The sequence below is a fragment of the Pseudomonas sp. LBUM1646 genome (genome assembly GCF_059716165.1).
Map to the genome: position 1 here is coordinate 3,934,510 of NZ_CP166810.1, position 454,689 is coordinate 4,389,198.

Consider the following 454,689-nt stretch of genomic DNA (forward strand, 5'->3'; position numbering starts at 1 on the left):
CAGTCTTGGCCAGTTTGCGCATTTCGCCGGCAGTCGGGGCGTAGTCGGCGATCGTTTCGGGGGACTCAACCAAGGAATTGGTATCGAGGAAGTCAGTGCGGAAATAGCCCGGTTCGACCACCGTCACCTTCACGCCCAGTGGCGCAAGTTCGTCGTGCAAGGCTTCGCTCAGGGCTTCGACGGCAAACTTGGTCGAGCAATACACGCCATAACCCGGCGCCGACTGAAAACCGCCCACCGAAGAAATGTTAATCACATGACCGCTACGGGCGGCGCGCATGTGCGGCAACACGCCACGCGTGACATTCAGCAGGCCGAAGACGTTGGTTTCGTAAAGCCGCTTGATCTCAGCGCTGCTCGCTTCTTCCACCGCCCCGAGCAAACCGAAACCGGCGTTGTTGACCAGCACGTCGATGCGCCCGAACTGTTCGATGGCGGCCTTGGCCACCGCCGCGCCCTGGGCTTCGTTGGTGACATCGAGGGTGGCGGCCAGCAAGCCCGGTTGATCGCCGAAGCGCTGGATGATCGTGCTGGCGTCGCGTGCCGTGGCGACCACCGCGTCACCATTGGCCAGCGCGGCCGCAACGATTTTTGCGCCGATGCCACGGGAAGCGCCGGTGACGAGCCAGACACGTTTGAAAGAATGAGGAGCGCTCATGATCGATACCTTGTGTGGGGTTGGGGTAGGCACAAAGGTACGCAGGAAGATTGGTCGGAGAAATGCCCTCGTGTTACAAGCACTATGAAACGCTCTTTCATAATGGTCGCACGATGAATCACGATCCTTTCGATGGCTTGACCGAATTCCTCGCGGTGGCCGAACACAAAAGCTTCACCCTCGCTGCCACCCGCCTGGCGGTCACGCCCACGGCGGTCAGCCACGCGATCAAGTTGCTGGAGCGGCGCACCGGCGTGCTGTTATTCCAGCGCACCACCCGGCGCGTGGCGTTGACCGAGGCCGGCGCCAGTTTGTTCACGCGCCTGCGTCCGGCCGCCAGTGAAATCGATGAGGCGCTGGCGGTGCTCAGCGGTTTTCGCGACCAGCCCATGGGCACGCTGCGCATCACCGCGCCACGGTTGTCCGGCGCGTTGCTGATCGAGCCGTTGATGCCGTTATTTCGCCAGGCTCACCCGCAAGTCACCCTCGATATTTCCCTGGACGACGCCACGGTGGATTTGATGGCGGGCGGCTTCGATGCCGGGATCCGGCTCGGCGAGTCGATCGAGAAAGACATGGTCGCCGTGCGTCTGACGCCTGACTTGCAATGGTCCGTGGTGGGCTCCCCGGCGTATTTCGCCAAGGCCGGCCAACCCGCCAGCCCGGAAGAACTGACCGGGCATGAGTGCATTGGCTTTCGCTTCTCGACCTCGGGCAATGCCCATCGCTGGGAGTTTCGCCGCGACGGTCGCGACTTTACCGTGGGCGTCGCCGGCGGCGTGATCGTCAATGATCGCAAACTGCTGGCGGCTGCGGCCCGGGATGGCTTGGGCCTGGCCTATGCCTGCGACCTGGAGATTGCTGACGAGTTGGCGGACGGTCGACTGCAACGGGTGCTGCAGCCGTTTGTACCGCTCAGTTCCGGGTTGTACCTGTACTTCCCCAGTCGCACCCAGACGCAGCCTAAACTGCGGGCGTTCATCGACATGGCCACTCGCTGGATTGCCGAACAGGGTGGCCTCGGCGCTAGACCCTCGGCTTGAGCAGGATGCCGGTGTAGCGCGTCAAAAACAGCCCGAACGCCATACTCCAGAGCAGCGCCGACAACCCGAGGCCCGCTCCCGAGAATGGAACGAGTAGCACTCGGCACAGGCCGGCAAGCATCAGTAAGGCAAAGCCCAGCACCACGGTTTTCGAGGGCTGGAGCAAGCGGCCGGTATGCCCCAGGCTGACCCGGGCAATCATCGCCAGGATCAGTCCGCCAATCCCGCCGACCGCCAGCGCATGGGTGGCCAGGCTCTGTTGCGGCATCAACCCGGCATGCCACAGCGCCATGGCCAATGTCGCCACCAGCAGCCAGACATACGCCAAGTACAGCGACCACAGCAGCGGCACTCGCCAGATCCCCCGGTCGTGCCAGCGCCACAAACGCAGCAGGTGCATACCGCCGAGCAGCAGGTACAACGCGGCCAGCCATAACCTTGGCGTATCGTTCAATCCGGCGGCAAACGACAGCGCGGCCAGCATCCCGCCCAGCAACAACACTCGGGTAGGCAGCGGATGCGCCGTTGCGAGCGCGGGCCGATTCAAACCGCGTTGAATGAAGAACGGAATGACCCGCCCGCCAATCATGCTCATCAGCGCCGCCACCAGCCACAAGGCGGCCAGCACGCCATGACGTTGCAGGATGGCGTCATGGGTCAGGATTCCCCACAGCGTCATCATCTGGCAGCTGGCCAGCAGCGTGATCATCAGCAGGATCGGATAGTTGTCGCGCTTGCGCGCCGCTACCAAATCTCGCCCCAGACACCCAGCCAATAGGGGCAGAAACGGTAGCTGTAACGTCAGCAAAGCCATTGGCGAGATCGGCAGCCACCAGGCCAGGCGCGCGACCAGCCACACCACCACCAGGCCGATCAACGGCCAACCGCAGAGTCCCGCCCTTCCCGTCCAGTTCGGCACCGCCGTCAACAGGAACCCGGCGATGATCGCCGTGGCAAAACTGAAGGGCATTTCATGTCGATGCCAGGCCAGCATCCCGCCGATCGGTTGCGCACCGGGCAAACGGCCGTATAACCACAGTGCCCAGATCGCCACGGCCAGCGCGGCAAACCCGGCGCCCGCGAGAAAGAAGGGTCGAAACCCAAGACTGAACGCCGATGCAGCCGCCAGTTTGCGCATCAGGCGATCGCCCCGACCGGATGGGTTGCCAGGCGATGTTGGGCGAGCAGGCGCATCACGTAGCCAATTTTCAGCAGCGTCGGGCCGATGATGGTCATGGCATGCATCGAGACCAGTACCACGATCGGCAAGTGCCCGGCGTATAAGTAAGCGCCGTAGATGCCAACCAAAAGCAGCATCAGGCCGAGGCCGAGCACTTTGCTCGACAGGTGCAGGACGTGTTGTGGATTGCTGAAAAAACCGAACATTTTTCCGTACTCCTGAAGTCGATCAGTTGTACGTTTGCTCTTCCAAAAGCCGTGCCAGGCTCTACAGGCTTATAAATCAATGGCTTGGTCGTATAGCAGTCAATATGACTCGACCACAGAATTGTCCTAATGACTCCATAAATGGTCATAGTGACTACGGCTCGTTAAATCCTTGCAACCAACAAGCTAAAAGCAAACCAATATCATTTGCGAAGAAACAGACCATTTGGTTTAATCGCGACCAATTCTTATTTGCACCGAAGGCGCACGTCGCCCATGGACATGTGCTCACGATGACGGTCGCCGAATCTTCCTGCGTTCAGAACCTCTACCTCGCTCATCACCGCTGGTTGCATGAGTTGCTGCGCCGACGTTTGAATAACGCCTTCGATGCCGCGGACCTGGCGCATGACACCTTTATCCGGGTGCTCAAACGCCCACCGGCATTCGACTGCCAAACCCGTGAGCGCTCTTATCTGGCGACCATCGCCCGAGGTCTGTGCATCGATCACTGGCGCCGTCGTCAGCTCGAACAAGCCTGGCTCGACACCCTGGCCGCGCGTCCTCAAGCCGTGCAGCCCTCGCCGGAGCAACGGGCGATCATCGTCGAAACCCTCTATGAAGTGGACGCCATGCTGCAACGGTTGCCGGCGCGGGTGCGCGATGCATTCATCCTGGCCCAGGTCCATGGCCTGCCCTACCGCGCCATCGCCGAGGAAATCGGTGTGTGCGAGCGCATGGTGAAAAAGTACCTGGCCCAAGCGTTGATGCATTGCGCGATGCTGGAGGCCGAACTCGACGGCCTGCTGATCGAGTAACCCATGTCCCGCCCTTCCCCGAACAGCATCAGCCACGCCAGCCTCGAACAGGCGGCCCAATGGTATGTGCAACTGCACGATCTACAGACCGGCGAACAGGACCGCGAACGCTGGCAAGCCTGGCTGGCGCAAAGCGGCGAACACCAGCAAGCCTGGCGCTACGTCGAGCGGGTCGGCCAACGCTTCGCGGCGCTTGAGGAAGATCAGCAACACGCCGCCGGGCATGTCTTGCGCACCACCGGGCGCTCATCGATCACCCGCCGCCAATCCCTCAAGAGCCTGCTTATCCTGGCATCGGGCAGCCTGTTGGGCTGGGGCGCGTGGCGACAGACGTCGTTGCCGGACACCCTGGGCCGCTGGACCGCCGACCTCGCCACCGGCACCGGCGAAACCCGGGAAAGCCTGCTCGGCGATGGCAGCCGGATCTGGCTCAACGCCCTGAGCGCGCTCAATGTCCGCTTCGATGACGCGCAACGGTTGCTGTTGCTGCGTTGCGGAGAAGTGTTAATCGACACCGCCAAAGACAGCCGCCGACCGTTCCTGGTGCAGACCGCGCAAGGCCAGATGCGTGCGCTGGGGACGCGCTTCAGCGTGCGTCAGGAGGAACAGCGCACGTTGCTGAACGTCTACGAAGGCGCGGTCGAAGTCCGCACTCTGCACGGTCAGGTGCAGATCGTCGAAGCCGGGCAACAACTGGCCTTCACCGAACACCACACGCCTGCCGCGACGCCCGCCGCCGCGGGGCGTGAAGCCTGGCGTCGCGGGGTGTTGCTGGCGGATAACCTGCCGCTGGGGCAATTGATCGAGCAATTGAGTCGCTACCGGCCAGGGCATCTGGCGTGCGATCCGGCCATCGCCGGGTTGCCGGTGATGGGCTCGTTCCCACTCAAGGACACCGATCAGGCCCTGCGCCTGCTGGAAGCGGCGCTGCCGATCCGGGTGCAGAAGGCCTTGGACTGGTGGGTCAGCGTCGGCCCGAGGGCATGATTCGCAACGCCCGTTCGTTCGCGCTCGCACTGGCAGTGAGTCTTGCGCCATGCATTGCCCCCGCCGCCAGTGAGCCGTCCGCCAGCCAGAAGCGTCATTACGCGATCGCCGCCGGCTCACTGGTCAGCGTGCTCAACCGCTTTGCCGAACAGGCCGGGATTTTCCTCGCTGGCCACAATGACCTGGCCAGCGGCAAACGCAGTCCAGGCTTGAATGGCGATTTCACCGAGCAGCAAGCCTTGCAGCGCCTGTTGCAAGGCAGCAATCTGCAAGCCCAGCCCCAAGCCGGTGGCGGTTATGTCCTGCAAACCGCACCCGAAGGCCTTTTGGAACTTGATGCGACGAATATCGCGGCTCCTGGCCTCGGCGCCATCACCGAAGACACCCACGCCTACACCACCGGTTCGACCTCCTCCGCCACTGGCCTGCCGCTGTCCTTGCGCGAAACCCCGCAATCGGTGACGGTGATCACCCGCCAGCAGATGGACGATCAGGGCGGCACCAGCATCGCCGACGTGCTGCGCCGCGCCCCCGGCATCAGCGTGCAGAACTACGACAGCGAGCGTTGGGAGTTTTCCAGCCGTGGCCTGCCGATCACCAATTTCCAGTACGACGGCGTCAATACCGACTACGACGGCGTCTACGATTACGGCACCACCAGCACCGACATGGCCACCTTCGACCGCGTCGACATCATCAAGGGCGCCACCGGCCTGATGACCGGATCGGGCGACCCGTCGGCCAGCGTCAACCTGATCCGCAAGCGCCCGACCAAGTCCTTCAAGGCCTCGGTCAGCGGCAGCGTCGGTTCCTGGGACAGCTACCGCAGCGAGGGCGACATATCCGGGCCGCTGAGCGAAAGCGGCAATGTGCGCGGACGTTTCGTCGGGGTTTATCAGGATCGTAGCGCCCACGCCGACCACTATCAAAACACCAAGGACATCGCCTACGGCATCCTCGAAGCCGACTTGACCCCGGACACCTTGCTCACCTTTGGTATCGACCAGCAAAACACCCGATCACGAGGTGCGAGCTGGACCGGTTTCCCGATGTTCAACAGCGACGGTTCGCGCACGCACTTCTCACGCTCGTTCAACCCGGCCACCGACTGGAGCCGCCGCGACTTCACCAATCAGACGCTATTCGCCGCGCTGGAACAGCAACTGGCCAATGACTGGAAACTGAAAGTCAGCTACGACCGCAAACACCGCCAGCACGACACCTTTCTCGCCTCGGCCAGTGGCGGCAATCCGGACCCGGTCACAGGGGACGGCATGTTCATGTACATGGGCAAGTTCAAGGGTGATGAGGTGCAGGACAACCTCGACGTCAACCTCAGCGGCCCGTTTAGCCTGTTCGGGCGCGAGCACGAGTTGATCGCCGGCTTCATAGCGATGAACACCCGCCAGGACATTCCGGTTCACGGCTCGGTCTACCCGGCGCTGGATGGCAGCATTTTCGACTGGCGTGGTGAGTTCCCGAAGCCGGACATTCCCCAGATCGGCCGTGACGACATCGTCCAGCGCCAGACCGGCGCCTACCTTGCCACGCGCTTGAAACTGACCGACGATCTGGCGCTGATCCTCGGCGGGCGGGTCAGCGATTTCAAGGGCAGCGATCACCTCGACTACACCGATCCCGGCAGGCCGGACGTGCGTGACCGCTACCGCCAGACCGGTGTGGTCACACCCTATGCCGGGTTGATCTTCGACCTCGACGACACTTACTCGGTGTACGCCAGCTACACCAACATTTATCAGCCGCAGATGAGCAAGGACGTCAATCGACAACTGCTCGACCCGGTCGAAGGCGACGCTTATGAAGCCGGCATCAAGGCAGAATATTTTGGCGGGCGGCTGAACGCCCGTTTTGCGTTGTTCCGCATCGAACAGGACAACCTCGCCGAGTACGTCAGCGGTGTCGATACCGAGTCGGTGTACCGCGCGGTGCAAGGCGCGACCACCAAGGGTTTCGAATTCGAGGTGGCCGGTGAAGTGCTGGACGGCTGGAAACTCTCGGCCGGCTACACCTACAACCACACCCGCGACGCCAAGGGCGATTACGTCTATGGCTCCGTGCTGCAAACCACCGCGCCCGAGCAAGTGGTGCGGGTGTTCAGCACGTATCGCTTACCCGGCGTCTGGGACAACCTCACCGTCGGTGGCGGGGTGAACTGGCAGAGCGAGTTTTTTGGCAATGTGTTCCAGCCGAATCCCAACGACAGCGGCCAATACGCGCGCATTACCCAGGAGAGTTATTACCTGGTGGATGTGATGGCGCGCTACCGCTTCAACGAGCACCTGAGCACCACGCTCAATGTGAAGAATCTGTTCGACAAGACCTATTACACCGGTCTCGGCAATTTTGGCACCGGGTTTTATGGGGAGCCGCGCAGCGTGCAACTGACGACCAAGTGGGATTTCTAGCGCCGCGCCTCAGGGGGTTTTTACGTAGCTGCCGCCGTATTTCCGGTACTCGCCGTAACCCGTCACGATCGCCGCTCCGTTGAGCAACTGCAGGCGAAAGACCGGCCCACCCTGGGCGTCCAGGACAATGGCCAGATTGCCCGCCAGCAACGCCGACTGATAATGGATTTCGCTCGGTGGATCCTTGAGCTGGGCGTAGTCGAGTGTGATATCGGCAGTCTCGGGTCCATTATCGATTCCCGGCAGTATTTTCACCGACAGCTCGCTGATTAGTCTCGCTTCAAAATTGGTCAGCCGGTACTCACCTTCACGCTGATTGTTGGCCACCCCTTCAAGTTTCTGCGGCGCAATCTTGAATTCGGCGAGACGCATTTTGGCGTTGAACTCGCGCTTGGCGCTGCGCCAGGTGCCTGTGTAAATACCCTGTCCGTCCGGTTCGTCTTTCAGGGACCAGTCGCCGGTGATCTGCCCGTCATCGTCCAATTCATGCAGCAACACACCGCGACCCTCGAGGGACTCGCCGACTAGCCGGATCGGTTTGCCGCTGCCGTTTTTGCCATAACGAACTTCACCGATGTACACCTCGCCCTGGATTTGCCACCAGAGTTCGAACGCGATCATGTCGTTCAGGGTGCCGCGAAACGTCAATGGCGGCTCGGTGTATGGGCCCTCGACAGAGCGGTGCTCGATCCACTGACCCTCCTTGAGTTCGCGCTCGGTGACATCCAGGTAGCCCAATGGCATATAGGGATTGGCTTGCGTCGGCATCTGCATCGCTTCGATCTTTTCGCCGACCATCACCGGTTCATTATTCGCGATCTGCCACGTCGCGCTTTGATGCCAGCAGCAGCCTCGTTTCGAACGGGTGTACAAGCGCTTCGCTGGCGGGTCTGTCTCGAACATGCCCAATTGGTTATCGCGGGTCAGGGAAGAGAACCCCGGGCTGAAGACCAACGTCGGGCTCGCCGGATCAGACAGGTAAATGTCATAGGACGGGCCGCCATAACCGCCCTCGCTGCCGTTGCGTACGGCCAGATCCTGTTGCCCGTCGAAATTGAAGTCCTCGAAAAACAACAGGCTCTGATCGCCGTAGGCCGGGGCCTGGTTGATTTCCAATTCCTGGCTGTCAGGTTTGTAGACGGCAAACGCCTCGGGCGAGTCGATGCGCTGCAGTACCTGGCCACTGGTTTTGTCGCGCAAGGTGATCTGCGCCGGCGCTCCCTCGTAGCTTTTTGCAGGAGGCTGCGGGAACAGCACCTCGATGGCATATTTCTGCGCGGGATCGGTGAGGTGATAAGTCAGCGGCGCGGCACTCGCGCCAGCGCTGGCGAGCAGGCAGGCGATAGCCAATAAACGAGGGGCAACCATGATGCTGAGCGTCCTTGCGGCAAATCGGGGCGGCCAGTCTAGCGACAAACGGTGCAGGCCGATATTGTTCGCCAACTCTTCGATCAAAAACCCGACATCGCCACGCGCCTTTAGCGGCGAGAGCTAATACACTCGTGCGATGAGCTACCCAGGACGCCGACGATGAAACACACCGTTGCCAAAGATGCCGACAAAGCCCCGCGTTTCTGGCGCGACGATGCCCTGCCCTTCATCGAGGCCCGGGCCATCGCCGATGGCCGCGAGGTCTGCTACGCCCGGCATTCCCATGAGCACTTTTCCATCGGCGCAATCACCGCCGGGCGCAGCACGTATGTGCATGAGCAATCGGCATTCGAGGTCAGCGCCGGCACCGTGGTGCTGATGAACCCTGGCGATGTCCACGCCTGCAACCCCATCGACGACCAGCCCTGGTCATACCTGATGCTCTACGTCGAGACACCGTGGCTGACTGACTTGCAGCATCAACTGGGGTTTAGCCAGGACCAGGCGTTTCGGCGGTTTTCCATCACCCACCTGCGCGACGCCAGCCTGTTTGCCGGGCTCAAGGGTTTGTATGAGGTGTTGGTCGATGATCAGCACGATGTGTTGCGTAAACACAGCGCGACGGTGGAGTTTTTCACCGACGTGCAGCAGCGCCTCAACCCGAACGATCAGCCGCTGCGCGAACCCAATTTCAAACTGGAACGGGCCGCCGATTACATCCGCGACAATTGCACACAGCTGCTCAAGCTTGAAGATATTTGCGAGGCGGCGCAGCTATCGCCGTCTTACCTGATCCGCGCATTCAAACAGCATTACGGCATGACGCCCCATGCGTTTCTGGTCAACCGGCGCATCCAGTTTGCCCGGGACCGATTGCGCAGCGGCAAGCTGATTGCGGATGTGGCACTGGAAGCCGGGTTTGCCGATCAGGCGCACTTTCAGCGGGTGTTCAAACAACATCTGGCAGCGACGCCGGGGCAGTATCGGGGCTGATGCTTTAACACCCGCGCACTACGGCAACATCAGGTAGATCGCACTCACCGCCAGCAGCAGCGCCATGCTCCGATTGAACAGGCGCATCCCCGCCGGATTATTCAGGTAGCCACGCAAAAACGTCCCGGCATAGGCCCAGCAGCCGACCGACAGGTAACAAACCACCAAATACACCGCCGCGAATTGCCAGACCAGCCGCGCCTCGCCATCGGCGACAAACGCGCCCATCCCTGCCACACAAGCCAGCCAGGCTTTCGGGTTGAGCCATTGCATCACCGCCCCGTAGAGCATCGATGGCGCCCGACCTGAGTCCTTTGCATCGAGCTGGCCGTTGTCGGCGGCCAACTTGTAGGCCATGAACAACAGGAACGCCACGCCCGCCCATTGCACGATTTGCGTCAGCGCCGGCCAGCGCCGTAATACCTCATGCAAGCCCAAACCCATCAGCACCAACAACAGCACGAAACCCAGCGTCGCCCCCGCCACATGCCGCTGACTGGCACGAAAACCAAACTGCGCCCCGGAACTCAACGCCACAATATTCACTGGCCCCGGTGTTATCGAAGCGACCAGTGCAAACGCCGCCATGGACATCATCAGACTCATCACAGACCTTCTTCAATTCAGTGGGAACAGCGCTCAAGGTAAAGAGCGCCCGGCCCCACGTATTGAAGAAAACTGCCCAACACGATGGCTCAATCGTCCTCGTGCAATTTGATCCCACGGGCATGCAGCAGGTGTGGCACCACCAGCACCAACAGCGTCAGTGCCAGAAACGAGGCCGCGATGGGTTGCGTGACGAAAATCGTCCAGTCGCCCTCGCTGATGGACAAGGCGTTGCGCAACTGCTTCTCGGCCATCGGCCCCAGCAGCATGCCGACGATCACCGGGGCGACAGGAAAGTCGAAACGCCGCATCAACACCCCGCCCCAGCCGATGGCCAGCATCAGCAGCAGGTCGAAGGACGAATGGCGCATGCCGTACACGCCAATGGTGGCGAACACCAGAATGCCGGCGTTCAAATAGGGTCGGGGGATTTGCAGCAGTTTGACCCACAGGCCCACCAGCGGCAGGTTCAACACCAGCAGGATGACGTTGCCGATGTACAACGAGGCCACGAGGGTCCAGACCAGTTCGCCGGAGGTCTGGAACAGCATCGGCCCTGGTTGCAGGTTGTAGTTCTGGAAGGCCGCCAACAAGATCGCCGCCGTGGCCGAAGTGGGAATGCCGAGTGTCAGCAGCGGCACCAACGAACCGGTGGCGCTGGCGTTGTTGGCCGCCTCGGGACCGGCGACGCCCTCAATCGCGCCCTCGCCCTTGCTGCCGGCAAACTCTTTCGGGTACTTGCTCAGTTTGCGTTCGGCGGAATACGACAGAAACGTCGGAATTTCAGCGCCACCCGCCGGAATCGAACCAAAGGGAAAACCGATCAGGGTTCCGCGCAGCCAGGCGGGGATCGAGCGTTTCCAGTCGGCGCGGGTCATCCACAATGAGGTCAAGCGGTGCCGCCCGGAGGTTTCCTCTTTTTGATACAGCAGGCTGTACAACGCCTCGCCCACGGCAAACAAACCCACGGCCACCAGCACCACTTCGATGCCATCCACCAGTTCCGGCACGCCCAAGGTGTAGCGGGCAATGCCCGAGGTCGCGTCGAGGCCGATCAGGCCCACCATCAGGCCAATCCCCAGCGAGGCGAACCCGCGCAGCATCGAAGCGCCAAGCACCGCCGACACCGTGGTGAAGGACAGCACCAGGATGGCGAAATATTCCGCCGGACCAAACTTGAGCGCCAGCGTGGCCACGAGGGGGGCAAACAGGGTCAGCAAGATCGTCGCGATAGTACCCGCGACGAATGAGCCTATCGCTGCGGTGGCCAGGGCCGGTCCGGCGCGGCCGTTGCGGGCCATGAGGTTGCCTTCAAGCGCCGTGACCATCGACGACGATTCCCCCGGCGTATTGAGCAGGATCGAGGTGGTAGAACCGCCAAACTGCGCGCCGTAATAGATCCCGGCGAACATGATCAACGCCCCGGTCGGGTCGACCTTGGCGGTGATCGGCAGCAGTAACGCCACGGTCAGCGCCGGGCCGATACCCGGCAAGACACCAATCGCGGTGCCGAGCAAACAACCGATAAAGCCCCACATCAGATTGATCGGTGTCAGCGCAGCGGAAAAACCAATGGCCAGGCTTGCGAGAATGTCCACCTTGTCGACCTCCTTAGGCCTGCATCAAATCCAGGCGTTGACCAGGGGCGGAAGGGAGACCCCAAGCCCGGCGTTGAACAGCCAGTAAATCGGTAGCGTCAAGGCAATGCCGATGGCCAGATCCCGCAGCGGCCGACGGCTGCCAAAGCCCCGTGCGGAACAGGCAAACAGCAATCCGGCTGCCAGCACGAAGCCGATGAGGTTAATCAGCACGGCCACCGCAACCAATCCGCCGGTGACCCACGCCGCGCCGAGTTTGCCGCCGGGCAACGCTTTGGCACTTTCGTCATCGTGGTCGGCCAGTTCGCGAAAACCACCACTGACCGCTTGATAGCTCAGCAACAGACCGACGACGCCGAGGAACGCGGCCAAGGCGTAGGGATAAACGTGGGCACCGAGAATGACGAAACCCATCTCCGCCGGAAAACGGAACGCGCCGACCGCCAACACGGCGCTGATGGCTATCACACCGACGCCAATCGCCAATTGCGCCGGGACTGTCTTGCGCGGCGTGGTCATTTCGAAATCAGCCCGACCTCAACCAGCATCGCCCGCAGTCGCACGTGTTCTTCGTCGACGAATTTGCCGAAGTCATCCCCGGTCAGGATGCTCGGTGACCAGGCGTTGATGGTGACGTTGTCCTGCCAGCCTTTGGTCTTGGCGGCGGCCAGCACGGCGCCAGTCACTTCCTGGCGCTGCTCGGGCGTGAGGTTGGCGGCGCCGTACACACCGCGCCAATTGCCGATAATCACGTCGTAGCCTTTCTCTTTAAGCGTCGGAGCATCGATGCCTTCAACGCGTGCGGGCGCGCCGATGGCGAGCACCCGGAACTGGCCGTTCTTGATGTATTGCCCCAGTTCGGCATAGCCACCGGTGATCACCTTGATCTGGCCGCCCAAGACCTGGGCCACGACTTCCCCGCCACCGGCGAAGGCAACGTAGTTGACCTTGTTCACGGGAATGTCCATTTTGCCGGCCAGATCGGCGATGCCGATGTGATCGATCGAGCCTTTGGAGCCACCGCCCCAAGTGATGCTCGAGGGTTTTTCCTTGAACGCCTTGAGCAAGTCGTCCAGGGTTTTGAACTCGGACTCCTTGCGTACGGCAATCACGTTGTATTCGGTAAACAGCCGGGCAATCGGGGTGACGTCCTTCAAGGTAATTTGCGGTTTGTTCTGTTCAATGCCCGCGACCATAATCGCGCCGACCACCAGCAACGCATTAGGATCGCCCTTGGTGCTGTTGGCAAACTGCGCCAAACCCAACGTCCCGCCGGCCCCGCCCTTGTTCTCGAATGTGACGGATTTGGCCGCTTTGGCTTCGACCAAGGCTTTGCCCAAGTCACGGGCGGTCTGGTCATAGCCGCCGCCCACGGAGCCCGGGGCCATGAACTTGACGGTGTCCAACGCAAAGACCGGCGTGGCGAGCGCGGCCGTGGTCACGGCGACAGCGATGGAGCGGGTGAATCGACGGAACATGGCCTGCATGGCTGGTCTCCTGCTCTTGTTATTTTGGGACGGCGGTTGAATCTCGCTCAGGAGCAAGCCCTGCTCACTGAACATGTGTCTGTGGACAGCGTAGGTCATAGATCGGTTTTTTGACGTGAAGGCCAAGTGTACGGCGACTTGCGTCCATCACTGTATGGTCCGGCTCCCCTTCCATCCGTGATAAAAAAAGGGTTCCCGGATCAGGAGCCCCCATCATGGACCTCGCCACCCTCACCCTGTTTGTCCCTGCCTGCTTTGCCTTGAACATGGCCCCCGGCCCGAACAATCTGCTATCCGTCAGCAACTCCACCCGCTATGGCTATCGCCGCGCCTGTGTGGCCGGGGTCGGGCGCTTGCTCGCATTTGCCGGGATGATCGCCCTCGCCTCGGCCGGGCTGGCGGTGGTGCTGCAAACGTCCGAACTGTTGTTCTACGGAATCAAGATTCTGGGGGCGGCGTATTTGTTCTATCTCGCCTGGCAGCTGTGGCGGGCCGATCCTGGCGCGCAAAACGTAGTGGCCGGCGCGCCAGTGGGGATGCTGGCATTGGCGCGCCAGGAGTTCCTGGTGGCGGCGGGTAATCCGAAGGCGATCCTGATCTTCACCGCGTTTCTCCCGCAATTCGTCGACCCGACTCGAGCGATAACACCGCAATTCGCGGTGCTTGGCGCGCTGTTCCTGATGCTGGAGTGGGTCGCCATCAGCGCCTACGCCTACATGGGCCTGCACATGCGCCGCTGGTTCGCCGAACCGCGGGGCAAGCGGATCTTCAACCGTTGCTGCGCGGGGTTGTTGTCGGCGGCGGCTTCGGTGTTGTTGATGGCGCGCAGGGCCTGACACCACCCTGCAGGAGCGAAGCTTGCTTGCGAAAGCGTCGGCACATTCAATATTTATGTGTCAGACAGACCGCTCTCGCGAGCAAACTTCGCTCCTACCGGTCACGTTGCCCCTTTTCAGGATGCCCTCAATGAACCTGAACATCATCTACGCCCTCGGCGCCGCCGCGCTGTTCGGTGCCAGTACGCCGCTGGCCAAGTTGTTGGGGCTGAACCTCTCGCCGATCCTGCTGGCCGGGTTGTTGTACCTGGGCAGCGGCGTGGGCCTGACCCTGGTCCGGTTGATCCGCGACCGCCGCTGGCAGCCCAGCGGTCTCAAGGCGTCTGAATGGCCCTGGCTGATCGGCGCTATCGCCTTTGGCGGCGTGCTGGGGCCGGTGGCGCTGATGTTCGGCCTGACGCTGACCTCCGGCGCTACAGCCTCGCTGATGCTCAACCTCGAATCGGTGCTCACCGCCGTGCTGGCCTGGGTCGTATTCAAGGAGAACGCCGACCGGCGCATCGTCGCCGGGATGCTGGCGATTGTGGCCGGTGGCTTGCTGCTGGCCTGGCCGCAAGGTTCGACGCAAACACAGGGCTGGATCGGGCCGTTGGCGGTGGCGCTGGCCTGTGCCTGCTGGGCCGTCGATAACAACCTGACGCGCAAGGTTTCGGCGTCGGATGCGCTATTCATTGCCGGCATCAAGGGCTTGGTCGCCGGACTGGTCAATTGCAGCCTGGCGCTGATCTTGGGCGCCAAACTGCCGCAGTTCGATGTGCTTGGGCCAACCCTGATCGTCGGTTTCCTCGGCTACGGCATCAGTCTGGTGCTGTTCGTGTTGGCCCTGCGCGGGCTGGGCACTGCACGCACCGGCGCGTACTTTTCCACGGCGCCGTTCCTCGGCGCGGCAATCGCCATTGTGCTGCTGGGTGAACCGGTGACGCTGACGTTCTGGGCCGCCGCCCTGCTGATGGGCCTCGGGGTGTGGATTCACCTGAAGGAAAGCCACGCCCACGACCATCAACACGAGGCGCTTAAGCACGGCCATCGGCATGTGCATGATGAGCATCACCAGCATGAGCATCCGTTCGAATGGGACGGCACCGAGCCCCACAGCCACGAACATGAACACACGCCCATGCACCATAGTCATCCGCACTTCCCGGATATCCATCATCGGCATCGACATTAGCCTGATGAATTCGCTGTCGATTTTCCGGTGGAGGCCACCCACGACCAGCCCTATGCTCACCCCATGAACCTACAAAACGCTGTGCTGCCACCCCACGCCGAGATGGTTCGCGCCATGCTCGAACGAGACACCGCCTACGAGGGGGTGTTTTTTACTGCGGTCAAAACCACCGGGATTTTCTGCCGCCCCAGTTGCACGGCGCGCAAACCCAAGCCGGAGAACGTCGAGTTCTTCGCCCACGCCGATGAGTGCATGTCCGCCGGCTATCGCGCCTGCCTGCGCTGCAAGCCGCTGGATGCGGCGGCCATCGCGCCGGATTGGGTGCAGCGGCTGCTTAAACAGGTTGATGCCGAGCCGGACCAGCGCTGGACCGACGCGCAGTTGCAAGCCGAAGGCATCGAGCCACTCAAATTGCGGCGCTGGTTCAAGCAGCATTTCGGCATGACCTTCCACGCCTGGCTGCGCACCCGGCGCCTGGGCATGGCGTTGGGCGGGATCAAGCAGGGCGAGTCCATCGACAACGTGGCCTTCGATTCCGGCTACGAATCCCTGAGCGGTTTTCGCGATGCTTTCCAAAAGTCCTTTCATATCACCCCGGGCCGCGCGGCCAATAGCGAGCCGTTGCTGTTCACCCGGCTGACCACGCCACTGGGGCCGATGATTGCCATGGCTGAACGGCGTGGGTTGGTGCTGCTGGAGTTTCTCGATCGTCCGGCACTGACTAAGGAAGTCGAAGAACTGCAAAACCGGTATGGCTACGTCGTGGCCCCAGGACACAACGGTCACTTGAAGCAAATCGAGACCGAACTGGCGCAGTATTTCGCCGGGCAACTGACCGAATTCACGGTGCCGTTGCACTTGCCGGGCAGCGAGTTTGCCCGACAGGTCTGGGCCGAACTGGCACAGATCCCCTACGGCCACACCAGCACTTATGGCGCTATCGCCGCGCTGCTTGGCAAACCCGGTGCCAGCCGCGCCGTGGGCTTGGCCAACGGGCATAATCTCCTGGCGATTGTGCTGCCCTGTCATCGGGTGATCGGCACCGACGGTTCGCTGACCGGCTATGGTGGTGGACAACCGCGCAAGGCGTTTCTACTCAGGCTGGAAAAAGCCGCCGTGCAGATCACTCAACAGTTGGCATTCTGATCATTTCATAGGGAAGGAAATTCGATGGAAGCGTTCGACCAACAGTTCCACAGGCTGCATCAGGACGGCTTGCTGATCCTCACCAACGTCGCCGATGCCACCGAGGCGCGGCTGGTGGAACAACTGGGCAGCAAAGCCGTGGCCACCAGCAGCGCGGCGGTGGCTTGGGCCCATGGTTATCAGGACGGCAACAGCCTGCCCCTCGAACGGTTGGTGGCGACGGTCGAGTCGATTGCGCGAGTCATTAGCGTGCCGCTGACCGTGGATATCGAGGCCGGTTACTCCGATGACCTGGTGCGGGTCGCTGAAGTGATCGACGCGGTGATCGCTGCCGGCGCCATCGGCATCAATATCGAGGATGGCGCCTCCCCACCGGAGTTGCTGGTGCGCAAGATCGAGATCGCCCGGCAGGTCGCCGAACGTCGGGGCGTGAAGTTGTTTATCAACGCCCGCACCGACGTGTACCTCAAGAGCCTGGTGCCCGCCGAAGATCGCGTCGCCGAAACGCTTAAGCGTGCGGCGCTGTATCAGGCTGCCGGGGCCGATGGGTTATTCGCGGCGGGCGTCACGGCGGAGTATGAGATCCGGGCGATATGCCAAGGCACGTCGCTGCCGGTTAACGTGCTGGGCAATGCCAGCCTGCCGTCGCCCGATGAGCTGAAAAAACTCGGTGTGCGACGGTTGAGCGCCGGTTCCGGTATTGCTGAATTCCTGTATGGCGCCATGGGAGCCTTGGCGAAAAGCTTTCTGGAAACCGGCAAGCTCGATAGCCACGACCTCAAGGCGCTCACTTATGGCGAGGTTAACGGCCTGCTCAAAAAATCTTGATCTCCATGCCCGATCTCTATCTGCCTGCCAGTACCTTTCTAGCGTCTATCGACGACGACTGGCAGCGGCACATCAGCGCCATCGGTCCCTGCCTGCATCAACCCCATCCGGCGCGCGATCCTTATGAGTCGCTGGTGCGGGCGATTGCCTATCAGCAACTGCATGCCAAGGCCGGGGATGCGATTGTCGGGCGGTTGTTGGCGTTGTTTCCTTCAGGTGCATTCCCGAGGCCTGAACAGATTCTGGCGACAGACTTCGATCAGATGCGTAGTTGCGGGTTTTCCGCCAGCAAGATTGCGACCATTCAAGGCATTGCCCAGGCAACCCTGGACGGGGTGGTGCCGGATTACGCCACGGCGTTGGCGATGGACGATGAGGCGCTGATCGAGCGACTGATCACCCTGCGCGGTGTGGGCCGCTGGACCGTGGAAATGTTGCTGATCTACAGCCTGGAGCGGCCGGATATTTTGCCGGCGGATGACTTTGGCGTGCGTGAGGGGTACCGGCGGATGAAGGGGCTGGAGGTGCAGCCCACTCGTAGGCAGATGATTGAGATCGGGTTGGACTGGAAGCCTTATCGGACGGTGGCTGCGTGGTACTTGTGGCGGGTGCCGAAACCACCCCTCACAACCCCGACTTCAACCGACTGAACGCCCGAATCAACGCCCGGTTAAACACCTTCCCGTTGTCATTCTTGCTATACAGCGACGCGCGCACTGCAGCCGACGGATACGTCCCCGGATCATTGCGAATCGCCGGATCAATCAACCCGTCCGCCGCGGTAATCGCATTGGCGTAGTGGATGGTGTCGGTGATCGGCGCAATCACCTGCGGCGTCATCAGGTAATCCATCAGCGCCAGCCCCGCTTGCGGATGCGGCGCATCCTTGGGAATGACCATGGCATCGAACCAGATCAACGTGCCCTCCTTCGGTATCCGGTAACTCAGTTTGAACGGTTTGTTCGCAGCCTCAGCCTGGCCGGCGGCGATGGCGACGTTGCCGTTCCACGACATCGCCACGCAGGTATTGCCGTTGGCCAGGTCGCTGATGTTCAGGTCGTTGTCGAAGTAGCGGATGTAGGGCCGGATTTTCGCCAATTGCTGTTCGGCGAGTTTCAGGTCATCGAGATTCTGGCGGTTGATGTCCAGGCCCATGTACTTCATGACCGCCGCAAACACTTCGTTGGGATCGTTGAGCAGACTGACCCCGCAATCGGCGAATTTCGCCACCACTGCCGGATCGAACAACATTGCCCAACTGTCCCGTGGCGCGTCAGGCAGACGGTGCTTGACCGCCTCTTCCTGATAGCCAACGCCCGTGGTGCCCCAGGCGTAGATTCCGGCGTAGCGATTGCCCGGATCGAACACCGCCATGTGCTGACGAAACTCCTCGCCGACGCCGGCAAAATGCGGCAGTTGCTGCTTGTCCACGGTTTGGATCGCGCCGCTCTGGATAGCCCGGGACAAGTGCTGCCCCGCCGTCAGCACCAGATCGTAACCACTGCGACCGGTGAGCAGTTTGGTCTCGACGGTTTCCAGGGAATCGAAATGATCGGCGACCACATGAATGCCGGTCTGCTTCTCGAAATTACTCAGGGTGTCCGGGGCCAGGTACTCGCCCCAGATGTACAGGTTGACCACCGGTTTGACGGTGTCGGCGGCCTGCACACACAGGGGTGCAAGCACCAGCAATAACGCTTGAGTCAGTTTGTGCAGGCCCATGATTAAGCTCCCTTCCCGGCGTATTGCGGCATGGTGATACAGGCGACGTTGCCGCCGCCGAGGAGGATTTCCCGGGAGTTTTCGATGCCGACAATCTTGTGCTGCGGGAACAGTTCGGCGAGGGTCGCCAATGCAGCCTGATCCTGACGATCACCGAACAACGGCACCACAATCGAGCTGTTGCCTGCGTAATAGTTGATGTACGACGCGCAAATTTTCGTCCCGGCCTGGCGGGTATGGGTGCTGTCCTGTTGATCGAGGCCTTCGGCTTCTTCGGCGGTCCATTCCAGCACATCCGGTTGCGGCAACTTGTGCACGATTAACTCGCGGCCACGACTGTCCCGGGTACTGCGCAGAATGTCGTAGGCCTCCTGATAGATTTCCCATTGCGGGTCATCGCGATTATCGGTCCATTGCAGCACCACTTCGCCGGGGCGGATGAAGCATGCGAGGTCATCGACGTGGCCGTCGGTTTCGTCGAACTTGCAGCCCCGTGGCAGCCAGATGATTTGCTCGGCGCCGAGGTAATCGGTCAGCCGCCGGGTGACTTCTTCTTTGCCCAGATGTTGGTTGCGATTGCGGTTGAGCAGGCATTGTTCGGTGGTGAGGATGCTGCCCTGGCCGTCGCTCTGGATGCCGCCGAGTTCGGCAATCAATGGGGCGCGGTAACGGTCGAAGCGTTCGATTTCGAGGATCTTGCTGGCGATCTGGTCGTCTTTGTCCCACGGGTAATACAAGCCGCCGTCGAGGCCGCCATACGCGTTGAACTCGAAATCCACGCCGCGCACTTCACCGCTGGCGTCGTTGACCACAAAGCACGGGCCACTGTCACGAAACCAGGTGTCGTTGCAGGTCATTTCCACTACCCGCACTTGCGGCGGCAGTTGCCGGCGCGCGGTGGCGAACTGCGTGGCGGAGGCACATACGGTGACTGGTTCGCTTTGGGAAATCGCAGTGACAATCTGCACCCAGACTTTCTGCGCAGGCTTGGCGCCGTTGCGCCAGACGTCGGTGCGCTCCGGCCAGCCGAGCCAGCAACCGGATTTGGTTTCGAACTCGCCGGGCAGGCGGAAACCATCGTGCTTGGGGGTGGAATCGAGCAAACGTGCCATGGGCAAACCTCATCAGCGGGGATTGGAATGACCACAGGCTAAAGTCGCCGGCACACTCCTCGCCAACGATGAATATTTCGGAACAGTTGAATTCAACTCATCAATCGATCAGTTGATCGTTGAACCATTCGAGCATCTGCGCCACCGCCGGGCGTTCCAGGCGGACCCGCTCACAGACCAGCGCGTATTGGCCCAATGCGGTGATGTTGGCAGTGAACGGCCGCACCAGCCGACCGCTAAGCAAGTCTTCCTGCGCCGTGAGGTTGTCGCCCATGGCCACGCCCTGCCCCTGAGCCGCCGCTTCCAGCGCTAAACCCGCATGGGCGAAATACAGCTGCCGTTCCGGGCGTTGATCGCCGGCATGACTGGTGAGCCAGGCGGTCCAGGTCTTGCCATCCTGATCGTCGTGCAGCAAGCAATGGCGCGCCAGATCCTTCGGGGTTTTCAGGGTGCCCTGATTGAACAGGCCGGGGCTGCACACCGGGAAGAACTGCAACGCCGGCAATGGCCGAACGAAGTACGCGCTGCTGTCCACCGGACCAGTGCCGTAAGTGATCGCCAGGTCGATGTCTTCCCCCGGCGCGGTGGCGTCGATCGGTTGTTCGTAGAGGTGCAAGGTGATGTGTGGGTAGCGTGCGTAAAAATCCGTGAGGCGACTCATCAGCCACTTTTGCGCCAGTTCGGCGGTGACGGCCAGGCGCAACACCGCCAACGATGACGGATCGCGCAGTTCATCGCAGGCCTCGCCGATCAGTTCGAAGGCCTGCTGCAAGCTCTGCATCAGGCGTCCGGCGGCCATGGTCGGGCGAACCTGCCGGCTTTCGCGGATGAACAGCGAAACGCCCAGTTGCTCCTCGAGCTGACGGATTTGATGGCTGACGGCGCTGTCGGTGACGCACAACTCCGCCGCCGCCCGGCCGAAATGCGCGTGGCGGGCCGCGCATTCGAAGGTTTTGAGTGCTGCCAGGGAAGGTAGACGTCGCATGAGTGGAGCCCCGATTTCGAGGGGCCCATGCTGCCCCGACCAGTCGCGGGCGTCCAGTGGGACCGCGTTATCGTTCTTCGCGAGCAACCTGTGCTCCTACAGCGAAGGAACCGGCCCATTCACCACCAATCCCCCGGCCCATCACCTCCCTTTATCCACCATGACTTCCCGCCAAACCCGGCGCATGTTGATCCCTCAACCGGAGGGATTCGCCATGCTCAACGCACTCAAACAGATCAATTCAACCTCAGCCTTCAACCGCTGGGCCGGCATCGAAGTTACCCGCGCCGAAAGCGGCGTAGCCGACTTGTCGATGGCCTTTCGCGAAGCCGACATGGCGCAATACGCCGGCTTCCTGCATGCCGGCCTGATCGGCGCGCTGCTCGACACCGCCTGCGGTTTTGCCGCTGGGACGGTGGCCGGCAACGTGCTGGCCTCGCACTTTTCGGTCAATTGCCTGGCGCCCGCCGTCGGTGAAGTGTTCATCGCCAAGGGTCGGGTGGTGAAGGCCGGGAAGAAGCAGGTATTCGCTCGCGCCGAGTTGTTCGCGCAAACAGGTGACCAGTTGAAACTGGTGGCGACCGGTGACGCGATTCTGGTACCGGTCGAAAGCCGCTGAGGGTCTAGGCTGTCTTGAGTCAGTTCAAGAACAGTCGGAGGTCGTCATGCAGCTCGAAGGTTCCTGCCATTGCGGCGCGGTGTCGTTCAGCCTCACCAGCGCCCACCCCTACCCTTATCAGCGTTGCTACTGCTCGATCTGCCGCAAGACCCAGGGCGGGGGCGGCTATACGATCAACATCAGTGGCGATGCCGCCAGCATGAAGGTTCGTGGGCGCAAGCACATTGCGATCTACCATGCGCGGCTCAAGGACGAAGGTGATAAGCGCGCTCACAGCAGCACGGCTGAGCGGCATTTCTGTTCGGTTTGCGGGAGTGGGTTGTGGCTGTTCAGCCCGGAGTGGCCAGAGCTGATCCATCCGTTTGCCTCGGCCATCGACACTGCGCTGCCGGTGCCACCGGAGCACACGCATTTGATGCTGGGTTCGAAAGCGTCGTGGGTGGAAGTCCAGGTTCAGTCCAAAGACAAGCAATTTGACGTCTACCCCGAAGAGTCCATCGCACAGTGGCATGAGCGCCTGGGTTTGACTCGTTAAGAATAAAAATCTCGATTTTTTACACTCAGCAGTTCCCCTTTGCATTTTTCGTTCGGTTAACCCTTCAGAAGCATTCAATGACCGATCGATTCGATACAAAGGGACCGCCATGTCGCACCACTTCGCCGCGCGTTTTCGTTTTGCCTTGTGCCCTTTGGCACTGGCCCTTCCGGCCGCTTTGCTGAGCCTTGCCCCCGCCGTCCATGCCGAAGAAAAAGGCGCATCCAAGGGCGACGCGCTGCAACTGGACGCCACCAATATCGCAGGCGTTGCCTTGGGCGCGACCACCGAGGACACGCACTCCTACACCACCGGCTCGACGTCTTCGGCCACCGGTCTGCCGTTGTCGATCCGTGAGACTCCGCAATCGGTCACCGTGATCACCCGTCAGCAAATGGACGACCGTGGCGTGCAGAGCGTCGGCGATGCATTGCGCAATACGCCCGGCATCTCGACGCAGAAGTACGACAGCGACCGAACCGAGTTTTCCGCCCGCGGCTTTGCCATCACCAACTTCCAGTACGACGGGGTCAACCAGCCCTACGACGGCGTCTACGGTGAAAACCCCAACAACAGCGACGACTCGGCCAGCCTCGACCGTATCGAAGTGATCAAAGGCGCGACCGGCCTGATGACCGGATCGGGCGACCCGTCCGCCACCGTCAACCTGATCCGCAAGAAACCGACCAAGGCGTTCAAGGCTTCGGTTAGCGGCACCGTTGGTTCGTGGGATGCCTATCGCAGCACAGGCGATATTTCCGGTTCGCTGAATGATTCGGGCAGCGTGCGTGGGCGCTTTGTCGGCTCGTATTCGGACAAGAATTCCTACCAGGATCACTACAGCCAGAAGAAAGACCTGTACTACGGCATCCTCGAAGCCGACCTGACCCCCGATACCTTGCTGACCTTTGGCATCGACAAATCCAGTGCGACCCCGCGCGGCAGCTCCTGGACCGGTAACCCAACGTATTTCTCCGATGGCGGCCGCACCGACTTCCCGCGTCACTTCAACCCGGCTGCCGACTGGAGCCGTCGCGATTTCGACGAAACCACCTATTTCGCCTCGCTCGAACAAGCCCTGGCGAATGACTGGAAACTCAAGGTCAGCGTCGATCAGAAAACCACCGACCACGATACCCAACTGGCCTCGGCGAGCGGCGGCAACCCGGACCGCGCCACCGGCGAGGGCATGTTCCTCTACTGGGGTCGCTGGGAAGGTCATCGGGTGCAGAACACCGCTGACGTGAACGTTTCCGGGCCGTTCACCCTGGGTGGCCGAGAGCATGAACTGGTGGCCGGCGTCATGACGTCCCACTCGCGCCAGACCGGTTCGACCTACGACACCAGCGCTTTCTCCGAGGTACCGGGGAGCATTTACGACTGGGACGGCCATCTGCCGAAACAGGAATTCCCGAAGAACGGCAAGTACGAACGCACCCAGAGCCAGAACGGCGTCTACCTGGCCACGCGCCTGCGTCCGACCGACGACCTGTCCGTGATCCTCGGCAGCCGCCTGAGCACCTTCAAGTACAACGAAGATTACGGCTACAACCCCGGCGCCGGCCTGGACGATACCCACACCAGCTACAAGGAACATGGCGTGGTCACGCCGTATGCCGGGGTGATTTATGACCTGGACGACGTGTACTCGGTGTACGCCAGTTACACCTCGATCTACCAGCCACAAACCTACAAGGACAGCAACGGTTCGACCCTCGCACCGGTTGAAGGCGACAGCTATGAAACCGGGCTGAAAGCGGCGTACCTGGACGGCAAACTCAACGCCAGCCTGGCTTTGTTCCGCATCGAACAGGACGGCGTCGCCGAGTCGATCGGTACTAACGCGGTCACCAACGAAGGCATCTACAAAGCCATCGACGGCGCCACCACCCAAGGGATCGAACTGGAACTGGCCGGCGAAGTGGCGGATGGCTGGAACCTGTCGGCCGGTTACACCTACGCCCGCACCCGCGACGCCGACGAACAGCGGATCTTCGGCTACCCGCTGTCCACCAGCAAACCGGAACACGTGGTGCGCACCTTCACTACCTATCGCCTGCCCGGCGCGCTGGACAAAGTCACCGTCGGTGGCGGCATCAGTTGGCAGAGTGCGTTCTACGGCAAGATCTACAGCCCGACCGTCGGCGACTACACGCAGATCAAACAGGGCGGCTACACCCTTGTGGACCTGATGACTCGTTATCAGTACAACGAGCATTTGAGCTTCACCGCCAATGCCAACAACGTCTTCGATAAGCGCTACCTGACCGGTCTGGGCAACTTCGATACGACGTTCTACGGCGAGCCGCGCAATTTGACGTTGACGACCAAGTGGGATTTCTAACACCGCAAGGTTGAGCCCTGACACGATCCATGTAGCAGCTGCCGAGGTACGAGGCTGCGTTCGGCGGCGAAGCCGTCGTGAAATCAGGCTACGCGGTGTTTCAGGAAGACCGCGTGCTCAGGTTTTACTGTAGCAGCTGCCGAGGTACGAGGCTGCGTTCGGCGGCGAAGCCGTCGTGAAATCAGGCTACGCGGTGTGTCAGGCATACCACGGGCATAGGGTTTACGACGGCTTCGCCGCCGAACGCAGCCTCGCGCTGCTCGGCAGCTGCTACGGATGTACCGCAGTTCACAATCTTTGACAGTTTCCCGACAAAGCTCTCAAAGATTGCTGGTCATCCGCCGCCTAGCATGGGCGCATCCAAACTCCCTCGGGTGCTCCCATGTTTCGTTCGCTGTGCTTGTCGCTGACTTCACTTTGCCTGCTCGTTCCCTCCACCTCAGTACGCGCCGAAGACTGGCGCTACACCTTGCGTGCCGGCGCTGCCAGCGTGCCGCGTTACAGCGGCAGTGACGAGCGCACCGTGGCGCCATTGCTGGGCGGCAAAGTCGTCAGTCCTTATGGGATTTTCCTCGACACCGAAAAGGGCCTCGGCTGGGCCTTTGACGAGGACGATTTCGGCCTCAGCGTGTACATCGGCGCCAGTGACGTGCGCAAGGATCGCAAGACCGGCTTCAAAGGCTCGGACGCGCTCAACGGCATGGGTTCGATCAAGTCGCGCCCGGTCATTGGCCTCGACGGCACCTATCACATGGGCCCGATCATTCTCGGTGCGAGCTTCGAACATGCGCTGGAAAAGGACGATGACGACCACGACACCGGCTCGGCCTGGAACCGCTTGAAACTGAGCATCAGCGCACCGTTTTACGAAGGTGAATATGGCAGTGTGGTCGGCAGCCTCAACAGTCAGTTCGGCGACAGCAACTACATGCGCACCTGGTATGGCGTCAGCAACGCGCAAGCCTCGCGCAGTCAATTCCGGGCGTATGACACCCATGGCGGGATGGTCAGTCGCGGAGCGAATTTGACCTGGTCGTTACCGATTGATGAGCGCTGGAGTTTTACCACGGTGCTGGCGGTGCAGTATTTGGCGAGCGAGGCGGCGGACAGCCCGATTGTCGAGCGGCGGCTGCAGACCTCGGTGGCTGGGCAGGTGGTCTACACCTTTTAAGATCGTTCCCACGCTCTGCGTGGAAATGCAGCCCGGGACGCTCTGCGTCCCTTGAGGCATTCCCACGCAGAGCGTGGGAACGATCATGCGACTAATCCAAATGCGCCCACGTCATCCGAAACGACGCCCCACCCCACGGCGAATCAGCCACTTCCACCTGCCCGCCATGGGACTGCGAAACCCGCCGCACCAACGCCAACCCCAGTCCAAAGCCGCCAGTACGCCGATCCCGACTGGCATCCAGCCGCGAGAACGGTTCGAAGATCTTCTCCCTCCCATACACCGGCACGCCCGGCCCGTCATCGTTGACCCGCACTTCGTAGCGGTCACCGCTGCGCACCAACGACACCTCGACGCGCCCGTCGGCATAGCGAATCGCATTACGCAGCAGGTTGATCACCGCCCGGGCCATGAAGCGCGGTTCGATCCGCACTTCATCAATCTGGCACTCGACAATCAACAGTTGCACCCCCGCCGCTTCCGCCTCCAACGCGACACTGCCGACCACGCTGTCGAGCCAGCTACTGGCCTGAATATTCTCCCGATTGATCACCGTGGCGCCGCGCTCAAGGCTGGCGTAGGTCAGCAGTTCGGAGACCATTTCTTCGAGTTCGCCAAGGTCGGCGTACATGTCGGCGATCAATTCGCGGTTCTGGGTCGGATCGGGTTGTTGCTTGAGCTGATCGAGTTCGAACGACAGCCGCGCAATCGGCGTGCGCAATTCATGGGACACGGCGTTGGTCAGCTCGCGCTGATTGGCGATCAGCCCTTCAATGCGCGCGGCCATCAGGTTGAAGTGCTCGGCCAGGTCACGGATGTTCGAGCGCTTGGACAGTTGAATCCGTGACGACAAATCGTTATCACCGAAACGCTCGGCGGCCAGGCGCAGTTTTTCCAGATCCCGCCAATGCGGTCGCACCCAGAAGAACAGCACGATGCCGATCAGCACCGCCAGCATCAGGTAGGCCGCCGAGATATAGAACGGCATCAGGCTCGGCTCCGCCGGCAGCTTGATGCTCAGCAGTTGCGAGCCGCCATCAATGGTTGAAATGAACTGCGTGTACTTCTCCCGAATCACCAACAGGCCTTGGGCCAACAGGGCTTTTTCCTGATCATCGAGCGCCAGTTGATCCGCCTCGACCAGCGTCAGCCCCAAGCCATAATGCGGGCGCAACGCCTCCAGTTGCTGCTCGCGCCCCGGACCTTCCAGGCCGCGCAACTGCTCCACCAGCGAATACGCCTGACCGCGCACGGCCTCGCGGTTATACGCCTGCATCTGATTATCAAGCAGCGCGTTAAAGGTGTGTTCGACGGTCTGCAACGCCAGCACCAGCCCCACGGCCAACACCAGGTACAACCCTAGAAATAACCGCAGCATCTAAAGCTCCCACGCGAATGGATTGAACAGGTAACCCTTGCCCCAAACGGTTTTGATACACGCCGGCTCCCGGGGGTTGTCCCTGAGTTTGGCGCGCAGTTTGCTGATGTAGACGTCGACGCTGCGGTTGAGGCCGTCGAAGGCAATGCCGCGCATGCGGTTGAGGATGTCGTCGCGGGACAGGATCTTGCCGGCGGCGCTGGCCAGCAACCACAGCAGTTCGAATTCCATGGTGGTCAGCTCGATGCCTTCGCCCGCCAGGCGCACTTCGCGGCAACTGCGGTCGATACTCAAATGGCCGAACTCCAGGGCGCTACAGACGCTGGTGTCCGGCGCCTGCCGACGTTGCAGGGCGCGCAAACGGGCGAGCAGCACCGGTGGCTTGATCGGTTTGATCACGTAGTCGTCGGCGCCGGATTCCAGGCCGAGAATATGATCGAGATCGTCTTCCTTGGCAGTGAGGATGACGATCGGCGTGTCGGACACGCTGCGAATCTCGCGGCACACATGCAAACCGCTCTGACCCGGCAACATCAGGTCGAGCACGACGACTTTCGGTTTGAATTCCAGAAACGCGGCCAACGCCAGGTCGCCGCGATGCACCGCCCGAACCTCGAAGCCATGTTGGGACAGAAAATGCGCGATCAGTCCGGCGAGCTTTTCGTCGTCTTCCACCAGCAATACTTTGCCAAAACCCAGGTTATCCATAACGACCGTGTGCCAACCCTTGTTTGAAGTGGGTGGCATTATGGCGGCAATCGATGGCGGGACGGTTAACGCAGGCAGCAAAAACCGGCCACGGGGGCCGGTTTTGGGTGATGTTTCATACTCTTAAGAGTTTTTAACAGTTTGTAAGATCATTTAACTACGCGGCGGTCGGGATACCGCTATGGAAGCGGAATTCCACGTCCGGCGACTCGATCAATTCCTGCTCGGCGGCGCGAACCCGGTCGATCACCTGGGCGATGTCCTTGGCGTCCCCGTACTGATAAGCCAGTTTCAGGTAACCCTGAAAATGCCGGGCCTCGCTTTTCAGCAAGCCAAAATAGAATTTGCCCAGTTCCTCGTCCAAATGCGGCACCAGCGCCTCGAAACGCTCGCAACTGCGGGCCTCGATAAACGCGCCAACCACCAGGGTATCCACCAGTTTCACCGGTTCGTGGCTGCGTACCACTTTGCGCAAACCCGAGGCGTAACGCCCGGCGGAGAGCTGGCGCAGCTCGATCTTGCGCTTTTTCATCAGGCGCATGACCTGTTCGTGGTGCACCAGCTCTTCCCGGGCCAGGCGCGACATCAGGTTGATCAGATCGACATGGGAGTGATACTTGGCGATCAGGCTCAACGCGGTGCTGGCGGCCTTGAATTCGCAGTTCTTGTGGTCGATCAGCAAGGTTTCCTGATCGGCCAGCGCGGCCTGGACCCAGCCGTCAGGGGTGCGGCAGCCGAGGAACTCGTGAATTTCGGGAAGGATCATGGGGCTCACGGATAAAAGGTTCAAAACGAAGGGCGCCGATTATACGGGCTTGTCGCAAGACCACCAGTCGCCGCCATTGATATGCATCAAGTCCCGTGTTGCCGGGCAGCAACTATAGTTGTCCAACGCAGTGTTTTTTACTTCCTGGAGATCCCGACTATGCAAGCCATTCGCAGCATCCTGGTGGTCATCGAACCCGAGCACTCGGAAAGCCTGGCGCTCAAGCGGGCCAAACTGATCGCGGGCGTGACCCAGGCGCATCTGCACTTGCTGGTCTGCGATAAAAAGCATGACCACAGCGCCATGCTGGGCGTGCTCAAAGCCGCGCTGCTGGAGGACGGTTACAGCGTCACCACCGAGCAGGCCTGGAATGAGAGCCTGCACGAAACCATCGTCGATGTGCAGCAAGCCGAAGGCTGTGGGCTGGTGGTCAAGCAGCATTACCCCGACAGCCCGCTGAAAAAGGCCCTGCTGACCCCGGCCGACTGGAAACTGCTGCGCTACTGCCCGACACCGGTGCTACTGGTCAAAACCTCGAAACCCTGGACCGGCGGGGTCATTCTGGCGGCCATCGACGTCGGCAATACCGACGGCGAACACCGTACGCTGCATGCGTGCATTGTCGATCACGGCTTCGACATCGCCAGCCTGGCCAAGGCGCAATTGCACGTTATTAGTGCGCATCCGTCACCGATGCTGTCGTCGGCCGACCCGGTGTTTCAGCTGCGCGAGACGATCGAAGCCAAGTATCGCGAGCAGTGCAAGGCGTTCCAGGCCGAATTCGACATCGACGACGAGCACCTGCATATCGAGGAAGGCCCGGCGGATGTGCTGATTCCATTCATGGTCCATAAGCTTCAAGCGGCAGTGACCGTGATCGGCACGGTGGCGCGGTCCGGGTTGTCCGGGGCGTTGATCGGGAATACAGCGGAGGTGGTGCTGGATGCGGTGGAGAGCGATGTGCTGGTGCTCAAGCCGGATGAGATCATGGATCATCTGGAAGAGGTTGTGACCCGGCATTGAGGCAAGATCAAAAGATCGCAGCCTTCGGCAGCTCCTACATGGGATTGCGTTCACCCTGTAGGAGCCGCCGAAGGCTGCGATCTTTTGACTTTAAAAAAAATCAGCCGCCGAAGGCGTCTTTTAAAAAACCCGGCGCGATGTAGCGCTGGTAATGCGCTTCCGACAGCAGGAAAAACTCCCGATCAATGGCATCGCGCAATTCCGGCAGGTTCCAGTCGCGAAACTCCGGCATCAGCACCATCCCGTAGGCCTCCAGATTGTTAATCACCCGTGCCCCGCGAGCGATCAGCTGATAGGCCCAGCAATATTCCGACTGATGCGGCACAAAGCGGATTTTGCGCTGTTCAAGCTGCAAACGCAGGCGTTGCGGGTCGAAAACCTCAAGCTTGCTGGCCATCACCTGGGACAGCAGTTGCTCAAGACGCAGCCACACTGCGCGTTTTTCTTCCTCGTTGTAACCGTTCCAGTTGATCACTTCGTGATGGAAACGCTTGCAGCCACGGCACACCAGGTCACCGTAAACGGTGGAGCAGAGGCCGACGCAGGGGGTCTTGATGGTCTGATTGGGCATAGGTAGGCAAAACACGGGAAAGCAGAACAGGTCGGCATGTTAGCCCTTTGTCTAACATTGATCACCCCTCAAAGTTCAGGGGCTAACTTACCTTTATATTTTTTTTGCCGTAGAATCAGCCAGCCTTTTAAGGCGCCAATGTCCGTTAGAAGCTGTTTTCAAAGCGTCACGAGCACAGTCGTTCCTTCAGAGCGGAGTTGGCGATGGGTTTTTCCAGCGGGGAAAAGCACAACGCCAACCCTCATCAGCTCCCCGTTCTGCAGGCGTAAAACTTTGAAAGCAGCTTCTGTAAGGAATTGCCGGTAATTCTGGCTAAGTGGCCCACAACGCCACGCAGCGCATGAGTACGGCAATTTCGGGATGAGCGTCCCGGACACCCATTTGGGACCACTGATGAGGGTAATAACTGTGCTTGAAGCCTACCGCAAACATATCGAAGAGCGTGCAGCACTGGGTATCGTTCCCCAGCCGCTTAACGCCGAACAAACTGCAGGCCTGGTCGAGCTGCTGAAGAATCCCCCGGCTGGCGAAGAAGCTTTCCTCGTTGACCTGATCACCAATCGCATTCCACCTGGCGTGGACGAAGCAGCCTATGTAAAGGCTGGTTTCCTGTCTGCCCTGGCCAAAGGCGAAGCAACCTCCCCTCTGATCGACAAGAAGCGCGCTGTTGAACTGCTCGGCACCATGCAGGGCGGCTACAACATCGTGACCCTGGTTGACCTGCTCGACAGCGCCGAACTGGCCCCAGTCGCTGCCGCTCAACTCAAGCACACCCTGCTGATGTTCGATGCGTTCCACGACGTCGCGGAAAAAGCCAAAAACGGCAACGAACACGCCAAAGGCGTGCTCCAGTCGTGGGCTGACGGCGAGTGGTTCAAGAACCGCCCTGTCCTGGCCGACAAGATCAGCCTGCGCGTGTTCAAGGTCACCGGCGAAACCAACACCGACGACCTGTCCCCTGCCCCGGACGCCTGGTCCCGCCCGGACATCCCGCTGCACGCCCTGGCCATGCTGAAAATGGCCCGCGAAGGCATCGTGCCTGACGCCCAAGGCGTGACTGGCCCGATGAAGCAGATCGAAGAAATGCGCGGTCAAGGCTTCCCGATCGCCTACGTCGGTGACGTGGTCGGTACCGGTTCGTCGCGTAAATCGGCGACCAACTCGGTGCTGTGGTTCTTCGGCGACGACGTTCCGTTCATCCCGAACAAGCGTGCTGGCGGTTTCTGCTTCGGCAACAAAATCGCTCCAATCTTCTACAACACCATGGAAGATGCCGGCGCACTGCCAATCGAGTTCGACGTTACCAACATGAACATGGGCGACGTGATCGACCTGTACCCACATGCTGGCAAAGTCTGCAAACACGGCACCGACGAAGTCCTGACCACCTTCGAAATGAAGACCCCGGTGCTGTTGGACGAAGTTCGTGCCGGCGGCCGTATCCCGCTGATCATCGGTCGCGGTCTGACCGACAAGGCGCGCGCCGAACTGGGCCTGGGCCCTACCGATCTGTTCAAGCTGCCTGAAGCACCTGTCGACACCGGCAAGGGTTTCACCCTGGCACAGAAAATGGTCGGCAAGGCGTGCGGTCTGCCAGAAGGCAAAGGCGTTCGTCCTGGCACCTACTGCGAACCGAAGATGACCACCGTCGGTTCCCAGGACACCACCGGTCCGATGACCCGTGATGAACTGAAAGACCTGGCATGCCTGGGCTTCTCGACCGATCTGGTAATGCAGTCCTTCTGCCACACCGCGGCTTACCCTAAGCCGATCGACGTGACCACCCACCACACCCTGCCAGACTTCATCATGACCCGCGGCGGCGTTTCCCTGCGTCCGGGCGACGGCATCATCCACAGCTGGCTGAACCGCATGCTGCTGCCGGACACCGTCGGCACCGGTGGTGACTCCCACACCCGCTTCCCGATGGGCATTTCGTTCCCGGCCGGTTCCGGCCTGGTAGCGTTCGCCGCCGCCACTGGCGTTATGCCGCTGGACATGCCGGAATCGATCCTGGTGCGCTTCAAAGGCAAGATGCAACCGGGCGTTACCCTGCGTGACCTGGTTCACGCCATTCCTTACTTCGCGATCCAGGCTGGCCTGCTGACCGTCGAGAAGAAAGGCAAGAAGAACGCCTTCTCCGGCCGCATCCTGGAAATCGAAGGCCTGGACAACCTGAGCATCGAGCAAGCTTTCGAGCTGTCCGACGCCTCGGCTGAACGTTCGGCTGCCGGTTGCACCATCAAGCTGTCGAAAGATTCGATCACCGAGTACCTGAACTCCAACATCACCCTGCTGCGCTGGATGATCGGCGAAGGCTACGGCGATGCTCGTACTCTGGAACGTCGTGCTCAAGCGATGGAAGCCTGGGTTGCCAACCCTGAGCTGATGGTTGCCGATGCTGACGCCGAATACGCTGAAATCATCGAAATTGACCTGGCCGACATCAAAGAGCCTGTGCTCTGCGCGCCAAACGATCCGGACGACGCCCGTCTGCTGTCCAGCGTTGCTGGCGAGAAGATCGACGAAGTGTTCATCGGTTCGTGCATGACCAACATCGGTCACTTCCGCGCTGCCGGTAAGCTGCTGGATCAGGTCAAGGGTCAGCTGCCAACCCGTCTGTGGCTGTCGCCGCCGACCAAAATGGACGCTCACCAGCTGACCGAAGAAGGCTACTACGGCATCTACGGCAAAGCCGGCGCACGCATGGAAATGCCGGGCTGCTCGCTGTGCATGGGTAACCAGGCACGTGTAGAGCCGAACTCGACTGTAGTGTCGACTTCGACCCGTAACTTCCCGAACCGTCTGGGTGACGGCGCGAACGTTTACCTGGCTTCGGCTGAGTTGGCGTCTGTTGCTTCCATCCTGGGTCGCCTGCCGACCGTCGAGGAGTACATGGAATACGCTGGCAAGATCGACAGCATGGCGGCCGATGTCTACCGCTACCTGTCCTTCGACCAGATCGCCGAGTTCCGTGAAGCTGCTGCGAACGCCAACATTCCGGTCGTTCAAGCCTAACGCTGCAACGCAATAGAAAACGCCGCCCATCGCGAGATGAGCGGCGTTTTTTTTATGCCTGCGACAACGTGGTCGCCTGTTGTACAGCGCCATCGACACTCAGGCCACTGAGAATGACCTGCTCCAGCTCCTGCGTCGGCAACATCGAGAGCACCGCTTTGGCCTCGTGTTTGAGCCGCGCCAAAATCAGCAATTTATCCTCAGCCCGCACCTGCAAAAAAAACCCTTCCAGCACTTCGATACTGGTGCCGTCCAGATCGGGCGATTCTTCCAGACTGAGAATAATCGTATGCACCGGCGGCTCTGCATGCCGGGCCAGCCGCAGCGCACCACCGAGAATGCGCTCCACGTTGGCGAAAAACAGTGCCTCGCTAGGCCGGACGATCAGCACCCCGGGGATTTCCACGGCATCAGGATGACGTTGCACATCGACGTAATCGTGACCGCCCCCCATTTGCCCCAACACTTGAATATCCGCCGACGACATCTGCTTGAGCATCAGCACCACGCTGATCACCACCGCCACCAGCAAGCCGTCCAGCACGCCCAACACCAGCACCGCCGCCACTGCGCAGATCACCAGCACCCGGTCGCGGCGCCAGATGAAATAGCGTCCCAGGGGCTGCAGGCTCAAGCCGCGCGCCAAGGCGTGGATGACGATGGCCGCCAGCACCGGTTCAGGGGTCAGGGCGATGTAGGGCAACATCGTCAAGACAATCAGCAACACCACCAGCGCCGCGACTACGCCGGAGAACCGCGAACTGGCACCGGCCGCCTCGTTGGCTGACGTCGCGGAGTAACCAGCGCCCGCCGGCATGCCATGGAACAGGCCGGACAGCAGATTCGCCGCGCCGAGGGCCAATAGGTCGCGGTTCGACGACACCCGATCGCCATGCTTCAAAGCGAAGGAACTGATCGAACCGTAGGATTCGGCGTACAGAATCATCACCATGGCAAACGCCAGCTCACCCAGGCGCAACCAATCGGCAAACGGCAACACCGGCAACCGGGGCACTTCGAGGCTCAGGTCGATGACGCCGATCAGTTTCACCCCGTAGGCCGGCAAGTTCAGCCATTGGCTGGCCGCGATACCGAGCGCGACCACCAGCAAACCGCCCGGCACCCGGCGGAATCGCGCGCACACCACCAACACTAACAGCGCCACCGCCGCGACCAGCAAGCCGACGCGATTCCACTGCGGCCACTGCTCCAGCAATTGCGGGACGAAACGGATCAGGTTGCCGTTGCTCAGGTGTACGTCGACGATGCTCGCCACCTGCTTGAGGATGATGGTCACCGCCAGCCCGAATGCAAACCCGCGCAGTACCGGCTTAGCGATGAATGACGTCACGCTGCCCAGTTTCAGCAACCCTGCCAACAGGAAAAACCCACCCGTTACCAGCACCAGGCCGATCGCCAACGACAGGCGCAGGGCCGAATCCCCATTGGCCAGCGTGGCGGTGGCGGCGGCGAGAACGGCGGCAGAGGATGAGGTCGCAGACACGATGGCAAAACGGCTGGTACCCAACAGCGCGTAGCACAATAAACCGGCAAACAACGCAATCACCCCGGCCTGGGGCGGCACCGCGGCGATGCTGGAATAGGCCACTGCCTCCGGCAACAGCAAACCGGCAATCGACAGCCCGGCCAACAGGTCCTGCCAACGATTGGGGGTATTGGCACGGGTTTGCACCGAGGCGCCTTGAGCACAAGCCATGCAGCGTCTCCAGAGAAAATCAACAGGCCGTCTACGACGCGTCCATGAAGGCTCTAGGTTAGCCGCTTATCCGGTTGGGTGTGTGCGCTGGGTCAGGTGCTTTGATCGTTCCCACGCTCCGCGTGGGAATGTAGCCCGGGACGCAGAGCGTCCCAAAGCGTGACGCAGAGCGTCACAGGAGGCATTCCCACGCAGAGCGTGGGAACGATCATGTGGCGCTATCAGGCGGTCAGCGAATAGATCAACGCCGAAATCGCCACCAGGCCCACCGCCGTCACAAAGACGTTAGAGGCCTGACCGCGATAACGCGCCATCGCTGGCACTTTGCGGATCGCGTACATCGGCATCAGGAACAGGATCGCCGCGATGACCGGGCCACCGAGGGTTTCGATCATGCCGAGGATGCTCGGGTTCCAGGTCGCGACGATCCAGCACACCACCAGCATGAACGCAGCGGTGATGCGGTCCAGGTTTTTAGGCGACGGACGCGCGCCGGTTTTGACGATCAGGCCTTTGAAACCTTCGCTGGCGCCGATGTAGTGGCCCAGGAACGACTTGGAAATGGCCACGAAGGCAATCAACGGTGCCGCGAAGGCGATGGTCGGGTTGCTGAAGTGGTTGGCCAGGTACGACAGGATCGACAGGTTCTGATCCTTGGCTTCAGCCAGTTGCGCCGGGGACAGGGTCAGCACGCAGCTGAAGACGAAGAACAGCACCATGACCACCATCAAAATGTGAGCACGGGACAGGATCTGCGAGCTGCGCTCTTCGGCGTGATCGCCGTAGCGACGCTTCTGGTCCACCGCGAACGCCGAGATGATCGGTGAGTGGTTGAACGAGAACACCATCACCGGAATCGCCAGCCATAAGGTGCGTAGCAGCGCCGATGGCTCCGGCAGCGTGGACGCGGTGCTGAGAATGCCGCCGTTCCAGTGCGGGATCAGGAACACCGCGAGGAACAGCAGCGCCACGATAAACGGATAAACCATCAGGCTCATGGCCTTGACGATCATTTGCTCGCCGCAACGCACCACGCCCAGCAGGCCGAGGATCAGCACGAGCGACAGCACCCATCGGCGTGGCGGCTCAATGTGCATTTGATGTTCAAGGAAGCTGCCCACGGTGTTGGTCAGCGCCACGCTGTAAATCAGCAAAATCGGGAAGATCGCCAGGAAGTACAGCAAGGTGATCATCGCGCCGGCGCTGATGCCGAAGTGTTCTTCCACCACTTCGGTAATGTCCGCGCCTTTGCGGCCGGACAACACGAAACGGGTCAGGCCACGGTGGGCGTAGAACGTCATGGGGAACGCCAGCACCGCCAGGATCATCAACGGCCAGAAGCCGCCCAGGCCCGCGTTGATCGGCAAAAATAACGTACCCGCCCCGATCGCCGTGCCAAACAGGCCGAGCATCCAGGTGGTGTCATGGCGATTCCAGCTTTCGAGGGTCGCTGGTGTCGCCGCTACATAGCGTTCGTCGACGCTATTGGCCTGATCATTCATCCGGTGGGATCTCCGCATTCCGGTCAGTTGCTACCCGGTCAGGACGAGTCGGAAAAACCCGACAGGCAGCGCCCTGGCCGAAACAGGGGCGCGATTGTCCGGGATTAATGAGCAGAAGCAAAGACTTAGCTGAGGAGTGGTTATGCGGATCAGATGCGCCGAAGGGCCTGCACCCAGCCCCATGTCAGGCACACAGGCAAATTTCGGTTTTTTAAAGTTCAACTGTCATGTATTTTGAATTGACCTACTGTCTGCCCGGAGTCATCCCATGCCACTGGTTCGCGTTGACATCAAAAAGCATCAGGACCCCACTTTCGCCAAACGCGTCGGCCAGCTGATTTACGCCGCCATGCGTAGTTCCATCAACGTGCCGGAACACGATAATTTCCAGATTCTGGCGGAGCACGATGAGCAGCATTTCATCTTCGACACCGAATACCTGGGCATCAATCGCACCGAAAACCTGGTGGTGATTCAAATCACGCTGAACGAAGGCCGTACCCTCGAGCAAAAAAAACTGCTCTACAAAACCATCGCTGAAAGCCTGAACAGCGAACTGGCGGTGCGGCTGGAGGACGTTTTCATTAATCTGGTGGAAGTGAAGAAAGAAAACTGGTCGTTCGGCAACGGGATTGCCCAGTACGCCAACTGATTCCCCGCCTCTTATACCTGTGAGCCGCTGATGCCTAGAGTCTCCCGCAAACAAGCCGATCTCAACCGCGAAATCATCGTCGAGGCCGCCACGCGGCTGTTTCGCGAGCGCGGCCTGCATGGCATCAGTGTCGTCGATGTGATGGGCGCGGCCGGCCTGACCCATGGCGGCTTTTATGGGCACTTCGAGTCCAAGGAAGCCTTGGCCAGGGAGGCCGGAGGCCGGGCGTTCGAGCAGTCGGCAGAACGCTGGAAAGCGCGGATCGCCGAGTACGACGACAAGAACGCCGCCCGCCACGCCGTGATCAAACCGTACTTGTCTGTCAGCAGCCGCGACAATCCCGGCGATAGCTGCCCGGTGGTCGCCTTTGCCGGGGACATGTGCCACGAAGCGACCGATAGCGGCTTGCGCCAGACCTTCATGGACGGCCTCAACCGGCTGCTGGAATCCTACGGATCGCTACTGAATTCGGGCGATGCCGAAGGTGATCGGCGCCAGGCACTGGTTGAGTATTCGCTGATGGTCGGCGCCCTGATCCTGGCCCGCGCCACCCGTGGGGATACCTTGTCCGATGAAATCCTCGAGGCGGCGCGAACCTTTCTAACGGCCGACGGTGGCGTTGACAAGCCTGCAACGCCGACAGCATGATCGGCCCTATGAATTTTGCTGCGCTGAACCTCACCCGCACCACGACCACGACCGCTTCCGGCGGGTCGTGGGGTGGCTGGCTGAGATAAACCCAGCGCAGTAAACCCAAGGCCCCGCCAGCAATGGACGGGGCCTTGTTGTTTCTCCCGTCCGCTCGGCACTTCACGGAGAAACACCTATGTCATCGGCACTTTTGATCATTGATATGCAAGTTGGCCTGTTCAACGGCCCGGACAAACCCCACGACGGCGAGCAGATACTGGCCAACATCCAGCAGCTCATTCGCCGTGCGCGGGCACTTGAGGTACCGATCTTTGCGGTCCGACATACCGGGCCTCAAGGTTCTCCCATCGAGGCCGGCAGCGCCTTTTGGCAGTTGCTGCCCGCTCTGGAGCTGGATGCCAGCAGCGACAGTCTGTTCGACAAGCGCAAACCCAATGCCTTTTACGGAACGGCACTGGCGGAGCAATTGCGTGCGGGGGGAATCAACGAGCTATTCATCGTCGGCATGAAAACCCAGTACTGCATCGACAGCACCTGCCGAGCCGCCGCCGACTTGGGATTCCAACCGGTGCTGGTAGCCGATGCCCATACCTGCATGGACACGCCTGCACTGCCGGCCCAGGCAATTATCGAGCACCATAATGCGACCTTGAACGGTGCGTTCGCCAAGGTCGTTTGCACGGCGGACATCGAATTTTGACCGATTGAAAGATCGCAGGCTTCGCCAGCTCCTACACTGATCGCATTCGTCGTCACTTTGCCGACAACCGCAATCCCGTAGGAGCTGCCGAAGACGCGATCTTTTGATCTTTGCGGCGATCTTTGGTGATTGCCAAACCGCTCTGGAATCAGCAATCTGAAACGACTTTCGAGCCCCGACATTTCGATGCCCACAGGAGCCCAGCATGACTGCAACCGTTCTGGTGTTGGTTGAAACCATCAATGACTACCTGCCTATTCTTGAGCATCAGGGCTTTCACCTGATCCTGGCGCCGACCCCTGCCGAACGCGCCCAGGCCATCGCCACCCACGGCGCACGAATCGATGCTGTGCTGACTCGCGGCCCGCTGGGGTTGTACAGAGAAGAAATCGCCGCCCTGCCCGCCCTGAAAATCATTTGCGTGATCGGCGCCGGCTACGAACACGTCGACTTGCAAGCCGCCAGCGACCGCGGCATCACGGTCACCAACGGCGCCGGGGTCAATGCCTCGTCCGTGGCCGACCATGCGATGGCACTGTTGCTGTCGCTAGTGCGCGACATTCCCCGGGCCGATGCGGCGGTGCGCCGTGGCGAATGGCCGAAAATCATGCGCCCGTCCCTGGCCGGCAAGCGCCTGGGGATTCTCGGGTTGGGGGCGGTCGGCATGGCCATCGCCCAGCGTGCAGCCAATGGTTTCGACATGAGCGTGAGTTACCACAACCGCCAGCACCGCAGTCACGTGCCATACAGCTATTGCTCGACGCCGACGGAGTTGGCCCGGGCTTCGGATTTCCTGATCGTCGCCACGCCCGGCGGGCTGGGCACCCAGCACTTGATCAACCGTCAGGTGCTCGAGGCGCTGGGCCCGAACGGTTTCCTGGTGAATATTGCCCGGGCCAGCGTCGTGGTCACGGCAGACCTGATCAGCGCGCTGGAGCAACGCAGAATCGGTGGCGCCGCACTGGACGTGTTCGACCACGAACCCAAAGTGCCCGATGCCCTCAAGGCCCTGACCAACGTGATCCTGACGCCTCATGTCGCCGGGTTGTCCCCGGAAGCGACCCAAGGCACGGTGGAACTGGTCGGCAAAAACCTGCTGGCGTTCTTTGCCGGCCAGCCGGTGCTGACGCCGATTGAGTTGCCGATATCCGTTGTTTCCCGGACTGTCTGACACCTGGCTTCCCGGCCATACAGACACCTCCGGTGGGCGCGGTGGTAAAGCTTAGAGGACGCCGAGTAAAGTCCAGAGCCGTCGCGACTCGGCATCCGCCGAAATCAGTTCACCCAACAATTCGCTCAAGGGCTTGTTGCCCCACTCCACGCCCCGCCTGATCAAGTACGGCACGGGGCTGTGGGGTTCGGTGCGGGCCAGGTACTCGGCAATCAACAACAATTACCAATAGGCCTCTTCGCGACTTGCAGGCTCGCGAAACACCTGCGGCGTCGTGATCACTTCCGTAGCACTCGCCGCCACTGGCGCTGTTTCAACGGGTGCCTCAGTGGATTGTCGTGGGGGCGTGGCGATGAACTCCTGAACCAAGGGCGGCACCGTGCAGACCGTGGACGGCGGCGGCATGCTGACGATCAAGGGCGGCCTGGTGAAGGTCAATTAAGGAGGCCTACGACGATGGCATCCAGCAAAGTCCTGGAAGCGCTGGATCCCCTTGAACCATAGGCCGCCGCGCGGGTTCGCGCATATCAGGAACGCTGATTATCCAGCAACACGCTAACCTATAAGACCGAGCCGCGCTTGTGGCACGTCCGTCTCACCATTAGATTAGCCAATGATGTTTGGCCTCCAAAATAAGCAGAAGGGATAAGCATGGCGCTTACTGATCAGTCCACCCGTATCCGCTCCGGCGAAGAACTTGATGCCAGCCTGATCGATCCGTACCTCAAGGCCCATATTCCGGGCTTGAGCGGCTTGCCTGCGATCAGTCAGTTTCCCGGTGGCGCGTCAAACCTGACGTACCTGCTGGAATACCCCGAACAGGAATTCGTCCTGCGTCGCCCGCCGTTCGGCCACAAGGCCAAGTCCGCCCATGACATGGGCCGCGAGTTTCGCATTCTCAACCAGCTCAAGGACGGTTTCCCGTACTGCCCCAAGGCCTACGTGCACTGCACCGACGAATCGGTGATCGGCGCCGAGTTCTATGTGATGGAACGGGTCAACGGCATCATCCTGCGCTCGGAACTGCCGCCGGAACTGGGCCTGGATTCAGCCAAGACCGAAGCGCTGTGCAAAAGCTTCATCGACAAGTTCGTCGAGCTGCATCGGGTCGACTACAAGGCCTGTGGCCTGGCCGACCTGGGTAAACCCGAAGGCTACGTGGCACGGCAGATCAAAGGCTGGAGCGAACGCTACGAGAAAGCCTTGACCCCCGACGCGCCGCAGTGGGACGTGGTCAAGGCCTGGCTCAACGACAAAATGCCGGCCGATCACCCGACCTCGAGCATCGTCCACAACGACTACCGCTTCGACAACGTGATCCTCGACCCGAATAACCCGATGGACATCATCGGTGTGCTCGACTGGGAACTGACCACCCTCGGCGACCCGCTGATGGACTTGGGCAACACCCTCGCCTACTGGATCGAAGCCGGCGACCCGGCGCCAGTGCAACTGATGCGCCGCCAGCCGAGCCACGCGCCGGGCATGCTGACCCGCCGCGAATTCGTCGATTACTACGCCGAACGCTCAGGCATTCAGATCGACAATTTCGACTTCTACTACACCTACGGCCTGTTCCGCCTGGCCGGCATCGTGCAACAGATTTACTACCGTTTCTTCCATGGTCAGACCCAGGACAAACGCTTCGCGCAGTTCATTCACATGAACAAACTGCTGGAGCAGATGAGCTTGCAGGTCATCCAGAAATCCAGCCTCTGATCCAGGCCCTCTAACAAGACTTTCTTATAAGAGAATTCCATGTCCAAGACTCAGTTGTTCGACCTCGACGGCAAGATCGCTTTCGTCTCCGGCGCCAGCCGTGGCATCGGTGAAGCCATCGCCAAATTGCTGGCCCAGCAAGGCGCCCATGTGATCGTTTCGAGCCGCAAACTCGACGGCTGCCAACACGTGGCCGACGCGATCATCGCCGCCGGCGGCAAAGCCACGGCCGTCGCTTGCCACATCGGTGAAATGGAACAGATCACCCAAGTCTTCGCCGGTATCCGCGAACAGTTCGGGCGCCTGGACATTCTGGTCAACAACGCCGCAACCAACCCGCAGTTCTGCAACGTGCTGGACACCGACCTCAGCGCCTTCCAGAAAACCGTCGACGTGAACATCCGTGGCTACTTCTTCATGTCAGTGGAAGCCGGCAAGCTGATGCGCGACAACGGCGGCGGCAGCATCATCAACGTCGCGTCGATCAACGGCATCTCGCCGGGGATCTTCCAGGGCATCTACTCGGTGACCAAGGCTGCCGTGATCAACATGACCAAGGTGTTCGCCAAGGAATGCGCGCAGTTCGGCATCCGCTGCAACGCTCTGCTGCCGGGCCTGACGGACACCAAGTTTGCGTCGGCGCTGGTGAAAAACGATGCGATTCTGAAGACTGCGTTGCAGCAGATTCCGCTGAAGCGAGTGGCGGATCCGAGTGAGATGGCAGGTGCGGTGCTTTATCTCGCCAGCGATGCGTCGAGCTACACCACTGGGGTTTCGTTGAATGTGGATGGGGGTTTCCTGTCCTGATTTGATTTACCGAGTACACGAAGGCAGCCTCAGGGCTGCCTTTTTTCATTTCCACCGTCACCACTGATCGTTCCCACGCTCTGCGTGGGAATACCTCTTCGGACGCTCCGCGTTCGGCTCTGGATGGGACGCGGAGCGTCCCGGGCTGCATTCCCACGCGGAGCGTGGGAACGATCGGGCAAAAGAACTTTAATTCTACTATTTGCAAATAAAGAATATTTATTCCATAAATAGCCTTCCTGAAAACAAAAATCCAAAAGGACCCCGGCTATGCGCGAACTCGGTATCGGACTCATCGGCACAGGTTTCATGGGCCGTGCCCACGCCTTGGCGTTTCGCAATGTCAGCGCGGTTTTCGAACTGCCCTTGAAGCTCAAACTCACCGCCCTGGCCGACGCCGACCCGCTGCGGGCCCGACAGTGCGCTGATGCCTGGGGTTTCGGCAGCGCCCACAGCGACTGGCAACAGCTGATCGATGACCCGAAGGTCAACCTGATCGCCATTACCACCCCCAATCACCTGCACTACCCCATGGCCATGGCCGCCCTCGCCGCCGGCAAACCGGTGTATTGCGAAAAGCCCCTGGCAGTGAGCCTCGAACAAGCCGATGCCATGCGCCTGGCGGCCAAAGCCGCGGGTGTGGTGACGCGAGTTGGTTACAACTATCAGCACAACCCGATCATTGGCCTGGCGCGCCAATTGATTGAGAACGGCGACTTGGGCGAGATCATCAGTTTCCAGGGTGAGTTCAGCGAAGACTTCATGGCCGATCCCGCCTCGCCTTGGTCCTGGCGTTGCGATACCGAGCATGCCGGTGGTGCGCTGGCTGACCTGGGCAGTCACCTGCTGTCGATGGCCCGTTATCTGGTCGGCGATGTCGAGGCTGTGAGCGCCGACACCCAGACCGTGCACCGCAAACGCCCCGCCACGGCCGGTAGCCAGGAACAACGCGTCATCGCGGTGGACGATCAGGTTCATGCCCTGCTGCGGTTTGCCAATGGCGCCCAGGGCACGTTCAGCAGCAGTTGGCTCAAGCACGGCTACAAGAATCACCTGAGTTTCGAGATCAGCGGCACAAAAGGCACCCTCGCCTTCGATCAGGAACGCCTGAATGAATTGCACCTGTTCCGCGCCGGGCAGGACGGCTTCCAGCGCTTGCTGGCGGGGCCGAATTTGCCGGGTTATGCGGCGTTCAGCCCGGCGCCGGGGCACCAGTTGGGTTACAACGAACTCAAGACGCTGGAAGTGCATGATCTGGTGATGGCATTGGCCGGGCTCAGCCAGGGCGGGACGGATTTCGAACAGGCGTGGGAAGTGGAACGGCTGGCGACGGCCATTCGCTTGGCCGCCAACGAATCACGTTGGGTCAGGATAGAAGAGGTTTAGCCGCCCATGACCTTCGGCAACTGCCAGCCATAATTCACTGACACCAGCCGCAACATCAGGCACGCCGCGCCGGCCAACAGCGCGGCGGCCACGGGCGGAACACCGCAACGCCGCCCGATGATCAGCACCCCGAGCAGGTCGAGGTTGCTGCGCATGGCACTGATCGCGCCTTCAACGGCAAATACCGCTGTGCCGACCAGGTCGGCCACCAGCACAATTTTCTCGACGCGGGGCCTCAACGACGACTTCGCTGGGCTTACTGAGTGACGCAACGGGTGGTCGTGGTGACGCGAGTCACCTGTGCATCCATGCGCGCATCACCCATCACGTCGGTTTTATCCAGGGTTTCACAGGTGCGTTCAGGGGGTGGCGGCGGTATGACGGGGGGCGGTGGCGGAGGACTGGCGCAACCACCTGCAATCACCGCGCAAAAGGCGAGCGACAGTGGCGTCAAAACGCGTTTCCCAAGAGTATTCATAGACTGACCTGCGGTGGCTGATCGACGTGTTTCCGCGACACGAAGACATCACCGCGCAGCCGCGGACCGGTCACAGAAAATGAGTACCACGCATTTCTTATAGCCTAGCCGCCGGCCAATGCCAGTAAACACCTTTGAATAGGGTTGTGTATCGATCACAAATGGCGAGAACACCATCAATTTAATGTGGAAGCGAGCTTGCTCGCGATGGCGGTGTATCAGTCAACGATGACGTTGAATTCGATTGCCTTATCGCGAGCAAATTCGCTCCCACAGGGGGATGTGGCTTACGAGGTTTCGGGCCGATGCAAGCCATTGCTCTCGAGCTCATAACGCAGCTCCTCGATCAACGCCCCCACCGCCTCCGGCGTCCTGAGGTGCGCCACACTCAAACCGCTGATCACCAGATCCACCTGCCCCGACACCGGGTGGTAGAGCTTCACGGTCAAGGAGTTGTCCCCCGTGAGTGTGCACTCACACGCCAGCGGCGAAAAACTCCGCTCCAGTTGAGCACGCAATTGCGCCAGATAGATCATCTCGACTCACCCGACCGACACGGCAAAATCGAAGACATTGTTGAACTGCTCGTGACTCATGTGGCTGTTCCTTTAGCTGATACGAAGGGGAAGCGATACGGGTCCGAAGACGCTTACCGCACCCTTATCAGACTAAGAACTGCACCACCGCGCCAGAACATCCATTTGCACCCCCACGACTAGTGCATTTGCACCTTATCGCTGCGCCTTCGGCCGCCACTCGCTAGAGAACAATCCACGTTCGCGCGCCCAGACAATCGCCTCGCTGCGACTGTGCACATCCAGCTTGGAATACACCGTCGACACATGGTTGCGCACGGTGTTCGGCGCCAGTTTCAGGCGTGCGGCGATTTCCTTGTCGGCCAAGCCTTCGCAGATCAACCCGAGCACATCGCGCTCCCGCGCCGTCAGGTCGGTGAACGACACGCTGGGCAACTTCGGCGAATTGACGTTCTTCACGTTGGCGAGTTTTTCGATCAGGGTACGGCTGAACCAGGAAGCGTCTTTCATCACCTCTTCAATCGCCGATACCAGCTCCAGTTCCGTGCGTTTGCGTTCGGTGATGTCCATGAACACCAACAGGTAGCAAGGGCTGTCCTGGATGTTCACGGTATCGGCCGACACGGCGCACTCAATCAGCCCGGCGCCCTTCTTGCGCACCCGGACGTCGATGCGGTCAAGGCTGCCGGCCTTCTCCAGCGCCTCAAACAAGCGCGCGCGCGCGCCCTTGTCATCGATAAAGTCGATCTCAGTCACGGTCTTGCCGAGCACTTCTTCGCTGGGGTAAGCGAGGGTATCGAGGAAGGCTTCGTTGACGTCGATCACCAACTGGTTCTCGGCGCCGCACACCAGCGTCGGCACCGGGGTCAGGCGAAAGGCCTTGGCGAAGCGCTCTTCGCTCTGGCGCAGGGCGAGTTCGACTTTGTGCCGCGGCTCCATATCGACAAAGGAAAACAGCATGCAGTCTTCTTCGTTGAGTTCCAGGGGTTGCCCGGCAACGACCACCTGCTTACTGCCGCCGTCGGGCAACTTCAGTTCGGCCTGCATTTGCGGAATTGTCGCGTGCTGGCGCAGACGCTCGATCGCCAGGTCTTTCTTTTCCGCGCCTTGCAGAATGTCCAGCTCATAGGTCGACACGCCGATCACTTGATCTCGGGTGTAGCCGGTCATTTCCAGAAAGCCCTGGTTGACCTTGATGTAACGCAAATCGCTGAGACGGCAGATCACAGCCGGGGCCGGGTTGGCGTTGAAGGTCTTTTCGAAACGCTGCTCGGCGCTGGCCCATTCGGTGACGTCGTTCATGATCAGCACCAGGGATTCCGGCTCACCGGCCCTGTCGGCCAACCCCATGCTGCGCACGCTGTGGACCCACAGACGTTCTTCGTCATCGGCCGGCGTCACTTCCACCAATACATCACTGAAAATCTCGCCCCGGGCAATGCGGTTGATCGGGTAGTTGTCCGCGGGTACCGGGTGGTTGTTGCGATAGCGCAAGGCGAATCGCTTGGCGTACTCCTTGGCATTCGCCCCCAGCTCACCGATCTCACTGACCCCGTGCATGGCCAGCGCGGCGTCATTGGCCCAGAGAATGGTCTGGTCAAGCTCCAGCAGAATCACCCCATCGGACAAGCCGGCGATGATCTGCTGCAACTGACGGCGATTGGTTTCGGTGGTCAAGACGTCCTGGCTCATTGGATCTCCACAAATGCGACGGTGCGTTTAAGCACCCATGTGAAGAGTACGACCGCACGGGCTTACGAACGTGCGAATACAGTCCCTGTGGCGAGGGGGCTTGCATCAACTCAGGGTTTAACGCGGTCCTCTACGATCAACTCACGCAACGTATCGAGAAACAACTTGAGCACCGGCGAGGCATCGTCGGCGCGGTAGGTGACGTACAGCGGCACTTCCGGCAGCGCCGGGGTCAGGCGGCGGAAGACCAGGCCGGCCGGGGCCATCTGCTCGATGGAGGCCGGCAGCAACGCCACGCCGAACCCGGCCCGCACCAAGCTGAGCAAGGTCTGCACTTCGATCACTTGCTGACGGATCTGCGGGGTAAATCCGGCCTTGATGCAGCACTGATAAAGGAAATCGGCAAACCGCGACTGCTTGAGCTCCAGCGCCACAAACGGTTCCTGCGCCAGGTCCGCAGGCGCCAGACTTTCGCGTTGGGCCAACGGGTGATCCGTCGGCATCACCACGCGGATCGGCTCATAAATCAGCAGTTCATTGCGCAACTGCGGATCATCAGAGCCGACTCGAAACACGCAGGCGTCGATGCGTTTAGCCTTCAACGCCTTGACCTGCGCCGCCGGGGTCATCTCGTGTAAGCGCCAATTGATCTGCGGATAGCGTTCGCGAAACAGGTGCAAGGCCCGGGGCAGAACGCCGACCATCACCGAGCTGATCATGCCTATCTCCAGCTCGCCCAATTGCCCACGCCCGGTCTGGCGAGTCAGGTCCAGTGCGCGGTTCAATTGTTCGAAGACCAGCGGCGCCTGTTCCTTGAGCATCTGCCCCGCTGCCGTTAACTCCACCCGATGATGCGTGCGCTCGAACAACGGCGTGCCGAGTTCCTCTTCCAGCAAGCGAATCTGCTGGCTCAGTGGCGGCTGGCAGATGTGCAAGCGCTCGGCGGCCCGGCCGAAATGCAGTTCTTCAGCCAGGGCCATGAAGTAACGCAGCAAGCGCAGGTCCATGGCGGCTATCCGAGGGTCAGTGGCGTCGAGCGCTGACGCACGCCGGTCAGGCTGAACAGCGCGTTGGCGATGGCCGGGGCCACCGACGGGCTGCCCAACTCACCGACACCTCCGGGTTTGCTCGGCTCGCCGTCCAGCACGAGGATGTCCGTTACCGGCATGTCCGACATCCGGGTCACGCGATAATCATGGAAATTGCTCTGCACCACCCTGCCCTGTTTGATGTCCAGCCGATCAAACAGCGCATGGCCGAAGCCCCACATCAGGCCGCCGTAGATTTGCTCTTCGACCCCGCCCGGCGACACCGCCAAGCCGCAATCAACCACGCAGGTGAGTTTCTCGACCTGGGTCACGCCGTCCTTTTTCGAGACTCGGGCGACCACGGCGATGAAGCTGGTGTAGCCCTGATTCGTCGCGATCCCCAGCGCGGTGCCTTCCGGTAACGGCTGGCCCCAGCCGGCGCGTTCGGCGGCGCTTTTGAGCACCGCGACATGCCGGGGTCGATCCTTCATGTTGGCCAGGCGAAAGGCCAACGGATCCTGCCCGGCGCTGTGGGCCAATTCATCCATGAAACTTTCCACGGCGAACACATTGGGAATGAAGCTGACTGAGCGATACCAGCCGCTGGGTACGTTGCTTTCGTGCCTGACCCAGGCCAGGTCGAGGTGCGGCGGCCGATAAGCGAAGTCCCACGCGGTTATCGCTTCGGTGGTGCTGTAATCCATCTTGTCCGGGCGTTCGAAATAGCCCGGTTCCCATTGTTCCGGCGAGGCCGGCGACACGGCGTTGAGTTGCAACGCAGTCAGCCGGCCTTCAGCGTCTAGGGCGCCTTTGATCCGATGCAGCGTCGCCGGGTGCATGAACAGCGCGCGCATTTCATCTTCGCGGCTGTTCATCAACTTGACCGGGACCTTCGCTTGTTGCGCCAAATAGGCGACTTCGAACAGCCAGTATTTGGATTCCCGGGCACCGAAGCTGCCGCCGGACACCAGCTCGTTGATCGTGACTTTGTCCTTGGCGATTTTGCATACGGTTTCGGCCGCCTCAAGCGCCGACGATGGCACCTGAACCCCGCCCCAGTAAATGATGACGTTGTCCTTGACCTGGGCGGTGATGCAGATCGGCTCAAGCGGGTTTTGCACCTTGTAGGGCATGCGGTAATCGGCTTCGAGCAGCTTCGCCGCGTTCGGCCATTGAGTGCTGACATCGCCCGCCGCCATCGCAGTGACCCGCTGTGCCGCTTTGTCATCCAGTGCGGCTGTCTGCGCTTTCACCAGTTCATCGCTGTCGAACCCGGCCAGCGGCGAGTCGCTCCACTTCACCTCAAGCACGGCACGGCCCTGATGCGCCGCCCAATAGGTATCGGCCAATACCGCGACCCCTTCCAGATTGCCGCCGAGCACATCCGGGCGACCGGGAATCGCGATTACTTTGCGCACGCCCGGCACTTGCAACGCAGCGACGGAATCCACCGACAGCACTTTCGCCCCAACCACGGGCGCCCGTTGAATCACCGCCACCAGCATCTGCGGCAACACCACATCGATGCTGTATTTGAAGCGCCCGCAAACCTTGGCTGCGGCATCGCGTTTGTGCCGCAGTTTGCCGATGTATTTGAACTGCGCCGGGTCTTTCAGCGTCACCGTGGTCGGTGCAGGCAACTGAGCGGCAACCGCCACCAGCTCGCCGTACCCAAGGCTGCGTTGGCTGCTGCTGTGCAGCACCCGGCCCTCTTCGGTGGTGCAGGTGTCGGGGCTGACGTTCCACTGTTTGGCCGCCGCCGCGATCAACAGCGCCCGCGCCGTGGCACCGGCCCTGCGCAAACGATCGTATTCCAGGGAAACGCTGGTGCTGCCGCCCGTGGAAAAGACCTTCCAGACCGGATGAATGTAGGCTTCGAAGAATGGATTTTCCGGGGTGATCACCTGCACGGTCATCGGGTTGACGTCCAGTTCCTCGGCCACGCACGCAGCCAATGCAGTCTGGGTGCCGGTGCCGGAATCGTGCTTGTGCACCACCAGTTTCACCGTGCCGTCGGGCAACACCCGAACCCAGGCATTGGGTTCGAATTCACTTGGCGTCGCCGCGATCCCCGAGGGCAAATGGAACGCAATCGCCAGCCCCGCCGTCACGGTGGCCGAGTGTTTGAGAAAGTCCCGGCGCGACAAAGGAGTCATCACGCCTCCTTCGGCGCGGACGCCGCGCGCTTGATGGCTTTGTTGATCCGCCCGTAGGTGCCGCAGCGGCACAGGTTGCCGGACATGGCGTTGCGGATCGACTCATCATTAACCGCCGCCCCGGTATTGAGCAACGCGGCGGCGGACATGATCTGCCCGGATTGACAGTAACCGCATTGCGGCACATCTTCGGCAACCCAGGCCAATTGCAGCGGATGCTGTTCGGTGGGCGACAAGCCTTCGATGGTGGTAATGCGATGCCCCGCCACGGCGGCCACCGGCAGTTGGCAGGAGCGCACCGCGACACCGTCCAGGTGCACGGTGCAGGCACCACACAGGCCCATACCGCAGCCGAATTTGGTGCCGGTAAGTTTCAAGTGATCACGCAACACCCATAACAAGGGCATGGAGGGCGACGCCTCTACCAGCTCGTGTCGTTCGCCGTTTACCGTGAATTCGATCATTGTCAGGCTCCAAGAGAGCGGCCCGTCTTTGTGCAGGCCTGGTGATCGATTATTGGAAGCCCGCGCAAAAGCCGGCCAGCGACGATTTCTGCCATCCTGTGTAAGTAGGACTAACAGCATGTACAAGCGATACCCGTCGGTGCAGTCCATGAGCGCGTTTATCCAGGCCGCCCGCAGCGGCAGCTTCTCCAGCGCCGCGCGCAAACTTGATCTGACCCACAGCGCCATCAGCCAGCAGATCCGTTCGCTGGAAGACTTCATCGGCCAGCCGCTGTTCGTCCGTGAAGGCGGCGGTAGCAACCTGACTGACGCCGGGCAGTTGTTTGCCAGCGTGTTGTCCGACGGCTTGGCGCAGATTGACCGGGCATTGTCCTCGGTGAAAAACCGCAGCGTGGCGCAACGGCTGACAATAGACGTGGACAGCGAACTGGCGCAGAGCTGGCTCAATCCGCGCTTGCCCGAATTGCTGGATTTATTGCCGGAGCATGAGGTGGTGTTGCTGTCGATGCCGCGTTCGGATCGCAGCGCATTTGAGCGCGTGGATTTGGCGTTGCGCTACGGCTATGGCGATTGGGACGACTGCGAGATGTCGCAGATTTGTGGCGACAGCGTTCGGGCCGTGGCCTCGCCTGCGTTGCTGGAACGGCATGGTTTGCAGGTGCCGATGACTCCAGCGCAGGTGCTGGAATTGCCGTTGCTGGGGTATACGCGCCGGTCGTGGATTCCATGGCTGGATGCGGCGGGAATGACCCCGGTTGAACCTTCGGCACGGGTGGTTTTTGATAATGCGGCGAATTTGATTGCTGCCGCCGAGGCCGGGGTTGGCGCCGGACTGGTGCGCGGATTGTTGGCAGCGGACGCCTTGCGCTGCGGGCGGTTGGTGGAGCTGAACGAGGCGCAGATTCCAGCGCACTACAACCTCTACGCGGTGTGGCCGCCGGGGCAGGCTGAACGAGTGGCGCCGGTGGTTGAGGTGATCAAAAACCTGGCCCGACGCACCTTCGAGCACTGATCGCTGATCGTTCCCACGCTACGCGTGGGAATGCATCAAGGGACGCTCCGCGTTCCAATGGGACGCGGAGCGTCCCGGGCGGCATTCCCACGCAGAGCGTGGGAACGATCGGTATGCAGAGCGTGGGAACGATCGGTTTGCCGCCCGATATCGAACACATATCAACACCCCGCCCAATTAATATTGTACGAACCGAACACCCCCTCCCAATACTTCCTCCCAAGCAACCAGCGTCCCGAACCGGATGCGACCAGGCGAGGGAATGCGCGTTCATGCGCATAGAAATGGCCGATAACCCGGGACGTGGTTGCTGTGAGCCCAAAGGCTCCCTTCCCCGCTATCAGGAGATCGACTTCAATGATCATCGATATCAGTTGCTATCCCACCGACCTGGTGGACCTCGCCTGGAGGCATGACGGTGACCCGTTCACCGGCGAGCGTCTGCTGGAGATGATGGATGGCCCCTACATGGTCAATGGCAAACCTCGCCGCATCGACAAAGCCTTCATCCAGCCGCCCCAGGGCAACACCATTTACACCTGGACCGACGGCGACCTGACCGGTCGCGAATCCATCGACGCCTACATGGCCTACACCCTGAAAATGGTCCAGACCTACCCGGACCGCTTCATCGGCTGCTTCGTCTACAACCCGCGCTGCGGGGTGGAAAACGGCGTCGAAGCCATCGAGCGCTACGTCACCGAACACGGCTTCAAGATGGTCCAGATGCAGGCCAACATGCACGCCTACCGTCCCGACCGCGCACTGGACTGGGTCCGTCCGTGCTTCGAGAAATGCGCCGAGCTGGGCATCCCGGTCAAGCTGCACACCGGTGACGGACCGTACAGCATCCCGTCGGAATGGGTGCCGATGATCAAGGAATTCCCCAACGTCGATTTCATCATGGCCCACTTCGGCGTGCAGACCGGCGGCGTCTACGTGTTCGAACCGATGCAATGGGCGATGGAATTGCCCAACGTCTACTGCGAATCGGGCTGGTGCCTGCAATCGCGGATCGTCGAGTTCGCCAAGGTCCTGCCGACCCACAAAATCCTCTTCGGCACCGACACTCCGCCGAACGAACCGGGCATGTGGCTGCGCCTGCTGGAAGTGCTCTGCCATGAGCCGCCCCAAGGGCTCAACCTCGACGAGGACACCCTCGAAGAGTACCTGGGCAACAACACCGCGCGGATGATCGGCCTGGAGCCGACTCCGCCGCCGCGCACTGTCAGCGAAGCAGAGGCGCAACTCAAGCGCCCCGTCACCACCCAACTGGCCAGGAGCTGAACCGATGATTATCGACACCCATCTGCACCCCACCAACCTGGTCGACGAGGCCTGGCGCCACACCGGGGAACCGTTCACTGGCGAGCGCATGCTCAAGCTGATGGACGGCCCGTACATGATCAACGGCAAGCCACGCCGTATCGACATGGGCTTCATCCAGCCGCCACCGGGCAACACTGGGTATCGCGACGGCAACCGTCGCGGCCGTGAGGGCGTGCGCGACTACATGTCGTACATCGCCGAGCTCTGCATGAAGTACCCCGACCGTTTCATCGGCAACTTCAACTTCAACCCGCGCTGGGGGCCGGAAAACGGTGCCGCGGAGCTGGAATTCCATATCAAGGAATACGGCTTCAAGATGCTCAAGCTGCACGCCAACATGCACGGTTATCGCCCGGACCGCGCCCTGGACTGGTTGCGTCCGGCGATGAAGGTCTGCGCCAAGTACAACATCGTGGTGCTGATCCACACCGGCGATGGCCCGTACACCATCCCGACGATGTTCTACCCGATCATCCGCGAGTTCCCGATGGTCAACTTCATCATCGGCCACTTCGGCATCCAGACCGGTGGCAACTACTCGTTCGAAGCGTTCTGGATGGCCATGGACACGCCGAACGTGTACTGCGAATCCGGCTGGTGCTTCCAGTCGCGGATCGTCGAATTCGCCAAGGAGTTGCCGCGCAACAAGATCGTGTTCGGCACTGACTCACCGCCTAACGAACCGGGGATGTGGCTGCGCGAACTCGAGGTGTTGTGCTCACCGGCGCCGCAGGGTCTGGGCATCGACGAGGATCACCTTGAGGACTACCTGGGCAACAACATCGCCCGGTTGTGCGGCATCGAACCGACGCCGCCACCCAAGGACCTGATCGAGGCGGACATTCGTCTGACCACGACGTACCTCTAGGCTTTTTAAACCAGAGCACAGCGACCTTTCAGGCGTTCAGATGAACCGGCGTTCGATCGACCGGCAGGCCAACGGCTTGTCGATCGAACGTCGCCGATCCCCTGCGCGCCTGCTTTTTACGAGGTGAAACCATGACCCTCTCGACGCTCGGCGATACCCAAGACTTCCACGCTTTCATCGACGCCTATCGCCGGCAGTACCCGGACGATGTGCTGACCGTTCAACAACAGCTTTCGGCCGACCAGGACGTCACCGCCCTGGTTGATGCCCTGGCCAGCCAGGGTCGTGACCCGTTGCTGATCTGCGAAAAAGTCGGCCGGTTCGGTGTGCCGGTGGCGACCAACCTGTTCGCCTCCCGGACCCGCATTGCGCGAATCTTCGGCGTGACGCCGGCGCAGCTGCACGAAACTTTCCAGGCCCGCGCCAACCAGCCGATCCCGCCGCGCTACGTGGAAACCGGTCCGGTGCTGGACCAAATCTTCGAAGGCGAAGCGGTGGATCTGGCGCTGCTGCCGATGCTCAAGCACTTCGACAGTGATCGCGGGCCGTACATTACCAACGCCATCATCATTGCCGAGGACCCGGTCACCGGCATCGCCAACATGAGCTATCACCGCTCGATGCGCCATGCCCGCCAGACCCTCGCCACCAGCCTGCATTCACGAGGACACCTGTGGCGCATGCTGCAAACCGCTCGCGAGCGCGGCGAAGAGTTGCGCGTGGCGATGGTGGTCGGCGCGCATCCCTTGTTCATGCTCGCCGCCGCCGCACGCTTGCCCTACGGCAGCGACGAACGTGCGGTGGCCGGTGGCTTGTTTGGTTCGGCGCTGGAACTGGTCAAGACTCCGCGCTACGGCATCGGTGTGCCGGCCTACGCCGAGTTTGTGCTCGAAGGCGCCATCGACCCGGCGGCCTATGCCGAGGAAGGTCCGTTCGGCGAATTCAGCGGCTATTCCTCGGATCGCTCGACCAACAACGTATTGCGCGTCGACACCCTGATGCGCCGTAAGGATGCCTGGCTGGTGGACGTGGTCGGCGGGCGTTACGCCGAACACCTGACCCTGGCGCGACTGCCTCGGGAAGCGGAAATGAGTGAAAAACTCAAGGCGCGTTTCCCGGCTGTCACCGCCGTGCACTACCCGAACTCCGGCACGCACTTTCATTGCTATGTGGCACTGGATCAAAGCCGCGACGGCGAGGCGCGGCAGATCATGCTCGCCCTGCTCGGCTGGGACCCGTACCTGAAAACCGTGATCGCGGTGGACAGCGACATCGACATCACCGACGACAGCCAAGTGTTGTGGGCCCTGGCCACGCACTTTCAGCCGCATCAGGACATCTTCGTCATCGACGGCTTGCCCGGCAGTCCGCTCGACCCATCGTCCTCGGTCAACGGCACCACTTCGCGTATGGGCCTCGACGCCACACGTGGCTCGGGCTTCGACGGGATCAAGGCGCAACTGGATCAGGACGTGATCGAGCGAGCGCGCACCTTGCTCAAGGGCTATCTGTCATGAACCGTCAGCGGATGGTGGTTGGCATCAGCGGTGCGTCGGGGTTTATCTACGGGGTGCGCCTGCTGGAATTGCTCGCCGGACTGAACATCGAAACCCACCTGATCATCAGCCGTGCCGCGCTGCTGACCATGGCCCATGAAACCGACTACAAACTTGCCGACGTCACCGCCCTGGCCAGCCATTACCACCGGGCCGACGATGTGGCCGCCGGGATTGCCAGCGGTTCGTTTCGTTGTTTGGGCATGGTGGTCGCGCCGTGCTCCATGCGCACCCTGGCAGAGATTGCCACCGGCACCTCTTCCGGGCTGATCGGCCGCGCCGCCGACGTCACCTTGAAGGAACGCCGCACCCTGGTGTTGATGGCCCGGGAAACCCCGCTGACCCTCGCGCACCTGCGCAACATGACGGCCGTCACCGAGATGGGCGGGATCATCGCCCCGCCGGTGCCCGCCTTCTACGCCCGCCCGCACAACCTTTCGCAAATGGTCGATCACAGCCTCGGCCGTGTCCTCGACCTGTTCGGCCTCGATGCCGGTACCGCGTTGCGCTGGGGTGAACCCGGCCCAGTGTGCGCCGGCCAATCAGCAACACAGAAGGAGCTCGCATGAACAGCCCATTCAACGCCCCAACCCCTAACCGCAAAATCCCGGTGACCATCCTCACAGGCTTCCTCGGCGCCGGCAAAACCACCCTGCTGAACTACATCCTCAAGGAAAACCACGGACGCAAAATCGCCGTGATCGAAAACGAATTCGGCGAAGTCGGCATCGATGGCGACCTGGTGCTCAGCTCCGAAACCGAAGAAATCTACGAGATGGTCAACGGCTGCGTGTGCTGCACCGCCGAAGTCCGCGAAGACCTGGTGCGCATCGTCCGCGAACTGGTGGCGCGCCCGGTGCGCCTGGATCACATCCTGATCGAAACCAGTGGCCTGGCCGATCCATACCCGGTGGCCCAGAGCTTTTTCATCAACGACCCGATTGCCGACGAAGTGGAACTCGACGCCATCGTGACCATGGTCGACGCCAAGCACATCGCCCAGCACCTGGAGGATTTGCAACTCGATGGCGTGGACAACCAGGCGGTGGATCAGATCGTGTGTGCCGACCGGATCGTGATCAACAAGGTCGATCTGGTCAGCACCGCAGACGTGGAAGCGCTGCGGGGCAAGATTCGCGGATTGAACGCGACGGCGGAGGTGGTGACGTCCAGTTATGCCGAGATCGACCTGACCAAAATCCTTGGCATCGGTGCGTTTGAATCGACTCAAAAGTTGATGGAAATCGGTTCGGAGCACGACCATCACGCCGAGGAACATCATCACGACGAACCAGACCATGAGCACGACCCGAGCGTGTCTTCAGTCGGCATCGCCGTGGACGGCGCGGTGAACCTCGGCGCATTCCACCGCTGGATCAGCACGTTGCGCACCGAGCAGGCCGACAACCTTTACCGCATGAAAGGCGTGTTGTCAGTGGAGGACCAGGACCAACGCTACGTGCTGCAAGGCGTGCACAGCCTGGTCGAGTTCCGCGCTTCGACCTCGTGGGGCACGGAACCGCGCTCCAGCAAAATCGTGTTCATCGGCCGCGACCTGGACCGCGCGGCGCTGAACCAGGGCTTTGCCGCCTGCCTGGCAGGCTGAACACGGCATCGGAGCCGGTGGATGGCGGTTCCGGGCACATAGAACGAATACCCCTCTCTACAGCACAAAAACAGCAAGAGGTGTTTCCCCATGTCGTCAGCCACTACCGTCTCCACCGTGCACCCGGTCGACCAGATTCTACCGGTCCGGCAAATGCTCACCCTCGGTCTGCAGCACATGGCCGTCTCGTACATCGGCGCCATCGCCGTGCCGTTGATTGTCGCCAGCGCGTTGAAAATGTCCCAGGCCGATACCGTCGTGCTGATCAGCACCACGCTGTTCTGCTCCGGTATCGCCACGTTGTTGCAAACCGTCGGCTTCTGGAAATTCGGCGTGCGCTTGCCGATCCTCCAGGGCGTGGCGTTCAGCAGTGTCGGCCCGGTGATCGCCATCGGCACCAACCCGCAGGTCGGGTTTGCCGGGGTCTGCGGCGCGGTGATCGGCGCGGGGATTTTTACCATGCTCGCCGCGCCGTTCGTGGGTCGATTGCGCCGGTTCTTTCCGCCAGTGGTGACGGGTTGCATCGTCACCGTCATCGGTTTGCAGTTGTTTCCGATTGCCTATGAGTGGGTCGGCGGCGGGCGCAACGCCAGCAATTTCGGCGCGCCGGCCTACCTCGCCGTCGCCGCCGTGGTGCTGGCGACCATCCTGTTGGTCAACCGTTACGGCAGCCCGATGATGCGCAACATGGCGGTGCTCGTCGGCATGTTGGTCGGCGCGGGGCTGGCCTACGGGTTAGGCATGGGTAGTTTCCACAGCGTGGAGGAATCGCCGTGGCTCACCGTGCCCTACCCGTTCTACTTCGGTTTGCCGACGTTCAGCCTGATCCCGATTGCCACGATGGTGGTGGTGATGATCGTGCAGATGGTCGAGTCCATGGGGCTGTTCGTGGCCATCGGCGACATCGTCGATAAACCGGTAGAAGAGAAACAAGTGATCAATGGCCTGCGCGCCAATGGCCTGGCCAGCACCATCGCCGGGATGTTCGCGGCGTTTCCGTTCATTGCCTTTATGGAAAACGTCGGGCTGGTGATTCTGACCGGCGTGCGCAGTCGCTGGGTGGTGGCGATCAGCGGCTTGCTGATGTGCTCGGTGGCGCTGGTGCCCAAGGCCGGGGCGATCATCGCGTCCATGCCCACCGCAGCACTGGGGGGTGCCGGCATCGCGATGTTTGGCGTGGTCGCGGCGGCGGGGATTCAGACCCTGGCCAAGGTCGATTACGAGCGCAATCGCTACAACGTGTTGATCGTCGGTTTCACCATCGCCGCCGCCCTGGTGCCGGTGCTCGCGCCGACCCTGTTCAAGCAAATGCCCGAGTGGTGCCAGCCGTTCCTGCACAGCAGCGTGGTGATCGCCTGCCTGGTGTCGGTGCTGCTCAACGCTGCGCTCAATGGCGTCAGCGTTCCCGATGCCGCCGCCAGCAAATCTGCCTCCCACATCCTCTGACCGGAGCCGACCATGACTCAACTGCAAAATATCCTGATCAAAAACCCCGTGGCCGTGATGACCGGCCTGCGCGACCCGCGTGCCCGAGCTGGCAATGTCGACATTCGCATCGTCAATGGCCGCATCGCCGAAATGGCCGTCGGACTGGAGGCGCAACCCGGCGAACGGATAATCGATGCACGTAATTCGGTGGTCTATCCAGGCTGGATCAACACCCACCATCACCTGTTCCAGAACCTGCTCAAAGCCGTACCCGAAGGTTTGAACCAGGACCTTCAAGGCTGGCTCGCCAGCGTGCCCTACCCGCGTCTCAACCGCTTTACCCCGCAGCTGACCAAGATCGCCGCACGGCTGGGGATGGCGGAATTGCTGCTGTCCGGCGTCACCACCTGCGCTGATCACCACTACCTTTACCACGCCAACGGCAGCACCGAGAGCGGCGATACGCTGTTCGACACCGCCGATGAGTTCGGTATGCGCTTCGTCCTGTGCCGGGGCGGCGCGCTGGAATCCGCCAGCGCCCATCCGGGGTTCTCGAAAACCGCGCTGCAACCGGAGACGCTTGATCAAATGGTCGGCGACATCGAGCGGCTCAAGTCCCGTTATCACCAGGACACCCCGGACGCGATGCGCCGGGTGGTGGTCGCACCCACCACGCCGACCTTCTCCCTGCCACCGACCTTGCTCCGGGAACTGGCCCACACCGCCCGAGGGCTCAACTTGCGCCTGCACACGCACCTGTCGGAGACGCAGAACTACGTCAACTTCTGCCGTGAGAAATACAACTGCCTGCCGGTGGAATTCGTCGCCGAACACGAATGGCTCGGCCCCGACGTCTGGTTCGCCCACGCCGTGCACCTGCAACCCGGCGAGATCCGCATGCTCGCGCAAACCGGCACCGGCATTTCCCATTGCCCGGTGAGCAATGCGCGCCTGGGCAGCGGCGTCGCGCCAGTGCCGCAAATGGTCGAGGCCGGCGTGCCGATTTCGCTGGGGGTCGATGGCGTGGCGTCCAATGAATCCGGGAGCATGGTCGGCGAAGCGCACACCGCTTGGCTGATCCATCGCGCCGAGCAAGGGGCCTCGGCGACCACCGCTGAAGACGTGATTCATTGGGGTACGGCCGGAGGTGCGCAGGTGCTGGGGTTGGGCGCGGTCGGGACGCTGGAGATTGGCCAAGCGGCTGACCTGGTGATCTACGGGCTGGATCATCCACGGTTCTTTGGCTTCCACGATATTGCCGTAGCTCCGGTGGTCGCGGGCGAGCCGATTGTCGTGCGTTATAGCCTTGTCGGCGGGCGTGTAGTGGTGGACGACGGCGTGATCCCGGGGCTGGATGTGGAGCGGATGCGCGCAGAAGCGTGGGATGGGGTGAGGCAGCTGATGGGCCAGGATGACAACTGAGCCGCGCCACAACGATCGTTCCCACGCTCTGCACTGAACCCACCGCAACGATCGTTCCCACGCTCCGCACTGAACCCACCGCAATGATCGTTCCCACGCTCCGCACTGAACCCACCGCAATGATCGTTCCCACGCTCCGCACTGAACCCACCGCAATGATCGTTCCCACGCTCCGCACTGAACCCACCGCAATGATCGTTCCCACGCTCCGCACTGAACCCACCGCAATGATCGTTCCCACGCTCCGCACTGAACCCACCGCAATGATCGTTCCCACGCTCCGCGTGGGAATGCAGCCCGGGACGCTCTGCGTCCCATTAAAAGCCGAACGCGGAGCGTCCTTTGAGGCATTCCCACGCAGGAGCGTGGGAACGATCCGCAATGTAGGAGCTGGCGAAGCCTGCGATCTTTTGACGTTGGCAGCCATGCATCTGGCCTTTCCATAAGTTTTTTCGATGCCCGCCCCACTCTGTTCTAAAGTTGATGGACACACCCGCCCCACTTCAAGCAGTGTCCGGCCCTGGCTTTGTATGGAAACCCAGGCAGGTAAAGGAGACAGCCAATGATTCTGGTCGCCCGCCCGTTGATCAGCGCCCCCGCGAAAAAAGGCACGGTACAGCTGTGGGTTGGCCTGTTTGGCCTCGACAATCCGACGTTACCGACGTTCTTCCTCGGCCTGACACCGACCGCGCAAGCCACGGCCAAACCCGCCCCCGACGAAAAACTGTATCCGATCGACGATGGTGTAAAGAACGCCGCCGAAAAACCGCTGAACCACCAAGGCGTGTTCACCTTTGCGCGCCTCGGCGCCGGCATCAATCACTGTTTTCGGATTGTCGCCAACGGTGTGGAATACAACCTGGCGTTCGTCTCCCAACCCGATGCGGTGCCAACCGCCGGCGCCCCGCTCAATATTCTGCTGACGTCCTGCTACTACCAGCCCAATGGCGATGACAAGGCTCTGGAGAACGCCGTCGCGCACCTGCCCTCTGGCTTCAAGCCACATTTGAGTCTGATGCTGGGCGATCAGGTGTATCTGGACGTGCCGGTGATTCCTTCGTGGCGTTTCAGCCTGGACGGCGTGCAGCAACTGATCGGCCAGAAGTACTACAAGAACTGGTGCTCCGACTCGCTCGGTACCGGCGGCTTGCAATCGGTGTTCAGAACGGCGCCGACGGCCTGCATCCCGGATGACCATGAGTTCTGGAACAACTACCCGCTCGATCAGTTTCAGCTACCGCCGCTGGTGTTTGTCGACAAGCAGGACTGGTCCGACACGGCCATGGACCTGTACGCCGGTTTCCAGTTGGGCGGGCCGGCCAGGACGCCCCAGGACATCCCCGGATTCCAGCGCATCGAAGTCGATCCGCTGATCATCCTGATGCTCGACACCCGCACCCGGCGCGACGAAGATTTCAAGCGCCTGATGCCCGACGATGCGGCAATGGCCCTGCAAAAATGGGCCGACGATTTGATTCTGGCCAAGCAGAACCACACACCGAAAGTCGGCGTGTTGTCGGCCGGCCAACCCTTGTTTACCAAGCCGCCGGGAGATTTCAGCAAGAAGTACGTCGATGCCGACCTGGCTAACTATCAGCAGTTCGAATTGATCGAGGTGCAACTTGAGCGCCTGGCCACACAGGGCATTCCGGTGGTGTTCCTGACTGGCGATGTGCATTGGAGCCGCGTGTGTGCCGCCCGTCACGGCTCGCAACCGACACCGATGCTGTACGAAGTGATCTGCTCGCCATCGACCATGATCCCGCGCTCTTCCCTGGCGGACATTGCAATGGACAAACTGCGCGGCAAGGACTGGCCCGGTTACCCTGCGGCACCGGAGGAAAAGGACAGCCCGCACAAGTTCGGCAGCCGCAACAGTTTCATCGTGTCCCGCACCACCGAGGACAACTACTTCCAATGCAACGGCAATCAGATTGCCGTGCTGCAATTCACCCGATCAGGTTTTGGCCTGGACATGAAAGTGACCTTTTTCGGGGTCAGTCACGACAACCGGCTCAAGCAACCCAAGTCCACCGCCAATTACCTCTTACGCTTTTATTGAATCGATCCGACAGGAGATCTGCCATGGCGCACGCGCGCAATTCTTCGGCAAAGGATAAAAACCCGGATTTAGTACCGTTGAAACGCAACAAGCAGGAAGGCAATGACGCCTGGGTTTTGCGAGCGATCCAGAAGCTCGACCTGGACCCGAAAGCGTGGTCGTTCATAGCGCTGTTCGGTGCCATCGATATCCTCGCGTTCCGTTTGCGAGTCGCCCAGTCGCACTTGCGCAACGACTTACTGCCTTCTTATTGGTCCGAGTCTGCGTTCATCAACCTGGCGCCGCGAGCAGCGTCGAAAACCACCGCGTTGCATGTGCCGCTGTTTCAGCCGGAACAGGCCGAGTTCGCCACCAAACGCAACGGCGTGGTGGAACAACCCTTGAGCCATTTTGCCGATGCCGCACATTGGGAAAACGTCTGCGTTATTGCGCTACCGGTGCCGCAAAAGACCATTCGCGAGTCCATCGAACGCTTCAAACATTCACGTTCGCCGGTCGACAGCCTTGAGCATATCCTGCGCTGGCTGGCCTATGCCTGGGGCGCCGATCGCACGCCCAACCCGATCCATGAAGGCATCGGCATGCCCGGGGCGAGCATGCTGGAGGCGGTCTACAACACCGCGCAGTTTGACGTCACGCCGGGGCTGGAATCCCGGGCGGCGTGCCCGGAATACCTGTGGATCATGGCCAAGTATTGGTATCCGTATTACCAGCAGTTGGGCACCCAGCAGACACCGCGCGGGTTCTTCCATATCCAGCACAGCTACGACATCAAGGAAACCCGCTGAATGATCGATTGTTCACGCCTCGTCGGGGCGTGAGCAATCGATAAGTTTCAACTCAAGCCGCAAGTTCGCCGCTGGCAATCGCCGCCGACGCCGCCAGCATCGCCCGTAATAACACCGCACAGCCATCCGCCAGATCCTGCGGCGCGGCGTTTTCGATTTCGTTGTGGCTGATGCCGCCTTCGCATGGCACGAAGATCATCCCGGCCGGGCCGAGTTCGGCGAGAAAGATTGCGTCATGCCCTGCCCCGCTGACGATTTCCATGTGCGACAAGCCCAGTCCTTGGGCGGCGCCGCGTACCGCTTCGACGCAACCCTTGTCGAAATACAGCGGCGGGAAGTCGGCGGTGGGGGTCAGCTCGAAGGTCAGGCCATGTTCCTCGCAGGTGGTTTCGATGACTTGGCGAACTTCGGCGATCATCGAATCCAGGCGTGCCGGTTCCAGATGACGGAAGTCGAGGGTCATGCGCACTTCGCCGGGGATGACGTTGCGCGAGCCGGGATAGGCCTGCAGGCAACCGACGGTGCCGCAGGCGTGGGGTTGATGGCCGAGGGCGGCGCGGTTGACGGCGCCGACAATCACAGCGGCACCGACCAGGGCGTCCTTGCGCAGGTGCATCGGAGTCGGGCCGGCGTGGGCTTCTACGCCGCGCAGCTTGAGGTCGAACCATTTCTGGCCGAGCGCGCCCATGACGATGCCGATGGTTTTGTGTTCGTCTTCGAGGATCGGGCCTTGCTCGATGTGCGCTTCGAAATAAGCGCCGACGGCATGGCCGCTGACTTTGCGCGAGCCGGCGTAGCCGATGGCGTTCAGGGCTTCGCCGACTGTCACACCGTCGGCATCGACCTTGGCCAGGGTTTCTTCGAGGGTGAATTTTTCTGCAAACACGCCAGAACCCATCATGCACGGGGCGAAGCGCGAGCCTTCTTCGTTGGTCCAGACCACCACTTCCAGCGGCGCTTCGGTTTCCACACCGAGGTCGTTGAGGGTGCGCAGCACTTCGACGCCGGCCAATACGCCAAAGCAGCCATCGAACTTACCGCCGGTGGGTTGAGTGTCGATGTGGCTGCCGGTCATCACCGGTGGCAGGTTCGGGTTGCGCCCGGGGCGGCGGGCGAAGATGTTGCCGACGGCGTCGACAGTGACGGTGCAGCCGGCCTCCTCGCACCAGTTGACGAAAATGTCCCGGGCCTGGCGGTCGAGGTCGGTCAGGGCCAGACGACAGACGCCGCCCTTGACCGTGGCGCCGAGCTTGGCCAGTTCCATGAGCGACTGCCACAAGCGGTCGCGGTTGATGTGCTGATGGGTGGATTGCAGAACGTCTACGGCAGCGTTCATGGGGATCTCCTCAGTTGTTTTTCTGATAGTTCCCACGCTCTGCGTGGGAATTCATCCATGGACGCTCTGCGTCCGCTTCTGGGACGCGGAGCGTCCCGGGCTGCATTCCCACGCAGAGCGTGGGAACGATCATTACGAGGGGGACTTGGCCAATGCCGGGCTGCCACGCATCGAACACAGCCCGTAATAGATCAACCCACCCAGCGCCGACCCGGTAAACCAGCCGTAGCTGTAGAACCAGCTGAAGGCATCGCTACCCAACGACAGCAACGTCAGCACCACCGGCACGCCAAACGCGATAAAGCCAAACCAGTTCCACGCCGGGTACACGTCATCGCGATAGAGCCCGGCCAAATCCAGCTGCTGTTTCTTGATCAGGAAATAGTCCACCACCATGATCCCGGCGATGGGCCCGAGCAGGCTGGAATAGCCGAGCAACCAGTTGGAATAGACGGTTTCCAGGCTCACGTCGGAGACGATCAGCCCGAGTTTTTTCAGCAGTTCATGGCCCATCAGCAGCAACCCGACCACACCGGTCAGCATCACCGCTTTGGTCCGGTTGATCACCTTCGGCGCGATGTTCTGGAAGTCGTTGGTCGGCGAGACGATGTTGGCGGCGGTATTGGTCGACAGCGTAGCGATGATGATCAGCGCCATGGCCAAGGCGACCCAAACGGGGCTCTGGATATGGCCAATCAGCGTGACGGGATCGGAGACGGTCACCCCGACCAGTTTCACCGATGCGGCCGTCATTACGACACCGAGGGAGGCGAACAGAAACATGGTCAACGGCAGGCCGATAATCTGCCCGACAATCTGGTCCTTCTGGCTTTTGGCGTAGCGGCTGAAGTCCGGAATATTGAGCGACAGCGTGGCCCAGAACCCGACCATCGCGGTGAGCCCGGCGGCGAAGTAACTGACCACGCTCGCGCCTTCCGGGCGTTTCGGTGGAATCGCCAACAGCTCGGTCATCGAGACGTTGGGCATCGCCCACACCAACAGGCCTATGCCGACCGCCACCAACAACGGCGCGGACAGGGTTTCCAGCCATTTGATCGACTCCGCCCCGCGTATCACCACCCACAAGTTCAACGCCCAGAACACCATGAAGCCAATGACTTCACCGGTACCGCCAAGGGATTTCCAGCCTTCGAAAACCGAGCCTAAAAACAAGTGAATGGCCAAGCCACCAAACATCGTCTGGATGCCGAACCAGCCGCACGCCACCAGCGCCCGAATCAGGCACGGCACGTTGGAACCAAGGATGCCGAAGGACGAACGCAGCAGCACCGGGAACGGAATGCCGTACTTGGTCCCGGCAAACGCGTTCAGGGTCAGCGGGATCAGCACGATGATGTTGGCAAACAGAATCGCCAGCAGCGCCTCGCCGACGCTCAGGCCGAAATACGCGGTGAGCACGCCGCCGAGGGTGTAGGTCGGCACGCAGATCGACATGCCGATCCACAGCGCGGTGATGTGCCATTTATTCCAGGTTCGTTCGTGCACCTTGGTCGGTGCCATGTCGTGGTTGTAACGGGGACTGTCGAGGACGTCGGTGCCGGCTTCGAGCTCAAACAAGCCGTCGCGCTCGGTCACTTGCGATCTGATCTGTTGCATGGCCGCTCCACTGTTCTTTGAATTATTTTTGCTCATCAGGGGCTGGCGCCAAGGGACGCGAGCCGACGATGGCCGGAGGAACTGACAACTTTCATGGACCGGCCAAGGTGTCAGCGGCGGCATCAATAAACGTGCCGGGGTCCCCGCTGGCGCCTCTTGCCGTGCCATAAAACCTTATAACCAACTGATGTTTATCAGTTTTATTAATTCAACTATTGGGTCTTCGGTTACTTGCAACGCCACTCAGGCCGAATGGGCAGCAAGTTGTCGGAACCGTCAGGACTCAATCTGGTGCATCAATGTTTTTTTCAAAGTTGCGCATCAACCATAGACCATCCTCAAGCGGCTGATTTCACATAGGAAATCTGGTCTTTTTTTCGATCCTGTCAAGTGCGTCAAATTGGTGAGAGGCCTCACCATTTTGGTGATTACAGTTTTTAATCGTTATTTATCAATAGGTTAATAACGATATAAGCTTATAAAAATTATTCTTGCTCATTCCATAAACTCCAGCTAGCGTCTATTCCTGACAGCGCTGACAGGAATACATCTGTTTGCGTCGGCTTCATATAAAACATTTAGAACCGGCATAAGTCGGTCATGCCTGCGAGGAACTCGGAATGTCTCTGTTGATCCGTGGCGCCACCGTTATTACCCATGATGAAAGTTATCGCGCTGACGTCTATTGCGCCGACGGCGTGATTAAAGCCATCGGTGAAAACCTTGATGTTCCGGCGGGTGCCGAAGTACTCGACGGCAGCGGCCAATACCTGATGCCCGGCGGCATCGACCCCCACACGCACATGCAACTGCCCTTCATGGGCACGGTGGCCAGTGAAGATTTTTTCAGTGGCACCGCGGCAGGTCTGGCCGGTGGCACCACGTCGATCATCGACTTCGTGATTCCCAACCCGCAGCAGTCGTTGATGGAGGCGTTTCATCAGTGGCGTGGCTGGGCCGAGAAGTCGGCGTCGGACTATGGTTTCCACGTCGCCATCACCTGGTGGAGCGAACAGGTGCGCGAGGAAATGGCCGAGTTGGTCAGCCATCACGGCATCAACAGCTTCAAGCATTTCATGGCCTACAAGAACGCGATCATGGCCGCCGACGACACCCTGGTGGCGAGTTTCGAGCGCTGCCTGGAACTCGGCGCGGTGCCCACCGTGCATGCGGAAAACGGTGAGTTGGTCTATCACCTGCAACGCAAGTTGATGGCCCAAGGGATTACCGGACCGGAAGCGCATCCGCTATCGCGACCGTCGCAAGTGGAAGGCGAAGCCGCGAGCCGGGCGATTCGCATTGCCGAAACCATCGGCACGCCGCTGTACATGGTGCACGTCTCGACCAAAGAAGCCCTCGACGAAATCACCTATGCCCGCAGCAAGGGGCAACAGGTCTATGGCGAGGTCCTCGCCGGGCATCTGCTGCTGGACGACAGCGTCTACCAACACCCGGACTGGGCGACCGCTGCCGGTTACGTAATGAGCCCGCCCTTCCGCCCGCGCGGCCATCAGGAAGCGCTGTGGCACGGCCTGCAATCCGGCAACCTGCACACCACCGCCACCGACCATTGCTGCTTCTGCGCCGAGCAAAAAGCCGCCGGGCGTGACGATTTCAGCAAGATCCCGAATGGCACCGCCGGCATCGAAGACCGCATGGCCGTGCTCTGGGATGAAGGGGTGAACACCGGGCGCTTTACGATGCAGGACTTCGTCGCCCTGACCTCCACCAACACCGCGAAAATCTTCAACCTCTACCCGCGCAAAGGCGCGATCCGCGTCGGTGCCGATGCTGATTTGGTGCTGTGGGACCCTGAAGGGACGCGAACCATCTCCGCTAAAACCCACCATCAGCAGGTGGACTTCAACATCTTCGAAGGCAAGACCGTGCGCGGCGTGTCCAGCCATACCGTCAGCCAGGGCCGCGTGGTTTGGGCCGATGGCGATCTGCGCGCCGAGCGTGGGGCCGGGCGGTATGTCGAACGGCCGGCGTATCCGGCGGTGTTTGATTTGCTGAGTAAGCGGGCTGAGTTGAATAAGCCTGTTGCTGTGAAACGCTGACCCACGATCGTTCCCACGCTCCGCGTGGGAATGCAGTCCGGGACGCTCTGCGTCCCAATGGAACGCGGAGCGTCCCTTGAGGCAATCCCACGCAGAGCGTGGGAACGATCAACCAATGCCCATCAGAGGCAGCACCTCAAAAACCATGAGGCCTTAAACCGTGATCAAGACCCTGAACCACCTCCCGCATCCCTACGAGAATGCGGCCGCCCTCGCCGGCCATTTCACCGACCTGGCACCGCCGCTAAACGACCGTCAGGCGCACCTGGAAGCCTCGCGCTGTCTGTATTGCTACGACGCGCCGTGCGTGAACGCCTGTCCGAGCGAGATCGATATTCCGTCGTTCATCCGCAATATCCATCAGGAAAACGTCCAGGGCGCCGCGCAGAAAATTCTCTCGGCAAACATCCTCGGCGGCAGTTGCGCCCGGGTTTGCCCGACGGAAATCCTCTGCCAACAAGCCTGCGTGCGTAACAACGATCATGAGTGCGCGCCGGTGTTGATCGGCCTGTTACAACGCTATGCCGTCGATAACGCGCATTTCAGCGAACACCCGTTCCAGCGCGCTGCCGCTACTGGCAAGCGTATCGCGGTGGTCGGCGCCGGCCCGGCCGGTTTGTCCTGCGCTCACCGCAGCGCCATGCACGGCCATGAAGTGGTGATCTTCGAAGCCAAGGAAAAGGCTGGCGGCCTCAACGAATACGGGATCGCCAAGTACAAACTGGTGGACGATTACGCGCAGAAGGAACTGGATTTCCTGCTGCAAATCGGCGGCATCGAAATCCGTCATGGGCAGAAACTGGGCGAGAACCTGACCCTGAGCGAGCTGCACCAGCAATTCGACGCGGTGTTTCTCGGCCTCGGCCTGGCCGCCAGTAAGCAACTCGGGCTTGACCACGAAGATGCGCCGGGGCTGGTCGCCGCCACCGACTACATCCGCGAACTGCGTCAGGCCGATGACCTGACGCAACTGCCGCTGGCCGACCATTGCATCGTCCTCGGCGCGGGCAACACGGCGATCGACATGGCCGTGCAAATGGCTCGCCTCGGGGCTCATGACGTCAATCTGGTCTATCGCCGAGGCGTCGAGGACATGGGCGCCACCGGTCATGAACAAGACATCGCCAAAGCCAATCAGGTGCGCTTGCTGACCTGGGCACAGCCTGAAGAAGTACTGCTCGACGTTCAGGGCAATGTGCGCGGCATGCGTTTCGCCCGCACCCACATGGTCGACGGGCGCCTGCAAACCACCGGGCAAACCTTTGAACTGGCTGCCGACGCGATCTTCAAAGCCATCGGCCAGGCCTTCGACAGCAGCGCCCTCGCCGACCCGCTGGCCCGGGAACTGAAACGTCAGGGCGAGCGGATTCAGGTGGACGAAAACCTGCGCACCAGCATCCCCGGCGTGTATGCAGGTGGTGACTGCACCAGCCTCGATCAGGACCTGGCCGTGCAAGCGGTGCAGCACGGCAAACTCGCCGCAGAAGCGATCAATGCCCAACTCATGCTCAACGTGGAGGCTGCGTAAATGGCCGATCTCTCGATTGTCTTCGCCGGCATCAAAGCCCCCAATCCGTTCTGGCTGGCCTCCGCGCCGCCGACCGACAAAGCCTACAACGTGATCCGCGCCTTCGAGGCCGGCTGGGGTGGCGTGGTCTGGAAAACCCTGGGTGAAGACCCGGCGGCGGTCAACGTGTCGTCGCGTTACTCGGCGCACTTTGGCGCCAACCGCGAAGTCATGGGCATCAACAACATCGAACTGATCACCGACCGTTCGCTGGAGATCAATCTGCGGGAAATCACCCAGGTCAAAAAGGACTGGCCAGACCGCGCGCTGATCGTTTCGCTGATGGTGCCCTGCGTTGAAGAGTCTTGGAAATTTATCCTGCCGCTGGTGGAAGCCACTGGCGCTGATGGCATCGAACTGAACTTTGGTTGCCCCCACGGTATGCCGGAACGCGGCATGGGTGCGGCGGTCGGCCAGGTGCCGGAGTACGTCGAACAGGTGACCCGTTGGTGCAAGACCTATTGCTCCCTGCCGGTGATCGTCAAGCTCACGCCGAACATCACCGACATCCGCGTCGCCGCCCGTGCGGCCCACCGTGGCGGCGCCGATGCGGTGTCGCTGATCAACACCATCAACTCGATCACCAGCGTCAATCTGGAGCAAATGGTCGCCATCCCCACCGTTGGCCACCAAAGCACCCACGGCGGTTATTGCGGCTCGGCAGTGAAGCCGATTGCGCTGAACATGGTCGCCGAAATCGCCCGCGACCCGCAGACCCAAGGCCTGCCGATCTGTGGCATTGGCGGCATCGGCAGTTGGCGCGACGCGGCGGAATTCATCGCGTTGGGCAGCGGCGCGGTGCAAGTGTGCACGGCGGCGATGCTCCACGGTTTCCGCATCGTCGATGAGATGAAGGACGGTTTATCGCGCTGGATGGACAGTCAGGGTTACACCAGCGTCTCGCAGTTTTCCGGGCGGGCGGTGGGCAATACCACGGACTGGAAGTACCTGGATATCAACTATCAGGTGATTGCCAAGATTGATCAGGAGGCGTGTATTGGTTGCGGGCGTTGCCATATTGCTTGTGAAGATACCTCGCACCAGGCGATTGCCAGCCTTAAGCAGGCGGACGGGACGCATAAATATGAAGTGATTGATGATGAGTGCGTGGGGTGCAATTTGTGCCAGATCACTTGCCCGGTGGCGGATTGCATTGAGATGGTGCCGATGGACAGCGGAAAGCCGTTTCTGGATTGGAATCATGATCCGCGCAATCCCTACCACGTTGCGCTGTAACTGATCGTTCCCACGCTCTGCGTGGGAATGCAGCCCGGGACGCTCCGCGTCCCATTGGAACGCGGAGCGTCCCTTGAGGCATTCCCACGCAGAGCGTGGGAATGATCGGGTTAAGGCTCCAACCCAATCCCGCGCAAAATCACACTCGTCACCGTCTGCACCGCCCGCTCGAACTGCATGTCCGACAACGGTTGATGCTCATTCAGAATATTCACCTGATGATCAAAGTCCGCGTAATGCTGGGTCGAGGCCCAGATCATGTACAACAGCGCCGAAGGCTCCACTGGCAGGATGCGTTTGTCCTCCACCCACTGGCGAATTTTCGCTTCTTTCATCTTGGCCCAGTCGTACAGGCTGGCGTCCAGCGCCTCACCCAACGTCGGTGCACCGTGAATAATCTCGTTGGCCCAGACTTTCGAACCGTACGGCCGGCTGCGGGAATGGTTCATCTTGGCGCGGATATAGCTGCTAAGCACCACCCGTGGGTCGTCGAACATCTCGAAGCACAAGGCGTCCTGCTTCCAGACTTCCAGCAAGTCGAACAACACCGCGCTGTAGAGTTCGCTTTTGGTGCTGAAGTAGTAATGCAGATTGGAGCGCGGCAGTTGCACTTCGGCGGCAATGTCGGCCATGGCGGTGCTGCCAAAGCCTTTTTCGGCGAAGACCTTTTCGGCCCCCAAGAGGATTTTCTCGACGTTACTGCGACGAATCTCGATCTTGTGATTGCCCATGAGGGCTCCCTGACAACAGCGTTGCCCAAGACTAGCATCCGCTCTGGGTCGCGGCGACAGACCTTTTTTCACTTTCCCGGGGAAAACCGATTGGGTAGCATCCGCCGCTCTTTTCATGCCGCAATGGATCACCCACTGTGAACATTCGACCTCGCGTCGCCACCGACGACACCGCCCTCGCCGCCCTGTGGGAACGCTCGGTGCGCGCCACCCATGACTTTCTGAGCGAAGACGACATTCAGTTCTTCCTGCCGCTGGTGCGCGATGCCTACCTGCCGGCGCTGACGGTGTGGGTCGGTGAAAACCCGGACGGCACGCCCGCAGGCTTCATCGCCACCGGCGGCAACACTGTGGAGATGCTGTTTATCGAACCGGCGCAACGGGGCCGGAGCATCGGCCGACAGTTGCTCGACCACGTCAAAGCCCTGCACGACACCTTGAGCGTCGACGTCAATGAACAGAATCCCCAGGCCCATGGCTTCTATCTGCACTATGGTTTTGAACAGACCGGCCGCTCGGAGACTGATGGCGAAGGTCGACCGTTTCCCATCATTCACCTGACATTGCGCGCGGCGTAAACATTCCCCGGCGCGTACCGTTCATGCTTAAGTGACACCCATTATTCTGCCCGGAAGGTAACTGACCATGCTGCTGAAAAAAGCCCTGACCACCGCCGCCCTGCTCGGCTCGCTGCTCGCCGCTTCCTCGGTGTTCGCCCATGCGCATCTGAAAAGCCAGACCCCGGCCGCCGACAGCACCGTGGCCGCGCCGACCGAACTGCGTCTGGTGTTTTCCGAAGGCGTTGAAGCGACCTTCACCAAGGTAACCATCAGCAAGGATGGCGCCAATGTCCCGGTGAAAAGCCTGGCCACCGAAGGCAGCGACAAGAAAACCCTGATTGTCACCCCGGCCGCACCGTTGGCCTCGGGTGCCTATAAAGTCGAATGGCATGCGGTGTCGGTCGATACCCACAAAAGCGAAGGCGCCTACAGCTTTAAGGTTGGCCAGTAATTCATGACCGACGCGCTGGTGCTGTGCCGTTTCCTGCATTTTGTGGTGGTGCTGATGCTGTTCGGGGCCTGGGTGTTCCGGCCCTTGCTGTTGAACGCTGACACTCTGGATCGGCGCCTGATGCACATCACCCGTTGGCTAACCGCCGTGGCACTGGTCAGCGGCGTGACCTGGCTGCTGCTGATCACCGCGAGCATGGCCGGCGCCTGGGAGGCAGCTTTCGATCCATCGACCCTGGGCCTGGTGCTGCGCAATACCTTTTTCGGCCAGGTCTGGAGCTGGCACTTGCTGCTCAACGCGGTGCTGATGGGGTTGCTGTTGACGCCATTGCGCGCGAACGTGCCGCTGAGGCTGGTCGTGAGCGGCCTGCTGCTCGCGACCCTGGCGCCGGTCGGTCATGGCGCGATGCTCGACGGGCTCAGTGGCCAATTGCTGATCCTCAACCAGATCATCCACCTGACCTGCGTCGGCGCCTGGCTGGGTGGGCTGATGCTCTTGGTGATTGTCCTTCGGCAGCCTGACGGCCACTCGTTGAGCACGATACTGCGCCGTTTCAGCGGAGTCGGTTATGGCTTGGTGGCGGGGCTGGTGATCACCGGGTTGATCAACGTGCGCGTGCTGACCGGGGCGTTCTGGCCGACGCCGTTGCTGTCCGGGTTTGCCTTGATTTTACTGATCAAGGTCGTGCTGGTGGCGGTGATGTTGGGGCTGGCGCTGTTCAATCGATTGCGAATCAAGGATTGCGAGCAGCGGGTTGGCGCGCTTAAAACCAGTGTGATGCTGGAATGGATGCTGGGGATGGGCGCGGTGGCGGCGGTTTCGTTGCTGGGGACCATGCCACCGATGATCGCCAGCTAAAAATCAAAAGATCTTATTGCTCGGTCCTCCCCTCTGCGGCGGTATCGATGCTGACGACCACCGACATCCCCGGCCGCAACCGCTCACTCTGCTCCTGCCCCTCATCCACCGTAATCCGCACCGGCACCCGTTGGGCGATCTTGACGAAGTTGCCGGTGGCGTTGTCCGCCTGCAACAGGCTGAACTCGGAACCGGTGGCAGGCGAAATCCGCTGCACCCTGCCCTTGAATTTACGATGGTCGAGCGCGTCGACGCTGAAGCTCACCGGTTGGCCGACTCGCACGTCGTCCATCTGGGTTTCCTTCATGTTGGCGATCACCCACAACTGGTTCGGCACCAGCGCCATCAACTGTGCACCGGAGTTGACGTAGGCGCCGAGGCGCACGCCAATTTGCCCGAGCTGACCGTCTCGCGGCGCCAGGACGCGGGTGTTGGACAGGTCGATCCGCGCCAGTTGCACCGCCGCTTCGGCGCTGGCAACCGCGGCTTCCAGCGAGCCGCGATTGACGATCACCGTTTGCAAATCCTGCCGGGCGATTTCCAGATTGGCCTGAGCCTGCGCCACCGCCGCGATGGTCTGGGCGTTGGCGGCCAGGGTTACGTCCAGTTCACGTTTGGACACCGAGCCGTCGTTGATCAGTTCTTTGTTACGGCGCAAGTCGGCCTCGCTCTTGCGCTGCTGTGCCTGGCTGTCGGCGACCGCAGCCTGACGCAATTTGATGGTCGCTTCGGCGCTGTTGCGTTGCTGCACCACGTTGGCCAACGCGGCTTTCTGCACCGCCAACTGCGCCAGGGATTGATCGAGGTGCTGCTTGTAGATGCGGTCATCGAGGCGCACCAGCAGGTCGCCGGCCTTCACAAACTGGAAGTCCGTCACCGGCACTTCGTACACGTAGCCGCTGAGTTGCGGGCCGATGATGGTCACCTGGCCGCGCACCAAAGCATTTTCCGTGGTTTCCACCGCGCTGCTGAACGGCGGCAGTTGCCAGGCGTACAACACGATCAGCACGCCGACGATGGCAATCGCCGCAAAGCCCATGGACGAGATGATCCACACCCGCAACGAGCGCGGCTCAGTGGCCGGCGAGGCCGGTGGCGCCACGCCTTCGGGAGTGGCGGCGATGGCGTTGGTGGTCGTGGTGGTCGGTTCGGTCATGAAGAAGTGGCACCGCTAGGTTGAACGGAAGGAGTGGCAGGCGCTGGGGCGACGGTTTGGGTGGTGCTCATCAGCCACAGGGCGCGAATGGAAATCCAGATCATGGTCAGCACCGCAATCACGGCGATCAACATGAACACATCGTTATAGGCCAGCACATTGGCCTCGCGAGTGGCGGCCGTGGCCAGGCTGCGAATGCCCTGAAGATTGCGCAGGCTCGGGTCGGCGATCACCGATCCCACCGCGTTGCCGCCGCTCTGCACCCGCGCGGCGACACGCGGATCGAGCATCGTCAGGTGTTCAACAATGTTGCTGGAATGGAATTTCTCGCGAACGATCTGGAACGTGCCCAACAGCGCCGCGCCGATCAAGCCGCCGAGGTTCTGGCAGATCCCGAATAACACCGAGAAACTCACCAGATTGCGCGGGTTGGTCAGTACGTTACGAGTGCCGAGGACCATGGTCGGGCCGAGGAAAAACGTGCCACCGAAGGCCAGCAAGAACTGGCTGAAGTACATGTTTTCCGGGCGGGTCAGGTTGTTCGAATGACTGTCGATCACCGAGCCGACTGCCATTAACGCCAGGGACACGATCAGCGGCATGAACAGGTGCTTGGGGTCGATAGTCAGGGCGCTAGTGGCCAGGCCCGCGATGCTGCCGAGCAACATCACCACGTACAGGCTGTGCAGTTGCTGACTGCTCATGTTCAGCGCCTGCATGAAGCCGACGGCGCCGGTGGATTGCTCGGACAACACCATGCGAATCAGGATCACCGCCAGGGCCAGGCGAATCATCACGCCGCTGCCGAGCCAACGGGTCATCAACATCGGGTTGCTGCGGTTATGTTCGATGGCCAGGCCGGCGAGGATCAACGCGATAGAGGCCGCCGAGGCGACACCAATCCACGGTGCTTCCAGCCACCAGTCAATGCGTCCCAGGGACAACACGGCGCAAAGCAAGGCCACGCCGCTGGCGAGGATGGCGAAGGTCAGGAAGTCAAGTTTTTCAAAGGTCTTGAAGCGGTCGCCCGGTGGCAGCTTGAGCAGGAACACGCAGCCCAGCGTCAGCAGCGCCATGCCCAATTCGAAGAGGTACAGGCCGCGCCATTCGGCGATCTGCATCAGGTCTTCGGAGAACAGGCGCGCCAGCGGCAGCGCCAGTTGCGACGCACCCAGCCCCAGCACCAGCGCCTTCATCCGCCATTTCGCCGGGAACGCCTGGATCATGTAATACAGGCCCAAAGAACTCAGCGCCGCACCGACCATGCCGTGGGCCGCTCGCACAGCGATGGCCGAACTCAGGTCGTTGACGAACAAGTGGCCGAAGGTCACCAGGGCATAGAGCACCAGAAACACTTCGGTGAACGCGCGCAAGCCGAACTGCTGGCGAAACTTCACCAGCAACAGGTTCATCGAGACGTTGGTCATCACGTAGGCCGCCGGCAACCAGGCCATCTCGGCGGTGGTCGCGCCGAGCGCGCCTTGCAGGTAAGGCAGGTTGGCGATCACCAGCGAATTGCCGAGGCCGCCGGTCAACGCCACCAGCAAACCCACCAGCGCATAGGCCAGGCGCTTGGGATTGGAGTGCACGGGCGTCGAGGGGGAACCGGGCAAACTGGGCCGTTCGTGGGGCTGCCAGTCGCGCGGGGCGTAGTGATCCATTCATGGGCCTTGTTCTGAGAGGCTGTCAGTTTGCCGCAAAACGTCGGGCAAAACACAAAACGTGTAGGAGCAAGGCTTGTCCGCGATGGCGGATCGTCAGCCGCCACCAATGTTGAATGTTAGATCGCAATCGCGGGCAAGCCTTGCTCCTACAGATTTCAGAGCACGTCGAAATCCAACGATGGTCATCGTACAACTTCTGATTGACAAGCCCGCAAAGCCTCGCAAATAATCGCCGCCAATGTTGTACGACGACGTATAACAAACAATAAAAACAACAAGAAACAAAGGGAACGTCACTGTGAGCAAACTCGTCCGTCATTCCTCCGTCTGCACCTCTCGCCCGACCTTCGTCCGCCGCCACACCCTGAGTCTGATCGGTTGCAGCAGCCTGGCCCTCGCCTTGCCCATGACCGGCCACGCCGAAGGTTTCGTCGATGACGCCAGCGCCACGCTGAACCTGCGCAACGCCTACTTCAATCGCAACTTCACCAACCCGGCCTACCCTCAGGGCAAGGCTGAAGAGTGGACGCAAAGCTTTATCCTCGACGCCAAGTCCGGGTTCACCCAAGGCACGGTCGGTTTCGGTGTGGACGTGCTGGGCTTGTACTCGAAAAAACTCGACGGCGGTCAAGGCACTGGCGGCACGGGACTGCTGCCGCTGGATCACGACGGTCGCCCGGCGGATAACTTCGGGCGCACCAACGTGGCGTTCAAGGCCAAGGTGTCGAAGACTGAATTGAAGGTCGGTGAATGGATGCCGGTGCTGCCGGTCCTGCGCTCGGACGACGGCCGCTCCCTGCCGCAAACCTTCCGCGGCGGTCAGGTCACTTCCAGCGAAATCGATGGCCTGAAACTCTACGGCGGCCAGTTCCGCGCCAACAGCCCGCGTAACGATTCGAGCATGGACGACATGTCGATGAACGGCAAAGCCGCGTTCACCTCGGATCGCTTCAACTTCGGCGGCGGTGAATACACCTTCAATGAAAAGCGCACCCTGGTCGGCGTCTGGTACTCCGAACTCAGCGACATCTATCAGCAGAAATATTTCAACCTGAGCCACAGCCAGCCCATCGGCGACTGGACCCTGGGCGCCAACCTCGGCTACTTCATCGGCAAGGAAGACGGCAGCGCCCTGGCCGGCGACCTCGACAACAAAACCGCGTTCGCCATGCTCTCGGCCAAATACGGCGGCAGCACCTTCTACGTCGGCCTGCAAAAACTCACCGGCGACGATGTCTGGATGCGCGTCAACGGCACCAGCGGCGGCACCCTGGCCAACGACAGCTACAACTCCAGCTATGACAACGCCAAGGAAAAATCCTGGCAAGTGCGCCACGACTACAATTTCGTCGCCCTCGGCATTCCCGGCCTGACCCTGATGAACCGCTACATCAGCGGCGATAACGTGCACACCGGAGCGATCACCGACGGCAAGGAATGGGGCCGCGAATCGGAACTGGCGTATACCGTGCAGAGCGGTGTGCTGAAGAACCTCAACGTTAAGTGGCGCAATGCGAGTATTCGCAAGGATTTCAGCACGAATGAGTTCGATGAGAATCGGATCTTTGTGAGCTATCCGATTTCGTTGTTGTGAGGCAGGTGTCGCGTCAAGGCTGACGCCTACCTGTGCGACACCACGTTCTATGTAGCAGCTGGCGAAGCCTGCGTCCGGCTCGTGTAGCAGCTGCCGAAGCCTGCGTCCGGCTCGTGTAGCAGCTGCCGAAGGCTGCGTTCGGCTGCGAAGCAGTCGTGAACCCAGGCGACGCGCTGTATCAGAAGGACCGTGTGCTCAGGTTTTACGACTGCTTCGCAGCCGAACGCAGCCTTCGGCAGCTGCTACAGGTGTCGAGCGCAGGCGTCGCCAGCGGCTACATCGATCGCGGCGTGGCAAGACCCTCCGTCAATTTCCACCGCTGGCGCGTTGACAACCACGGGAAAGGCTAACGATACTTCGCTCAAGTCATACGACAACTTACAACAACTGTAATGACTCCGTATTTAGGAACCTCCATGACCACTACGTCCCCTGCCCCATTCAATCGCCTGCTCCTGACCGGCGCCGCCGGTGGCCTCGGCAAAGTCTTGCGCGAAACCCTGCGCCCCTACGCCAATGTGATTCGCCTGTCGGACATCGTCGACCTCGCTCCGGCCATCGATGACCGCGAAGAAGTCGTGACCTGCGACCTCGCCGACAAGCACGCCGTGCATCAACTGGTCGAAGGCGTGGACGCGATCCTGCACTTTGGCGGCGTGTCGACCGAGCACTCGTTTGAAGAGATCCTCGGCGCCAACATCTGCGGCGTGTTCCACATCTACGAAGCCGCGCGCCGGCATGGCGTGAAACGGGTGATCTTCGCCAGTTCCAACCACGTCATCGGCTTCTACAAGCAAGACGAAGTGATCGACGCCCGCTCCCCGCGCCGCCCGGACAGCTACTACGGCTTGTCGAAGTCCTATGGTGAAGACATCGCCAGTTTCTACTTCGATCGCTATGGCATCGAGACCGTCAGCGTGCGCATCGGCTCCTCGTTCCCGGAACCGCAAAACCGCCGCATGATGAGCACCTGGCTGAGCTTCGGTGACCTGACCCAATTGCTCGAACGCGCGTTGTATGCACCCAATGTCGGCCACACCATCGTCTACGGCGTGTCTGACAACAAGAACGTCTGGTGGGATAACCGTCTCGCTGCCGGCCTGGGTTATGTGCCGCAGGACAACTCCGAAGTGTTCCGCGAAAAAATCGAAGCGCAACCGATGCCGGCCGTTGATGACCCGGCGATGGTTTACCAGGGTGGCGCGTTTGTCGCGTCCGGCCCGTTTGGTGACTGAGCCAACCTCCAAGGGAATGAGCTTCCATGCAAGCCGAATTGATTGTCGATGCCCGTAACGCGGTCGGTGAATGCCCGGTCTGGGTCCCCGAGGAAAACGCCCTGTACTGGGTCGATATTCCCGCTGGAGGTTTGCAGCGCTGGAGTGCCGCAACCGGTCATGTCCATGCCTGGAAAGCCCCGGAGATGCTCGCCTGCATCGCCCGCCACGCGTCTGGCGGCTGGGTCGCGGGGATGGAAAGCGGATTCTTCCGTCTCCAGACCCACAACGACGGCAGCCTCGACAGCGAACTGTCGGCCCACGTCGAACACGCCCGCCCCGACATGCGCCTGAACGATGGGCGCTGTGATCGCCAGGGGCGTTTCTGGGCTGGCAGCATGGTGCTGAACATGGGGGCCAACGTGGCTGAAGGCGCGTTGTATCGCTACAGCAGCGGGCAGCGTGGGCCGATTGAGGCACGACTCTCTGGCTTCCTCGTCCCCAACGGCCTGGGGTTCAGCCCGGATGGCCGGACGATGTACCTGTCTGATTCGCATCCGTTGGCCCAGCAAATCTGGGCTTTCGACTACGACATCGACAGCGGCACGCCAAGCAATCAACGGTTGTTCGTCGACATGAACCACTTCTGCGGTCGCCCCGATGGCGCGGCTGTGGATGCCGAAGGTTGCTACTGGATCTGCGCCAACGACGCCGGGCTGATTCACCGCTTTACCCCGGATGGCCGGCTGGACCGTTCCCTCGCCGTGCCGGTGAAGAAACCGACCATGTGCGCGTTTGGTGGCAGTGGGCTGGATACGTTGTTCGTGACCTCGATCCGCCCCGGTGACGACTGTGACGAACAGTCATTGGCGGGTGGAGTGTTCGCACTCAATCCTGGCGTAAAAGGCTTACCTGAAACGCTGTTTCTGGGCTGATGATCACCATGACCCCAACGATTCTCGAACTCGAAGACAACCTCACCCACCTCACCCTCGCCCCCGAGCTCGGCGCCAGCATCGTCAACTGGACGGTACGCAGCACCGGTCAGCCGCTGTTGCGTCACAGTGACCAACAGGCGCTGAACACCGGCCTGCCTGGCAAACTCGGTTGTTATCCCTTGGCCCCCTGGTCAAACCGAATTTCCGGAGGTGGTTTCGACTGTCCCGAAGGCTGGCTCGCCTTGCAGCCCAACAGCCTCACCGATCCCTTGCCCATCCACGGCAGCGCCTGGCAACAACCGTGGCGGGTCGTTTCCCAAACCCGAAACAAAGCCGTCCTGCAACTCGATTGCACAACCCCCTTCGCCTACCGCGCCGAGCAACGTTTCCATCTGAGTGAAGGTCGGTTGAGCATCGATTTGCAGGTCACCCATCTCGGCGAACACGCTGTGTGGCACGGCCTCGGTTTGCACCCTTACTTTCCACGCACCGCACACACCCAATTGCAGGCAACCGCCCGGCAAGTCTGGTTGTGCGACGCCGCCAAACTGCCGACCCAACTCAGCCCGATCCCCGAAGAATGGGATTTCCAGCAGCTCAAGGCCTTACCCGACACCCTGGTGGACAACGGTTTCTGCGAATGGGACGGTCACTGCCTGATCCAGCAACCCGAGCTGGGTTATGAACTGGAATGCCAAGCCACCGGCAGCGATTACTACCTGCTGTACTGCCCGGTGGGCCTGGGGTTTTTCTGCATCGAACCGGTGAGCCACCCGGTCAACGCGCACCACCTGCCCGGTCGGCCGGGGTTGCGTTTGCTGGAGCAAGGCCAGTCCACTGAACTGGGATTCAGCCTGCAATACCGCGAACTCAGCTACCCCAGCAACTGACTCAACACCGCGCGCAACTTGCCGGGTTTCACCGGTTTGTTCAGCAGCGGTGCGTCGAGGCGTTGTAACGAGCGACGGCACTGGTCGGTGCGGTCGGCGGTGATGATCACCGCCGGAATCGCCTGACCAAAATGCTCACGCAAGTGCCGCACCACGTCACAGCCCACCACCCCATGATCGAGGTGATAGTCCGCCAGAATCAGTTCCGGCGCTCGCCCCTGCAACGCCGCCAACGCAGAGAATTCGTCCGTGGCGATCACCACTTCGCAGCCCCACTGCCCGAGCAATGCGCCCATGCTCTCGAGAATGGTGATTTCGTTGTCCAGCACCAGCAAGCGTCGGCCCGGCAACGGGTTGCCGGTACCCGGTTGCGGCGCGGCCAGGCTGATCGGCAGTGGCACCTCATGGGAAATCGGCACGTCGATGCTGAACACCGAACCGCGTCCCGGCCATGACCGCACCTGAATCCGGTAGCCGAGAATCTTGGCGATGCGCTCGACGATGGCAAGTCCCAGGCCCACGCCTTTGCGGTCGGCAGCGCGGCCAACGTCCAGTTGATTGAACTCGAGGAAGATCGAATCCAGCCGATCCGGCGCAATCCCGCGCCCGGTGTCCCAGACCTCCAGGCGCAGCATTTCACCCCGACGCCGTGCCCCGAGCAGGATGCAGCCCTCATCGGTGTAGCGGAACGCATTGCTGAGGAAGTTGCGCAAAATCCGCGTCATCAGCCGCAAATCGGTGCTTATGGCGAAGTCGCCCATGTGCACCCGCAAGTTCAACCCCGCCGCCTCGGCCACCGACTGGAACTCCGACACCAGCGGCGCGAGCAATTCGTCGAGTCGATACAGCGCAACGTCGGGTTTTACTGCGGCCTGATCGAGCCGGGAGATGTCCAGCAAATCGGTCAGCAGGTCTTCAGCGCCTTCCAACGCCTGGTGCGTACGCTCTACCAGCACCTGCTCGACGTCAGGCAATTTGCGCTCGCGTAAGGTCGAGATCAGTAACCGCGCGGCGTTGAGCGGTTGCAGCAGGTCGTGACTCGCGGCGGCGAGGTATTTGTCCTTGCTGCGGTTGGCGGCCTCGGCGGCGTCCCGGGCATCGCGCAAGGCCTGGGCAATCTGTTTACGTTGGGTGATCTGCTGTTGCAGGTTGCGGTTGGCTTCGAGCAATTCGTCGGTGCGTGCGGTGACGCGTTGCTCCAGTTCATCGTTGAGTTGTTGCAGGCGCTGCTGGGCGAGTTTGCGTTCGGTGATATCGGCGACAAAACCTTCCACCAACCCTTCCTGATCGGGCTTGAGCAACAGGTTCATCAGCACGTCGAGGCTGCTGCCGTCCTTGCGCCGCAGCTGTGTTTCATAGCCGTGCAGGCTGCGTTCGGTCTTGAGGATCTCGCCGATGGTTTCCAGCTCCCTGGCACCACCGACAAACAGGTTGCTCGCCAGATCCGCCAACGAAAACAGCACCTCCTGCGGATCGCCATAGCCAAGCATCCGCGCCAGCGCCGGGTTGGCGGCGCGCATGCCTTCCAGCAGGCTGGCCTGGAAGATTCCGTGGACGGCGTTCTCGAACAGCCACTTGTAGCGATTGCGCTCGGTTTCCAGCTCATCCAGGCGCGCGGCGAGTTCCGGGTAATGGCTTTTGCGCGCCGAGTGACTGCCTAATCCCAGTAATCCGGCCAGCGCCCGTTGCTGCTCTTCAGAGGGCTTCGCCATAGACGACCTCGACGTCACGCTGACTGGATTCGCGCGGGTTGGTCAGGATGCAGGGGTCGTGCATGGCGTGCTGCGACAGGAACGGAATGTCAGCCGTGCTGACCCCGTGCAGGCTGAGGGTTTCGTGGAAGCCGATCGCATGTTTCAGGGCAATCAAGTGTTCGACCAAACGCTTGCAGATCTGCCGGTGATTCAAGCCCCGGCAATCAATGCCGAAGGTCTCGGCTATGACCTTGAAGCGGTCCGGCGCCGAGTTGTAGTTGAACGCCACCACATGTTCCACCAGCACCGCGTTGCACAAGCCGTGAGGCAAATCGAGAAAGCCGCCCAGACTGTGGGACATCGCGTGTACAGCGCCAAGGATCGCGTTCGAGAACGCCAGCCCGGCCTGCATGCTGCCGAGCATGATTTTTTCGCGCAGGGCGATGTCGGTCGGGTTGGCGATCATCTGCACCAGGTTGCCGTTGATCAGGCGCATTGCCTCCAGGGCGTGGGGGTCGGTCAGCGGGCCGTGACCGGTGGAGACGAAGGCTTCGATGGCATGCACCAACGCGTCGATGCCGGTACAGGCCGACAGGAACGGGTCCATGCTCAGGGTGGTTTCCGGGTCGATCAGCGACACGTCTGGCACGGCTGCCTTGCTGACGATGGAGAACTTCATGCGTTCTTGCTGGTTGGAAATGATCACGAATTGCGAGACGTCCGCCGACGTACCGGCGGTGGTCGGGATCAGGATCAGCGGTGGACTCGGCACGCGGATGGTGTCCACGCCTTCGAACTCAAGAATGCTGCGCCCGTGGGCGACGACGATGCCGATGCCCTTGCCGCAATCCATCGGGCTGCCGCCACCGATCGCCACGATTACATCGCAGTGGTTTTCCTTGTACAGCTCGGCGCCGAGCATGACTTCTTCGACCCGAGGATTGGGCGAGACGTCGCTATATAAAAAGTAATCGATGCCCTGGGCTTGCAGGCTGGCCTCGACATCCGCGACCCAACCGGCGGCAATCACCCCGGGATCGCTGACCACCAGCACCTTGCGGGCGCCGAAGGTCTTGGCGTAGTTGCCGACGTTGTGCCGGCAACCGGCACCAAAAATGATTTCAGGCGAAACGAATTTACGCAGCTGGCTGAGATTCTGGCTCATTGGAAAGCCTGTTTTTATTGTTTTGGAAGGTAGAACCCACACTAAAGCATCCGGCTGCGAATGCAATCAGACCAATGGGTAGCAGACCTCAGCCGCGATAGATCAACCGCGAAGCCTTCTCATTACGCAACGTCAGGTGTTCCATGCCCCGCCCCGGCGCGTCGGCTTCTTCGCGGGCCTTGAGGATCACCCCGTGGTGCGGCGACTTGCTGCACACCGGGTCGGCATTCTCGGCATCGCCGGTGAGCATGAACGCCTGGCAGCGGCAACCGCCCAAATCCTTGTGTTTTTCATCGCAGGAGCGGCACGGCTCTTTCATCCAGTCATCGCCGCGAAAACGGTTGAAGCCGAAGGAATCGGTCCAGATGTGTTCGATGCTGTGCTCGCGCACGTTGGGAAACTGCACCGGTAACTGCCGGGCGCTGTGGCATGGCAACGCAGTGCCGTCCGGGGTGATGTCAAGAAACAGGTTGGCCCAGCCATTCATGCAGGTTTTCGGGCGTTCTTCGTAGTAATCCGGGGTGACGAAGATCAGCTTGCACGGGTGACCCTGAGCTTCAAGCCGTTCGCGGTATTCGTTAGTGATGCGCTCGGCGCGCTGCAATTGCTCGCGAGTCGGCAGCAGGCCGACGCGATTGAGTTCGGCCCAACCGTAGAACTGACACGTCGCCAACTCGACGAAATCCGCTTCCAGTTCCAGGCACAAATCGATGATGCGGTCGATGCGGTCGATGTTGTGCCGATGAGTGACGAAGTTCAGCACCATCGGGTAGCCCTGGGCTTTTACGGCGCGAGCCATCGCGAGTTTCTGGGCGAAGGCCTTGCGCGAGCCGGCGAGCATGTTGTTCACCGCTTCGTCGGCGGCCTGGAAGCTGATCTGGATATGGTCGAGTCCGGCGACCTTGAAGTCACGGACCTTCTGCTCGGTCAGACCAATGCCGGAGGTGATCAGGTTGGTGTAGTAACCCATGTCCCGCGCGGCTTTGATCAGCTCGGCGAGGTCCTGCCGCACCAACGGCTCGCCACCGGAGAACCCCAGCTGCGCGGCGCCCATGTCCCGGGCTTCGCGAAATACGCGAATCCATTCTTCGGTGCTCAGTTCCTCGCCGGATTGGGCGAAGTCCAGCGGGTTGGAGCAATACGGGCATTGCAGCGGGCAGCGATAAGTCAGCTCGGCCAACAGCCACAGTGGCGGACCCGGCGGTGCATTATTCGATCCAGAATTGAGCATGGGCCACCTCCAGAAATGTCAGCACGTCTACGTCGATGCCTGGCACGCCGGGGAACGTGGTCGACAGGAGTTCGATGATCGCCGCGACACTGCGTTGGCCGTCCACGAGATCAAGGATCTGCCCGGCACTCGCGTTGAGTTTGATCATGCCTTCGGGGTACAGCAGCACATGGCAGTCCTGCCGGGGTTCCCATTGCAGGCGATAACCCTGTCTTAAGGACGGTGATTGTTCGCGGCGGATCAAATTCACAGGGCAATCCCCCGGTGCCAGACATTCGAGGGGGTGACGGTGTGATACGGCGGGCGTTCCAGTTCGTAGGCCATGCTCATCGCATCGAGCATGCTCCAGAGCACGTCGAGTTTGAACTGGAGGATTTCCAGCATGCGCTGCTGGCCTTCGAGCGTGACGTAGTGCGCAAGGGTGATGCGCAAACCATGCTCGACATCGCGCCGCGCCTGACTCAAGCGCGTGCGGAAATAGTCGTAGCCACCGGCATCGATCCAAGGGTAATGGGTGGGCCAGGCGTCGAGGCGCGATTGGTGGATCTGCGGGGCAAACAGTTCGGTGAGGGAGCTGCTGGCCGCTTCCTGCCAACAGGCGCGACGGGCGAAATTGACGTAGGCGTCCACGGCAAAACGTACGCCGGGCAGGACCAATTCCTGGGAGAGGATTTGCTCACGCTCCAGTCCCACCGCTTCGCCCAGGCGCAGCCAGGCTTCGATCCCGCCTTCGCTGCCGGGCTCGCCGTCGTGATCGAGGATACGTTGCAGCCATTCCCGGCGCACGTCGCGGTCCGGGCAATTGGCGAGGATCGCGGCGTCTTTCAGCGGGATGTTGACCTGGTAATAGAAGCGATTGGCGACCCAACCCTGAATCTGCTCGCGACTGGCGCGGCCGGCGTACATGGCTTGGTGGAACGGGTGATGGATGTGGTAGTAGGCGCCTTTGGCGCGCAGGGCGGCTTCGAATTCTGTGGGGGACATTGGGGGGTTGGTCATTGAGGTTCTCCGGATTTCGCGATGCCTGGGCTGGCCTCATCGCGAGCAAGCTCGCGAAAGGGCCATCCGCTACAACACAAGACTCATGCCGTCATAAGCCACTTCAACTCCCCGCCGCTCCAACAACGCCCGTTCGGCAGAGTCTTCATCAAGGATTGGATTGGTGTTGTTAATGTGGATCAGCACTTTGCGCTGGCGATTGAACCTCTCAAGGATTTCAAGCATCCCGCCAGGACCACTTTGCGGCAGATGCCCCATTTCACTGCCCAGACTCTGGCCGACTTCGCACACACGCATCTCGTCGTCGCGCCACAACGTGCCGTCCAGCAACAGGCAATCGGCGCGTTGCATCCAGCTCAGTACGTCTTCGTCGACTTGGCCCAGGCCCGGCGCATAGAACACCGAGGCGCCGTTGCGCAGGTCTTCGATAAACAGGCCGATGGTGTCGCCCGGCTGCGGATTGCCGCGATTGGGCGAGTACGGCGGTGCGTTGCTGACCAAGGGGATTGCGCGAAACTGCAGGTGTTCGCACGCCGCGATGCTGAATGGCTCACGGTCCAGTCCGATCGGTTGCCACTGCAAGCCGCCGTTCCAGTGCTTGAGCATGCTGAACAGCGGAAATCCGCTGCTCAAATCTTCATGAACCCGCTCGGTGCACCACACCGAATGCGGGCAGCCTTCGCGCAGGCTCAACAGGCCGGTGCAGTGGTCGATCTGGCTGTCAATCAGGATCACCCCGGCGATGGCGGTGTCGCGCAATCGGCGCGCCGGTTGTAACGCCGGGAAGCTTTCCAACTGCGCACGAATGTCCGGTGAAGCATTGCACAGCACCCAATCCACGCCGTTGTCGCTCACCGCAATCGAGGACTGCGTGCGCCGTTGGGCGCGCAGGCTGCCGTTACGCACACCCGTGCACTGGCGACAGTTGCAGTTCCATTGCGGAAAACCACCGCCAGCGGCGGACCCGAGAACACGGATGTGCATGAGCAATGCTCCAGAAGGCAGGCCCGGCCAACGCGTCGGCTAGCCGGGTGAACAATCAACGGTTGGCGAAATACATCGTCACTTCGAAGCCAATGCGCAGATCGGTAAACGCGGGTTTAGTCCACATGGGTCAATCCTCTTCTTGTGCCGGGCAATTCCGGTAAAGCCATTAATGCACGGGGCGCCAAGGGTCCGAATGCTACTTTCGAAGGAGATGGCGGCGTGCGTTGGTAGGGGGTCATCGCGGATCGTCAGAAACACACAAAACCAATGTGGGAGCGGGCTGGCTCGCGAAGGCGGTGGGTCAGTCAACCCACGAGTTGAATATGACGCCGCCTTCGCGAGCAAGCCCGCTCCCACAGGGGGTTGTGGTGCTCCTGGGGGTTAGAAGAACCCCATCGGATTGATGTCGTAGCTCACCAGCAGGTTTTTGGTCTGTTGGTAATGGTCGAGCATCATCTTGTGGTTTTCACGGCCGACCCCGGACTTTTTGTAGCCCCCGAACGCGGCGTGGGCCGGGTACAGGTGATAGCAGTTGGTCCAGACGCGCCCGGCCTTGATCGCCCGGCCCATGCGGTAGGCGCGGTTGATGTCGCGGGTCCACAGGCCGGCGCCGAGGCCGAACTCGCTGTCATTGGCAATCGCCAGGGCTTCGGCTTCGTCCTTGAAAGTGGTGATGCCCACCACCGGGCCGAAGATTTCCTCCTGGAACACGCGCATTTTGTTGTGGCCCTTGAGCAGGGTCGGCTGGATGTAATAACCGGTCGACAAGTCGCCTTCAAGCCGCTCGGCCGCGCCGCCAGTGAGCAGCTCGGCGCCCTCCTCCTGGGCAATTTTCAGGTACGAGAGGATCTTATCGTATTGCTGCTCGGACGCCTGGGCGCCGACCATGGTGTCGGTGTCCAACGGATCGCCGCGCTTGATCTTGACGATCTTCTTCATCACTTCAACCATGAACGACTCGTAGATCGATTCCTGCACCAGCGCCCGGGACGGACAGGTGCAGACTTCGCCCTGGTTGAAGAACGCCAGTACCAAGCCTTCAGCAGCCTTCTCGATGAACTGCGGCTCGGCGCTCATGATGTCTTCGAAGAAGATGTTCGGCGACTTGCCGCCCAGTTCCACGGTGCTCGGAATGATGTTCTCGGCAGCGCAATGCATGATGTGCGCGCCCACCGGGGTGGAACCGGTGAAGGCAATTTTGGCGATGCGCTTGCTGGTGGCCAAGGCTTCGCCGGCTTCGCGGCCGAAACCCTGGACAATGTTCAGCACGCCGGCCGGCAGCAAATCAGCGATCAGCTCGGCGAAAACCATGATCGACAGCGGCGTTTGCTCAGCGGGTTTGAGCACCACGCAGTTGCCGGCAGCCAGGGCCGGGGCGAGTTTCCAGGCAGCCATCAGCAGCGGGAAGTTCCACGGGATGATCTGCCCGACCACGCCCAGCGGCTCGTGGAAGTGATAGGCGGTGGTCAGCTCATTGATTTCAGCGGCGCCGCCTTCTTGGGCGCGGATGCAGCCGGCGAAGTAGCGGAAATGGTCGGCGGCCAGTGGCACGTCGGCGTTGAGGGTTTCGCGCACGGCTTTACCGTTGTCCCAGGTTTCGGTGACGGCGAGGATTTCCAGGTTTTGCTCGATACGGTCAGCGATTTTCAGCAGCACCAAGGAGCGGTCCTGGGCCGAGGTCTTGCCCCAGGCATCGGCGGCCGCGTGGGCGGCGTCCAGGGCTTTGTCGATGTCGGCGGCGCTGGAGCGCGGGAACTCGGCGATCACTTCACCGTTGACCGGCGAGGTGTTGGTGAAGTACTCGCCATTGACCGGCGGCACGAATTCACCGCCGATAAAATTACCGTAGCGCGGCTTGAAGGAAACGACGGCACCGGGGGTGCCAGGTTGTGCGTAGATCATGGTGGGCCTCTGTCTGGGTCGGTGCCTGTCGGGCAAACAGGCGATGAACCGATAGTAGAGAGCCCCGCGTGCCGGGCGAATGCGCCGTTGGAGGGGGGACTCTCGTTATTTGGTAGTAGGTGATCGTTCCCACGCGACCCGTGGGAATATCAAGAGCCGAACGCGGAGCGTCCGTAGAGGCATTCCCACGCGGAGCGTGGGAACGATCAGTGGCAGCGATCAGTGTTTGGCTACGACCAGGTCTTTCGGCAACTTGAACGTCCAGAGCATCCCGCCCTGATTGAAGTCCTTGATGCGCTTGGCCACTTCGCCGCCCCACAGTGGAACTGCGCCGCCCCAACCGGACAGCACCGAGACGTACTGTTCGCCGTCCATTTCCCAGGTCACAGGCGAGCCGAGCACACCGGAGCCGGTCTGGAACTCCCAAACTTTCTCGCCGGTCTTGGCATTGAAGGCCTGGAGGAAACCTTCCGGCGTGCCGGTGAACACCAGATTGCCTTTGGTGGTCAGCACCCCGCCCCACAGCGGCGCGTAGTTCTTGTGGCGCCAGACTTCTTTGCCGGTGACCGGATCGATGGCGCGCAGCACGCCGATGTAGTCTTCGTTCAACGGTTTGATGGTGAAACCGGCACCGAGGAACGCCGCGCCTTTCTTGTAGGCGATGCCTTCGTTCCAGATGTCCATGCCCCACTCGTTGGACGGCACGTAGAACAGCTTGGTGTCCTTGTTGTAGGCCATCGGCATCCAGTTTTTCGCACCGAGGAACGCCGGCGCGACAAAGACTGAACTGCCCTTGGCTTCAGTGCCCGGTGCGCCGGGGCGGCTGGCTTCGTTGTAGATCGGCCGGCCGTCCTTATCCAGGCCGGTGGCCCAAGTGATTTTGTCCACGAACGGGAAGCCACGGATGAACTTGCCGTTGGTGCGGTCGAGCACGTAGAAGAAACCGTTACGGTCCGCAGTGGCGGCAGCTTTGATTTCTTTGCCGCCCTCGGTGTAGTTGAACGACACCAACTCGTTCACGCCGTCATAGTCCCAACCGTCGTGGGGCGTGCTCTGGAAGTGCCATTTGATCGTGCCGTCGTCCGGGTTCAGTGCCAGGCGCGATGAGGAGTAAAGGTTGTCGCCAGGACGCAGGTGCGAGTTCCATGGCGCCGGGTTGCCGGTGCCGAACAGCAGCAGATTGGTTTCCGGGTCGTAGTAGCCACCGAGCCAAGGCGCGGCGCCGCCGGTTTTCCATAAGTCGCCGGGCCAGGTCTTGCCCGCTTCGCCGCCGGAGATGCCGTTCTCTATCGCTTTGCCGTCCTTGTAGACGTAGCCCATGTGGCCTTCGACGGTGGGCCGAACCCACAGCAGCTCGCCGTTTTTCGGGTCGTAGGCGGAGATCTTGCCGACCACGCCGAACTCGCCACCGGCCACGCCGGTGATCAGTTTGCCGTTGATCACCAGTGGTGCGGCGCTGATCGAATAGCCTTCCTTGTGGTCGGCGACTTTCTTGCTCCAAACGACTTTACCGGTGTCCTTGTTCAGGGCCACAAGCTTGGCATCGAGGGTGCCGAAGAACACCAGGTCGCCGTACAGCGCCACACCCCGGTTGATCACGTCGCAGCACGGGCGGATGTCATCGGGCAGGCGCGCATCGTATTGCCAGAGCTTCTTGCCGGTGCGCGCATCCACCGCGAACACCCGTGAATAAGAACCGGTCATGTACATCACGCCGTCCTTGATCATCGGCTGCGCTTGCTGGCCACGCTGTTTTTCACCGCCGAAAGAGAAGGCCCAGACCGGCCGCAGATCCTTGACGTTGTCGACATTGAGGGTGTCCAGAGGACTGTAGCGCTGACCCTGGACGCCCAGACCGTTGGTGACGATCTGCTCCGGGTTCTTGGGGTCCTGGAGAATGTCCTGGTCGCTGACGGCAGCCAATACCGAGCCGGACAACAGCATGGCACTGAGCAGCACGCTCAAGACGAAGGGTTGGCGACGTGCGGGTTGGGTCATGACGGCTACCTCTGCGGTTTTTGTTATACCCGGGAAATTTTCCCGGTCTGGTGCAGATTCTTGGCCGCCGCCGCCCTTGCAACAATTACCCGCAGTGTGGAGATTGCTAGTTCCTTAGTACCGGGTCCGATGATCCCAACCCGAAAGGGCTCAACTCAACCTGTAGCAGCTGGCGAAGCCTGCGTTCGGCTGCGCAGCAGTCGTAAACCCTACTTGCACGGTTTGCCTGATGCACCGCGAACTCTGATTTCACGACTGCTGCGCAGCCGAACGCAGGCTTCGCCAGCTGCTACAAGGGTTGGTAGGGTCACTGGTCCGCGGTGGAATCGACGCGGGTCATTTGTGCGCGCTCATAGCGCGGGTACAAATGGCTGACACTGCGAATCAGTTCATAGCGGCTCAGGCTGATGCCAGCAAAACGCTCGGGGATGGGGCTGCGGATCATCTCGGCCATGTCGCTGCCGTTGGCGGCGCCGTCGCGCAGCAGTTGATCGAGCCAGGTCAGGTAGTCGCGCATTTGCTCGAAGGGTTTGGCATCCGTGGCCAGCGGGCCGTGGCCAGGCACGATCAGCGTCCAGGGCAAGCCTTGCAGGGTGGCGATGTCCGCCAGCCACACCGCCAGCCCCGGACTGTTCGGGGTGGTCAGAGCCCGTTGATAAAACACCAGGTCCCCGGCAAACAGCACGCCGGTTTGCTGGTCGAGAATAGCCAGATCCGCGCCGGTATGCCCACCCAGGCTTAGCAGGCGCAAATCGTGGTTCCCAAAACTTTTCACACCTGGCGTCAGCGTCTCGGTGGGCAATACCACTTCGGTGCCGCGCATCCAGTCGCCCACCAGCCGATACATGTTCTCGGCCATGGCATCGCCCTGTTGATGCAGCAGCTCGGTGGTACCGGCCAACGCGCCGATCGGCACATCAGTAAACGCCTGATTGCCCAGCGCATGATCGGGGTGATGGTGGGTCAGCAGCACTTCGATCACCGGTTTATCGGTGACCGCCGCAATTGCCTTGCGCATGGCTTCGCCGTAGCGTTTCGACGGCCCGGTGTCGATCACCACCACCCCGCGCTCGGTGACGATGAACCCGGTGTTGACGATGTTGCCGCCGTTGGCCTTGGCGAAATTGTCGGTGCTGCCTTCCAGCAGCCAGGTGTCGGCAGCGATCAGCCGGGGCTTGAGTGAATATTCAAGCTCCGCCAGCGCTGGCAGGCTCAAACCGATCAACAACAGCAGGATCCAGCGCATCGCGCGCTCCTTGGGTCAGGGGATGGCCGCATCGAACTGATTGCCGCTGTTGTCGCGCAGCAACAGGCGCGTCTGCCCTGCTCCTTCGATGTCGAAGGCCAGGTTGGGGTTTTCGCTGACGGCGGGAAACAGTTCCAGCGTGGCCAGCAACTGATCGTTCTGATCACGCAGTTCGGCGTGGTTGATGAAAAATTCCGGGATGCCACTGACCATGCCGTTGTCCATCGGGTGCGCCACCTGCACGCGCACGCGGCTGAACTCGCCACGGGGATAACGCCCGCCGAGTACTTCACCAATGTGTTCTTCCCAGCCCGGCTGGGTGCGCACCACGCTCGGCGCCGTGCAACCGCCGCCCGCCGCATCGATCAGGGTCGAGCCGACATGCCAGACGCCATCACGGGTCAACACCGCCGCACGCAACGGCGTGGCCTGCTCGATGCGGATACGGATCGACAGCCATGGCAGCACTCGATCCAGCGGTTGGAAATCGACGATTTTTGGCAACGGGTTGAGTTCGGCCCAGGCAAGGATTTTCACCACCTCGCCCTTGAACGCCCGCGCGTCGATTTCCAGTGGCACTTGGCGCGCATCTTCGGCGAATGGCGGCGCCAGCAGCTTGACTCGCTCGTCGAACACGAACGGCGCATCGCCGAGCATTTGCTTGTGATAGAACGCCCACATCACCGACGGCACCGGGTCCTGGCCCGGATCGATGTCCACCGCATGGGCGGCCAACGGCAGCCAACAGACCAGCAGGCAACTCGCTCGCCAGTTCACTATTGATACATCTCCGGCACTTCATATTGCAGGCCGTAACGGGCATAGATGGCTTGCACCGAGCCCTCACGGATCATGGCTTCCAGCGCTTCCTCCAGGGCATAGGACAATTGACGGTTACTTTCATGCACCGCCATGCCGATCTCCCAGCGTTGCTTGCCCATGTTCGGGTAGGCGTTTTCCGCCAACGCCACTTGCGGATCGTTGGCTTCATGCACCTGCCAGTCGACCTCACCGCGCATCGCCATCACCGCATCGACTTCACCGGCCTTCATCGCCGCAAAGGCCTGGGGTACACCCGGATAGTGGTGGGTCTTGGCGGCGAGCATGCCGTTGAACACCGAGGTCAGGTAGAACGATGGCACGCTGTCGACTTCAACGCCGATCGGATGCTGTTCGAACACCGCAACGCTGCCCACCGAGTCCAACCGGCGGCGATCATAAGCGACTTGCCATTGTTCGTTCTGGTACGGGCCGAACATCACCACGTGATCGTTTTCCAGCTCACCGAGCTCGTTGCGTTTTTGTGAGTAATCGCGGTCGTAGGGCACGCGCATCATCAGGTCGGCCAGTTGCTGATCATGCAACTGACTGGCTCGCCAGATGTAATCGCGCAGGTCGTCGTCGAGCTTCTCGCCGGCCGGGGCCCAGACCAGCTTGAGCTTCACGCCCAGCGCCGTGGCCAAGGCTTGCGCGAGGTCGACATCCACCCCGCGCGGCTGGCCGGCATCTTCAAAACTGTAGGGGGCGAAATCCTTGTACACCGCGACTTTCAGCTCTCCGGCGGCGATCATTTGGTCATAGGTACGGACCTGCGCCTGCGCCACCTGGCAGCACAGCAACACAGCACTGATCAACACCGCGAGCAGGCGCATGGATTACTCCTCGACGTGCACGCTGTCCAGGTAAGTACGCACAGCCCATAGGGCTTCCTGACTCAGGTAATCGGCCATTTTCGGCATGTAGACCCGACCGTCGCGCACGGCGCCGTTGCGCACCCGCTCAACGAACCATTCATCACCGGCGTCGCCGACATCGAGCATGCGCAGATCCGGGGCGATGCCACCGGACTTGGCTTCCAGGCCATGGCAAGCCGCGCAGTTCTGGTTGTAAGCAGAGGAGCCGATTTCGACGGCTTTATCGTGTTGCGGCGAGGTGCGATACGGGTTCACTGCCGCCCAGCCATCGCCATCGACTGTTACACCAGCGTCCTTGATCGGGGTCAGGCCCGGGGTTTCCACCGCTTGTGGCACCACGTTGCCGTGGGCCCAGGCCGAGCCTGCGCTGATAAAACCGGCCAGCAGTCCGGCAACAAGCAAGGCGTTGCGTTTTGTTGTCATTGTTATGCCCTCAGGGTTGCACGCAAAACCTCCGTGAAGAGGCTATGGCACCCATCTTAGGAACCCTATTGCGCCAGCCCCATGCTGCTTTGGTGGCCGCCTTCTAGTCCCTTGGTAGTAGGGCTTGTGGCGCACACCCAAATCAGGTGCCGTTTGGGAAGTCTTCCCGGCAACAGCGGGACTTTTTCCGTATCCGCCCACCCGCCGGGCGCACCACCCTGTGCAAGCCAAAACCTCCACTGGGAACTGCAACCATGACAATAAGATCGCTACCCGCCCTTTCCCCTCTGTCTATCGCCGTGCAGGCTTTTCTGCTGGTGGGCAGCCTGTCCTTGAGCGCTGCCAGCCAAGCTGCGACCGCTCCGGCCACACCGACCCATAACGTCACTTGGGAAGACATTGCCAACGACCACCTGACCACCAAGGACGTGCTGCAATACGGCATGGGCACCAACGCCCAACGCTGGAGTCCGTTGGCCCAGGTCAACGACAAGAACGTGTTCAAACTGACCCCGGCCTGGTCCTACTCGTTCGGCGATGAGAAGCAGCGCGGCCAGGAATCCCAGGCCATCGTCAGCGACGGCGTGGTCTACGTCACCGGTTCCTATTCCCGGGTATTTGCCCTCGACGCCAAGACTGGCAAGCGCCTGTGGACCTACAACCATCGCCTGCCGGACAACATCCGTCCGTGCTGCGACGTGGTCAATCGCGGGGCAGCGATCTTCGGCGACAAGATCTACTTCGGCACCCTTGATGCACGGCTGATCGCCCTCGACAAGAACACCGGCAAAGTGGTCTGGAACAAGAAGTTCGGCGACCACGCCGCCGGCTACACCATGACCGGTGCCCCGGTGCTGATCAAAGACAAAGTCACCGGCAAGGTGCTGCTGATCCATGGCAGCTCCGGCGATGAATTCGGCGTGGTCGGCCAGCTGTTTGCGCGCGACCCGGATACCGGTGAAGAAGTCTGGATGCGCCCCTTCGTCGAAGGTCACATGGGCCGCTTGAACGGCAAAGACAGCACCACCACCGGTGACGTCAAGGCACCGTCCTGGCCGGATGACCCAACCACTGAAACCGGCAAGGTCGAGGCCTGGAGCCACGGCGGCGGTGCCCCTTGGCAGAGCGCCAGTTTCGATCCGGAAACCAACACCATCATCGTCGGCGCCGGCAACCCTGGCCCATGGAACACCTGGGCGCGCACCTCCAAGGACGGCAACCCCCACGACTTCGACAGCCTCTACACCTCGGGCCAGGTCGGCGTCGATCCGAGTACTGGTGAGGTGAAATGGTTCTACCAGCACACCCCGAACGACGCCTGGGATTTCTCCGGCAACAACGAGCTGGTGCTGTTCGACTACAAGGACAAGGACGGCAAAGTGGTCAAGGCCACCGGCCACGCCGACCGCAATGGTTTCTTCTACGTGGTGGACCGCAACAACGGCAAATTGCAGAACGCCTTCCCCTTCGTCGACAACATCAGTTGGGCCAGCCACATTGATCTGAAGACCGGCAAACCTGTCGAGAATCCGGGCCAGCGTCCGGCCAAACCGTTGCCGGGCGAGACCAAGGGTAAGTCGGTGGAAGTCTCGCCGCCGTTCCTCGGTGGCAAGAACTGGAACCCGATGGCCTACAGCCAGGACACCGGGCTGTTCTACATTCCAGGCAACCAGTGGAAAGAGGAATACTGGACCGAAGAGGTCAACTACAAGAAAGGCTCGGCCTACCTGGGCATGGGCTTCCGCATCAAGCGCATGTACGACGATCACGTCGGCACCCTGCGCGCAATGAACCCGACCACTGGCAAAGTGGTCTGGGAGCACAAGGAAGCGCTGCCGCTGTGGGCCGGGGTGTTGGCGACCAAGGGCAACCTGGTGTTCACCGGTACGGGCGACGGTTTCTTCAAGGCGTTTGATGCGAAAACCGGCGAAGAGCTGTGGAAGTTCCAGACCGGCAGCGGCATCGTCTCACCGCCGATCACCTGGGAACAGGATGGCGAGCAGTACGTCGGCGTGACCGTCGGCTACGGCGGCGCGGTGCCGTTGTGGGGCGGCGACATGGCCGAGCTGACCAAACCGGTGGCTCAGGGTGGGTCGTTCTGGGTGTTCAAGATTCCGAGTTGGGATAATAAGACGGCGCAGAAGTAACGCCACCAACCTTGCCGATACGAATCACGTAGCAGCTGTCGAGCCCCGGCGAGGCTGCGTTAGCGGTGTGTCAGGCACACCGTCGACGCAGCCTCGTTTCACTCGACATCTGCTACGTGAAGCCGTATCGATCCCCATTTAGAGGTTTCGTGATGAAATATCTGCCTTTATTGCTGCTCTTGACCCTGCCCCTCGCTTACGCCGACGACGGCGACGACGCCCCACTGATCATCAACGGCTGCACCATCGCCGAACACAGCCAATGCCCCGGTGCCAATCTCAAAGGCGTCAACCTGAGCAATCAGGACCTGCGCAGCATGAACCTCAGCGGCGCCGACCTGCGCGAGGCCGACCTGCGTCACGCCCGGCTCGACCTTGCCAACCTGGAAAAGGCCCAATTCCAAGGCGCCAACCTGACTCGTGCCAGCCTGCAACAAAGCAACCTGCGACTCGCCGATTTCACGGGAGCGACGCTGATGGCAATTCAGGGTTGGGGCCTGTTCGCCCAAGGCGCGCAATTTGAAAACGCCAACCTCAGCGCCGCCTACCTGCAATTCGCCCGCCTCTCCGGCGCCAAACTGCACAACGCCAACCTGCGCGCCGCCGACCTGGAAATGACCTGGCTGAGCAAGGCCGACCTCAAGGGCGCCAACCTCAGCGATGCCAATCTGCAGGAAGCCAAGTTCGGCGAAAGCAACCTCGAACAGGCGAACCTCAGCGGCGCACGGCAGCATTATGCGAATTTTCAGGATGCGAACATGGAGGGGTGTTCGGGGTGTCCGACAACGTGGGATAAGTAATCCGGCCGCTGATCGTTCCCACGCTCCGCGTGGGAATGCCTCCACGGACGCTCCGCGTTCGGCTCTGGAGGGACGCGGAGCGTCCCGGGCTGCATTCCCACGCGGAACGTGGGAACGATCATTAACTCGCTACCCGCACCACCCCCATATCAATCCCCAAATGCACCAGTTCGGTATGGGACGTGACCTGCAATTTGCTCTTAAGCAACGTCAGATGATTGGAAACCGTCTTGCTGCTGATATTCAACTGCTCGGCAATCAACCGCGCCGGCGTGCCTTTGGCCAGCATCACGAAAATCTCCAGTTCGCGCTGGGTCATGCTTTGCAAGCGCGGGTCGCTGGCATCCTGTTGCGGGTGGCACGCCAGCTGGGTCGCCAGCGGCTGTTCGATGTAGGCATGGCCGGCAAGGATGCGGCGCACCGCCTCGATCAGCACCTCGGGCGCCGAGCTTTTCGTCAGGTACCCCGAAGCCCCAGCGTCCAGCGCCTGGCGCACCAACGGCAGTTCATCGTGCATGCTGAAAAACAGCACGCGCAATTGCGGCAAGCGCTGACGCAAGCGTCGGGTGGTTTCCAGTCCACTGATCCCCGGCAAGCCGAAATCCATGATCACCAGGTTCGGCACCGCTTCCTGGACCCGAATCAGCGCCTCCTCACCCGTAGCCGCTTCACGCACTTCCATCGCCGGCAACAACGCCCGCAACAAACTGGCGTAGCCCTGACGGACCACCGCATGGTCGTCGACCAGCAGAATATTCATGACGCCTCCAAAGGCATGCTCAAGGCCAGCGCCCAACCGGCGCCGGGGTGGCTGATGATCCGCAGTTCACCGCCAAGGCTGCGGGCGCGCTCGAACATCGAGTACAGCCCGACACCCGGGCGCTGCGGCTGCGCGGCACCGCGACCGTTATCGCGAATCAGCAGGCGTAAATGCCCGCCACGATGTTGCAGGCGAACCCGCACCTGACTGGCCTCAGCGTGCCGGGCAATGTTGGTCAACGCTTCCTGCAACAGGCGATAGAGATGGGTCTTGCTCGGCCCCGACAGCGCCGGTAACTGCGCACTGACCCGCAACTGGCAATCGATGCCCTGCCGGCCCTGCCACTGCTCCACCAGCAACGCGAAGGCTTCGGACAGCGGCAGGTGTTGCAACACCACCGGATACAGGTCGTGAACCAGCGCCCGAAAGCCCTGTTGCAGGTGCTCGCAATTGTGTTCCAGCTCGCGCACCGTGCGCTCGACGGTGTCCGGTTGGTCCGCCACCAGTCGTAGCAGACAAGCTTGAGCACGAATGCCAGCCAGGTACTGCCCGAGATCATCGTGCAGCGTCTGCGCCAGATGGGTGCGTTCCTGCTCCTGCACCGCGAGCAAGGTTTGCGTCAGTCGGGTGTTGTCGGCACGGGCCTGTTCCAGCGCGCCGGTCATGCGATTGAAATGCGTCGCCAATTGCCGCGCTTCCGGCACACCTTGCCCGCGCAGGCGCACGTTGAGCTGGCCGGCGGACACTTGCTGCAAGGCACGGAGCAATTCATCGAGCAGGCCCATGCCCCGGCGCACCGCCCAGCGAATGGTCAGCAGGCTCACCACCAGCGCCAGGCCGCAGAGGAACAGCACCTGTTGCAGGGAATCCCAGACTTCATCGATCTCGTCGCGCGGATCGACCGCGATCAGCACGCGCCTACCATCCTTTAAATCCAGCACCTGGGCGCTGTGACGGGCCTCGGCGAACAACAGCCGTCCGAGCCAGGCATCGAGGCCGTCCTGCACCGGCAGCCGCACCGTTTCGCCCGGATCCAGCCAGCGCACCCGCACATGGCGCAGACTTTGGGTCAGTCGCGGTTGCAGGCTGACCGGGTCACGCTCGGCGGTTTCGCTCAGGTACTCGACCACCGCTTCGGCGGATTTCAGCTCACGTTCGACATCCGCCAGCGCCTGGTGCACCAGCAACGCCATGCACGCCAGGGTGACCAGGGCAAAAAAGCCGCCGACCCACAGGTTGATCCGCCACAGCGCCGACACGCCTAGCGCCCCGGTGTCATGGGCAAGGCCTGCACCAGGGCCGGTCGCGGGCTGTGGAATTTGTCGAGGCCGATCAGGGTCAGGATCAACAGCAACGGCAGGAGCAGCGCCTTGAGAATTCGCATGGTCGACCTCCTCTTCAGTGATGACCGTTGAAACCCATGCTAAAACCGCGCCGCCCGGGATGAGTTACTACCTTGGTACTGCCTTAGCGGTACTTTCTGCATATTTCCTCCGCCCCGCAGGGTTCCTATGCTGGCGCTACCGTCATGGAGTGCCCTATGCGCCAGCTTGCCCCCTACGCCTTGATCTACCTGCTGGCGATTGCCTGCGCTGCCGCACTGGCGACTCAAAGTCAGGCGGCCGACGCGCCGTTGCAGGTGCAGATCGGCTACCTGGGTTATCGCCCCGATCCAGGGCCGCTGTTGTCGAACGTCATTCCCGAGCCGACCGATGCCGGGCTGCGCGGCGCCGAACTGGCGATCACCGACAGCAACAGCACCGGGCGTTTCCTCAACCACAGCTACAGCTTGGTCAGCGCCAGCACCGATAACGCCGATGCGCTGATCGAAGCGGCCAAGGCCCAGCACGAACAAGGCTTGCGCCTGTTTGTGGTGAATGCCCCGGTGGAAACCCTGCGCCGGCTCAGCGCGGTGCTGACTGACAGTTTGCTGTTCAACGCCGGCAGCCCGGATGACAGCCTGCGCAGCACCGACTGCTTACCGAACGTGCTGCACAGCCTGCCGAGCCGGGCGATGCTCGCCGATGCGCTGGCGCAATTCCTGGTGGTGCGCAAATGGCAACGGGCGCTGCTGATCGTCGGCCCGACGCCGGACGATCAAGCCTACGCCGCCGCCCTGCGCCGCGCCGCCAAACGCTTCGGCCTGAAACTGGTGGCGGAAAAAGCCTGGAGTTTCGACAACGATCAACGCCGCAGCGCCCAGGCCGACATGCCGCTATTCACCCAGACCGCCGAGTACGACGTGGTGCTGGTGGCGGATGAACGCGGTGACTTCGGCGAATACGTGCCCTACCAGACCTGGTATCCGCGCCCGGTCGCCGGCACCCAGGGCCTGACCCCGGTGGGCTGGCACAAAACCGTGGAAACCTACGGCGCCGCGCAGTTACAAAAACGCTTCGAGGCCATGGCCGGACGCTGGATGAATGACCGGGATTTCGCCGCGTGGATGGCCGTACGCAGCATCGCCAGCGCGGTGAGCAAGTTGCGCCAGACCGATCCGATGGCGATCCGTGCGCTGGAGATCAGCGATCAATTGCCGCTGGACGGTTTCAAGGGTCGCAAGCTCAGCTATCGGCCGTGGAACGGCCAGTTGCGCCAGCCGATCCCCATCGTGCAACCGCGAGCGCTGGTCAGCACTTCGCCCCAGGACGGTTTCCTGCACCCGTTCAACGAAATGGACAGCCTGGGATACGACAAGCCCGAAGTGACCTGCCGCTTTCCCTGATTTTTTCCACCACAACGACAATAAAAAGGAATCCGCCATGCGCCGTACCCTGCTCTCATGCGCCCTGCTGCTTGCTGCCGGGCACGCCGTGGCCAGCACCGCCTGGGTCTCCAACGAAAAGGACAACACGCTGAGCCTGATCGACATGCAGACCCTGCAAGTCACCGACACCCTGCCCGTCGGCCAGCGCCCGCGCGGTCTGTTGCTGTCCCATGACAGCAAGTTGCTGTACATCTGCGCCAGCGACTCGGACCGGGTCCAGGTGATGGACGTGGCCACGCGCAAGATCATCAAGGAGTTGCCGTCGGGCAAAGACCCCGAGCAATTCGCCCTGCACCCGAATAATCGCTGGTTGTACGTTTCCAACGAAGACGATGCGCTGGTGACGGTGATCGACACCGAAACCTCCAAGGTGCTGAGCCAGATCAACGTCGGCGTCGAGCCCGAAGGCATGGCGGTCAGCCCCGACGGCAAATGGGCGGTGAACACCAGCGAGACCACGAACATGCTGCACTGGATCGACACCAGCACCCAGACGTTGGCCGACAGCACGCTGGTGGACCAGCGCCCGCGTTTCGTCGAGTTTTCACCGGACGGCTCACAGCTGTGGGCCTCGGCGGAAATCGGCGGCACGGTGACGATTCTCGACGTCGCTACGCGCAAGATTCTCAAGACCATGAACTTCCAGATCAAGGGCGTACACCCGGACAAGGTGCAGCCAGTGGGGATCAAGCTCAGCGCCGACGGCAAGTACGGTTTCGTCGCCCTCGGCCCGGCCAATCACGTGGCGGTGGTCGATGCCAAGACCTTTGAAGTGCTCGATTACCTGCTGGTCGGCCGGCGCGTGTGGCAGATGTCGTTCACCCCGGATCAGAAGCAATTGCTCGCCACCAACGGCGTCAGCGGCGATGTGTCGGTGATTGATATCGACAGCCTCAAGGTCAGCAAATCGATCAAGGTCGGGCGCTATCCCTGGGGCGTGGTGGTGACCCCATGAACGCACTGGAAGTCAGCGAACTGAGCTTTGCTTATGGGGCGAAAGAGGCCCTGCGCCAGGTGAGTTTCAGCCTGGCGCCGGGGCGTTTTGCCGCATTGCTGGGGCCGAACGGCGCGGGGAAATCGACGCTGATCGCCCTGCTGACTCGGCTCTATGATTTGCAGCGCGGCGACATCCGGGTCGGCGGCTGTTCGTTGCGTGATACGCCGCGCCCGGCGCTCAAGCAATTGGGCGTGGTGTTTCAACAAAGCACCTTGGACCTGGACCTTAGCGTCGAGCAGAACCTGCGTTATCACGCCGCGCTGCACGGCCTGTCTCGGCGCCAGACCGGTTTGCGGGTCGAGGCCGAACTGGCCCGCCAGGCGCTGACCGAACGCCGTCGCGAAAAAGTCCGCGAACTCAATGGCGGTCATCGCCGACGGGTGGAAATCGCTCGGGCCTTGCTCCACGAACCGCGTTTGCTGCTGCTGGATGAGGCCAGCGTCGGCCTCGACCCGGCCAGTCGCCTGGCGCTCAACCAACACATCCGCAGCCTGTGCCGCGAGCAAGGCATCAGCGTGCTCTGGACCACGCATTTATTGGATGAAGTGCAGCCGAGCGACGACTTGCTGATTCTTCATCAGGGACGACTGGTCGCCAGTGGACAAGCCGACGCCCTGAGCCTGGAACACGGTGGCGACCTGGGCTCGGCCTTCACTCGACTGACCACCTCAGGAGCCGCCCGATGAATGCTTACTGGCAGTGTTTCAACGGCATCGTGCTGCGCGAATGGCTGCGTTTTGTGTTGCAGCGCACACGGTTTCTCAGTGCGCTGGTGCGCCCGCTGTTGTGGCTATTGGTATTCGCCGCCGGGTTTCGCGCGGCGCTGGGCATCGCGATCATCGAGCCGTATGACACCTACATTCCGTATGAGGTGTACATCATTCCGGGGCTGGCCTGCATGATCCTGCTGTTCAACGGCATGCAGGGTTCGCTGTCGATGGTCTATGACCGGGAGATGGGCAGCATGCGCGTGCTGCTGACCAGCCCCCTGCCTCGGACCTTTTTGCTGTGCAGCAAGTTGTTGGCGACATCGCTGATTTCGCTGCTGCAGGTGTATGCCTTTCTGGCGATTGCCTGGGTGTATGGCGTGCAACCACCGGCCATGGGCCTGCTCATTGCCTTGCCCGCGTTGCTGCTGGTGGCGCTGATGCTCAGTGCGCTGGGGCTGTTGCTGTCGAACGCGATCCGCCAGTTGGAGAACTTTGCCGGGGTGATGAATTTCGTGATCTTCCCGCTGTTTTTCCTGTCATCGGCGCTGTATCCGCTGTGGAAAATGCGTGAATCCAGTGAGTGGTTGTACTGGTTGTGTGCGCTGAACCCGTTTACCCACGCCGTGGAGCTGGTGCGGTTTGCCTTGTATGAACGCTTCAACCCGTTGGCGCTGGCGGTGTGCGTCGGGCTGACGTTGCTGTTCGTGCTGCTCGCGGTCCTCACCTTCAACCCGCAACACGCAGCCCTGCGCAAATCCAACTGAATGATCGCTCCCACGCTCCGCGACATTGATCGTTCCCACGCTCTGCGTGGGAATGCCTCAATGGACGCTCCGCGTCCGCTTTGGGACGCGGAGCGTCCCGGGCTGCATTCCCACGCTGAGCGTGGGAACGATCAGCCTCTGAAATTACTACTTTAGTACTGCTTTACCTGTCTATCGTCGCATTCCCATCGCACCGGGACTGGCATGTAATAGGTTCATAACTATAAGGATTGAACCCCCATGCCGCGTGCCCGACGTCGTCTGCTGCGCCCTTGCCTCGCTGCCCTGTCGCTTAGCCTGTTGCTGAGCACCGCGCACGCCGAAACCCCGCTATTCTCTGCCGACGGTTACCGCATCGGCCTGTACCGCAGCCCGACGCCCAATCAGCTTCCGGGTGCGACTATTCTCGATACGTCCGCCCTGCAAGCCCTGCTCACCCGGACTCCGCGCCCAGTGTTAATCGACGTCTACCGCCGCCAATGGCTGCAAGGGCGTTTCATCGAAGACCAGCCCCACGAGAACCTGCCCGGCAGTCACTGGTTGGCCAATACCGGCGACGGCGACCTGACAGCCGACTGGCAAGTCTACTTTGCGCGTAATCTGGATAAATGGAGCGACGGTGACCGCCAGCAACCGCTGGTCTTCTACTGCCGCTCCGATTGCTAGTTGAGCTGGAACGCGGTAAAACGCGCCGCGGCCATGGGCTATAAGTCAGTGTATTGGTATCGCGATGGCCTGGATGCCTGGCAAGCGGCGAACCTGCCCGTTGCGCCGGCCCAGCCCGAGCCCTTTCCCTGACTGAACACCTGCGTGTTGTTGCCCCACCAAAAAATCAAAATAATGAGGTGAATGGCTATGTACAAAATTCTGATTGCCGACGATCACCCGCTGTTTCGCGAAGCTATTCATAACGTCATCAGCGACGGTTTCCCCGGCAGTGAAGTGATGGAAACCGCCGACCTGGACAGCGCCCTGCTGCTGACCCAGGAACACGACGACCTGGATCTGATCCTGCTGGACCTGAACATGCCGGGCATGCACGGCCTCAACGGCCTGATCAACCTGCGCAACGAGGCGCCAACCATTCCGGTGGTGATCGTCTCGGCCGAGCAGGACAAACAGATCGTGCTGCAAGCCATCACTTACGGCGCCGTGGGTTTCATCACCAAATCTTCGCCACGATTGCAGATGACCGAGGCCATCCAACAGATTCTCAACGGCAACGTGTACCTGCCGCCGGACATCATCCGCACGCAAAAACCCGGCACCCACCGCCGCATGAATGACAACCCGAGCTTCCCGCCGGAACTGCTCCAGGCCCTGACTCGCAAGCAGTTGCTGGTACTTGAACGGATGACCAAGGGTGAGTCGAACAAACAGATCGCCTACACCCTGGAAATCGCCGAAACCACGGTCAAGGCTCATGTGTCGGCGATCCTGCGCAAACTCAACGTGCACAACCGGGTGCAGGCGATCTTGAGTGCCGGGGATATTGATTTCGGGTCTTATCTGCGGCGTTGAAGCACAATCCACGCAAGACGCGCACTCTGTAGCAGCTGGCGAAGCCTGCGTTCGGCTGCGCAGCAGTCGTGAATCAGACAATGCGGTTTATCAGGAAAACCGCGTCGTCAGGGTTTACGACTGCTGCGCAGCCGAACGCAGGCTTCGCCAGCTGCTACAGGTCGGGGGGCGACTCAAGTTATCGGGATGGACCGAGTAGGTGACTCATCGCGGTCTTCAGCTTCATCGGCCGCACCGGCTTATGCATCAAGGTGTGCCCCAACTCACGGATCTGCAGCTTTAGCTCGTTGCTGTAATTGGCCGTGATCATCATCGCTGGAATAGCCGAACCCCGCCGCGCATTGATCCGGGCCACGGCATCGACGCCGTTCTGGTCGTCGTCCAGGTGGTAGTCGGCAATCAGCAAGTCGGCTTCCTGGTGATAGTTGTCCACTTGCCGGGCCAAATCCTGCTCCGACAGCGCCGTCACTACCAGACACCCCCAACCTTCCAGCAACGTGCGCATCCCCGCGCAAATCGCTGCGTCGTTGTCCAGCACCCACACCCGCGCACCGCGCAGGCGCTCAAGCATCGGCTCGCTCATCAACAAGCTCGGCAACGCCTTGGGCGCCGTGGCGCTGAGCGGCACTTCGACGGAAAACATCGAGCCCTTGCCCGGCCACGAGCGCACATGAATCCGGTGCCCGAGGATCCCGGCGATTTTCTCGACGATAGCCAGGCCCAGGCCCAAGCCGCGATCCTGATCCGGACGCTGTACATCACCGCGCTTGAACTCCTGGAAAATCTCTTCCAGACGGTTTTCGGCAATGCCCATGCCGCTGTCCCAGACTTCAATCGACAAGCGCTGATGATGGCGGCGGCAACCGAGCACCACACGGCCGCTGTAGGTGTAGCGAATCGCATTGCTCAGCAGATTGCGCAGGATCCGCGCCAGTAACTGAATATCACTGCGCACCAGCGCCGAACACGGGATGAAATGCAGCTCCAGCCCTTCACTGCGCGCCACTTGGGTGTACTCGGCGGCGAGGTTTTCCAGCAATTCGCTGAGGGCGAACGGCGCGATGTCAGCCTTGATCACCCCGGCATCGAGTTTGGAAATATCCACCAAAGTACCCAGCAGGTTTTCCACGTCTTCCAGGGAATTGCTGACGTTGCGCACCAGAATCGCGTTGGCCACTGGCTCCCGGCGTTCCAGCAAAGCGCTGGTAAACAGCCGCGCCGCGTTGAGCGGTTGCAGCAAGTCGTGGCTGACGGCAGCGAGAAACTTGGTCTTCGACAGGTTGGCCTGCTCGGCTTCGAGTTTGGCTTCGCGCAGGCGTGATTCGACGCGACGGCGCTCATCGATTTCGCGCAGCAGTTGATCGTTGAGGGTGGTCAGTTCCGCCGTGCGTTCGCGCACCCGCAACTCAAGGTTTTGATAGGCCTGGTGCAAGGCCTCGGCGGTGCGGCGGCGTTCGGTGATGTCACGGATCAACACAAAAATCCCCACCACCTCCCCGGTGGCCAGGCGATTGGGCACGTAGGAGCGCAGCATGTAGCGTTCCTGATTGTTGATGTTGGTTTCGGCGAACTCGAAGGTCACGCTTTCACCGGCCAAGGCCCGGGCGACATAGGCTTCCAGGCGCTGGTAATGCTGCTCACTGTGGACCTCGCGCAGGCTCTGCCCGAGCATCACGCCCCGGGGCCAGCAGTACCATTCTTCGTAGACCTTGTTGGTGAACTCGTAGACCAGATCGGCGTTCAGGTAGGCAATCAGCGCCGGCACATGGTCGGTGATCAAGCGAATCCAGCGTTCGCTTTCGCTGAGCGCTTCGGCGTGTTGGTAGCGTTCAGTGATGTCGGTGAAGGTATTGACGAAGCCGCCCGTGGGCAGCGGATGGGTGCGGATTTCCAGGACCCGGCCATCGTAGAGACGCTGCTCGCATTCCTGTACCGACCGCCCGTTGCTGTCACGACTGGCCGGGGTCAGCAGGTTCAATTCGCTATCGGCGATCACCTCGGCGAACGGCCGATGGGCCGCCACCGGCGCCAGGCCGCTGAGTTCAAGAAAACGCCGGTTCCACAGTTCCAGGATGCCGTCGGCGTTGACCATCGCCACGCCTTGGGACAGGTTGTCCACGGCCCGTTGCAGCAGGTGGGATTTCTGCGCCACGGCTTGCTCACGGCGCACGGTTTCGCTGAGTTTGACGTCAGTGATATCGGTAAACAGAATCACCCGCCCGCCTTCCTGGGTCGGCCGTTCGCTGACTTGCAGCCAGCGGCCATTTTGCAGGCGATACAGCAGATTCTGGTCGGCGTGACCCCGGGGTTCCTCGGTGAACAACCCGGTGGCCGTCATCAAGCGTTTGACCTCGGCCAGGTGCATACCGGCAATGATCCGCACCCGACTGTTACCCCAGAAAGCCTTGAAGCGGCTGTTGAACAGCACGATGCGCTGGTCTTCATCGAACAACACGAAAGCATCGGAAATGCTCTCGATCGCATCGATCAAATGCTGATGGGCGGTTTCCGCCCGCAGGCGTGCATCGCTGAGCAAGTGATTGCCGGCCTTGAGTTCGGCCATGGCCTGATTCAAGGCGTCGGTGCGCTCGCGGACCTGTTCGGCCAGCACCACCGAATGCTGGAACGCCGCATACGGGTCGTTGCCCCGGGTGATGCCGGATTCGATCCGTTCGATCAGCGCGCCATTGATGCGCTGCAGCTTGTGGTTGTCGCGCTGCAGGCCGGCGACCTGCGCCTGGAGTTCAACGGTGTCCAGGGGAACGGCCTCGGGCAATGGCAACCCCGGTGAAGGTCTGGTTGATGTGCATGCCATTGAACTGTTCTCCGTAGGTGTTGAAACCCATCACCCGATGCTCACGCAAAAACGCCCCGATCGGTTCCAGGCTGCCGCGCTCTTCCAGTTCCAGGCGTCGCAGAAAGCAGTCGCAGCCGATGGTCAGCAACAGGTCGCCGAGGCGTTCCTCCAGGCCCGCGAACAGCGCTTGCAGGTTCGGTAGCATGGGGCCTGGGGTCATGGCGGTGAGGACAATGCCGTTTTCCACGGCGCAGTAAAAACTCAGGCTCAGGTCCGGGTGCACCTGCTGGATGGCGCGCACGTAGTACTGATCGTTGATCCGCACCGCCAACGGGTGCGCGGCGAAGATCCGGTGATCGAGCTCGGCGACCGGCACACCGATATGGCGGGCGTACTCCTCGGCGGCAGGTTCGGCGTTAAGTTCGAAGACCCGTCGCGATGCGCTGTCGGCCCCGGTCACCACCAGTTTTTCCGCCCGGGGCAGGATGTGGTGCGTAGTGAAGACTTCGAAATCGAGCCAGGTGTTGACCAGCACCACCACCGCCGCGCCGCTGTGGAACACGCCATCGAAGTACACGTGGGTGTGGGTCAGGTAGTTGTCATCGCCAGCGGAACCGCCGAAATGCGGGATATCGCCCAAGGCTGCGCTCAACGCGGCGAGGACCATTTCCTCACGGCTGGACAGGCCATCGAGCAGGGTCAGGGCAAAGCTGTTGCCCTTGATCGGCGCCAGGGTATTGCTGCGACAGCCGCCCACCAGGCGTTCGACCATTTGCTGGGCGTCGATCAGGCTGAAGCGCTCCATCTCGTCGATCAGTTCAATGGCGATGGAAAAGTGCCGATGGTCGAACCCGACTGCCGTCACGCAATTGCGGCCGTAGCCTTGCGGGGTGATTTCCCCGGCGCTGGTGCAGCCCACCAGGCGAATCCCGCCGAAGCTTTGCTGCAAGGCCTGGCCCAGCGCCTGCAAGTCGTACTCGGCGGAACAGAAAAACAGCACAAAGCCCAGGTGTGGATGCAACAGCTGTCGCGCCAACTCCTGGGCTGCCTGCTGCGCATCGGTGGCCTGGGACATCGCACTGACCACGCCTTCACTCTGGACCTGCTGCATCGTCGCCTCCCGCAGGTGCGCATGTATGAGGTGCGAGTGTACGAAGCCTGCGGGCCGGGACGTATGCTACTTGGGTAGCGGTCAGGCGCTTCGATGGGATGAGAGTGCAAGCGTAGAGATTGAATGGCGGGAGCTTTTGTGGCGAGGGAGCTTGCTCCCGCTGGGCGGCGAAGCAGCCCCCCATTGGTCGATGCGCGACCAGAATCGGGACCGCTTAGCGCTCCAGCGGGAGCAAGCTCGCTCGCCACAGGTGATCAGTGTCGCTAGAGGCTCACCAGGTAAGCACCGCCCCCACCGCAACCGTATCGGTGTCTTCGTTCTGCGCACTGGTGTCGTGACCATCGATGCTGAACTGGTTGTACTCGGCCACCAATTTGAGGTTGTCATTGACGTCATGGAACAGCGCAATGCCGCGGGTTTCATAGTCCGCGCCACTGCCGACCACGCCGTTGCCGTCGTCGTTGGTCTTGCCGTAGGACAGCGCCAAACGGTTCTCGCCCAGTTTGTAGGAGCCCTGCATCAAATAGCCTTTGCTATCGACATTGCGCAACGTCGCTTCGCCGGCATTGTTGGTGAAGAACGGGTTGATGCCCTTGGCCTGGAACCCGGAACCGGTCAGCGATAACCCGCCCATTTTCGCCTGCACGCCGTAGCCGAGGCCTTTGGAGGTGACGGATTGAACGGTGGAATCGGTGTTGTCAGAGGTCTGGTAGCTACCGTTGACCCAGCTGTAGATCTTCGCCCCCGCGACATCGAACTGGTAGGTGATCTCGCTCTCGGTGCGCGGGTTTTCCTGGTAAGCCTTGCCCAAGGGGCTGCTGTCGTTGGTGTCCACCGGGTCCATGATCCCCACCGCCACCCGCAAGCCTTCCATCACCGGCGTGCGGTAGGTGATTTGCGAGGTGGGAAACGGATACGGATAACCGCTGCCGATGTTGCCGAACGACACCCCGCCACCGTCCACCAGCCCCAGGCTGTCACTGACCTGGCCGTAACCGGCGAGCAGTTCATCGAGCAGGATGTTGGAGCGGGCAAATAGGCCGAAATCCTTGCCGATCAACACTTCGCCCCACTCCGGATTGGCCACGGTGCCGTAGAACTGCCGCACATCGATGGCGGTGTCGGTGCCGTTGGTTTCGCTGTCGTTGATGGTCACCCAGAACGAGGCGCGGGCGCCGAGCTTGAGGTCATCGACCTGCTTGCCCATGTTGAAGCCCAGGTAGTTGGGCAGAAAACCCATCTTGACCCGGGCCTGCCGACGGTCGTACTGATCGCCAGCCCGGTCGACTTTACTGTTCACATAGAAGGCGTTGATGTAGCCGTCAGTGGAGAACGTGGTCTGGTCCTTGTCGTACAGCATGATCTCGGCCTCGGCCATTGAACTCAGGCCAAGGGACGACAGGCTGACGATGACGGCCGGCAAAAAACGATGCGAGAAATTCTTATTGTTATGCATGACGCGCTCCGCAACAGGGGGAAAAGTTGTCGGAGGCGATTATCGAAAGCTGACCGGCGGCGTCATACGCTGCCTTGGCGGCGGTTTTGAAGTGCTTTGGAGGGGCCGGGGATGCGCGGCAAATTCGGCGTAAGACCGGGCCGCGGCAAGGCCCGGAACTTTGGGTGTACGCCTGCGAGCGGTACTGGCGCCCGGAGGAGCCGGTACCGGCTAGACGCCCGCTCTAAACAGCATGTAAGCGGCGACCACGATGCAGACACTGGCGAAACCGATTTGCAGCGCACGGGCGGGTACACGGGCACACAGCTTGCGGCCAATGACCATGCCGACGATGCTGGAGACGATAAACGCCACGCCCAAGCTGTCGATCCGTACCCCGGCATGGAACGCACCGATCACGCCGATGGCCGAGATCAGGCTGATCACCATCAACGACGTGGCGATGATCCCGCGCATCTGCACGTCCGTCAGTTGCTTGAACGCCGGGACGATCAGAAAGCCGCCGCCGACGCCCAGCAAGCCCGACACCACACCAGTCACCGCACCGAGGGCCGCCAGGGTCGCGGTGCATTTGGCGGTCCAGGAAAAGCGCCCGGTCTGTTGATCGAGCATGCAGTTTTTCTGGCCCCAGTTGGCGTGGCCATGGTCGCTCGGGCCTTCGTCCTGGCGCTCCTTGCGCAACATCCGCCAGGCCACCATGACCATCAGCAGGCTGAACAAAATCATCAGGATTTTTTCCGGCAACTGATGGGCGAAGTAGATCCCGAGCGGAGAAAAAATCGCCCCCAGCAAGGCGATCAACAACGCCGCGCGATAGCGCACCAGACCGTGGCGCAAGCCGTCGATAGCGCCGACCGCTGCCGCGCTGCCTACCGCAAACAACGCGACCGGCGCCGCTTGGGTCATGGTCCAGCCGAGCCCCAGTACCAACGCCGGCACCGCCAGAATTCCGCCCCCGGCCCCGGTCAAACCAAGGACCAGGCCCATGAGCACACCAAAAAAACTTGCCAGCAGCATAGGGTTCTCTCAATCGACCTTGGACACAGCGGTCAGCCACTCTCGGCCCTTGAGCATGCCGTTCCAGTAGAACCACGGCAGCAGGGACGCCTTGAGCCACCACGCCGAACGACGCGGCACTGTCGGGTCGAGGGGAAAGGTCGGCAGCAACTTACCGGCATAGCCAAACTCGGCGAGGATCACCTTGCCTTTCTCCACCGTCAGCGGGCAGGAGCCGTAGCCGTCGTACTTGAGCGGCAGCGGTTGCTGCTTGCGCAGGGCCAACAGGTTTTCCGCGACCACCACAATCTGCTTGCGCACCGCTGCGGCGGTTTTCGCGTTGCTGGTGGAGCAGATATCACCCAGGCCGAACACCTCGGGATAACGCACGTGTTGCAACGTGTGCATGTTCACTTCGCACCAGCCAGCGGCGTCGGCCAAGGGACTTTGGTGGATGAAATCCGGGGCCACTTGAGGTGGCACGACGTGCAGCAAGTCGAAGGTTTTTTCTTCAACGGTGACCGTACCGGCCGCATCCTTGACCTCGAACCACGCGGTTTTCGCCGGGCCATCGACCTTGATCAGATTGGAGGTGAACGCCAGCCGGGCGTTGTACTTTTCGATGTATTTCATCAGCGGCGGCACGAAGGTCGGCACGCCGAACAGCACAGCACCGGCGAGGTTGAACTCGACGTCGATGTTTTTCAGCACGCCGCTTTTCAACCAGTGATCGCAGGACAGGTACAACGCCTTTTGCGGCGCCCCGGCGCATTTGATCGGGATCGGTGGCTGGGTGAAGATCGCCTTGCCGCCGCGCAGGTTCTTGACCAGCTCCCAGGTGTAGGCCGCATGCTGATAACTGTAATTGGAGGTCACGCCGTGCTGGCCGAGGGTTTCCTGCAAGCCTTCGATCTTCTCCCACGCCAGGCGCAAGCCGGGGCAGACAATGAGGTTTTGATAGCCGACGGTGCGGCCGTCGTCGAGGGTCAGGTGCTTGTTGTCGGCGGCAATTTCAGTGACGGCAGCTTGCAGCCAGGTGGCTTGCCGCGGCATGACGCTGGACATCGGGCGCACGGTGTCTTGCACCTTGTAGGCGCCACCTCCGACCAAGGTCCAGGCTGGCTGATAGAAGTGCTGGGTATTGGGTTCGATAACGGTGATGTGCAACGACGGATCGCGCTTGAGCAGGCTGGCGACAAAACCAATCCCTGCCGTGCCGCCGCCTATCACCACGATGTCTGCACTGATGGTTGGGCCCCAGTGTTGATCGTTCATTGGTTGTTCCCTTTTTTACTGCTGCACGCATTTAGTCGGGTCAGGCACTTTCTCTGTAGCAGCTGCCGAAGGCTGCGTTCGGCTGGTAGCAGCTGCCGAGCCTGCGAGGCTGCGTTCGGCTGCGAAGCAGTCGTAAAACCTGAGCACGCGGTCTTCCTGATGCACCGCGCCGCCTGATTTGACGACTGCTTCGCAGCCGAACGCAGCCTCGCAGGCTCGGCAGCTGCTACAGGCGAACGCAGGCTCCGCCAGCTGCTACAAAGGGCATCGTCACGCCCAGCTTTTCAGTACCGCTCCGCAATACAGGCCGGACAGCGTCTTCATCACTTGAATCACTTCGTGACTGGCCAGGCCATAGAAAATGTATTTGCCTTCGCGGCGGGTCGCGACCAGGCCCTCATCGCGCAAGATGCCCAGCTGTTGGGACAGTGTCGGCTGGCGTACGCCGGTCATGGTTTCCAGTTCGCCGACGTTACGCTCGCCTTGGGTCAACTGGCAGAGAATCAGCAAGCGATCCTCATTGGCCAACGCCTTGAGCAGCGCGCAAGCTTTGGAGGCCGAAGCCCGCAGTTGGGCGACTTCACATTCGGTCAGACTGGATTGCATTTGCAGGATGCCTTCGACGTCACTTAAGCTGCAGACATTATGTGTAAACATAAAGTGTTGCAACCGGTTACTGTCTTCCCACCCCTTTCACAGGTCCGAGTCCCATGCCCGCGCTGATTGAAGCCTTCCTCGACCCCGCCTCGTCGACCTACAGCTACGTGATCTACGAGCAGGCTGGCGGGCAGTGCGCGATTGTCGACACCGTACTCGATTACGACCCGGCGGCTGGGCGAACCTCTACTGTCCAGGCTGACCGCGTCATTGCCTTCGTGCGCGAACACCAGTTGCAGGTTCAATGGCTGCTGGAAACCCATGCCCACGCCGATCACTTGTCCGCCGCGCCGTATCTGCGCCGGGAACTGGGTGGGAAGATCGCGATTGGGCAGTCGATCAGCAAGGTCCAGGGCGTATTCAAGACCCTGTTCAATCTCGAGCCGGAATTTTGTGTGGACGGCTCACAGTTCGATCACCTGTTCGCGCCGAACGAGTCATTCATGATCGGCAACCTCAAGGCCACGGCCCTGCATGTGCCCGGCCATACGCCGGCGGACATGGCTTATTTGATCGACGGTGATGTGATTCTGGTGGGCGATACGCTGTTCATGCCGGATGTCGGCACCGCGCGTTGCGATTTTCCGGGAGGCAATGCCAACCAGATGTTCGCCTCGATCCACAAGCTGCTGGCGTTCCCTGCTGGTGTTCGGCTTTACGTTTGCCACGACTACCCGCCTGAGGGCCGTGAGCCTGAATGCCAGACCACCGTCGGTGAGCAGCGTAAAAGCAACATTCATGTGCATGACGGTATTGATGAAGCGGCGTTCGTCGCCATGCGCACACAGCGCGATGCCGGGTTGGGCATGCCGAATCTGTTGCTGCCGGCGATTCAGGTCAATGTGCGGGCGGGGAATTTGCCGCCGACTGAGGATAACGGCGTGACGTACCTGAAAATCCCCATTAATAAACTCTAACGCTCGATCATTCCCACGCTCTGCGTGGGAATGCATCCCGTGACGCTCTGCGTCACATTCGAAGCGGAACGCGGAGCGTCCCCGGCGGCATTCCCACGCGGAGCGTGGGAATGATCAGCGTCAACTGCCGAGGGTCAGTCCGTTCGCCGGTAACGGCAGTGCAGTTTTGTACCGCACCTGCTTCAGCGCAAAGCTCGAACGAATGTTGGCCACGCCAGGGACTTTGGTCAGAAAATCCATCATAAAGCGCTCCAACGACTGAATGCTCGGCACCAACACCCGAATCAAATAATCCGGATCCCCCGCCATCAAGTAGCACTCCATCACTTCCGGACGATCCGAGATCGCCTCTTCAAAATGCGCCAGCGCCTCTTCCACCTGTTTCTCCAGGCTGACATGAATGAACACATTCACATGCAGCCCCAGCAGGTCGGCATCCAAGAGCGTCACTTGCTCACGTATCAGCCCCAACTCTTCCATCGCCTTGACCCGGTTAAAGCACGGCGTCGGCGACAGGTTCACCGAGCGGGCGAGGTCGGCGTTGGTGATGCGGGCGTTCTCCTGAAGACTATTGAGAATGCCAATATCGGTACGATCCAATTTGCGCATGAGACAAAACCACCTGTTATTTTTGTTTATGCAGATTTTTTATCCTCAAATGACCGCCAACGCAACGAAACACAGATAAATATTCTCCTGCGCCGGGCCTATGATGTTTGTAGGACAAGATTTCCACTAACCGTGGAATGACCGTCAGCTCACTACAAAAAATTCACAAGATCGAGCGTAGAAGCCATGAACCAAGCGTACGAACCGCTGCGCCTGCACGTTCCCGAACCCTCGGGCCGTCCCGGCTGTAAAACCGACTTCTCCTACCTGCGTCTGACCGACGCCGGCACGGTGCGCAAACCCCCAATCGACGTTGAACCGGCCGACACGGCTGATCTGGCCAAGGGCCTGATTCGCGTGCTCGACGACCAGGGCAACGCCCTTGGCCCATGGGGCGAAGGCGTGCCGTCCGAGATCCTGCGTAAAGGCATGCGCGCCATGCTCAAGACGCGGATTTTCGACAACCGCATGGTGGTCGCCCAGCGTCAGAAAAAAATGTCGTTCTACATGCAAAGCCTCGGCGAAGAAGCCATCGGCAGCGCCCAGGCCCTGGCCTTGAACATCGACGACATGTGCTTCCCTACCTATCGCCAGCAAAGCATCCTGATGGCCCGCGAAGTGCCGCTGGTGGACCTGATCTGCCAACTGCTGTCCAACGAGCGCGATCCGCTCAAGGGCCGACAGTTGCCGATCATGTACTCGGTACGCGATCACGGCTTCTTCACCATTTCCGGCAACCTCGCCACCCAATTCGTACAAGGTGTGGGCTGGGGCATGGCCTCGGCGATCAAGGGTGACACCAAAATCGCTTCGGCCTGGATCGGCGACGGCGCCACCGCTGAATCCGACTTCCACACCGCCCTCACCTTCGCCCACGTTTACCGCGCGCCGGTGATCCTCAATGTGGTCAACAACCAATGGGCAATCTCGACGTTCCAGGCGATTGCCGGTGGTGAAGCCACCACGTTTGCCGGTCGTGGCGTCGGTTGCGGGATTGCCTCCCTGCGGGTCGATGGCAATGATTTCGTCGCGGTCTACGCCGCCTCTGCCTGGGCCGCCGAACGGGCGCGCCGCAACCTCGGCCCGACCATGATCGAATGGGTCACCTACCGCGCCGGCCCGCACTCCACCTCCGATGATCCTTCGAAATACCGTCCCGCCGACGACTGGAGCCACTTCCCGTTGGGCGACCCGATTGCGCGCCTCAAGCAGCACCTGATCAAGATTGGTCAGTGGTCTGACGAGGAACACGCCGCTGTCAGCGCCGAACTGGAAGCCGAAGTGATTGCCGCGCAGAAAGAAGCCGAAACGTACGGCACCCTCGCCGGGGGCCAGACGCCAAGCGCCGCGACCATGTTCGAAGACGTCTACAAAGAGATGCCGGAGCACTTGAAGCGCCAGCGTCAAGAGTTGGGGATCTGACATGAACGACCACAACAACACTATCGAGCTAAACACGGAAACCGCCATGAGCACGACCACCATGACCATGATCCAGGCCCTGCGCTCGGCCATGGATGTGATGCTTGAGCGCGACGACAACGTCGTGGTGTTCGGCCAGGACGTGGGCTACTTCGGCGGCGTGTTCCGTTGCACCGAAGGCTTGCAGAGCAAGTACGGCACCTCCCGGGTGTTCGATGCGCCGATCTCGGAAAGCGGCATCGTCGGCGTCGCCGTGGGCATGGGCGCCTACGGTCTGCGACCGGTGGCCGAGATTCAGTTCGCCGACTACGTGTACCCGGCGTCCGACCAGATCATTTCCGAAGCCGCCCGCCTGCGTTATCGCTCGGCCGGCGAGTTCACCGCGCCGATGACCCTGCGCATGCCGTGCGGCGGCGGCATCTACGGCGGCCAGACTCACAGCCAAAGTATTGAAGCGATGTTCACCCAGGTCTGCGGCCTGCGCACCGTCATGCCGTCCAACCCGTACGACGCCAAAGGCCTGCTGATCGCCTCCATCGAAAACGATGACCCGGTGATCTTCCTTGAGCCAAAACGTCTGTACAACGGCCCGTTCGACGGCCACCACGACCGCCCGGTAACCCCGTGGTCGAAACACCCGGCCGCGCAAGTACCGGACGGTTACTACACCGTGCCGCTGGACGTCGCCGCCATCGCCCGTCCGGGCAAGGAAGTCACGATCCTGACCTACGGCACCACGGTCTATGTATCGCAAGTGGCCGCCGAAGAAAGCGGTGTCGACGCCGAAGTCATCGACCTGCGCAGCCTGTGGCCGCTGGATCTCGAAACCATCGTCAAGTCGGTAAAGAAAACCGGCCGCTGCGTGATCGTTCACGAAGCCACCCGCACCTGCGGTTTCGGCGCGGAACTGGTCGCGTTGGTGCAAGAGCATTGCTTCCACTACCTGGAAGCGCCGATCGAACGCGTCACCGGTTGGGACACCCCCTACCCGCACGCGCAAGAGTGGGCGTATTTCCCAGGGCCGTCCCGTGTGGGCGCGGCGTTGAAACGGGTTATGGAGGTCTGAATGGGCACGCACGTTATTAAAATGCCGGACATTGGTGAAGGCATTGCAGAAGTTGAGTTGTCGGTGTGGCACGTCAAGGTCGGTGACATGGTCGTCGAAGATCAGGTGCTGGCCGATGTCATGACCGACAAGGCAATGGTCGACATCCCTTCGCCGGTGCATGGCAAGGTCATCTCCCTCGGCGGTGTGCCGGGGGAAGTGATGGCAGTTGGCAGCATCCTGATCAGCATTGAAGTGGAAGGCGCGGGTAACTATAAAGAGTCCGCTCAGCCTGCAGCCGTTGCCGTTAAAGAAGCACCGGTGGCGGTGGCGCCTAAAGTTGAAGCTGAAAGCAAACCGGTAGCGGCACCTCGCCCAGCCGCCGTGTGCCAAGGCCCGATGGTTGCGCGTGAAGCCGATGAGCGCCCGCTGGCCTCCCCGGCCGTGCGCAAACATGCATTGGACCTCGGCATCCAGTTGCGTCTGGTGCGTGGCACCGGCCCGGCCGGTCGCGTACTGCACGAAGACCTCGACGCCTATCTGGCCGAGGGTCAGTCGAATGCATCGACCGCTACCGCCGCTTACGCCCAGCGTACCGACGAACAGCAAATTCCGGTAATCGGCATGCGCCGCAAGATCGCCCAGCGCATGCAGGATGCCACTCAGCGCGCCGCCCACTTCAGTTATGTCGAGGAAATCGACGTCACGGCCGTGGAAGAACTGCGCGTGCACTTGAATGAAAAACACGGCGCGACTCGCGGCAAGCTGACGTTGCTGCCGTTCCTCGTACGTGCCTTGGTGGTTGCCCTGCGCGACTTCCCGCAAATCAATGCCCGTTACGACGACGAAGCCCAGGTCATCACCCGCCTCGGCGCGGTGCATGTCGGCGTCGCCACCCAGAGCGACATTGGCTTGATGGTGCCGGTGGTGCGCCACGCCGAAGCCCGCAGCCTGTGGGACAGCGCCTCGGAAATCTCGCGTTTGGCGACTGCCGCACGCAATGGCAAAGCCAGCCGCGATGAGCTTTCGGGCTCGACCATCACCCTGACCAGTCTTGGCGCGTTGGGCGGGATAGTCAGTACTCCGGTGTTGAACCTGCCGGAAGTGGCGATCGTCGGCGTGAACAAAATCGTCGAACGCCCGATGGTGGTCAAAGGCCAGATCGTGATTCGCAAGATGATGAACCTCTCCAGCTCCTTCGATCACCGCGTGGTCGATGGCATGGACGCGGCGCAATTCATCCAGGCCATTCGTGGCTTGCTCGAACAACCCGCCACCCTATTCGTGGAGTAAGGCATGCAATCTTTGAACACCACGCTGCTGATCATTGGCGGCGGCCCTGGCGGTTATGTGACGGCGATTCGTGCCGGCCAACTGGGCATTTCGACCATTCTGGTGGAAGGCGAATCGTTGGGCGGCACCTGCCTGAACATCGGCTGCATTCCATCGAAGGCGCTGATTCATGTCGCCGAACAGTTTCACCAGACGCAACACCACAGCCAGCACTCGGCTTTGGGCATCAGCGTTTCGGCGCCGACCCTCGATATCACTAAAAGCGTCGAGTGGAAGGACGGCATCGTTGATCGCCTGACCACCGGCGTCTCGGCGCTGCTGAAGAAGCACAAGATCCAGGTCATTCAAGGCTGGGCCAAGGTGATCGACGGCAAGACCGTTGAAGTCGGCGACACGCGCATCCAGTGCGAGCACCTGGTGCTGGCCACCGGCTCGAAGAGCGTGAACCTGCCCATGCTGCCGATTGGCGGGCCGATCATTTCGTCCACCGAAGCCCTGGCGCCGAAAAGCGTGCCTAAACGCTTGATCGTGGTCGGTGGCGGTTACATCGGCCTGGAGCTTGGGATTGCCTATCGCAAGCTCGGTGCCGAGGTCAGCGTGGTCGAGGCACAGGATCGTATCCTGCCGGCCTACGACGCCGAATTGACGCACCCGGTGCACGAAGCGCTCAAGCATCTCGGCGTAAAGCTTTACTTGAAGCACAGCGTTCAAGGCTTTGATTCGGCTAGAAATACACTGCAAGTTCTTGATCCGACTGGCGACACCCTGAACCTGGAAACCGATCAGGTGCTGGTGGCCGTCGGCCGCAAGCCGAATACCCAGGGCTGGAACCTCGAAGCGCTGAACCTGACGATGAACGGTTCGGCGATCAAGATCGACAACCGCTGCCAGACCAGCATGCGCAACGTTTACGCCATCGGCGACCTGAGCGGCGAACCGATGCTCGCGCACCGGGCCATGGCCCAGGGCGAGATGGTCGCCGAGTTGATCAGCGGCAAATCCCGCGAGTTCAACCCAACTGCCATCGCTGCCGTGTGCTTTACCGACCCGGAACTGGTGGTGGTCGGCAAGACGCCGACTGAGGCCGAGGCTGCCGGGCTGGACTGCATCGTTTCCAGCTTCCCGTTCGCCGCCAATGGCCGGGCGATGACCCTGGAGTCGAAAACCGGCTTCGTGCGGGTGGTCGCTCGTCGGGATAATCATGTGATTGTGGGTTGGCAAGCGGTGGGTGTCGGGGTTTCGGAGTTATCGACGGCATTCGGCCAGAGCCTGGAAATGGGCGCACGGCTGGAAGACATCGCCGGCACCATCCACGCGCACCCGACACTGGGTGAAGCGGTGCAGGAAGCGGCGCTGCGTGCCTTGGGTCACGCGCTGCACCTCTAAAGCAGGACGCAAATCCTGTAGCAGCTGTCGAGCGGAGCGAGGCAGCGCTCGGCGACGAAGTCGTCGTAATCCGGCTGACGCGGTCAGTCTGAAAGAACGCAATCGCCGGTTTTACGACGACTTCGTCGCCGAACGCTGCCTCGCGGTGCTCGACAGCTGCTACATCAGTGCGTCAATGGTCGTAGAGATCGAATTCCAGGCTGCGAAACAGGCCCGGAATGAAGTATTGTTGTCCCCATCCAAAAAACGTCAGAAGCCTTGAACCGTTTCGGCGGTTGTTAAGTGATAGAGGGTGTCATGGGTAACGAAAGCATCAATTGGGACAAGCTGGGTTTTGACTACATCAAGACAGACAAGCGTTTCTTGTCGTACTGGCGCAATGGCGAGTGGGACGCGGGCACCCTGACCGAAGATAACGTGCTGCACATCAGCGAAGGCTCGACTGCCCTTCACTATGGCCAGCAGTGCTTCGAAGGCATGAAGGCCTATCGTTGCAAGGACGGCTCGATCAACCTGTTCCGCCCGGACCAGAACGCCCTACGCATGCAGCGCAGCTGCGCACGCTTGCTGATGCCGTTCGTGGAAACCGAGCAGTTCATCGAAGCCTGCAAGGCCGTGGTCCGCGCCAACGAGCGTTTCATCCCGCCTTACGGCACTGGCGGCGCGCTTTACCTGCGTCCGTTCGTGATCGGCGTCGGTGACAACATCGGCGTGCGTACTGCGCCCGAGTTCATCTTCTCGATCTTCGCCATTCCGGTCGGCGCCTACTTCAAGGGTGGCCTGACCCCGCACAACTTCCTGATTTCCAGCTTCGACCGCGCCGCCCCACAAGGCACCGGTGCGGCCAAGGTCGGTGGCAATTACGCTGCCAGCCTGATGCCCGGTTCCCAGGCCAAGAAGGCGCACTTTGCCGACTGCATCTACCTGGACCCGATGACCCACACCAAAATCGAGGAAGTCGGCTCGGCCAACTTCTTCGGGATCACCCACGACAACAAGTTCGTCACCCCGAAGTCGCCGTCGGTCCTGCCAGGCATCACCCGCCTGTCGTTGATCGAACTGGCAAAATCGCGTCTGGGCCTGGAAGTGGTCGAAGGCGACGTGCTGATCGACAAGCTGTCGGACTTCAAGGAAGCCGGCGCTTGCGGTACGGCTGCCGTGATCACCCCGATTGGCGGCATCAGCTACAACGACCACCTGCACGTGTTCCACAGCGAAACCGAAGTCGGCCCGGTCACCCAGAAGCTCTACAAAGAGCTGACCGGTGTACAGACCGGCGACATCGAAGCGCCAGCGGGCTGGATCGTCAAGGTTTAACCTGACGAAGCTGTCCGTTTGAACACAAAAGCCCGGCCATCACTTGGATGGCCGGGCTTTTTTTGTCCGTGCTTTCATGCAAAAGTCTCACTAGACTTGCTGACTACCGGTCAACAGGCGCCACCAACACCATGGGCAAACTCTGGCGAAAGTATCTGGCCTTGCTGGACACCGACTTCACCACGCAGGTGTTCGACAACATCAAGAACCTGTTGGTCTGTGCGTTATTGTTCGCGGCGGGCACCAATGCGTTGCATAGCGAACACCATCCGTACATGGGGCTGATCACCTCGGACGTGGCGGGCTGGACGCTGATCGCGGTGTCGGCGCTGCTGATGCTGCTCAGCGTCAGCGACGGTCTGCGGCGCTTGTCCCGACTTCCATATCACACGGCGTTCCAGGTGATTTTGTTTTTGATCTACCTGGTGCTGGCGGTGCGGGTGGTGGAGTACGTCTGGGATTTTCGGGCGTAGGGCAGATCAAAAGATCGCAGGCTGCGTCAGCTCCTCCACCGGTTTCCTAGAATCACACCACCCCCGTAGAAGCTGCCGAAGGCTGCGATCTTTTGACCTTGATCTGCTGAACCGAATACTCCGGCACCACCAAACCAAACCGCACCCCAATCTCCTTGCGCCCCAGCGCCGTCAACGCCAGCGCCCGGCTGTCCGGATCCTGAGTCACCCATTTGCGCTTGATCGCCGTCTGCAACAACGCCGCCCCCAACGAACCGCCCAGATGCGGCCGGCGCATGCTCCAGTCCAGGCACGGGCAGGCAAAGCGACGGCGTAATGTGCTCAGGTCTTTGACTTCGATGCCCAACCCTTCGAACAGCGCCTGGCCACTGTCACTCAGTTGATAAACCTGCTCGTCAGTCTCCAGCAACCACCCCGCCTCGATCATCCGGTCATGTAGCAACACCGCCAGGGTGCCGGCCATGTGGTCGTAGCAAGTGCGGGCGAATTGCAGGCGATCCGGGGTGCGCGGGTTGAAGGTCGGCGCGGCGTTCTGGCCGATCACCATCAACGCTTCCAGCGCCTGGGCCACGCGCTTGTCCGCAAGGCTGTAATACCGATGGCGACCCTGGACGTGCAGCCGCACCAGGGCCGATTCCTTGAGCTTGGCCAGGTGCGCACTGGCCGTGGAGGCGCTGACCTCGGCAATCGCCGCCAACTCGGTGCTGGTGCGGGCATGGCCGTCCATCAACGAACAGAGGATCTTCGTCCGGGCCGGTTCCGCAATCGCGGCGGCGACCTGAGAGACGCCGATATCGTGTTGTTCAACGTTCATATTTCGCTCCTGGACGAATCAAGGCCCTTGTGAACTGGAGATAGTAGCAACACTTTCCCCACCACGAACAAGGCTGCGACCCATGGACCCGATCATCGCTGCGACTCATGCCGATCCTTATCCTTATTACGCGCAACTGCGCGCCGAGGGCGGACTGGTTCTTCATCAAGGACTGAAGTTATGGGTCGCCAGCAGTGCCACCGCCGTAGCTACGGTTCTGGCGCATCCTGATTGCCACGTGCGCCCATTGAGTGAGCCAGTGCCCAAGACGATTGTTGAAGGTGTGGCCGGCGAAGTGTTCGGTCGGTTAATGCGGATGAATGAAGGCGAACGGCAGCGTTGCCCCCGGTCGGCAATTGAACCAGGGTTAGCACTGATCGACCCTGTTGAAGTACAAGCGTTGGTCAGTGCGCGGTTGATCAGCCCCAATGCCGAGGGTTTGTCTAAAGCCATGTTCCGCGGCCCGGTTTGCGTGGTGGCGGCATTGTTGGGGTTCTCCCCTGCCCAGGCCCGGGTGGTCAGCGAGTTGACGGCGGACTTTGTGGCTTGCCTGTCGCCGTTGAGCAATCAGGCTCAACTCGACGCAGCCCATGCTGCAGCGGAAACGCTGCGAGGTTATTTCATCGAGTTGCTGGATGATTCAGGCAGCCCGCTATTGAATGGCATCACGCAGCGGTTTGCTTCTTCAGATAAGGAGATGCTGATCGCCAACCTGATCGGGCTGTGCTCGCAGACGTATGAAGCCACGGCCGGATTGATCGGCAATGCGCTGGTGGCGGTGATCCGCAATCCTTTGTTGAAGAGCGATGCCGAGGATTTTCTGGCCGAGGTCCAACGCTTCGACCCTTCGGTGCAGAACACCCGCCGCTTCGTCGCTGCTCCTTGCGTAATCGACGGTATCAGCCTGAACCCCGGCGACACCATCCTGGTGCTGCTGGCCTCGGCCAATCGCGATCCGCAGCTCAACGAGCAGCCCGATACATTCCTCGTCGACCGCCCAAATCGTCGCAGCTTCACCTTCGGCGCGGGCAGCCATCAATGTCCGGGGCAGACGCTGGCACTGAGCATCGCCAGCGCCACATTGAGGCAGATTCTGTCGATGAAACTCGCGCTGGACGGATTGACTTGGCATTACCGCCCTTCTCTCAATGGCCGAACTCCGCTGTTCAGCGAGATGCAAAACACCTGATCGACCGCGAAGACGGACCGCCAAACGACACATCACTTCCAACCTGACCGATCGTTCCCACGCTCCGCGTGGGAATGCAGCCAGGGACGCTCCGCGTCCCAAAGAGCGAACGCGGAGCGTCCGGTGAGGCATTCCCACGCAGAGCGTGGGAACGATCACTAAACAAAAAAACCGCGCAACAAATCAATCATCCCGAGTCAAAACTTCCAGCAACTCAATCTCAAAAATCAAATTCGAATTAGGCGTAATCGCACCCATCGTTCGCTCGCCATAGGCCAAATGCGCCGGCACCAACAGCTTGCGTTTCCCGCCAACCTGCATGCCCATGATTCCCTGATCCCAGCCTTTAATGACTCGACCTGTCCCGATCACACACTGAAAGGGTTTGCCACGGCTGTAGGAAGAATCGAATTCGGTGCCGTCTTCCAGCCATCCGCGATATTGAGTGGTGATCAGCGCGCCTTTGACCGCTGCTTTGCCATCGCCCAGTTCAAGGTCGATTACCTGAAGTTCATCATTCATTACATGCACTCGTCTGTTCGCTCCCCCGAAAGGGCTTCATGGCCGCCGTTTTCCCAGAATTGCGCGCCATTGGCAACTGTTCGGCGCGGTTTTGCTCTATTTCCGCACGTAACCGTGAACTAAGATAAGCACCATCACCCCCACGGTTAAACACCCGATGATGGCTATCCCTGAATGAGTGTCCTCTGGATCAGCGCTCCCATCGGCTCAGTGATGCTTGCCGTACTGATTGCACTGGTCTGTCGCCAGTATGTCCTGCAACGGCAGTTGACTGAATGCCGCGCGCTGATCGTCAGCCTGTCCACGGCGCGAAACATTCATCTGGACGGTGACGCCGAGCGCTTCAAACGCAGCCAGTACTTCGCCCGCATCGGCACGTGGGACTGGGACGTGGACACCGACAAGCTGTATTGGTCGGACGCGATCTACGGCATGTTCGGGTTCAAGACCGGCGAAGTCACGCCCTCCTATGCCTTGTTCTGTTCCTGCGTGCACCCGGACGACCGGGCCAAGGTCCGCGCCGGCGAGTTGCGTTGCCTGGAAACCGGCGAGAATCATGATGAGGAATACCGCGTGGTCTGGCCCGACGGCACGATCCGCTGGCTGCGCGAGACCGGCAACGTGGTGAAGAACGACCACGACACCACGATCAAGATGATGGGCGTAGTGCGCGACATCACCGAGGAAAAAGCCTCCGCCAGCTATTTGCAACACCTGGCCCACTACGACCCGTTGACCGGCCTGCCCAATCGCCTGGTGCTCGAAGAACGTTTATCCGAAGCGCTGGAACAGGCACGTATCAGCGCAACACGGGTGGCGCTGGTGTTTGTCGATCTCAACGGTTTCAAGGCAATCAATGACCATTACGGCCATGCGGCCGGTGACCGGGTGCTGGTCACCACCGCCACGCGGCTCAAAAGAATCCTACGCTCAACCGACACCGTCGCCCGGATCGGCGGTGATGAATTCGTGGTGATCCTCCAGGGCCTGACCCCAGGCATCAATCTGCAGGACGAAGCGCGCAGCATCTGTCAGAAAATCTTTGTCGAGCTTTCACCGCCGGTGACGATTGGCAATGACCAGCGACACATCGGCACCAGCCTTGGCGTCGCGGTATTCCCGGACCATGCGCCGAGCATGGATCGGCTGATTCATATTGCGGATCTGGCGATGTATGAGGCCAAACGCAGTGGGAATAATCAGTATCGGTTGGGGACCAACAGTGCGGTGCGCGTGCACAGCGAATAGCTCCAGACGCGCGCCTGCATTTTAGTGCTGCGGCTTACCGCTCCACCGGCGTGACATCCACAATCGTCCCGCTGGTAATCAACACCATCATGTACTTGTCATTGATCTGCACCCACTGCGCGTCAGATGCCGGCGCTTTCAGGCCTCTGGCCTTCCAGTTTTTCAAGGCTTTTTCGCTGCGCTGATAAACCTCCGGCGCACGGTCGCCTTTCACCAGGCTGCGGGCGTTGATGGCGCCGGGCTGGACGGTTTTCTGCGCTGTTTCGGCGGCTTGGACGATAGGACTGATAGCGGTAATACCGGCGACAAGGGCGAGGCTGGCGATAAGGGTTTTGCTGTTCATCGGTGAACCTCTTGGGATGTCGTGGTTACTGAGTTCCGACTGCGCTCGTGGCGAATCATTCCTTACTGTAGCGATGATTCTGCGCCGGACTGTACGGAAGGTGCGCCGGTGGGCGAGAAAGACGACTACATCGCGCGGGCGCTTACACACATCGAAGCGAACCTGTAGCGGCATCATCCGCAATGTATTGATCCACTTCACACATCAATACATGCCAACTATGCAATTAACATATCGATGCCTCTGCGCCACTATCCGCCCCAATAAGAACCGTGCGCAGCCCCACGCGGCGCACGTCATAAAAGCGGTGGAGTACAGGTCAATGACAGCAGCAATCCCTTCCGGTCGTTCCCGGGCCGGTGCGATTTTCCGGGTCACGTCGGGCAACTTTCTCGAACAGTTCGACTTCTTCCTTTTTGGCTTCTACGCCACACAAATCGCCGCCGTGTTCTTCCCGGCCAGCAGCGAATTCGCCTCCCTGATGATGACCTTCGCGGTGTTCGGCGCCGGGTTCCTGATGCGCCCGCTCGGCGCTGTGGTGCTGGGTGCTTACATCGATGATGTGGGCCGGCGCAAAGGGCTGATCGTCACGCTGTCGATCATGGCCAGCGGCACGATTCTGATTGTGCTGGTGCCCGGTTACGAAAGCATCGGGCTGTTCGCGCCGGCCATCGTGTTGATTGGCCGCTTGCTGCAAGGCTTCTCGGCCGGTGCGGAAATGGGCGGTGTCTCGGTGTACCTCTCGGAGATTGCCACGCCGGGCAACAAGGGCTTTTTCACCAGTTGGCAGTCGGCCAGCCAGCAAGTGGCGATTATCGTCGCGGCGGCGTTGGGCTATGGCTTGAACCAATGGATGGCGCCGGCAATGATTGCCGATTGGGGCTGGCGGATTCCGTTTTTCGTGGGCTGCATGATCGTGCCGTTCATCTTCTTCTTGCGCCGCAACCTGGAAGAAACCGAAGAGTTCGCCGCGCGCAAACACCGCCCGAGCATGGGCGATGTGTTTCGCACTCTGGCGCAGAACTGGGTAATTGTATTCGCCGGGATGATGATGGTCGCCCTGACCACCACCGCGTTTTACCTGATCACCGTGTACGCGCCGACCTTCGGCAAAACCGTGCTGCACTTGAGCACTTCCGATGCGTTGCTGGTCACGCTGCTGGTCGGCGTTTCCAATTTCTTCTGGCTGCCGCTTGGCGGTGCCTTATCCGATCGTATCGGCCGGCGTCCGGTGCTGATTGCCATGGCGCTGCTGACCCTGGCCACGGCCTATCCGGCGCTGACTTATCTGGTGAACGCGCCGAGCTTCATCAACATGCTGCTGGTGTTGCTGTGGCTGTCGTTCATTTATGGCTTGTACAACGGCGCGATGGTCGCCGCGCTCACCGAAATCATGCCGGTGGAAGTGCGGGTCGCCGGGTTCTCCCTGGCGTACAGCCTGGCGACGGCGGTGTTTGGCGGGTTCACTCCGGCGATGTCGACCTTGCTGATCCAATACACCGGCGACAAGGCTGCACCCGGTTACTGGATGAGTTTTGCGGCGCTCTGTGCCCTGTGCGCGACGCTGTTTCTCTATCGCCGCTCCACCGGCCGCCTGCAACCGGCCGTGTCGTAACCGACGTTTGACTGCGAGACATATTCCATGAAAAAACTTATCAACTATGCAGCGCTGGCCCTCATCGCCAGTTTGAGCACCGTCGCCCAGGCCGAAGAGATTCGTGTGATGACCTCGGGCGGCTTTACTGCCGCCTATAAAATCCTTGGCCCTGAATTCGCTGCCTCCACCGGCAACACCCTGGACACCGCCCTCGGCCCATCGATGGGCAAGGCGCCGGAAGCGATCCCCAATCGCCTGGCTCGCGGTGAACACGCCGACGTGGTGATCATGGTCGGCTACGCGCTGGACGACTTGATCAAGCAAGGCAAAGTCGATCCCGCGTCACGGGTGGAACTGGCGGATTCACGGATCGGCCTGGTGGTGCGCGAAGGTGCGGCGAAACCCGACATCAGTTCGGTGGAGGGTTTGAAAAAGACTCTGCTCGATGCGCATTCGGTGGCCTACTCCGACAGCGCCAGCGGCGTGTACATCGAGGAACAGCTGTTCAAGAAATTGGGCATCGAAGACCAGCTCAAACCAAAGTCGAAGATGATCCCGAAAATCCCCGTGGGTTCGGTGGTTGCCACGGGCGACTATCAACTGGGCTTCCAGCAGGTCAGCGAGTTGCTGCCGGTGCCGGGGGTGAGTTTCGTGGCGAAGATTCCCGAGTCGGTGCAGTCGGTGACCCGTTTCGCCGCAGGCATTCCGGTGGGCGCGCAACATCCGGCGCAGGCCAAGGCGTTGCTGGATTACCTGGCCTCCCGGGCCGTTCAGCCACAGGTACAAGCCACCGGGCTGGATTCGGTTAGCCGCTGATCATCGGTGACTGGACTTTCATTTCCACCACCAGCCGTTCCAACTCCAGGGCTGCCGGGGTCAGGGTGCGACCCCGGCGCTTGATCAGCCCAACACTGCGCATCACCTGCGGATCGGTCAGCGGCACTCGGGTCAGAATCGGGTGATCTTCCGCCGGCATCGCCATTAACGGCACTGCCGCCACGCCTAGCCCCGCCTCCACCAAGCCGATCATCGTCGTGACGTGACGGGTTTCGCAGATGCTCGGCCGTTGCGGCACCACGCCGGCCAGCGCTTGATCCAGCAAGAAGCGATTGCCCGAGGTCTTGTCCAGCGAGATGTAGTCCTGCTGGTAAAACTCGTCCCAGGTCACGCTGCTGCGCCCGGCCAGCGGGTGATCCCGTCGGCAGGCCACCACGTAGCCTTCCTGCACCAAGGGTTCAAAATCGACTTCGGCTTCGAGCGTCCCCATGAAACTCAGGCCGAAATCCGCCTCGCCATTGACCACGGCGCTGAGCACATCGTGAGCGCTGGAATCCAGCACCTTGACCTTGATCCGGGGAAACTGCCGGTGGTAGTGAGCGATCACTCGCGGCATGAAGTAGTACGCCGCCGACGGCACGCAGGCGACGGTGACATGGCCCAGCCGGGTCGAGGCGACTTCGCTGATGCCGAGCAGCGCTACGTCCAGATCGTCCAGCAGGCGTTCGACACTGGGAATGAAACCGCGTCCAGCCTGGGTCAGGCTGACTTTTCGGGTGGTGCGTTCGAAGAGTTTTACACCGAGGGCATCTTCGAGTTTTTCGATGCGCCGGCTCAGGGCAGGCTGGGAAATGCGCACGGTGTCGGCGGCCTTGCGAAAACTGCCCTGCTCGACCACGGCGCGAAAGGCTTGCAGGTCGTTGAGGTCGAAATTGATGGCCATGGTGCGCACTCGCGGGACGGGCAGATTGATCAGCTTATCCTATGAATGTAACCAATTGATGCGAATTGTAACAACTGTGCCGCTACGCTTTGCTGACGCATCCGGTTACAGCCTTTATCCTTAGCCCCCCATGCCGTACCGAGTCTTTGGAGTTTCGCCATGCCCCATGAAGGCAACCTGTTGCAAGCCGCTGTCGTGTTTCTGTTCGCGGCGGTGCTCACCGTACCTTTGGCTAAACGCCTGCAACTCGGCGCCGTGCTCGGTTATCTGTTTGCCGGGGTGATCATCGGGCCGTCAGTGCTGGGCTTGATCGGCAATCCGCAAAGCGTCAGCCACATCTCCGAGCTTGGGGTGGTGCTGCTGCTGTTCATCATCGGCCTGGAGCTGTCGCCGCGACGTTTGTGGGTGATGCGTAAATCGGTGTTCGGTGTCGGTCTGGCGCAGGTACTGCTGACAGGGTCGGTGATTGGCGTGCTGGCGTTGTTTGTGTTCGGCCAGTCGCTGAACAGCGCGATTGTGCTGGGACTCGGTCTGGCGCTGTCGTCCACCGCGTTCGGCTTGCAAAGCCTGGCCGAGCGCAAGGAACTGACCAGCCCCCATGGGCGGCTGGCGTTTGCGATTCTGCTGTTCCAGGACATCGCCGCGATCCCGTTGATTGCCATGGTGCCGCTGCTGGCCGGCGGTGATCACACCACCAGCGCCGCCGAAGATTTGAATCACGGTTTGCGGGTGCTGGGCAGTATTGCGGTGGTGGTGATCGGCGGACGCTATCTGCTGCGGCCGGTGTTCCGGATCGTGGCCAAGACCGGCCTGCCGGAAGTCTCCACCGCCACCGCATTGCTGGTGGTGATCGGCACCGCGTGGTTGATGGATTTGGTCGGTGTGTCGATGGCGTTGGGGGCGTTCCTCGCCGGGTTGTTACTGGCAGACTCCGAATACCGTCACGAACTGGAAGCGCAGATCGAACCGTTCAAGGGTTTGCTCCTGGGGCTGTTCTTCATCAGCGTCGGCATGGGCGCCAACCTGAGTCTGCTGTTGAGCGCGCCGATCACGGTGCTGGGGCTGACCCTGTTGCTGATCGCCATCAAGTTGCCGCTGCTGTTTGTCGTCGGACGCCTGGCCGGTGGCTTGGGCAAAGTCAGCGCGATTCGCCTCGGCATTGTGCTGGCGGCCGGTGGTGAGTTTGCGTTTGTGGTGTTCAAAATCGGTCGCGACCAAGGTTTGTTCGAGCCGCGCCTGTACGACTTGCTGGTGCTGACGATTACCTTGTCCATGGCAGTAACGCCGCTGTTGTTGCTGCTGTGCGCGCGGTTGTATTCGCCCAAAGTACAGCCGGTGGTGGTGCCGGAGAAATTCCGCGAAATCGACACCGACGCCCCGCGTGTGGTGATCGCCGGCATGGGCCGCATGGGTCAGATCGTCGCGCGGATCCTGCGGGCGCAGAACATCAAATTCGTGGCCCTGGATACGTCGGTGGAAACCATCGAACTGTCCCGCAGCTTTGGCGGCGTGCCGGTGTTCTACGGCGACCCGATGCGCCCGGAAATCCTCAGTGCGGCCAAGGTCGAGCAGGCGGAATACTTTGTCATCGCCACCGACGACCCGGACACCAACATCAAGACCGCCGAAGTGGTCCACCGCTTGTATCCGCACATTAAAATTATCGCCCGGGCACGTAACCGTCAGCACGTGCACCGCTTGGTGGACCTTGGCGCCGAAGCGATTCGGGAAACCTACTACTCCAGTCTGGAAATGAGCCGGCGTACGTTGGTTGGCCTCGGGCTGACCCAGGCGCAGGCGGATGCGCGGATCAAACGCTTCAAGCATCACGATGAACAGGTGCTGGAGGCGCAGCATGCGGTTTATGACGATGCGGCGAAGGTCTTGCAGACGGCGCAGGAAGCGCGGGCAGAGTTGGCCAAGTTGTTTGAAGCGGATCAGTTGGAAGAGCAGGAATCGGGCAAGGCTTGATCGTAATCTGATCGTTCCCACGCTCCGCGTGGGAATGCAGCCCGGGACGCTCCGCGTCCCTTTCGAGAGCTGGAACGCGGAGCGTCCCTTGAGGCATTCCCACGCAGAGCGTGGGAACGTTCATCGCCAGGCGTCAGGCCATTTCCAGCGCCTGCACTTCAACCCCGGCCTTCACCTCAAACCGATCCGCCAAAAACGGCGTGATATCCAGCGGCAACGGTTCATTGTTGACCAGCTTATCCAGCAACACCCCGGTAATCGCCGACGTCAGAATCCCCGTACGGAAATGCCCGCAGGCGTTGAGATACCCTTCCACGCCCTGCATCGGCCCAAGAATCGGCAACTCATCCGGCGAGCCCGGCCGCAAGCCCGCCCAGGTGCGTTTGAGGTTGACGTCGGCCAGTTCCGGAATGCAGCGCACCGCGCCTTGCACCAGCCCGGCGATTTCCGGGTAGGTGGTGGTGACGTCGAAACCTTTGTCCTCGGTGGTGCTGCCGATCAGGATTTCACCGTTGTCCTTCTGTGCCACGTAGCAATCGCTGGTGGTCAGGCAACCGCGCAGGATCTTCGGCATGCGTTCGGTCAGCAGGATCTGGCCCTTCACCGGGTTCACCGGAATACGAATACCAGTGGCCTGCTCGCTCAGGTCCGCCGCCCAGGCACCCGCCGCGTTGATCAGGGTGTCGCAATGAAACACCCCGGCCTCGGCGGTTTGTACGCCGGTCACCCGCGAACCGTGATGCAGCACCCCGGTGACGTTGGTGTTGAAGTACATGTCGACGCCGTTCTGCCGCGCGCCTTCGGTGTAGGCATCAGCCAGGCGGAACGGGCTGACCTGGTGATCGCACAGAAACTCCAGCGCGCCCCTCGCCTCGTGGCTGACACTCGGCTCGGCTTCGCGCAGCGCTGCCTGGTCGAGCCAGCGCACCTGGTCCGCCAAGTGCGGGATGCAGGCGACGATATGCTCGGCGTAGAGCCGGTCTTCATCGTCGTAGATCACGAATTTCAGCCCGGTTTTCTCGAACTTGAAATCCATCCCGTGGTTGTCCTGCAGCTCTTTGTGCAGGGCCGGGTACAGGGCGTTGGACTGCAAGGCGAAATCGAAGAACGACTGCGGCAGGATGTGCGGCGTGCTGGAATCCACCACCACCGCCGAACCCTGGGCTTCGCGCTTGCGGTTGGCCGACATCATCCGAAAGAAGATCACCCCGCAACCCAGGCCTACCGACTCGCCGATGGCCCACAAGCCGCCGGCCGAGGCGCGGGTCGCGTTGCCCGGGCGCTTGGCATCGATCAGCGCGACCTTGAGGTTTTTGCGCTTGGACAGTTGATAGGCGCAGGACGCCCCGATCACGCCACCACCGGCGATGACCACGTCATAGAACTTACTCATGGCTGGCGCCCTCCGTGGCGGCGTTGTGAAAGGCTGAAAACGGAATCGGATCGATGGGGAAGCGCGGGCGCAACCAACCAACATCCTGGCGCCCGGTGGCTTCGCGCAGCCGGTCGCTGCAATAGCCGACGCACATCCGCCCCTGACAATCGCCCATGCTGACGCGGGTGCGCATTTTCAGGCTGGCCATGTCTTGCACGCCCTGCTCCAGCGCCCGGTCGATGTCGGCGCGGGTGGCGTGTTCACAACGGCAGATCACCGTGTCGCTGGCTGGCAATGCGGTCTGCCCGGCGCCACGTTCGGTGTAGCGGTCAACCGCGGCGCGAAAACGCACGATCGACTTGAGTTTCGACAGGTAGCGATCACGCCTGACCAGCGCCAGTTCGGTGACCAGCACGCCCCGTTGCTGCAGGATCGACAGCGCAGCGATCCGCCCGGCCAACATCGCCGCTTCGCCACCGCGAATCCCGCCCATGTCCCCGGCCAGATGCACGTGCGGCTCATTGCTTTGCTGCCAGATATTGGCGCTGGCCCGCAGGTAACCGTCATCGCTGAAGCCGTGGTTCAGGCCCATTTGCTGACTGAGTTGAGTGCGCGGGATAAAGCCGTAGCCGACGGCCAGGGTCTGCGCCGCAATCTGTTCGGCGCGACTCAGGTCCGGCACCCACGTGCTGGAGTAAGGCGCCACGGTGACTGACTTCAACTCGGCATCGCCCTGGGCTTCGACCACACCCCAGCCGTAATACATCGGGATACCGTGTAATTTGAGGAACGCCAACATGCTCAAACCATCGAGAAACAGCTGCGGTTTGTTCAGCAGCGCCAGGCTTTCCCGGGCGATCTTGCCGAACGCGCAGGCCTCGTAAACCCCGGCGACGGTGACCCCGGACGCGTGCAACTGACACGCCACCAGCGGCAGCAACGGACCGGTGCCGGTGATGACCACCGGACCTTGGGGCTTGACCACCCCGCTCTTGATTTGCAGTTGCAGGCCGCCCAGCAGGATCACCCCGGGCAAGGTCCAGCCGGGAAACGGCACGCTGCGTTCATGGCACCCAGCCGCCAGCAGCAGTTGCGGGTACTCGATTTCGTGCAACTGTTCGTCGGCATCCAGCACCACCAGCGCACGCGTGCCTTCGGCGCCGACCACACGATGATTGAGGCGCACATCGATCAGGCCCGCGTGCTCCTGGAATTCGCCGTGCAATTTGCCCAGGACTTCGGAATAGCGCGGCCCCAGATAATCGAGCTGGACGCCATCGCGCAGCGGTCCGCGATAGACCACACCGCCGAGCCGCGAGGCTTCTTCCAGCAAAATACTTCGCACCCCGTGTCGGGCCAGTTCAATGGCCGCGGCCATGCCCGCCGGCCCGCCGCCGACGATGACCGGATGCAGGCTCATAAGGCCTCCTGCTCGGCGATGCGATTGACCTGGGTTTCGACGGTCATGCCGTCACGCACGACGGTCTGGCAGGCGCGGCGCTTGTGCCGGCCATTGATTTTCACCAGGCAGCATTGGCACACGCCCATGCCGCAATAAGCGCCGCTGATTTGATCGTGATCGTTGCGAGCCACCTGGCGCAGACCCAGGGATTGAATGACCGTTAGAACGGTTTCGCCGATGGCGGCGCTGACCGGTTGGCCGTTGATGTGCAAAGTCATGTCCGCCCTGGCCAGCGGCTGGATATCGAAGGTTCTGTCTAAGCGTTGCATTGCGATGTTCTTCCGTGAAAAGTTTCAGGTGGGTTCTACAGCTCCATGCTGCACTACACCTTGCCGGCCAACTGATACACACACAATAAGGAGGTCTGCATGGGTACTTCGACAGCGCATCAGCTGCGCACCGAAGCACTGTAGTCGATGCCGCAGCGAGGGCTTGGATCTTTTACGTTAAGCGATATTTCGCTTCGAAATATTGATCCAAGCCAGTGAAAGGCGCCCCGCTCTACGCCGTGCGTCAGTTGGAAAACACGTACTGACCTTTGATTTTTTTCGGACCGAAAAAAGCCAGGTCCGGGAACAGCTTCATCTTCAGGTACAAGACGAAATACACCATGCCCAGGGTGATGCCGGCACCGATCAGCGTGGTCACCGGGTCTTCGGCAAAGTCTTTGAACAAGCGCGACGACTGACTGAGGGAAAGGACGATATAGACGGTGTAGAACTGCGCCAGGTTCTTGTAGAAGCCATAAGCGAACCACAACGGGATGAGCCCGGCGAACAAGGTGAAAAACACCGTCGCCTTCGGCCCGATCATCGATCCCAGGAAAAACCCTGCGACCGCGCCGAGCACGGCCTGGGTGACCGTGAGCACAATCAGTATCGTGAGCTTGCGCCGATGCTGCCGATTGAGCGCCGGGGCCGGGTGCGCGCCGATCCAGTAAGCCAGCACCCGGTCCTTGACTGCCCCGCCAGAGAACGCCTTGAACGTCTCGGTGCGGGACCGCCCGGCGTCGAGCATGGCCACCAGTTGCCGTTTGATTTCCTTCTTATCCAACGTTTTTCTCCCTGATACGACACAAAAAAAAGTAGGAGCAAAGCTTGCTCCCACAAACATAGTGCCCCAGAACGCAAAACGCCGCTTCTACCAAAGGCAGAAGCGGCAGAGGCATGTGCCTCAGAGTGATATCAGTGCATGAACAGGGCGATCAGGATGATGATCGGGATGGGCACGCCGAGAAAAAACAACAGTAATGAGCGCATGATGATTCTCCTGGGTTAGCGAACTGGGGGCAGTGTGGTGGTGGTCACGTAGGCATCCGATTCCAGATACACCACGGCATCCCGGCGACGACCGCCGTAGGTTGCGGCAAGGCTGGCGAAGAACGCACCGGCCAGCAGCGCGATGAACATCCACAATGCGGTCCAGGCAGCGACCTTGGCGGCGGTGTCGGCCGCTTGTTGAGCGGCAAGCTTCGCGTCGGCTATGGCTTTCTGGGTGCGGGCGTAGACTTCATCGACACGACGCTCCGCATCGGCCTGGGTCAGGTTGGTGCGTTGGGCGACCATTTGTGCGAGGTAAGTCCGGTCTTCAGCAGACAGGCCGTTATTGCTCAGGCTGCGCGCAAAGATGCGGGTCACGGTGCCACGGGCGGCGTCATCGCTGACGGCGGCGGGACGATCATCGCGGAACAGGCTGTCGACGAAGTAACCGTACTGGTCACTGTTGGTGTTGGCGGCGGCAGTGCCGGCAGCTGCAGTCATGGCCGTTGCAGCGCCACCGGCGACACTCGCCCCGGCTTGCACACCACCACTGACGATGCTGCTGACCGAACCGACCACCAGGGTCGCGGTCACTAGGGTCGCCACGCACCACGCGAGGAAGCCATGGGCCGTGTCACGGAAATAGACTTCATCTCCATGCATGTTGGCCCACTTCACCCGCAGGCGACCGGCAATGTAACCGCCGAGCCCGGAAGCGACGATCTGCGTAACCGCTAACCAAATGATCGTTGAAATGCCCAGGCCCTTGGCGCTGACGCCCTCGTTGGCCCACGGTGAGACTGCGGAAAAGCCCAGGCCGAAGCCGAGCAATACCAGAATCAGCGACAACGCCGCGGCTGCAGCAGCCCCGGCGAAAATCGCGCCCCAGGACACGCCCGACAGCGTGCTCGATTCATCTGCGGCAGGATAATAACCCTCAGAAGATCTATTCATTATTGTTCAGCTCCAGGCATGAAAGATGGTGTTACAACTCGTCAAAAGAGGAATTGCAGGCACCGTGCCATTTGCCAGCTCGAAATAAATCTTTGAATATCAACAGGTTGAAATTAATCCGCATCTGAGGACCATGCATTTTGCAAGAGCTGGCTAATATCAGCGGGTTTTATGCATTGAGCTTTGCTGCGCAAATCAACGCCGCGCACCCGGTTCCCAACCCAACATGAAAGTTAATTTAATAACCCGCGCGTATTTCTTGGCAAAATGCCCTCATTCTGTAACGAACCAAATAGCAGGCCCGCCCTATGACCCGCATCTTGACCATCGAAGACGACGCCGTGACCGCCCGGGAGATCGTGGCTGAATTGAGCAGCCACGGTCTGGACGTGGATTGGGTGGACAATGGCCGTGAAGGCCTGGCGCGGGCCGTCAGCGGTGACTACGACCTGATCACCCTCGACCGCATGTTGCCGGAGCTCGATGGCTTGGCGATTGTCACCACGCTGCGGACCATGGGCGTGGCCACGCCGATTCTGATGATCAGCGCCCTCTCCGACGTCGACGAGCGCGTGCGGGGCTTGCGCGCCGGCGGCGACGACTACCTGACCAAGCCCTTCGCCACCGATGAAATGGCGGCGCGGGTGGAAGTGTTGCTGCGCCGGCAGAGCACCGTCAGCACCCAGGCCACCACGCTGCGGGTGGCGGACCTGGAGCTGAACCTGATCAGCCACGAGGCCAGCCGCGACGGCGAACTGCTGACACTGCTGCCCACCGAATACAAACTGCTGGAATTTCTGATGCGCAACACCGGGCAGATCCTGTCGCGGATGATGATTTTCGAAGAGGTCTGGGGCTATCACTTCGACCCCGGCACCAACCTGATCGACGTGCACATCGGCCGCTTGCGCAAGAAGATCGACCCGCCCGGCAACGTCCCGTTGATCCGGACTGTGCGAGGCTCGGGGTATGTCATTGCTGAACCCCTCTAAAGGCTGGCGCTCTTCCAGCAGCCGACTGCTGGCGCTCTACAGTTCCCTGTTCGTGGCCTGGAGCGGGATCCTCATGGGGGTCATGTATTACGAGGTCTCCGGCTACCTCGACAACCTGGCCAAGCACTCGCTGATGCAACGTCAGCACCTGTTTTCGCGCTTCCAGGGCGAGCAACTGGTGGACGCCCTCGCCGCCAGCATGACTTTCGACATCCGCGGCATCGACGCCTACGGCCTGTTCGACGCCCAGCATCGCTACCTCAGCGGCGCCCTGCGCGATATCCCGGCGAACCTGCCGCTGGACGGCCGCATCCACATGCTCGACAACTGCGCCGAGTCCGACGACCCGACCCTGCCCGCCGACAGCTGCGACGCCGTGGCCACTCCGACCCTCGACGGCCGTTGGCTGGTGTTGGTGCGCGACAACGGCTCGTTGTTCGCCGTGACCCAGATCATCCTCCACGCGTTGTTCTGGGGTGTATCCCTGACCATCCTCCCCGGCATCGCCGGTTGGCATCTGTTGCGCCGCCGTCCACTGCGGCGCATCCGCGCGATCCAGGCCAGCGCCGAGGCCATCGTCGCCGGCGACCTGACCCACCGCCTGCCGCTGTCCAACCGCCGCGACGAACTGGACATGCTCGCCGCCATCGTCAACGCCATGCTCGAACGCATCGAACGACTGATGAACGAAGTCAAAGGTGTGTGCGACAACATCGCCCACGACCTGCGCACCCCGCTGACCCGCCTGCGCGCGCAGCTGTACCGGATTCAGCAACAGGCTGGAGACGGTTCGCCGCTGGCGGTGCAACTCGACTCAGTGCTGGCCGAGGCAGACACCTTGATGGCGCGGTTTCGCGGGTTACTGCGAATTTCCGAGCTGGAGGATCGGCAGCGGCGTTCGGGGTTTGTGCAGCTCGATCCGGTGCCGTTGCTGCGCGAGCTGCATGACTTTTACCTGCCATTGGCGGAAGAAGGCGAACTGGTCTTTCACCTGCAGCTGCCTGTGGTTTTGCCGACATTAAATGGCGATCGGGCGTTGTTGTTCGAGGCGATTGCGAATCTGCTCAGCAACTCGATCAAATTCACCCCGCCCGGTGGCCAGGTGATCTTGCGCGGGATCAATCAAGGCGGGCATACGCGGATCGAAGTGCTCGACTCAGGACCTGGCATACCGCCGTCTGAGCGGGAAGCCGTGTTCCAGCGCTTTTATCGGGCGGAGGGTGGCAGTCAGCAGAGTGGGTTTGGTTTGGGGTTGTCGATCGTCGCGGCGATTGTCAGCCTGCACGGATTTACCCTGGACGTCGGCACCAGCGACAGCGGCGGCGCACGGTTGGCGCTGGATTGTCGGCAGAGTTTGATTCCTCAGACCTGACTCACCCGACCTGATCATTCCCACGCTCCGCGTGGGAATGCAGCCCGGGACGCTCCGCGTCCCTTTCTGGAGCTGGAACGCGGAGCGTCCCTTGAGGCATTCCCACGCAGAGCGTGGGAACGATCAGCGTCGAATGCCTCAGGCCGGGTAGTTGGCCCGCAACGCTTCAAGACCACCCTTGTAGATCCCGTCAAACAACGCTTCCACTTCTTCATCGGTCACGCCTTTGGCGGTAAACCGACCAGACCAGGTCACTCGTGCGCCCTGCCCTTGAGCTTCCACGCGCAGCGTTGCCAGGTAATCGGTGGCCGGGAACGGTGCCTCCTCAATCGAGTAGCTGTAGGTTTTCGCCCCGTTGTCGAACGTTTGCAGACGCTCGATCACCACCGCGCCATCCGCGGTTTGCAGGCTGCGCACGCGCCCGCCTTCACTCAGCTCGCTTTTGACAATGAACGGCAGCCAATCCGGCAGCGAATCGAAGCCGCCGATCAATTGCCAGACGTCATCGGCCGAGGCCGGGATGTCGATAGATGCTGATGCTGTTGCCATAAATAAACGTCTCTCTTAATGAATTCAGGTTCAGATGGCCATGCTATCAACAACGCCGCCATCGACCCGCAATGCCGCACCGGTAGTGGCCGAGGACAGTGGCGAGGCAATGTAGGCCACCAGATTGGCGACTTCTTCGACGTCGGCCACGCGCTGGATGATCGAGCTCGGGCGGGCCTTGCGCACGAAGGCGTCGGCTTCTTCCCGGGCGCTGCGGCCGGACTCGGCGGTGGCGTCCTTGAGCATCTGTTCCAGGCCGTCGGTGAAGGTCGGGCCGGGCAGGATTGCGTTGACCGTCACGCCAGTGCCGGCCAGCCGTTTGGCCAGGCCATGGGACACCGCCAGGTTGGCGCTTTTGGTCACGCCATAGTTGATCATGTCGGCCGGAATCGCCACCCCGGATTCCGAGGACAGGAAAATCACCCGCCCCCAACCGTTCTTGACCATTTCTGGCGTGTAGTGCCGGGACAGGCGCACGCCGGAGATTACGTTGACCTCATAGAAGCGCGTCCACTCGCTGTCCGGCGCATCGAAGAAATCCACGTCATCGAAGATCCCGAGGTTGTTCACCAGAATGTCCGCTCGCGGTTCGGCAGCGAACAGTTGCTCGGCGCCTTCAGCGGTGCCGAGGTCCGCGGTCAGGCCACGCAATTGCGCGCCCGGCACGCTGCCCCGAATACTCGCCAGCGCCTGCTCGACCTTCGCCGAGTCGCGACCGATCACCACCACCGTGGCGCCGGATTCGGCCAACGCCTTGCTGATGCCCAGGCCAATGCCAGCGGTGCTGCCACTGACGATGGCGAGTTTTCCAGTCAGATCGATTTTCATGCCACACCTCCTGGCAATGGAGCCCGTTCGGAAATCAGTTTTGCATCACGAAGTGCCTGCCAGAACGCCGCAGGAATCACCTCGGACAACGCCGCCACATCTTCAGCGATGCGATCAGGACGGCTGGAACCGGGAATCACTGCCGCCACTGCCGGGTTAGCCAGGGAAAACTGCAACGCCGCCGCTTTGATACTGACACCATGCGCCGCCGCAATCCGCTTGATCTGCTCGACTTTGCTGATGATCGCCGGGCTCGCCTTCTGATATTCGAAGTGCGCACCACCGGCCAGAATGCCCGAGCTGTAAGGACCGCCGACCACGATCTCGACGTTCTGCGCCAGGGCCGACTCCATCAAGCGTTGCAAGGCACGATCATGATCCAGCAGCGTGTAGCGACCGGCCAGCAGAAAACCGTCCGGCTGGGCTTCGGTGAGGTCCAGGGTCAGCTCGCACGGTTCAACCTTGTTCACCCCCAGGCCCCAGCCCTTGATCACGCCTTCTTCGCGCAAACGGGTCAGCACTTTGAACGCACCAGTGCGGGCCTGGTTGAAGTATTCCAGCCATTGATCGCCGTAGAAGTCCTGGGCGATGTCGTGGACCCAGACGATGTCCAGACGATCTGTTTGCAGGCGCTTGAGGCTGTCCTCGATCGAACGCATCGTCGCGTCGGCGCTGTAGTCGTTGACGATTTTGTTCGGGCGACCGTGTTCAAACACGCCGGCCTTCTCGCCGAGATCACGAGCGGCGGTGTCTTCGACTTCATCGAGAATGACCCGGCCGACTTTGCTGCTGAGCACATAGTCGTCGCGTTTGTATTTGGCTAATGCGGCGCCCAGACGAATCTCCGACAGGCCCGAACCGTAAAACGGTGCGGTGTCGAAGTAACGCACGCCGGCATCCCAGGCAGCGTGCACGGTGGCCATCGCCTCTTCTTCCGGGATGGCGCGGAACATGTTGCCCAATGGGGCGGTGCCGAAACCCAGCGCGCCGGGCAGTTTGTCTTTCAAGCTCATGGGTAATTCCTCTTGAGTGTCAGTGGTCAGCTCATGGGTGACCGTTGAGCAGATCGTAGATTGCGATGATCGGACCGTCCAAGACATAATGCGCAGCACTTGAGTCCCTAGAGGTCTGACATGATCGACATCCGCCAATTGCGCTACTTCGTCGCCGTCGCCGAAGAAGAACACGTCGGTCGCGCCGCCGAACGGCTGCATATTTCCCAGTCGCCCCTGAGCCGGCAGATCGCCCAGCTCGAAGAACGCCTGGGCCTGACCCTGTTCGAACGCAGCCAGCAACGCATTCGCCTGACCCGTGACGGCCAGACCTTTCTCGCGGAAACCCGCGCGCTGTTGACCCACGCCAATCGTCTGGAATCCCTGGGCAAACGCCTGGGTCGTGGCGAAGAAGGCGGGTTGTGCATCGGCTACATTGAGAACGCCATGCACGCTGGCGTTTTGCCGAACGCCTTGCGCGTGTTGCGCGTGGAGCGGCCGAATGTGCACGTTGCGCTGTACAACCTCAGCTCTGCCGAACAATTGGAAGGCCTTCGCCAGCGTAGTCTGGATATCGCCCTGGTCAGTGAACCACCCGTCGCCGATGATCCAGATTTGCTGGGTTTCCAGGTGCTGGATGATCCGATGTTGCTGGCCTTGCCTGAAGATCATCCGCTGGCTCAGCAGGCGGTATTGACGCCCGAAGACCTCGCCAATCAAGAATGGATCGGCGTGCAACATCACCATAATCTCGCCAGCCGCGAAAACTTCGTCAGCGCCTGCATACGCGCCGGCTTCACCCCGGACATCCGCATGGAGGCCACCGGCCCCTTCACGGCATTGGCCCTGGTGGCCTCGGGACTGGGCATCGCCATGATTCAGAAAGGCCTGAGCCGCAATGCACCGCCAGGCGTGGTCCTGCGGGAAGTGCCGTGGATTTGCTACACCAGACCGCTGTGGGCAGCGTGGCACCGGATCAATTTGCGGCCGTTGGTGGAGACGTTCAGGAAGGTGCTGACGGAACCGGGTTCATGATCGTTCCCACGCTCCGCGTAATGATCGTTCCCACGCTCCGCGTGGGAATGCAGCCCGGGACGCTCTGCGTCCCTTCCCGGAGCTGGAACGCGGAGCGTCCCTTGAGGCATTCCCACGCAGAGCGTGGGAACGATCAGTCCAGTGTCCGGCTCACTATCCGCTCTGCCAACGCCAGGCAACTGGTCAAACCCGGTGATTCAATACCAAACAGATTCACCAATCCCGGCACACCATGGCCGGCCGGGCCACTGATGACGAAGTCAGCGGCCGGTTCCGTCGGGCCGGTGATCTTCGGGCGAATGCCGCTGTAGGCCGGTTGCAGACTGTTTTCCGGCAATCCCGGCCAGTAGCGACGAATCGCCTGATAGAACCCATCAGCCCGGTGCGGATCGACGCGGTAGTCGATGTGTTCGACCCACTCCACATCCGGCCCAAACCGCGCCTGACCGCCAAGATCCAGGGTCATGTGCACACCCAACCCGGCGCTTTCCGGCGCGGGATACACCAGATGCCGAAACGGCGCCCGACCACTGAAACTGAAGTAGCTGCCCTTGCACAATCGCGCCGCTGGAACGTGCTCAGCGGGCAAGCCAATAATCCGGCTCGCCACCTCAGGCGCCGACAACCCCGCACAATTGATCAACTCACGACAGCTCAACGTCATCGGTTGCGCCCCGCCCATTTGCAGTTCGAAACCCTGCGCAATGCAACGCGCCGACACCAACGGCGTATGAAACGCAATCGACGCGCCCGCCCCTTCAGCGTCCGCCTGCAACGCCAGCATCAACCCATGGGAATCGACGATGCCGGTGGACGGCGACCACAGCGCGGCGACGCAGGACAATTCGGGTTCAAGCTCCTGCGCCTGCCGGGCATCGAGCCATTGCAAGTCATCAACGCCATTGCGTAAACCCTGTTCCAGCAACCGCTGCAACGCCGTTTGCTGATCGTCATCGGTCGCCACAATCAACTTGCCCAACCGCTGATAATCCACCCCGCGCTCATCGCAAAAGGTATACAACCGCCGCTTGCCCTCGACACACAGCTGCGCCTTGAGGCTGCCACTCGGGTAATAAATCCCTGCGTGGATCACCTCGGAATTGCGCGAGCTGACGCCCACGCCAATCCCCTCGCCCGCCTCGACCACGACTACTTCGCGCCCGCTCAAGGCCAGGGCCCTGGCCACCGCAAGCCCGACCACGCCGGCCCCGACCACCACACATTCAATATCGACGCTCACCTGCCCTCCGCTCATTCACGCCAGACCCCGTTCCCGATAATCGATCAGGCTGGAGAAAATCGCCAGCAGCATGGCCATGACCACAAAGAAGATCAGCACCAGGAAGTACGAACCGGTGAACTGCACGATCAAGCCAATCAGGATCGGCACGATCACCCCGGCCATGTTGCCGCAGAAATTCATGGTGCCGGCCAGCACGCCGGTTTTCGAGGTGCCACCGAGGATCGACGGAATGCACCAGTACATGCCGCACCAACGGATGAAAAACATCGCCACACACAGTAGGCCAATTGCTCTACTCGCCTCGGTCGTATAGGCCACCGCCAGCATGCACAGGGCCGCCACCAGCGCCGAGCCGCTGAACATGCTGCGCATCACCAGGTTGGGCGAGGCGCCGCTGGACTTCCATTTATCGCCCAGATAACCGCCCACCAGTTCGCCGACGAAGCCGCACATGAAAATCAGGAAGGTCGCGCCGCCCATGCTGGAAATGTTCAAACCGTGAGTCTGGTGCAGGTAGCTCGGCATCCAGGTCAGCAAGCCGTAGAACACGCTGAGGATGCAGCAGTAACCGGCGAACATTGCCAGCACCGAACGGTCCTTGAGCAGTTCTTTGAGGGCAATGCTGGTCACCGCGCCGGGTTGACTGGTTTTGCGATTGCCTTCGGTGATGTGCGCCAGTTCCGCAGCGTTGACGCCGGGGTGTTCACTGGGGTGGTTGCGGATGTATTTCCAGGCCAGCACACCGGCGAGCATGGTGCCAATCCCGGCGATCACAAACGCAATGCGCCAGGAGTCGAACCAGCCGATCAGCCCGGCAATGATGATCGCGCCAAACGCGCTGCCCAGCGGCGCGCCGCCGTCCACCAACACTGCGCCGCGTCCACGTTCGTTGGGGGTCAGCCAGGCGCCGTTGAGCTTGGCGCCGGCCGGCATGATTGGCGATTCGGCGATGCCCAGACCCATGCGCGTGACGAGCAGGATGATCCAGTTGTGTGCGCCAGCGGCCAAGGCCTGGAATGCGCCCCAGGCGACGGTTGCGATGACGATCACACGGCGGGTCTGGAAGCGATCCAGCAGCATGCCGCCGGGAATCTGCATCAACGCGTAGGACCAGAAAAACGCGCTGAGCATCAAGCCTTCCAGCGCCGGCGGAATCTGAAATTCGCTGGAAATCAGCGGCAACGCCACCGACAGCGAGGCGCGGTCGATGTAGTTGATCGCGGTCAGCAGCAACATGATCAGGAAGATTCGCCAGCGCACGCTGGTGGGACGTTCGGTAGCGGCCAGGGAAAGGGTTTCGGCACTCGGATTGTTCATGAGGGGCACTCTTTATTGTTGTGGATGCAAGCGACCCAATGCCCGTCAACCAAACGCAAACCCCGTTTGTGTCTGACGGGCATCAGGTAGCGGCCCCACTCTAATGACGCGCCCGACGAGTGAATAATGAGGGGATCTGATTGGGGGATCACCGAACGTCATCCCCCCAAAAGATCAGAACGTTCCCGGGTAGCTGCCGCCGTCCAGCAGCAGGTTTTGCCCGGTGAGGAACCCGGCGTGGGCGCTGCAAATGAATGCGCAATAGGCACCGAATTCATCAGGCTGGCCGAAGCGCTGGGCCGGCACGTGTTTGCGCCGTTGTTCGCTGATGGCTTCAACGCTGGTGCCGTTGGCATCGGCGGCAGCACTCAGGGTTTTGTGCAAGCGCTCGGTTTCGAACGGGCCGGGCAGCAAGTTGTTGATGGTCACGTTGTTCCCGGCCAGCCGCGACTGGCGCGCGAGCCCGGCGATAAAACCGGTCAAGCCACTGCGGGCGCCGTTGGACAGACCCAGCACGTCGATGGGTGCCTTCACCGCGCCTGAAGTGATGTTGACGACACGCCCGAAGCCACGCTCGGCCATGCCATCGACGCAAGCCTTGATCAGTTCGATGGGCGTGAGCATGTTGGCGTCCAGCGCCTTCAACCAATCTTCGCGCTGCCAGTCGCGGAAATCACCGGGGGGCGGGCCGCCGGCGTTGTTGACCAGGATGTCCACCTGCGGACATGCGGCCAGAACCTGTTCGCGCACCGAGGGTTCGCTGATGTCGCCGATCACGGTCCGCACTTCGACGCCGAGGCCACGCAAGTCAGTGGCGGCGACTTGCAAAGCGTCTTCCCCACGAGCGTTGATCACCAGGTTGACGCCCTCCTTCGCCAAGGCCCGCGCACAGGCCAGTCCCAGCCCTTTGCTGGCGGCGCAGACGATGGCCCAGCGGCCTGATATTCCCAAATCCATGACGATGCCCCTGACAGTTGGAAAACCCCACGTTACCACCGCCACCTGACGCTTCGGGGGATGACAAACAGTGATCCCCGGATCAGACCTTTTCATTATCAGCCGCCCGCGCCGCTTATTACTGTCTCCCGACCAATAAGAAACCGGAGACACCCATGAACCCGTTCCAGTTTTATTTCCCCACGACCTTGAAGAGCGGCAACGGCCTGGTGCGTCAGGCCGGTGCATTGCTCAAGCCTCACGTTCGAAAAAAACTGCTGGTGGTCACCGATGAAGGGTTGATGGCGTCGGGCGTGATGGAAGGCTTCTTCGCTTCGCTGACTGAAAGCGAGATCAGTTACGAAGTGTTTTCCGGCGTCGAGCCCAACCCTACAACTGACGTGCTGGAGCGCGCCGTTGCTTTCCTGAAAAACCATGACTGCGACTCAGTGATCGGCGTCGGTGGCGGTAGCAGCATCGACACTGCCAAGGGTGTCGCGGCCATGGCCACCAACCCCGGCAACATCCTCGACTACGAAGGCTACGACAAACTGCTGCACCCGCCGCTGCCGGTTTTCGCCATTCCCACCACCTCCGGCACCGGCAGCGAATGCACAGCGTCCACGGTGTTCACCAACACCAAAACCCTGTTCAAGACGGTAATCATCAGCCCGGCGCTGTTTCCAAAACTGGCGATTCTCGACGCTGAACTGACCCTCAAATTGCCGCCGTCGATCACCGCCGCTACGGGCATGGACGCCTTGACCCACGCCATCGAATCCTACGTGTCGAAGCAGGCCAACCCGGTCAGCCAGGCCCTGGCGCTGCAAGCGATCAAGATGATTTGCACACACCTGCCCAAGGCGTTTTTCACCGGCTCGGACCTGCATGCCCGCGAGCAAATGCTGCTCGGTTCGTTCCTCGCCGGGGTCGCCTTCGCCCAGTCGAAACTCGGCAACGTCCATGCGATCTCCCACACCTTCGGCGGCGTGTTCAACATCCCCCACGGCATCGCCAACGCGACGCTGCTGCCCTACGTCATCGAATACAACCTGGCGGCCTGCCCGGAGCTGTTTCGCGAGATTGCCATCGCCATGGGCGAAGACGTCGACGGCCTGAGCCCGACTCGCGCCGGGCACAAGGTGGTGGAGCACGTGATGGCCCTGAATGAAGCCATCGGCATCCCCGCCAACATCAAAGACCTGGGCGTGGACCTCGACTACATGCCGCAGATGGTCAGCGACTCGATGCGCAGCGGCAACGTGCTGGTCAACCCACGCCTGACCACCGCCGCCGACATCGAACGGATCATCACCAATGCCTTCCACGGCACTCATTCCTGAGAGAAGAACCCCATGTTTTACGAGATGCGCACCTACACCCTTCAGATCGGAAAAATGCAGACCTACCTCAAGCACTTCGAAGAGAACGGCCTGCCGGTGATCTCCCGCTACGCCACGCTGGTGGGTTGGTGGTACACGGAAATCGGCGAGCTGAACCAGGTGATCCATATCTGGGCCTACCCGAGCCTCGATGAGCGGATCAACAAGCGTGCGGCGCTGTATCAGGACCCGGACTGGCTCGAAGGCTTCGTGCCGATCGCGTTCCCGATGCTGGAGAAGATGGAATCGAAACTGCTGATCGCCGCGGACTTCTCACCGATCAAATAACCCCCAGACGCCACCGCTCCTACGGGGGCGGGTACGGCCGTTAAATCCAAGGACAACCCTCATGTGCGACCACAACACCAATAACACCGCCGCCGACCGTTCTCCCGACGCTAAAAAACTCCTCGAAGGCCTGCCCACCAACTGGGGAAAATGGGGGCCGGACGATGAAGTCGGCGCCCTGAATTACCTGCAAAGCACCGAGATCCTGCGCGGCATCGCCTCGGTCCGCCAGGGCAAGACTTTCACCCTGCAAGTGCAGATCGGCCATCCCAAGGGAGAACCGCTATGGCCCGGCCGCCGCCCGTCGATGCGGGTCAACGTGTTGGACAAGGGCCATTTCCTGGCCGGCAAAACTCACTTCGACGGCCATGTGGAATACGCCGACGACGTGATCTTCATGCACCTGCAAGGCTCGACCCAGTACGACGCCTTGGGCCATGTCTGGCACGACAACAAACTGTGGAATGGCTACGACGCCATGAGCACCATCGGCAGCATGGACAAGGCCAGCATCCTGCCGATTGCCGAGCGCGGGATTGTCGGGCGGGCTGTGCTGATCGACATGGCCCGCCATCGCGGCAAAACGGTGCTGGACAAGGGTGAGACCTTCACCCATCTGGACTTGCTGGCGGCGGCGAAAGCCCAGGGCATCGAGATCGAGAAACGCGACATCCTGATCATCCGCACCGGCTGGATCGGCTCGTTCTACGAGCGCGAGCCGGACGAGTTCTACAAGGATTTCGCCGAGCCGGGCCTGACCTTCAGCCGTGAATTGGTGGAGTGGTTTCACCAGATGGAAATCCCCAACCTGGTCACCGACACCATGGCCAACGAAGTGGCGGTCGACCCGACCTCAGGCGTAATGATCCCGCTGCACAACGCCTTGATGCGCAACCTCGGCGTGACCTTCACCGAAGTGGCGCTGCTCGATGAGCTGGCCAGCGATTGCGCCGCCGATGGCCAGTGGAAATTCCTCTACACCGCCGCGCCGCTGAAGATTGTCGGCGGCACCGGCGCACCGGTAAATCCGATTGTGATCAAGTAATCAGGTCCTGTTGCAGTTCGTTGATCAGCAGGGTCGCCGCCGGAGACAAATCGGCGCCGGCCCGGCTGATCACGCCGTAGGGCTCGATCAACGCGCGCAGCGACACCGGCAGTTTCACCAGCAAATCGTATTGCTCACAGAACTCGGCGACTTCCACCGGGATCACCGCCAACAGCGTCGGGTCTTGCTGCACCAAAAGGATGGTGGCGAAGGTTGATGAGGTTTCCAGCGGATAACGCGGGATCTCCAGCCCCGCTTCGTTGAGCTCGCGCTCCAGGGCTTGGCGCATCGGCATGTCCTTGGGGTAGACGACCCAGCGGTAATCGCTCAATTGCGACAACTGCAACGACTCGGCGCGGGCCAGTGGATGGTCCTTGCTGGCGACCACGGCCAAGGGTTCTTCACTCAGTTCGATGCAGTCATAGGCGTCCGAGCGCTGGCCGACGCTGGTGCGACAAATCGCCAGATCCAGCCGTCCCTGATCGAGCAAACCGAGCAACGTGGCGCTGGTGTTTTCCACCAGTTCCACCGACAACTCCGGCTGTTTGAGCCGTAACGCGCTCAAGGCCCGGGTCAACAACGGCACCGCGCCCATGATCACCCCCACCGACAACCGCCCGCCCTGCCCTTGCATGATGCTGAGCATTTCCTCGCGCAGGTGCTCGACATCGCTGTAGATCAGCCGCGCATAACGAATCATGCAGCGCCCCATTTCATTGGCCACCAGGCCTTTGGGTTGGCGCTCGAACAGCGGCATGCCGAGCAACGACTCGACTTCATGCAAGGCTTTGGTGGCGCCGGACTGCGAGATCGAAATCTGCTCGGCCGCCTTGTGCAACGAGCCGCGATCATCGAGGGCAATCAGCAAGCGCAACTGTTTGAGGCGCAAGCGTGAAGCGATGCTGGCAAGGGAAGGAACCATGTCGATGGGTGCTCGATTCAAGGGACGAATCCGTCTAGGCCCACGCCGGCACGTACCGGCGCGGGGGTACGTGGTCAGCTCAGGGGCGCCCTGCTCCACTGGCCGTTGACCAGTCGATTGAGGCCCAGTGGATTATCGTTTTGCAGTGCCTCGGGCAGGTACTCATCAGGATAGTTCTGATAGCAGACCGGGCGCAGGAAGCGATCGATGGCCAGGCTGCCGACCGAAGTGCCACGGGCATCCGAGGTCGCCGGGTACGGGCCGCCGTGCACGATGGCATCGCTGACTTCCACCCCTGTCGGGTAGCCGTTGAGCAACAGGCGCCCGACCTTGTCTTCGAGCAGCGGCAGCAGGTCGGCGAAGCGATCCAGGTCCGCCGCTTCGGCGATGAGTGTGGCGGTCAGTTGACCGTGCAGGCTGTCGAGCACGGCGCGCAATTGTTGCGGGTCAGCGACTTCCACCACGACGGTGGTCGGGCCGAAGATTTCTTCCTGCAACAACGGATCGCCGTCGAGTAATAACTGCGCGTCTGCTTTGAACACCTGCGGTTGCGCCTGGGACTCGCCCTGCGGTTGACCGGCCAAGTGCACGACGCCATGGTGAACCGAGATGTGTTCGAGGCCAGCATGGTAGCTTTTCAGGGCGCCGGCATTGAGCATGGTCTGCGGCGGTTGCTGGCCCATGTTTTTGGCGAATACGTCGAGGAATTCGCTGAACTGCGGTGAGCGCAGGCCGATGATCAGGCCGGGGCTGGTGCAGAACTGGCCGCAACCGAGGTTGATCGAAGCCGTGAGTTCCTCGGCGATTTTCCCGCCACGGACGTTCAGCGCTTCGGGCAGCAGAATCACCGGGTTGATGCTCGACATCTCGGCGAACACCGGGATCGGTTGCGGGCGCGCAGAGGCCAGATCGGACAAGGCTCGACCGCCCTTCAGCGAACCGGTGAACCCCACGGCCTTGATGCCATCAGCCTTGACCAATGCCTGGCCGACACCCGCGCCGTAGATCATGTTGAAAACGCCGGTCGGCATCCTCGTGCGTTGCGCGGCGCGAACGATGGCGCTGGCGACGTGGTCGGCAGTCGCCATATGGCCGCTGTGGGCCTTGAACACCACCGGGCAACCGGCGGCCAGCGCGGAGGCGGTATCGCCACCGGCCGTGGAAAACGCCAAGGGGAAATTGCTCGCGCCGAACACGGCTACCGGACCGACGCCGATGCGGTATTGGCGGATATCCAGGCGTGGCAGCGGCGTGCGCTCGGGCAATGCCTGATCGATGCGCGCACTGAGAAAATCGCCGCGACGCAACACGTCGGCAAACAAACGCAACTGGCCGGTGGTGCGATTGCGTTCACCGCGAATCCGCCCCTCGGGCAACGCGGTTTCCCGGCAGACCAGCGCAATGAAATCGTCGCCCAGCCCATCGATTTCCTCGGCAATCGCTTGGAGAAATTCGGCGCGGCGCGCTGGCGACAACTGACGAAACGGCGCAAAGGCGCGCGTGGCCGCCGCTACCGCCAACGCAACTTCCTGCTCATTGGCTTGATGAAAAACATAGGGCAGCGCCTGCCCGGTGCTCGCGTCGAGACTGCGCAGTGTCTCGCGCCCCAAAGCACTGCGCTGCCCATCAATAAACTGCTGGCCCAAAATAACGGACATCAAAAACTCCCGCGCCCGCGCTCGGCGGGCGATCACTCGAATTGAAGGGTTACGCCTGTGGCGCACGCTTCACTCTAGGGCTTGGGGTCATGGCCAAACAAAGGACAACAACGGGCCAGGGGATGAGCGTTGGTCATCCCCTGGCGAACGGTCCGTCAGTGAATGGCGACCGGGTTGATGTTGACCTGGGTCGAGCCCTTGTACAGCGGCTGCCCGAGGACAAACATGAACTCCCAGGCCTTGTCTTTCACCAGCGCGCGGCTGTCGATCAGCTCAAGGTTGTAGATGCCGTTCTTGGCCAGCATGTACTGGTTGACCGGGAACTCCTGGCCGTCTTTGGCCGGGTAGATTTCCGAAGCCCACGTGTCACCGCCGAACGCGACGATCTGCTTGTCCACCAGCCATTTGGCCGCCGACATGCCGATGCCCGGCTCCACGGCGAGGAATTTCTTGTTGTCCTTGCCCAGCAACTCCAGCCAACCGGTGTTGAACAACACCACATCGCCTTTCTGGATGGTGATGCCTTGCAGATCGAGCGCTTTCTGGATATCAGCGACGCTGAACTCGGTTTTCTCCGGCACGATCGGCGTGCCGTACACGGCGGTCATGTCCAGCACCACACCACGGGTGACGATGGGCGGGACCTTCTCGATGCCGAGTTTCTTCACGCCTTCGACGGTGACGAAATCGGCGGCGCGGTTGCCGTTGTAGTAGACGTAGTCGATGCCGATATGGCCGATGCCGTTGAGCTGGGTGCCGACTCCGGTCCAGCCCACTACCAGTTCATCGTTGAAGGTGAATTTGTTCGGGCCCATGGTCGTACCGCCCGCCTCGCCCGGCTGGACGTTGGTCAGGTTGAAGCTGCGATGGCGGAAGGCCGGGAGGTTTTTGTCGATGGGCACGGCCAGCGGGTAGGTCTTGCCGGTCTTGATCAGTTTGGCGGCGTTGAGCACCGAGTCGGCGTTGAGCAGGTTGAGCGCGCCGATTTCATCGTTGGCGCCGTACTTGGAGGGGTACCATTTTTCGGCATCTGCGGCCTGGGCGGCGCTGAAGGTGAAGAGCAAGGTGAAAGGCAGTATTAAACGATTGAGCATGGGGGCGTCCTTATGGGGTTGCAGTGAACCCAAGGTACGCAGCCCGTCGGTGGGGAAACAGACAGGTGTGGGCAATACATTTGTTCTGGATAGTCACGAGTAATGCGAGTGCCGGAGCTGCCGAAGGCTGCGATCTTTTGATCTTGGCATTTCAACAGCCGCCACAGATCAAGATCAGGATCAAAAGATCGCAGCCTTCGGCAGCTCCTACAGGGACCACCATTAACTGTCATTCACCTGAACAAGTTCTAACTTCAATAAGCAGATCCGAAGTTTCTCCATTCAATTGAACTTTAATCAGGTATTGATGGTTGACTTCACCCACCTGCCTGAGTAAATTGCGCGGGCCGGTTTCACAGGCCTTTTTTCAACTCACAAAAGAATCCAATGGACACAGTATCTAGTCGCTGTCGGGCAACTGCGAATTCGCAGGACCTGGCACATAACCCAGAACATGACGGGACTCGACTTTGCGGTCGGGTGAGCTGCGCTAGAGCTTGATGCTCCACCGTAACTTGCCTCGCCGGCGTCAGTCCGGTCCAGAGGTATGTTATGAACTTCAAAGCCACTGTAATGCCCGGCGTACGCGCCTTTGCCTCGACGATGCGGGTCCGGCTCTGCCGTGAGCGCCTGCTGACAAACCGGGTTGTCGCCCCGTTTTCCAGCCCTTCCTCCCCTGCCTCGGCGCACCTGCGTGCCAACTGGCGCGTCTGCCCGATGACGGGTCAGCTTCAGCAACGCTGGAGCCTCGACGACAGCCAGGAACCACCGAGTCGGCGCATCGCGCGCCTGTTCCAACGGGCGAACCTGATGCTCGGGGCACGCACTTTCCATTGAGCTGAAGGCACTATCAAAGTCCTTCCCTTAACGTTTTCCTTATAAAGGAATTCGGCAACTTCTTATTGCCTGTTAAATAGTGAGTTAGTTATGGACGAAGCCAGTAGACGGTTCGCTGCCCGTCACTTTTCAATCGACGGCCAGCGAACATTAACTATTAAAAACGCAACTATCAGAATCGATCGCCTATTGGCGGCTCGACATACGTGCGCTCGTCTTTAATTAGCTGAAGTGCCTGTGTGTCGTGCCGCGAGCCTGCGGCAGGAGCACAGCAATGACCCTTGTAAAAACCGCAAAGAAAACCACCCAAGGCGCCAGCAACGACAACGCCAAACTGTCGATGCGCGCCGCTCGGGAAGCGCAAAATGGCCTGGCCGTGACGCTGACCAACCTCAACGCCACCGCTGATGGCCTGACCGAACTCGAAGCCCAGGGCCGCCTGGCGCGCAACGGTCACAACGAAGTGGCCCACGACAAGCCGCCTCACGCCCTTATCCAACTGCTCAAAGCCCTGAACAATCCCTTCATCTATGTGTTGCTGACCCTGGCCGCCATCAGTTTCTTCACCGACTACTGGCTGCCGATCAACAACGGCGAAGCGGATGACGCCGACCTGACCAAGGTCATCATTATCATGACCATGGTCAGCCTCAGCAGCCTGCTGCGGTTCTGGCAGGAATACCGCTCGGCCAAGTCCGCCGAAGCCCTGAAAGCCATGGTGCGCACCACCGCCACCGTGCTGCGCCGCGAGCACAAGGACGGCAAACCGCTGCTGCGTGAAGTGCCGATGCGCGATCTGGTGGCCGGCGATATCGTTCAGTTGAGCGCAGGGGACATGATCCCGGCCGACATCCGCCTGATCGAATCCCGCGACCTGTTTATCAGCCAGGCGGTGCTGACTGGCGAAGCGTTGCCGGTGGAGAAATACGACACCCTGGGCAACGTGGCGCAAAAGTCCGCCACTAGCAGCGCGCCTGATCAATCCAACCTGCTGGACCTGCCGAACATCTGCTTCATGGGCACCAACGTGGTCAGCGGCACCGCCAAAGCCGTGGTGGTCGCCACCGGGGCACGGACTTACTTCGGTTCTCTGGCCAAAGCCATCGTCGGCTCGCGGGTACAAACCGCGTTCGACCGTGGGGTGAACAGCGTCAGTTGGCTGCTGATCCGCTTCATGCTGGTGATGGTGCCGATCGTGTTCCTGCTCAACGGCTTCTCCAAGGGTGACTGGGGCGATGCGTTCCTGTTTGCCCTAGCCGTTGCCGTTGGCCTGACCCCGGAAATGCTGCCGATGATCGTCAGCGCCAACCTGGCCAAAGGCGCGATGGCCATGGCCAAGCGCAAAGTGGTGGTCAAGCGCCTTAATGCGATCCAGAACTTCGGTTCGATGGACGTGCTGTGCACCGACAAGACCGGCACCCTGACCCAGGACAAGATCATTCTGGAGCACCACGTCGACAGCCATGGCCGGCGCGACGATTCAATCCTCGAACTGGCGTGGCTCAACAGCCATCACCAAAGTGGTTTGAAGAATCTGATGGACCAAGCCGTCGTGCAGTTCGCCAACAGCAATCCGAAGTTTCGGGTGCCGTTCGCCTATAGCAAAGTCGATGAACTGCCGTTCGATTTCGTCCGTCGGCGGCTGTCGATCATCGTCAAGGACAGCCGCGACGATCACCTGATGGTGTGCAAGGGCGCGGTCGAGGAAATGCTCGGCATCGCCAGCCACATCCATGAAAATGGCCAGGTGATCGCGCTGGATGCCCAGCGGCGCAAAGACCTGCTGGCCCTGGCCAACGAGTACAACGAGGACGGTTTCCGGGTGCTGCTGGTCGCCACCCGCGACATTCCGAAAGCCCAGAGCAAAAACCAGTACAACACCGCCGATGAGCGCGAGTTGGTAATTCGCGGCTTCCTGACCTTCCTCGATCCGCCAAAGGAAACCGCCGGCCCGGCCATCGCGGCGCTGCGCGACATGGGCGTGACGGTCAAGGTGCTGACCGGTGATAACGCCGTGGTCACCTGCAAGATCTGCCGCGAAGTCGGCCTCGATCCAGGCACGCCGCTGCTCGGCCAGGACATCGAGCACATGGACGACACCACGCTCAAGCTGCGGGTCGAAGAACGCACGGTGTTCGCCAAGCTGACGCCGCTGCAAAAATCCCGGGTGCTCAAGGCCCTGCAAGCCAATGGTCACACCGTCGGTTTCCTCGGCGACGGCATCAACGACGCCCCGGCGCTGCGCGATGCCGACGTCGGGATCTCGGTCGATAGCGGTACTGACATCGCCAAGGAATCGGCGGACATCATCCTCCTGGAAAAGAGCCTGATGGTGCTCGAAGAAGGCGTGCTCAAGGGCCGCGAAACCTTCGGCAATATCATGAAGTACCTGAACATGACCGCCAGTTCCAACTTCGGCAACGTGTTCTCGGTGCTGGTGGCCAGTGCGTTCATTCCGTTTTTGCCGATGCTGGCGATCCACCTGCTGCTGCAAAACCTCATGTACGACATCTCTCAGCTGGCGTTGCCGTGGGACAAGATGGACAAGGAGTTCCTGCGCAAACCGCGCAAGTGGGACGCAAAAAACATCGGCCGTTTCATGCTGTGGATCGGGCCGACCTCGTCGATCTTCGACATCACCACGTTTGCCCTGATGTGGTACGTGTTCGCCGCCAACAGCGTGGAAATGCAGAGCCTGTTCCAGTCCGGCTGGTTCATCGAAGGGCTGCTGTCGCAGACGCTGGTGGTGCACATGCTGCGCACCCAGAAGATCCCGTTTTTCCAGAGCACCGCGGCGTTGCCGGTGATTCTGGCGACCGGGGTGGTGATTTGCCTGGGTATCTACATACCGTTCTCGCCGCTGGGCACGTTGGTCGGCCTGGTGCCGTTGCCATGGGACTACTTCCCTTGGCTGGTGGGCACGCTGCTCAGCTACTGCGTGGTAGCGCAGACCATGAAGACGATCTACATCCGCCGCTTCAAGCAGTGGTTCTGATGCACTGAGCACTCCTTGGGATCGGGGTTGCAAACCCGATCCCTGTAGGCGCTGCCGAAGGTTGCTCCTACAGGGTGAGGTCACGATCCGGCCTGCGGGCCATCAATAAATGAAATGCTGAAAAAGGAGAGTTCTCATGTCGGGAACGACTCTACTGATCAACCTCGCGGGCGCCATTGCACTGTTGCTGTGGGGCACGCACATGATTTCTTCGGCGCTGTTGCGCGGCTTCGGCACGCCACTGCGCCTCTGGATGGGCCGGCACCTGAATAACCGCTGGCTGGCCCTGCTCGCGGGCATCGGCATCACCGGCGTCTTGCAAAGCAGCACCGCCGTCAGCCTGATGGCCACCTCGTTCACTGCCGCCGGCACATTGGGTCTGGCGCCAGCGCTGGCGGTGATGCTTGGCGCCAATATCGGTTCGACGCTGGTGGTGCAACTGCTCAGCGCTGACATCTCGATGCTGACGCCAATCGTTTTGCTGGCAGGCCTGATCGTCTTTCGGCTGCGGGATGACTCGCGTTTCGAGAGCGTCGGTTGTGCGCTGATCGGCTTGGGGCTGATGCTGATGGCCCTGCATATGCTCGGTTCGACATTGGCCGAAGTGGAAGGCACGCCGGTGTTCCAATTGATCATGCAAAGCCTGGACGGCGATCTGCTGATCGCGCTGTTGGTGGCGCTGCTCCTCACCTGGCTCTGCCATTCCAGCGTCGCTGTGGTGTTGCTGATCGTGTCCCTGGCGGCGACCGGGATGCTCTCGGCAACCACCACCGTCGCGTTGGTGCTTGGGGTAAACATTGGCGGTGCATTGCCGTCAGTGATCAATGCAGGATCGAACGTCGGCCGGCGCCTGCCCCTTGGCAATCTGCTGGTGCGGGCGCTGGGTGCTGCGGTGGTGTTGCCACTGGCCGGGTGGCTGGCGACCTTGAATCTCGATCCGGCCGCGCGGGTGGTTTACCTGCATACCGGCTTCAACCTGCTGCTGGCGCTGGTGTTCATCGGCTTCACCGCCCCCATGGCCAAACTGCTGACTCGGGTGCTGCCGGAACCGGTGCGGGATGTCGATCCGGGCATGCCGCGCTACCTCGACGAAGCGGGTCTGGAGATGGCCAATATCGGCCTGTCCAACGCCGCCCGTGAAGCCCTGCGCATCGCCGACATGCTCTCGGCGATGCTGGCGCGCACGCTGCAGTTGTTCCACACCTCGGCGCCGGTGTGTGCCGATGAAGTACGGCGCATCGATCAATCCACCGACTTGCTGAGCGCGGCGATTCGCGCCTATCTGGCAGACATTGGCCAGGAAGGCATCAGTGACAGCGACGCTGATCGCGCCCAGGAAATCCTCACGTTCGTGATCAACCTCGAACACGCGGCGGACATTCTTTCAAGCAGCCTTACGCAATTGGCCATGCGCCGTTTGCGTCGTGGTGAACACTTTTCGTCGTTCGAGTTGAGGAACATTGCGCCGCTGCACGAAGCACTGCTGGAAAGCCTGAGCCTGGCGATCACCGTTTTCCTGCGCGAAGACATCGCCACCGCGCACCAGTTGATCAGCCGCAAGGAGAGCGTCCGGCGACTCGAATCCGACGCCAGCCGTCAACACTTTCGCAAACTGCAGGAGGACAAAAACACCTGGGCTGAATCCGGCGACATCTTCCAACGCGTGCTGCGTGACTACCGTCGGGTACACCACCACATCGCCGCCCTCGCCTATCCGCTGCTGGAACGAGCCGGTGAACCGCTGGGCGATGATCAGGCCAAGGAGGCCTCGCCATGCGCGTCCTGATGTGTGCCGGCCGTCATTACACCGACAGCCGCCAGTGCCGACGCGTGCTCGACGCCTTCCAGCGCTTGCACCCGGTGCTGGTGCTGATCCATGGCGGCAATCAATACCTGGGCGCCGACATCGAAGAATGGGCCCGGGAGCACGGCGCCGACATCGTGCGCTACCCGCCCAACTGGCAACGCCATGGCAAGCTGGCCGAACGTTTGCGCAATCACTTCATGCTGCACGACAGCCGTCCCGACGTGGTCATTGCCCTGCCCGGTGGTGAAGACACCGAAGAGCTGGTCGCCCAGGCCCGGGCGGCGGGTTTGCAAACTTTATCGGTGGCGGATCGCGGCTGAGCCGCGCCTGCCAACACAACTTTCGAGGCAACTCCCATGCAAAAGCCAACGCGTTTGCTCTCATCTTTCGTGCGCAGCCTGCCGCCCTCCCTGGGGCGGATGCTGCGACGCAATCTGTTGTTTGTCAGCTTCACACTGGGCGTGATTGCCCTGTTAACCACACTCTCCAATGCTCGCGCCGCTGGCGGTTCGTATACCGTGGATGACGCCGGAATCAACGCGCCCGGTGAATGCAACATTGACGCTTGGTATCAGAACGGTCGGCACTCGTCATCCAGCACCAGCGTGGTGTCCCAGGACTGCACGTTCAAAGGGCTGCCCAACGTACAACTCGGTGCCGCCGTGGAATATGGCCGCGAGGATGGAGATGCCGAAACCCGACTGAGCCCGCAATTCAAGGCGCAGCTGTTCACTTGGGACGATCTCGGTCTGGAACTGGCGTTGGCCGGTTCGGCGCACGTTGCCGTCAATCGCGCTCATGCCTTCGATGGCGGCGACTTGAACCTGCCGTTGACCTACCAACCGCTGGAAACCCTGCGCCTGAACCTCAATGCCGGTTGGGCCCACGCCTATGACGACGGTGAACAGAACCATCGCTGGACCTGGGGCGCGGGCGTGGAATACGACCTCGCCCGTTCCCTGACACTGATCGCCGAACGTTACGGACAACGAGGTGGCGAACAGGCGTGGCAGGCCGGTCCACGGTTGCACATTGGTGAGCGGATCGATGTCGATCTGGTGCTGGGTCGCAACCTGATCGGCGAGCGGGACCAGTGGCTGACCACAGGAGCGACGCTGCGGTTTTGACGCCCCGCCTCCTGTGTTTCAGCGATACCGCGCTGCTGCCGTGGAGTGGCCGAATGAGCCGCTAAGCACCTGGCGCTGGGCCTCGTAAGCGGCCCATTTCTCGCCCTCATGCAACCCCGGAATCGTCACCACTTCACCGTTGGCCAACCCGGCCAGCGCGGCATCGACCATGTCCTGGGCCGACATCACGATTTCTTGCGGCAGGTTTTCCACCGGGTTGCCGGCTTCGCTCCAGAAGTCGGTGGCGGTGGCACCGGGCAATACCGCCTGGATGCGAACGCCCTTGTCGGCCAGTTCGTGATGCATGGACTGGCTCAGACCGAGCACAAACGCCTTGGTCCCGCCGTACACACCGTTGAGGATTTCCGGGCCGATGGCGACGATCGAAGAAATGTTGATCACGGTCCCCGCACCTCTCGCCACAAAACCGGGCACTGCGGCATAAGCCAGGCGCATCAGCGCGGTGACGTTGAGGGTGATCATGTCTTCCATGTCATCCACCGGACTGCCGAGCAGCGGCATCACCCCGCCGACCCCGGCGTTGTTCACCAGCAAGGTGATGCTGGCGTCGGTGCGCAGTATGGTTTCGACGCGCAGCAGGTCGGCCTTGTTCTTCAGGTCGGCGGCGACCACTTCCACGGCGCGCCCGGTTTCATTGCTCAAATGGTTGGCCAGGGTGTTCAATTTACTTTGGCTGCGGGCCACTAGAATCAAGTCATAACCTTGCCGCGCGAGACGGTCGGCGTAGACCGCGCCGATGCCGGAAGAAGCGCCCGTAATCAGGGCGGTGCCTTTGGATGAAAGTGCCATTTTGGATTTCCTTCACAGTGAGGCGATAAGTTCGCCGGGTGTGAACCGTTATAAATGGGCTGACGCTTGTCTCAAATGACGTTTAAAGTACGTTTTCAGGACATGACCTTTTTGAGGACTCAGCAATGACTTCCGTGGCGTTTGTGGTGTTCGAGGGTTTCCAGTCCATGGCGCTGGCAGCCATGCCGGTGTTCGAGTACGCCAATTTCAGTGCCGGCGAAACCCTGTATGAAGTCAGCGTATTGTCCGAAGATGGCCGCACGTTGCGCGCCTCTGGCGGGTTGAGCGTGGGCACCGAGGCGTTCGATGAACGGGTGTTCGACACGGTGATCGTGGTCGGCGGCGATTCCATCCTGCAACAAGCGCCAGCGGCGGTGCTGACGTACCTGCGCGACAGCATGAAAACCGCACGGCGCACGGCGTCGATCTGTTCCGGGGCGTTCGTGCTGGCCCAGGCCGGGCTGCTTGAAGGGCGTCGCGCCACCACCCATTGGGCGTACGCCCGGGAGCTGCAAGCGCGGTTTCCGTCGATCAAAGTCGAAGAAGACCGGATCTTTGTGATCGACGGCTCGATCTGGACCTCGGCCGGCATGACCGCCGGTATCGACCTGGCACTGGCCATGGTCGAAAAGGATCACGGCGCCGAACTGGCCCGGGCGGTGGCGCAGAAACTGGTGATGTACCACCGTCGTGCAGGTGGGCAGTCGCAGCATTCGGCGTTGCTGGAACTGGAACCGAAATCCGACCGTATCCAGACCGTGCTCGGCTACGCCCGGGAACACCTGACTTCAGCGCTGTCGGTGGAACAACTGGCGGATGTCGCGCGGCTCAGTCCACGGCAGTTCAGCCGGGCGTTTCGCGCTGAAACCGGGCAATCGCCGGCCAAGGCGATTGAAAACCTGCGCCTGGAAGCGGCGCGGCAGATGCTGGAACGGGGGCGGTTGACGCTGGATCAGATTGCCGAGGAGAGTGGGTTCAGTGATCGGCGGCGGATGCGCGAGGCGTTCCTTCGAGCATTCGGCCAACCGCCGCAAGTCATCCGACGTAACGCCCGATCAGCGTAGGAGCTGCCGAAGGCTGCGATCTTTTGATCTTGATCTTCGGCGCCCTCAAGATCACTACACAAGCAAGATCAAAAGATCGCAGCCTTCGGCAACTCCTACAATGAGGTGTGTGGCTTGCGGAGGTGCGTATGAAAATCTCACCCAAACTGGCGTTTTTCGCCGTCGTCTCCACCCTTGCCTACCTCGGCCTCGCCGTGTGGGGGCTCGGCGGGTTCGCGGCGTTCTTCTCCCATGGGTCGCTGGTGGTGGTGGCGTTGGCAACGGTGGTGATGGCGGTCGCTTCTCTCTTCAGCGAGGTCAACCTGAGTTCCGGCGAACGGGAAGACCGGGCCAATCGCTGGGTGTTGCCGGTGTTCGGCATCATCGGACTGCTCAGCGGCTTTCTTCCAGCCTACACCGACCGCATCGACGTCTGGACCTTTGGCGGTGAAGGCGTGCGTTGGCTCGGTGCGCTGCTGTTCATCCTCGGCGGCGCGCTGCGGTTGTGGCCAGTGTTTGTGCTGGGCAAGCGTTTCAGCGGGCTGGTGGCAATTCAGCCGGGGCACACGCTGGTGACGGACGGAATCTATCGAACCCTGCGTAACCCCAGCTATCTGGGGCTGATGGTCATTGGCATCGGCTGGGCGTTGGTGTTTCGTTCGGGGGTGGGCCTGGTGCTGGCGGCGCTGACACTGATCCCGCTGATCGCCCGGATTCACTCTGAAGAAGCCCTGCTGCGGGCGCAGTTCGGCAGTGAATATGAGGCGTATTGCGGCAAGACCTGGCGCCTCGTCCCCGGTATTTATTGACCCACACCCTGTCCTTGCTTCTACAGAGGACGGTGTTCAGTTAGATGGAATGCAGGAGGATTCGGCCGTCGGTGTCCGTATAGACCTCGACCGAGTCATAGCTGGCCAATGTCGCATGTGGGGTCTGAATCGGATGGTCATGAGTCGACGTAATCACCAGCAAATCAGCCCCCGCCGCTTCGGCCGCCTGGATACCAACCGAGGCGTCTTCGAAAATCAGGCATTGCGTCACTTCAACGCCTAACCGCTGAGCCGCCAGTCGATAGCCGGCGGGATCAGGTTTGCCCGCCTTCACATCTTCTGCCGTGACCATCACCTCAGGCTCTGGAATTCCGGCCGCCGCCATCCGACGCAAGGCCAACGCCCTCGGTGCGGAAGTGACAATCGCCCACTGAGCGGCAGGCAGCGACTTTAGAAAAACTGCCGCACTGGCCACCTCGACAATCCCTTCCACATCCTCGATTTCCGCCTCGGTAATAAACGCTGCCTCAACCTCGGCATCCACCCCCGGCAAGGCTTGGCGATTGATGGTGTCGATGGCGCGAGCGCCGTGGATGGTCGGCAGAAAGGTGGCAACGTCGAGCCCGTGGCGCACGGCCCAGACCGTCCAGATCCGCTCGGCGGCGGCGATGGAGTTGAGAACAGTGCCGTCCATGTCGAACAGAAAGGCGCGGTAAGGCGTATTGAAGACGGATTGTTGAGCAGGCAAAAGACAGCTTCCTATCGCAAGGGGCCGGAACAGGTAGGGTCGACAATGTACCACCGTCGGTCACGATCGACGTAGGAGCTGCCGAAGGCTGCGATCTTTTGATCTTGCTCTTCGACAATCTAAAAATAGCCAAGATCAAAAGATCGCAGCCTTCGGCAGCTCCTACAGGGTATTGCGTGATTTCAAGGCGCCTTCCACGCAATCGAGCAACTGCCCCAGTGCCCAGGGCTTCTTGATGAACGAAACCGCATGCCGCACCCCGGCGCTTTCCGGAGTTTCAAAGCCGGACATGATCATGATCGGTTTGTCCGGCCAGCGATCCCCGAATTCATTGGCCAGGTCCGCACCGTTGCGTTTGCCGGGCATGGTGATATCCGTCAGCAACAACCTGACCTTTCCCGCGTGTTGTTCCAGATACTCCGACGCCGCATCCGCACTGACATGCGGCTCTACGACAAAGCCTTCTTCCTGAAGAATTTCACAAAGAAACTCCAGAATCAGCGGGTCGTCCTCCACCACCAGGATCAGGCCGTCAGGTAACGACTCGCCCGCCATTGTTATTGGATTCATGACCTGACCACTCCCTGATTGCACCAATGATTTTGCAGCTCAAATCCGCCACCTATCTGGTATGAGCGGCGGAGTGGGCGGAAATTCATTTTTGATACAGCCAGACGACGAAATCAGACGAACAAGGCCGAACCACGGCGTCTTCGCGATAATTTTTCGCGCCGGCAAACCGTGGTTCGACCTCGAAGGACGTGTTCGATTATTGGTCTTTTTTCATAGCGTCCTTGGACATGGCATCTTTCTTCATGGCGTCCTTACTCATAGCGTCCTTGGACATGCTGTCTTTCTTCATGGTGTCCTTGGCCATGGAATCTTTTTTCATCGTGTCTTTCTTCATCGCGTCTTTGGACATCGAGTCTTTGCTCATGCTGTCGTTGCTCATGGTATCGGCGGCGTACACGCTGGCGACGCCCATGGCCAAGAACAGGGACAGTGCGGCGGTGGCTAGCTTTTTCATGGTGGTGTTCCTTATAGAGTTGAGTGTGTTTGCGGTGAAGTGCTTGGGCGTGCGTCAGCTGCCGCCGAACCAGTTGTAGCCCTGGTCTTCCCAGTAGCCGCCGCTGTAGGTGTTGCTGACGAAAATTGCCTGGATGTGTTTGGGGTTCTTGTAGCCAAGCTTGGTGGGCATGCGCAGTTTCATCGGGAACCCGTACTCGCGGGGCAGCACGGCGCCGTCGTAGGTCAGGGCCAGTAAGGTCTGCGCATGCAGGGCGGTGGCCATGTCGATGCTGGTGTAGTAGTCGTCGGCGCATTTGAAGCCGACGTATTTAGCGTTGGTGTCGGCGCCAATGCGCTTGAGGAAATCGCTGAAGCGCACGCCGCCCCAGCGGCCTATGGCACTCCATCCCTCAACGCAGATGTGCCGGGTGATCTGGTCGGTCTGGGCCATGGCGCGCAGCTCTTCGAGGCGCCAGCTGCGTTTGTCGGCGACCAGGCCGGTGACTTCCAACCGATAGCTGTCTTCCTCGACAGTCGGTGCTTCGTCGATGCCGTAGAAGGCATTGAACGGGAACGGCCGGGTGATCATCGACTCGGGATAGGTCGGCGCCATGGCGTTGGGGTTGAACAGCCAGCCCTGAACCCGGTCGTTGAGGCGCGACATTGATGACAGCGCGGTTTCGACGCTGTCGTTGTCGGTGATATTGCAGCCCGACAACATGGCCACACCGCCGAGGGTCAGGCCGCGCAGCAGGAACGAGCGCCGGGAACGGTCTTCGATTTGCGGCGCCAGTACCTTCCTCGCTTCGCTGAGAATGGACGACTCGTCGAGTCCTTCGATGCGCTTTTTCATACCGGCTCCTTGCGACCAACGATCATGGCCCACAACGTTTTCGGGACCAGTAGCACCATCACCAGATGCACCACGATGAAAGCCACCAACAGCGACATGGCGATGAAATGCACCTGCCGCGCCCCTTCGTAACCGCCCAGCAGCTCTCGCAAAAGAGGGAACTGCACGGATTTCCATAGCACTAGCCCGGACACCACCATCAGCGTGATGTCGAGCATGACGAACAGGTAGGCAAACCGCTGGACCTGGTTGTAATGACTGAGGTCGGCGTGCCCTAGCCGTCCTCTCAAGGCTGACCACAGGTCATGCAGAACGCCTTTGGGCGACACCGGGAAAAACCGGCGAAACAGACGACCGCTGGCGAGGTTGATGATCAGGTAGACAAGGCCGTTGATGGCGAGGAACCACATCGCCGCGAAATGCCATTGCAACGCGCCACCCAGCCAGCCGCCGAGGGTGATCGAGGCCGGGAAGCTGAAGTCGTAGAGCGGTGAGGCGTTATAGATGCGCCAGCCGCTGGTGATCATGACCACGACGGCCAGGGCGTTGAGCCAATGGGTCAGACGCAGCCAGCGTGGATGGCTGGCCTTGGGCGAAGCAGTTGGCTGCGACATGTCCGGCTCCTTGTTTGTTGTTCGATGGGGCCAAGTATGGGAGCCGACTGTTCGCCAAATCCTCACGTAAAGTTAAATTAAACGTGATAACTATCCGGGCGTCGCCGGGGTGCATTTGTGGTTAAAATGCCGCCCACTTACATTGCCGACGTTGCCTGATGAACCCTGACGCCCTCGCCACCCTGCACACGCACTTGCTGACCGCCCTGGCCACCGCCCCGGCCGAAACCCGCCGCTTGTTCCACGGCCGCGGGCGTTGCTGGCCGGGGCTGGAGCAACTGACCGTGGACTGGTTGCAGGGGGTGGTGCTGGTGTCGCTGTTCAAGGAGCCGGAACCGCAACAATTGGAAGACTTGAAACGGCTGCTGCTGGACATCACCCAGTCAGCCGAGTGGCAGCAATCCGCCGCACACACGTTGTTGCTGCAACACCGCTACCTGCTGCAAAGCACCACTGAATGGCTGTTGGGCGATGCGCTTGAGGAAATGACCATCACCGAGGGCGGCCTGAAGTATCGGGTGGACCTGGGCCGTAAACAGAATGCCGGGCTGTTCCTCGACATGCGCTATGGCCGCGATTGGGTGCGCGCGAATGCCGATGGCAAGCGGGTGTTGAACCTGTTTGCCTACACCTGCGGGTTTTCGGTGGCGGCCATCGAGGGTGGCGCGGCGCACGTAGTTAATCTGGACATGTCCAGCTCGGCCCTGAGCCGTGGTCGCGACAATCATCGGCTCAACGGCCACGACTTGAGCAAAGTGACGTTCCTTGGCCACGATCTGTTCAAGTCCTGGGGCAAGGTGATTGGCAAGGGGCCGTATGATCTGGTGATCATTGATCCGCCGTCGTTTCAGAAAGGCAGTTTTTTGCTGACCAAGGATTACCAGCGGGTGCTGCGTCGGTTGCCCGAACTGCTCACTGAACAGGGGACGGTGCTGGCCTGCATGAATGATCCGGCGTTTGGTTCGGACTTTTTGATTGACGGCGTTACCCGTGAGGCGCCGAGTTTGAGTTTTGTCGAGCGGCTGGAGAATCCGCCGGAGTTTCCGGATGCGGATATTGAGTGCGGGTTGAAGGCGTTGGTGTTTCGGCAGGGCTAGCTGAAGATCAAAAGATCGCAGGCTTCGCCAGCTCCTACATTGACCGCGTGAAAACCCGACCCTCAACGCGGCTGCAGCACCAACGCAAACAACTCGCCATGCCCGCTGACATTGAGCTTGTGGTAAAGATTGCGCCGATGCACCTTCACCGTTTCCGGGGAGATGCTCAGTTGCTGGGCGATGGCTTTGCTGGAGAAGCCCTGGAGTATCAGGCGCGCAGTCTCGACTTCACGCACGGTCAAGCGTGCGTCGAAGCGATCAAGCAAGGTCGCCAGGTCCCCCGCCACCGCCGTCGGCCCCTCCGGTGGCACCAGTTGCAGGTGTCGGCCCATCGCCGCCAACACCCAATCGCGCACGCACAAAAGACGACCCTGCTCTTCGGCGGTGAACCGCGTCGAGCGGCCCAGCGACAATCCGAGCACAGCGCCGTCCACGTTGATCATGAATTGCAGCTCATCACCGCCCACCACCGAGCGGAAGTAACTCTGGTAATACTCGCTCTGCTGAAACTGGTCCGGCGCCACTGAATCGAGGCTGTGCAAGCCGTCGGTGATGCCGGCACAAGCGGCCTGATAAAAAGGATCGAGCAGGTACATGCCGGCGCTGTAGTCAGCCAGTTCTTCCTCCTCGTGCGCGCTGGCGCGGGAGTCGAAATCGATCAACAGTTGCGGCACCCGCTCCGCCTGCATCACCGCGACCAAGGCATTATCCAGTGGCACCAGCAACCGCAGGGTATCCACCAGCGCCCGCCAGAAACTGTCGTGGCCCAGCGCGCCAAACACTCGCGCCAACCCTTGGTGCACCGGCAACTCCTTCAGCAACGCCTCCACGCTCTACCCCTTTTGTGTAACCCATGATGGGAATGGGTGACGACCACCCCGATCGATACGCTGGACGCTCTTATCTACCACCGGCCTGACGCAGGCCAGGAGTGCCGCATCATGAGTCGTCACCGCACGTATTTCAATCTGGGACTGGGCGCCTGTCTGTCGACCTGGATAGCGGTCGCAGCGGCGGATGAACCCACCGTGCACGTCTACAACTGGTTTGACTACATCGGCCCGACCACGCTGAAGGATTTCCAGCGCGACACCGGGATCAAACCCGTCTATGACACTTTCGACAGTGGCGAAGTACTGGAAGCCAAGCTGATGACCGGCCATAGCGGTTATGACGTGGTAGTGGCCAGTAACTTCATTCTGCCGGCCCTCATCAAGGCCGGAGCCTTGCAGAAACTGGACCGTAGCCAACTGAGCAATCAGCAACACATTGACCCGGTGTTGCTGGAAAAGCTGCGCGCGAACGACCCGGACAACCAATACGCCGTTCCTTACCTGTGGGGCACCGACGGCATTGGCTATAACGTTGACAAGGTCCGCGCTGCCCTCGGCGATCAGGCGCCGGTGAACTCCTGGGACCTGCTGTTCAAAGAGGAAAACCTGGCCAAGCTCAGCCAATGTGGCGTGGGGATTCTGGACGCTCCCGCCGAGGTCATCCCGATCGCCCTGCACTATCTCGGCCTGCCGCCCAACGGCAGTAACCCCGCGGACTACAAAAAAGCTGAAGCACTGATGCTCAAGTTGCGCCCGTACATCACCTATTTCAATTCGTCGAAGATCCAGACCGACCTGGCCAACGGCGATATCTGCGTCGCCCTGACGTGGTCCGGCACCGTGTTCGGTGCCATGCAAGCCGCCAATGAAGCCGCGAAGGGGGTAAAGATTGAATACAGCATCCCGGTCGAAGGTGCGCCGCTGTGGTCCGATAACCTGGTCATGGTCAAGGACGGCAGCAATCCAAAACAGGGTCTGGCCTTTATCAACTACTTGCTACTCCCCGAAGTGATCGCACCCGCCACCAACCTGGCGCTCACCGCCAACGCCAACAAAGACGCGACCGCGTTGCTCTCGGACGAGGTGCGCCGGTTCAGCAACATCTACCCCTCCGCCGAGGTGATCGCCAAGGCATTCACCCTGCAACCGCAGCCCCATGAGATCGAACGTGTGCGCACGCGCTCCTGGAGCAACATCAAGAACGGCAACTGAGCCGGCCTCCACCCCTTCTGTTTAACTTGCCTGAGAGTTCCTGCATGAAACCACGTGCTCGCGATTTGAATATCCAGTTCGGACAACTGCAACCCGGCCCGCTCAACGCCATCACCGACGTACCCGGCGTGCGGGTCGGCCACAGCGATGTGCGCGGCCGCACCGCTAACGGCCGCGACATCCTGACCGGCGTCACCGTGATCGAACCCCGCGCCGGTTCCACCAGCCAGCAGCCGTGTTTTGCCGGCGTCCATGTGCTCAACGGCAATGGTGATGCGACCGGGCTGGAGTGGATTCGCGAGGCCGGGCTGTTGACCAGCCCCATCGCGTTCACCAACACCCACAGCCTGGGCGTGGTGCGCGATGCGCTGATTGTGCTGGACCGTGAGCAGCAACCGGATGATGGGCGACTCTACTGGAACATGCCCGTGGTACTGGAAACGTTCGATGGTTTGCTCAACGACATCAACGGTTTTCATGTGAAGCCCGAGCACGTTGCCGAAGCCCTGCGCACGGCGGTGGGCGGACCGGTCAGCGAGGGCAATGTCGGTGGCGGCAGCGGCATGATCTGCCATGAATTCAAGGGCGGGATCGGCACTGCTTCGCGGCGCTTGAACAGCGCTCAGGGCGGCTGGACCGTGGGCGCCATCGTCCAGGCCAACCACGGCATACGCAACGAATTGCGCGTTGATGGTTACCCGGTCGGGCGCTATATGGAAAAGGCCGACTCGCCGTTTCTCAAGGCGTCGCTGCCGCATCCGGGCATGGGCTCGATAGTCGTCTGCCTGGCCACCGATGCGCCGTTACTGCCCCACCAGTGCACCCGCCTCGCGCAACGTGCCAGCCTCGGCCTGGCCCGTACCGGCGGGGGCAACGAAGATCACAGCGGCGACATCTTTATCGCCTTCGCCACGGGCAACGATGTGCCGCACGCGGCATATGAAAGCAAAAAGGCGCCGACCTGCGACAACCTGCGCATGGTCAACAACGACCACATCAGCGAACTGTTTTTGGCCGCTACCGAAGCCGTCGAGGAAGCGATCATCAATGCCTTGCTCGCGGGCGAAACCGCTGAGGGTAACGGGCATGCAGTGCCGGGGCTGGATGCCGAGACACTGCTCAACGCCTTGCGCCAGGCGGGTTGGCCGGGTGCCCAATAACATGATTGAAGCGGTGTGCCGCACTCACACCGCCTCGCTCACCTCGCATGATTTGAAGAGGTTTCGGCCCAAGGCCCGCGCAGCCTTCAGGTGAATCTGCGGTTCCTGGACTTCCGAATCCAGCAACAATTCGGACGTCACCACCCGCGCGCCGCAGTATTCGAAAATGCCGTAGTCGATCTGGGTCTTCATCGCCGCATCGTAACCATGCCGGGCAAAGGACCCGGCATCGGCGCCGCCCACGCCGACCAGATGAACGCGCAAGTGGCCAAGCTTCTGCACAAAGGGGCTGTCCAGGCTGAAGTCGAACGCCCAGCCATTGGAGAACACCCGGTCAATCCAGCCCTTGAGCAACGCCGGCATTGACCACCAGTAAACGGGATAGACCAGCACCAAGGCGTCGGCGCGATCAATCCGCGCCTGCTCGGCGAGCACATCGGCGGGTGGACGCGCCTCGCGATGATGCACCGCCATGTCCGCGGTGCCGAAAACCGGATCGAAACCTTGCGCCGAGAGATCGGCGATTTCATAAGTATTGCTGGCATCGGCAAGGGTCAGGCCCTCGGCGATTTGATTGGCCAGGCTGTGGGTGAGCGACTGAGGATTGGGATGGGCCACAACGATAAGTGCGTGCATGCTGAAACTCCTGATTGAGAGCACAAGGCGGACCTTATATACTCTTGGTAAGTTACGATCAGTAAGTTACTTTTGGTACATAGCCATGTCAAGCACCGAAAAACCCGAGCAGGATTCCACGCCACAGCCCCGTCGTCGCCTGTCCCGGGAGGACCGCCAGCGCCAGTTGCTGGACGTCGCCTGGCAGATGGTCCGGGAGGAAGGGACGGATGCGTTGACCCTCGGACGCCTCGCCGAACTGGCCGGCGTGACCAAACCGGTGGTCTATGACCACTTCACCACGCGCTCGGGTTTGCTGGCGGCGCTGTATCAGGATTTCGACGCCCGGCAGACGGCGATCATGGACGCGGCGCTGCTGACTTGCGAACCGACTCTGGCCAGCACGGCCCACGTGATCGCCTCGTCGTATGTGGCGTGTGTGCTGACCCAGGGCAACGAAATTTCCGGGGTGATTGCAGCGTTGGCGAGTTCGCCGGAACTGGAGAAGATCAAGCGCGACTACGAAGCGATTTTTCTCAACAAGTGCCACGACGCCCTGCTCCCCTTCGCTGGCGCGAGCGCGATCAGACCCGCGAGTTTACGGGCGATGCTTGGTGCCGCGGAGGCCTTGTCGAATGCGGCGGCGACGGGAGAAATCACCGCCGGGCAGGCAGAGGATGAATTGTTCGAAACGATCATCGGGATGGTTGAAAGAACAGCCCGAAGTGGCTGACATTACCGTTCATGGATTGCAGGCTTCACCCGTGCAAATCGATCGCCACGCCGCTTCTGCCAGCAGGTCCCGGTAAGCCTTTGGCCGGCCCTGCACCCGCCCCGACAACCAGGTCCGGCAGTAGCTTTCGGCCTGGCCGATGATCAACGACGGCATCAACTCCGCCGGAACCCCTTTCAACTCATCGCCCCGGGCCGGGGCTGAAAGCCATTCCCACAGCTTGCGGTTGCGGGTTTTGTTACGGGTCGCCAGTTCATCCTTGAACGGTCCTTTGGTCACGGCAAATCGCGCGTGGTATTGAAACCGTGCCCACTCGGGCTGGTTATCGACCCAATCCACATAGCTATGCACCAGCGCGTAAACCCCTGCTCGCGTCGTTTCGGCGTCGGCCAGGTATTGGTCGCGAAGCTGCGCCTGATCATCCAGCGCAGTGAAAAACAGCGCCGCCACCAAGCCTTCCTTGTTGCCGAAATGGTGGTAGATCGCGCCCACGCTGGTATCGCATTCGGCGCGGATCATCTCGATCGTCGTGGCCTCGATCCCCTGCTCGTTGAACAGCTTGAGGGCTTTTCGAAAAATGTCGCGCTTGAGTTCGGCTCTTCGTCCGGGGTAGCAACGCTCGAGTAAATCTGCGGTTTCCATGCTGAACACAGGCCCAAAAAGTCAACGGTAAGGCAGGCGACTGCCCATGGATAAGTCGCGCTAGGTTGACAGATTTCCCATCGACAGAATACTGTTCCGTTACAGAACATTATTCTGTTACGGAACATCATTCTGTTAATCGACCCTTTAGCGAGGCTTCAACATGAACCAGGTTCTCAGCATGTTCACCAGCGCCGGCCCAGAAGCGTTCAGCAAAATGGTCTGCCAGATGGCGCCCTACTTCAGCACCATCAACCCAGTGTTCTCGGAACTGCGTCAAAACTACGCGAGCGTGCAGGTGCCGTTTTCCAAGGAGATCACCAATCACCTGGGCACCGTACATGCGATCGCCCTGTGCAATGCCGCAGAACTGGCGGCCGGAACGATGACCAACGTGTCGATTCCCGAAGGCGCGCGCTGGATTCCAAAAGGCATGACGGTGGAGTACCTGGCCAAGGCCAAGACGGATGTGACGGCGGTCGCGAATGGGGAAGCGGTGGATTGGTTGACCGAGGGCGACAAGATTGTGCCGGTGGATGTTCATGATGCCGAGGGCAAGAAGGTGTTCACGGCGCGGATCACCATGAATGTGAAGCTTTCATAGGCGCTGAAGGGCTTTTAACTGTTGGAGCAAAGCTTGCTCGCGAAGTGGCCGGCACATCCAACATCGATGTCGGATAACAGGACGCCTTCGCGAGCAAGCTTTGCTCCTACAGGGGGATGTGTGGTCAGACCAACCGCAGTCGCGGAGCCATGGCCGGCACCGCCCCATCTCCTAGCCGCTCCCGCACACACTCATTGGCCTTGCGCGTCAGTTGATCCAGATGCCGATCCCGCTGCTTCTCGGCATCGGTCATCGCCCGTTTGCCGTGCTTTTGCAGCAGGTAGGTATGAATCTGCCGCACTTCCAGCGCGCTGTAGATCGGTGCCGTGTCCAGCACCGCCATCAGGCCGTCGGTCCCGTGATCGCGGGTGTTCATCAGCACTTGCGTCGCGCGCACGCCCAGCACTTGAAAGCCCAGCGCTTCAAAATAAGGAACTTTGCCAACGCTGCAGGTCAGCTCGGCATGAGGGTAGCGACCGACCATTTCCCGCAGCATCGCTCGGGCCACACCCTGGCGCCGATGGCTGGCGTCCACCGCCATATAGGCCACGCCGCACGCCTCGGGATCGTCCTTGACCGGCAGGTACAACACGAAACCGATGACCTTTTCGGGATCATCCAAATCCGTCGCCACGATCAACTCAACCGCAAGCCCCTTAGCCCCGTTCAACGCCTCCAGATAGAGGTGGACCTCATAGCCGATCGCGTACTGGTACACGTTGTACAGCAGATTACTTTGCGGCAGTGCTACCGCGCTGATGTCGGTCAGGTTGTCGACCACCAGTTGCAGGATCTGGCTGGTGATGTGCTCGGGGCACGGGGTTTTGAAATGGCTGATCTGGGGCATCGAATGGCTGACTCCGGGAGTTCGTGCGCAATTGTAACGTGCCGTGGCGATTACGCCGCACAGTGATTGCGGAACGACTCGTCCAAAGAGAGCGGATCGCCGCCCTGTTTTTCCAACGTTTCAATCGGCCTAAGGTGGCTTCCATTCACTGATTGGAGCTCACCATGAATCACCCCACTCTGCTTTCCACGATCCAGATCGGCCCGCACGCCCTCGCCCACCGCGTGGTCATGGCGCCGCTGACCCGTATGCGTTCCGAACCCGGCGATGTGCCCGGTGCGTTGATGACCGAGTACTACGCGCAACGTGCCACTGACGGCGGCTTGATCATTTCCGAAGCCACGGTCGTGTCCACCACCGGTAACGGCTACCTCGGTTCGCCCGGCTTGTACAACGACGGGCAAATCCCTGGCTGGAAAGCCATCACCGACGCCGTTCATGCCAAGGGCGGCCGGATCTTTTTGCAGCTGTTCCACGCCGGTCGCCAGTCCCACAGCGACATGCAACCCAACGGCGCCCAACCCGTTGCCCCATCGGCAGTCGAGTACGACGGCGTGGCTTACACCGCCAGCGGCTGGGTGCCGAGTACGCCACACCGAGCCCTCAGCGAAGCAGAAGTCGAAGCGCTGTTGGAAGATTTTCGCAGCGCCGCACAGCGGGGCCTGGCCGCCGGTTTTGACGGGGTGGAAATCCATGGCGCCAACGGTTACTTGATCGACCAGTTCTTGCAGGACGGCAGCAACCGTCGCACCGACGCCTACGGCGGCAGCATCGCCAAGCGTGCGCGGTTTCTGCTGGACATCACCCGTGCGGTGATTTCGGTCTGGGGCAGTGATCGGGTGGCGGTGCGCCTGGGTCCGAGCGGGACGTTCGGGGACATGAAGGACAGCGATCCTGAAGCGTTGTTTGTCTACGTCGCCGAGCAATTGGCGCCGTTGAAACTGGCCTATCTGCACTTGATCGAGCCGCGCGTTTTGGGCAATTCGATCGATGAGAGCAAGGACCAGAACCCGGTGGCGGCGCAGTTGATTCGTCGGCATTACGATGGGCTGATCATGGCGGCCGGTGGGTTCACCGCCGAGTCTGCCGAGCAGATTTTGCAGGCCGGTGATGCGGACCTGGTGGCGTTCGGGCGGGACTTTATTGCCAACCCGGATTTGCCGGAGCGTATTCGGCATGGCCGGCCGTTGAATGCTTATGACCGGGATACGTTTTACGGGGGTACGGAGGTTGGGTTTACGGATTATCCGTTTTATCAAGAAAGTGCCTGAGTAGGCGCTCGCTTTTGATCTCCCTTTGCAAATCCCCCTCTCACCTCTACTCTGCGCCTACCCTTCTGCATCGAGCACATCCCCCATGATGGACAGCCTCAGCGGTATCACGGCCTTCATTCAGGTGGCCGAAACCCGCAGCTTCACCGAAGCCGGTCGCCTGTTGGAAATTTCCTCCTCGGCGGTCGGTAAAAGCGTGGCACGCATGGAAGAACGCCTGGGCGTGCGGCTGTTCCATCGCAGCACTCGCAGCGTCACGCTGACCACCGAAGGCGAGCTGTTCCTGGACCGTTGCAAGCGCATCCTCAGCGAAGTGGAAGCCGCGCAAATGGAGTTGCTGGAGTTGTCCGCCACGCCCAAGGGCAAGGTGCGTATCAGCGTGCCGTTGCAGAACGTGCTGATCATGCCGGTGTTGGCCGGGTTCATGCGCGCCTACCCGGACATCGAGCTGGATGTGGACATGTCCGACCGCATGGTCGACGTGATCGAGGAAGGTTTCGACGCGGTGATCCGCACCGGCGCGCCGCAGGATTCGCGGCTGATGGCGCGCAAGTTGGGTGGCTATCAATTGCAGTTGGTGGCGTCCCCCGAGTACCTGGAACGCCACGGTGAACCGATGCACCCGGACGAGTTGATCAACCACGTCTGCCTGCTGCACAAGTTTCCGGCGACCGGGATGATCGAGCGCTGGCCGCTGCGCATTGGCGAGACGCACATCGAGCCGAATCTGGCGAAGGCCATGACCTGCACCACGATGGATCCGCTGACGTATTTGGCGCTGGATGGGGTGGGGATTGCCTGCCTGCCAGACTTTTCAATCCGTCAGCCGTTGGCCGATGGCAGGCTGAAGGTGGTGCTGGCGGACTACACCGACCACTCCGGCAACCTGTGGATGCTCTGGCCTGCGTCAAAGCAGACCGCGCCGAGGCTGCGGGTGTTGATCGATTTCTTCAAGGACAACATTCTCAAGGTCTAGCGTTGCAGGGCCTCGGCAATCGGGGCCTTGCTGATGCCGAAACTGAGCATTACCGCCAACCCGAGCACGCCGATCACGGCTCCTAGCCACAGCGCCGACGGCACGCCGAAGTGATCGACCATCAAGCCACCGAACAGCGAACCCGAGGCAATCGCCAATTGAAACGTCGTCACCAGCATGGCTGAACTGGCTTCCGGCAATTGCGGCGAGGTCAGTTGCATCCAGGTGCTCACGCCCAACGGAATCGCGCCATAAGCGATGCCCCAGACCAATACCGCCAACGCCACGCCCCAGCCCTGTAATTCTGGCAAGGCCAATTGCGCGATCACCATCAACACCACCACCGCCCCCAGGGACAGGCGCAGATGCTTGACGATACTGTTGGCCATGCCGAAATTGGCGAGCATACCCACCAGGCCGAAACCCAGCAGAATCGCGGTGATCGCACTTGGCGAGTAACCGGCCTCATGCGCAAGAAACGGCGCGACATAGGTGTAGGCCGTGAAGTGTGCCGCCACCACCAGGCCCAACAGCAGCATGCTGCGTCGAGCGTTGCTGCGCGCGAGGAAGCCCAGCAATGCGCGCACCTGCAAACCTTCTCTGGATGGCAACGAAGGCAACGTCAGCCACTGCGCCAACAACGTTAACACCGCCAACCCGGCCGTGGCCGCGAACGAGATCCTCCAGGAAAACAACGTGCTGACAAACGTCCCGAATGGCACACCGAGCACCGTCGCCAGGGTGATGCCGGCAAAGATCAACGCTGTCGCTTTCGCGGCTTTTGATTCGCTGACCAAACGCCCGGCCGCCGCAATCGCCACGGCCCAGAAGCCGCCCAGCGCGACACCCAACAGTCCTCGGCCGAGCAACATGATCGTCAGTGACGGCGCCACGGCCGACACCAAATTGGAAGCCACCAGCAACAGCGTCAATAACAGCAACAGATGTCGCCGATTCATCTTCCCGGCACCGAGCATGATCGCCGGTGCCGAGATGGCCGCGACGATGCCCGGCACGGTCACCATCAACCCCGCCACGCCGTCGGTAATCCCAAGGCTATTGGCGATTTGCGGCAGGATGCCCACCGGCAGGTATTCGGTGGTGACAAATGCGAAGGCGCCGAGGGCGACCGAGAATACGGACAACCAGTCGCGGGAGGAGGATGGCGGCTCAAGCGCAAGCGCCGGAGTGGCCGGTATAACGTGCATATCGTTCATGGGGAAAGCTCCACAGTAATGAGTAGAGCCATCGTAGGTAGCGATCCGACACGGAAAAACGGTGCAGAGCTCCGATCACTGTGGATCGATCCATCCACAATCCGGCGCTCTGGCCCGCGCATTAGCGCCGTATCTGTCCAAAGTGTCCGGCCCTCCAGGCTGTTTTTCCCGAAGCCAACGCTCCCTAGACTTTGCCTCGTCTGCCATCCACCTTACGAGGCCACACCCATGACTACTTCAAGCTCCCCCATTCGCGTCGGCATCGTCGGCGTCGGCACCTGGGCCCGCCACGGCCATTTGCGCGTGCTCGCCCTGCTGCCGCAATACCGCGTGCAAGCGGTGTACAGCGAACACCGCGAACGCGCCGAAGCGGCGGCCAGCGAATACGACATTGCGCAAGTCGCCGATTCGCTCGATGCATTGGTCACTAACCCCGACGTCGACCTGGTGGTGGTGCTCAACACCGCGCCCCAGCACGAACAAACCGTGCGCGCCGCCATCGCCGCCGGCAAAGACGTCTACTGCGAATGGCCGCTGACCACGACCACCGCAGCCTCCGAACAATTGGTGCATCTGGCGAAGGACGCCGGCGTGCGCCACATTGTTGGCTTGCAACGCCGCCACGCACCGCACAACCGCTACCTGCAAGACCTGTTGCAACAAGGTTATGTCGGCCAATTGCGCTCGGTACGCCTGCACGTCAGCACCCATTACCTTCAGGCGCTGCGCTCCAACTCTCTGCGCTGGACCGCCCCCGAGGAAAACTTCTCCAGCGTCATCGCGATCTACGCCGGGCACTTTCTCGACATGCTGTTCACCGCCACCGGTTGGCCGCTGAGTGTGTCGGGGTTGATGGTCAGCCAGTTCCCGAAAATCACCATCGTCGAAACCGGCGAAGTGCTGGACAGCACCGCGCCGGATCAACTGGTGCTCAGTGGCCTGCTGGAAAATGGCGCGGTGGTTTCAATTCATATCGAGGGCGGCAAGCGCAACGGTTCCGGTGTGCAGATCGACATTACCGGCGATCAGGGCGACCTGAAAATCACCAACCGCTCAGCCTTCGGCGGCGTGGGCGATGACTATGTGATCGAGGGTGCCCACGGCGATGACCTGCCGTTGCAAAGCCTGCCGGTGCCGGACAGTTATCAGCGCTTGCCTGAATCGGGATTGCCGTCGGCGGTGTTGGAACTGGCGGAGTTGTATCACGTGTTTGCGCAGGATCTGGCGGATGGCACGCATGCGGCGGCAACGTTTGAGGATGCGTTGCGGATGCATCGGTTGTTGGATGTGGCAAAGAAGGACAGCAGTCGCCTTTTGGAGTGACGTTGATCGGCGCTACGCTGGAGAACACGGCGCAGTCTGTAAAAGAATAAAACAACAACTCATTCAATTCAGGGCGTAACAAAACGGACTGAATTGAATGACATATACAATTTAAAGTAACTGCATAATCCTCAAAGACTTTTATCTCGAAACCCCATGCATGGGACACACCTGCAACTCCAAAAATTGTCAGAAATATTTCTACTCTTATAGAACAACTTAGATAGCTAACTACTGAGCCTTTCAGCGTTGCCCGTCGAAACTAAATTTCCAGGCAAAACTTGACAAGTCTCACGCATGATCTTTAGTGACACTGTACAAGTCGAGCGCTTTAACCCAACCAATTAATTATCTGTAACGCTCACTTAACAGCGTGCGCAAACAGGCCGTAGATCCCCTCTGATGCACGGTTGAGCACTAGGGTTTTATAAAGATGTTTCGAGGACAGGGAAGCTGATGAACGTCTTGACGCAACCTTTTTCGTGGCACAAGAAAGGACTGACAACGCTACTGCTTTTTTTCATTTTCAGTCACGCGATAGCCGAAGTTTCCACAGAAGGTCCAGCATCAGACTTCCAGGTCTGGCTGGGCTCGGACGACGCTCAAGGACAAATCATCAACGGTGTAATACCCGCTGATCCGTCCAAATGGCGATCAATTTATCTCTCCCAAAAGAATGGTCGATGGTGTACCGCATTCGCCGTCGGCCCGCGCACGATCATGACCGCCGCACATTGCATACCTTCCGATAAAAAAATTATGCTTCAGCGACCAGGCAAAGATGAAGTAACAGCCTTGTGTAAAGTTCCCACGTCATATCCCAGTGATATTACCGCCGACTATGCACTATGCGGCTTGGCAGCCGACATCAGTTCAGGCCCTTATGAAACACTGAACCAGCAACCCGACCGGCTTAAACCGGAAATGAAAGTACTGCTAACAGGGTACGGCTGCCGCCAATTCAGTAATCAAGACGAGCAAACTTTCTCGATCGGCACTGCCACGTTCCGTAATACAGCGGGTGGAAACCTTGGTGTTGTTAACGGAGAAGCATCGGTTTGTTTCGGGGATAGTGGGGGGCCTGCCTTTCTGGCGTCCGAAGATGATGTAGCTCAGCGAATACTGATTGGTTTGAACTCTCGAATGCTAGCCGACGGTGCAACGTCGCTTCTGTCGCTATTACCTACTAACATAGAGTCCTTTTTTCAGGGACTCAATGATGAAGGTTGGGTAATCTGCGGTATCACGCCTGCTGCCAAAAGGTGCCGCCATGAATAACTCACTCTTAAGAACTTTTTGGTTTCCCTTGATCTGTGCCTCACTGCACAGCCAGTACACCTATTCTTTTCAGATGAGTTTACCCACCATTACGGTCGCGCCGGCGAGGTTGAACTCGGTTGAATCGATAAAAATTCTTGCAGAAATTGCCAAGCCGACTCCTGTGCAAATGCTAAAAGGGGAAAATCCGATAGATTTAGTCCGTACTCGATGTGGCGCTGTTAACTCGGACTATTTACCACTTCTTCAACGGGCGAACCCTGGGCTCACGCTGGATAAACTTAGTGAAGACACCGTCGTCTCCCTTCCTGCCTGTTTTATAGTCGCACCGGAAAAAAAGGTGTTGATTGAGAAAGGTGACAATTTAGCCATTATTGCCAACCAATACTATGGATCGGCGGGAAGCGATACACTCGCAAAAATAGTAAAAGCAAACGAAAAGAAAATAAACTGTGGTACGCCAGACCTTTCTTCATTATCAGGAGCCTCGCCAGCGGCGTTTGATCGTTGCATCCTCCAACCGGAACAAACCCTTACGTTACCTAACGTCCCGATTCCCGCTAGCTATTTGGCTAATACCCATTCAGCGGACGATTTGGAAAAACTAAAAGACCAGCTGACAAACAGTTTACAAAAGGACTCACCAAGCTCCGAGCGCACCGGCATTGTAGAGTTTCCAGAAGATTTGGTGGCCGCCGCAGAAACCAATGTAAGCTCCAAATTTCAGTGTGCGGAAAGCGAGGCAACCATCCCCGTTCAACGAAGTGAATTGATTAAACTACTTGAAGCCAACGATCGGGACAGAAACAAGGCCATAGAGGCAGGTGAGACCGTCCCGAGCAACACGGCAATCATTGTAATCGCAGACACAGGTTTATCCGGGTTCGATAGCCCGGCTTTTCCAAAGGCGACCTTCCGTACAAAATACCCTGGTTACAATGAAGGACCGCCTCGTAACTATGGAGTTAACGTATACAACACGCAGTATGAACCTGCGGAATGGAAGCAATACAACCGATACGGCCATGGAACACACATCGCGGGGATCGCCCGTGGCGGTATAAACCTATCCAAAGACGAAGTAAGATTTTTCTCCAATCGCATCAAGCTCTTGATCGCGGCAATGCTTGATATCAAACCCGTTGCGTCACGTTCGGGTCAAGGCATTGAGTACTCCGTCACCACGCCTTCAGGTGGAATTATCAATGCCGCTACTTATGCCGCTGAGGAAAACGCCAACGTACTGAATATAAGTTTTACGTCCACCGTACAAATAATTGGTTTGGCTGACATCATAAAAAAACAAAAGAATCTTTTAGTGGTTGCTGCAGCTGGAAACACCCCGCGCGACACTGACTCCATCAGTGATGTTTTCCCATACAGTTACGGCGGCATCAATACGGACAGCTTGGCGCCGGATCGCTTCATTATTGTCGCTGCGCATCAACAGAATGGAAAACTCGCCCCTTTTTCTTCATACGGGCCACAAAACGTCGACTTGGCCGCTCCAGGATGCCGGGTCCAATCCAACGGCACTTCGGGTGATATAAAAGCGTTCAGTGGCACTTCCGAAGCGGCCCCGAGTGTTTCAAATGTAGCAGGACTATTACGCTTTGAAGGTATCGAGCAAGCACGGCGAATCAAGGCAAGGATTGTTGCCAGTCTTGATCGCTCGGCTGAATTGCAAAAGCAAGTGGCGTGGGGTGGCAAACTCAATATCATGAAAGCCTTGAATGTCTATCACGATACACTAGAGTTGAAATCTTCCCCAGGCCAACTTGTAACGGGTCGACTCCCCATGGATCCTCCTACGTCAATGACCTGTAAGTCAGGCACAGTTGACATTAGTGCGCTGGGCAAACTGTATCGTAACTCAGACGTGAAAGCAGACGGTTTACATGCACTGAGAAAAGGGTCTGACGGTTATATAAAACAAGCACCTGAAGACTGCACGCCCAGCAATAAAACCTTTACTTTTATAGTGGCAGGGGAAACCAGAACCATCGAATGGGAAGATGTAGTGGACTTTGTACCCAGGCACTTTCGATTCGATTAACTTTAATGCACCACCGTTTGACAACATCACAAAACAAAGGAGCTATCATGAATAAGTTTTCGACGTCGACCTTGCTTGGCGCCTTGATAATATTTAGTGGTTGTTCATCACCGCTTGTCAAATACGGCCAGATTCAAAAATCTGACGAAAAGGGCCTCGCAAAGTTTAGCCTTTCCGAGTCAGTCATTAAGTTCAATCTGAAAAAAAGTTCACTAGGAGCCATCGAAGGTGTTGATATAGTTTCGGTGCCCGTTCCCGAGGCGAGTGGCAAGATATTTTATATTGCAGGAACCTCGGTCATGGAAAACTGGGGAGTAGAAACAGTCGTGGTGCCCGCCTACCGTGGTGACACCACACTCCTCAAAAGTATTGCTGTCACCACGACTGACAAGCGGGTCACCTATATCGAAAAAGGTGCGGGACTGATAGCCAAAGCGATAGGTTTTTTTGTTTCGGCTACTAACTTCTCCGCCGATAAATTGCCGGACGGCGTGGCCGTCCAGCCTTTATTGGATGCATGCGATAATCCCCCAAAATTATGCACCCGAACTTTTACCCCATCCGAATCACCAAAATACGAGATAACACTCACCATTGGTGCTCTCCCGTTGGATAAATTTGTATTCCCTGTGACCTCCGATACCGTCTATAAATCAGGAGCCTTCCTATACTCAGCTTGCCGACAGGTTGATGTGCAGTTGTATTTCACCAGCAATTCTAAAAGGGAAAAAATCGCGGAGTCGACGCTAACAGTAGCCGATTCCAAGTTCGTTCAAGCATTGGCGTTTCCAGAAAAGGGGACGATCACCGCCGGAGCATCTTGCGGTGCAACTGCGGCGGCCGAGGCATCATCCAACCCCGATGCAATGGGTTACGTCGATGCCTTCATGGGGGCCGCACAAACAATTGCCAAGGCTTCGAAAGATGGAAAAGACGCACGAGCGGCAGCAGACGCAAAAAAATAGAACTTGAGCTTTTGGGCTTTTCGAGCGGCCTTGATCTTACGCACTCTGTCATTGCTTCGTTTAGATTGAATCATTCGCCAGGCAGTGCTGGACCCGGTCCGGAGGCGAATGACGGTGACAACCGTTCTACAGAGTATTGCCAAACCACCACTGACTGGAAATGTGCAGATCCTCTTATCGCTCAAGCCCCAATCCCGATCTTCCGATCCCATTCAGTGCCCCAATCCCAAACCTGGCCTTCCAACCCGTTTCATAATCCTCCTGCGGAAAATCACCCGGCGAAGTACCCGCAGTAAAAGCGTTGAACACCGCCTCGGCATAACGCCGATTCTTGGGACACATCGGCGCTGCAGGCACATACATCACGTTGCCCCAGCCCTGCTGATTTTCCACTGGCGCGACGCTGTGGATCACGTCGCAATGCCACCAGACCGAATCGCCCGCCTCGACATCCGGGATCGGGCTCAGTCCCTCGACCAGCAACGGGTGCCACTGCTTCGAAACCGGCAGCACTTTGCCGGGCATGACGCCGCACAGTTCATCTTCCGGCACATCGTCGAGCAGTGGCCGCAGCAACAGATAAGCCATCGCTTTGGGGATGGGCAACGTGTGCAGCACGCCTTGATCAGCCTTCATATCACACAGCGCGGTCCAGCCCTGGAAGGTACGGAAGGCCGAACATTTCACCGTGTCCTGGTAGGCGTATTCGTCGACCTCGGTGCGATAGGCCGCATCCCAAGGGTCATAGGATTTGAAGTCATTTCGATAGATTTTGTCGAAAACCTTCAGGTAGGCCGGGTGCAACCAGCGCTCCAGCGCCCCGGAGTCGGTGTGCGGACCAAGCCCTTTGGACGTGGTGCCCGGCGGGCGACGGCGGACCCTGTCGGGGTACAGCGCATTCACATCGGGATCGAACCATTGCTGGCCGTGGGAGTGGGTTTTCCACAGTCGATTGAGAAACGATTGCGCGGTGGCCATGCGTTCGTGCTGGCGCACCTGCATCTGCGAGCGCGACCAATAGATCGGAAAGATCTCCGGGCGCGAGCCTTCAAGGTTGCCGAAGAACTGGTCCATCGGGCCTCGGTACGTGGCATCGAAGGCATTGTCATCGAGGTAATCGAGCAAGCCTTTGTCCCATTGCGCAACTTGTTCTGTAGGAAAGTGCCCTTTTATCACCAGACAGCCACGGCGGCGGATCATCGACAATTGCTCGGTGGTCACTGTGCCTGCGGCGATGGCCTGGTAATCCAGGGTCGGCCAGGCACTGCCGAGCCGCGTTTGCTGGTCCTTGATCGAGATGATTTCTGCTTCGATAAACGCGCTTACTTCGGCAAACAAGGCGTCCACATCGCCGATTTGCGCACGCAAGGTGCGCTTCATCCGCACGATGTTGTCTCGGTAGTGTTCTGGCAGCACAGCGCTTTCAAAGGTGTGATCGTTGCTCATGGTCGCGACCTGCAGAGGGTTGTTAAAAGCCACCTGCACTTAAACACCCGCGCCGCGCTCGGCTCAGTCGGTTTTGCCGCGTAAACCGATACGATTGTGGCGTACACCGGGCGCACCCAATCCTCCGCAGGCTTCGCCAGCTCCTACGGTGAGGGTGTGCCGTTCCTTAGCGAAAATGATGGCCATGGCGCTTGCGGAAATCGCTCGGGGCCAGGCCTTTCTGGGCCTTGAATTGTCGGTTGAACAGCGCCAGCGACGAATAACCCACCGTCTCGGCAATCAGCGCAACAGGCGTATTGCCTCGCAGCAACAGCGCACACGCCCGTCCGATGCGTAACCGGGCGATGTAGTCCAGCGCCGTGCAATGGGTATGACGGCGGAACATGCGATGAAACGCCGACACACTGATGCACGCAATGTGCGCCAAGTCGGGAATACTCAGAGGCTCGACGTAGTGCGCATGGATATGCTCGAGCACCCGTTGCAGGCGTGCGTCCTCAGCCATCGCGACGGCGGATTCGGCCGGTTCCGTGGGGAGGATTCGCTGGGCAGCCGTATCCCGAGTCAATCGGGTCAGCACGTGCAGCAGAGAAACCAATCGCTCCGGCCCTTGCTGCTCCACCATCGCTTCGATGACGGGTCGCAACTCGGTTGAAGCTTCGTCGCTGAAGTGCAACGCGCACCGGGCGGCGGCCAGCAACGTTTGCACTGATCCCATTTCTGGAAACAGGCTCACCAACGATTGCGCCCAGGCCTGGGAAAACCAGATCACCAGCGCCACATGGGGCTGGTCCGGGTCAATGCGTTCGGCGGAACACCAACTGTGTGGCACATTCGGCCCCAACAGCAGCAGGTCGCCGTCGTCGTAAAGCCGCACGTCACTGCTCACATAACGGTGGCCACGACTGTTGAGGGTCAGGGTCAGTTCGTATTCCGGGTGATGGTGCCATTCAAACGGAATGTCGTCGGGCAACCGCCGATTCAGCATCGACCACGACGCATCGGCGGGCGTAGGGATTTTCTCGAAGCTTGGCTTCATGGCAATACGTTCCTGCTCCACGCCTGAGTGCAAACGCCAGAATCGTATCACTCACCTCATCACAAAACCCGCAGTGCCTTGATACAACCCCGTTACCCAACCTGTTACCTGACCGACCGCCCCCACCTGAACCAGCGTCACGAATGTAACGCCAAGACACTTCGCCCCCCCTGCCCGCCGCGCCTAATGTGAAGCCGTCAATGTGCTTACAGGGTTGTGACACATCATCGGCATCGCCCGCCTCCCGTCAGTGGAGGCATGGAAGACCTGTCACGGGTGCTGCCTGATTGCTGGTCGGATTCGACGCCCGCTGCCCATTGATTGCCTAAACACAACCAAGACAGAACAGAGGGACACCATGAGTAAGTCAAGCGCTGCAAGCACCCAACAAGCACTGCACGACGACGTTCAAGCGGCCGTCAAATCGATTCTCGGCGCCTCAAGTTCAACGGCCCTGAAAACCACCGACTACAGCAAAGTGCTGACGTCGACCCTGGCCGCTACCCAGAAATCGGTCAAGATTCAGATCGCTTCCGCGGACCTGACCACGCTCAAGCAGTCAGGCTACAAGCTGTGCTTTGCCAAGAAGGTCGGTACCGAAGACTACAACGTGGTCTGGCAGTCCTACGTCAGTTACCTGAGCAACAACACCTTCAGTTGGACGCCTCAATACCAGTTGTTCGGGTCCAACTCGTTCCAGGCCAACGTTCAGGTGGATGTTTCGACCAACCTCGTCACCATCGGCCTGGGCCAACAGTCGATTCTTGACTCGTCTGGCTTGCTGGGCAACGCGACCACCGGTGGGCCCGACACCTCCATCACGCTGGTCAATCAATACGGTGCGATTCACCCCGGCGTCAGCCAGTTGTCCACGGGCATCGACGGCAAGCAGGTCGCCACCCCGATCTACGTGGCCATTAATCAAGTGGTCACCGGACAAACTGTGCTGACGCCTGTCGAGACCATTCTTGTCTGGTTCGAACAGAATGTGCAGACCAGCACTATGTTCAGCACCTCGCGCTCCCAGGCTATCGAGGTCGACCTCACCTTCGATAACAACGCGACCCGTCTCTACTCGGGTGGTTCCTGGACTGTCGTGTAACGGCGACATCGGGGGCAACCTCGCGGTTGCCCCTTCTCTCAGCCATCGTCACTGCCCCGGTCGAAATAGCCCGTCAGTGAACGGCAGATCGACTCGGCCAGATCTTCCTGGGTCGCGATGCTATAGGGTCGATTGCGATCAAATTGTGCCGACCAGCGAATCCTCCCTTGGGCGACATCGATCAGGCGCACCGACGCCCGGACCCGGGCCGACTCCACCCGCACGCTGCCCTCCAGTGAATAGCAGCCGCGCCCCACCCGTCCCGGCACCGGCGTTTTAACGCTGCTGCGCGGCACTTTCATCAGCACATGGTTGGCATGGGTCTGGGAATGTTCGAAGGAATCGAACAGCCGGCAACTCAACTCTTCGCACAAGCCGCGGGTAAAGTCGTCGCCATCATGAGTGATGCAGGTAAACGGCTGGAGTTGCAGCACCGGATGATGCTCGCTGGCGACTTTCGGCCTGAGCCGTTCGTACGCCAGGCGATAATTGCCAGCCGGCAAGCTCAGGCGCATCAGGTCGTGTTGGCCGAGGGTCGCGTAATAACTGGCGAGTTTGCGCCGCAAGCGCCCCACCTGCACCCGCACCACCGGATCGTCGCCCGTGGAATAGACCGCCGGATCCCGGCGAAACACGGCGATGCCAATGGCGTGCTCGGTGAGGGGGATGTTCGAGAATTGCAGGTCGTGTTCAACCAGAAACCGCAGCAGGCCGCCCATCCGCCGGGACTTGGCAAACAATGGACTGGCCAGCAGCAGCGCCAGCACCCGTTCTACTTCGTCGCGACCGAACGGCTCGGTAACCGTGTGCACACGTGTATCGGCAATGCGTTTGATCACCATCAGTCTGCCTCCATGCAGATTGTTGCGTTCAACTCGGGCGTTGCACGGGCGAAGCTTAGCAGTTGCGGGAGATTGTGTAGTGGCACCTTGATGTTCGGTGGGTCAGAAGATCAAAAGATCAACAGATCGCAGCCTTCGGCAGCTCCTACCGAAGCCTGCGATCTTTTGATGCCCGGTTGCACCGCCATCACTGCTCCGGCGCCACGATGCGAAAGCGGATGTTGATGTCTTTGGAAACCACACCGTCAGCCCACTCCCCCGCGCCGATCTCAAAGTCGCCACGGTTGAGCGCAAACTCGCCGACAAACACACCGATGCCGCTTTCCGGCTTCAATTCGACTTGTACCTGCACCTTACGGGTGAGGGTCTTGAGCGTCAGGTCGCCGGTGAACAGGTAGCGGTTATCGCCGAGGGCCTTGACGCTGGTCGATTGAAAAGTGCCCACCGGGTAATGTTCCGTGTCGAACCACGGCGCTTTTTGCAATTCGGTGTTCGCGTCGCTACTGCCGGCGTCGATGCTGGCCAATTCGATACGGAGCGTGGCGTGGGCGGCTTCAGGGTTTTGCGTGTCGAAGTCGAGGCTGCCATCAAACTTGCCGAACGTGCCGTAGACCCGCGAGCCAAACTGGCTGAAGGTGAAACTGATCTGGCTGGCGTCGGTGTTGACCTCGTGATACTGAACGGCTTGGGCACTGGCGGCGAACACCATGGTGGCAGCAATTGCGGCGAAACGCAGGAACCGAAAGCGCATGAGTTTCTCCGATCAGAGGCCGCCCATGGCAGAGGTGCCATGTACGTTGGCCAGCGATAGGAGGAATAAAGCAAAGAATGGAGCTTTGTTCCACTGCGGTGTAGCCCTTTCCGGGCACTGCGCGGCGGCTCAGTTGGCGGCCCACTCTTCAAAACACAAAGGCGCCCGATCCTCGAAGGGGCGCCGTTTGTGCATTGACGCTTACACCACGCCGACGAAATCACTCGCCGTCAGGGCCACATGCCCGACCAGATCAATCTGAATATCGGCCGCGTTACCCGTGTTTACATTGCCCTCCACGTACGTGTGATCAACCCCGCCGACGTTGACGAAGTGGTACTTCAATTGCGCCTGGTTGTTGAACTCGTTGCCGGCGCCATTCCACTCGCCAAGGAAGGTGAAGTCCTGATTACCGGCCGAACCGGCGCCGGAGGTCCGGGCATCGATCAGCGACAGATCGATGTGATCGGTTCCATGCACAAAGTCGGTGATCACGTCGCGGCTCGCGGACGATGTGCCGGAGTCGTTGATCGAGCTGAACACAAACATGTCCGCCCCTGCACCACCGGTCAACGTATCGCGGTTGCCATTACCGTCCAGCGTGTCGGCGCCACCACCACCGCTCAAGGTGTCGATGCTGCCCTGGCCGGTCAAAGCGTTATCGGCATTGTCGCCCGTCAGGCTGTTGGTACCGCTGCTGCCGATGACGTTTTCGACGCCAGTCAAGGTGTCACTACCGGTTTGCGAACTGCTGGCCAGGCCGGTGGACAGGTTGACCGTGGCGTTGGCCGAAGTCCCGGACAGGTCGTAGGTATCGGTGTCAGCGCCACCGTCATAGGTGTCGTTGCCATCGTTGACCGACGCCTGGAAGGTGTCATTGCCAAGACCACCAAACAGGTTGTCCAGACCTTGCCCGCCGCTCAAGGTGTCATTGCCGCTGCCACCGTCGATCCAGTCGTTACCGCCCTGTCCCGGCAACTGGTTGTTGGCCGCATCGCCCTGGAGGTGGTCGTTGCCAGCGCTGCCGATGACGTTCTCGATACCCGTCAGGCTGTCGCTGCCGGTCTGGGTACTGGTTGACGTCCCGGCCTGCAAGTCCACCGTGGCCGCCGCCGACGTGGCCGACAAGTCATAGGTGTCGGTGCCCGAACCCCCGTCATAGTGGTCGTTGCCGTCATTCAACGATGCCAGCAGCGTATCGTTGCCGGCTTCACCAAAGACGCTGTCGTTGCCGGCCAGGCCGCTGAGCTGGTTGTTGCCGCTGTTGCCATGGATGACGTTGTCCAGTCCGTTACCGGTGCCGTTGATGTTGTTAGAGCCCAGCAAGGTCAGGTTCTCGACGTTGGCGCCCAGGGTGTAGCTGACCGAGGACATGACAGTGTCGGTGCCCTCGTTCAGGTTCTCCTGAACCACATCGCCACTGGAATCGACCATGTAAGTGTCGTTGCCGGCGTTACCGCGCATCGTGTCATTGCCGCTGCCGCCGTCCAGCAAGTCAGAGCCCAGGCCACCGTTGAGTACGTCATTGCCCGAATAGCCCATCAGGATGTCCTGATAGTTGGTGCCATTGAGCGTGTTGCTGAAGAAGTTGGTGCCTTCGATGAAGCGTCCGACCGCCTCCGACGGGTCGGACGTCAGTTGCTCCACCGTGCCGTTGTTATCGGTGTAAGTCGTGATCACCCGCAGCTGCTGGCCGAACTGTGCCGAGGTCGGCGCAAAGGTCGCCGCATTCGCCCCGGTGATACTCAACCAGGCCGCCCCCACCAGCGCTTGCCACTGATAGGAGAACCCGCTCGGCCCAGGCAAGCCGTCGGCGTCCTGGATCGCCGCCGTGTTGGCGGTCAGCCGGTATTGGGCCGGTACCGGACGACTTGGCGTCGTTGGCGCTGTGGCAAAACCTGACAACACCACATTACCGGTCGGCAGATGGTTGGTGATGCTCAGGTTGACCGTGCGGTCGGCGAAGCGCAGTTTCTCCACGCCAACCACAATGTCGGTGCCATCGACGTTCGCCGCGCCGACCCGCAGGTCCACCACTTTAAACGCCGTGATCAGTTCGCCACCCGGCCGGGTATCGGTGAACTTGGTGATGCTGTAGTTGGCAAAGTTGCCCGAGAACAGCGCCGTGTCTGCCGCACCATCGGCCGTGCCGGGCGCCGCGTGGTTGTCACCCAGAATGAAGTCGGGGCGAGTCGATTGCAGGCCGGTAAAGTGCTGAGCGAACCCCTGACTGGCGAGCAAGTGATTCAGGTCGGCAAGTTTGATCGAGTCACCAACGATCACATCATTGCCGCCGTTACCTTGGGAGACATCATCACCACTGCCGCCAATCAGCCAGTTTTCCGTGGCATCACCGATCAGGCCCGCCGAAGGATTGGCCGGGGTGACCGAGTTCGGCCGGCTGTCGCTGAAGCGTGAGCCGATCAAGCCTTCAATGTCTGTGAGCAAGGCGTTGAACGGTTGGAACAGCACTGCAGTGCCGGGTGCCGCCACGATGTTCTGATTGTTCAGGTCGGCCGCCGCATCCAGCGCAATATTCACATCGCTGAACGCGGCGATATCGAACCCGACATCACCAATGGCTTCATCACCATCACCCTGGCCAGGCGCGCCACCGAGGCCCGGCAGCAGAATGTCGTCACCGGCACCGCCGAACTCTTGGTCACCGGTGGAACCACCGGAAATGATGTCGTCGCCATCCTCGCCAAACAGAATGTCCGGGCCGTCGCCGCCGTAGATCTCATCGTTACCGTCACCGCCATGCACCAGGTCGGTGTCGCCACCGGCATCGATGTAGTCATTGCCGGCACCACCGTAAATTTCATCGATCCCGGCTTCGCCGTAGAGGTGATCGTTACCGCCACCGCCAATCACCACATCGAGGGCACCGGCGCTGGTCCCTGCGTAAATGATGTCGTCCCCTTCCCCGCCATCGAGGAAGTCTTCGATATCACCGCCATAGATCACGTCGTTACCGTCGCCGCCGTAGATATGGTCGGCGCCGGCCTTGCCATCCAGGATGTCATCGCCGCCTTCGCCGTAGATCGTATCGTCACCGTCACCGGCGTCGAGCCAGTCATTAAAGTCGGTCCCCACCAGCACTTCGTGGGAGTTGTAGCCCACTGCCGCCGTGCCGTCGGGGTTCTCGCCCTGGTCCGGACGGTAGTCGCGGATGTAGGTTTGCGCGGTGTGGGTTTCCGGATTGGTCAGGCTCATCAACAAACCGTTACCGCCAATCCCGCCGGTACCACCGGTGGAGTAAACGCCGACATGGTTGGCCGCGATCAGCGTGCCGTACTTGTGCTCGCTCTTGTACGCGGTCGCGCTGGCGCCGGAATCGGTGTAGCTCAACTCCACATAGCTGTCGGCATAGCCGAAGACATCACCGGCCAGGTGCCGGGCGTCGGTGGTGCGCTCGATGATGTCCTTGAATTGCTCGGTCACCACTTGCTCGTTAAGGTTGGTCATGGCCGGCAAGCCGAGGTCGAGGCGGAACAGGTAGTAGAAACGGTCACCGTCCATCAACCGTTCCATCTGATCCTCGAAGATCGCGTTGAAGGTGGTGCCCAGTTGCCCGGTGTAGACGTGTTTTTCCGCCAGGCCACCGATCCACAAATCAATGGCGTTGTAGCCGTCATAACCGGCCACATGATTGCCGTCGGCATCCGCCGCGCCGGAAAGGAAATACGCTGCTTGTTCGGCCGTGACGCTGCCACCGGCATAGTTGACGGTGAGGCCCGAGACATCAGCATCAATGATCGCTTGGGCATGGGCCACGTCACCATCGAAGGAATACGCGGCGATGAAATTCACCAACGATTCGGGGTGAATCATGTTGTTGGCGAAGTCACTCCAGCTCGTGTAAGGCGTCAGGCCATCGACGATCAGGTTGGTGTGGTGTTGCGCGCCGGCCGGTGACGCCCGTTCGGCAATCAGCGCATCGTGAATCTGCTGACGTGCCTGGTTCAGGGTTGGCAGGCCCAGGTCGCGGCCACGGGCCAGGTTGATGGTCGCCAGATCCAGCGGCTGACCGAGCAAACCTTGCTGCAAGGCCGGGGTCACGAATTCGTCGATTTCGTTACTGATCTGCCGGGTCATGCCCAAGGCAATGGCCGTCGGCCCGATATCGGCGAAACCGCCGGGATTGAGGAACGCCTGTTCCAACGCGTAGTGGGTGATCGCGCCGGTCAGGTCGTAGCCGCCACTGGCATTTTTCTCCAGGGCATCGATGGTTTCGCGCAATTGCGAGTGGCCGAAGCGGAATGCAGCCTGGCCATACTCCAGCGAGATATTGGTGTTGATGCCCGAGTCGTAGGTCACGAATTCCGGCAGGTCCGGGGTGATCAACCGGGCGTATTGGTCGATCGCGACGTGCTGGTATTCCATCTCCACGGTCAGCTTGGCGGCATAGAACAGCTTGTCCTGATCCCAGGACACAGTGACGCCATCGGCCAGGGTGAAGTTGCCATTGGCATCGCTGTAGAAACCACCACTGCCATTGCTGATTTGCACCTGCCAGTTGTGCCGCACATTGACGTCGGTTTGAGCCAGTACCTCGTTCTGCAGGTTGATCAACTGCACGTTGTGGTCTTCGTGGAAGACGTGGTGAATGGCGGTCAGCCCGAAGTTTTCGTTTACCCGGCCGTCACCGGCAATGTAGTGGTCGCCCACCGACTCCAGCAGCAATTCGTTGGCCACCGCGAACGCGGCAGTGCCAGCGGCGGCGCTGATGGAGAAATCAGCGAAGTTGACGAAGCTGAACAGGTTTTTCGGCCCGGAGTTGTCGTAATTGAAGACCATGCCATACGGGTTGTTTGCATCGAAGGTGATGCTGGTGATGTGCGCGTCCAGCGACATCAGCTTCGCTTGATCGATATGCAGATCATCGAAGTGCGGGTTCATGTCCAGCAGGATCGCTTCGCGGGTGTACACCGCTTGCACGCCGGCGGTGGTCGGGTCGGCGTCGAGCACATGACCGTTAGCATCGCGCACGCGGAAGTTGGCGATGTCGTCCCAGGTCAGGTCGTCACGCCCGGTGGCCAGCACATGGGCGCGCAATTCGCTCAGGGTTGGCAGGGTCTGGTGGGTCAGCACGCCGTTGAGGGTCCAGGCGGCGTCGTCACTCAAGGTGGTGCCGTCGAACAGCGCCGCCCCGGCGATGAATTGGCCAGGGTGATTGGGGTCCGCGACCCACTGGCGCAGCAATTGGGTCACCGCGTCGTTGGAGCCATAAGTCTGGTTCTGATCGATGTACGGCGAATCCAGGTTGACGTATTGCGCCTGGCCTTGGCCGTCCACTTCGCTGACCGAGGCACGGTGCACCTTGATCGAGTAAACCGGCTGGCCGTCCGGGCCAATGGAGCCGTACAACGGATCGTCCGGCGCCAGGGGAATGGTGATCGTCGCGTTCTGATTGGGCTTGTTGATGAAGTCCAGGCCGTGGTCGAAGAACTGCCCGAACAAGGTAAACCAGCCGGTGGTCGACGGATCGCCACTGACCGTGTTCTGGTTGCGAATGTAGTACTGGCCGGAGTCCGGCGAGGTGGTATCGACTTCGCCGATGGCGCCGAGAATCCCCGGATCGGTGACGATCGCCACGCCCGTGGCGGTGTGCTGGATATGCCCGTTGGCATCGGTGGCGAAGGTGACACCGCCACTGACGATGGTCTGGCTGATCATCCGGGGCGTGTAGTCCACCAGTGAAGCTGTCGGATCGCTATACAGTGAACTACTGTCAGTCATGGGCGTGGCGCCGACGGGCACACCCGGCCCAGTCAATGCGGCATTGCTCAGGTTCTGATGGACGTAGTGCGTGTAGTCGGAGTGGGTCAGGCGGATGAAGTTCTGACCGAAACTGCCCCAGGCCTGACCATCCTGGGTCATGTTGTTGAAGTGTCCGGAAACGTTGCGTAGGCCAATCGGGTCGCGGGCGCCGTTGTACCAACTGGTTTCACCGGGAGGTGTGTCCAGCGGGTTGAAACTGCCCAGCACACCGAGCACATGAACATTGCCGTCCGAGCCGTCGTAGCCGTACAGCGGCTGACCCGCAGTGTTGTAGCCAACAATATGAATGGTGGGGAACGTCACCTGCTGCTCAAGAAACGAAATATCGTTTTGGTTGAGGGTGAAGCGTTTTAGCGCATACATGGCAAGCTCCAGATATTCGTTGAGTTGCAGGGTTTTCCAACCGACTTATCACGATGATCAGGGAACCGGACCGATGGCAAAAGATGCAAAAGTCGAATCAAAAAACGAGACTTTTGTCGGTGATCAGATTGAGACTTTGGTCGGGCCCGCACCTGCCTCCAAGCCGCGCTACATCCTCCAATGGCGTAACCGGATCAAGGCTCTGGCGCGCAACCTGAGTCGCTCGACGCAGTTCGTGATTGCCGCCGCGCTGATCCTGGGACTGACGATGTTTTTCGTCGGCAAACTGGTGAGTACGCGGATAGAACGGGCCGCCGTGCAAAGCGCCGCAGAGGCCGGCGCCCATTACATGGAAGCGTTTCTGGAACCCTACGTTCAGGAGATGAGTCGCGATAACGGACTGTCGCCCTCAAGCGTCAAGTCCCTGGACCGGCTCATGGAGGGCCGTTCGCTGAAACGGCACATCGTCTCGATCAAGATCTGGCGAGCCGACGGCACGGTGGTGTACAGCACGAATAAATCCATCACCAACCGCCAGTTCCCGATGGACGAGATCGCCGAAGCGCTCGAGGGCAACGTGGTCACCGACCTTGAGGACCTGGATCAGGAAGAGAACGCGTTCGAGCGAAAGATGAACGTGCCGCTCTACGAAATTTATGCGCCGCTGCGCGAGTTCAACACCGGGAAAATCATCGCGGTGGGCGAGTTCTATGAAAAGGCTGAAAGGCTGGAGCAGGAAATCAATCGGATTCGCCAACAAGTGTGGATGGTGGTCGGCGCCGCGACGCTGGCAATGCTGACGCTGCTGTTCTTCCTTGTCCGGCGCGGTGACAAAATCATCCAGCGCCAGCAAGTCGCTTTACGACTGCGGTTGCTGGAACAAACCCGGTTGCACGCCACCAATGCAGCGCTGCAACGCAGGATGACTATCGCGACCCAGGAGTTTTCACGGATCAACGAACTCACCCTGCGCCGTATCGGCGCGGACCTGCACGACGGCCCGGCACAGCTGTTGACGCTGATTCTGATCCGGCTCGACGACCTCGCAGAGAACTGCAAGGACGTCGATCAGGAGTCGATGGAAACCATCCGCGGCGCGGCGACCGATGCATTGCGCGAGGTGCGGGACTTGTCCCGGGGATTGGCCCTTCCGGAAATCAACGACCTGACGCTGCTGGAGGAATTGCGACTGGTGGCGCAACGGCACGAGCAGCGCACTGGCACCAAGGTCAAACTGAAACTGGGGCCGTTGCCCGACGAGGCATCACTGCCGCTCAAGCTTTGTATCTACCGTTTCGTGCAGGAAACCCTGAACAACGCTTACCGTCATGCCCGGGGTAAAGGTCAGGTCGTCAGCGGGAACCATGTCAACGGGAGGGTGCTCATCACCGTCAAAGACAGTGGCCCGGGCATGGCTGTCGACGCCCTGGTGGTCGACACCGACGGCAGGACACGGTTGGGGCTGGCCGGTTTGCGTTATCGCGTCGAGTCGCTGGGCGGGCAGTTCAGCATTGATTCATCACCCGGCAAAGGCACCTCGGTGAGCGCACAATTCAAGCTGTAGTCAGGAGCCGCCGTGGGCGTCCATGTGTGCCGCCGCACCGATGTGCAATCGGCCAATGGCCTCATGCTCCCAATAGCGCCTCAGCGCTGTGACCGCTTCGACACGGTTGCGCGCATGCAGCTTCTGCATCACGCAGGTCATGTAGTACTTGACGGTTTTTTCGCTGATCAACAGCTTTGAAGCCACTTCCTTATTAGTCAGGCCCTTTGAGACTTCACGAATGATCTGCTCCTCACGATGGGTGAGGTCGATCTTGCGTACTTGCGCTTCATGCTTTTTGAAGTTGCTCAGTAACCTATTGGCAAATTCGGGCGTGATGTACGTGTCACCCCGGGCGATCGAGCGGATCGCCAGCACCAGGTCCGGCCCGCTCACCCCTTTGAGCACATAACCACGCGCCCCGGCCTCAAGCGCCGAATAGGCGTCATCTTCGGATTCGGAAACAGTCAGCATCAACACTTTGACGTCCGGCAACGTAGTGGCAATGAAGCGCACCGCGCCAAACACATCGCCCGGCATATTGACGTCCATCAGCATCACATCCGGGCGTTCGCGCTGGGCGATATCCCGGGCATCATCGGCGCTGGCGCCCTGCTCCACGACTTGCAGGTCTGCCCTTTTCCTCAGCGTATTGGCCACACCTTCACGCAACAGCGGATGATCGTCGGCAATGCCGATTCGGATAAAAGGGTTCATGACGCGCTCCCGGGAGGCCAAGTACTCGGACACACATTGATTAATAGCAGGTAACCCCATCGGACGCCGGTTGCCGGTCGGGTGCACCAAGGGCCGAAGCATCGAAAATTAGACTTAGGTCGGACGAAATTCAGTCGTCAACAAGCCTTCCCCATCACAACCCGCTGAAAAATATACCGCCAACTCATTGTTTTTTAACACAGTAAAAACCGCCAAAAAAACGCCATCGGCATAAAACCCGGACCTGCCCCTCATCCGACCAACAGTCGCTCTCCTACGCTGAGGTACATAAAACCACGGCATTGGAACCTTCCGATGGACAAGAAAACCCAGCAGCGATCCGAGTTTGCCGAAGTGTTTTTTCGGCTGCGCCATACCTTCTATTCGCTGGCCGGCTTCAGTGGCGTGATCAACGTGCTGATGCTGGCACCGGCCATTTATATGCTGCAGGTGTATGACCGGGCGTTGGTCAGCAGCAACCTCACCACGCTGCTGATGCTGACGATTCTGATGATCGGTTTGTACACCCTGCTGGCCATGCTGGAAGTGGTCCGCACACGAGTGCTGATCCGGGTTGGCAATCGGCTGGACATGGCGCTGAACCGCCGCGTATTTACCGCCGCCTTCGAGCGCAATCTGCAGCGTGCCGGCGGCAACCCGGCGCAGGCCCTGCAAGACTTGGCGCAAGTGCGGCAGTTTCTCACCGGCAATGGCCTGTTTGCGTTCTTCGATGCGCCGTGGACGCCGATCTACCTGTTCGTCGCCTATCTGATTCACCCGTTGCTCGGGATGGTCACCCTGGGCGGTTCACTGATCCTGGTGGCCCTCACCTGGCTCACCGAAATCGCCACTAAAAAACCCTTGGGTGAAGCGGGCATGGCCGCCCAGGTCTCCGGCACCTTCGCCAACAACAACCTGCGCAATGCTGAAGTCATCGAAGCCATGGGCATGTTGCCGGCGATCACCGGGCGCTGGTTCGGCAGCCACCTGCGGATTCTGGAGATGCAAACCCTGGCGTCTGACCGGGCAGCCTATATCAGCGGTTTGGGGCGTTTTGTGCGGATCACCCTGCAATCGCTGATCCTCGGCACCGGTGCGCTGCTGGCGATCGAAGGCTCGATTACCCCGGGCATGATGATCGCCTGCTCGATCCTCAGCGGCCGAGCGCTGGCGCCGGTTGAACAACTGATCGGTGCCTGGAAGCAGCTGTTGACCAGCCGCCGCGCCTGGTCCCGACTCAAGTACCTGCTGCAAGAGTTCCCACCCCGGGCCGATGCGATGAAGTTGCAACGGCCACTGGGCATGATCTCGGTGGAGCACCTGCACGCCGGGGCGCCGGGCATGAGCCAATCGATCATTCGCGGTCCGCACTTCAACCTGTCGCCGGGCGAATCCCTGGGCATCATCGGCCCGTCCGCTTCGGGAAAATCGACCCTCGCGCGCTTGCTGGTGGGCATCTGGCCGGCACAAAGCGGCAAGGTACGCCTCGACGGAGTGGACGTTTACCTGTGGAACAAGGAGGAACTCGGCCCGTGGGTCGGCTACCTGCCCCAGGACGTGGAATTGTTCGAAGGCAGCATCGCCGACAACATCGCGCGCTTCGGTGACGTCGACAGCGACGCAGTGATCGTGGCGGCCAGACGCGCCGGGGTGCACGACATGATCCTGCGCTTCGCCCATGGTTACGACACCGTCCTGGACGTGGACGGCAATCCGCTGTCCGGCGGGCAGCGCCAGCGCATCGGCCTGGCCCGCGCGCTCTACGGCGAGCCGGCGATCATCGTGCTCGACGAGCCGAACGCCAACCTCGACGACGCCGGTGAAAAGGCCCTGATCGAGGTCCTTGAAGATCTCAAGATTCGGGGTTGCACCACGGTCCTGATTTCCCACCGCCCGAGCATCCTCGGCACCGTCGACAAAGTGCTGATGCTGCGTGAAGGCAGCACCCAACTGTTCGGTCCCCGGGAGGAAGTGTTTGCCGCGTTGCGCCAGACCAGCGTGCTGCCGACCGTGGGCGCACCCACCCTGTCAGCTGTTCGCGGGAGAGAATAAATGGGCGCCTTGAGTCTCGATCCCCGTGGCCAGGAACTGGTACGCGCGATGGCCAATATCGATGTCGATGACCACCGTCCGGCACGCTGGGGAGTGTTGCTGGTGATCATCGGGTTTGGCGGGTTTCTGCTGTGGTCGTGGCTCGCGCCGCTGGACGCCGGGATTGTCGCCACCGCCACGGTCAAAGTCACCAGCAACCGCAAGACCATCCAGCACCTCACTGGCGGAAGCGTCGAAGCGATTCTGGTGCGCGAAGGCGACAGCGTCAGCAAAGACCAGGAACTGGTGCGCCTCGACGCTACCCAGGCACGCTCGGAACAAGGGGTGGTCAACGCCCAGTTCATCGCCACCAAGACCATGGAAAACCGTTTGGAAGCAGAACGTGACGGCTTGACCGACGTGGTCTTCGACCCCGCCATGGTGCAGCGCTACGCCGGCAACGAACACCTGAATAACGCGATCCTCCTGCAACGGCATTTATTCACCACGCGCCGCGCCGCCCTTGAGGGCGAGATCGGCATCCTGCGCGGGTCGCTCAACTCCGCCGAGGCGCAGATCAAGGGATTGCAGCACATTTACAGCGCCCGCTCGGCACAGATCGGCTTTCTCAATCAGGAACTGGTCGGGGTCCGCCAACTGGCCGCCGAAGGCTATGTGCCGCGCAACCGCATGCTCGAACTCGAACGCTCCGGTTCCGATCTCAATGCCTCGCAGGCCGACAACCTCAACAACATTGCCAGGGCGAAGGGCCAGGTGGCCGATATCAAATTGCGCATGCTTCAGCGCGAGTTCGATTACCGCAAGGAAGTACAGTCGATGCTGGCCGATGTGCAAAAGGAAAACAGCGCCCTCACCGACCGTTTGCAGGCCCTGGATTATCAAGTCCGGCACACGGTGATCCGAGCGCCCATCGACGGCATGGTCCAGGGCTTGAGCGTGTCGACCATCGGCGGCGTGATCGCCCCCGGTTTCAAGATCATGGAAATCGTACCCGGCCACGAACCGTTGCAGATCGACGCAATGATCCCGGTGCAAGCGATCGACCGCATGACGCCAGGCTTGCCGGTGATCATCTCGTTCCCCGCGTTCAATCATGTGCAAACACCGAACATCCCGGGCCAGGTGCTGACCATCTCCGCCGATCGGCTGCTGAATGAAGAAAACAAGCAACCGTTCTACCTGGCGCAGATCGAGGTGACGCCGGCCGGTATGGCCATGCTCGGCAGCAACCATATCCGTGCGGGGATGCCGGCCTCGGTCACCATCAAGACCGGTGAACGCAACATGCTCAGCTATCTGTTGAAACCGCTGCTGGACCGCGTTAATAGCGCATTCAAGGAGCAATGACATGAGCGGCGCTCGTCTGCTCATCGGCGTTTTAGTCTGTGTAGCCCAGTCGGCCCAGGCACTGGATCTTCGCGAATCCTGGAACCTGATGCAGTATCAAGGCCCGACCTACCTGTCTGCCGGGCACGAAAGAGACGCAGCCCTGGAAAACCGCGCAATCGGCCATTCCGGGTTGCTGCCGAAAATCGGTATCACCGCGTTCGACAACCACATTAACGGCACGCAAAAGCAGCCGGATTTTTACGGTAACAGCCACACCAACGACCTGAACTACAACTCCCGGGGCGCGACGTTGCAGCTGCGCCAACCGCTCTTCAACAAACAGAAAATGGCCGAGTATCGCCAGGGCGAATATCAAGCCGACTACGGCGTGGCGGTTTTCGATGGCAAAGCGCAGGACGCGGCAGTGAAGCTGGCCGGGCGTTACTTCGACGTGCTGCTGGCCCACGAAACCGTGGAACTGGCGATGGCCAAACTCAAATCCTTCGATGAACAAGTGGCCTCGACCCAACGGCGCAAGGACCTGGGCGACGGCACCATCACCGACATCGACGAAGCCGTGGCCCGCCGCGACCTGGCCCAGGCTGAACTGATCGAAGCCGAGGACAGCGTGACCGTGGCCCGGCGCCTGTTGCAGGAATACCTCGGCCAGCCTCCCGAAGACATCGCCACCCTGCAAGACACCTTCCCGACCCCGCCCCTGCAACCGGACAACCTGCAGGAATGGATCATCCGCGCCGGCACCGACAGCCCCTCAATCCGTGCCCGGCGTTTGAACGTCAACACCGCCGACGAAGAAGTGGCCAAGGCCAAGGCCGGGCACTGGCCGACCCTTGATTTGGTCGTCGGTTACACCGCCGCCGACAGCGAAACCCTGTCCACTCAAAACCAGCGCAACCGCTACACCTCGGCCGGGCTGGAGCTGAACATTCCGTTGTACAGCGGCGGCTACGTCAGCGCCCGCGCCCGGCAAAGCGTCGCCACCCGGGACCAGGCCGAAGAGGACTTGAACGCCACCCGCGAAGAAATCATCTCCGGCACCACCCGGGAATTTCGTGGCGTGCAAAGCGGCGAAGCGCGCATCCATGCCTTGGAAAAAGCGGTCAAGTCCAGCGAACGCTCACTGGACTCCTCGAAAAAAGGCTTCCTGGCCGGCAGCAGTACCAACGTCGACATCCTCAACGCCCAGGAACAGATCTACACCGCCCGCCGCGACCTGTTCGAAGCCAAGCTGCGTTACCTGCTGGCCAAACTGCGGCTGGCGGCGGATGTGGGGGCGCTGGGGGATGACGACATCGCCAGCGCCAATGCTTATCTGGGGCCGAAATTGGCGTTTTGAGCCGAAGGGCTTGAGGCACCCAAAAGCGCCAATTTAGACAAGCGTTGGATTTAAAGTCTTTCGCAGGTAACTCGCCGATGCAGGACACAAATGTTTGAACTGGGCGGTTCGGGTGATGGCGGCGGGCGCTTCCTGCCGATCGAACCGTTCATAACCATTGGCCAAGAAAAACTCAGCGGCGCCTTGGGTCAGTAAATGCAGCCGGAGAACACCCTGGGAAGCCGCGTATTGTTCAAGTGCAATCAGCACTTGCTTGCCCAACCCTTTTCCACGAAACGCATCACACACCACCATCGAGCGAAGCAATGTGTCGGGAGCAGAACCCTCCAACCCTCCAAACACCATCCATTGCCCAGCCTCTTCGAAACGGAAAAACTGCCGACCGGGTTCGCTGACATCATCACAGGGCAATGCCGCCTGACGCAGTGCATTGCGGAGTTGCTCCAGCCCGTCATCACCGACTTTAATCATCTGCATGTGCCGCGCCTTTGAAGGTGCTGATGCGTTGAAGGCTAGCAGCCCTAATAGTGGGGACGGATCTATTTATCTCAGGCTCGAAGATTCCTGGAGATGATTAATCTTCACGCTTGCGCCCTGTAATCATGCTTGAAACAAGATTCTCCTTATGTCTCCAGCTGACCGCTAAAGCCGCGAACACATGAAACCCGACGCAACCCCATAACATGCTGGACAAGAGCGAATGCAAGTCTTGTAACCACTCTTCACCGAAGTAAGTATCCGTGCCCATTAAATAGCCGGTTACACCCAGGCTTACAATCAGTGTCCACATGAACAGCATCATCACCGCCCCGGCCGGATTATGGCCCAACGTTCTGGGTTCTTTACCTTGGGTCATCAGCCGTAAATAAGGCAGGAGGATGCTCGGTTTAGGGAACCAATCAGAGAATCTCGCATGTTGAGTACCAATAAAACCCCAAACGGTACGAATAAAGACAAGCGCACACGCCCCATACCCGACCCATCGATGCGGGGCTTCACCACTTTCGAGGAAAATGAGATTTGCTAAAACAGAACTGGCGACCAGCCAGTGTGTTGACCTGACAAGCGGGTCCCAAACGACCTTACCAGGAAGGTTTCGCATGGTTCACCCCTTTATGGCAAACGCCATAGCGTGTGTTCTTGCGGGCAGGATGAGGCACCTATCAATAGGGCGTTGATAGGTGCCTTGGTGTTTTAGAACCTCCACGTAAGTCAATCATCTTCTTTTACGACTGCGAGGGTCTTGGCATCGTAATAAATTTCCACTTTTTGGCCGGCCTTGTTATGTCCATATAACTCGTAGCAGTTCTTGGAAATTTTGAAGACTTTGATCTTGTAACCCTCTGCCTCCAACTTCGCTCTTGCGTCTGCCTCTTTCATCCATTCGTTTTTCGGGTAAAGCGGGCATTCTGCCGAGGCCATTGCCACGCTTGAACCCAGTGCCAAAAATAGAGCGACAACGGTAGGAATGTGCTTCATGGCTTGCTCCGAATTAAGACCGGACATCAATGATGTTTTTTGACCGATCTATCACGATGATCCAGTAACCGCCCACGGGGCAAAAGATGCAAAAGTCCAATCAAAAAACGGGACATTTGTCGCTGATCAAACTGAGACTTTGGTCGGGCCCTCCATCCGCCCTTTCAAATACCCGATAAACGCGGTCACCTTCGGCGATGGCAAATGCTCGCGCGCCGTGACCGCATTCAGATCCTGCGGTGGGCCGATCCACTCCGGTAACACCCGACACAACCGCCCTGCTTCAACGTCAATCTGCATGCTCTGATCCATCCCCAGGCTCAGCCCTTCACCCGCCAGCAACGCATCCTTTAACAATGCGGGGTCGTTGGCGAGGATCGTTGGCTCAACGAGGTAATTGCGCAACTTGGCGCCCACCTTGCGCAACGGCCAGACGTAACCGACATCGCGTCGGGCCTGATTCAGTACCAGCGTGCAGTGCTCAATCAACGCGTCAGGCGTGGCCGGCGCGCCATGACGTTCGATGTACTCCGGCGCCGCGTAAATGCCCGTCGCATAACTGGCCAGCCGCCGAGCCACCAGACTCGAATCCGGCAACGCACCAAGACGCAACGCCACGTCGATCTCTTCCCCCACCAGATCCAGCGGCACATGGGACGCGAGGATCTCCAGTTTTATCTCCGGATACGCCCGGCGAAACCCCGCCACCAATGGCGCAAACCAACTGACCCCGAACGAGTACGGTACCGTCACCCGCAACCAGCCGCGCGGGCCATCGCGCAACTGATGCACCGCCAGTTCGGCGTGTTCAAGGGTGGCGGCGATGTCCTTGCATTGCTCGAAGTAAACCGCCCCGGCCTCGGTCAGGCTCAACTGGCGTGTGGTGCGGCGCAGCAGTTGCACGCCGATGGCCTGCTCCAGTTCGCGCACGCGGCGGCTGACGGTAGTCTTGGGAATCTGCAACGCCTGCGCCGCCGCGGTAAAGCTGCCCAGGCGCACTACCCGCACAAACACCAGCGTGTCATTCAAGTCCCGGATCATCGAACTGCCTGCCCTGTTTGATTGGCTCGATTGTGCCACCAGCGGCACATTTCATGCCGACTTTATGGGCTAATCAGCGACCACTGCGCGCCCTATGCTCGAGTCTTCTTAAACGGAGACTGCTCATGAACTTGAACGAATACGCAACCTACGACGGCATCGCCCTGGCCCAATGGGTGGCGGCAGGCGAAGTCACGACGACCGAATTGGCCGACCTGGCACTAGCAGCCGTGCAACGGGTAAACCCGAAAATCAACGCCGTCATCGAAACCTGGACACCCACCGTGACCGAGGGCATCGGCCCATTGGCGGGCGTGCCATTTCTGATCAAGGACCTGGCCATCACTTCGGCCGGCCGCCGCGTTGAATTGGGCAGTCGCCTGGCTCAAGGACTGGTCGCCGAATCAGACTCGTACCTGATGCAACGCTTCAACGCCGCCGGCCTCGCCACCCTGGGCCGCACCACCACACCGGAAATGGCTTTCAGCACCGAAACCGAATCCACCCTGCAAGGCCAGACGCGCAACCCGTGGGACACCCGACTGTCGGCCGGCGGATCGAGTGGCGGCTCAGGCGCCGCCGTCGCCGCCGGCATCGTCCCGATTGCCCACGCCACCGACGCGGCGGGCTCGATCCGCGTACCGGCAGCCTTCAATGGTCTGGTCGGGCTCAAACCGACACGCGGCCGCGCCTCCAACGGCCCGGCGCTGGATGAGGTGTTCGCCGGTTTCGGCGTGCAACTCGGCCTGTCGCGAACCGTGCGCGATAGCGCAGCGTTGATGGACATCGTCCAGGGCGGTGCGCCGGGCGATCCTTACCATACCGCCGCACCGGCGGAGGGCTTTCTCGCCCAAGTAGGCCGCGACCCGGGACGGCTGCGCATCGGCCTGCTCGACACTCCCTGGAATGGCGCCCCGCTCGACCCCGACATCGCCGACGCCACCCAAGCCGTAGCGCGCGAACTCGAAGCCCTCGGCCACACCGTCGAACGCGTCAACGCCCCGCTCGGCACCTCGTGGGACTCCTTCGTCGAAGCCAACGCGCACATCTGGTGTGCCACCCTCGTGCGCTGGATCGACGGCCTCGCCGCCGTCACCTCGCGCCCCATCGACCTGACCACCCTCGAACCCGCCACCCTCGCCTGCTACGCCTACGGCCAACAGGCTCGGGCCGTGGAATTCGCCGCTGCGCTGGAAGTGCGCAACCTCATCGCCCGCAGCGTGGCCGGTTGGTTCGAAGGCTTCGACGTGCTGCTTACGCCAACCTTGCCGCGCCTGCCTCAGCCGTTGAATACCTACAGTCTTGGTGCCGAGCACATGGACGGTTTGCAATGGACCGCGCGGGTATTTGAACACTCGCCGTTTACCCCGGTGTTCAACGTGGCGGGGACGCCAGCGATATCGTTGCCACTGGGGATGTCGCAGGTGCAAGGTTTGCCGATTGGCGTGCAATTCGCGGCGCGGTTTGGGGCGGAGGATGTGTTGCTGCGGTTGGCGGGGCAACTGGAGTTGGCGATGCCGTGGCATCAACGCCGGCCCGTTGTTTGGGCGGGTAACGTCTAAGATCAAGGATCGCAGCCTGCGACCGCTAACCTTCAGCAGATCAAAACCAATCGAAGGCATTGAGCCGATGAAAAGCACCCTCGACCACCTCGCCATCGTCGCCTCCGACCTCGACACCGGTTGCGCCTTCGTCAGCCGCGTACTCGGCGTCGACCTGCAACCAGGCGGCGCGCATCCGCGCATGGGCACCCATAACCGACTGCTGCGACTGGGCACGGACGTGTACCTGGAAGTGATCGCCATAGACCCGACAGCCAATCGCCCCGACCGACCGCGCTGGTTCGGCATGAATCAACTGGCCGTTGACGCGCCGCCGCGCCTGGCGACCTGGGTCGCCCGCACCGACGACATCCACGCCATGAACGAAGCTTGCCGCGCCATCGTCGGTGATGCCGAGCCCATGACCCGAGGCACCCTGGCCTGGCAAATCACCATCCCCGCCGACGGCAGCCTGCCGCTGAACGGCTCAGCGCCGACGTTGATTCAATGGGAGCAAACGCCACATCCCGCGAGCGCCATGCGGGATCAAGGCTGTGAGCTGGTGGCGCTGGAGGTGTTTGATCCGGATCCGGCAAAAATCCAGACGCTGCTGACGGCGATCAACTTTTCCGGGCCGGTTCAGCTTCATGGCTTGGAAGCGACCGCAAAGCCTTACTTGGTGGCGCATATCCAAACCCCAAACGGCTTGAAAACACTGCCGTTATGAAATTTGTAAGATCAAAAGATCGCAGCCTTCGGCAGTTCCTACAGGGGGATGCGTACACCTGTAGCAGCTGCCGAAGGCTGCGATCCTGGCGGTTAACTCCGCACTAAATCCCTCAAGCGAAAGCCCTGCGCCTACACCAACCGCTCAATCTTCTGATGCCGCCAAACAAACTTGTAATACACCGTCTGCAACGCCAGCATCCCCAAATACGCCACCGGAAACGCCATCCACACACCCTGCAATCCGTACTTCGCATCCAGCAGATACGCCACCGGCAATTGCACCCCGACCACGCAAACAATCGAAATCACCATCGGCACCAACACCGTGCCGCTGGCGCGCATGATCCCGCCGATAATCGCCTGGAAGCCAAACACCAACAGACTCCACAACATGATGTGCAACAGATGCTCAGCCATCGCCCGAGTCGAATCCTCCGTCAGGAACAATCCCAGCAACCAGTGCGACAACAAATACCCCAGCAACACCAAACCACCGGTCAAACACACATTAATCAAAATCCCCGTGCGCAAAATCGGCGTGATCCGCTCCAGCCGCCCCGCCCCAATCGCCTGCGCCCCAAGAATCGATGCGGTGATCGCAATCGACAACGCAGGAAACTGCACGTAATTCACAATCTGCGTCACCGCCCCATACGCCGCCGTCGCCTGCGAACCGTGCTGATTCACCAACGCCAGAATCACCAACTCCGACGCCGACAACACCACCATCTGCAACCCGGTCGGCAACCCGATACGCAACACCTTGCCCAGAATTTCCAGATCCAACCGCATCGCCGCAAACATCTCCCGATCCGGCGCCAACGGATGCCCCTTACGAATCAACCGCCACGCCAACCACCCCATCGCCGACAAATTCCCCGCCAAACCTGCGAAGGCTGCACTCTGAATCCCCATCGGCGCAAAACCCAGCCAGCCTTTAATCAAGGCAGGCGTCAGCGCCAGACCGATGCACGTCGACACCACCAATGCCACCAACGGCGAAACCGTATCACTCACCCCACGCAACAACTGCGTGAACAGCACGTAAACCAACAGCGACGGCATGATCCACATCATCACATGCGCATACGCCACCGCATCGTCCAACACATCCGCCGGCGTGCCCAAACCCTGCAAGGCTGGCCGGGCAAACACACTGCCCAACACCGCCGCAACCAACCCGATCATCGCGCCCAACAGCAACGTTGTGGCGGCGATGGTTTTCACCAGATGCGTTTCCCGCGCGCCCCAGGCTTGGCCGATGAGCACACCCGCGCCCGCGCCGAGGCCGATGACCAAGGCGATGAAGAAGAAGACGATGGGGAACATGCCGGAGACGGCGGCCAGGGCTTGGGTGCCGAGCATTTGGCCGATGTAGATGCTGTTGATCGTGCCCGACATGGATTGGAGGAAATTGGAGAGGACCATGGGGGCTAGGAAAAGGAGGTAGGTTTTCCAGAGGGGGATCGTTTGACTGGGGGTTTGCATGCGTAGGGCTCGGGGTGGCAGATGGTCGAGGTGGGTGGAGTCTACGTCATGGGGAAATGGGATCGCATTGGAAAAAACGGGATTTTAGATTTCTTAGTTATTAAAAGGCTGGGATGGCGAATTGCGACTACTTTGATAGTGGTTCACAAAACGTGATTTCTGGAATGTTAGATTTTCGATAAAGGAAAAAACAGGCGTCATCTTGTTGACGCATTTATAAATCCGGTTGATGTCGGGCACATCATTAAAATACAACCATAAAAAGAAAAGGATTTTAAATGATCAAGTCAATCACGACACTTAAAAAATTTGGGATATTCGAAGACTACACGAAGCCTAGAGAACTTGATGAATTTGCGAAATTCAATTTAATCTATGGATGGAATGGCAGCGGAAAATCAACTCTCTCAAAGGTTTTTGAATGCGTCTCCAAAGGGCACATTATCACCGACTTCCCAGATGCAAGCCTTAAAATTGATGCTGACATTGGACCAATCGACAACAAAAATATCATAAAGCAAGAATTAGATATTTGCGTTTTCAACTCAAATTTTATAAAAGAGAATATAAACTGGGACAGCATCGTTAAAAGCATACTAATAATATCCAAAGAAAAAATTGAAGAAAAGAAAGCATGGAAAGAAAAAAAGGACATCCTGAAAGTAAAATCCGACTCTCTAGAACAGAAAAACCTCGAAAAGCAAACACTTGATGATAACGCCCAAAAACTACTTAGCGCCATAGCCAAAAATATCAAAAACCGATTTCAAATTCTTGACAGTACCGATAGTTATTTTGTGAGCTACAATAAAAGCAAAGTCCAAACAAAAATAACTGCACACGCCACCGAGTTAAAGAACGGCAGTCTGCTACTTAATAAAGAAATCTTGGATAAAACACAGAAAGCGATTTCTCCAAAATTCAAAAGCTCAGTCCAACATTTTACACCTTCCATAAAAGAAGAGGACTTTATACAAACAGCACAACGCCTAAATGCACTTTTTAAAGAGACGGCGACCTCTACCTCTATCGACCATTTACTACAAAATCCAAAAATTCAGTCTTGGATCGAAACCGGACTTGAGATACATGCAAACAATGCAATCTGTGAGTTCTGCGAAAACACGCTCACTGTAGAAAGATTGAAAACACTTAACGACCACTTCAGCGAATCATTTAAGATTTTTAAAACCCGCCTCACCAGCGCAACGCAATGGATACAAGGCAATGCGATTGCGAGTTTAACAAGAGTATCTATATCTGAGCTTTACGAAGAGTTTGCAACTGACATCCCCACGTTGGAACAAGACGCTGAGGGTGCAATACTCCTTTTAAATGAATACCTCCAAGGCTGGCAAAAGATCCTGGATCAGAAAACCGAAAATCCCTTTGACACAAACCTTACGGTTGAAGCGCCACCTTCCTCGATTTTTCTCACATTGCAACGGGCCACGGCAGAGATTGATAAAAAAATCAAAGCTCATAATGACAAAGCTGAAAATTTCAACAATGAAATCACAACAGCCAAATCCTCTCTCGAGTTGCACTTTCTCAGTGAAGAAATTCGCGACTCTGAATATCAGGCAATCGAAGATAACTCTAAAGGCCTCTCAAAACCCATCACAGACCTAGGGCAGGAGGTTCAGACTTTAAACTCAGAAATCTCGGAACTAGAAAAACTACTGAATAATGAAAGTATCGCCGCCGAAGATTTTAACGACGCTTTGCATCGTTTCTTGGGAAGGAGCAGCATATCATTACGCTTCGACATGTCTCAGAAGGGCTACAAAATAATCAGAATGCCAGAAAACCTTCCAGCGAAAAACCTAAGTGAAGGTGAAAAAAACGCAATTGGCCTTATCTACTTCCTAACGAAGTTATCTGAAAACGAACGTGACATTAAAAACTCAATAGTAGTTTTTGACGATCCAGTCTCAAGTTTTGACTCCAACAATCTATTTAATGCGCACTCCTTCTTGCGAGATCGCTGCCAACAAGCAAAACAACTTTTCCTACTCACTCACAGCTTCAACTATTTTAAGTTGGCACGCGACTGGTTAGAAGGAAAAAACAAAGATAAAGACGCCGAAAAAAAACTTATTATAAGGGCTAAATTTTACAGTGTAGAAGCATCTCTCTCATCGCCTAGGGTGGCGGCGTTAAAAAATGCACCACCATCGCTCACGAATTTCAATTCCGAATATCACTTTCTTTTTTCCACACTTAAACAATACTCAAACACACAAACATTATCTATGGATGTAGCTTTTGCTGTTGCAAATATGTCAAGAAAACTCTTGGAGGCTTTTTTGACCTTTAAATTTCCACATGGTCGCGGAAACTTTAGAGGCCTTATGGAACAGGCCATCACTGACCAAGTGAAATGTGAGAGAATTTACAAATTCATTAACAAATACTCTCACAACCAAGTCATAGAATTCGACGACAGCGCCGCAGACAACGTAGTGGCAGAATCAGAATATATAGTTAGAGAGATTTTTGAAGAAATCAGAGCATTAGATGCCCTTCACTATGCAGGAATGGAAAAAGCATTAGAAGCTTCTTAAAACGACGCCAGAAAGCCAGAGAAGCAAATCATAAATTTCATAAACTAACAAAACCATGCCGCCTTTTGAGTACAAAAGGCGGCTTTATTTTGCTTACTTAGCGTCACCAACCTTCAAATATCTTCTTGGAGCTCAGGTCATTCACCAAACAAAGTAAGGACTTCAATATAAATCGACAAAGAGATTTTTTACAGCGCTTTTGCCACCGAGACGTATCACATCGACAATCTAAACTGCTCGATCTTATTCCCAAGTATTTGCTCCGGGAGTCGTCCATCTGATTTCGCAAGTAGCATTGAAATGACATCATCGTCATCAAAGATAACTATCATCTTTTTATTAATAAGCCATTGCTCTCGCAAAGTAAATTCACATCCTGACGAATCACCGCCACTTCTTGAAAATATCAATCCGAATAAGCCTGCGCCGTGCGATTTCAGATAATTAGCAATCTGCAATACATCTTTTTTTCCTACTTTTTTTGTATAATTTTTCGCATCAACTATCACGTAATCGGCTGAGTATCTAGCTCTTAAAAAAGCCCAGAACCCAGCATCTGCATAGTTGGGCATAATAAAATCCCGTCGATTAGATTTTGAGTTATCAGACAACTCGGAAATCGGTGCAATCAACGGAGGTGAAAATAAATGAGCTAAAATTTCACCCACTAGCTTCTGATAAACATAACAATCCCGCTTTCCCGGAGCGCACGATTTTATACTTGAGATAAAATTTTCTTCTATCGTAGGTGCGCCTGCTCGGGCCGCATGATCTTTAATTGCAGCTTTGAAAAAACTTTCAGGTACTTTCTCGATTACCTCGATAAACTCGCTTGAAAGAAAATCCAAATCCCAAACTTCAATACCCTCGGCCTTCAAAGCCTCTAGCGTTTGTTCAGACAATGTTGCCGGAATTGCAAGCACCAGTTTACTGCTTTTATTGACCCCTCTATACTTGGCAAAAACCCCCAACAACCTCTTTAGTTGCCCGTAGCTGTTAGGAGGGACCACCTTACATTCGATTATTAAATTCTCAGAGCTTTTTCCAAAGTTTCGACTAGCTAATATATCAATTCTGTACCGCGTATCCAGACCAAGCAACGAGTCCTGTTCTACATGCGAATATGAACCATGTACCTCCAAAACGCCGACTAGAAAGCTCTCAAACTCCATCTCTCTTAAGCTTCCTCCAACGTAGGTATTGAACTTGCATTCTGGATGATGTGGGTTATTTATCGCGGAACGAAAAAACGGCACCCGAGCTTGGCTCATCATTGAGCAAAGAAAAAGCTCTACACCGCAGGAAGGACAGGAGAACTTTTCTGCGCCATTTAATTCACACGCCTGTTGCGCCGTAATAGTCGTATGAGTACCTGAAATGTTTGCAACTTGCATAAAGCCCCCCATGGCTACTTAAAATAATAAAAATCATTCTAGAACACATAGAACCAATCAACGACACCGACTTTAAATTACAGAGAGCAGGTTTTTCTGAACGGGATCACAAGGCTGGCTCCTTTCAGCAGACTTCTCGAACTGTAATACAAAAAAAGCCCTCAACAGGGCTTTTCTTCTAACCACTACAGTGTTGATTAATCTGCACTACGCCAGTGATCTGGATTTCCGATACTAGTGTTCCTCACTCGGGCCACACTTGGCTTGTGACCAAGCGCTCTAGCTTTGTCAATAGCCTCTTTTTGGGTTGCAAAGGTTGTCTCGACGAGCTTCTTTCCCTCGGCCAATTTCAAGTGGTATCCGGTGATCGGGGCGCCATCAGGGCGGCCAGTTGGCTGAGGCTCTACGTATACGTTAGGCATTGCTGATTCTCTAAAAATGCCGGAATTGGCAGTCCGAATATGTACCCGGGTTGACGCAACCACAATGGATCCAATCATGTGCTTTAGTCTCATAGACAATCGGGTACACAACGCGCTCGATAGCCCTCGAAAAAGGCCAACAATACAGCGCCATCGAGTTGAACACGCAGGTTCAGTATCCGTCCTACAACAACTTCGGAAATGCCTTCTAGGCTCCACAAGGCAATAAAATTTATAGTCACCCCGTCCCCCAAAAAGCGACCAGGTTTGGCGACCTGCAGATCGGATCAGTCCCTTTAATCTGATTCGGAGTTTTACCCATGGAAAGATACATGCCCCTAACCGGAATCGACCTGGTCCCGGCTTCCCTGCTCATCGACACCCACGCCCCACTCGACGTCCTGCAAGCCATGGCCGATTACCGCATCCGCACGGTCACGCAGGTGTTGGAGAACATTGCTTACCGCGCCGAGATCGGTTGCGACACGGTGGTGCTGGCGGACTTTTCCAAGTTGTTGGTCATTCCGTTGCGCGATGGCTGTGATTTGATGGATGTGATCGGTCGGCGCTTGCGGGCGCAGGTTAAGGAGTAAGTGAAGACGGGTGCCGCGCAGGCACCCGTTTTTTTTGTCGGTTGGGTGCGTGGAGGCATAGAATCCGTCGCTCACCTCGCCCCGACTTCGCAAGGACTGTGAATGCCTTCCCATAAACGCCTCAGTAGCGTGTGTCATAGCCTCGCTCACCACGCCGGCAGTGCGCTGTCCTTGGTTCATCCCAATTTAAGTGAGGCGTTGCGGCCGTTGGGTATCAGGGTTGCGGCGGTTGATTTGACGAAAGACGAGCTCTGTCCTCCGGCGCTGAGAAGTCATCCCCATTTGTCCAACGGGCTCAATGCGTTGAAAACGCGTTTCGAGGAGATTCTTGGGGCGGAAGGTTTCGCGCTTTCGGAGCTACAAGAAGCGACGGTGCTGTTTAACTTCGAAAACGGTAGCGACGACTATTGCTGTGAGTGCCATGCAAGGTTGGTCAACGTTAATGGCCGACAGTACGTGGCGGCCGTGAATTATTTGGGCAAGTCCATCGTTCCGCAGTTTGGGTGTTTTCAATAATGGGACCGAAGACTGAGCAGCTTATTGGCGTGCTTGAGCAACTTGCCGTGGTGCTTGAAAGCGATGGCGCCGTTCACTGGGGTCAGTGGATGCGCAAAGCGCGGGCGCACTTGTTGAACGGGGATGCCTACGGGGTTGAGTATCTGTTGTCAGCCTACGGTGGGATGAGTTCGCTCAATGATCTTGTTCTTGGCCAAAGCTTTGTCGGGGGTGTGTTTGCCTGGAAACCCGGGCATGTTGAGTTGAATGAAACGTTCGATGCGCTCAGGGATGAAGCCGCCACGCTCGCTTATTCGATTAAACGGGCTCAGGATTGATCGGCGAACACTTATCCGGCGTCCGCTGTGCCTTTACCCTCCTCTTTTTTATTCGAGTAACCGATGAACATGGATGAATTTCATCAAGGCAGTTGTCTGTGCGGGGCCGTGAAGTATGAGGTTTCGGGTCAGCTGAAAGCCGTGTCCCACTGTCATTGCGGTAAATGTCGAAAGGCTCATGGTGCCGCATTCGCGACGTATGCCAGTGCCCCCAGATCGGCGGTTTCCATTTCGAGCAGCGTAGAGGCGCTTAGGCGTTTTCAGTCGTCGGCGGGGGTGACGCGGCAGTTCTGTTCGATCTGTGGCACTTCGTTGTTCTGGTCGGATTCGAATGGCGCGTTTGCGGATTGGATTTCGATTGCGGTGGGTACGCTTGATACGCCGTTTCATGCGGAGAAGCAGCGGCATACGTGTGTGTCGGAGAAGGCGTCGTGGTTTGAAATTGGGGATCAGTGGCCTCAGGATTGATCAGTTGTAGTCATGGCTAATTCATTGAATGGATTAGTTTTTCTTTGCGCTTAAATGGATGGAAACGCAATGCACCCACCGGTATCTGACCCGATAAAACGGGATTACTCTCCACTGATCGTAGGCTCCGCTCTCGTCGTAATCTTCGGTTTGTTGATCATGTTGTTGCGAATTGCGCAGCAGAATTACTTGCTGGCTATTGGCGCAGTCTGGGTAGCAAACGGTCTGACGTTTGTCCTGCATGTGCTGTATTGGCGGCGTTATGGCTTGTCCGATGGCCTCAAGGTTGCTGTCGTGTTCCAAGGCTTGATTACGATCGCACCGCTGCTGGCAGGCCAGTTTGGAGTGGCGTTGATTTTCTTAATGCTCGGTGGCGAACTCCGCTTTTGGTAGTGCGGATGTAATGACCCGAAGCTTTCGCTTTCACGGACGGCTCTTTAGCACGACGCCAGAAGCACTTCGAGCCCGGCCTGAACAGCCGGGCTTTTTCGTACCTGAAGCGCCGCTATGCGGCAAGCTCAACGTAACTGGACTCCCCTCCTCCAGTCGCGCCCGACAACCAACCCCATACGAAGGACAATGTGGTGCATCCTGCGTGATCAACGCCTACCGTGCCTCGAGACCAGCCGGCAAGGATCTCGCCATCTGTCGTTAAGCAATGATAAAGAAGCTCAATGGTGTCTGGGCCTGTCACGCGCCCGACCTGCTGTCCGGTGCGGATCCGGCCGCCCTGGTAAGTGCCCGAAATGGCACCTTCCTCGACGTGGTAATGAAATACGGTGCCTGCACCGGATAGTCCGTGGGAGTTGTCCGCTACGGTAAATCGGCGATTGTTCAAACGCTCGCTGATTTGAGCAAAGGGGGTATCCATCAATGTCGCGTCCTTGAGTCGAGAGGGTCCATTCCAGCTTTCGAGGATCTTAAGTCATTCTGTCGCGACGGATGAAGGCACTGTTTTGGCTAACTTGTCAGAATTTTTCCGGAATTCGCTTCAGCGGGTAATCCGGTTCACGATAGCCGCCCGGCTTCTGCCGCGTGGGCAATGTCACCTTTGCATGCGGCACTGCCTTGTATGGGATGCGACTGAGCAGATCGGTGATGATGTTCAGGCGAGCCCGCCGTTTGTCGTTCGAGTTGGCCACGAGCCAAGGGGCATGTTCAGTATCCGTCGCTGCGAACATGTCATCACGTGCCCGTGAGTAGTCATACCAGCGGCTGTAGGACTTGAGGTCCATGGGGGTTAGTTTCCAGATTTTGCGCCCGTCCTTGATACGGGCCACAAGCCGGCGGGTCTGTTCTTCCTGACTGACTTCCAGCCAATACTTGAGCAGGATCACGCCCGAGTCGACGATTGCACGCTCCACGAGGGGCACGGCCTTCAGGAAACCGACCACTTGCTCTTTGGTGCAGAACCCCATCACGCGCTCGACGCCCGCCCGGTTGTACCAACTGCGATCGAAGATCACCACTTCGCCTGCCGCGGGCAAGTGCGGCAGGTAGCGCTGGATGTACATCTGGCTTTTCTCTCGATCCGTCGGCGCAGGTAACGCCACCACCCGAAAGACCCGCGGGCTCACGCGTTCCATGAGCGCTTTGATCGTCCCACCCTTGCCCGCGCCATCACGTCCTTCGAAGACGATACAGACCTTGATGCCCTTGGATGTCACCCACTCTTGCAACTTGACCAACTCGACATGCAGACGGCGCAGTTGATCCAGGTATGCCTTGTTCTTCAGTTTGGGGCTTTCAGCGGACTGGCGCTCAGGGGCTTTTTTCTTGTTCTTTGCCATGACCAAGACCTCACTAAACACGTCTTTGATGGGTAAACACGCTTATTCCAGACAGTGGACCCATTCCGGTTGAGTGTAGTTTGAAAAGACTTTTTCGCTCCTGCGACGTTGCCATCACCCCAACCATTGCCAACGTCGATAGTCACCATCACGTCAATGAAGTTCTCATAAAAAATCCCCGGCGTAACATCCGCTCCATACCAACCAATAAACACCCGGAGCACACGATCATGAAACGCCAAATCCTTCTCAGCATCGCTTTCTCGGTTTTTGCAGTTAACGCTTTTGCCGCGTCTTCTCACACCATGATCGCTGAAGGCGGTTCGGATCGTCTAATTGAAAGCCGTGTGGCTGAGGGTGGTTCGGATCGGTTGCAACAGAATCGTGTTGCTGAAGGTGGTTCTGATCGTTTGATCGAGAATCGTGTAGCTGAAGGTGGCTCGGATCGTCTGCAACAGAATCGCGTTGCCGAAGGTGGTTCGGATCGTCTGCAACAGAACCGCGTAGCCGAAGGTGGTTCCGACCGTCTGATCCAGAACCGCGTCGCATGAATGAATGCCTTTAAAGCGGTCCTCAACAAAAAGCCCGGCCTAACCAAGCCGGGCTTTTTCATGCCTGAAACAAACCAATTCCTTTCAGGCACTACGATTTAAACGTTGCTTTGGGTACCGGCACGCTCACTAACGTCGAGCAAAGCATCAAACGCCTCAATATCCAGCGGCCGGCTCAGGTAGTAGCCTTGGCCTTCATCGCACTCCACCGCTTTTAGCAATCTCAGGTGTTCGGCCGTTTCAATGCCTTCTGCCGTCACGGTGAGGGATAACGCGCGCCCCAAGCCGACGATGGCCTGGACGATGGCCTTGTCATCTTCGCTTTCCGCCAGCCTGTTCAAAAAGCTGCGGTCGATTTTCAGGCCGTCGAAGGGGAAGGCGCGCAGGTAGCTCAGCGAGGAATATCCGGTACCAAAGTCGTCCATGGAGATGCGCACACCGAGGCGTTTGAGCGTTCGCATCACTTCAAGTGCGCCAGTGGCGTCTTCGAGCATGACGCTTTCGGTGATTTCCAACTCGACTCGGCCAGGGTCGATCGCTGAGTCGCTGAGGGTTTTCTGAATGCGCTCGATCAGGTTGCCGCGCTTGAATTCAGTCGGTGAAAGGTTAACGGAGACGAACAACCTTTCCGGCCACTGTGCGGCGCAACGGCAAGCGGTGCTGAGCACCCAGTTGCTCAAGGACAGAATCAGCCCGGACTCTTCGGCAATCGGGATGAACGTGTCAGGGGGTATCAAACCGAACTCAGGATGTTGCCACCGTACCAGCGCTTCGGCGCCGACCATCTGGCCGTCGGCGATACGGTAGCGCGGTTGGAAATGCAGCCGTAGCTCACCGTGTTTGATCGCGAAACGCAGGTCGCTTTCCAGGCGACGGCGCTCAATGATCCGGGTGTTCATATCGCCCGCGTAAAAGCGCCAGGTGTTACGGCCTGCGGCCTTGGCCTCGTACAGTGCGATATCGGCATAGCGCAGCAGTTCGGGGGCCTCACACGCGTCGGTTGGCGCCATCGCGATGCCAATACTGGCGCTGACGAATACTTCCTGCTCATCAATCTCTATGGGCCGCTCGATGGATTCGATCAGGCGACGACAAAGCGCCTCGACTTCATCCATCGAACTTACGTCGGTGAGGATCAATACAAACTCATCGCCCCCGACCCGAGCAACGAGGTCGCCGTGGCGCACGCAGTCCGCCAGGCGGCGCGACACTTCATTGAGGACCCGATCACCGGCGGCATGGCCGAGCAAGTCATTGACCGGTTTGAACCGGTCAAGGTCCAGGCTGAGCATGATCAGGGGTTGCTCCGCCGTCGGCATCGCCTTGAGTTTACCGTCAAGAAACTCCTGAAGACGCGTCCTGTTGGGTAGCCCGGTCAAGGCATCATGTTGTGAGAGGAATTCGATGCGGCGACGGGCTTCAACCTCCTCCGTCACATCGGTCGCGGTGCCCCGGAATCCCTCCCCGGCCATTGCTCGAGCCGACAGACGAGTGATTCGTTCCTGACCTTTGGTGTCGATATAGCGACACTGGACGCTGATGTCTGGGCGACGGTTCGGGATGCTGAGCCACTTGGATAACGTGCCTGATTCGGTGCACAACAGATCATCGATCACCGCACCTATCCAGGCGTCCCTGGACAGCCCCGTTACGTCTTCAAATCGCTCGGACAAAAAAGTCAGATGCCAGCCCGCATCAATTTCCCATACCCAGTCCGAGCTGGCTTCTACGACGTCGCGAAAACGCGCTTCGCTGATGGCGAGGGCGTCTTGACTGCTTTGAAGCGATGCATAGCTGGCGTCAAGGGCCTTCGCCCCGGCGGTGGTCCGGCGCAAAATGGCCCACGTCATCAGACACACCAACAGCGCGGCGACGCCGATCAATGGCAACCCGATCCCCAATAAGCGCAGGCCTGGCTTTGACGAGCGCCAATGCAGGCTGCCAGCAGCACCGTCATCGCCCAATGGCAGAAAAGCCGTGGTGCCAGCGTCGTCGGAGGTGGCGACGTGCAGACGATCTACCCCGAAATCGTTGCCCATCAGCTCGAGCTTGGTGCTGTTCAACATGTCCACGAAAATCAACACCGACGGCGGCCTGTCATCCGCCACCACGGTCGGGTCAGTTCCCGGTGTAATCGCTGCGGCCGCGACGAGGGTGGGTACGCCCCTGACATTGATAAAGGCTGTTATCGGCGTTTCTGTTTCCGCACCTGCACGCGCTTTATCGAGAATCCCGGCAATGGACGATTGCTCGAGCCACTCTGCGGCTTCAACGGATTTCAGCTCACCCTTGACCACTGAGTAAACAGTGCGATTGACGTCGTTGACGACAAACAGCCCCTGAAATCCAAAATCCGTATAAAGCGTTGGACCAACGTTTTGCCGGACGTAGGCCCAGTCAGGGTCCACTTCAGTGTGCAGGTGCTTGTAGGCATCGCCCCAAAACGCGTAATCCTTGACGGTTAAGCGCAGGGATTTTTCCAGCGATTGCACAGCCTTCTTCGTGTAAAACGCACTTTCTACCTCCTCCGTACGGTCCAGATCATGCGCTAGATAAGTAAGGGACACGCTGGCCAGTAAAAACACCGCGGCCAAAAGCCCCACAAACTTGAACAGGGAGGTACGTGCCAGCGACACGCTCGAACGGTTGGTGAGGGTATCGACGATAGTGGCGAGATTGTTCGGCATAATTTCCCGCTGGTCGTGGATGCAAGTCGGTTGCCTATAACGCTATCGGCTGCGTTAACGGAATAGTGAGTAATCTGCTTGTTCCCGCTGCCCTTCTAAACATTCTCGTCAATGTTAGTCGAAGATCTGCTATTCGCTGACGGCGAAGTACCTCTTCTGACTGTGCCTGGGATCGCTGTTGCAGACGCTCTGTAGCAGCGGTTTGTGGCTGATCATCATGGCGCCCTCCCGTCACGCGTTGGCTTTCAACCTTGATGCAGACCGTCAACTACGCAGGGTAATGCCCAGGGCGTATCGGCCAAGGCGAGAGCGCCACTGTTTTTCAACTCATCGACGGCCCCATAGCCCCAAAGTGCCCCCACTGGGATCACCGCATTTCGCTGGGCGGCCTGCATGTCATCACGCTTATCGCCAATCATGAACACGCCAGAGGGTGGCATCGCAAGGGAGGCTAGCAGTGTCTTTACCAGATCAGCTTTGTCATCCAGTTTACCGTCGGGCGAGGTGCCGAAAATCGCCTGAAAAGAATCGAACAATCCGTTGTGGATGAGCATTTTTTCCGCAAACTCTTGTCGTTTCGAAGTAGCAATGAAGAGCGAATAATCACGCTCCGAAAAATAGCTGAGCGCCTTGGTTATACCTGCGTACGGAGGGCTTTGGTAAAGCCCTTGCTCCCTGTAGTGAGAGCGGTACAAGTGAACGCACTCTTCGATTCGATCATCTGCAAAAGGCGCCAGCAGTTCTGCGACGATTTGGTTCATCGGGGGGCCAAACAACTTCTGCGTCTCCGCGCCGGGAACAAAGTCATGGCCCAGTTTGCGTATGGCGTACGTCAAACTCTCAACGATTCCGGGTGCCGAATCGAGGACGGTACCGTCCAGATCGAAAATGATGACGTTGAAATCAGCCACGTGTGGAGCCTCCCCGTAGCGCAGGGGCTTTTTCAAAAGGGCTGATGCCCGATAGCGTTTTCAAGCACATTGGCGACCTGCCCCGTCGTTGAAATAGCTGTTTAAAAATCTATGGTCGGAAGGTGGCATTTGCTCACTGAGTTTCAACCATTGCCAACGTCGATAGTCACCATTACGTCAATGAAGTTCTCATAAAAAATGCTCGGCGTAACATCCGCTCCATACCCAACTAATAAACACCCCGGAGCACACGATCATGAAACGCCAAATCCTTCTCAGCATCGCTTTCTCGGTTTTTGCAGTTAACGCTTTTGCCGCGTCTTCTCACACCATGATCGCTGAAGGCGGTTCGGATCGTCTGATTGAAAGCCGTGTGGCTGAGGGTGGCTCGGATCGTCTGCAACAGAATCGCGTAGCCGAAGGTGGCTCGGATCGTCTGCAACAGAATCGCGTAGCCGAAGGTGGTTCCGACCGTCTGATCCAAAACCGCGTTGCCTGAATGAATGGTTTTACCGCGGTACTCAATGAAAAACCCGGCTTTATCAGCCGGGTTTTTTTATGCCTGCGATTCGGCGTTGTTCATGGGTGTTTAGGCGTTTGTTGAAGATCAAAAGATCGCAGCCTTCGGCAACTCCTACGGGGGTACGCCATATGAAATAAGCGTTACCGATCTATCTCAACCCGCCCAAACCGCTCCACTTCCGCCCTCTTACGCCCCTGAATCCAATACCCCATCGCCGCCATCGGCACCGTCCCCAACATCACCACCACCGCAATCTGCAACGGCTGCTCGATCCACGTCGACACCAGCAAACTCGCGCCAAAGCACGCCCCCAGTTGCAACGCGTTCTGCAACGCGGCCGCTTTGCCGGAGTTTTCCGCAAATGGCGTCAGTGCATTGGTAATGATGATCGGGAAACTCGCACCGTTGACCAAGCCCATCAAGCAGAACGGGATCAGCAATGTGGTCAGGGTTGGCGTGGTCAATGTCGCCACCAGGTACAACGCGATCATGCTCACGCAGTAGGCGAGGATCAGCCAGGGCAGCATGACGTGACCGCTGATCCGTTGCAGCAAACTGCGGCAGCTGAAGCCCCCGATCAGGAAGCCAAGGGTTGGCAGTGCGTAGCTCAGGCCGATGTCGCTGGGGCTGTAGCCCATGCCGCCGAGGATGAACGGTGAGGCGGTGAGCCAGGCGAAAAACGCGGCTGAACAGGCGGCGTAGATCAGGACGTTGCCGCTGAAGGCCTTGGTTTTGAGGAGTTGTCCGAAGCTGATGCGGGAGCGTTCGCCGTTGGCTGTCAGGCGTTTCGGAGTGGTTTTGAGCAACACCGTGGGCACCAGCAAAAGCACACTGACGCCGAGCAGCACGGCAAAAATCGACAGCCAGCCCCAGTGATTCAGCAGCAGCGCGCCCAGCAGTGGCGCGAGTGCGGGTGACAGGGACATCAGCGGGATGATGCCGGCGAACAGGCGATTGGCTTGCTCTGCCGGGTAGCGGTCGATCACCAGCGCTTGCCAGCTGACCGCCGCCGAACACACGCCGACAGCCTGGATAAAGCGCAGCGCCCAGAGTTGCACGTCGGTTTCGACCCAGAACATGCCCAGGCAGCCCAGGGCAAATAGGCTCAAGCCCATTAGCAACACCGGTTTGCGACCGATGCGGTCGGACATGGGCCCCCACAACAATTGGCCGACGGCAAACCCGGCGAGGAAAATGCTCAGGCTCGCGCCGACCGCCCCGGCCGACAGGTGCAGTTCGCCGCCGATGGCGCCGAACGCCGGCAGATACATGTCCATGCCCAAGTAGCCGAGCACACTCAGCCCAATCAGGTAACAGGTGAAGCCAAACGAGTTTTTCATTAACGCCCTAACGGAATCTTCAAATCAAATAATTTGTTAGCAGCGTGCCATTATGAGTGGTGAGCTTTTGCTGTGAAGCGATAATAATTGGACGTTCTTATCAATATTTTTGAAGGCAACTGAATGTGGTCTGAATATTCCCTCGATGTGGTCGATGCCGTGGCCCGGCATGGCAGTTTCAGCGCGGCGGCGCAGGAGTTGCACCGCGTACCGTCGGCGGTCAGCTACACCGTGCGCCAATTGGAACAATGGCTGGCGGTGCCGTTGTTTGTGCGGCGCCATCGCGATGTCGAGCTGACGCCGGCCGGCAAGTTGTTTATCGAGCAGGCCCGTGGCGTGATGAAAAGCATGCTCGACACCCGGCGACTGTGCCAGCAAGTAGCCAATGGCTGGAGCGGTCAGATGAAAGTGGCGGTGGATGCCATCGTCAAACAGGAGCGCTGTCGGCAACTGGTGCTGGATTTTTATAAACAGTTTCCCGACGTCGAGTTGCTGCTCAGTTACGAAGTGTTTAACGGCGTGTGGGATGCCCTCGCCGATGAGCGCACCGACATCGTGATCGGTGCCACCAGTGCCGTGCCGGTGGCCAGTCATTACAGCTTTCGCGACATGGGCCTGTTGAACTGGTTGTGCGTGGCCAGCGCCCGGCATCCGTTGGCGGCATTAAACGGTCCGTTGGACGACGATCAACTGCGCCCCTACCCCGCGCTGTGCATGAACGACACTTCTCGTCATCTGCCGAAACGCGATACCTGGTCGCTGGATAATCAGCGGCGGTTGGTGGTGCCAAATTGGGCTTCGGCCCTGGATTGTTTGCGCGAAGGTTTGTGCGTGGGCATGGCGCCGGCGCACTTGATGCTGCCGCTGATCGAGCAAGGCGAATTGGTCGCCCTGAACCTGCAAAGGCCCTTCGCCGCCAGTCCGTCGTGCGTGGCGTGGAACCAGAACAAGCATTCGCCGGCCATGGCCTGGTTGCTCGATTACCTGGGGGATGCCGAGACAATGAATCAGGAATGGTTGAATGGCCCGGGCGTTCGGGTTGCCGATTGAAAGCATTTTTGACGATGAAGTGGTTTGAACCCGATCAGTTCGCCGACACCAACTTCAGCCCGATAACGCCGCCCAGGATCAACGCGATGCAGAGAATCCGCAGCGGCGTAGCGGCATCGCCCAATACCGCCATGCCCAGAATCGCCGTCCCCGCCGCGCCAATGCCGGTCCAGACCGCGTAACCCGTGCCCACGGGCAGTGAACGAAGCGCCAGTGACAGCAGAAAAACACTCGACACGCCGGTGGCGGCGGCGATCAGTCCCGGGGTCAATCGAGTGAAGCCGTCGGAGCCTTTCATTGCAAAGGCGAAGACGATTTCGAGGATGCCGGCGAGGCTTAAAAGTACCCATGCCATGGTGACAGTTCCTTTCGTTAGGTCAGCGAGCACCGACGCGGTGCTCGCCAATTAGGCTCAGGCCTTGGCGGCTGCCGCGGGGATTGAGCGGAAGGTAATGCCGAAGCGGTTAAACGCGTTCATCAAGCCGATGGCATAGGTGAGGTCGGCGAGTTCTTTGTCGTTGAACTCGGCGGCGGTGGCTTGGTAGTCAGCGTCCGGCACACCGGTTTCGGCAACCCGCGTGACGGTCTCGGCCCAGGCCAGGGCGATGCGTTCGCGGGTGCTGAACACGGCACCGGAATCGCGCCAAACTGGCACCAGCACCAGTTTTTCCACAGTTACGCCGAGTTTGAGCAGATCCCGCGAGTGCATGTCGATGCAGTAAGCGCAGCCGTTGAGTTGGGAGACCCGCAGGTACACCAGGTCGATCAGTTCGTGCGGCAGACCGGACTTTTGGAGTGTGACGTACACACCGCCGAACGCCTTGTAACCTTCAGGTGAAGCACTGGCGTAGTCGATACGGTTAGTCATGATGAATCCTTCTGGTGGCTGTTTGGAGGACTCCATCGTGGGACGTCATGGCCCAGGGTTGAAGGTCCATGATCTGTCTTCCACTCTGGGCCATACTTGCTCCATTCATGGACCAGTCACAAAGGCGATTCATGGATCTTTTGGCTAGGTCATGACCTTCGTAGCATGGGCACCTCAATCGATAACCTTGAAGTGAGCCAACCATGAACATCCTGCACGTCAGCTGCAGCCCGCGCGGGCAAGCGTCCGAGAGTTATCGGCTCTCGCAAACCGTGATCGGGCATTTACTGAAGAACAATCCCACCGCCGAGTTGATCAACCGGGTGGTGGGCTCGGGCGGGATTGCGCATGTGGATGAGAACTACGCGATCTCCCAGCAATCACTCGAAGACATCGCTGAGGATGGTTCTTTCATCCAGTCCGAAGTGTTGATCAATGAACTGCAAAGCGCCGATGTGTTGGTCATCAGTACGCCGATGCACAACTTCACCGTGCCCTCGGCGTTGAAGGTCTGGATCGATCACGTTGCTCGGGTGCGGCGGACGTTTAATGTCGGCGCGCAAGGCAAGACCAGCCTGCTGCGTGATCGTCCGGTGTTTGTGGCGATTGCTTCAGGCGGTCGATTTTCCGGGGAGCGTGCGCGTCAGCCGGACTTTCTGACGCCGTACCTGAAAGCGGTGCTGAACATGATCGGGCTGCATGATCTACATTTCTTCACGGTCGAAGGCACCGCCCTGGGCCCGGACGCTGTCGCTGAAGCTCGGGCCAACACAGATCAGGCGCTTCAGGCGTATTTCCAACATCACGAGGCGCAATGACAAATCCTGGCAAGGCTTTTTCACCGCTGGACCCGGCGTCCAAAGAACCCATCTACCGGCAAATCTACTGGCGGTTCCGGGGCGCCATAACGGACGGCGTGCTCACGCCGGGCGAACGGATTCCGGCGGCTCGGGCGCTGGCGAAGGAACTCGGGCTGGCGCGGGGCACCATCGACACCGCGTACTCCCTGCTGACTGCCGAGGGCTACATTCAGGCGCGCGGCCAGGCGGGAACGGTGGTGGCGCCGGGGATCAACGTGCGGGCACCCTCCTCGGCTGCGCCGCGAACCGTCGAGAATCCTTCGATCCGGCACAAGGCGCCGATCCTGCCGTTTCAAATGGCCTTGCCGGCGCTGGACGCCTTTCCACGGAAAATCTGGGCGCAAATGGGCGCCCGTTGCGTGCGGGCTACGCAGGTGGCGGACATGGCCAATCCATCGGTGTATGGACTGGAATCGTTGCGCACGGCGATTGCCACTTATCTGCACGTCGCCCGCGGTATTACCTGCGCGCCGTCCCAGGTATTTATCACGTCGGGCTACCGCAACACTTTGGCGTTGATCACCCATGCGCTGTTGAAACCGGGTGATCGGGTGCTGGTAGAAGACCCTGGCTACCTGCCTACCCGCCAGTTGCTTGAACATCTTCAGATCGAGATTGAGCCCGTCCCGGTGGATCAGGACGGCATGCAGGTCACGCACGCGGTGAACCACTCGATGGGTGCGCGTGCCGCCGTCGTCACGCCGGCCCATCAGAGTCCTTTGAGCGTGTCGCTGTCGCTACCGCGCCGACTGGAGTTGCTGGAGTGGACGAGCCGCGAGCAAGCCTGGATTGTCGAGGACGACTACGACGGCGAATACCGCTACATCAGCCGCCCGCTGCCCGCGCTCAAGAGCCTGGATCGCGAGGGTCGGGTGCTCTATGCCGGCACGTTCAGCAAGGTGCTGTTTCCGGGCATCCGCCTCGCGTATCTGGTGGTGCCTCCGGCGCAGGTCGAACGCTTCGAACGCGTCAGCCAGACCTTTCTCGGTGGCTGCCCGGAACTCACCCAAGCCATCGTCGCGACATTTCTCACCGAGGGCCATTTTGCCCGGCATATCCAGCGGATGCGCAAACTCTACGGTGAACGCCGGGAGGCGACTGCGCGGGGGCTCAAGGCAGTCTTGGGCGAGCGCATTCGCATTGATGCGCAGCCGGGTGGCATGCACCTGATCCTGCGGCTGACGGATCAACAATCCGACCGCTCACTGGTCGAGCGCCTTCAGCACGCGGGGATCTACGCCGAAGCGCTGAGCGATTTCAGTATCCGTGGCCAGACCGGGTCGGCGCTGCTGCTCGGATTCGCCAACATCGATTCCCAAGCCACCGCCGAACGTCTCGGCCAACGCATCCTGGAATTGCTGTAAGCATGGCCCACTCAAACACTCGATTCTTGGCGCTGTTGCGCTGATCCAACAGGCCGCAGGATGGGGCGCTCCCGCCCTCAACCGGACCTCATTCGATGCCTTCCCCACTTCGCAGTATTGCTGTTTTCTCCGGCTCCAATTTCGGCTTCAACCCCGCCTATGCTGAAGGCGCTCGCGCCTTGGGCCGGGAGATTGGCAAGCGCGGCTTGCAACTGGTTTATGGCGGCACCGACCGGGGTTTGATGGGCATCGTGGCCGATGCCGTGCTCGCCGAGGGTGGCGAAGTGGTCGGCATCATCACCCGCTATTTGCACGACCTCGGCCACCTGCACGGCGGGCTGACCCGGCATGAAGTAACGCCCGACATGCGCAGCCGCAAGACGCGCATGAGTGAATGGGCGGACGCGTTTATTGCCTTGCCCGGCGGTCTGGGGACGTTTGAAGAACTGTTTGAAGTCGCGACATTGACGCAACTGGGTGAACACCATAAAGGGGTTGCTTGCCTGAACATCGGCGACTTTTTCAACCCGGTTCGCAGCCTGCTGGAGCATGCGGTGAAAGAAGGTTTCATGAAAACCGAGCACAGCGAAATGCTGATTCTCGGCACGGATCCGGCGGCGCTGATCGATGCGTTGGAACAGTGGCAGGCGCCGAGCGTTAACAAATGGATTGGCCCGGTGGGGTCTTAACGTCACCGCCCCCCCACAGGCTTGCGTCTTAACCGGCTGGCCCGACAGTGATCGGCGCGTGCTGCGCCATCAACTCAGCGACCCAATCGATGAACACCCGCAGCTTGATGCTGATATGCCGGTTGGGCGGAAAAGCCACGTAGAGCGGCATCGGTTCAAGGCGCCACCCCTCGAACAACCGCACCAGTTCACCGCGCGCTTCGGGGCCCTTGGACATGTAGTCCGGAAGCCAGAAAACGCCCATCCCAGCCAGGCCCGCCGCGAGGTAGGCATTGCCATCGTCGACCGCCAGCACGTAGCGCCCCTTGATATGAAGCTGCTCATTGCCGCTGCTCATGGCATAAGGCAAGGCTTTACCGGTGCGCGCCCAGAGGAAGCCGACGATCCGATGCTCGGAATCTTCCAGCTCCCGTGGATGCGAAGGTGTACCGAGGCGTTCCAGATAACTCGGCGCGGCAAACACGCCAAGCTGAAGCTCGCCGACGCGCCGGGCCATCAGCGATTGATCAGTGAGCTCGCCGCCGCGCACCACGCAGTCGACGTTCTCACCGATGATATCGACGATGCGATCGCTGACGCCCATGTCGATCTGGATGTCCGGGTAGCGCGCATGAAACGCTGGCAATGCCGGCATCAGAATCAGGCGAGCCAGCGGGCTGGGCACATCCACCCGCAGCCGTCCCCTGGGCTGCACCGAGGCGCCAGACAGGCTGGTTTCGGCATCGTCCATATCCGCCAGCAGCCGCACCACGCGTTCGTAAAAAACCGCGCCGTCGGCAGTGACGTTGACCTTGCGCGTGGTGCGATTGAGCAATTTCACCCGCAACCGCGCTTCCAACTGCTGCACCAGTTGCGTCACGCTGGTCTTGCTCATGTGCAGGGTCTCGGCGGCCTTGGTGAAGCTGCCGGTTTCCACCACCCGGGCGAAGGCCTGCATCGCGTCAAAACGGTCCATTGTTGCCCCTGATGCCAGTCGGATTGTTTGGGTATTACAAACAGTGCTGGTTAAGGTTGCTCGTTTATCGGGCAGGTGCAAGCCCTTACAGTCACTTCATCGTTATCGATTGATGGAGGCACTGTATGACACCGCGTGATGTGGTTTTCCCACTTGGACGCCAGGCACTTTATGAGCGCAATCGCTATTCGCCGGCGATCAAGTCCAATGGCTTTTTGTTCGTTTCAGGGCAAGTTGGCAGCAACGAAGATGGCTCGCCGGAACCGGACCTGGAGGATCAGGTTCGGCTGGCGTTCAACAACCTGAACGCGATTCTGGTGGCGGCCGGTTGTACGTTCGATGACGTGATTGATGTGACGGTGTTTATCGTCAATCCCGAAGAAAAGTTCGAAACGATCTGGAAAGTGATCCCCGAGTTCTGGGGGAACGCACCGCACCCGACGCTGACCGGTGTCGGCGTTACCTGGCTGTATGGGTTTGAGTTTGAGATCAAGGTGATTGCCAGGATTCCAGAGACAACCGGAGGCTGATCTGCACACTCGGCGCATGTCGCTTCAGGCGTGACGCAAAAAAAGACCTTCCCGGTGCAGGCGGTATTGCCACCTGCACAAAGAAGGTCTTTACCCTGTCCGGGCGTTTGAATGCTGCGGCCTAACAGGCGCTCGCCACGGCCCGCCGATGGAACGTGAAGGCCTCCGGCTGTTTGGCTCGCCACGTCAGCACCAGCATCGTCAGGAAGCCCAGCGCAATCAGCAGCGGGTAGGCCAACAACAGTTCGGAAAGGGAATATTTCCAGGCCAGCGGGCGTCCGACCCCCAACATGGCGGCATACATCCACGACACCGCCGACAACGAACCGCAGAACAGCGCCAGCATCCGGGCACTGAAGCCCAGTTCTAGCAAGGAGCCGGCCTTTTGCAGTGCCGGCAACACCAGGCGATGTAGCATGACGCCGTTGTAACTCAACAACATGACAATGATGACTTTGGCCTGGAGCTTGGGATTCATGAAGTAATTCATGCCTTTTTCCAGGTAATCGATACCGACAATCGCAATGCCAGTCACCCACAAACCTACTAATGCAAAAACGACCGACTTCTGAAGACTTTCCATGTGAGCGTTATCATGCTCGGTGAAGGTTTTTCGTTTAAATAGATCCCTGACCATCGCAATATCGCTGGTTAACACCAAGCCAATGGCTACACAACACGCTACTAAATGAACGTACACCACGCCCAAGCGTAAAAACTCCATGAATTCTTTATTTTCAATCAGGCTCATAATTGTATTTATCGCCACGGTACATTCTCCACCTTATTCGACAGTACAGATCGGTTATTTAACAGGGCGTTTAGCTGCTCAATTAACCCTGCGCGATCTTACTTATACAAGACAAGCCAAATCATAGACTTGGCACTGCTAAGTTCATTGATTCGCCCGGCAAATCAACGACCGATGTGGTGTTGCCTCCTGAATTTCAGGAAAAAAAATCCCCATTTGCATACTCTGCACATGAGGTTCCAAATTCCACTTCTTTTCTGCGACTGCAGGAGCAGGTCATGGGTGACGTGCTGAAGGATCAGAGACCCATGCACCTGGTTTGTTCCTGAATTGAGCAAACTACCGACAAACGGCGGCTGTATTGGATTCAATCTGTGCAGTCATAAAACCGGCAACTAATCGTCAACGCCCATGCTAACTGGCCTGGTCGATTACAGCGCAGGACTTAGTTAGCTTATTGGATCCACTAGTTACTGAGTCGTTTACCGCTGACGCAATAGCGACCCCCTCTCATTCACACCCCTCTCACGCTCTAAACGTCAGACTATTCAGGGCGCAATCCTCTCTCCTGAAAAACCGCTCCGGTTCGACAATGTGGGAAAACGGATCCAAATCGGCGCCGAGTGATTCAGCCGTGAATGCTAAAACTTACAATTAACACCGGTTTAATTAGTTGATACCCACTAACTATCTCGAAAATTATCTGGCAACTATGCCGCCAACAGTCCTGCACCGTTGTACCGATTGGCGACGCAAGGTTGCGACGGGCGCCATCCGGGCCTATGGTCCAAGCGAGGTCTGCCTGCAATGGGCATGCACTGACTCACCGCCCGTTGCTGTCCATCCAGTGCGACCCCCACAGGAGGTGACAACATGCCAAACGACTCCCGCCCCGCCGTGCTCGAACTGATCGGCAACACGCCGCTGGTGCGCGTCAGCCGCTTCGATACCGGCCCGTGCACGCTGTTTCTCAAACTCGAATCGCAGAACCCCGGCGGCTCGATCAAGGACCGTATCGGCCTGGCGATGATCGATGCCGCCGAGCGCGATGGTCGCCTCAAACCCGGCGGCACCATCGTCGAAGCCACCGCTGGCAACACTGGCCTGGGCCTGGCGCTGGTCGGCCGCGCCAAGGGCTATCGGGTGGTGCTGGTGGTGCCGGACAAGATGTCCACGGAGAAGGTCTTGCACTTGAAGGCCATGGGCGCCGAGGTACACATCACCCGCTCCGATGTCGGCAAAGGCCATCCCGAGTATTACCAGGACGTGGCGGCGCGACTGGCCAAGGAAATTCCCGACGCGTTCTTCGCCGATCAATTCAACAACCCGGCCAACCCGCTGGCCCACGAATGCAGCACCGCGCCAGAGATCTGGGCGCAGACTCAGCATGATCTGGACGCGATTGTGGTCGGCGTCGGTTCCGCCGGCACGCTCACCGGTCTGACCCGATTCTTCAAGCGCGTGCAGCCGGACCTGGAAATGGTCCTGGCCGATCCGGTCGGCTCGGTGATGGCCGAATACAGCCGCAGTGGCATTCTCGGCAAGCCCGGTTCGTGGGCGGTGGAAGGCATTGGCGAAGACTTTATTCCATCGATCACCGACCTCTCCAGCGTGCGCCACGCCTACTCGATCAGCGATGAAGAAAGCTTCGACCACGCGCGCCAACTGCTGCGCGCCGAAGGCATTCTCGGCGGCTCCTCCACCGGCACCTTGCTGGCCGCAGCCCTGCGTTACTGCCGCGAGCAAACCGAGCCGAAACGCGTGGTCACCTTCGTTTGCGACACCGGCACCCGCTACCTGTCGAAGGTCTACAACGACCAATGGATGAACGACCAGGGCCTGTTGCAGTACAAACGCTACGGCGACCTGCGCGACCTGATCTCCAGGCGTTTCGAAGATGGCCGGGTGATCAGCGTCGGCCCGGACGACACGTTGCTCACCGCGTTCCAGCGCATGCGTTTGGCGGACGTGTCACAACTGCCGGTGCTGGTGGATGGCAAGCAACTGGTCGGCGTGATCGACGAATCCGACATTCTGCTCGGCATGCAGGAAGACGCCTCGCACTTTCGCTTGACCGTGGCCAGCGCGATGACCGACAAGGTGCAAACCCTGTCGCCCGGCGCCAGCCTGCCTGAACTGCAAGCCGAACTCGACCGCGGCCTGGTGGCGATCATCGCCGACGCCTCGGGCTTCCACGGCCTGATTACCCGCGTCGACCTTCTCAATCATTTACGGAGATCCCTTACATGAGTCAGCACGATGAAACCGGTGCGCCGCGCGCCTTCGCCACGCGGGTGATCCACGCTGGCCAGGTGCCGGACCCGTCCACCGGGGCGCTGATGCCGCCGATCTACGCCAACTCCACCTACTTGCAATCGAGCCCCGGCGTGCACAAGGGCCTCGATTACGGGCGCTCGCACAACCCGACGCGATTTGCCCTGGAACGCTGCGTCGCCGACCTTGAAGGCGGCACCCAAGCCTTCGCCTTCGCCTCCGGGCTGGCAGCGATCTCCACCGTGCTCGAACTGCTCGACGCCGGCTCGCACATCGTCTCCGGCAATGACCTGTACGGCGGCACCTTCCGCCTGTTCGACAAAGTGCGCCAACGCAGCGCCGGGCATCGCTTCAGCTACGTCGACTTGACCAGCCTGGCGAACTTCGAAGCCTCGCTGCAAGACGACACGCGCATGGTCTGGGTCGAGACGCCGAGCAATCCCCTGCTCAGCCTCACCGACCTCAGCGCCATCGCCCGCACCTGCCGCGACCGAGGCATCATCTGCGTCGCCGACAACACCTTCGCCAGCCCATGGATACAACGTCCGCTGGAGCTGGGCTTCGACATCGTCGTGCACTCGACCACCAAATACCTGAACGGCCACTCCGACGTGATTGGTGGCATCGCCATCGTCGGGCAAAACCCGGAACTGGCCGAACGCCTGGGCTTCCTGCAGAACTCCGTCGGCGCCATCTCCGGCCCGTTCGACGCCTTCCTCACCCTGCGCGGCGTGAAAACCCTGGCCCTGCGCATGGAACGCCACTGCAGCAACGCGCTGGAACTGGCGCAATGGCTGGAAGCCCAGCCGCAAGTGTCACGGGTTTACTATCCGGGGCTGCCATCACACCCGCAGCATGAATTGGCGCGGCGGCAAATGCGGGGTTTTGGCGGGATGATTTCCGTCGACCTGAACACCGACCTGGCGGGTGCCACGCGCTTCCTTGAGAACGTGAAAATCTTCGCCCTGGCCGAGAGTTTGGGTGGGGTGGAAAGTTTGATTGAACATCCAGCGATCATGACCCATGCCAGCATTCCGGCTGAAACGCGGGCGCAGTTGGGGATTGGGGATGGGTTGGTGCGGTTGTCGGTGGGGGTTGAGGATGTGGAGGATTTAAGGGCGGATTTGGCGCAGGCGTTGGCGCTGATTTGAGTTGAGGGCTGGGAGTAGCGAGTCATTGTGACTGGCTGCTTTCGGCGAGTTGACATTCGACGGCGACAACGCAATGCCAATCGTCAGCCGCTTGTAGAAAGCCAGCTGGATCTACACCGGCACCGTGTCAAAAACACTGCTGCCGGGACTGCGAGTCGGCTGCCTGATTGCCAGTACGGACTTGTTCCCGCACTTGCTGAAACTCAAAAAATCAGCCGAGCGGCCCACCAATCGGGTCGGTCAGTGGCAGGCGCTGCAATGGATAGGCACCGACAAATTCCAGCGTCACCTGAGCGAGTTGCGGGACTTTTACCGGGTGCGTCGAGATGCATTTCAAACTGCATTGGAAGCGCTCTTTTCCGATCTGGCGGATTGGAACGTGCCGCAGGGCGGACTGTTTTTCTGGCTGAGGCTCAAGCAGCCGCTGGATACCCGCACACTGCTGAATGCTGCACTGGCGGCGGATGTGGCGTTCATGCCAGGTGCACCGTTCTTCCCCGAACCGGACAACAACCCGGGGTATATGCGCCTGAACTTCAGCCACATCGATCCTGCACGGCTGGACGAAGGGCTCAAGCGGCTGGCAGCAGTGGTGAGTCATGCCCAGGCGGCACAAGCAGCCTGAGGTTACTTGAGAGAGATGTAATCGCCATAGGAGACGGCCTTAACAATCCGTTCTCCTGCCACGCCGGTATGACCGTACCGGGCAATTTCGGAGACTATTGTGAAGCCCGGGAAGCAGTCTTGGGGACTGGGCATCCGTATTGAGTACTTACGCCGCCTGCCGCCGTATGGTCAGGATGGCAGCGCCGAAACCGATGAATGTCGCCCCCACCACCCGGCTGATCCAGCGGGACAACGCAGGCCGGGTCAGCACACCCTTGGCCCGCGAGGCGAGCGCGGCATAGAGGCTCAGGGACGACACCGACAATGCCATGAAGATCGAGGTGAGGATCAGAAATTGCGGCAGCAATGCCGCGTTCTGATCGATGAACTGCGGGAACAGCGCGGTGAAGAACATCGTCGCCTTCGGGTTGGTCACTGCCGTCAGGAAGGCCGATTTGTACAGTTTGGAACGAGTCGGCCGGCTTTTCTTCAAGTCATCCTGAATCCCGTCCGGGAGCATCGGGCCCTTTTTGAACAATTGTCTAATGCCCAGATAGAACAAATAACCGGCGCCGATGAACTTCACCGCGTTGAACAGCCATTCGGAACTGGCGAGCAGCGCCCCCAGCCCCAGCATGGCAGCAGACGACAGGCAGAACAGGCCACTGGCGTTGCCAAGCGATGACCATATGGCGCTGCGCTGCCCATGGGCCAGGCTATTGTTGATCGCCATCAAGGTCGCAGGTCCTGGGCTGGCGATGGCAATCGCGGCGACCAGGGTAAAAGTCAGAATCGAGTGAGAATCCATTTTCAAAGCTCGTGGTGGTGGAGGCTGGCATGTTACAAGAGCGAGCGTGACAACGAGTTAAGTGGTGTTCGGTTTCCCAGGCGGTAATTGGATTGAAAGCGCTCCTTGCCCACCGACAGCAATCAGCCAAAAGCAGCCATTGCGACGATGCAGTACGATACACGCCTACCGGTAGATCATTAGGGCTAACCCATGCAATTCCATGGTTTCGTATTCGGGCATATCGAGGTTGAGATTCAACACCGTGCGTACGACCTGCATAACTTCTACCAAGCCAGCACCATCAATTACGAAATCGTGGATAGGTCGGCTGTACTTATCTTTACTCGACGGACTGAAGCTTGGGTGCCGACCGAAGAAGCACGCAACATTACTATCAGCTTCCATGAGGTCGATTACTTTTCAGCAAGTGGGCGGGATGAACACCCAATTGATGGCGACGGTAGTGTTATTCATTCGATCGGAGCCGTGGAGCCTAACGCAGAGACACAAGCCTTTTACCTTACAGATAACATCCAACCAGATCATCACCTTGTCATGTGCTTCGAGTCTGGTCTGACATTACGAGTACAGGCCGCTGAAGCACGGTGCGAAATCGATTTTTAAACGGCATAAATTCTGGCGCGTGATACCTGCTTCGGGTTGTTTTCAGCCGGTCGCCACAGGCAGAAAACGGCAGGAACGGCCAGGAACGGACGATCGAGTCTAGTGAAAAGCTCAGTATTAGGAGTGAAGCAATGCAATGTAATTGTGGCAGTCGGGGCGACCTCGTAGAGATTGGTCATAACTATGCGGAGTTTTTCGCTGGTTTACGCTGCCTTGAGATAGGCCAATGGATCAAACTATTGCAGTGCCTTGATTGTGGTCAGTTTTGGCGAACGGATGAATGGGACAAATACCAAACCCTGTATGCGTTGAAGTTGAGTTCGCCAAAGGGCTGGGAGTCGGTCGATATAAAATCCTTGATAATAGAGCGTATGGTTGAGAATCACGGCGGATTAGATGCGTCTTTTTGTATAGCTAAGAACTGCAAGCTAAACGCACTCAAAGGGCGAGCATATTGCGTCCAACATTTTTACGACACTGGTGCAAGGGCTTGAGCAATCTGATAGGGCTGACTGAAACCTGCCAATTGCTGCCTGTCGCCACCGTCGGCTTTGGGTCGATTTATGCCTTTCGCCACCGGCAGCAATGGGGCGCTTTTAGCCCTTCGCAGCAGTCAGCGATTGGCCGTTCCCTGTCGGTCGTCACTGCGGCGCCTGTTGGTCAAGTGGAATGCAATTTTCCACCCTCAAAGAGTCCAATTTTTCCCGCATTACATTGGGACTCGCTCATGAAGGAGGGGCCGCGCCGCATAAGTGGCAACCAGCGTAATGAGGCAAGGTGGGTTCGCCAGCCGCTTTCGGATGCCCGGACGGTTACCCATTCGCTGTACTGCTGACCACTCAACAGTAAGGGCAGTTGTCATATCGCCGATTAATTCTGTTTTTTTTGGTGAATATCAGTGCAAGTTCAACCGAGAAATAGCTATTTTACGGTCTGACTTTTTTCATGATTTCTTCTATCATTTTAAGCGTGTCCGAGCCACGGCCCTCGATAAGTTCAACATAAAAATTGCTGTAAGCATCCGAAAGCTCCCGATATTTCCGAAGGTTTGACTCCTCCATGATGCGATGGCCTGGTATACCCCTTGCTTCAACTTGGGTATTGATCTCACCACGTTCAGCTGCGGATATCAAATATTCCATTTGTCCGTACAAAGCCAGTGCTGCCGGTTCTTTTTCTTTATACAATTCCAGTTGTTTTCGCAATTCGATTGCGGTCTGTTTTAACGCTAGAATATCCATACTAATTCCTAATTGTCGATTTCGCCAATGAGCTTTGCTGCAGACCACTCTTGCCGATTAGGCACTAGATATTGTGCCGCCTCTCCCGTTCTCGTGATTCTACCGTTGGCGCGACCTTGCTAACGAAAACTTCAGTAGGCTCAAGTGGCTTAATTTCAAAAATAGAATATCAGGCGTTTTCGCTGATGACCGGCAAACCGAGTGAATCCGCTAGCGTTTTATCGGACTTAGCTGCCGCCTGCAATTCTTCCATTGTAGTGAAAAATGGTGAGCAGTCGGAAATGTCTTTTTCACCCACAGGTACGATCATCACAAGCGGCGTTGTTATGCTAGTGGTAACTGGTACAGTACTTCCTGATGCCACTTGGCCAAAAGCTCTCTCTAAAAGACTTGCAGATGATGCCTTAGGGTCTGCCAATGCGAGTTTAGCGATGTATTTTTGCCCGTCCGCGCTCTGGAGATAATCATGGATTTTCTGGTTACTTAAGCCCCTTGGCTCAAATGTCTTTACCAACTTTCGTTTGTTTTCGGCTGAAACGAATTCAGTATCTTGCTTCGCGTAAAACTCGCGCATCTGATTTTCCCGCGCAAGCTTCTCAACTGAAGTGCCCCCCTAATCTGTAGCTCCGGATGCTCCAAAAGTAGTTTTTCGTTTTGCGTGAGCCATACAGCGAACGGCTTGTTGGAAATCTCTGATCGAAGCTTGGCACTTCTCGTCGCGATACTTTCCAGGCTGTTGACCACCCCCGCTTTCAAGCCGCCGATTGCCATCCCCCACCAAAGATCGATAGTGCGCAGATGACCACGCTGCATGCACTTCCTTTTCGGAGCCCTCCAACGTATGGATGACGGTGGCAATATGGTGATGCCGCCCCCAGCACCGCTCATCAGCTGCTGGCAAGGCCAAGTTGCTGCTGCATTACGGAAGCCGCGTTGTAGCAATTAAAGGAAATAACCTTTCCATGTTCCAGACGAAAAACATCGCAGCACAGAGCATCTATTGCCTTGCCCGTTGGAGCGACAATTCCTGAGGCAAGTGTGAAGACACCTTGATGCGTCCCCCGAATTGCGAGCTCGACGACGACATTCTCCGCGACATAGATGTTAAATAGCTCGCGGTGAACATCAGGAAATGCACTTGCGAAGTGCGTCGATAGCATCGCCAATAACCTGCCCGTACAACTTCAATCCGGTAGGGATGTCGCACATATCTCCTTCATCCGAGAAGAAGGAAACAAACTTCGCGATGTCTTTCCCGCTTCCCTCCCCGGCGGCGCACAGTTCTTTTTTGTGAATAGTTTCGTGTGGTATCAGGGCCTGGAGCCCGCGTCCATCTCGGAGGCCCGCGCCAGTGCTTGCGTATCGATATACTCCCGGATGTTCGTCAGTTTTCCATTTCGCACAGTAATGGCGAAGACCCAATCGTCCTCCCACGTCATATTCGTGGCTTTAATTCTCCCCCTGGCGAAGCCGACGACCAGAACCCGGTCTCCCTGCGCTACGAATTCGCGGGGCTCCATGAATGTGGTTTCCATCGATTCGGATTGTGTCTGAAACAAATCCGCCAATCCTGCGTGCCGGCCAGCGGCCAGTCCTCGCCTGGAATGATCCACTCGATATCTTCGGCAGACAACGCCAGCAGACTTTGCATATCGCCGCGGCCGATTGCTGCAAACGCATCTTTTACAAGCTGGACATTCTCTTGTACGTTCATCGAAATCTCTCCGTTTCTCTCACTTCAGATCGCGACGCAATGGACCTGACGGGTGTCGGCGATTCAGCCGATATCGACGTTCAAGGCGATGTCCCAAGTGCCGGCGCCATTTTTTGCAAGACCTATCATCATCAGGCCGAGCGCCTCGAGCGTCTGGGCCATGTGCAGGCCACCGACATCCAACGGGCGCAGCCCGAGACTTTCGATGAACGTGGAGACGCGCGCCTTGGCCTCCGGATTGTCGGCGGCGATGAACGCGTCGAGGGGGCCTCCCTTAGCGAGGACGTGGCCGAAGAGGGTGTTGAATGCCTTCACGACATGCGCGCTGGCGGGGGCGATCTTGGCGATCTCCTGCGCACCAGAACTTCCGGCGGGAGAGACAAGGCCCGTGAGGTCCGGAGAGGCCGTGTTGGTGATGTCGATGATTACCTTGCCGTCGAGCGCGTCCCCGTAATCGGCCATCACCGACGCCGCACCGGTGTACGGCACGGCGAGGATGACGATGTCGCCGGCCGGAATGGCCCCGTACTTCCCTGTGGTCGCTCCGGCTGCGAGCTTGTCGGCCAGCGCCTGCGCCTTGGCGGGGTCGCGGCTGACCACCTCAACGGTGTATCCAGCTTTGGCGGTACGACCGGCGATCGCCGCGGCCATGCCTCCTGAACCGATGATGCTGATAGTGCTCATGTGCAGTCTCCTCGTGAATTAGGGTATTGCTCGTTGTCTCAACGGCATCCCACGATTGATATCCCGGGTATGCCGAGCTGCGTGCGTCATTCCTCATGCCATCCCCAGGTCGACAGAATCGTTACCCGAACGGATCACGCATCGCGACATTGCTGTCCGCCGAGCCCGTTGCGCCCGGGCGCCCTCCTCGACTCAACTCAGCCGGCAGGGAAGTAATGGCCGTTGTCCAGGTCCTCGAGCAGGCCAGGCTGAGCAGGCTCCCAGTCGAGGGTCCGGCGGGTGATGAGGTTGGATGCCGGGAGGTCCAGCGTGACCAGATTCGCGAGGAACCCAAAGTATCCCGGCAGCATCAGTACGTCCGCGGGAATGCTCACGGCCGGCACGCCCAGACGGCTGCCAATGGCCTCGGCGATCTCACGGAACCGGATGCCCTCACTCTCGACCCCGTGCCAATATTTGCCAGCCTCACCCTTCTCCAGCGCCAGGCGGAACAAGATGGCGAGGTCACGGGCGTGTACGGCCGGCCACAGGTTCGCGCCTTCTCCCGGGTAACCGATGACGCCCTTTTCCTTCGCCAGCCCGATCAACAATGGAAGGAAGGCGACGTCGGTCGTGCTGTGCGCGATCGTAGGAATCCGCACGATCGAGGACCGCACGCCCCGCTCTGCGAGGCCGATCACGGTGGTTTCGACGATGTTGCGAACCCGCAAGGTCCCCTTGTACGCATCTCCGCCGGGAAGGGACGGGTCTTCCTCGGTGGCTGGTCGGCCCAGCTTTTCCCACCCGGGCGCGCCGATGCTCCCCGACACGACCAGCGGCTTGCCGCTTCCAGCCAGCGCCTCGCCGTACGCGAGCATGATCTGGAGTTCCGCAGCGGCCACGGCGTCAATTCCGCCAGTGGGAAGCAGGTCTTGCCGGTGCGCGACGTGAATGACACCGTCGGCGTCCGCCGCTGCCGCTTTGAGCCCGTCGAGGTCGGAAATATCCCCGCGACGTACCTTGGCGCCGAGTGCGGTCAGCGCAGCCGCGGACTTGTCGGACCGGGCCAGGCCGGTGACCTCGTGGCCGGCGGCGATGAGCTCGGGGATGATGTACGAACCGATATGGCCGGTTCCGCCAGCGACTAAAACGTGCATGTTATGGCTCCATATGCGTGATGTGATGCGAGAAATGGTGATACGGGAACGCTCAGCTGAGATGGCTGACGCCGATTGAGAAGTGGGTGTGCTTGACGGAGTGGGCGATGAGGCCGCCGATCGTTACTGCCATGTCACCTGAGCCGATAAGGCTGCTGGTGCGATCCGGTGAACTCCTTCAACGTACGATCCATGCTGGTCGCTTTACTTGCTAAAAGCAAGTGACATGAAGGGTTTTACTTGCAGCATGCAAGCGATGCTAAGATCCAGCCATGAAGACAACTCTTAAAGAAGACTTTCGGTCCCATTGCGCAGTGAACTACGGCGTGGAGATTTTCGGCGACCGGTGGTCGCTCTTGATCGTTCGCGACATCGTTTTTGTAGGAAAGAAGACGTATGGCGATTTCCTGAAATCGGAAGAGGGAATCGCGACCAATGTTCTTGCTTCTCGACTGGCCTTTCTTGAGAAGCAAGGCGTTCTCTCGAAGGCGCCCAGCCCCGACGACAGGCGCAAGGACTTTTACACGTTGACCGAGAAGGGCCTGGACCTCATTCCTATTGTGATCAACATTGTGCTCTGGAGCGCGAAGCATGATTCGGAGTCGTACGTGCGGCGCCACGAGGATTTGGTTGCTCGATTCAGTCAAAACCCCATGCAGGCGGGCGAGGAAGTGAAGGCGCTGGTCCGCAATGGCGGGTGCCTCTTTCCTGAGAGTGGGAGATGAACAAGGCGGCGAACGCGCCTTTTCACGGCGCGCAAATGAGTGGGTATCGGTCCTGATGACTCAGGGCCTTGGGCTCGCGACCCTTTCTGAGGCCCGCGCCAATGCTTGGGTGTCGACATACTCGCGGATGTTCGTCAGCTGGCCATTGCGAACAGTGATGGCGAAGACAAAATAGTCCTCAAACGTCCTGTTCGTGGCTTTGACTTTCCCCGTCGCAAAGCCAACAACCAGAACCCGGTCGCCCTGCGCTACAAACTCGGGGGGTTCCATGGATGTTTCCAGTTCTGCGGAAGCCTTCTGAAGCACGTCCGCCAATCCCGCGTGCCCGCGGTGCGTGCCAGCCAGCGGCCAATCCTCCCCCGGAATGATCCACTCGAAATCTTCGGCACACAACGCCAGCAGACCTTGCCTATCGCCGCCGCCCATTGCTGCAAAAAAGTCCTTCACAACCTGGGTATTCTCTTGAATGCTCATAAAGACGTCTCCATTGCGCTTGCATCGGATCGCGTGGTGTCGGTCATTCAGCCGGGGACGAGGCCAAGTTGTTGCTGCATCGCGGAAGCCTCGTTGTAGCAATGGAAAGAGATGACCTTCCCGCTTTCGAGGTGGAAAACATCGCATGACGGAACATCTATCTTCTTGCCCGTCGGAGCCAGCGTCCCTGAAGGAAGAGGCAGATCACCTTTGTGCGTGCCGCGAATCGCGAGTTCGACAACGACGACGTCTCCCGCGACATGGATGTTAAATATCTCACGGTGGACATCAGGGAACGCACTGACCATACCCGCGATAGACTCACCAATGGCCTTCCCGCGAAACTTCATGCCGGATGCCATATCCCACATGTACCCTTCCTCAGAGAACATGGAGACAAACTTCTCGATATCCGTTCCTTGCCCTTCCGCGGCGGCGCAGAGCTCTCTGACTATTCTTTCATTATCAATCATCATCATTCCTCTCCTTCATTATTGAGCACTTACCTGGTCACATAAGTTGTGGCCAGGACCGCCCTCAAAATTTGCGATCGAGATTTATCAGTCGAACTTGACCAAGTCCTTGAAGATCAGTTGGCCCCAGGTATTTCCGCGCGCCTGCACCAGCAGTCCACCTTCCGAAAGCCCGCCCAGTTTGATCGGCGAGTAACCGAGATTTTCTGCAAGCGCACCAACTTCCGCTGCGGCGCTGTCATCGTCGCTCGCCAGAAATACGACCCTGCTGCCACCCTGTACGGCCGGATCCTTGCCAAGGACGGCGGCACCCAAATGGTTGAAGCCCTTGACCAGTCGTCCACCCGTAAAGGCCTGCGCGACGACTCTGGAAGAAGGCTCTCCTCCCAGTTCCTCAGGGGACACGCCGTAGGCATTGGTCACATCGATGATGGTCTTCCCCTTCCAGGTCGGCAACGCCTTAGCGACGTCCGGGTGCGACTCGAAACGGACAGCCAGAAAGACGATGTCCGCCTTGACCGCGTCCGCCAGTGTTTTGGGAATGATTTGGGGTCCGATCGCGGCCGCGACAGCTGCAAAGCTTTCCGGTTCACGCGTGGTTGCAACGGATACTTCGATGCCATTGCGGGCAAACGCCTTGGCCAAGGCCTGGCCGATATTGCCGAAGCCGATAATTGCGTAGCTCATAAGTTCTCCTTGGGTTTACCGGGCCCTATGGCGCTCCGAATAATCGAATGGAGCGTCTGGGCGTGGGGCGTCAGAGTTGCGCAAGACCGCCGTCAACGGCGACTTCGCTGGCGGTCATAAAGCTGCTGTCCGGCGACGCGAGAAAAGCGGCCACGGCCCCGATCTCTGCCGGATCAGCCATACGCTGAAGCGGAGTCATCGCGGCGTAGGCTTTCTGGCCCTCCTCGCCCAGCGCTTCCTTCGCGAGTTCGGTCGCCGTCGCCCCGGGCGACAGCACGTTTACCCGAATGCCGGTGCCCTTCAGGTCCTCGGCCCAGGTTCGCGCAAGGTTGCGCACTGCCGCCTTGCTCGCGCTGTAGGCGCTCATTCCCGGAGCGCCCGTGGTGCCGGCGCTCGATCCGGTCAGGATGATCGAACCGCCCTCGCCCATCAGCGGCAGCGCCTTCTGAACCGTGAAGATCGTGCCCTTCACGTTGGTGTCGAACGTTTCGTCAATGTGCTCGGCGGTGATCTTGCCGAGCGCAAGCTGGCTTCCCGCCCCGGCATTGGCGAAGACGATGTCGAGGGTTCCGCGCTCGGCCTTCACCGCCGCGTAGAGTCGGTCGAGGTCGGCCAGATCGGAGACAGAGCCCTTCACCGCGCGGGCATTGGGACCGAGTTCAGCTACAGCGGCATCGAGCGCTTCCTGCCGGCGGCCGAAGATGAAGACGAAGGCGCCCTCCTCGATGAAGCGTTTTGCGGCGGCGCGGCCGATGCCGGTGGCCCCACCGGTGATCACAGCGGTCTTTCCATTGAGTCTGGTCATGTCGTGCATCCTTCCTGAGCGTTGCATGGAAGCAGGGAGTTGCTTGCTTGAGGACGACTATGCGACCCTGATTACCTAACGACAAGTATGCACTTTTAGGTAAGTACCCAATATGACGACGCCTTCTGAAACCTGCGACCCCGGCTGCGGGCTGAACGCCACGCTCCGCATCATCTCCGGCAAGTGGAAACCGCTGGTCCTGTTTTTCCTTCGCGACGGCCCAAAGCGCTATGGCGAACTAAAGCGCTTGGTTCAAGGCGTCAGTGACAAGGTGCTGATCCAGCAATTGAAGGATCTAGAGGCCGATCACGTGATAACGCGGACCGACTACAAGGAAGTACCGCCGCGCGTGGACTACGCGCTGACCCCGCTCGGTCGCAGCTTGGCTGACGCGATCATCCCGCTGTGCACCTGGGGGACCGAGAACATGGCGGAAATGGCAAGCATCTTTGCCAAGCGCGACACGTTGCCCTAGCGGGATGCTGAAGAACCGATGCGTCGCACGCCCCTGCGCATTGGTGGGAGGGCGGCAGGTCGAATGCCTCCGATCAGACCGTCGGGATGCGCGATTTTGGCGCCCTGGCCCATGTTTGTGTTGAAACGATAGCCGGAAGTCCGCTTCTGGCCGAGGCGTTGTAAAAACGTTTTTGAGCGCGACAGGTACTCAAAACCGGACTGGAAATCGCGCTTCTACGCGAAATCCACATCTGCTGACGTGCCAATAAATTTCAGATTTAACGAAGACGCTCACACTTCAATTTTGGCCAATTGTTTTGACACACTGTGGGCCGATTGCTGCCTGTCGCGAAGGGCCGCAATCGGCCAAAAGCGGTCAGTCATGGTTGGTATATCTCTGTCTCCGCCCAAAAGGGACCGGACGATCAACCACACCGATGGCATAATCGCAAACTGTTTATAACAGGGGCGTAAAAATGACGGTCGAAAGCTATGACCAACTCGCGATGTTCTCGGCCGTGGCCCAAGAGCGCAGTTTCAGCCGCGCCGCCGCCAGGCTCGGCATGTCTCAACCAGCCTTGAGTCGGGCGATGCATCAGCTGCGCTAAAGATAACCACTCGGCACACAGGGAAGTCATGGCGTCTGTATTGAAAATGCAGTTCTCGCAGGAGCATACGACAGCGACCAGCGGCATTACCCTGGGAGGGCAAGTCGCGCGAATTGAACAGTGGCCGACCAACCCCGACGGTGACCCGCTGACACTGGTCGCCACCATCAACTGCCGTCAGGCTTTCGAGTGCACTGCTGCTCAGTGCCTGCCCTCGGACGGCATGTTGTACGTGTTCTCCACCTACAGCGCATCGGTGTACTTCCTGGACAACATCACCTACGACGGCGCCATGTCGAAATCGGGCTCGCAGGTGAGTGGCTATACCGCAGTGGTCTCAGGTTGCGATCATGAGCTGCATCACAGTCCTGTTCCGGATATTCCCCAAGTCACGGTCATGCTCAGAGAAAAAGTACTGTCTGAGCACGATATCCCGCTTTGTTCTCTGGTCGCCATAGTGCCACCGAAGTGGGCTGAACTCCCTCCGCAACTTGCCGTCGACTACGAGTTTTTCTGTCAGTTTTACTCAAACGATTTCCTGGCACCCTTTGCTGATCTGTTTTATCTGACCGATGCCGTTGCGTATCTTTACCTTCGTAAAAAAGACAGTCAGGCCAAAGCGCCGGGTATTTTTTTCGTTGGCACGGCGTGATGCCCTGCCCCGGCAGTTGTAGAAATTCTTCATCTGGTGCATCCGAATGAACGTGCATTACACAGAAAAAAATCCGCCTGCCGGGGTCGAAAAAATCACCCGGGCAGTGCAACAGCTATCCATCAAACCGGGTTCATGGATAACCAGATTCTGGTGGTCCTGCGACGGCGCAATGATCGAAGACCTTGTGAAAATTTATTCGACGGATGAAATAGCCGAGCGTCAACAGACATGCGAAATAGCCGAGTACTTCCCCGGGTATCTGTTGATCGGTGATGACTCAGGCGGCCGGCTGATACTGGTGGACAGTTCTGCGATAGAACGTTTTTATCTGCTGGACTCGGGGTGCCCATCCATCACCGACGGGCTGGCCTTTTCATCCATGGATGCCTTGATCAAAGAAGTTGTGGGCTAATCCCGCCCATCACCGGCGCTGGACGACATCATTAGCAGCCCTTCATGAGGACCCTATGAAGACTTACAGCATCCGCGAAGTTCTACAGCAGATCGAGCACATGCCCAATGCCTGGTTCTACTTGCCCAATACCGGGTGGACGCTGGACACACTCGGCGCGTTCTCACTGGACAGTCGGGATTTCCCCACCAACTCGAATGAACACCTGCCACCACAGGTGCACAATGAAGGCTGGGTGGAGACTCTGGAAACGGCCATGATCGAGGATGTTATTTCCAACACGAACCAACAACTGGTCCAAGCCACACTGGATGATTACTTCATAGCGTTTAAATACTATTACCAGAACGATGCGTTCATCGTACTCAAGCCTGGCGACGACTCATGACCCGTACAGCGAGAAGCCCGATGTTGACCTTGAGTAGCGAACGTCTTCAACGAAAGATTCAGGCAGCATCCCTCAAGGCAATCGAACAATTTCGCAAGGACTTCCCGAACGCCGAGGTCTGCGGATTCGCGTTGTATTCAGACGTCGATGCGCGAAGCCTGGCGCCGGCCTTTAATACCAAATACCACCTGAAACGTGTGCAGGCTGAAAACCCCGATGACCGTCAGTACTTCAAGTGGTCTCCCGCCGAGTGGAGCCACGAAGCCTTTGGCGGACACTTCTTCGCGGACCTGTCGAAAACGCTGTGGAGCATGGCCGACGCAAGCTCCCTAGAAAACTTCGAACAGCATCGCAGACAGGTTTTTTGCGTTATGTGTGGCAGCCATGCAAAAGCTCACAGGCTCGACTTTCGAGCACGCCATCCATGTGTTTTCAGTTTCTGACTTTGAAAGCGCACCTGAGGAAATTGCCTGGATTTGTGCGTTGAACACCCCTGAGCAGGCTGTCGAATTCAAGTCTTGGCTGGAGCAACACTCGGACGGGTGATGTATCGATGTAGATAAAAGGCATTTTGAACCATGACCACAATTCGCAATCTGACTGTTTTTACCCCATTGCCCTCAAGTTCAAGGAAGAATATTGCGATGTACGCTAACGCTTCCGGCTCAGGGCATGACTTTGGATCAAGGACTTTCCAATGAATCTGCCACAATTCACCTACCACCCAGACCCAGTTACCAGCGGCTCGGTACAACCCTCCACAAACATCTGCATCAGCTGCGACCAGGCTCGCGGCTACATCTATGTGGGGCCGGCATACGCCGTCGAAGATTACGAAGCCTGCATCTGTCCCTGGTGCATTGCCGATGGGAGCGCTCACCAACGGCTCGGCGCAACCTTTATCGATGAAGACAGCATTGGGCTGGACGCTGAAGAAGAACTCGATGAAGCGCTGGTCGCCGAGTTGAGCCAGCGCACACCCGGTTTTAATGGCTGGCAGCAGGAGCGATGGTTTACCCATTGCAATGACGCAGGCGAGTTCATCGGCAAGGCAGGCCATGCCGAGCTGCTTGCACTAGGGGCAGAAGCAATGACTGCCGTGCAGGACGCGACGGGGCTGGAGGATGGGCCGCAATGGCACACGTTTTTCAGTGCACTGGACAAAGACCACGGCCCTACCTCCTACCTCTTCAGATGCCGCCATTGCTCTGCGCTGGGTGCCTATCAAGACAACCATTGAACGAAAAACCAAGCGCATTGAGTCCGATCTCACCGCTATAGCAAGGACTACTTTCATGTCTCTCATAGATACCTATCTTGCCGGTCTACGCCAAGTGTTGCCGACTGAAAACCTCGATCAACTGAAATTGGCACATGGCGCTTCGGCGACAGACTTGCAGCAGCTCACAGAGCATTATCCGCTGTGCCCGGCAAGCCTGCTGCAACTGCTCAGCCAGATCGACGGCACACACTTCAGGGACTACCCCGACGGCACCATCATGGTACTGATGCTCGGCTCGGATGTGTTCGAGTACCCCTATTACCTCAGTTCCGTAGAGCAGATACTTGAGGACGCCCACGCTGATACCGAGAGCATTGCGCAGATATATGAGGGCTACCTGGATCAGGAAACCGACCTGATCGGCCCGCGCATCGACAGCACATTGCCTATGAACAAACGGCTGTGCTTCTCCCACTGCATGAACAATGGGGGAACCTCAAGACTGTATATCGACTTCAACCCAGCCCCCGGAGGAACGGTGGGTCAAGTCATGCGATTTCTGCACGACCCTGACAGCTACAAAGTCATTGCGCAAAGCTTCGATCACTACCTGCAACAGCTGATCGATGACAACTACTCGTTTATTTACGAGGATGAATAAAGTCATCGTTGGTGCTTGCTGCCCTTGCCGACGGACGCGAATCGGCCAAAAGTGGACATTGCAAGATGGACGCTTCAACCTCTAGGGCAATTTACGAAACCCTATGTGATAACTATCAGCATATGCAGTCCTTCTACGAAGACATTCGAGATTTCCTGAACAAAGGCACTGTAGTGGGTGATCTTCTTTTGCCCACGCATTATGCCAAATTCGAGCGCCTCGATGATTTTCAGGCTGGCTTCCGCACACATGGCCATAGCGGCGAAAACCTGGTTTCAGATACTGACGGCGGTTGGCATCCCGAATGGTATGTCATCGCAATGACGGGGCTCGACGACCCCATTTTTATTGCCGCAGTCGAGGCCGAAAGCGGTTATCCAGTCTATACCGCAGCCCACGGCGCCGGACGATGGGACGCGGTGCAAATAGCACCGAGCCTCGCGGTTTTTGGCCGCCTGCTAGAAGCACTAGCAGAAGTGAAGGAGGACATCTTCCAATTCAAATGCTTGATCATCGCCGAGGCCGGCCCTCTGAATGAATACTGGTGCGAGGTTATCGACGAACGTCAGAATGCAGAGATTTCGGAGGAACCGTCGTCTGATATCGGTGGCTACGATTCGACCGACTTTGAAACAGGCAGCCTGATCGTAAATGACTTAGGCCCTCATAAACTGAAAGTTGTTCAGATAATCAGTAAATGTCGCGGACTGTCACTGAAGGACACACTGGCGCTTGCCGCAGTTCCTCAATTCGAAGCAGGAAGCGGTATGAAATTGCAACTGCGGCGGTTGAGGGACCAACTTGAAGCTTTAGACGCGACGGTCGAATTCCGACCTGCGGGATAGCAAAGCGCTTTAACCAGCTGGACAAGCTTCTTCGGTGAAAGTCAGCTTCGGGTCCAGGCTGTGTGAAAACGTGTGCAGCACTCCGTCCGGTTAAAAAACAACCTGAAAAACTGCGCTTCTACGTGAATTCCGGGTTGGTTGGGTAGCCAAGCTTTTTCAGTATCTGCGTAGCAGCGCGCTCTTCGTATCGGCATCGGAGTTTTCACACAGCCTGGTTCAGTTGCTGCCCTTCGTGACGGGCAACAATCGGCCAGAACCGGACGGTCACTACGTGTCCCAACCGATACCGATAAGAGGCAATCCGCTAAACGCTCTTGAGAAACCTGCGCCATGCGTACTGGTTCGTATGTATCAATCGCCGTGTTGACGGTTTACGGGACTGCATCAGGCGTTTGACGTGTGTCAGGGTCTATACTAATTTCGCCCTTTTAATCAGATCCACCCTTGATCACCGCACAGCCCACCAGGCAGAACACGTGAAACATTCGACACTTACTGCCGCGCTGCTCTGTCTATTACTTGGCACTCCCGTCAGGGCCGAGCAGTATCAGGTCGTTACTGAAGAGTGGGCGCCGTACAACTACCAGGAGAACAATCAGCTCACCGGCATGGCCACGGAGATCGTTCGAGGCATAATGGCGCTGACCGGGGATGACTTTGAGGTGGTGCTGCTGCCCAGTATGCGAAGCGCCCGTGCATTGAAGACCCGGCCCAAGACCATAATGTATTCCCTATTCCGCACGACGGAGCGCGAACCGTTATACAAGTGGGTCGGACCGATCGTGGAAGAGTCCATTCACCCCTATCAGTTAGCCAATGCGCAGCAGCCGGTGAATTCCTTGGAGCAGCTACTGCACGCCCCAAAAATTACGACGAGACATGCCGGCCTGATACCCGAGACTCTGCAGTCGCGGGGCTTCAACAACCTCGAAAAAACTGCAACCGAGAGCCAGCAGCTCTATCGCATGCTGCTAGCCGGGCGCACCGATATCATCATAGGCGACACCGATGCGGGGGTGGCTTACTACAGCCGCCAGTTGAACATCGCCCTCGGCACGCTGCGGCAGATTCCCATCGAGCTCTATCGCTCATCGCTGTACATCGCCTTCAGCCGCGACTGTGACGACGAACTGGTAGCCTCCTGGGCCCACGCCCTGGAGCAGCTGCGCCACTCGGGCGAGCTGGAGCGCATCCAGGATCGATACAATCAACCCATCAGGCAATGAAAGCACGGAACCAGCGCAAGCCCGCTTCGCACTTATCCAGCCTTGCTCTCACTCAACGCGGAGGATAAGCCATGAACATCAGCCATCAGCCTTGGAACAAGGGAATGGCTTAACCCGGCCACGCCAAAGGAGCTTGCCGAGCAGATGATGCTTCACCAAAGTGAGCAGTCAGAGGTGCTCGAGTGGTTCAGGTCGACACTGCCGTTGGGAACGCTCGGAACAACGGACCGGATCTGATCATTGCGAAGTAGCTTGGCCACAGTGGTACCCGCATGCTTGTCCAGCGCCCGCACTTCCTAAGGACTGCTATCGGCCCAGGCTGTGTAAAAACGCAGGCGCCATTTTGAAGTCTGCGTCGCTACGTAAAATCTGCCAGCGTTTGGTTATGCGGCAGATCTGAAATTTGCGTAGGCGCGCGATTTTCGTTCCGAATCAGACCCTCAAACCTGCTCTAAAACGTTTTTACACAACCTCGGCCAAAAGCAGACGCTCATACAACGCTATATCTCAACTATCTGCCAAGCGATATAGCGCTTGAACGTGGGATGTCGCTAGCCCCGTACGCTGTAAATTACGGCGACTTTGCGAGCTGGCAAGCGCAGTTGCGGCGATCACAAGGCTGCCGTGCTTCTTTGCTTGCTCTATCCGGTGAGATATCAGGGCTCCATGGTAGCCAAAGCCCCGTGCATTTTTTCGGGTGGCAGCCGTCCCAAGGTAGGCAATACCATTGCTGGCCAGATACATCAAGGCTCCTGCCACGACTTGTCCATCCGCTTTAAGGATGTAGATTTTCAGACGTTCATTTGACAGCAGCCCCGCAAACGAAGCTTGGCTTAGCTGACGGTGCTCTGGCTTGGTATGAAATCCACTCGCATGAACAGCTGCGAACTCAGGAAGCGTGTGTGAGGTGACCTCTTCGATTTCGAATGAGTGGTGATTCAAGGCCACGTCCTCGATGGAGCACGCGAGTTGCAGGTGCGTCCAGCCCCTCAGGCGCTCCAATCGCCCGTCCCCCACAAAAGCGTATTGCTCCAACGTCGAGGCCTTCCCGATAAGAGGCGTTACGGTCGAATACTCTGCTGATTCCGTAAGCAAGCTCAACAGTGACTGGTGTTCGCCGGTGCTATCGCCGTAGATGCGATTGAACATCGGGCTAGGTGTTGCCTTTACTTGAAAGCATGGAAAAGCTCCGTTGAAAAAAACACGAGCACCAAAAGGGTTTCCACTTACCCGCGACAGGCTCTCAACGCGTGAACACAAATACTCGCTTTCTGCGGCCTCGATCGCATGAGCCATTCCAACATCCATGTGCATAGTCCTTTTTGCGAGATGTCCAAGGTAGGTAGCGGCACCTCAAACAATACGCACCTGCACAGACACCTGCCAGTAGAAAGCCTGCTTCAGCGTCCACTTTGGGTCGATAGCCGCCTGTTATTAATGCCCAGTTTGTAACCAGCAACCCCCACCCATCGCTTGCAAGTGTCCCTCCCCGTGCGTCTTCTACACTGACCAAGCCCGTTCGTGCCCCGTCGTTCGCGACCACGAGCCCGCTACCTTTTGCACGCCCCACACCCACTAGATCACAAGGGGACACACGCCATGAACACAATCACGACCAAAGACGGCACCCGGATTTTCTACAAGGATTGGGGGCCGAAAGACGCCACGCCCATCGTGTTTCACCACGGCTGGCCATTGAGCGCGGATGACTGGGACAATCAGATGATGTTCTTCCTGCTCAAAGGCTTCCGGGTGATCGCCCACGACCGTCGCGGACATGGGCGCTCGACGCAAACGTGGGAAGGCAACGAAATGGACACGTACGCCGCCGATGTCATCGAGCTGACCGATGCGCTCGACCTCAAGGGCGCAATCCATGTCGGCCATTCCACCGGTGGTGGTGAAGTCGCGCGCTACACCGCGCGAGCCAAACCGGGGCGCGTTGCCAAGGCTGTATTGATCAGTGCGGTGCCGCCGATCATGGTCAAGTCGGAAAAGAACCCCGGCGGTTTGCCGCTGGAAGTGTTCGACGGGTTCCGCTCGGCACTGGTTGCCAGCCGCGCGCAGTTTTACGTGGACGTGCCGACGGGGCCGTTTTATGGCTTCAATCGACCCGGGGCCAAGGTCTCGCAAGGCGTCATCGACAATTGGTGGCGTCAAGGCATGATGGGCGGTGCAAAAGCGCATTACGATTGCATCAAGGCGTTTTCCGAGACTGATTTCACCGAAGACCTGAAGGCGATTGAGGTGCCGACGCTGGTCATGCATGGCGAGGATGACCAGATCGTGCCATTCGCCGACTCGGCGCCGCTTTCGGCCAAACTGCTGAAGCATCCCACGCTCAAGACCTACCCGGGCTTCCCCCACGGTATGCCGACGACCAACGCGGATCAGATCAATGCTGATTTATTGGCGTTTATTCGCGGTTGAGCAGTACATATAGATAAGGGGACAGATCTATTTTCAAGGAAACAGATCTGCCCCTTATAACTTTATTGTTTGTTATCGCGAATCCGTATTAAAAACTGTCATTTCTGACAGATGATATTCCACGCCCACCTACTTAATCTCTCAACGACGCCAGATGGACAGCTGGATCAAATAGATCCTGTCTTTCTTTTCTGCTTTATTGATTGATAAGTGGACGATAAACAAATGACTGATTCCAAGGTTGCACCGCGTTATAAAATCCAAGGCATGTTAGGGATGAATCTTCACTTGAGAGATGTTGGCCCTCAAGGATCAACGGTGACGTTCGAGCCGGGGGAGTTTGCTAATAGAGTCAGTCTTCATGTTAGTGCTGAAGATGACTATCTGGACATGTCGGGTACTTCTGGCGCAATCGCTGCTGGGTTGATCATTCCTCTTGTGTTTCTTAGGGCGAATCTGGGTAAAAAGATGAGTTTTGTAATACAGGAAATACCTGGCGAAGTCGATCAGCTGGAGCTTAACGTGGTTGATTGAAAGGAAGATAAGGGACAGCTATTTGCCAGTCTCCCGGAGAAAATAGATCTGTCCCCTTATCCAAGCCGTAACGCGACCTGTAGCAGCTGGCGAAGCCTGCGTTCGGCTGCGAAGCAGTCGTTAAATCAGGCGATGCGGTGTATCAGCATGCCCACGGATTCAGGTTTTACGACTGCTTCGCAGCCGAACGCAGGCTTCGCCAGCTGCTACAACGTGGGGTTTTCGCCTGAGTCCTGTTAACTGACCAGCATCGTTAATCGTAGAACGGCTCAACCGACGCCCGACTGCCCACAAAAAAACTATCCGCAACCAGCCGCAACGGCTGAAGGTCCAAATCACTGGCCTTATCGCCAATCAACTGCTGAAAATGCCGATACACCGCCGCGTACTCGCCCTCCTCCGATACCGCCTGGCGCACACCGTCGATGCTCAACAGGGCGCCACCGTTGTCCAGGCGCAGGACGCCTTCGGTGCAGCGAATCTCGATGCTCCAGAGTTCGTCATGACCGTGGTCGAAATCGAATTCCGCGCGGACCTCGAGGTGGCGCGCGTCGGACATTTTGATGGACGCGGCAATCGGCGACTGGCAGTTGCTGGGGACGCGCAGTTCGGCGGACTCGACAAACAGCGGCAACGCCAGCAGGTGGGTGGCAATCGATAAGGCATTGATGCCGGGATCGAACACGCCGAGGCCGCCGGGTTGCCAGATCCAGGCCTGGCCGGGGTGCCATTTGCGCACGTCTTCCTTCCAGTCGACCTGCACGCTTTGCAGGGTGCGGCTGGCCAGCCAGTCACGGGCCGCCTCGATGCCGGGGGCGTAGCGTGAATGCCAGGCGAACAAGCCGCTGACGCCTTGCTCTGCGACCTGATCCACCAACGCCATCGCCTCACCCAACGTGGCACACGGCGGTTTTTCGACCAGCACGTGTTTGCCAGCGGCCAGTGCTTGTTGCACCAGGGCGAAGCGACCTTGTGGCGGTGTGCAAAACGCAATCGCATCGACGGGCGGGCCGTTTTCCAGCAGCTCGCCCAAGGACTTGAAGTTCTCAACCCCGGCGCAGGGCTGCCCTTGCGTGGCGACAGACACCAACTGGAACGCGGGGTTGGCGTGGATAGCGGGGACGTGTTGATCCTGGGCAATCTTGCCGTAGCCCACCAGACCGAGACGGATCGGTTGCATCAATGACTCCTGATTATTTTTTTTATCCGGGTATGCGAGCGGGCAAGGTTACACCTCTCATGACCATTGATCGCCCCCCCACCGAACCTTTACCCGACAACCACCGTCCGAGTTAGAGCATTAACGCCCCCCACTCGCCGCGAGGTCCGCGCTTGAAAGCCGCCATCATCAAAAAATACCGTCTGATCATCAAGACCATGGGCTATGTAGGCTGGGCCCTGTTCTGGTTGCTGCTGTGGGATATCGCCGTCACCGTGGACTTCATGCTGATTCTCAACACCAAGATCACCCTGCCGCTGATGCCTCTGACGTTGCTCGGTTCGGCATTGGTGGTGCTGATCAGTTTTCGCAACAGCAGTGCCTACAATCGCTGGTGGGAAGCGCGCACGTTGTGGGGGGCGATGGTCAATAACTCCCGCAGCTTTGCCCGGCAGGTACTGACGTTGCTGGATGACCCGGGCAACGAGGTCAATCCGATGAAGTCAACCCTGTTGCGCCGCCACGTGGCCTATGTGAACTGCCTGGCGGCGCATCTCAGGGGTCAGCCGTGCCCGCCCGAGGTACAGGCGTTTATTCCCGCCGAGGAGTTCGCGCGCAGTGGCTCTACCAATAACTTTGCCAACGATATTCTCAACGGTTCTGCGGCGCTGTTGGCCCAGGAATACAAGGCCGGGCACCTGGATAGCATTCGCCTGGCGCGGCTCGAGTCGACCCTGGTTGATCTGTCCAACAGCCAGGGCGGCATGGAGCGGATTGCCAATACGCCGCTGCCCTACCCTTACGTTTACTTTCCACGGCTGTTTATTTCAGTGTTTTGCCTGATTGTGCCGGTGGGGCTGGTCGAGTCCCTGGGCTGGTTTACCCCGTTGGCCTCGACGGTGGTGGGCTTCATGCTGCTGGCCATCGAACGCATCGGCACCGATCTCCAAAGCCCGTTCCGCGACAGCGAACATCAGATTCAGATGGAAGCCCTGTGCGAAACCATCGAGAAAAACCTCCAGTCGATGCAGAGAGATTCGTTGGGCGGCGATCGACTCAGCTACCCCAGCACAGCGGTGATTTAACAAAAAACCGGCTAGCGGTGAATTATTCAGTGTCCTCATGTATCTGAACCAATAAGCGCGCGCCATTAAGACAATGGCATCGACAGGGATCAGGGACAGAGTAATCCGCATGAAATCAAGCAAGAAAACCGTCAATCCGATCGGATTGGACGACATCACCATTGTCGACGACGCCAAGATGCGCAAGGCGATCACCGCCGCCGCACTGGGCAATGCCATGGAATGGTTCGACTTCGGCGTCTACGGCTTTGTCGCCTATGTGCTCGGCAAGGTGTTCTTTCCCGGCGCCTCCCCCAGCGTGCAGATGATCGCCGCGCTGGCGACCTTTTCGGTGCCCTTCCTGATCCGTCCTCTGGGTGGTCTGTTCTTCGGCGCGTTGGGCGACAAATACGGTCGGCAGAAAGTCCTGGCGGCCACCATCGTGATCATGTCCCTGAGCACTTTTGCCATCGGGCTGATTCCGTCCTATGACACGATCGGCATCTGGGCCCCTATCCTGCTATTACTGGCCAAGATGGCCCAAGGCTTCTCCGTGGGCGGTGAATACACCGGCGCCTCGATCTTCGTCGCCGAGTATGCCCCCGACCGCAAGCGTGGCTTTCTTGGCAGTTGGCTGGACTTCGGCTCCATCGCCGGGTTTGTCCTCGGCGCCGGCCTGGTGGTGCTGATTTCCGCCGTGATCGGCGAGGAGCAGTTCCAGGCATGGGGCTGGCGCCTGCCGTTCTTCCTCGCCCTGCCCCTGGGCATGATCGGCCTCTACTTGCGTAACGCGCTCGAAGAGACCCCGGCCTTCCAGCAACATGTCGAAAAACTCGAACAAGGCGACCGCGAAGGCCTGGCGCGCGGCCCGAAAGTGTCGTTCAAGGAAGTCGCGACCAAGCACTGGCGCAGCCTGATGACCTGCATCGGCGTGGTGGCGGTGACCAACGTCACTTACTACATGCTGCTCACCTACATGCCGAGCTACCTCTCGCACAACCTGCACTACAGCGAAAACCATGGCGTGCTGATCATCATCGCGATCATGGTCGGCATGTTGTTCGTCCAGCCCCTGATCGGTTTTATCAGCGACAAAATTGGCCGCCGGCCCTTCATCCTCTTCGGCAGCATCGCGCTGTTCTGCCTGGCCATTCCGGCCTTTATGCTGATCAACAGCGGCAAGCTCGGGCTGATTTTCTCCGGGCTGCTGATCATTGCCGTGGTGCTCAACTTCTTCATCGGCGTGATGGCCTCGACCCTGCCGGCGATGTTCCCCACGCACATCCGCTACAGCGCTTTGGCCAGTGCGTTCAACGTGTCGGTGCTGATCGCTGGCCTGACCCCGACTCTGGTGGCCTGGCTGGTGGAAAGCACCAACAACTTGTACATGCCGGCGTACTACCTGATGGTGATCGCCATCGTGGGCCTGGTGACCGGCATCACCATGAAAGAAACCGCCAACATGCCCTTGCGCGGCGCGGCCCCGGCAGCGTCAGACCTTGAGGAAGCGAAGGAACTGCTGCAAGAGCACGAAGACAATATTGAACAGAAGATCGAAGACATCGACGCGCAAATCGCCGAATTGGAAGCCAAGCGCAAGAACCTGGTGCAACAGCATCCGCGCATTGACTGACGAGGCGATCCGTCATCAACCCTGGCGACTGATCAGCTCACTCGCCAACAACGCCGCCAACCCCATCGGCTTGGCAAAGTAATAACCCTGGGCCTGCCCCGCGCCCATTTCGCGCAGCAGGTCCAGGGTCGCTTCATCCTCGACGCCTTCCGCCACCACACTCAGGTCCAGCGACTCGGCCATCCGTACAATCGCCCGGACGATGGCGCGACTGCGGGGGCTGGCGGTCAGTTCGAGGATGAACGACTTGTCGATCTTCAAGCCGCTGAAGCGGTATTGATGCACGTAGCTCAGGGATGAAAACCCGGCGCCGAAGTCATCGAGCACCACCGACATGCCGTTGTCGGCCAATTGCTGCATGGTCAGCCGGGCAATCGCCGGTTCGGCCACCAGCGCGCCTTCGGTCAATTCCAGGCAGATCCGCGACGGCGCGACCCCATGCCGCGCCAACAGGGCCAGCACATCACTGGCAAAATCCGGGCGGGTCATGCTGTAGCTGGAGCAATTGACGTGCACCGGCGGCCAGTTGGCGTGCTCGGGCTGGGCGAGGATCACGGCGACGCTGGTCAGCATGTACAGGTCCAGACGACCGATCAGGCGCAAGCCCTCGACATCCGGCAGAAACTCCCCTGGCGCGATTACTCGGCCGCCCGGCTGGTGCCAGCGGATCAGCGCTTCAAGGGCCAACAGCTCGCCGGTTTCGACGCTGACAATCGGCTGGAAATACGGCAGCAGTTCGTCGGTACGCTTGAGCGCGTTGCGCAACGCCCCTTCGCGCTCGACCTGGTCCGAGACTTCCCGGCGCACTTCCTGGTTGAACACCGCGTAGCTGTCGCGCCCGGCACTCTTGACTCGGTACATCGCCGCATCGGCGTCGCGCAGCAAGTCGGCGGGTTCGTGATGGAACTGACTGTCGGCGCTGACAATGCCGATGCTGCAGGACGAAAAAACCTGATGGCCGTTGATGACAAACGGCAGGTCAAACGCCACCAGGATCCGTTCGGCGATGTCGATCACCACCTCCAGCGGCGCTTCGGGTGCGAGCACCGAAAACTCATCACCGCCCAGGCGCGCCAGCATGTCGGTGTCGCGCAGGCAACCGCGCAGACGCTGGGCGGCCTGCATCAGCAGCAGGTCGCCAAAATGGTGGCCGAGGCTGTCGTTGACCATCTTGAACCGGTCGAGATCGATGAACATCACCGCTAGGTGCCCGCCGTCGCTGCCGAACTGCGACCAGGCCAGATTCAGGCGCTGTTGCAGATAGGTCCGATTCGGCAACCCGGTCAGTGCGTCGTGGGAGTTTTCGTGTTGCAGCTTGGCATTGGCGTGATCGAGTTCGCGGGTGCGGTTCTGCACCCGGGCTTCGAGCTTGAGATTGGCGGCATGGATCGCTTCGGCGGCGGTGCGGCGCGACAGCGCGGTGTCGATGTGCCGCGACACGAACGTCAGCAGTTCCTGGTCACGCAGGGTGTAGCGCACTTGCGAGGTATAGCTCTGCACCGCCAGCACGCCGCGCACCACATCGCCATCGAACAACGGAATGCCGAGCCAGGAATAGGATCGGTAATACACATCAGCGACTTCGATTTCACCTTCCGAGGTCAATCGTTCGGCTTCGTCGGCGTCAATCAGACACGCCCGACGCTGACGAATAACGTACTCGGTCAACCCCCGACTCCCCCGCCGTGCCTCCGGGCGGACCGTCTGCCGCTCATCGACGTAATAGGGAAAGGTCACTTCATTGATCCCATCGTCGAACAGCGCAATGTAGAAGTTCTGCGCGAACAGCAGATCACCGACGATGCCATGCAAGGTTTGAAACAGCTCGGCCATGTCGCCCGGCTGGCTCGACAGTTCGGCAATCTGGAACAACGCGCTCTGCAGATGTTCGGCGCGCTCGCGGTCGGCCACTTCCTGGCGCAAGGCGTCGTTGAGTTCCGACAGCTCCAAGGTGCGACGCAGCACCGTCTCTTCCAGGTCGGCGCGGTGCAGGATCCGGTCCAGCGCCATGGCCACGTGGCGGGCCACCACCAGAAACAGCGCGCGGTCTTCAGCGCTGTAGATCCGGGACACGTCGTAGACCTGCATCGCGAGCATGCCAAACACGTCATCCGAAGCGTTCTTCAACGGCGCGCCCATCCAGAACTCGGGACAATCACCCACGCAGTAGAAACGGCCCTCGGCCTCCGCCGCGTGAATGCCGGCGGCGTCGATCAGCAACGGTTGGCCGGTGGTCAACACTTGGGCGGTCAACGACAGGTGCGCAGGGTCGAGGTATTCGTAGTTCTCCGATTCCAGGGCTTCGACATCGATGATGTCGACGTAATACGGGTAGTCCATCTTGCCGGTGTGCGGGTCATACAGCGCGAGATAGAAGTTCTCGGCGTCGATCAGGCTGGCCAGCAACTGGTGAACCCCGACCAGAAACACGGCTCGGTCGCGGGTCGAACTGGCCAGGTAGGTGATTTCATACAGCACGCGCTGAGTAATCTGTGCACGGGCCAGGGTATCGGTCTGCACCTGAATGCCCAGGCGCTGGGCAAACTCGGCGAGCGCCGGTTGCGCGGCATCGCAGATGGGTGCGAGTAGCCAACCGAGCACACTTTCGCCTCGACCGGTCGGCCAGCGATGCAACTGCCGGCTCAGGCAAAAGGCTTCAAACTCTTCATTGGCAACGCTGGACGGCCACTGCACCTGCGGATCGCCCTGCCCGACCAGATGCATTTGTTCGCCAGCGCGATAAACCACCCACGCGGTGGTATGGGCCCAGCCGCGGGCCGAGTCCAGCAAGTGCTCGATGGTGTCCCCGTTGCCAGCGTAGGCCATGCCGACGGTTTCCAGGCTCCCTTTCAATTGGGATGCGCTAACGCCGCAATCGTTCGATTGCGTTGGGGAGTCGGTCAATGGGCGAAAACTCATCAGCGCTTCCTGAGCCAGAAACTGGCGATACTTACTTATTATTTGCTAGCACTGCGCCAGTGATCTTCCCGTTTAAAGCTTATAGCGGTTTTTTTCAATAGCTTTATCGCTTTAGTGCCAACCAGGGCACGGACTTGAGCCAGGGTTCTGCTCGCTGGAATTTGACATGCACAGCATTGCTCGCCAGAGTCGCGCCCCGATCTGGCCAAAGGTGCCGGACGTTCGTGGTGAAAAGGGGTTGCAGTTGAACGAACAGACATTGTCCATGCGCCTGGAGCGCGTGGCGGCGCATGTGCCAGTCGGTGCGCGCCTGGCGGATATCGGCTCGGATCACGGCTACCTGCCGGTGGCGTTGATGCGCCGTGGCGTCATTGCGGCGGCGGTGGCTGGCGAGGTGGCAATGACGCCGTTCCGCTCGGCCGAACGTACCGTGCGCGAGAATGGCCTGGAGCAGCAAATCACCGTGCGCCTGGCCAGTGGCCTGGCGGCGATCGAGCCGGGAGACGGGATCACCGCAATCAGCATCTGCGGCATGGGCGGCGAGACAATTCGCGACATCCTCGACCACGGCAAAGCGCGCCTGAGCGGCCAGGAACGCCTGATCCTGCAACCCAACGGCGGCGAGCAGCCGCTGCGCCAATGGCTGATGGAAAATGGCTACTGCATCCTCTGCGAGGAGCTGCTGCGGGAGAACCGCTTCTACTACGAAATCATCGTCGCCGAACGCGCCGGGCCGGTGATGTACAGCGCCGAAGAGCTGTACTTCGGCCCATTGCAAATGCAGGCGCGCAGCCCGGCGTTCCTGGCCAAGTGGCAACGCATTCTGCGTGAGAAGCAAAAGACTCTGGACAACTTCACCCGGGCGCGGCAGGCCGTGCCCGAGGAGAAGCTGCAAGAGATCGCCCGGCAAGCCCGGTGGATCACCGAGCTGCTAGGCGCGTAGTTCATCAAGCCATCAAGAGCGCCCGACGGAACCTGTCACCGGTAGATTCCCCAGTAACTTGAGCCCGGTGCTTTTGACGAACGTGTCGTAATCCATCGGTTTCTGGATACGGGTTTCAGCGTTGGGCAAAACGTAGGCCCAGGCACGCTGGGACGATGTGTCGTAAACCAGTTTGAACAGGCGGGTTGGCACCCACACCTTGTTGGCGCCGATGGTGCTGTGGCCTTCGTCAAACAGCGGGCCGGTGAAGACAAACACATTGCCATCAGCGCGCTTGGCAAACTTCCTCACATCAGCCTCGACCTTGCTCCAGATCTTCCGGTTGTTGGTAGGGTCCTGCGGTACCATGTTCGACAATGCAAAGGACTGGGCCATGGCATTCGGATTCGGTGCATCGGCGGCCGGGGATTGATGGCCACGGTCCACGGCCGGATGTTGGCTGCGGTAGTCGCTCAACTCTGCCCGCCCACTCTTGGGGATGCGCGGGTCCGGGTAAAACTGATTGGTGCGTTCCTCGCCTTTGGCATCCTTTAGTTGCGCGGCATTAAGGCGCTCGACCACTAACAGCGGCGTCCGGCTGGTTTGCGAGTACAGCACCGCAAAGTTGTCGGAACACAGGGCCATCGGTTTCATCGTCGCAGGCACGGTGGCGGTGCTGATCGGTTTCGCGGCCGGGAACAGCTCTGCGCAGCCGTCAAACGAGGGCTGTTTCTGTTTGTTTGAATAGAGGTCCAGGGCGGCGTTCTGGTTGATCGAGCCCGAGCGGGACGTTTGTTGATGATGCTCGGTGACGGGTTTGAGGAGATCCAGCAGACTGCGGGCTTGCGCCCCGGTCGAGAGCAAAACAAGGGCCGACAGCCCAACTGCAATTTTGCGTAGGTGCATGCTTTAATTCTTCGAATGGGATTGAGGGACAAACACAAGGCGAGTTCCGATTCACGGAACCAAGTGGAGGCGGTGGCGGATTATAGTGCGGCGAGCATGCGTTTACTTTCCTTGATCAAAATACCGATGCGCAGTACGACCGCTGACGGTCGTGGGGGATTTATGGACCGTGATAACTCACTTTAGTGCTGAGCCTTTTTACATTCTATTAATGCCTCTGCGCGCTCCATCGTTTTAACGACGCCAAGTAGCACTTTGAATTCGCCCATCTATTATCGAGGTAATGGTGACCCACTCTTCCGACCAACCTGCTGACGAAAAAAGCCTGCCGCGATTATTGCTCGATCTGCTTTGGCAACTCGCCGTGCTGTTGATCCCGATTTTCCTCGTGACGGTCATACCGTTGCTGTGGGCGCTCGGTGTCGTACTGGGTTGTGCCGCCTTGATGTGGCTGGCGGCGCGGGCGGGTTGGCTACGCACCGGCCGAGGGGTTGCCCAGTTCATGACTTCCGCCGCCATCGGCCTCGGATTTAACCTGGGCCGGGCATTGCCGGCGTACTGGGACATTGCGGGGGCAGCGGTAGTGATGTTTGTCGGGCTGGCGTGCGTCAGTCATCTGGAGCGACGACTTGGCCTTGTCGATCCAACGAAGGCGAAGGCCAAGTCATCACCGCTAGCGTCGGGCCAGTCTTCCGGCGACGCGAGTGCCTGGGGTGGGGACGAACCCCGGCAAACACCCGAGGGCGAGCCCATACGCGTGTTCAACTACAGCGAAATCGCCATGGGCGGGCCCGTCCTGTGCGATTACCTGTTCCCCGATGGCGTGCTGCTCCAGGGCCTTGGATCGTCGGCGCGCTTCTCCAATGACGGGCGTTATTTCGCCGCGCCTTTGCCCTCGCGTCAGGCCTGGGGGTTGGTGATTCTGGATCGACAGCTGCGTCAGCTCTACCAATGTTCGTGCGATGAATTCTGGGAACTCGATGCCTTCAACGACGGCACCCTGAGTGGGCGTTACAGCCCCCTGGTCGACAATGGCGCGCGGCAGATCAGCCTGGAGCAACTGCTGGCGACGGCTGAGCGGATCAGCCTGGTGCCCGTTGCCGACCTGTGGATCGAGCCGGGTGTCTGGCAACAAAACCTTGCGCGCGAAACGCTCCAGCATACGTCCCCCGATGGCCAGCAACGTTTGGACGCGAGTGTGGCGCTGCCCATCAGCTTGCGCGAATTGCCGCAGCCTTGCGACCCGCTGAGGAACCCGGAATACCGTGTGAGCATCAACGGTGAGCCCACGTCGTTGCTGATCATGGCCGACACCGCCATCATCTGGCACCCCGATAGCCGCTCGTTCGCCTGCCGTGCACGGATGGCTGATGAGCAGGCCCTCGAATACTGGCTCTGGCACGTGGACCGAGGTTGGCAAGCGCTGCCATGCCCGTGGATACCGGCTGACAACGAACCCTCCCTGGGTTGGAGCGAGCCACTGGAACTGGATGACCACTGCCTGCGGTTATCGTCCTACTTCGACTACCCACAGCCTGATCACGGCCGTTACGGTTACGGCTTGTACAGCATTCACAGCGACTGCGAGACTCAGGTGGGCCATGCGCCGAACGGCCGGATGCAGGTCGCGGAACGGCAGCTGACTCGCGTGCAGTTGGCCGTGCCGCTGGCGGGTGATGGACAGCGCGGCGCGACGAAGGTCGAGTCCGCCCCCTTGAGCGGTAAAACCCGGGCTCAATTCAGCTGGCAGCAAGACAACAGCCAGGGGCTTGGCGGTTATACCTGCCGGATTGGCGACTGGGATTTACCGGGGGTTTGGCAACTCGATCATCGGGTTTCAGACACTGGGCGCTACATCGCCTTGATCCCGTTCGCTCTGCCGCCGGCCACAGCAAGTCATGTGGTGGTGGCCGACGCGCAGGAACGCCAATTGCTGAACAGCCCTGCCCTGTTGGTCGCCCGCGTGTTGGACTTTCGTGGAGCGAAACTGAGCGTGGCCGTGATTCGAGGTCGCCTCGATCAGGATCGGCAAGGCACGCCATTGCAGCGCTTTGACCAGTCACCCCCCGCGGCGGACGCCGCCGCTGTCTTCTGCCAGCATCGACCGGACTCACGACTTTACTATGAGTGGTGTGAGCTGCTGGTCAGCACACAAGGCCTGACCGTCCTCCCCGACTGGCGCCTGGTCAAACAGCCACAGTCTGCCATCGCCGATGGCAACTTCATCCAGCCTGCCCCGACGGATAAGGATGTCGCCTGGCTGTTCGGGTGTGAAACCGAATACGCCGACAGTTGGCTGCGCATCCAGAGCCCACGCCTGGGCGGGCATTTACTGACGGCATCCGGTTGCGCCATCAGCGATCTCGCGCCCTCGATGATCTGGTCCGAGGATGCCCGCTATCTCGCCCTGACTCGACTCCATACCGACGCCGACGATGACCACGGCGGCCGATTGGCCTGGCAGATTTTGCTGCTGGATGTCCAGGCGCGAACCTTGAGGCAGTCACCGCAGCGGCTGCACAATCGTCCACAGTTTGAAAGTTTTAAAGCGGATGTCTTGAAGGTCCGTCTGTTTCTGCACGACTGGGAAGCCGAGGATGAAACGGACCGAGGCTCGATCAACGTGATGAAGTTGAGCGACCTGCTGGCACTCCCCGCCGAGGCCCTGTGCCCGTACTCAGGACTCTGGCTGACGGAAGATCAACTGGTGAATGGTGAAGCGTGGCAAGCATTGGATGTATCGGCGTTGAGCGATTGGCGCTAGTCATGTTCATCGAAGGGGCAAGGCCATTGACGGCCGCCCCCTTCTCTCCAGAGAACGGCTCACCACAACGCATCAAGCGAGTTCTGTCGGAATGAGTCCCGCCTCTTGATAGCTTTGAATCAGTTCGTCGAACAAACCGATATCGAAGCGAGTTCGGGCAATCAATTGAGCGCCGGCAACGGCGGTGTAAATGGCGCGGGCACGTCGCTCGCACATGTCGACACTTCCCAGACCGATATCAGAGAGTACTTGCGTCAGCCATGCCACGTTGATGTCTACAAACGCCAGCACTTCGCTCTTCACCTCCTCGGGCAAGCCTTGATACTCCGCTGCCATGAAGCTGGACAAACACAACCGGTTCCCTTCCTCCAGTGACCGTCGAAAGATGCTCGGGTACTCCAGCAGGCGGCGAATCGGATCGGGGTTTTCTCCGCGCATGACCTCCAGAACACTGGCAGTGTCCTCCCAGTAGCGTCTGGCTACCGCGGCACCGAGGTCGGCCTTGCTCGAGAAATGGTAATAGATGCTGGCGTTCTTGATCCCCACCGCATCCGCAATGCTGCGGAAATTGATCCCACTGTAGCCGTGGGTTTGAGCGGCGCCTTTAGCCGCTTCCAATATGGCTTCCCGGGCATTTTCGCTCACGCTTTCATTCCTCGATTCTATGATTTGCAGGTCGTTCAGCCCGATGTTACTCGCATAGCTCGCTACCTGCCAACTGGTAGGTAGTGGTTGACAAAGCCAAATCAAGCGCCCAATCTCCTACCTACCATTTGACAGGCAGGCGAATAAATCATGACTTTTCAGCAGCCACACTCCGACGCATCCCAGCTCCCGATGATGAAAATTTACGACTGGTACGACGGGCCCTACCCGGCGCGGGTCCGTATTGCATTAGCAGAGAAAGGCCTGCTGTCGCGGATCGAGTTTGTACCGGTCAATCTATGGACGGGCGAGCACAAGAAACCTGTGTTTCTCGCCATCAACTACTCCGGAACACTTCCCGTCCTGGAACTGAGCGACGGCACGCTCATTGCCGAGTGCACCGCCATCACTCAGTACCTGGACGTTCTGGATGGCAACCCCCTGCTCACCGGTAAGACGCCAACCGAGAAAGGCCTCATCCATATGATGACCAAGCGTGCGGAAATTGAATTTCTGGACGCTGTCAGCACCTACTTCCATCATGGAACGCCTGGGCTTGGGCCGGACGTCGAGCTTTCACAGAATCCTGAGTGGGGTGAGCGGATGCGGGAAAAGGCCGTAAGGGGGATGCACTATTTCAACAGCGTCCTGGAAAACCGGCCTTTTGTGGCGGGCCCCGAATTTTCGATGGCCGACATTGCAGTGCTGGGCGGCATGATTTTCGCCTCGCTGGTGAAACTGCCCGTCCCTGATGAATGTGAAGCCTTGCGTGAATGGCATGCCAGGATGCAAGAGCGACCAAGCGTTCAGGAATGGCGCGCGATGGTGAATCGAGGCGAGCCAAAAAACTGAGACCTGAATTGCACTGATCGAAGCTGGCGACAGTGCAAACGCTCGCTATTGAGACTCAAGCCCAGGCGCATAATCCGGCTTTCCGACGCGCAGCAGGTCCTTTCCAGAATACTCGTTAACCTTTCACTGATTGCAGCCGATGCCTCTACCTTAGGGCATAGGAGCAATACAGATGAGAAACAACCAACCGGTTACGCAGCGCGAGGTTGCCCTTGGACCTCAACAAAAACTCATCTCTACCACGGATGCACGAGGCGTCATCACGTACTGCAATGACGCCTTCGTCGAGATCAGCGGTTTCAACAAAACAGACTTGATCGGTGCACCGCAAAACATCGTTCGTCACCCCGACGTGCCCTCCGCGATATTTGCCCATATGTGGGCGGCGTTGAAGCAAGGCAAGCCGTGGATGGGCATCGTCAAGAACCGCACCAAAAATGGCGACCACTACTGGGTCAACGCCTACGTCACGCCCGTTTTCGAAGGTAGCCAGGTGGTGGGCTACGAGTCGGTCAGGGTCAAGCCGACCGCCGAACAGATTCGCCGCGCCGAAGCGCTCTATAAACGCATCAGCCTCGGTAAGTCAGCCGTCCCGAGCCGAGATCAATGGCAACCCGCCCTGCTCGGCTGGCTGCCGGTTTTGGCGATGGGTCTGGTGGGCACCCTCGGCGGCGTCTTCCTCGGCACACCGGAGGCCATCATGCTGGCGATCGGGGTATCGATTCCGATCGGGCTGTTGGTGTCGAGTCGGCAAAACCGCGGAGCGTTGCACCTGTTGGCACTGGCTGAATCCTCCACCTCCGATGCGTTGCTGGCCAAGATGTACAGCGACGAACGCGGTCCTCAGGCTCGGCTTGAAACGGCCTTCGTGAGCCAGGCCTCTCGCCTCAAGACCTGCCTCACCCGGCTGCAGGATACGGCTGAGCAATTGACCCTCCTGGCCGGCAGATCCGATGGCCTCGCCGCCGACAGTTCTCGCGGACTTGACCGCCAACGCGTCGAGACCGAGCAGGTGTCGACAGCGGTCAATCAGATGGCTGCCACCACGCAAGAAGTCGCCAGCCATGTGCAACGTACCGCCGATGCCACCCAGGAAGCCAATGTGCTGACCGGACGTGGACGCGATGTGGCCCGGGACACTCGCGAAGCCATTCAGCGCCTCTCCGTGGTGGTTGGTGAGACCGGGCTGACGGTCGCGCAACTGGCCAAGGACAGCAATGAAATCGGCACGGTGGTCGATGTGATCAAAGGCATTGCCGATCAGACCAACCTGCTGGCGCTGAACGCCGCCATTGAAGCCGCCCGTGCGGGTGACATGGGTCGAGGCTTCGCCGTTGTCGCCGATGAAGTGCGTCAGCTGGCACAGCGCACGACGGAGTCCACGACGCAGATTCATAGCCTGATTTCCAAGCTGCAGGTCTCGTCCAACAATGCGGTAAAGACCATGGAGAGCGGTCATCGACAGGCCGAAGAAGGCGTGGCGTGGGTGCTTGAGGCCGACAAGGCGTTGGTCGGTATCAGTGAAGCCGTGGCGAACATCACGGACATGACCACCCAGATTGCCGCCGCGACTGAAGAGCAAACGGCGGTGGCCGAAGAAATCAGCCGCAACATCACCACCATCGCGACGCTGGCGGATCAAACCTCTGAACAAGCCAGGCATTCGGCCGAGTTGAGCAAGGAACTGACCCAGACTGCTAAAACCCAGTATTCACTGGTTGAGCGGTTTAACCGGTAGTTAGGGCTACAGCCATCGAATGTCGCTACAACAGGCAGCTGAGGACTACCGGATTTTCGACAAGCGAGAAGAGGACTGCCGAAAAGTCGTCCTGACGCAGGGTGGTGTACCTATTTGACCAGCCGCGTTTCCTTGGATGGCCTGTAACCGAAATACGAGCTGTAGCATTTGCTGAAATGGCTCGGCGAAACAAACCCGCAGGCCACCAGCACATCGACTTGGGACAGTTCGGTGTGCTGGAGCAATCGGCGCGCCTCGGTAATGCGCAATTCCATGTAATAGCGTTGCGGCGTGGTGCCCAATTGCTCTTTGAACAGACGCTCGAGTTGGCGACGTGAACGACCGGCGTAAACCGCCAGTTGCTCCAGCTCCAGCGGTTCTTCGAGGTTGGCATCCATCAGCTTCACCACCTCGCGCAACGGTGCGCTCACGCAGATATTTTCCGTCGGTTTGATGCGCCGGTAGCGCGACTCCTCGAACGCCAGAATGTCCTCGATACCTTCGACCAGGGCTTTGTCGTGCAAGCCTTTGATCCAGTCCAGCGCCATGTGGAAGGCACCGGAAGGGCTGGACGCGGTGAGCCGGTCGCGATCAATCACAAAGGGCTCGCTGGTGACCTGGGCAGCCTTGGCAATTTCTGCGAGTGCGGGGCGATGCTCCGGGTGAATGGCGCAGCGGTAGCCGTCGAGCAGGCCAGCGGCGCCGAGGAACCATGCGCCATTCCATAATCCGGCCAGGATGACGCCATGGTCCGCCGCGGTTCGCAGCAAGTGGATCAGCTCATCACTGGCTTTCAGTTCTGTGCGGTAGCCGCCGCAAATGACCAACAGGTCCAGGTCTTGAATCGCGGCATTGTCAAAACGGGCATCGGGCCGAATGACCAGGCCCAGATCGCTGACGACCTCCCCCTCGTTCAAGCCGAATGTTCGGGAAGCAAACAGCTTCGGTCGTAGCAGATTCGCGGTGATGATCGTATCCAGCGCCTGGGTAAACGCCGGCAGCGAAAAATGCTCAAGCAGCAAAAAACCGGCGTGAACCGGTTGGCTGGTCCCGCTGGGTTGCTCATTCAGATAGCGAAGGTTTTTCCCCTTCATGCCACCGCTGAATTGGCGTCGTTCGATCAAGGTCTGGGCCACTCGATGTTGTTAGCGAACAGGTGCGCTGATATCGCACCATGCTAACCTCCAGCCGCATAAAAAGCCCTTCCCTCTTCGCCATTGTGCGACTGATCAGGTCTGAAAAAGGAGATACCTACATGGACGTCATCAATCAGATGCAACCCGCAGAGTGTGCCGATATGGAGGACATCCGGCGCGAAATCGATGCCCTTGATCAAACCGTTATCAAACTGTTGGGGAAACGTTTTAACTATGTGCTGGCGGCGTCGAAGTTCAAGACCTCGGCCACTTCGGTGCGCGCCCCGGAACGATTCAAGTCCATGCTGGAAACACGTCGCGAGTGGGCTGCGGCCGAAGGCCTGAGCCCGGATGCCATTGAAAAGATGTACAGCGATTTGGTGAACCACTTCATTGCTGAAGAGATGAAGCACTGGGCGGCGCTTCAATCGGGGTAACCGTCTGGCCAACACGCCTTCCTGCGAAAAAGTATATGTGCCATGCGCTTTACCCCATGGAGCGCGCTGCGGCGTGCGAAGCGGGGCCACGTTAGGATTGTGCTCTTTTTGGAGATACCCATGTCTGCACCAGTTTTTGCAGCAGCCCAGTGCGCCGTTCGGGCTGGCCGGCGATATCAGTGCAAACCTGACGTTACACATTGAATTTATGCAGCACGCCCGCGAGCAGGGAGTGGGGTTATTACTCTTTCCCGCGTTATCGCTTACAGGGTATGAACCAACCCTAGCTGAGGCCTTGGCGCAGGATATTGATAGCCCACTTCTCTCTCCCTTGCGACACCTTGCGCGGGAAGCCTTATCGCTCTTGATCTACCGGTCGGGTAGATTACTTCGCCAGCCGCTTACGGTTACCATGTGTTCCGAAATGGACTTTAAGAAAAGGGAGTGGCAGGAGTGAGTGTGGTAATTACGGCGAATATTATCCAGGCGATTTATGTTCATCCTCACGAGGCGTATATCAAGCCGTTCGGTAAGGCCTGGAGGTTTATGGAAGCGAGTACAAATTGGATGTACGCCGTTATTGTGTTCGGTGTCGTGTTTGCGAATGTGTTTGGAAGGCCTTCATTTTCCGATCCTGTTGCTTATTTGTTACTCGGTGTAGTGGCGATTGTCGTGTTCGTGATCGTGACCATCAAACTGGTAGAAAGGTCGGAGAGTAAGGCTCAGGTCGATAATGAAAGTCCTGCCGAGACCGGTTTTCACGTGGGCTTTGATTCGTCGGGTGTCACTGTCGAAAGGCAGATGAGTTCAGAGCATTTTTCTGGCGTGATACCTCGATCGGACATCAAAAAAATTTCCGGTTATGTTCAGGGCGGATGGCTAGGCGCGCGGGATCGCGGCGTTGTCATTGAGAGAAATGACGGTGCACAGTTTCGCTTTGTTTTGTCTCTTCAGAAGTCTCGGTTGAATGATTTTCTCAGTGAGTTTGAATTGTCGCTGAAGCAGCTGGATTACCCTGTGGGGCCGCTGAGAAAGTTTCAGGTGTGACTGGCAAGGAAAAAGGTGACAGATCTATTTTCTCGAAAAATAAACCTGTCACCTATTCTTCGTCACCTTTTCTTCTCAAAGCGAATATCCCCCTCCGGTAAATGCTCTACCGGCAGCCAGCCAAGGTTTCGATAAAAGCCACTGGCGCGGCTTGCATCCGCGGTTTCCAGCCATATCGTCTGATGATGCTGGAACAGGAAAGCCTCGGCTTTCTCCATCAGGCTGCGGCCTAAGCCGTCGCCCTCGAATTCCGGTCGAACGAACGCGGCAAACACACATCCTTCCTCAACGTCAGCCATGGAAAACCCTGCCGGGACACCATCGACCTCTGCGATCCAGATGCATGGAGCCTCTGAAATCGCCTGCCGTATAGTTTCGGGGGTAATCCCCATTTCCGTGAGCTGATCGAGGGAAAGGTGGTTTTCTTTGACGCTGGTTCGAATATCAAAGATGGCACTGATATCGGCCTGATTGGCGACTCTTACTCTTTTCTCCATGACGTACTCCTTGTATGCCATTAAAGCGATCTGTAGGAGCGAGCGATGCGGCGATCCGAATTGCCCGCGAAAAACGATAACGCGGTGTATCAGGCATGCCTGCACCGTAGGAGCAAAGCTTGCTCGCGATGAACGATAACGCGGTGTGCCAGATCCGCTCGCCTTCGCGAGCAAGCTTCGCTCCTACAGGGGAAACGCCTGGCGACTACCCAGGCTTGTGGTTATCCAGTACGCGATTGACCGCTAACTCACCCAACATGATTACCCGTTGCAGCACCAGCATCGTGTAGCGTCGCGGGCCATCCGCCAGGTCAACGAGGTCGTTGACCATCTCGCGGGCTGATGCCAACGATTCGCTGGCATCGACGAGCAACGTTTCGTCATCCACCGCTGTGCCGATGGTGTAAATGCTGCTGGATTTGCGGGGCGGTATCGGCTCTTTCAGCGCCCCCGGGTTGAGGTAGAAGTTGAGCGCGCGGTCGGCCGCCAATTTCATTTTCTTAGGATCAAGATCAAAAGAGGCGTCGTAGGGTACCGGATCGATATTCGGGGGGTTGGGAGTTACCTTGAACATAAGCAGAGTTCTCAAATTGAGTGCCAATCCCCTCCTGCTACTAAACAAAGAGGGTGGCAGCTGTACGCAGGTTAGTAGACCGGGGAACTCAGCAAGCCGGCGCGCCCGAGGGCGCCCTACGTACAGCCACCATCAAGCACAGATATGAAAATCCTGTCCGACGGATGCACGTGCAGCCTGAATTGCCACGGGCTACTAAACCCGACCACTGATGAGCAGTGGCAGGGAAACGATAGAGCCCAGGCCCAAAGCGCACAAGCCGGCGGATTCTGGCGTACGCGTAGGTAACGGCGCAAGGCGTTGTAGCCTCTTATGACGTAACACCGAGTGTCCTTAAACGCGCGCCTTAAACAGAAAAAGGCAACAGATCTATTTTCTCGGAAAATAGATCTGTCACCTTTTTTGTACGGGAAATTGCGTTTACAGATCAGTGATTTCCTTGTGGCGCGGCACCAGCATTTTCATCACGCTCCACGCCACCAGATAGGCCAGCGCACAGATGGCAAACATGATCATGTAGCCGGTGTGAATATCGTTAATCGATTTGTAGTAGTCGAACACCCAACCACCGATCTTGGTCATCACCACACCGCCCAAACCACCGGCCATGCCGCCAATGCCGACCACCGAAGCCACGGTCTTTTTCGGGAACATGTCGGACACGGTGGTGAAGATATTGCACGACCACGCCTGGTGCGCCGACGCGCCAATACCAATCAAGATGACCGGCACCCAGAAGCTGATGTAGCCCAATGGCTGCGCCAGCAGTACCAGCAGCGGGAACAGCGCGATCACCAGCATGGCTTTCATGCGACCGTCATACGGCTTGTCGCCGCGGGCCATGAAGTAGCTCGGGAACCAGCCGCCGCCGATGCTGCCGACCATGGTCATGCTGTAGAGCACGGCCAGCGGCAACACGATGGCTTGGCCTTTCATGCCGTATTGCGCGGACAGGTAGGTCGGCAGCCAGAACAGGAAGAACCACCACACGCCGTCAGTCATGAATTTGCCGAAGGCAAAGGCCCAGGTCTGGCGATAGGTCAGCAACTTGAACCACGAGACCTTTTTAGCGACCTCACCCGCGACCGGCGGGGCGATCACTTCCACCGTTTCATCGCTGCGAATGTAGGCCAGTTCCTCAGGCGACAGACGTTTTTGCTTCTCCGGTTTTTCGTACAAGGCAATCCAAACGGCCACCCAAACGAAGCCCAACATACCGATCACGATGAACGCCGCTTCCCAGCCCCAGAGGCCGGCAATCAGCGGTACGCAAATCGGTGCCAGGATCGCGCCGACGTTGGCGCCGGAGTTGAAAATGCCGGTGGCGAAGGAGCGTTCCTTCTTCGGGAAGTACTCAGCGGTGGCCTTGATCGCGATCGGGAAGTTACCCGCTTCACCGACCGCCAGCACAGCGCGCGACAGCATGAAGCCGGCGATCGAAACCGGGATGACGGCCAAGCCGAACGCGCTGCTAACCGCGGCGATCCCCTCGCCCATCGGCACCGAAAACGCGTGCATCATCGCGCCGGTCGACCAGATGCAAATCGCCACCACATAGGCTTTCTTGGTGCCGATCTTGTCGACGAAGCGACCGGCAAACAGCATGGAAATCGCGTACACAAACTGGAAAACCGAAGCGATGTTGGCGTAGTCAGTGTTGCTCCAGCCAAATTGCGTCGACAGGTCCGGCGCCAACAGGCTGAGCACCTGGCGGTCGAGGTAATTGACGGTTGTAGCGAAAAACAACAGCGCGCAGATCGTCCAGCGGTATTTGCCTACGGCCTGGCCGACACGTTGCGCATTGATGGGCTCGTTCAGATTCATAGCATCACTTTATTATTGGATTAGGGTGATGAGCTCTCGCCGCCATGACGAGAGTGGACGTTCTCCATGCCCGGCGGCAGGAGTTGGACCGGTAGCAAGGTGCTATGAGGCGTTTAAAAGGGCCGACTGGGCATGAAAGCATGCAGCCGAGATCGAACCACGGGAAGATGCATTCGGAGAGGCGAGTACGCAGGTTGGATTCATGATGGGGCCGACACTCATTTTTTATTTTTAGGTTTCAACAGTCGATCTATCGTCTGTCGTCGTACAACTGTGCCTTTTATATCGAGCCCGATACCCGGCTGTCAATCTGAAAGATGGCCGTTCGTCATGACACGGTCTGTCTATTGAGATCCGGTTTTTCATAGAGGGAGTTGGGTGCAGGGCTGCGAGCTTTAGATTTTAGGGTGCGGAGGGAAGAGGAGATATGGTCAAAGCCGTTGTACGACAACATCCATAAAAATGAAGTCGAGGGTGAGTCGTAGGGTCAATCAAAACGCGTCGTGGCAATTCGGGATCAAAAGCAGCTTTTGGTGACTGGCCACGAACGGCCAAAAGCGAACGGTTCCCGAAAAACACAATTGAAAGCATTTTGCTACTATCGGGCGCTCTTGCCCATTAGCGGACCTTAGGTTCTTCCATGTTCGACAGAAGCGACTTTGATCAACTCTCCAGTGAGCAACTGACTTTTTGGACAGCGCACAATGATTGTCCCGGTCTTTATTACGTCACCTATCCAGCAATCGCCTTTCGATGCTCTGCCTCTCAGGAGATCATCAGGATAACCCGCGCGCCCAAACGGCAAGGCGAAAACGGATTAAACTTCTGGCTTCACGCGGAATGGATGGATTGGCGGCCTGGAGGAGAAAGTTATTTCCCAGGCTACGTTTCTGACGCTCAGTTTGAGGAAGTCTCGGAAGCTGTTTTCAATCAGATGGTTGCGGATCAGGCGTTTGAATTGATCGCTCCGCTCAAACAACCGCTGCATGAGACGACCGGTTTCGTCGGAGCGTTATTGATGTACTCAATGAAGACGGAGTTCATCGTTTCGCTGTTCGCGGAGTATGAAGACGAGTACATCCATTTCTATTGGGACACGACTTCATGAGCGGCAGCTAAGGGTCGTTTCCTGCCGGTCGCGAAGGGCGGCAACCGACCCAAAGCTGCCGTTGGCCAAAGGCAGAAAACGGCCAAAAGCAGTCTGTCGACAACAACAATTCTGCCTGATTATTTGCGGATATCAGGTTCAAGGAGTGCCCCTGAATAACTGATGCCTTCCAGGGATGCTTTCGTTGTTGCACGTTAAATACCAAAATTTTTCACGACCTAAAGCAACTTTTCCCACTTCAATTGCAGCCAAGCCGAAAAAGCCATAGGAGAGCCTTCGCTAGCTATGGCCGCGTGTCGCCTGAAGATCTGCACCCTATCCAGGGTGCAGATAATGCCAAGTCGAACAAGTCTTCTGAATCAGCACTTCGTCAGTGTTACTGCCAATGCAATTTATCGCGGTTCAAGTAGCCAATTGCTTCATTGCGCACCGGCGTTCTAGGCAATTTGACGAGCGCGGTTCTCCCAGAACAGCTTGCGCAGTTCCGTCTTCAACACTTTCCCGACACTGGATAATGGCAACGAGTCCCGGAACTCAACACTACGCGGAACTTTGTAACCGGCAATGGATTCGCGGCAGTGGGCGATAACTTCTTGTTCGGAGATACGTGCGCTAGGGTTGCAAACGATCACTGCGTGCACCGTCTCGCCCCATTTATCGCTGGGAATACCGATAACTGCAACCTGGCTAACAGCCGGAAGCCTGACGATGGCGTTTTCGACCTCGGCGGTATAAATGTTCTCCCCGCCACTCACAATCATGTCCTTCAGCCGATCGCAGATAAAAACGAAGCCATCTTCGTCCATGTAGCCACCATCGCCGGTGTGCATCCAGCCGTTACGCAACGCTTCGGCAGTGGCTTGTACGTTGTTCCAGTAACCGAGCATGACATTCGGCCCGCGTACGATGATTTCCCCAACGGACCCACGCGGCACCTCCCGATCTTCGGCATCAACGATACGGATTTCAACGCAGTTGACCGGCACCCCTGCCGAGTACATCTTGCCGCTGCGCTGATGCTCCTCGCAGTGATACTCGGCATTGAGGATGCATGCGAAGGGAGACAGTTCGGTCATGCCGTAGCCCTGGATGAAGTCGGCTGCCGAAAAGGACTGGCGGGCTTGGTCGAGCAGTGCCGGGGAGATTGCCGAAGCGCCATAAGTGATTTTCCTTAGCGCGCTCAGATCAAGTTTGGCCGCAGCGGGATTGACTTCGCGCCAATCGAGGAGCATCTGCAGCATGGTCGGCGCCAGCCTGGTATTGCTGATCCGTTCCAGACCGATGCATTCAAGTACCTCCTGCGGTTTGAAGGTCGGTAACACCACATGCGTACCGCCGCTAATGAACAGTGAGACCATTGCCGACAGATCGGCTATATGGAACATCGGCATGGCATGCAAGAAGATGGTCTCAGGTCCGATCCCTGTCTGGTCGAAAGTGGCCAGGGCTGATAACACGAGATTGTTATGACTGAGCATTACCCCTTTGGGGAAGCCCGTGGTTCCACCGGTATAAAAGACGCCCAGCAGAGAATCGCCACCACGAAGGGCATCTTCGACCGGCTCGTACTGGGTGATCAGCATTTCGTAGTTGAGCATGCCCGGCGGAGTTTCGCCGTCGCCGGCATAAATCATCAGGCGCAGGGTTTTCGCAGCAGCGCTGATTTTTCCTGCCAGATCCAGGAAACTATCGTCGACGATCAGTACACAGGTTTCAGAATCGTCCAATGAATAGACGATCTCCGCAGCGCTCCAACGGATGTTAACCGGGTTGAGCACGGCATCGGCCCAAGGGACCGCCAGACAATATTCGATGTACCGCTGCGAGTTCAGCGAAAGCATCGCCACCCGCTCGCCGCTGGTCACGCCCAGGCCTTTTAGTGCGCCGGCCAGACGGGCAACTCGTTGGCCCAACTGAGCAAAGCTCAGACTACGACCTTGGTAACGAATGGCCGGTGTTTCGGGACGCTGTTGCATATGGCGATGCAACCCTTGGGTCAAGTACATCGAAATCTCCCGCCTTATTTTTTAAAGAGTTGCAAGTTTCTTAACTGAAGGTTTGATCAAAACGTCTTGCTGGCACTGACCACTACAGTCGCCGTGCACACATCGGTGTAACCGTAGTAACTCGCGCACTCGCTCTTGGAAAGATCCGTGTCGACGTAGCTAAGGCCCCAGTCGACCCCAAATACGCTGCGGGTAAGCTTGGCTTCCCATTCGTGATAATCACCTCGAGCCTTGCCACTGTTTGACAAAAACACATCATCCTTGAAGTCGAAACGGCCATAGCGGACCTCCAGACCGACCTGATCCACAATTTCATGGCTGTACCCCAAGTAGGTGTAGAGCGTGTCCTGGTCTTTCCCTACAAAGTTCTTCAAGTCGCTGGAGTAATAACTGCCGAACTTGAAGCCATAGGCTTTGACAATGGCGTAGACCTCACTCATGTTGAACTGTGCTTCCTTGGCATAGGTGTACTTGAGATATCCCACATCCAGGCTGACATCGTCATTGAATGGAATGAAAAAGCCTGCGTAGTAATCTTGTTCCAGCCGCGTTTTCAGGTTCATCCCAAAGTCGACGTTTGAAGTCCATACGCCCGCATAGGCACCGCTGCTGTGTATCAAGGTGGCTTCCAACTGCGCAGCGGGGTCTCCGAGTGTCATGGACAATCCGCGGCTGCGGTAATCGCTGACCACCTGCGGCTTGAGCTCCAGTTGCAGGTCGTCAGTCAGCGGCACAGCCCAGGCAGCAAAAGGCATAAGCGTGCAACAGACAACGGTCGTAAGGGCAAGGCGATGCATAGGTCGAATCCTGTTTATTATTATTGGCAGGCAAGACTTCGTTCTTCCCGTGCCCCGAAGGGCACAGGTCAGGCATACGTTGGGCGGTTACGGGTGGCTGTAGACTTCGCGCCCGGAAAAGTAGGTCTTGAGCACTTGCGTGTCAGCCAATTGCTCATCGGGCACGCTGAACACATCGCGGTCGAGGATGATCAGGTCGGCCTGTTTGCCCGCGGTGAGAGAGCCAATCTCTTTCTCCAGGCCAATCGCCCGAGCGGCGTTGCGGGTGTAGGCGTAGAACATCGTTTCCCGATCAATGTCCTCTTCTTTATTAAGAATGCCTTTTGGGCCTTTGCGGCTGATCGCCTGGCCGATGGCTTTCCACGGATTCGGCGTGCTGACCGGCCAGTCGCTCGCACCGGCAATGGTCGCACCGTTTTTCAGCAATGAGCGCGCCGGGTACATGAACTGGAACTGCATGGCGCTGATGTAGGGTTTGAGCAAATCGATGCTCGTCTCATCCGCCGAGGCCCAGTACAGCTGCATGGAAGCAATGACATTCAAGGGCTTGAAGCGGGCGAACTCCTTGGGATTGACCATCTGCAAATGGGTGATCGAATGCGTCACGCCACTCTGCCTGTCACGCCGTGCCTGCTCGATCCCATTGAGCGCTTCGCGTACCGCCCGGTCGCCGATCGCATGGACATGCACCAGCCAGCCACGGGCATCCGCGGCGCTGACCAGTTCACCGAAATGAGCCGGATCGATCAACAACTCCCCGCCTTTCTTTGAATTCTTGTAGGGGGTGAGCAACGATGCGGTTTGTGCAGGAAACTCAGCAACGCCATCGGCAAAGATCTTGATGCCCGGCAGGCTGAGATTTTCGACGCCAAGGAACTGCTTCCTGACCTGATCCAGGACGTCCAGATCCGCAGGCGCGCTTTTCGGATTGGCAACCATCAGCGCGGCTACCCGCAATTGAAGCTCACCTTTTTCCGATAACGCTTTGTAGATAGGCAAGACCCCCAACGTCTGTGCTGTGGGCTTGAAGTCGAACAGCCCATCGGCTGGCATGGCATTGGCCGCGGGGTCCATCAGCGCGGTGATCCCAAGGCTGTGGTTCAGATCACGCGCGGCACGTCCGGCTGACATCAACTGATCAAAGGTCGGTGACGGCAGTTGCGACATCACTGCCGCCAAACCCGCATCTGCCACGAAGCCATTGGGGGTGCTGTCCTCATGATGACCGATGGTCGCCACGGCTTCGCCTTTCAGCGACTTGACCCGTTCGGCATCGATACCGGCGCGCTTGAGCATCGCCTTGTTGGCCCAGCCGGTGTGATAATCCCAGCCGATAAACGCAATAGGGGTTTCAGCCCATTCACCGTGATTGAATTGTTTCTCAAATTGAGCGACTTCACTCCAGTAGGTGGAGGGGAAACCATTGATACTGAGCATATCGCCGTGTTTTGCCTTGCCATTATCTCGCCAGGCGCGCAAGCGCTGTTCCAGTTCGTCGAAGGGCAGCATTTGTCCTTCAAGGTCGGCTGCCTTGAGTTTCATGCCGCCAAAAATGGCATGGCTGTGGCTGTCTATGAAGCCTGGCATGACGACCTTACCCTTCAAATCCACCACTTGGGTCATGGCATCTTTGAGCGAAAGAATCTCGACATCACTCCCGACCTTGAGGATACGGCCATCGGCGACCGCGACCGCTTGTTGCAGCGGCTGACCCGGCTCGGCGGTGAATACCTTTGCGTTGTACAAGAGCAAGTCGACAGCCGCCATGCTTTCCATTGATGCAAAAGAGACAGCAATTGCCAGTGTCGTCCCGAGAACCTTCTTCATTGCCTGAACACCTTTTATTATTAGGGTGTTCGGGAGACTATCCAAAGGAGGCGATGTTAAGAATACCTAAACCTCGAAAGACATACTTTCCAGAAAGGTAAAAGCGAATGGACCAGCTCGGCGCTATCACTATGTTCGTCGCCACGGCAGATCAAGGCAGTTTTACGCGCGCGGCTTCCTACTTAGGCAAAACCACGTCGGCTCTGACCCGGGCGGTAACCCACCTTGAGACGGAATTGGGCACACGTCTTTTTGAGCGCTCTACCCGCCGAATTGCCCTGACCGAGGCCGGGCAGATCTATCTGGCAAGCGCTCGACAGGTGCTGATTCAGCTACAGCAAGCTCGGGAAGATCTTGCCCAACTCCAGCAGGAGATGTGTGGCACCTTGCGAGTGGCGGCGCCACCGTCCTACGCTCCAGCGTTTCTGAATGCGGTGTGCTGTCGCTTTCTTGATAGATACCCCCAGATGCGTCTTGAGGTAATTCTCACCGAAGAGTTCGTTGACCTGTTAGAGGGCAGCTACGATCTTGCTGTGCGTGACGGACCTGTGGGGCCGGATCTGATTGCCCGACCACTGACCGTCAACCGTATCCGACTTTGCGCCAGCCCACGCTATCTAGAGCGCAAGCCTCTAGAAGTCCTACCGCAAACGTTTGATCAACATGACTGGTTGATCTATCGACACCCTGCACTTAACCCGCATTACTGGTGGTTGACCCATGAAGGCGAGCGCCGGCGCATATTGCAGCCTGTGCCTCGCCTGTCTAGCGATAACTATGATCTTCTGTTTAATGCGCTGCTGGATGGGCAGGGATTGCAATTTTGTCCACAGTGGAGTGCTGCACCCTATTTACGGCGTGGCGAACTTGTGCAGCTGCTCCCCGATATAGACCCGGACCCGGAGCGATTCGGTTCTACAGTCCATGTGATCTATCCGGCACACAGACGCCACACACGCAAACTTCTGGCTTTTGTTGAATGTCTTGGTAACTACCTAGAAGAAGAGGCGCTACATTAAAGGGGCAGCGCGGTACTGAACAAACGTGCTTATAGAGAAGGGTTTTTATGCCGGACATCCGTGGATAGCCCCCCTAAATGGCCGGCTGTTATGGGTCGACAGCTGCTCGCAATGATAGGCGGCAGATGGAAACGCTGACACTCGCCGGTATCTGCTGGCCCTTACCACTTGAGGTCTCTGTAGTGGTCAACTAATCCCGGACACGACGTTAAGTTTTTCTTCGGCCCGAGCTGGCGCCAGCCCACCATTGAATTGATGGGGTCGAACCCAGTTGTACCGATGCATCAAGAAATGGCTGATATCGCGCTGGGCTTCTTGAGCCGTTCGGTAACCCGTGGTCGGTATCCATTCCGTTTTCAAGCTGCGGAACACGCGCTCCATTGGCGCGTTGTCCCAGCAATTCCCCCGGCGACTCATGCTCTGGCGCATGCGATAACGCCACAGCCGCTGGCGAAATAAACGACTCGCATACTGCGACCCTTGATCCGAGTGAAACAGCAGGCCCTGAGGTCTTCCGCGCTGCTCGTAAGCCATATCCAGCGCCTTGATAACCAGATCGGCGTCCGGCTTTTCCGACAACGCCCAGCCCACCACCCGGCGCGTGCAAAGATCCAGCACGACAGCCAGGTAATGCCATTTCCCCTGGGCCCAGATGTAGGTGATGTCGCCGCACCACACCTGGTTGGGTGCCGGAACATCGAACTCCCGATTCAAGATGTTCGGGATATCCAACCGTTCAACCGTCGCTCGTTTATAGGCATGTGATCCGGGCTGTTTACTGACGAGGTCAAGCTCACGCATCAGGCTGCGCACTTTGAATCGACCGAGCTGCTCACCGTCGTCACGCATCAGCGACAGGATGCTGCGGCTGCCCGCAGCACTGCGACTTTGCGAGAACAGCTCGCTCACCCGGCTGCGCAACCGAAGCCGTTCGACATCAGGCGTTCGGCGCCTAAGGTGCTGGGCGTAGTAGCACGAACGGGTGACTTCAAACACCTTGCACAGCCAATCAATCGGCTCATGGACGCTCAGCTGATTGATCAGCGCGTACGCTCGTGATCTTCCGACATCAAGAGCGCGGTAGCCTTTTTTAATATCGATTTTTCCCGTTCAAGGCGGGCGATCCGGGCTTCCAGCTCCTGGATTTTCTGCTGTTCCGGGGTCAGCGCTTTGCTCTGCGGAGTGACGCCTTGGCGCTCCTGCTGAACCTGATCAACCCAGCGGCGCAGGGCCGACTCGCCGACGCCGAGTGAACGGCTGGCTTCGATGTAGCTGTAGTTTTGTTTGAGCACGAGGTCGGCAGCCTCGCGTTTGAATTCAGCAGAAAAGGAACGGCGTTGTTTGGTCATTTGACACCTCGATCTGGCGAGCATTCTCACCTAAATGGGTGTCCGGTTTCATTAGACCACTACACTCACCCCAGCGACGCTTTACAACAGAGTCTGGTCATCCTGATAGAATCGATCAGGTTATAGATAACACCCTTCTGAGAAATGGCATGAATACAGAATTGATGGAAGATGAGATGCGCCGGGCGCTATTCGGTGATCCTGAGCCCTCTGCGCCGGCAATTCACTCTGACGTGCAGGACACAGTCCCGGATGTTGTGATCGTGCAACCGGTGAAGGCAGCGAAGAAAAAGTCAGTCTCAAAAGGCTTCACACCTAGGTTGAGAGTCACGCTCCGTGTGGGAAATGAATTTGAAGGTGAGATGCACGAGATGATACATGAGGCCGATACGCTGAGCTCCCTAGTTGCAGAACAAGAAGCTACTAAGACTGCCAGAAAAAAATCCAGGTTTGTGGAAGTGGTATCGGTCAAGTCGATGTAAGTGGGTACTTCCCCTTGGCTCACCCGCCTGGGCATTAAACCGCATTCGGTTACCGCGGATCACCCAACAGGTTCGTGTCGAATGAAGCCTCAAAGATTAGGGGGCGGTAGTCGTATCCCGGACTGGATTTAACATCATCACTCCATACCGCTCTCAATGTTAATTGGTGCCAGCCCAAGCCACATAACTGAGGGTGGCGACAGGCAGAAGTCGGCCAATAGCGGGCATTCGAGAATCGTGCGCTCGCAGTCATGTTATGGTTAGAAACTGAAAGGTAACGTACCAAAATCAAACATGGATCTGGTTCAGCTCGCGCCTGCGACATATCACACAACGGACGACTACTGGCAGCTTCTTCGCGCAGGAGATGGCTCAATCTATGTCCTCGTCAACTGCGAGGCGTCTTTTGTGAGTTACGAATGTCTGATTAAGCTCAACGACGAGGAATTGCGCGACTACCGAGGCTTGGGCTGGCTATCCATTCAGCACCTGGCTAACTACCCGGCTCGTAGATGTAGAGGCTGCTCTGCCCCGGTGTTTCCTCGCGCAACATGCGCAAGCCTTGCCACAGAAAATGCTTCTGTTCGGTGACGCCGTTGACCGCTGACACCTTGGCCACACGACGCCCCAGGCTGTCGTAACGATAAGCGCCACTACTTTCCAGCTTGCCGTTGACCAACGTCTCAGCCTCAACCAGCCGATTCTCACAGTCATAACTGAGCGTCTGCAGCTTGCTCATGCCGCTGCGCTTTTCTATCAGGTTGCCCCAAGCATCGTAGGCATATTCCCGATCCCGCCACTGCTTGAGCCCCTTTAACTATCTAGCATTACCTATTGAGAAATCCTGAAACCTCAAGCTCGCTCAATTATCAAATCAAGCATGAACCCCAACAAACCATCAAACGTATCAAACTCCTCAAAAACGTTATCAATAGCTTGTTTGTCTCTAACTTGATAACTATTATTTGCAATATCCAAAACATACTCATCTTGGTCACTTTCGCCAAAAATCAAGAACGCTTCCATGAACTCAAGATCTCGAGCAATTAAATTTTGCTCTATAAAGGCGTGACTAAAACCATCGCTATCCGAATACTTATGTGGCCGACTCGAATATATAAAAACACCGCTAGAAACCAACCCGTCATGTGCTTTCAAAAATTCTAGATATTGCTCAGGCACACTTTGAAAAAGCGTATCCTTAGCTTCTGAAACAAGGCCTATTATATCTTCATCCCGTGCGGGCTCGCCAAGAAACATGTCCGCCTCATCAAGCTGCCGCCGCAGCCCCATAATCTTATTTTCAATTTCAGGATTCATCTTTACATTCCTGGAGGAGGATAGATTTTAGTATCAATCATAGGCCACTCTACAATTTTGCTATCACCGGAGACCATACCTTTAGTTGCAGACCGCTGAGCATTAGTAATGACTTTATGATAGGGTTCATTTTTTATAAGAGTTAGATTATCAGGAGCGTTAGTCCCGCCATCATCCAAAGGTTTAATATGGTGGACCTCCCATTCTTTATTGGGCAGCTTCCCGTTTTGAATTTTAGCAATCTCGATATCGGTAAAGCCGGATTTTTGTAAGGTATGGACGTTCTCTGGCGTGTCTGACAAACCCTTCAGAAAACTTGATCTCCCAGTACTATTAAACTCATTTCTTAGAGTTTTCAACTCACTAGAGGAGCGCTTTACATATAGAAAACTTTCACTCTTGACGCTTGGGAGCTTATATTCCTCTCCACGCAGTTTGCCAACATAGCTACTTTTTGGATCGCGAGGTACAACTCTTAAGTTCCCGAGATTAGATCCCAGACCCTGAGTCTTAAATTCATACCGAGCATCAAACCACTTACCACCCTTAGCCCCAAGCCCGCCCCCCAACAACGCCCCACCAAAAGCCATAAGCTTCTGTCCATCGGAGCCTTGACCAAAAAGTTCACCACCAGCCCAGTTCCCCGCTAACCCGCCTGCAATACCACCAGCAAGGGCTGCGATGACGATTACCGGGCTTGCCAACACAAAAGCACTGGCCAAACCGACGACGAGCACCGCTCTTTCTAGCCACTCGGGAACTTCTGGGTCAATTGCATCCGTGGTCTCAGTCCCGCCGCCAATAAAAACGTTACTAGAACCTGCACTAATCTTGCCGTCACAGACGGTTTTATCTCCAACGCGCGCAGCAGGCTGGCCGTTGATATAAACCGAGTCACTACCCTGAGCCAAGATCTGGGGCGCCGGGCCATGTTGAGTACACATCGCGGTATCAACGTGAGCTCTCGCTGCGGCTCTCCCGTTTATAAAAACGTCTCCCGAACCGCTTTTTATCTGACCTGCGTCGTGAGTGGCAAAAGATAGACTGCCGAGCAATTGACCAATGCCGGCACCTGTTGCAGCGCCGGCTCCAACCATGGCACCCAACGCAATCGCGCCAAGACCACCGGTTCCGACTACGGCAATGCCAATCAGCACAGCGCCAGCACCAATCGCAAGGCCTGCTAACAAACCTCCCAATGCACTGGAGTGCTCGATAGGATCATTGAAGCGAGCAGCCGCCTGACTCATGCCGGAGCATTCTCTTTGGCGTCGCCATCAGCGCCAGGCGCGTTGCGCAATTCGAGACTTTCAACCAGCGAATCGAAGGCTTTTCGCTCTTCAGGCGTCATTCCTTTGGGGTTGTTACTAGTACCGGTGATTTGCATGAGCAGTCCTTGCTGATGTTCGTCCTGATGGATGAATATCAACTGCAATTGATGGACCGGTTGCCCTTGCTGTCTCCAGCGAAACTCTACTCGACGAGCATCCAATCCAGCCACCTGAACAGGGGTGGCAGGTTCAACCCATTCGAGATGCGACAAGGATTTTTTCAGCTCACCCAATAACTGCTGAGCCAGGGTTTCAAGATCCGCACCGTCTTCTATCGTCGAACGGCCAACCACGAATGAAAAAGGGCTTGGCCCGATATCAGTCATGGTGAACACATGGAAGGTCTTGTCTTTAAGCTGGGCTGGACGGACAAAACTCAGTTCATTGGTATGGAAGCGCTCGGGAGGCGGTGGCGGCACGTCGAGTGCCTCTTGCTTCAAGCGTTCCTTTTCGAGACGTTGTTCCTCAAGAATGCGTTTTTCGGAAATTCGATCGTAAATACTGGTTCGCATGCGGCATTCCTTATCCGTCAGCTTGATTTATTAAGATTGATGATGGTTTTACCTTCCACATCAACCACGAGACCGGACAAGGTAATGGTCCCGTCCTGATTCATGACCAGCTTGCTAGCGCCAACTTCCAGAGTGATTGAAGTCGCGGCTTTGATCTTTACTTCGCCCTTATCGACAGTGACGTAATACGACCCGTCCTCAACAGCAATACTGGTCTCTAGCTTGATTGTTTCCGAATGCTTGCCTTCCACTTTGATCTCACGATCCCCTCCGACTTTGTGGGTCTCATTCGCCTCGATCTCGGTGTCCATATTGCGTTCGGCGTGGATGACTACCTGTTCGGCACCCGCCTTGTCTTCAAAGCGGAAGAAGTTGGCGTTGCCACCTTTGCCCTTCATCGACCGCGTCAAAAATCCGCTCTGCGTCTTGTTCGCCGGCAGCGATCACGGCGGCGTGTTCTGGCTGTTGTAGAGGCTGCCCATGATCAGCGGTCGGTCGGGGTTGCCGTCCAGAAAGACCACGACAACTTCATCGCCGACCCGGGGAATGAGAATGCTGCCGAAGCCGCCGCTGGCTCCGGATTGGGCCACGCGGACCCAGCACGAACTCTTGTCGTTGTGCTCGCCTTTGCGGTCCCAGTGGAACTGTACTTTCACGCGGCCTAGTTCGTCGGTGAAGATTTCCTCGCCCGGCGGGCCGACAACGATGGCGGTTTGCGGGCCGGAAATGGTCGGGCGCGGTGTGGTCAGTTGGGGGCGAAATACGATCTTTTTGCGCACGCAGGAGAAGGTGTTGTAGTAACTCGCCTGGTACCCGTTGAGGTAGTTGTTGTGGCCTTCGCTTTCGACGCTCATCAACAGGAACTGGCGATCGTCGGGCGAGCCTTGATCGTGGTCGTAATGCTGCAGCAGTTCGAAGGTGTAGCCGGGTTTCATCGCGCGGCAGTTACTCGCGCCCTGAAAGCTTTTGCCTTTCAGCTCCAGCGCTTCAACGCGCAACCGGACCAGCGCCTCCCCTTCGTCGTAGGTGCCGTGGGTGTACTGGCCGGGGAAGTCGTAGATCTCGAAATCTTCGACATCACCCTGCTTGTTCAGGCTCTTCATGGTGACCGGCAAGCGATTGGTCGGCTGACGGTAATCGAAGGTCTGGACAGCGATCTTGCCGGACTGCAATTGGCGGTTGCCGCTCCATTGGGTAATGGAGTCCGCGGTCTCGGTGACCGAAGCAGTGTGATAGCGAATCTGTGGCTGCTCAGGCAACGGCACCAGCGTGGTGGAGTCGTCGCAGATGATCATGGTGTGGCCTTCGGCAGTGTGCTCGAAGTAGTAGAACATCCCCTCTTCTTCCAGCAGGCGCTGGACGAAGTTGAAGTCGGTTTCGCGGTATTGGGTGATGTACGTGTAGCGTTTGAGCGGCTTGCTCAGGCGGAATTCATGTCGGGAAAACGAGGAGCATAAGGCGAACACCTGAGTCACAACGTCTTCGACGGTGCAGCTCTGGAAGATGCGGGTGTCGAAACGGTTTTTCAGCATCGAGAACCAGGGGTTCAGCGTCGCGGTGTAACGGGCCATGCCGCCGTCGCTGCCGATACTGGCGAAGCGTGTCAGGTAACCCGCCAGATACCGTGGGCCCGCCTCGGCCAGCTCGATCTCCAGCACCACGTGCTGGCCCATCATCGACTTCAGCTCAACCTCCGAATCCTGGCACACCAGCAGCAATTCGAAGTTGTAGGCACGTGACAGACCTTCAGTTCCCTTGAAGGACTCAAGCAATAATTGCTGGTCGGGATTGGCAAGGTTCGTGAACTTGAACAGGCGCCGATTCTGCGGCGAAAGCATTGCGGCAAGGTCCATCAACATGTGTATCTCCTTGAAAGCAGTGGAAACGCTACCGTCCTCGCCAGCCACTGCGCATAACGAATCTGACAAGAGGATCGAAACCCGATTGCAACATCATGGATCAGGGAAACAACCCGCCGCCTTGTGAGATTGCGGACCTAAATACCTGAAACTTTGTATGAAACTGCCTACAAACTTTTACCCGTCATACTTTTGAGACCGTAGAAGATTTCTGAAAACGGGATTCAAAGTCTGGTACTGCGACCGCGGAGCAGTGCGAAAGTGCCACTAACCACGCAAAATTGAGAGAACGGTCACAGTCTCAGCGGCATAACGGCGCTTCGAAAGCGGCAAAGGAAACACCTTCGCCCTGCACCGTGTCAACCCGGAACCGGCCTTGCACAGCGATCTCCAGACGCGAACTCGTCCATCAGGAAAGTTTGAAAAATATTTATGAGCCCATTCAGCACGGCAGAAACGCCTGTATATCAACGAGGAACGGGAATTAGGTTCTATTAAAAAGCGACTAGTGCCTCATTGACATCATTGCCGAGTGTAACGTGAATAATAAAAATGGGATCCACATTGAATTTTATTACCCGTAGTGAGGTATAGACTGCGGCTAATGGCCAGTACTTCGGCTCACGCATAGAGTCGAATATCCGACACTTCAAACGTAGCGACAGGGAAGCTTCTTCCACCCAAGGACAGTGATGTGTAAATGGATCTTTTAGCGAATATGCCCAGCTGGGCCGACGTCGAACGAAATCTCGATCAGAAATTCAGCGAGCTGAACCAGGGCGTCAATGAGGGCTTGCAAAGCGCTCACGACAACTGGAACGGCTTTACCCGCCGCGTCAGTAACGGTCCGAGTCAAGTCTATGGCTACATGGGCGGGCACCGGATCGATGCGGTGGGTCGTGCCATGACGCTCTCCTACCCGATCATCCAGATGGACCTCAAGCGCAAGTGGGCCTCGATCGAAATCGAGCAGATCCTCCCTGTGCTGCTGTAGCTGGTCAAAGAAGTCTCGATGATTCTGGGCGGTAGCGTCGCAGTTGGCACAATCGCCGGGGGCGCAGCGGGTGCCTTCGCATTCGGTATCGGCGCCGCACCCGGAGCTGCCGCCGGGGCCGGTATCGGTTTGCAAGTGGGCAACCTGATTCTCATGGGCCTGGGCTTGTCCGCCATTGCCGAATATTTTTACCAGGGTCTACCCGCCTGCCTGTCTACATTGCAGGAAGGCATCGCCACAGCCTGGCACTCGGAAGAAGGTGTCAAACCTGCTGGCCTGGACCCTACTGGTGGTTCTGCCGCATTGGTACAGGAACGTATCGAACGAGCAGCGCGACAACTGGCGCGCGGGCAAGAGCAACTGGTGCTGTTGCTGCTCACTGCCATCGTGACCTACCTGACCCGTGGCCAGATAAAAGCGGGCGTCGTGGGCAGCATGGAAAGCATTGCGACACGCAGCGCGAAGCTACAGGCGGAGATATCGAACAAGCAGTTGGCGAGCTGGTTGGCACGCAATGAGCAGAAGTTGTTGGCTCAAGCCGAGTTGCAGGTGAAGGAACCGACGCCTTTGGTGAAGGCTGAGCCGGAACCGCAGATACTTCGCGAAAGCCCTGCAAAGCAAGCGACAAGCAAGCCAACCAACGATGCGGCACCAGACTCAACCCGCCGCGATTATTTGAACAAAAAATTTGGCCGAACTGGAGACGTTGGCAAAGACATTTTCATAAGAGGGAACAAGGAAACAGCGACGAACTTCTTCAAAATAATGGGTTACGAGCCCGAGAATTATCGTTCATACATGAACGGCCTTAATTTTGCAGAACCAGTCAGAGTCGAGACAATCAACGCCGGCAAACAGCTTTGGCAGTATCAGGTACCTGGAGGGAGACAGGGTTTATGGTACTCTCTGACTCCGAAAGTGGTGCCGTCTCAACTCGGAATCAACCCCTTGGGGACGATTTATAACACCGAAACTGTCGTACCTAAAATTGTGAACGTTTACCAAACCACTGAAAAAATCACCTTACTACGAAGCACCTCAGCGCCCGCTTTGGACAACTGGTCCGTTCCCTCTAAGCCATTTCAAACATTAGGAGGAGCAAGACAAATTACCTCCGATCAGATGAACCTCTTTAAACTCATTAGCCCAGGTGAATAATGAAGCCAACTACACCACTTGAATACATCAATAAAGCTCTTATGCTGGCTATTGACAGACGTAGCAGCTGCCCTCAATTCCCCGTTTACACCTTGGTAATAGACCAACTCAACTATGTAAAGTCAGTATTCGAAGGTTCTGAGCCGGACCAATCCAGACTCCACGACCTTACGATTGGCGCAATAGGATCCAAGGAGTTTGAAGATACCGACTACGAACTTGCTCGGGCGTTAATGGATGTCTATTACATAGCCGAGCAGAAAGCAAACGGATTGAAAATCAGATTACCCGGTGAGCGTTAAAAAATATACCGCTCCGCGTGGACGCGAAGCATTCATACACCAAATATTTGACGCTACAGTGACGAACTCTCAAATTAGTGCTCATGACGTCTGTGTCCGGGAACATAGCAAAACTCTCATTATCCAGAACTGGACAGATAGCTGGGGGCTTGCCTGAAGAATTGGTCTATCTGATCGCAGGTTCGGAGCATATCCGAGACTTGACGAAAAAGTTGTTCGAGCATGCCCTCTTAACGATGACGTGGACGTGGGGATTGCAAGGGCCCAGAAGACCGCCCACCCATGGAAAGATCGAAAACTTCATCGAGTTTATTCTATGGTCAAATTACTACGCCGTCTGAAAAAAATCTTCGCGCAAAGTGCTGCTCCTAGAAGTGTAGCCATTGGACCACCGGAAGAATCTGAAACTCTTTCAATTGAGACTGGTAGGCCACTTTCCAAGTAGAAAAAAACCTGTCCTGGATTCCAATCAATAGAGAGCCCAACGTTCTTATATTGCTAGAACCGCCAGCCTGCCCGAACCTGATACTTATTGATGCGTTATTGCTACAACGCTATCGCGCCTTCGTCGCCGAAGCAGAGCAACCCGGCTTACGACCAGACTCAAAAACATTCGCGGGTGAGGGAAGCCAATTAGCTCGCGCGCTACATGATCGAGCAGTAGATCTCGCTTATTCGCGAGGAACAGACTCCTCATGGGAAATCTATTGGCTCATGCAATGCGCAGCCATCATCTCGCTATTTGCATTTGGGCGGGAGTCGGCACAATTTCTCGAATATAGAAAAGAGGTTCATTCTCATAACAACTCCGCCATCGCCAGGGAGCAGGTTCAACTGTTCGATGATTATGTGACTTCGCGCAGCGATGCCAAGTGACGACGAAAACGATACACCGCATCGACAACGGAACTTTATGGATAGCAGGTCAACCCATTTACCTGCCTCACCCCGTCAAAGAGGCCATCCAACACAACGACAGTCTCTTGATTCTGGTTGAGCCCGCGCCGGATGTGATTTTCAATAGAAACGTCTTCGCACTGTCGATGCACGGTGAATTGCTCTGGCAAATCGAAGAAAGCCCCCATGGCACGGAAGTCGACAAGCCCTACATGAATCTCTACTGCGGCAAAAATGGGGCGTTGATGGCTGGTAACTGGAATGGCCTCAGCTACTCGGTCGATTTGCACAATGGCACCGTCACCGAGTGCAAACGTCAGCGGCACAAAGGCACGTAACGATTTGCCTTGCTCACCGCGCCACGAGCGGATGAAGGCTGTGAGCTGGCTGTAGCCGCCGTCATAACCCTGGGCTTTGATCTGCTCAAAGAGTGCTTTGGCGCTCCTGCGGTTGTGCTTTTCCTGAAACGAATCAGCCTTCAGCGCCTGCTCCAGCGTCTCGTGGAATGGGCTGAGTTTGTTGAAGGTTACGCACCGCTGGTACGCCGGCTGAGTGGCTTCGGGTGCTCTGACCCATTTTCGGATGGTGTTTCTCGACAGCCCGGTACGCTTGGCGATCTGGTGCAGCGACAGCTTGTCGCGAAAGTACATCCTCCGAATTTTCCCCAACATTTCCATGCTGATCACCCTGTGTTCTCCTGCTCGGAAAGTGAGCAGAAGTAGTTGAACACCTGGGTCAGTTTTCAGTCGGCAGAACAGCCTTTACTGGGTCAGTTTTCGGTCAGCGGCAACAGATTGACGGATCTCGTTTAGGTGCATGCATACTTTTTTGTGCCAATTTGCATTTAATTCCAGCCACCCCCCCCCCCTGAGTCCATATGCCCGTCTGCAAATGCAACGTCAGCTTCGGTCAAAATCGACCCTTCACGACAGGCGTCAATCGGCCAGTTGCAGCCCTTTGCGACAGGCAACAATCGGCCAGAAGCAGCCACTCGGCTGGATCCTTTCGTTTGATTAACGGATGGGGTTTATCCCGTCCCCGACGAGTGAAGCGAACGCTTGAACCGTAGGCTCGGCTCTAGGAGTACACGGTACCGGGCGGCATCTTTGTGCCGCACAGTGTTCGGTAGCAAACACCATTTCCATATACTAAGCATTTATCGTGGGCTTGGGCTTTAAGCATTAACGCTCGCAATCTTTGGACAATCCGAACGGCTCGACGTCTGAATAACAGCGGTTTGATTGGCCGCTTATCTTGCCTTGGATGTTGGATTTCACCGAGATACTCCTGCCAACTTTTTGGTTGCTGACAGAGCTGTGTTTCGAGATCGTTCAAAATTGCCAATACGTCAGCTAGATCGTCATTTCTCAAGCGGAACATTACATTCATTGATTCAATGCCTATCCCTGCATCTCTTTGTGCATATCGTTCAAAAGCAGGTGCTATAAGGGAAAAATACCCAAACGTATGAAAGCAGTCAGATCTGAAAACAATTCGGTCTTCTGGGTCTAGCGACCACAAATGCTCTGTTTTTTTCGAGGTATATAAGCCGATTATATGATGCATGGTACCTGTACCAGACTACTGACGTACTTATGGATGAAGGCAAGCTCTCACTCCTGAGAGGACTCAGCGTAGCAGGTTCGTGCCATCCATTGGCCACTTCTTCTGGCCGTTTTCTGACGGCTTTCACCGGCAGCTATGGGTCGATTGCAACCCCTCACGAAAGAACGCAATCGCCCCGAAGCGCTCATTCAGGTTGATCACTCTCCAGAACGCCTCCGACCTCGGCGCTAAACCTGCGCACCAGCGTAGCCCCATCCGTCACACCGAGAATTTGATCTATCGCAGCGATTTTGCAGGTTGCATCGCCAAGCTCAAAGTCAGCGTTGTTGTAGGCAGCCTCCGCCTCGTTGTGGAGTGCATAAGCTATATGAGCGGCGATACGAATGTTCATTGGCGCCTCTACATCACTGCCCAAATGATCGGCAAGCAATGTCCTGATCTCAAGCAGTGCAAGCGCGAGTAGCCGAGTCTGGTCAGACGGCATGAAGTGATCCTTGTATTGATCTGCCAGAGGTTTCACTCAAGGCTGCTTGCGGTACATCCCCGTCAACATGTCCTGGGAATCCGGCGCTGCGTTGTAGTTGATGACCGCGAAGTTTTTCACCAGTTGTATGTGGTACGGGCCATTTAGTTTGGACGCTTGCGGCTCACGGACAATGATCAGGTTTTCGGCTTCCATCGGTACGGTGTGATGCTCGGTCGCGATGTCTTTCAATGTCGCGGCGTCTTTCAGTGTCACGGTGAATTCCGCCACTTCCCTGCCCTGGGCATCGCGGTCGGGCAGGATTTTCAAGTCCAGGTCGCCATCGCGCCCGAGAAAGTCCCGGCGCATCTGGTAGTGGCCGTTGCGCTGGTTACGCTCGACTTCGCTGAGTTTGGCGTATTCCGGTTCACGCTGTTCATAGTGCAGTTGGATCGCCAGTTCGCGGTCGTCACCCTTGGCGCCGCTGACCCAGGTGCCGGTGTAGTTGAAGGGTTTGACCCTTTCCTGGGTGAGGCGCCAGATGCCTGTCTGACGACCATCGTCGGCATATTCGTGAAGGCCGAAGTTGTCGTCGCTGATGTCTTCCCGAGCACCCACCAGTTTGATCGGCGCACCATTGCCGCCCTTGGTGTAGCGCACTTCACCAATGATCACCGCGCCCTGCTCCTGGTACCAGAGTTCTACCGGGATCTTGCCGTTGAGGGTACCGGCGAGCATCTGTGGATCGTCGTTGATCGGGCCTTCCAGGCTGGGTTGTTCGTGCCACTGGCCGTCCTGCCAGTCGCCGGTGGTGCGCAGCATGTAGCCGCGAGGCATGCTGGAGTTTTCGCCAAACTCGGTCGCCGGCACGTCTTCCTGGGTGTACGTAGAAAGCTGCGCCAGCTCACCGTCGCGCATTTTCCATTTAGTAAAGCGCATCCAGCAGCAGCCGCGGTCGGTTTGCGTATGCAGAATGCCGTCCTGCGGAGTGAGCGAGAACATCCCGCCGCTGACGCCCTTCGCCATGTCGGTCAACGCACGGTTGAGGACCCACTGGTTTTGCTGCGGGTCTTGCAGATAGATGTCGAACTGCGCCTGGTAGTCCATTTCGGGATGGGTGCCGTTGCGAATCGCCAGATCCTGATGTCCATCGGAGTCGAAGTCGGCGAAGTACAACAAGCCCCCATTGCCGAGCAGCTCGGGATCGGCTTTGCCGTCACGCTCCCTGGGCACATTGCCGGCCTGGGTCTGCAATTGCTGCAGGGTTTGGAGGGTGTTTTTGTCGCGCACCGTGATGAGCGCTGGCATCAGTTGACGCGGTTCCGCCGGCGGCTCGGGGAACAGCACGTCGACCAGGTATTTCCCAGTCGGATCGTTTACCGCAAATGACAGCGGTTCGGCCACGGCCGGAGCCGCCAGGGCCATCGAGAAAAGCACACCACTGACGAGTGAACGCATACAACGCTTCCTTGCGGTAAATTCGGGACCGCTATGTAGCGGCAAACGTGGGGGTTATCGCGAGAGTGGCCAGCCTTTAAGCGGCCGTTCACTCATCAGCATTGCAGTCGACATCGCCTGCACCCATATGATCGAAGCCAGTCAACATCACCGAAGTCAGCCCGTTGGCCGGGTCACCCTGAACACTGGTGTCCATGATGTTTTCGGGCAAGGCACCCTGCTCCGCTTCGGATAACGTGAAGGCTTCGGCACGCGGCAACTTGAATGCGTTGCGCACCGCGGCCTCGTCGAGTGTGCCCTTGAGCACGATCGTGACCTGTTGCAACTCCCCATGCTCCCAGCTCAGTTGCACTTGCGTCGCGAGCGGGTGAACCCTGGCAGCCAGGCGGGCGGGAAAGTCGGGGCCTTCTTCGTAGGCAGCGGTGTTGGTACACGGATCGCCTTGATTTTCGTAGCCCTTCAAGGCGCAGTTGAAGCGCGGGTCCCGATGGCCTAGCGTCTTCTCCATGTAGCAACCAAACTCGCTGGAAGACATGCGCGGCCATGCCAATACGTCGACGCTGGTTGGCGGCAGGTCCGCAGCCAAGGCGTGATGTGTACTGGCAAACAATACGATGAACGCGCACAACGGACGTAAAAGCCGCGTTGGCCACTGGAATACGAAGGTATTGAACGAAGGGATAACCACGTTATTGCACCCTGCCTTTTTGAAGTAAGGGCCGTGATCAGAGAAGTAAACGCGGCTACTTCAGACTTTCCTTAAGTAACTGGGCGGCGCCTACTGGGGACGTAGATGCCGCGCATCAGGTCTACGCAGTGAACTTAGTGCGCATTCAGCAATGCGATGACCGCAATCACTGCCCACAACACCGACACATATTGCATAGGCACAAAAAACAAAGTGTTTTTCTTGCGAAAGACGACTTCGCCACCGGTGGCTGGATCAATGTAGATTTTGCCCGGCTGGTTATTCAGTTTGTGGCCAACAAAGGCGTTGACGGCCGCGCCCACCAACAGACCAAATCCCAGACCGAACCCGCCGAAGAGCCCTACAAAAGGAACCATGCAGATCAACGGGATAATGATCGAAAGAACGCCCCATCCTTGCCAAATAATAAACATCACTCGTCCCTGATTAATTTTTGAGGCGCGCAATCTAACAACAAACAGGGGGCGCAGCAACAAATTGAAACAGGTTGTCGGCATCTTGATGAATCATCTTTGAGCAATAACAGGCCGAGCCCTCAAGGGTCCACCTGCCCCATCATTTCAGCGACCGTTTCCTGGCGATTGGCATAGCGCTGCGCCAACACTGCACACACCATCAATTGAATCTGGTGAAACAGCATCAGCGGCAAAATCAACACACCCAAAGTGCTACCCGCGAACAACACCTGGGCCATCGGTACGCCGGTCGCCAGGCTTTTCTTCGAACCGCAGAAGAGGATGGTGATGCGATCTTCCTGATTGAAGCCGAAGACTTTGCCGAGCACGGTGGCCGCGACTAACACCAGCGCCAGGACGACGCAGCAAGCGACCACCAGCCCGGCCAGTTCCCACAGCGGAATCTGGTGCCAGATGCCTTCATTCACGGCCTCGCTGAACGCGCCGTAGACCACCAACAGGATCGAGCCCTGATCGACGAACTTCAGCCAACTCTTGTTGCGCGCCACCCAGTTGCCGACCCAGCGCCGAGCGATCTGCCCAGCCACGAACGGCAGCAACAGTTGCACGCTGATTTTCAGGATCGCATCGATGGTCGAGCCGGCGTCGCCGTGCACATTGAGCAGCAACGTCACCAGCAACGGCGTGAGGAAGATCCCGAACAGGCTGGACGCCGCCGCACTGCAAATCGCCGCCGGCACGTTGCCCCGCGCCAGCGAGGTGAAGGCAATCGCCGACTGCACGGTGGCGGGCAGCGCGCAGAGGTAGAGCATGCCCATGTACAGGTCTTTGCCGATCAGCGGCGACAGCACCGGTTTGAGCGCCAGACCAATCAACGGGAACAGGACAAAGGTCAGGCTGAAGATCAGCAAATGCAGGCGCCAGTGGCCGGCGCCGGCGATGATCGATTCACGGGAGAGTTTGGCGCCATGCAGGAAAAACAGCAGGGCAATGGCGAAGTTAGTCAGCCAGCCGAAGCCGACCGCGACCTGACCGCTGGCGGGCAGGAAACTGGCGAGAATCACCACGCTGATCAGGGTCAGGGTGAAGTTGTCGGGCAAGAAACGGGGACGGGTCATCTTCAGGTATCCGGGCGCCAGGAACAGTGTTGCCACTCTAACGCGCAGGCCAATGACCGACTAACGCCAACAAGCCAGTAGATGTCGGCTAACGGACACAAAGGCTTACATTAATCGCACGGGACTCAACCGAGGGTGGTAATCCCCTCCCGCCACTGCCCGCAAATAAGCCTCATCCGCTTCGACCCGCAAGTCTCGCCACTCTTGCCAATTCACAATGCCTTGACGATCCATCTCGTCTGCCTGACGTAGTAACTCTTCATGATAGGCATCGGGACATTCCATGCGCAGCGAGCAGTCGTCGAGCGCACGGTACCAAGCATCCAGCGCGCAGAGCCGCTGTTCCTGAGCCGGGGTCAGCAGGTTTTTGAATGAGTTCATAACGGTATCCCCAAAAAGGAACTACACCGATAGGCGTCGCGTGACGATCAGTTCAACGGCCGCGATTCGTTCAACATGCTCGTAACCCGCTTCCAGCAACTCTTCGCCGAAGACGTCCGGGTCGAGTTCCCGGTAATGCCAATCCAGCGCTGCGCTCTCCAGCGTCTCTTTCACGGCGGCGAGGAACGGATCCTGGCCATCCACGATGGCGACGCCGGTATACAGCACCAGCGACCCGCCGATGGACAAACGCTCAATCGATTCACGGACGATTCTGACGGACAGGTCAGCGCCCAACGCATCACCGCCATGTCGATAGGCGCGTTGCCGGGAATCCTTCATGTACGGCGGGTTGGCGACGATCAGGTCGAAGCGCCCTTCTACATCATTGAGCACATTGCTGGCGTGGCAGGCCACGTTATTCAAGCCTGCCAACTCGGCGTTGATCCTGGTCAATTCCAGCGCTTTGGGGTTGATATCAACCGCCAAAACGTCAGCCTGGGGATGCGCCCGGGCGATGAGCATCGCGCCAGCGCCGGTACCACAGCCGATGTCGACAGCGCGCTTGATGTCGCAATGGGTCGAACGCAAATGCCGTTCTATCGTTTGCGCAAAACGATAGGTATCCGGGCCGAAGAACACCGAATCTTCCTGGGTGGTCGGAAAGGCAGAATGCACCAGCAGCAGGTTATCCAGCGTCGACCATCTGACCGTACTTTTGAGCCGCTCACCGTCACGTTCCAACAGGCCACACGCAATCAATTGCTGCTCATCCGTCGGTGGCAGCAGGCCACGCTCGAATAACCTGTTCCAGCCAAACGCATCACGCAGCGTTTTGCCGATGCGGTTGCCCACCCTCTCGTTAACCCGTTGATGAGTGACGGGCGTCGGCGTCACGAACGTGTAGTCGCTTTCGCGCAGCCGATGGCCCAGTTGCAACAGTGCGTGCTGTTCACTCATGCCGGTAGCCCCTTGGTGTTTTCACTCATTGTCTTGACGAACTCCCGTGTGGCGAAGAGTCCGGCAGGCGTCGCATGCATGGCTGGACACATGAAATCCTTCAGCAACGACATCTTTTCAGCGGGCGCACAATGCTTGAGATCGCGGGTCAACCCTTGCAGGTCCGGGTCGGTTTGCACGACCGGAGACGGTACATCCAGTGTTCCGGGGGCCTTGCTCCTGAACTGGAATCGAAAGGCATTGGCGGCGCTTTCTTGCACCACCCGTTCGCCGGCAATCCAGTCCCAGAGCAACTGTTTTTCGTAGCCCGAAAACACCCCGAACATCGGCGCGCCAGCGCCCTCGATCAACGTCCAGAAACGACTGTTGGCCGGGTCTTCATCGCGCTTGATCCAGCCCTTTTTCAGCAAGGCATCGAGAAACGCCGGGATCTGATCCGGCGTGGCCAACCACTCATTGATGGTCCGGCCTTCCAGGCGGCAATAGTCGGAATGCATGTGCTGCCCGAAAGCCCTCTTACGCTCGAGCATGGCGATGACTTCCTGCTCCAGGTCGAAAGACTTGATGACCGTCGTCGAGCCAATCCCCAGTTCATTGAGCTTGTAGCCTTGCACGACACGCCGATAAAACTCATCACGCTCAGCGCCCATCGGCATCAGCGAAAGCACGCTTTGCGCCGCCTTGCGCGCATGCCCGGTGCTGGCGTTATCGATGGTCACGTGCAACGTGAAATAGTGCGGATCAATGCCCAGCTCATTCAACTCGAACGAGGTGATCAGCAAGTGCAACGGCAGCTGTTCATAGCCCAGGTTGTAGCCGATCACTTCAGGCAAAAACGCCGAGCCATGGTGACCCAACGCCAGCTGGATAGCGCCTTGGACATAATAATCATCGGCCAGCGAATAGCCGGGGGCGCAGTCCATATCGGCAATCAGTTTTTTATACAACGCCACATGATTGAGCGCGGGTTCGCCGTCGCCCAACTCTTCCAGGTACGTGCGAATCAACCCATGAAACCGATAATCCGCCCACTGCGGCAACAGGCCGTAAAGCCAGGCGCCGTCTACCAGTTTGGTCGGAGCGACATGCTGCAGGAAATACATCGCATGGCTGCGACTGCTGAAAAATCGTCGCGGGCCACCCGCATGCCGCTCTTGCAGGTACGTCGAATACTGCTCGGCAACCTTCGCCACGCCCTGCTCGATCCAGCCTTCAAGCTGCTCCGGCGCGGTCGGCACCTCACAGTGTGCGTGGTCGGCGCGGGCCAGTTCTCGCTGCAGAAAATCGACAACGTCGACCTGGCGTAATTTTTCGCTCGGTTGCATCAAGGTGTCATAGACGGTTTTTGCCTGATCGCCGTCGGCTACCGCAGGATGACCTATTGGCGTTCCTGTAAGGGTCTGAAGGGATGTCATAGGTCCACCTGGCCGTTTCAAAACTCAAGGAATCCCGGCATTTCGCCGCTCTAATTCTTACGATTCATCCCACTTCGGAACATTCATTTAATTTCACGGCTGTCCGGTGGACGGCAATTTCCCCAGCCTCCAGCTACCCTCCATTGGCTCGCCAGTCCCTTTGGAGAAACCTTCATGATCCGCGCCTTGTTGACTGCTTTTGCGCTGCTTGCTCTAAGCCTTCCAGTACGGGCCGAGGTGATGCCGTTCCCCGGCTCCTTCCGCACTCAGGACATACCCGTAGAAGGCGCCACTATTCATGTGCGCGTCGGCGGCAAAGGGCCCGCCGTGGTGCTGTTGCATGGTTTTGGTGACACCGGCGATATGTGGGCGCCACTGGCCGCCGACCTGGCCAAGGATCACACCGTGGTGGTGCCGGACCTGCGCGGCATGGGCTTGTCGTCGATCCCGGACAGCGGCTATGACAAGAAGACCCAGGCTGGCGACATTCGTAGGGTATTGGCTGCTTTGGGCATCGAACACTCGGTAGTGGTCGGCCATGACATCGGTACCATGGTCGCCTTCGCCTACGCAACACGTTACCCGCAACGCACCGATCGGCTGGTGGTGATGGATGCGCCGGTACCGGGCATTCCACCGTGGAACGAGATTGTCCGCTCACCGATGCTCTGGCATTTCGACTTTGGCGGGCCGGATGCAGAACGGCTGGTCGCCGGGCGCGAGCGTATTTACCTGGACCGGTTCTGGAACGAGTTCGCCGGCGATCCAAGTAAAGTGGATGAAGCCACCCGCCAGCATTACGCCAAGCTCTACGCCCGCCCCGGCGCCATGCGCGCCGCTTTCGCCCAGTTCCGTAGCATTCGCCAGGACGCCGTTGACAACGAGGCGTCGATGAAGACGCGCCTGACGATGCCGGTGCTGGCTATCGGCGGTGAAAAATCCTTCGGCAACAATGAAGCGATCGTCATGCGCAACGCTGCGGACAAGGTGACAGAAGTGGTCATTCCCGGAGCGGGTCACTGGTTGATGGAAGAAGCGCCCGCCCAGACTATCCGGGCGGTGCGCGACTTTATTGCGCAATGACGTTCATTTAGCCGGTTTCGACGTATTGAGCGTCACGGCCGCGCGAATCAGCGTTTTCAGCGCGGATTCATTAATCTTTTCGCCCTCGTGAATATCGATGGCCCGCCGGGTGTTGCCTTCGAGACTGGAATTGAACAGGCCCGAAGGGTCTTCCAGCGACGCCCCCTTCGCGAAAGTCATTTTCACCACCGACTTGTACGTCTCGCCGGTGCAGATGATGCCGGCGTGGGACCACACCGGAACGCCCCGCCACTTCACTTCCTCGACCACATCGGGGTCGGCCTTGTGGATGAGCGCGCGGACCTGCGCCAGGGTCTTGCCCCGCCAATCGCTCAGTTCCTGGATTTTTGCGTCGATCTGCGAAGAGGCCGCACCGCCTTCCTCTGCGTCCGTTTCCTTATTCATGGTTGGCTTCTCTCGTGTCAGTTGCCGACTGTTGAGTATTGCTGACGAACGATTTTTTTCCAGGCACCACGACCGCTGGGCCTGTCGCCTCGTGCATCCCTGAACCTCGACCGATAATTGCAACGTCGTGCGCTGCACACGTTCATCGAGGACTGAAAGATGCCGCTGACTCTTTATTACCATCCGCTCTCGTCGTACTGCCACAAAGTGCTGACGGCGCTGTACGAAAATGGAATCGAGTTCGAGAAGAGGATCGTCGACCTGGCAAACGAGGCCGACCGGGCGGAGCTTCAGGCTCGGTGGCCAATCGGCAAGTTTCCGGTCGTCCACGATCACACTCGCCACCGCGACGTGCCGGAATCCACGGTCATCATCGAATACCTGGACCGGTTTTATTCTGGCCCGCAGCCCTTGGTGCCCGAGGATTGGGAGACCGCGCTGGAAGTGCGTTTGTGGGATCGGTTTTTCGATAACTATGTGCAGGGGCCAATGCAACGGATCGTGGCTGATCGCCTGTTCGCCGCGCACGGAGATTTGACCAAGGAGCGCGCCCTGCTGACGACGGCGTATCAGATGCTGGAGCGGCGGATGGCTTCAAGAATCTGGGTCGCCAGCGAGGCCTTCAGCATGGCCGACTGCGCGGCGGTCCCGGCATTGTTCTATGCCAGTACGTTGGTGCCATTCCCCAATGACTGCGGGCACTTGAGCGCTTATTTTGAACGGTTGATGCAAAGGCCATCGGTGCAACGGGTTATCGATGAGGCCAAGCCCTATTTTCAGTTTTATCCGTTTGCGGAGGCGATACCTATGCGGTTTCGTTGATGCCGTACGCGATCTGTGGCCTGCGCCGGGCTCCTGTAGCAGCTGGCGAAGCCTGCGTTCGGCGGCGAAGCCGTCGTAAAACCTGAGCACGCGGTCCTTCTGATGTACCGCATCGTCTGGGTTTGCGACGGCTTCGCCGCCGAACGCTGCCTCGCGTTGCTCGGCAGCTGCTACACGGAGCATGTTTTGCCGCAGTCCGGATCACTGCGACTGAAAGGTCTCGAGGTAAGCCAGCAGGTTTTCAATCTTCTCCGGATCGCTGATGCCCCAGAAGATCATGCGAGTGCCGGCCACCACGCCTTTGGGGTTTTCGATGTACTTGGCCAGTGTTTCGCGGGTCCAGACCACACCGGATGACTTCATCGCCTCGGAGTACTGGTAGCCCGCCGTGCTGCCGGCCGTGCGCCCAATCACGCCATTGAGCTGCGGGCCAAAGCCCGGTCGCGCCGATTCGCCGACTTGATGGCAGCCGCCACAGGTGCGGCCGAACAGTTTCCCGCCCGCCTCGGCATCGCCGGCCGCGTGAGCCCCGGTGCCGAACAATCCTGTGGTGAGCAATAAAGCGATAGTCAGTACGCCAGCGTGGTTCATGGAGCGGCTCTCTATCCGAGGGTGCTTACTGAAAAATACGAGGCGCTATTTCATCACGACCGGCGTCTGGACCGAAGCCTCATTTACGCGCCAATTTGTACCGCACGCAGTCCTCATAAAAGCTCTTGCGGATTGCTTCCGGCTTGAACCGCGACTGGCTGTCATAGGTTTGCTCGGTAATGCCCATGGCCATCATGTGCATCCACGGTTTGTTGAACTTGTAAACGTGGATCTTCTGCCGCGCGGCATACAGCGAAACGCCCTGCAACTTGAGTTCCTGAGCCCTCGCCGCCGTCCCCGCGCCCCAGCTGCACATGTACCGATCATTGGGCTTCAGCTCTTTGGCCTCGACCGAGACGGCAACGCTCGCCAGGGCCAGCGAGATCACTAGATTGCGCAATTGAATGTCACCTAACCATCTGAAAGTGCGGCGATTCTGGCGATTAGTCGAGGGTTTGGGGGCCAGCAAAATGCCTTATCTGCAAAAGAGAGCTGGAACACCTGACTGACGTTGGTTGTGCCGCTTTAAGACCTGTTCACGACGCAGCAAATCGGGCAATCGCCGCCTCGATAAATCGCCGCAGTTTGGCGGTTCTCTGGCGGTTGGCCGTGTAGAGCAAATGCATCTGTCGGCTCGGGGCTTCGAAATCGGCCAATACGCGCACCAACTCGCCACTGCGCAACGCGGGCTCAAGAAAGTCTTCGGGGCCCAGGACAATCCCGAACCCGTCCAGCGCTGCCGACAGCAGTGCTTTGCTCTCGTTGACCTGTAATCGACTGGTGACGGGCACCCGCTGAATAACGGTGCCCTGGCAAAACACCCATTCGCGGTCAGCCGGGCGGGACCAATAGGCATAGCCCAGACATTCATGCTGCTGGAGATCATCCGGCGTTTGCGGCGTTCCGCGTTCGGCCAGATAGCTCGGTGCCGCACAGGTAACCAACCGGTAAGGCGCCAACGGCCTGGCGGTCAAACTGGATGAAACCAAAGGGCCGATCCTGAACGCCACTTCAAACCCCTCCTCCACCAGATCAACGAAGCGGTCGGTCAGGTGCAGATCGATTTCGACCTCCGGGTGCTCGCGCAAAAACGCCGTGACAAAGGGCATCAGGCTGTAGGAACCGAAGGTCACGGGCGCGCTGACTTTCAGTTTGCCGCGCGGGGTGTCGTTCATGATCTGCGCGAGCGAATCAGCCGCCTGGGCCTCGCTCAAGATGTGCTTGCAGCGTTCGTAGTACGCGCTGCCCAGCTCCGTCAGGCTCTGACGCCGAGTCGTACGGTTCAGCAGCCGTGCGCCCAGGCGTTGCTCGAGTGCGGCGACATGCTTGGCCACCATTTGTGGCGACATACCGAGTCGCTCGGCGGCGCTGGCATAGGAGCCCGACTCCGCCGCCATCACAAACGCGCTCATGCTGGTCAGGCGATCCATCATTCGACACTCCTGGTAACGAGTCTAAGTAGCCGATGATTATTTATCTGCCACTGGTTGGCAATCATCATGGACCCTTACTTTCCATGAGCGGAGCAATGACATGAATATCGGGATCATTGGAGCAGGCTTTATCGGACGCGCCGTGGCGCAATTGGTCATCGCTGCCGGCCACGAAGCGATGCTCAGCAATTCACGCGGGCCACAGACCCTGAGCAGCGTGCTCGCCGGCATTCGCGGCAGTCAGGTCGGCACTATTGAAGAGGCGGCACAGTTTGGCGACGTGGTGCTGGTGGCGATTCCGCTGGAGCACTACCGCAGCGTGCCAGCCCAGTGGCTGGAGGGCAAAACCGTGCTGGATGCCAACAACTATTACCCGCAACGCGACGGCCACATCGACGCCCTGGACCGCTTCGAAACCACCACCAGCCGCCTGCTCGCCGAGCACTTGCCCAATGCCCATGTGGTCAAGGTGTTCAATGCGATCCTCGCCCAAGACTTGTTGCAGGACGCGCGCCCGACAGCGGCACCCGACCGTCGCGCACTGCCGATTGCGGCGGATGATCCGGCGGCGAAAGCGTTGGTGATCCAGTTGCTGGATGAGATTGGATTCGACGCGGTGGATGCTGGTGGTCTGGATGAGAGCTGGCGTTTTGAACGGGCGAAACCCGCCTACTGCATTCCGCTTGATAAGGCCGGGTTGAAAGCCGCCCTGGCGGCGGCCGAGCGGCAGGTCGAGGTGCCCGAAGGGTCGTGGCGCCACTAAGTGGCGCACACGCCATAGGCCATTTTAGGTATTGGTCTTCAGCTTGTTCCAAAGACGCGTGGTCAATCGCGCAATGGCCGGCGGCAGGTCCTCAACGGTGAACAGTTTTTCCAACACCGTTTTCGGCGGGTAGATCGCCGGATCCTGCTTCACGTCCGGACTGACAAACTCGTCCGCCGCCAGGTTGGCGTTGGCGTAATGCACGCTGCTGCTGATGTTGGCAATCACCTTGGGCTCAAGCAGGTAGTTCATGTAGGTGTAGCCATTCTTCTCGTGGGGCGCGCTCTTGGGCATGACCACCATGTCCATCCACAGGGTCGAGCCTTCGTCCGGGATCGAATAGGCGATGTCGATGCCGTTCTTGGCCTCTTTGGCACTGGCGGCGGCTTGCACGATGTCGCCGTTGAAACCGATCACCGCGCAGATGTTGCCGTTGGACAGGTCACTGACGTACTTGGAGGTGTGGAAGTACTGGATGTAAGGCCGGATTTTCAGCAGCGCCTGCTCGGCCTTGGCGTAATCCGCCGGTTCGTGGCTGTGGTGCGGCAGCCCCAGGTAGTTGAGGGTGATCGGCAGGATCTGCGTCGGGTTATCGATAATCGCCACGCCACACTGGCTCAATTTCTTGATGTTGTTCTCATCAAAAAACAGGCTCCAGGAATGGGTAACGTCGGTGTTGCCGAAGATCGCCTTGATCTTCTCGACGTTGTAACCAATACCCGCCGTGCCCCACATGTAGGGATAGCCATACTGGTTGCCCGGGTCGTTGACCTCGAGTTTTTTCATCAGCGCCGGGTCGAGGTTTTTCCAATTCGGCAGTTGGCTTTTATCCAGTTTCTGGATCGCCCCGGCCTTGATCAGCCGCGACATGAAGTGGTTCGACGGACTGACCACGTCATAACCGGTGTTGCCGGTCATTAACTTCGATTCCAGCACTTCGTTGCTGTCGTGGATGTCGTAGGTCGCCTTGATCCCCGTGGCCTTGGTGAAACTGGGTAAGGTGTCCTCGGCAATGTAGCCGCTCCAGTTGGAGATATTGACCTGTTCATCGGCGTGCGTGACGGCCGAAAACGTTGTGAGCAAGACCGCCAGGGAAACAGGATTAAAGCGCATGTTCGATCACCTGATTTTTTGAAGAATTTTTGTTGTTTGTGATGTCCGGTTTTCTAGATTTCTGTTCTGGCCCTGACCGCCTCCACACGCATGCGAAGCATGGCACCGATATCGAGAAAGGGTTTGGGCGGCAGCCAGCCGGGCTGGGCCCGTTGCATCACCGAGGCCAACATCGGCGAGTCGGTGCCCGAGGCCAGTTCGGCCAGCAACCGGCCCCAAAGGGTGCCGCGCGCCACGCCCGAACCGTTGCAACCGGCCACGGCAAACACGCCCTCTTCGACCTTGGCGAAAAACGGCTGTCCGGAGCGCGAGGCGCTCAAATGACCGGTCCAGGTGTAGCGAATGTCCTGTTCGGTCAGCCACGGAAAGCGCCGTTGCAAACCCAGCACATGGCGTTTTCTGCGCAACAGCAGATCGCTGTTGGATAAATCCTTGGAGCGGTATTCGGCGGTGTTGCGGATCATCACGCGACGGTCTGGGGTCAGCCGCACCGTGGCGCCGAGCGGCCGGGTGGACAGCACGCCCCAGGGCTCGACGCTGCCCATCGCTTGAAATTCTTGCTCGGTCAACGGCCGTGTGAGGCTGGCGCTGAGTTCCATCGCAAATGTGCCGCTGTCGGCGATTCCCGAGCGTGGGATGAAGGCGTTCAGGCACACCAGTGCTTGCTGGGCCTCGATGCAGCCTTCGGTTCCCTGGGCGCGAATCCGTCCTTTGGCCACACGTTCGAGGCCAGTGATGTCGGTGTTTTCGTACAGGGTGACATTCGGCGGCAGCGCTTCCAGCAAGCCCTTCACGTATTTGGCCGGTTGCAGCAAAGCATTGCCGTTGCCGCACCAGATCGCCGCCTGGTAATGATCGATTCCGAGTTTTTGCTTCAGCTGTTCGCCTTCCAGAAACTGCGCGGAGGCACCCACCGCGTGCAGCGTTTGCAGTTTGGCCTCGACGCGGGTCAGCTTGGCGGGATCGCTGACGGCGAAGAAATAGCCGGCATCGCGAAAATCGCACTCAATGCCGTGACGGGCAATCCGCTGGCGGACTTCCGCACTGGCGGCGCGGGAAATCGCGGTATCCACTTCATAACCGGCGAATCCAGGATGGCCCGCCAGCTCATCGGTGCTCGGATGTTCATGGGCCACGACGAACCCGGAATTGCGCGCCGACGCGCCTTGCGCCGCCCGCTGCCGGTCGACAATCACGATGCGCGCCTGAGGGTGCATTTCGGCGAGTGAATGAGCGGCGCACAGCCCGGTGATACCGGCACCGATGATCAGCCAATCGGCTTTTTGCGTACCGCTCAGGCGATCACGAACCGGGGCGTTGCCCGCTTGCGCAATCCAGCCACAACTATTTTCCATGCCTCACCTCATTGACGGTCGTTCGGCGCGCCGCATCTAACGCTACATGCAGCCAGCGCATGAGGTGTTTGAGATAACGGTAGCCAGAGCTAGAATCTATAAGGTCTGTAGCGTTACAACCAACGTTATAAAATCATCGGGGCATTCTGAAAACGCATGGATAAAATCAGGCACGTCCCTTCCCTCCAGGGCCTGCAAGCACTGGTCGAGGTCGCCGATTCGGGCAGCTTCACGCAAGCGGCGCACAAGCTCTGCCTGACCCAAAGTGCGGTGAGCCGAAAAATCCAGCAGTTGGAAACTCACTTCGGTGTGCCACTGTTTGTCAGGAGCAGCCGCAGCCTGCAACTGACCGTCGAGGGCGAACAGGTGCTGGCCAGTGCGCGCAACATCCTTGAGCAACTGAAAACCCTCGAGGATCGGCTTTCGCCACAAAAGCGCCCCTTCCGCATCCGCATGCATGTGTCGCTGGCGGTGCGCTGGTTGCTGCCGAAACTGAGCGACTTCTACCTGCGTCACCCGGACGTTTCCCTGTCGATCGAAACCGTGGCCACGGAAATCGTCGAACCGGCCGCCGACAGCGACGCCTACATCCTCTATCTGCCCGAGCCGTCGAACGACCCGGCCAGCCTGACCCTGTTCGAGGAAGCGCTGGTTCCCGTGTGTGCGCCGGGGTTCGGCCCACTGGATTCGATGGATGATCTCGTACGCTTTGCGCTGCTGCATCGCTCGGCGGACAAGCAAGCGTGGATTGATTGGCTGGCGGCCAATGGTGGGAAGTCGCTGGAGGACTACCGGCACATCCCCTTCAACCTTGATGAGTTGGCGCTCGATGCGGCGGCGCGGGGTTTGGGCGTGGCGATGACGGATCTGACCCTGGCCCAGGAGTCGCTAGATCGCGGGGTGCTGGTGGTTCCGTTTGGTCAGCCGTTGAAGACCCGGGGGATTTACTCGCTGTGCCCGCAGCCGTCGGCGGCGACCCATCCGGCGTGCGGTGTGATCATGCAGTGGTTTGCGGAGCAGGCAGAACGTGAGTCCAGCACATGGTCTGCACCCTGATGTGCGGGTGACTTTCCAAAGGCTCCCATTCATCCATGAACGAGAACCCTTGCTTCAGATAGAAATTTGCGGCTCTGGCATTGTCCGGCGAGACATCGAGAAAAACGCGTTCATGACCATTTTCCATCGCCTGGGTTTTCACCGCCTCGACCAACCGAGCAGCGACCCCCGAGCCTCGTGCAGAGGGCTCAACCCACATGCCGATCAGGTTGAAGCGATTTGCTTGACTGAGGCCGGCACCGATCATGCCCATCGGTTGATCGTCCTCGATGGCCAACCAGAATTGCGTGCCGGCAGACGAGGCGCGTTCTTTCCATTGCTCGTCGGTGTAATTGGCTGCCGTTTGGTAACTCACGCCGAACGCCGTCGGTGCGTCCAACAGCGCGGCAAGACGGATGTGCTTCAACAACAGCCAGTCCTTTGTTCCCGTCAGTCGAATATCCATGACCTTCCCTGATAAATAGCGAAACCTCATCGTCCCATAAGAATGATGAAGGGGAAAATAACGGGTTGGTGGGCAATGGGCGACCAGCCCGCGCTGCATCTCGAACGTCTGGGTCAGTTGCAGGCTGGCCAGTTGCAGGTCATGGGCCCAGAACAGTGACAGGAAGTATTCGCGGGTCCTGGCGATGATCCTCGAGGATCAGGCATTCATTGGCCAGGTCCGCCAGCGACACCCGCTCCTGCAAGGCCAGAGGGGCGGCTGGGAAATGTGCTTGGTGCGCGCCGCAACACTGACACTGCCTGGCTCGGCGGCGATGAAATACTCCAACCGACGGAAGATGAAGCCGATCATCGCAATGCGCCCTTTCGGATGCTTGAACCAACAGCTGCGCCGCTACCCCGCCAGAGCCGGGTCTAACGCCGCTGGCGTACGCCAGGGTATATCGTTCCAGGCACCGCTGCCGGGCGCCAGCAACTGGCGCAGATGCTGCTCGTGGAACGCTTCGCCCAGCGAGTCGACGCGAAACGCCGCCACCCACTGCTCGCGCCCCAGCTTATAAGCCTTGCCGAAATCTTCCCAACTGTCGAAACAGTCCTGCGCCCGCTGCGCATTGAGCAGCAGCACTCGCCAGGCGAGATCGGGCTCGAGCCAACGCATCAGTAGCGCACAACGGACCAGAAACGCCACCCGCGCGCAGGCAAAGGCCATGGCCGCACGCGGCTCATCGCCGGCCGTCAGCGCCTGCAGGTCGAGGCTGTACCATTTTTGTTCGAGGGTCGCACTGAAGTGCGCCCGCACCGCCTCGTCATTGCAATTGCTGCGTATCCCGGCCTGGTGCAGCAACGCTGCCCGCAGGATCTTCTGCGCTTGCTCGGTGAAGTGATCGCACGCCGGAGAGTAGAAGCCCTCGACTTCCATCGCATCGGCCATGGGCCTGGCCAGCAGCAGCGACCAGTGCTTGCGCTGGCTGAACAACGGCGCGCCGCGTGGCCGGAATGCTCGCCACAACAACCAGGCTGAAACAACACCTGCGATAAACAAAAACATGCTGCTCTCCTTACCTTGCCCGGGCCTGCCAGGCCTGGATTTCCTCGGCCTGGGGCGAGGTCATGTCAGGCCACGGCACACCTTCTGTGAGGTACAGCGGATCATTGGGCTGACGCTCAATGCGTTTGCTGAAAATATGCCGGGTGGCGTACTTGACCGACACCGCTTGCGGGGCAATCTGCAAGAACTGCTGCGGCTGACGCCCGGCCACCAGCCATTCGACCATGGCCGAAGGCGCATCGAGGCGCTCGTACAGTTGCGGATAACGGGCTACCAGGCGCGTCTGGGCGGTCGGGTCGCTGACCTCTTCGATGCGCAGCCAGCCGGCTTCGGTGCACACGATGCCGATGGCGATGCAGTCGGCGGGCGTCTGCTGGTCAGTGCCCAGGGCATTCAGGCACTGCAGCAGGTCCTGGTAATAGCGTTCGACCGGCGGCCGGTTCTGCTTGCCCTTGACTTGCTCGACGGTCAAGGTGCCGTCGGTCTGGACGATCAGGCTGATGGTGATGTGTGGCTGACCCTGGCCGTCGCGAAAACTGAACACGCGCATGCGCCGCTGCTCCACCGCTTCGGCATAGCGCTCGCCGTAGCCGCCGCTCAAGGCGCGGCGATCGGCAAACTGGCCCAGGCAGTGGCGCATCACGTAGCTTTCAAAGGCCATTTCCGCGCGCAGCGAAGAACTCTCGGGGCGCAGCTCCTGCAATACGTGCTCAGCGGTGGTCACCCGCGTGAGCAAGGCCTCGGGCTGGCTCTGGCGCCAGCCCTGCTCGACCCGCGCAGCCATCTGCACGTGTTCCTTTTGCCACAGCGCCAGCGCCTGCGGGCAGTTGATACGGTCGAGCTTGCCGGCCAGCGCCGTGCCCTGACGCGAGGTCAGGAATTCCACCAGCAAGGCCTCCTGGGCCAGCAGCGGCGCCTGCTGCGGATCGACCCAGACCAGCGGCGCAAGCGCCGGCTGCGAATCTTTGCCGGCGTCGCTCAAATGCCTGACCACCCATGACGGCGGCGCGGTTCCCAGTGCCTCGACAGCCTGCTCCAGGGTCAGGATCCGCCGCGCAGGCTCGAAGTTGCCGACCAGATGACGGTAGAAATGGTTGAGCAACCATTTGCCCACCTCTGGCGCATCACTGCGGGCCTTGCTGCGCTCGGCAATGCCGCGCTTGAGTTGATCGGCATTGAGTGCGTTGCGCGGGGCGTAACCGGACTGTCGCAGCTCCGGTGTCACTTCCATATCTGCCACCAGGCCTTGGCCGGTTTTTCCGAAGCCAGCAGCTCGGCGATGCTCTGGCGGAAGATTTCATTGTTGCCCTGGTCAACCTCGCTGTTCGGATCACTGCGCAGGATGGAGCGCTGGTAATAGGCCAGGGCCTCTTCCTTGCGCCCGAGGCCCTTGAGCACATCGCCGGCGCAGCCCAGCAGGGAGGGTTCGTCGCGTTCGTCGATGTGCGGCGCGTAACGCAGCCACAGGTTGGTGGCCGCCTCCGGCAGGCTGTACGACAGGTACGTGGCAACTTTTATCCGTGCAAACAGCGCCGAGTACTCCAGCTCCTTGTCGCTGATTCCGCGCTCTTCCTGCCATTTGAGAATACGCTCCAGCCAGATCAGAATCTCGCGTTCGCGGTCCAGGCGGTACAGGGCGCGGGTGACGTCTTGCAGGTATTCTTCCGGGTCGTGGCGGCTGTAGCCAAAGTCGGCTGCGTAGTGCCAGAGCTGTTCGGCGGCTTCGGCGATGCCCGGGTTACCCTGCAGCAGAATACGGTTGTGGAGGATGCCCTGATAATGTTCTGCGAACGTGCTGGCGGCGATGCCGCGGGTATGCAGCTCAAGGGCCTGTTCATACATGCTGTTGTAGCAGCGGTAGTTGATCGCCAGGTTGTTGCACAGCATCGAGTACAGGTGCGCGCAGGCATCGAAGCGGTGCCCGCGGCCGCTGGCGAAGCATTGCTCCATACGGGACTGGCCGTGTTCGTAGGCAACCTTTTGTACTTTTCGCAGCAGCACCCAGGCCGGTTCTGCCTCCTCGCTCGAGAGCTTCTCGACATGTGTTTCGACCAGGTCCTCGAGGGCGTTCGCAAACTGGTAGTAGTACATACCACTAGCCATTGGCGGCAAGGGTTGGCGCAGGGCATCGATAATGCCAAACACACTGGCATGGGCGCTGAACAGGCTGTAGGCACTGCGGTTGTCCTGCATTTCGCCGGCCGGGACGGCCTCGCGCAGCATCGTAAGTTCGGTGTTGGCGTCGATGCGCCCGGCCTGGCGTTCACGCACCGCCATCAGGCGGGTGATCCACGGGTGGTTCGGCGCACGGCGCCGGGCTTGTGCAAGGGCCTGGACGAAGACGTTGTCGATCTGCTCAAGGTCATCGCGCGCGCCATGCAGCGCATCGAGCAGCGGGCCCTGGGACGGCGTCGACTCGTCACGCCACGGCAGGCCGGAAATGAACCGCTCCAGCACCGATTGATCGTCACAGGCACGCATCACGCACAACGGCCACCACGCGGACGGGTCCTCGGCATCGAGCAGGCGATCGTGTACCCAGAAGGCCGTGCCCGGCCACATTTCGCCGCGCATTTCATAGATTTCCATGAACGCACGTTGCCCGGCCTCGTCGTTTTGGCCGCTCTCAAGCAGCCAGGGCAAATGGAAGTTAACGAAGTTGTCACCGCCGCTGGACTCCAGGCTCAGCGTCGCCACTTCACAGATTTTCAATGCGCCGGCCAGGTCGCCCAGGGCCTTTAATGAGCGGGCAGCCAGACGCGCCAGACGCACTTCCCATTCCCGGCGCTGGGGCAGCGATAATTCGGCGATCAACTGCACCACAGGTTGCTCGAACATCGCCAGGCGCAGCGGCACGATTTCGATCAGCGCATCGCCCAGCCACAGCCAGTCGTTACCGTCGACATCCTGATCTTCGCCGGCGGTGCGCAACGCGGCAATTGCCGCCAGCGCGGCTTCGCGAGCCTCTTCGTCACGTTCATGGGCGGCCAGCACCCGGGCCCGGCGCCGGTGTTGATCGGCATCGTCCCAGGCCCGCAGGGCGTGACGGCCGGGGTTGATCAGGGCCAGGGTATGACGCACCTCGATGGCCTTGAGGGCGACGTCGAGGGTGGTGTGCTGCAGATCGTCGAAAATGCGGTAGCGCCGGTACTGCTCGATGTCGAATGGCAGCCGCTCGTTGCTCAGTTGCTGCAGGGTGTCGAGCGCCTGCAGCAGGCCCTGCTCGTCTTTGAAGTAGTTGCCCAGCCGCAGTTGGTAGATCAGCAGGTTGACCTTGAGTTCGTTGCGCGCGTCGTCAGGCGTAGCGTCGAGCAGTGCCTGGCCGTCGTCGGCCAGTACCGCCTTGGCCGCGTCAGCGTCACCGGCGTTGACCCACAGCACGTGCAGACGGTCGATCGACTCCAGCGAGGCCGCTTTGAGCGGCTGGGCGCGCAGCTGGCCCAGCAGGTAGTCGGCACCGTGCTCCTGATGCTCGACCTCAAGACGATCCATGAATTGATCCAGCTGAATACCGGACAGCACGGTACTGTTTTGCGTCATTGTGAACTCCCTTTGCGAATGACTGTGCATTGCCCGATACACCCTGCGCCGGCGCCCTCGAGTGGAGCAACGGGTGCGTACGTCTGCCTTGGACAGGCCACGAATGACGAAAGGGATCGGGCAATACAGCGAGGTGCGGCACGCTACCAGTTGGCGTTTGAAAAACCAAGAGCGCGCGAGGGGGCAAAGTCAGTGATTAATGTGCAAACAGCGGAGCGACACTGCTCCAGTTCACGGTTACGCCAGATACCCCTAACGATTGCCAATATGAAGGAACACGGCCGACTACTTTTCAGCCAAAGGCGATGACAACCTATCCCCTTCCATGGAGTGCGGCGAACAGGCCAGGTCTAGTGATCCCATCCCCGCCGCGCTCGAAATCTCTCACTTGATCCTGAAGTGAAAGGTGTTGCGCACCGACGGCACTGCGACGGCCACACCCTCGACGATGCGCGGCTGATAACGGAAGGTTTGGGCGGCCGCCAACGACGGACGAATGAATAAGGGGTGGCAGCCGTCCAGCACTTTGGGGTTCTCGATCTGGCCCTTCGGGTTGACGGTGTATTCCACGGAACAGTCGCCCTCGATATTTTTGTCCAGCGCCCGTGCCGGATACTCCGGCGCTTCCTTGCTCAGTGGCAGGTACTGACGGCTGTCAGCTGCGGCTTGCTGGCGGGCGCGCTCGGCGCTCTGTCGGGACTGCTCCGCTTGCTGGGCTTGTTGTTGGGCCTGGCGCTGTTGTTCGGCGGCCTGCTCGCGCTCCCGAGAAGCCTGTTGCTGACGTTGCTGCTCGGCCTGTTGTTCGCGCTGGCGCTCTTCGACCCGTTTGCGCGCCAGGGCCGCTTGCTCGATCTTGCGCGCCTGGATCTGCGGGTCGATCAGCGGCTTGGCCGGTTCGACCGGCACTTTCGGCGTCACTGCCGCGGCAGCAACCACAGGCTCGGCCACTGGCGCAGGCGGCTGGACTGTCGGCGCCACCATCACCAGTTGCGTGGTCATGACCTTCGGTGGTTTCACCGCTGGCACGTCGGGGGACCAGTTGTGGATCAACACCATCACCACGACGCCATGCAGCGCCACCGCCAGACCCGCCGCGAAGCTGTGTTGCCATAGGTCGCTGCGCCGCATCGAGGTCCATTTCCCGGTCGCCAGCGGTGCCGTGTCGTGCAGGATCATCGTTGTCATTGCGGGGCCTCGGTCACCAGCCCGAGGTTGCTCACGCCGCCCTGTTGCAACGCCGCCATGGCCGCCACGACACTGCCGTAACCGGCGTTCTGGTCCGCCCGGATATACACTTGCGTGTCTTGTCGCTGGGCGATGATCTGCTCGACCTTGGCGCGCAGTTCATCGAGGCCCACAGCGCTGTCGGTCTGGTGCTGGGTGTCGAGTTCACCGCCCAGGTTCCAGTAATAGCCGCCCTCGGCTTTCACCGACAGAGTGAGAATCTGCTGGCGCGTGTCGTTGACCAACGCCTCACTGGCGACCTTGGGCAGCTCGATTTTCACCCCTTGGGTCAGCATCGGTGCAGTCACCATGAAGATCACCAACAGCACCAGCATCACGTCGATGTAAGGCACTACGTTCATCTCGGCCTTCGGCCCATGCTTGCGTTGCGGCCTGACTAGCATCTTGCCTCTCCTTAAAGTCCGTTCAAGCCGCAGCGGCCAGGTTCAACGGCGCGCCGTGCAACGTGCGGTGCAGGCGCACTTGCAGCTCGTTGCCGAAGGCGTAGTAACGCGTGAGCAGTGTTTGGCTGCGCGCCGCGAAGCGGTTGTAGGCGATCACTGCCGGGATCGCCGCGAACAGGCCGATAGCCGTGGCGATCAACGCCTCGGCGATGCCGGGCGCGACAGTCGAGAGCGTCGCCTGCTGCACTTGCGACAGTCCGATGAACGAATTCATGATCCCCCACACCGTGCCGAACAGACCGATGTAAGGACTCACCGAGCCGACCGTGGCGAGAAACTGCAACCCCTTTTCCAGGCGCACTTCCTCCTCGCTGATAGCGACGTACAGCGCCCGCTCGACGCCCTCCTGCACCACGTCGGCGTGGTGACCGGCTTGCTGGTTCAAATGGCAAAACTCTTGAAAACCTGCGCGAAAAATCGGTTCGATCCCGGCCTCCACGTCCTTGACCTGTGCGGTTTCGCGCAGCAACGACAGCAACTCCGGTGCACTGCGAAAGCGCTGCATGAAGCTGTTCAACCCGCGCTCGCGGCGGTGCAGCACACGGCTGCGCTGGATGATCAGGTACCAACTGAGCAACGAGGCCAGCAACAGCGTGAGCATCACGGCTTTGACCAATAGGCTGGCGTCGCTGATCAGCCCCCAGATCGTCATGTGTTCGAGCGTGGCCTGCATGGTGAAACTCCTTGTGTGGTGCGTCGCGACCGTTGATGCGCAACGGCCGCGAGGCTATTCGATGGAAAATTGATGACCGAATGATGACGGTCCGGATCAGGGCAGCTTCAGCGCTTGGGCGACCTCGGCCCAGGGCACGAATTTAAAGTTCTGGGCTTGTTCGGGCATGCGCTTGCGGCCGTCCTGCACCACCAGCATGCCGTGACTCCAGGGGCCACTGAGGTTGACCGAGGTCACCTCCAGACCATCGGTTTCCGACGCGCCGTCGATGCCCGCCTCCGCGTTCAAACCAACCCGGAACGCGCCATGACTGGCGAACGGCGGCTCGGCGTCGAGCACCAGGTAGCTATCGTTGCCCTGGCTGGACACCACCAGATAGTCCCGCCCCGCACTTTGATACAGCGCCAGGCCTTCGACATCCGCCTGCAACTGCGCGCCGACCTTGATCACGCTGGTCAGCGTCGCCGGTTGATCGGCGCGCGCGTCTACGGCCCAGACCCCGACATCCTCTTCTCCGAGAAACAGCCGTTGGCGCTGGTCGTCGGCGACACAGCCTTCCGGCTGGCTATCAACCTTGAACTGGCGCACCAACTCACCCTGGGCCCGGCCATTCGCCGCACTGAGGCGGTATTGCAAGAAGGTGCCGTCCTTGTCGTTGGCAATCGCGTAGAGCTCGCCGCTGGCCGGCTGAAACAGGCAGATGCCGTAGATGTCTTTGAGCGGCGTGGCCACTTCGCCGATGTCGCGAAGCTCGCCACTGCTGCGGTCGATGGCGAACAGGCTGAGGCTGTTGTGATCGCGATGGCTGGCCACCGCGACGTCCACTGTTTGCTCGCCGAGCTTGAAGTTGGGTCGAACATCGACGTTGTTCAAGCGCCCGACCGGCAACTCCTGGAGCAATTTTCCTTGCAGGTCATACGCCAACAGACCCTGTTTTTTATTGGTGCCCAACACCCGACTGAGGGCCGGTTGTTGCGGGTGAATCCAGATCGCCGGATCGTCCGCGGCATCGCCCTGACGGGCCATCGGATCAGTCTGAACACTCGCCAGCACGCTCGGCAACACCGGCGCCAGGGGTACCGGTTTAGCTTGCCAATCGATCTGGCCCTGATACACACGCCCGTCGGCATCGTCTCGGATCAACACTTGCAGACCGTTGCCGGTGTTACGCAGGGCGAGGCTTTCCGGTTCTTTGAGACCGGCCAACGGCAAGGTTGCCTGGGACGTCCAGCGCTCGCCCTGCTGCTGATACAAGTGCAGTTGCGCCGCTTTCGGGTCGAGTCCGACGACGCCACCGGGGACCAACGCCAGCGCACCGGCAGCGCGCTTGATGTCGCCGAAGGGTTCACGCATCGCCACGGGTGTGCGGGTCACATCGGCTTCCGCGTGAGCCGGGTACGCCCACCAACCGACGTTTTCTTCGTTGACCACCAGTTGGTGCGCAGCGTCATCGACCTGACAAAACTGCGCCGACGGTGGCAACGGCACACTGCGTACCTTTTGTGCCTGGGCGTTCAGGACGTTGCCGTTGCCCAGCAGCCATTGCTCGCCCTTGCCCTCCTCGCCCACCAGAAATACAAACAGATTGCTGGCGTCGTCTCGGTACAGGCACAGGCCGTTCATCCCGAAGTCCCGCGTCGGCACATACAGCGGCGTACCCCACGTGCGCTTGGCCGAATCCAGGCCGACCACCATCGCTTGCTGGCGGCTGTTGTCGAGGCTGGCGACAAACACCTGCTGTGCGGTGGCGCGGCTGTCGAGGCTGCTGAATGAACCGTTCATTCGAGCCAGTTCGGCACCGTTGGCATCCAGCAAAAGCAAGCCATCACGAGGGCTGACCGCCAGGCGTTGATCGGCAGACAGGAATACCAGTTCCTCGACCTTGAGGTTCGGCGCCCATGGCGTGAGCGTCAGGCCAGGCGTCGCCGCCAGGGTCTGGCCAGCGGCCAGGCTTATCATCGCCGCCAGCAGGCAGTGTATGTGTCGCAAAGAAATAGTCATTAACAGGCAGAGTCCTTGTCGTGCATCCATCGCGACGGCAGCACCGGGCTGCCGTCCCGGCACTTAGAAATGGGTGAAAGTCAGGCCGAGCTTGTAGGTCGGGCCGTACTCTTCGTATTGGCCGTTGTAGGAGCGTTGGCCGGTGTAGACGAAGTAGGACTCGTCGGTGAGGTTTTGCGCCTCGAAGCTCACTTGCAGGTTTTTCGTCAGCGAGTAGCGCGCACTGAAATCGACGAAGGTCTGGGAATCGACGTGCAGGTCGTGGGCCTTGTCGTTGATCGGAGCCAGCTCATAGAGGTAGTCCGACTTGTAGTTGGCCGACAGGCGCAGGCTGAGTTTGTCGTCTTCCCAACCGAGCATCAGGTTGCCGACGGTGTCCGACTGGTTCGGCAAATCGATGCTGCGTTTGAGATTCGTCCCGCTGGCGGCGTCGAAGCCTTTGATCTCGGCGTCGGAACGACTGAAGGTGGCGTTAGCCCCGACCAGCAAGCCGTTCCAGGGTGCCGGTAGCCAGTCAAACTGCTGCGAATAGGCCAGTTCCAGCCCGTACAGTTTGGCGCTGTCACCGTTGGCAAAGGTGTGGGCTTCGGCGAAGTCCACCCAGGCGCCGGTGCCTGCCACATCGGTGTTGTAGACGAAGTTCTTGATGTCCTTGTAGAACACAAAAGCCGAGACCGTGCCGGCACGTCCCATGAAGTGCTCGATACCGAGGTCGAGGTTGCTCGACTCCAGCGGATTGAGATCAGGATTGCCAAACGTGGCCTCGTCGCCGTCGATGACAAAGCCCGGCGCCAATTGGCCAAAAGTCGGGCGCACCACGGTCTTGGTCCAGGCCGCACGCACCTGGGTGTTCTTGTCCAGTTGGTAACGCGCATGCAAGCCCGGCAACCAGTGGTGATATTTACGTTTGGTGTCGGTGGCCTCGAACTCGCCATCGTTGACGCCAGTGCCTTTGGCATCGAACTCGGTGCCCTCGTAGCGCAAGCCGGCAATGAACCGCCAGTCGTCGATGTCGAAGGTGTTCATCAGGTAACCGGCGTTGATGTCCTCGCTCATCTTGAAGTCATTGACCGCCGATTCCACTGGATCGTAGAAGTCGTCCCGGTTCAGCCCGCCGATCAACTGCTTGATCGCACGGCCACTGATGCCCGGCCCGAACTGGCCGAGACGGTAGTCCACCGAGCCTTTGCGGAACTGGTTGAGGTTGAGCTGTTCATCGTTGAACCCCAGGTCGTCGAAGTCTTCGTACACCCAGGCGTCGAGGTTGTTGTCCTTGTTGCGCCGGCTGACCTTGCCGCCGAACTTGACCTGTGAGGCGTATCCGTTGAGGTCGTAATCACGGGCCAGGTCCAGGCGCAGGTTTTTCTCGGTGTCGGTGGTGTTCTGTTTTTCCCAATCGACTTTATCGAGGGTGAAATTGTTCGGGTCGTAGAACCCCTGTCCAATGATCGGCCGTGGCTTGTCGTTGCTATAAAAGCCGCTGTCAGTGAAATCGTCATTGCCCTCGAACACGGCGTTGGCGATGTGGCCGGGGCTGTCTTCACTGGAGCGGCTGTAACCGGCCTGACCGCTGAGGGTCCACAGACCGAACAGGCGTTCACCGCCCAACACGTACGACTGAATTTCCTGGGTCTCTTCGCGCTGCTTGAGCTTGCGCGTGCCTTCGGCATCGCCCAATTCACCGGCCGCCTGCGGGTCGGCGAACTCGAAGCTGGTGGAGTTGCGGGTTTCGCTGTCCTTGTAACGGCTGTACAGGGTGCGCAGGTAATAGCTGCTCAGGTCATCGGGTTTGTAGTCGAAGTTCAGGCCGCCGCCGGTGCGTTCCCGGCTGATGTCGTAGTCGCGTTGCTCGAATTCTTCCAGGCGAGCACCGCGCTGAAAATCCCAGGCGCCGCCGGTTTCGACGTTGTCCGAACCAAAGTCACGCTTCTGCCAACTCAGGGCCGCCGCCACGCCAAAGTTATCGATGCCGTCGCCAAGGCTGAAACGGTCGCTGACCGCGCCGGAAAATTTCGGGCTGGTCTGGTGGGTGTTCTTGTCGTAACTGGCCTCGCTACTGCCGGTGTAGAACAATCCCGGGTGATCGAAGGCCGACAGGCTGCGGACATCGACCGTGCCTCCCAGGGAGTTGGCGTCCATGTCCGGCGTCAGGGTCTTGATCACCGACAGCGATTGCACCAGCTCCGAAGGCAACACATCGAGGGCCACGGCGCGGCGTTCGCTTTCCGGGGAAGGCACCAGCGTGCCGTTGATGGTGACGCTGTTCAGGTCCGGGCCCAAGCCCCGCACGCTGACAAACCGCCCCTCGCCCTGATCACGCTCGACACTGACACCCGGCAGGCGCTGCACCGCTTCGGCGACGTTCTCGTCCGGCAACTGCGCCATGCCATCGGCATGCACCACGCTTTCGATAGTGTCGGAGCGGCGCTGCTCCTTGAGCGCCGAGTCGATGCTCGCCGCCTGACCGACCACTTCGACATGCTCGACATTGGCCGTGGCGTCAGCGGCGCTCAACCGTTCACTGGCCAACGCCATGGTCAACGCCGTGAGCGTGAAACTGAAGATCCCGGCGGTGCCGCGGCGCGGATGACTGCTGCGCTGGTACATGAATGTCCTCCCCCAAAGAGTCCGTTAACGCCAGGCAAGTGGCCCGGCAACTGGGAGGGCAAGCTAGGCACGGGGCGTGACGGTTCTGTGACAGCACTGGGCAGCAAGCCCCTGAAACTGCCCGTTTTCAGGGCATTGGGGGTGGGAATGAGCTGAAATGACCTGCTGACAATAACGGTGAGTTAGCCGGCTCGCTGTTGGATGTGCTGACACCCTCGTCGGAACGCCGTTCGGAGAACGCGAGCGCTGATAGGAAAGCGCTGCGCGGCGCTGAAAAAAACAATTCGCGGTGAGCTGATTCGACCTCCCCCTTCCCTTCGCGCCTCGTCACCCGACTGTCACAAACATCTGCTGTGCTGGCGCGCATCGCTTCCTCATCCAAGGACCACTGTCATGTTCTCAGTGCTCAAGCCCCACCGTTGGAAACTCACCGCCCTGCTGCTGGCGGCCAACCTCGGGTTGTTGCTGCATTTGGCTTTCGGCGACCTGAAAGCCGTCAGTGAGTGGGTCTGGCTGGACATCATCGGCGAAGGCGGTTCGGCGCTGCTGGCATTGGTCTGGCTGGGGCTGGTGCTCAAAAGCCGCCCCGCCGGACGGGTCACCAACTACCTGGCGCTCGGGCTCAGTTGCATCTTTTTCTCCTGGTGGATCGACAGCCTCGACGAGTTCATCCGCCTGCCTGACAGCATCACCTGGGACCACTGGCTGGAGTCCGGGCCGATGCCGGTGGGCATGATTCTACTGACCATCGGCATCTATCACTGGCATCGCGAGCAACTGGCGATCAGCGCGCAGATGGAGAAACGCGAGCGGCTGTTTCGCGAACATCGACTGTTCGACAAACTCACACCGCTGGGCAGTGCCGACTACCTCAAACGGCAACTGGCCGACAGCCTTGCCGACAGCATCAGGCAACAACAACCGCTGTCGCTGCTGGTACTGGATCTGGACAACTTCGCCTCAATCAACCAGAACTTCGGACATGCCGAGGGCGATGCCGTGTTGCAAGCCCTGAGTCATTTGCTGCTGCTCAACTTGCGCCGGCAGGACCTGCTTTGCCGTCTGGCCGGCGACCGTTTCGTGGTGCTGCTGCCCAACACTGGCGAGCGTCAGGCGCAGCTCCTGGCGCAAGAGCTGCAACACGCCGTGCACAGCCTGGCGCACAAGACCCGCCAACATGGCGAACGCCTGCAACTGGCGGCCAGTACGGCGGTGGTAATGGCCCTCGACGAGACGCCCGAAACCCTGCTTAAACGCCTGAACCTGGCGCTGGCACGGGCCAAGCAACCACTGGCCAAAAGCGCCTGAGGCCCGGCGATGACCGTCAAAACCACTTGGTACGAAACCGACAGCCGTTTCATCCCCGGGCATTACCAACCCGCCACGTTGATCGATCTGGCGTTGTCCCGGGACATAGACAGCCATCGCCTGCTACGCGGCACAGGGTTGTTCCATGAAGACATTCTGGCGGGCCAGACTCGCCTGAGCCCGCAGCAGTTTCTGCAACTGATCGGCAATAGCCGGCGCCTGCTGGATGCCGACGACAGCAGTTTCCTGTTCGGCCAACGGTTATTGCCCGGGCACTACGGAGCCGTCAGCCACGCCTTGCGCCACGCGCAAAACCTGCACCAGGCCCTCGACTCGCTGGTGCAGCAACAGGCGTTGCTCAGTCCGTTGGCCACGCCCCGCCTGTTGCTCGATGAACAGTTCGCCTACGTCTATTGGCTGGACAGTTGCAGCGCTGGCGAGCAATGGCGATTCCTGCTGGAAGCGAGCATGACCTCGCTGGTGGCCATGAGTCAGTGGCTCAGCGGCCGGCGCCTGCCGTGGGTGTGCAGCCTCAGCCATGCCGAGCCGCGGTACGTCGAACAGTATTGGGTGCACCTGGGCGAAGACACCCAGTTTAAACGTCCGCTGGACCTGATGCGCATCCCCCGGGAATACCTCGCCCAACCCTGGCCCAACGCCTCCGCCACCGCCGGCCAGGTCGCCCGCCTGGAAGCCGTGGGGCAAATCGAGCAACTGGGCTTTGCTGCAAGCTTCACCGACTGCCTCTACAACTACTTGCTGGATCAGGTGCGCCAACCGCCGAGCCTGGAACAAGCCGCCCAGGCCTTCGCCATGAGCCCCGCCACCCTCAAGCGCAAGCTGCAAAAACACGACACCGGTTTTCAGCAGCAAGTGGATCGGGTGCGCAAACAGGTGGCGCTCTATCTGTATCAAGTCAAAGGACTCAGCAACGAGGAAGTGGCCGACTACCTGAGCTTCAGCGATGCAGCCAACTTTCGTCGCTCATTCAAACGCTGGACGGGCAGCACACCGAACCTGATCCGCCAGTTGTTCAGCATCGGTTGACCCGCGAGTCCCTGACGCTGCAACGGCCACGTCGACCGGTTGAATCCACAGCCAAAAGCGGTCATTGGATTTTGCTAGCAGACGGCACCAAATTAGCGGCAAGTTCCTCCAGTAACGCACTGACCTTGGGAAGCGCCTGTCGACTTTTGATCCAAACCAGATTGATCGCCAGGCCATCGGTTGCCAAGTGAGGAAGCACTTCAACCAATGTCCCCTCTTCAAGCTGACGTTTGATCAACCATGAGGGTAACTGCGCGATCCCGCATCCTGCCGATACCGCGATCACCAGACCTTCGCCATCTCCCACAACGAACTTTGCGCCTATAGCCCTGCGTTCAATTTCGCCCGGATGCTTTCCTGAAAAACTCCAAGGGCTAACCGTTCCATCCACCCAGCCGTAAGCGATGCACTGATGATGTTCCAGATCGCGATCGGTCACGGGCGTGCCGTGCTTACTCAAATAGGCGGGAGACGCACAGAAGATATGCCACTCACTGCCCAGGTAGCGGTGTTCCAATGCGGCGGGCCAAACGTCCGAACCACCGATGCGTACGACGATATCGACACCTTCCTCGATAGGGTCGATGAAACGGTCGGAAAATGAAATGTGCGGGAGCAGCAGCGCATGTTCCTGGGCAAATCGCAAAATAATCGGAAGTGCCTGCAGACGGCCGAATGCACCTGGAAGGTCAATGCGAATCCTGCCACGAGGTTCAGTGTTTTCGGCAAGTAGGGACAGCTCAGCCTCTTCGAGGTCAGCCAGCACGCCTGTGCATGTGCGATAGAACGCAATCCCCGCATCCGTCAGTGACAAGCTTCGAGTTGTTCGGTGGAACAACCGAGTCCCAAGCCTGCCCTCCAATCTAGCTATCCCTTTGCTGATTGCCGAAGCCGTCAGACTCATCCGCTCAGCAGCGGCTTTGAAGCTGCCGGAGTCGGCGACGCAGACAAATACATCAATGCCCTTTAATCGTTCGGAGGAAAACATGGGCGCCCCGCATTCATGAATTGAGTTCTGTCTAGCAGATAAAAAACATCATAAATCAGAACACAATTCCGCAGTAAGCTTGATCGTGCATCAATCAACGCTGTGCGACTGGCGAATACCCTAAAACAACCTGCTGAACGATGAGGCAAGGATGCTGACCACGCTAAAAAACTATCCGACGACAATAAATTTGCTGCTATCGGCGTCCCTGATATTGACCCTGGCGCGAGCGATCACCCTGCCCTATCTGGTCATTTACCTTTCCGGAAGTTTCAGCTTGAGCGTCGCCGATATCGGCCTGGTCATTGGCAGCACACTGATCATCGGGTCGTTATTGAGTCTTTACGGTGGCTTTCTGGTCGACAAGATGTCCGGTTACCGGCTGATCCTGGGCTTCAGCGGTGTGTTCACGCTGGGTTTTTTCGGGACGTTTCTTGCTCGCGATCTTTGGCTGTTCTACAGCTGCCTGGTACTGATCAACCTGGCTTATGCGGTCATTGATATCGCGGTCAAATCAGGATTTGGCAGCCTGCTTCCCGTCACTGATCGCAGCGAAGTTTTCTCGATCAAATATACGCTGACCAATATCGGGTATGCCGTCGGCCCGTTTCTTGGCGCCGGGATGGCCAAGCTGGATATCAGCCTGCCATTCCTGTTATCTACCGGGCTTGGGGCAGGATTCTTCTTCATCTATTTCGTTTGGGGCGATAGAGACCTGAATGCTACCGATGAAGCTCAGAAACCCGCACCGTTTCTGGCCGTGGGAAAACTACTGCTCCGGGATTATCGGTTGGTGTGCTTCACCCTTGGCGGGCTGTTCAGCGCGGTGGTCTTTGGCCAATTCACCGCTTACCTCTCGCAGTATCTGGTGGTCACTACTACGCCAGAATCCACCTACCAGATCATCAGTACCGTTGTGGCGACCAACGCGCTGATGGTGATCGGGTTGCAATATTCCATAGGCAGAAAGATCTCCCACAGACACTTGAATTTGTGGCTGGCCGCGGGACTGAGCATGTTCATGTTGGGGTTGGCGGGTTTTGCCCTGTCGACCTCTATTCTGCTCTGGGTCATTTCCATGGCCATCTTCACGGTCGGCGAGATCATCGTTTTCCCCGCCGAGTACATGTTTATCGACAAAATCGCTCCGGACAACCTGCGCGGTATGTATTACGGAGCGCAAAACCTGCCCAACCTCGGCGCCGCACTGGGCCCGGTTCTTTGCGGAGCCGTATTGGCGACCCAGCGTCCTCACTACATCTTCTACATGCTCGCGCTATTCATCGTTGCAGGTGGACTGTTTTACTTCCTGGGAGCTTCCAATTTGAGCGCTAAAACGGGTAAGGATCCTGATTGACGGACAGCAATGAGGAGGCCGGTGAGGAATGTCCCGTCCTGAATAAGGTTTAGACCTTCTGATCTATTTCCAGGAGGGCAAAACCGGTCGGGTTGATCTAGCCTTGAATAAAATCACGCGGGAGAAAACTCCATGTCCCTCGTTCTCAGAAATCTGTTTGTCTTGGCCTTGGGAGGCTTTTTTTACTTCGCTGCATTCGCTCAAGAGGAAGCAGATTCCAATCATCCTCCGGCAATACTCCCGTTGGAATCTGAGACGCAGCCAAAACTCATTGCCTATCCGCCGCTTGCCGAGCCACTCGCCCGCGGTGTAGTGATCATTCAGTATCGAACTGAGCACGCCAGGATCATGCCGGTATTTGGCAAAGCCGCGAGTGACGTTTCGCCACGTCTCGGCCACCTCCACGTGACCGTTGATGACTGGAAAGGTACGTGGGCGCATACCAGTGAAGACCCGATTATCCTGGTTGGGCTGACGCCCGGTACTCACAAGGTTCTTCTGGAAGTGGCCGACCCCACTCACAAGATCCTCACCAGTACGACAGTGAGTTTTACAGTCCCCTAGAAGGCATACCATTCCATTGGCGGACGTCTTGTACCGCACAATCGCAATCCAGGATGATCGACCGTGCCGGAGTCAGGAAAACCTTTCCTGATGAGTTGTACGCAGCTCCGAAAAGCTGGTCGCAGAAGGCCTATCCCAAACTCGCGCATTACAACAAGCTGCCCAAAGGGAGGCACTTTGCTGCGTGGGAGCAGCCGGCGCTTTTCTCACAGGAAGTGCGGGCCGGATTTAAGTCACTGAGATAAGTGGCAAGCCCCCAGACAACGAAGTCCTGATTCTGGTTGTGTAAGGATCAGGATGACTCGGTTCGGATCGTTGATCGTCATGCGTGAAGGGATCCGAATCGCGCAACCAGAGGCTGAGGCCGAGCCTACCGCTCGTCGTCTAGCCGCAAAATAATCTTTGACATCACCAGGGCTTTGATTGAATATTTATCAATCGCATACGATTCAATCGAACGCGACAACAAACCCACAACTTGCCGTTTGGAGATTCAGCCATGAACACCGGAAGCCGCTACACAATGTCCTTCACTACCGATCACGCTTCCCATGGCCACAACGGCAACAACTGGATCACAGCAGCGGGCAACTGATAAACGTTGCCTTTTTAAACGCCATAAATAACGCATGCGATGCTATCGCACACAACTATTAAATCCTGAGGAATCACCCATGAGCAAGATCGAAAAAGTACTGGCGACCGGCAAAACCCACACCACCCTCAGCGGTGCCGACACTACCTTGCGCGGCCATAACGGCAACCTCGATATCGAGCTGTCGTCGCCAGGTTCCACTCAGCCGGCCCACGTCTTCGCCGCTACCCAGCCACACCCGAAAGCCGAGCAACTGTTTGCCGGCGCATGGTCGGCTTGTTACACCGCCGCGGTTGGGCTGGTGGCCCAGGAACGCAACATCGTATTGCCGGCGGATCTGGCCGTCGACATCGAAGTTGACCTGGGCCAGACTGGTCCGGCCTATTTCCTTCAGGCCCGACTGACCCTGCGCGTGCCGGGGCTGGCACACGATGTCGCGACCGAACTGGCGCACATCGCCGACTCCATCTGCCCGTACTCCAAAGCGACACGCGGCAATATCGACGTTGTCCTGAACGTAATTACGGCGTGATGCCGGGACGCATCGAAATCATCGCAAGCGATACAAGCGCGCACGAATCATAAACCTGTAAACCTGAGGGAATCATCATGAGCAAGATCGAAAAAGTACTGGTCACCGGCAAAACCCACACCACCCACAACAGTGCGGGCAACACGTCGCGCGGCCATAACGGCAGCCTCGACATCACACTGTCGTCGCCCGGCAGCGCCAAACCGGAACACGAACTCATCGCCGTGCAGCCGCACCCGAAAGCCGAGCAATTGTTCGCAGGGGCGTGGTCGGCCTGCTACATCGCAGCGGTGGGCCTGGCCGCCCAACAGATGAAGGTGACACTGCCGACCGACACGGCCGTCGACATCGAGGTGGATCTCGGCCAGACCGGGCCAGCCTACTTCCTCCAGGCTCGACTGACCCTGCGGGTGCCGGGCCTGGATCAAGGTGTTGCGACGGAACTCGCTCACAACGCCGATCAAATCTGCCCGTACTCCAAAGCAACACGCGGCAATATTGACGTCGCTATCAACGTCCTCACCGCATAACGCAACGCACCGTCAGCTCGCCAGGGGCAACCTTGGCGAGCCGGTTGTCGACGTTCATAGATTTGATGGCCTTGGATAGCAATTGCCAAAGGTGTGAGCACTTCCGACACCATCGCATGCGATGTATAGTCCAGCCATGCGCTCTATCCGTCTTCAGCCACAGAGAATGCTTATGAAACCCACTGAAAAGACATCCGCATTGGACCTGAAGCTTTCCGAATTCCTGTGTTTTGCGGTCTATTCCTCAAACCTCGCCTTTGGCAAGGCTTACAAACCGATGCTTGAACGGCTCGGCCTCACCTACACGCAATACATCACCCTGGTGGCGCTGTGGGAAGAAGACAACCAGACCGTTGGCAGCCTCGGCGAAAAGCTATTCCTCGAATCCAATACCCTCACACCGATCCTGAAGAAGCTGGAAGCAATGGGCTATTTGTTGCGCCAGCGTGACCCGGAAGATGAGCGTCAGGTGAGGATCAATCTTACGAAAGAAGGTCGAAAACTGCGTGAAGGCCTCTCCGAAGACGGCTTCCCGCAAACCGGTCTTGATCCTGACGATTTTGTGCAAATGCAGAAGGCGATTGTGAAATTGCGCGAAAATCTCATTCGCACGACGAAAGACAGGGACTGATTTCCATTGGGAAATAAATCAGTCCCTTTTTACACCTTTTACACGCGGGCCAAATAATGACTGTGGCAAGCGCCTGGAAAATCCGGAGCTATTGCGCCGGTTGCAAGCTCAAGGAAGGCTGTAGTGAAAATCAGCAAGACGCAGGTCATTCTCAATAGCCTATTGCGCCTTCTGCAGGTGCTCATGGGCTTGGCGGGCTGGATAGGCGCAGGGGTGACTCTGGGGCTGCACCTGCGCTTCGACTTACAACCGTTTTTGTCGATGATCCTGGCGTCGGGGTTAGGTGTCGTTGCCTTGGTCGTGCATGAAGGCGGTCATTACCTGGGCGCCAGGTTGCATCACATGCCGGTGTTGATGATGCGAGTCGCCGCCGTGGAGGTTCAGGTACGACGCCGTAATTGGCAGATTCGCTGGTCGCCACAGCTCAAGGGTCGTCGACTCGGCGGTTACGTAATGGCGGCGACAAACTGTCAGCTTCCGCTGCGCCAGCAGATGCTGTGGTTTGTGGTGATGGGGCCCTTGGCCAACTTGCTAATGGGCCTGGTCTCAGCGGGATTGGGCTGGCTCACCGGTGGGCTAATGTCAGCATTCTTCCTGGCGTTTGCCATGCTTAACCTGAGCATGGCATTGGCTAATCTGGTCCCAACCTCCCGCATTCTGCACAGCGACGGTATGCTCCTTATCGCCTGGTGGCTGCACCGCGACGACCAGCGTGCCGAATTGGCCGAGGTGCGCTTGCTGGCAATGTCAGTGGCAGGAGTAGCCTGCGAGCAACTGCCGGAAACCGACATTGCACAGCTGTCCCAAGGCGCCATGCCTCAACCCTTGATTGCCATCGGCTACCGCCTTGGCGCCTTGCTGGACCAAGGCGATTTCCGGGCGGCGACGCAGCTGGAGCAGAATCTGGAGGCGGTGTTGCAGGAACATGCGCAGTCACTCACGGGCATGGGCACGCTGATCACTCTGTTGCGCGTTGAGTTCGCTTTCGTCCGCGCTTATCTAGAACAGGACGCGAGGCACCTGTGGGACGACTGGGCGAACAGCGACCTTGACTGGTTTAACCCTTGGCTGCGTCCACGCTGTGCGGCGCTGCGGGCGTTTTTGCAGGGAGACCTGCAACTGGGTGAACAATATTTGCAGCAGGCGCTAGCAGCTGCGAACAACAGCGTGGTAGCTACGACAAGCCGCAGCGAGGCACTTCTGGCGGACAGCCTGCGGGCATTACCGGCAGCGGTGCAAAGCAAGGATCTGGAACCCGAGTGCGTGTCATGACCAGGAACACCCCATAGGTTCGCAAAGCAGGTAAATCAGTGTCTAGTCCTGCGGCGAGGGGACTAGCCCCCTCGCCACAAAAACAGCGCTAGACGCTATTCCGACGGCATTGCCCGCAACCGCCGCCCAAGTACATCCAGCACATCACACCCATCGCGTAATGGAATGGCGCACAGCAAGGCAAAGTCGCTGAGGATGAAGGATTCACATTCGATTGAGCCGCGCATGGACAGGTTTTCCAGCGCTTGGGTTACGGCGCGGATTCGGTAATTGGCGGCGTCATACAAAACATCGAGCGGCGCGTGGGTGTCGACGAACAGGGTGGGCATGTCGTCGCAGTTGCTGGTAAGCGCCATGAAGCGGCTTTCGGGATGGGGAGTTGGTTTTTCGTAGGGTGGATCAGGATGAAGATTTTTCATGCTTTTAGCCTCTGGTAGTAAATGAAGCTACCAACAGCCCTCCTACAGGCTTGGGTGGCAGCCATACGCGGGGTAGGAATATCGAGACCAGAGAACTCGACCACACCGAAGCGTGCCCGCGCACAGCCGCCGCTGCTGATATTACGGCCGCACGTAGCCGGCCGCAAATCAGGTATCGACGCCAAAGCGTTTCTCATGGTCGGAAGGGTTCCTACACCCTGTCACTGAAAATGCAGCGACCACCAAAGCCTACCGATCAAACTCACCGCGCACCAGTTCACCAAAACCGCCACAACTTGAAGGAAATTTCCGAAGACCTTGCCCGGAAATTTCGCTCATTAGGAAGTAGACGTGGTGAAAGTATTCGCCGAAGCCGAGCTTGATTTTTTCCCCGCTGGGTAACCGCTTTCGGCCAAAAGCGGACGGTCAGCCCCTTCTTTTTAGAGCGTGGTTAAATTTCCAGCAAGAAACGAATATCGGCGACCATCTGCTTACAACTACTGGCACTTTTCGGGAGGCGCACTGGGTATCGCAATGCCATTGTGCGCAAAAAGTTGCGCTCTTACTCGGTAAAAACAGCTACCGACTTCGCTCAATTCGTCGAGCAAATCGGCGCCAGCCTCTGAATGATGGCGCATGGCCTTGATGCGCAAGAAGTTGCGCAGTACTGCGCAACTTCTTGCGCACTTTGTGAGGTGATTTCCCTCCAAACTCACCCAAGCGATTGAAAAACCTCGGCCATCCCCCCGGTTTATATAGCCCTCATAATTTCTGGCACGGACCTTGATAACAGTTATGCACCCACCGGGCGATTTCGCCTCCCGGGCACCTCTATTTATCAAGCAAGGAGAGCATCCCATGGCAACACCTGCATACATGTCCGTCACTGGCGAAAAACAAGGCCTGATCACTGCTGGCGCATTCACCGCTGACTCCGTTGGCAACACCTACCAGGAAGGTCACGAAGACCAGGTCATGGTTCAGGCGTTCAGCCACGACGTGATCATCCCGCGTGACCCGCAGTCCGGCCAACCAACCGGTCAGCGCGTTCACAAACCAGTTGTGATCACCAAGGTCTACGACAAAGCTTCGCCACTGCTGCAAGCTGCTCTGACTTCCGGCGAGCGCATGAGCGAAATCGTTATCCAGTGGTACCGCACTTCGGCCCAAGGGACCCAAGAGCACTACTACACCACCAAACTGGAAGACGCGATCATCGTCGCCATCAACAACAAAATGCACAACTGCCAGGATCCGTCGAACTCCCACTTCACGCACCTGGAAGAAGTGCAGTTCACCTACCGTAAAATCACCTGGACCCACGAAGTATCCGGTACTTCGGGTTCCGATGACTGGCGTCAACCAGTCGCTTAATCGCGGCTGACCGCTTTACGCATCGGCCAGCTCTGCTGGTCGATGTTGTTTACGCCTTTCCAGAATTTCGCGTCTGCTGATCCTTTGATCGGGTATTGGTTTACGCCGCAGCACTGCACGAGGAACAAGGGATGTTCGCGCCGGCCAATCAGACCCACTTTGCCCTGACCATCGAAGGCCTTTCCAACGACTTTCAGGTGTTATCCCTGCAAGGTCGGGAAGCCATCAGCCAGCCTTTTGTGTTTGAGGTGGAGCTGGTCAGTGAACAGCCGTCCCTGGACCTCGAAACGCTCCTGCACAAACCGGCCTTTCTGCAGCTCTCGCCTGACGGCAGCGGCATCCATGGCCAGATCTATCGCGCCGCCCAGGGTGATTCCGGCAAACGCCTGACCCGCTACGCGGTGACCCTGCGCCCGCAACTGTCCTACCTGGCGCACCGCATCAACCAGCGCATCTTCCAGAACCTCACCGTGCCGAAAATCGTCGGCATGGTCCTCGAAGAGCACGGCATCCAAAGCAACGCCTACGAATTCAAAGTCGGGGCGATTTATCCCGAGCGCATTTACTGCGTTCAATACGATGAGTCGGACCTGCACTTCATCCAGCGCCTGTGCGAGGAAGAAGGTATTCACTACCACTTCCAGCACAGCGCCACGGCCCACAAACTGGTGTTCGGCGATGACCAGACGGTATTCCCGAAACTCGCACCAGTGGCCTACCAGCAAGACTCCGGCATGGTCGCCAACGACCCGGTGATCAAGCGCTTCGACCTGCGCCTGGAAACCCGCACCAGCCGCACCACCCGTCGCGACTACGACTTCGAAAAACCGCGCCTCACCCTCGAAAGCGAAAACCGCGGCGACGCCCTGCCCGACCTCGAAGACTACGACTACCCCGGCCGCTTCATCGACCGCGAACGCGGCAAGCACCTGGCCAAACGCGCCCTCGAACGTCACCGCAGCGACTTCCAGCTCGCCGAAGGCCGCAGCGATCAACCGCTGCTGGTCAGCGGCCACTTCCTGGCCCTGACCCAACACCCGAAAGCCAAGTGGAACGACCTGTGGCTGCTGACCGAAATCCTCCACGAAGGCAAACAGCCGCAAGTGCTGGAAGAGTCGGTCACCAGCCACACCACGGCGTTGAAAGATGACTTCCACCAAGGCTATCGCAACCGCTTCCAGGCCACCCCGTGGGACGTGCCGAATCGCCCACCGCTGAACCACCCAAAACCGCGAATCCTCGGCAGCCAGAGCGCCGTCGTCACCGGGCCAAAAGGTGAAGAAATCCACTGCGACCAATACGGCCGCGTCAAAGTCCAATTCCACTGGGACCGCGAGGGCCAGGCCGACGACAAAACCAGCTGCTGGCTACGCGTCTCCTCCGCCTGGGCCGGCGCCCACTACGGCGGCATCGCCATCCCGCGCATCGGCATGGAAGTGCTGGTGACCTTCCTTGAGGGCGACCCCGACCAACCCCTGATCAGCGGCTGCCTGTACCACAAGGAAAACGTCGTCCCGTACGACCTGCCGGCGAACAAAACCCGCAGCACCTTCAAAACCCTCAGCTCCCCCGGTGGCGGCGGCTACAACGAACTGCGCATCGAAGACAAAAAAGGCCAGGAACAAATCTTCCTCCACGCCCAGCGCGACTGGGATGAAAACGTCGAGCACGACCAGAAGATCCGCGTCGGCAACGAACGCCACGATACGGTTGAGAAGAACAGCTATACGGAGTTCAAGGCTGAAGAACACCACACGGTTTATGCAGACCGGAAGGTGGAGGCGCAGGCGAATGATCATTTGACGGTGGGGGTTAACCAGCACGTCAAGATTGGGACTGGGCAGTTTATTGAGGCCGGGCAAGAGATTCACCTGAGCAGCGGCATGAAAGTCGTGCTCGAAGCCGGCAGCGAGTTGACCCTGATTGGCGGGGGCAGCTTCATCAAGATCGACGCCGGCGGCGTAACGTTGAGTGGGCCGGTGATCAACATGAACTCGGGTGGCAGTCCGGGGAATGGGACTGGGGCTGCGCCGTTGTTGCCGGGGCCGTTGAAGCAGGCGGATGCGGATAAGGCTGGGGAGTTGTTGGTGCCGGCGCAGCGGCAGGCGTTGATGCGCGGAACACCACGCTGTGAAATCTGCGAGCGTGCAGCCAAAGAGCGAGCCGCGAAGGAAAACGCCAAGTGAACAATGTTACCCAAGCCAATTTTTTGTTGATTGACGGCGTGTTGCGACCTGATGCAATTGTCCAGCTGTACCAACGTGGTGAGCCGCTGGAGATTGAGCCGCTGTACATTGGGACGCGGTGGAAGGAGTTGCATGATTTGGGGCCGATATTGGTATCGCTCCGAGGCTCATCCAACCTGATCAACGAGACCTACCAAAACGCGATCCAACAGGCAGATGCCAGCCTGCTGTACAGTCGCGCTCCGATGCAACTCGTTGCGGATCATTTGCGGCGCTTCATTGCACCGCCTGATGTGCTTGGCGGTAACGGATTGCTGCGTTTTGCTGATCCATTGGTGGCGCGCTATTGGTTAGATAGCTATAAGGGCGATCACCTCGACGCAATTTTAGGGCCAATAGAAGCATGGCATATGCCCGAAAGCCAACACTCCTGGGAATCATCCAAACCATTCGGATGGCGGAGTTTTGTCCGCACCAACTCTGTGCCTGAGAGGGTTGATGATCAATTGGGAGAGGTGCAGCTAAATGCCCTGGACCAGGCTGCCCGTTGGCGCTTTACGGAGCGGCTAAATCGCAGTTTCGAGCGGAGCCACCCTCAGTTCCTCGCACAACATGACAGCCGCATCAGAACCCAATGGTTCGATAAACGGTTGGATGAAGCCGATGCCTGGGGGCTGTCGAGTGAACGTAGTCTTGCCATCTGGGTCGAATACAGCCTGCGTTGGGGCGACGAGTTTACGCTGCGCCCTGACGGGCCTTATCAGCACTGGCTAGCGGACACTCCGGACGCTCTCAAGCTCGCACCAGAATTGCGTATCCAGCAGATGGATAACGATTGTCTGAACATCGAAATAAACAAGGAAGTGTGATGACTCAGCCAGCGACTGAAGCCCAACTGAAACAGGCCAATCGTAATCAGGAATACCCGGACACATCGATGGCCAAGGGGCAGTGCGCATTGATGCAAGGGGAAGTAGCCGTTTTCCCTGTTCGGTATGCCCTGGACGAGTCGCCCAAAAAAGGCAGCAACAAAGGCCCGAATCCACTTCCGATAAATTGGTCAGGCGGCGCCTTGCCTCCTCTGAAAAGCCGTAGCTATACGCTGCGTCAACTGCGTGATGGATGGCTGTATGTGTGGAACAGCGTCGACAAAACCTTCCATGAGTATCAAGTGAAGGGTGAGATGCTCATTCGTCACAAATGGACTGATAGTCAACTGAACCAAGACACACGTAATAACCCCGGCGAAACACACCCCTACCTGCTCTACCCTCGCCGGAGCCAACTTCGTATCGCCTACTCACCAGTGCAGTGGACCTGGCGCATGTGCGAACTCATGCGCAAGGGCGCTACCGAGCAATCCCAATGGATGCGTAAAGTCGACATGTCGACGTATTGTGCTACCGCGAAAGTGGCACATGGTGATGCGATCACAGAGCTTGGTAAAAGTGTCGCGGATATTCTGGTTTCAGGAGAGAAGGCCCCGACTTTCACCAGCACCCTTCTGCCGACCAAAGCAGCAGAAGGAGACACTCCATTCAAGCCTGCCTTTGAGGAAGCACTGGTACGCGGCAAGGTTCCTGCACAGGACACGGCCCTCTTCGTTGCTCTGGATGATCCACTAGCGATCGTCGATGACCTGAACATGAACCTGATTGGTCGGCTCATGGAGCAAAGCCAATTCGAAGCCCTGCACCAACAAAAACTGCAAAGTGCGTTTGCCGTGCAGAGTTTATGCGGGTTCGATGCTGATCCTTTTATTCCATCCTCAATCAAAGACCCGGTTAAACGCCAAGCCTATACCGATGACCTGTACGCACTTCTGAGTACCAATGATGAAGTCGAACGGGGAAAAGACATGGTGTCTGCTGATCAAGTTGGAATGGTGGAGATGGGCGCTGCGTCCACAGTTTCTGCCGCCGAAACCCCATTTAAGGCAAAGTGGGGCCAACTGCCCGACAAGGAGAAATGGCAAGTCGCCCTTGAAGAATGGAACTCCAAACGCTTTTGGCGTGAGGATGTGCGTTTTGATGAGGTGCAAAAATACCTAAGCCAGACCACCGTGGAAGCACTAAAGCTGCAGGGGCACATCCAGCGCAGTGAAGGAGATCTGGTCACTTGGCTTGAACAACTGAGCCCTAGTGCCGAATCCATATATCACGACACCTGCAATGAAGATCAAGCCAGCCAACTTCTAGAAACCGCACACGCTATTTACACCTCGTTAGGCAACGGCGAAAGCGGACAAAAATGGTTATGTAAACAAGCCAAGGAGCCAAGCAAGTTATTTGGCATGGCGCTATTCAACTTCAATCCGGAAGTTGCAGCCCTGATCAAGAAGGTGACGCACAACTTCAGCACTACCGGCAAACTCGACGACCAGGGACGTGAAGGTGATGGCTACTCACCTGCTCTCACTCCTACCTCAGCCGGTGACTCTACGAACATCGCCACCCGCTCCAGTGAAATCAAAGCAGTCTTCGACCTAGAGGTCGTTAAGAACAGCAAGCTCTACAAGGCAATGAGCAGTGCCGGCAAGCAAGCCATGACGACACTGATCAAGGTTGCCAACAACCAGGCAAAGGACGCTTGGCACGGGCTAAGCGGCCTCCTTTTGCCTGCGATGAAACAACAAGCGGCGTTAGCCATCACTGCACCTCAGGTGTTGATCTCCACCGAAATTTCCAGCGCCACCCAACTAACCTTCAACCCGACCTACCAGCGCGACTATCAGGCCTGGCTGATGAAGCTCATGACGGTGGAGAAAAAAATAGCGGGCGACAAAAAAGTCTTGCTCCGTTCCGGCGCCGTTTATGATCAACGCTCCGCTCGCATCTCTCTGCAAGCAAATGAAGAGCAACTGAAAAACCTTTTCTTGAAGGCCCCCATTCAGATCATCGCCAAAGCATCCGGCAGCACGCGCCTGAATGCCAGTATTCCCCAAATTAACAGTTGGCTCGCAGACCTGGGACAATCGGAGTTGATGGCACAACTGAAAATTGCAGGTACGCACGAGTATTTGACCCGGACCAAAGCTTGGATGGGACAGAACCTAGGCAATGCCCTACCCGCCTTATTAGTTGGTTTAAACGCATGGAACTTATATAACACTGCCAAACAAGCGCAAAACGACGGTAAGTTTTCTGCAGATGAGTGGCGCAATATGGGTGCCGCCGCAGCATACACTGGCAATGCCATCGCAACGTTATGGGTTGGACCAGCTTGGAGTCGTGCAGGACAGATGTCTGCTGAACTGGGTCAAAAGACTCGGAGCGTAGCGCAAGCATCATATAAAAGTTGGCTGTCAGCAGCTAAAGACGCTGCGGAAAACGGAGATACAGCCAAAGCAGCACTGGCAAACGAGTTTGCGACTGTTTCGAAAGGTCTAATTTGGCGCACGGTGTCATGGGCAGTATTGGGAGCTATTGCAACCGGACTTGAGGCTTGGCAGATTTCCCAAGACGCTGGCGGCGCCACCAGCGGGGAAGAGAAAGTGCTGCTGTGGACAAAGTTTGGCGTGGTCTTCGGGATGTCTTTCGTTGCTACGGGTCAAATAGTAGGCGCAGCCCTAGGTCCTTTGTTAAGTTTTGCGTGGGTGATGTCCACTCCGGTTACGATCATTTTGGCGGTCCTCGGAATCGCCTATTTGATGATCACAATGGCCGCCAATCGTTACAAGCGTGAGGGACTGCGTTTGTGGCTCTATCGTTGCTGCTGGGGTCGCGGAGCAGAACCTGAATGGCTAGGTGATGAGGGCCATCAAAAGCAGATGCAAGCTCTGTTGGAGACCCTGCAACGACCTAGCGTCGTAGGAAGGGCCTTGTATTACGGAGGCGGAAGTACGCCGAGAAAATGGCTGGGCTTCTGGGTACAAATTCAAGTGCCTAATGGATTAGCGGGCAAAGAAGTGATGCTGCAACCAGCGATGATCGAGAGGAAGTACTTTTTTGCCGACGACGAACTCCAAACAACAAGAAGCAGCTTTTACGAGCAGTTCCTCAACGGTAGCTGGGTCGACCCAAAGCAACTGGGACAGTTGCCCGACGGTGCTGGAAGTAAAACCAGCCCAGCTGACTTCACTTACAAGAGCACAGAGCAGCACCGTCTTTGGCAAGTGTGGATTGACACGTCAACAGACAGTCCGATCCTAGAATTGGAAGTTAAGTATCCGCCCGGAGTGCTTCAGCGCAATGACAACCGCGGTTATATGTTTCGATTGGCACTCGAATGGGCTCCTAGTGAAGCTGACAGAGCCAACAATGCCTTTAATGGCGAACTAAAGGAAAAGGACAGTATTGTGTTGAGACAGAACAGCACCCAGCTGTTGAAGCTGGCGGTCCCTAACTGAATGAGTCAATGAGCCCTACAATGTTCAATTTTGACAAAGCACCTGATCTGCCGCAGCAACTCCAATGGAAGTATGCAAATGAACCAAAACTTCTGGAATGGACGATCCGAGCGCGAAATTACAACACATTTGTGGCGAATTGCATGTTTGCATTTATGGCCACGCTAACACTAGGGGGGGCATTCATAATGTACTCTGTATACGAGGGCATGGATCAACCATGGAGGACTCTATCCTGCGTGTTGTTCTTCGTTTTCATATTGTTTACAGTTTCATGCATGACTCACCAGCGAATAAACTACGCTTATCGCTTCAGTCAGTCTGGATTAGAGTATTGCGAATGGAAAGATTTCCCTAAGTGGGCACTAAAATTTTTAAAATGGTTTTCCGGCATTACGGCACTCATTTTCATCTTCTTGGCGACCATTGATCCAGCGTTCTTAATTGGTGCACTAATAGGCCCTGGGGGAATGGGCATAATGTATCTATCCATGGCCAATTCCAAGAACTACCAGAATTTGCAAACCGAATACCACCACTATTTTTTACATTGGACAGAACTAACGAGATCAACGATAGCAACCAATAGAGAAATGGTCGAGCTAAAGTACAGCATCCCCAAAGAAAACTCTATTTACATGACTATAGGAAGGCAGTATGTTTTTTTCAATCGGCAGACAAAAGTGCAAGTGATAAAACTTATCAAGGCTTATCTCCCTTCTAGCGTACCTTGTGTCATTGAAAAGGTAGACGTCCTAAACTAAAGCAACAAAAGGGGACAGATTAATTTTCTGTTTATTCAAAAATAAATCCGCCCCCTTTTCTCTATGCAAAAGCCTTGATCAGAAACACTGACGAGGACTTCAACGCTATTTATGTTAAACCGGAGACTTCGACTCGCACACCAGAAAGCAGACGTTCACAAAGGGCTGATATCGTCCAAAAGCAGCCGCCCGGGAGTGGCGTCTTTCGACCCGAAGCAGACGATTGCGGCCAGGGAAATCAAATCCCCCCGTATCCCTTGCTAACATCTAGTCGGTGCCCAGCCATAGATCGACTTAAATGATGCATTCAGGCAAAGCGCAACGTTGTAATCCCCTCGGTCATCAGTGGAGAGACTCATGGACTGTCGAGCCATCATCTTTGCATCCATTTTCGGCGTATGGGCCCTATCTGCCGCTGCGCAGACAAAGCCAGGTGCCAGCGTGTACCTTTTGTGTGAAGGCGAGATATGGACGCATCAAGACGGGTTTGGTCGAAGCGAGGGAGCGCGTGGACAACTGACAATTGAGATTGATCCTCAGAGCCGAGCGCTAACGGTCACGACGCCACTAACAGGTAAGATCACTGGCGACCTCGCTGTCACGAATGAGTGGTACTCGTCGTTCCCGTATATCGTATCTACCAAAGAGCAATTTGGTCGGAAAGTCGTCAGGCTTCATGTAAGTTTGAATCGACTTACCGGGAGCGGCGGATTGATGTACGAACTGGACGATGGCCAACAGTTCGCTGCCTTTATCGGCGACTGCAAGCCTGCGACCGCGAGGTTTTAGTCAGATGTTTCACGCGTCGAAAGGGACCCGTCGCGCGGCTCCACTGTGAAGTCTATTGGGAGCTACTTTGCTGACTTGTTTGTGCTAGCTCCAACGTCCGCTCTTGGCCGCTTCCTGCCCATCACGACGAGCTGAAAACGACCAAAAGCAATCACCGCTCCCCTACTCCGCCAGCGGCAACCGCAACCGGCTCCGATGAGACAACCCCACCTGCAACGCAAACGCCGCAACCACCGTAGAAGGCGCAGAAAAACTCCCCAATCCACCACCAGAAAACATCAGCGCAAGCCCCAATGCCGTAGCGCCAAACCAGGCTGTCAATCCCACCGGGTTAAACGCGCTCACCCGCTCAAGCGCCGCCACGTCACTACGCCCATAGAAAATCTGCGCCAACGCCACACCCACCCAGGCCACCACGAAAATCCCCTGATAAGCCAACGCCTTGAGGATGTACGCAAACACATCGGCAAGCATCAGGCCGTACACGATTACCCCGACCGTCAGCGCCCACATTAGGTAAGAACCGCGAATGCCAAACCGCGCAAAAAACGCCTGCATATTGAGAGTCGCCAAATAGTAATTGGCGGTGTTGATCCGGGTTTGCGTGGCCCAGACAAACAACAATCCCCACAGGCCCATCAGTTGCAGAATCGCCATCACCACCGAGACTTCGTTCAGCGCACCTTCGTGGGGAATGCTGCTGACCAGGTAGATGCCCGCTGCGCCGTTGAGCAGGAAGGTCACCGCGTAGAACGGCATGCCGAAGTTCCAGCGACCGTGATACTCGGCGTCTTCTGGCTTGCCGAAACGCGCATAGTCGAAGGTGAACAGCATCAGCACCCAGACGCCCATGTAGGCGACGAAGCAGTCCCACCAGCCGAAGGCGCTGGGGGTGGCCGGACCGAAATCCAGCCATTGCGGCTGGTAGCCATACCGACTGATCGACAGCCCCACCGCCACCAGCAGGCCGCCCAGATACACCGGCAGCAACACGCCGTTGAGCTTGTCCAGCCAGTGCTGCACGCTGCCCAGAATCATCGGCACGCTGTAGAGCACCACCGCCAAGGCGGCCAGCGGGTAGACCAGTTCCGGGTACAGGTGATTGAGCGCGACGGCGATCACCGAACCCTCGAACACCGCGTAATAGATCGCCGTGGAAAAGAAGATCAAGGTCGCCAGGCACGCCCCGGTACTGCCGAATAGCAGCCGTGAAAACAACGCCACCGACAAACCGCTGCGAATGGCGAAGCGACTGAGCACGCTGTTGACCAAGCCGTAACTGATCACCGACAGGACCATGCCGATCAGTGCGTTGCGCGCGCCATAGGACAACGCCAGTGACGCGCCGACCACGATGTAGAACATCGCGCTGCACACCGCCCACCAGGCCATGGTCAGGGACAGTCGCCCCATGCGGGCTTCGGCGGGGACGGGTTGATTGGCCGGGTCTTGCCCGGTTTGACTCGATTGCGATAAAGCAGCCATATGCGTGAACTCCAGAACCAGTCAAAGGTTGAAGCGCGGGCAGCCGCCACCGCACCGAAATGCGGCGTTGGCTTACCGTTTGGCATGACCCGCGCTGTGCGGCGGGCAGAATCAGGAAGGGAACAGCTTGCTCAGGCAGCTGAGTTTTTTCTTATAGGAACGTCGCGCTTCCAGCGCCTCTTCGAGGGTCACCGCGACAAAGCGGGCCTTCTGGTTGGGTTGCATCTGGCCGATCAAGTCGAGGTCGGCACTGATCACCGTGCCGATCATCGCGTAGCCACCGCCGGACACGGCGTCGCGGTGCAGCACGATCGGTTCGAGCCCGGCCGGGACCTGGATCGAGCCAATCGGGTAGCAGCTGTCGACGATGTTCGACGGATCGGAACCGGCGCCGAACGGCTGCTCGCGGGGCTGAAAGCTCAGCGCGCTGCCGCCCTTGAAGCGATAGCCGATGCGGTCTGCTTCCGAGCCAACGGTCCATGGTTCGGCAAAGAAACTGCGAGCGGCGGACTCGGTCAAGCGGTGGTAGTACAGGCCTGGCACCACCCGCAGGGTGATTTCGCCACCCAAGGATTGCCGCAACGCCATCGGCAAACTGGCCCCGACGCGGCTCTTGCCGCTGGCAATGCCCACCGGCAATTCGTCGCCCGCGATCAGACGCCGCCCTTGAAAACCACCGAGTGCGCCGAGGGCATAGGTGGAACGACTGCCGAGCACTACCGGCACATCGATGCCACCGGCCACGGCCAAATAGGCACGGGCGCCAGCCTTGGGAAAGTCAAAGCGCAGCACTTGCCCGGCCTTCACCGCGAATGCCGTGTCGTGGTGCATTTCCACGCCATCGACCCGTGGCGTCATGTGCGCACCGGACACGGCCACCAATGCGTCTTGCTGAAACTCCAACTCCGGCCCCAGCAACGTGCATTCCAATGCCGCCGCTCCCGCCGGGTTGCCGACCAGTTGATTGGCCGCGCTCAAGGCGTATTGATCGAGCGCGCCGGAGGGCGGGATGCCCAGGTGGTAATACCCTTCGCGACCCAAGTCCTGCACCGAAGTGGCGAGACCGGGTTTGAGGACCTTGATCATGCCAACACCTCCTGCAGCGACTTGGGATAGCCGACGGGATCGGCCAGAAACGCATCCAGCGAAAACTCCACCGGCCGAATCCGCAGATCGAAGCAACCGGCTTCCACTTCGGCCACCGCGTGGTCATAGGCCTCACGGTCCATCGGTTTGAACTGCACGATGTCACCCGGACGGAAAAACACCATGTGCTCTTTCAGGTACGCCAGGTTCTGTTGCGGGTCGTAGATCGGTGCCGGCGTGACGCCAAACATCTGATAACCGCCGGCACCGCGTACCGAGTAGATGCAGCCGAAGCAACCGCCGTGGCCGAGGGTCAATTTCGGCGTGTCGGTGCGCGGTCGCAGGTATTTGGGCACTTGCAACTGCCGCTCGCGCTCGACCATCTGGAACATGAATGGCAGCCCCGCGACGAAGCCGACCATCGAGACAAACCACGGCGCACCACTGTGGGCGGCGATGAACGCCTCGACGTCCGCCAGGCCGTTGATCCGCGCGGCGTATTCCAGGTCTGTGGCGCTCGGGTCCTGATGTCGGTCGCGAAAACGCATCAGAGTTTCATGGGTCCAGGGGTCGTTGTAGAGCACCGGAATCTCGATGATCCGCGTCTGCAACGTGCGCTCGGCGACGGCCCCGGCCTCAGCGATTTTTACCGCTTCGAGCAAGGTATGAGGGGCGATGCGATCCGGGTCAAAACGAATCTGGAACGAGGCATTGGCCAGGCAGATATCGAGCACGCCATCCAGTGCCAGCCGCTCTACGGCGCGGGTGACGGCCAGACCTTTGAAGAACGCGTCCAGGGACATGCTGTCGCTGACTTCGGCAAACAAATGCTCATCGGCGCCAAAGCTGTAGCGGATGGGAGTGCTCATGCTTCACCTCCGCTGCGGCGCTCGGCCAGCCAGGTTTCGAGGGTGCCTGTGTGGAAGTCGGCGCTGTGCAGCCACGGTTGTTCCAACAGTTCGCCGTGTAACGCCAAGGTGCTGGCCATGCCGGTGAGCGTGGTCCGCCTGACCGCAACCCGCGCACGGGCCAGGGCTTCGGCGCGATCAGCACCGTGCACGATCAGCTTGGCCAACAGCGAGTCATAGTACGGCGGCACTCGGTAGCCTTGATACAGATGAGTATCGACGCGGATGCCTTCACCCTGCGGCCAGATCAGTTCCTCGACCAGTCCTGGGCTGGGAAAGAAGTCCCGCGCCGGGTCTTCGGCGTTCAGGCGCATTTGCAGGGCGGCGCCGTTGAGCCGGATGTCACTTTGCTTGAAGCCCAGCGGTTCACCACCGGCAATGCGCAACATGGCCTGGACCAGATCGATGCCGGTGATCAGTTCGCTGACCGGGTGCTCCACCTGAATCCGCGTGTTCATTTCGATAAAGAAGAACTCGCCGGTGGCGTCGTCGTACAGGTACTCCAAAGTCCCGGCGCCCTTATAGCCGAGGGATTCGGTCAGGCGCACGGCGCTGGCGCAAAGGGTTTCCCGTTGCTGCTGGCTGAGTACCGGCGATGGCGCTTCTTCAAAGATTTTCTGCCGCCGACGTTGCAGCGAGCACTCGCGTTCGAACAGGTGCACGGCGTGCTGACCGTCACCCAAGACCTGCACTTCAATATGCCGGGCCTTGCTGATAAACCGCTCCAGATACACCGCACCATTGCCGAACGCCGCTTGGGCTTCGCGCTGGGAGCGGGGAAATTCTTCAGTCAGTTGCTGGGCGTTTTCGGCGAGACGAATACCGCGCCCGCCGCCACCGGCCGAGGCTTTGATCAACAGGGGGAAACCAACGGCTTCGGCTGCCTTGAGCGCCGATTCGACGTCGAACAGTTCACCGGGAGAACCCGGCACCACCGGTACGCCGGCCTCTTGCGCGGTGCGCCGGGCCTCGGCTTTGTCGCCCATGCGCCGGATCGTCTCCGGGCTCGGGCCGACGAAAATCGCCCCGGCAACGAGGACCGCTTCGGCAAAATCGGCGTTCTCCGAGAGAAAGCCATAACCGGGGTGTACCGCATTGGCGCCGGTGGCTTTCAAGGCGCCGAGCAATGCCTCGACGTTCAGGTAACTTTTATCCGCGCGGGCCGGGCCGAGGACGTGGACTTCGTCGGCCATGCGTGCGGCCTGGGAATCGACGTCTGCCTCGCTGCACGCCGCAACGGTGGGAATCCCCAGCGCTTTGGCAGCGCGGATAATCCGCACGGCGATCTCGCCACGGTTGGCGATCAATAATTTACGAATGCCTTGAGTCATGATCGCGCCCTCACTCGTCGTCGAGTGTTGCGACGACCTGACCCGGTTCCACCGGATCGCCGTCTTCTACCAGGAATGCGCTAAGTCGACCGGCCGTCCCGGCGGTCAGTTCGGAAAACTGCTTCATGACCTCAATCAGGCCAATCACCGTGTCGGCACTGACCTGCGCGCCCACCTCGACGAAATTCGCTGATTCGGGGGTGGCTTTGCGGTAGAAGGTCCCGGGCAATGGAGTGATTACAGTGTGTTCGGCCATGTCTGTTCCTCTTGGAATAGTTGTAGAAAGGCAGGCAAAAATGAATCGGTGTGCAAACCCTGGCGTCTGTGTGCCAGGTGTTTCGTCCTGATTTAACGCGGTGCGCGAACCTTGATTCCGGCGCTGTCGAGCGCACTGCGTGTGGCTTCGACCAACGCCAAAGCGCCCGGGGTATCGCTGTGTAAACAGATGGAATCGAATTCGATCGCAAGGTCTTCACCCTCGACCGTCCGCACCACGCCTTGCTGACACGCGCGCAGCACTCGCGCGGCGACCTGCGCCGGATCGTAGGCACGGACGTTGCGGGTGAAGACGATGGAGCCCGTGAGGTCGTATTCGCGGTCGGCGTAGAACTCGCGGATCACCGGTTGGCCGAGTTCTTTGGCGACCCGCCAGATCACTGAATCGGGCATGCAATACAGCAGCAACTCTGGCTCCAGGCGCTGGAGGTTTTCCACCAGCAAACGGGCGGCCTCCTCGTCTCGGGCCAGGTGCATATAGAGCGCGCCATGGGGCTTGATGTGTTGCAGGGCCACGCCTTGAACCCGGGCGAGTTCACGCAGGGCGCCCAACTGATAGAGCATGTCGTCGACCAGTTCCTGGGCCGGCGCATTGATGTGCCGACGGCCGAAACCGACCAGATCGCGAAACCCCGGATGCGCGCCGATGGCCACGCCCAGGCGCTTGGCCTGCTCGATGGTGCGGCGCATGGTGCTGGGGTCGCCGGCATGAAAGCCGGTGGCGATATTGGCCGAACTGATGAAGCCCATCAGTTCGTTGTCGACGCCATCGCCGATGGTCCATGGGCCGAAGCCTTCGCCCATGTCCGAGTTGAAATCTACTGCTTGCATGACGCTTGCTCCTGACGCTTGTGACTTCATGCAAGCCAAGTTAGATTTCTGCTTACCCCTTGGGAAGATCTATTATCAGATAGGCCATCTTCTGAAAAACAGATACCTCGTCATCTGGAGTGCCCATGTCACTGACCCTGCGCCAAGTCCGCTATTTCGTCGCCACCGCCGAGATCGGGCAAATCTCCCAGGCAGCGATTCATCTGAATATTTCCCAGTCGGCGGTGACCACGGCGATCAAGGAACTGGAGGGCATGCTCGGTACGCTGTTGTTCCAACGCTCGGCCCAGGGCATGAGCCTGACCGATGCCGGGCGGCATTTTCTGAATCGGGCGTATGTGATTTTGCGCAGCGTCGATGACGCGATGAACAGCCCGTTGCCCGACATTCGCGCCAGTGGCCTGCTGCGTCTGGCGGCGAGTTACACGGTGATCGGCTACTTCCTGCCGCACCATTTGCAACGGCTGGAACATTGGCACCCGGACGTGGCCATCGAAGTCCACGAACAGGAACGGACGGCCATCGAAGAAGGCCTGCTGGAAGGTCGATTCGACATGGCCGTGGTGCTGACCGCGAACCTCACGCACCCGGACATCGTCTCGGAAATTCTCTTCAATTCCGAACGCCGGCTGTGGCTGCCCAGCCATCATCCGCTGTGCGAACGTTCGGCGGTCAGCCTCGCCGACGTGGCGAAAGAACCCTACATCCTGCTGACCGTCGACGAAGCCGAACAAAGCGCCATGCGTTACTGGGAGCATGCACGCCAGCAGCCCAACGTGCGGGTGCGCACCAGTTCAGTTGAAGCGGTGCGCAGCATGGTAGCCAATGGCAGCGGTGTGGCGATCCTCTCGGACCTGGTGCACCGTCCTTGGTCGCTGGAAGGCAAACGCATCGAGACCCTCACCGTCACCGATAAAGTGACGCCCATGAGCGTTGGTCTGGCGTGGCATCGCGAGCGCGAGTTCAGCCCGGCGATGCAGGCGTTTCGTAATTACTTCCACGATGCGTTTTTAGCGCCGCAACAACTGTCTGCGCGACGCTGAAAGCGGCACGCACGATCCTCCAGCATCCGAATAACGCCTTATAAATCGGTGATGGTCGTCCCGGCAATTGTTTCGGCAAACCCCACCCCAAACACTCGTCCAGGCGTTTCAAAACCGGCTCGCCGTTCACCGCCCAATACCCGACGCGCTGCTTCCACGGCAGCCAAAGGCGTGTAGCTATAGCCGTTGACGGTCTCGATCACTGAGCGGGTAACCGTGCCGTCCGCCCCGGTGACTTCAGCCACGGCGCGGGCGCGATGGGCTTCTCGTTGCTGAAAACTGGGGCCGTCGGGCAGTTGAGACAGATCGCCTTCGGGGAAAGCATCGCCGGTGATGTGCACGAACATGGCGATATTGGGAATGCCGGTGGAGTGCCAGCCAGTGACCAGGTCACCGAACGACAGTGGCGCACACAATGCCGGCCCCTCACCAAAATCGAAGGGTTGCGGCTGCGCCTGCGGCGTTGCGACCAGTTGGCCGTCAACCCGCGCCAAGAGGCCCGCACCGATGATCTCGCCGACACTCATGGCCGATCCCCGTGACATCGAACCGGCGACTTGCAGGGCCACCCTCAGCGACTGCGGATTCTGCACCCGGCGCGCGACATGCAGCGCCAGGCAGTCTGTCGGCACCACATCCCAACCGACCCCGGGCAGCAGCATGACACCCGCCTCGATAGCCTGGGCGCCCAGCCGTTCCGCCAGCCGATAGACATTGATCTCGGCCGTGATGTCCAGATAATCGACGCCCGCCGTGATACAGGCATTCATCAAGGGGCCCGCCGTTTGCGCGAACGGCCCGGCGAAGTTGAGCAGCACGCCAATGTCGGCGAGGTCTGCCGGGGCATCAGCGCTGAACACTCGGTAAGGAACATCCAGTTGCGCCGCGAGAGCCACCAGTTTTTCGGCATTGCGCCCGGCGATGACAAGGTCCAGTCCCAGCGCCCTGGCCTGCTCGGCCGCCATGCGCCCGGTATAGCCCGTCGCCCCGTAGATCATCAACTTAGTCATGTGCCCGCCGCTCGTTCAAGTCAGTCACCACGGTATCCCTCGCCGTCGCAGCGAGCGCCGCCGTTTCTACTCGAATCCTGCCTGTTTGTGCTTTTGTCGTGGCGGCAGTTATCAGCTGTGATCAGTGGCCGGTTCCTCCCCCATACTTGCCTATTCTTCTCAGGCGTCTTGCTTTGCTCTTGGACCTGCGCCAGGGTCGGTCACATGAATGAAGCAATGAATGAGCTGCGTAGCATCGTGATGCGCGCGGAAAACAAGTGGACGGAAACCGGGTTAACGCGTGTGGCAATGGTCCGGGCCGAAGCGTGTGCGAATCAGGTTTATCAGCCGATGCTTCACCTGGTGCTGCAAGGTTCAAAGACGTTGTCGATCGGAGATCAGGTGTCGGAGTACTTGCCGATCAGCTATTTCCTCGTGCCCGTGGACGTACCCGCCACTGGCGAGATTCACCCCGGCGGACCCGGTGAGCCCTACCTTGCAACCAGCCTGACTCTGGACCCCAATGTGATTGCCTCATTGCTGGTAAATGAGGTGAAAACGGCCGAGCAGCCCACCAGCCGTTGCTTTGCTGCGGTGACGGCACCGGCTGAAATGATCGACGCGTGGTTGCGCATGATGCGGCTGATGGATCGGCCAAACGAAGCCGCGGTGTTGGCGCCGATGATCGAACGAGAGATTTTGTTTCGAGTCTTGCAAGGGCCGTTCGGGGAGATGCTGCGTGAAATCGCGCGACCGGATGGCCGACTGGCGCAGATCCGGCGCGCCACCCTATGGATCCGCGAGCACTTCACCGAGCCCTTTCGTGCGGAGCCACTCGCGGCGATGGCCGATATGAGCGTTTCGGCGTTCTATCGTCACTTCAAATCCATCACCGGCATGGCGCCCATTCAGTACCAGAAGCGACTGCGCCTGCTCAGGGCGCGCTGGTTGCTGTTGTTCGATCCTCGCGATGCCGCTTCCATCGCATTCACCGTGGGCTATGAAAGCGCCTCACAGTTCAGCCGTGAATATGCGCGCCTGTTCGGGATGCCACCGGGGCGAGATGCGGCGAGGTTCAGACCGCAATAAGCAAAAAAAAACCCCGCGACCTAATGAGGCGCGGGGCAAAAAATTGGTTGGTTGCGGCCAACCAAAGGAGCATCGTTGAAAATCGCTGATGTGTTACAGGCACTCCTGCGCGGCACGCTCGAAAGTGGAAGGCATGAAGCTCGACGCCAACAATTGGCGCTCATACACAAACACTTTGCCGCCGTTCGGGGCCTTGTAGGCTTCCAGCACGTTGTCCGCCGTGACTTTGCTCGGCACCACGATCCGGTAGCTGCGCTGGGTTTGCGAGACCGTCGGGGCCAGTGCGCTGCCCTGTAGCTTCGGCACGATGCAATCAGCGTACTGGGCAGGCGTCTTTTTGGTCTGCAGGGTCAACGTCGGGTCGTTAGGCGCCGAGGCACAACCGGCCAGCAGCAACGGAACAACCGCCAGTTGGATCAATGTCTTCATCGCACATGTTCCTGGAGCAGCGTCTTCGATGGAGGCGATTCTCGACGTTTACCCGGCGAAGCAGAACTTGCGTTTGTTAATTGTCACTATTGATCGAACCGATGGTCACGCGACGGCCCCAAAAAAGGGGACAAAAAAAGGGGACAGATCTATTTTCCAGAAAATAGATCTGTCCCCTTTTTAGGGAATATGGCAGGGGCGGCTGGATTTGAACCAACGCATGGCAGGATCAAAACCTGCTGCCTTACCGCTTGGCGACGCCCCTGCAAGAACGCGCGGAAATTTATCAACTTTCGCGGCGTATGGGAAGTCCCCCAGGGCATATAAATTTGTTTTAAAACAGCCAGTTGCCATTAAACCGATGGTTGGTGGCTGGTGACACAGTGAATACCGCCTCCCCCGGCGCTGATCGCGTCGATATTAAGCTGCACCACTTCACGGTCCGGGTAGAGTCCGGACAACAACTTAAAAGCCTTGGTGTCCGCCGCCCTATCACCAAACTCGGGTGCAATAACCGCCCCATTGATCACGAAGTAGTTGATGTAGCCGGCCGCAAAGTCCGGGTTATCGCGGTTGAATTTGCTCTTGCGCGGCTTGAGCGGTGGCGACACGGTATGCACCTGTAACTTGCGCCCATCGGCATCCGTGGCGTTTTTAAGAATCTGCAGATGAGCGCGGGTGACCTTGTAATCGAATGACGCAGGGTCGTTGTCGAGAGTGGCGATCACCACGCCTGGCGTGACGAAACGTGCGTAGAAATCCACGTGAGCATCGGTGATGTCCTTGCCCTTGATGCCCGGCAGCCAGATGATTTTGCGCAGGCCCAGACGGGCTTTCAGTTCCTCTTCGACTTCGGCCTTGCTCCAGTCGGGGTTGCGGTTGCGGTTGATCCAGCTGCTTTCGGTCATGATCCCGGTGCCGTGACCATCCACTTCGATAGCGCCGCCCTCGCCCACCAATTCGCTGCGCAGATACTCGGCCTGCGCGTTACTCGCCACCCGAGCGGCCAACTGCGCATCCTTGCCGTGCTGCTGTTTGTTGCCCCAGCCGTTGAAGTTGAAATCCACGGCACCCGATCTGCCCTTTCCATCGATGACAAAGTTGGCGCCGATATCGCGCATCCAGATATCGTCGAGTTCGCTGATGACGAAGGTGACATTGCTGGTACCGCACTGTTTCTCGGCCAACTCACGCTCATGCTGACGGCAGAACACCGTCACCGGTTCAAAGCGGGCGATGGTGCGCGCGATCAAGCCCAGGGCGGCTTGCACATCAGGGGTGAAGTCAGCCCAGATCGCCTCCTGCGCGCCAAACGCGATGAAGGCCCGCAGGTGTTTTTCACCCTCGTCCGGCATGTGCCAGCTATGAGCGGCAGCCGCATGCGCGCGTGTCAGCCCCAAGGAAGCGGCGATGCCCACACCGGCAACAACCGATACCTGTTTGATGAAATCCCGACGCGTTGACATGGATGGCTCCCTGATCATTTTGCTGTGGCTGTCTTGAATTTGGTCCACGTCCGCATCCGCGCCCGCATATCCGACTGGGGAATGTCCTTGCCCGGAATCAGCCGTGCATAGGTCGTCTCGTCGAGGTAAATATCCGGGTTGTTGCGCATCGTCGCGTCAACGTCTGGACGAGCCTTGGCATTGGAAGTGGGATAGCCGGTGAAGTTACTGATGGCGGCCATGTTCTGCGGGCGCATGACGAAGTTGATGAACGCGTAGGCGTAATCCGGATGTTGGGCGTCGACCGGAATCGCCATGGTGTCCATCCACACCGTGGTGCCTTCCCGGGGAACGCGGTACTGGAACGAGGTCTTCTTGCCGGCGCTGTCCGAGGTGCGTTGCGCCTGGGTCATGTCGCCGCTGTAGCCGAGGGACAGGCACAGGTTGCCGTTGACCAGGTCGGTCACCGGTTGCGACTGGAACTTGCGAATGTACGGCCGCAGTTTCATTAACAGCTCACTCGCCGCCGCCAGGTCTTCAGGCTTGGCACTGCGCGGCTCGCGGCCGAGGTAGTTGAGCACCACCGCCAGCACTTCGTCCGGCGAGTCGATCATCGAGATACCGCAATCGGCGAATTTGGCGGCCAGTTCCGGCTTGAACAACATGTCCAGGCTGTTGACCGGCGCATCCGGCGCGCGCTGTTTGAACTGCTCGGCGTTGTAGGTCAGGCCGATGGTGCCCCAGGTGTAGGGCACGGTGGCTTTTCTCGAGAATTCGTAATGGGAGCGCAGCTTCTGCAAACCGGGCTCGATATCGCCGACCGCACTGAGTTTTGATTGATCCAGCGGCAGCAGACTGTGGGCGCGCATCAAGCGTTCGGCCACGGTGTCGCCGGGGAAAATCAGGTCGTAACCACTGCCGCCGGCGAGCATTTTCGCTTCCAGTGTTTCGCTGCCATCCATGACGTCGTAGATCACCTTGATCCCGGTTTCGGCGGTGAATTTACTCAACGTGTCTTCGGCAAAATAATCGGCCCAGTTGTACAGCCGCAGGGTTTTCTCTTCGGCGTGCAGCGACGGCGCGGCGCACGCCAGTGTCAGGGCAGCGAGCAACAGTTGGTTGGCAATACGCATGTTCAAACCCCTTGAGTAGCCCAGCGTGAATGGAGGTGACGACCGTCCTGACTCAGCAGCGCGCCGTACATGTCCGGGCGACGGTCGCGATAGATGCCCCAGCTCAGGCGTTCTTCGCGCATGGCGGACAAGTCCAGGCTGTGGACCAGCACACCGCTGCTGTCACGATCGGTCTCGGCGAGCAATTTGCCTTTGTGATTGCAGATAAATGAGGAGCCGTAGAAGCTCATCTGCAAGGCCGGATCGGTGGTCGCCACTTCTCGGCCGACACGATTGGCCGCCACCACCGGCAGGATGTTCGCCGCCGCATGACCGCGCATGGTCATCTGCCAGTGGTCACGGGAATCCAGGGTTGCGCAGCCCGGTTCAGAGCCGATGGCGGTGGGAAACAGCAACACTTCGGCGCCCATCAACGCCAGGCAGCGCGCGGTTTCGGGGAACCACTGGTCCCAGCAAATCCCCACCCCGAGGCGCCCGAACGCCGTGTCCCAGACCCGAAAGCCGGTATCGCCGGGGCTGAAGTATTCCTTTTCCTGATAACCGATGGCGTTGGGGATGTGGGTCTTGCGATACACACCCAGCAGACGCCCATCGGCATCGGCCACGCTCAAGGAATTAAAGTAGGCATTGCCGGCCTTTTCGAACCAGCTCAGCGGCAGCACCACACCCAACTCCTTGGCCAATGCGGCGAAGCGCTTGAGTACGTGGCTGTCGCGATATTCTTCGGCGAGCGCCAGGTGTTTGTGGTTTTGCTCGATGCAGAAATACGGCGTGGCAAACAGCTCCTGCAACAGGATGACCTGCGCACCCTTCGCAGCCGCCTCACGCACTAACTGTTCAGCCTGATCGAGGTTATGTGGCAAGTCCCAGGTGCACGGCATCTGGGTGGTGGCAATCGTCAACAAGGTCATGGCTTCAACCCTCCACTGGCCAGACGGGCTGTTGCTGGGTGATGCAATGCACCCCGCCACCGCCATGGGCCAGGTGATTGATTCGCACCGGCACCACTTCGCGCTCCGGGAATGCCTGAGCCAGTACTTTGGCCGCCGCGTGGTCGGCGTCGATGCCATAGGCCGGCATGATGATCGCGCCGTTGGCGATGTAGAAGTTGGTGTAGGAGGCGCAGAACACTTCGGCTTCGGTGTCCACGGCGTCGGTGGCCTCAAACAACTCGATCAGCTCGAACTTGCGGCCTTGGGCATCGGTGGCCAGTTCCAGCGCACGACGGTTTTCGCGGGCCACTTCGGCGTACACCGACTGTTTGTCGTGGGTGGCGTCGACTAGCAACACACCAGGGCGGGCGAAGGCGCAGACGCCATCGACATGGCCGTCGGTCATGTCGCCGGTCACGTAGTCCGGATCGCCCGGCAGCCAGATGGTTTTCTTCACGCCCAGCAGACGGCTGAAGATTTCTTCCATCTCAGCCTTGCTCGTGTCCGGGTTGCGATTGGCGTTGAGCAACACCGATTCAGTGGTGATCAACGTACCTTCACCGTCGACATGAATCGCCCCGCCTTCATTACTCAGTGGCGTACCAAAGCACGGTACGCCGAGGTGATTGAGTGCGCGGCGCGCCAGGCTTTCATCGAGGTCGTGGGCCGACTTGCCGCCCCACGCGTTAAAGCGCCAGCTCACACCGGCCAGGCCTTGTTGCGGATGGCAGACGAAGCTCGGGCCGGAGTCGCGAAACCAGCTGTCGTTCACCGCCAACGGGATCAATTCGATGTTGCGGCCGCACAGTGCTTTGGCACTGGCGACCGCCGACGGATCAACGACCATTTTCACCGGTTCGAAACGGGCGATCGCGTTGGCCACCCCGGCGAAATCCTCTTGCACCTGCGCCAAGGTGACACGCCAACCGGACTCCCAAAGCGCCTGATTGTGTGGCCACACCATCCAGGTCGCGGCGTGCTTGACCCACTCTGCGGGCATCATCCAACCACTGTTTTTATTGTCGTCCCGCTGCATGACCAGTACCTTTTAGTTAAGACATTGTGTTCAATGAAAACTGTCTTGAAAGACTTGCCATGCATGCTACGGCTGTAAAAACAGGCAAACAAACGATGGATTTAGTGGAAAACTGATTAGAGGAACTTATCAATATGCTCAAGCACTGGCCCCCGCTCAGCACCCTTCGCGGCTTTGAAGCCGCCGCTCGACTGGGCAGTTTTCACAAGGCTGCCGCCGAGCTGAACCTGACCCAATCGGCGATCAGCCAGCAGATCCGCAGCCTTGAGGCTTACCTCGATCAGCCGTTGTTTTTCCGCAGTGGCCGCAGCGTCAGCCTGACCGATGCCGGGCACGATTTGCTCAGCACCACCCAGGCGCTGCTGCAACAACTGGCCGTCGGCATTCGCCGCCTCGGGCAATACCAGAAGCCCAATCAACTGGTGCTCAACACCACGCCAGCGTTCGCCCGTCACTGGCTGCTTCCACGGCTGGGGGATTTTCGCCGCCAGCATCCGGAGGTTGATCTGTGGATTTACAGCACCGATGAAATCCCGGACATGACCACCCAGACCATCGACGTTGCGGTGCGCGATGACATCAGCTCCCAGGCCGAGTGCAGCTTCAAAGTGCTGCACGCCGACCGCCTCTACCCGGCATGCCATCCGAGCGTGTTGGCGCTGCCTACCGAACAGCGCACCACCTTGCACGGCGAGCGGGAAATGGATTGGAGTCATTGGGCGGTCGAGGCTGGCGTTGATGTCGGACAGCGCGATCAGGGGCTGAATTTCTCCGATCCCGGCCTGCTGCTGGACGCCGCGTGCGCGGGGCTCGGTATCGCCCTGGTCAGCGAGTTGTTGAGTCGTCAGGCTCGGGCCAACGGCTTGTTGCAACCCTTGGTAGAGCAAAACATCCGCGGGCCGAACTGGGCGCTGCTGACTCACCGCGACAGTGAAAACAATGCGCAAAGCTTTAGCGAGTGGTTGCTGAGTCAGCTGGAGCGGACCTAACGGCTTTATTCATGCGAAATCCGGCAACAGTGTTTGTCCAGTTGCCGGCTATTTGAGGGAAAGCTAAACCCCTAGCATCGTCTCTACCCGCTGAGCAAACAGCTCAGAAGGTCAAACAACTAACCTTGAACGAGACGGTGAACATCATGAAACTTTCAGGCATTGCGCTGTTTTTTGCTCTTTTCGGTGTCGGCGCGCACGCATTTGCAGACGAGGCTGATTCAACTAAGGCGACCAGCCAACCACCGGTTGTAAGTTATGCCTACGGCATGAAACCCGACATCCAGAAAGTCATTTCGATTAGCGATACTGGCGATCAGTGTGGCCCGGTCCCGGCGCAAATGACCTATGAAGACTCCCAGGGTCAACGCCACGTCATGCAGTATCAAGTGATGGGTAGCGGCTGTTCAAACGGTTGAGTACCGTGCAGACGATGGAGGGTCGACACTCCATACCTGCGGTCACGCTACTTCGCTGAACTTACTATTTTTTCATCGGTAGCCAACAAGCCTGGAATGTACGTTTTAAGAAATTCCACCCAGGTCTTTATTTTTGCGTCCACGAACTTTCGTGACGGGTAGATGGCAAACATATTCAATTCTTCAAGATGGTATTCGGGCAGTACACGCACCAACGTGCCCGCTTTCAAGCCGTCAACCGCCGAAGCGATCGGCTGGATACCAATGCCCATCCCGCTCAGCAGGGCGACGGTCATGGCGTCAGCGGTGTTTACATGAAACGGCGACAACGGCACCGTCACCGTCTCTGCGCCGTCCGGCCCCTCGAATGCCCAGTGTTCCGCGGGCATGACCGTGTTAACAATCTTCAAACAATCATGTGCAGACAGAGCGCCCGGCGAATCGGGAATGCCGCGTTTCTTCAGGTACGCGGGCGAAGCGCAAAGGATGCTGTAGGTGATGCCGAGCCGCTGGGCGACAAACCCCGAATCGGGCAGATCCCGCGCCAGCACAATCGACATGTCATAGCCCTCCTCCAGCAAGTCAGGCAGCCGATTGGTCAGGGTCAAATCAAACATGACCGAGGGCTGCGTCTCCCGATATTGGGCAATGGCATCGATCACGTAATGATTGCCGATGGCGGCCATCGCGTGAATCTTCAGCCTGCCAACGGGCATGACCTGTGCTGTCCCCGCCTCCTCATCCGCCTCACGCACCTCGTCGAGGATTTTCTCGCAGCGCTGTAAATAGCGCGTTCCGGCTTCGGTCAATGCCAGGCGTCGGGTGGTGCGGTTGATCAGGCGGGTTTGCAGCCGGGCCTCCAGGCTGGAGACGGCTTTGGAAACGTTGGTAGTGGTGGTGTCCAGTAACTCGGCGGCGGCGGTGAAGCTCCCGCTTTGAGCGACAGCGATAAAAAAACGCATGGTCTGGAAAACATCCATCAATGGCACCTCAGATACGACGGATAAAAGGGGGTCACTGTGGGAGCGAGCTTGCTCGCGATAGCGGACTTTCATTCAACACATGTGTCGTCTGCCAGTACGCCATCGCGAGCAAGCTCGCTCCCACAGGTTCTGCGCTACTTCTTGCGCGGAATAAATCCTGGAACACCGGTTTCCACCACCGAGTTGAATCGTACTCGGGTGGTGATCTCTTCCTTGATTTCCCGCATCGCTCTTTGCGGCAAGGTAGCAATATCAATGTTCTCCTGGATATGGCTAGGTGTTGCAGACGTCGTCAGGAATGCCACGCCCCGCTGTACCGACCAGGCCAACGCCACTTGCGCCGGGGTCTTTTGCAGACGCTGGGCGATCCCGGTAATCACCGAGTCTTCCAGAACTTTCGGTTCCATGCCATGCCCCAGCGGCGCAAAGGCCAGGACGATGATTCCATGCTGCTGACAAAACTCCAGTAGTTCCCACTCTGGCAAATAAGGATGGGACTCAACCTGCACGACGGCGGGTTTTATCCGGGCTACCGCCACGATCTCTTTTAACGCCTGCAACGTGATATCAGACAAGCCGATGGATTTGCATCGGCCTTCATCCACCAAGTGTTCAAGTGCCCGCCAAGTCTCGATTAACGTCACGCCCGAATCGTAGATAACATGCCCCAACGCGTCTCTCGGATCCTGGTTATCGCCAGGCTGAAAGGCAAACGGCGTATGAATCAGATAGCAATCGATATAGTCCACTTGAAGCCGCCGGCAACTGGCTTCGAAAGCAGGCTCGACGCGCTCGGGACGATGGTTGGTGTTCCACAATTTCGTGGTGATGAACACGTCCTCGCGCCGGATCTTACCGGCCGCCAACACTTCCTTTAACGCAACGCCAACCAAGTCCTCGTTGCGATAACGTTCCGCACAATCGAAGTGGCGAAACCCGGCGTCCAGCGCATCCTTGACGGCTTGCGTCGTGACGCTGAGATCTCGAAATAACGTACCGAATCCAACGGCTGGCATCTGGCCCGAACCGTGATTCAGAGGGAATCGGGTATCGCGAAGTTCATCGTGAAAAGCTTCATAAAATGACATGTCTTTACTCCACTAACTGGGCCGCAGCCGCTATTGATACGAACGTTTCTGTACTTCGCGAGACGCCACTTTCTGCTCAAACACACCCACGGAATTACCGCCGAGCGCCATATACAGCCGCACGGTGTCGAGGTACTGCGCCGTCTTCACTCTGATTTGCCCCAGCAAGGCCTGTTCGTAGGCGCGCTCCGCCTCCAGCACTTGCAGGATGCTGTTCTCGCCTTGGGCGTAGGCTTGCTGGTTCAAGCGAAAACTCGTGTCGGCCGCACGTAGAGCATCTTCCTGCGCGAGGTTTTGCTCGGCGTCGTGGTTGATGGCCTGCAGCGTGTCGGCGACCTGACCGAACGACTTGATGACCGTCTGTTGATAGCCCGCGAGAGAAGCCTGGTAGCCGTCGACAGCGGCCTGACGTTCAGCCTTGAGCGTGCCGCCATTGAAGATCGGCGCCGTCAGCCCGGCGGCGAAGCCCCACAGTGCGGCGCCGCCATTGCCGGATGCCGCTTGTGCCAGCGAGGCGGAAAGCTCGATATGCGGATAGAGATTGGCAGTCGCGACGCCGACGGCAGCGCTGGCCATGTGCAGCTCAGCTTCGGCCTGCCGGACATCCGGGCGGTCGTGGGCCATCTCCGAGGGCAAACTCACCGGCACGTTGGACGGCAAGGCAAACTCGGCCAGTTCAAACTCAGGTGCGATCCAGTCACCGGGGCCTTTGCCGGTCAGGATTGACAGCGCGTGACGCGCCGAATCACGCTGCTGCGCGAGGGGCGGCAACAGCGTGCGGTCCTGGGCGAGGCGTGTCTCGGCCAGCGACACGTCGATCTGCGTGGTGGCGCCACTGGCGTGTGCCCTGCGCACGAGTTCGAGGTTCTTCGCGTCATTGGCCAGCAGCGTTTCGACGGCTTGCATCTGCGCGTTGGCAGACGCGAGCAACAACGCCTGACTGGCGACATCGCCGGTCAGAGTCAGGTACGCCGCTTCGTAGAGATGCTTCTGCAGATCGGTAAACGCTTGCTGCTGTTCAACCAGGCGCTTGTTACCGCCAAAAGCGTCAAGGTCAAAGCCGACCCGCGGCCCGATCGCGTAGAAATTGGAAACCGAGGCCTCGGGCGCGTTGTGGGTCCGTTGGCGACCAGCCTGAGCACCGAAATCGACTTGCGGATACAGGGCACCCTCCGCCGCCGCGACCGAGGAAGCTGCCTGTCGGATGGTGGCGTCTGCCGCCACCAGTTCAAGATTGCCGTCGATGGCGCGACGTACGAGTGCATCGAGCTTCGGCGAACGGAAGGCCGACCACCAATCACCGTCGACCTTTTTGCCCAGGACAATCTGCTGGGCAAGACGCTGCTCGGCCTGTTGGTCATAGTGCTGCGACTCGCTCGCCGCAGGGGTTTGAAAGTCCGGGCCGACGGTACAAGCGGACAGGAATACCAGGAACGACATCGCACCGACCATCCTTGGAAGCTGATGTCTGTTGATGACAAGCGTTTGAGATTTCATTTGGCAGACTCCACGACAAATTAGAGGGTCGGAACGGGTTTGCGAAGAAACAAAACCAGCGGGCTCACCACCAGCATGGCCACCATCAAAATCTTGAACTGGTCGATAACGGCGATAAAAGCCGCCTGGCCGGTGATCATTTCGTTGAGCCCGCCCAGTGCTTGCAGGGATATCGCCTGCGCACCGGCCCGATAAGGCGTCACGTTGCTGACCAGCGCCATGTGCATCGCCTGGGTGTTGTTGAAGAAGAACGTCTGCACCACCGCCACACCAATCGTGCTGCCGTAGACCCGGGCCAGATTGAAAAAACCGGTGCCTTCCGGACGGAGCTTGGGGTCGAGTGTGTTGAACGCCACCTTGCTGATCGCCGGCATCAGTACACCGAGGCCGACACCCTGAATGGCGCCGGCAATCGCCACCGGCGGCCAGTCCATCAACGGCGAATAGCCGAGCATCAGCCAGTTGCCATACACCACCAGCGCGATGCCCGCCGCCACGAAAAATCGTTGGTCGAGACGAGCGGGAACACGGCCCATCAGCAGGAATGCTCCGACCAGTCCCACCCCTCGCGGTATCGTCATGCAGCCCGTCAAGACCGGTGGATAGCCGAGAATCTCGTCGAGCATCGGCGACGTCAGTGCCATGGTCGACAGCAGCACGAAACCGAGGGCGAAAAAGATGATCGTCGAGAACACGAAGTTGCGATCCCGGAACAACCCCTTGTTGAGGAAATGCACCTTCGCGGTCAGCACGTGCACCACGAACAGGTACAACCCGAGGGCAGCGGCCAGCGCTTCCAGCCAGATCTCGGGCGAAGCAAACCAGTCCAGGCGTTCACCGCGGTCGAGGAACATTTGCAGGCCGATCATGCCCAGCGTGAAGGTGCCGACGCCGAAGAAGTCAAACGCTGGACGCTGCTCGGCTTTCTTCTCGGCCAGCAGCAGCGTGACCACCAGGTAGATAAACGCCGAGATCGGAACGCTGACGTAGAACATCGAGCGCCAGCCGTAATGTTCACTGAGCCAACCGCCGATACTCGGGCCACTGGCAATGCCCAACAGCACAATGGCGGTGAACACCGAGCCAAATTTCGCCCGCCGCGCCGCTGGCAATGTTTCCATGGCGATCGCCATCGACAGCGGCGCCAGCATGCCGCTCGCGATGCCTTGAACAATCCGCGCGCCGACGAATTCCAGCGGGGTCGTTGCAACCGTGGCGAGCAGCAAGCCGAGGACGAAGGTCGCCAGCGCGGCTTGGTACACAAACTTCAAGCCAAAACGCCCGGCGAGCCACTGCGCAACCGGCAGGGTGATGGCGCTGGCGGCGAGGTACGCGGTGAATATCCAGCCCGCTTGGTCGTCGGTCATCGACAGGCTGCCCTGGATAAACCGCAATGCCGAGTTCGGCAGCGGCAGGTTCGCCGACTGCATGTAGGTCGCGAGCAGCGCCGCGAACCTTAATGTTCCCGTATTCATCAGAAGTTACCCCGCGGTCAGCAGCGATTTGAACGGGCGCCACCAGGGCGTGCGAAACCCGGTATCAACCTTGACCGTGGCGCTGGTGCCCGAGAACAACGGCAGCGCCGGATCCGCCTCATCGAGTTCCAGTCGCACCGGTACCCGCTGGACCACCTTGACCCAGTTGCCAGTCGCGTTTTCCGGCGGCAGCAAGGCGAAGTCCGCACCGGCGCCGGGGCTCATGCTGGTCACGTGGGCTTTGAATACGTGATCCGGATAGGTGTCGATGCGGATCGTCGCTTCCTGGCCTGGGCGCATGTGCGTCACCTCCGTTTCGCGGAAGTTGGCCTCGACCCAGACCTGGCGATCGGACAGCAGCGCAAAGGCTGGCGCGCCGTTGTTCACGTAGTTGCCGACCTGCAAATCGTCGACCTTGGCGACGATGCCGTCGTCCGGCGCATACACCGTCGCGTAGGAAAGGTAGAGCTGCGCCTCGTCGAGCTGAGCCTTGGCTTCACGCACCGACGGATGATTATCGGCCGCGATGTTGGGATCACCGTTCAAGGCAACGACGGTGCTGGCGAGCTGCTGTTCGACCGACGCGATGCGTTGCCGGGACACTTTCAAGTCGGTGTCGGCACGTTCGTAAATGGCGCGGGAGACGAACTCGGTCGCGACCAGCGCCTTTTTGCGCGCAAATTCCTTTTGGTCGAAATCCGCTGACTCTTTGGCCGATTGCAGTTCAGCCTGTTGCTGGCGGTAACTGGCCTTGAGTCCATCGATGCGCAACCGTGCGACGCTGAGCTGTGCTTGCGCCCGATCAACCGCGATCTGCAGCGGTTTCGGGTCAATCCGAAACAGCACCTGGCCCTTGTGAACCGGCTGATTATCCTCAACCGCGATTTCCACGACTTGCCCGGAAATCCGCGCGTTGATCGAGGCTTTGGCCACTCGGGCATAAGCGTTATCGGTCGAAACAAAGGGCTCGCCCGCTACGTAGTGGGCATAGCCGACTGCGGCGAAGAGCACGGGAAAACCCACCATCAGCAGAGGCCGCAATTTCTCCTTGAGCGGTTTCTTGATGGGCGAGTCGGCCTGGATCGGTCCTGGATGCTCGATGGCCTGTGTCGCTGAGATGTCGAACTGTTTAGTCATGATCGAATGCACCTATAACCGGGAAATTGGGGACTACATCCACAAAAAACAGCCATACCGTGCGCGGTTGGGAGGATCGCTCCGCCGCACCTGTTTCGTCGCCGCAATACCCCGTTCGAGTTCGGCCACAACAAACCTTCAAGCCAAGGAATTTTTGGTTCCTTTATTTTGTGCGATGATGTAAGAATATCGGCGAACCCATCTTCCATCAAGAGTTTTGTACGACATGGCACAAAAAAAGATTACAGAGGGGAAAGGTCGCGGCCGCCCTCGCGCATATGACCCGCAGACGGCGCTGCAACAGGCGCTTGGGGTTTTCTGGAACACCGGCTATTCCGGCGCGTCCCTGGACAGCATCGCCACGGCGGCTGGCATGAATCGCCCAAGCCTTTACGCGGCGTTCGGCGACAAACACGCGCTCTATATCAAGGCGCTTGAGCAGTACTGGGAATTTGCGGCGGCGGCCATGCACGAGGCGCTGACCGACAGCACCCTCACTTTGCGCGAGGCGCTGATGCGCTTTTACGAGGGACAGTTGTCGATCTACTTCTCGGGCGAGGGCCAACCGCGTGGCTGTTTTGCGATCGGCACGGCGACCACCGAAGCCGTCGAGGATCCGGAGATACGCGACGTGCTTTCCGATCGACTCAGCCGACTCGATGCCGATCTCGAAACGCGTCTGCAAGCGGCCGTCAAAGCCGGCGAGTTGAAGGACGACGCCGACCCGGCAGCCCTGGCCGTACTCGCGTCATCTTTGCTGCACAGCATTTCGATCCGCGCGCGAGCGGGCAAATCCCGCGCCGAGTTGACGGAACTTGCCCGTAATGCGGTCAGCGTCATCTGCAGATAAGGGGCTTTTAAGGTGGGACTCGAAGACATTCTGGCCGAGCAGCTTGAGGTGATTTTTTGCGGGATCAATCCGGGCATGACGGCGGCGGCCCAGGGTCATCACTTTGCCGGCCGGGGCAATCGCTTCTGGCGCACCTTGCATCTTGCCGGTTTTACCCCGGAGGAAGTGCGCCCGGAAAACGATCGGACGATCTTGCAATATCACTGTGGATTAACCGCCGTGGTCGACCGCCCAACCGCGCGGGCGGATCAACTGTCCGTGGCGGAATTCACCGCCGCCGCCAAGGACTTCGAACAGAAGATCACGCGCTATGCCCCACGCTTTGTGGCGTTTCTCGGCAAAGCGGCGTATTGCGCGTTAACCGGTCAACGGGACATTGCATGGGGATTGCAGCCGAAGACATTTGGCGGCGCGGCGGTTTGGATTCTGCCGAATCCGAGTGGACGAAATCTGGCGTTCACTTTGGATCAATTGGTGGATGCGTATCACCCGCTCTATTTAGCCGCGATAAATCAATCAAGACTCCGGTAGCATTACCCCAAAGGATCAATCCCCCTTCAAGGAAGCTTCAATGCTGCTCACCCAACGCTCGACCCACACCCCGTTTCTGCTGTGCCTGGCGATCTTCTTCACCTTCTGGCTGGTACAGCTCAACGCGTTCAACATCATCGTCTGGAGCTACAACTTCTGCCATTTCCTGTACGGCTTCTGCGCCGCGCTGTCGTTGGGCTACGTGACGATTCCGTCGAGGTTTTTCAAGCAGTCCCTGCGAGAGAATTTTCACGCGCTGAAAGCAGGCTTCCCGTGGAGTCCCTGGGGTGGCTTGATCATCGTGTTGTTCCTCTCAGCGTATAACGAGATGTACGTTGATCCGCGAGAAAACGGCATCCCGTTCAGCGCCGCCTACCAGAACTTTGTCGCCGATATGCTTGGCCTCGCGCTGTGCGTGATCCTCAGTCACTTCACCTTCCGCGACCGCCTGGGCAACACCCGAACGGACTACGCAGCACGCTCCAACATGGGTTCGATTCGCTCGGCGTGATCAACGCTGACTCATCAACCCATGCATCACCCCAAACCGTAACCCCGGCTCGGACGGTGTCATGTGCGAGATGCCAAACACCTTGAACGCCGCCAGCATGACCACCAGGCCGCCGGGCAAGATGCTCAGACGATGGGGTTGCAGCCCGGCCAGCTTGAGTTGTTTGACATGCCCGACTTCGAGCAGACGCAATGACAGGCGCAGCAACCCGCCGTAGGTGATGCCGCTCTGGTCATCGTCGTTCAAGCCGTTGGCCTTGAGCACTTTGGCCAGCATCCGTGCGGTGCCGGACGAGCCGATGGTCTGCTGCCACCCCAGGGCTCGATAACGCCGGGCGACTTTTTCAAACTGCAGCGAGGCCACGCGCTCGGCCTCCAGCAGCGCCTGAGCGGTGATGCGGCCGCCATGAAAGTAGCGCGAGCCGAAGGTGCCGCTGCCGATGGCGATACTTTCTGTCACCAGCGCCTGAGTGCCCCGTCCCAGAATCAATTCGGTGGAGCCGCCGCCGATGTCCACCACCAGACGCTGACTCTCTGCACCCGGTAACGTATGCGCCACACCGGCGTACACCAGTTGCGCCTCTTCCTGCCCGGAGATCACGTCAATCCGAAACCCCAGATGCCGCTCGGCGCTGGCCAGAAACAGCTGCGCGTTGTCGGCTTCACGCACCGCGCTGGTGGCCACGGCCCGCACCCGACACGACTCAAACCCCCGCAGTTTTTTGCCAAATCGCGCCAGCGCCTGCCAGCCGCGGTCCAGCGCTAACTCATCGAGTGCCCCACCCTGGAATCCCTCGGCCAGACGCACCGGCTCACGCAGGGTTTTCACTTCCTGGATCGCCCATTGCTGGTTCCGTCTGACCGACTGGCCGATCATCATGCGAAACGCATTCGACCCCAGGTCAATGGCCGCAAACAGAGAGGCGTCACCTTTCATGGTAGGGATTCCTGGCAGATTCATCGGCCCGCAGACGGGGCCATAAAGACGGTTTGTGAAGAGCTTGCCATGACTTAGGTGACACGAAGATGACAGCGACCAAGCCATGTCCTACAGCCTTTTCGTCACTACTTCGTCATATCTCCCGGAATACCATCGTCAGGCCACCTTCCACGGGAGCCTCCGACCATGCTTGCCAACAACGACACCTTGATGCAGCGGATCCATCGCGAGCTGCTCGATCACAACGACGAAGAGCTGGAACTCGAATTACTGGAGGATGGACACAACCTCGATGCGCTGTTCGACGGTCACGTCGACGACGGCAGCGAGAAGGAAGAGAGACGGCGCTATTTCAGCGAACTGTTCCGCCTGCAAGGCGAGTTGGTGAAGCTGCAAAGCTGGGTGGTCAAGACCGGGGCCAAAGTGGTGATTCTGTTCGAGGGACGCGATGCCGCCGGCAAGGGTGGCGTGATCAAGCGCATCACCCAGCGGCTCAATCCCCGGGTCTGCCGTGTCGCCGCCCTGCCCGCCCCGAATGACCGCGAACAGACCCAATGGTACTTCCAGCGCTACGTCTCGCACCTGCCGGCGGCGGGCGAAATCGTGCTGTTCGACCGCAGTTGGTACAACCGCGCCGGGGTCGAAAAAGTCATGGGTTTTTGCAATGACGATCAGTACGAAGAATTTTTCCGCACGGTGCCGGAGTTCGAGCGAATGCTCGCCCGCTCAGGCATTCAGCTGATCAAATACTGGTTCTCGATTTCTGACCAGGAACAGAACCTGCGCTTTCTCAGCCGCATTCATGACCCGCTCAAGCAATGGAAACTCAGCCCCATGGACCTGGAGTCCCGCCGGCGCTGGGAAGCCTATACCAAGGCCAAGGAAATCATGCTCGAACGCACCCACATCGCCGAAGCGCCGTGGTGGGTGGTGCAAGCCGACGACAAGAAAAAGGCTCGCCTGAACTGCATCAACCACCTGCTCGGGCAAATGCCCTATGAAGAGGTCGAACAGCCAACGATCGAGCTGCCGAAACGGGTGCGGCAGGAAGATTACTCCCGCAACCCGACGCCACCGGAACTCATCGTGCCGCAAGTCTATTAAGCGTCATCATTCTGTAACCTGACGACGTCAATACTCAGGCCATACAACGCGTGCTTTTTTATTGCTGCCTTAACCGGCAGCTTTTTTTTGCCTGTCGTTTATGGCGCCGGATAGCCTTCAACCTGATCCGGCCAAGAAGTCAGCACTTCGAAGCCGTCATCAGTTACCGCCACCATGTGCTCCCACTGAGCCGACAGCGACAGATCCTTGGTCACCACGGTCCAGTCATCAGCCAGGGTTTTCACATGGCGTTTGCCGGCGTTGAGCATCGGTTCGATGGTAAAGATCATCCCGGTTTTCAATTTCAGCCCTTGGCCCGGAAAGCCGTAATGCAAGACCTGCGGTTCGTCGTGATAAACCTTGCCGATGCCATGCCCGCAGTACTCGCGGACCACGCTATAACCGTCGCGCTCGGCGACGCTCTGGATCGCGTGGCCAATGTCGCCCAGGGTTGCGCCGGGGCGCACGAGGCGGATAGCGGCGCACATCGCTTCATAGGTGGTCTGCACCAGGCGCCGCGCCTCCGGGCTCGGTTCGCCGACGAAGTACATGCGGCTGGTGTCGCCGTACCAGCCATCCTTGACCACGGCAATGTCGATGTTGACGATGTCGCCGTCCTTCAGCACCTGGGGCGAAGGGATGCCGTGACAGACCACTTCGTTGACCGACGCACATACGGTTTTCGGAAAACCGTGATAGCCGACATTGCCGGGAATGGCTTTCTGCACGTTGACGATGTAGTCGTGACACATACGATCGATGTCGTCGGTGGTGACCCCGGCCTTGATGTGCGGCGTGATCATCGCCAGCACGTCGGCCGCGAGTTTGCCAGCCACACCGGACTGGGCGATTTGTGCCGGGGAATTGATCGGGACGTTGGCCTTCACTGCACGGTTCATTGCGCGACTCCTGCGACGGCTGGCGACGCTTCGGCGAGTGCGCAGACCTGTTGCAAGTCGAGGCCGCCGGCCTGTTCGGCACGGATCAGCAAACGGCAGATCGCGTTGTGATCCAGGTCGGGGTGTAATTCGGCGAGCATGCCGATGCGCATCCAGTGTTCGGCCTGAGCGTTGATCGAGCGGCTCAGCGCATTACTGGCGACGCGCAGATTCTCGTGCATGTCTTCTGAAATTTTTACGATTCCCACAAATCCATCCGATATGAAATGCATATGAAACGTATACTACTTCAACTAAATGCGAGGTCGCAAATGCCGATAGCGTTTTTCCGTCCTGCGACGCTTTTGCTTGGGCACAATCGATCTAAAAAGACTGGCCCGGGCCTGGGTCTTTTTGGCTATTCTGAAGTGGTAGGTGAAGACGCAGACTGATGCGCAAGAGGATAGCGAGAACGCGTGGGGCGCGCTCCGAAGGGTACACGGTTAGAAAGATCTCCGCGCTGAGATCCAGCCCTTATGCCGTGTGAGGCAGTAACGCACAAAACGTTGCTGTGAGAGGCCTGATAAATCTCGTAAGCCGGAGACCAGCACCGGCCACCTACTCAAATTCAAAAGCCCGCCGAGTGCGGGCTTTTTCGTGCCTGACCGGCTTTGCGCGTAACGCGACCTTTGTAGCAGCTGCCGAAGCCTGCGTCCGTCTCTCGTGTAGCAGCTGCCGAAGCCTGCGTCCGTCTCGTGTAGCAGCTACCGAAGCCTGCGTCCGTCTCATGTAGCAGCTGGCGAAGCCTGCGTCCGGCTGCGAAGCAGACGCGAAATAAGCCGACCCGGTGAATCAGGAAGACCGTGTGCTCAGGTTTACGACTGCTTCGCAGCCGGACGCAGGCTTCGCCAGCTGCTACACAGAGCGTGTGTTTCGCCGCAGCTTTCTTAACTGATCGACGTAAGTCCTGGTTCACCCTTCCCGCAATTCTGGAATACCGCTTGGCGTTCTTCGCCCTAACCCTGAAAACAGCCGCGACTTAGACTGGAAGTAGTGCAGTCCGCACCGCGATCAGGGAAGACAACGTGCAAGGCATTTTCAGCATCAACTGGCTGCTTTGGCTGTCCACCATGGCACCGCTGACCCTCAGTGCCGGCCCCGGCAACCTGATGGTCGCGACGTCTGGCGCGCAAAGCGGTGTTCGGCGCTCGGCGCGGTTTATCGTCGGGCTTGATATCACCTACTTCTTGCTCGCCCTGCTGGTCGGGCTCGGGCTTTATCACACGTTGATGAACCACCCGACACTGGTCTGGGACCTGCAAATGCTCGGCAGCCTCTACATCTTGTGGCTCGGTCTGCGGCTGCTGCTTCATCCCTTGAAGGCCCCCGGCGACAAGGTCATGCACCTGCAATTTCGTGACGGCATCGTGATGCAACTGGGCAACGTGCAGGGGATCGTGATGTTGCTAGTGATGTTCTCCACGTTCTTGCCCGCCGGCGACACCAGCAGCAGCGTCGTGCTGATCCTGAGCGCGGCGCTGATTGCGCTGAATTTTTTCTCCCACATCATCTGGGTCTCGATGGGTTCGACCGTGCAGAAACTGATCCGGGCACGGCCCAGGCTGCTGGTGTTCCAGAACGCGGTATTTGGGCTGATGCTGATTGCGGTGGCGGTCTGGATATTCTTGCGTACCAGCCCGTTTTAAGGAGCATCCAGCAAAGAAACGACCGTTACTGCATCTCCGCAGTTTTGCTGTGGAACAGCCCTGTCAGGAAATCCAGCACCCGATCCACCCGGCCGACGCCTTGCGTCGCCTGATTGCGCAGCAACCAGATATCGGAGCGATGCGCCGGCCGGTCGGCCAGCACCGGCAGCAACCCCGACTGCTGCCCGACATACGCCGGCAACGCGGCGATGCCGAGGTTGGCTTCCACCGCTTTGAGCTGGGCATTGAGGTTGGAGACGCGCATCCACGGCTTCTGTTCACCGCTCACTTCATTCAACCATTGAGCGAGCGGCATATAGGCCATGTCCTCGGTCCAGCCGATCAGGTGGTGGTGCTTCAACTCGGCGGGTTCCGTCGGCACGCCATGGACGGCCGCATAACCTTCGGAGCAGAAAAGCCCCTGCATCAATGTCCCGACCCGGCGCATGGTGAAGTTGCCGTTTTCGGGTCGACGCAAGCGGACAATGATGTCGCTGTGGCTTTGCGTGAGCTTTGACGACACCGCCGAATTGACGAAGTCGAAGCTGATTTCGGGGTACTGATTACGGAATTCGGCCAGCCCCGGAATGATCAAGTGCGTGCCCATCAGCTCCGGGCAATCGATTCGCACCTGCCCCGCCATCCGCTCTCCTGGCTGCGAGATTTGTCTTTCGATGAGTTTGAAGCGTTCCTCGGTCTCCAGCGCCAACGGCAGCAGTGCCCTGCCGGCTTCGGTGAGGAAATAACCATTGGTGGTCTTCGAGAACAACACGGTACTGAGCGAGGCCTCCAGCGCGGCGATCTTGCGTGACACCGTCGATGCCGAGACTTTCAATGAATGTCCCGCCTCGGTCACGTTGTTCGATTTGGCGACGAAGATAAAAACCTTCAGGTCATCCCAGTTCACGTTCTGACATCCCTAAAAATGGACAATCGATCCTGACCCATGATGGCATGCCCCGCCAAACGCCACAGACTAAAAAGCCCGGCTGAACCGGGCTTTTTCACGTCTCAAGCACCCTCGCCAAGCGGCGAGGCGGCGTGCTTACTGAACGTTGTTCAGCTTGATCACATCACCCGAAACCTTGGTGGTGTAACCGGTCAGGACGTAGGCCCAGAACCAGTTTTCCTGCACTTGGGTGTTGATCATGGCGTCGCCGCCCTTGGCCTTGATCGCTGCGTCTTGCGCGCGAACAAAACGGTTGTTCTGTTTGATCGGGATGCAACCCAGCAACAGCATGCCAGTGGCGGTCGCTTCGCTGTGGCCCAGGACAGTGTATTGGCTGCTGTCATAGTGCTGGGTCTTCATCGCGGTGCCGGTGCAACCTGCCAAAACCAGACCGAACACTAAAACGGCGACCACTTTACTGAGGTAATTCACGGTGTAACTCCATTAGAAAAAGCCGGGATCCGTCTCCCGAGCGGCGCATACTCTAACGGACGTAGTGGCAAATTGGTATCGCCAATACAGCATCTCTTTCAGGTGACGGCCTGGACCACACCCCGCTCCTCCAGCAAACGCACAAACATGGTCAGGCTTTGCGACACCGTGCCACGTCGCCACACCAGCCAAGTGCGCAAATAGCGGAAGGATTCCGACAGCGGCCAAATGCTCACCGTAGTGCAGCCGGGCATGCTGTCGAGCATGCTGCGGGGCATCAGCGCCAGGCCGGCCCCGGCGCTGACGCAGGCGAGCATGCCGTGATAGGACTCCATCTCGAAAATCTTGCCGGGCACCGAAGCGTCCTTGGTGAACCAGCTTTCAAAGTGATGGCGGTACGAACAATTGGAGCGGAACGCATAGATATTTTCACCGTTGACGTCCCGCGCGCGGTGGATCGGCGCATGGTTGAGCGGTGCGATCACCACCATCTCCTCCTCGAACGCCGGCACGCCTTCCAGCGCCGGGTGCAGCACCGGGCCATCGACGAATGCAGCGGCCAATCGACCCGAGAGCACGCCGTCGATCATGGTCCCGGAAGGTCCGGTAGACAGGTCCAGTTCGACCTTGGCGTGCTTTTGGTTGTAGGCGGCCAACAGCTCGGGAATCCGCACCGCCGCCGTGCTCTCCAGCGAACCCAACGGGAACGACCCTTGCGGCTCTTCTCCGGCCACCGTGGCTCGGGCTTCCTGAACCAGGTCGAGGATGCGCCGGGCGTAGTCGAGAAAACTCCAACCGGCTGGCGACAGGCGCAAGCGGCTTTTCTCGCGGATAAACAGGTCCACCCCCAGATCCAGCTCCAGTTGCTTGATCCGTGTTGTCAGGTTCGACGGCACCCGGTGGATGTGCTGGGCGGCCGCACTGATGCTGCCGTGCTCGGCAACCGCTTTGAAAATTTCGAGCTGGACCAGATCCAAGTCATTCTCCAAACGTGAACGATACGCTCAGTATTATTCAGTTTCCAGAAAACTACCACCGCCGTAACCTGAGCGCATTCCCACCCAGCAGGACGGTGCCATGACCCAGGTTTCCAGTCTCACCCATGCGATTTCGATCAACCCCGCCACTGGCGAGCAGATCGGTCACTACCCTTTCGAATCCGCCGTGGCACTGGACGCCGCCCTCACCCGTGCCGCCGCCGGGTTTGCAGTCTGGCGTCGGACGCCCTTGGAACAACGCTCGCAATCGCTGATCGCCTTGGCTCAGGCACTGCGTGACGACGCACAAAAACTGGCGCACATGATCACCCTGGAAATGGGCAAGCCCACCACCCAGGCACGCGGCGAAATCGAGAAATGTGCGCAACTGTGCGAGTGGTACGCCGAACACGGTCCGGCCATGCTGAGCGCCGAGCCGACACTGGTTGAAGGTGGCAAGGCACGCATTGAGTACCGTCCGCTGGGGCCGATCCTCGCCGTGATGCCGTGGAACTTCCCGATCTGGCAAGTGCTGCGGGGTGCCGTTCCAGCGTTGATCGCCGGCAACACCTACGTGCTGAAACACGCGCCAAACGTGATGGGCAGCGCTTATCTGCTGCGAGACGCTTTCCAACGCGCCGGTTTTGCCGACGGTGTGTTTGAAGTCATCAACGTCACGCCGGAGGGGGTTTCCACCGCGATCAAAGATCCACGCATCGCCGCCGTAACCCTCACCGGCAGCGTGCGCGCCGGCATGGCCATCGGCGCTCAGGCCGGTGCCGCCCTGAAGAAGTGCGTGCTGGAATTGGGCGGTTCCGATCCGTTCATTGTGCTCAACGATGCCGACCTGGACGACGCCGTCAAAGCCGCAGTGATTGGCCGTTACCAGAACACCGGGCAAGTCTGCGCGGCGGCCAAGCGCCTGATTGTCGAACAAGGCATTGTCGAGGAATTCACCCGCAAGTTTGTCGAGGCGACGCGCCAACTGGTGGTCGGTGATCCGCAGTCCAGCGACACTTACATCGGCCCCATGGCCCGTTTTGATCTGCGTGATGAACTGGACCAGCAGGTCCGCGACACCCTGGAAGAAGGCGCGACCTTGCTGCTGGGTGGCCAGAAGGCTGAAGGCCCTGGCAACTTTTATGAGCCTACCGTGTTCGGTGATGTCACCGACCAGATGACCTCGTTCAAACAGGAGCTGTTTGGCCCGGTCGCCTCGATCATTACCGCGCGAAATGCCGAACATGCCTTGGCATTGGCCAATGACAGTGAGTTCGGATTGGCGTCGACTATCTACACGCGCAATCTCGAACTGGCCAAGCAAATGGCCGACGAGCTGGAAACCGGCGGCGTGTTCATCAATGGCTACTGCGCCAGCGACCCACGCGTCACCTTCGGCGGCGTGAAGAAAAGCGGTTTTGGCCGTGAGCTGTCGCATTTCGGCGTGCGGGAATTCTGCAACGCCCAGACGGTGTGGCTGGATCGTCGCTGAGTCCACTGCATCAACACGCCCGGGAGTGTTTGCTCCCGGGCTTTTTTCGTACTACTGCACAGAAAAAAATCGGCATTATTCTCAATATCAGATTGATGGCTATCGGCCATCAGCCGATAATCCCGCCCCCGAAACTCACGCAAGGAAATGCCGTGAAAAAATCCCTTCTGCTCGTCCCGTTGTTCGCCCTGTTGTTGCAAGGTTGCGGCGTCACCATGACCCGCTATGAACCGAACTATGAGAACGTCCAGCAGCTCAAGCAAACGCCACCGCTGCAATCGATCAGCAATGCCGAGGTCAAGGCAGATGCGGGTCAAGGCTCGCTGACTGTTCGAGCCAATCCGATCAGCTCGCCGAGTGGCAGCATCCCTTTGCATATCCAGGACGCCATCAACGAAGAGTTGCGCCGGGCGGGTTTGCTGGATCCGCAAGCACAGCGGCACTTGAATGTATTGCTGGTGAAGAATGAGCTGACAGCGGGCATGGGCACCGGTACCGGTCAACTCGCTGCGCGCTTTACCCTGCTCAAGGGCAATGACGTGGTGTACGACGCCACCAAGGACGTGAGCAGCCAGTGGGACAGCAGTTTCTTCGGCGCCATTGCGATTCCCCGGGCCGCCTATTCCTACAATCCGATGGTGCGTGATTTGCTGAAGACGTTGTACAGCGATCCGCAATTCATCCAGGCCCTGAAGTAAGGGCAAAAAAAGAGCCGCGATTGCGGCTCTTTTTACATTAGGCCCGAGGCACGCCGGCATCCAGCGCCGAGTACTTCAAGCTTTTGCTGTCGACCATTTGCTTGAGCAACGCGTTGACCTGACGGCTGAACGTATCAGTCACCGCCTCTTTCGGGGTATTGCTCATCAAGGGCACAAACCAGATGCCCATCCAAGTGTTGACCGAGTCATGGTTGGTCCCGCTGGTGACGGCCTGCCCCTGGGGGTCAAGCGTCTCGAGGCTCATGGAATACTGATCAGTCGCCAGCGCCGGGATGATGGTCATGGTCAACCCGCTGATAAAGGCCATGACCATCTGCCCCCCACCCGGTGGATGGTTGTAAACCTTGAGGCGCAGGTTGTAATCACCGGGCTGCTTCTGGAACTCATCGAGGGTCACCCGGCCAAACAGCCCGGAATCACTCAGCACTTTTTGCAGCTGCGGCTTGAGCATGTCGCGAGCCTGGGGAATTTCAACCGCTGTAGAGCTTTTCAGTGTGCCCTGGTAGAAGTCGAAATCGACGTAGACATTTGGCTTGTTCGAATAACTGGACATGGACGGCAGGTTCACCGGGGCCACTTCGTCCTGGGTAAAGCTTGCGCAACCGCTCAGCCCGAGCGCCAGGGCCAGCCCCAGAATTTTTCCGATTTGCATGACAACTTCCTTAATTGATGGCATAGCGCCTCCATCGCGGAGAACTGCGGCGGATTCTAGAGAGTGGCAAGTGATCGTAAAAGGCCATTACCGAAAAAAATCTGTCCGAAAGCACAGATCCGACTACTGACCGACCCCGCCAAGCTGATTGGCCATCGGATTAAGCTGACGAGTCACCGAGCCCAGGTCGAACAAACCATTGCCCGATAATCCGCCCACCCCAGTGCTCCCCTGCTTGCTCCTGCTGTAACGTGAACCCCACGTCTTCATACAGCTTGCGCGCCGCATCCAGGCCCTTGAACGTCCACAGCCGCGTTGCCGTAAAACCCCATTCGTCACAGAACCGGATGGCTTCAGCCAACAAGCGCTTCCCGACGCCTTTGCCCCGCGCACTGTCATCCAGAATGAAACAGCGGAGCACCGCGCCGCCCTCCTCGCCTTCGCCATCGATCGCAATCGAACCGACGATGCGCTCGCCGTCCAGTGCCACCCACACCTCGTTGCGCGGATTGTGCAGACGCCCCATCAGCTCGGCCATATCGGAAGCGACCAGGCTTTCGAACGGCTGACCGAAGTTCGCGTGTCTGGCGTAGTAACAAGCATGCATTTCGACGATGCGGCCGATGATGCCGGGGCGGTAACCCCGAGCAATCTGTAACGGCGCCGTGGGCGGTTCGGTGCCGAGTCGCTGGGATTGCAGGGCCACGGCGTAATGGCCCAGACCTTCACTCACCGTTTGTTGTTGCGCCTGGCTCAAGTGCCTCATGGCGGCCCCGACCCGTTGGTTGGCGAAGGTATCCACCGCGTGCAAGGTCTGCCGGCCCTGTTCCGTGAGCTGCAGTTTTTTCGAGCGCGCGTCCTGCTCGTTCGGCACTTCTTCGATCTCACCGGCCTCGATGAGCTTGCGCACCATGCGGCTGACACTGGATTTTTCCAGGCCGAGCAGCGCCACCAATTCCACCGCCGTCAGCGAGTCACGGTTGCCCAATTCCACGATGGTGTGCACGGATGACGGCGGATAGTCCGTCGCCGCCAAGGTCGCCTGCATAAAACCCAACTCCCGCACCATCAGGCGCGACGCCGAGCGAACGTGGTGGATCAGATTGGAATCGGTCACGGCGCGCACCTCTCGGGAAACGATCATTTAGTTGTATCGCACAACAAAATAATCGTCAATCGGAGCGAGCCGTAGGATGACCGTCCGTAACCCTGCCCAAGGGCGCACCCCGGCTTAACTATCCTTAACGACACAGAGCAAACCGGAGCTGGGATCTTGATAAGGAGCAGCCACTTCAACCGAGAATCCAAACATGAAAATGCTAATGACGGTCGAGTTCCCACACGAACCCTTCAACACCCTGGTGCGCGCCGGCAAAGTCGGTGAAATCATCGGACGCGTGCTGGAAAGCCTGAAACCCGAGACGGTTTACTTCACTGAGCAGGACGGCATGCGCGGCGGGATTTTACTGATCGACGTGCAGGACGCTTCTGAAATCCCGCGTTTTTCCGAACCGTTTTTTCTCAACTTCCAGGCCAACTGCAAATTCCGTATCGCCATGAGCCCGCAGGATCTGCAAAACGCCGGGTTGGATGCGCTCGGCAAAACCTGGGGCTGAAGCGTGATCAAATCCGGCGCCCACGACTGGCCAACGCGATGACGAGCGCGGCGACGATCAGCGCGGCGGCCACCGCAAACGTAATCCGCAGACCGGTAGCGACTGCTTCGGGGGCCGCCGTTGTCAGGTCGGTCGTCGCCGAGGCGAACGCAAACACCGCCCCGATAACGGAGGCACCGGTGATCAGCCCGAGGTTGCGCGACAGGCTGAGCAAACCGGACATCACGCCGCGCCGGTCCGACGGCACGTCCAACATCACCACCGTATTGTTCGCCGCCTGGAACAGTTGATAACCCGGGGTCAGGATGGCGATGGCCGCCACATAACCCGCCAGGCCAAATATCGCCGGGAGCACGGACAGCGCAATCGAACCTGTCGCCATCAAGATCAGTCCGACGATGACCGTGACCGGCGCGCCAATACGGTCAACCACCCGCCCCGCCGGAAAGCCGCTCAACGCGGAAATGATCGGGCCGATCGACATCACTACACCGACAACAGCCAGGTTGAGTCCGAGCCCGCGAGCAAGGTAGAACGGCCCGACCACCAGCGTCGCCATCATCACCGTCGAAACGAACACGTTGGTGGCGAGGCTCCCGCTCAACGAAAGATCGCGGAACATTGCCAGGCGGATCAACGGCGAGATCACCGTCGACTCGACGAACACAAAGACTCCGGCGCCCAACGTAGCCACGAATAACAGCGCCACATTGAGCACACCAAAACTGCCCTGGCCCAGGGTCATGGCGAGGGCATAGGCCGCAAGCGTCAACGCCAGCAGCAGCGTGCCCAAAGGATCGAAACCGCCACGCTTCGGCTCTCGACGATCCGCTGGCAGGTACAGCCAGGCGAGCGAGAACGTCAGAATTCCCAGCGGCACATTGATGAGAAAAATCGCCTGCCAGCCGAGGCCGGCAATCAGCACGCCGCCAAGGGATGGACCGAGCGCGGTACCCATCGCCGACATCGTCCCCAGCAAGCCCATGGCGCTACCGGTCCGAGCCTTCGGCACCACCTCACCGATAAACGCCATGGTCAGCGCCATCATGATCGCCGCGCCAAGACCCTGTGCGGCCCGGGCAGCAATCAACAACCAAAGCGACGGCGCCAGGCCGCACAGGGCAGAAGCCAGCGTGAACACTGCGATGCCGGCCAACAGCAACCGGCGACGGCCGATGAGGTCACCGAGCCGCCCGACGCTGACAATCAACGTGGTAATGGCGAGCAGGTAGGCGAGGACGATCCACTGCACTGCCTGATAGGATGCGCCGAACACCTGCGCCAACGCCGGCAAGCCGACATTGGCGATGCTGGTGCCCAGCGACGACAGCAACATCGACAACGACAGGCTGGCGAGCACCCAGCGCACCGAAGGTGTCCGTTGCGTACTGGCGGCGAGGGTCTGATCGGGGTGGGTCATAAAGATGAGTTCCTTGGCTGGCGACTCCCGAACTGGAGCTGTCCACAGCGTACGGCGCGGCCTGACAAGGCGGAAGACGCACCGTTTGCACATTACTTGTGCACCAGACGCCCTATCCCATGCTACCGTCGCCGTATGTCGATGCCCGATCTCAACTTGCTCATCACCCTCGATGTTCTGCTCGCAGAAGGCAGCGTCACGCGCGCCGCCCAGCGGTTGCGGCTGAGCCCGTCGGCGATGAGCCGGGCGCTGGCGCGATTGCGTGAAACCACCGGCGATCCGCTGCTGGTCCGGGCCGGTCGCGGCCTCGTGCCTACGCCCCGTGCGCTCGAATTACGCGAACGGGTCAGCCAATTGGTGCTGGACGCCGAAGCGATCCTGCGCCCCGTCGAGCAGCTCAATCTGCAGCAACTGGTGCGAACCTTCACCGTGCGCACCAGTGACGGATTTGTGGAGACCTTCGGCCCGGACCTGCTGGCTCGCATCAGCGAAGAAGCACCGGGGGTGCGCCTGCTGTTCGTGCAGAAACCGAACAAGGACAGCACGCCATTGCGCGACGGCACTGTGGACATGGAAACCGGTGTGGTCGGGACATCGATGGCGCCGGAAGTGCGTGCACAGGCGTTGTTCCGGGACCGTTTCATTGGCGTCGTGCGCCGGGAGCATCCGCTGAGCCAGGGCGACATCACCGCTGCCCGTTATGCCGCTGGCCGGCACATCGGCGTGTCGCGACGGGGTCTGGAAAAAGGCCCGACAGCCATTGATGACGCCTTGGGTGCACTCGGGCTGGAGCGGGAGATCGTCACCGTCGTTGGCGGTTTCTCGACCGCCCTGGCGCTGGTTCGATCCTGCGACCTGATCGCCAGCGTGCCGGAACGCCATACCGCCAGCCTGCGCGCCGGCCTGCACAGTTTTCCCTTGCCGGTGCCCATCCCGCCGATCACCGTGTCCTTGCTCTGGCACCCACGGCTCGATGCCGACCCGGCGCATCGCTGGTTGCGTGGGTGTATTCGGGATGTATGTGCCGAGCCACTTTTCTAGAGCGACACATACCTCGTCTTTATAAGATCTTTATCCCCACGCCCCCAATCCTGATAACAACTTACCAAGCATCCCTCTAGGCTTTTCCTCATCACTGGAGGAAACGCCATGGACTTCATCTTTGTGGTACTCGGTGCTCTGTTTTTCATCAGCCTGATCGGCCTGGCCCGTGGCTGTGCGGCGCTTAACAGGAGGCGGTCATGACCGGTTTCTATCTGTTCGGCGGCATCATCGCGGCCGGGTTGCTGGTGTACCTGATCGCCGCGCTGTTCTTTCCGGAGGACTTCCTATGACCACGCAAGCCTGGGTCCTCCTCGGGGCCTTTCTGCTGGCGCTGGGTCTGTTGGCCTGGCCGCTCGGGCGCTGGTTGACCACGGTGATGGAAGGCCGATTTGCCCTCGGTGCGCGCATTGAATCGCCGCTGTTTCGCCTGGCCGGCGTCACGCCCGAAGTGCAGATGAGCTGGCTGCAATACGCCCTCGCCCTGATCCTGTTCAACGCCCTGGGATTGCTGTTCGTCTACGCGCTGCAACGCTTGCAAGGTGTGCTGCCGTTTAACCCGCAAGGCTTCGGCGCCGTGACGCCGGACTCCTCGTTCAACACCGCCGCCAGTTTCGTCACCAACACCGACTGGCAAGGTTATGGCGGCGAGTCGACGATGAGCTATCTGACGCAGATGCTCGCACTCACCGTGCAGAACTTCCTCTCGGCCGCCACCGGCATCGTGGTAGCGGTGGCGCTGATCCGTGGTTTCGCCCGCCATAGCGCCACCAGTATCGGCAATGCCTGGACCGACCTCACACGCATCACGCTGTGGGTGCTGCTGCCGCTGTCGCTGATCTTCGCGCTGTTCTTCATCAGTCAAGGCGCGATCCAAAACCTTGACCCCTATAAAGAAGTCACGACGATGGAGGTCGTGCAATACCAGGCCCCAGTGCTCAATGACGCCGGCCAACCGAAGCTCGATGCCCAGGGCAGTCCCGTCACCGTGGCCGCCAGCACCGACAAGCAGACCATCGCCATGGGGCCGGTCGCCTCGCAAGAAGCGATCAAGATGCTCGGCACCAATGGCGGCGGTTTCTTCAATGCCAACTCGGCGCACCCTTACGAAAACCCTACCGCGCTGACCAATTTCTTGCAGCTGATCGCGATCTTCCTGATCCCGACTGCGCTGTGTTTCGTCTTCGGCCATGTCGTCGGTGACATCCGCCAAGGCTGGGCACTGCTGGCGACGATGACGATCATCTTCGTCATTGCGGTGGTCGCCGTCACTCATTACGAACAACTCGGCAATCCACAGTTTTCCACGCTGGGCATCGACACGGCGGCAGGCAACATGGAAGGCAAGGAGCTGCGATTCGGCATCAGCGCCTCCAGCCTGTTCGCCGCCGTGACCACCGCCGCTTCCTGCGGTGCGGTCAACGCGATGCACGACTCGTTTACCCCACTGGGCGGCGCGGTGCCGCTGGTGTTGATGCAACTGGGCGAAGTGGTGTTCGGCGGCACCGGCTCGGGCCTGTACGGGATGTTGGTGTTCGCGATTCTCGCGGTGTTTATCGCTGGTTTAATGATCGGCCGCACACCTGAATACCTGGGCAAGAAGATCGAAGCCTACGAGATGAAAATGGTCGCCATCGCGATTCTGGTGACGCCATTGCTGGTGTTGTTCGGCACCGCCATCGCGGTGATGGCCGAGGCTGGCCGGCTGGGGATCGCCAACCCCGGCGCCCATGGGTTTTCAGAAATCCTCTACGCCTTCACCTCGGCCGCCAACAACAACGGCAGCGCCTTCGCCGGGCTGTCCGCCAACACCCCATTCTACAACACGATGCTGGCGATCGTCGCCTGGTTCGGCCGGTTCGGCGTGATCGTCCCGGTGCTCGCCATCGCTGGCAGCCTGGCGGCGAAGAAACGCCTCGCGGTCACCGGCGGCACCATGCCGACCCACGGGATGCTGTTTGTAGCGCTGCTGATCGGCACAGTGTTGCTGGTCGGCTTGCTGAACTACGTACCGGCGCTCGCGCTCGGGCCCGTCGTCGAACACCTCATCCTGATCAAGTGAGACCACGAACATGACACGCAAAGCGTTCTCCTTGTTCGACCCGAAACTGATAACCCCGGCCATGGTCGAGTCCGTGCGCAAGCTCAGTCCCCGGATCCAGTGGCGCAACCCGGTGATGTTCGTCGTCTACATCGGCGCAATTATCACCAGCGCCCTGTGGGTCCAGGCCTTGCGCGGCCAGGGTGAGGCCAGCGCCGGATTCATCCTCGCGATTGCCTTGTGGCTGTGGTTCACCGTGCTGTTCGCCAACTTTGCCGAAGCCCTGGCCGAGGGTCGCAGCAAGGCTCAGGCCGCCTCGCTGCGGGACCTGAAAAAGGAAACCTGGGCCAAGAAATTGCGCGAACCGCACTACGGCGCCGAGTGGCAACTGGCGCAATCGAGCGGCCTGTGCAAAGGCGATGTGGTGGTGGTCGAGGCTGGCGATCTCGGCGACTCGATCATCCCCGCCGACGGCGAAATCATCGAAGGCGCGGCCTCGGTGGATGAGTCGGCGATCACCGGGGAATCGGCGCCGGTGATTCGCGAATGTGGCGGCGATTTCTCGGCCGTAACCGGCGGCACCCGGGTGCTTTCGGATTGGATCGTCGTTCGCGTCACCACCAACCCCGGCGAAACCTTTGTCGACCGCATGATCGCCATGGTCGAGAACGCCAAACGGCAAAAGACCCCGAATGAAATCGCCCTGTCGATCCTGTTGGTGGCGCTGACGATTGTGTTCCTCGGCGTGACGGTGACGCTGCTGCCCTTCTCGCTGTTCGGCGTCGCGGTGGCCCAGGCCGGGACGCCGGTTTCCATTACCGTGCTGATTTCGCTGTTGGTGTGCCTGATCCCCACCACCATTGCCGGTTTGCTGTCAGCGGTCGGTGTCGCGGGCATGAGCCGCATGATGGAAGCCAACGTCATCGCCACCTCCGGGCGTGCGGTGGAGGCTGCCGGTGATGTGGACGTTCTGCTGCTCGACAAGACCGGCACCATCACCCTCGGCAACCGTCACGCCTCGGCGTTTTTACCGGCGCCAGGGGTCAAGGAAGCGGAGTTGGTAGACGTGGCGCAACTCGCCTCCCTGGCCGATGAAACACCCGAAGGGCGCAGCATTGTGGTGCTGGCCAAACAACGCTTCAACCTGCGCGAGCGTGACATCGGCGCGCTCGACGCCCACTTCGTGCACTTCTCGGCGCAGACCCGCATGAGCGGCGTCGACATGGGCACGCGCCAACTGCGCAAAGGCGCCGGCGAGGCGATCCTGCGGTACGTCCAGAGTCTGGGCGGACACTTCCCGGACGCGGTGCAAACCATCGTCGAAGACGTCGCCCGTCGCGGCAGTACGCCGCTGGTGGTCGCCGATGGCGCCAAGGTCTTGGGCGTGATCGAGCTCAAGGACATCGTCAAGGGCGGGATCAAGGAACGTTTCGTCGAACTGCGGCGCATGGGCATCAAAACCGTGATGGTCACCGGCGACAACCGTGTCACGGCTGCCGCCATCGCCGCCGAGGCCGGTGTCGATGACTTTCTGGCGGAAGCCACGCCGGAACAGAAACTCGACCTGATCCGCCGCTACCAGGCCGAAGGCCGCTTGGTGGCGATGACCGGCGACGGCACCAATGACGCCCCGGCGCTGGCCCAAGCTGATGTCGCGGTGGCGATGAACTCGGGGACGCAAGCGGCCAAGGAAGCCGGGAACATGGTGGATCTGGACAGCAACCCGACGAAGCTGATCGAGGTGGTGGAAACCGGCAAACAGATGCTGATGACCCGGGGCTCGCTGACCACGTTCTCGATTGCCAACGACGTCGCCAAGTATTTCGCCATCGTCCCGGCGGCGTTTGTCACCACCTATCCATCGCTTGCGGCACTCAACATCATGGGCCTGACCAGCCCGAATTCGGCGGTGCTGTCGGCGGTGATTTTTAATGCGCTGATCATCATTTTCCTGATTCCCCTGGCGCTCAAAGGCGTGAAATACCGCCCGGTCGGCGCCGCCCTGCTGCTGCGGCGCAACCTGTTGATCTACGGGCTGGGTGGGGTCATCGTTCCATTCATTGGCATCAAAATCATCGACATGGCGCTGGCCGCTGTCGGTCTGGTTTGAGGGAGCACTGTCATGACCACTCTGTTGCGTCCGGCGTTGACCCTGTTGATTTTCTTTTCGCTGCTCACCGGCCTGGCCTATCCGTTGGTCACCACCGGGATCGCGCGGCTGGTGTTTCCCCATCAGGCCGCCGGCAGCCTGATCGAAAGAGACGGCAAAACCGTGGGTTCGCTGTTGATCGGCCAGGGTTTCAGCGATCCGAAATACTTCTGGAGCCGCCCTTCCGCCACCAGCCCCATGCCCTATAACGCGCAGGCCTCCAGCGGCTCGAACCAAGGCCCGTTGAACCCGGCGCTGATGGACGCGGTCAAGGGGCGGATCGAGGCCCTGCACGCGGCCGATCCCGGCAACACCGCCACGGTACCCGCCGACCTGGTCTACAGTTCCGCCAGTGGTCTTGATCCGCATATCAGCGTGGCGGCCGCGTTGTATCAGGCCGGCCGGGTGGCGCGGGTGCGCAATTGGCCGATCGAGAAGGTTCGCCAACTGATCGGCGAGTATGCTGAAGGCACAGTGCTCGGGTTCCTCGGCGAGCCTCGGGTCAACGTGCTGGCCCTGAACCTGGCACTCGACGCTGCCCACTGAGCGCCAACTCCCACACGGTGAGCGTGATGGCCGAACAACGTCCTGACCCGGACCAGCTACTGGCCCGGATTCGCGAAGAGGAAGCGCAAGCCAAACGGGGTCGGCTTAAGATTTTTTTCGGCGCCAGCGCTGGTGTCGGAAAGACTTACGCCATGCTGGCGACCGCCCATACGGCGAAGCTTCAGGGCATCCACCTGCTGATCGGCGTAATCGAAACCCATGGCCGCGCCGAAACCGAAGCGCTGATCGGGGGCCTCGAATTGCTGCCCCTCAAGCACGTCGCCGACAAAAACCGCACCGTCACCGAATTCGACCTGGACGCCGCACTCATCCGCGCACCGGACTTGATCCTGATCGACGAACTGGCGCACTCCAACGCCGTCGGCTCCCGGCACCCAAAACGCTGGCAAGACGTGGAAGAGCTGCTCAGCGCCGGTATCGATGTCTGGTCAACCATGAACGTCCAGCACCTGGAAAGCCTGAACGACATTGTCGGTGGCATCACTGGCATTCGCGTCTGGGAGACCGTGCCCGATCATGTATTCGACACCGCCGATGAGGTGGTCATCGTCGACTTGCCGCCCGATGATTTGTTGCAGCGTTTGAAGGAAGGCAAGGTTTACCTGGCGCAACAGGCCGAGCGCGCGGTGCAGAATTTCTTTCGCAAAGGCAACCTGATTGCCCTGCGCGAATTGGCGCTGCGCCGTACCGCCGACCGGGTCGACAGCGACATGCTGCAGTACCGCCAAAACAGCGCGGTGAAACCAGTCTGGGGCACTCGCGACTCGTTGCTCGCTTGCATTGGCCCCCATGAACAGGCGGAGAAAACCGTGCGTTCGACGGCGCGCCTGGCCACGCAACTGAATGTGCCCTGGCATGCCGTGTATGTCGAAACCCCAGCCTTGCAGCGCCTGCCCGAGGCCAAGCGGCGTCGGGTGTTGGCGACGTTGAAACTGGCTCAGGACATGGGCGCGCAGATCGCGACCCTGGCCGGTCAGGACATTGCCGAAACACTGGTGAAGTATGCGCGTCTGCACAATCTGTCCAAGGTTGTGCTGGGGCGGGATGAACGTCCGCGACGCCGATTATGGCGCCAAGTGCTGGCGGACCGTATCGGTGTGCTGGGCGCCGATCTGGATGTGATTCAAGTCTCGTTGCCGAGCAGCAGCCCACGCCCCGAGACGACACCCGAAACCCGCGAAAGCCCGATCCAGTGGTCGGCCTGGCTCTGGAGCGCCGGGTTATGCGCAGTGACGACCTTGGTTGCCCTGCCGTTGGCAGGCGTACTTGAGCAGGCCAATATCGTCATGCTGTTCCTGCTTGCCGTGGTCACCGTCGCTGTGCGCTTCGGCCGTGGCCCGGCGGTGATGGCGGCGTTCATGTCCGTCGGCGCCTTCGATTTTTTCTTTGTCTCGCCGCGTTTTTCCTTCGCCTTCGCCGATGTTCAGTACCTGGTGACCTTCGTCGTGATGCTGGTGGTCGCGCTGGTGATCGGGCAAATGACCGCTGGCCTGACGTACCAGGCGCGGGTGGCGCAACGGCGCGAAGACCGCATGCGCGCGCTCTACGACATGTCGCGCCTGCTGTCCGCCGCGCTGATCACCGAACAGATCGCCGATATCAGCGCGCAGTTTCTGAGCGCCGAATTCGGCGCCCGATCAGCCTTGCTGGTGGCCGATGACAACAACAAATTACTGGCGCCGATGATCACCGGCGATGCACCGCAAGTCGACCTGGCCATTGCCCAGTGGTCGTTCGACAAAACCGAACCGGCCGGTTACGGCACCGACACACTGCCCTCCAGCTCTACGCTTTACTTGCCGTTGTCGGCGCCGATGCGCGTGCGCGGAATACTCGCCGTGCAGCCCCGCGACACCACCCGGCTAGTGGTGCCGGAACAGCGGCGCCTGCTCGACACCTGCGCCTCATTGCTGGCCATTTCCCTCGAACGGATTCACTACATCAACGTGGCCCAGGACACGACCGTGCAAATGGAATCCGAGCGGCTGCGCAACTCGCTGCTGTCGGCCATTTCCCATGATTTGCGCACGCCGCTGTCGGTGATGGTCGGGCTCGCCGAAGCGCTCAAACTGACCCAGCCAGCGTTGACCGGCGAAGCCGCCGAGATCGCCACGGCGGTGGGTGAATCGGCGCTGCGCATGAACACGCTGGTCAACAACCTGCTGGACATGGCGCGGCTGGAATCCGGCAAAGTGGTGTTGAATCGTCAGTGGCAACCGGTCGAAGACGTCGTCGGCAGTGCCCTGCGCGCCGTGCAACCGATCCTCGGCGGGCGCTCGGTGCATGTCGCGCTGGAGGATGACTTGCCGCCGGTTCGGATCGACGCGGTGCTGATCGAACGCATCCTCATCAACCTGATCGAAAACGCCGTCAAATACACCCCGCCCACTACTACGATCGGCTTGGGCGCGAGGGCCACACCGGATGCCATCGAGATGTGGATCGCCGACGAAGGACCGGGGCTGCCCCAGGGTCACGAAGAAGCGATTTTCAGCAAATTCATGCGCGGCAAAAAGGAAAGTTCGATCCCCGGCGTCGGCTTGGGCCTGGCGATCTGCCGGGCCATCGCCCAGGCCCATGACGGCACCATCGTCGGCATCACCCGGCCCGAGGGCGGCGCGTGTTTCACGCTGCGTCTGCCCCGCGAAACCCCGCCCGTCATCGAATCCTTCGCCCCGCAGACTGACGAGGAACAGCCATGACCGAATCTGTGCCCCACGTCCTGATCATCGAGGACGAAAAGGAAATCCGCCGCTTCGTGCGCATGGCCCTGCAAGCCGAAGGCCTGGACGTGCATGAAGCCGACACCTTCCACCGCGGCCTGATCGACGCCGGCACTCGCCGTCCCGACCTGATCATCCTCGACCTGGGCCTGCCCGATGGCGACGGCATCGACCTGATCCGCGATGTGCGCAGTTGGTCACCGGTGCCCATCATCGTGCTGTCCGCCAGAGGTGCCGAGTCGGACAAAATCCTCGCCCTCGACACGGGTGCTGATGACTATCTGGTGAAGCCGTTTGGCACAGGGGAACTGCTTGCCCGGGTCCGCGCGCTACTTCGTCGACAGGCGAAAGATGCCGATAGCAATTCAGTGCTGAGCTTTGGCGATGTGCGCATTGATCTAGAGCGGCGCGTGGTGGAACGCTCCGGCGCGCCGCTGCATTTGACGCCGCTGGAGTATCGGTTGCTGGTGCATCTGTGCTCGCATCCGAATCGGGTGTTGACGCATTTGCAGCTGTTGAAAGCGGTTTGGGGGCCGTCGCATACGACGGATACGCCGTATCTGCGGGTGTTTATGGGCGGGTTGAGGAAGAAGGTCGAGGTGGACCCTTCGCAGCCGAGGCATCTGGTGACGGAGACGGGGGTTGGGTATCGGTTTATTCCATGAAGAAAACTGATGCCCTGTAGGAGCAAGGCTTGCCCGCGAACAACGATAACGCGGTATCTCAGGCCTGACGCCTTCGCGAGCAAGCTTCGCTCCTACAGGGGGAACGCCTGGTTGCTACCCAGGCTTGTGGTTATCCAGTACGCGATTGACCGCTAACTCACCCAACATGATCACCCGTTGCAGCACCAGCATCGTGTAGCGTCGCGGGCCGTCCGTCAGGTCAACGAGGTCGTTGACCATCTCGCGGGCTGATGCCAATGATTCGGAGGCGTCGACGAGCAACGTTTCGTCATCCACTGCTGCGTCGATGGTGTAGAAGTTGCTGGATTTGCGGGGCGGTATCTGCGTTTTCGTCGCCCCCGGGTTGAGGTAGAAGTTGAGCGCGCGGTCTGCCGCCTCTTTGAGTTTCTTGGGGTCAAGGTCAAGAGCGGCGTCGTAGGGTACTGGACCGGTATTCGGGGGGTTGGGCGTAACTTTGAACATAGATGGAACTCCGATGCTGCTTAATTGGAGCCATCACCATCTCGCTACCAAACGGAGGGTGGCGGCCATACGGAGGTTGGTAGACCGGGCATCGGAACCGGCGCCCCCGAAGGAGCCCTACGCATGGCCACCATAAAAACGCAGTCCTGAAAAAGGACCGCCGAAGGTGACGCTATGCGTCGATGCTGAGGGTCTACCAAACCCATCGCTGTATTTCAGCGACGGAGACACGATAAAACCCAAGCCATAGACGCACAAGCCGGCGGATTCTGGCGTACGCGTAGGCAACGACGCAAGGCGTTGTAGCCTCTTATGACGTAACACCGAGTGTCGTTAAACGTGCGCCTTGAAACGTGTTTATTCGCTGCAATCCCATCTTGAAACACGATCCCCTGTAGATACCGTCTTGAATCTCACCGAGCAAGCGCAAATTCCGGGTCATATGGCTGGCCCGACTTGAGCACTCCGTAAATGAAATGCAGCAGTTTGCGCATGGCGGCACAGATAATCTGCTTGGGGGCCTTGCCGTTGGCCTTCAGGCGATCCTTCATGGCGATGATCGCCTCGTTATGCTTGACCCCGAAGCCGCCGTTCAGCCCGAGACAAGGGATGCCCATCACCGTGAACTCGACCGTCAGGACATCGCCCTGTTTGCCCGCCGGATAGTCGCCCGGCGCGCGGTGCACGGCGCCGACCGCACTGTCCGGGAAGGTCTTGGCGTAGAACGTCGCGGCGTCCAGCGCGGCACCGTCGTACCAGAGGCAAATGATGTTTTTGCTGACCATTACGGTTCTCCAACATTGAGACTGACCCGTTCATTCTAGCTGCGCATTTCAGCACCGATGGTCACCGGCCCGAGCCAGTCGCCAAGAGCGATCTATACTCATTAGTTGGTTATCCCTTTGTCATGCAACACGTCGACACCCGTGCGCTGTACGGCGTACCCGTGCCAATCGCCAACGTAATCAGCCCGAGTCCGTGCCTCGTGTCGCCCAGGATCGAACGACCGACCGTGCTCAATGGCTTTGTGGCTGATGAGTTATGGAGAACATCATGAAATATAAGTTTTTTTCAGGCGTTGTATTGGCGCTCGCGGCGACGGTGGTAATGCCCGGTGCCTGGGCTGCAGAGGCACGAGCCCTGGCGTCGGATGGCGCTGACCATGTCGGGGCGGGGTCGGTTGCGGCAGATGGTTCGGACCGGGTCGGTGCCGGGGCGGTCGCGGCAGACGGCTCGGATCATGTGGGCGCGGGTGCGGTCGCGGCGGATGGTTCGGATCGAGTTGGCGCTGGGGCGGTTGCCGCTGACGGCTCGGATCGGGTCGGTGCTGGTGCAGTCGCCGCAGACGGCGCTGATCGGGTCGGCGCGGGTGCGGTCGCGGCGGATGGCTCGGATCGAGTTGGCGCTGGGGCGGTTGCCGCTGACGGCTCGGATCGGGTCGGCGCAGGTGCAGTTGCCGCTGACGGCGCAGATCGGGTCGGCGCAGGTGCAGTTGCTGCTGACGGCTCGGATCGGGTCGGCGCTGGGGCGGTCGCTGCTGACGGCTCGGATCGGGTCGGCGCTGGTGCAGTTGCCGCTGACGGCGCAGATCGTGTCGGCGCAGGTGCAGTTGCTGCTGACGGCTCGGATCGTGTCGGTGCTGGGGCGGTCGCTGCTGACGGCTCGGATCGGGTCGGCGCTGGTACAGTCGCCGCAGACGGCGCTGATCGCGTAGGCGCCGGAGCCCTCGCAGCAGACGGCTCCGATCACGTCAACGCCGCTCGCCTCGCCTATTCCCGCAGTGGCATCGGTTCGGATCGAGTGGCATCCTCGCTGATGGACGGCAGTTACTCCGACCAGTTCAACGCTCCGATCAACCAGTAACGGACTCTTTCATTGAGGGAAATGACCGCTTATGACGACGCAAACCGAAACCGCCATCCTGGCCGGTGGCTGCTTCTGGGGCATGCAGGATCTGCTGCGCCGCTACCCCGGCGTGTTGTCCACGCGGGTGGGTTATTCCGGTGGCGATGTGCCGAACGCGACCTATCGCAACCACAGTAACCACGCGGAAGCGATCGAGATCGTGTTCGACCCGCAGCAGATCAGCTACCGCCAGATCCTCGAGTTTTTCTTCCAGATCCATGACCCGACGACCCAGAATCGCCAGGGCAACGACATCGGCGCCAGCTATCGCTCTGCCCTCTTCTACCTCAGCGATGAGCAGAAACGGGTTGCCGAAGACACCGTGGCCGACGTCGAAGCTTCCGGCCTCTGGCCCGGCAAGGTGGTCACCGAAATCACCCCGGCCGGGCCGTTCTGGGAAGCCGAACCGGAACACCAGGACTACCTCGAACGCTTGCCCGACGGTTACACCTGCCATTTCATCCGCCCAGGCTGGAAACTGCCCAGGCGTGGTTAATCACTGAACAGAGGCGGCTCGAATGAGCCGCCTCTGGCTTTGCGAGCAAAGGCACACCCACACGTGGAGTGAAGTCATATGACGCAGATATTGTTCGTTGGGCAGACGGCGGAAACAGTCGACTTCTCTGATCCGGCCTTGCCTCCAGGCTTGACGGTCGAGAAGATCCGGGCAGGCATTGCCATTGCCATGGCGTCGATGGCGGAACGGGGATGGCTGGCCGACCTTTGTTTGATCCCGCCCGACGAAACCGCCGAGCCTGTGCTGGAAAAACAGCTCGCAACGAAGGCCTACGATTGTGTGGTCATCGGCGCTGGCCTTCGCCTGCCACCAAAAAGTCTTTCCCTGTTCGAAACCGTCATTAACGCCGTGCACAAAGGTGCGCCCAACGCATCAATCGCCTTTAACACGGGGCCTGAGACCACCGCCGAATCGGCTGCCCGCTGGTTAAAGGACGACTGATGGTATTGGTCCCCTCAATGATGTGGATGCACCGTCAACGACACCAGTCTGATCACGACAGGGCGAACGACGAGTATGCACAGGAACGCCACGGGCATCGCCAACTTGTAGGCGTGCAGCGCATTGCTTAGAAAACCCGTCTGAATACCGGAATTGGCCGCAGTAATCACGAACGACATCAGGAGCGCCATGATCGCCGCCATGTACAGGGCGAACACATAGGGCGTCGCGCGGACCGAAAGTTTGCGCGGGTTTGAAAATAGTGTTTTGGCGGATGGTTTTGAATTCATATCAGACCTTGTTGACCTTCGATTGATAAGTGATCCGCACCATAACAAGCCCGGCAACCGCCAACTAGACGCTTATCTGTGAGTGCTTTATAAAGAGAATCTTACGAATCGCCTCAGGCCAAACAATGAATCTGCTCGGCGCAATAGACAGCTTTATCAAGGTCGTTGAAGCCGGCTCCATCGTCGGCGCAGCCAAGACTTTGGGCGTCAGCGCCGCCGCCGTCAGCCAGACCCTCAATCGTCTGGAAACGCACCTGGACACGCGCCTGCTCCAGCGCACTACACGCAGCATGGCGTTGACCGAGAATGGCGCGGCGTACTACGAAAAAGTGAAACACATCGCGCGTGATCTCGAATCGGCGCACAGCGCAATCACCTGCACACAAACCCAACTTCAGGGGCGCCTGAGCATCGCGTCTACCTCTGCGTTTGGGCGACATGTATTGGCCTCAGTCATCGCCGGCTTCGCGGCACGTTACCCGCGCCTGATCCTTGAACTCTCCACCACCGATCGCAAAATCAATCATATTCAGGAAGGCATTGATCTGAGCCTGCGGATCAAGCCGCAACTGGAAGAAGGCATCGTCGCGCGCAAGATCGTTTCGGTGCCTTTTATCATCTGCGCCTCCCCTGCCTATCTGGAACGCGTCGGCTGGCCGCACGCCCCGGAAGATCTGCAACAGCACGCCTGCCTGGCATTTCGTTACCCGCTCGACGGGCGCTTTTTACGCTGGGGTTTTATCCGCGATGGGCAGCGGTATGACGCGACGATCAACGCCACCGCCATCAGCGACGATATCGACGCCTTGGCGCAAATGGCGATCCGCGGCGCGGGCATTACCCGCCTGGCCGAGTTCGTCGCTGCGCCTTACATCGACAGTGGGCAACTCGTTCCGCTGTTCGAACATCGCCACGCCGCAACGTATGCCTACGCCGAACCGCTCGACATCTATGCCTGCGTCCAGGAACGCGCCGCTCTGACACCCAAGGTCAAGGCCTTCATGAGTTATCTGACTGAGTACCTGGAAACGCGCTGGCCGATGGACGTTGGCGACATCGATCGGCATCGCAGCCCCGGCTGATACGCCAGAGTTACCGGCAGAACGCCCCTGCGCTAACAACCTCGGTTGCCTATCGTCGAGCGCACCGGCAAGCTGGTGGCGTCATCGACCCACATCACCTGACGGTCACGGGCAATCCTGTTTTAAGCTGACATCATTCAAGACCTTACCCGCTGAGTAGAAAACATGAATCGTCGTAAAAAAATCACCCAGTTATTAAAGGCCCACGCCAAAAAGGCCAGTGCCAAATTGGCACCGGCAAACAAGTCCAAATACATCAGTAAAGCCGACCGATTGAAACTGGCTGCCGAGCCCGGTCAAGACGCAATTATTCCAGCCAACGATGCTGTTGATTGAAATCACGTCCGCAATGGAATCGTGAAATTTTCATGACCGTGTCCGCGTTATCGGACGCTGCCTGGACAGGCGCAATACCAGCTAATCTAAATAGACACGCCCACCAACACGCCTCCAGCCTGTTGATCCAGGGGGAAATGGCATGACCGGAAAAACAACGCGCCACTGCTTGTCATGGGGCCTTCCCTTCCTGCTCGCCATCAACCTTGCGCTGACAGCGGGATGTAGCGGCCATCGCCATTCGGCCGCCAGCCTCGGCTCAAGCTGCTATGCAAAAGCGCTACCGACTTCCGGCGAAGGTGGCCTGGCCTGGGGCGACACCCTGAGCATGGCGCGCAAAAAGTCGCTGAATAATTGCATGCGTTATGCCGGCCGCTCCGGTGGCACGCCGAGTACTTGCCAGGTGGTATTGGCGGAGTGCAAAAAATAAGAGTGCATCCGGCAGCGACCGCTCGTTGAGCGCCGCCGCCGGATAACCCCGTAAATTCAGGCCTTGGCCGCCATCGCGGTGACTTCCACGCGCATGCCTTCGACCGCCAGCGCAGCGACGCCCACCGCAGCGCGGACCGGCCACGGCTTGGCGAAGAAGCGCTTGTAAACCTCATTGAAGGCGGCGCGATCGGCCATGTCGGTGAGGTAGATGGTCAGGTGCATAACCCGATCCATCGAACTGCCCGCGCGCTCCAGCGCCACCTTTAGCGCCTGCAAGGTGCATTCACTTTGCTCGACGATACCGCCCAGCTCCAGGCTGCCATCGGCGCGGGTGGGGATCTGCGTAGAAACCAACAGGCCGCCGAAACCGGCGACGTCGGAGGAAATGGATTCTGCGTCTGGATCGGGGGTGAACGTGATGTCTTGGTTTGCCATGGGGATCTCTTGTTTGAGGTGATAAAAGGCGGCCAGTTTACAGCTCATCGCCGGCTTGTTCGCAGATTGGCGCAAAAAGCGCAGCCTCGACCACTCGTCGGCCAGTGGCCCTGAACGTTCTGACGGCGTGATGTTCCCCGTCCGGTCTGGCGAGACTCTGCTCGTCAAACCCGGCGGCCTTCTACGAACTTGGTGCACTTCAGACACCATCGCACACGATGTATATTCCACGCATTCGAGCCATCACCCCATGGCCAAAAAGGATGCCCATGAAATCCAAAGACAGCCCATCTCCCGCTTACCTGAAGCTCCCTCACTTCCTGTGTTTCACCACTGGGCTGATGCAGGACGAATTCACGCAACGGCAGAAAGCGATCGTGCGGTTACGCTGCAATGTCATCAAGTCGACGAAAGACCAGGAATGACGACTCACCGCCCTGCCCTGACGGCCCGCGAGGTGTGCCAGTTATTGCGCGATGCCGCCCTGGGCGTTCGCTCATTGCAGCGCCTCGATAGTCCCTGCGCGTCCGGTCACGTAACGGTTGATATCGAAGGATGGCGCTTGACCCTCGACTTCGATGGCAATCACCTGCGCCACTGCCAAAACTGTCGGAGCCCGGACGGCCGCGAGGGCGCTTTCGACACCTGGCAACGTTACGGCACCGACCCGGTCAGTTTGCTCAGCACCTGGGAACTGGCGCAGATCGAACACCTGCTGGCGCCACTGACAACCCCCCGATAATGCCGATCAGCCAAGCCACCCCACGATCTGTAGCAGCTGGCGAAGCCTGCGTCCGGCGGCGCGGCCGTCGTAAAACCTGAACACGAGGTTTACCTGAAACACCGCGCTGCCTGAATTCACGACTGCTGCGCAGCCGGACGCAGGCTTCGCCAGCTGCTACAGGCGAAACAAGCAGCGAAACCACTCGCGTAGCAGCTGCCGAGCCCCGGCGAGGCTGCGTCCGGCAGCGCGGCCGTCGTAAAACCTGAACACGAGGTTTACCTGAAACACCGCGTTGTCTGGATTTACGACGGCTGCGCCGCCGGACGCAGGCTTCGCCAGCTGCTACAGGGGAAACAAGCAGCGAAACCACTCACGTAGCAGCTGTCGAGCCCCGGCGAGGCTGCGTTCGGCGGCGCAGCCGTCGTAAAACCTGAACACGAGGTTTACCTGAAACACCGCGTTGTCTGGATTTACGACGGCTGCGCCGCCGGACGCAGGCTTCGCCAGCGGCTACAGGGGAAACAAGCAGCGAAACCACTCACGTAGCAGCTGCCGAGCCCCGGCGAGGCTGCGTTCGGCGGCGCAGCCGTCGTAAAACCTGAACACGAGGTTTACCTGAAACACCGCGCTGCCTGGATTTACGACGGCTGCGCAGCCGGACGCAGGCTTCGCCAGCTGCTACAGGGGAAACAAGCAGCGAAACCACTCGCGTAGCAGCTGCCGAGCCCCGGCGAGGCTGCGTTCGGCGGCGCAGCCGTCGTAAAACCTGGGCGCCAGGTCTACCTGAAACACCGCGCTGCCTGAATTCACGACTGCTGCGCCGCCGGACGCAGGCTTCGCCAGCTGCTACAGGGGAAACAAGCAGCGAAACCACTCACGTAGCAGCTGCCAAGCCCCGGCGAGGCTGCGTTCGGCGGCGCAGCCGTCGTAAAACCTGAGCGCGAGGTCTACCTGAAACACCGCGCTGCCTGAATTCACGACTGCTGCGCCGCCGGACGCAGGCTTTGCCAGCTGCTACACAGGGGCGTGTGTGGCTAGCGATTGTTGGACTGATCGGCATTACCCGATCACCCACTTCACTTTTTCCAGGGCCAGGCGCAGTGCACCCATTTCGGCAGAACCCAGCGCCAGGCGGATCGCATGGGGCACATGGGTTGAAATCGCAAACGGCTCGGCGGTCGAAACCGACACCTGTTCACGCATCAATGCCTTGACGATCTGCTCAGCCCGCGCATCTTCGGGCAGCGGCAACCAAAGAAAATACGACGATGGGTGACCCACCCACGGCAGCCCCGCCAGCACCTCGCGGGCCAGCGATTGCCTGGCTTGCGCATCCAAACGCTTTTCCGCTTCCAACTGCGTGACGGTGCCGTCGTCGAGCCACAGGCTTGCGATGGCGGTCAATACGCCGGGGGTGTTCCAGGTGGTCGCCCGGATCGCTCGTTCCAGTGCAGGGACTTTTTCGACGGGGGCGGCAATGAAGCCGACGCGCAATCCGGTGGCAACACTTTTCGATAACCCGGAAACATAAACCGTCCGCTCGGGGGCAAGCTGCGCCAGCGGTGCCGGCGGGCTCTCGGCCAGGAAGGCATACGCCGCGTCTTCGATGATCAGCAGGTCATGCTGGCGCGCAATCGTCACCAGGCCCTGGCGCTGATCGGCGTCCATCACCCATCCCAACGGATTGTGAATGGTCGGCATCGAGTACACGGCACGCACTCGGCGCTGGCGGCACAGACGCTCCAGAGCCTGCAAATCAGGTCCGTGGTCGAGCACCGGAATGGGCAGCACTTCCAGGTGCAGCGACTCGGCCAACACCTTGAAACCCGAATAGGTCAACGCATCGGCGGCAATCACATCACCGGGTTGCAGCAGCGCCATCATCGTCACGGCCAGCCCATGCTGGGCGCCACTGACCACCAACACCTGTTCGGCCTCCACCGTCAGCCCTCGCGTGTGCAAATGCCGGGCGACCGAAGCACGTTCATGCAGGCGCCCCGCGTGTGGCTGGTAGCGCAGCAACGACTCAAGATCGCCGGACGACGCCAACTGGCGCAGCGCACCGCGCAGCAAGTCGGCTTGCCCCGGGAGCGAGGGATAGTTGAAGTTGAGATCGGTCATGCCCACGGCAACGACTTTCTGATCCATGCCCAAACCCGGCGGCAGCGAGGTTTCCCGCACGAACGTGCCGCGCCCCGTTTCACCACTGACCAGGCCCATGGCTTCGAGCTCGGCATAGACCCGCGAGGCGGTCACCAGCGCGAGCCCTTCCGTGGCCGCCAGTTGACGGTGCGTCGGCAAACGCGTGCCCGGCGACAATCGTCCCGAGCGAATATCCGCCGCAAAGGCGTCGACTAGTGACTTGTACCGTGAGCGAGGCATGTCGAAATGTATCCATGACGATTTTTTGATTGTCTTGATATTCGGTCATACGATGGATATCCGCAAATTGAGCCGGATCTCACCATGGAACAGACATCGAAGCTGCAAAACCCGGCCACGGCAAAAACCACGAGCGGATGGCTCAATGGGCTGATCGGCGTCATCATTTTCAGCGGCTCGCTGCCTGCAACCCGAGTGGCTGTGCTGGAATTCGATCCAGTGTTCCTGACCGTTGCCCGGGCGACCATTGCCGGGCTTCTGGCGCTTTGCCTATTGGTGCTGTTTAGGGAAAAGCGCCCAGCCAAACATCAACTTCTGTCCTTGGTAATCGTGGCCATCGGCGTCGTGTTGGGGTTTCCGCTGCTGACCGCGCTGGCATTGCAGTACGTGACGTCGGCGCACTCCATCGTCTTCGTCGGCCTGCTGCCGCTCGCCACCGCCGTGTTCGGGGTATTGCGGGGCGGTGAACGTCCACGGCCGGTGTTCTGGTTCTTCTCGGTGTTGGGAAGCCTGTTGGTGGTCGGGTTCGCGGTGTCCCAGGGGCTGACGGCTTCGCCGGCCGGCGACCTGCTCATGCTGCTGGCAATCATCGTCTGCGGGCTCGGTTATGCGGAGGGCGCGAAGCTCTCAAAAACACTGGGCGGCTGGCAGGTGATCTCCTGGGCACTGGTGCTGTCGCTGCCGGTCATGGCGCTGCTGACCGTGTTCGTGGCCCCTACTTCGTTCACAACCATTTCTACACCCGCATGGCTGAGCTTGGCTTACGTTTCGGTCTTCAGCATGCTGATCGGTTTCGTCTTCTGGTACCGCGGGCTGGCCCAAGGCGGGATTGCCGCAGTCGGTCAGCTTCAGTTGCTGCAACCCTTTTTTGGCCTGGCGCTGGCGGCCACGTTGCTGCATGAACAAGTTAGCGTGGGGATGCTTGGGGTGACGATAGCGGTGATTTTTTGTGTGGCTGGGGCGAGGAAATTTTCTAAATAGACACTGGGCGCAGCCCTCCGCCCGTATGAGCAATCACCGAGGCTATCTATTGTTCTTTACCCCAGCGGATGGGATAGCATTGCCCGTTTGCAGCAAGGGAAATGCTGATGCAGCGCATCGTGATACTGGGTAACTCGGGGAGTGGCAAATCGACCTTGGCGCGTGAAATAGGCAAGCGTCTTGATTTGCCGGTGGTCCACCTCGATACATTGTTCTGGGAACCCGATTGGGTCGAAGCGGATACCGACATTTTCCGCGCACGGGTTCGGCAAGCTGTCGCCGGGGACGCCTGGATTTGTGAAGGCAATTACTCCACGAAGACCTTCGCGTTAAGGCTGCCCCGGGCGGAGCTCATCATCTGGCTCGATACACCGCGCACCACCTGCTTACGGCGAGTCATTCTGCGCAGCGTGCTGAACCGACCACGCGCTGATCTTCCGGCAGGCTGCACCGAGAGGCTGGACAAGGCATTTTTCGGTTTTCTGAAGTATGTCTGGGATTTTGACCGCACCACACGCCCCCACACCGAGGCTGCGCGCCTGGCCATCGGGCCGCTGATTCCGGTTGTTCACCTTCGCAGTGCGCCACAGATTTCTGGGTTTCTGGCTGGCCTGAATCGACATCGAGCTGGAGGGGCTGGCCCATTGGGACATGTTCCAAACTCTGCTCAAAGAGCGAGTATTCAGATCGCGCTGGCCGAGGCGTTTGTGGACAGCGCTGTCGATTACGCGTCTATCGCTGAGCGAATCCGCAGCTATGACCTGAACGTCGTGGAAGACATCCTCTACTCGGAAGTCGCACCGGTGTGTTTCAGCAACCTTGAAACGCCTGTCCCCCCGGTCTGGACAGGTTTCAAGGATGAATGGCTATTGAGTGAAATTGAAACGAAACTGCAAGCGCGGGCACGCAGCGGTACTCGCCGCGCATTGGCCAAACTGAAAATCGCTTGGCTGCGCTATAGCTACGCTTATGTCTGGAAAGAAATCATGAGAGTCATAGACTGAAATCCTCAAGGGCTCCGCTTGATTCGTTGGGATAAGCGATTACTTAAAGAGCATGATTTGATCCATGAGAGATGACGCCTACACACAATTCATGCGCTTTCAGACACCTGACGCAGCCATTGCCCCACGCGAACAGGCGCCGATGCTCGCTCAGGAGCAAGCCTGGGCGCGTGAGCACGCGTCCATGCACCGCTTTAGCTGGATCGCCGTGTTACTGCCGCCGTTGTGCTTTGGTCCTGTTCTGCCGGGCATCGCGTTTTTACTGGGCTTGTTGCTCTATCGATCAATAGTCGCCCCCGACCTGGATATCGACCGGATCATCGGCGCCTCCTTTGGCTGGCTCGCGCTCGCGACGCTGCTCTTCATGGCTGCCTGGGGGTTGCGCAACTTCTGGCGCGATAGCCACGATCCGACCAAACGCTACTGGCAATCCATGCCGGACCAAGGGCTGGTCGAGCTTGAGCGTCATACCCTGATATCCGGCTTCAGCCTGTGGTCCTGCGCTTATGATCCGGACTGCAACACCCTCATGCGATGGAACAACGGCAAGCTTGAATCCGTGCAAGACAGCGGCGTGGCGCAATGGGTCCTGGCCAAGACCGCTGCGGGGCACTGGCTGGTGCTCAAGGAACCATATGCGGGCAACTTCAGCTACGCACGGGTCGGGAAAATGCCCTCGCAGGACAAGCAAATGCAACCCGGCCAGGAACTGGCGATTGCCTTTGCCCCTGGTACCAATCTCGCTCTGGGCCGGCGTTTCAGCGGTGCGCCGATGCCCTTGGTCGACACGCCGTATTGGGTGTCTGCCGATGAGCTCAAGCGCCTTGTCGAGATGGCTCATCACTGGACTTTTTTTCCGCCGGATCGCTACGCCGTGGTCAATGAGCAGGATGCCGAGTGGGTGCTACAGCTGGTGGACAAGGCGCAGAATTGCTCAACGCTTGATTCCGCGAGCGACGTTCCAGCAATCCAGTAACAAGTCATCCAGGAATGGAGTGATTTCCAGCGATTCCATTAGATCCAGCAGCTCTGCGGCGGCCGTTCTGATCGGCTGCCACTCGTGATGATCAAGTATCAGCGGGTCATGACAGTGGAATGCCGCCTCAGTCAGGCTATTGCAGAGCGCCCAAATGTCTTGCAGCCGTGTCTTGATCTGCGCAGGTAACGCGCTGCCACAGATTGAAAGAACCTCGTTCAACGGAAGGATCATCGCTGACCAGGCTTCACAGGCTGGGCAATCCGGGATGGTTTTCTGCTGCAGAACCGAGGTGAGTGCCAGGAACTCAAGCGCCGGGATTGCCTCGCACACCGCAAGAACCCGCTTGTATTCATCCTGGCCGTACCACTCCCACAGCGTTGTGGAGAAACCCATCATCAAGCTCCAAAAACAATCCAGTCGACCTATTGCCATCGGTGGGCGGATTCAACTCTATCAGTTCGCTCTTGCGTTGGTCGGACGACCACCTGGAAAGTGGGGAAATCGAGCCTAGCTTCAGCGAAACCTTTCGCCACGTTTGCCGTTTTATGGGCGAAATTTCTGGGCAAGCTCTTCGGAAATTTCCTTCAAGTTGTGGCGGTTTTGGTGAACTGGTGCACAGTGAGTTCAATCGGTAGGCTTTGGTGGGCGCTGAATATTCAGTGACAGGGTGTAGGAACCCTTCAATATCTTTTAGAGCTACATTGGCGTCGATACATGATTGCGGCCGTTAACACGCGTCCGTAAGGTCCGTTTCGGCGGCTATGTGCGGGCACGCTTCGGCGTGGTCGAGAATTGCTCTAAAGGACTCGATATTCCTACCCCGCGCATAGCTGCCACCCTACGAAAAACCACTCCCCCACCCCGAAAGCCGCTTCATGGCGCTCACCAGCAACTGCGACGACATGCCCACCCCGCGCGCCGCTCGATGTTTTGTATGACGCCGCCAATTATCGAATCCGCTCGGTAACCCAAGTGCTGGAGAACCTGTCCATGCGTGGGTCAATCGATTGTGAGTCCTTCATCCTCAGTGACTTTGCCTTACTCTGCGCCATTCCATTGCGCGATGGGTGCGATGTACTGGATGTGCTTGGCCGGCGGTTGCGGGCGATGCCGTCGCAATAGCGGCTAGCGCTGTTCTGTGGCCGAGGGGGAGCAAGCTCCCTCGCCACAGGATCAGGATCAAAAGATCGCAGCCTTCGGCAGCTCCTACGGGATGTACGCGATACTTCTGTAGGAGCTTTGCCCGTCACGACGGTTATACGCGCAACGTATCGACCACTCTCCTGACCTGACTCAACAGATGATCGACATCCTCGGTGGTGGTCGCGAACGAGGTGACAAAGCGCACGATGTTCGGTCCCCAGCGATCATGGTAGAACCCGAACCCGGCCTTTAGCAGGGCTTCGATGATGGCCGAATCCAGCTTGCAGAACAGGATGTTGGCCTCGGTGTCGCCCGATACTTCAACGCCTCTCAAACCCGTAAGCCCACGTGCCAGACGCTGGGCGGCATCGTTGGCCTGGCGCGCGTTGCGCAGCCACAGGTCGTCGGTCAGGTACGCATCGATCTGCGCCGAAAGAAAACGCATCTTGGACAGGAGATGGCCGGAGCGCTTACGCCGATAGCTCATCTCGGCGGCCAGCGCGGGATTGAACAGGACGATCGCTTCGGCAGCCAGCGCACCATTCTTGGTAGCCCCGAACGACAATGCATCCACCCCGGCTTTCCACGTCATTTGCGCAGGGGAGCACCCAAGAGAAACCAGCGCGTTGGCGAATCGGGAACCGTCCATGTGAAACCCCAGCCCGCCTGCTTTGCACACCTCACCGATGGCGGCGATTTCGTCCAGGTTGTAGAGGCTACCGACTTCAGTGGCCTGGGTAATGCTGACGCAAGCAGGTTGGGTGGTGTGCACGTCGCCGACCTTGTCACGGGTCCGTTCGCGCAGGCGAGCAATATCGAGCTTGGCCGATGGGCCGTCGATGGTCATCAGCTTTGCGCCGTCGGAAAAGAACGCGGGTGCGCCGCACTCATCGTTGTTGATATGGCTGGCCGGATGGCAATAGATGTTGCCCCAAGGCGGCGTCATCGCACTCAGGCACAGGCTGTTGGCGGCGGTGCCGGTGGGGACGAGAAAGACGTCCACGTCACGCTCGAATATCTCGCTGAGCTTGAGCGTGACCTGCCGGGAGAGTTCATCCGTGCCATACGCACTAGCCTGGCCGGTGCTGTGTCTGATCATGGCTTGCGCCACTTCTGGCGAAGCTCCCGCAATGTTGTCGCTTGCAAAACCCAGTGCGGGCGGTCTGTTTGTTTCCCCGTTCATCTTCCTGTCCTCGACTGCACGGGCGAAGAAGATTCGCCCGGTTTTGCACATCCTAGGGACAGGGACGGTGCTCAGGCTTGTAAAAAATTGACGGCCACCGAAATGCCGGAACTCAATTCCTGTAGCGTGAAGGCGCGACGCCGAATGCGTGTCGAAAAGCGCGGTTGAAATGGCTTTGATCGTAAAACCCGACCGCGCAGGCAACATCGATAATCGGCAGTTCGCTGCGTGACAGCAGGCCACAGGCCTGTTCAAGACGCAGTCGCAGCAGCCAGGCGTGCGGCGTCATCCCGATGGTCCGTTTGAACTGCTTGAGGAACGAAAACCGCCCCAGCGCACAAAGCCCGGCGAGGTCATCGAGGGTAATTCGCTGATCGATGTGGCAGAAACAATAGTCCCTGAGGCGTGACCATTGCAGGGGCGAGAGTGCGCCTGAAATCGCCTCGGGCATGATCAGCCGTGACTGACGCAACAGGCATTCAACGAGGGCGATCCATTGCGTCTGCACCGCGAGCCCGCCAGGTCCAATGGCCTGTTGCATGACCTCGTGCAAGCCGCGCAAGTTGCCGACAAGCCCGGTGTTCTCAAGCAACATGCCGGCCAGCTCCAGGTCCTGGGGCCGACCACTGATGTCCTCTGTGAGGCTCGCGACCAGAGCCTGGGACAGACGGAACGTCTTGAGCGTGTAGGCGCCGCCGCCTTCGGCCACGCCATCGTGGATTTCGCCCGGCGGCATCAGGGCTATATTGCCCGGCCCTAACAGAAACGACTCGCCTTTGGATCGGTGACGCTGGATGCCTTCGGTCACGAAGCCAACGTGGAAGTCGAGGTGGTAATGGCGATCGAAACCGGCATCTGTCAGGCGCGCCGAGCCCAGCACCAGGCCAGGCACTTCGGTAACGTGATGGTAACTTGCGTGCTCAGTCATGGAACCCGTACCAGGATCGGCGGCGAGGAAGGCCAGTAAATTCTAGATCCGCGCGGGATATAGATCTACAGGATGTCAGGTTTTGGCTGTTGTGAAGGACTGCAAACCCAGGGCTGCCCTTTGCGACTGGCAGCTGACGGCCATTTGGTTAAGGGGCGGGCTTTAGCTCGTCCCTGTGAACGAAGCGAACGGTTTGAACCAGTTGTTATGCGTGTTTTACTAGCCGTTTCTTTAAATGGTACAGGTTAGTCCCGATTGGTCGATCCTCAAGAACACCATAAATCTCATACCCATGCTGCTCATAGAACTGTTTAGCATCAACGGTTTTTAAGAATGCAACTACTGCCCCATTGTTGGCGCCAATCGTTTCTGCTTTTTCCAATAGCATAGAACCGACTTTTCTACCGCGATGAGATTCCTTAACCCAAAAGGTATCAATTTCTAAGCCATCCCAGTAACAATGACAGCTTATTGCACCGATGTAGTCGCCTACTTCATCGTGTGCAACCACCATAAATATTTTATCTTCCGATTCTGGCGGTAGATTTGGATATTGAATTCGAAGATATTCTGAAAACCTATTATTCAGAACTCCTTGATCCTTTTCTGTTGGAGAATCCAATATATCAATCTTCATTTCCACTTTATTGCTCCGATCATTCAACTTTGAGGTGCCGTACGGCTTTTGGCATAACAATTAATTTTGCGATATGCGATGTCGCATAACATTCCATGTTCATGCGTAACCCCTTGACCAATCAAAAAATCGAGTCTGTAAACGCGACATCAATTAGAGGGGAAGCGGCATATTTTTTTGCACATTACTGACGTATTAGCTACGTGTCCATGGTCTGCTTTTGGCCGATTGCTTCCTGTGGCGAAAGACAACAATCGACCCAAAGCGGTCATCCACTCTTGACTATTGGGATCATGCGCCCACGTCATTTATCAGTTCGCGCCAGACATCCCTTGCCTTCTGCTCCGAGGTAAAGACTTGTACTTTTGGATGCCAGAACTGCCCCTCAATTACGATGCATTCCAGGGTAGAGTCCTGAAACGTAAAGACATAATGGATGGCATCTTTTAGAAACCGCTGTTTATCGTGTCGCGGATGAATGGCGTTTCTCTGCTCAAGCTCTGCTAGCCAAGGTGAATTATCTATTCGATGAATTTGGTAATGCTTGAGGCCAAGTCCAATAAGCGGATGGCCGCCCAAAGCCTCGTCGTTTGGTGAGCCGAACTGAATTTTTTTAACTAGGGGAAAATGGATTACAGCTATTTCTTCCCCAGCGGTGCAATACCGTAAACATAGCTGCGTGTCCGTGGCAAACACGACGGGTCCGGGCGACGTACTTGGCTGTGGCCAGGAGTCGAGCAGCACTACGGTTGCGAATGACATAGGGAAGCCTAGTGAAGAAATAAGGGGCAAAACAGAGTGCGAGAGCGACGCGTTGTCGTCAAACGTTTCTGATCGCGATGGGCTGCTTCTGGCCGATTTCTGCCTGTCGCCACCGTCAGCTTTGGGTCAATTGTGACTACTTGGCAAGTGGGGAAATCGAGCCTGACTTCGGCGACAGTATTGGGCGAAATTTCCGGGCAAGGTCTTCGGAAATGTCCTTCATGTTGTGGCGGTTTTGGTGTACTGGTGCGCATTGAGTTCAATCGGTAGGCTTTGGTGGGCGCTGCATATTCAGTGACAGGGTGTAGGAACCCTTTAATATTTTTTAGAGTTGGTTGCGGGCGATGCCGTCGCACTAGCGCTTGTGGCGAGGGGGTTACTCCCCGTTGGGCTGCGCATCGACCCCAAAACCTGCAATCCGGATTTTTCTGGTGCACCGCGCTACATGGTTTGGCGACTACTTCGCCGTCGAACGGGGGGCCCCCCCTCGCCACAGGATCAAGTTCAAAAGACTGCAGCCTTCGTCAGCTCCTACGGGATGTACGCCATTCTTCTGTAGGCGCTGCCGAAGGGCGCGATCATTTTGTGTGGCAATAACCGACGCAGTACATCGGGCGTTAGGGCGAAAGCCCGGCTGCATGTCAAAGAAGGCCACGGCGCCATTTTCGAACTCGCCACCGACGATGCCCTCGGTCGGTAAACCGAGGCCCTCCTTAGTAGAAACGCATCGCTCGGTTGAGGTCGTCGACAGCCCAGGTGATCAAGCTAACTCTGGGTTTCATCGCGTCAGTCCCGGAGGATGTCTGCTGGGATCGTTCAACCCTAGACGCATAGACGATCACCGACTACGCGGAGGATGAAACAGCTAGTGCCATCATGAACCAGATTTAAAACCCGCAGTCTTAGACCTGCCCTGAATTGCGCTCGCCCACCCACGCGGCAAGCGCAGCCTCAGCCCCATGGTCGTCTTTCATCAGAGCCGTTCGTCCCATGCGCCAAACCATCGTGTCCTTTCGCGTTGTTTCGCTGTGCCTTTTTCCTTTGTTTTCCCTGTTCGCCACCCCCGTCCACGCCAGTGAGGAACGGCAACTGGTGTCGGACATCAATGACTACCGTGCCCACCCCCGCCGCTGCTCGGTTCGTCCGAGCCAGGCGTTGACGCCGTTGACGCTGAAGTCGAACCTGGCCTTGCCGGTCGGTTATGGCGGCGCCTTGCGCGAGGGGTTGAAGCAGAACGGCTATCAAGCGGTGACCGTGCGCACCATCCGCCTGGTCGGTGCGCAAGATGCCGAGGACGCCTTCGACATGTTGCAGAGCAACTATTGCGGGGCGCTGCTCGATGCGCAGTACGCCGACATCGGCATCAGCCGCGCTCGCAGCGAGTGGCAAGTGGTGCTGGCGCGGCCGTTGCTCGACAGCCGCATGGGCGATAGTCGAGCGGCGAGCAAGACGCTGCTGGCCGAAGTCAACGCCGCCCGGGCAAGGGCGCGCATGTGTGGTCGCCAGCGCTTCGCCGCCGCCCGGCCGTTGAGTTGGAACGCCGCATTGGGCGCCGCCGCGCAAGGCCACAGCAAGGCCATGGCCTACGGCAATTACTTCGCGCACCAGGACCCCGACGGTGAGATGCCGGCGGATCGGGCCAGGGCGGCAGGTTATCGTGGCCGGCAGATCGGCGAAAACATCGCCGCAGGCCAGGGCTCGCCGAGCAAGGCAATGGCCGGTTGGCTGGCCAGCCCCGGGCATTGCGCCAACCTGATGAACCCGATGTTTACCCAGGTCGGCGCCGCTTTTGCCACGGATGCGCGCAGCGACGAAGGCGTCTATTGGACGATGCTATTCGGGGCGAAGTGAGTCGCGGAAGCGTCTACAGAACCGCAACGGATTTAGGTAGAGTGAGGGCCTTGCGCAACGCCTGCACGCGGGGATTTTCAATGATCAGTCTTTCAGTCCTGGCCAGTCGCAGCTGATGACTCAGCCCGCCGCGAATCTGCCCGCCGTCACCCCCGGCCAACTCACCCCCCGTGAACGCCGAGGGCTGTTGGCGATTCTGGTGTCGATTGCCCTGGCAGTGCTCGACACCGCCATCGCCAACACGGCGCTGCCCACCATTGCGGCGGATTTACAGGCGTCACCCGCCGCGTCGGTGTGGATCATCAACGCCTATCAACTGGCGGCCGTGGCCACGTTGCTGCCGTTTGCCGCACTGGGCGGGATCGTCGGGCATCGCAAAGTGTTCCTCGGCGGGATCATTCTGTTCGTGGCCTCTTCGGCATTGTGTGCCCTCGCCTGGTCACTGCCGACTCTGACCGTGGCCCGTGTCCTCCAAGGCGTCGGGGCCAGCGCGATCATGAGCGTCAACGCCGCGCTGATCGGCTTGATCTTCCCCCCGGAACGCCTCGGTCGAGGCCTGGGCTTGAACGCGCTGGTGGTCGGCACCTGCTTCGCCGCCGGCCCGACCATCGCCTCGCTGGTGCTGTCGGTGGCTAACTGGCCGTGGCTGTTTGCGATCAACCTGCCTCTCGGTGTGTTTGCCCTGGCCTTCGCCTGGAGTTCCTTGCCGACCAGCCAGCCCAAAGCTGTGGTGTTTGACGGGCTGACGGCGCTGCTCAATGTCATCACCTTCGGCGCACTGATTTTCTCGCTGAGTCAGGCAGCGCAGCTGGGTTCGATGAGCAGCGTGGTGATCGCATTAGCGGTGTTCCTGATCGCCGGGGCCTTGATGTTACGCCGGGAGGCCGGGCATCCGGCGCCGATGTTTCCTCTGGATTTGCTCAAGCGGCCGATGTTTGCCTTGTCGACGCTGACCGCGTTTTGTTCTTTCGCCACCCAAGGGTTGGCGTTTGTCTCGCTGCCCTTCTTCTTCGAAACAACCCTGGGACGCGATCCGATCCAGACCGGTTTTCTGATGACCCCGTGGTCCATCGTGGTGGCGCTGATCGCGCCGATGGCCGGACGCCTGTCCGACACCTATCCGCCCGGCCTGCTCGGCGGGATCGGCCTGGCCATCCTCAGCGCGGGCATGGTGTCACTGGCGATCATGCCGAGCGATCCTAGCGCCATCGGGATCGTGATTCGCATGATCATCTGTGGCATCGGCTTTGGATTTTTCCAGGCCCCCAACCAGAAAGCCCTGATGACCAGCGCACCCCGGGAACGCGCCAGCGGTGCCAGCGGCACCATCGCCATGGCCCGGCTGATCGGCCAGGCGACGGGCGCGGCGTTGGTGGCGTTGAGCTTCGGGATTTCAGGCACCCACGGCCCGGTGCTGGCGTTGAGCATCGGGGCCGGGTTTGCGGCGGTGGGGAGTGTGGCGAGTGGGTTGCGGTTGGTGGCGCGTAATACGGCGAGCTAGAGCGCCGAAAAAAAACAAGGGCTACAGAGAGTGGGCAATCCCTCCCTCTCTCTGCGAATCAACATTTACCCTCTTCGAAACTCAGCCTCCAATGGCAACCGCTTCCCCATCAACTAGCACTAGTAACTATTAGCCGACCTTCTCGCAGCTCCAACCGCCTGCTACTTGTCAGTTGATCGATTCTTTCTTCCAGCAGCGCGGTTACCTTAGCCGTCGCACGACCGAAGCCGAGAAGTCTCAGAGCGCCAGATATCGCGTCGTCTTGACTCATGGAAAAGCCCGAGATGATGATTTCTACCAAGGCCTGATCAAGTTCTTCCGGCGCCACCCACTCAAGTTTGCGTTCGGCGGACTCCCAATGGGCTCGGCTGCGGATGACAACTGGGCGATTGTCCACCGGGTGCAGAAATTCACCCCGGCGCGAGAAGTGCCTTTGCTTAACACCCAAACCAATTGCGTTCTCCACGGCGGCAGTAATTCTCGTGCCTTGCCGTGTCACCCCGAAGGCCTCCATGAGACGTCGGGTAACCTCCGCTGAATGCACCGGAGACTCAACTTCGACCACTGTGCGTATCAGCTGCAGTAGATGTTCGACTTGGTGTTGATGCAACTCCACTTGGTTAGTCACTGCAGCGAGTCGAGCCTTTTTATAAGGCTGGCTAGCGACCGGGTCGACTTCGGAAACGGTTTCGTCACGGATAATTTCATGTAGAGGCTCGACCGAAACTTCTTTGACCGAGGACGCACTACGACGATTTGCTATGCGCTCACGGGCCGCGTCAATGGCCGCCACGGTGCGGATAATTACTTGCTGAGGATTGCGAAACCAATCGGTGCTCCAGATTCGATGGAAGTTCCAACCCAACCCTTCGAGCACGCCTTGACGCAAGCGGTCGCGATCACGCGCCGAGCGCGAGCTGTGATAGGCAGCGCCATCGCATTCAACAGCCAGCACGTATCGGCCAGGGAAGTCGGGATCTTTCACGGCCAGGTCGATGAAGTACCCGGCAGTGCCGACTTGTGGCTCAACTTGATAGCCCAGATCGCGCAACGAACGGATCACCTCATCTTCAAAGGGTGAGTCGGTCGCCTTTCCGGTTTCCGTGGCGACTTCTAGTTCACCTGTTTCTGCGTACTTCAGAAAGTTTTTCAACGCACGAACGCCGTGTTTGGCGGTGGCATCAATCTCCAACTCATCGCCACGGAAGTTACAAAACACGCGCATCGCCAATTTGGCCCGCGTAATCAAAACGTTGAGCCGGCGATGCCCGCCATCTTTATTGAGTGGGCCGAATTCTCGAGCGATACGACCGGATTCGTTGCGGCCATAACCAATACTGATGAAGATTACATCGCGCTCATCCCCCTGAATGTTTTCCAGGTTTTTTACGAAGAATGGCTCGCTTCCCTGTGCGGTGAAAAACACGTCGGCTTGGGGTGTCTTGCGCCGCAACAACTCAACTTCAACGTTAATCAGGTCACGCTGCGGAACGCTGAATGCTGCCACGCCCAACGAAAGTTCCGGCGTTTCCAGCGCATGTTTCATTACCGCTTGAGCAACCGCTTTGGCTTCATCCTTGTTAGTCCGTGTGCGGCCACGGTCATACAGTGCCTGTGGTAGATAATCAAAGCTCACACCTTTGGCGTGGATATGCTGGCCTGCCGAAGGGAATACCACCAGTTTGCTTTCGTAGAACTCCACGTTGGAGACCGCGATAAGTGATTCGTGTCGGCTGCGATAGTGCCAGCGCAAATAGCGCTCCTGACTACCCGCTGCCTTGAACATACTGAGGATGCTTTCGATGTCCGCAGTGACGTCGTTTTCGTCATCAGGTGCGATGTCACGGCTAAACAAATCGCTAGGTGGCATTTGCCGGGTGTCTCCCACAACCACCACTTGCTTGCCGCGTAAAATCGCGCCGAATGCGTCGACGGCCTTCACTTGAGAGGCTTCGTCGAACACTACGACGTCGAATGCCAGCTTGCCCGGGGGAAGGAAGTTGGCGATGGACATAGGACTCATCATGAACACGGGCTTGATTTGCTGAATGGCCCGACCAGTCTTGTCGATCAATTGGCGAATCGGAATATGCCGGCGCTTTTTATTCAGCTCCGCGCGCAAGATTGCCATTTCACCCGGCTGATTCACGTTAGGCATGTCCTCCCATACCTGACGCGCCAGATACGTTTGAGCATGATTCAACGAAGCGGTATCAAGTGCCTTGAACCTGGCAATCTGATGTTCGTGCTTGATTCGATCAAATTGTTGTAACGCCGGCTTTTCAGCGTAGGCCTTCTGTACAAGTCCCGAATACCAGGAGAAGTCGAGAATCGCGGGTATCTGATCGGGATTTTCGCTTCGCAAGGCGATATTCAACAACTCGTCCAATTGAGCCTGATGCATCTCGCCCGACAGCACGTTGAGGCGAGCCAGTTGGTACAGCGCGCTGAGGCTGGACTGCCATAACTGCAAGCGCGCTCCCAAGGCAGAAAGATCCAGGCTTTGCAGCGTCTGCGCCGTGTCATCCTGCATGCCGATGACCTCCAGGCCCCTTTGCAATGACTCGGCGAGGCCAGCGAGATGCTCCTCGATGTCACTCACCGTATCCCCAAGCCCACTGGCGTCCGTGTGCCCGGCGAGGAACGCGATGATCCCTTGTGGAACATGGCCATTACCGAGATCTTCGTATAGCTGGACGACCCAGGCACTGACGCGCTCAAGTACTGCCCAGTCGGACTGCTGACGCTGCCATTGAGCGCCGAAAAGAGCGTTGCCCAGGCCCTCGTGTAGGTCGTAGACCTTCTGGCTTTGTTGATAGGTCAGAACCGAGTCGACCAACAGGAGTTGTTCGGCATTACTCGCAGGCAACGCACCCTGTGCAAGCCCTTGTAAACGAGCTTTGGACCCGCGATAGCGCCCCGAAAACACCTTCCACCATTTGTCACCGTAAGCCAGCAGGTTCTGGCGAACCTCCAACAAGTCCTGCTCCCATGCGGCCTCGATCAATTGGCCGCCATGGCTAGCCTTGCACGTGCTCATGCGCTGACCGGCATCGAGCAATTCGCGAATGGCATCGCGGCGCAGTTGCCAGTCACCGGTACTCAGCTCTACACCTTGTAAACGGGGCGCTTCGGCCGCACGCCTTGCGGCGCGGCAGATGACAGCAACGTCAGCGAGGGTCGCAGGTTGGGTCAGCATCAGTCGTAACGAAAGCGCCTTGGCGGCTGCGTCAAGTGCCGCCAAATGTGCACTTGCTTGTTGCAACGCGTCATTAGCGCTGTTCTGTTCAATAGGAGAAAAATAAGTTCGCTTGCTACCCCAGAATGGGTTCAGGTCTGGACGCCCCATTTCCTTAAGGTGGAGTGTCAGTTCTACAACTAAATCGCGACGTTTTTTCTGATCAATTTGAGTCCATGACGCCATCGGTGCGAAGGCGATCGTTGGCAATACGCCGTAGTTTCGCTTGAGTGAGAGGTAATGACCCAACACCTCGACAAAATCCTGGCCACTGGCACCTACATGCGCACTTACTGCGGCGCAATACTGGTTTAAATTGCCTTGTAACTGCGCCAGATTGGCCAGGTCGTCCTCGCCCACCTTAGTCAGCGGGCGACCCTGATCAAGCGTGCGACCCAGCTCCTTGAGCACCGAGGTTTTGGTGGATTTGTGGCTGTGTAATTCAAGTACCGCATCGCCTAAGTGGCATTCGTCGAGTCGACGTTTAACCACTTCCAGAGCGGCCATTTTTTCGGCCACGAACAATACGGTTTTTTTCTGGGCAATCAGTTCCGCGATGATGTTAGTGATGGTCTGCGACTTACCGGTGCCCGGAGGTCCCTGGATAACCAGGTTGGCGCCCTCTCGCACTTCGAGAATCGCTTCAGTCTGGCTGCTGTCTGCATCTTTGACGAATCGCACTTCTCCTGGCTGGAGCACCGAATCGATGTTCACATCCTCGGCATAGGCAGGTCGCTGATCACCAAAGCCAGAGCCCAGTAGTCGATTGATTACCGGGTGGACATCCGGTTGCTGGTCCTGTGGCCAACTCTTCGGGTCCAGATCCTTGAACATCAAAAACTTGCCAAAGGAGAAAAAACCGAGGGCTGCCTCGTTGACTGACACTTTCCAGCGGGGTTGTTTACTAACCAGATCCGCCACTTCAGCATAAAAACCGTCGAGGCTACCTTCTGTAGTCTCGAAGCGATCTTCACTGAAATCACAAGCCGCGAGGTCGAGGCCAAAATCGGTCTTGAGCTTGGCGATTAATGACAAGTTCGGCATCAACTCGTCGCCAGAGTACTTCAGTTTGAAGGCGTCCTTTGCGCCGCCGCGCTCAAGAGTCACCGGCAACAGCATCAAGGGAGCCTTGCGCAAATTCTCCGAGCTATCGGCTTCGTACCAATGAAGGAAACCCAGTGCCAGAAACAGCGTGTTGACCCCTTGCTCCTCGATAAAGGCACGCGACTCAGAATGAATCCTGAGCAATTGCAGGAAAAGCCGCTCCTCCTCCAGAACGGTCTGCAGCCGCGTATCTGTATACCGCCGCGCCCGACCCGCCTCGTCTACCTCATCGTCGACAGCATATGACTCACCCGAACTGTCGAGCTCATCCAATAGCAACTCATCAGTCGCAGCGTCCTGAGCGTCGTCTTCGTCTGGCAGCTCGAACCTCGCCAAAGTCACCATCCTTTGGCGCGCCTTCGGAGAAAAAGTCATGGACTTTTCCTGCCGATAGAGCAGGTTGAACACCGATTCGGACAGCTCATCCACCACCGCCAGCGTCCTGGCTGACGCGCGGAAATTCAACATGGTGTTGCGAAGGCCGATATCAAGCAGTTCCTTGCGGCTACCCTGCAGCTTTTGACTAATCCCTGAACTCATGGAGACTCTCTTGAAACGTGGTCGAGGCTGGAAACGACGAGGCCAGATGGCCATCACTCAACGGCGGAGCCTTGGATCATGAACGACGATCATCACCGTCACAACGAACTAATGGCGTCTGTAACCATTAATTTCCGTTAAGACTATAGATGCTGTTGGCATAGCTTCGAGGATATGAAGGGTTGCTTTTATATAGATGACGGACCACACGTCTCTAAAAAGCGGATTCGATGCGGCACAGGCAGGGCCACAACAAGGCAGATACCACTCAGGCATCACACCGAACCTGTGGCGAGGGGGCTTGCCCCCGTTGGACTGCGCAGCAGTCCCCTTCTTTGCTTGGAAAAGCGAGGGCCGCTTCGCGACCTGACGGGGGCAAGCCCCCTCGCCACAAAAGCCCTATCGCCACAGGTTTTTCAGTGTTCGCTCTGACTTAACGCGCCGCCCACGCATTAAACCGCTCTTCCAGCTCCTCACCATGATCCACCCAAAACTCCGCATCCACCGCCCGGGCCTTGGCCATGTTGGCTTCAGCAGTCGGCAATTGCTCCTGCACTTGCTTCGGTAGCAGCGCGAGGGCCTGGCGGTGGACCGGGCCGTAGGGGATGTTTTCCGAGAACACTTTCTGGGTCTGTGGCTGGCTGGCGAAGGCGATGAAACGCTCGGCCAGGGCCTTGTTCGGTGTGCCTTTGACCACGGCCCAATATTCCGGGTCGTAGAGGCTTTGCGGCCAGACGATGCTCAGGTTCATGCCTTCTTTCTGCGCCGAGGCGATGCGGCCGTTGTAGGCGGCGCTCATGACCACGTCACCGGCAATCAACCATTGCGCCGGTTGCGCGCCGGCCTCCCACCACTGGATGTTCGACTTGATCTTGTCGAGCTTGGCAAAGGCGCGACTCACGCCTTCGGGGGTGTTTAGCACTTTGTAGAGTTGATCCGGCGCGACGCCATCGGCCAGCAGCGCGATTTCCAGGGTGTACTTGGCGCCTTTGCGCAGTCCGCGCTTGCCCGGGAAGTCGCTGACGTTCCAGAAGTCCGCCCAGGAGCTCGGGGTCTTGGTCAGCTTGTTCTGGTCGTAAGCCATGACCATCGACCAGACGTAGGTGGCCACGCCACATTCGGTAAAGGTCCCCGGTACGTACTGGCTCTGATCGCCAAAACTGGCCGCGTCCAGTTTCTCGAACAAACCGGCATCGCAGCCGCGCAACAGTTCCGGGCTTTCGACTTCGACCACGTCCCAGCTGGTATGGCCGACATCGACCATGGCTTTGATCTTCGACAACTCGCCGTTGTATTCACCGGCGACGATGCGTCCGGCGCCGCTGGCGTTGAAGGGTTGGAAGTAGGCTTTGTCCTGGGCCTGCTTGGTGACGCCGCCAAATGAAATGACGGTCAAATCCTGCGGTGCGGCGAACACGCCGGTGCACAACAGGGCCAGGGAAAAAGGGATGCACGTACGTAAGGTTAAAGACATGGAACGCTCCCGCAGCTGTTTTTTTAAAATTAGGGTAAAGCCGGGCAGTGCTGGCCAGAGACCAATAACAGTTCCATCGTGCTGGCCTCATGGGACCTACATCGTTCTGAGTAACGGCTTCCATCCAGGAACGCCGAACCACGCAGGGTGTGGCTCGATAGTGCGACATCCCTCTACAGAGGAAAATTATTAAAAATATGCTTGGGAGCGATAAAAAAGCTCGTTAGCAGGTGATCCGACTGACGGTATTCCCCACCTCTTCGTCCCGCTGAAACCCTCCTGCGACCAGCCTCCAAGCCTTCAAGACCTGAGCAAACGCGGGATTTTTTGCGCTCCGTTTTGATATGTTTATTTTCAGTGTATTGATTTGTGAAATATTACATGTCATTTATAGCCACACCAAAACCACCAGAAATCGCCAGCCAAACACGGTTTCTGTAGCAGCTGGCGAAGCCTGCGTTCGGCTGCGAAGCAGTCGTGAAATCAGACACTGCGGTGTTTCAGGAAGACCGCGCACTCAGGTTTTACGACTGCTTCGCAGCCGAACGCAGCCTCGTACCTCGGCAGCTGCTACAGATCCTGTGGCAGCAGCAATACCCCCAACCGTCCCACCAAGGAGTCAACAATATGAACAAGACAGCACTTCTAGGCGCCCTGACGCTATGCGCCGCCAGCTTCCTGGCCCACGCCGATGAAGACAGCCTGCGCATCGGGATCGAAGCCGCTTACCCGCCCTTCTCCTACAAGACCCCGGAAGGCAATGTCAGTGGTTTCGACTACGACATCGGCAATGCGCTGTGCGAAGAAATGAAGGTCAAGTGCGAGTGGGTGATCCAGGAATTCGACGGCATGATCCCCTCGCTGAAAGTGCGCAAGATCGATGCGGTGCTGTCGTCGATGTCGATTACCGAAGACCGCATGAAGTCGGTCGACTTCAGCAAAAAGTACTACCACACGCCGGGCAAGTTCGCGATGAAGGCCGGCAACGTGATCAACGATCCATTGGTGGATCTCAAGGGCAAGAAAGTCGGCGTGCAACGTTCCTCGACCTACGACCGTTTCGCCACCGAGCAACTGGAAAAAGCCGGGGTCTCAGTGGTGCGCTACGGCTCACAAAACGAAGCCTTCCTCGACCTCGCCTCGGGTCGCCTCGACGCCACCCTCGCCGACATCGTCAACACCGATGAGAGCTTCATCAAGACCCCGGCCGGCAACGGTTTCGCCCTCGTTGGGCCGGACATCAACGACCCGAAATACTTCGGTCGCGGCGCCGGGATCGCGGTGCGTAAGGGCGACAGCGTGAACACCGCACGCCTCAACACCGCGATTGACGCGATCCGCGCCAACGGCAAGTACCAGCAAGTCATGGCCAAGTACTTCGCGTTCGATATCTACGGCGAGTAATCCCCTACCTGCAACCCTGGCGCCGGTCTCTGGCAGACGGCGCAGTGGTTTGTCTCGCGGTTTTTTTGAGGACTTCATCATGCTGCACGGCTACGGATCGAGCATTCTCGATGGCGCCTGGCTGACCATCAACCTGGCCCTGACCTCCATGGCCATGGCGATTGCCCTCGGCCTGATCGGCGCAGCCTTTCGCCTGTCGCCGCTCAAATGGCTGGCCATGCTCGGCGAAAGCTACACCACGCTGATTCGCGGAATTCCCGACTTGGTGCTGATCCTGCTGATCTTCTACGGTGGCCAGGACCTGGTGAACCGCATCGCTCTCGCGCTCGGATACACCCACTACATCGACATCAATCCCTTCATCGCCGGCGTTTGCACCATGGGCTTCATTTTTGGCGCCTACCTCTCGGAAACCTTTCGCGGTGCGTTCATGGCGATCCCCAAAGGCCAGGCCGAGGCTGGCATGGCGTATGGCATGAGTGGCGCGCAAGTGTTCTGGCGAATCCTTGTGCCGCAGATGATTCGCTTCGCCATTCCGGGGTTCACCAATAACTGGCTGGTGCTGACCAAATCCACTGCGCTGATTTCGGTGATCGGCCTGCAGGACATGATGTTCAAAGCCAAGAACGCGGCGGATGCGACCCACGAACCGTTCACGTTTTTCCTCGCGGTGGCGGCGCTGTATTTGATGCTCACCAGTGTGTCGTTGCTGGTGCTGCGCTATCTGGAAAAACACTATTCGGTCGGCATCAAAGCCGCCGAATTATGATCGGGAGCCAACACTGATGCTCGACTACAACCTGATCTGGGAAAACCTGCCGCTGTACCTCAACGGCGCCTTGTTGACCCTCAAAATGCTGCTGATTTCCCTGGCGTTCGGCCTGGTGCTGGCGATCCCGCTGGCCCTGATGCGCGTGTCGCGCTCGCCGTTGATCAACTTCCCGGCCTGGCTCTACACCTACGTGATTCGCGGCACGCCAATGCTGGTGCAATTGTTCCTGATCTATTACGGCCTGGCGCAGTTCGCCGCCGTGCGTGAAAGCGCGCTGTGGCCGTACCTGTCCAGCGCGACCTTTTGCGCCTGCCTGGCCTTTGCGATCAACACCAGTGCCTACAGCGCCGAACTGCTGGCCGGCAGTTTGAAGGCCACGGCCAACGGCGAGATCGAAGCCGCCAAGGCCATGGGCATGTCGCGCTTCACCTTGTACCGGCGAATCCTCCTGCCCTCGGCCCTGCGCCGGGCGTTGCCGCAATACAGCAACGAAGTCTTGATGATGCTGCAAACCACCAGCCTGGCGTCGATCGTCACGCTGGTCGACATCACCGGCGCCGCGCGGACGGTCAGTGCCCGGTTCTACCTGCCGTTCGAGGCGTTCATCACCGCCGGCCTGATCTACCTGGCCCTGACCTTCATTCTGGTGCGTCTGTTCAAGCTGGCCGAGCGCCGCTGGCTGGCGTACCTGGCACCGCGCAAGCATTAAGGAGCGTTTATGGAACACATTGAATATTTGTTGCCGTGGAGTGCTTCGGGCACGGAGCGGCGCCTGTCGCTGTTTCGTTTTGGCAACGGACCGCGCAAGGCGTACATCCAGGCCTCGCTGCATGCCGATGAGCTGCCGGGGATGCGTGTGGCGGTCGAGCTCAAGCGCCGTCTGCGGGTGCTGGAAGAACAAGGTCGGCTGAACGGTGTGATCGAGTTGGTGCCGATGGCCAATCCGATCGGTATCGGCCAAATGTTCCAGGCGACGCATCAAGGTCGTTTCGAGTTCAACAGCGGCAAGAATTTCAACCGCGACTTCCCGGAACTGACCGAAGCCGTAGCGGCGCTGCTGCAAGGTCAGCTGGGCGACGACGCCGACGCCAACACCGCGCTGATCCGCCGCGCCATGGCCGAAGTCCTCGCCGACATGCCACCTGCGACCTCGGAACTCGATGGCCTGCGCCGTCTGTTGCTACAACACGCCTGCGACGCTGACGTGGTGCTGGACCTGCACTGCGATTTCGAGTCGATCATGCTGCTTTACGCCATGCCGCAAAACTGGCCACGCCTGCGTTCATTGGCCGCCCGCCTCGGTGCCGGCGCCGCGTTGCTGGCCGAAGATGCCGGTGGCAGTGCTTTCGATGAAGCCTGCGCGTTTCCCTGGTTGCGACTGGCCGAGCTGTTTCCAGAAGCCGCTATTCCACTGGCCTGTGCGGCGACCACCATCGAATTGCGCGGCATGGCCGACACCGAGCGCGAGCAATGCATCGACAGCGCCGAAGCCATTCTCGGCTACCTCGCCGAACAAGGCCTGATCAGCGGTGAATGGCCAGAAGCGCCATTAACCTGCTGTGAAGCAACGCCGTTCGCCGGTGCGCAATACGCGTACGCGCCGCACCCCGGCGTCGTGAGTTTCCTGCAACCGCTGGGCGCGCGGGTCCGGGTCGGCGATCCGCTGTTCGAAGTCCTGGACCCGCTAACCGATCGCCACAGCATCGTGCGCGCCAGCACCGACGGCATCCTCTATGCCCGCGAGCGCCTGCGCTTTGCCCAACCCGGTTTGTGGCTGGCCAAAGTCGCCGGCACCCGCCTTATTCGCCAGGGTCGCTTGCTCAGCGACTGATTCCAGAAGAGTGAACAGCATGTACAAACTTGAAATCCAGAACCTGCACAAAAGCTACGGCTCACACGAAGTGCTCAAGGGCGTTTCCCTGGAAGCGAAGGCCGGTGACGTGATCAGCATCATCGGCTCCAGCGGCTCCGGCAAAAGCACGTTCCTGCGTTGCATCAACCTGCTGGAACAGCCGAACGCCGGCAACATCGTGCTCAATGGCGAACCGCTGAAACTGATCACCAACAAACTCGGCGGGCTCAAGGCCGCCGAGCCGAAACAGCTGCAACGCATGCGTTCGCGACTGTCGATGGTGTTCCAGCACTTCAACCTCTGGTCGCACATGAGCGCCCTGGAAAATGTCATGGAAGCCCCGGTGCACGTGCTGGGCATGGGCAAGAAAGAGGCGCGGGAAAAGGCCGAGCATTACTTGAACAAAGTCGGCGTCGCCCATCGCAAGGACGCCTGGCCGGCGCACATGTCCGGCGGCGAGCAACAGCGCGTAGCGATTGCCCGTGCATTGGCGATGGAACCGGAAGTGATGCTGTTCGACGAACCGACCTCGGCCCTCGACCCGGAACTGGTCGGCGAAGTACTCAAAGTCATGCAGGACCTGGCTCTGGAAGGCCGGACCATGGTGGTCGTGACCCACGAAATGGGCTTTGCCCGCGAGGTCTCGAACCAATTGGTGTTCCTGCACAAGGGCCAGGTCGAGGAGCGTGGCGACCCGCGCGAAGTGCTGGTCAATCCGCAGTCCGAACGCCTGCAGCAGTTTCTGTCCGGGAGCTTGAAGTAATCCCGCTGGCGCTGCGCACCCACGGTTGGCTTCGGATACACTCCAGCCAACCTTATGCCCTCAGGAACTGTTGAGCCGCACATGCCGACCTCTTCGAAAAACACCACGGTCTATGCCGCGCCGGTCATGCGCAAACTGGCGGAAATCGTCACCGAGTTGCCGCCGTCGCTGCGCAAGGTCGCGGACTTTATCCTGCGTCACCCCTTGCGCGCCGCTACGTTGACCATCGAAGAGATGGCCCACGAAACCTCGACCTCGCCCGCCGCGGTCAACCGCTTGGCCAAGGCCCTGGACCTGGGCGGCTACACCGGCATGAAGGCCGAGCTGGTCGCCACGTTGCAGCAGATGGTTTCGCCGGTCGACAAACTGCGCAACGAACTGGCCCATCGCACGGGCGGTGCATTTGGCCTGCATGAGCAAATCCAGAGCGCCAGCAGCAACCTCGCCACGGCGGCGACCAACAACCATGCCGACACCTTTGAGGCCTTCGTCACCTGCCTGATCAACGCACGCAAGATCTACATCCTCGGCTTTGGCAACAGCGTCTACTTCGCCGGCCTCGCCGCCTCGACCCTGATGCCGTTCTGCGCCGACGCCACCGCGATCAGCATGGAAGGCGGCAACGAAAACGCCGCGTACCGTTTGGCCGCGATCACCGATCAGGACGTGTTGCTGGCGATCTCGCTACCGCGCTATTCCCTCGACACCCTGCAACTCGCGCGCTTCGCCAACGAGCGTGGCGCCACGGTGCTGGCGATCACCGACTCCCCCGCCTCGCCGCTGACCAGCATCGCCGAACACACACTGTTTGCCCCGGCCGATCATCCGGTGCTGACCAGTTCCAATATCGCCGTGCTCGCGTTGATCGAAGGTCTGGTCGCGGGGGTGATGGCGCGGAACAAGGAAGCGGTGAAACTGGCGACGGAGTTGACTGAAAGCGTGATGGCTTACCTGCACATTCCCAGCAGCGCTAAGGCGCCGAAAAAATGATGACCACTACGACGCAATTGATCCTGAGGCCAGCGAAAGCCGATGACCTGGCGCGTCTGTTTGCGATCTACGGCGACCCCGAGACCAATCAATTCAACCCGGCCGGACCGCTGGCCGACATCCATCAAGCTGAAACCTTGCTGGAAGGCTGGCTTGAACACTGGAACGCCAACGGCTACGGACAATGGGCGATTGCCACCCGTGAAGCGCCGGAGCACATCATCGGTTTCGGCGGTATCGCGTTATACAACTACCTCGACGTCGAGCGACTGAACCTCGGTTATCGGTTTGACACCGCCGCGTGGGGCAAGGGTTACGCCACGGGACTAGGTAACGCTGCGCTGACGTTCGCCTTTGATGAGCTGAATGCCGAGCAGGTGTTTGCACTGGTCCGGCCGAGCCACCTGGCCTCAATCGGCGTGCTGGAGAAGATCGGCATGCAGCGCATCGATGTGCTCGATGACGTGCCGGGACAACCACAGAGCCTGGTATTCAAGGCCTGCCGTCACTTATGAGTGCTGCCAGCTCTTATAGACAAATTCAAGGCTATAGCCGTCCGGGTCGAACACATTGGCGGCGTAATAGCGCGGGTCGTAATACAGCCGTGCACTGGGCGCGCCATTGTCGGTAGCACCCGCCGCCATCGCCGCGGCGTAGGCGGCATCCACTTCGGCGGTGCTGTTGGCGACGAACCCGACATGCGCGGCTCGCCCTTCCACCACCCCTTCACGCAACCAGAAAAACACCCGCCCTTGCGCGCCGAACCCCTTGAGGTCCGGGTGGCCCGGCGGACCGTCCTTGCCCTCGAAGTCGAGGCGCCCGGTAATCCCCAGCGGGGCGAGCGCCGCGCTGTAGAAACGCACCGAGCGATCGATGTCGCTGACCGAAATAAACACATGATCAAGCATGGATTCGCCTCCCTGAATCAGATGATATAGCCGCCAGACACCTCGATGCTCTGCCCGTTGATCCAGCCACTGTCCTCGGACAATAGCGTGGCGATGACCCGCGCGACATCGTCCGGTTCACCGACCCGACCGAGGGCGGTTTGCGAGGCGAGCAGTGCTTCGAATTCGTCGTTCAGGCCACCGCCCAGTTCCGTGCGGATCGCGCCGGGTGAGACGGCATTGGCGCGGATACCTCGCTCGCCAAATTCCTTGGCCATGTAGCGGGTCAGCACGTCCAGTCCACCCTTGAACGCGGCATAGGGCGCTACGCCGGCCGTGGCCACGCGGGTTGTTGCGCTGGTCAGGTTGACGATGCTCGCGCCCTCCTCCATCAGCGGCAACAGCGCCTGGGTCAAGAAGAACGGGCCTTTGAGATGCACGCCCATCAGGCTGTCGAACTGTGCTTCGGTGACCGTCTCGATCGGGTTGAACAGGCCATGACCGGCATTGTTGACTAGGCCGCGCAAGGTCGTGGTCTGCCAGGTCGATTGCAGCGCTTGCCGAACCGCGCCAACAAAAACGTCGAACGACCCGACATTGCCCACGTCCAGTTCAAGCGCGACAGCCTTGCCGCCCTCGGCGTTGATGCCCGCCACCACTGATTCGGCTGCCTGCGGATTGCTCTTGTAGGTCAGGATGACGCCCATGCCGCGCCGGGCACATAACTGGGCGGTGGCGGCGCCGATGCCGCGGCTGCCGCCGGTGATCAGGATGACGTTCATGTGCTGCTCCGCTGTGAATGAGATGAGTCACCACAGTAGCGATTGACCTCCCGACGAGCACAGCCGTTTCTACTCGAAACCTGCCTGTTTCTGCTTTTTGCTTGCGCAGTGGGTGGCCTTGGGATCAGATGTCCCCCCATGAACACTCAACTGAATGAACTCAGAACCCTCGCCGCCAGGGCTGAAAACCGCCGTACCGAGACCGGTATTCCACGGGTGGCGATGGTCCAGGGCGCGATCCCGGAGCACCTGCTGGCCGCGGTCTACGACCCGATGATCAACCTGATCCTGACGGGCAGTAAGTCGATGACCGTCGGCGACCGCACGCTGCGCTATGACCCGGCGACGTACTTCGTCATGTCTATCGAACTGCCGGCCGTAGGCCAGGTGCACCCGGCCGCGACCGGCGAGCCTTATCTGGCCGTCAGCCTGACACTCGATCCCGCGGTGGTGGCTAACCTGTTGGCCGACCTGCCCCCGGCAGTCGAACGTCACGAACAGGGTTTTTCAATTGCTGCGGTCACGCCCGAGTTGATGGATGCCTGGGTGCGGATGCTGCGCTTGATAGACCGGCCAGCGGATATCGCGGCATTGAGCCCGGTCTACGAGCGGGAGATTCTCTATCGGGTGTTGCAAGGTCCCCACGGTGGAATGCTGCGAGAAATCGCCGCGCCGGATTCGGCGATGACCCGCGTGAGCCTGGCCATCCAGTGGATCCGCCGCGACTTCGCCGAGCCATTGCGAGTGGACGCCTTGGCGCAGAAAGCGGCGATGAGCGTGTCGGCCTTCCACCGCCACTTTAAAGCCGTGACCAACTTCAGCCCCTTGCAGTATCAAAAACGCGTTCGCCTGCTGCATGCCCGCACGCTGCTGGTGGCCAGCGCTCACAGCGTCACCAGCGCCGCGTTCGACGTCGGTTATGAAAGCGCCACCCAGTTCAGTCGCGACTATGCTCGCGTATTCGGTCTGCCGCCGGCGCGGGACGCGGCGCGGATTCTGGCGGATACGCGAGGTGCGACCCGGTGAATATGGACACTCTCTGGAGGCATCGCATGAACGCTCTGAGCAAAATCCTGGCAACCCTGTGCCTTATCGTGCCGAGCATGGTCAGCGCCGAGCCTCGGCCCGAGCACATGGTTTATCTGCGTTCGATCGCCCCGAGTATCGAGCAAGACATCCGCTACGCCACGGCCCACAATTTCACCGGCCACCCACTCGACGGTTACGAGGCGCCCGAATGCCTGTTGTCAGCGGACGCGGCGAAAGCCCTCGCCCGGGTGCAAACCGCGTTGCACGCGCAAGGTTACGGGTTGAAGGTCTTCGATTGTTATCGCCCTGCCCGCGCCGTTGCCGACATGGGCAATTTCGCCAAAGTGCCGGGCGATCCGAGCAAAGCCGAGTTCTATCCGCGCGTGAACAAGCAAGACTTCTGGCGCCTGGGGTATGTGGCGCGGGTTTCTGGGCATTCCAAGGGCAGCACGGTCGACCTGACCCTGACCAGCCCCAGCGCCCTGCCCGCCGACACCTGGACACCCGCGGCCAAACAAGTCGATTGCACCGCCCCTTATGGTCAGCGCTGGCACGACGGTGCGCTGGACATGGGCACCGGTTTCGACTGCTTCGACGAACCGGCACACACCGACAGCAGCGCGATCAATGCGACCGCCAACGCCAATCGCCAGCGACTCACCAGCGCCATGGCCAAAGAAGGGTTTGTCGGCTATTCGAAGGAATGGTGGCACTTCACCTGGAACGGCAATCCGGCGTTGAATCAGGTCATGGATTTCCCCATTACCCCAATGGAACTCAGCAGCAGTCATCAGTTAATCATCGTCACCACGAAAAACTGGACCGACATCCAGGGCAGCGCCCAGCGCTATGAACGCCAGGGCAAAACCTTTCAAAAAATCGGTGAGCCGTTTGCGGTGGTGGTTGGTAAAAGCGGACTGGCCTGGGGCAAGGGCCTGACCGTCGTTGAACAGCGCGCGGGACCGATCAAGCACGAAGGCGACGGCAAGGCCCCGGCCGGGATCTTCAAACTGGGCACGGCTTTCGGCTACGACAACAGCGCCGATACCCAACTGCCTTACCTGCCGCTGACCCCGACCGTCGAATGCGTGGATGACAGCCAGTCCAAACACTACAACGAACTGGTCGACGGCGCGACGGTGACCAAGGACTGGAACAGCTCCGAGCGCATGCGCCGCAACGATGACATGTACCGCAACGGCATTTTCATCGAGCACAACACCCCGGCGGCGGCCGGTTCAGGCTCGTGCATTTTCTTCCATATCTGGCGCGGGCCAACTGCGCCGACGCTGGGCTGTACCGCCATGGACCCGGCGGACATTGCGCGGTTGTTCACCTGGCTGGATCCGCGTCAGATACCGCTGCTGGTGCAGTTGCCGGAGACGGAATACGCGCAGTTGCGTGAACGTTGGGGGCTTCCGGAGCGGTGATCCGCAAGGTCAGTCGAACACAACACCTGTGGCGAGGGGGCTTGCCACAAGGAATGGTGCCCACCCGCCAATCCCGGATGAACTACCGAGTGCCGGGGACCAGATCGAGTATTTCTTCGATCCCCAGGCAATGGGTTTCCATCTCCAGGGTGCGACCGTTGGCCAATATGCCATCCGCCATATCGCGCATGGCCAGGTAGGCGCTGCGCAACATGTGATTGGCGTAGATCACCGCGTTGAACCCGGTTTTCTCCAATACCTCGAACCGCAGATGGGCGTAACTGGTGGGCACACAAATCAGCGGCACGTGCGCGCATTGCCGGCGGAACAGCCGGGCAAATTCGAGGATTTCCAGACCGTCCTTTTTGCGGCTGTGGATCATGATGCCGTCGGCGCCGGCCTCGACGTAGGCCATGCATCGGGTAATGGCGTCGTCCATGCCCCGGTCGAGAATCAGGCTTTCACAACGCGCAATAATCATCAGCCCCTGACTGTCGCGACTGGCACAGCCGGTACGAATCTTCTCGCAGAACTCGTCGATGGACTCCTGCTCCTGGCTCACGGCATTGCCAAACAACGAGTTCTTTTTCAGCCCGCATTTGTCTTCGATGACCACCGCCGAGACGCCGGCCCGTTCGAGCATTTTGATATGAATCGCAAAGTGCTCCGATTTACCGCCGGTGTCGGCATCGAATATCAACGGCATCGAGCACACATCAAAAATCTCGCGAATGCCGTGCAAACGGTTGCTGGGCGAAAGAATCTCGATGTCCGGCAAACCTCGCTGGGTCGAGTCCGTCAACGAACTCGACCAAATGGCGTCGTAGGTCACGCTCTGCCCTGGGGCCAGTTCAAGTCTGGCCCGCTGCGCCAGTAAGGCGGATATCGGGCTATGGGCTTCAAGTACGCGCAGGCAACGCTTGCTCTCGAACAACGCGGCCAGGTGGCTTCGGCGGGTTTCAGTATCCATCATGCAAATCCAGCTCCTTTTTTATTATCAGGCGAGCGACGGCGCAGCGGTTACGGATGAGTCATGTCCAACGGCACAACGTAGCGGTCAAAATCCGCCGTCGACACCAGGCCCAGCTGTTCGGCCACCTCGCGCAACGACTTGCCCTGGTGATGGGCGGTCTTGGCGATGACCGCTGCTTTGTCGTAGCCGATATGCCGATTAAGCGCGGTGACCAACATCAGGTTTTTTTCGAGGTTGTCGTTGATCTTTTGAAGGTTCGGCTCGATACCGACGGCGCAGTTATCGTTAAAGGCCCGGCACGCGTCCGCCAACAAGGTGATGCTTTCCAGCACGTTGTGCACCATCACCGGTTTATAGACATTGAGCTGGAAGTTGCCCTGACTGCCGGCGAAGGCCACGGTCGCATCGTTGCCGAAGACTTGCGTGCAGACCATGGTCAGCGCCTCGCACTGGGTCGGGTTGACCTTGCCCGGCATGATCGACGAGCCCGGTTCATTCTCCGGAATATCGATTTCGCCAATGCCGCAGCGAGGTCCGCTGGCCAGCCAGCGCACATCGTTGGCAATCTTGAGCAGTGCCATGGCCAGCGTGCGGATCGCGGCAGACGTGTTCACCAGCGCATCATGGGCCGACAGGGCAAAGAATTTGTTGGCGCAGGACTTGAACGGGTAACCGGTCAACTCGGCAATGACCTTCGCACACTCGTCACCAAACGACGGATGGGCGTTCAGACCGGTGCCGACCGCCGTGCCGCCAATGGCCAGGTCGTACAGGCCGGTCAGATTGTGTTGGATCGACGCCAACGCATAATCAATCTGCTCGACCCAACCACCAATCTCCTGCCCCAGGGTGATCGGCGTCGCGTCCTGCAAGTGGGTGCGCCCGACTTTCACTACGTCGCAAAACTGCAGCGATTTTTCGGCCAGGGTATCGCGCAAGCGGGAGACGTCCGGCAGCAGCGTTTCGAAGACCTCACTGACCACCGCCATGTACATCGCGGTCGGAAAGGTGTCGTTTGACGATTGCCCGCGATTGACATGGTCATTGGGGTGCACGGGCGACTTGCTGCCCATCACGCCGTCCAGCATCTCGATGGCGCGGTTGGAAATGACCTCGTTGGCATTCATGTTGGACTGGGTGCCGGAGCCGGTCTGGAACACCACCAAAGGGAAATGTTGGTCCAGTTGCCCGGCAATCACTTCCTCCGCCGCCGCGACGATCGGCAACGCGATGGACTCGGGCAATTCACCCAGTTTTAGATTGGCCAGCGCCGCCGATTTCTTCAGGAGCCCCATCGCCTTGATCATTGGCGTGCCCCATTGAAAGCGAGACCGGCCAATCGGGAAATTGACGATGGAACGTTCGGTTTGAGCGCCCCAATATTTGTCGGAAGGCACCTCGATGGTACCCATTGAATCGGACTCGACACGCATGATAAGTGACCTGTGGAAAGCCGCTGTCGGCGGGATCGGTAAATGGCCGGGATGGAGGTCAATCCCAGGCAGGCACTTCGCTTCGCAACACCGACGCCATCTTGCCAAGGTGCTCGCAAGCCTTGGCCACGTAGTCCTTGGAAAGACGCTCGATGCGCAGGTAGTTGATCGGTTGTTCGGTCGCGCTGGCGTAGAGCTCCAATGCCTGTGCCGCATGCTTGAAATGACGGGCCTCGACGCTGCCGCAATGGACACTGAGGAAAGCGGCGACGCGATTGGCTTCACCCGACGGGTAGCCACGAACTTCGCGCAGCCATTGCTTCCACATGGGGGTCATCAAGTTGTATTCGCCAGTGTTGAACAACTCGGTCATGGCCATCATTTCCAGCGCTTCGATGAGGTCCGGTGCCAGGGGTCTTTTTTCCCCGACCCAACTGGAAAACTCTTTGGTGACCGGGTCCAGGAAGCGGTCCTGGAGGCGCCAGTCATCGGAGCCACAGATGGCCGATGCCATGCGGTAATACAACTTCGAATGGTGCGGATGCCCGTGCATTTCGCCGAGCCCCACATCTTCAATGATGATTTCCCCACAGTGCCGCGCCGCGTCCAGCATCTTCAACTTGGCATCGTCCGTTAACGATTCGGACTCCTGAAGTATCCGCACAATAATGCTGGAGACCGCGTGGGCCGCCCCGTCCGGGCTGCGCCAGCCACAAAAGAACGTACACAGTGACGACTCGGTCCAGTTGCTGGACGTCATGTCGACATAGGTCTCGCAATACTTATCCAACTTGTCGGGGTGGCGGTGAAAACCACTCAGCAGCGCTTCAACAAGATTTCTGTCCTCGACATCAATCAGAGCCTGATTGACGTACCCGATAAAATTCCAGCTCAACTGTTCCACGGCTTATCTCCTTATTAGGTGGTTCATTGCTCTACGACAAGATGGATACCCGCCGTCAATCCGCGACGACTTCTGCCATGAACTGACCGAAGCGCGTCAGCCCTTCGATTAACTCTTCACGCTCGACGGCGTAGGAAATCCGGATGCTATTGGGGTCGCCGCAGCCCGAGCCGGGGACAACGGCAATATGTGCCTCGGTCAATAACAGATCAGCGAAATGATCGACGTCGCGGATTGTCGTGCCGAGGTAACGGCAACCCAACTTTCGGGAGACATCGACATAGAGGTAAAACGCACCCTCCGGTGGCGCGCAGGTAATGGCGTCGACATAACCGAGACAGGTACACGCCGCCTGCAGTTGTCGGTCGAGGAAGGTATTGACCTCGCGAGCAAAGTCCGGCGAATCGACGATCAAGGTGTTCAGCGCCGCATATTGGGCGAGGCTGCTGGGGTTGGACGTGGTGTGACCCTGCAAGTTGTGCATGGCCGCGATGACCTCGGCCGGGGCACAGGCATACCCCACGCGCCAGCCCGTGACCGCCTGACTCTTGGAGAACGAATCGACCAATACCGTCTGGTTTTTCAGGGCCGGAAACAGCGACACGATGTTGTGATGTTCATGGGGATGGCGTACCAGTTTGCGGTAGCACTCATCGAAAACCACCCAGAGTCGATGATCGAATGCGAGCTGGGCAATCTTGCGCAACTCCTCTCGCTGATAAACCGTGCCCGTGGGATTGTTCGGGGTGTTGATCACGATCATTTTGGTGCGGGGCGACAAGGCTCTTTCGACGGCCTTGCAGGTCAGGCGATAGTCGTCGGCTCTGGTATCGACAAACACCGGAGTGGCACCGGCCAACAGGATCTGCGTGGGAGAAGTTTCCCAGTAAGGCGTCGGAACAATCACCTCATCACCGGGATTGAGCAGCACCATGGCCGCGTTGTAGAGCGCCTGTTTCGCTCCTGCGGTCACGGCTACTTCATTGGCGGCGTATGGGATGCCGCAGCGCTGGCTGACCTGTTGCGCCAGTCGTTCCCGAAGTTGGGGCAGGCCAATGGGCGGCGTGTAACGATTTCGCGCGCCGTTGATGGCGTCGATGGCGCCCGCCTTCATGTCCTGGCAGGCATCGAACGATAACTCGCCCGCCGCAAAGTTGATGACCTTGATGCCACTTTCTTTCAAGGCATTGGCTTTGCTGCGCATGCTGGATGTTCCGGGCGCCTTGAGAATCAGGGCTCGATGGGATAACGACAATCGGAGTGCAGAGGGCTCACTGTTATTCATTTTTCTACCTGCGAAAACGACTTTAAAACCAAGCGACCTGGCCACGGGCGGTGTCCCGTCAACTGCTCGCGCTCTGATAGAGCCGCGCATCAGCGTCCAGGCCACGCTGCACAAACCAGGACAACGGCAGCGTCAGCAACAGAGTGGCGGCCAACAGCATCACTGCGACGGGCACCCCGGTGACGTCACCGAGGCTGCCAAACAACACCGGCGCCAGCGCACCGCCGCCGATGGTGCCGGTGTAAAACACCGCGAACGCCTGCTCGCGTTTACCCGGCCCCGCCAGATCCGGCACGGCGCCGTACAACACCGATGACGTGCCGTTCAACGCCAGCCCCAGCAGCGGCAACATCACCATCAGGCCGAAAAACGGCAGGTACACCGCCATGACGATCAAAACCGCCGTAGTGAACTCGGTCAACCACACGGTCTTCACCATGCCGATGCGCGCGCCCAGGTAGCCGCACAGCAACTTGCCGAACGCGCCGCCCACGAACAACATCGTCAATGCCAGGCCGATGCCCGCCGTGCCGGCACCCTTGTCTTTCAGCAGAAAGGGCAAAAAGGTGAGAAAGCCCATGCGCACTGCGCTGTCCAGGGTGCCGGTCAGAATCAGGGCGCGCAGCCCGCTGGCAGAACCCTGTCCCTTGATCGCCTTCGACGCTTTGCCGGGTGCGGACAAAGACTCGGTGCGCGCCGGGATCAGCCACCACAGCAAACCCGCGGCGGCCAGCCCGAGCAGGCCCAGCAGCGTGACACTGGCGCGCCAGCTGATGACCGTCAGCAACAGACCGATCAACCCCGGGATCAACGTTTTGCCGATGTCACCGGAAAAGTTGTACTGCGACAACGCTTGTTTGACCCCGCCGCCCGCCTCGTAACTGTCGGTGATCAACGACGAGGCCAGTGGGTGCTGGGTACTGGCGCCCAATCCGCCCAACAGCAGCGCCAGCAACAGCACCGTCAACCCGCCCGCCTGCCCCGCCAGCAAATAGGCCAGGCCGGCGAGTGCCGTTCCGCCCACCAGCAGGCGCTCGCGCCCCCAGCGTTTGGCGGCTCGGCTCGCCAACAGCTGGAACCCGGCCATCATCCCGGCATAGGCGCCGCGCAACAGGCCGATCTGGGCAAAACTCAGACCGAACTGCGCCTGCCAGATCGGCAACAGCACATAGATCACATCGGTCAACCCGTCATGCACCGCATGTGCGCCGCAACCCGCCACCAGGGAGCGACGACGCACGGAGGCATCGGCAGGTGGCGCGGGGCGCGGGGAAACTACTTCGTGTGTCAGGTCGTTCATCGTCTTGTGCGGCTGGAAAGTGGATGTTGATAGTCAAGAAGGCTGAGCCCCGGTCACTGCAACAGCTGTGCGCAATCCTTCATCACGGTGGCTTTGCGGCGCAGGTATTCAGCGAAAATTTCCCGCGCGGTTTGGTGGTCGACGGCAATCTGCATGGCCTCGACAAACTCACTGACCGCTGCCACGGCATGGGCGAAATGATTGCTCTCGGTGCCGCCGGTGTGCACGGTGACCCAGGCGACGGTGGCGCGGGCCTTGGCTTCCGGTACGCCCATGTCGCGGACGAACCACTGCTTGTACAACGGGTGGATAAATTCCACTTCACCGTGGGTGTACACCTCATGGATCAAAGTGGTCAGCAAGCCCTGCAACAAATCGCGATCGCGCAGGCGGCGGGTGTCGGTCCAGTCCTTGAAGGCCTGGGCCGAAGGCAGGCAGTTTTCCTTCAGCAGCCACTGGTCATCGCCGCACAACGGCGTGGCCATGTTGTAGAACAGGTCCGAGTGCAAGGTATTGCCCAGCGCACCCAGGTCCTCGTCGGTAATCCGTTGCAGACTGCCGCAGGCCCGGTACAGCTGCTCGGCGGATTCGGAACCTTGCTCGGAGCGCGCCAGCAAAGTAATGCGGTTGGCCAGGCCGGACACACTGGTGGCCGAGTTGTTGGTCTTGGACCAACTGGCGAAAAACTTGCGCAAGGCGACCGGCGAATGACGACGCGAGGTGAGTTGCTCGAATGCATTTTCAATGTCCACCAGCGCCTCTTCTTCACTCCAGAAGGCCTCGAACAGCGCATGCTTCAACACACTGGCAGGCATGTCATTCAGCACCGGTTCGACGATCTTCAACAACTGGCTGTGGCGGGTCATTACGTTACTCATGGTCACCTCTTATATTCCCTTATTGGATGATGAATCAGGCAGGTTCACCGGTTCGGCCGGAACCGTTGCGGCCGCGTGCGACCGGTGTATCGGGGGTATCGGGTTTGAGGGGTTTCCAGCCGGCCAAGGCGATCAGCAGCGACAACAGTTGGAAGCCGATGATCAATGCCACGCAGCCTTGCCAGCCCCAGCGGGTCCAGATCATCGCCGGGACGATGGCGCCGAAACTGCCGCCCAGGTAATAGCCGGTCAGGTACAGGCCCACGGCCCCGGCCTTGTTGTGCCGGGCGGTGGCCGTGATGAAGGCATTCGCGGAGGCCTGGGCGAGAAACACCCCGGTCGAACTCAGGGCCAGGCCCAGGACGATCAGCCACAGCGAAGGCATCAGGGTCAGGATCGAGCCGCAGACCCCGAGCAATACGGCGCCCGTCAGCAATTCGGATTGCGGTCGCAGTTTGCTCAAGCGGCCGGCAATCGGGATGACCACCAGCGCGAGCAGGAACACCGCATAAATCGTCCCCAGCGCCGCCGCGCCCAGGTTGAACGGCGCCTGGCTGAGATACAGCCCGGCGTAGGTAAAGGTCGCCACTTGCGAGAACAGCACACAAAAACCGACGCCATACGCCGCCAGCAAGGGCTTGTGGCACAGGTCACGAAACGTGTGCTGACGAACAGGCGATGCCTGGGTCACTAACACCGGGTTGGCCGGCAGCAGGATGTGGATCGCTATGCCGACCAGCAAGCTGATGATCGCCAGCAGTTCAAAGGCCTCACGCCAGCCCACGTATTGCGTCATGATCCCCGACACGAAGCGCCCGGCGAAACCGCCCAGCACCGTCCCCGCCACATACAGGCTGGTGACTTCGGTGACGGTGCCGCCGCGCCAGCGGTCGCCGATGTACGCTACGCTGGTGGCGAACACCACCGGGATGAGCATGCCTTCGATAAAGCGCCAGACCAGCAGCTCGGCAAAGCTGCCGGCACGCGCGGCCAGCAGCGCCGGCACTGCCAATAGCAACGCCGCGACCACAATCACCGAGCGTTGCTCGAAGCGACCGGTCAAGCGGCTGATAAACGGGGCCGTGAGGGCGACCGCCAGGGTGGTCACGGTGATACTCCAACCGGCCTGGCGAGCGCTCACCTGAAAACTCAGGGCAAACTCCTGGAGAATGCTCTGGGTTGAATAGAGGTTGAGAAAAGCCGCACAGCCACACAGAAACAGGGCGACGCGAGCACTGTGCAGGCGCGAATTCATGAGACCTCTCGTTTTATGACCAGAGGTCTTTATAGAATACGCAGCCCGCCGAACACCAATACCGAATTCGGACCGATCAATACCTAGGGATCAGGATGCTCGACCTACGCAAGCTACGTTACTTTTTGACGGTCGCCGAAGAGCTGCACTTTGGCCGCGCGGCGTTGCGCCTGCACCTCGCTCAGCCCCCCTTGACCCGACAGATTTCAGCCCTGGAAACCGAGCTGGGTTTTCGCCTGTTCGATCGCACCAGCCGCACGGTCACGCTCACGGCTCAGGGCCGGCATTTCCTGCCTTACGCCCAGGCCGTCCTCGATCAGGCCAGTCTGACCGAAGTCATCGCCGGCAAGCTGGCCGCCGGTTCGGCCGGCCAATTGGCGCTGGGTTACGCCAGTTCGATTGCACTGTCGGATCTGTTCAGCCACACCCTGCAAGCCTTTGCCCAGCGTTTCCCGGACGTGCAACTGACCCTGGTGGAAAGTGCGTCCGGCAGTCTGTATTCGCAGGTGGTCGATGGCCGCATCGATATCGGCCTGAGCCGCCTGCTACCTTCGCGCGGGCAAAACGAGGTTCAGGCCCTGTCGTTGGGCGGCGAACCTCTGGTGGCCGCTCTCTCCAGCGACAACCCGCTGGCCAGCCAGGACGAGGTCACCCTGGCCCAACTCAGCGCGCACCCCTTGATTCTGTTTCCGGCCGATTATGGCTCCGGGCTCAATGAGTCCATCGAGCACCTGTACCGCAGCAACGACCTGCCCATCCGTCCGGGGCCGTCGGGGCGGCAGATCACCTCGATCATCGCCTTGGTGGCCGCCGGCCAAGGTGTGGCCCTGGTCCCCGAGTGCGCCAGGACCCTGGCCAAAAAAGGCGTGACCTACCGGCCGCTGGTAGACCCCGCAGCCCGCGCGGAACTGCTGATACTCACGCGAACCCAAGGACGCAGCCTGCTCGTCGAGGCCTTTATGGGCGTGGTCGAGGAACTGCTCCAGCGAGATCGCTGAACCCGGCGTTCTCGATCGCCCTGGCGATCAGTAATCCCCGCCCGCTCGCTTGAGCATTTGCTTGCAGCGCTCCGACAAGTGAAACACCCGCAGATGCTTGCCCGCCTTGTCGTAGCGTTCGCGCAGGGTCTTCAGCGCAGCGATGGCCGAGTAGTCGACGAAGCTCAGGTGACGGCAATCAAGGGTCACTTGAGCAGGGTCGTTCGCCGGATCGAATTGGTTGAGAAATGGCGCGGTTGAGGCGAAAAACAACGTGCCATGCAGGCGATAGAGTTTGCTGCCGTCGGTTTCCAGATAGGTGTCGGCGTACAGTTCACGGGCCTGCTGCCAGGCGAAGTTGAGCGCGGCAATGATGATCCCGCAGAGCACCGCAGTGGCGAGGTCGGTGAACACGGTAATGGTGGTCACGGCGATGATCACCAGCACGTCATTGAGCGGCACTTTGTTGATCACCCGCAGCGAGGCCCAGGCGAAGGTCTGCTGCGACACCACGAACATCACCCCCACCAGCGCGGCTAGCGGGATGCGCTCGATCAGCGGCGACAGAAACAGCACGAACAGCAGAATCATCACCCCGGCGATCACCCCAGAGAGCCGACCACGACCGCCGGAACTGAGGTTGATCACGGTCTGGCCGATCATCGCGCAGCCGCCCATGCCACCGAACGCACCCGACACCATGTTCGCCGCGCCCAGCGCCACGCACTCGCGATCCGGGTAGCCGCGACTCTCGGTGATTTCGTCGGTGAGGTTCAGCGTCAGCAAGGTTTCCAGCAGGCCGACCAGCGCCATCAAAATCGCGTAAGGCGCGACGATACGCAGGGTTTCCAGATTCCAGGGGATGTCCGGCAACGCCAAGGTCGGCAAGCCGCCGGCGATGTGCGCCATGTCACCGAGCGTGCGGGTCGGCAGGCCGAGCAGGTACACCGTCAGCCCGACACCAAGGATCGCCACCAAGGCCGGCGGCACGGCACGGGTCAGGCGCGGCAGCAAATAGACGATGGCCATGGTCAGCGCCACCAACCCGCTCATCACGTAAAGCGGCGTGCCACTGAGCCAAGTGTCGCCGCTCTTGAAGTGCTCCAGTTGCGCCAACGCAATGATGATCGCCAGACCGTTGACGAAACCGAGCATCACCGGATGCGGCACCATGCGCACCAGTTTGCCCAGCCGCAACAGCCCGAACGCCATCATGATCAACCCGCCCAACAGCACCGTCGCCAGCAAATACTGCACGCCGTGCTGCACCACCAACGCCACAATCACCACCGCCATCGACCCGGCAGCACCGGACACCATCCCCGGCCGGCCGCCGAACAGCGCAGTCAATGTGCAAATGATGAAAGCGCCATACAGGCCCATCAGCGGATTGAGATGAGCGACCAAGGCGAAGGCTATGCATTCGGGCAGCAACGCGAAGGACGTAGTGAGCCCGGCCAGGGCATCGGCGCGTAGGCGTTGTGATTTCATGGCTTACCTGAACATGCGGGCCGGTGGAGTTGGCCGCGGGAGTTGCGGGGAATGAGGGGTGGGGATGTTACGGAATTGGGGGCGGTTGGGCCAGTGGTTGAAGGTGACTGATAGACCCGACGCCGGTCTCTTGCTGGATTGCTTGAGCCCGCAGTACTGATTTGTCACGGACATGGCTGCTATGAAACCTGCAATCAGTTGTCCGTGATTGCTCCTGAAAAAACGGCCTCTACCGGTCCGATGAGAAAGACAGCTCCCGCTCTATCCCACCGAGCCGTTACGGTTCCGCCATCACATTCAACCTCGACGCTATTGTCTAACAAGCCCGACGAATTTCGTTAAATCCGACCAACCTGGGCCGGCCAAGACTTACTGGTCGTCCAAAACGTAGATTGGATAGCTTTCAGGGTAGGGGCTGTACTGGGCTGCCCACTCGTCCTTACCGATCAGCGTATTGGAAACGCCATACTGGTAGACCTGCGATACCTTCCAGCCATTGGGAGTCTTTTCGACGAGGTATCTGAGTTGTACACCCTTATTTCGGGCTTCCTCATCCTCTTCAGTGTGGCTCACAGACGATGGCGTCACGTTGGTGACTTTGACAGTCGCGATAGCCCGTGTCTCAGTCTCCTGCCTTATCTCGATTATCTCTCGTTTATAAACGGTCTTCTTGCACAGTCGCCCGCGACTTTTGAAGGACTGCACCACTTCTCCCGTCGCAACTCTGCTCACATCAAATTCGTCTGAGCGTTCTTTGATGATTGTTTCGCAGTTAGCGTCCGCGACAGCGGCCATGGCACCAAGATAGCGCCACCATGTATTGAGCGCTTGTTCGGGTGAGCCTGTGTTGATTTCAAACTTATAGACAAACTTCTCAGCCGGGACTGGCGCTTGTACGGTCGGAGTCGCTGGCGATGAGGTGGTATTTCCCTGGTTTGCGCCTGGAGCATTGGCGATTTTTTCACAGCCCGAAAGTGACAGGAAAAGGGGCAGCAGCAAAAATGCTCGTCTCATAAAATCCATTTTTTCGAGGTGATAGTAGGGCTCGCATTCTGCCTAAGGATTCTCCCGAGGGCTACGCGTTAATGGGAAGTTTGCCTGGCTCACTAAAACTGACAGGCTTACGCTATCAACCCTGCTTCAAATCCAGCATATAAGTGTAATACCCCGTATCCCGCACATACCCCAGCGACTCATACAACCGCTGCGCGCCGAAGTTATTCGTGGCCGTTTCCAGCACCAACCCCTTCGCCCCCGTCGACAGCGCAAAAGTGCGGGCGGTGTTCATCAGCAACGTCCCTACCCCGCGGCCCCTCGCAGCCGGTGCGGTGAAGAGATCGCTGAGCAGCCAGGCTCGGTGAGCGTCGATGGAGGAAAACGTCGGGTAGAGCTGGACGAAACCCAGCGCCTCACCGTCATCGTCCAGGGCCAGGAAGATCGCCGATTCATCCAGGGCAATGCGCTCGGCGATGAAGTCTCTAGACTGTTGCAGGTTCGAAGGCTGGCCGTAGAAACCGCGATAGGCGTCGAAGAGTCCGGCAACTGGGTCGAGGTGGCAGGCGTCGGCGCGTTGGGTGTGGATGGCCATGGTGATCGTCTCCGTACGGGTTGAAAAAACATCGAACACGACGTTAAGCCATAACGCGACCTGTAGCCGCTGGCGAAGCCTGCGTTCGGCTGCGAAGCAGTCGTAATACCTGAGTGCGAGGTCTTTCTGAAGCACCGCGCGGTCTGATTTTACGACTGCTGCGCAGCCGAACGCAGGCTTCGCCAGCTGCTACAAGAGGTGGGCCTGGCCTGATTCCAAGAAAACGCAAACACCCAGCAACGAGTGTAAGCGCTTACTCCAGATTCGCTTCCTTCAAGCCTTCGATCTCTGCTCCGAGGCCACCACCAGCGCCGATGTCCTGGCCAACCCGTAATAAAGCACCCCCGGCACGACCAGCCCGACAATCCAGGAAATATCCACCCCGCCGAGCTGCGCAACCATCGGCCCCGAGTAGAAGTGCGTGTCCACAAACGGCAACTGAATCAACACCCCCACGACATACACACTGATCCCACGCATGTTCCAGCGCCCATAACGCCCCGCGGGGTCGGACAACGCCGCAATGTCATAACGCTCTTTGTTGATGAAGTAGTAATCCACCAGGTTGATCGCGCTCCACGGCGTGAAGAACGTCAGTAGAAACAGGATGAAGTACTTGAACGTGTTCAAGAACGAGTACTGCCCCAACAGCGCCAGCGTGGTGGAGGCCGCGACGATCAGCAGCACAAACACCATGCGCTGCCGGGCGCTGATGTCGAGGCGGCTGCGAAAGCCGCTGATGATCGTCGCCACGCACATGAAGCTGCCGTAGGCGTTGAGCGTCGACACCGTGACTTTGCCGAACACCACGCTCAAGTACAGCAGCGAAGCCATCACGCCGGTACTGCCCAACCCGACGATGGTCGCCACTTCGTGACCGCGAAAGTTAGCGCCCGCCAATGCCGCCGCGAACACCCCGAGCACCATGGAAGCCTGAGCCCCCAGCACCGTTCCCAAACCAACGGCGGCGAAGGTTTTCCAGGAAGAAGTCTTGCTCGGCAGGTAGCGCGAGTAGTCGGCCACATAAGGCCCGAACGCGATCTGCCAGGACGCGGACAGCGACACCGCCAGCAGGAAAGTGCTCCAGCCGAAGTGGCGGTTTTCCAGTAGCAGGCCAATATCGTTGAGGGTCATCAGCCGGGTGAACAGGTAGACGAAGGCAATGATGCCCAGCACGCTCGCCACCCGGCCGACCCAGTGAATCACCCGATAACCGAAGATCGTCAGAAACGCGATGCACGCGGCAAAAATCAGGATGCCGGCGCTGTCGCTGACATGGATCAACTGCGCAATCGCTTGCCCCGACAGCACCGCGCCCGTGGCGCTGAAGCCGAGGTACATCAGGCACACCAGCACAATCGGGATCGCCGCGCCGTAGACGCCGAACTGCACCCGACTGGAGATCATCTGCGGCAGGCCCAGCTTCGGCCCTTGCGCGGCATGCAGCGCGACGACGGTGCCGCCGAGCAACTGGCCGATCAGCAAACCAATCAGCGACCAGAACACATCACCGCCCAGCACCACCGCCAGTGCACCGGTAACGATGGCGGTGATTTGCAGGTTGGCGCCCAGCCACAACGTAAACTGGCTGTAGAGGCTGCCATGGCGCTCGGCCTCGGGGATGAAATCGATCGAACGGGTCTCGATCAGCGGACTTCGTTGTTGAGTCATTGCGGTGTGCTCTTCAGAAAAGGTAGACGCCAATACCGAGCAAGGGAAGCCGCGTCCGGCGTAGCAGCTGGCGTAGCCTGCGTTCGGCTGCGAAGCAGTCGTCAGTTCAGTTCACGCGGTTTGTCTGATGTACCGCGCGCTCTGGTTTTACGACGGCTTCGCAGCCGAACGCGGGCTTCGCCAGCTGCTACATAGAGCGATGCGTTCGGCTGCCGTCACGGTTCGCGTGACACTTCATTGATCGGTATTAATGTTTGGTGGTGTTTTTATTGTTGTTGTCCAGCGTTCAAAGCGGTGACGGAAATCGGCTGCCGATCAACGCCAACGAACGGCGCCTTGGCCCACACAACCTTGCCGCCGACCATCGTCAACAGCACGTTATTGCGCGCCAGTTCCGCCTCGGGCACTTGCATGAAGTTCTTGTCCAATACGATCAAGTCCGCGAACTTACCGACCTCAACTGAACCGACCACCGCATCCAGCTTCAATTGCTCGGCGGCGTTCAGGGTGATGGTGCGCAATACTTCCTCGCGGGACAGCGCAGGATCAGCGTTCAGCCTGCCCGCGTACTTGGGGCCATAGCTGTGCGGGTTCTGCGGATCGCCCGAGCGGGTGACGCCGACTTTCAGCGCGAGGAACTCGTCGAGCGGATCCACCGGCCAGTCGCTGCCATACGCCACGCGGCCGCCCGCGCGCGCGATGCTGCCTGACGGTTCCATGCGGGCAAACCGCGCAGCGCCAAGATGATCGCTGGTGCCGTCAACGGTGGACGGTGCTTGCTGAGCCCACTGGAAGGACATGTTGGCCGTGACGTCGAGTGCCTTGAAGCGTGGATAGTCGGCCGGGTCCACTGATTCGTTATGAGTAATGGCCGGGCGGAAAGCATTGCCCGGCAGCTGATGACGTACGTATTCGATGCCGTCCAACGAATCGCGCACCGCTCGGTCGCCGGTCGCGTGAAGGTGCGGATCGAGGCCAGCCTCAACCGCCTTCAGCAGCAACGGATTGAGCACTTTCGGCGGGAAGTACAGCTCACCGATATTCTTGCCTGGCGTCCACTTCGGCACCTTCTCGGTGCCGGCATTGCGCAGGTACGGCGTCAACATCGCGCCCGTGTCTGCCGGCGCGTTGATGATGCCGTCCATGAACAATTTGACGTGACGCATGCTCACGCCCGGTGCGACTTTGGTTTCGCCTTGATCGTAAGTGTTGGCCAGCGTTTTGGCGTCGGCGATGGTTTTCGCCGGATCTGCGGCAGCGGCGGCCGGGTCGAGTTTGATCGCCAGCAACGCGCGCGCGGTCAGTTCACCTGACTGCTGCAAGGTCGTGAACGCCTTACCATTCTCGGGCCCCGACATGGCGTCGAAGAAACTGGTGATGCCCTGCTGGCGCATGGCGTCGAGCGCCGCGCGGGTCTGAGTCAGTTTCTCGGCATCAGTGGCCGGCGGCACCACGGCGGCCATGGTATCGGCGGCGCCGTCTTCGCAGATGCCGTTCGGGTTGCCGGCGCTGTCGCGCACGTATTTACCGTCGCTTGGGTTGGGTGTTTGCTTGGTAATGCCGGCCACTGCCAGGCCGCGGGAGTTGGTCAGTACGGTGTGGAAATCTGTCGAACGGACCTGAATCGGGCGCTGGGTCTTGAGCGCGTCCAGGGTCGATTTGTCCGGGTCGCCGTCGAGCCCGTCCATGCCCATGCGATCCCAACTGCCGACTTCGAGCCACACATCGGGGCCCTTATCCTTGTCGGCATCCAGGCACGCCTGAATGGTTTCCTGGAACACCTTGCGCGTCATGGTCTGGTATTTCAGGTCGCACAAGGTCATCGCACGGCCACCGTCACCCGGATGCATGTGCGCGTCGATGAAGCCCGGCATCAGCATGCGCCCGGCCAGATCGATCAGTTGGGTCTGTTTGCCGATATAAGACGTGACGCCTTCATCGCTGCCGACATACACAATCTTGCCGCCAGTGACAGCGATCGCCTGCTGCACCGAGTTCTTGCCATCGACGGTGTAGACATAGCCGTTGCGCAGCACCATGTCGGCAGCGCTCGAACCCTGGGTCTGACACCCGACCAATCCCACACCCGCCAATGCCGTCGTCGCGGCCACCGCGATAAATAGCCCGGAAAATTTCAACTGACCCACCTCTGTTCTTATAGTTTTTGAAGTGCCCGGACAGACTGGCGCGCCAGCCTGTGGCAGGCAGGGCCTACCCTATAGCGCGCCGTCGAAATCCGGACCTCCGCAAATGAGGAGGGGTCAGGCAATTAGTGGGAAATACGACGGGTATCGTGCGACGGCGAACGCAGGACAGAACCCAGTTCTACCTTGCTTTTAACGCCGAGCTGCAAGTAGCAGTTGCGCAGATAAGTGCGCACTGTGGCCGGACTCAGGCCCAGGGTTTTGGCGATTTCTTTATAGGAATGGCCGGCGGCGAACAACATGGCGGCCGTACGCTCGCGCGGCGCCAGCACCGCCCCGCGCGACTGCGCTTCGAGGGACAGAATCACATGCTCGGCGTTCGGGCTCAGCGTCAGCGTGCAACGACCAAAACGGATCACGCACGGCGCTTTGGCCAGTTGCGCGATCACCTCAAACGGCAGCGTCGAGCCGCTCCATCCCGGCAACTCACGCTGAATGGCGGCGCACAGGCTGGCGCCGACATACAGCAGACTGCCGTCGAGTCGGGCGATGCCGAAGTCGGTCGCGCCGTTGCCGGTGTCGAAGCGGATCATGTCCTGCACCTGGAATCGCCACAGCTGTAGCAGATGATCGCAAAACGCAGAAAACAACTCGGCCTCATTGTCGCTGAACCCCGGCGCATCAGCGCCACGGTACAGGCAGACGAAAAACAGCAAGCCGCTTTCGGGCAATTCGAAGGTGATGCACATCGGGTGATAGAGGTCGTGACGCCGCGCGAAGTCGTTCACCTCTTCACTCGGGTCGGTGAAGCCGCTTTCACGCACCACCGCGCCGAGTTGGCTCAGGGTGTCGTTGGAAAACTTGTCGATGGCCGCACAGGTGTGCCATTCGGCCGCGAACGATTCCGGCAGATTGATGCGCCCGTGCATCCAGCTTTGGGGCGGCGCATCGGCGTCCGACCCCGACATCTCGCCCCACCAGGAGGACGCGAACGGCACCAGTTCGCTGAAGGCGTGCAGGCCGTCTTCGATAAATTGCGAGTCGCCGCGATCCCGGGCCAGGCGACCGAGGTGGAGGATGCAGCGGTTGAATGTGTTGAGTGTGGCCATCGAGGTCATGGCACCGATTCCTTCACCCTCCTCCATCGTTTTTTTCCTGTTAGCTACATGACGTATTAATTCGACCATGCCATAGGGGCAGCAATCGCGTCCAGTTCAGGACTTTTCAAGGCGATGCATTGAAAAATCACTCCCGCAGAAACTCGATAAACCGCCGGTTCTTCGCTGGAACGATGTGTGTTGCCGAATGGAATTGCGAGCACGGGTGCACTACCTTGTATGTGTAACACCGTCGTTTCGCAATCCTATTCAGGTTGAGAGGTGGAAGTCATGAACAACATCATCTACATCGTCGGGGTCGTTGTGATTGTCGTGGTTGTCTTGTCATTCCTCGGGTTTGCATAGATTCGACGACCGTCTCGATTCATCGTTTGTGCTCGACTTTTCTTGACGGGGACGTCCGCCATTGGCGTTCCTTCGATTCTGCCAATAATCGGTCAGTTGCCGATTCCCCTCTTGCTTCAGATCTATTTTTGATAAAGCCGCCCCGTTTGCTCCTGTGCCTTTCAAGCTTTTACACGGCTTGAAAAAGTCATGCGAATGGGGCTAGATCGCCTTGAACGTCAACTTACCTAAGTCTCGCCGCCAAGGTCTCTTCATGCCGCTGAGTTTCCACAAAATGCACGCCAACGGTGATGACTTCGTTATTGTCGACTCGCGAAATTCGACCCACCCCATAACAAGTGCCCTGGCACGGCGAATGGGCGATCGGAACCGAGGAGTGGGGTTCAATCAACTCGCGGTAATGCTCGATTGCGATGATGCCGCCGCGCGCTTGATGTTCTGGAATGCAGATGGCTCCACGCTGGACGCGTGTGGCAGCGCCACGCGAGGTGCGGCGGATAGGCTGATGCGTGAATCAAATACGACCTCGATCGTATTGCGAACCCACCGTGGACTACTCACGTGCGAACGCACCTCAACCGGCGCCATTTCCGTCGCCATGGGAGAACCGCTGTTTGGCTGGTCGGACATTCCCCTGGCGCTGGAACTGGACACGGCTGTTTTGCCACTGGCTGGCGACCCGGCAGCGTGCAGCATGGGAAATCCGCACTGCACTTATTTTGTGGACGACCTGACAGCCGTTGATATAGCGGCAATCGGACCGACCCTTGAAACCAACCCTCTATTTCCACTGAAAACGAATGTGCATTTCGTTCAGGTCATTGACCGCAAGCGCATTCGGTTGCGTATTTGGGAGCGCGGCGGTGGTATCCCGCTCGGCTCCGGTTCCTGCTCGTGTGGTGCCGCGGTCAACGGCATTCGCCGGGGCTTGCTGGACAACTCCGTCGAGGTTGAATGTGATGGCGGGACCGTTACGGTTCAATGGGACGGCGTGGGGCCGGTCTTTCTCATCGGCCCGGTAGAGAAGACGTTCTCGGGAACACTGTCCGATCGATTTTTACAGGCTCTGTAGCTGCTCTGTTCAATCAACCGGAATCACCGCAGGCGTCCCAGCATCTTTCAGCAGAAACACCAAAAACTTCGCCGGCTTGTCCTGGCTGGCATTGCGCCCAACCGCATGAAAAATGAAAGAGTGACAGATCTATTTAAATAGATCCGTCACCTTTAGTTTTGCGTCCAGATTGCAGTTCCGTTTTAAAACAATCACGCTACGCGCCTGCAAGTTGTTCATGCACAAACGCGTACTCATTAACAGGGATGTGGATTACAAGATGTTCAAGGCGATTTCATTTGGTTTGCTCTCCACTCTATTGGTTCTGCCGGTGTTCGGTTTTGCCATTTCGCTCTTGCTTCCACCCGAATTTGTTGCCGTTGGCGCTCAGGGATGGGAGCAACAGCACAATCAGTTGATCAGCGTGAACTTGGTCAAATGGCTGACAGTGCTCGGCTGGGTGGTGGCGGCCTGTCTGGGAGGGCTTGTCAGTACCCGAATCAGCCCAACTAAAACCCTGCGCGCAGCAACTTGGGTGGGAGCGGTCATCCTGCTTACCTGGGGCATACCGGTCGGGATAATCTCCGGCAACAATATAACTTGGGTACATGTAACCAGCGCTCTGCTCATCATGCCCGCTGTGTTGCTCGGCGGTGTACTGGCACAGGGTTTGGGTGGTCGACGCGCTTAAGTCTCTGACCCCCTGACAACTGTGTGCAACATACAGGTGACCGATCCATTTGATTGGAACGGTCACCTTTGGTCCACATTGATTTCAGTCAAGCCTCCGGAATCACCGCAGGCTTGCCAGCATCTTTCAGCAGAAACACAAAAAAATTTTGCCGGCTTATCCTGGCTGGCATTGCGCCCCACCGTATGCACATCTTCAGGCCCTTCATGGAATCTCTGCTCCGGCATCAGCGTCACTTCCTTGCCGCCCTTCACGCTCATGACGATGGAGCTTTCGAGCACATAGATGAAGCCATGGGCATCGTGCCGGTGCACCGGATCGGCGTCGCCCGGTGGAGACTCACCCACCCTGCCCGCTAAGTGTTCTTGAGCCACGCATCGAAGCGGGTCGCGCCGATGATCGGATCGACACCAGGGGTCAGTGACTCGTCGTCGATGGCCGCGCCGAAATAGGTGGCCTCGGCGTCTGCGATCACCTCGCGTGGATCGTCGTTGTGTTTCAGGAAAGCTTTGACGAATGAGACGATCGGCAGGCGCTCGGGGCCGGCCACTTCCTCTGTCTGCCGGGTGGGCGGTTGTTCGGCGATGTCGGCCAGTGCCGCCGCGACGTCGGCCGAGGCGATCGGTTGCAGGTCGGCGGCGGGCAATCGGGTGGTGTTGCCCTCGTTGCCGGATTGGGCGATGGCGCTGATGAATTCGAAGAATTGCGTGGCCCGCAGGATCGAGTAGGGAACGCCCGAGGCCTTGATCAGTTTTTCCTGGGCCATTTTGGCGCGGAAGTAGCCACTGTCGAGCATCAGTTCCGTGCCGACGACGGACAGGGCAACGTGGTGTTTGACCCCGGCGGCTTTCTCGGCGGCGAACAGGTTACGCCCGGAAGTCTCGAAGAACTCCAGCACGGCGGCGTCTTCGAATGACGGCGAGTTGGCAACGTCGACGACCACCTCAGCGCCGGCCAGCGCCGCGTCGAGGCCTTCGCCGGTCAAGGCGTTGAGGCCGGTACTCGGTGAGCCGGCCAAGACGTCGTGTCCGTGCTGACGCAGGTTATTGCAGAGCTGGGTGCCAATCAGGCCAGTTCCGCCGATGACGACAATTTTCATCGGAATGCCTCCATGTTGGATGGTGCACCGTGGGGTGCATCTGTCGGCGTTTGATGAACGGCTATCAAGCCAGGGCCGAAGCCTGACTCAGTTTAGGACACGGATCGCGGAATGCCCTTTGGCTCTGCACCTCCTTGCCGTGCAATCGGACGAATCGCATCTGGCTCATTCGCTGTATAGTTTTATATATTACGAAACCGATTTCCCAAGACATTCCCCATGCCCCTCTCCCTCGTTCCATCCCCATGACCAACATTCGCCAACGCAATCAGCACCTGATCCTGGCCGCCGCCAGCGAAGAGTTTGCTGCCAAGGGTTTCGACGCCACCCAGACCCGGGACATCGCCGCGCGTGCGGGGGTGCCGAAGGCAAATCTGTATTACTACTTCAAGAGCAAGGAAAACCTCTACGCCAAGGTGTTGCTCGGGTTTGTCGAGCCGCTACTGGAGGCCTCGGCGGCGTTGCGCGAGAGCGATGATCCGGTGGAGGGCTTGCAGGCCTACATTGCGGCGCGGATTCGCATTGCGCGCGAGCATCCGCATATCGCCAAGGTGTTCAGTGGCGAGCTGTTGCTGGGGGGACGGCAGTTGCCCGAGGAGTGCCGGGATTTGTTGTATGCCGAGGCGCAGCGCAATGTCGAGTGCCTGCGCAGCTGGATTGAGCGCGGGCTGTTGGCGCCGGTGGACCCGGAGCATTTGATGCTGTTTATCTGGTCGGCGACGCGCACCTACACCAATCTGGGTTGGCAGATGGCGCACATCACCGGGCGGCAGGTGCCGGAGGATGGGGATTACCGGAAGGCGGCGGCGACGATTACCCGGTTGGTGTTGGGGGGCGTGGTGCCGGAGCGGGTTGGGGCGATTGGGGGGTTGATGTTTGCTACTTGAGGTTTGTTGGGAGCTGCTGCGCAACCCAGCGGGAGCAAGATCGTTGTGTGTAGGAGCGAGCGGTGCGGCGATCCGACTTGCCCGCGAAGAACGATGACGCGCTGTACCAGACCCGACCCCTTCACCGTAGGAGCAAAGCTTGCTCGCGATGAACGATAACGCGGTGTGTCAGGCCTGACGCCATCGCGAGCAAGCTTCGCTCCTACAGGGCCTGGCGGTTATCCAGGCTTGTGGTTATCCAGTATCCGATTGACCGCTAACTCACCCATCACGAGCGACCGATGCAACACCAGCATCGTATGGCGTCGCGGGCCGTCCGTGAGCTCTACGAGATCGTTGACCATCTTGCGGGCCGTTGATAACGATTCGTAGACCTCGACCAGCAACGTTTCGTCATCCACCGCTGCGTCGATGGTGAAGAAGGCGCCGCAGCTGCGGGGCGGTATCTGCGTTTTCGTCGCCCCTGGGTTGAGGTAGAAGTTGAGTGCGCGGTCTGCCGCCAATTTCATTTTCTTGGGATCAAGATCAAAAGAGGCGTCGTAGGGTACTGGATCGGTATCCGGGGGGTTGGGCGTTACCTTGAACATAGATAGAACTCCTTATGTCGTAAACAAAGAGCCAACCAACCTCGCTACCAAACGAATGGGTGGTGGCCATACGCAGGTTGGTAGACCGGGACATAAGGAAACCGGCGCACCCGAAGATGCCCTGTGCATGACCACCATAATGCCGAGGCGAAGAAACGCCGCGAATGGTGATGCCGTGCAATCCTTACGTCCGGGCTACCAAACCCGATCACTGTTTTTCAGCGACGGAGAAACGATAAAGTCCCGGACCTGGACGCACAAGCCGGCGGATTCTGGCGTACGCGTAGGCAACGACGCAAGTCGCTGTAGCCGTTTATGACGTAACACTGAGTGTCTTTAAACGCTCGCGCAGAAGCCTGTTTAAACATTGCAGAAGCCGAACGAAATCCAACTCGTCCTTGCCGCCACTTCGGTTACCTATTGCGTATTGCTTCATCGACTTTAAGCACGAATTCAATCCTCGAGTAGTTGGCATACGTGTACGAACCCCGCTAAGGCATCTGGTCCAGCGGCAAAGACCCGGCCGCCGCTCGTTTGTCATACCAACGCTTGAGTGTTTCGGGCAGGCGCCCTTTCCAGCCTGGCACGTTGGTGTAGTAACGGGCGCGAAGATTGCCCTTCGAATCGCTCACTATCAACACCAGCCAGAAGCGCGAGTCTGTGGCGTGCATGAAAATTGAAGCGTTGATACCGCCGAGCCCGCGTACCCACATTTCATCGACTCCGGCGCCCGGAACATCGCTGGACGCCTCGCCCAGGGTCCGCGAACTGCTGCTCTCGACCAACCGTTGGTAGTCGTCCTTGAGCAATGTGCGCAGCGCGTCGTCCTCCTGTTGAGTGCGCACTAATCCGACGCTGAGCAAATCGTTTTCCAGTGCCAAAGACTGTTCCGATGCCACGTATCGTCCGGCATAAAACACGCCCATCCCGGCGCCGCAATCCGAGTCACTGCCCTCCTGATTGACATCCAGCACGCCGTTCATGGCGATGAAGGTCAGCGCACAATCGCCCTCGGCGTAATGCGCGGTCGTGCCTTTGAGGGTGGCGATGCCATCCAGGTTGCCCATGTTGGCGCCGTTTGCAGCCAAGACCTCGAACGTGATGTGGGTCGAATCTTTACGCCGGGTCTTCAACTCGCCACCGGTCTCTACGCCCCACGGAATCATCTGCCAAGTGGCGTCCCACGAAAACGGCGTGGCCATGTGGCCAAGTTCGGTGATGCGCATTCGATACTTCTGCCGCAGGCAAGAAAGGTTATCGGCGCACTGATTGCGCTGTTTCAGCCACTGGCGCTGGTCGGTCTTCAGCGCTTTGGGATCAGCGACTTTCGCAAGCGTGACGCTCCACAGTTCGCCCAGTTTTTTATCCAGGCTGGAGGTGTAGGCGTCGGCGCAAATGGCTTTTTCGCTGGGGCTGGTTGCGCTGATGCAGTCGAAGCTGCTGGCGTGGGTGGCGGTGGAGAATGCGAGAGGCGCCAGTAACGCGGCGCACGTGGCGGTGAAACGTGAGGGCATGGGGAGATTCCGTTCTTCAGGCGGGCGCTGGTCGGCGCTGGTCCTTGGTGCGAGGCGTTGGTTTTTATGGTTTGAGAGGGGTCGGGGGCTGCTGCGCAGCCCAGCGCGAGCAAGCTCGCTCGCCACAGAAAAGCCTCTTCACCCCCCAGGTTTGGAGAACGGTCATAGACGGATTTCGGCGGTGGGCAGGACGTCGATCCGTGCCACAGGGCCCGTCAGGTGCGCGAGGTCGGCGTTGTGCTCGGCGATGATGTCCTCGGCGGCGAGGTTGCCGTTGTCGACGGTGGAATGCGCGTCGCTGGCGAGTACCACGTCATAGCCCATTTTCAGTGCCTGGCGCACGGTGGCGTTGACGCAATAGTCGGTTTGCAGGCCGCAGATAACCAGTCGATCTGTGCCCTGGTCTTGCAGCAATGACTGCAGGTGGGTCTGGTAAAACGAGTCCCGGGTGGTTTTGCGCACGCGCAGGTCTTGCGCTGAAGTCTCCAGGCTGTCGGCCAGTTGCCAACCCTCGGAGCCGTGTCGCAGCAGGTCGCCCTTCTCTTCGTGCTGGATCAGGACCACCGGGACCCCGGTTTCCCGGGCCTTGACGCTCAGGCTATTGATGTTCTCGATGACGCGTTTGATGTCGAAGCATTCGTACTCGCCGGTGCACAGGGCATGTTGGACGTCGATGATCAGCAGTGCGGTGGTCATGGCGGGGGGCCTTAAAGTAATCCATCAGATTAAGGGGGACGCAACCGGGTCTCTGAGGGCCGAACGAGGATCGCGCGCAATCGATAATGCCGCAAAACGCGCCGGTATAAAACAGCGCCGTTTCAGCACGTGGACAGCCTCCCCACCGCCGCTAATGTGAATTAAAAAAGCATTAAACCATATTAAACATGACAGTAATTTGTTATTCCATTGTAACGAGCAATATCATTTCAATAACACAACAATAAGAGTAGGCAATATTGATAGTTTGCTTTAGGGTGAATCACCGATATCGAGAAGTTTCGCCAGGACTGTGACCTGTTTAATAACAGGGCTGCGGCTTTGCCGCTGGCTATCAATGGATTTCAGCCAGTGACTGTGAGTAATCAACTGATCGTTCTTTATTGAACGGGATGGACACTTACAATCCTGATTCCCGCTGATGCTGTTATATCCATTGAGTACACTTGATATGAATGACAACAAAGTCCTGGTCTTGCGCACGTGTGCCAATGACATGTCGGACCACGCTGGCCACGTCTGGCCTGAAGCCGGACCGCTAGTGTGCAAGCACTGGCTACCCAGCAAAAAGCTCGAGAACGGTCTGGTCGGGCTGTTGTGGGGTGAGGGTTCTTCTACTCAGCTAAGTCTGCGAGCCGATGCCAGATGGATTGTGTGCGAAGTTGACGCAGCGCATATCATCAAACTTGAAGAAGACGGCATGATCAAGTTTCCGGAAGCGGAAGTTGTTCATACCGGCACACAAGAAAGCGCGACCAATTACATCTTACAAAACATCGACAATTATCAAATCGCCAACTCCACTTCAATCGAAACAACACTGGAATCATCCAATAAACCATTAAGCCGCGAATTCGAAAGTCGCCGAGCGCAGGGATACAGTCCTTCCGGTATTGGCGCTAAAGTCGACGCCTCGCAAAAGTTCGAAACGGCTGTTTATGGCAGCACCCTGACCGGCGGGCATCAAAGTTATCTGCTGGCCGGCTACGGCAGCACCGAAACAGCGGGCGGCCAGAGTTCGTTGATTGCCGGTTACGGCAGCACCTTGACCGCCGCCGACAGCAGTTCGTTGACCGCCGGCTATGGCAGCACGGAGATGGCCGGCAACGACAGCGCGCTGATCGCCGGGTATGGCAGCACCCAGATTGCCGGCCAGAAAAGCACCCTGACCGCCGACTACGGCAGCACGCAAACCGCCCAAGACGACAGCACCCTCACCGCCGGTTATGGCAGCACGGCAACGGCAGGACGCGACAGCTCACTGACCGCAGGTTACGGCAGTACGCAGACCGCCAAGGATGGCAGCGCACTCACGGCGGGCTATGGCAGCACTGAAACCGCCGGATCGGAAAGCTCCTTGATCGCCGGTTATGGCAGCACACAAACAGCAGGTCAGGACAGCACGCTGACGGCAGGCTACGGCACCACCCAAACCGCTCAGGACAGCAGCGCCCTGACCGCCGGTTACGGCAGCACTGGCACTGCCGGGCCGGAAAGTTCGCTGATCGCCGGTTACGGCAGCACCCAGACGGCCGGCCACGAAAGCACGTTGACCGCCGGATATGGCAGCACCCAGACCGCTCAGGAAAGCAGCTCCCTCACTGCCGGCTATGGCAGTACCGAAACCGCTGGCGGCGACAGCTCGTTAATCGCTGGTTATGGCAGTACGCAAACCGCCGGCTACAACAGCACGTTGACGGCCGGCTATGGCAGCACCCTCACTGCTCAGGACGGCAGTTCCCTCACGGCGGGTTATGGGACGACAGAAACCGCCGGGCATGAAAGTTCGCTGATCGCCGGTTACGGCAGCACCCAGACGGCGGGCTATGAAAGCCATCTGACTGCCGGCTATGGCAGCACGCAAACCGCCCGGGAAAGCAGCGTCCTGACCGCAGGTTATGGCAGTACCGCGACGGCGGGCGGCGACAGCTCGTTGATCGCTGGCTACGGCAGTACACAAACCGCCGGTCACGACAGTACGCTGACGGCAGGCTATGGCAGCACCCTCACCGCCCGGGAACACAGCTCGCTCACCGCCGGCTATGGCAGCACTGAGACGGCCGGTTATAAAAGCACCCTGACCGCAGGCTATGGCAGTACGCTTACCGCTCGGGAAAGCAGCGTGCTCACCGCCGGTTACGGCAGTACCGAAACCGCCGGCAGCGACAGTTCGCTGATCGCCGGCTACGGCAGCACACAAACCGCCGGCTACGAAAGCACCCTGACGGCCGGTTACGGCAGCACCCTCACGGCGCAGGACAACAGTTCCCTTACCGCCGGCTATGGCAGCACCGAAACCGCCGGCTACGAAAGTTCGCTGATCGCCGGTTATGGCAGCACGCAAACCGCCGGCTACGACAGCACATTGACGGCGGGTTACGGCAGTACCCTCACCGCCCAGGACAGCAGTTCTCTCACCGCCGGTTATGGCAGCACCGAAACCGCAGGCTACGACAGCACGTTGATCGCGGGCTATGGCAGCACCCTCACCGCCCAGCACAACAGCACCCTCACCGCCGGTTATGGCAGCACCGAAACCGCGGGCCAGGACAGTTCGTTGATCGCCGGCTACGGCAGCAGCTTGACCAGCGGCATTCGCAGCTTCCTCACGGCGGGCTACGGCAGCACACTGATCAGCGGCTTGCGCAGTGTGTTGACCGCCGGGTACGGCAGTTCGCAAACCGCCGGTTACGAAAGCACGTTGACCGCCGGCTACGGCAGCAATCAGATTGCCAGTTATCGCAGTTCACTGATCGCCGGCCCCGACAGCACACAGATCGCCGGACACAAAAGCATGTTGATCGCCGGCAAGGAAAGCTCCCAGACCGCCGGTTATCGCAGCACGCTCATTGCCGGTGCCGGGAGCATCCAGACCGCAGGCGATCGCAGCAAATTGATCGCCGGCAAGGACAGCACGCAAATCGCCGGCGACCGCAGCAAGCTGCTGGCGGGCAGCAACAGCCACCTCACGGCGGGTGATCGCAGCAAGCTCACGGCGGGTGATGACTGCACGTTGATGGGTGGCGATAAAAGCGTGTTGACGGCGGGCAAGAACAGCATTCTGGTGGGCGGCGCGCGCAGCAAGCTGATTGGCAGCCTGGGTTCGACCCTGACCGGCGGCGAGAACGCGACGCTGATTTTCCGCTGCTGGAACGGCAAGCGTTACAAGAATGTCGTGGCGCGTACCGGCAAGGATGGCGTCGAGGCGCATGTGCCTTATCAGGTGGATGAGGCGGATAACATCGTCACCAAACCCGATGAATGACTTTCGAACTGCCATAGCACCGTTGTAGCAGCTGCCGAGCAACGCGAGGCTGCGTTCGGCGGCGAAGCCGTCGTAAATCCTGCGCACGCGGTCTGCCTGATACACCGCAGTGCATGGCTTGACGACGGCTTCGCCGCCGAACGCAGCCTCGCGTTGCTCGACAGCTGCTACAAGGGCCACCCTCAGATTGAGGGTGGCGTTTGCGACTTAGTAGCCCAGCGACAACCCGGTATTGCGGCGCGGATCATTCGCCCCGTAGTAGCGGTTTTTGCCCACCGGTTTGCCGCCCAGCGAAGGCGCGCCGACCAGGATCGCCGCCACATGGTTGGCGTCCTGCGGCCCGGCAAATTTATGGCCCCAGCTTTCGAGCAGCTTCACCGTGTCCGGGCTGGTGGTGAAGGTCTCCAGGTTGGTCTCTTCCGGCAACCACTGCTGGTGGAAACGCGGCGCATCCACGGCTTCCTGGATGTTCATGCCGTAGTCGATCACGTTGAGAATGGTCAGCAAGGTTGCGGTGATGATGCGGCTGCCACCGGGGGTACCGACCACCATCACCACTTTACCGTCCTTGGTGACGATGGTCGGGCTCATGGACGACAACGGTGCCTTGCCGGGCGCGATGGCGTTGGCTTCCCCTTGCACCAGGCCATACATGTTCGGCACGCCGATTTTCGAGGTGAAGTCGTCCATTTCATCGTTGAGGATCACCCCGGTTTTGCTCGCCATGACGCCAGCGCCGAACCAGTCATTGAGGGTGTAGGTCATCGACACCGCGTTGCCCCATTTGTCGACGATGGAGAAGTGCGTGGTGTTGCTGCCTTCATGCGGTGCTACGCCAGGTTTGATCTCGCGGGACACGCCAGCCTTTTGCGGGTCAATGGCTGCGCGCAGTTTGGTCGCGTAATTTTTGTCCAGCAAATGGGCGATCGGGTTCTTCACAAAATCCGGGTCGCCGAGGTAGCTGTTGCGGTCCACATACGCGTGGCGCATCGCTTCGATCTGATAGTGCATGCCTTGGGCCGAGTGATAGCCCAGGTCTTTCATCGGGTAGCCATCGAGGATGTTCATGATCTCGCAGATCACCACCCCGCCCGAACTTGGCGGTGGCGCCGAGACGACGTGGTAACCGCGATAATCGCATTCCACGGGGGCCAGTTCGCGGGTCTTGTACTTGTCGAGGTCGGCCTGGGTGATGATGCCTTTGTTGGCCTGGCTGGAGGTGACGATAGCGTCGGCCACCCAACCTTTATAGAACCCGTCGGCGCCCTTCTCGGAAATTTCCCGCAGGGTTTTGCCCAGGTCTTTTTGTATCAATTTTTGCCCGACCTGCATCGGCTCGCCGTTGCTCAGGAAGATCGAGCCCGAATCACGCATGTCCTTCTTGAACACGTCGGTCGCGGTTTCCAGCAGATCGACATCGCCCTGCTCCAGGACGAAGCCTTCTTCAGCGAACTTGATCGCCGGGGCGATCACTTCCTTGCGCGGCTTGGTGCCGTATTTGCTCAGGGCCAATTCCATGCCGGACACCGTGCCCGGCACGCCAACGGCCAGGTGACCGCGAGTGCTCAGGTCCGGGACGACGTTGCCGTCCTTGTCCAGGTACATGTTCGCCGTAGCGGCCAACGGCGCTTTTTCGCGGAAGTCGAGGAAGGTCTTGCGCCCGTCCGCCAGTTGAATGGTCATGAAACCGCCGCCGCCCAGGTTGCCCGCCGCGGGATAAACCACCGCCAGTGCATAGGCCACCGCGACCGCGGCATCCACGGCGTTGCCGCCGTTCTTCAACTCATCCACGCCCACATGGGTGGCCAGGTGCTGGGCTGTAACCACCATGCCGTTTTCGGCCGCAACCGGTGCCACAGAGGCTGCGTAAGCACTGAGGCAGCTGAGCGCCAAGGAAGTCGCCACCAGCGTTTTGGCAAAAGGTTCGAACTTCATGATTCGGTCTCTTTTTTGTTTTTTGGCTCTGCAATAACAGAGGGAACGCTTCAAGAGCAGTAGCCAGTATGGCTGGGATTGCGTATTGCGCCTCCCCGATGAGGCAGTATGCTTGCCTCCTGTTCAGCTGCTTTGGGAGTTCGCCGGTATGACCTACACCTTCACCACCATGCCGTCCCCCGTGGGCGAGCTGAAGCTGGTTGCGAACGGTTCGAGACTGGCAGCCATCCTCTGGGAAAACGACAAACCGAACCGCGTGCGCCTTGGAGTGATGACTGAAGCGGCCGACAATCCGATCCTGAAACGAACCGTTCTACAGTTGCAGGAATATTTTTCCGGTACGCGAAGTCAGTTCGATCTGGAGCTGGATTTTGCCGGGACGGAGTTTCAGAAAAAGGTCTGGCAGGCGCTGTTGACCATTCCCTTTGGCGAAACCCGCAGCTACAGCGAGATCGCCGAGCAGATTGGCAATCCGAGCGCGGTTCGCGCGGTGGGTGCGGCGAATGGCAAGAATCCGATCTCGATTATTGCGCCGTGCCATCGGGTGATTGGCGCTTCGGGGAAATTGACGGGGTTTGCGGGTGGGCTTGAGGCGAAGGAGCGGTTGCTGACGCTGGAAGGTTGCGAGTGGTCGGGAGCCAGCCGGACGGGCGAGCTGTTCTGACTGAACTAAAACGGCAGCCTGTAGCAGCTGTCGAGCACCGCGAGGCAGCGTTCGGCGGCGAAGCCGTCGTAAATCCTGGGCACTCGGTTAGCCTGACACACCGAATCGCCTGACTTCACGACGGCTTCGCCGCCGAACGCTGCCTCGCGGTGCTCGACAGCTGCTACACGGGTTGGCCGTCGTTCAAACTTGGGCGAAGATGTTTTTCATCGCCGCATACTGCAGCAGCATGATGGTTTTCGCGTCGCAGATCTCCCCGCGATAAAACGCCTCAAGTGCCTCGTCGAACGTCCACTCCAGCACTTCCAGCTCTTCGGTCTCTTCCTCCAGCCCACCGCCATCGCTGACTTTCGACGCGGCGTCGTATTCGGCGATGAAGAAGTGCAGTTTTTCGGTGACCGAGCCGGGGCTCATGTAGGACTCAAAGACCTTTTGCACGTGGTGCACGCGATAGCCGGTTTCTTCTTCAGCTTCAGCGCGAATCCGTTCTTCAGGCGCCGCGCCTTCGAGCAATCCAGCAGCCACTTCGATCAGCAAGCCATCGTGACCGTTGACGAACACCGGCAGCCGAAACTGGCGCGTCAGCACGACGGTTCTCTTCTCGCGGTTGAACAGCAGAATCGCCGCACCATTGCCACGGTCGTAGACTTCACGGTTCTGGCGTTGCCAGTCACCGTTGTTACGCTGATAGTCGAAGGTTATTTTCTTCAGCAGGTACCAGTTGTGGGACAGCACCTCAGATTCGATGATGTTGACCCGATCGGCGGTGTTCGCCATCACAACGCATCCTTTTTTCGTGAGTGGATGCGCATGGTAGACGAAAACCAAAAAGCCCGGCATCTGTGCCGGGCTTCTTTTTACCGCTAGTTGGCGACTTCAGGTGCCACGAGTTCTTCCTCGTGGGACGAGAGCCGCTTGCCGTTGATCAACGGCCCGTAACGACGGCTGAACTCCCAGTTGTACGGCACGTGGTCCTTGTTGACGCCATTGTCCCAGTTCACCGACCAGGTCATCAGTCCTTTGATCGAAAGCCCTTTGGCATCAAGACGCTTGAAGGCATTCATTACTGCCGCCGGGTTGATCACGTAACCGGTGGCCGCCGCGTCGACGTTGGCGGGCAGGCCAATGACGAATTTGTCCGCCGGGATTTTGGTGAACCCGCGAGTACCACTCACCAGGCTTTCGGTCAGGTAAAACAGGAAGTCCTCTTTCATCGCGTCGTTGTTCTGCGCAATCCACGCGCCATTGCCGTTATTGGCTTCCTGCACCCAGATCCCGTCACCACCCTGGTTGTAATACTGCGGGGCGATGAAGTCGTAATAGCCTTCCAGGGCCTGGAGGTATCCGACGTATTTGCCAGCGGTGGTCAGGTATGGAAACTCCGGGGCCATGCTGATGATGAAGTGTTTGCCTTCACCGGCGTAATGGTCCTTGACCAGTTTCAGCGCGGCGGGCAGGACGGTCTTGTTGTCGGCGAAATCAATCGCGCTCTGTTCAAGATCGATGTCCAGTCCATCGAAGCCATAGGTTTCCACCAGGCGGATGATTTCGTTGGCCAGTGGCTGTTCGTTGCCTTTGTGCAACTCGATGTGCGCGTCGGCGCCACCGAGGGAAATCAGCACCGCCCGGCCCTGGCTGTTCAGCACGCCGACCTGGCGGCGGAACTCGGCATCGGACAGGTTGTAGGGTTTGAAGGTCGGGATGCCGTTGCCCTTCATGAAGGCCACGGCCACCACGTTGTAATCCTTGGGCACATCCTGCAGCGCGATGTTGGCGAACTGCCCACGCTGGTAACCGTCGCTCGGGCCGGCGGGCCAGTTGTGCCAGAAGCCCATGAGGATTTTTTTGCCGGCAATGCTCGGCATCAACGAAGCCGCATCGCTGACGGGGGATTTCAATAACGTAAAGTCGAATTTTGACATGTTCTATTCCTTCAGAACGTGTGGGGGGGGTTAACGCTGCGGGATTACTTGAAGTCCACGTCGAACGCTTGATAGAAGGCGTTGCCGGTGTTGGCCACGAGCCACACCAGCACGATGACGTGATGCCCCTGTTTGTTGCCCGGCAATTTCACTTCGTGGTTGACCTTGGCCTTCATCTCGGCGGAATGGCTGTAATACGGAACCTGGGTGTAGAAGTCGTCGAAGAACGATTTCGGCTCCAGTTGCGCACGGCTGATGCGCTGTTTCGGGTCCCAGCCATCCTTGGTGATGAACCAGCTGTAGCCACGAGTGACGTGGGGGGCGGTGTATTCCCAAGTGACTTTGAAGGTCTGGCCCGGGTCGACGTTCAGCAGCGGCCAGGCGAAAGGACGGTTAAGCTTTTGGCTCAGTTCCTCGTTGGTGAAGTTGAGGCAGTCACGGGCATCGACCTTGCCGCCGCTGAGGATATGGCCGTCGGCAGGTGGCACGTCACTGGCACTGTCGGTTTGATATGGCGCCGGGAACGGGCCGGCAGTCAGCGACGGGAAGTTCTTGCCGCCTTCCATTTCGTTGACTTGCCAGTTACCCAGCAGCCCCAGCTCGACGGCTACAGCGCCGCGGCTTGAAGGGGATGTAACGCGACCGTGTCGCAGTTCTGGTTGAGTCTGTGGTTTGTTCATTTTTTTCACTCCGTTGATTTAAGAACTCTCCTTCCTGCGGAGAGGCCTTCAACCTAACGGAGCTGCTTTTTTTGTCCACCCACCCATTTATCGCTGCGAGTGATGCCTGGTTAGCTAATCACCCGAAATACTGGATGCATATCCAGTGTTCCAAGCCAAATCTTACGTCCCCTGTAGCAAAAGGACTACACCGCGACGTAGCAATCGGAACCATTCTCAACTCAAGACAGCTGTGCTTTGTATTCCTTCTCATATTGGCCAGCGAGGGATTCTTTCTGCTGCTCGTCGAGCAGCTTGCCGGCCATCTGGAAGAACTTCTGCTCTTCTTCCTTCAAGTGGTGATGGACCTTCTCGGAGAGCTTTTTCGCCGTCACCAGCCACGTCGGATCAGACATTTCGGTCTCATCCAGGGTCTCCATCATTTCGTCCATTTCATGGTGTTCGGAAATGGCATGACGGCTCAGGTCGACACCGTTGTCGAACTCCATCAGCGGAATGTAGAAATACCGTTCCTCCGCGGTTTCGTGGGCCTGAAGTTCGGATTTGAGCTGTTTGTAGGCCTCGGCCCGCTGCGGGGTGTCACCACTGGTCTGAATCAGTGCGTCGGCATAGCTGCGCTGGCGGTCGTGACTTTCGCGCAAGGCTTCGAAAATGTTCATGGGTTCTCCTCATGGCCGCGTTCTGAATTGACGCTCTAGAGGCTAGACATCTGCGCGCAAGTGGCGGTTCCACCTGCGTTCGGGGATGGAACAATGCCGAGGAGACAGATAGTCTTCTCGACTCACCGCCATAAGGACATAGCCATGACATTGCGTATCGAGCTCTCGCAAAACCCCACCCCCCAAGAGCGCGAGGCAATCCTCGCACCATTGATCGCCTATAACGCAGCGCAAGCGGGGGCAGCTAACCCGCAACCGTTTGCCTTGCTGGTGCGCGACGACCAGGGCGAGATTCTCGGCGGGCTCTACGGCCGGGTGTTTTATCAATGGATGTTTATTGAATTGCTCTCAGTTCCGGAACAAGGCCGTAGACAGGGGCTCGGTTCGAAACTGATGCACATGGCCGAAGAACTGGCCCGTGAGAAGGAATGCGTCGGTATCTGGCTCGACACCTTCGACTTCCAGGCGCCGGAGTTCTACCAAAAACTTGGCTATAGCGAACTCGGCCACATCGCTGACTATCCGCCGGGGCACAAGCGCTTCTTTTTTCAGAAGCGCCTGATTGATCTTTAATCTCTGATACCGACAAAAGATCGCAGCCTTCGGCAGCTCCTACATGGAAATGCATTCTCCTGTAGGCGCTGCCGAAGGCTGCGATCTTTTGATTGCGATTCGATTACAAACAGGTCGCCAACGCCGCCAACCGGCGCTTGGCCACGAAATCATCGTGCTGCGCGTAGTAATTCAACTCCGTCCCGGACGCATCGCTGCTCAGGTCCACAAACGATTCCGCCGAGCGCGTATAAACCGTCGAGCCACCCTTCTTGCCCGGTTGCAGATAAGCCCCGGCATCCACCCCGAACACTGCTTCGTCCTGCCAGGCGAATTGCACGCACTGGGCGACGACTTTTTCCGGTTTGTCCGAGGTCAGGGTCTTGGTCGGGGCCTTGGTGCGGGAGTCGTCCATCGCCGAGCCCGCGCAGCCCGCCAGCAGGGTGGCGGCCAGCGCCACCATCAGAATTCGCATTGTGTTCGCTCATCAAGAAAAAGCGGACTGTATCACCGTGGCGCGGCGTATCGTTCTGCTTTACTTCATTTATAGCGCGACACCGCGTGACGATTCGCGCACCCTGTCGCGCAATTAACAGCGCATCACCTCTTTTCTGGAAAGCCACATGACACCCAACGCCGAATTCTACAAACCAACCGCCGAATACGCTGACAAGCTGATAAGCCAGATCGGTCAGACCCCGTCCTGGATCGCCAAGCGAATCGGCGTCACCGACAAACGGATTCGTTACATCCTCGACGGCGAAAGAACCGTCAAAGGCGAAACCACGCCGATCCAGATGACCTACCCGGAGCAATTCGCCCTCGAGTGCCTGGCCGCAGCGGCCAAGGCCAAGAAGCAGTCTTCGTAACCTGACCTTCAAGGAGCGACCATGGCAGCCACCGAACAGCAACACGAGCAGGCACTGAACAAGTTTCTCGAGGAGCGCCCGGAACTGCGCCACGAGCTCGACAACCTCAACCCGCTGCTCGCCCAGGCCAAGGGTGAAACCCCGGCCCAGTACCGTGAAGAGCGCTTGCACGAAGCCTTCGAAGCCGAGGCCGAGCGCCTGGGGTTGTTTGCCTGGGAATTGACCCTGCAATTGACTGCCACCACCGCCGAGGACTATGAGGCGCAGCGCATGGAAGTGCATAAAGAAGTGGCCGAGATGGCCGGCATGGACTGGCTGGAGTATTGCGAGTTATATGGATTGAGTAAGTGACCGCCACGCTCGCTGCCTAAGGACGACCTGCACCGATGCTACCATCCGCCTCTACTCACCGGGCCAGCCCTGGCCATCTGCATATCCAGAAATGGCGCGGGCGCATCGGCATGTCGCTGGTGGCCACCCTTTCAGTGCTCGCCGGCATGACCGACGCCATCGGCTTCATGGCCAGCGGCGACTTTGTGTCTTTCATGAGCGGCAACACCACCCGGCTCGCCGTTGCTATCAGTGATGGTGACCTGGGGCTGACACTGCGCCTGTTGATCCTGGTGGCCACGTTCATCATCGGTAATGCATTGGGTATTGTTGTCAGCCGACTCGGCGGGCGCCGGGCGTTGCCGTTGCTGCTGTGCATCGCCACCCTGCTCTGCGGTGCGGCCGCCTGGCCTTATGACGAACAACTGCCAGCGCTGCTGGCGGCGATCATCGCCATGGGCATGCTCAATGCCGCCGTGGAAGAAGTGAACGGGCTGCCGGTCGGCCTGACCTACGTCACCGGCGCCCTGTCGCGCTTCGGCCGTGGCCTGGGGCGCTGGATGCTCGGCGAGCGGCGCAACGGCTGGCGGGTTCAATTGATTCCCTGGACGGGCATGTTCGCCGGCGCGATCCTCGGCGCGGTGCTGGAACATCATCTGGGGCTCAAGGCGCTGTTTGTCAGCGGCTTGCTGGCCGGCCTGATCGGGTTGCTGTCGTTGAAAATCCCGCAGCGCTGGCAGTTGGGCTACATGCCGCGTTGACACAGTGATCGTTCCCACGCTCCGCGTGGGAATGCAGCCCGGGACGCTCTGCGTCCCATTGGAACGCTCTGCGTCCCTTGAGGCATTCCCACGCAGAGCGTGGGAACGATCACTCGGGAGCGTAATCGCCCTTCGCCGCCCCGGCGATAAAGCTTTATCATGGCCGCAGTTTTGCTGATCGAGTCCGTCATGAAGTTCGCCATCGCGCTGTTTTCCGCCGCCCATGCGCCCTCCTCGCGCCGTGCCTTGCTGTTCGCCCAGGCCGCACTGGCCGGCGGGCATGAGATTGTCCGGTTGTTTTTCTATCAGGACGGTGTCTACAACGCGTCCGGCAGCGTGGTCACACCCCAGGATGAGCAGGACCTGCCCAAGCAATGGCGCACCTTTGTCGCCGAGCATCAACTGGACGGCGTCGTGTGCATCGCGGCAGCCCTGCGCCGCGGCGTGTTGAACGACGAAGAAGCCAAGCGTTACCAGCGCGAAGCGATCGCCGTCGGTGCCCCGTGGGAATTGTCCGGTCTCGGCCAGCTTCACGATGCGGTGCAGGATGCCGACCGCCTGATCTGTTTCGGAGGTGCGTGAGATGGCTAAATCCCTCCTGATTATCAGCCGCCAGGCACCGTGGTCCGGGCCGAGTGCGCGGGAAGCGCTGGACATCGTGCTGGCCGGCGGCGCGTTCGACCTGCCGATCGGCCTGCTGTTTCTCGATGACGGCGTATTGCAACTCGCAGCCCGTCAGGATGCCAAGGCCCTGCAACAGAAAGACCTGAGCGCCAACCTGCAGGCGTTGCCGATGTTTGGTGTCGAGGACCTGTTTGTCTGCGCCGACAGTGCCGCCGAGCGGGGCCTGGACCCGAGTGGTCTGGCGCTGGAAGAAGCCCAGGTGTTGGCCGCCGGCGAAATAACCGCCCTTATCGACCGTTACGACCAGGTGATCACCCTCTGATGTCGACTTTGCATGTGTTGTCTCACTCCCCGTTCGGCGACGACCGCCTGAGCAGTTGCCTGCGCGTGATCGGCGTTGACGATGCGCTGTTGCTGTCCGGTGACGCCGCTTATGCCTTGCAGCCGGGCACCGCGCCGTTCAACGCGCTGAATGCTCGCAGCCTGAAATTGTTTGTGCTGGCCGAAGATGCCCAGGCCCGGGCTTTGGTTGTGCCCGACTGGGCCAAAACCATCGATTACCCAGCCTTCGTCGAGCTGTCGATTCACTACGACAAGGTCAACAGTTGGCTATGAATTCCCTGACCGTCGGCGCCCGCGCCATCGAGCTGGACAAGGACGGTTTCCTGGTCGAACTGAGCGACTGGTCCACCGACGTGGCCAGTGCCTTGGCCGCGGCCGAAGACATCGAGCTGAGCCCCGAGCACTGGGAAATCCTCGAACTGCTGCGCCGTTTCTACGACGAATTCCAGCTGTCTCCGGCGACCCGCCCGCTGATCAAGTACACCGCGTTGAAGCTCGGCCCGGAAAAAGGCAACAGCCTGCACCTGAACCGACTGTTCAAAGGCACCCCTGCCAAACTCGCCGCAAAACTGGCGGGCCTGCCCAAACCGACGAATTGTTTATGACCGACTACCCCGCACTGACCCTTGAAACGCCCGCCGAGCACCCGTTCGCCCAATTCGTGCGAATCCTCGGCAAAGGCAAACGCGGCGCCCGCGACCTGACTCGCGAAGAAGCCCGCCAAGCCATGGGCTTCGTGCTGGACGACAAGGTCGAGGACACCCAACTCGGCGCATTCCTGATGCTGTTGCGGCACAAGGAAGAAAGTGCCGAGGAGATGGCCGGTTTCACCGAAGCCTTGCGCGAACGCTTGAAGGCGCCGGCCTTTAAGGTCGATCTGGACTGGCCGACTTACGCCGGCAAGAAGCGTCACCTGCCCTGGTTCCTGCTGGCGGCCAAGTGCCTGGCGCAGAACGGCGTGCGGATTTTCATGCACGGCGGCGGTGCGCACACGGCGGGTCGGCTGTACAGCGAGCAGTTGCTGGATGAGTTGAAAATCCCGCTGTGCCGCGACTGGCAGCAGGTTGGCGATGCGCTGGATAACGGCGGCCTGGCGTTCATGCCTTTGGTGGATTGGGCGCCGCAGCTGCAACGGATGATCGACCTGCGCAACACCCTGGGCCTGCGTTCACCGATCCATTCCCTCACGCGGATCCTTAACCCTCTGGGCGCGCGCTGCGGCCTGCAAAGTATTTTCCACCCTGGCTACCAGGCCGTGCATCGCGACGCCAGCGGTTTGCTCGGCGACACCGCGATTGTGGTCAAGGGCGATGGCGGTGAAATCGAGATCAACCCGGACGCCGATAGTCACCTGTACGGCACCACTGGCGGTGAAAGCTGGGATGAGGAATGGCCGCAACTGTCGACGCAGCGCCACGTTAAACCGGCGACCCTCGACCCTGAACACTTGAAAGCCGTGTGGCGCGGTGATGTGGTCGACAGCTACCCGCAAATGGCCCTGATCTCGACCATGGCCCTGGCCTTGCGCGGCCTCGGCCAGACCCGCGAGCAAGCCTTCGAAACCGCCCAGCAGTACTGGGATGCCCGGGACAAATCGATTTAACCGATCATAACTGCCCAACCTTTGCGCTATTTTATCGAACCTATGCGCATAGACTCCTCTCCAACGCTTATCGGTTGAGGAGTCTTGAAATGGGTTTGTTAGTTGAAGGCCGCTGGCACGACCAGTGGTACGAAAGCAGCAAGGACGGCGCGTTCCAGCGCGAACAAGCGCAGCGCCGCAACTGGCTGACCGCCGACGGCCAACCGGGCCCGACCGGTGTCGGTGGCTTTGCGGCCGAAGCCGGGCGCTATCATCTCTACGTCTCCCTCGCTTGCCCGTGGGCTCATCGCACGCTGATCCTGCGCAAACTCAAAGGCCTCGAAAAGCTGATCGACGTCTCGGTGGTCAGTTGGTTGATGCTGGAAAACGGCTGGACCTTCGATAAGACCCTCGGCTCGACCGGCGACAAGCTCGATCACTTCAATTTCATGCACCAGCGCTACACCGCCGATGCCGCAGACTATACCGGCCGCGTCACCGTGCCGGTGCTGTGGGACAAACAGCAGAACCGCATCGTTAACAATGAATCGGCGGAAATTATCCGCATGTTCAATAGCGCGTTCGATGACCTGACTGGCAATGATCTGGATTTCTATCCGGCGCCGTTGCGCAGTGAGATCGATGCACTGAACGAACGGATTTATCCGGCCGTGAACAACGGCGTGTACCGCGCCGGGTTTGCTACCTCGCAGAAGGCTTATGAAGAGGCGTTTGATGAGGTGTTTGCCGAGCTGGATCGGCTGGAACTACTGTTAGGCGCGAACCGTTACCTGGTCGGCGAATTCCTGACGGAAGCGGATATTCGGCTGTTCACTACGCTGATTCGTTTTGATGCGGTGTACTACGGGCACTTCAAGTGCAACCTGCGGCGGATTGCCGATTATCCGAATTTGTCGAACTGGTTGCGGGAGATGTATCAGTGGCCGGGGATTGCCGAGACGGTGAGTTTTGAGCACATCAAGAATCACTATTACGGTAGCCACAAGACCATTAACCCGACGGGGATTGTGCCGAAAGGGCCGAAACAGGATTTCAACGCGCCCCATGATCGGGAGCGGTTGAGTGGGAAAGGGGTTTGGCGTAACGCCTGACAGATGATCGTTCCCACGCTCCGCGTGGGAGTGCATCCCGTGACGCTCTGCGTCACATCCAAAGCGGAACGCGGAGCGTCCCTGGCGGCATTCCCACGCGGAGCGTGGGAACGATCAACAGATTTCAGATCAAACCTGCGCCTGAGCCCCTTCAAACCACGCCAGTTTCTCGCGCAGTTGCACCA

The 454,689-nt window shown here is 59.2% G+C and carries 426 protein-coding genes, 1 tRNA gene and 18 pseudogenes (2 of these 445 cut by a window edge); 220 read left to right on the plus strand and 225 right to left on the minus strand.

Annotated features, from left to right (window positions below):
- Positions 1–658, minus strand: the 5' portion of a protein-coding gene (locus tag ACA071_RS17895; protein WP_497640364.1) for an oxidoreductase. 188 nt of this gene lie to the left of the window's left edge; the window shows 658 of its 846 coding nt (coding positions 1–658); it begins with the start codon at positions 656–658; its stop codon lies off the left edge, out of view.
- A 113-nt stretch (positions 659–771) separates the two neighbouring features.
- On the opposite strand from ACA071_RS17895, the gene ACA071_RS17900 reads away from it, so the two are divergent.
- On the plus strand, positions 772–1,701 hold the full coding sequence (locus ACA071_RS17900; RefSeq protein WP_497640365.1) for a LysR family transcriptional regulator: 930 nt from the start codon (positions 772–774) through the stop codon (positions 1,699–1,701).
- Here the strand turns inward: ACA071_RS17900 and ACA071_RS17905 are convergent.
- Both ACA071_RS17905 and ACA071_RS17910 read right to left on the minus strand, forming a co-directional pair.
- Positions 1,685–2,839: an NnrS family protein gene (locus ACA071_RS17905; protein WP_497640366.1), complete on the minus strand. Its 1,155-nt coding sequence runs from the start codon at positions 2,837–2,839 to the stop codon at positions 1,685–1,687. The two genes, ACA071_RS17900 and ACA071_RS17905, sit on opposite strands and share 17 nt — an antisense overlap.
- Positions 2,839–3,087 carry a transmembrane sensor/regulator PpyR gene (locus ACA071_RS17910; protein ID WP_497640367.1) on the minus strand — a complete coding sequence of 83 codons (249 nt, stop codon included), beginning with the start codon at positions 3,085–3,087 and terminating at the stop codon, positions 2,839–2,841. The genes ACA071_RS17905 and ACA071_RS17910 overlap by 1 nt, the downstream gene beginning before the upstream one ends.
- Before the next feature lie 293 nt (positions 3,088–3,380).
- Between ACA071_RS17910 and ACA071_RS17915 the strand changes: the two genes are divergently transcribed.
- From ACA071_RS17915 to ACA071_RS17925, 3 genes are read left to right on the plus strand one after another with little or no spacing between them, the layout of a single operon-like run.
- Positions 3,381–3,905, plus strand: coding sequence for a sigma-70 family RNA polymerase sigma factor (locus ACA071_RS17915; protein ID WP_497640368.1), 525 nt, complete (start codon positions 3,381–3,383; stop codon positions 3,903–3,905).
- Between the two features lie 3 nt (positions 3,906–3,908).
- Positions 3,909–4,892, plus strand: a complete 984-nt coding sequence (locus ACA071_RS17920) for a FecR domain-containing protein (RefSeq protein ID WP_497640369.1) — start codon at positions 3,909–3,911, stop codon at positions 4,890–4,892.
- A complete protein-coding gene (locus ACA071_RS17925) occupies positions 4,889–7,318 on the plus strand; it encodes a TonB-dependent siderophore receptor (protein WP_497645337.1) in 2,430 nt (809 codons plus the stop codon). The genes ACA071_RS17920 and ACA071_RS17925 overlap by 4 nt, the downstream gene beginning before the upstream one ends.
- 9 nt (positions 7,319–7,327) lie before the next feature.
- Here the strand turns inward: ACA071_RS17925 and ACA071_RS17930 are convergent, their stop codons facing one another.
- Entirely contained in the window at positions 7,328–8,686 is a 1,359-nt protein-coding gene (locus ACA071_RS17930; protein WP_497640370.1) for an XAC2610-related protein, read from the minus strand.
- Positions 8,687–8,848: 162 nt separating this feature from the next.
- On the opposite strand from ACA071_RS17930, the gene ACA071_RS17935 reads away from it, so the two are divergent.
- Positions 8,849–9,682: an AraC family ligand binding domain-containing protein gene (locus tag ACA071_RS17935; protein WP_497640371.1), complete on the plus strand. Its 834-nt coding sequence runs from the start codon at positions 8,849–8,851 to the stop codon at positions 9,680–9,682.
- 18 nt (positions 9,683–9,700) lie between these two features.
- Here the strand turns inward: ACA071_RS17935 and ACA071_RS17940 are convergent, their stop codons facing one another.
- The 4 genes from ACA071_RS17940 to ACA071_RS17955 all read right to left on the minus strand — a co-directional run bounded on the left by ACA071_RS17940 (position 9,701) and on the right by ACA071_RS17955 (position 13,373).
- The gene (locus tag ACA071_RS17940) at positions 9,701–10,288 is read right to left on the minus strand and encodes a LysE family translocator (RefSeq protein ID WP_497640372.1); all 588 of its coding nucleotides are present in this window, start codon (positions 10,286–10,288) and stop codon (positions 9,701–9,703) included.
- Positions 10,289–10,377: 89 nt separating this feature from the next.
- A complete protein-coding gene (locus ACA071_RS17945) occupies positions 10,378–11,886 on the minus strand; it encodes a tripartite tricarboxylate transporter permease (RefSeq protein ID WP_497640373.1) in 1,509 nt (502 codons plus the stop codon).
- A gap of 24 nt (positions 11,887–11,910) precedes the next feature.
- The gene (locus ACA071_RS17950) at positions 11,911–12,405 is read right to left on the minus strand and encodes a tripartite tricarboxylate transporter TctB family protein (protein WP_497640374.1); all 495 of its coding nucleotides are present in this window, start codon (positions 12,403–12,405) and stop codon (positions 11,911–11,913) included.
- A complete protein-coding gene (locus tag ACA071_RS17955; protein WP_497640375.1) occupies positions 12,402–13,373 on the minus strand; it encodes a tripartite tricarboxylate transporter substrate binding protein in 972 nt (323 codons plus the stop codon). Before ACA071_RS17955 ends, ACA071_RS17950 begins: the two co-directional genes overlap by 4 nt.
- A 215-nt stretch (positions 13,374–13,588) precedes the next feature.
- On the opposite strand from ACA071_RS17955, the gene ACA071_RS17960 reads away from it, so the two are divergent.
- The 5 genes from ACA071_RS17960 to ACA071_RS17980 all read left to right on the plus strand — a co-directional run bounded on the left by ACA071_RS17960 (position 13,589) and on the right by ACA071_RS17980 (position 18,004).
- Positions 13,589–14,209, plus strand: a complete 621-nt coding sequence (locus ACA071_RS17960; RefSeq protein ID WP_497640376.1) for a LysE family translocator — start codon at positions 13,589–13,591, stop codon at positions 14,207–14,209.
- 130 nt (positions 14,210–14,339) lie between these two features.
- Entirely contained in the window at positions 14,340–15,380 is a 1,041-nt protein-coding gene (locus ACA071_RS17965) for a DMT family transporter (protein WP_497640377.1), read from the plus strand.
- A gap of 63 nt (positions 15,381–15,443) precedes the next feature.
- Positions 15,444–16,526: a bifunctional transcriptional activator/DNA repair enzyme AdaA gene (locus ACA071_RS17970; protein WP_497640378.1), complete on the plus strand. Its 1,083-nt coding sequence runs from the start codon at positions 15,444–15,446 to the stop codon at positions 16,524–16,526.
- Positions 16,527–16,550: 24 nt separating this feature from the next.
- Positions 16,551–17,354 carry an isocitrate lyase/PEP mutase family protein gene (locus ACA071_RS17975; protein ID WP_497640379.1) on the plus strand — a complete coding sequence of 268 codons (804 nt, stop codon included), beginning with the start codon at positions 16,551–16,553 and terminating at the stop codon, positions 17,352–17,354.
- A 5-nt stretch (positions 17,355–17,359) separates the two neighbouring features.
- The gene (locus ACA071_RS17980) at positions 17,360–18,004 is read left to right on the plus strand and encodes a DNA-3-methyladenine glycosylase family protein (protein WP_497640380.1); all 645 of its coding nucleotides are present in this window, start codon (positions 17,360–17,362) and stop codon (positions 18,002–18,004) included.
- Here the strand turns inward: ACA071_RS17980 and ACA071_RS17985 are convergent.
- From ACA071_RS17985 to ACA071_RS17995, 3 genes are all read right to left on the minus strand, one after another.
- The gene (locus ACA071_RS17985; RefSeq protein ID WP_497640381.1) at positions 17,979–19,076 is read right to left on the minus strand and encodes an extracellular solute-binding protein; all 1,098 of its coding nucleotides are present in this window, start codon (positions 19,074–19,076) and stop codon (positions 17,979–17,981) included. The genes ACA071_RS17980 and ACA071_RS17985 overlap by 26 nt on opposite strands.
- A 2-nt stretch (positions 19,077–19,078) precedes the next feature.
- Positions 19,079–20,188: an agmatine deiminase gene (gene aguA / locus ACA071_RS17990; protein ID WP_497640382.1), complete on the minus strand. Its 1,110-nt coding sequence runs from the start codon at positions 20,186–20,188 to the stop codon at positions 19,079–19,081.
- 100 nt (positions 20,189–20,288) lie between these two features.
- A complete protein-coding gene (locus ACA071_RS17995; RefSeq protein ID WP_497640383.1) occupies positions 20,289–21,173 on the minus strand; it encodes a LysR substrate-binding domain-containing protein in 885 nt (294 codons plus the stop codon).
- Between the two features lie 214 nt (positions 21,174–21,387).
- Here ACA071_RS17995 and ACA071_RS18000 point away from each other — a divergent pair, with 214 nt between their 5' ends.
- The 4 genes from ACA071_RS18000 to ACA071_RS18015 all read left to right on the plus strand — a co-directional run bounded on the left by ACA071_RS18000 (position 21,388) and on the right by ACA071_RS18015 (position 25,842).
- Entirely contained in the window at positions 21,388–21,792 is a 405-nt protein-coding gene (locus ACA071_RS18000) for a PaaI family thioesterase (protein WP_497640384.1), read from the plus strand.
- A 46-nt stretch (positions 21,793–21,838) separates the two neighbouring features.
- Positions 21,839–22,327 (plus strand): GFA family protein, encoded by a 489-nt coding sequence (locus tag ACA071_RS18005; RefSeq protein ID WP_497640385.1) that lies wholly within the window; start codon positions 21,839–21,841, stop codon positions 22,325–22,327.
- A gap of 109 nt (positions 22,328–22,436) precedes the next feature.
- Positions 22,437–24,671 carry a TonB-dependent siderophore receptor gene (locus ACA071_RS18010; protein WP_497640386.1) on the plus strand — a complete coding sequence of 745 codons (2,235 nt, stop codon included), beginning with the start codon at positions 22,437–22,439 and terminating at the stop codon, positions 24,669–24,671.
- Positions 24,672–25,053: 382 nt separating this feature from the next.
- Positions 25,054–25,842 (plus strand): MipA/OmpV family protein, encoded by a 789-nt coding sequence (locus tag ACA071_RS18015; protein WP_497640387.1) that lies wholly within the window; start codon positions 25,054–25,056, stop codon positions 25,840–25,842.
- Between the two features lie 91 nt (positions 25,843–25,933).
- Here ACA071_RS18015 and ACA071_RS18020 read toward each other — a convergent pair whose 3' ends face one another.
- The 3 genes from ACA071_RS18020 to ACA071_RS18030 form a co-directional block, all read right to left on the minus strand.
- On the minus strand, positions 25,934–27,220 hold the full coding sequence (locus ACA071_RS18020) for an ATP-binding protein (protein ID WP_497640388.1): 1,287 nt from the start codon (positions 27,218–27,220) through the stop codon (positions 25,934–25,936).
- Positions 27,221–27,928: a winged helix-turn-helix domain-containing protein gene (locus ACA071_RS18025; protein WP_497645338.1), complete on the minus strand. Its 708-nt coding sequence runs from the start codon at positions 27,926–27,928 to the stop codon at positions 27,221–27,223.
- 157 nt (positions 27,929–28,085) lie between these two features.
- A complete protein-coding gene (locus ACA071_RS18030) occupies positions 28,086–28,694 on the minus strand; it encodes a MiaE family protein (protein ID WP_054047466.1) in 609 nt (202 codons plus the stop codon).
- Between the two features lie 159 nt (positions 28,695–28,853).
- Between ACA071_RS18030 and uspL the strand changes: the two genes are divergently transcribed.
- Positions 28,854–29,717 (plus strand): universal stress protein UspL, encoded by an 864-nt coding sequence (uspL, locus tag ACA071_RS18035; protein WP_497640389.1) that lies wholly within the window; start codon positions 28,854–28,856, stop codon positions 29,715–29,717.
- A 100-nt stretch (positions 29,718–29,817) separates the two neighbouring features.
- Here the strand turns inward: uspL and ACA071_RS18040 are convergent, their stop codons facing one another.
- Positions 29,818–30,288, minus strand: coding sequence for a DUF1289 domain-containing protein (locus ACA071_RS18040; protein ID WP_008028699.1), 471 nt, complete (start codon positions 30,286–30,288; stop codon positions 29,818–29,820).
- Positions 30,289–30,696: 408 nt separating this feature from the next.
- Here ACA071_RS18040 and acnB point away from each other — a divergent pair, with 408 nt between their 5' ends.
- Positions 30,697–33,306: a bifunctional aconitate hydratase 2/2-methylisocitrate dehydratase gene (acnB, locus tag ACA071_RS18045; RefSeq protein ID WP_497645339.1), complete on the plus strand. Its 2,610-nt coding sequence runs from the start codon at positions 30,697–30,699 to the stop codon at positions 33,304–33,306.
- A 52-nt stretch (positions 33,307–33,358) separates the two neighbouring features.
- Here the strand turns inward: acnB and ACA071_RS18050 are convergent, their stop codons facing one another.
- Complete coding sequence (locus ACA071_RS18050; RefSeq protein WP_497640390.1) at positions 33,359–35,023, minus strand: SulP family inorganic anion transporter; 1,665 nt, start codon at positions 35,021–35,023, stop codon at positions 33,359–33,361.
- Between the two features lie 221 nt (positions 35,024–35,244).
- The gene (locus tag ACA071_RS18055) at positions 35,245–36,525 is read right to left on the minus strand and encodes a serine/threonine transporter (protein ID WP_497640391.1); all 1,281 of its coding nucleotides are present in this window, start codon (positions 36,523–36,525) and stop codon (positions 35,245–35,247) included.
- A 268-nt stretch (positions 36,526–36,793) separates the two neighbouring features.
- On the opposite strand from ACA071_RS18055, the gene ACA071_RS18060 reads away from it, so the two are divergent.
- The 4 genes from ACA071_RS18060 (at position 36,794) to ACA071_RS18075 (ending at position 39,699) form a co-directional block, all read left to right on the plus strand.
- The gene (locus tag ACA071_RS18060) at positions 36,794–37,177 is read left to right on the plus strand and encodes a tautomerase family protein (RefSeq protein ID WP_497640392.1); all 384 of its coding nucleotides are present in this window, start codon (positions 36,794–36,796) and stop codon (positions 37,175–37,177) included.
- 30 nt (positions 37,178–37,207) lie between these two features.
- The gene (locus ACA071_RS18065; RefSeq protein ID WP_497640393.1) at positions 37,208–37,825 is read left to right on the plus strand and encodes a TetR/AcrR family transcriptional regulator; all 618 of its coding nucleotides are present in this window, start codon (positions 37,208–37,210) and stop codon (positions 37,823–37,825) included.
- 178 nt (positions 37,826–38,003) lie between these two features.
- On the plus strand, positions 38,004–38,528 hold the full coding sequence (locus tag ACA071_RS18070) for a cysteine hydrolase family protein (RefSeq protein ID WP_497640394.1): 525 nt from the start codon (positions 38,004–38,006) through the stop codon (positions 38,526–38,528).
- Positions 38,529–38,733: 205 nt separating this feature from the next.
- Positions 38,734–39,699: a 2-hydroxyacid dehydrogenase gene (locus tag ACA071_RS18075; RefSeq protein ID WP_497640395.1), complete on the plus strand. Its 966-nt coding sequence runs from the start codon at positions 38,734–38,736 to the stop codon at positions 39,697–39,699.
- 51 nt (positions 39,700–39,750) lie between these two features.
- Here ACA071_RS18075 and ACA071_RS18080 read toward each other — a convergent pair.
- Positions 39,751–39,951 (minus strand): annotated as a pseudogene (locus ACA071_RS18080) (type VI secretion system protein TssA); the annotation flags it as partial.
- Positions 39,952–40,066: 115 nt separating this feature from the next.
- Between ACA071_RS18080 and ACA071_RS18085 the strand changes: the two are divergent.
- The 4 genes and pseudogenes from ACA071_RS18085 to ACA071_RS18100 form a co-directional block, all read left to right on the plus strand.
- A pseudogene (locus ACA071_RS18085) lies at positions 40,067–40,141 on the plus strand (hypothetical protein); the annotation flags it as partial.
- Positions 40,142–40,350: 209 nt separating this feature from the next.
- Entirely contained in the window at positions 40,351–41,418 is a 1,068-nt protein-coding gene (locus tag ACA071_RS18090) for a phosphotransferase family protein (RefSeq protein WP_497640396.1), read from the plus strand.
- Positions 41,419–41,457: 39 nt separating this feature from the next.
- A complete protein-coding gene (locus tag ACA071_RS18095) occupies positions 41,458–42,225 on the plus strand; it encodes an SDR family oxidoreductase (RefSeq protein ID WP_497640397.1) in 768 nt (255 codons plus the stop codon).
- 270 nt (positions 42,226–42,495) lie between these two features.
- Positions 42,496–43,611: a Gfo/Idh/MocA family protein gene (locus tag ACA071_RS18100; protein WP_497640398.1), complete on the plus strand. Its 1,116-nt coding sequence runs from the start codon at positions 42,496–42,498 to the stop codon at positions 43,609–43,611.
- Here ACA071_RS18100 and ACA071_RS18105 read toward each other — a convergent pair.
- The 6 genes from ACA071_RS18105 to ACA071_RS18130 form a co-directional block, all read right to left on the minus strand.
- Complete coding sequence (locus ACA071_RS18105) at positions 43,608–43,850, minus strand: TRIC cation channel family protein (RefSeq protein ID WP_497640399.1); 243 nt, start codon at positions 43,848–43,850, stop codon at positions 43,608–43,610. The two genes, ACA071_RS18100 and ACA071_RS18105, sit on opposite strands and share 4 nt — an antisense overlap.
- A gap of 526 nt (positions 43,851–44,376) precedes the next feature.
- Positions 44,377–44,625: a DUF1652 domain-containing protein gene (locus tag ACA071_RS18110; RefSeq protein WP_497640400.1), complete on the minus strand. Its 249-nt coding sequence runs from the start codon at positions 44,623–44,625 to the stop codon at positions 44,377–44,379.
- 195 nt (positions 44,626–44,820) lie between these two features.
- Entirely contained in the window at positions 44,821–46,317 is a 1,497-nt protein-coding gene (locus tag ACA071_RS18115) for a helix-turn-helix transcriptional regulator (protein ID WP_497640401.1), read from the minus strand.
- 110 nt (positions 46,318–46,427) lie between these two features.
- Positions 46,428–47,324 carry a LysR substrate-binding domain-containing protein gene (locus ACA071_RS18120; RefSeq protein ID WP_497640402.1) on the minus strand — a complete coding sequence of 299 codons (897 nt, stop codon included), beginning with the start codon at positions 47,322–47,324 and terminating at the stop codon, positions 46,428–46,430.
- 5 nt (positions 47,325–47,329) lie between these two features.
- Positions 47,330–49,501: a xanthine dehydrogenase family protein molybdopterin-binding subunit gene (locus tag ACA071_RS18125; protein WP_497640403.1), complete on the minus strand. Its 2,172-nt coding sequence runs from the start codon at positions 49,499–49,501 to the stop codon at positions 47,330–47,332.
- Positions 49,501–49,965, minus strand: coding sequence for a (2Fe-2S)-binding protein (locus ACA071_RS18130; RefSeq protein WP_463257605.1), 465 nt, complete (start codon positions 49,963–49,965; stop codon positions 49,501–49,503). The genes ACA071_RS18125 and ACA071_RS18130 overlap by 1 nt, the downstream gene beginning before the upstream one ends.
- 118 nt (positions 49,966–50,083) lie before the next feature.
- On the opposite strand from ACA071_RS18130, the gene ACA071_RS18135 reads away from it, so the two are divergent.
- The 8 genes from ACA071_RS18135 to ACA071_RS18170 all read left to right on the plus strand — a co-directional run bounded on the left by ACA071_RS18135 (position 50,084) and on the right by ACA071_RS18170 (position 59,186).
- Positions 50,084–50,977, plus strand: coding sequence for a LysR substrate-binding domain-containing protein (locus ACA071_RS18135; RefSeq protein ID WP_497640404.1), 894 nt, complete (start codon positions 50,084–50,086; stop codon positions 50,975–50,977).
- A gap of 357 nt (positions 50,978–51,334) precedes the next feature.
- Positions 51,335–52,264 (plus strand): amidohydrolase family protein, encoded by a 930-nt coding sequence (locus ACA071_RS18140; protein ID WP_497640405.1) that lies wholly within the window; start codon positions 51,335–51,337, stop codon positions 52,262–52,264.
- A gap of 4 nt (positions 52,265–52,268) precedes the next feature.
- Positions 52,269–53,174: an amidohydrolase family protein gene (locus ACA071_RS18145; protein WP_134418495.1), complete on the plus strand. Its 906-nt coding sequence runs from the start codon at positions 52,269–52,271 to the stop codon at positions 53,172–53,174.
- Positions 53,175–53,305: 131 nt separating this feature from the next.
- Entirely contained in the window at positions 53,306–54,691 is a 1,386-nt protein-coding gene (locus ACA071_RS18150; RefSeq protein ID WP_497640406.1) for a UbiD family decarboxylase, read from the plus strand.
- Positions 54,688–55,299 (plus strand): UbiX family flavin prenyltransferase, encoded by a 612-nt coding sequence (locus ACA071_RS18155; protein WP_497640407.1) that lies wholly within the window; start codon positions 54,688–54,690, stop codon positions 55,297–55,299. The genes ACA071_RS18150 and ACA071_RS18155 overlap by 4 nt, the downstream gene beginning before the upstream one ends.
- On the plus strand, positions 55,296–56,336 hold the full coding sequence (locus tag ACA071_RS18160; protein ID WP_497640408.1) for a CobW family GTP-binding protein: 1,041 nt from the start codon (positions 55,296–55,298) through the stop codon (positions 56,334–56,336). Before ACA071_RS18155 ends, ACA071_RS18160 begins: the two co-directional genes overlap by 4 nt.
- A gap of 90 nt (positions 56,337–56,426) precedes the next feature.
- Entirely contained in the window at positions 56,427–57,782 is a 1,356-nt protein-coding gene (locus ACA071_RS18165) for a nucleobase:cation symporter-2 family protein (protein WP_497640409.1), read from the plus strand.
- A gap of 12 nt (positions 57,783–57,794) precedes the next feature.
- Positions 57,795–59,186: an amidohydrolase family protein gene (locus ACA071_RS18170; RefSeq protein ID WP_497640410.1), complete on the plus strand. Its 1,392-nt coding sequence runs from the start codon at positions 57,795–57,797 to the stop codon at positions 59,184–59,186.
- A gap of 17 nt (positions 59,187–59,203) precedes the next feature.
- Here the strand turns inward: ACA071_RS18170 and ACA071_RS18175 are convergent.
- Positions 59,204–59,482: pseudogene (locus ACA071_RS18175) on the minus strand (hypothetical protein); the annotation flags it as partial.
- A gap of 266 nt (positions 59,483–59,748) precedes the next feature.
- On the opposite strand from ACA071_RS18175, the gene ACA071_RS18180 reads away from it, so the two are divergent.
- Together ACA071_RS18180 and ACA071_RS18185 are read left to right on the plus strand one after the other, a co-directional pair.
- The gene (locus tag ACA071_RS18180; RefSeq protein WP_497640411.1) at positions 59,749–61,248 is read left to right on the plus strand and encodes a metallophosphoesterase family protein; all 1,500 of its coding nucleotides are present in this window, start codon (positions 59,749–59,751) and stop codon (positions 61,246–61,248) included.
- A gap of 23 nt (positions 61,249–61,271) precedes the next feature.
- Complete coding sequence (locus tag ACA071_RS18185; protein ID WP_497640412.1) at positions 61,272–62,036, plus strand: hypothetical protein; 765 nt, start codon at positions 61,272–61,274, stop codon at positions 62,034–62,036.
- Between the two features lie 52 nt (positions 62,037–62,088).
- Here the strand turns inward: ACA071_RS18185 and ACA071_RS18190 are convergent, their stop codons facing one another.
- Together ACA071_RS18190 and ACA071_RS18195 are read right to left on the minus strand one after the other, a co-directional pair.
- A complete protein-coding gene (locus ACA071_RS18190) occupies positions 62,089–63,372 on the minus strand; it encodes a Zn-dependent hydrolase (RefSeq protein ID WP_497640413.1) in 1,284 nt (427 codons plus the stop codon).
- Between the two features lie 132 nt (positions 63,373–63,504).
- Positions 63,505–64,989, minus strand: a complete 1,485-nt coding sequence (locus ACA071_RS18195; protein ID WP_497640414.1) for an NCS1 family nucleobase:cation symporter-1 — start codon at positions 64,987–64,989, stop codon at positions 63,505–63,507.
- Positions 64,990–65,609: 620 nt separating this feature from the next.
- Here ACA071_RS18195 and hydA point away from each other — a divergent pair.
- The 3 genes from hydA to preA all read left to right on the plus strand — a co-directional run bounded on the left by hydA (position 65,610) and on the right by preA (position 69,852).
- Positions 65,610–67,049 (plus strand): dihydropyrimidinase, encoded by a 1,440-nt coding sequence (hydA, locus tag ACA071_RS18200; protein WP_497640415.1) that lies wholly within the window; start codon positions 65,610–65,612, stop codon positions 67,047–67,049.
- A 160-nt stretch (positions 67,050–67,209) separates the two neighbouring features.
- Complete coding sequence (locus tag ACA071_RS18205; RefSeq protein ID WP_497640416.1) at positions 67,210–68,577, plus strand: NAD(P)-dependent oxidoreductase; 1,368 nt, start codon at positions 67,210–67,212, stop codon at positions 68,575–68,577.
- Positions 68,578–69,852, plus strand: coding sequence for an NAD-dependent dihydropyrimidine dehydrogenase subunit PreA (gene preA, locus ACA071_RS18210; protein ID WP_497640417.1), 1,275 nt, complete (start codon positions 68,578–68,580; stop codon positions 69,850–69,852).
- Between the two features lie 110 nt (positions 69,853–69,962).
- Here the strand turns inward: preA and ACA071_RS18215 are convergent, their stop codons facing one another.
- Positions 69,963–70,583, minus strand: coding sequence for a TetR/AcrR family transcriptional regulator (locus tag ACA071_RS18215; protein WP_497640418.1), 621 nt, complete (start codon positions 70,581–70,583; stop codon positions 69,963–69,965).
- A gap of 137 nt (positions 70,584–70,720) precedes the next feature.
- On the opposite strand from ACA071_RS18215, the gene ACA071_RS18220 reads away from it, so the two are divergent.
- The 3 genes from ACA071_RS18220 (at position 70,721) to copD (ending at position 72,452) form a co-directional block, all read left to right on the plus strand.
- Complete coding sequence (locus tag ACA071_RS18220) at positions 70,721–71,161, plus strand: acetyltransferase (RefSeq protein WP_497640419.1); 441 nt, start codon at positions 70,721–70,723, stop codon at positions 71,159–71,161.
- A 67-nt stretch (positions 71,162–71,228) separates the two neighbouring features.
- Entirely contained in the window at positions 71,229–71,594 is a 366-nt protein-coding gene (copC, locus tag ACA071_RS18225) for a copper homeostasis periplasmic binding protein CopC (RefSeq protein ID WP_497640420.1), read from the plus strand.
- A gap of 3 nt (positions 71,595–71,597) precedes the next feature.
- Positions 71,598–72,452 carry a copper homeostasis membrane protein CopD gene (gene copD / locus ACA071_RS18230; protein WP_497640421.1) on the plus strand — a complete coding sequence of 285 codons (855 nt, stop codon included), beginning with the start codon at positions 71,598–71,600 and terminating at the stop codon, positions 72,450–72,452.
- 13 nt (positions 72,453–72,465) lie between these two features.
- Here the strand turns inward: copD and ACA071_RS18235 are convergent, their stop codons facing one another.
- Complete coding sequence (locus ACA071_RS18235) at positions 72,466–73,608, minus strand: HlyD family secretion protein (RefSeq protein WP_497640422.1); 1,143 nt, start codon at positions 73,606–73,608, stop codon at positions 72,466–72,468.
- Positions 73,605–75,269: an MFS transporter gene (locus ACA071_RS18240; protein ID WP_497640423.1), complete on the minus strand. Its 1,665-nt coding sequence runs from the start codon at positions 75,267–75,269 to the stop codon at positions 73,605–73,607. Before ACA071_RS18240 ends, ACA071_RS18235 begins: the two co-directional genes overlap by 4 nt.
- A 301-nt stretch (positions 75,270–75,570) precedes the next feature.
- Between ACA071_RS18240 and ACA071_RS18245 the strand changes: the two genes are divergently transcribed.
- From ACA071_RS18245 to ACA071_RS18260, 4 genes are all read left to right on the plus strand, one after another.
- Positions 75,571–76,866: an OprD family porin gene (locus ACA071_RS18245; protein ID WP_497640424.1), complete on the plus strand. Its 1,296-nt coding sequence runs from the start codon at positions 75,571–75,573 to the stop codon at positions 76,864–76,866.
- Between the two features lie 416 nt (positions 76,867–77,282).
- On the plus strand, positions 77,283–78,101 hold the full coding sequence (locus ACA071_RS18250; protein WP_497640425.1) for an NAD-dependent epimerase/dehydratase family protein: 819 nt from the start codon (positions 77,283–77,285) through the stop codon (positions 78,099–78,101).
- Positions 78,102–78,127: 26 nt separating this feature from the next.
- Positions 78,128–79,015 (plus strand): SMP-30/gluconolactonase/LRE family protein, encoded by an 888-nt coding sequence (locus tag ACA071_RS18255; RefSeq protein WP_497640426.1) that lies wholly within the window; start codon positions 78,128–78,130, stop codon positions 79,013–79,015.
- 8 nt (positions 79,016–79,023) lie between these two features.
- Entirely contained in the window at positions 79,024–79,908 is an 885-nt protein-coding gene (locus tag ACA071_RS18260; RefSeq protein WP_497640427.1) for an aldose 1-epimerase, read from the plus strand.
- Here ACA071_RS18260 and ACA071_RS18265 read toward each other — a convergent pair.
- The 13 genes from ACA071_RS18265 to pedF all read right to left on the minus strand — a co-directional run bounded on the left by ACA071_RS18265 (position 79,893) and on the right by pedF (position 93,247).
- Positions 79,893–81,620, minus strand: coding sequence for a PAS domain-containing hybrid sensor histidine kinase/response regulator (locus tag ACA071_RS18265; RefSeq protein ID WP_497640428.1), 1,728 nt, complete (start codon positions 81,618–81,620; stop codon positions 79,893–79,895). The two genes, ACA071_RS18260 and ACA071_RS18265, sit on opposite strands and share 16 nt — an antisense overlap.
- Entirely contained in the window at positions 81,604–82,767 is a 1,164-nt protein-coding gene (gene ercA / locus ACA071_RS18270; protein ID WP_497640429.1) for an alcohol dehydrogenase-like regulatory protein ErcA, read from the minus strand. Before ercA ends, ACA071_RS18265 begins: the two co-directional genes overlap by 17 nt.
- An 88-nt stretch (positions 82,768–82,855) precedes the next feature.
- On the minus strand, positions 82,856–83,998 hold the full coding sequence (gene pqqE, locus ACA071_RS18275) for a pyrroloquinoline quinone biosynthesis protein PqqE (protein WP_497640430.1): 1,143 nt from the start codon (positions 83,996–83,998) through the stop codon (positions 82,856–82,858).
- Positions 83,976–84,248: a pyrroloquinoline quinone biosynthesis peptide chaperone PqqD gene (gene pqqD / locus ACA071_RS18280; RefSeq protein WP_497640431.1), complete on the minus strand. Its 273-nt coding sequence runs from the start codon at positions 84,246–84,248 to the stop codon at positions 83,976–83,978. Before pqqD ends, pqqE begins: the two co-directional genes overlap by 23 nt.
- A complete protein-coding gene (pqqC, locus tag ACA071_RS18285) occupies positions 84,245–84,997 on the minus strand; it encodes a pyrroloquinoline-quinone synthase PqqC (RefSeq protein ID WP_497640432.1) in 753 nt (250 codons plus the stop codon). The genes pqqD and pqqC overlap by 4 nt, the downstream gene beginning before the upstream one ends.
- A gap of 69 nt (positions 84,998–85,066) precedes the next feature.
- Entirely contained in the window at positions 85,067–85,981 is a 915-nt protein-coding gene (gene pqqB / locus ACA071_RS18290; RefSeq protein ID WP_497640433.1) for a pyrroloquinoline quinone biosynthesis protein PqqB, read from the minus strand.
- Between the two features lie 55 nt (positions 85,982–86,036).
- Positions 86,037–86,108, minus strand: a complete 72-nt coding sequence (gene pqqA, locus ACA071_RS18295) for a pyrroloquinoline quinone precursor peptide PqqA (RefSeq protein WP_003253598.1) — start codon at positions 86,106–86,108, stop codon at positions 86,037–86,039.
- A gap of 257 nt (positions 86,109–86,365) precedes the next feature.
- A complete protein-coding gene (exaC, locus tag ACA071_RS18300; protein WP_497640434.1) occupies positions 86,366–87,886 on the minus strand; it encodes an acetaldehyde dehydrogenase ExaC in 1,521 nt (506 codons plus the stop codon).
- 219 nt (positions 87,887–88,105) lie between these two features.
- A complete protein-coding gene (locus ACA071_RS18305; protein WP_497640435.1) occupies positions 88,106–89,884 on the minus strand; it encodes a PQQ-dependent methanol/ethanol family dehydrogenase in 1,779 nt (592 codons plus the stop codon).
- Between the two features lie 307 nt (positions 89,885–90,191).
- The gene (locus tag ACA071_RS18310) at positions 90,192–91,130 is read right to left on the minus strand and encodes a quinoprotein relay system zinc metallohydrolase 1 (protein ID WP_497640436.1); all 939 of its coding nucleotides are present in this window, start codon (positions 91,128–91,130) and stop codon (positions 90,192–90,194) included.
- A 15-nt stretch (positions 91,131–91,145) separates the two neighbouring features.
- On the minus strand, positions 91,146–91,907 hold the full coding sequence (locus ACA071_RS18315) for a quinoprotein dehydrogenase-associated SoxYZ-like carrier (protein WP_497640437.1): 762 nt from the start codon (positions 91,905–91,907) through the stop codon (positions 91,146–91,148).
- On the minus strand, positions 91,907–92,782 hold the full coding sequence (locus ACA071_RS18320; protein ID WP_497640438.1) for a substrate-binding periplasmic protein: 876 nt from the start codon (positions 92,780–92,782) through the stop codon (positions 91,907–91,909). The genes ACA071_RS18315 and ACA071_RS18320 overlap by 1 nt, the downstream gene beginning before the upstream one ends.
- A gap of 3 nt (positions 92,783–92,785) precedes the next feature.
- Entirely contained in the window at positions 92,786–93,247 is a 462-nt protein-coding gene (gene pedF, locus ACA071_RS18325; RefSeq protein ID WP_497640439.1) for a cytochrome c-550 PedF, read from the minus strand.
- A 254-nt stretch (positions 93,248–93,501) separates the two neighbouring features.
- Here pedF and exaA point away from each other — a divergent pair, with 254 nt between their 5' ends.
- Together exaA and ACA071_RS18335 are read left to right on the plus strand one after the other, a co-directional pair.
- Positions 93,502–95,394: a quinoprotein ethanol dehydrogenase gene (gene exaA / locus ACA071_RS18330; RefSeq protein ID WP_497640440.1), complete on the plus strand. Its 1,893-nt coding sequence runs from the start codon at positions 93,502–93,504 to the stop codon at positions 95,392–95,394.
- A gap of 152 nt (positions 95,395–95,546) precedes the next feature.
- Complete coding sequence (locus ACA071_RS18335) at positions 95,547–96,194, plus strand: pentapeptide repeat-containing protein (RefSeq protein WP_497640441.1); 648 nt, start codon at positions 95,547–95,549, stop codon at positions 96,192–96,194.
- A gap of 121 nt (positions 96,195–96,315) precedes the next feature.
- Here the strand turns inward: ACA071_RS18335 and ACA071_RS18340 are convergent, their stop codons facing one another.
- Genes ACA071_RS18340 through ACA071_RS18350 form a run of 3 tightly spaced genes read right to left on the minus strand, consistent with a single transcriptional unit; the run spans position 96,316 to position 98,338 of the window.
- Positions 96,316–96,954, minus strand: a complete 639-nt coding sequence (locus ACA071_RS18340; protein ID WP_497640442.1) for a response regulator — start codon at positions 96,952–96,954, stop codon at positions 96,316–96,318.
- The gene (locus ACA071_RS18345) at positions 96,951–98,213 is read right to left on the minus strand and encodes a sensor histidine kinase (RefSeq protein WP_497640443.1); all 1,263 of its coding nucleotides are present in this window, start codon (positions 98,211–98,213) and stop codon (positions 96,951–96,953) included. The genes ACA071_RS18340 and ACA071_RS18345 overlap by 4 nt, the downstream gene beginning before the upstream one ends.
- A 2-nt stretch (positions 98,214–98,215) precedes the next feature.
- Positions 98,216–98,338 carry a hypothetical protein gene (locus ACA071_RS18350; RefSeq protein WP_497640444.1) on the minus strand — a complete coding sequence of 41 codons (123 nt, stop codon included), beginning with the start codon at positions 98,336–98,338 and terminating at the stop codon, positions 98,216–98,218.
- Positions 98,339–98,494: 156 nt separating this feature from the next.
- Between ACA071_RS18350 and ACA071_RS18355 the strand changes: the two genes are divergently transcribed.
- The 6 genes and pseudogenes from ACA071_RS18355 to ACA071_RS18380 all read left to right on the plus strand — a co-directional run bounded on the left by ACA071_RS18355 (position 98,495) and on the right by ACA071_RS18380 (position 103,713).
- Positions 98,495–99,679: an ABC transporter substrate-binding protein gene (locus tag ACA071_RS18355; protein WP_497640445.1), complete on the plus strand. Its 1,185-nt coding sequence runs from the start codon at positions 98,495–98,497 to the stop codon at positions 99,677–99,679.
- 37 nt (positions 99,680–99,716) lie between these two features.
- Positions 99,717–100,676: a YVTN family beta-propeller repeat protein gene (locus ACA071_RS18360; protein WP_497640446.1), complete on the plus strand. Its 960-nt coding sequence runs from the start codon at positions 99,717–99,719 to the stop codon at positions 100,674–100,676.
- Entirely contained in the window at positions 100,673–101,404 is a 732-nt protein-coding gene (locus ACA071_RS18365) for an ABC transporter ATP-binding protein (protein WP_497640447.1), read from the plus strand. Before ACA071_RS18360 ends, ACA071_RS18365 begins: the two co-directional genes overlap by 4 nt.
- Positions 101,401–102,192: an ABC transporter permease gene (locus ACA071_RS18370; protein ID WP_497640448.1), complete on the plus strand. Its 792-nt coding sequence runs from the start codon at positions 101,401–101,403 to the stop codon at positions 102,190–102,192. The genes ACA071_RS18365 and ACA071_RS18370 overlap by 4 nt, the downstream gene beginning before the upstream one ends.
- Positions 102,193–102,432: 240 nt before the next feature.
- A pseudogene (locus tag ACA071_RS18375) lies at positions 102,433–102,990 on the plus strand (PQQ-dependent catabolism-associated CXXCW motif protein).
- 57 nt (positions 102,991–103,047) lie between these two features.
- Positions 103,048–103,713 carry a response regulator transcription factor gene (locus tag ACA071_RS18380; protein WP_123508683.1) on the plus strand — a complete coding sequence of 222 codons (666 nt, stop codon included), beginning with the start codon at positions 103,048–103,050 and terminating at the stop codon, positions 103,711–103,713.
- A 178-nt stretch (positions 103,714–103,891) separates the two neighbouring features.
- Here ACA071_RS18380 and nahK read toward each other — a convergent pair whose 3' ends face one another.
- The 6 genes from nahK to ACA071_RS18410 all read right to left on the minus strand — a co-directional run bounded on the left by nahK (position 103,892) and on the right by ACA071_RS18410 (position 111,954).
- Positions 103,892–106,528: a hybrid sensor histidine kinase/response regulator NahK/ErcS' gene (gene nahK, locus ACA071_RS18385; RefSeq protein ID WP_497640449.1), complete on the minus strand. Its 2,637-nt coding sequence runs from the start codon at positions 106,526–106,528 to the stop codon at positions 103,892–103,894.
- On the minus strand, positions 106,458–107,621 hold the full coding sequence (gene nosP / locus ACA071_RS18390) for a nitric oxide-sensing protein NosP (RefSeq protein ID WP_497640450.1): 1,164 nt from the start codon (positions 107,619–107,621) through the stop codon (positions 106,458–106,460). The genes nahK and nosP overlap by 71 nt, the downstream gene beginning before the upstream one ends.
- A gap of 271 nt (positions 107,622–107,892) precedes the next feature.
- The gene (locus tag ACA071_RS18395; protein WP_497640451.1) at positions 107,893–109,077 is read right to left on the minus strand and encodes a porin; all 1,185 of its coding nucleotides are present in this window, start codon (positions 109,075–109,077) and stop codon (positions 107,893–107,895) included.
- 210 nt (positions 109,078–109,287) lie between these two features.
- Complete coding sequence (locus tag ACA071_RS18400) at positions 109,288–110,094, minus strand: sulfite exporter TauE/SafE family protein (protein ID WP_497640452.1); 807 nt, start codon at positions 110,092–110,094, stop codon at positions 109,288–109,290.
- Between the two features lie 9 nt (positions 110,095–110,103).
- The gene (locus tag ACA071_RS18405) at positions 110,104–111,348 is read right to left on the minus strand and encodes an NAD(P)/FAD-dependent oxidoreductase (protein WP_497640454.1); all 1,245 of its coding nucleotides are present in this window, start codon (positions 111,346–111,348) and stop codon (positions 110,104–110,106) included.
- A 270-nt stretch (positions 111,349–111,618) separates the two neighbouring features.
- A complete protein-coding gene (locus tag ACA071_RS18410) occupies positions 111,619–111,954 on the minus strand; it encodes an ArsR/SmtB family transcription factor (protein WP_427628806.1) in 336 nt (111 codons plus the stop codon).
- A 104-nt stretch (positions 111,955–112,058) separates the two neighbouring features.
- Between ACA071_RS18410 and ACA071_RS18415 the strand changes: the two genes are divergently transcribed.
- Positions 112,059–112,922: an MBL fold metallo-hydrolase gene (locus ACA071_RS18415; RefSeq protein WP_497640455.1), complete on the plus strand. Its 864-nt coding sequence runs from the start codon at positions 112,059–112,061 to the stop codon at positions 112,920–112,922.
- Between the two features lie 120 nt (positions 112,923–113,042).
- On the opposite strand, the gene bkdR is transcribed toward ACA071_RS18415, so the two are convergent.
- Positions 113,043–113,531 carry a Bkd operon transcriptional regulator BkdR gene (bkdR, locus tag ACA071_RS18420; RefSeq protein ID WP_497640456.1) on the minus strand — a complete coding sequence of 163 codons (489 nt, stop codon included), beginning with the start codon at positions 113,529–113,531 and terminating at the stop codon, positions 113,043–113,045.
- Positions 113,532–113,717: 186 nt separating this feature from the next.
- Between bkdR and ACA071_RS18425 the strand changes: the two genes are divergently transcribed.
- The 6 genes from ACA071_RS18425 to ACA071_RS18450 all read left to right on the plus strand — a co-directional run bounded on the left by ACA071_RS18425 (position 113,718) and on the right by ACA071_RS18450 (position 120,467).
- Positions 113,718–114,953 carry a 3-methyl-2-oxobutanoate dehydrogenase (2-methylpropanoyl-transferring) subunit alpha gene (locus ACA071_RS18425; protein ID WP_497640457.1) on the plus strand — a complete coding sequence of 412 codons (1,236 nt, stop codon included), beginning with the start codon at positions 113,718–113,720 and terminating at the stop codon, positions 114,951–114,953.
- Between the two features lies 1 nt (position 114,954).
- Positions 114,955–116,019: an alpha-ketoacid dehydrogenase subunit beta gene (locus ACA071_RS18430; protein WP_497640458.1), complete on the plus strand. Its 1,065-nt coding sequence runs from the start codon at positions 114,955–114,957 to the stop codon at positions 116,017–116,019.
- The gene (locus tag ACA071_RS18435; protein ID WP_497640459.1) at positions 116,020–117,291 is read left to right on the plus strand and encodes a dihydrolipoamide acetyltransferase family protein; all 1,272 of its coding nucleotides are present in this window, start codon (positions 116,020–116,022) and stop codon (positions 117,289–117,291) included.
- A 3-nt stretch (positions 117,292–117,294) separates the two neighbouring features.
- Entirely contained in the window at positions 117,295–118,677 is a 1,383-nt protein-coding gene (gene lpdA / locus ACA071_RS18440; protein ID WP_497640460.1) for a dihydrolipoyl dehydrogenase, read from the plus strand.
- A 297-nt stretch (positions 118,678–118,974) separates the two neighbouring features.
- Positions 118,975–119,994: a branched-chain amino acid aminotransferase gene (locus ACA071_RS18445; protein ID WP_169368974.1), complete on the plus strand. Its 1,020-nt coding sequence runs from the start codon at positions 118,975–118,977 to the stop codon at positions 119,992–119,994.
- A 131-nt stretch (positions 119,995–120,125) separates the two neighbouring features.
- Positions 120,126–120,467, plus strand: a complete 342-nt coding sequence (locus tag ACA071_RS18450) for a hypothetical protein (protein ID WP_497640461.1) — start codon at positions 120,126–120,128, stop codon at positions 120,465–120,467.
- Between the two features lie 52 nt (positions 120,468–120,519).
- On the opposite strand, the gene ACA071_RS18455 is transcribed toward ACA071_RS18450, so the two are convergent.
- Complete coding sequence (locus ACA071_RS18455) at positions 120,520–121,281, minus strand: ArsR/SmtB family transcription factor (protein WP_497640462.1); 762 nt, start codon at positions 121,279–121,281, stop codon at positions 120,520–120,522.
- Positions 121,282–121,363: 82 nt separating this feature from the next.
- On the opposite strand from ACA071_RS18455, the gene ACA071_RS18460 reads away from it, so the two are divergent.
- Positions 121,364–122,470 (plus strand): cytochrome P450, encoded by a 1,107-nt coding sequence (locus ACA071_RS18460; protein WP_497640463.1) that lies wholly within the window; start codon positions 121,364–121,366, stop codon positions 122,468–122,470.
- 183 nt (positions 122,471–122,653) lie between these two features.
- On the opposite strand, the gene ACA071_RS18465 is transcribed toward ACA071_RS18460, so the two are convergent.
- Positions 122,654–122,992, minus strand: a complete 339-nt coding sequence (locus ACA071_RS18465; protein ID WP_169368969.1) for an FKBP-type peptidyl-prolyl cis-trans isomerase — start codon at positions 122,990–122,992, stop codon at positions 122,654–122,656.
- 174 nt (positions 122,993–123,166) lie between these two features.
- Here ACA071_RS18465 and ACA071_RS18470 point away from each other — a divergent pair, with 174 nt between their 5' ends.
- Positions 123,167–124,240, plus strand: coding sequence for a diguanylate cyclase domain-containing protein (locus ACA071_RS18470; RefSeq protein WP_497640464.1), 1,074 nt, complete (start codon positions 123,167–123,169; stop codon positions 124,238–124,240).
- Positions 124,241–124,274: 34 nt separating this feature from the next.
- On the opposite strand, the gene ACA071_RS18475 is transcribed toward ACA071_RS18470, so the two are convergent.
- Positions 124,275–124,583 carry an RcnB family protein gene (locus tag ACA071_RS18475; protein ID WP_497640465.1) on the minus strand — a complete coding sequence of 103 codons (309 nt, stop codon included), beginning with the start codon at positions 124,581–124,583 and terminating at the stop codon, positions 124,275–124,277.
- A gap of 322 nt (positions 124,584–124,905) precedes the next feature.
- Between ACA071_RS18475 and ACA071_RS18480 the strand changes: the two genes are divergently transcribed.
- Together ACA071_RS18480 and ACA071_RS18485 are read left to right on the plus strand one after the other, a co-directional pair.
- Positions 124,906–126,198, plus strand: coding sequence for an MFS transporter (locus ACA071_RS18480; protein WP_497640466.1), 1,293 nt, complete (start codon positions 124,906–124,908; stop codon positions 126,196–126,198).
- Between the two features lie 27 nt (positions 126,199–126,225).
- Complete coding sequence (locus tag ACA071_RS18485; protein WP_497640467.1) at positions 126,226–126,996, plus strand: substrate-binding domain-containing protein; 771 nt, start codon at positions 126,226–126,228, stop codon at positions 126,994–126,996.
- Here ACA071_RS18485 and ACA071_RS18490 read toward each other — a convergent pair.
- The gene (locus ACA071_RS18490; RefSeq protein WP_497640468.1) at positions 126,986–127,900 is read right to left on the minus strand and encodes a LysR family transcriptional regulator; all 915 of its coding nucleotides are present in this window, start codon (positions 127,898–127,900) and stop codon (positions 126,986–126,988) included. The two genes, ACA071_RS18485 and ACA071_RS18490, sit on opposite strands and share 11 nt — an antisense overlap.
- Before the next feature lie 159 nt (positions 127,901–128,059).
- Between ACA071_RS18490 and ACA071_RS18495 the strand changes: the two genes are divergently transcribed.
- Positions 128,060–129,871 carry a monovalent cation:proton antiporter-2 (CPA2) family protein gene (locus ACA071_RS18495; protein WP_497640469.1) on the plus strand — a complete coding sequence of 604 codons (1,812 nt, stop codon included), beginning with the start codon at positions 128,060–128,062 and terminating at the stop codon, positions 129,869–129,871.
- A gap of 133 nt (positions 129,872–130,004) precedes the next feature.
- Here ACA071_RS18495 and hcnC read toward each other — a convergent pair whose 3' ends face one another.
- The 5 genes from hcnC to ACA071_RS18520 all read right to left on the minus strand — a co-directional run bounded on the left by hcnC (position 130,005) and on the right by ACA071_RS18520 (position 134,921).
- The gene (gene hcnC / locus ACA071_RS18500; protein ID WP_497640471.1) at positions 130,005–131,264 is read right to left on the minus strand and encodes a cyanide-forming glycine dehydrogenase subunit HcnC; all 1,260 of its coding nucleotides are present in this window, start codon (positions 131,262–131,264) and stop codon (positions 130,005–130,007) included.
- Positions 131,257–132,666: a cyanide-forming glycine dehydrogenase subunit HcnB gene (gene hcnB / locus ACA071_RS18505; protein WP_497640472.1), complete on the minus strand. Its 1,410-nt coding sequence runs from the start codon at positions 132,664–132,666 to the stop codon at positions 131,257–131,259. Before hcnB ends, hcnC begins: the two co-directional genes overlap by 8 nt.
- Entirely contained in the window at positions 132,663–132,977 is a 315-nt protein-coding gene (gene hcnA, locus ACA071_RS18510; RefSeq protein ID WP_497640474.1) for a cyanide-forming glycine dehydrogenase subunit HcnA, read from the minus strand. Before hcnA ends, hcnB begins: the two co-directional genes overlap by 4 nt.
- A gap of 244 nt (positions 132,978–133,221) precedes the next feature.
- Positions 133,222–133,761 carry a hypothetical protein gene (locus ACA071_RS18515; protein WP_497640475.1) on the minus strand — a complete coding sequence of 180 codons (540 nt, stop codon included), beginning with the start codon at positions 133,759–133,761 and terminating at the stop codon, positions 133,222–133,224.
- Between the two features lie 221 nt (positions 133,762–133,982).
- A complete protein-coding gene (locus ACA071_RS18520; RefSeq protein ID WP_497640476.1) occupies positions 133,983–134,921 on the minus strand; it encodes a hypothetical protein in 939 nt (312 codons plus the stop codon).
- 308 nt (positions 134,922–135,229) lie between these two features.
- Between ACA071_RS18520 and ACA071_RS18525 the strand changes: the two genes are divergently transcribed.
- Together ACA071_RS18525 and ACA071_RS18530 are read left to right on the plus strand one after the other, a co-directional pair.
- Positions 135,230–135,913 carry a response regulator transcription factor gene (locus ACA071_RS18525; protein WP_149661347.1) on the plus strand — a complete coding sequence of 228 codons (684 nt, stop codon included), beginning with the start codon at positions 135,230–135,232 and terminating at the stop codon, positions 135,911–135,913.
- A complete protein-coding gene (locus ACA071_RS18530) occupies positions 135,891–137,285 on the plus strand; it encodes a sensor histidine kinase (protein ID WP_497640477.1) in 1,395 nt (464 codons plus the stop codon). The genes ACA071_RS18525 and ACA071_RS18530 overlap by 23 nt, the downstream gene beginning before the upstream one ends.
- Positions 137,286–137,423: 138 nt before the next feature.
- Here the strand turns inward: ACA071_RS18530 and ACA071_RS18535 are convergent, their stop codons facing one another.
- Genes ACA071_RS18535 through ACA071_RS18545 form a run of 3 tightly spaced genes read right to left on the minus strand, consistent with a single transcriptional unit; the run spans position 137,424 to position 139,675 of the window.
- Positions 137,424–137,834, minus strand: a complete 411-nt coding sequence (locus ACA071_RS18535) for an SRPBCC family protein (protein ID WP_497640479.1) — start codon at positions 137,832–137,834, stop codon at positions 137,424–137,426.
- A gap of 30 nt (positions 137,835–137,864) precedes the next feature.
- Positions 137,865–138,662, minus strand: a complete 798-nt coding sequence (locus ACA071_RS18540) for an SDR family NAD(P)-dependent oxidoreductase (RefSeq protein ID WP_497640480.1) — start codon at positions 138,660–138,662, stop codon at positions 137,865–137,867.
- The gene (locus ACA071_RS18545; RefSeq protein ID WP_497640481.1) at positions 138,659–139,675 is read right to left on the minus strand and encodes an aldo/keto reductase; all 1,017 of its coding nucleotides are present in this window, start codon (positions 139,673–139,675) and stop codon (positions 138,659–138,661) included. Before ACA071_RS18545 ends, ACA071_RS18540 begins: the two co-directional genes overlap by 4 nt.
- A 120-nt stretch (positions 139,676–139,795) precedes the next feature.
- Here ACA071_RS18545 and ACA071_RS18550 point away from each other — a divergent pair, with 120 nt between their 5' ends.
- Positions 139,796–140,689: a LysR substrate-binding domain-containing protein gene (locus ACA071_RS18550; RefSeq protein WP_497640482.1), complete on the plus strand. Its 894-nt coding sequence runs from the start codon at positions 139,796–139,798 to the stop codon at positions 140,687–140,689.
- 133 nt (positions 140,690–140,822) lie between these two features.
- On the opposite strand, the gene ACA071_RS18555 is transcribed toward ACA071_RS18550, so the two are convergent.
- From ACA071_RS18555 to ACA071_RS18565, 3 genes are all read right to left on the minus strand, one after another.
- The gene (locus ACA071_RS18555) at positions 140,823–141,929 is read right to left on the minus strand and encodes an NAD(P)/FAD-dependent oxidoreductase (RefSeq protein ID WP_497640484.1); all 1,107 of its coding nucleotides are present in this window, start codon (positions 141,927–141,929) and stop codon (positions 140,823–140,825) included.
- A gap of 15 nt (positions 141,930–141,944) precedes the next feature.
- On the minus strand, positions 141,945–143,249 hold the full coding sequence (locus ACA071_RS18560) for an MFS transporter (RefSeq protein ID WP_497640485.1): 1,305 nt from the start codon (positions 143,247–143,249) through the stop codon (positions 141,945–141,947).
- Between the two features lie 174 nt (positions 143,250–143,423).
- Complete coding sequence (locus ACA071_RS18565) at positions 143,424–144,206, minus strand: SDR family oxidoreductase (RefSeq protein WP_497640486.1); 783 nt, start codon at positions 144,204–144,206, stop codon at positions 143,424–143,426.
- Positions 144,207–144,361: 155 nt separating this feature from the next.
- On the opposite strand from ACA071_RS18565, the gene ACA071_RS18570 reads away from it, so the two are divergent.
- The 3 genes from ACA071_RS18570 (at position 144,362) to ACA071_RS18580 (ending at position 146,900) form a co-directional block, all read left to right on the plus strand.
- Complete coding sequence (locus tag ACA071_RS18570) at positions 144,362–145,528, plus strand: iron-containing alcohol dehydrogenase (RefSeq protein ID WP_497640488.1); 1,167 nt, start codon at positions 144,362–144,364, stop codon at positions 145,526–145,528.
- 12 nt (positions 145,529–145,540) lie between these two features.
- Complete coding sequence (locus ACA071_RS18575; protein WP_497640489.1) at positions 145,541–145,855, plus strand: NIPSNAP family protein; 315 nt, start codon at positions 145,541–145,543, stop codon at positions 145,853–145,855.
- A 61-nt stretch (positions 145,856–145,916) separates the two neighbouring features.
- On the plus strand, positions 145,917–146,900 hold the full coding sequence (locus ACA071_RS18580) for a cyclase family protein (RefSeq protein ID WP_497640490.1): 984 nt from the start codon (positions 145,917–145,919) through the stop codon (positions 146,898–146,900).
- Here the strand turns inward: ACA071_RS18580 and ACA071_RS18585 are convergent.
- The 3 genes from ACA071_RS18585 to ACA071_RS18595 form a co-directional block, all read right to left on the minus strand.
- The gene (locus ACA071_RS18585) at positions 146,893–147,822 is read right to left on the minus strand and encodes a LysR family transcriptional regulator (RefSeq protein ID WP_497640491.1); all 930 of its coding nucleotides are present in this window, start codon (positions 147,820–147,822) and stop codon (positions 146,893–146,895) included. The genes ACA071_RS18580 and ACA071_RS18585 overlap by 8 nt on opposite strands.
- A 74-nt stretch (positions 147,823–147,896) precedes the next feature.
- Positions 147,897–149,480, minus strand: coding sequence for an aldehyde dehydrogenase (NADP(+)) (locus ACA071_RS18590; protein WP_497640492.1), 1,584 nt, complete (start codon positions 149,478–149,480; stop codon positions 147,897–147,899).
- Positions 149,481–149,635: 155 nt separating this feature from the next.
- On the minus strand, positions 149,636–150,574 hold the full coding sequence (locus tag ACA071_RS18595; RefSeq protein WP_497640493.1) for a cyclase family protein: 939 nt from the start codon (positions 150,572–150,574) through the stop codon (positions 149,636–149,638).
- A gap of 552 nt (positions 150,575–151,126) precedes the next feature.
- On the opposite strand from ACA071_RS18595, the gene ACA071_RS18600 reads away from it, so the two are divergent.
- From ACA071_RS18600 to ACA071_RS18620, 5 genes are all read left to right on the plus strand, one after another.
- Complete coding sequence (locus tag ACA071_RS18600; protein WP_497640494.1) at positions 151,127–151,411, plus strand: hypothetical protein; 285 nt, start codon at positions 151,127–151,129, stop codon at positions 151,409–151,411.
- A gap of 274 nt (positions 151,412–151,685) precedes the next feature.
- Positions 151,686–154,406: a magnesium-translocating P-type ATPase gene (gene mgtA, locus ACA071_RS18605; RefSeq protein ID WP_497640495.1), complete on the plus strand. Its 2,721-nt coding sequence runs from the start codon at positions 151,686–151,688 to the stop codon at positions 154,404–154,406.
- A 136-nt stretch (positions 154,407–154,542) separates the two neighbouring features.
- Entirely contained in the window at positions 154,543–156,192 is a 1,650-nt protein-coding gene (locus tag ACA071_RS18610; protein WP_497640496.1) for a Na/Pi cotransporter family protein, read from the plus strand.
- Positions 156,180–156,533, plus strand: coding sequence for a DUF2493 domain-containing protein (locus tag ACA071_RS18615; protein ID WP_497640498.1), 354 nt, complete (start codon positions 156,180–156,182; stop codon positions 156,531–156,533). The genes ACA071_RS18610 and ACA071_RS18615 overlap by 13 nt, the downstream gene beginning before the upstream one ends.
- Positions 156,534–156,569: 36 nt before the next feature.
- On the plus strand, positions 156,570–157,340 hold the full coding sequence (locus ACA071_RS18620) for a PA4824 family protein (RefSeq protein ID WP_497640499.1): 771 nt from the start codon (positions 156,570–156,572) through the stop codon (positions 157,338–157,340).
- A gap of 18 nt (positions 157,341–157,358) precedes the next feature.
- On the opposite strand, the gene ACA071_RS18625 is transcribed toward ACA071_RS18620, so the two are convergent.
- The gene (locus ACA071_RS18625) at positions 157,359–158,150 is read right to left on the minus strand and encodes an SDR family NAD(P)-dependent oxidoreductase (RefSeq protein ID WP_497640500.1); all 792 of its coding nucleotides are present in this window, start codon (positions 158,148–158,150) and stop codon (positions 157,359–157,361) included.
- 125 nt (positions 158,151–158,275) lie between these two features.
- On the opposite strand from ACA071_RS18625, the gene ACA071_RS18630 reads away from it, so the two are divergent.
- Positions 158,276–159,214 (plus strand): GlxA family transcriptional regulator, encoded by a 939-nt coding sequence (locus tag ACA071_RS18630; protein WP_497640501.1) that lies wholly within the window; start codon positions 158,276–158,278, stop codon positions 159,212–159,214.
- 128 nt (positions 159,215–159,342) lie between these two features.
- On the plus strand, positions 159,343–160,002 hold the full coding sequence (locus ACA071_RS18635) for a methyltransferase family protein (RefSeq protein WP_497640502.1): 660 nt from the start codon (positions 159,343–159,345) through the stop codon (positions 160,000–160,002).
- 40 nt (positions 160,003–160,042) lie between these two features.
- Here ACA071_RS18635 and ACA071_RS18640 read toward each other — a convergent pair whose 3' ends face one another.
- The 5 genes from ACA071_RS18640 to ACA071_RS18660 form a co-directional block, all read right to left on the minus strand.
- A complete protein-coding gene (locus ACA071_RS18640; protein WP_497640503.1) occupies positions 160,043–160,711 on the minus strand; it encodes an HAD-IA family hydrolase in 669 nt (222 codons plus the stop codon).
- A gap of 162 nt (positions 160,712–160,873) precedes the next feature.
- On the minus strand, positions 160,874–161,281 hold the full coding sequence (locus tag ACA071_RS18645; RefSeq protein WP_497640504.1) for a response regulator: 408 nt from the start codon (positions 161,279–161,281) through the stop codon (positions 160,874–160,876).
- 199 nt (positions 161,282–161,480) lie between these two features.
- Positions 161,481–161,738, minus strand: coding sequence for a pentapeptide MXKDX repeat protein (locus tag ACA071_RS18650; RefSeq protein WP_497640505.1), 258 nt, complete (start codon positions 161,736–161,738; stop codon positions 161,481–161,483).
- A gap of 54 nt (positions 161,739–161,792) precedes the next feature.
- A complete protein-coding gene (locus ACA071_RS18655; RefSeq protein WP_497640507.1) occupies positions 161,793–162,572 on the minus strand; it encodes a molybdopterin-dependent oxidoreductase in 780 nt (259 codons plus the stop codon).
- Positions 162,569–163,186 carry a cytochrome b/b6 domain-containing protein gene (locus ACA071_RS18660; RefSeq protein WP_497640508.1) on the minus strand — a complete coding sequence of 206 codons (618 nt, stop codon included), beginning with the start codon at positions 163,184–163,186 and terminating at the stop codon, positions 162,569–162,571. The genes ACA071_RS18655 and ACA071_RS18660 overlap by 4 nt, the downstream gene beginning before the upstream one ends.
- 158 nt (positions 163,187–163,344) lie before the next feature.
- Between ACA071_RS18660 and ACA071_RS18665 the strand changes: the two genes are divergently transcribed.
- Positions 163,345–164,283 (plus strand): class I SAM-dependent methyltransferase, encoded by a 939-nt coding sequence (locus tag ACA071_RS18665; protein ID WP_497640509.1) that lies wholly within the window; start codon positions 163,345–163,347, stop codon positions 164,281–164,283.
- Positions 164,284–164,345: 62 nt separating this feature from the next.
- Here ACA071_RS18665 and ACA071_RS18670 read toward each other — a convergent pair whose 3' ends face one another.
- The gene (locus ACA071_RS18670; RefSeq protein WP_497640510.1) at positions 164,346–165,113 is read right to left on the minus strand and encodes a helix-turn-helix transcriptional regulator; all 768 of its coding nucleotides are present in this window, start codon (positions 165,111–165,113) and stop codon (positions 164,346–164,348) included.
- A gap of 111 nt (positions 165,114–165,224) precedes the next feature.
- Here ACA071_RS18670 and ACA071_RS18675 point away from each other — a divergent pair, with 111 nt between their 5' ends.
- Both ACA071_RS18675 and ACA071_RS18680 read left to right on the plus strand, forming a co-directional pair.
- On the plus strand, positions 165,225–166,328 hold the full coding sequence (locus ACA071_RS18675; protein ID WP_497640511.1) for a polyamine ABC transporter substrate-binding protein: 1,104 nt from the start codon (positions 165,225–165,227) through the stop codon (positions 166,326–166,328).
- A gap of 44 nt (positions 166,329–166,372) precedes the next feature.
- Positions 166,373–167,488 carry a DmpA family aminopeptidase gene (locus ACA071_RS18680; protein WP_497640512.1) on the plus strand — a complete coding sequence of 372 codons (1,116 nt, stop codon included), beginning with the start codon at positions 166,373–166,375 and terminating at the stop codon, positions 167,486–167,488.
- Positions 167,489–167,512: 24 nt separating this feature from the next.
- Here ACA071_RS18680 and ACA071_RS18685 read toward each other — a convergent pair whose 3' ends face one another.
- Positions 167,513–168,124: an NAD(P)H-dependent oxidoreductase gene (locus ACA071_RS18685; RefSeq protein WP_497640514.1), complete on the minus strand. Its 612-nt coding sequence runs from the start codon at positions 168,122–168,124 to the stop codon at positions 167,513–167,515.
- Between the two features lie 85 nt (positions 168,125–168,209).
- Here ACA071_RS18685 and ACA071_RS18690 point away from each other — a divergent pair, with 85 nt between their 5' ends.
- Positions 168,210–168,836, plus strand: a complete 627-nt coding sequence (locus ACA071_RS18690) for a TetR/AcrR family transcriptional regulator (RefSeq protein WP_497640515.1) — start codon at positions 168,210–168,212, stop codon at positions 168,834–168,836.
- Between the two features lie 9 nt (positions 168,837–168,845).
- Here the strand turns inward: ACA071_RS18690 and ACA071_RS18695 are convergent, their stop codons facing one another.
- Positions 168,846–169,478: a TetR/AcrR family transcriptional regulator gene (locus tag ACA071_RS18695; protein ID WP_497640516.1), complete on the minus strand. Its 633-nt coding sequence runs from the start codon at positions 169,476–169,478 to the stop codon at positions 168,846–168,848.
- Between the two features lie 163 nt (positions 169,479–169,641).
- Here ACA071_RS18695 and ACA071_RS18700 point away from each other — a divergent pair, with 163 nt between their 5' ends.
- Complete coding sequence (locus ACA071_RS18700; RefSeq protein ID WP_497640517.1) at positions 169,642–170,082, plus strand: hotdog fold domain-containing protein; 441 nt, start codon at positions 169,642–169,644, stop codon at positions 170,080–170,082.
- A 124-nt stretch (positions 170,083–170,206) separates the two neighbouring features.
- Here the strand turns inward: ACA071_RS18700 and ACA071_RS18705 are convergent, their stop codons facing one another.
- Complete coding sequence (locus ACA071_RS18705; RefSeq protein WP_497640519.1) at positions 170,207–170,929, minus strand: GNAT family N-acetyltransferase; 723 nt, start codon at positions 170,927–170,929, stop codon at positions 170,207–170,209.
- Between the two features lie 164 nt (positions 170,930–171,093).
- Here ACA071_RS18705 and ACA071_RS18710 point away from each other — a divergent pair, with 164 nt between their 5' ends.
- Positions 171,094–172,200 carry an alkene reductase gene (locus tag ACA071_RS18710; RefSeq protein WP_497640521.1) on the plus strand — a complete coding sequence of 369 codons (1,107 nt, stop codon included), beginning with the start codon at positions 171,094–171,096 and terminating at the stop codon, positions 172,198–172,200.
- A gap of 88 nt (positions 172,201–172,288) precedes the next feature.
- On the plus strand, positions 172,289–173,176 hold the full coding sequence (locus ACA071_RS18715; RefSeq protein WP_497645340.1) for a LysR family transcriptional regulator: 888 nt from the start codon (positions 172,289–172,291) through the stop codon (positions 173,174–173,176).
- Here the strand turns inward: ACA071_RS18715 and ACA071_RS18720 are convergent.
- On the minus strand, positions 173,173–174,393 hold the full coding sequence (locus ACA071_RS18720; protein WP_497640522.1) for an MFS transporter: 1,221 nt from the start codon (positions 174,391–174,393) through the stop codon (positions 173,173–173,175). The two genes, ACA071_RS18715 and ACA071_RS18720, sit on opposite strands and share 4 nt — an antisense overlap.
- 228 nt (positions 174,394–174,621) lie before the next feature.
- Here ACA071_RS18720 and ACA071_RS18725 point away from each other — a divergent pair, with 228 nt between their 5' ends.
- The 4 genes from ACA071_RS18725 (at position 174,622) to ACA071_RS18740 (ending at position 180,015) form a co-directional block, all read left to right on the plus strand.
- Positions 174,622–175,716 carry a Gfo/Idh/MocA family protein gene (locus tag ACA071_RS18725; protein WP_497640524.1) on the plus strand — a complete coding sequence of 365 codons (1,095 nt, stop codon included), beginning with the start codon at positions 174,622–174,624 and terminating at the stop codon, positions 175,714–175,716.
- 456 nt (positions 175,717–176,172) lie between these two features.
- Positions 176,173–176,994, plus strand: a complete 822-nt coding sequence (locus ACA071_RS18730; protein ID WP_497640525.1) for a trypsin-like serine protease — start codon at positions 176,173–176,175, stop codon at positions 176,992–176,994.
- Positions 176,987–179,050, plus strand: a complete 2,064-nt coding sequence (locus tag ACA071_RS18735; RefSeq protein WP_497640526.1) for a S8 family serine peptidase — start codon at positions 176,987–176,989, stop codon at positions 179,048–179,050. Before ACA071_RS18730 ends, ACA071_RS18735 begins: the two co-directional genes overlap by 8 nt.
- 47 nt (positions 179,051–179,097) lie before the next feature.
- Entirely contained in the window at positions 179,098–180,015 is a 918-nt protein-coding gene (locus ACA071_RS18740) for a hypothetical protein (protein ID WP_497640527.1), read from the plus strand.
- A 174-nt stretch (positions 180,016–180,189) separates the two neighbouring features.
- Here ACA071_RS18740 and ACA071_RS18745 read toward each other — a convergent pair whose 3' ends face one another.
- Both ACA071_RS18745 and ACA071_RS18750 read right to left on the minus strand, forming a co-directional pair.
- On the minus strand, positions 180,190–181,461 hold the full coding sequence (locus tag ACA071_RS18745; protein ID WP_497640528.1) for a YbiU family protein: 1,272 nt from the start codon (positions 181,459–181,461) through the stop codon (positions 180,190–180,192).
- A gap of 166 nt (positions 181,462–181,627) precedes the next feature.
- Positions 181,628–182,500 (minus strand): helix-turn-helix domain-containing protein, encoded by an 873-nt coding sequence (locus ACA071_RS18750; protein WP_497640530.1) that lies wholly within the window; start codon positions 182,498–182,500, stop codon positions 181,628–181,630.
- Positions 182,501–182,858: 358 nt separating this feature from the next.
- Between ACA071_RS18750 and ACA071_RS18755 the strand changes: the two genes are divergently transcribed.
- Positions 182,859–183,602 carry a hypothetical protein gene (locus ACA071_RS18755; RefSeq protein WP_497640531.1) on the plus strand — a complete coding sequence of 248 codons (744 nt, stop codon included), beginning with the start codon at positions 182,859–182,861 and terminating at the stop codon, positions 183,600–183,602.
- A gap of 38 nt (positions 183,603–183,640) precedes the next feature.
- Here the strand turns inward: ACA071_RS18755 and ACA071_RS18760 are convergent, their stop codons facing one another.
- The 3 genes from ACA071_RS18760 to ACA071_RS18770 all read right to left on the minus strand — a co-directional run bounded on the left by ACA071_RS18760 (position 183,641) and on the right by ACA071_RS18770 (position 191,342).
- Complete coding sequence (locus tag ACA071_RS18760; protein ID WP_497640532.1) at positions 183,641–184,444, minus strand: hypothetical protein; 804 nt, start codon at positions 184,442–184,444, stop codon at positions 183,641–183,643.
- A 187-nt stretch (positions 184,445–184,631) separates the two neighbouring features.
- Positions 184,632–185,195, minus strand: coding sequence for a YceI family protein (locus tag ACA071_RS18765; RefSeq protein WP_497640533.1), 564 nt, complete (start codon positions 185,193–185,195; stop codon positions 184,632–184,634).
- A gap of 201 nt (positions 185,196–185,396) precedes the next feature.
- Entirely contained in the window at positions 185,397–191,342 is a 5,946-nt protein-coding gene (locus ACA071_RS18770) for a peroxidase family protein (protein WP_497640534.1), read from the minus strand.
- A gap of 73 nt (positions 191,343–191,415) precedes the next feature.
- Here ACA071_RS18770 and ACA071_RS18775 point away from each other — a divergent pair, with 73 nt between their 5' ends.
- Complete coding sequence (locus tag ACA071_RS18775) at positions 191,416–192,906, plus strand: sensor histidine kinase (RefSeq protein WP_497645341.1); 1,491 nt, start codon at positions 191,416–191,418, stop codon at positions 192,904–192,906.
- On the opposite strand, the gene ACA071_RS18780 is transcribed toward ACA071_RS18775, so the two are convergent.
- Positions 192,907–193,602 (minus strand): response regulator, encoded by a 696-nt coding sequence (locus tag ACA071_RS18780; protein ID WP_497640535.1) that lies wholly within the window; start codon positions 193,600–193,602, stop codon positions 192,907–192,909. It lies immediately after the preceding gene.
- Between the two features lie 315 nt (positions 193,603–193,917).
- On the opposite strand from ACA071_RS18780, the gene ACA071_RS18785 reads away from it, so the two are divergent.
- Genes ACA071_RS18785 through ACA071_RS18795 form a run of 3 tightly spaced genes read left to right on the plus strand, consistent with a single transcriptional unit; the run spans position 193,918 to position 198,340 of the window.
- Positions 193,918–195,654: a type I secretion system permease/ATPase gene (locus tag ACA071_RS18785; protein ID WP_497640536.1), complete on the plus strand. Its 1,737-nt coding sequence runs from the start codon at positions 193,918–193,920 to the stop codon at positions 195,652–195,654.
- A complete protein-coding gene (locus ACA071_RS18790; RefSeq protein WP_497640537.1) occupies positions 195,655–197,001 on the plus strand; it encodes an HlyD family type I secretion periplasmic adaptor subunit in 1,347 nt (448 codons plus the stop codon).
- Between the two features lies 1 nt (position 197,002).
- Positions 197,003–198,340 (plus strand): TolC family outer membrane protein, encoded by a 1,338-nt coding sequence (locus tag ACA071_RS18795; protein ID WP_497640538.1) that lies wholly within the window; start codon positions 197,003–197,005, stop codon positions 198,338–198,340.
- 33 nt (positions 198,341–198,373) lie between these two features.
- On the opposite strand, the gene arsN2 is transcribed toward ACA071_RS18795, so the two are convergent.
- The 4 genes from arsN2 to ACA071_RS18815 all read right to left on the minus strand — a co-directional run bounded on the left by arsN2 (position 198,374) and on the right by ACA071_RS18815 (position 200,860).
- Positions 198,374–198,817: an arsenic resistance N-acetyltransferase ArsN2 gene (gene arsN2, locus ACA071_RS18800; RefSeq protein WP_497640539.1), complete on the minus strand. Its 444-nt coding sequence runs from the start codon at positions 198,815–198,817 to the stop codon at positions 198,374–198,376.
- Positions 198,818–198,914: 97 nt separating this feature from the next.
- Positions 198,915–199,442 carry a cytochrome b/b6 domain-containing protein gene (locus ACA071_RS18805; protein ID WP_497640540.1) on the minus strand — a complete coding sequence of 176 codons (528 nt, stop codon included), beginning with the start codon at positions 199,440–199,442 and terminating at the stop codon, positions 198,915–198,917.
- 110 nt (positions 199,443–199,552) lie between these two features.
- Positions 199,553–199,819 carry a PepSY domain-containing protein gene (locus ACA071_RS18810; RefSeq protein ID WP_497640542.1) on the minus strand — a complete coding sequence of 89 codons (267 nt, stop codon included), beginning with the start codon at positions 199,817–199,819 and terminating at the stop codon, positions 199,553–199,555.
- Between the two features lie 126 nt (positions 199,820–199,945).
- Positions 199,946–200,860, minus strand: a complete 915-nt coding sequence (locus tag ACA071_RS18815; protein WP_497640543.1) for a LysR family transcriptional regulator — start codon at positions 200,858–200,860, stop codon at positions 199,946–199,948.
- A 125-nt stretch (positions 200,861–200,985) separates the two neighbouring features.
- On the opposite strand from ACA071_RS18815, the gene ACA071_RS18820 reads away from it, so the two are divergent.
- Together ACA071_RS18820 and ACA071_RS18825 are read left to right on the plus strand one after the other, a co-directional pair.
- The gene (locus ACA071_RS18820; RefSeq protein WP_497640544.1) at positions 200,986–202,422 is read left to right on the plus strand and encodes an amidase; all 1,437 of its coding nucleotides are present in this window, start codon (positions 200,986–200,988) and stop codon (positions 202,420–202,422) included.
- A gap of 67 nt (positions 202,423–202,489) precedes the next feature.
- Positions 202,490–203,128: a VOC family protein gene (locus ACA071_RS18825; RefSeq protein WP_497640545.1), complete on the plus strand. Its 639-nt coding sequence runs from the start codon at positions 202,490–202,492 to the stop codon at positions 203,126–203,128.
- 131 nt (positions 203,129–203,259) lie between these two features.
- Here the strand turns inward: ACA071_RS18825 and ACA071_RS18830 are convergent, their stop codons facing one another.
- Positions 203,260–204,618 (minus strand): MATE family efflux transporter, encoded by a 1,359-nt coding sequence (locus ACA071_RS18830; protein ID WP_497640547.1) that lies wholly within the window; start codon positions 204,616–204,618, stop codon positions 203,260–203,262.
- 278 nt (positions 204,619–204,896) lie between these two features.
- Here ACA071_RS18830 and ACA071_RS18835 point away from each other — a divergent pair, with 278 nt between their 5' ends.
- Positions 204,897–207,185 (plus strand): AAA family ATPase, encoded by a 2,289-nt coding sequence (locus ACA071_RS18835; RefSeq protein ID WP_497640548.1) that lies wholly within the window; start codon positions 204,897–204,899, stop codon positions 207,183–207,185.
- Positions 207,186–207,400: 215 nt separating this feature from the next.
- Here the strand turns inward: ACA071_RS18835 and ACA071_RS18840 are convergent, their stop codons facing one another.
- Entirely contained in the window at positions 207,401–208,579 is a 1,179-nt protein-coding gene (locus ACA071_RS18840; protein ID WP_497640549.1) for a hypothetical protein, read from the minus strand.
- Positions 208,580–209,321: 742 nt separating this feature from the next.
- Between ACA071_RS18840 and ACA071_RS18845 the strand changes: the two genes are divergently transcribed.
- The 5 genes from ACA071_RS18845 to ACA071_RS18865 all read left to right on the plus strand — a co-directional run bounded on the left by ACA071_RS18845 (position 209,322) and on the right by ACA071_RS18865 (position 211,288).
- On the plus strand, positions 209,322–209,594 hold the full coding sequence (locus tag ACA071_RS18845; RefSeq protein WP_429515281.1) for a hypothetical protein: 273 nt from the start codon (positions 209,322–209,324) through the stop codon (positions 209,592–209,594).
- 102 nt (positions 209,595–209,696) lie between these two features.
- Positions 209,697–210,110: a hypothetical protein gene (locus ACA071_RS18850; protein ID WP_497640550.1), complete on the plus strand. Its 414-nt coding sequence runs from the start codon at positions 209,697–209,699 to the stop codon at positions 210,108–210,110.
- Positions 210,110–210,427 (plus strand): DUF6966 domain-containing protein, encoded by a 318-nt coding sequence (locus ACA071_RS18855; protein WP_497640552.1) that lies wholly within the window; start codon positions 210,110–210,112, stop codon positions 210,425–210,427. Before ACA071_RS18850 ends, ACA071_RS18855 begins: the two co-directional genes overlap by 1 nt.
- A gap of 69 nt (positions 210,428–210,496) precedes the next feature.
- A complete protein-coding gene (locus ACA071_RS18860; protein WP_497645342.1) occupies positions 210,497–210,895 on the plus strand; it encodes a GFA family protein in 399 nt (132 codons plus the stop codon).
- Between the two features lie 69 nt (positions 210,896–210,964).
- Positions 210,965–211,288, plus strand: a complete 324-nt coding sequence (locus ACA071_RS18865) for a hypothetical protein (RefSeq protein ID WP_497640553.1) — start codon at positions 210,965–210,967, stop codon at positions 211,286–211,288.
- A gap of 112 nt (positions 211,289–211,400) precedes the next feature.
- On the opposite strand, the gene ACA071_RS18870 is transcribed toward ACA071_RS18865, so the two are convergent.
- Both ACA071_RS18870 and ppk2 (ACA071_RS18875) read right to left on the minus strand, forming a co-directional pair.
- Positions 211,401–211,766, minus strand: coding sequence for an avidin-fold protein (locus ACA071_RS18870; protein WP_497640554.1), 366 nt, complete (start codon positions 211,764–211,766; stop codon positions 211,401–211,403).
- A gap of 97 nt (positions 211,767–211,863) precedes the next feature.
- Positions 211,864–212,685, minus strand: coding sequence for a polyphosphate kinase 2 (gene ppk2, locus ACA071_RS18875; RefSeq protein ID WP_497640555.1), 822 nt, complete (start codon positions 212,683–212,685; stop codon positions 211,864–211,866).
- Between the two features lie 230 nt (positions 212,686–212,915).
- Between ppk2 (ACA071_RS18875) and ACA071_RS18880 the strand changes: the two genes are divergently transcribed.
- Positions 212,916–213,236, plus strand: a complete 321-nt coding sequence (locus tag ACA071_RS18880) for a hypothetical protein (RefSeq protein ID WP_497640556.1) — start codon at positions 212,916–212,918, stop codon at positions 213,234–213,236.
- Positions 213,237–213,334: 98 nt separating this feature from the next.
- Here ACA071_RS18880 and ACA071_RS18885 read toward each other — a convergent pair whose 3' ends face one another.
- Positions 213,335–215,923, minus strand: a complete 2,589-nt coding sequence (locus ACA071_RS18885) for a bifunctional diguanylate cyclase/phosphodiesterase (protein ID WP_497640557.1) — start codon at positions 215,921–215,923, stop codon at positions 213,335–213,337.
- A gap of 245 nt (positions 215,924–216,168) precedes the next feature.
- Positions 216,169–216,834 (minus strand): HAD hydrolase-like protein, encoded by a 666-nt coding sequence (locus ACA071_RS18890; protein WP_497640558.1) that lies wholly within the window; start codon positions 216,832–216,834, stop codon positions 216,169–216,171.
- A gap of 256 nt (positions 216,835–217,090) precedes the next feature.
- On the opposite strand from ACA071_RS18890, the pseudogene ACA071_RS18895 reads away from it, so the two are divergent.
- Positions 217,091–217,330 (plus strand): annotated as a pseudogene (locus tag ACA071_RS18895) (phage infection protein); the annotation flags it as partial.
- A gap of 167 nt (positions 217,331–217,497) precedes the next feature.
- Here the strand turns inward: ACA071_RS18895 and punC are convergent.
- Positions 217,498–218,697 carry a purine nucleoside transporter PunC gene (gene punC, locus ACA071_RS18900; protein WP_497640559.1) on the minus strand — a complete coding sequence of 400 codons (1,200 nt, stop codon included), beginning with the start codon at positions 218,695–218,697 and terminating at the stop codon, positions 217,498–217,500.
- A 123-nt stretch (positions 218,698–218,820) separates the two neighbouring features.
- On the opposite strand from punC, the gene punR reads away from it, so the two are divergent.
- Positions 218,821–219,747, plus strand: a complete 927-nt coding sequence (gene punR, locus ACA071_RS18905) for a DNA-binding transcriptional activator PunR (protein WP_497640560.1) — start codon at positions 218,821–218,823, stop codon at positions 219,745–219,747.
- A gap of 34 nt (positions 219,748–219,781) precedes the next feature.
- Here the strand turns inward: punR and ACA071_RS18910 are convergent, their stop codons facing one another.
- Positions 219,782–220,102, minus strand: coding sequence for a DMT family transporter (locus ACA071_RS18910; RefSeq protein ID WP_497640561.1), 321 nt, complete (start codon positions 220,100–220,102; stop codon positions 219,782–219,784).
- 57 nt (positions 220,103–220,159) lie between these two features.
- Complete coding sequence (locus tag ACA071_RS18915) at positions 220,160–220,615, minus strand: carboxymuconolactone decarboxylase family protein (RefSeq protein WP_497640562.1); 456 nt, start codon at positions 220,613–220,615, stop codon at positions 220,160–220,162.
- A gap of 203 nt (positions 220,616–220,818) precedes the next feature.
- Here ACA071_RS18915 and ACA071_RS18920 point away from each other — a divergent pair, with 203 nt between their 5' ends.
- The 3 genes from ACA071_RS18920 to ACA071_RS18930 all read left to right on the plus strand — a co-directional run bounded on the left by ACA071_RS18920 (position 220,819) and on the right by ACA071_RS18930 (position 223,528).
- A complete protein-coding gene (locus tag ACA071_RS18920) occupies positions 220,819–221,433 on the plus strand; it encodes an FMN-dependent NADH-azoreductase (protein ID WP_497640563.1) in 615 nt (204 codons plus the stop codon).
- Positions 221,430–222,839: a MocR-like pyridoxine biosynthesis transcription factor PdxR gene (gene pdxR / locus ACA071_RS18925; protein ID WP_497640564.1), complete on the plus strand. Its 1,410-nt coding sequence runs from the start codon at positions 221,430–221,432 to the stop codon at positions 222,837–222,839. Before ACA071_RS18920 ends, pdxR begins: the two co-directional genes overlap by 4 nt.
- Before the next feature lie 95 nt (positions 222,840–222,934).
- Positions 222,935–223,528, plus strand: coding sequence for an LOG family protein (locus ACA071_RS18930; RefSeq protein WP_497640565.1), 594 nt, complete (start codon positions 222,935–222,937; stop codon positions 223,526–223,528).
- Between the two features lie 28 nt (positions 223,529–223,556).
- Here ACA071_RS18930 and ACA071_RS18935 read toward each other — a convergent pair whose 3' ends face one another.
- Complete coding sequence (locus ACA071_RS18935; protein ID WP_497640567.1) at positions 223,557–224,483, minus strand: LysR family transcriptional regulator; 927 nt, start codon at positions 224,481–224,483, stop codon at positions 223,557–223,559.
- A gap of 125 nt (positions 224,484–224,608) precedes the next feature.
- On the opposite strand from ACA071_RS18935, the gene ACA071_RS18940 reads away from it, so the two are divergent.
- Complete coding sequence (locus ACA071_RS18940) at positions 224,609–225,013, plus strand: RidA family protein (RefSeq protein ID WP_497640569.1); 405 nt, start codon at positions 224,609–224,611, stop codon at positions 225,011–225,013.
- A 121-nt stretch (positions 225,014–225,134) separates the two neighbouring features.
- On the opposite strand, the gene ACA071_RS18945 is transcribed toward ACA071_RS18940, so the two are convergent.
- A complete protein-coding gene (locus tag ACA071_RS18945; RefSeq protein ID WP_497640570.1) occupies positions 225,135–225,782 on the minus strand; it encodes a hypothetical protein in 648 nt (215 codons plus the stop codon).
- A gap of 855 nt (positions 225,783–226,637) precedes the next feature.
- On the opposite strand from ACA071_RS18945, the gene ACA071_RS18950 reads away from it, so the two are divergent.
- The 3 genes and pseudogenes from ACA071_RS18950 to ACA071_RS18960 all read left to right on the plus strand — a co-directional run.
- Positions 226,638–228,014, plus strand: a complete 1,377-nt coding sequence (locus tag ACA071_RS18950; protein ID WP_497640571.1) for a pyridoxal-phosphate dependent enzyme — start codon at positions 226,638–226,640, stop codon at positions 228,012–228,014.
- A complete protein-coding gene (locus ACA071_RS18955) occupies positions 228,011–229,189 on the plus strand; it encodes a trans-sulfuration enzyme family protein (RefSeq protein ID WP_497640572.1) in 1,179 nt (392 codons plus the stop codon). The genes ACA071_RS18950 and ACA071_RS18955 overlap by 4 nt, the downstream gene beginning before the upstream one ends.
- Before the next feature lie 40 nt (positions 229,190–229,229).
- A pseudogene (locus ACA071_RS18960) lies at positions 229,230–229,814 on the plus strand (aminotransferase class I/II-fold pyridoxal phosphate-dependent enzyme); the annotation flags it as partial.
- Between the two features lie 147 nt (positions 229,815–229,961).
- On the opposite strand, the gene ACA071_RS18965 reads toward ACA071_RS18960, so the two are convergent.
- Positions 229,962–230,603: a LysE family translocator gene (locus ACA071_RS18965; protein WP_497640573.1), complete on the minus strand. Its 642-nt coding sequence runs from the start codon at positions 230,601–230,603 to the stop codon at positions 229,962–229,964.
- A gap of 192 nt (positions 230,604–230,795) precedes the next feature.
- Here ACA071_RS18965 and ACA071_RS18970 point away from each other — a divergent pair, with 192 nt between their 5' ends.
- Positions 230,796–231,209 carry a hypothetical protein gene (locus ACA071_RS18970; protein WP_497640574.1) on the plus strand — a complete coding sequence of 138 codons (414 nt, stop codon included), beginning with the start codon at positions 230,796–230,798 and terminating at the stop codon, positions 231,207–231,209.
- A gap of 926 nt (positions 231,210–232,135) precedes the next feature.
- On the opposite strand, the gene ACA071_RS18975 is transcribed toward ACA071_RS18970, so the two are convergent.
- The 6 genes from ACA071_RS18975 to ACA071_RS19000 all read right to left on the minus strand — a co-directional run bounded on the left by ACA071_RS18975 (position 232,136) and on the right by ACA071_RS19000 (position 235,984).
- Entirely contained in the window at positions 232,136–232,450 is a 315-nt protein-coding gene (locus ACA071_RS18975; RefSeq protein ID WP_497640575.1) for a hypothetical protein, read from the minus strand.
- A 169-nt stretch (positions 232,451–232,619) separates the two neighbouring features.
- Positions 232,620–233,024: a hypothetical protein gene (locus ACA071_RS18980; protein WP_497640576.1), complete on the minus strand. Its 405-nt coding sequence runs from the start codon at positions 233,022–233,024 to the stop codon at positions 232,620–232,622.
- 313 nt (positions 233,025–233,337) lie between these two features.
- A complete protein-coding gene (locus ACA071_RS18985; RefSeq protein ID WP_497640577.1) occupies positions 233,338–233,610 on the minus strand; it encodes an ester cyclase in 273 nt (90 codons plus the stop codon).
- Between the two features lie 338 nt (positions 233,611–233,948).
- Entirely contained in the window at positions 233,949–234,164 is a 216-nt protein-coding gene (locus tag ACA071_RS18990; protein ID WP_497640578.1) for a nuclear transport factor 2 family protein, read from the minus strand.
- Positions 234,165–234,227: 63 nt separating this feature from the next.
- Positions 234,228–234,848 (minus strand): NADPH-dependent F420 reductase, encoded by a 621-nt coding sequence (locus ACA071_RS18995; RefSeq protein ID WP_497640579.1) that lies wholly within the window; start codon positions 234,846–234,848, stop codon positions 234,228–234,230.
- Positions 234,849–235,045: 197 nt separating this feature from the next.
- Positions 235,046–235,984, minus strand: a complete 939-nt coding sequence (locus tag ACA071_RS19000) for an SDR family oxidoreductase (RefSeq protein ID WP_497640580.1) — start codon at positions 235,982–235,984, stop codon at positions 235,046–235,048.
- A 272-nt stretch (positions 235,985–236,256) separates the two neighbouring features.
- On the opposite strand from ACA071_RS19000, the gene ACA071_RS19005 reads away from it, so the two are divergent.
- Positions 236,257–236,709 (plus strand): winged helix-turn-helix transcriptional regulator, encoded by a 453-nt coding sequence (locus ACA071_RS19005; protein WP_497640581.1) that lies wholly within the window; start codon positions 236,257–236,259, stop codon positions 236,707–236,709.
- 60 nt (positions 236,710–236,769) lie between these two features.
- Here ACA071_RS19005 and ACA071_RS19010 read toward each other — a convergent pair whose 3' ends face one another.
- The 4 genes from ACA071_RS19010 to ACA071_RS19025 form a co-directional block, all read right to left on the minus strand.
- Positions 236,770–237,183 (minus strand): nuclear transport factor 2 family protein, encoded by a 414-nt coding sequence (locus tag ACA071_RS19010; protein WP_497640582.1) that lies wholly within the window; start codon positions 237,181–237,183, stop codon positions 236,770–236,772.
- Positions 237,184–237,230: 47 nt separating this feature from the next.
- Complete coding sequence (locus ACA071_RS19015; RefSeq protein ID WP_497640584.1) at positions 237,231–237,659, minus strand: nuclear transport factor 2 family protein; 429 nt, start codon at positions 237,657–237,659, stop codon at positions 237,231–237,233.
- An 84-nt stretch (positions 237,660–237,743) separates the two neighbouring features.
- Positions 237,744–238,343 carry an NADPH-dependent F420 reductase gene (locus tag ACA071_RS19020; protein WP_497640585.1) on the minus strand — a complete coding sequence of 200 codons (600 nt, stop codon included), beginning with the start codon at positions 238,341–238,343 and terminating at the stop codon, positions 237,744–237,746.
- Positions 238,344–238,413: 70 nt separating this feature from the next.
- Positions 238,414–239,148: an SDR family NAD(P)-dependent oxidoreductase gene (locus ACA071_RS19025; protein ID WP_497640586.1), complete on the minus strand. Its 735-nt coding sequence runs from the start codon at positions 239,146–239,148 to the stop codon at positions 238,414–238,416.
- 112 nt (positions 239,149–239,260) lie between these two features.
- On the opposite strand from ACA071_RS19025, the gene ACA071_RS19030 reads away from it, so the two are divergent.
- From ACA071_RS19030 to ACA071_RS19080, 11 genes and pseudogenes are all read left to right on the plus strand, one after another.
- Positions 239,261–239,623, plus strand: coding sequence for a winged helix-turn-helix transcriptional regulator (locus ACA071_RS19030; RefSeq protein ID WP_497640588.1), 363 nt, complete (start codon positions 239,261–239,263; stop codon positions 239,621–239,623).
- A 457-nt stretch (positions 239,624–240,080) separates the two neighbouring features.
- Positions 240,081–240,206 (plus strand): annotated as a pseudogene (locus tag ACA071_RS19035) (helix-turn-helix domain-containing protein); the annotation flags it as partial.
- A gap of 52 nt (positions 240,207–240,258) precedes the next feature.
- Complete coding sequence (locus tag ACA071_RS19040) at positions 240,259–240,864, plus strand: DUF1963 domain-containing protein (RefSeq protein ID WP_497645343.1); 606 nt, start codon at positions 240,259–240,261, stop codon at positions 240,862–240,864.
- Between the two features lie 46 nt (positions 240,865–240,910).
- Positions 240,911–241,279, plus strand: coding sequence for a hypothetical protein (locus ACA071_RS19045; RefSeq protein ID WP_497640589.1), 369 nt, complete (start codon positions 240,911–240,913; stop codon positions 241,277–241,279).
- A 55-nt stretch (positions 241,280–241,334) separates the two neighbouring features.
- The gene (locus ACA071_RS19050; protein ID WP_497640590.1) at positions 241,335–241,667 is read left to right on the plus strand and encodes a DUF7716 domain-containing protein; all 333 of its coding nucleotides are present in this window, start codon (positions 241,335–241,337) and stop codon (positions 241,665–241,667) included.
- Complete coding sequence (locus ACA071_RS19055; protein WP_497640591.1) at positions 241,664–242,110, plus strand: DUF4303 domain-containing protein; 447 nt, start codon at positions 241,664–241,666, stop codon at positions 242,108–242,110. Before ACA071_RS19050 ends, ACA071_RS19055 begins: the two co-directional genes overlap by 4 nt.
- Before the next feature lie 254 nt (positions 242,111–242,364).
- Positions 242,365–242,907: a CbrC family protein gene (locus ACA071_RS19060; protein WP_497640593.1), complete on the plus strand. Its 543-nt coding sequence runs from the start codon at positions 242,365–242,367 to the stop codon at positions 242,905–242,907.
- 55 nt (positions 242,908–242,962) lie between these two features.
- Positions 242,963–243,550, plus strand: a complete 588-nt coding sequence (locus ACA071_RS19065; protein WP_497640594.1) for an SMI1/KNR4 family protein — start codon at positions 242,963–242,965, stop codon at positions 243,548–243,550.
- A 122-nt stretch (positions 243,551–243,672) separates the two neighbouring features.
- The gene (locus ACA071_RS19070; protein WP_497645344.1) at positions 243,673–244,395 is read left to right on the plus strand and encodes a hypothetical protein; all 723 of its coding nucleotides are present in this window, start codon (positions 243,673–243,675) and stop codon (positions 244,393–244,395) included.
- A gap of 476 nt (positions 244,396–244,871) precedes the next feature.
- Complete coding sequence (locus ACA071_RS19075; RefSeq protein ID WP_497640595.1) at positions 244,872–245,621, plus strand: substrate-binding periplasmic protein; 750 nt, start codon at positions 244,872–244,874, stop codon at positions 245,619–245,621.
- A gap of 99 nt (positions 245,622–245,720) precedes the next feature.
- Positions 245,721–245,872 (plus strand): annotated as a pseudogene (locus ACA071_RS19080) (SOS response-associated peptidase family protein); the annotation flags it as partial.
- Positions 245,873–246,128: 256 nt separating this feature from the next.
- Here ACA071_RS19080 and ACA071_RS19085 read toward each other — a convergent pair.
- Complete coding sequence (locus ACA071_RS19085) at positions 246,129–246,929, minus strand: GNAT family N-acetyltransferase (protein ID WP_497640597.1); 801 nt, start codon at positions 246,927–246,929, stop codon at positions 246,129–246,131.
- A gap of 291 nt (positions 246,930–247,220) precedes the next feature.
- Here ACA071_RS19085 and ACA071_RS19090 point away from each other — a divergent pair, with 291 nt between their 5' ends.
- Both ACA071_RS19090 and ACA071_RS19095 read left to right on the plus strand, forming a co-directional pair.
- Positions 247,221–248,051, plus strand: a complete 831-nt coding sequence (locus ACA071_RS19090) for an alpha/beta fold hydrolase (RefSeq protein WP_497640598.1) — start codon at positions 247,221–247,223, stop codon at positions 248,049–248,051.
- Positions 248,052–248,276: 225 nt separating this feature from the next.
- Positions 248,277–248,585: a hypothetical protein gene (locus ACA071_RS19095; RefSeq protein ID WP_497640600.1), complete on the plus strand. Its 309-nt coding sequence runs from the start codon at positions 248,277–248,279 to the stop codon at positions 248,583–248,585.
- A 253-nt stretch (positions 248,586–248,838) separates the two neighbouring features.
- On the opposite strand, the gene ACA071_RS19100 is transcribed toward ACA071_RS19095, so the two are convergent.
- Positions 248,839–249,765 (minus strand): Gfo/Idh/MocA family protein, encoded by a 927-nt coding sequence (locus ACA071_RS19100; protein ID WP_497640601.1) that lies wholly within the window; start codon positions 249,763–249,765, stop codon positions 248,839–248,841.
- A 152-nt stretch (positions 249,766–249,917) separates the two neighbouring features.
- Here ACA071_RS19100 and ACA071_RS19105 point away from each other — a divergent pair, with 152 nt between their 5' ends.
- The gene (locus tag ACA071_RS19105; protein WP_497640602.1) at positions 249,918–250,829 is read left to right on the plus strand and encodes a bestrophin family protein; all 912 of its coding nucleotides are present in this window, start codon (positions 249,918–249,920) and stop codon (positions 250,827–250,829) included.
- Positions 250,830–250,938: 109 nt separating this feature from the next.
- Positions 250,939–252,441 carry a glycine betaine/L-proline transporter ProP gene (proP, locus tag ACA071_RS19110; RefSeq protein WP_497640603.1) on the plus strand — a complete coding sequence of 501 codons (1,503 nt, stop codon included), beginning with the start codon at positions 250,939–250,941 and terminating at the stop codon, positions 252,439–252,441.
- A 15-nt stretch (positions 252,442–252,456) separates the two neighbouring features.
- On the opposite strand, the gene ACA071_RS19115 is transcribed toward proP, so the two are convergent.
- Positions 252,457–255,360 carry a sensor domain-containing phosphodiesterase gene (locus ACA071_RS19115; RefSeq protein WP_497640604.1) on the minus strand — a complete coding sequence of 968 codons (2,904 nt, stop codon included), beginning with the start codon at positions 255,358–255,360 and terminating at the stop codon, positions 252,457–252,459.
- 244 nt (positions 255,361–255,604) lie between these two features.
- On the opposite strand from ACA071_RS19115, the gene ACA071_RS19120 reads away from it, so the two are divergent.
- A complete protein-coding gene (locus ACA071_RS19120) occupies positions 255,605–256,303 on the plus strand; it encodes a tRNA (adenine(22)-N(1))-methyltransferase (protein ID WP_497645345.1) in 699 nt (232 codons plus the stop codon).
- Positions 256,304–256,315: 12 nt separating this feature from the next.
- Here the strand turns inward: ACA071_RS19120 and ACA071_RS19125 are convergent, their stop codons facing one another.
- The gene (locus ACA071_RS19125) at positions 256,316–257,188 is read right to left on the minus strand and encodes a DNA/RNA non-specific endonuclease (protein WP_497640605.1); all 873 of its coding nucleotides are present in this window, start codon (positions 257,186–257,188) and stop codon (positions 256,316–256,318) included.
- Positions 257,189–257,471: 283 nt separating this feature from the next.
- Here ACA071_RS19125 and ACA071_RS19130 point away from each other — a divergent pair, with 283 nt between their 5' ends.
- Entirely contained in the window at positions 257,472–259,952 is a 2,481-nt protein-coding gene (locus ACA071_RS19130; protein ID WP_497640606.1) for a hypothetical protein, read from the plus strand.
- A 72-nt stretch (positions 259,953–260,024) separates the two neighbouring features.
- On the opposite strand, the gene ACA071_RS19135 is transcribed toward ACA071_RS19130, so the two are convergent.
- A complete protein-coding gene (locus ACA071_RS19135) occupies positions 260,025–260,597 on the minus strand; it encodes a TetR/AcrR family transcriptional regulator (RefSeq protein WP_497640607.1) in 573 nt (190 codons plus the stop codon).
- A 150-nt stretch (positions 260,598–260,747) separates the two neighbouring features.
- Here ACA071_RS19135 and ACA071_RS19140 point away from each other — a divergent pair, with 150 nt between their 5' ends.
- The 3 genes and pseudogenes from ACA071_RS19140 to ACA071_RS19150 form a co-directional block, all read left to right on the plus strand.
- Positions 260,748–261,449, plus strand: coding sequence for a glutathione S-transferase (locus tag ACA071_RS19140; protein WP_497640608.1), 702 nt, complete (start codon positions 260,748–260,750; stop codon positions 261,447–261,449).
- A gap of 172 nt (positions 261,450–261,621) precedes the next feature.
- A pseudogene (locus ACA071_RS19145) lies at positions 261,622–261,894 on the plus strand (PAS domain-containing protein); the annotation flags it as partial.
- A gap of 306 nt (positions 261,895–262,200) precedes the next feature.
- Positions 262,201–263,187 (plus strand): annotated as a pseudogene (locus tag ACA071_RS19150) (methyl-accepting chemotaxis protein); the annotation flags it as partial.
- A 110-nt stretch (positions 263,188–263,297) separates the two neighbouring features.
- On the opposite strand, the gene ACA071_RS19155 reads toward ACA071_RS19150, so the two are convergent.
- Complete coding sequence (locus ACA071_RS19155; protein ID WP_497640609.1) at positions 263,298–264,311, minus strand: GlxA family transcriptional regulator; 1,014 nt, start codon at positions 264,309–264,311, stop codon at positions 263,298–263,300.
- A gap of 131 nt (positions 264,312–264,442) precedes the next feature.
- On the opposite strand from ACA071_RS19155, the gene ACA071_RS19160 reads away from it, so the two are divergent.
- The 3 genes from ACA071_RS19160 (at position 264,443) to ACA071_RS19170 (ending at position 265,807) form a co-directional block, all read left to right on the plus strand.
- Complete coding sequence (locus ACA071_RS19160; protein WP_497640610.1) at positions 264,443–264,760, plus strand: isochorismate lyase; 318 nt, start codon at positions 264,443–264,445, stop codon at positions 264,758–264,760.
- Between the two features lie 208 nt (positions 264,761–264,968).
- The gene (locus tag ACA071_RS19165) at positions 264,969–265,217 is read left to right on the plus strand and encodes a hypothetical protein (protein WP_497645346.1); all 249 of its coding nucleotides are present in this window, start codon (positions 264,969–264,971) and stop codon (positions 265,215–265,217) included.
- Positions 265,214–265,807, plus strand: a complete 594-nt coding sequence (locus ACA071_RS19170) for a hypothetical protein (RefSeq protein WP_497640612.1) — start codon at positions 265,214–265,216, stop codon at positions 265,805–265,807. The genes ACA071_RS19165 and ACA071_RS19170 overlap by 4 nt, the downstream gene beginning before the upstream one ends.
- A 62-nt stretch (positions 265,808–265,869) precedes the next feature.
- On the opposite strand, the gene ACA071_RS19175 is transcribed toward ACA071_RS19170, so the two are convergent.
- The 3 genes from ACA071_RS19175 to ACA071_RS19185 all read right to left on the minus strand — a co-directional run bounded on the left by ACA071_RS19175 (position 265,870) and on the right by ACA071_RS19185 (position 268,702).
- Complete coding sequence (locus ACA071_RS19175; RefSeq protein ID WP_497640614.1) at positions 265,870–266,304, minus strand: GNAT family N-acetyltransferase; 435 nt, start codon at positions 266,302–266,304, stop codon at positions 265,870–265,872.
- A gap of 205 nt (positions 266,305–266,509) precedes the next feature.
- A complete protein-coding gene (locus ACA071_RS19180; RefSeq protein WP_497640615.1) occupies positions 266,510–266,878 on the minus strand; it encodes a DUF6124 family protein in 369 nt (122 codons plus the stop codon).
- A gap of 420 nt (positions 266,879–267,298) precedes the next feature.
- A complete protein-coding gene (locus ACA071_RS19185; RefSeq protein ID WP_497640616.1) occupies positions 267,299–268,702 on the minus strand; it encodes an MFS transporter in 1,404 nt (467 codons plus the stop codon).
- Between the two features lie 640 nt (positions 268,703–269,342).
- Between ACA071_RS19185 and ACA071_RS19190 the strand changes: the two genes are divergently transcribed.
- The gene (locus ACA071_RS19190) at positions 269,343–269,810 is read left to right on the plus strand and encodes a hypothetical protein (RefSeq protein ID WP_201256752.1); all 468 of its coding nucleotides are present in this window, start codon (positions 269,343–269,345) and stop codon (positions 269,808–269,810) included.
- 437 nt (positions 269,811–270,247) lie between these two features.
- On the opposite strand, the gene ACA071_RS19195 is transcribed toward ACA071_RS19190, so the two are convergent.
- The 3 genes from ACA071_RS19195 to ACA071_RS19205 form a co-directional block, all read right to left on the minus strand.
- On the minus strand, positions 270,248–271,816 hold the full coding sequence (locus tag ACA071_RS19195; protein ID WP_497640617.1) for a long-chain-fatty-acid--CoA ligase: 1,569 nt from the start codon (positions 271,814–271,816) through the stop codon (positions 270,248–270,250).
- A 56-nt stretch (positions 271,817–271,872) separates the two neighbouring features.
- Positions 271,873–272,613, minus strand: coding sequence for a TorF family putative porin (locus ACA071_RS19200; RefSeq protein ID WP_497640618.1), 741 nt, complete (start codon positions 272,611–272,613; stop codon positions 271,873–271,875).
- Between the two features lie 87 nt (positions 272,614–272,700).
- A complete protein-coding gene (locus ACA071_RS19205) occupies positions 272,701–274,440 on the minus strand; it encodes an amidohydrolase (protein ID WP_497640619.1) in 1,740 nt (579 codons plus the stop codon).
- Positions 274,441–274,547: 107 nt separating this feature from the next.
- Between ACA071_RS19205 and ACA071_RS19210 the strand changes: the two genes are divergently transcribed.
- Positions 274,548–275,459, plus strand: a complete 912-nt coding sequence (locus tag ACA071_RS19210) for a LysR family transcriptional regulator (protein ID WP_497640620.1) — start codon at positions 274,548–274,550, stop codon at positions 275,457–275,459.
- A 186-nt stretch (positions 275,460–275,645) separates the two neighbouring features.
- On the opposite strand, the gene ACA071_RS19215 is transcribed toward ACA071_RS19210, so the two are convergent.
- Positions 275,646–276,808, minus strand: a protein-coding gene (locus ACA071_RS19215) for an IS3 family transposase (RefSeq protein ID WP_497303756.1) whose coding sequence is annotated in 2 segments (ribosomal slippage) — positions 275,646–276,553 and positions 276,553–276,808 — 1,164 coding nt in all. Because the reading frame shifts where the segments join, the coding sequence is not laid out codon by codon here.
- Between the two features lie 149 nt (positions 276,809–276,957).
- Here ACA071_RS19215 and ACA071_RS19220 point away from each other — a divergent pair.
- Positions 276,958–277,290, plus strand: coding sequence for a hypothetical protein (locus ACA071_RS19220; RefSeq protein WP_497640621.1), 333 nt, complete (start codon positions 276,958–276,960; stop codon positions 277,288–277,290).
- Positions 277,291–277,786: 496 nt separating this feature from the next.
- Here ACA071_RS19220 and ACA071_RS19225 read toward each other — a convergent pair.
- The 5 genes and pseudogenes from ACA071_RS19225 to ACA071_RS19245 form a co-directional block, all read right to left on the minus strand.
- Positions 277,787–278,098, minus strand: a pseudogene (locus ACA071_RS19225) (RHS repeat domain-containing protein); the annotation flags it as partial.
- Between the two features lie 44 nt (positions 278,099–278,142).
- On the minus strand, positions 278,143–278,610 hold the full coding sequence (locus ACA071_RS19230) for a YrhA family protein (RefSeq protein ID WP_497640622.1): 468 nt from the start codon (positions 278,608–278,610) through the stop codon (positions 278,143–278,145).
- 2 nt (positions 278,611–278,612) lie between these two features.
- Positions 278,613–279,860, minus strand: a complete 1,248-nt coding sequence (locus ACA071_RS19235; protein ID WP_497640623.1) for a PAAR domain-containing protein — start codon at positions 279,858–279,860, stop codon at positions 278,613–278,615.
- The gene (locus tag ACA071_RS19240; RefSeq protein WP_497640624.1) at positions 279,857–280,453 is read right to left on the minus strand and encodes a DcrB-related protein; all 597 of its coding nucleotides are present in this window, start codon (positions 280,451–280,453) and stop codon (positions 279,857–279,859) included. Before ACA071_RS19240 ends, ACA071_RS19235 begins: the two co-directional genes overlap by 4 nt.
- Before the next feature lie 17 nt (positions 280,454–280,470).
- Positions 280,471–282,312, minus strand: a pseudogene (locus tag ACA071_RS19245) (type VI secretion system Vgr family protein).
- A gap of 718 nt (positions 282,313–283,030) precedes the next feature.
- Here ACA071_RS19245 and ACA071_RS19250 point away from each other — a divergent pair.
- The 5 genes from ACA071_RS19250 (at position 283,031) to ACA071_RS19270 (ending at position 286,001) form a co-directional block, all read left to right on the plus strand.
- The gene (locus ACA071_RS19250) at positions 283,031–283,306 is read left to right on the plus strand and encodes a hypothetical protein (protein WP_497640625.1); all 276 of its coding nucleotides are present in this window, start codon (positions 283,031–283,033) and stop codon (positions 283,304–283,306) included.
- Positions 283,307–283,324: 18 nt separating this feature from the next.
- Entirely contained in the window at positions 283,325–284,464 is a 1,140-nt protein-coding gene (locus ACA071_RS19255; protein WP_497640626.1) for a polymorphic toxin type 46 domain-containing protein, read from the plus strand.
- Entirely contained in the window at positions 284,464–284,766 is a 303-nt protein-coding gene (locus tag ACA071_RS19260; protein WP_497640627.1) for an immunity protein Tsi6 family protein, read from the plus strand. Before ACA071_RS19255 ends, ACA071_RS19260 begins: the two co-directional genes overlap by 1 nt.
- 495 nt (positions 284,767–285,261) lie before the next feature.
- The gene (locus ACA071_RS19265) at positions 285,262–285,642 is read left to right on the plus strand and encodes a hypothetical protein (protein ID WP_497640628.1); all 381 of its coding nucleotides are present in this window, start codon (positions 285,262–285,264) and stop codon (positions 285,640–285,642) included.
- Complete coding sequence (locus ACA071_RS19270; RefSeq protein ID WP_497645347.1) at positions 285,639–286,001, plus strand: DUF7957 family protein; 363 nt, start codon at positions 285,639–285,641, stop codon at positions 285,999–286,001. Before ACA071_RS19265 ends, ACA071_RS19270 begins: the two co-directional genes overlap by 4 nt.
- Here ACA071_RS19270 and ACA071_RS19275 read toward each other — a convergent pair.
- The 9 genes and pseudogenes from ACA071_RS19275 to ACA071_RS19315 form a co-directional block, all read right to left on the minus strand.
- Positions 285,963–286,340: pseudogene (locus ACA071_RS19275) on the minus strand (IS21 family transposase); the annotation flags it as partial. The gene ACA071_RS19270 and the pseudogene ACA071_RS19275 sit on opposite strands and share 39 nt — an antisense overlap.
- 1,073 nt (positions 286,341–287,413) lie before the next feature.
- Positions 287,414–287,749 (minus strand): hypothetical protein, encoded by a 336-nt coding sequence (locus ACA071_RS19280; RefSeq protein WP_497640629.1) that lies wholly within the window; start codon positions 287,747–287,749, stop codon positions 287,414–287,416.
- The gene (locus ACA071_RS19285) at positions 287,750–289,150 is read right to left on the minus strand and encodes an XAC2610-related protein (protein WP_497640630.1); all 1,401 of its coding nucleotides are present in this window, start codon (positions 289,148–289,150) and stop codon (positions 287,750–287,752) included.
- Positions 289,151–289,238: 88 nt separating this feature from the next.
- Positions 289,239–289,838: a hypothetical protein gene (locus tag ACA071_RS19290; RefSeq protein WP_497640631.1), complete on the minus strand. Its 600-nt coding sequence runs from the start codon at positions 289,836–289,838 to the stop codon at positions 289,239–289,241.
- Positions 289,839–289,972: 134 nt separating this feature from the next.
- Complete coding sequence (locus ACA071_RS19295; protein WP_497640632.1) at positions 289,973–290,272, minus strand: hypothetical protein; 300 nt, start codon at positions 290,270–290,272, stop codon at positions 289,973–289,975.
- Between the two features lie 122 nt (positions 290,273–290,394).
- Positions 290,395–291,393, minus strand: coding sequence for a bile acid:sodium symporter family protein (locus ACA071_RS19300; protein ID WP_497640633.1), 999 nt, complete (start codon positions 291,391–291,393; stop codon positions 290,395–290,397).
- Between the two features lie 105 nt (positions 291,394–291,498).
- Entirely contained in the window at positions 291,499–291,774 is a 276-nt protein-coding gene (locus tag ACA071_RS19305) for a hypothetical protein (protein ID WP_497640634.1), read from the minus strand.
- 21 nt (positions 291,775–291,795) lie between these two features.
- Positions 291,796–292,734 carry a methyltransferase gene (locus ACA071_RS19310; RefSeq protein ID WP_497640635.1) on the minus strand — a complete coding sequence of 313 codons (939 nt, stop codon included), beginning with the start codon at positions 292,732–292,734 and terminating at the stop codon, positions 291,796–291,798.
- Positions 292,731–294,149, minus strand: coding sequence for an iron-containing redox enzyme family protein (locus ACA071_RS19315; RefSeq protein WP_497640636.1), 1,419 nt, complete (start codon positions 294,147–294,149; stop codon positions 292,731–292,733). Before ACA071_RS19315 ends, ACA071_RS19310 begins: the two co-directional genes overlap by 4 nt.
- Positions 294,150–294,323: 174 nt before the next feature.
- On the opposite strand from ACA071_RS19315, the gene ACA071_RS19320 reads away from it, so the two are divergent.
- Positions 294,324–295,232: an alpha/beta fold hydrolase gene (locus ACA071_RS19320; protein WP_497640637.1), complete on the plus strand. Its 909-nt coding sequence runs from the start codon at positions 294,324–294,326 to the stop codon at positions 295,230–295,232.
- A 3-nt stretch (positions 295,233–295,235) separates the two neighbouring features.
- On the opposite strand, the gene ACA071_RS19325 is transcribed toward ACA071_RS19320, so the two are convergent.
- Positions 295,236–295,637 (minus strand): DUF1801 domain-containing protein, encoded by a 402-nt coding sequence (locus tag ACA071_RS19325; RefSeq protein WP_497640638.1) that lies wholly within the window; start codon positions 295,635–295,637, stop codon positions 295,236–295,238.
- 159 nt (positions 295,638–295,796) lie between these two features.
- Here ACA071_RS19325 and ACA071_RS19330 point away from each other — a divergent pair, with 159 nt between their 5' ends.
- Complete coding sequence (locus tag ACA071_RS19330; protein ID WP_497640639.1) at positions 295,797–296,459, plus strand: glutathione S-transferase family protein; 663 nt, start codon at positions 295,797–295,799, stop codon at positions 296,457–296,459.
- A 201-nt stretch (positions 296,460–296,660) separates the two neighbouring features.
- Here the strand turns inward: ACA071_RS19330 and ACA071_RS19335 are convergent, their stop codons facing one another.
- The 3 genes from ACA071_RS19335 to ACA071_RS19345 form a co-directional block, all read right to left on the minus strand.
- A complete protein-coding gene (locus ACA071_RS19335) occupies positions 296,661–297,050 on the minus strand; it encodes a c-type cytochrome (protein ID WP_497640640.1) in 390 nt (129 codons plus the stop codon).
- 79 nt (positions 297,051–297,129) lie between these two features.
- The gene (locus ACA071_RS19340) at positions 297,130–297,456 is read right to left on the minus strand and encodes a hypothetical protein (RefSeq protein ID WP_497645348.1); all 327 of its coding nucleotides are present in this window, start codon (positions 297,454–297,456) and stop codon (positions 297,130–297,132) included.
- A gap of 130 nt (positions 297,457–297,586) precedes the next feature.
- Positions 297,587–298,483 carry a LysR family transcriptional regulator gene (locus tag ACA071_RS19345; protein ID WP_497640641.1) on the minus strand — a complete coding sequence of 299 codons (897 nt, stop codon included), beginning with the start codon at positions 298,481–298,483 and terminating at the stop codon, positions 297,587–297,589.
- A gap of 100 nt (positions 298,484–298,583) precedes the next feature.
- On the opposite strand from ACA071_RS19345, the gene ACA071_RS19350 reads away from it, so the two are divergent.
- Positions 298,584–299,246: an NADPH-dependent F420 reductase gene (locus ACA071_RS19350; protein ID WP_497640642.1), complete on the plus strand. Its 663-nt coding sequence runs from the start codon at positions 298,584–298,586 to the stop codon at positions 299,244–299,246.
- Between the two features lie 24 nt (positions 299,247–299,270).
- Here ACA071_RS19350 and ACA071_RS19355 read toward each other — a convergent pair whose 3' ends face one another.
- Both ACA071_RS19355 and ACA071_RS19360 read right to left on the minus strand, forming a co-directional pair.
- Entirely contained in the window at positions 299,271–300,359 is a 1,089-nt protein-coding gene (locus ACA071_RS19355) for a polyamine ABC transporter substrate-binding protein (protein WP_497640643.1), read from the minus strand.
- Between the two features lie 53 nt (positions 300,360–300,412).
- Positions 300,413–301,714 carry an NAD(P)/FAD-dependent oxidoreductase gene (locus tag ACA071_RS19360; protein WP_497640644.1) on the minus strand — a complete coding sequence of 434 codons (1,302 nt, stop codon included), beginning with the start codon at positions 301,712–301,714 and terminating at the stop codon, positions 300,413–300,415.
- A 156-nt stretch (positions 301,715–301,870) separates the two neighbouring features.
- Here ACA071_RS19360 and ACA071_RS19365 point away from each other — a divergent pair, with 156 nt between their 5' ends.
- Positions 301,871–302,770 carry a LysR family transcriptional regulator gene (locus tag ACA071_RS19365; protein ID WP_497640645.1) on the plus strand — a complete coding sequence of 300 codons (900 nt, stop codon included), beginning with the start codon at positions 301,871–301,873 and terminating at the stop codon, positions 302,768–302,770.
- On the opposite strand, the gene ACA071_RS19370 is transcribed toward ACA071_RS19365, so the two are convergent.
- From ACA071_RS19370 to ACA071_RS19410, 9 genes are all read right to left on the minus strand, one after another.
- Entirely contained in the window at positions 302,712–303,215 is a 504-nt protein-coding gene (locus tag ACA071_RS19370) for a GNAT family N-acetyltransferase (RefSeq protein WP_497640646.1), read from the minus strand. The genes ACA071_RS19365 and ACA071_RS19370 overlap by 59 nt on opposite strands.
- 393 nt (positions 303,216–303,608) lie before the next feature.
- Positions 303,609–304,262 carry a DUF1266 domain-containing protein gene (locus tag ACA071_RS19375; protein WP_497640647.1) on the minus strand — a complete coding sequence of 218 codons (654 nt, stop codon included), beginning with the start codon at positions 304,260–304,262 and terminating at the stop codon, positions 303,609–303,611.
- 10 nt (positions 304,263–304,272) lie between these two features.
- Entirely contained in the window at positions 304,273–305,493 is a 1,221-nt protein-coding gene (locus ACA071_RS19380) for a hypothetical protein (protein ID WP_497640648.1), read from the minus strand.
- Complete coding sequence (locus ACA071_RS19385) at positions 305,484–307,802, minus strand: hypothetical protein (RefSeq protein WP_497640649.1); 2,319 nt, start codon at positions 307,800–307,802, stop codon at positions 305,484–305,486. Before ACA071_RS19385 ends, ACA071_RS19380 begins: the two co-directional genes overlap by 10 nt.
- A gap of 384 nt (positions 307,803–308,186) precedes the next feature.
- On the minus strand, positions 308,187–308,987 hold the full coding sequence (locus ACA071_RS19390) for an energy transducer TonB (RefSeq protein WP_497640650.1): 801 nt from the start codon (positions 308,985–308,987) through the stop codon (positions 308,187–308,189).
- The gene (gene tolR / locus ACA071_RS19395; protein ID WP_497640651.1) at positions 308,984–309,430 is read right to left on the minus strand and encodes a protein TolR; all 447 of its coding nucleotides are present in this window, start codon (positions 309,428–309,430) and stop codon (positions 308,984–308,986) included. Before tolR ends, ACA071_RS19390 begins: the two co-directional genes overlap by 4 nt.
- 22 nt (positions 309,431–309,452) lie before the next feature.
- The gene (tolQ, locus tag ACA071_RS19400) at positions 309,453–310,163 is read right to left on the minus strand and encodes a protein TolQ (RefSeq protein ID WP_497640652.1); all 711 of its coding nucleotides are present in this window, start codon (positions 310,161–310,163) and stop codon (positions 309,453–309,455) included.
- Between the two features lie 96 nt (positions 310,164–310,259).
- Complete coding sequence (locus ACA071_RS19405; RefSeq protein WP_497645349.1) at positions 310,260–312,122, minus strand: phytase; 1,863 nt, start codon at positions 312,120–312,122, stop codon at positions 310,260–310,262.
- A gap of 105 nt (positions 312,123–312,227) precedes the next feature.
- Complete coding sequence (locus ACA071_RS19410) at positions 312,228–314,771, minus strand: TonB-dependent receptor (protein ID WP_497640653.1); 2,544 nt, start codon at positions 314,769–314,771, stop codon at positions 312,228–312,230.
- Between the two features lie 393 nt (positions 314,772–315,164).
- On the opposite strand from ACA071_RS19410, the gene ACA071_RS19415 reads away from it, so the two are divergent.
- Together ACA071_RS19415 and ACA071_RS19420 are read left to right on the plus strand one after the other, a co-directional pair.
- The gene (locus ACA071_RS19415) at positions 315,165–316,079 is read left to right on the plus strand and encodes a GGDEF domain-containing protein (RefSeq protein ID WP_497640654.1); all 915 of its coding nucleotides are present in this window, start codon (positions 315,165–315,167) and stop codon (positions 316,077–316,079) included.
- Positions 316,080–316,088: 9 nt separating this feature from the next.
- On the plus strand, positions 316,089–317,126 hold the full coding sequence (locus ACA071_RS19420) for an AraC family transcriptional regulator ligand-binding domain-containing protein (RefSeq protein WP_497640655.1): 1,038 nt from the start codon (positions 316,089–316,091) through the stop codon (positions 317,124–317,126).
- 61 nt (positions 317,127–317,187) lie between these two features.
- Here ACA071_RS19420 and ACA071_RS19425 read toward each other — a convergent pair whose 3' ends face one another.
- Complete coding sequence (locus ACA071_RS19425) at positions 317,188–318,114, minus strand: LysR family transcriptional regulator (protein WP_497640656.1); 927 nt, start codon at positions 318,112–318,114, stop codon at positions 317,188–317,190.
- Between the two features lie 151 nt (positions 318,115–318,265).
- On the opposite strand from ACA071_RS19425, the gene ACA071_RS19430 reads away from it, so the two are divergent.
- The 6 genes from ACA071_RS19430 to ACA071_RS19455 all read left to right on the plus strand — a co-directional run bounded on the left by ACA071_RS19430 (position 318,266) and on the right by ACA071_RS19455 (position 323,595).
- Complete coding sequence (locus ACA071_RS19430; RefSeq protein ID WP_497640657.1) at positions 318,266–319,471, plus strand: MFS transporter; 1,206 nt, start codon at positions 318,266–318,268, stop codon at positions 319,469–319,471.
- A gap of 132 nt (positions 319,472–319,603) precedes the next feature.
- Complete coding sequence (locus ACA071_RS19435) at positions 319,604–320,035, plus strand: DUF6130 family protein (RefSeq protein WP_497640658.1); 432 nt, start codon at positions 319,604–319,606, stop codon at positions 320,033–320,035.
- A gap of 674 nt (positions 320,036–320,709) precedes the next feature.
- A complete protein-coding gene (locus ACA071_RS19440; RefSeq protein ID WP_497640659.1) occupies positions 320,710–321,162 on the plus strand; it encodes an Ohr family peroxiredoxin in 453 nt (150 codons plus the stop codon).
- 77 nt (positions 321,163–321,239) lie between these two features.
- Complete coding sequence (locus ACA071_RS19445) at positions 321,240–321,692, plus strand: Ohr family peroxiredoxin (RefSeq protein WP_497640660.1); 453 nt, start codon at positions 321,240–321,242, stop codon at positions 321,690–321,692.
- A gap of 172 nt (positions 321,693–321,864) precedes the next feature.
- The gene (locus ACA071_RS19450) at positions 321,865–322,323 is read left to right on the plus strand and encodes a MarR family winged helix-turn-helix transcriptional regulator (protein WP_497640661.1); all 459 of its coding nucleotides are present in this window, start codon (positions 321,865–321,867) and stop codon (positions 322,321–322,323) included.
- Positions 322,324–322,446: 123 nt separating this feature from the next.
- On the plus strand, positions 322,447–323,595 hold the full coding sequence (locus ACA071_RS19455; protein WP_497640662.1) for a M50 family metallopeptidase: 1,149 nt from the start codon (positions 322,447–322,449) through the stop codon (positions 323,593–323,595).
- Positions 323,596–323,690: 95 nt separating this feature from the next.
- Here ACA071_RS19455 and ACA071_RS19460 read toward each other — a convergent pair whose 3' ends face one another.
- Complete coding sequence (locus ACA071_RS19460; RefSeq protein WP_497640663.1) at positions 323,691–324,014, minus strand: hypothetical protein; 324 nt, start codon at positions 324,012–324,014, stop codon at positions 323,691–323,693.
- 858 nt (positions 324,015–324,872) lie between these two features.
- Between ACA071_RS19460 and ACA071_RS19465 the strand changes: the two genes are divergently transcribed.
- From ACA071_RS19465 to ACA071_RS19485, 5 genes are all read left to right on the plus strand, one after another.
- Positions 324,873–325,388: an Hcp family type VI secretion system effector gene (locus tag ACA071_RS19465; RefSeq protein ID WP_054051032.1), complete on the plus strand. Its 516-nt coding sequence runs from the start codon at positions 324,873–324,875 to the stop codon at positions 325,386–325,388.
- Between the two features lie 131 nt (positions 325,389–325,519).
- Positions 325,520–327,574, plus strand: a complete 2,055-nt coding sequence (locus tag ACA071_RS19470) for a type VI secretion system Vgr family protein (RefSeq protein ID WP_497640664.1) — start codon at positions 325,520–325,522, stop codon at positions 327,572–327,574.
- Positions 327,571–328,443 carry a DUF4123 domain-containing protein gene (locus ACA071_RS19475; RefSeq protein WP_497640665.1) on the plus strand — a complete coding sequence of 291 codons (873 nt, stop codon included), beginning with the start codon at positions 327,571–327,573 and terminating at the stop codon, positions 328,441–328,443. Before ACA071_RS19470 ends, ACA071_RS19475 begins: the two co-directional genes overlap by 4 nt.
- On the plus strand, positions 328,443–331,922 hold the full coding sequence (locus tag ACA071_RS19480; RefSeq protein ID WP_497640666.1) for a T6SS effector BTH_I2691 family protein: 3,480 nt from the start codon (positions 328,443–328,445) through the stop codon (positions 331,920–331,922). The genes ACA071_RS19475 and ACA071_RS19480 overlap by 1 nt, the downstream gene beginning before the upstream one ends.
- 20 nt (positions 331,923–331,942) lie before the next feature.
- Positions 331,943–332,686 carry a hypothetical protein gene (locus ACA071_RS19485; RefSeq protein ID WP_497640667.1) on the plus strand — a complete coding sequence of 248 codons (744 nt, stop codon included), beginning with the start codon at positions 331,943–331,945 and terminating at the stop codon, positions 332,684–332,686.
- Positions 332,687–333,637: 951 nt separating this feature from the next.
- On the opposite strand, the gene ACA071_RS19490 is transcribed toward ACA071_RS19485, so the two are convergent.
- From ACA071_RS19490 to ACA071_RS19515, 6 genes are all read right to left on the minus strand, one after another.
- The gene (locus tag ACA071_RS19490) at positions 333,638–334,960 is read right to left on the minus strand and encodes a purine-cytosine permease family protein (protein WP_497640668.1); all 1,323 of its coding nucleotides are present in this window, start codon (positions 334,958–334,960) and stop codon (positions 333,638–333,640) included.
- A 111-nt stretch (positions 334,961–335,071) separates the two neighbouring features.
- Positions 335,072–336,046: a 5-oxoprolinase subunit C family protein gene (locus tag ACA071_RS19495; protein ID WP_497640669.1), complete on the minus strand. Its 975-nt coding sequence runs from the start codon at positions 336,044–336,046 to the stop codon at positions 335,072–335,074.
- Positions 336,043–336,915, minus strand: coding sequence for a 5-oxoprolinase subunit B family protein (locus ACA071_RS19500; protein WP_497640670.1), 873 nt, complete (start codon positions 336,913–336,915; stop codon positions 336,043–336,045). The genes ACA071_RS19495 and ACA071_RS19500 overlap by 4 nt, the downstream gene beginning before the upstream one ends.
- Positions 336,912–338,285: an acetyl-CoA carboxylase biotin carboxylase subunit gene (locus ACA071_RS19505; RefSeq protein ID WP_497640671.1), complete on the minus strand. Its 1,374-nt coding sequence runs from the start codon at positions 338,283–338,285 to the stop codon at positions 336,912–336,914. Before ACA071_RS19505 ends, ACA071_RS19500 begins: the two co-directional genes overlap by 4 nt.
- Positions 338,286–338,295: 10 nt before the next feature.
- Positions 338,296–338,541: an acetyl-CoA carboxylase gene (locus ACA071_RS19510; protein ID WP_095079351.1), complete on the minus strand. Its 246-nt coding sequence runs from the start codon at positions 338,539–338,541 to the stop codon at positions 338,296–338,298.
- A 92-nt stretch (positions 338,542–338,633) separates the two neighbouring features.
- Positions 338,634–339,392 (minus strand): 5-oxoprolinase subunit PxpA, encoded by a 759-nt coding sequence (locus tag ACA071_RS19515; protein ID WP_497640672.1) that lies wholly within the window; start codon positions 339,390–339,392, stop codon positions 338,634–338,636.
- A gap of 125 nt (positions 339,393–339,517) precedes the next feature.
- On the opposite strand from ACA071_RS19515, the gene ACA071_RS19520 reads away from it, so the two are divergent.
- On the plus strand, positions 339,518–340,435 hold the full coding sequence (locus ACA071_RS19520; protein WP_497640673.1) for a LysR family transcriptional regulator: 918 nt from the start codon (positions 339,518–339,520) through the stop codon (positions 340,433–340,435).
- Positions 340,436–340,473: 38 nt separating this feature from the next.
- Here the strand turns inward: ACA071_RS19520 and ACA071_RS19525 are convergent, their stop codons facing one another.
- Positions 340,474–341,445, minus strand: a complete 972-nt coding sequence (locus ACA071_RS19525) for a saccharopine dehydrogenase family protein (RefSeq protein WP_497640674.1) — start codon at positions 341,443–341,445, stop codon at positions 340,474–340,476.
- A 204-nt stretch (positions 341,446–341,649) separates the two neighbouring features.
- Here ACA071_RS19525 and ACA071_RS19530 point away from each other — a divergent pair, with 204 nt between their 5' ends.
- A complete protein-coding gene (locus ACA071_RS19530) occupies positions 341,650–342,513 on the plus strand; it encodes an AraC family transcriptional regulator (protein WP_497640675.1) in 864 nt (287 codons plus the stop codon).
- A gap of 93 nt (positions 342,514–342,606) precedes the next feature.
- On the opposite strand, the gene ACA071_RS19535 is transcribed toward ACA071_RS19530, so the two are convergent.
- From ACA071_RS19535 to ACA071_RS19560, 6 genes are all read right to left on the minus strand, one after another.
- On the minus strand, positions 342,607–342,942 hold the full coding sequence (locus ACA071_RS19535; RefSeq protein WP_497640676.1) for a hypothetical protein: 336 nt from the start codon (positions 342,940–342,942) through the stop codon (positions 342,607–342,609).
- Positions 342,943–343,132: 190 nt separating this feature from the next.
- Positions 343,133–343,207, minus strand: a tRNA-Gln gene (locus tag ACA071_RS19540).
- 88 nt (positions 343,208–343,295) lie between these two features.
- Positions 343,296–344,408, minus strand: a complete 1,113-nt coding sequence (locus tag ACA071_RS19545; protein ID WP_497640677.1) for an agmatine deiminase family protein — start codon at positions 344,406–344,408, stop codon at positions 343,296–343,298.
- A 14-nt stretch (positions 344,409–344,422) separates the two neighbouring features.
- On the minus strand, positions 344,423–345,520 hold the full coding sequence (locus ACA071_RS19550) for an extracellular solute-binding protein (RefSeq protein ID WP_497640678.1): 1,098 nt from the start codon (positions 345,518–345,520) through the stop codon (positions 344,423–344,425).
- A gap of 2 nt (positions 345,521–345,522) precedes the next feature.
- Positions 345,523–346,431, minus strand: coding sequence for an N-carbamoylputrescine amidase (gene aguB / locus ACA071_RS19555; protein ID WP_497640679.1), 909 nt, complete (start codon positions 346,429–346,431; stop codon positions 345,523–345,525).
- 4 nt (positions 346,432–346,435) lie between these two features.
- Positions 346,436–347,488: an agmatine deiminase family protein gene (locus ACA071_RS19560; protein WP_497640680.1), complete on the minus strand. Its 1,053-nt coding sequence runs from the start codon at positions 347,486–347,488 to the stop codon at positions 346,436–346,438.
- Positions 347,489–347,622: 134 nt separating this feature from the next.
- On the opposite strand from ACA071_RS19560, the gene ACA071_RS19565 reads away from it, so the two are divergent.
- Entirely contained in the window at positions 347,623–348,477 is an 855-nt protein-coding gene (locus ACA071_RS19565; protein ID WP_497640681.1) for a LysR family transcriptional regulator, read from the plus strand.
- A gap of 146 nt (positions 348,478–348,623) precedes the next feature.
- Complete coding sequence (locus tag ACA071_RS19570; protein WP_497640682.1) at positions 348,624–348,896, plus strand: DUF2790 domain-containing protein; 273 nt, start codon at positions 348,624–348,626, stop codon at positions 348,894–348,896.
- Positions 348,897–348,943: 47 nt separating this feature from the next.
- On the opposite strand, the gene ACA071_RS19575 is transcribed toward ACA071_RS19570, so the two are convergent.
- From ACA071_RS19575 to ACA071_RS19595, 5 genes are all read right to left on the minus strand, one after another.
- Positions 348,944–349,876 (minus strand): LysR family transcriptional regulator, encoded by a 933-nt coding sequence (locus tag ACA071_RS19575; RefSeq protein ID WP_497640683.1) that lies wholly within the window; start codon positions 349,874–349,876, stop codon positions 348,944–348,946.
- Between the two features lie 137 nt (positions 349,877–350,013).
- Positions 350,014–350,967, minus strand: a complete 954-nt coding sequence (locus ACA071_RS19580) for an aldo/keto reductase (protein WP_497640684.1) — start codon at positions 350,965–350,967, stop codon at positions 350,014–350,016.
- Between the two features lie 30 nt (positions 350,968–350,997).
- The gene (locus tag ACA071_RS19585; RefSeq protein WP_497640685.1) at positions 350,998–352,464 is read right to left on the minus strand and encodes an efflux transporter outer membrane subunit; all 1,467 of its coding nucleotides are present in this window, start codon (positions 352,462–352,464) and stop codon (positions 350,998–351,000) included.
- A gap of 20 nt (positions 352,465–352,484) precedes the next feature.
- Complete coding sequence (locus ACA071_RS19590; RefSeq protein ID WP_497640686.1) at positions 352,485–353,939, minus strand: DHA2 family efflux MFS transporter permease subunit; 1,455 nt, start codon at positions 353,937–353,939, stop codon at positions 352,485–352,487.
- A 6-nt stretch (positions 353,940–353,945) separates the two neighbouring features.
- A complete protein-coding gene (locus ACA071_RS19595; protein ID WP_497640687.1) occupies positions 353,946–355,076 on the minus strand; it encodes an HlyD family secretion protein in 1,131 nt (376 codons plus the stop codon).
- Between the two features lie 226 nt (positions 355,077–355,302).
- Here ACA071_RS19595 and ACA071_RS19600 point away from each other — a divergent pair, with 226 nt between their 5' ends.
- The 3 genes from ACA071_RS19600 to ACA071_RS19610 are packed head-to-tail and all read left to right on the plus strand — an operon-like array spanning position 355,303 to position 356,968.
- Positions 355,303–355,926 (plus strand): TetR/AcrR family transcriptional regulator, encoded by a 624-nt coding sequence (locus ACA071_RS19600; RefSeq protein ID WP_497640688.1) that lies wholly within the window; start codon positions 355,303–355,305, stop codon positions 355,924–355,926.
- 12 nt (positions 355,927–355,938) lie between these two features.
- Positions 355,939–356,457, plus strand: a complete 519-nt coding sequence (gene mug / locus ACA071_RS19605; protein WP_497640689.1) for a G/U mismatch-specific DNA glycosylase — start codon at positions 355,939–355,941, stop codon at positions 356,455–356,457.
- Positions 356,458–356,497: 40 nt separating this feature from the next.
- The gene (locus ACA071_RS19610) at positions 356,498–356,968 is read left to right on the plus strand and encodes a hypothetical protein (RefSeq protein WP_497640690.1); all 471 of its coding nucleotides are present in this window, start codon (positions 356,498–356,500) and stop codon (positions 356,966–356,968) included.
- Here the strand turns inward: ACA071_RS19610 and ACA071_RS19615 are convergent, their stop codons facing one another.
- Complete coding sequence (locus ACA071_RS19615; RefSeq protein WP_497640691.1) at positions 356,969–357,904, minus strand: Ppx/GppA phosphatase family protein; 936 nt, start codon at positions 357,902–357,904, stop codon at positions 356,969–356,971.
- Positions 357,905–358,117: 213 nt separating this feature from the next.
- Here ACA071_RS19615 and ppk2 (ACA071_RS19620) point away from each other — a divergent pair, with 213 nt between their 5' ends.
- Positions 358,118–359,011, plus strand: coding sequence for a polyphosphate kinase 2 (gene ppk2 / locus ACA071_RS19620; RefSeq protein ID WP_497645350.1), 894 nt, complete (start codon positions 358,118–358,120; stop codon positions 359,009–359,011).
- A 98-nt stretch (positions 359,012–359,109) separates the two neighbouring features.
- Here ppk2 (ACA071_RS19620) and map read toward each other — a convergent pair whose 3' ends face one another.
- Together map and ACA071_RS19630 are read right to left on the minus strand one after the other, a co-directional pair.
- Positions 359,110–359,910 carry a type I methionyl aminopeptidase gene (map, locus tag ACA071_RS19625; RefSeq protein ID WP_497640692.1) on the minus strand — a complete coding sequence of 267 codons (801 nt, stop codon included), beginning with the start codon at positions 359,908–359,910 and terminating at the stop codon, positions 359,110–359,112.
- Entirely contained in the window at positions 359,907–360,158 is a 252-nt protein-coding gene (locus tag ACA071_RS19630; RefSeq protein ID WP_497640693.1) for a ParD-like family protein, read from the minus strand. The genes map and ACA071_RS19630 overlap by 4 nt, the downstream gene beginning before the upstream one ends.
- A gap of 816 nt (positions 360,159–360,974) precedes the next feature.
- Between ACA071_RS19630 and ACA071_RS19635 the strand changes: the two genes are divergently transcribed.
- Complete coding sequence (locus ACA071_RS19635; protein ID WP_497640694.1) at positions 360,975–361,595, plus strand: LysE family translocator; 621 nt, start codon at positions 360,975–360,977, stop codon at positions 361,593–361,595.
- Positions 361,596–361,620: 25 nt separating this feature from the next.
- Here ACA071_RS19635 and ACA071_RS19640 read toward each other — a convergent pair whose 3' ends face one another.
- The 3 genes from ACA071_RS19640 to ptrR all read right to left on the minus strand — a co-directional run bounded on the left by ACA071_RS19640 (position 361,621) and on the right by ptrR (position 363,953).
- Positions 361,621–362,502, minus strand: coding sequence for a LysR family transcriptional regulator (locus tag ACA071_RS19640; RefSeq protein ID WP_497640695.1), 882 nt, complete (start codon positions 362,500–362,502; stop codon positions 361,621–361,623).
- Positions 362,503–362,640: 138 nt separating this feature from the next.
- Positions 362,641–362,976 (minus strand): hypothetical protein, encoded by a 336-nt coding sequence (locus ACA071_RS19645; protein ID WP_497640696.1) that lies wholly within the window; start codon positions 362,974–362,976, stop codon positions 362,641–362,643.
- A gap of 98 nt (positions 362,977–363,074) precedes the next feature.
- Positions 363,075–363,953: a putrescine utilization regulator PtrR gene (ptrR, locus tag ACA071_RS19650; RefSeq protein WP_497640697.1), complete on the minus strand. Its 879-nt coding sequence runs from the start codon at positions 363,951–363,953 to the stop codon at positions 363,075–363,077.
- Between the two features lie 100 nt (positions 363,954–364,053).
- Between ptrR and ACA071_RS19655 the strand changes: the two genes are divergently transcribed.
- A complete protein-coding gene (locus ACA071_RS19655) occupies positions 364,054–365,445 on the plus strand; it encodes an aldehyde dehydrogenase family protein (protein WP_497640698.1) in 1,392 nt (463 codons plus the stop codon).
- 152 nt (positions 365,446–365,597) lie between these two features.
- Positions 365,598–366,143, plus strand: coding sequence for a hypothetical protein (locus tag ACA071_RS19660; protein WP_497640699.1), 546 nt, complete (start codon positions 365,598–365,600; stop codon positions 366,141–366,143).
- Positions 366,144–366,180: 37 nt separating this feature from the next.
- On the opposite strand, the gene ACA071_RS19665 is transcribed toward ACA071_RS19660, so the two are convergent.
- Positions 366,181–366,816: a hypothetical protein gene (locus ACA071_RS19665; protein WP_497640700.1), complete on the minus strand. Its 636-nt coding sequence runs from the start codon at positions 366,814–366,816 to the stop codon at positions 366,181–366,183.
- A gap of 160 nt (positions 366,817–366,976) precedes the next feature.
- Complete coding sequence (locus tag ACA071_RS19670; protein WP_497645351.1) at positions 366,977–367,885, minus strand: bifunctional helix-turn-helix transcriptional regulator/GNAT family N-acetyltransferase; 909 nt, start codon at positions 367,883–367,885, stop codon at positions 366,977–366,979.
- 241 nt (positions 367,886–368,126) lie between these two features.
- Here ACA071_RS19670 and ACA071_RS19675 point away from each other — a divergent pair, with 241 nt between their 5' ends.
- Positions 368,127–368,432 carry a panthothenate synthetase gene (locus ACA071_RS19675; protein WP_497640701.1) on the plus strand — a complete coding sequence of 102 codons (306 nt, stop codon included), beginning with the start codon at positions 368,127–368,129 and terminating at the stop codon, positions 368,430–368,432.
- Between the two features lie 7 nt (positions 368,433–368,439).
- Here ACA071_RS19675 and ACA071_RS19680 read toward each other — a convergent pair whose 3' ends face one another.
- Positions 368,440–369,852: an MFS transporter gene (locus tag ACA071_RS19680; RefSeq protein ID WP_497640702.1), complete on the minus strand. Its 1,413-nt coding sequence runs from the start codon at positions 369,850–369,852 to the stop codon at positions 368,440–368,442.
- 135 nt (positions 369,853–369,987) lie between these two features.
- On the opposite strand from ACA071_RS19680, the gene ACA071_RS19685 reads away from it, so the two are divergent.
- The 7 genes from ACA071_RS19685 to ACA071_RS19715 all read left to right on the plus strand — a co-directional run bounded on the left by ACA071_RS19685 (position 369,988) and on the right by ACA071_RS19715 (position 379,038).
- Complete coding sequence (locus ACA071_RS19685) at positions 369,988–370,893, plus strand: LysR family transcriptional regulator (RefSeq protein WP_497640703.1); 906 nt, start codon at positions 369,988–369,990, stop codon at positions 370,891–370,893.
- A 200-nt stretch (positions 370,894–371,093) separates the two neighbouring features.
- Positions 371,094–371,186, plus strand: a complete 93-nt coding sequence (gene kdpF / locus ACA071_RS19690) for a K(+)-transporting ATPase subunit F (RefSeq protein ID WP_497640704.1) — start codon at positions 371,094–371,096, stop codon at positions 371,184–371,186.
- Entirely contained in the window at positions 371,183–372,955 is a 1,773-nt protein-coding gene (gene kdpA / locus ACA071_RS19695; RefSeq protein ID WP_497640705.1) for a potassium-transporting ATPase subunit KdpA, read from the plus strand. Before kdpF ends, kdpA begins: the two co-directional genes overlap by 4 nt.
- 10 nt (positions 372,956–372,965) lie before the next feature.
- Positions 372,966–375,044, plus strand: a complete 2,079-nt coding sequence (gene kdpB, locus ACA071_RS19700; RefSeq protein ID WP_497640706.1) for a potassium-transporting ATPase subunit KdpB — start codon at positions 372,966–372,968, stop codon at positions 375,042–375,044.
- Positions 375,045–375,056: 12 nt separating this feature from the next.
- The gene (gene kdpC / locus ACA071_RS19705; protein WP_497640707.1) at positions 375,057–375,629 is read left to right on the plus strand and encodes a potassium-transporting ATPase subunit KdpC; all 573 of its coding nucleotides are present in this window, start codon (positions 375,057–375,059) and stop codon (positions 375,627–375,629) included.
- A gap of 26 nt (positions 375,630–375,655) precedes the next feature.
- Complete coding sequence (kdpD, locus tag ACA071_RS19710) at positions 375,656–378,352, plus strand: two-component system sensor histidine kinase KdpD (protein ID WP_497640708.1); 2,697 nt, start codon at positions 375,656–375,658, stop codon at positions 378,350–378,352.
- Positions 378,349–379,038, plus strand: coding sequence for a response regulator (locus ACA071_RS19715; protein ID WP_497640709.1), 690 nt, complete (start codon positions 378,349–378,351; stop codon positions 379,036–379,038). Before kdpD ends, ACA071_RS19715 begins: the two co-directional genes overlap by 4 nt.
- A gap of 114 nt (positions 379,039–379,152) precedes the next feature.
- Here ACA071_RS19715 and ACA071_RS19720 read toward each other — a convergent pair whose 3' ends face one another.
- Both ACA071_RS19720 and ACA071_RS19725 read right to left on the minus strand, forming a co-directional pair.
- The gene (locus ACA071_RS19720) at positions 379,153–379,521 is read right to left on the minus strand and encodes a DUF6124 family protein (RefSeq protein WP_497640710.1); all 369 of its coding nucleotides are present in this window, start codon (positions 379,519–379,521) and stop codon (positions 379,153–379,155) included.
- 560 nt (positions 379,522–380,081) lie between these two features.
- Positions 380,082–380,306, minus strand: a pseudogene (locus ACA071_RS19725) (VOC family protein); the annotation flags it as partial.
- A gap of 268 nt (positions 380,307–380,574) precedes the next feature.
- Between ACA071_RS19725 and ACA071_RS19730 the strand changes: the two are divergent.
- The 3 genes from ACA071_RS19730 to ACA071_RS19740 all read left to right on the plus strand — a co-directional run bounded on the left by ACA071_RS19730 (position 380,575) and on the right by ACA071_RS19740 (position 382,384).
- Positions 380,575–381,384, plus strand: a complete 810-nt coding sequence (locus ACA071_RS19730; protein ID WP_497640711.1) for a hypothetical protein — start codon at positions 380,575–380,577, stop codon at positions 381,382–381,384.
- Between the two features lie 31 nt (positions 381,385–381,415).
- The gene (gene msrA / locus ACA071_RS19735) at positions 381,416–381,922 is read left to right on the plus strand and encodes a peptide-methionine (S)-S-oxide reductase MsrA (RefSeq protein WP_497640712.1); all 507 of its coding nucleotides are present in this window, start codon (positions 381,416–381,418) and stop codon (positions 381,920–381,922) included.
- A 78-nt stretch (positions 381,923–382,000) separates the two neighbouring features.
- On the plus strand, positions 382,001–382,384 hold the full coding sequence (locus tag ACA071_RS19740) for a hypothetical protein (RefSeq protein WP_497640713.1): 384 nt from the start codon (positions 382,001–382,003) through the stop codon (positions 382,382–382,384).
- Positions 382,385–382,398: 14 nt separating this feature from the next.
- On the opposite strand, the gene ACA071_RS19745 is transcribed toward ACA071_RS19740, so the two are convergent.
- On the minus strand, positions 382,399–382,674 hold the full coding sequence (locus tag ACA071_RS19745) for a DUF2798 domain-containing protein (RefSeq protein WP_497640714.1): 276 nt from the start codon (positions 382,672–382,674) through the stop codon (positions 382,399–382,401).
- Between the two features lie 125 nt (positions 382,675–382,799).
- Between ACA071_RS19745 and ACA071_RS19750 the strand changes: the two genes are divergently transcribed.
- From ACA071_RS19750 to ACA071_RS19760, 3 genes are all read left to right on the plus strand, one after another.
- Positions 382,800–383,756, plus strand: a complete 957-nt coding sequence (locus ACA071_RS19750) for a LysR family transcriptional regulator (protein WP_497640715.1) — start codon at positions 382,800–382,802, stop codon at positions 383,754–383,756.
- Positions 383,757–383,921: 165 nt separating this feature from the next.
- A complete protein-coding gene (locus ACA071_RS19755) occupies positions 383,922–384,092 on the plus strand; it encodes a DUF2986 domain-containing protein (protein WP_497640716.1) in 171 nt (56 codons plus the stop codon).
- A gap of 142 nt (positions 384,093–384,234) precedes the next feature.
- The gene (locus tag ACA071_RS19760) at positions 384,235–384,522 is read left to right on the plus strand and encodes a hypothetical protein (RefSeq protein ID WP_497640717.1); all 288 of its coding nucleotides are present in this window, start codon (positions 384,235–384,237) and stop codon (positions 384,520–384,522) included.
- A 56-nt stretch (positions 384,523–384,578) separates the two neighbouring features.
- Here ACA071_RS19760 and ACA071_RS19765 read toward each other — a convergent pair whose 3' ends face one another.
- Positions 384,579–384,959: a RidA family protein gene (locus ACA071_RS19765; RefSeq protein WP_497640718.1), complete on the minus strand. Its 381-nt coding sequence runs from the start codon at positions 384,957–384,959 to the stop codon at positions 384,579–384,581.
- Positions 384,960–385,228: 269 nt separating this feature from the next.
- Between ACA071_RS19765 and ACA071_RS19770 the strand changes: the two genes are divergently transcribed.
- Both ACA071_RS19770 and ACA071_RS19775 read left to right on the plus strand, forming a co-directional pair.
- Positions 385,229–385,384, plus strand: a complete 156-nt coding sequence (locus tag ACA071_RS19770) for a hypothetical protein (protein ID WP_497640719.1) — start codon at positions 385,229–385,231, stop codon at positions 385,382–385,384.
- Positions 385,381–385,701, plus strand: a complete 321-nt coding sequence (locus ACA071_RS19775; RefSeq protein WP_497640720.1) for a DUF7693 family protein — start codon at positions 385,381–385,383, stop codon at positions 385,699–385,701. The genes ACA071_RS19770 and ACA071_RS19775 overlap by 4 nt, the downstream gene beginning before the upstream one ends.
- 1,041 nt (positions 385,702–386,742) lie before the next feature.
- Here the strand turns inward: ACA071_RS19775 and ACA071_RS19780 are convergent.
- Positions 386,743–388,065, minus strand: coding sequence for an aminotransferase-like domain-containing protein (locus ACA071_RS19780; RefSeq protein ID WP_497640721.1), 1,323 nt, complete (start codon positions 388,063–388,065; stop codon positions 386,743–386,745).
- An 84-nt stretch (positions 388,066–388,149) separates the two neighbouring features.
- Here ACA071_RS19780 and ACA071_RS19785 point away from each other — a divergent pair, with 84 nt between their 5' ends.
- The 4 genes and pseudogenes from ACA071_RS19785 to ACA071_RS19800 all read left to right on the plus strand — a co-directional run bounded on the left by ACA071_RS19785 (position 388,150) and on the right by ACA071_RS19800 (position 391,026).
- Positions 388,150–389,046, plus strand: coding sequence for a DMT family transporter (locus tag ACA071_RS19785; protein ID WP_497640722.1), 897 nt, complete (start codon positions 388,150–388,152; stop codon positions 389,044–389,046).
- 107 nt (positions 389,047–389,153) lie between these two features.
- A pseudogene (locus tag ACA071_RS19790) lies at positions 389,154–389,660 on the plus strand (P-loop NTPase family protein); the annotation flags it as partial.
- 30 nt (positions 389,661–389,690) lie between these two features.
- Positions 389,691–390,050 carry a DUF7079 family protein gene (locus ACA071_RS19795; RefSeq protein ID WP_497645352.1) on the plus strand — a complete coding sequence of 120 codons (360 nt, stop codon included), beginning with the start codon at positions 389,691–389,693 and terminating at the stop codon, positions 390,048–390,050.
- Between the two features lie 64 nt (positions 390,051–390,114).
- A complete protein-coding gene (locus ACA071_RS19800; RefSeq protein ID WP_497640723.1) occupies positions 390,115–391,026 on the plus strand; it encodes a hypothetical protein in 912 nt (303 codons plus the stop codon).
- Here ACA071_RS19800 and ACA071_RS19805 read toward each other — a convergent pair.
- Positions 390,985–391,425 carry a hypothetical protein gene (locus ACA071_RS19805; RefSeq protein WP_497640724.1) on the minus strand — a complete coding sequence of 147 codons (441 nt, stop codon included), beginning with the start codon at positions 391,423–391,425 and terminating at the stop codon, positions 390,985–390,987. The two genes, ACA071_RS19800 and ACA071_RS19805, sit on opposite strands and share 42 nt — an antisense overlap.
- Before the next feature lie 479 nt (positions 391,426–391,904).
- On the opposite strand from ACA071_RS19805, the pseudogene ACA071_RS19810 reads away from it, so the two are divergent.
- Positions 391,905–392,151 (plus strand): annotated as a pseudogene (locus tag ACA071_RS19810) (short-chain dehydrogenase).
- A 133-nt stretch (positions 392,152–392,284) separates the two neighbouring features.
- Here the strand turns inward: ACA071_RS19810 and ACA071_RS19815 are convergent.
- From ACA071_RS19815 to ACA071_RS19830, 4 genes are all read right to left on the minus strand, one after another.
- Complete coding sequence (locus tag ACA071_RS19815) at positions 392,285–393,406, minus strand: threonine aldolase family protein (protein WP_497645353.1); 1,122 nt, start codon at positions 393,404–393,406, stop codon at positions 392,285–392,287.
- 61 nt (positions 393,407–393,467) lie between these two features.
- Entirely contained in the window at positions 393,468–394,283 is an 816-nt protein-coding gene (locus ACA071_RS19820; protein WP_497640725.1) for an AraC family transcriptional regulator, read from the minus strand.
- Between the two features lie 205 nt (positions 394,284–394,488).
- Complete coding sequence (locus ACA071_RS19825) at positions 394,489–394,920, minus strand: GNAT family N-acetyltransferase (protein ID WP_497645354.1); 432 nt, start codon at positions 394,918–394,920, stop codon at positions 394,489–394,491.
- Between the two features lie 291 nt (positions 394,921–395,211).
- A complete protein-coding gene (locus ACA071_RS19830) occupies positions 395,212–395,616 on the minus strand; it encodes a hypothetical protein (RefSeq protein WP_497640726.1) in 405 nt (134 codons plus the stop codon).
- 1,056 nt (positions 395,617–396,672) lie between these two features.
- Between ACA071_RS19830 and ACA071_RS19835 the strand changes: the two genes are divergently transcribed.
- Both ACA071_RS19835 and ACA071_RS19840 read left to right on the plus strand, forming a co-directional pair.
- Positions 396,673–397,533: a CAP domain-containing protein gene (locus tag ACA071_RS19835; protein ID WP_497640727.1), complete on the plus strand. Its 861-nt coding sequence runs from the start codon at positions 396,673–396,675 to the stop codon at positions 397,531–397,533.
- Positions 397,534–397,717: 184 nt separating this feature from the next.
- Entirely contained in the window at positions 397,718–399,034 is a 1,317-nt protein-coding gene (locus ACA071_RS19840) for an MFS transporter (protein WP_497645355.1), read from the plus strand.
- 109 nt (positions 399,035–399,143) lie between these two features.
- Here ACA071_RS19840 and ACA071_RS19845 read toward each other — a convergent pair whose 3' ends face one another.
- Both ACA071_RS19845 and ACA071_RS19850 read right to left on the minus strand, forming a co-directional pair.
- Positions 399,144–403,916 carry a DUF3320 domain-containing protein gene (locus ACA071_RS19845; protein WP_497640728.1) on the minus strand — a complete coding sequence of 1,591 codons (4,773 nt, stop codon included), beginning with the start codon at positions 403,914–403,916 and terminating at the stop codon, positions 399,144–399,146.
- 433 nt (positions 403,917–404,349) lie between these two features.
- Entirely contained in the window at positions 404,350–405,390 is a 1,041-nt protein-coding gene (locus ACA071_RS19850) for a gamma-aminobutyric acid-binding protein (RefSeq protein ID WP_497640729.1), read from the minus strand.
- A 627-nt stretch (positions 405,391–406,017) separates the two neighbouring features.
- On the opposite strand from ACA071_RS19850, the gene ACA071_RS19855 reads away from it, so the two are divergent.
- The 7 genes from ACA071_RS19855 (at position 406,018) to ACA071_RS19885 (ending at position 411,686) form a co-directional block, all read left to right on the plus strand.
- Positions 406,018–406,794, plus strand: a complete 777-nt coding sequence (locus ACA071_RS19855; RefSeq protein ID WP_497640730.1) for an ABC transporter substrate-binding protein — start codon at positions 406,018–406,020, stop codon at positions 406,792–406,794.
- Between the two features lie 79 nt (positions 406,795–406,873).
- The gene (locus tag ACA071_RS19860) at positions 406,874–407,563 is read left to right on the plus strand and encodes an ABC transporter permease (protein WP_497640731.1); all 690 of its coding nucleotides are present in this window, start codon (positions 406,874–406,876) and stop codon (positions 407,561–407,563) included.
- Between the two features lie 16 nt (positions 407,564–407,579).
- Positions 407,580–408,275, plus strand: coding sequence for an ABC transporter permease (locus ACA071_RS19865; RefSeq protein ID WP_497640732.1), 696 nt, complete (start codon positions 407,580–407,582; stop codon positions 408,273–408,275).
- A gap of 9 nt (positions 408,276–408,284) precedes the next feature.
- Positions 408,285–409,397: a succinylglutamate desuccinylase/aspartoacylase family protein gene (locus tag ACA071_RS19870; RefSeq protein ID WP_497640733.1), complete on the plus strand. Its 1,113-nt coding sequence runs from the start codon at positions 408,285–408,287 to the stop codon at positions 409,395–409,397.
- A gap of 19 nt (positions 409,398–409,416) precedes the next feature.
- Entirely contained in the window at positions 409,417–410,181 is a 765-nt protein-coding gene (locus ACA071_RS19875; RefSeq protein ID WP_497640734.1) for an ABC transporter ATP-binding protein, read from the plus strand.
- An 81-nt stretch (positions 410,182–410,262) separates the two neighbouring features.
- Entirely contained in the window at positions 410,263–411,171 is a 909-nt protein-coding gene (locus ACA071_RS19880) for a MurR/RpiR family transcriptional regulator (protein ID WP_497640735.1), read from the plus strand.
- On the plus strand, positions 411,168–411,686 hold the full coding sequence (locus ACA071_RS19885) for a GNAT family N-acetyltransferase (RefSeq protein WP_497640736.1): 519 nt from the start codon (positions 411,168–411,170) through the stop codon (positions 411,684–411,686). Before ACA071_RS19880 ends, ACA071_RS19885 begins: the two co-directional genes overlap by 4 nt.
- Here ACA071_RS19885 and ACA071_RS19890 read toward each other — a convergent pair.
- Together ACA071_RS19890 and ACA071_RS19895 are read right to left on the minus strand one after the other, a co-directional pair.
- Complete coding sequence (locus ACA071_RS19890) at positions 411,681–412,079, minus strand: VOC family protein (protein ID WP_497640737.1); 399 nt, start codon at positions 412,077–412,079, stop codon at positions 411,681–411,683. The genes ACA071_RS19885 and ACA071_RS19890 overlap by 6 nt on opposite strands.
- Before the next feature lie 17 nt (positions 412,080–412,096).
- Positions 412,097–412,840 carry an SDR family NAD(P)-dependent oxidoreductase gene (locus ACA071_RS19895; RefSeq protein WP_497640738.1) on the minus strand — a complete coding sequence of 248 codons (744 nt, stop codon included), beginning with the start codon at positions 412,838–412,840 and terminating at the stop codon, positions 412,097–412,099.
- 138 nt (positions 412,841–412,978) lie between these two features.
- On the opposite strand from ACA071_RS19895, the gene ACA071_RS19900 reads away from it, so the two are divergent.
- Entirely contained in the window at positions 412,979–413,866 is an 888-nt protein-coding gene (locus ACA071_RS19900) for an AraC family transcriptional regulator (RefSeq protein WP_497640739.1), read from the plus strand.
- Positions 413,867–413,892: 26 nt separating this feature from the next.
- Complete coding sequence (locus ACA071_RS19905) at positions 413,893–415,299, plus strand: M15 family metallopeptidase (protein ID WP_497640740.1); 1,407 nt, start codon at positions 413,893–413,895, stop codon at positions 415,297–415,299.
- An 82-nt stretch (positions 415,300–415,381) separates the two neighbouring features.
- Here the strand turns inward: ACA071_RS19905 and aepX are convergent, their stop codons facing one another.
- From aepX to ACA071_RS19940, 7 genes are read right to left on the minus strand one after another with little or no spacing between them, the layout of a single operon-like run.
- On the minus strand, positions 415,382–416,272 hold the full coding sequence (gene aepX, locus ACA071_RS19910) for a phosphoenolpyruvate mutase (RefSeq protein ID WP_497640741.1): 891 nt from the start codon (positions 416,270–416,272) through the stop codon (positions 415,382–415,384).
- Positions 416,273–416,319: 47 nt separating this feature from the next.
- A complete protein-coding gene (fumC, locus tag ACA071_RS19915) occupies positions 416,320–417,708 on the minus strand; it encodes a class II fumarate hydratase (protein ID WP_497645356.1) in 1,389 nt (462 codons plus the stop codon).
- Between the two features lie 55 nt (positions 417,709–417,763).
- Positions 417,764–418,609 (minus strand): hypothetical protein, encoded by an 846-nt coding sequence (locus ACA071_RS19920; RefSeq protein ID WP_497640742.1) that lies wholly within the window; start codon positions 418,607–418,609, stop codon positions 417,764–417,766.
- A 55-nt stretch (positions 418,610–418,664) separates the two neighbouring features.
- Entirely contained in the window at positions 418,665–419,894 is a 1,230-nt protein-coding gene (locus ACA071_RS19925; protein WP_497645357.1) for a pyridoxal phosphate-dependent aminotransferase, read from the minus strand.
- Between the two features lie 58 nt (positions 419,895–419,952).
- A complete protein-coding gene (locus ACA071_RS19930; protein ID WP_497640743.1) occupies positions 419,953–421,194 on the minus strand; it encodes an MFS transporter in 1,242 nt (413 codons plus the stop codon).
- Positions 421,195–421,247: 53 nt separating this feature from the next.
- The gene (locus ACA071_RS19935) at positions 421,248–422,072 is read right to left on the minus strand and encodes a hypothetical protein (protein WP_497640744.1); all 825 of its coding nucleotides are present in this window, start codon (positions 422,070–422,072) and stop codon (positions 421,248–421,250) included.
- A 34-nt stretch (positions 422,073–422,106) separates the two neighbouring features.
- Positions 422,107–423,327 (minus strand): MFS transporter, encoded by a 1,221-nt coding sequence (locus ACA071_RS19940; protein ID WP_497640745.1) that lies wholly within the window; start codon positions 423,325–423,327, stop codon positions 422,107–422,109.
- A gap of 95 nt (positions 423,328–423,422) precedes the next feature.
- On the opposite strand from ACA071_RS19940, the gene ACA071_RS19945 reads away from it, so the two are divergent.
- Positions 423,423–424,325, plus strand: a complete 903-nt coding sequence (locus ACA071_RS19945) for a LysR family transcriptional regulator (RefSeq protein ID WP_497640746.1) — start codon at positions 423,423–423,425, stop codon at positions 424,323–424,325.
- Between the two features lie 27 nt (positions 424,326–424,352).
- On the opposite strand, the gene ACA071_RS19950 is transcribed toward ACA071_RS19945, so the two are convergent.
- The 7 genes and pseudogenes from ACA071_RS19950 to ACA071_RS19980 all read right to left on the minus strand — a co-directional run bounded on the left by ACA071_RS19950 (position 424,353) and on the right by ACA071_RS19980 (position 432,343).
- Complete coding sequence (locus ACA071_RS19950) at positions 424,353–425,795, minus strand: SulP family inorganic anion transporter (RefSeq protein ID WP_497640747.1); 1,443 nt, start codon at positions 425,793–425,795, stop codon at positions 424,353–424,355.
- Between the two features lie 194 nt (positions 425,796–425,989).
- Positions 425,990–426,121 (minus strand): annotated as a pseudogene (locus tag ACA071_RS19955) (diaminopimelate epimerase); the annotation flags it as partial.
- 43 nt (positions 426,122–426,164) lie between these two features.
- The gene (locus ACA071_RS19960; protein WP_497640748.1) at positions 426,165–426,794 is read right to left on the minus strand and encodes a hypothetical protein; all 630 of its coding nucleotides are present in this window, start codon (positions 426,792–426,794) and stop codon (positions 426,165–426,167) included.
- Positions 426,795–426,924: 130 nt separating this feature from the next.
- Complete coding sequence (locus ACA071_RS19965) at positions 426,925–427,383, minus strand: GNAT family N-acetyltransferase (protein ID WP_497640749.1); 459 nt, start codon at positions 427,381–427,383, stop codon at positions 426,925–426,927.
- Positions 427,384–427,656: 273 nt separating this feature from the next.
- Positions 427,657–429,054 (minus strand): purine-cytosine permease family protein, encoded by a 1,398-nt coding sequence (locus tag ACA071_RS19970; protein WP_497640750.1) that lies wholly within the window; start codon positions 429,052–429,054, stop codon positions 427,657–427,659.
- A 266-nt stretch (positions 429,055–429,320) separates the two neighbouring features.
- Positions 429,321–431,192 (minus strand): amidohydrolase, encoded by a 1,872-nt coding sequence (locus ACA071_RS19975; RefSeq protein WP_497640751.1) that lies wholly within the window; start codon positions 431,190–431,192, stop codon positions 429,321–429,323.
- Between the two features lie 131 nt (positions 431,193–431,323).
- The gene (locus ACA071_RS19980) at positions 431,324–432,343 is read right to left on the minus strand and encodes a helix-turn-helix transcriptional regulator (protein WP_497640752.1); all 1,020 of its coding nucleotides are present in this window, start codon (positions 432,341–432,343) and stop codon (positions 431,324–431,326) included.
- Between the two features lie 571 nt (positions 432,344–432,914).
- Between ACA071_RS19980 and dapF the strand changes: the two genes are divergently transcribed.
- Entirely contained in the window at positions 432,915–433,733 is an 819-nt protein-coding gene (dapF, locus tag ACA071_RS19985) for a diaminopimelate epimerase (RefSeq protein ID WP_497640753.1), read from the plus strand.
- Between the two features lie 259 nt (positions 433,734–433,992).
- On the plus strand, positions 433,993–434,403 hold the full coding sequence (locus ACA071_RS19990; RefSeq protein WP_497640754.1) for a hypothetical protein: 411 nt from the start codon (positions 433,993–433,995) through the stop codon (positions 434,401–434,403).
- Positions 434,404–434,465: 62 nt separating this feature from the next.
- Here ACA071_RS19990 and ACA071_RS19995 read toward each other — a convergent pair whose 3' ends face one another.
- Both ACA071_RS19995 and ACA071_RS20000 read right to left on the minus strand, forming a co-directional pair.
- Entirely contained in the window at positions 434,466–434,777 is a 312-nt protein-coding gene (locus tag ACA071_RS19995; RefSeq protein ID WP_497640755.1) for a cupin domain-containing protein, read from the minus strand.
- Complete coding sequence (locus tag ACA071_RS20000) at positions 434,759–435,502, minus strand: SDR family oxidoreductase (RefSeq protein WP_497640756.1); 744 nt, start codon at positions 435,500–435,502, stop codon at positions 434,759–434,761. Before ACA071_RS20000 ends, ACA071_RS19995 begins: the two co-directional genes overlap by 19 nt.
- Positions 435,503–435,747: 245 nt before the next feature.
- On the opposite strand from ACA071_RS20000, the gene ACA071_RS20005 reads away from it, so the two are divergent.
- Positions 435,748–436,389: a TetR/AcrR family transcriptional regulator gene (locus ACA071_RS20005; protein WP_497640757.1), complete on the plus strand. Its 642-nt coding sequence runs from the start codon at positions 435,748–435,750 to the stop codon at positions 436,387–436,389.
- Positions 436,390–436,607: 218 nt separating this feature from the next.
- Here ACA071_RS20005 and ACA071_RS20010 read toward each other — a convergent pair whose 3' ends face one another.
- The 3 genes from ACA071_RS20010 to ACA071_RS20020 form a co-directional block, all read right to left on the minus strand.
- Entirely contained in the window at positions 436,608–436,976 is a 369-nt protein-coding gene (locus ACA071_RS20010) for a DUF6124 family protein (protein ID WP_497640758.1), read from the minus strand.
- Between the two features lie 491 nt (positions 436,977–437,467).
- Positions 437,468–438,490 carry a lysozyme inhibitor LprI family protein gene (locus ACA071_RS20015; RefSeq protein WP_497640759.1) on the minus strand — a complete coding sequence of 341 codons (1,023 nt, stop codon included), beginning with the start codon at positions 438,488–438,490 and terminating at the stop codon, positions 437,468–437,470.
- Positions 438,491–438,652: 162 nt separating this feature from the next.
- Entirely contained in the window at positions 438,653–439,186 is a 534-nt protein-coding gene (locus tag ACA071_RS20020) for a cysteine hydrolase family protein (protein ID WP_497640760.1), read from the minus strand.
- Between the two features lie 472 nt (positions 439,187–439,658).
- Here ACA071_RS20020 and ACA071_RS20025 point away from each other — a divergent pair, with 472 nt between their 5' ends.
- Positions 439,659–442,472, plus strand: a complete 2,814-nt coding sequence (locus tag ACA071_RS20025) for a beta strand repeat-containing protein (protein WP_497640761.1) — start codon at positions 439,659–439,661, stop codon at positions 442,470–442,472.
- A gap of 207 nt (positions 442,473–442,679) precedes the next feature.
- Here the strand turns inward: ACA071_RS20025 and ggt are convergent, their stop codons facing one another.
- Entirely contained in the window at positions 442,680–444,407 is a 1,728-nt protein-coding gene (gene ggt / locus ACA071_RS20030; protein ID WP_497640762.1) for a gamma-glutamyltransferase, read from the minus strand.
- A 148-nt stretch (positions 444,408–444,555) separates the two neighbouring features.
- Here ggt and ACA071_RS20035 point away from each other — a divergent pair, with 148 nt between their 5' ends.
- Entirely contained in the window at positions 444,556–445,071 is a 516-nt protein-coding gene (locus tag ACA071_RS20035) for a methylated-DNA--[protein]-cysteine S-methyltransferase (protein WP_497640763.1), read from the plus strand.
- A 183-nt stretch (positions 445,072–445,254) separates the two neighbouring features.
- Here the strand turns inward: ACA071_RS20035 and ACA071_RS20040 are convergent, their stop codons facing one another.
- The 4 genes and pseudogenes from ACA071_RS20040 to ACA071_RS20055 all read right to left on the minus strand — a co-directional run bounded on the left by ACA071_RS20040 (position 445,255) and on the right by ACA071_RS20055 (position 448,332).
- Complete coding sequence (locus ACA071_RS20040; protein ID WP_497640764.1) at positions 445,255–445,848, minus strand: NUDIX domain-containing protein; 594 nt, start codon at positions 445,846–445,848, stop codon at positions 445,255–445,257.
- Positions 445,849–445,991: 143 nt separating this feature from the next.
- Positions 445,992–446,993 (minus strand): annotated as a pseudogene (locus ACA071_RS20045) (chitinase); the annotation flags it as partial.
- Positions 446,994–447,037: 44 nt separating this feature from the next.
- Positions 447,038–447,673, minus strand: coding sequence for a lytic polysaccharide monooxygenase auxiliary activity family 9 protein (locus ACA071_RS20050; RefSeq protein ID WP_497640765.1), 636 nt, complete (start codon positions 447,671–447,673; stop codon positions 447,038–447,040).
- A 221-nt stretch (positions 447,674–447,894) separates the two neighbouring features.
- Positions 447,895–448,332, minus strand: a complete 438-nt coding sequence (locus tag ACA071_RS20055; RefSeq protein ID WP_497640766.1) for a hemerythrin domain-containing protein — start codon at positions 448,330–448,332, stop codon at positions 447,895–447,897.
- A 144-nt stretch (positions 448,333–448,476) separates the two neighbouring features.
- On the opposite strand from ACA071_RS20055, the gene ACA071_RS20060 reads away from it, so the two are divergent.
- Complete coding sequence (locus tag ACA071_RS20060; protein ID WP_497640767.1) at positions 448,477–448,905, plus strand: GNAT family N-acetyltransferase; 429 nt, start codon at positions 448,477–448,479, stop codon at positions 448,903–448,905.
- Between the two features lie 103 nt (positions 448,906–449,008).
- Here ACA071_RS20060 and ACA071_RS20065 read toward each other — a convergent pair whose 3' ends face one another.
- Positions 449,009–449,359 (minus strand): hypothetical protein, encoded by a 351-nt coding sequence (locus ACA071_RS20065; RefSeq protein ID WP_497640768.1) that lies wholly within the window; start codon positions 449,357–449,359, stop codon positions 449,009–449,011.
- 148 nt (positions 449,360–449,507) lie between these two features.
- Here ACA071_RS20065 and ACA071_RS20070 point away from each other — a divergent pair, with 148 nt between their 5' ends.
- From ACA071_RS20070 to ACA071_RS20110, 9 genes are all read left to right on the plus strand, one after another.
- Positions 449,508–449,753, plus strand: a complete 246-nt coding sequence (locus tag ACA071_RS20070; RefSeq protein WP_054053620.1) for a hypothetical protein — start codon at positions 449,508–449,510, stop codon at positions 449,751–449,753.
- A 21-nt stretch (positions 449,754–449,774) separates the two neighbouring features.
- Entirely contained in the window at positions 449,775–450,104 is a 330-nt protein-coding gene (locus ACA071_RS20075; protein WP_497640769.1) for a DUF6388 family protein, read from the plus strand.
- Between the two features lie 35 nt (positions 450,105–450,139).
- A complete protein-coding gene (locus ACA071_RS20080) occupies positions 450,140–450,844 on the plus strand; it encodes a YoaK family protein (protein ID WP_497640770.1) in 705 nt (234 codons plus the stop codon).
- 189 nt (positions 450,845–451,033) lie between these two features.
- Positions 451,034–451,426, plus strand: a complete 393-nt coding sequence (tusD, locus tag ACA071_RS20085; protein ID WP_497645358.1) for a sulfurtransferase complex subunit TusD — start codon at positions 451,034–451,036, stop codon at positions 451,424–451,426.
- Position 451,427: 1 nt separating this feature from the next.
- Positions 451,428–451,790 (plus strand): sulfurtransferase complex subunit TusC, encoded by a 363-nt coding sequence (gene tusC / locus ACA071_RS20090; RefSeq protein WP_497640771.1) that lies wholly within the window; start codon positions 451,428–451,430, stop codon positions 451,788–451,790.
- Positions 451,790–452,083, plus strand: coding sequence for a sulfurtransferase complex subunit TusB (gene tusB, locus ACA071_RS20095; protein WP_497640772.1), 294 nt, complete (start codon positions 451,790–451,792; stop codon positions 452,081–452,083). The genes tusC and tusB overlap by 1 nt, the downstream gene beginning before the upstream one ends.
- Positions 452,080–452,415: a TusE/DsrC/DsvC family sulfur relay protein gene (locus ACA071_RS20100; RefSeq protein ID WP_213940386.1), complete on the plus strand. Its 336-nt coding sequence runs from the start codon at positions 452,080–452,082 to the stop codon at positions 452,413–452,415. Before tusB ends, ACA071_RS20100 begins: the two co-directional genes overlap by 4 nt.
- Entirely contained in the window at positions 452,412–453,413 is a 1,002-nt protein-coding gene (locus ACA071_RS20105; RefSeq protein WP_497640773.1) for a glycosyl transferase family protein, read from the plus strand. The genes ACA071_RS20100 and ACA071_RS20105 overlap by 4 nt, the downstream gene beginning before the upstream one ends.
- A gap of 89 nt (positions 453,414–453,502) precedes the next feature.
- On the plus strand, positions 453,503–454,504 hold the full coding sequence (locus ACA071_RS20110) for a glutathione S-transferase family protein (RefSeq protein ID WP_497640774.1): 1,002 nt from the start codon (positions 453,503–453,505) through the stop codon (positions 454,502–454,504).
- 129 nt (positions 454,505–454,633) lie between these two features.
- Here the strand turns inward: ACA071_RS20110 and cysG are convergent, their stop codons facing one another.
- Positions 454,634–454,689, minus strand: the end of a protein-coding gene (gene cysG, locus ACA071_RS20115; RefSeq protein WP_497640775.1) for a siroheme synthase CysG. The gene runs 1,339 nt beyond the window's last position; 56 of the gene's 1,395 nt are visible here — the last part of the coding sequence; its start codon lies off the right edge, out of view; its stop codon occupies positions 454,634–454,636.

Excerpts from the sequence above, each read along its gene's own strand:
- ACA071_RS17900 (WP_497640365.1), top strand. The coding sequence starts at position 772 with ATGAATCACGATCCTTTCGATGGCTTGACCGAATTCCTCGCGGTGGCC.
- ACA071_RS17905 (WP_497640366.1), bottom strand. The coding sequence starts at position 2,839 with ATGCGCAAACTGGCGGCTGCATCGGCGTTCAGTCTTGGGTTTCGACCC.
- ACA071_RS17910 (WP_497640367.1), bottom strand. The coding sequence starts at position 3,087 with ATGTTCGGTTTTTTCAGCAATCCACAACACGTCCTGCACCTGTCGAGC.
- ACA071_RS17915 (WP_497640368.1), top strand. The coding sequence starts at position 3,381 with ATGACGGTCGCCGAATCTTCCTGCGTTCAGAACCTCTACCTCGCTCAT.
- ACA071_RS17920 (WP_497640369.1), top strand. The coding sequence starts at position 3,909 with ATGTCCCGCCCTTCCCCGAACAGCATCAGCCACGCCAGCCTCGAACAG.
- ACA071_RS17925 (WP_497645337.1), top strand. The coding sequence starts at position 4,889 with ATGATTCGCAACGCCCGTTCGTTCGCGCTCGCACTGGCAGTGAGTCTT.
- ACA071_RS17930 (WP_497640370.1), bottom strand. The coding sequence starts at position 8,686 with ATGGTTGCCCCTCGTTTATTGGCTATCGCCTGCCTGCTCGCCAGCGCT.
- ACA071_RS17935 (WP_497640371.1), top strand. The coding sequence starts at position 8,849 with ATGAAACACACCGTTGCCAAAGATGCCGACAAAGCCCCGCGTTTCTGG.
- ACA071_RS17940 (WP_497640372.1), bottom strand. The coding sequence starts at position 10,288 with ATGAGTCTGATGATGTCCATGGCGGCGTTTGCACTGGTCGCTTCGATA.
- ACA071_RS17950 (WP_497640374.1), bottom strand. The coding sequence starts at position 12,405 with ATGACCACGCCGCGCAAGACAGTCCCGGCGCAATTGGCGATTGGCGTC.
- ACA071_RS17955 (WP_497640375.1), bottom strand. The coding sequence starts at position 13,373 with ATGCAGGCCATGTTCCGTCGATTCACCCGCTCCATCGCTGTCGCCGTG.
- ACA071_RS17960 (WP_497640376.1), top strand. The coding sequence starts at position 13,589 with ATGGACCTCGCCACCCTCACCCTGTTTGTCCCTGCCTGCTTTGCCTTG.
- ACA071_RS17965 (WP_497640377.1), top strand. The coding sequence starts at position 14,340 with ATGAACCTGAACATCATCTACGCCCTCGGCGCCGCCGCGCTGTTCGGT.
- ACA071_RS17970 (WP_497640378.1), top strand. The coding sequence starts at position 15,444 with ATGAACCTACAAAACGCTGTGCTGCCACCCCACGCCGAGATGGTTCGC.
- ACA071_RS17975 (WP_497640379.1), top strand. The coding sequence starts at position 16,551 with ATGGAAGCGTTCGACCAACAGTTCCACAGGCTGCATCAGGACGGCTTG.
- ACA071_RS17980 (WP_497640380.1), top strand. The coding sequence starts at position 17,360 with ATGCCCGATCTCTATCTGCCTGCCAGTACCTTTCTAGCGTCTATCGAC.
- ACA071_RS17985 (WP_497640381.1), bottom strand. The coding sequence starts at position 19,076 with ATGGGCCTGCACAAACTGACTCAAGCGTTATTGCTGGTGCTTGCACCC.
- aguA (WP_497640382.1), bottom strand. The coding sequence starts at position 20,188 with ATGGCACGTTTGCTCGATTCCACCCCCAAGCACGATGGTTTCCGCCTG.
- ACA071_RS17995 (WP_497640383.1), bottom strand. The coding sequence starts at position 21,173 with ATGCGACGTCTACCTTCCCTGGCAGCACTCAAAACCTTCGAATGCGCG.
- ACA071_RS18000 (WP_497640384.1), top strand. The coding sequence starts at position 21,388 with ATGCTCAACGCACTCAAACAGATCAATTCAACCTCAGCCTTCAACCGC.
- ACA071_RS18005 (WP_497640385.1), top strand. The coding sequence starts at position 21,839 with ATGCAGCTCGAAGGTTCCTGCCATTGCGGCGCGGTGTCGTTCAGCCTC.
- ACA071_RS18010 (WP_497640386.1), top strand. The coding sequence starts at position 22,437 with ATGTCGCACCACTTCGCCGCGCGTTTTCGTTTTGCCTTGTGCCCTTTG.
- ACA071_RS18015 (WP_497640387.1), top strand. The coding sequence starts at position 25,054 with ATGTTTCGTTCGCTGTGCTTGTCGCTGACTTCACTTTGCCTGCTCGTT.
- ACA071_RS18020 (WP_497640388.1), bottom strand. The coding sequence starts at position 27,220 with ATGCTGCGGTTATTTCTAGGGTTGTACCTGGTGTTGGCCGTGGGGCTG.
- ACA071_RS18025 (WP_497645338.1), bottom strand. The coding sequence starts at position 27,928 with ATGGATAACCTGGGTTTTGGCAAAGTATTGCTGGTGGAAGACGACGAA.
- ACA071_RS18030 (WP_054047466.1), bottom strand. The coding sequence starts at position 28,694 with ATGATCCTTCCCGAAATTCACGAGTTCCTCGGCTGCCGCACCCCTGAC.
- uspL (WP_497640389.1), top strand. The coding sequence starts at position 28,854 with ATGCAAGCCATTCGCAGCATCCTGGTGGTCATCGAACCCGAGCACTCG.
- ACA071_RS18040 (WP_008028699.1), bottom strand. The coding sequence starts at position 30,288 with ATGCCCAATCAGACCATCAAGACCCCCTGCGTCGGCCTCTGCTCCACC.
- ACA071_RS18050 (WP_497640390.1), bottom strand. The coding sequence starts at position 35,023 with ATGGCTTGTGCTCAAGGCGCCTCGGTGCAAACCCGTGCCAATACCCCC.
- ACA071_RS18055 (WP_497640391.1), bottom strand. The coding sequence starts at position 36,525 with ATGAATGATCAGGCCAATAGCGTCGACGAACGCTATGTAGCGGCGACA.
- ACA071_RS18060 (WP_497640392.1), top strand. The coding sequence starts at position 36,794 with ATGCCACTGGTTCGCGTTGACATCAAAAAGCATCAGGACCCCACTTTC.
- ACA071_RS18065 (WP_497640393.1), top strand. The coding sequence starts at position 37,208 with ATGCCTAGAGTCTCCCGCAAACAAGCCGATCTCAACCGCGAAATCATC.
- ACA071_RS18070 (WP_497640394.1), top strand. The coding sequence starts at position 38,004 with ATGTCATCGGCACTTTTGATCATTGATATGCAAGTTGGCCTGTTCAAC.
- ACA071_RS18075 (WP_497640395.1), top strand. The coding sequence starts at position 38,734 with ATGACTGCAACCGTTCTGGTGTTGGTTGAAACCATCAATGACTACCTG.
- ACA071_RS18090 (WP_497640396.1), top strand. The coding sequence starts at position 40,351 with ATGGCGCTTACTGATCAGTCCACCCGTATCCGCTCCGGCGAAGAACTT.
- ACA071_RS18095 (WP_497640397.1), top strand. The coding sequence starts at position 41,458 with ATGTCCAAGACTCAGTTGTTCGACCTCGACGGCAAGATCGCTTTCGTC.
- ACA071_RS18100 (WP_497640398.1), top strand. The coding sequence starts at position 42,496 with ATGCGCGAACTCGGTATCGGACTCATCGGCACAGGTTTCATGGGCCGT.
- ACA071_RS18110 (WP_497640400.1), bottom strand. The coding sequence starts at position 44,625 with ATGATCTATCTGGCGCAATTGCGTGCTCAACTGGAGCGGAGTTTTTCG.
- ACA071_RS18115 (WP_497640401.1), bottom strand. The coding sequence starts at position 46,317 with ATGAGCCAGGACGTCTTGACCACCGAAACCAATCGCCGTCAGTTGCAG.
- ACA071_RS18120 (WP_497640402.1), bottom strand. The coding sequence starts at position 47,324 with ATGGACCTGCGCTTGCTGCGTTACTTCATGGCCCTGGCTGAAGAACTG.
- ACA071_RS18125 (WP_497640403.1), bottom strand. The coding sequence starts at position 49,501 with ATGACTCCTTTGTCGCGCCGGGACTTTCTCAAACACTCGGCCACCGTG.
- ACA071_RS18130 (WP_463257605.1), bottom strand. The coding sequence starts at position 49,965 with ATGATCGAATTCACGGTAAACGGCGAACGACACGAGCTGGTAGAGGCG.
- ACA071_RS18135 (WP_497640404.1), top strand. The coding sequence starts at position 50,084 with ATGTACAAGCGATACCCGTCGGTGCAGTCCATGAGCGCGTTTATCCAG.
- ACA071_RS18140 (WP_497640405.1), top strand. The coding sequence starts at position 51,335 with ATGATCATCGATATCAGTTGCTATCCCACCGACCTGGTGGACCTCGCC.
- ACA071_RS18145 (WP_134418495.1), top strand. The coding sequence starts at position 52,269 with ATGATTATCGACACCCATCTGCACCCCACCAACCTGGTCGACGAGGCC.
- ACA071_RS18150 (WP_497640406.1), top strand. The coding sequence starts at position 53,306 with ATGACCCTCTCGACGCTCGGCGATACCCAAGACTTCCACGCTTTCATC.
- ACA071_RS18155 (WP_497640407.1), top strand. The coding sequence starts at position 54,688 with ATGAACCGTCAGCGGATGGTGGTTGGCATCAGCGGTGCGTCGGGGTTT.
- ACA071_RS18160 (WP_497640408.1), top strand. The coding sequence starts at position 55,296 with ATGAACAGCCCATTCAACGCCCCAACCCCTAACCGCAAAATCCCGGTG.
- ACA071_RS18165 (WP_497640409.1), top strand. The coding sequence starts at position 56,427 with ATGTCGTCAGCCACTACCGTCTCCACCGTGCACCCGGTCGACCAGATT.
- ACA071_RS18170 (WP_497640410.1), top strand. The coding sequence starts at position 57,795 with ATGACTCAACTGCAAAATATCCTGATCAAAAACCCCGTGGCCGTGATG.
- ACA071_RS18180 (WP_497640411.1), top strand. The coding sequence starts at position 59,749 with ATGATTCTGGTCGCCCGCCCGTTGATCAGCGCCCCCGCGAAAAAAGGC.
- ACA071_RS18185 (WP_497640412.1), top strand. The coding sequence starts at position 61,272 with ATGGCGCACGCGCGCAATTCTTCGGCAAAGGATAAAAACCCGGATTTA.
- ACA071_RS18190 (WP_497640413.1), bottom strand. The coding sequence starts at position 63,372 with ATGAACGCTGCCGTAGACGTTCTGCAATCCACCCATCAGCACATCAAC.
- ACA071_RS18195 (WP_497640414.1), bottom strand. The coding sequence starts at position 64,989 with ATGCAACAGATCAGATCGCAAGTGACCGAGCGCGACGGCTTGTTTGAG.
- hydA (WP_497640415.1), top strand. The coding sequence starts at position 65,610 with ATGTCTCTGTTGATCCGTGGCGCCACCGTTATTACCCATGATGAAAGT.
- preA (WP_497640417.1), top strand. The coding sequence starts at position 68,578 with ATGGCCGATCTCTCGATTGTCTTCGCCGGCATCAAAGCCCCCAATCCG.
- ACA071_RS18215 (WP_497640418.1), bottom strand. The coding sequence starts at position 70,583 with ATGGGCAATCACAAGATCGAGATTCGTCGCAGTAACGTCGAGAAAATC.
- copC (WP_497640420.1), top strand. The coding sequence starts at position 71,229 with ATGCTGCTGAAAAAAGCCCTGACCACCGCCGCCCTGCTCGGCTCGCTG.
- copD (WP_497640421.1), top strand. The coding sequence starts at position 71,598 with ATGACCGACGCGCTGGTGCTGTGCCGTTTCCTGCATTTTGTGGTGGTG.
- ACA071_RS18235 (WP_497640422.1), bottom strand. The coding sequence starts at position 73,608 with ATGACCGAACCGACCACCACGACCACCAACGCCATCGCCGCCACTCCC.
- ACA071_RS18240 (WP_497640423.1), bottom strand. The coding sequence starts at position 75,269 with ATGGATCACTACGCCCCGCGCGACTGGCAGCCCCACGAACGGCCCAGT.
- ACA071_RS18250 (WP_497640425.1), top strand. The coding sequence starts at position 77,283 with ATGACCACTACGTCCCCTGCCCCATTCAATCGCCTGCTCCTGACCGGC.
- ACA071_RS18255 (WP_497640426.1), top strand. The coding sequence starts at position 78,128 with ATGCAAGCCGAATTGATTGTCGATGCCCGTAACGCGGTCGGTGAATGC.
- ACA071_RS18260 (WP_497640427.1), top strand. The coding sequence starts at position 79,024 with ATGACCCCAACGATTCTCGAACTCGAAGACAACCTCACCCACCTCACC.
- ACA071_RS18265 (WP_497640428.1), bottom strand. The coding sequence starts at position 81,620 with ATGGCGAAGCCCTCTGAAGAGCAGCAACGGGCGCTGGCCGGATTACTG.
- ercA (WP_497640429.1), bottom strand. The coding sequence starts at position 82,767 with ATGAGCCAGAATCTCAGCCAGCTGCGTAAATTCGTTTCGCCTGAAATC.
- pqqE (WP_497640430.1), bottom strand. The coding sequence starts at position 83,998 with ATGCTCAATTCTGGATCGAATAATGCACCGCCGGGTCCGCCACTGTGG.
- pqqC (WP_497640432.1), bottom strand. The coding sequence starts at position 84,997 with ATGACCAACCCCCCAATGTCCCCCACAGAATTCGAAGCCGCCCTGCGC.
- pqqB (WP_497640433.1), bottom strand. The coding sequence starts at position 85,981 with ATGCACATCCGTGTTCTCGGGTCCGCCGCTGGCGGTGGTTTTCCGCAA.
- exaC (WP_497640434.1), bottom strand. The coding sequence starts at position 87,886 with ATGATCTACGCACAACCTGGCACCCCCGGTGCCGTCGTTTCCTTCAAG.
- ACA071_RS18305 (WP_497640435.1), bottom strand. The coding sequence starts at position 89,884 with ATGACCCAACCCGCACGTCGCCAACCCTTCGTCTTGAGCGTGCTGCTC.
- ACA071_RS18310 (WP_497640436.1), bottom strand. The coding sequence starts at position 91,130 with ATGCGCTGGATCCTGCTGTTGTTGATCGGTTTGAGCCTGCCAGCGCTG.
- ACA071_RS18320 (WP_497640438.1), bottom strand. The coding sequence starts at position 92,782 with ATGCGCCTGCTCGCGGTGTTGATCAGTGCTGTGTTGCTGTGCTGCCAG.
- pedF (WP_497640439.1), bottom strand. The coding sequence starts at position 93,247 with ATGACAACAAAACGCAACGCCTTGCTTGTTGCCGGACTGCTGGCCGGT.
- exaA (WP_497640440.1), top strand. The coding sequence starts at position 93,502 with ATGACAATAAGATCGCTACCCGCCCTTTCCCCTCTGTCTATCGCCGTG.
- ACA071_RS18335 (WP_497640441.1), top strand. The coding sequence starts at position 95,547 with ATGAAATATCTGCCTTTATTGCTGCTCTTGACCCTGCCCCTCGCTTAC.
- ACA071_RS18340 (WP_497640442.1), bottom strand. The coding sequence starts at position 96,954 with ATGAATATTCTGCTGGTCGACGACCATGCGGTGGTCCGTCAGGGCTAC.
- ACA071_RS18350 (WP_497640444.1), bottom strand. The coding sequence starts at position 98,338 with ATGCGAATTCTCAAGGCGCTGCTCCTGCCGTTGCTGTTGATCCTGACC.
- ACA071_RS18355 (WP_497640445.1), top strand. The coding sequence starts at position 98,495 with ATGCGCCAGCTTGCCCCCTACGCCTTGATCTACCTGCTGGCGATTGCC.
- ACA071_RS18360 (WP_497640446.1), top strand. The coding sequence starts at position 99,717 with ATGCGCCGTACCCTGCTCTCATGCGCCCTGCTGCTTGCTGCCGGGCAC.
- ACA071_RS18365 (WP_497640447.1), top strand. The coding sequence starts at position 100,673 with ATGAACGCACTGGAAGTCAGCGAACTGAGCTTTGCTTATGGGGCGAAA.
- ACA071_RS18370 (WP_497640448.1), top strand. The coding sequence starts at position 101,401 with ATGAATGCTTACTGGCAGTGTTTCAACGGCATCGTGCTGCGCGAATGG.
- ACA071_RS18380 (WP_123508683.1), top strand. The coding sequence starts at position 103,048 with ATGTACAAAATTCTGATTGCCGACGATCACCCGCTGTTTCGCGAAGCT.
- nahK (WP_497640449.1), bottom strand. The coding sequence starts at position 106,528 with ATGGCATGCACATCAACCAGACCTTCACCGGGGTTGCCATTGCCCGAG.
- nosP (WP_497640450.1), bottom strand. The coding sequence starts at position 107,621 with ATGCAGCAGGTCCAGAGTGAAGGCGTGGTCAGTGCGATGTCCCAGGCC.
- ACA071_RS18395 (WP_497640451.1), bottom strand. The coding sequence starts at position 109,077 with ATGCATAACAATAAGAATTTCTCGCATCGTTTTTTGCCGGCCGTCATC.
- ACA071_RS18400 (WP_497640452.1), bottom strand. The coding sequence starts at position 110,094 with ATGCTGCTGGCAAGTTTTTTTGGTGTGCTCATGGGCCTGGTCCTTGGT.
- ACA071_RS18405 (WP_497640454.1), bottom strand. The coding sequence starts at position 111,348 with ATGAACGATCAACACTGGGGCCCAACCATCAGTGCAGACATCGTGGTG.
- ACA071_RS18410 (WP_427628806.1), bottom strand. The coding sequence starts at position 111,954 with ATGCAATCCAGTCTGACCGAATGTGAAGTCGCCCAACTGCGGGCTTCG.
- ACA071_RS18415 (WP_497640455.1), top strand. The coding sequence starts at position 112,059 with ATGCCCGCGCTGATTGAAGCCTTCCTCGACCCCGCCTCGTCGACCTAC.
- bkdR (WP_497640456.1), bottom strand. The coding sequence starts at position 113,531 with ATGCGCAAATTGGATCGTACCGATATTGGCATTCTCAATAGTCTTCAG.
- ACA071_RS18425 (WP_497640457.1), top strand. The coding sequence starts at position 113,718 with ATGAACCAAGCGTACGAACCGCTGCGCCTGCACGTTCCCGAACCCTCG.
- ACA071_RS18430 (WP_497640458.1), top strand. The coding sequence starts at position 114,955 with ATGAACGACCACAACAACACTATCGAGCTAAACACGGAAACCGCCATG.
- ACA071_RS18435 (WP_497640459.1), top strand. The coding sequence starts at position 116,020 with ATGGGCACGCACGTTATTAAAATGCCGGACATTGGTGAAGGCATTGCA.
- lpdA (WP_497640460.1), top strand. The coding sequence starts at position 117,295 with ATGCAATCTTTGAACACCACGCTGCTGATCATTGGCGGCGGCCCTGGC.
- ACA071_RS18445 (WP_169368974.1), top strand. The coding sequence starts at position 118,975 with ATGGGTAACGAAAGCATCAATTGGGACAAGCTGGGTTTTGACTACATC.
- ACA071_RS18450 (WP_497640461.1), top strand. The coding sequence starts at position 120,126 with ATGGGCAAACTCTGGCGAAAGTATCTGGCCTTGCTGGACACCGACTTC.
- ACA071_RS18455 (WP_497640462.1), bottom strand. The coding sequence starts at position 121,281 with ATGAACGTTGAACAACACGATATCGGCGTCTCTCAGGTCGCCGCCGCG.
- ACA071_RS18460 (WP_497640463.1), top strand. The coding sequence starts at position 121,364 with ATGGACCCGATCATCGCTGCGACTCATGCCGATCCTTATCCTTATTAC.
- ACA071_RS18465 (WP_169368969.1), bottom strand. The coding sequence starts at position 122,992 with ATGAATGATGAACTTCAGGTAATCGACCTTGAACTGGGCGATGGCAAA.
- ACA071_RS18470 (WP_497640464.1), top strand. The coding sequence starts at position 123,167 with ATGAGTGTCCTCTGGATCAGCGCTCCCATCGGCTCAGTGATGCTTGCC.
- ACA071_RS18475 (WP_497640465.1), bottom strand. The coding sequence starts at position 124,583 with ATGAACAGCAAAACCCTTATCGCCAGCCTCGCCCTTGTCGCCGGTATT.
- ACA071_RS18480 (WP_497640466.1), top strand. The coding sequence starts at position 124,906 with ATGACAGCAGCAATCCCTTCCGGTCGTTCCCGGGCCGGTGCGATTTTC.
- ACA071_RS18485 (WP_497640467.1), top strand. The coding sequence starts at position 126,226 with ATGAAAAAACTTATCAACTATGCAGCGCTGGCCCTCATCGCCAGTTTG.
- ACA071_RS18490 (WP_497640468.1), bottom strand. The coding sequence starts at position 127,900 with ATGGCCATCAATTTCGACCTCAACGACCTGCAAGCCTTTCGCGCCGTG.
- ACA071_RS18495 (WP_497640469.1), top strand. The coding sequence starts at position 128,060 with ATGCCCCATGAAGGCAACCTGTTGCAAGCCGCTGTCGTGTTTCTGTTC.
- hcnC (WP_497640471.1), bottom strand. The coding sequence starts at position 131,264 with ATGAGTAAGTTCTATGACGTGGTCATCGCCGGTGGTGGCGTGATCGGG.
- hcnB (WP_497640472.1), bottom strand. The coding sequence starts at position 132,666 with ATGAGCCTGCATCCGGTCATCGTCGGCGGCGGGCCGGCGGGCATGGCC.
- hcnA (WP_497640474.1), bottom strand. The coding sequence starts at position 132,977 with ATGCAACGCTTAGACAGAACCTTCGATATCCAGCCGCTGGCCAGGGCG.
- ACA071_RS18520 (WP_497640476.1), bottom strand. The coding sequence starts at position 134,921 with ATGAATAGATCTTCTGAGGGTTATTATCCTGCCGCAGATGAATCGAGC.
- ACA071_RS18525 (WP_149661347.1), top strand. The coding sequence starts at position 135,230 with ATGACCCGCATCTTGACCATCGAAGACGACGCCGTGACCGCCCGGGAG.
- ACA071_RS18530 (WP_497640477.1), top strand. The coding sequence starts at position 135,891 with ATGTCATTGCTGAACCCCTCTAAAGGCTGGCGCTCTTCCAGCAGCCGA.
- ACA071_RS18535 (WP_497640479.1), bottom strand. The coding sequence starts at position 137,834 with ATGGCAACAGCATCAGCATCTATCGACATCCCGGCCTCGGCCGATGAC.
- ACA071_RS18540 (WP_497640480.1), bottom strand. The coding sequence starts at position 138,662 with ATGAAAATCGATCTGACTGGAAAACTCGCCATCGTCAGTGGCAGCACC.
- ACA071_RS18545 (WP_497640481.1), bottom strand. The coding sequence starts at position 139,675 with ATGAGCTTGAAAGACAAACTGCCCGGCGCGCTGGGTTTCGGCACCGCC.
- ACA071_RS18550 (WP_497640482.1), top strand. The coding sequence starts at position 139,796 with ATGATCGACATCCGCCAATTGCGCTACTTCGTCGCCGTCGCCGAAGAA.
- ACA071_RS18560 (WP_497640485.1), bottom strand. The coding sequence starts at position 143,249 with ATGAACAATCCGAGTGCCGAAACCCTTTCCCTGGCCGCTACCGAACGT.
- ACA071_RS18565 (WP_497640486.1), bottom strand. The coding sequence starts at position 144,206 with ATGGATTTGGGAATATCAGGCCGCTGGGCCATCGTCTGCGCCGCCAGC.
- ACA071_RS18570 (WP_497640488.1), top strand. The coding sequence starts at position 144,362 with ATGAACCCGTTCCAGTTTTATTTCCCCACGACCTTGAAGAGCGGCAAC.
- ACA071_RS18575 (WP_497640489.1), top strand. The coding sequence starts at position 145,541 with ATGTTTTACGAGATGCGCACCTACACCCTTCAGATCGGAAAAATGCAG.
- ACA071_RS18580 (WP_497640490.1), top strand. The coding sequence starts at position 145,917 with ATGTGCGACCACAACACCAATAACACCGCCGCCGACCGTTCTCCCGAC.
- ACA071_RS18585 (WP_497640491.1), bottom strand. The coding sequence starts at position 147,822 with ATGGTTCCTTCCCTTGCCAGCATCGCTTCACGCTTGCGCCTCAAACAG.
- ACA071_RS18590 (WP_497640492.1), bottom strand. The coding sequence starts at position 149,480 with ATGTCCGTTATTTTGGGCCAGCAGTTTATTGATGGGCAGCGCAGTGCT.
- ACA071_RS18595 (WP_497640493.1), bottom strand. The coding sequence starts at position 150,574 with ATGCTCAATCGTTTAATACTGCCTTTCACCTTGCTCTTCACCTTCAGC.
- ACA071_RS18600 (WP_497640494.1), top strand. The coding sequence starts at position 151,127 with ATGAACTTCAAAGCCACTGTAATGCCCGGCGTACGCGCCTTTGCCTCG.
- mgtA (WP_497640495.1), top strand. The coding sequence starts at position 151,686 with ATGACCCTTGTAAAAACCGCAAAGAAAACCACCCAAGGCGCCAGCAAC.
- ACA071_RS18610 (WP_497640496.1), top strand. The coding sequence starts at position 154,543 with ATGTCGGGAACGACTCTACTGATCAACCTCGCGGGCGCCATTGCACTG.
- ACA071_RS18615 (WP_497640498.1), top strand. The coding sequence starts at position 156,180 with ATGCGCGTCCTGATGTGTGCCGGCCGTCATTACACCGACAGCCGCCAG.
- ACA071_RS18620 (WP_497640499.1), top strand. The coding sequence starts at position 156,570 with ATGCAAAAGCCAACGCGTTTGCTCTCATCTTTCGTGCGCAGCCTGCCG.
- ACA071_RS18625 (WP_497640500.1), bottom strand. The coding sequence starts at position 158,150 with ATGGCACTTTCATCCAAAGGCACCGCCCTGATTACGGGCGCTTCTTCC.
- ACA071_RS18630 (WP_497640501.1), top strand. The coding sequence starts at position 158,276 with ATGACTTCCGTGGCGTTTGTGGTGTTCGAGGGTTTCCAGTCCATGGCG.
- ACA071_RS18635 (WP_497640502.1), top strand. The coding sequence starts at position 159,343 with ATGAAAATCTCACCCAAACTGGCGTTTTTCGCCGTCGTCTCCACCCTT.
- ACA071_RS18645 (WP_497640504.1), bottom strand. The coding sequence starts at position 161,281 with ATGAATCCAATAACAATGGCGGGCGAGTCGTTACCTGACGGCCTGATC.
- ACA071_RS18650 (WP_497640505.1), bottom strand. The coding sequence starts at position 161,738 with ATGAAAAAGCTAGCCACCGCCGCACTGTCCCTGTTCTTGGCCATGGGC.
- ACA071_RS18655 (WP_497640507.1), bottom strand. The coding sequence starts at position 162,572 with ATGAAAAAGCGCATCGAAGGACTCGACGAGTCGTCCATTCTCAGCGAA.
- ACA071_RS18660 (WP_497640508.1), bottom strand. The coding sequence starts at position 163,186 with ATGTCGCAGCCAACTGCTTCGCCCAAGGCCAGCCATCCACGCTGGCTG.
- ACA071_RS18665 (WP_497640509.1), top strand. The coding sequence starts at position 163,345 with ATGAACCCTGACGCCCTCGCCACCCTGCACACGCACTTGCTGACCGCC.
- ACA071_RS18675 (WP_497640511.1), top strand. The coding sequence starts at position 165,225 with ATGAGTCGTCACCGCACGTATTTCAATCTGGGACTGGGCGCCTGTCTG.
- ACA071_RS18680 (WP_497640512.1), top strand. The coding sequence starts at position 166,373 with ATGAAACCACGTGCTCGCGATTTGAATATCCAGTTCGGACAACTGCAA.
- ACA071_RS18685 (WP_497640514.1), bottom strand. The coding sequence starts at position 168,124 with ATGCACGCACTTATCGTTGTGGCCCATCCCAATCCTCAGTCGCTCACC.
- ACA071_RS18690 (WP_497640515.1), top strand. The coding sequence starts at position 168,210 with ATGTCAAGCACCGAAAAACCCGAGCAGGATTCCACGCCACAGCCCCGT.
- ACA071_RS18695 (WP_497640516.1), bottom strand. The coding sequence starts at position 169,478 with ATGGAAACCGCAGATTTACTCGAGCGTTGCTACCCCGGACGAAGAGCC.
- ACA071_RS18700 (WP_497640517.1), top strand. The coding sequence starts at position 169,642 with ATGAACCAGGTTCTCAGCATGTTCACCAGCGCCGGCCCAGAAGCGTTC.
- ACA071_RS18705 (WP_497640519.1), bottom strand. The coding sequence starts at position 170,929 with ATGCCCCAGATCAGCCATTTCAAAACCCCGTGCCCCGAGCACATCACC.
- ACA071_RS18710 (WP_497640521.1), top strand. The coding sequence starts at position 171,094 with ATGAATCACCCCACTCTGCTTTCCACGATCCAGATCGGCCCGCACGCC.
- ACA071_RS18715 (WP_497645340.1), top strand. The coding sequence starts at position 172,289 with ATGGACAGCCTCAGCGGTATCACGGCCTTCATTCAGGTGGCCGAAACC.
- ACA071_RS18720 (WP_497640522.1), bottom strand. The coding sequence starts at position 174,393 with ATGAACGATATGCACGTTATACCGGCCACTCCGGCGCTTGCGCTTGAG.
- ACA071_RS18725 (WP_497640524.1), top strand. The coding sequence starts at position 174,622 with ATGACTACTTCAAGCTCCCCCATTCGCGTCGGCATCGTCGGCGTCGGC.
- ACA071_RS18730 (WP_497640525.1), top strand. The coding sequence starts at position 176,173 with ATGAACGTCTTGACGCAACCTTTTTCGTGGCACAAGAAAGGACTGACA.
- ACA071_RS18735 (WP_497640526.1), top strand. The coding sequence starts at position 176,987 with ATGAATAACTCACTCTTAAGAACTTTTTGGTTTCCCTTGATCTGTGCC.
- ACA071_RS18740 (WP_497640527.1), top strand. The coding sequence starts at position 179,098 with ATGAATAAGTTTTCGACGTCGACCTTGCTTGGCGCCTTGATAATATTT.
- ACA071_RS18745 (WP_497640528.1), bottom strand. The coding sequence starts at position 181,461 with ATGAGCAACGATCACACCTTTGAAAGCGCTGTGCTGCCAGAACACTAC.
- ACA071_RS18750 (WP_497640530.1), bottom strand. The coding sequence starts at position 182,500 with ATGAAGCCAAGCTTCGAGAAAATCCCTACGCCCGCCGATGCGTCGTGG.
- ACA071_RS18755 (WP_497640531.1), top strand. The coding sequence starts at position 182,859 with ATGAGTAAGTCAAGCGCTGCAAGCACCCAACAAGCACTGCACGACGAC.
- ACA071_RS18760 (WP_497640532.1), bottom strand. The coding sequence starts at position 184,444 with ATGGTGATCAAACGCATTGCCGATACACGTGTGCACACGGTTACCGAG.
- ACA071_RS18765 (WP_497640533.1), bottom strand. The coding sequence starts at position 185,195 with ATGCGCTTTCGGTTCCTGCGTTTCGCCGCAATTGCTGCCACCATGGTG.
- ACA071_RS18770 (WP_497640534.1), bottom strand. The coding sequence starts at position 191,342 with ATGTATGCGCTAAAACGCTTCACCCTCAACCAAAACGATATTTCGTTT.
- ACA071_RS18775 (WP_497645341.1), top strand. The coding sequence starts at position 191,416 with ATGGCAAAAGATGCAAAAGTCGAATCAAAAAACGAGACTTTTGTCGGT.
- ACA071_RS18780 (WP_497640535.1), bottom strand. The coding sequence starts at position 193,602 with ATGAACCCTTTTATCCGAATCGGCATTGCCGACGATCATCCGCTGTTG.
- ACA071_RS18785 (WP_497640536.1), top strand. The coding sequence starts at position 193,918 with ATGGACAAGAAAACCCAGCAGCGATCCGAGTTTGCCGAAGTGTTTTTT.
- ACA071_RS18790 (WP_497640537.1), top strand. The coding sequence starts at position 195,655 with ATGGGCGCCTTGAGTCTCGATCCCCGTGGCCAGGAACTGGTACGCGCG.
- ACA071_RS18795 (WP_497640538.1), top strand. The coding sequence starts at position 197,003 with ATGAGCGGCGCTCGTCTGCTCATCGGCGTTTTAGTCTGTGTAGCCCAG.
- arsN2 (WP_497640539.1), bottom strand. The coding sequence starts at position 198,817 with ATGCAGATGATTAAAGTCGGTGATGACGGGCTGGAGCAACTCCGCAAT.
- ACA071_RS18805 (WP_497640540.1), bottom strand. The coding sequence starts at position 199,442 with ATGCGAAACCTTCCTGGTAAGGTCGTTTGGGACCCGCTTGTCAGGTCA.
- ACA071_RS18810 (WP_497640542.1), bottom strand. The coding sequence starts at position 199,819 with ATGAAGCACATTCCTACCGTTGTCGCTCTATTTTTGGCACTGGGTTCA.
- ACA071_RS18815 (WP_497640543.1), bottom strand. The coding sequence starts at position 200,860 with ATGATCCGGGACTTGAATGACACGCTGGTGTTTGTGCGGGTAGTGCGC.
- ACA071_RS18820 (WP_497640544.1), top strand. The coding sequence starts at position 200,986 with ATGAACTTGAACGAATACGCAACCTACGACGGCATCGCCCTGGCCCAA.
- ACA071_RS18825 (WP_497640545.1), top strand. The coding sequence starts at position 202,490 with ATGAAAAGCACCCTCGACCACCTCGCCATCGTCGCCTCCGACCTCGAC.
- ACA071_RS18830 (WP_497640547.1), bottom strand. The coding sequence starts at position 204,618 with ATGCAAACCCCCAGTCAAACGATCCCCCTCTGGAAAACCTACCTCCTT.
- ACA071_RS18835 (WP_497640548.1), top strand. The coding sequence starts at position 204,897 with ATGATCAAGTCAATCACGACACTTAAAAAATTTGGGATATTCGAAGAC.
- ACA071_RS18840 (WP_497640549.1), bottom strand. The coding sequence starts at position 208,579 with ATGCAAGTTGCAAACATTTCAGGTACTCATACGACTATTACGGCGCAA.
- ACA071_RS18845 (WP_429515281.1), top strand. The coding sequence starts at position 209,322 with ATGGAAAGATACATGCCCCTAACCGGAATCGACCTGGTCCCGGCTTCC.
- ACA071_RS18850 (WP_497640550.1), top strand. The coding sequence starts at position 209,697 with ATGCCTTCCCATAAACGCCTCAGTAGCGTGTGTCATAGCCTCGCTCAC.
- ACA071_RS18855 (WP_497640552.1), top strand. The coding sequence starts at position 210,110 with ATGGGACCGAAGACTGAGCAGCTTATTGGCGTGCTTGAGCAACTTGCC.
- ACA071_RS18860 (WP_497645342.1), top strand. The coding sequence starts at position 210,497 with ATGGATGAATTTCATCAAGGCAGTTGTCTGTGCGGGGCCGTGAAGTAT.
- ACA071_RS18865 (WP_497640553.1), top strand. The coding sequence starts at position 210,965 with ATGCACCCACCGGTATCTGACCCGATAAAACGGGATTACTCTCCACTG.
- ACA071_RS18870 (WP_497640554.1), bottom strand. The coding sequence starts at position 211,766 with ATGGATACCCCCTTTGCTCAAATCAGCGAGCGTTTGAACAATCGCCGA.
- ppk2 (WP_497640555.1), bottom strand. The coding sequence starts at position 212,685 with ATGGCAAAGAACAAGAAAAAAGCCCCTGAGCGCCAGTCCGCTGAAAGC.
- ACA071_RS18880 (WP_497640556.1), top strand. The coding sequence starts at position 212,916 with ATGAAACGCCAAATCCTTCTCAGCATCGCTTTCTCGGTTTTTGCAGTT.
- ACA071_RS18885 (WP_497640557.1), bottom strand. The coding sequence starts at position 215,923 with ATGCCGAACAATCTCGCCACTATCGTCGATACCCTCACCAACCGTTCG.
- punC (WP_497640559.1), bottom strand. The coding sequence starts at position 218,697 with ATGAAAAACTCGTTTGGCTTCACCTGTTACCTGATTGGGCTGAGTGTG.
- punR (WP_497640560.1), top strand. The coding sequence starts at position 218,821 with ATGTGGTCTGAATATTCCCTCGATGTGGTCGATGCCGTGGCCCGGCAT.
- ACA071_RS18910 (WP_497640561.1), bottom strand. The coding sequence starts at position 220,102 with ATGGCATGGGTACTTTTAAGCCTCGCCGGCATCCTCGAAATCGTCTTC.
- ACA071_RS18915 (WP_497640562.1), bottom strand. The coding sequence starts at position 220,615 with ATGACTAACCGTATCGACTACGCCAGTGCTTCACCTGAAGGTTACAAG.
- ACA071_RS18920 (WP_497640563.1), top strand. The coding sequence starts at position 220,819 with ATGAACATCCTGCACGTCAGCTGCAGCCCGCGCGGGCAAGCGTCCGAG.
- pdxR (WP_497640564.1), top strand. The coding sequence starts at position 221,430 with ATGACAAATCCTGGCAAGGCTTTTTCACCGCTGGACCCGGCGTCCAAA.
- ACA071_RS18930 (WP_497640565.1), top strand. The coding sequence starts at position 222,935 with ATGCCTTCCCCACTTCGCAGTATTGCTGTTTTCTCCGGCTCCAATTTC.
- ACA071_RS18935 (WP_497640567.1), bottom strand. The coding sequence starts at position 224,483 with ATGGACCGTTTTGACGCGATGCAGGCCTTCGCCCGGGTGGTGGAAACC.
- ACA071_RS18940 (WP_497640569.1), top strand. The coding sequence starts at position 224,609 with ATGACACCGCGTGATGTGGTTTTCCCACTTGGACGCCAGGCACTTTAT.
- ACA071_RS18950 (WP_497640571.1), top strand. The coding sequence starts at position 226,638 with ATGCCAAACGACTCCCGCCCCGCCGTGCTCGAACTGATCGGCAACACG.
- ACA071_RS18955 (WP_497640572.1), top strand. The coding sequence starts at position 228,011 with ATGAGTCAGCACGATGAAACCGGTGCGCCGCGCGCCTTCGCCACGCGG.
- ACA071_RS18965 (WP_497640573.1), bottom strand. The coding sequence starts at position 230,603 with ATGGATTCTCACTCGATTCTGACTTTTACCCTGGTCGCCGCGATTGCC.
- ACA071_RS18970 (WP_497640574.1), top strand. The coding sequence starts at position 230,796 with ATGCAATTCCATGGTTTCGTATTCGGGCATATCGAGGTTGAGATTCAA.
- ACA071_RS18975 (WP_497640575.1), bottom strand. The coding sequence starts at position 232,450 with ATGGATATTCTAGCGTTAAAACAGACCGCAATCGAATTGCGAAAACAA.
- ACA071_RS18980 (WP_497640576.1), bottom strand. The coding sequence starts at position 233,024 with ATGCGCGAGTTTTACGCGAAGCAAGATACTGAATTCGTTTCAGCCGAA.
- ACA071_RS18985 (WP_497640577.1), bottom strand. The coding sequence starts at position 233,610 with ATGCTATCGACGCACTTCGCAAGTGCATTTCCTGATGTTCACCGCGAG.
- ACA071_RS18990 (WP_497640578.1), bottom strand. The coding sequence starts at position 234,164 with ATGAACGTACAAGAGAATGTCCAGCTTGTAAAAGATGCGTTTGCAGCA.
- ACA071_RS18995 (WP_497640579.1), bottom strand. The coding sequence starts at position 234,848 with ATGAGCACTATCAGCATCATCGGTTCAGGAGGCATGGCCGCGGCGATC.
- ACA071_RS19000 (WP_497640580.1), bottom strand. The coding sequence starts at position 235,984 with ATGCACGTTTTAGTCGCTGGCGGAACCGGCCATATCGGTTCGTACATC.
- ACA071_RS19005 (WP_497640581.1), top strand. The coding sequence starts at position 236,257 with ATGAAGACAACTCTTAAAGAAGACTTTCGGTCCCATTGCGCAGTGAAC.
- ACA071_RS19010 (WP_497640582.1), bottom strand. The coding sequence starts at position 237,183 with ATGAGCATTCAAGAGAATACCCAGGTTGTGAAGGACTTTTTTGCAGCA.
- ACA071_RS19015 (WP_497640584.1), bottom strand. The coding sequence starts at position 237,659 with ATGATGATTGATAATGAAAGAATAGTCAGAGAGCTCTGCGCCGCCGCG.
- ACA071_RS19020 (WP_497640585.1), bottom strand. The coding sequence starts at position 238,343 with ATGAGCTACGCAATTATCGGCTTCGGCAATATCGGCCAGGCCTTGGCC.
- ACA071_RS19025 (WP_497640586.1), bottom strand. The coding sequence starts at position 239,148 with ATGACCAGACTCAATGGAAAGACCGCTGTGATCACCGGTGGGGCCACC.
- ACA071_RS19030 (WP_497640588.1), top strand. The coding sequence starts at position 239,261 with ATGACGACGCCTTCTGAAACCTGCGACCCCGGCTGCGGGCTGAACGCC.
- ACA071_RS19040 (WP_497645343.1), top strand. The coding sequence starts at position 240,259 with ATGCAGTTCTCGCAGGAGCATACGACAGCGACCAGCGGCATTACCCTG.
- ACA071_RS19045 (WP_497640589.1), top strand. The coding sequence starts at position 240,911 with ATGAACGTGCATTACACAGAAAAAAATCCGCCTGCCGGGGTCGAAAAA.
- ACA071_RS19050 (WP_497640590.1), top strand. The coding sequence starts at position 241,335 with ATGAAGACTTACAGCATCCGCGAAGTTCTACAGCAGATCGAGCACATG.
- ACA071_RS19055 (WP_497640591.1), top strand. The coding sequence starts at position 241,664 with ATGACCCGTACAGCGAGAAGCCCGATGTTGACCTTGAGTAGCGAACGT.
- ACA071_RS19060 (WP_497640593.1), top strand. The coding sequence starts at position 242,365 with ATGAATCTGCCACAATTCACCTACCACCCAGACCCAGTTACCAGCGGC.
- ACA071_RS19065 (WP_497640594.1), top strand. The coding sequence starts at position 242,963 with ATGTCTCTCATAGATACCTATCTTGCCGGTCTACGCCAAGTGTTGCCG.
- ACA071_RS19070 (WP_497645344.1), top strand. The coding sequence starts at position 243,673 with ATGCAGTCCTTCTACGAAGACATTCGAGATTTCCTGAACAAAGGCACT.
- ACA071_RS19085 (WP_497640597.1), bottom strand. The coding sequence starts at position 246,929 with ATGGATGTTGGAATGGCTCATGCGATCGAGGCCGCAGAAAGCGAGTAT.
- ACA071_RS19090 (WP_497640598.1), top strand. The coding sequence starts at position 247,221 with ATGAACACAATCACGACCAAAGACGGCACCCGGATTTTCTACAAGGAT.
- ACA071_RS19095 (WP_497640600.1), top strand. The coding sequence starts at position 248,277 with ATGACTGATTCCAAGGTTGCACCGCGTTATAAAATCCAAGGCATGTTA.
- ACA071_RS19100 (WP_497640601.1), bottom strand. The coding sequence starts at position 249,765 with ATGCAACCGATCCGTCTCGGTCTGGTGGGCTACGGCAAGATTGCCCAG.
- proP (WP_497640603.1), top strand. The coding sequence starts at position 250,939 with ATGAAATCAAGCAAGAAAACCGTCAATCCGATCGGATTGGACGACATC.
- ACA071_RS19115 (WP_497640604.1), bottom strand. The coding sequence starts at position 255,360 with ATGAGTTTTCGCCCATTGACCGACTCCCCAACGCAATCGAACGATTGC.
- ACA071_RS19125 (WP_497640605.1), bottom strand. The coding sequence starts at position 257,188 with ATGCACCTACGCAAAATTGCAGTTGGGCTGTCGGCCCTTGTTTTGCTC.
- ACA071_RS19130 (WP_497640606.1), top strand. The coding sequence starts at position 257,472 with ATGGTGACCCACTCTTCCGACCAACCTGCTGACGAAAAAAGCCTGCCG.
- ACA071_RS19140 (WP_497640608.1), top strand. The coding sequence starts at position 260,748 with ATGACTTTTCAGCAGCCACACTCCGACGCATCCCAGCTCCCGATGATG.
- ACA071_RS19160 (WP_497640610.1), top strand. The coding sequence starts at position 264,443 with ATGGACGTCATCAATCAGATGCAACCCGCAGAGTGTGCCGATATGGAG.
- ACA071_RS19165 (WP_497645346.1), top strand. The coding sequence starts at position 264,969 with ATGCAGCACGCCCGCGAGCAGGGAGTGGGGTTATTACTCTTTCCCGCG.
- ACA071_RS19175 (WP_497640614.1), bottom strand. The coding sequence starts at position 266,304 with ATGGAGAAAAGAGTAAGAGTCGCCAATCAGGCCGATATCAGTGCCATC.
- ACA071_RS19180 (WP_497640615.1), bottom strand. The coding sequence starts at position 266,878 with ATGTTCAAGGTAACTCCCAACCCCCCGAATATCGATCCGGTACCCTAC.
- ACA071_RS19185 (WP_497640616.1), bottom strand. The coding sequence starts at position 268,702 with ATGAATCTGAACGAGCCCATCAATGCGCAACGTGTCGGCCAGGCCGTA.
- ACA071_RS19190 (WP_201256752.1), top strand. The coding sequence starts at position 269,343 with ATGTTCGACAGAAGCGACTTTGATCAACTCTCCAGTGAGCAACTGACT.
- ACA071_RS19195 (WP_497640617.1), bottom strand. The coding sequence starts at position 271,816 with ATGTACTTGACCCAAGGGTTGCATCGCCATATGCAACAGCGTCCCGAA.
- ACA071_RS19200 (WP_497640618.1), bottom strand. The coding sequence starts at position 272,613 with ATGCATCGCCTTGCCCTTACGACCGTTGTCTGTTGCACGCTTATGCCT.
- ACA071_RS19205 (WP_497640619.1), bottom strand. The coding sequence starts at position 274,440 with ATGAAGAAGGTTCTCGGGACGACACTGGCAATTGCTGTCTCTTTTGCA.
- ACA071_RS19210 (WP_497640620.1), top strand. The coding sequence starts at position 274,548 with ATGGACCAGCTCGGCGCTATCACTATGTTCGTCGCCACGGCAGATCAA.
- ACA071_RS19220 (WP_497640621.1), top strand. The coding sequence starts at position 276,958 with ATGAATACAGAATTGATGGAAGATGAGATGCGCCGGGCGCTATTCGGT.
- ACA071_RS19230 (WP_497640622.1), bottom strand. The coding sequence starts at position 278,610 with ATGAATCCTGAAATTGAAAATAAGATTATGGGGCTGCGGCGGCAGCTT.
- ACA071_RS19235 (WP_497640623.1), bottom strand. The coding sequence starts at position 279,860 with ATGAGTCAGGCGGCTGCTCGCTTCAATGATCCTATCGAGCACTCCAGT.
- ACA071_RS19240 (WP_497640624.1), bottom strand. The coding sequence starts at position 280,453 with ATGCGAACCAGTATTTACGATCGAATTTCCGAAAAACGCATTCTTGAG.
- ACA071_RS19250 (WP_497640625.1), top strand. The coding sequence starts at position 283,031 with ATGCCCAGCTGGGCCGACGTCGAACGAAATCTCGATCAGAAATTCAGC.
- ACA071_RS19255 (WP_497640626.1), top strand. The coding sequence starts at position 283,325 with ATGATTCTGGGCGGTAGCGTCGCAGTTGGCACAATCGCCGGGGGCGCA.
- ACA071_RS19260 (WP_497640627.1), top strand. The coding sequence starts at position 284,464 with ATGAAGCCAACTACACCACTTGAATACATCAATAAAGCTCTTATGCTG.
- ACA071_RS19285 (WP_497640630.1), bottom strand. The coding sequence starts at position 289,150 with ATGCGTTCACTCGTCAGTGGTGTGCTTTTCTCGATGGCCCTGGCGGCT.
- ACA071_RS19295 (WP_497640632.1), bottom strand. The coding sequence starts at position 290,272 with ATGTTTATTATTTGGCAAGGATGGGGCGTTCTTTCGATCATTATCCCG.
- ACA071_RS19300 (WP_497640633.1), bottom strand. The coding sequence starts at position 291,393 with ATGACCCGTCCCCGTTTCTTGCCCGACAACTTCACCCTGACCCTGATC.
- ACA071_RS19305 (WP_497640634.1), bottom strand. The coding sequence starts at position 291,774 with ATGAACTCATTCAAAAACCTGCTGACCCCGGCTCAGGAACAGCGGCTC.
- ACA071_RS19310 (WP_497640635.1), bottom strand. The coding sequence starts at position 292,734 with ATGAGTGAACAGCACGCACTGTTGCAACTGGGCCATCGGCTGCGCGAA.
- ACA071_RS19315 (WP_497640636.1), bottom strand. The coding sequence starts at position 294,149 with ATGACATCCCTTCAGACCCTTACAGGAACGCCAATAGGTCATCCTGCG.
- ACA071_RS19320 (WP_497640637.1), top strand. The coding sequence starts at position 294,324 with ATGATCCGCGCCTTGTTGACTGCTTTTGCGCTGCTTGCTCTAAGCCTT.
- ACA071_RS19325 (WP_497640638.1), bottom strand. The coding sequence starts at position 295,637 with ATGAATAAGGAAACGGACGCAGAGGAAGGCGGTGCGGCCTCTTCGCAG.
- ACA071_RS19330 (WP_497640639.1), top strand. The coding sequence starts at position 295,797 with ATGCCGCTGACTCTTTATTACCATCCGCTCTCGTCGTACTGCCACAAA.
- ACA071_RS19335 (WP_497640640.1), bottom strand. The coding sequence starts at position 297,050 with ATGAACCACGCTGGCGTACTGACTATCGCTTTATTGCTCACCACAGGA.
- ACA071_RS19345 (WP_497640641.1), bottom strand. The coding sequence starts at position 298,483 with ATGATGGATCGCCTGACCAGCATGAGCGCGTTTGTGATGGCGGCGGAG.
- ACA071_RS19350 (WP_497640642.1), top strand. The coding sequence starts at position 298,584 with ATGAATATCGGGATCATTGGAGCAGGCTTTATCGGACGCGCCGTGGCG.
- ACA071_RS19355 (WP_497640643.1), bottom strand. The coding sequence starts at position 300,359 with ATGCGCTTTAATCCTGTTTCCCTGGCGGTCTTGCTCACAACGTTTTCG.
- ACA071_RS19360 (WP_497640644.1), bottom strand. The coding sequence starts at position 301,714 with ATGGAAAATAGTTGTGGCTGGATTGCGCAAGCGGGCAACGCCCCGGTT.
- ACA071_RS19365 (WP_497640645.1), top strand. The coding sequence starts at position 301,871 with ATGGATAAAATCAGGCACGTCCCTTCCCTCCAGGGCCTGCAAGCACTG.
- ACA071_RS19370 (WP_497640646.1), bottom strand. The coding sequence starts at position 303,215 with ATGGATATTCGACTGACGGGAACAAAGGACTGGCTGTTGTTGAAGCAC.
- ACA071_RS19375 (WP_497640647.1), bottom strand. The coding sequence starts at position 304,262 with ATGTTTTTGTTTATCGCAGGTGTTGTTTCAGCCTGGTTGTTGTGGCGA.
- ACA071_RS19380 (WP_497640648.1), bottom strand. The coding sequence starts at position 305,493 with ATGGAAGTGACACCGGAGCTGCGACAGTCCGGTTACGCCCCGCGCAAC.
- ACA071_RS19385 (WP_497640649.1), bottom strand. The coding sequence starts at position 307,802 with ATGACGCAAAACAGTACCGTGCTGTCCGGTATTCAGCTGGATCAATTC.
- ACA071_RS19390 (WP_497640650.1), bottom strand. The coding sequence starts at position 308,987 with ATGACAACGATGATCCTGCACGACACGGCACCGCTGGCGACCGGGAAA.
- tolR (WP_497640651.1), bottom strand. The coding sequence starts at position 309,430 with ATGCTAGTCAGGCCGCAACGCAAGCATGGGCCGAAGGCCGAGATGAAC.
- tolQ (WP_497640652.1), bottom strand. The coding sequence starts at position 310,163 with ATGCAGGCCACGCTCGAACACATGACGATCTGGGGGCTGATCAGCGAC.
- ACA071_RS19405 (WP_497645349.1), bottom strand. The coding sequence starts at position 312,122 with ATGATAAGCCTGGCCGCTGGCCAGACCCTGGCGGCGACGCCTGGCCTG.
- ACA071_RS19410 (WP_497640653.1), bottom strand. The coding sequence starts at position 314,771 with ATGTACCAGCGCAGCAGTCATCCGCGCCGCGGCACCGCCGGGATCTTC.
- ACA071_RS19415 (WP_497640654.1), top strand. The coding sequence starts at position 315,165 with ATGTTCTCAGTGCTCAAGCCCCACCGTTGGAAACTCACCGCCCTGCTG.
- ACA071_RS19420 (WP_497640655.1), top strand. The coding sequence starts at position 316,089 with ATGACCGTCAAAACCACTTGGTACGAAACCGACAGCCGTTTCATCCCC.
- ACA071_RS19425 (WP_497640656.1), bottom strand. The coding sequence starts at position 318,114 with ATGTTTTCCTCCGAACGATTAAAGGGCATTGATGTATTTGTCTGCGTC.
- ACA071_RS19430 (WP_497640657.1), top strand. The coding sequence starts at position 318,266 with ATGCTGACCACGCTAAAAAACTATCCGACGACAATAAATTTGCTGCTA.
- ACA071_RS19435 (WP_497640658.1), top strand. The coding sequence starts at position 319,604 with ATGTCCCTCGTTCTCAGAAATCTGTTTGTCTTGGCCTTGGGAGGCTTT.
- ACA071_RS19440 (WP_497640659.1), top strand. The coding sequence starts at position 320,710 with ATGAGCAAGATCGAAAAAGTACTGGCGACCGGCAAAACCCACACCACC.
- ACA071_RS19445 (WP_497640660.1), top strand. The coding sequence starts at position 321,240 with ATGAGCAAGATCGAAAAAGTACTGGTCACCGGCAAAACCCACACCACC.
- ACA071_RS19450 (WP_497640661.1), top strand. The coding sequence starts at position 321,865 with ATGAAACCCACTGAAAAGACATCCGCATTGGACCTGAAGCTTTCCGAA.
- ACA071_RS19460 (WP_497640663.1), bottom strand. The coding sequence starts at position 324,014 with ATGAAAAATCTTCATCCTGATCCACCCTACGAAAAACCAACTCCCCAT.
- ACA071_RS19465 (WP_054051032.1), top strand. The coding sequence starts at position 324,873 with ATGGCAACACCTGCATACATGTCCGTCACTGGCGAAAAACAAGGCCTG.
- ACA071_RS19470 (WP_497640664.1), top strand. The coding sequence starts at position 325,520 with ATGTTCGCGCCGGCCAATCAGACCCACTTTGCCCTGACCATCGAAGGC.
- ACA071_RS19480 (WP_497640666.1), top strand. The coding sequence starts at position 328,443 with ATGACTCAGCCAGCGACTGAAGCCCAACTGAAACAGGCCAATCGTAAT.
- ACA071_RS19485 (WP_497640667.1), top strand. The coding sequence starts at position 331,943 with ATGTTCAATTTTGACAAAGCACCTGATCTGCCGCAGCAACTCCAATGG.
- ACA071_RS19490 (WP_497640668.1), bottom strand. The coding sequence starts at position 334,960 with ATGGCTGCTTTATCGCAATCGAGTCAAACCGGGCAAGACCCGGCCAAT.
- ACA071_RS19495 (WP_497640669.1), bottom strand. The coding sequence starts at position 336,046 with ATGATCAAGGTCCTCAAACCCGGTCTCGCCACTTCGGTGCAGGACTTG.
- ACA071_RS19500 (WP_497640670.1), bottom strand. The coding sequence starts at position 336,915 with ATGAGCACTCCCATCCGCTACAGCTTTGGCGCCGATGAGCATTTGTTT.
- ACA071_RS19505 (WP_497640671.1), bottom strand. The coding sequence starts at position 338,285 with ATGACTCAAGGCATTCGTAAATTATTGATCGCCAACCGTGGCGAGATC.
- ACA071_RS19510 (WP_095079351.1), bottom strand. The coding sequence starts at position 338,541 with ATGGCCGAACACACTGTAATCACTCCATTGCCCGGGACCTTCTACCGC.
- ACA071_RS19515 (WP_497640672.1), bottom strand. The coding sequence starts at position 339,392 with ATGCAAGCAGTAGATTTCAACTCGGACATGGGCGAAGGCTTCGGCCCA.
- ACA071_RS19520 (WP_497640673.1), top strand. The coding sequence starts at position 339,518 with ATGTCACTGACCCTGCGCCAAGTCCGCTATTTCGTCGCCACCGCCGAG.
- ACA071_RS19525 (WP_497640674.1), bottom strand. The coding sequence starts at position 341,445 with ATGACTAAGTTGATGATCTACGGGGCGACGGGCTATACCGGGCGCATG.
- ACA071_RS19530 (WP_497640675.1), top strand. The coding sequence starts at position 341,650 with ATGAATGAAGCAATGAATGAGCTGCGTAGCATCGTGATGCGCGCGGAA.
- ACA071_RS19535 (WP_497640676.1), bottom strand. The coding sequence starts at position 342,942 with ATGAAGACATTGATCCAACTGGCGGTTGTTCCGTTGCTGCTGGCCGGT.
- ACA071_RS19545 (WP_497640677.1), bottom strand. The coding sequence starts at position 344,408 with ATGTCAACGCGTCGGGATTTCATCAAACAGGTATCGGTTGTTGCCGGT.
- ACA071_RS19550 (WP_497640678.1), bottom strand. The coding sequence starts at position 345,520 with ATGCGTATTGCCAACCAACTGTTGCTCGCTGCCCTGACACTGGCGTGC.
- aguB (WP_497640679.1), bottom strand. The coding sequence starts at position 346,431 with ATGACCTTGTTGACGATTGCCACCACCCAGATGCCGTGCACCTGGGAC.
- ACA071_RS19560 (WP_497640680.1), bottom strand. The coding sequence starts at position 347,488 with ATGCAGCGGGACGACAATAAAAACAGTGGTTGGATGATGCCCGCAGAG.
- ACA071_RS19565 (WP_497640681.1), top strand. The coding sequence starts at position 347,623 with ATGCTCAAGCACTGGCCCCCGCTCAGCACCCTTCGCGGCTTTGAAGCC.
- ACA071_RS19570 (WP_497640682.1), top strand. The coding sequence starts at position 348,624 with ATGAAACTTTCAGGCATTGCGCTGTTTTTTGCTCTTTTCGGTGTCGGC.
- ACA071_RS19575 (WP_497640683.1), bottom strand. The coding sequence starts at position 349,876 with ATGGATGTTTTCCAGACCATGCGTTTTTTTATCGCTGTCGCTCAAAGC.
- ACA071_RS19580 (WP_497640684.1), bottom strand. The coding sequence starts at position 350,967 with ATGTCATTTTATGAAGCTTTTCACGATGAACTTCGCGATACCCGATTC.
- ACA071_RS19585 (WP_497640685.1), bottom strand. The coding sequence starts at position 352,464 with ATGAAATCTCAAACGCTTGTCATCAACAGACATCAGCTTCCAAGGATG.
- ACA071_RS19590 (WP_497640686.1), bottom strand. The coding sequence starts at position 353,939 with ATGAATACGGGAACATTAAGGTTCGCGGCGCTGCTCGCGACCTACATG.
- ACA071_RS19595 (WP_497640687.1), bottom strand. The coding sequence starts at position 355,076 with ATGACTAAACAGTTCGACATCTCAGCGACACAGGCCATCGAGCATCCA.
- ACA071_RS19600 (WP_497640688.1), top strand. The coding sequence starts at position 355,303 with ATGGCACAAAAAAAGATTACAGAGGGGAAAGGTCGCGGCCGCCCTCGC.
- ACA071_RS19610 (WP_497640690.1), top strand. The coding sequence starts at position 356,498 with ATGCTGCTCACCCAACGCTCGACCCACACCCCGTTTCTGCTGTGCCTG.
- ACA071_RS19615 (WP_497640691.1), bottom strand. The coding sequence starts at position 357,904 with ATGAAAGGTGACGCCTCTCTGTTTGCGGCCATTGACCTGGGGTCGAAT.
- ppk2 (WP_497645350.1), top strand. The coding sequence starts at position 358,118 with ATGCAGCGGATCCATCGCGAGCTGCTCGATCACAACGACGAAGAGCTG.
- map (WP_497640692.1), bottom strand. The coding sequence starts at position 359,910 with ATGAACCGTGCAGTGAAGGCCAACGTCCCGATCAATTCCCCGGCACAA.
- ACA071_RS19655 (WP_497640698.1), top strand. The coding sequence starts at position 364,054 with ATGACCCAGGTTTCCAGTCTCACCCATGCGATTTCGATCAACCCCGCC.
- ACA071_RS19665 (WP_497640700.1), bottom strand. The coding sequence starts at position 366,816 with ATGCAAATCGGAAAAATTCTGGGGCTGGCCCTGGCGCTCGGGCTGAGC.
- ACA071_RS19670 (WP_497645351.1), bottom strand. The coding sequence starts at position 367,885 with ATGGTGCGGGAGTTGGGTTTTATGCAGGCGACCTTGGCGGCGACGGAC.
- ACA071_RS19675 (WP_497640701.1), top strand. The coding sequence starts at position 368,127 with ATGAAAATGCTAATGACGGTCGAGTTCCCACACGAACCCTTCAACACC.
- ACA071_RS19680 (WP_497640702.1), bottom strand. The coding sequence starts at position 369,852 with ATGACCCACCCCGATCAGACCCTCGCCGCCAGTACGCAACGGACACCT.
- ACA071_RS19685 (WP_497640703.1), top strand. The coding sequence starts at position 369,988 with ATGTCGATGCCCGATCTCAACTTGCTCATCACCCTCGATGTTCTGCTC.
- kdpF (WP_497640704.1), top strand. The coding sequence starts at position 371,094 with ATGACCGGTTTCTATCTGTTCGGCGGCATCATCGCGGCCGGGTTGCTG.
- kdpA (WP_497640705.1), top strand. The coding sequence starts at position 371,183 with ATGACCACGCAAGCCTGGGTCCTCCTCGGGGCCTTTCTGCTGGCGCTG.
- kdpB (WP_497640706.1), top strand. The coding sequence starts at position 372,966 with ATGACACGCAAAGCGTTCTCCTTGTTCGACCCGAAACTGATAACCCCG.
- kdpC (WP_497640707.1), top strand. The coding sequence starts at position 375,057 with ATGACCACTCTGTTGCGTCCGGCGTTGACCCTGTTGATTTTCTTTTCG.
- kdpD (WP_497640708.1), top strand. The coding sequence starts at position 375,656 with ATGGCCGAACAACGTCCTGACCCGGACCAGCTACTGGCCCGGATTCGC.
- ACA071_RS19715 (WP_497640709.1), top strand. The coding sequence starts at position 378,349 with ATGACCGAATCTGTGCCCCACGTCCTGATCATCGAGGACGAAAAGGAA.
- ACA071_RS19720 (WP_497640710.1), bottom strand. The coding sequence starts at position 379,521 with ATGTTCAAAGTTACGCCCAACCCCCCGAATACCGGTCCAGTACCCTAC.
- ACA071_RS19730 (WP_497640711.1), top strand. The coding sequence starts at position 380,575 with ATGAAATATAAGTTTTTTTCAGGCGTTGTATTGGCGCTCGCGGCGACG.
- msrA (WP_497640712.1), top strand. The coding sequence starts at position 381,416 with ATGACGACGCAAACCGAAACCGCCATCCTGGCCGGTGGCTGCTTCTGG.
- ACA071_RS19740 (WP_497640713.1), top strand. The coding sequence starts at position 382,001 with ATGACGCAGATATTGTTCGTTGGGCAGACGGCGGAAACAGTCGACTTC.
- ACA071_RS19745 (WP_497640714.1), bottom strand. The coding sequence starts at position 382,674 with ATGAATTCAAAACCATCCGCCAAAACACTATTTTCAAACCCGCGCAAA.
- ACA071_RS19750 (WP_497640715.1), top strand. The coding sequence starts at position 382,800 with ATGAATCTGCTCGGCGCAATAGACAGCTTTATCAAGGTCGTTGAAGCC.
- ACA071_RS19755 (WP_497640716.1), top strand. The coding sequence starts at position 383,922 with ATGAATCGTCGTAAAAAAATCACCCAGTTATTAAAGGCCCACGCCAAA.
- ACA071_RS19760 (WP_497640717.1), top strand. The coding sequence starts at position 384,235 with ATGACCGGAAAAACAACGCGCCACTGCTTGTCATGGGGCCTTCCCTTC.
- ACA071_RS19765 (WP_497640718.1), bottom strand. The coding sequence starts at position 384,959 with ATGGCAAACCAAGACATCACGTTCACCCCCGATCCAGACGCAGAATCC.
- ACA071_RS19770 (WP_497640719.1), top strand. The coding sequence starts at position 385,229 with ATGAAATCCAAAGACAGCCCATCTCCCGCTTACCTGAAGCTCCCTCAC.
- ACA071_RS19775 (WP_497640720.1), top strand. The coding sequence starts at position 385,381 with ATGACGACTCACCGCCCTGCCCTGACGGCCCGCGAGGTGTGCCAGTTA.
- ACA071_RS19780 (WP_497640721.1), bottom strand. The coding sequence starts at position 388,065 with ATGCCTCGCTCACGGTACAAGTCACTAGTCGACGCCTTTGCGGCGGAT.
- ACA071_RS19785 (WP_497640722.1), top strand. The coding sequence starts at position 388,150 with ATGGAACAGACATCGAAGCTGCAAAACCCGGCCACGGCAAAAACCACG.
- ACA071_RS19800 (WP_497640723.1), top strand. The coding sequence starts at position 390,115 with ATGAGAGATGACGCCTACACACAATTCATGCGCTTTCAGACACCTGAC.
- ACA071_RS19805 (WP_497640724.1), bottom strand. The coding sequence starts at position 391,425 with ATGATGGGTTTCTCCACAACGCTGTGGGAGTGGTACGGCCAGGATGAA.
- ACA071_RS19815 (WP_497645353.1), bottom strand. The coding sequence starts at position 393,406 with ATGTGCAAAACCGGGCGAATCTTCTTCGCCCGTGCAGTCGAGGACAGG.
- ACA071_RS19820 (WP_497640725.1), bottom strand. The coding sequence starts at position 394,283 with ATGACTGAGCACGCAAGTTACCATCACGTTACCGAAGTGCCTGGCCTG.
- ACA071_RS19825 (WP_497645354.1), bottom strand. The coding sequence starts at position 394,920 with ATGAAGATTGATATATTGGATTCTCCAACAGAAAAGGATCAAGGAGTT.
- ACA071_RS19835 (WP_497640727.1), top strand. The coding sequence starts at position 396,673 with ATGCGCCAAACCATCGTGTCCTTTCGCGTTGTTTCGCTGTGCCTTTTT.
- ACA071_RS19845 (WP_497640728.1), bottom strand. The coding sequence starts at position 403,916 with ATGAGTTCAGGGATTAGTCAAAAGCTGCAGGGTAGCCGCAAGGAACTG.
- ACA071_RS19850 (WP_497640729.1), bottom strand. The coding sequence starts at position 405,390 with ATGTCTTTAACCTTACGTACGTGCATCCCTTTTTCCCTGGCCCTGTTG.
- ACA071_RS19855 (WP_497640730.1), top strand. The coding sequence starts at position 406,018 with ATGAACAAGACAGCACTTCTAGGCGCCCTGACGCTATGCGCCGCCAGC.
- ACA071_RS19860 (WP_497640731.1), top strand. The coding sequence starts at position 406,874 with ATGCTGCACGGCTACGGATCGAGCATTCTCGATGGCGCCTGGCTGACC.
- ACA071_RS19865 (WP_497640732.1), top strand. The coding sequence starts at position 407,580 with ATGCTCGACTACAACCTGATCTGGGAAAACCTGCCGCTGTACCTCAAC.
- ACA071_RS19870 (WP_497640733.1), top strand. The coding sequence starts at position 408,285 with ATGGAACACATTGAATATTTGTTGCCGTGGAGTGCTTCGGGCACGGAG.
- ACA071_RS19875 (WP_497640734.1), top strand. The coding sequence starts at position 409,417 with ATGTACAAACTTGAAATCCAGAACCTGCACAAAAGCTACGGCTCACAC.
- ACA071_RS19880 (WP_497640735.1), top strand. The coding sequence starts at position 410,263 with ATGCCGACCTCTTCGAAAAACACCACGGTCTATGCCGCGCCGGTCATG.
- ACA071_RS19885 (WP_497640736.1), top strand. The coding sequence starts at position 411,168 with ATGATGACCACTACGACGCAATTGATCCTGAGGCCAGCGAAAGCCGAT.
- ACA071_RS19890 (WP_497640737.1), bottom strand. The coding sequence starts at position 412,079 with ATGCTTGATCATGTGTTTATTTCGGTCAGCGACATCGATCGCTCGGTG.
- ACA071_RS19895 (WP_497640738.1), bottom strand. The coding sequence starts at position 412,840 with ATGAACGTCATCCTGATCACCGGCGGCAGCCGCGGCATCGGCGCCGCC.
- ACA071_RS19900 (WP_497640739.1), top strand. The coding sequence starts at position 412,979 with ATGAACACTCAACTGAATGAACTCAGAACCCTCGCCGCCAGGGCTGAA.
- ACA071_RS19905 (WP_497640740.1), top strand. The coding sequence starts at position 413,893 with ATGAACGCTCTGAGCAAAATCCTGGCAACCCTGTGCCTTATCGTGCCG.
- aepX (WP_497640741.1), bottom strand. The coding sequence starts at position 416,272 with ATGATGGATACTGAAACCCGCCGAAGCCACCTGGCCGCGTTGTTCGAG.
- ACA071_RS19925 (WP_497645357.1), bottom strand. The coding sequence starts at position 419,894 with ATGAATAACAGTGAGCCCTCTGCACTCCGATTGTCGTTATCCCATCGA.
- ACA071_RS19930 (WP_497640743.1), bottom strand. The coding sequence starts at position 421,194 with ATGAACGACCTGACACACGAAGTAGTTTCCCCGCGCCCCGCGCCACCT.
- ACA071_RS19935 (WP_497640744.1), bottom strand. The coding sequence starts at position 422,072 with ATGAGTAACGTAATGACCCGCCACAGCCAGTTGTTGAAGATCGTCGAA.
- ACA071_RS19940 (WP_497640745.1), bottom strand. The coding sequence starts at position 423,327 with ATGAATTCGCGCCTGCACAGTGCTCGCGTCGCCCTGTTTCTGTGTGGC.
- ACA071_RS19945 (WP_497640746.1), top strand. The coding sequence starts at position 423,423 with ATGCTCGACCTACGCAAGCTACGTTACTTTTTGACGGTCGCCGAAGAG.
- ACA071_RS19950 (WP_497640747.1), bottom strand. The coding sequence starts at position 425,795 with ATGAAATCACAACGCCTACGCGCCGATGCCCTGGCCGGGCTCACTACG.
- ACA071_RS19965 (WP_497640749.1), bottom strand. The coding sequence starts at position 427,383 with ATGGCCATCCACACCCAACGCGCCGACGCCTGCCACCTCGACCCAGTT.
- ACA071_RS19970 (WP_497640750.1), bottom strand. The coding sequence starts at position 429,054 with ATGACTCAACAACGAAGTCCGCTGATCGAGACCCGTTCGATCGATTTC.
- ACA071_RS19980 (WP_497640752.1), bottom strand. The coding sequence starts at position 432,343 with ATGGAGGAGGGTGAAGGAATCGGTGCCATGACCTCGATGGCCACACTC.
- dapF (WP_497640753.1), top strand. The coding sequence starts at position 432,915 with ATGCCGCTGAGTTTCCACAAAATGCACGCCAACGGTGATGACTTCGTT.
- ACA071_RS19990 (WP_497640754.1), top strand. The coding sequence starts at position 433,993 with ATGTTCAAGGCGATTTCATTTGGTTTGCTCTCCACTCTATTGGTTCTG.
- ACA071_RS20000 (WP_497640756.1), bottom strand. The coding sequence starts at position 435,502 with ATGAAAATTGTCGTCATCGGCGGAACTGGCCTGATTGGCACCCAGCTC.
- ACA071_RS20005 (WP_497640757.1), top strand. The coding sequence starts at position 435,748 with ATGACCAACATTCGCCAACGCAATCAGCACCTGATCCTGGCCGCCGCC.
- ACA071_RS20010 (WP_497640758.1), bottom strand. The coding sequence starts at position 436,976 with ATGTTCAAGGTAACGCCCAACCCCCCGGATACCGATCCAGTACCCTAC.
- ACA071_RS20015 (WP_497640759.1), bottom strand. The coding sequence starts at position 438,490 with ATGCCCTCACGTTTCACCGCCACGTGCGCCGCGTTACTGGCGCCTCTC.
- ACA071_RS20020 (WP_497640760.1), bottom strand. The coding sequence starts at position 439,186 with ATGACCACCGCACTGCTGATCATCGACGTCCAACATGCCCTGTGCACC.
- ACA071_RS20025 (WP_497640761.1), top strand. The coding sequence starts at position 439,659 with ATGAATGACAACAAAGTCCTGGTCTTGCGCACGTGTGCCAATGACATG.
- ggt (WP_497640762.1), bottom strand. The coding sequence starts at position 444,407 with ATGAAGTTCGAACCTTTTGCCAAAACGCTGGTGGCGACTTCCTTGGCG.
- ACA071_RS20035 (WP_497640763.1), top strand. The coding sequence starts at position 444,556 with ATGACCTACACCTTCACCACCATGCCGTCCCCCGTGGGCGAGCTGAAG.
- ACA071_RS20040 (WP_497640764.1), bottom strand. The coding sequence starts at position 445,848 with ATGGCGAACACCGCCGATCGGGTCAACATCATCGAATCTGAGGTGCTG.
- ACA071_RS20050 (WP_497640765.1), bottom strand. The coding sequence starts at position 447,673 with ATGAACAAACCACAGACTCAACCAGAACTGCGACACGGTCGCGTTACA.
- ACA071_RS20055 (WP_497640766.1), bottom strand. The coding sequence starts at position 448,332 with ATGAACATTTTCGAAGCCTTGCGCGAAAGTCACGACCGCCAGCGCAGC.
- ACA071_RS20060 (WP_497640767.1), top strand. The coding sequence starts at position 448,477 with ATGACATTGCGTATCGAGCTCTCGCAAAACCCCACCCCCCAAGAGCGC.
- ACA071_RS20065 (WP_497640768.1), bottom strand. The coding sequence starts at position 449,359 with ATGCGAATTCTGATGGTGGCGCTGGCCGCCACCCTGCTGGCGGGCTGC.
- ACA071_RS20070 (WP_054053620.1), top strand. The coding sequence starts at position 449,508 with ATGACACCCAACGCCGAATTCTACAAACCAACCGCCGAATACGCTGAC.
- ACA071_RS20075 (WP_497640769.1), top strand. The coding sequence starts at position 449,775 with ATGGCAGCCACCGAACAGCAACACGAGCAGGCACTGAACAAGTTTCTC.
- ACA071_RS20080 (WP_497640770.1), top strand. The coding sequence starts at position 450,140 with ATGCTACCATCCGCCTCTACTCACCGGGCCAGCCCTGGCCATCTGCAT.
- tusD (WP_497645358.1), top strand. The coding sequence starts at position 451,034 with ATGAAGTTCGCCATCGCGCTGTTTTCCGCCGCCCATGCGCCCTCCTCG.
- tusC (WP_497640771.1), top strand. The coding sequence starts at position 451,428 with ATGGCTAAATCCCTCCTGATTATCAGCCGCCAGGCACCGTGGTCCGGG.
- tusB (WP_497640772.1), top strand. The coding sequence starts at position 451,790 with ATGTCGACTTTGCATGTGTTGTCTCACTCCCCGTTCGGCGACGACCGC.
- ACA071_RS20100 (WP_213940386.1), top strand. The coding sequence starts at position 452,080 with ATGAATTCCCTGACCGTCGGCGCCCGCGCCATCGAGCTGGACAAGGAC.
- ACA071_RS20105 (WP_497640773.1), top strand. The coding sequence starts at position 452,412 with ATGACCGACTACCCCGCACTGACCCTTGAAACGCCCGCCGAGCACCCG.
- ACA071_RS20110 (WP_497640774.1), top strand. The coding sequence starts at position 453,503 with ATGGGTTTGTTAGTTGAAGGCCGCTGGCACGACCAGTGGTACGAAAGC.